Annotated in this window: 317 protein-coding genes, 1 tRNA gene, 4 pseudogenes and 1 riboswitch (1 of these 323 running past the window's edge); of the genes and pseudogenes, 139 read left to right on the top strand and 183 right to left on the bottom strand. The window is 63.0% G+C overall.

Going from position 1 to position 325,355, the window contains the following annotated elements; translation table 11 throughout:
- Together AC07SZ_RS12640 and AC07SZ_RS12645 are read right to left on the bottom strand one after the other, a co-directional pair.
- Positions 1 to 510, bottom strand: partial view of a molybdopterin-dependent oxidoreductase gene (locus tag AC07SZ_RS12640; protein ID WP_494914462.1) — the 5' portion only. It extends 2,484 nt beyond the left edge of the window; 510 of the gene's 2,994 nt are visible here — the first part of the coding sequence; the start codon lies at positions 508 to 510; the stop codon falls past the left edge of the window.
- On the bottom strand, positions 507 to 1,367 hold the full coding sequence (locus tag AC07SZ_RS12645; RefSeq protein WP_065005435.1) for an FAD binding domain-containing protein: 861 nt from the start codon (positions 1,365 to 1,367) through the stop codon (positions 507 to 509). Before AC07SZ_RS12645 ends, AC07SZ_RS12640 begins: the two co-directional genes overlap by 4 nt.
- A 274-nt stretch (positions 1,368 to 1,641) precedes the next feature.
- Between AC07SZ_RS12645 and pncA the strand changes: the two genes are divergently transcribed.
- Together pncA and AC07SZ_RS12655 are read left to right on the top strand one after the other, a co-directional pair.
- Positions 1,642 to 2,256: a bifunctional nicotinamidase/pyrazinamidase gene (gene pncA / locus AC07SZ_RS12650; RefSeq protein WP_494914464.1), complete on the top strand. Its 615-nt coding sequence runs from the start codon at positions 1,642 to 1,644 to the stop codon at positions 2,254 to 2,256.
- Positions 2,257 to 2,305: 49 nt separating this feature from the next.
- Positions 2,306 to 3,715: a sodium:proton antiporter gene (locus AC07SZ_RS12655; protein ID WP_494914465.1), complete on the top strand. Its 1,410-nt coding sequence runs from the start codon at positions 2,306 to 2,308 to the stop codon at positions 3,713 to 3,715.
- Here AC07SZ_RS12655 and AC07SZ_RS12660 read toward each other — a convergent pair whose 3' ends face one another.
- The 8 genes from AC07SZ_RS12660 to gcvA (AC07SZ_RS12695) all read right to left on the bottom strand — a co-directional run bounded on the left by AC07SZ_RS12660 (position 3,716) and on the right by gcvA (AC07SZ_RS12695) (position 12,813).
- Positions 3,716 to 4,450 (bottom strand): ABC transporter ATP-binding protein, encoded by a 735-nt coding sequence (locus AC07SZ_RS12660; protein WP_494914468.1) that lies wholly within the window; start codon positions 4,448 to 4,450, stop codon positions 3,716 to 3,718. It lies immediately after the preceding gene.
- Positions 4,447 to 5,172, bottom strand: coding sequence for an ABC transporter ATP-binding protein (locus AC07SZ_RS12665; RefSeq protein ID WP_065005431.1), 726 nt, complete (start codon positions 5,170 to 5,172; stop codon positions 4,447 to 4,449). Before AC07SZ_RS12665 ends, AC07SZ_RS12660 begins: the two co-directional genes overlap by 4 nt.
- A complete protein-coding gene (locus tag AC07SZ_RS12670; protein ID WP_494914471.1) occupies positions 5,169 to 6,131 on the bottom strand; it encodes a branched-chain amino acid ABC transporter permease in 963 nt (320 codons plus the stop codon). The genes AC07SZ_RS12665 and AC07SZ_RS12670 overlap by 4 nt, the downstream gene beginning before the upstream one ends.
- Positions 6,128 to 7,009: a branched-chain amino acid ABC transporter permease gene (locus tag AC07SZ_RS12675; RefSeq protein ID WP_322417402.1), complete on the bottom strand. Its 882-nt coding sequence runs from the start codon at positions 7,007 to 7,009 to the stop codon at positions 6,128 to 6,130. Before AC07SZ_RS12675 ends, AC07SZ_RS12670 begins: the two co-directional genes overlap by 4 nt.
- 158 nt (positions 7,010 to 7,167) lie before the next feature.
- Entirely contained in the window at positions 7,168 to 8,469 is a 1,302-nt protein-coding gene (locus AC07SZ_RS12680) for an ABC transporter substrate-binding protein (protein ID WP_056568472.1), read from the bottom strand.
- A gap of 152 nt (positions 8,470 to 8,621) precedes the next feature.
- The gene (locus AC07SZ_RS12685; RefSeq protein ID WP_172374977.1) at positions 8,622 to 10,058 is read right to left on the bottom strand and encodes a hypothetical protein; all 1,437 of its coding nucleotides are present in this window, start codon (positions 10,056 to 10,058) and stop codon (positions 8,622 to 8,624) included.
- A 339-nt stretch (positions 10,059 to 10,397) separates the two neighbouring features.
- Positions 10,398 to 11,702 carry a nicotinate phosphoribosyltransferase gene (pncB, locus tag AC07SZ_RS12690; protein ID WP_056568475.1) on the bottom strand — a complete coding sequence of 435 codons (1,305 nt, stop codon included), beginning with the start codon at positions 11,700 to 11,702 and terminating at the stop codon, positions 10,398 to 10,400.
- Positions 11,703 to 11,838: 136 nt separating this feature from the next.
- A complete protein-coding gene (gene gcvA / locus AC07SZ_RS12695; protein ID WP_056570261.1) occupies positions 11,839 to 12,813 on the bottom strand; it encodes a transcriptional regulator GcvA in 975 nt (324 codons plus the stop codon).
- Between the two features lie 211 nt (positions 12,814 to 13,024).
- On the opposite strand from gcvA (AC07SZ_RS12695), the gene speB reads away from it, so the two are divergent.
- The 4 genes from speB (at position 13,025) to AC07SZ_RS12715 (ending at position 16,282) form a co-directional block, all read left to right on the top strand.
- Entirely contained in the window at positions 13,025 to 14,086 is a 1,062-nt protein-coding gene (gene speB / locus AC07SZ_RS12700; RefSeq protein WP_172347542.1) for an agmatinase, read from the top strand.
- Positions 14,087 to 14,168: 82 nt separating this feature from the next.
- Positions 14,169 to 14,978, top strand: a complete 810-nt coding sequence (locus AC07SZ_RS12705; RefSeq protein WP_056570265.1) for a transporter substrate-binding domain-containing protein — start codon at positions 14,169 to 14,171, stop codon at positions 14,976 to 14,978.
- Positions 14,979 to 14,984: 6 nt separating this feature from the next.
- Positions 14,985 to 15,641, top strand: a complete 657-nt coding sequence (locus tag AC07SZ_RS12710) for an amino acid ABC transporter permease (RefSeq protein ID WP_056568479.1) — start codon at positions 14,985 to 14,987, stop codon at positions 15,639 to 15,641.
- Positions 15,638 to 16,282 carry an amino acid ABC transporter permease gene (locus tag AC07SZ_RS12715; protein WP_494914475.1) on the top strand — a complete coding sequence of 215 codons (645 nt, stop codon included), beginning with the start codon at positions 15,638 to 15,640 and terminating at the stop codon, positions 16,280 to 16,282. Before AC07SZ_RS12710 ends, AC07SZ_RS12715 begins: the two co-directional genes overlap by 4 nt.
- A 354-nt stretch (positions 16,283 to 16,636) precedes the next feature.
- Here the strand turns inward: AC07SZ_RS12715 and AC07SZ_RS12720 are convergent, their stop codons facing one another.
- The gene (locus AC07SZ_RS12720; RefSeq protein WP_056568484.1) at positions 16,637 to 17,488 is read right to left on the bottom strand and encodes an MEDS domain-containing protein; all 852 of its coding nucleotides are present in this window, start codon (positions 17,486 to 17,488) and stop codon (positions 16,637 to 16,639) included.
- 185 nt (positions 17,489 to 17,673) lie between these two features.
- Between AC07SZ_RS12720 and AC07SZ_RS12725 the strand changes: the two genes are divergently transcribed.
- Positions 17,674 to 19,392, top strand: coding sequence for a putative bifunctional diguanylate cyclase/phosphodiesterase (locus AC07SZ_RS12725; protein WP_494914478.1), 1,719 nt, complete (start codon positions 17,674 to 17,676; stop codon positions 19,390 to 19,392).
- Between the two features lie 161 nt (positions 19,393 to 19,553).
- A complete protein-coding gene (locus AC07SZ_RS12730) occupies positions 19,554 to 19,940 on the top strand; it encodes a response regulator (protein WP_056568488.1) in 387 nt (128 codons plus the stop codon).
- 294 nt (positions 19,941 to 20,234) lie between these two features.
- Here AC07SZ_RS12730 and AC07SZ_RS12735 read toward each other — a convergent pair whose 3' ends face one another.
- The gene (locus AC07SZ_RS12735) at positions 20,235 to 21,638 is read right to left on the bottom strand and encodes an MATE family efflux transporter (protein ID WP_056568490.1); all 1,404 of its coding nucleotides are present in this window, start codon (positions 21,636 to 21,638) and stop codon (positions 20,235 to 20,237) included.
- Positions 21,639 to 21,887: 249 nt separating this feature from the next.
- Between AC07SZ_RS12735 and AC07SZ_RS12740 the strand changes: the two genes are divergently transcribed.
- The 6 genes from AC07SZ_RS12740 (at position 21,888) to AC07SZ_RS12765 (ending at position 28,289) form a co-directional block, all read left to right on the top strand.
- On the top strand, positions 21,888 to 22,805 hold the full coding sequence (locus AC07SZ_RS12740; protein ID WP_483120878.1) for an AraC family transcriptional regulator: 918 nt from the start codon (positions 21,888 to 21,890) through the stop codon (positions 22,803 to 22,805).
- A 283-nt stretch (positions 22,806 to 23,088) separates the two neighbouring features.
- Positions 23,089 to 24,321 carry an ABC transporter substrate-binding protein gene (locus tag AC07SZ_RS12745; RefSeq protein WP_244494030.1) on the top strand — a complete coding sequence of 411 codons (1,233 nt, stop codon included), beginning with the start codon at positions 23,089 to 23,091 and terminating at the stop codon, positions 24,319 to 24,321.
- 129 nt (positions 24,322 to 24,450) lie between these two features.
- A complete protein-coding gene (locus AC07SZ_RS12750) occupies positions 24,451 to 25,317 on the top strand; it encodes a carbohydrate ABC transporter permease (RefSeq protein ID WP_056568498.1) in 867 nt (288 codons plus the stop codon).
- The gene (locus tag AC07SZ_RS12755) at positions 25,314 to 26,126 is read left to right on the top strand and encodes a carbohydrate ABC transporter permease (RefSeq protein ID WP_056568500.1); all 813 of its coding nucleotides are present in this window, start codon (positions 25,314 to 25,316) and stop codon (positions 26,124 to 26,126) included. Before AC07SZ_RS12750 ends, AC07SZ_RS12755 begins: the two co-directional genes overlap by 4 nt.
- Before the next feature lie 16 nt (positions 26,127 to 26,142).
- On the top strand, positions 26,143 to 27,189 hold the full coding sequence (locus AC07SZ_RS12760) for an NAD(P)-dependent alcohol dehydrogenase (RefSeq protein ID WP_494914481.1): 1,047 nt from the start codon (positions 26,143 to 26,145) through the stop codon (positions 27,187 to 27,189).
- Positions 27,190 to 27,191: 2 nt separating this feature from the next.
- Complete coding sequence (locus AC07SZ_RS12765; protein ID WP_494914483.1) at positions 27,192 to 28,289, top strand: ABC transporter ATP-binding protein; 1,098 nt, start codon at positions 27,192 to 27,194, stop codon at positions 28,287 to 28,289.
- Here the strand turns inward: AC07SZ_RS12765 and AC07SZ_RS12770 are convergent.
- The 9 genes from AC07SZ_RS12770 to gcvA (AC07SZ_RS12810) all read right to left on the bottom strand — a co-directional run bounded on the left by AC07SZ_RS12770 (position 28,272) and on the right by gcvA (AC07SZ_RS12810) (position 38,298).
- Positions 28,272 to 29,858, bottom strand: coding sequence for an FGGY-family carbohydrate kinase (locus tag AC07SZ_RS12770; RefSeq protein ID WP_056568507.1), 1,587 nt, complete (start codon positions 29,856 to 29,858; stop codon positions 28,272 to 28,274). The genes AC07SZ_RS12765 and AC07SZ_RS12770 overlap by 18 nt on opposite strands.
- Positions 29,855 to 30,538 carry an HAD family hydrolase gene (locus tag AC07SZ_RS12775; RefSeq protein WP_056568510.1) on the bottom strand — a complete coding sequence of 228 codons (684 nt, stop codon included), beginning with the start codon at positions 30,536 to 30,538 and terminating at the stop codon, positions 29,855 to 29,857. The genes AC07SZ_RS12770 and AC07SZ_RS12775 overlap by 4 nt, the downstream gene beginning before the upstream one ends.
- A gap of 15 nt (positions 30,539 to 30,553) precedes the next feature.
- The gene (locus AC07SZ_RS12780; protein WP_494914486.1) at positions 30,554 to 32,032 is read right to left on the bottom strand and encodes a mannitol dehydrogenase family protein; all 1,479 of its coding nucleotides are present in this window, start codon (positions 32,030 to 32,032) and stop codon (positions 30,554 to 30,556) included.
- A 153-nt stretch (positions 32,033 to 32,185) separates the two neighbouring features.
- Positions 32,186 to 32,956 carry an L-iditol 2-dehydrogenase gene (locus tag AC07SZ_RS12785; protein ID WP_494914488.1) on the bottom strand — a complete coding sequence of 257 codons (771 nt, stop codon included), beginning with the start codon at positions 32,954 to 32,956 and terminating at the stop codon, positions 32,186 to 32,188.
- Complete coding sequence (locus tag AC07SZ_RS12790) at positions 32,953 to 33,957, bottom strand: ABC transporter ATP-binding protein (RefSeq protein ID WP_056568520.1); 1,005 nt, start codon at positions 33,955 to 33,957, stop codon at positions 32,953 to 32,955. Before AC07SZ_RS12790 ends, AC07SZ_RS12785 begins: the two co-directional genes overlap by 4 nt.
- 70 nt (positions 33,958 to 34,027) lie before the next feature.
- Positions 34,028 to 34,852, bottom strand: a complete 825-nt coding sequence (locus AC07SZ_RS12795) for a carbohydrate ABC transporter permease (RefSeq protein ID WP_056568523.1) — start codon at positions 34,850 to 34,852, stop codon at positions 34,028 to 34,030.
- 11 nt (positions 34,853 to 34,863) lie between these two features.
- A complete protein-coding gene (locus AC07SZ_RS12800; RefSeq protein ID WP_056568526.1) occupies positions 34,864 to 35,736 on the bottom strand; it encodes a carbohydrate ABC transporter permease in 873 nt (290 codons plus the stop codon).
- A gap of 123 nt (positions 35,737 to 35,859) precedes the next feature.
- The gene (locus AC07SZ_RS12805; RefSeq protein ID WP_056568529.1) at positions 35,860 to 37,170 is read right to left on the bottom strand and encodes an ABC transporter substrate-binding protein; all 1,311 of its coding nucleotides are present in this window, start codon (positions 37,168 to 37,170) and stop codon (positions 35,860 to 35,862) included.
- 222 nt (positions 37,171 to 37,392) lie between these two features.
- Entirely contained in the window at positions 37,393 to 38,298 is a 906-nt protein-coding gene (gene gcvA, locus AC07SZ_RS12810; protein WP_056568532.1) for a transcriptional regulator GcvA, read from the bottom strand.
- Between the two features lie 110 nt (positions 38,299 to 38,408).
- Between gcvA (AC07SZ_RS12810) and AC07SZ_RS12815 the strand changes: the two genes are divergently transcribed.
- Positions 38,409 to 38,594 carry a hypothetical protein gene (locus AC07SZ_RS12815; RefSeq protein WP_056570267.1) on the top strand — a complete coding sequence of 62 codons (186 nt, stop codon included), beginning with the start codon at positions 38,409 to 38,411 and terminating at the stop codon, positions 38,592 to 38,594.
- 69 nt (positions 38,595 to 38,663) lie between these two features.
- Here AC07SZ_RS12815 and AC07SZ_RS12820 read toward each other — a convergent pair whose 3' ends face one another.
- Complete coding sequence (locus tag AC07SZ_RS12820) at positions 38,664 to 39,623, bottom strand: sugar-binding transcriptional regulator (RefSeq protein WP_056568536.1); 960 nt, start codon at positions 39,621 to 39,623, stop codon at positions 38,664 to 38,666.
- A 245-nt stretch (positions 39,624 to 39,868) separates the two neighbouring features.
- Between AC07SZ_RS12820 and AC07SZ_RS12825 the strand changes: the two genes are divergently transcribed.
- The gene (locus AC07SZ_RS12825) at positions 39,869 to 40,501 is read left to right on the top strand and encodes an HAD family hydrolase (protein ID WP_056568538.1); all 633 of its coding nucleotides are present in this window, start codon (positions 39,869 to 39,871) and stop codon (positions 40,499 to 40,501) included.
- Here the strand turns inward: AC07SZ_RS12825 and AC07SZ_RS12830 are convergent.
- The 8 genes from AC07SZ_RS12830 to ureC all read right to left on the bottom strand — a co-directional run bounded on the left by AC07SZ_RS12830 (position 40,498) and on the right by ureC (position 46,841).
- The gene (locus tag AC07SZ_RS12830) at positions 40,498 to 41,265 is read right to left on the bottom strand and encodes a class II aldolase and adducin N-terminal domain-containing protein (RefSeq protein WP_202325040.1); all 768 of its coding nucleotides are present in this window, start codon (positions 41,263 to 41,265) and stop codon (positions 40,498 to 40,500) included. The two genes, AC07SZ_RS12825 and AC07SZ_RS12830, sit on opposite strands and share 4 nt — an antisense overlap.
- Before the next feature lie 86 nt (positions 41,266 to 41,351).
- Positions 41,352 to 41,993, bottom strand: coding sequence for an urease accessory protein UreG (gene ureG, locus AC07SZ_RS12835; RefSeq protein WP_056568543.1), 642 nt, complete (start codon positions 41,991 to 41,993; stop codon positions 41,352 to 41,354).
- Positions 41,990 to 42,430, bottom strand: coding sequence for a DUF3995 domain-containing protein (locus tag AC07SZ_RS12840; protein WP_056568546.1), 441 nt, complete (start codon positions 42,428 to 42,430; stop codon positions 41,990 to 41,992). The genes ureG and AC07SZ_RS12840 overlap by 4 nt, the downstream gene beginning before the upstream one ends.
- Entirely contained in the window at positions 42,427 to 43,098 is a 672-nt protein-coding gene (locus tag AC07SZ_RS12845) for an urease accessory protein UreF (RefSeq protein WP_494914494.1), read from the bottom strand. The genes AC07SZ_RS12840 and AC07SZ_RS12845 overlap by 4 nt, the downstream gene beginning before the upstream one ends.
- Positions 43,091 to 43,687 (bottom strand): urease accessory protein UreE, encoded by a 597-nt coding sequence (gene ureE, locus AC07SZ_RS12850; protein ID WP_494914496.1) that lies wholly within the window; start codon positions 43,685 to 43,687, stop codon positions 43,091 to 43,093. The genes AC07SZ_RS12845 and ureE overlap by 8 nt, the downstream gene beginning before the upstream one ends.
- Positions 43,688 to 43,756: 69 nt before the next feature.
- Positions 43,757 to 44,392 (bottom strand): glutathione S-transferase family protein, encoded by a 636-nt coding sequence (locus tag AC07SZ_RS12855; protein WP_056568558.1) that lies wholly within the window; start codon positions 44,390 to 44,392, stop codon positions 43,757 to 43,759.
- A 44-nt stretch (positions 44,393 to 44,436) separates the two neighbouring features.
- Positions 44,437 to 45,030: a hypothetical protein gene (locus AC07SZ_RS12860; protein ID WP_056568563.1), complete on the bottom strand. Its 594-nt coding sequence runs from the start codon at positions 45,028 to 45,030 to the stop codon at positions 44,437 to 44,439.
- A gap of 95 nt (positions 45,031 to 45,125) precedes the next feature.
- On the bottom strand, positions 45,126 to 46,841 hold the full coding sequence (gene ureC / locus AC07SZ_RS12865) for an urease subunit alpha (RefSeq protein ID WP_494914719.1): 1,716 nt from the start codon (positions 46,839 to 46,841) through the stop codon (positions 45,126 to 45,128).
- A 164-nt stretch (positions 46,842 to 47,005) separates the two neighbouring features.
- Here ureC and AC07SZ_RS12870 point away from each other — a divergent pair, with 164 nt between their 5' ends.
- Both AC07SZ_RS12870 and AC07SZ_RS12875 read left to right on the top strand, forming a co-directional pair.
- Entirely contained in the window at positions 47,006 to 47,395 is a 390-nt protein-coding gene (locus AC07SZ_RS12870) for a hypothetical protein (RefSeq protein WP_081295057.1), read from the top strand.
- A gap of 114 nt (positions 47,396 to 47,509) precedes the next feature.
- Complete coding sequence (locus tag AC07SZ_RS12875; protein ID WP_056568572.1) at positions 47,510 to 48,004, top strand: hypothetical protein; 495 nt, start codon at positions 47,510 to 47,512, stop codon at positions 48,002 to 48,004.
- Between the two features lie 98 nt (positions 48,005 to 48,102).
- Here AC07SZ_RS12875 and AC07SZ_RS12880 read toward each other — a convergent pair whose 3' ends face one another.
- Genes AC07SZ_RS12880 through AC07SZ_RS12900 form a run of 5 tightly spaced genes read right to left on the bottom strand, consistent with a single transcriptional unit; the run spans position 48,103 to position 50,463 of the window.
- On the bottom strand, positions 48,103 to 48,408 hold the full coding sequence (locus AC07SZ_RS12880; RefSeq protein WP_056568575.1) for an urease subunit beta: 306 nt from the start codon (positions 48,406 to 48,408) through the stop codon (positions 48,103 to 48,105).
- 5 nt (positions 48,409 to 48,413) lie between these two features.
- A complete protein-coding gene (locus AC07SZ_RS12885) occupies positions 48,414 to 49,001 on the bottom strand; it encodes a HupE/UreJ family protein (RefSeq protein ID WP_494914500.1) in 588 nt (195 codons plus the stop codon).
- A 34-nt stretch (positions 49,002 to 49,035) separates the two neighbouring features.
- Positions 49,036 to 49,290: a DUF1272 domain-containing protein gene (locus AC07SZ_RS12890; protein ID WP_494914501.1), complete on the bottom strand. Its 255-nt coding sequence runs from the start codon at positions 49,288 to 49,290 to the stop codon at positions 49,036 to 49,038.
- A 14-nt stretch (positions 49,291 to 49,304) separates the two neighbouring features.
- A complete protein-coding gene (locus AC07SZ_RS12895; protein ID WP_056568583.1) occupies positions 49,305 to 49,607 on the bottom strand; it encodes an urease subunit gamma in 303 nt (100 codons plus the stop codon).
- 13 nt (positions 49,608 to 49,620) lie between these two features.
- Complete coding sequence (locus tag AC07SZ_RS12900; RefSeq protein ID WP_056568587.1) at positions 49,621 to 50,463, bottom strand: urease accessory protein UreD; 843 nt, start codon at positions 50,461 to 50,463, stop codon at positions 49,621 to 49,623.
- Between the two features lie 202 nt (positions 50,464 to 50,665).
- Between AC07SZ_RS12900 and AC07SZ_RS12905 the strand changes: the two genes are divergently transcribed.
- From AC07SZ_RS12905 to AC07SZ_RS12920, 4 genes are all read left to right on the top strand, one after another.
- The gene (locus AC07SZ_RS12905) at positions 50,666 to 50,920 is read left to right on the top strand and encodes an acyl carrier protein (protein WP_056568590.1); all 255 of its coding nucleotides are present in this window, start codon (positions 50,666 to 50,668) and stop codon (positions 50,918 to 50,920) included.
- 4 nt (positions 50,921 to 50,924) lie between these two features.
- On the top strand, positions 50,925 to 52,133 hold the full coding sequence (locus AC07SZ_RS12910; RefSeq protein WP_056568593.1) for a beta-ketoacyl-[acyl-carrier-protein] synthase family protein: 1,209 nt from the start codon (positions 50,925 to 50,927) through the stop codon (positions 52,131 to 52,133).
- A 199-nt stretch (positions 52,134 to 52,332) separates the two neighbouring features.
- Positions 52,333 to 53,037 (top strand): glutathione S-transferase family protein, encoded by a 705-nt coding sequence (locus AC07SZ_RS12915; protein WP_056568596.1) that lies wholly within the window; start codon positions 52,333 to 52,335, stop codon positions 53,035 to 53,037.
- 17 nt (positions 53,038 to 53,054) lie between these two features.
- Positions 53,055 to 53,501: a hypothetical protein gene (locus tag AC07SZ_RS12920; protein ID WP_494914502.1), complete on the top strand. Its 447-nt coding sequence runs from the start codon at positions 53,055 to 53,057 to the stop codon at positions 53,499 to 53,501.
- A 5-nt stretch (positions 53,502 to 53,506) separates the two neighbouring features.
- Here the strand turns inward: AC07SZ_RS12920 and AC07SZ_RS12925 are convergent, their stop codons facing one another.
- Positions 53,507 to 54,118, bottom strand: coding sequence for a nucleoside triphosphate hydrolase (locus tag AC07SZ_RS12925; RefSeq protein ID WP_056568602.1), 612 nt, complete (start codon positions 54,116 to 54,118; stop codon positions 53,507 to 53,509).
- 96 nt (positions 54,119 to 54,214) lie between these two features.
- A complete protein-coding gene (locus tag AC07SZ_RS12930; protein ID WP_494914504.1) occupies positions 54,215 to 55,315 on the bottom strand; it encodes a hypothetical protein in 1,101 nt (366 codons plus the stop codon).
- A gap of 321 nt (positions 55,316 to 55,636) precedes the next feature.
- Between AC07SZ_RS12930 and AC07SZ_RS12935 the strand changes: the two genes are divergently transcribed.
- The 3 genes from AC07SZ_RS12935 (at position 55,637) to AC07SZ_RS12945 (ending at position 58,205) form a co-directional block, all read left to right on the top strand.
- Positions 55,637 to 56,530, top strand: coding sequence for a D-alanyl-D-alanine carboxypeptidase family protein (locus AC07SZ_RS12935; protein ID WP_172371295.1), 894 nt, complete (start codon positions 55,637 to 55,639; stop codon positions 56,528 to 56,530).
- A gap of 410 nt (positions 56,531 to 56,940) precedes the next feature.
- Positions 56,941 to 57,870 (top strand): DUF1003 domain-containing protein, encoded by a 930-nt coding sequence (locus AC07SZ_RS12940; protein ID WP_494914505.1) that lies wholly within the window; start codon positions 56,941 to 56,943, stop codon positions 57,868 to 57,870.
- Positions 57,871 to 58,128: 258 nt separating this feature from the next.
- Positions 58,129 to 58,205: transfer RNA gene (locus AC07SZ_RS12945), tRNA-Arg, on the top strand.
- Here the strand turns inward: AC07SZ_RS12945 and AC07SZ_RS12950 are convergent.
- Together AC07SZ_RS12950 and AC07SZ_RS12955 are read right to left on the bottom strand one after the other, a co-directional pair.
- Positions 58,176 to 59,840, bottom strand: coding sequence for a recombinase family protein (locus AC07SZ_RS12950; RefSeq protein ID WP_494914506.1), 1,665 nt, complete (start codon positions 59,838 to 59,840; stop codon positions 58,176 to 58,178). The two genes, AC07SZ_RS12945 and AC07SZ_RS12950, sit on opposite strands and share 30 nt — an antisense overlap.
- Before the next feature lie 89 nt (positions 59,841 to 59,929).
- The gene (locus AC07SZ_RS12955; protein ID WP_494914507.1) at positions 59,930 to 60,247 is read right to left on the bottom strand and encodes a hypothetical protein; all 318 of its coding nucleotides are present in this window, start codon (positions 60,245 to 60,247) and stop codon (positions 59,930 to 59,932) included.
- Between the two features lie 403 nt (positions 60,248 to 60,650).
- On the opposite strand from AC07SZ_RS12955, the gene AC07SZ_RS12960 reads away from it, so the two are divergent.
- Positions 60,651 to 61,334, top strand: a complete 684-nt coding sequence (locus AC07SZ_RS12960) for a DNA methyltransferase (RefSeq protein ID WP_494914509.1) — start codon at positions 60,651 to 60,653, stop codon at positions 61,332 to 61,334.
- A 77-nt stretch (positions 61,335 to 61,411) separates the two neighbouring features.
- Here AC07SZ_RS12960 and AC07SZ_RS12965 read toward each other — a convergent pair whose 3' ends face one another.
- The 15 genes and pseudogenes from AC07SZ_RS12965 to AC07SZ_RS13035 all read right to left on the bottom strand — a co-directional run bounded on the left by AC07SZ_RS12965 (position 61,412) and on the right by AC07SZ_RS13035 (position 77,205).
- The gene (locus tag AC07SZ_RS12965) at positions 61,412 to 62,071 is read right to left on the bottom strand and encodes a hypothetical protein (protein WP_494914511.1); all 660 of its coding nucleotides are present in this window, start codon (positions 62,069 to 62,071) and stop codon (positions 61,412 to 61,414) included.
- Entirely contained in the window at positions 62,059 to 62,376 is a 318-nt protein-coding gene (locus AC07SZ_RS12970; RefSeq protein ID WP_494914513.1) for a hypothetical protein, read from the bottom strand. Before AC07SZ_RS12970 ends, AC07SZ_RS12965 begins: the two co-directional genes overlap by 13 nt.
- Before the next feature lie 31 nt (positions 62,377 to 62,407).
- Complete coding sequence (locus tag AC07SZ_RS12975; RefSeq protein ID WP_494914515.1) at positions 62,408 to 63,061, bottom strand: hypothetical protein; 654 nt, start codon at positions 63,059 to 63,061, stop codon at positions 62,408 to 62,410.
- A gap of 860 nt (positions 63,062 to 63,921) precedes the next feature.
- Entirely contained in the window at positions 63,922 to 64,308 is a 387-nt protein-coding gene (locus tag AC07SZ_RS12980) for a hypothetical protein (protein WP_494914517.1), read from the bottom strand.
- A gap of 178 nt (positions 64,309 to 64,486) precedes the next feature.
- Entirely contained in the window at positions 64,487 to 67,129 is a 2,643-nt protein-coding gene (gene mobF, locus AC07SZ_RS12985) for a MobF family relaxase (RefSeq protein WP_494914519.1), read from the bottom strand.
- Positions 67,130 to 67,200: 71 nt separating this feature from the next.
- On the bottom strand, positions 67,201 to 69,015 hold the full coding sequence (locus tag AC07SZ_RS12990) for a type IV secretion system DNA-binding domain-containing protein (protein WP_494914521.1): 1,815 nt from the start codon (positions 69,013 to 69,015) through the stop codon (positions 67,201 to 67,203).
- Entirely contained in the window at positions 69,012 to 69,419 is a 408-nt protein-coding gene (locus tag AC07SZ_RS12995; protein WP_494914523.1) for a hypothetical protein, read from the bottom strand. The genes AC07SZ_RS12990 and AC07SZ_RS12995 overlap by 4 nt, the downstream gene beginning before the upstream one ends.
- Positions 69,416 to 70,252, bottom strand: a complete 837-nt coding sequence (locus AC07SZ_RS13000; RefSeq protein WP_494914525.1) for a nucleotide-binding protein — start codon at positions 70,250 to 70,252, stop codon at positions 69,416 to 69,418. Before AC07SZ_RS13000 ends, AC07SZ_RS12995 begins: the two co-directional genes overlap by 4 nt.
- A gap of 314 nt (positions 70,253 to 70,566) precedes the next feature.
- Positions 70,567 to 71,079: a type II toxin-antitoxin system VapC family toxin gene (locus AC07SZ_RS13005; RefSeq protein ID WP_494914527.1), complete on the bottom strand. Its 513-nt coding sequence runs from the start codon at positions 71,077 to 71,079 to the stop codon at positions 70,567 to 70,569.
- A 3-nt stretch (positions 71,080 to 71,082) separates the two neighbouring features.
- A complete protein-coding gene (locus AC07SZ_RS13010; RefSeq protein WP_494914529.1) occupies positions 71,083 to 73,569 on the bottom strand; it encodes an N-6 DNA methylase in 2,487 nt (828 codons plus the stop codon).
- The gene (locus AC07SZ_RS13015; protein WP_494914531.1) at positions 73,566 to 74,108 is read right to left on the bottom strand and encodes a hypothetical protein; all 543 of its coding nucleotides are present in this window, start codon (positions 74,106 to 74,108) and stop codon (positions 73,566 to 73,568) included. The genes AC07SZ_RS13010 and AC07SZ_RS13015 overlap by 4 nt, the downstream gene beginning before the upstream one ends.
- A 110-nt stretch (positions 74,109 to 74,218) precedes the next feature.
- A complete protein-coding gene (locus AC07SZ_RS13020) occupies positions 74,219 to 75,448 on the bottom strand; it encodes a hypothetical protein (protein WP_494914533.1) in 1,230 nt (409 codons plus the stop codon).
- Positions 75,449 to 75,524: 76 nt separating this feature from the next.
- Positions 75,525 to 76,124, bottom strand: coding sequence for a hypothetical protein (locus tag AC07SZ_RS13025; protein WP_494914534.1), 600 nt, complete (start codon positions 76,122 to 76,124; stop codon positions 75,525 to 75,527).
- 389 nt (positions 76,125 to 76,513) lie between these two features.
- Positions 76,514 to 76,939, bottom strand: a pseudogene (locus AC07SZ_RS13030) (transposase); the annotation flags it as partial.
- A gap of 53 nt (positions 76,940 to 76,992) precedes the next feature.
- Positions 76,993 to 77,205, bottom strand: a complete 213-nt coding sequence (locus AC07SZ_RS13035; protein ID WP_494914535.1) for a hypothetical protein — start codon at positions 77,203 to 77,205, stop codon at positions 76,993 to 76,995.
- Positions 77,206 to 77,234: 29 nt separating this feature from the next.
- Here AC07SZ_RS13035 and AC07SZ_RS13040 point away from each other — a divergent pair, with 29 nt between their 5' ends.
- Both AC07SZ_RS13040 and AC07SZ_RS13045 read left to right on the top strand, forming a co-directional pair.
- A complete protein-coding gene (locus AC07SZ_RS13040; protein ID WP_494914727.1) occupies positions 77,235 to 77,399 on the top strand; it encodes a hypothetical protein in 165 nt (54 codons plus the stop codon).
- Positions 77,400 to 77,512: 113 nt separating this feature from the next.
- A protein-coding gene (locus tag AC07SZ_RS13045) for an IS3 family transposase (protein ID WP_494914536.1) occupies positions 77,513 to 78,669 on the top strand; the annotation gives its coding sequence in 2 pieces (ribosomal slippage) (positions 77,513 to 77,765 and positions 77,765 to 78,669; 1,158 coding nt in all).
- 352 nt (positions 78,670 to 79,021) lie between these two features.
- Here the strand turns inward: AC07SZ_RS13045 and AC07SZ_RS13050 are convergent.
- From AC07SZ_RS13050 to AC07SZ_RS13065, 4 genes are all read right to left on the bottom strand, one after another.
- Positions 79,022 to 80,377, bottom strand: coding sequence for an IS5 family transposase (locus AC07SZ_RS13050; RefSeq protein WP_494914537.1), 1,356 nt, complete (start codon positions 80,375 to 80,377; stop codon positions 79,022 to 79,024).
- A gap of 535 nt (positions 80,378 to 80,912) precedes the next feature.
- Positions 80,913 to 82,652: a cobalamin-dependent protein gene (locus tag AC07SZ_RS13055; RefSeq protein ID WP_494914539.1), complete on the bottom strand. Its 1,740-nt coding sequence runs from the start codon at positions 82,650 to 82,652 to the stop codon at positions 80,913 to 80,915.
- A 79-nt stretch (positions 82,653 to 82,731) separates the two neighbouring features.
- The gene (locus AC07SZ_RS13060; protein WP_494914540.1) at positions 82,732 to 83,289 is read right to left on the bottom strand and encodes a flavin reductase family protein; all 558 of its coding nucleotides are present in this window, start codon (positions 83,287 to 83,289) and stop codon (positions 82,732 to 82,734) included.
- Entirely contained in the window at positions 83,290 to 84,624 is a 1,335-nt protein-coding gene (locus AC07SZ_RS13065; RefSeq protein WP_494914541.1) for an LLM class flavin-dependent oxidoreductase, read from the bottom strand.
- 210 nt (positions 84,625 to 84,834) lie between these two features.
- Here AC07SZ_RS13065 and AC07SZ_RS13070 point away from each other — a divergent pair.
- Positions 84,835 to 85,991 (top strand): IS3 family transposase gene (locus AC07SZ_RS13070; protein WP_494914543.1). Its coding sequence is split into 2 segments (ribosomal slippage): positions 84,835 to 85,087 and positions 85,087 to 85,991, totalling 1,158 coding nucleotides; the frame shifts between segments, so codons are not numbered across the junction.
- A gap of 198 nt (positions 85,992 to 86,189) precedes the next feature.
- Here AC07SZ_RS13070 and AC07SZ_RS13075 read toward each other — a convergent pair.
- The 4 genes from AC07SZ_RS13075 to AC07SZ_RS13090 all read right to left on the bottom strand — a co-directional run bounded on the left by AC07SZ_RS13075 (position 86,190) and on the right by AC07SZ_RS13090 (position 89,495).
- Positions 86,190 to 86,939 (bottom strand): amino acid ABC transporter ATP-binding protein, encoded by a 750-nt coding sequence (locus AC07SZ_RS13075; protein WP_494914545.1) that lies wholly within the window; start codon positions 86,937 to 86,939, stop codon positions 86,190 to 86,192.
- Between the two features lie 13 nt (positions 86,940 to 86,952).
- Positions 86,953 to 87,765 carry an amino acid ABC transporter permease gene (locus AC07SZ_RS13080; RefSeq protein WP_494914547.1) on the bottom strand — a complete coding sequence of 271 codons (813 nt, stop codon included), beginning with the start codon at positions 87,763 to 87,765 and terminating at the stop codon, positions 86,953 to 86,955.
- Between the two features lie 56 nt (positions 87,766 to 87,821).
- A complete protein-coding gene (locus AC07SZ_RS13085) occupies positions 87,822 to 88,571 on the bottom strand; it encodes an amino acid ABC transporter permease (RefSeq protein WP_494914549.1) in 750 nt (249 codons plus the stop codon).
- 75 nt (positions 88,572 to 88,646) lie between these two features.
- Positions 88,647 to 89,495 carry a transporter substrate-binding domain-containing protein gene (locus AC07SZ_RS13090; protein ID WP_494914551.1) on the bottom strand — a complete coding sequence of 283 codons (849 nt, stop codon included), beginning with the start codon at positions 89,493 to 89,495 and terminating at the stop codon, positions 88,647 to 88,649.
- Between the two features lie 419 nt (positions 89,496 to 89,914).
- On the opposite strand from AC07SZ_RS13090, the gene AC07SZ_RS13095 reads away from it, so the two are divergent.
- Both AC07SZ_RS13095 and AC07SZ_RS13100 read left to right on the top strand, forming a co-directional pair.
- On the top strand, positions 89,915 to 91,504 hold the full coding sequence (locus AC07SZ_RS13095) for an FAD-dependent oxidoreductase (protein ID WP_494914553.1): 1,590 nt from the start codon (positions 89,915 to 89,917) through the stop codon (positions 91,502 to 91,504).
- Positions 91,505 to 91,508: 4 nt separating this feature from the next.
- A complete protein-coding gene (locus tag AC07SZ_RS13100; protein WP_494914555.1) occupies positions 91,509 to 91,859 on the top strand; it encodes a RidA family protein in 351 nt (116 codons plus the stop codon).
- A gap of 223 nt (positions 91,860 to 92,082) precedes the next feature.
- Here the strand turns inward: AC07SZ_RS13100 and AC07SZ_RS13105 are convergent, their stop codons facing one another.
- Positions 92,083 to 92,301 (bottom strand): hypothetical protein, encoded by a 219-nt coding sequence (locus tag AC07SZ_RS13105; protein ID WP_494914556.1) that lies wholly within the window; start codon positions 92,299 to 92,301, stop codon positions 92,083 to 92,085.
- A 167-nt stretch (positions 92,302 to 92,468) separates the two neighbouring features.
- Here AC07SZ_RS13105 and AC07SZ_RS13110 point away from each other — a divergent pair, with 167 nt between their 5' ends.
- Together AC07SZ_RS13110 and AC07SZ_RS13115 are read left to right on the top strand one after the other, a co-directional pair.
- Positions 92,469 to 93,206 (top strand): aspartate/glutamate racemase family protein, encoded by a 738-nt coding sequence (locus AC07SZ_RS13110; RefSeq protein ID WP_494914558.1) that lies wholly within the window; start codon positions 92,469 to 92,471, stop codon positions 93,204 to 93,206.
- Between the two features lie 12 nt (positions 93,207 to 93,218).
- Positions 93,219 to 93,866, top strand: coding sequence for a GntR family transcriptional regulator (locus AC07SZ_RS13115; protein WP_494914560.1), 648 nt, complete (start codon positions 93,219 to 93,221; stop codon positions 93,864 to 93,866).
- A gap of 46 nt (positions 93,867 to 93,912) precedes the next feature.
- Here the strand turns inward: AC07SZ_RS13115 and AC07SZ_RS13120 are convergent, their stop codons facing one another.
- Positions 93,913 to 94,785, bottom strand: a complete 873-nt coding sequence (locus AC07SZ_RS13120) for a MurR/RpiR family transcriptional regulator (protein ID WP_494914561.1) — start codon at positions 94,783 to 94,785, stop codon at positions 93,913 to 93,915.
- A 148-nt stretch (positions 94,786 to 94,933) separates the two neighbouring features.
- On the opposite strand from AC07SZ_RS13120, the gene AC07SZ_RS13125 reads away from it, so the two are divergent.
- Genes AC07SZ_RS13125 through AC07SZ_RS13140 form a run of 4 tightly spaced genes read left to right on the top strand, consistent with a single transcriptional unit; the run spans position 94,934 to position 99,670 of the window.
- Positions 94,934 to 95,710: an N-formylglutamate amidohydrolase gene (locus AC07SZ_RS13125; protein ID WP_494914562.1), complete on the top strand. Its 777-nt coding sequence runs from the start codon at positions 94,934 to 94,936 to the stop codon at positions 95,708 to 95,710.
- A gap of 45 nt (positions 95,711 to 95,755) precedes the next feature.
- The gene (locus tag AC07SZ_RS13130) at positions 95,756 to 97,123 is read left to right on the top strand and encodes a glutamine synthetase family protein (protein WP_494914563.1); all 1,368 of its coding nucleotides are present in this window, start codon (positions 95,756 to 95,758) and stop codon (positions 97,121 to 97,123) included.
- A gap of 19 nt (positions 97,124 to 97,142) precedes the next feature.
- Positions 97,143 to 98,528, top strand: a complete 1,386-nt coding sequence (locus AC07SZ_RS13135) for an aldehyde dehydrogenase family protein (protein WP_494914564.1) — start codon at positions 97,143 to 97,145, stop codon at positions 98,526 to 98,528.
- Positions 98,525 to 99,670 (top strand): iron-containing alcohol dehydrogenase, encoded by a 1,146-nt coding sequence (locus AC07SZ_RS13140; RefSeq protein WP_494914565.1) that lies wholly within the window; start codon positions 98,525 to 98,527, stop codon positions 99,668 to 99,670. The genes AC07SZ_RS13135 and AC07SZ_RS13140 overlap by 4 nt, the downstream gene beginning before the upstream one ends.
- 114 nt (positions 99,671 to 99,784) lie before the next feature.
- Here the strand turns inward: AC07SZ_RS13140 and bhcR are convergent, their stop codons facing one another.
- Entirely contained in the window at positions 99,785 to 100,597 is an 813-nt protein-coding gene (gene bhcR, locus AC07SZ_RS13145) for an HTH-type transcriptional regulator BhcR (protein ID WP_494914566.1), read from the bottom strand.
- 180 nt (positions 100,598 to 100,777) lie between these two features.
- Between bhcR and bhcA the strand changes: the two genes are divergently transcribed.
- The 4 genes from bhcA to bhcD are packed head-to-tail and all read left to right on the top strand — an operon-like array spanning position 100,778 to position 105,115.
- Entirely contained in the window at positions 100,778 to 101,968 is a 1,191-nt protein-coding gene (bhcA, locus tag AC07SZ_RS13150; RefSeq protein ID WP_494914568.1) for an L-aspartate--glyoxylate aminotransferase BhcA, read from the top strand.
- A gap of 14 nt (positions 101,969 to 101,982) precedes the next feature.
- Positions 101,983 to 102,930, top strand: a complete 948-nt coding sequence (gene bhcB / locus AC07SZ_RS13155; protein WP_494914570.1) for a beta-hydroxyaspartate dehydratase BhcB — start codon at positions 101,983 to 101,985, stop codon at positions 102,928 to 102,930.
- 11 nt (positions 102,931 to 102,941) lie between these two features.
- The gene (gene bhcC / locus AC07SZ_RS13160; protein ID WP_494914571.1) at positions 102,942 to 104,105 is read left to right on the top strand and encodes a 3-hydroxy-D-aspartate aldolase BhcC; all 1,164 of its coding nucleotides are present in this window, start codon (positions 102,942 to 102,944) and stop codon (positions 104,103 to 104,105) included.
- A 44-nt stretch (positions 104,106 to 104,149) separates the two neighbouring features.
- A complete protein-coding gene (gene bhcD, locus AC07SZ_RS13165) occupies positions 104,150 to 105,115 on the top strand; it encodes an iminosuccinate reductase BhcD (RefSeq protein ID WP_494914572.1) in 966 nt (321 codons plus the stop codon).
- Here the strand turns inward: bhcD and AC07SZ_RS13170 are convergent, their stop codons facing one another.
- Positions 105,116 to 105,865 (bottom strand): FadR/GntR family transcriptional regulator, encoded by a 750-nt coding sequence (locus tag AC07SZ_RS13170; RefSeq protein WP_494914573.1) that lies wholly within the window; start codon positions 105,863 to 105,865, stop codon positions 105,116 to 105,118.
- 118 nt (positions 105,866 to 105,983) lie between these two features.
- Between AC07SZ_RS13170 and AC07SZ_RS13175 the strand changes: the two genes are divergently transcribed.
- Together AC07SZ_RS13175 and AC07SZ_RS13180 are read left to right on the top strand one after the other, a co-directional pair.
- Positions 105,984 to 107,300, top strand: coding sequence for an NAD(P)/FAD-dependent oxidoreductase (locus AC07SZ_RS13175; protein WP_494914574.1), 1,317 nt, complete (start codon positions 105,984 to 105,986; stop codon positions 107,298 to 107,300).
- A 348-nt stretch (positions 107,301 to 107,648) separates the two neighbouring features.
- Positions 107,649 to 109,193 carry an FAD-dependent oxidoreductase gene (locus tag AC07SZ_RS13180; protein WP_494914575.1) on the top strand — a complete coding sequence of 515 codons (1,545 nt, stop codon included), beginning with the start codon at positions 107,649 to 107,651 and terminating at the stop codon, positions 109,191 to 109,193.
- A gap of 847 nt (positions 109,194 to 110,040) precedes the next feature.
- On the opposite strand, the gene AC07SZ_RS13185 is transcribed toward AC07SZ_RS13180, so the two are convergent.
- The 3 genes from AC07SZ_RS13185 to AC07SZ_RS13195 all read right to left on the bottom strand — a co-directional run bounded on the left by AC07SZ_RS13185 (position 110,041) and on the right by AC07SZ_RS13195 (position 112,222).
- Entirely contained in the window at positions 110,041 to 111,126 is a 1,086-nt protein-coding gene (locus AC07SZ_RS13185; protein WP_172371279.1) for a phosphatase PAP2 family protein, read from the bottom strand.
- Positions 111,127 to 111,208: 82 nt separating this feature from the next.
- Positions 111,209 to 111,883 (bottom strand): phosphatase PAP2 family protein, encoded by a 675-nt coding sequence (locus tag AC07SZ_RS13190; protein WP_494914576.1) that lies wholly within the window; start codon positions 111,881 to 111,883, stop codon positions 111,209 to 111,211.
- Positions 111,884 to 112,222 carry a hypothetical protein gene (locus AC07SZ_RS13195; protein ID WP_494914577.1) on the bottom strand — a complete coding sequence of 113 codons (339 nt, stop codon included), beginning with the start codon at positions 112,220 to 112,222 and terminating at the stop codon, positions 111,884 to 111,886.
- Between the two features lie 920 nt (positions 112,223 to 113,142).
- Here AC07SZ_RS13195 and AC07SZ_RS13200 point away from each other — a divergent pair.
- The 7 genes and pseudogenes from AC07SZ_RS13200 (at position 113,143) to AC07SZ_RS13230 (ending at position 118,136) form a co-directional block, all read left to right on the top strand.
- Positions 113,143 to 113,829 (top strand): response regulator, encoded by a 687-nt coding sequence (locus AC07SZ_RS13200; RefSeq protein WP_494914578.1) that lies wholly within the window; start codon positions 113,143 to 113,145, stop codon positions 113,827 to 113,829.
- 1 nt (position 113,830) lies between these two features.
- Positions 113,831 to 115,120 carry a HAMP domain-containing sensor histidine kinase gene (locus AC07SZ_RS13205; RefSeq protein ID WP_494914579.1) on the top strand — a complete coding sequence of 430 codons (1,290 nt, stop codon included), beginning with the start codon at positions 113,831 to 113,833 and terminating at the stop codon, positions 115,118 to 115,120.
- Positions 115,121 to 115,223: 103 nt separating this feature from the next.
- Positions 115,224 to 115,853: a methyltransferase family protein gene (locus AC07SZ_RS13210; RefSeq protein ID WP_494914580.1), complete on the top strand. Its 630-nt coding sequence runs from the start codon at positions 115,224 to 115,226 to the stop codon at positions 115,851 to 115,853.
- A 165-nt stretch (positions 115,854 to 116,018) separates the two neighbouring features.
- Positions 116,019 to 116,864 (top strand): DUF3313 domain-containing protein, encoded by an 846-nt coding sequence (locus AC07SZ_RS13215; protein WP_172371264.1) that lies wholly within the window; start codon positions 116,019 to 116,021, stop codon positions 116,862 to 116,864.
- 266 nt (positions 116,865 to 117,130) lie between these two features.
- Positions 117,131 to 117,319 carry a helix-turn-helix domain-containing protein gene (locus AC07SZ_RS13220; RefSeq protein ID WP_281410923.1) on the top strand — a complete coding sequence of 63 codons (189 nt, stop codon included), beginning with the start codon at positions 117,131 to 117,133 and terminating at the stop codon, positions 117,317 to 117,319.
- Positions 117,282 to 117,554: pseudogene (locus AC07SZ_RS13225) on the top strand (hypothetical protein); the annotation flags it as partial. The gene AC07SZ_RS13220 and the pseudogene AC07SZ_RS13225, both read left to right, overlap by 38 nt.
- Before the next feature lie 120 nt (positions 117,555 to 117,674).
- The gene (locus AC07SZ_RS13230) at positions 117,675 to 118,136 is read left to right on the top strand and encodes a nuclear transport factor 2 family protein (RefSeq protein WP_172371260.1); all 462 of its coding nucleotides are present in this window, start codon (positions 117,675 to 117,677) and stop codon (positions 118,134 to 118,136) included.
- A 146-nt stretch (positions 118,137 to 118,282) separates the two neighbouring features.
- Here the strand turns inward: AC07SZ_RS13230 and AC07SZ_RS13235 are convergent, their stop codons facing one another.
- From AC07SZ_RS13235 to AC07SZ_RS13265, 7 genes are read right to left on the bottom strand one after another with little or no spacing between them, the layout of a single operon-like run.
- On the bottom strand, positions 118,283 to 118,822 hold the full coding sequence (locus AC07SZ_RS13235) for an NADH-quinone oxidoreductase subunit B family protein (protein WP_056568671.1): 540 nt from the start codon (positions 118,820 to 118,822) through the stop codon (positions 118,283 to 118,285).
- A 19-nt stretch (positions 118,823 to 118,841) separates the two neighbouring features.
- Positions 118,842 to 120,359: a hydrogenase large subunit gene (locus AC07SZ_RS13240; RefSeq protein ID WP_172371258.1), complete on the bottom strand. Its 1,518-nt coding sequence runs from the start codon at positions 120,357 to 120,359 to the stop codon at positions 118,842 to 118,844.
- Positions 120,360 to 120,378: 19 nt separating this feature from the next.
- Entirely contained in the window at positions 120,379 to 121,830 is a 1,452-nt protein-coding gene (locus tag AC07SZ_RS13245) for a hydrogenase 4 subunit F (RefSeq protein ID WP_172371256.1), read from the bottom strand.
- Positions 121,827 to 122,489: a hypothetical protein gene (locus AC07SZ_RS13250; protein WP_056568680.1), complete on the bottom strand. Its 663-nt coding sequence runs from the start codon at positions 122,487 to 122,489 to the stop codon at positions 121,827 to 121,829. The genes AC07SZ_RS13245 and AC07SZ_RS13250 overlap by 4 nt, the downstream gene beginning before the upstream one ends.
- Complete coding sequence (locus AC07SZ_RS13255; RefSeq protein ID WP_056568683.1) at positions 122,489 to 123,445, bottom strand: respiratory chain complex I subunit 1 family protein; 957 nt, start codon at positions 123,443 to 123,445, stop codon at positions 122,489 to 122,491. Before AC07SZ_RS13255 ends, AC07SZ_RS13250 begins: the two co-directional genes overlap by 1 nt.
- Positions 123,436 to 125,457 (bottom strand): hydrogenase 4 subunit B, encoded by a 2,022-nt coding sequence (gene hyfB, locus AC07SZ_RS13260; protein ID WP_494914584.1) that lies wholly within the window; start codon positions 125,455 to 125,457, stop codon positions 123,436 to 123,438. Before hyfB ends, AC07SZ_RS13255 begins: the two co-directional genes overlap by 10 nt.
- Positions 125,454 to 125,768, bottom strand: coding sequence for a helix-turn-helix domain-containing protein (locus tag AC07SZ_RS13265; RefSeq protein ID WP_056568687.1), 315 nt, complete (start codon positions 125,766 to 125,768; stop codon positions 125,454 to 125,456). Before AC07SZ_RS13265 ends, hyfB begins: the two co-directional genes overlap by 4 nt.
- A gap of 289 nt (positions 125,769 to 126,057) precedes the next feature.
- Between AC07SZ_RS13265 and AC07SZ_RS13270 the strand changes: the two genes are divergently transcribed.
- Positions 126,058 to 126,801: a spermidine synthase gene (locus tag AC07SZ_RS13270; protein ID WP_056568690.1), complete on the top strand. Its 744-nt coding sequence runs from the start codon at positions 126,058 to 126,060 to the stop codon at positions 126,799 to 126,801.
- A 94-nt stretch (positions 126,802 to 126,895) separates the two neighbouring features.
- On the opposite strand, the pseudogene AC07SZ_RS13275 reads toward AC07SZ_RS13270, so the two are convergent.
- Both AC07SZ_RS13275 and AC07SZ_RS13280 read right to left on the bottom strand, forming a co-directional pair.
- Positions 126,896 to 127,642, bottom strand: a pseudogene (locus AC07SZ_RS13275) (YoaK family protein); the annotation flags it as partial.
- A gap of 136 nt (positions 127,643 to 127,778) precedes the next feature.
- On the bottom strand, positions 127,779 to 128,051 hold the full coding sequence (locus AC07SZ_RS13280; protein ID WP_056568693.1) for a helix-turn-helix domain-containing protein: 273 nt from the start codon (positions 128,049 to 128,051) through the stop codon (positions 127,779 to 127,781).
- Between the two features lie 97 nt (positions 128,052 to 128,148).
- Between AC07SZ_RS13280 and AC07SZ_RS13285 the strand changes: the two genes are divergently transcribed.
- From AC07SZ_RS13285 to AC07SZ_RS13295, 3 genes and pseudogenes are all read left to right on the top strand, one after another.
- Complete coding sequence (locus tag AC07SZ_RS13285) at positions 128,149 to 128,358, top strand: hypothetical protein (RefSeq protein WP_081294961.1); 210 nt, start codon at positions 128,149 to 128,151, stop codon at positions 128,356 to 128,358.
- Positions 128,355 to 128,567 (top strand): alkylphosphonate utilization protein, encoded by a 213-nt coding sequence (locus AC07SZ_RS13290; RefSeq protein WP_056568696.1) that lies wholly within the window; start codon positions 128,355 to 128,357, stop codon positions 128,565 to 128,567. The genes AC07SZ_RS13285 and AC07SZ_RS13290 overlap by 4 nt, the downstream gene beginning before the upstream one ends.
- Positions 128,568 to 128,720: pseudogene (locus AC07SZ_RS13295) on the top strand (AraC family transcriptional regulator N-terminal domain-containing protein); the annotation flags it as partial.
- Positions 128,721 to 128,825: 105 nt separating this feature from the next.
- Here AC07SZ_RS13295 and AC07SZ_RS13300 read toward each other — a convergent pair.
- On the bottom strand, positions 128,826 to 129,386 hold the full coding sequence (locus tag AC07SZ_RS13300) for a hypothetical protein (RefSeq protein WP_494914588.1): 561 nt from the start codon (positions 129,384 to 129,386) through the stop codon (positions 128,826 to 128,828).
- 352 nt (positions 129,387 to 129,738) lie between these two features.
- On the opposite strand from AC07SZ_RS13300, the gene AC07SZ_RS13305 reads away from it, so the two are divergent.
- From AC07SZ_RS13305 to AC07SZ_RS13345, 9 genes are all read left to right on the top strand, one after another.
- The gene (locus tag AC07SZ_RS13305) at positions 129,739 to 130,791 is read left to right on the top strand and encodes an isopenicillin N synthase family dioxygenase (RefSeq protein WP_494914590.1); all 1,053 of its coding nucleotides are present in this window, start codon (positions 129,739 to 129,741) and stop codon (positions 130,789 to 130,791) included.
- A 20-nt stretch (positions 130,792 to 130,811) separates the two neighbouring features.
- Complete coding sequence (locus tag AC07SZ_RS13310; protein ID WP_056568705.1) at positions 130,812 to 132,137, top strand: O-acetylhomoserine aminocarboxypropyltransferase/cysteine synthase family protein; 1,326 nt, start codon at positions 130,812 to 130,814, stop codon at positions 132,135 to 132,137.
- A 58-nt stretch (positions 132,138 to 132,195) separates the two neighbouring features.
- Positions 132,196 to 133,224, top strand: a complete 1,029-nt coding sequence (locus AC07SZ_RS13315) for an ABC transporter substrate-binding protein (protein ID WP_494914592.1) — start codon at positions 132,196 to 132,198, stop codon at positions 133,222 to 133,224.
- A 13-nt stretch (positions 133,225 to 133,237) separates the two neighbouring features.
- A complete protein-coding gene (locus tag AC07SZ_RS13320) occupies positions 133,238 to 134,239 on the top strand; it encodes an ABC transporter permease (RefSeq protein ID WP_494914593.1) in 1,002 nt (333 codons plus the stop codon).
- Positions 134,233 to 135,024, top strand: a complete 792-nt coding sequence (locus AC07SZ_RS13325; protein WP_494914594.1) for an ABC transporter ATP-binding protein — start codon at positions 134,233 to 134,235, stop codon at positions 135,022 to 135,024. Before AC07SZ_RS13320 ends, AC07SZ_RS13325 begins: the two co-directional genes overlap by 7 nt.
- The gene (locus tag AC07SZ_RS13330; RefSeq protein WP_494914595.1) at positions 135,021 to 135,344 is read left to right on the top strand and encodes a hypothetical protein; all 324 of its coding nucleotides are present in this window, start codon (positions 135,021 to 135,023) and stop codon (positions 135,342 to 135,344) included. Before AC07SZ_RS13325 ends, AC07SZ_RS13330 begins: the two co-directional genes overlap by 4 nt.
- A 302-nt stretch (positions 135,345 to 135,646) precedes the next feature.
- On the top strand, positions 135,647 to 136,624 hold the full coding sequence (locus AC07SZ_RS13335; protein WP_494914721.1) for an amino acid ABC transporter substrate-binding protein: 978 nt from the start codon (positions 135,647 to 135,649) through the stop codon (positions 136,622 to 136,624).
- 15 nt (positions 136,625 to 136,639) lie between these two features.
- Positions 136,640 to 137,830 (top strand): amino acid ABC transporter permease, encoded by a 1,191-nt coding sequence (locus AC07SZ_RS13340; RefSeq protein WP_494914596.1) that lies wholly within the window; start codon positions 136,640 to 136,642, stop codon positions 137,828 to 137,830.
- The gene (locus tag AC07SZ_RS13345; protein ID WP_494914597.1) at positions 137,827 to 138,909 is read left to right on the top strand and encodes an amino acid ABC transporter permease; all 1,083 of its coding nucleotides are present in this window, start codon (positions 137,827 to 137,829) and stop codon (positions 138,907 to 138,909) included. The genes AC07SZ_RS13340 and AC07SZ_RS13345 overlap by 4 nt, the downstream gene beginning before the upstream one ends.
- A gap of 15 nt (positions 138,910 to 138,924) precedes the next feature.
- Here the strand turns inward: AC07SZ_RS13345 and AC07SZ_RS13350 are convergent, their stop codons facing one another.
- On the bottom strand, positions 138,925 to 140,028 hold the full coding sequence (locus AC07SZ_RS13350) for a LacI family DNA-binding transcriptional regulator (RefSeq protein ID WP_494914598.1): 1,104 nt from the start codon (positions 140,026 to 140,028) through the stop codon (positions 138,925 to 138,927).
- Between the two features lie 607 nt (positions 140,029 to 140,635).
- On the opposite strand from AC07SZ_RS13350, the gene AC07SZ_RS13355 reads away from it, so the two are divergent.
- The 6 genes from AC07SZ_RS13355 to AC07SZ_RS13380 all read left to right on the top strand — a co-directional run bounded on the left by AC07SZ_RS13355 (position 140,636) and on the right by AC07SZ_RS13380 (position 146,970).
- Positions 140,636 to 141,598 (top strand): sugar-binding protein, encoded by a 963-nt coding sequence (locus tag AC07SZ_RS13355; protein ID WP_056568732.1) that lies wholly within the window; start codon positions 140,636 to 140,638, stop codon positions 141,596 to 141,598.
- Positions 141,599 to 141,714: 116 nt separating this feature from the next.
- Positions 141,715 to 143,253: a sugar ABC transporter ATP-binding protein gene (locus AC07SZ_RS13360; RefSeq protein WP_056570283.1), complete on the top strand. Its 1,539-nt coding sequence runs from the start codon at positions 141,715 to 141,717 to the stop codon at positions 143,251 to 143,253.
- Between the two features lie 88 nt (positions 143,254 to 143,341).
- Positions 143,342 to 144,337, top strand: a complete 996-nt coding sequence (locus AC07SZ_RS13365) for an ABC transporter permease (RefSeq protein ID WP_494914599.1) — start codon at positions 143,342 to 143,344, stop codon at positions 144,335 to 144,337.
- A gap of 84 nt (positions 144,338 to 144,421) precedes the next feature.
- On the top strand, positions 144,422 to 145,201 hold the full coding sequence (locus AC07SZ_RS13370) for an SDR family NAD(P)-dependent oxidoreductase (protein ID WP_494914601.1): 780 nt from the start codon (positions 144,422 to 144,424) through the stop codon (positions 145,199 to 145,201).
- Positions 145,198 to 145,809 (top strand): SDR family oxidoreductase, encoded by a 612-nt coding sequence (locus AC07SZ_RS13375; RefSeq protein ID WP_494914603.1) that lies wholly within the window; start codon positions 145,198 to 145,200, stop codon positions 145,807 to 145,809. Before AC07SZ_RS13370 ends, AC07SZ_RS13375 begins: the two co-directional genes overlap by 4 nt.
- Before the next feature lie 129 nt (positions 145,810 to 145,938).
- On the top strand, positions 145,939 to 146,970 hold the full coding sequence (locus AC07SZ_RS13380) for a LacI family DNA-binding transcriptional regulator (protein ID WP_494914605.1): 1,032 nt from the start codon (positions 145,939 to 145,941) through the stop codon (positions 146,968 to 146,970).
- Here the strand turns inward: AC07SZ_RS13380 and AC07SZ_RS13385 are convergent, their stop codons facing one another.
- The 4 genes from AC07SZ_RS13385 to AC07SZ_RS13400 are packed head-to-tail and all read right to left on the bottom strand — an operon-like array spanning position 146,971 to position 150,801.
- A complete protein-coding gene (locus tag AC07SZ_RS13385; RefSeq protein ID WP_494914607.1) occupies positions 146,971 to 148,158 on the bottom strand; it encodes a mandelate racemase/muconate lactonizing enzyme family protein in 1,188 nt (395 codons plus the stop codon).
- A gap of 9 nt (positions 148,159 to 148,167) precedes the next feature.
- Positions 148,168 to 149,157: a transketolase family protein gene (locus AC07SZ_RS13390; protein WP_494914609.1), complete on the bottom strand. Its 990-nt coding sequence runs from the start codon at positions 149,155 to 149,157 to the stop codon at positions 148,168 to 148,170.
- A complete protein-coding gene (locus AC07SZ_RS13395) occupies positions 149,154 to 150,002 on the bottom strand; it encodes a transketolase (RefSeq protein WP_494914611.1) in 849 nt (282 codons plus the stop codon). The genes AC07SZ_RS13390 and AC07SZ_RS13395 overlap by 4 nt, the downstream gene beginning before the upstream one ends.
- A gap of 4 nt (positions 150,003 to 150,006) precedes the next feature.
- Entirely contained in the window at positions 150,007 to 150,801 is a 795-nt protein-coding gene (locus tag AC07SZ_RS13400; RefSeq protein ID WP_065005421.1) for an SDR family NAD(P)-dependent oxidoreductase, read from the bottom strand.
- A gap of 116 nt (positions 150,802 to 150,917) precedes the next feature.
- Here AC07SZ_RS13400 and AC07SZ_RS13405 point away from each other — a divergent pair, with 116 nt between their 5' ends.
- The 11 genes from AC07SZ_RS13405 to AC07SZ_RS13455 all read left to right on the top strand — a co-directional run bounded on the left by AC07SZ_RS13405 (position 150,918) and on the right by AC07SZ_RS13455 (position 164,206).
- Positions 150,918 to 152,138, top strand: coding sequence for a mandelate racemase/muconate lactonizing enzyme family protein (locus tag AC07SZ_RS13405; protein WP_056570287.1), 1,221 nt, complete (start codon positions 150,918 to 150,920; stop codon positions 152,136 to 152,138).
- 138 nt (positions 152,139 to 152,276) lie between these two features.
- Complete coding sequence (locus tag AC07SZ_RS13410) at positions 152,277 to 154,670, top strand: thiamine pyrophosphate-dependent enzyme (RefSeq protein WP_494914723.1); 2,394 nt, start codon at positions 152,277 to 152,279, stop codon at positions 154,668 to 154,670.
- 34 nt (positions 154,671 to 154,704) lie between these two features.
- Positions 154,705 to 155,715 carry a C-terminal binding protein gene (locus tag AC07SZ_RS13415; protein ID WP_494914613.1) on the top strand — a complete coding sequence of 337 codons (1,011 nt, stop codon included), beginning with the start codon at positions 154,705 to 154,707 and terminating at the stop codon, positions 155,713 to 155,715.
- A complete protein-coding gene (locus AC07SZ_RS13420; RefSeq protein ID WP_494914615.1) occupies positions 155,712 to 156,440 on the top strand; it encodes an E3 binding domain-containing protein in 729 nt (242 codons plus the stop codon). Before AC07SZ_RS13415 ends, AC07SZ_RS13420 begins: the two co-directional genes overlap by 4 nt.
- A gap of 82 nt (positions 156,441 to 156,522) precedes the next feature.
- Complete coding sequence (locus AC07SZ_RS13425) at positions 156,523 to 157,293, top strand: GntR family transcriptional regulator (RefSeq protein WP_056568764.1); 771 nt, start codon at positions 156,523 to 156,525, stop codon at positions 157,291 to 157,293.
- 262 nt (positions 157,294 to 157,555) lie between these two features.
- A complete protein-coding gene (locus AC07SZ_RS13430) occupies positions 157,556 to 158,620 on the top strand; it encodes a substrate-binding domain-containing protein (protein ID WP_494914617.1) in 1,065 nt (354 codons plus the stop codon).
- A 66-nt stretch (positions 158,621 to 158,686) separates the two neighbouring features.
- Positions 158,687 to 159,754: a substrate-binding domain-containing protein gene (locus tag AC07SZ_RS13435; protein WP_056568768.1), complete on the top strand. Its 1,068-nt coding sequence runs from the start codon at positions 158,687 to 158,689 to the stop codon at positions 159,752 to 159,754.
- A gap of 68 nt (positions 159,755 to 159,822) precedes the next feature.
- On the top strand, positions 159,823 to 161,325 hold the full coding sequence (locus AC07SZ_RS13440) for a sugar ABC transporter ATP-binding protein (protein ID WP_494914618.1): 1,503 nt from the start codon (positions 159,823 to 159,825) through the stop codon (positions 161,323 to 161,325).
- 3 nt (positions 161,326 to 161,328) lie between these two features.
- Positions 161,329 to 162,357 (top strand): ABC transporter permease, encoded by a 1,029-nt coding sequence (locus tag AC07SZ_RS13445; RefSeq protein ID WP_494914620.1) that lies wholly within the window; start codon positions 161,329 to 161,331, stop codon positions 162,355 to 162,357.
- The gene (locus AC07SZ_RS13450) at positions 162,354 to 163,322 is read left to right on the top strand and encodes an ABC transporter permease (RefSeq protein ID WP_172371229.1); all 969 of its coding nucleotides are present in this window, start codon (positions 162,354 to 162,356) and stop codon (positions 163,320 to 163,322) included. The genes AC07SZ_RS13445 and AC07SZ_RS13450 overlap by 4 nt, the downstream gene beginning before the upstream one ends.
- Positions 163,323 to 163,324: 2 nt before the next feature.
- Positions 163,325 to 164,206 carry an SMP-30/gluconolactonase/LRE family protein gene (locus AC07SZ_RS13455; protein WP_494914622.1) on the top strand — a complete coding sequence of 294 codons (882 nt, stop codon included), beginning with the start codon at positions 163,325 to 163,327 and terminating at the stop codon, positions 164,204 to 164,206.
- A 9-nt stretch (positions 164,207 to 164,215) separates the two neighbouring features.
- Here the strand turns inward: AC07SZ_RS13455 and AC07SZ_RS13460 are convergent, their stop codons facing one another.
- The 14 genes from AC07SZ_RS13460 to AC07SZ_RS13525 all read right to left on the bottom strand — a co-directional run bounded on the left by AC07SZ_RS13460 (position 164,216) and on the right by AC07SZ_RS13525 (position 177,906).
- Positions 164,216 to 164,908, bottom strand: coding sequence for an amino acid ABC transporter permease (locus AC07SZ_RS13460; protein ID WP_494914623.1), 693 nt, complete (start codon positions 164,906 to 164,908; stop codon positions 164,216 to 164,218).
- Positions 164,909 to 164,911: 3 nt separating this feature from the next.
- Entirely contained in the window at positions 164,912 to 165,577 is a 666-nt protein-coding gene (locus AC07SZ_RS13465; protein WP_494914624.1) for an amino acid ABC transporter permease, read from the bottom strand.
- A 65-nt stretch (positions 165,578 to 165,642) separates the two neighbouring features.
- Positions 165,643 to 166,452 (bottom strand): transporter substrate-binding domain-containing protein, encoded by an 810-nt coding sequence (locus tag AC07SZ_RS13470; protein WP_056568793.1) that lies wholly within the window; start codon positions 166,450 to 166,452, stop codon positions 165,643 to 165,645.
- Between the two features lie 335 nt (positions 166,453 to 166,787).
- Positions 166,788 to 167,003: a hypothetical protein gene (locus AC07SZ_RS13475; RefSeq protein ID WP_056568795.1), complete on the bottom strand. Its 216-nt coding sequence runs from the start codon at positions 167,001 to 167,003 to the stop codon at positions 166,788 to 166,790.
- The gene (locus AC07SZ_RS13480) at positions 167,000 to 167,755 is read right to left on the bottom strand and encodes a COG4280 domain-containing protein (protein ID WP_494914625.1); all 756 of its coding nucleotides are present in this window, start codon (positions 167,753 to 167,755) and stop codon (positions 167,000 to 167,002) included. Before AC07SZ_RS13480 ends, AC07SZ_RS13475 begins: the two co-directional genes overlap by 4 nt.
- A gap of 190 nt (positions 167,756 to 167,945) precedes the next feature.
- Complete coding sequence (gene phnN / locus AC07SZ_RS13485; RefSeq protein WP_056568801.1) at positions 167,946 to 168,575, bottom strand: phosphonate metabolism protein/1,5-bisphosphokinase (PRPP-forming) PhnN; 630 nt, start codon at positions 168,573 to 168,575, stop codon at positions 167,946 to 167,948.
- Positions 168,572 to 169,711 carry an alpha-D-ribose 1-methylphosphonate 5-triphosphate diphosphatase gene (locus tag AC07SZ_RS13490; RefSeq protein WP_494914626.1) on the bottom strand — a complete coding sequence of 380 codons (1,140 nt, stop codon included), beginning with the start codon at positions 169,709 to 169,711 and terminating at the stop codon, positions 168,572 to 168,574. Before AC07SZ_RS13490 ends, phnN begins: the two co-directional genes overlap by 4 nt.
- 36 nt (positions 169,712 to 169,747) lie before the next feature.
- On the bottom strand, positions 169,748 to 170,455 hold the full coding sequence (locus AC07SZ_RS13495; protein WP_172371224.1) for a DUF1045 domain-containing protein: 708 nt from the start codon (positions 170,453 to 170,455) through the stop codon (positions 169,748 to 169,750).
- A 153-nt stretch (positions 170,456 to 170,608) separates the two neighbouring features.
- Positions 170,609 to 171,421: a 5-deoxy-glucuronate isomerase gene (gene iolB, locus AC07SZ_RS13500; protein WP_494914627.1), complete on the bottom strand. Its 813-nt coding sequence runs from the start codon at positions 171,419 to 171,421 to the stop codon at positions 170,609 to 170,611.
- A gap of 322 nt (positions 171,422 to 171,743) precedes the next feature.
- Entirely contained in the window at positions 171,744 to 171,953 is a 210-nt protein-coding gene (locus tag AC07SZ_RS13505) for a DUF3329 domain-containing protein (protein WP_494914628.1), read from the bottom strand.
- Positions 171,954 to 171,996: 43 nt separating this feature from the next.
- Entirely contained in the window at positions 171,997 to 172,914 is a 918-nt protein-coding gene (gene iolE / locus AC07SZ_RS13510) for a myo-inosose-2 dehydratase (RefSeq protein ID WP_494914630.1), read from the bottom strand.
- 101 nt (positions 172,915 to 173,015) lie between these two features.
- A complete protein-coding gene (iolD, locus tag AC07SZ_RS13515; RefSeq protein WP_056568820.1) occupies positions 173,016 to 174,866 on the bottom strand; it encodes a 3D-(3,5/4)-trihydroxycyclohexane-1,2-dione acylhydrolase (decyclizing) in 1,851 nt (616 codons plus the stop codon).
- 34 nt (positions 174,867 to 174,900) lie between these two features.
- Positions 174,901 to 176,835, bottom strand: a complete 1,935-nt coding sequence (locus AC07SZ_RS13520; protein WP_172371222.1) for a bifunctional 5-dehydro-2-deoxygluconokinase/5-dehydro-2-deoxyphosphogluconate aldolase — start codon at positions 176,833 to 176,835, stop codon at positions 174,901 to 174,903.
- Between the two features lie 225 nt (positions 176,836 to 177,060).
- Positions 177,061 to 177,906 carry a MurR/RpiR family transcriptional regulator gene (locus AC07SZ_RS13525; RefSeq protein WP_494914632.1) on the bottom strand — a complete coding sequence of 282 codons (846 nt, stop codon included), beginning with the start codon at positions 177,904 to 177,906 and terminating at the stop codon, positions 177,061 to 177,063.
- Positions 177,907 to 178,144: 238 nt separating this feature from the next.
- On the opposite strand from AC07SZ_RS13525, the gene AC07SZ_RS13530 reads away from it, so the two are divergent.
- A complete protein-coding gene (locus AC07SZ_RS13530) occupies positions 178,145 to 179,254 on the top strand; it encodes a Gfo/Idh/MocA family protein (protein ID WP_494914634.1) in 1,110 nt (369 codons plus the stop codon).
- A gap of 12 nt (positions 179,255 to 179,266) precedes the next feature.
- Here the strand turns inward: AC07SZ_RS13530 and AC07SZ_RS13535 are convergent, their stop codons facing one another.
- Entirely contained in the window at positions 179,267 to 179,962 is a 696-nt protein-coding gene (locus AC07SZ_RS13535) for a helix-turn-helix transcriptional regulator (protein WP_172371221.1), read from the bottom strand.
- A 129-nt stretch (positions 179,963 to 180,091) separates the two neighbouring features.
- On the opposite strand from AC07SZ_RS13535, the gene AC07SZ_RS13540 reads away from it, so the two are divergent.
- A complete protein-coding gene (locus AC07SZ_RS13540; protein ID WP_494914635.1) occupies positions 180,092 to 180,727 on the top strand; it encodes a LysE family translocator in 636 nt (211 codons plus the stop codon).
- A 47-nt stretch (positions 180,728 to 180,774) separates the two neighbouring features.
- Here AC07SZ_RS13540 and AC07SZ_RS13545 read toward each other — a convergent pair whose 3' ends face one another.
- The 10 genes from AC07SZ_RS13545 to AC07SZ_RS13590 all read right to left on the bottom strand — a co-directional run bounded on the left by AC07SZ_RS13545 (position 180,775) and on the right by AC07SZ_RS13590 (position 190,183).
- Complete coding sequence (locus AC07SZ_RS13545; protein WP_172371219.1) at positions 180,775 to 181,866, bottom strand: 3-deoxy-7-phosphoheptulonate synthase; 1,092 nt, start codon at positions 181,864 to 181,866, stop codon at positions 180,775 to 180,777.
- Positions 181,867 to 182,315: 449 nt separating this feature from the next.
- A complete protein-coding gene (locus AC07SZ_RS13550) occupies positions 182,316 to 182,738 on the bottom strand; it encodes a type II toxin-antitoxin system VapC family toxin (RefSeq protein WP_065005419.1) in 423 nt (140 codons plus the stop codon).
- On the bottom strand, positions 182,735 to 182,998 hold the full coding sequence (locus tag AC07SZ_RS13555; protein ID WP_056570294.1) for a type II toxin-antitoxin system Phd/YefM family antitoxin: 264 nt from the start codon (positions 182,996 to 182,998) through the stop codon (positions 182,735 to 182,737). Before AC07SZ_RS13555 ends, AC07SZ_RS13550 begins: the two co-directional genes overlap by 4 nt.
- An 84-nt stretch (positions 182,999 to 183,082) precedes the next feature.
- Entirely contained in the window at positions 183,083 to 183,877 is a 795-nt protein-coding gene (locus AC07SZ_RS13560) for an SDR family oxidoreductase (protein WP_056568841.1), read from the bottom strand.
- A 26-nt stretch (positions 183,878 to 183,903) separates the two neighbouring features.
- Entirely contained in the window at positions 183,904 to 184,899 is a 996-nt protein-coding gene (iolG, locus tag AC07SZ_RS13565) for an inositol 2-dehydrogenase (RefSeq protein ID WP_056568843.1), read from the bottom strand.
- Between the two features lie 119 nt (positions 184,900 to 185,018).
- Positions 185,019 to 185,786, bottom strand: a complete 768-nt coding sequence (locus AC07SZ_RS13570) for an ATP-binding cassette domain-containing protein (RefSeq protein WP_027040720.1) — start codon at positions 185,784 to 185,786, stop codon at positions 185,019 to 185,021.
- A 2-nt stretch (positions 185,787 to 185,788) separates the two neighbouring features.
- Positions 185,789 to 186,865 carry an ABC transporter permease gene (locus tag AC07SZ_RS13575; RefSeq protein ID WP_056568846.1) on the bottom strand — a complete coding sequence of 359 codons (1,077 nt, stop codon included), beginning with the start codon at positions 186,863 to 186,865 and terminating at the stop codon, positions 185,789 to 185,791.
- Between the two features lie 109 nt (positions 186,866 to 186,974).
- Positions 186,975 to 187,916: a sugar ABC transporter substrate-binding protein gene (locus tag AC07SZ_RS13580; RefSeq protein WP_056568850.1), complete on the bottom strand. Its 942-nt coding sequence runs from the start codon at positions 187,914 to 187,916 to the stop codon at positions 186,975 to 186,977.
- Positions 187,917 to 188,287: 371 nt separating this feature from the next.
- Positions 188,288 to 189,082, bottom strand: a complete 795-nt coding sequence (locus AC07SZ_RS13585; protein WP_056568857.1) for a hypothetical protein — start codon at positions 189,080 to 189,082, stop codon at positions 188,288 to 188,290.
- Positions 189,083 to 189,151: 69 nt separating this feature from the next.
- The gene (locus AC07SZ_RS13590; protein ID WP_056568860.1) at positions 189,152 to 190,183 is read right to left on the bottom strand and encodes a LacI family DNA-binding transcriptional regulator; all 1,032 of its coding nucleotides are present in this window, start codon (positions 190,181 to 190,183) and stop codon (positions 189,152 to 189,154) included.
- A 167-nt stretch (positions 190,184 to 190,350) separates the two neighbouring features.
- Between AC07SZ_RS13590 and AC07SZ_RS13595 the strand changes: the two genes are divergently transcribed.
- The 4 genes from AC07SZ_RS13595 (at position 190,351) to AC07SZ_RS13610 (ending at position 193,352) form a co-directional block, all read left to right on the top strand.
- Positions 190,351 to 191,442 (top strand): fatty acid desaturase family protein, encoded by a 1,092-nt coding sequence (locus tag AC07SZ_RS13595; protein WP_172371215.1) that lies wholly within the window; start codon positions 190,351 to 190,353, stop codon positions 191,440 to 191,442.
- A gap of 116 nt (positions 191,443 to 191,558) precedes the next feature.
- Positions 191,559 to 191,873: a Rieske (2Fe-2S) protein gene (locus AC07SZ_RS13600; RefSeq protein WP_056568867.1), complete on the top strand. Its 315-nt coding sequence runs from the start codon at positions 191,559 to 191,561 to the stop codon at positions 191,871 to 191,873.
- A gap of 5 nt (positions 191,874 to 191,878) precedes the next feature.
- Positions 191,879 to 193,108: an NAD(P)/FAD-dependent oxidoreductase gene (locus AC07SZ_RS13605; protein WP_081294955.1), complete on the top strand. Its 1,230-nt coding sequence runs from the start codon at positions 191,879 to 191,881 to the stop codon at positions 193,106 to 193,108.
- A 40-nt stretch (positions 193,109 to 193,148) separates the two neighbouring features.
- Entirely contained in the window at positions 193,149 to 193,352 is a 204-nt protein-coding gene (locus tag AC07SZ_RS13610) for a hypothetical protein (protein WP_172371213.1), read from the top strand.
- Positions 193,353 to 193,377: 25 nt separating this feature from the next.
- Here AC07SZ_RS13610 and AC07SZ_RS13615 read toward each other — a convergent pair whose 3' ends face one another.
- The 5 genes from AC07SZ_RS13615 to hslV form a co-directional block, all read right to left on the bottom strand.
- On the bottom strand, positions 193,378 to 194,337 hold the full coding sequence (locus AC07SZ_RS13615) for a DUF1402 family protein (RefSeq protein WP_494914639.1): 960 nt from the start codon (positions 194,335 to 194,337) through the stop codon (positions 193,378 to 193,380).
- A gap of 171 nt (positions 194,338 to 194,508) precedes the next feature.
- A complete protein-coding gene (hslU, locus tag AC07SZ_RS13620; RefSeq protein ID WP_172371209.1) occupies positions 194,509 to 195,819 on the bottom strand; it encodes an ATP-dependent protease ATPase subunit HslU in 1,311 nt (436 codons plus the stop codon).
- 4 nt (positions 195,820 to 195,823) lie between these two features.
- Positions 195,824 to 196,423, bottom strand: a complete 600-nt coding sequence (locus tag AC07SZ_RS13625; RefSeq protein WP_056568881.1) for a DUF2585 domain-containing protein — start codon at positions 196,421 to 196,423, stop codon at positions 195,824 to 195,826.
- A 3-nt stretch (positions 196,424 to 196,426) separates the two neighbouring features.
- A complete protein-coding gene (locus AC07SZ_RS13630) occupies positions 196,427 to 196,978 on the bottom strand; it encodes a GNAT family N-acetyltransferase (RefSeq protein ID WP_056568884.1) in 552 nt (183 codons plus the stop codon).
- Positions 196,968 to 197,519, bottom strand: coding sequence for an ATP-dependent protease subunit HslV (gene hslV, locus AC07SZ_RS13635; RefSeq protein WP_056568887.1), 552 nt, complete (start codon positions 197,517 to 197,519; stop codon positions 196,968 to 196,970). The genes AC07SZ_RS13630 and hslV overlap by 11 nt, the downstream gene beginning before the upstream one ends.
- Before the next feature lie 242 nt (positions 197,520 to 197,761).
- Between hslV and hisB the strand changes: the two genes are divergently transcribed.
- The 9 genes from hisB to coaA all read left to right on the top strand — a co-directional run bounded on the left by hisB (position 197,762) and on the right by coaA (position 203,588).
- Entirely contained in the window at positions 197,762 to 198,361 is a 600-nt protein-coding gene (gene hisB / locus AC07SZ_RS13640; RefSeq protein WP_140770370.1) for an imidazoleglycerol-phosphate dehydratase HisB, read from the top strand.
- Between the two features lie 4 nt (positions 198,362 to 198,365).
- Positions 198,366 to 198,842, top strand: a complete 477-nt coding sequence (locus AC07SZ_RS13645; protein ID WP_494914640.1) for a DUF2628 domain-containing protein — start codon at positions 198,366 to 198,368, stop codon at positions 198,840 to 198,842.
- A gap of 1 nt (position 198,843) precedes the next feature.
- Positions 198,844 to 199,494 (top strand): imidazole glycerol phosphate synthase subunit HisH, encoded by a 651-nt coding sequence (gene hisH / locus AC07SZ_RS13650; RefSeq protein WP_172371205.1) that lies wholly within the window; start codon positions 198,844 to 198,846, stop codon positions 199,492 to 199,494.
- A gap of 87 nt (positions 199,495 to 199,581) precedes the next feature.
- On the top strand, positions 199,582 to 199,872 hold the full coding sequence (locus AC07SZ_RS13655; protein WP_494914641.1) for a DUF1330 domain-containing protein: 291 nt from the start codon (positions 199,582 to 199,584) through the stop codon (positions 199,870 to 199,872).
- A 3-nt stretch (positions 199,873 to 199,875) separates the two neighbouring features.
- Positions 199,876 to 200,625, top strand: coding sequence for a 1-(5-phosphoribosyl)-5-[(5-phosphoribosylamino)methylideneamino]imidazole-4-carboxamide isomerase (gene hisA, locus AC07SZ_RS13660; protein ID WP_172371203.1), 750 nt, complete (start codon positions 199,876 to 199,878; stop codon positions 200,623 to 200,625).
- Entirely contained in the window at positions 200,622 to 201,458 is an 837-nt protein-coding gene (locus AC07SZ_RS13665) for an arginase family protein (protein ID WP_494914642.1), read from the top strand. Before hisA ends, AC07SZ_RS13665 begins: the two co-directional genes overlap by 4 nt.
- Positions 201,455 to 202,249: an imidazole glycerol phosphate synthase subunit HisF gene (gene hisF / locus AC07SZ_RS13670; RefSeq protein ID WP_056568909.1), complete on the top strand. Its 795-nt coding sequence runs from the start codon at positions 201,455 to 201,457 to the stop codon at positions 202,247 to 202,249. The genes AC07SZ_RS13665 and hisF overlap by 4 nt, the downstream gene beginning before the upstream one ends.
- A 31-nt stretch (positions 202,250 to 202,280) precedes the next feature.
- Positions 202,281 to 202,604, top strand: a complete 324-nt coding sequence (locus AC07SZ_RS13675) for a phosphoribosyl-ATP diphosphatase (protein ID WP_172347407.1) — start codon at positions 202,281 to 202,283, stop codon at positions 202,602 to 202,604.
- A gap of 24 nt (positions 202,605 to 202,628) precedes the next feature.
- Positions 202,629 to 203,588: a type I pantothenate kinase gene (gene coaA, locus AC07SZ_RS13680; protein ID WP_056568914.1), complete on the top strand. Its 960-nt coding sequence runs from the start codon at positions 202,629 to 202,631 to the stop codon at positions 203,586 to 203,588.
- Positions 203,589 to 203,647: 59 nt separating this feature from the next.
- Here coaA and AC07SZ_RS13685 read toward each other — a convergent pair whose 3' ends face one another.
- The 4 genes from AC07SZ_RS13685 to AC07SZ_RS13700 form a co-directional block, all read right to left on the bottom strand.
- On the bottom strand, positions 203,648 to 205,189 hold the full coding sequence (locus AC07SZ_RS13685; protein WP_056568916.1) for a DegQ family serine endoprotease: 1,542 nt from the start codon (positions 205,187 to 205,189) through the stop codon (positions 203,648 to 203,650).
- A gap of 243 nt (positions 205,190 to 205,432) precedes the next feature.
- Positions 205,433 to 206,152, bottom strand: a complete 720-nt coding sequence (locus AC07SZ_RS13690) for an MBL fold metallo-hydrolase (protein WP_056570296.1) — start codon at positions 206,150 to 206,152, stop codon at positions 205,433 to 205,435.
- Between the two features lie 17 nt (positions 206,153 to 206,169).
- The gene (locus AC07SZ_RS13695; RefSeq protein WP_494914643.1) at positions 206,170 to 207,336 is read right to left on the bottom strand and encodes a diphosphate--fructose-6-phosphate 1-phosphotransferase; all 1,167 of its coding nucleotides are present in this window, start codon (positions 207,334 to 207,336) and stop codon (positions 206,170 to 206,172) included.
- A gap of 184 nt (positions 207,337 to 207,520) precedes the next feature.
- A complete protein-coding gene (locus AC07SZ_RS13700; RefSeq protein ID WP_494914644.1) occupies positions 207,521 to 208,288 on the bottom strand; it encodes a L,D-transpeptidase in 768 nt (255 codons plus the stop codon).
- A 238-nt stretch (positions 208,289 to 208,526) separates the two neighbouring features.
- Here AC07SZ_RS13700 and AC07SZ_RS13705 point away from each other — a divergent pair, with 238 nt between their 5' ends.
- Together AC07SZ_RS13705 and AC07SZ_RS13710 are read left to right on the top strand one after the other, a co-directional pair.
- Positions 208,527 to 208,649, top strand: coding sequence for a hypothetical protein (locus tag AC07SZ_RS13705; protein WP_080680899.1), 123 nt, complete (start codon positions 208,527 to 208,529; stop codon positions 208,647 to 208,649).
- Between the two features lie 157 nt (positions 208,650 to 208,806).
- Positions 208,807 to 209,430, top strand: a complete 624-nt coding sequence (locus AC07SZ_RS13710; RefSeq protein WP_056568925.1) for a LysE family translocator — start codon at positions 208,807 to 208,809, stop codon at positions 209,428 to 209,430.
- Positions 209,431 to 209,461: 31 nt separating this feature from the next.
- Here the strand turns inward: AC07SZ_RS13710 and AC07SZ_RS13715 are convergent, their stop codons facing one another.
- Positions 209,462 to 212,251 (bottom strand): autotransporter family protein, encoded by a 2,790-nt coding sequence (locus tag AC07SZ_RS13715; RefSeq protein ID WP_494914645.1) that lies wholly within the window; start codon positions 212,249 to 212,251, stop codon positions 209,462 to 209,464.
- A gap of 225 nt (positions 212,252 to 212,476) precedes the next feature.
- Between AC07SZ_RS13715 and AC07SZ_RS13720 the strand changes: the two genes are divergently transcribed.
- Entirely contained in the window at positions 212,477 to 213,799 is a 1,323-nt protein-coding gene (locus AC07SZ_RS13720) for a tetratricopeptide repeat protein (protein WP_494914646.1), read from the top strand.
- 81 nt (positions 213,800 to 213,880) lie between these two features.
- The gene (gene xylB / locus AC07SZ_RS13725) at positions 213,881 to 215,335 is read left to right on the top strand and encodes a xylulokinase (RefSeq protein WP_494914725.1); all 1,455 of its coding nucleotides are present in this window, start codon (positions 213,881 to 213,883) and stop codon (positions 215,333 to 215,335) included.
- A 32-nt stretch (positions 215,336 to 215,367) separates the two neighbouring features.
- Here xylB and AC07SZ_RS13730 read toward each other — a convergent pair whose 3' ends face one another.
- The gene (locus tag AC07SZ_RS13730; RefSeq protein ID WP_494914647.1) at positions 215,368 to 215,730 is read right to left on the bottom strand and encodes a nuclear transport factor 2 family protein; all 363 of its coding nucleotides are present in this window, start codon (positions 215,728 to 215,730) and stop codon (positions 215,368 to 215,370) included.
- A gap of 107 nt (positions 215,731 to 215,837) precedes the next feature.
- On the opposite strand from AC07SZ_RS13730, the gene xylA reads away from it, so the two are divergent.
- The 3 genes from xylA to AC07SZ_RS13745 all read left to right on the top strand — a co-directional run bounded on the left by xylA (position 215,838) and on the right by AC07SZ_RS13745 (position 218,112).
- Complete coding sequence (xylA, locus tag AC07SZ_RS13735) at positions 215,838 to 217,163, top strand: xylose isomerase (RefSeq protein WP_494914648.1); 1,326 nt, start codon at positions 215,838 to 215,840, stop codon at positions 217,161 to 217,163.
- Positions 217,164 to 217,253: 90 nt separating this feature from the next.
- Positions 217,254 to 217,733: a GNAT family N-acetyltransferase gene (locus tag AC07SZ_RS13740; RefSeq protein WP_056570304.1), complete on the top strand. Its 480-nt coding sequence runs from the start codon at positions 217,254 to 217,256 to the stop codon at positions 217,731 to 217,733.
- Positions 217,734 to 217,908: 175 nt separating this feature from the next.
- Positions 217,909 to 218,112 (top strand): hypothetical protein, encoded by a 204-nt coding sequence (locus AC07SZ_RS13745; RefSeq protein ID WP_056568937.1) that lies wholly within the window; start codon positions 217,909 to 217,911, stop codon positions 218,110 to 218,112.
- Here the strand turns inward: AC07SZ_RS13745 and AC07SZ_RS13750 are convergent.
- A complete protein-coding gene (locus AC07SZ_RS13750) occupies positions 218,109 to 219,089 on the bottom strand; it encodes a GlxA family transcriptional regulator (RefSeq protein ID WP_056570306.1) in 981 nt (326 codons plus the stop codon). The genes AC07SZ_RS13745 and AC07SZ_RS13750 overlap by 4 nt on opposite strands.
- A 136-nt stretch (positions 219,090 to 219,225) precedes the next feature.
- On the opposite strand from AC07SZ_RS13750, the gene bcoG reads away from it, so the two are divergent.
- The 8 genes from bcoG to AC07SZ_RS13790 all read left to right on the top strand — a co-directional run bounded on the left by bcoG (position 219,226) and on the right by AC07SZ_RS13790 (position 227,486).
- A complete protein-coding gene (gene bcoG, locus AC07SZ_RS13755) occupies positions 219,226 to 220,143 on the top strand; it encodes a 3-dehydrocarnitine:acetyl-CoA trimethylamine transferase BcoG (RefSeq protein ID WP_494914649.1) in 918 nt (305 codons plus the stop codon).
- 17 nt (positions 220,144 to 220,160) lie between these two features.
- Positions 220,161 to 220,790 carry an HD domain-containing protein gene (locus AC07SZ_RS13760; protein WP_494914650.1) on the top strand — a complete coding sequence of 210 codons (630 nt, stop codon included), beginning with the start codon at positions 220,161 to 220,163 and terminating at the stop codon, positions 220,788 to 220,790.
- Positions 220,787 to 221,881 carry a carnitine 3-dehydrogenase gene (locus tag AC07SZ_RS13765; RefSeq protein ID WP_056568943.1) on the top strand — a complete coding sequence of 365 codons (1,095 nt, stop codon included), beginning with the start codon at positions 220,787 to 220,789 and terminating at the stop codon, positions 221,879 to 221,881. The genes AC07SZ_RS13760 and AC07SZ_RS13765 overlap by 4 nt, the downstream gene beginning before the upstream one ends.
- 4 nt (positions 221,882 to 221,885) lie before the next feature.
- Positions 221,886 to 223,049, top strand: coding sequence for an acyl-CoA dehydrogenase family protein (locus AC07SZ_RS13770; RefSeq protein ID WP_172371199.1), 1,164 nt, complete (start codon positions 221,886 to 221,888; stop codon positions 223,047 to 223,049).
- Positions 223,050 to 223,134: 85 nt separating this feature from the next.
- Positions 223,135 to 225,213, top strand: coding sequence for an acetate--CoA ligase family protein (locus tag AC07SZ_RS13775; protein WP_494914651.1), 2,079 nt, complete (start codon positions 223,135 to 223,137; stop codon positions 225,211 to 225,213).
- Complete coding sequence (locus AC07SZ_RS13780) at positions 225,206 to 225,988, top strand: carnitinyl-CoA dehydratase (protein ID WP_172371195.1); 783 nt, start codon at positions 225,206 to 225,208, stop codon at positions 225,986 to 225,988. The genes AC07SZ_RS13775 and AC07SZ_RS13780 overlap by 8 nt, the downstream gene beginning before the upstream one ends.
- Before the next feature lie 108 nt (positions 225,989 to 226,096).
- On the top strand, positions 226,097 to 227,026 hold the full coding sequence (locus AC07SZ_RS13785) for an alpha/beta hydrolase (RefSeq protein ID WP_494914652.1): 930 nt from the start codon (positions 226,097 to 226,099) through the stop codon (positions 227,024 to 227,026).
- A 139-nt stretch (positions 227,027 to 227,165) separates the two neighbouring features.
- Positions 227,166 to 227,486, top strand: a complete 321-nt coding sequence (locus AC07SZ_RS13790) for a hypothetical protein (protein ID WP_056568953.1) — start codon at positions 227,166 to 227,168, stop codon at positions 227,484 to 227,486.
- Here AC07SZ_RS13790 and dapA read toward each other — a convergent pair.
- The 9 genes from dapA to AC07SZ_RS13835 form a co-directional block, all read right to left on the bottom strand.
- A complete protein-coding gene (gene dapA, locus AC07SZ_RS13795; protein ID WP_494914653.1) occupies positions 227,445 to 228,398 on the bottom strand; it encodes a 4-hydroxy-tetrahydrodipicolinate synthase in 954 nt (317 codons plus the stop codon). The two genes, AC07SZ_RS13790 and dapA, sit on opposite strands and share 42 nt — an antisense overlap.
- Positions 228,399 to 228,409: 11 nt before the next feature.
- Entirely contained in the window at positions 228,410 to 228,808 is a 399-nt protein-coding gene (locus AC07SZ_RS13800; protein ID WP_494914654.1) for a hypothetical protein, read from the bottom strand.
- 38 nt (positions 228,809 to 228,846) lie between these two features.
- Positions 228,847 to 229,068 carry a hypothetical protein gene (locus AC07SZ_RS13805; RefSeq protein ID WP_494914655.1) on the bottom strand — a complete coding sequence of 74 codons (222 nt, stop codon included), beginning with the start codon at positions 229,066 to 229,068 and terminating at the stop codon, positions 228,847 to 228,849.
- A 16-nt stretch (positions 229,069 to 229,084) separates the two neighbouring features.
- Complete coding sequence (locus tag AC07SZ_RS13810; RefSeq protein ID WP_494914656.1) at positions 229,085 to 229,276, bottom strand: hypothetical protein; 192 nt, start codon at positions 229,274 to 229,276, stop codon at positions 229,085 to 229,087.
- 202 nt (positions 229,277 to 229,478) lie between these two features.
- The gene (locus AC07SZ_RS13815) at positions 229,479 to 231,137 is read right to left on the bottom strand and encodes an FAD-binding dehydrogenase (RefSeq protein WP_494914657.1); all 1,659 of its coding nucleotides are present in this window, start codon (positions 231,135 to 231,137) and stop codon (positions 229,479 to 229,481) included.
- A gap of 77 nt (positions 231,138 to 231,214) precedes the next feature.
- Positions 231,215 to 232,201 carry a Gfo/Idh/MocA family protein gene (locus AC07SZ_RS13820; protein ID WP_494914658.1) on the bottom strand — a complete coding sequence of 329 codons (987 nt, stop codon included), beginning with the start codon at positions 232,199 to 232,201 and terminating at the stop codon, positions 231,215 to 231,217.
- 259 nt (positions 232,202 to 232,460) lie between these two features.
- Positions 232,461 to 233,036, bottom strand: coding sequence for a YceI family protein (locus tag AC07SZ_RS13825; RefSeq protein WP_494914659.1), 576 nt, complete (start codon positions 233,034 to 233,036; stop codon positions 232,461 to 232,463).
- 68 nt (positions 233,037 to 233,104) lie between these two features.
- Complete coding sequence (locus tag AC07SZ_RS13830; RefSeq protein ID WP_494914660.1) at positions 233,105 to 233,677, bottom strand: cytochrome b; 573 nt, start codon at positions 233,675 to 233,677, stop codon at positions 233,105 to 233,107.
- A gap of 266 nt (positions 233,678 to 233,943) precedes the next feature.
- On the bottom strand, positions 233,944 to 234,834 hold the full coding sequence (locus tag AC07SZ_RS13835) for a LysR family transcriptional regulator (RefSeq protein ID WP_494914661.1): 891 nt from the start codon (positions 234,832 to 234,834) through the stop codon (positions 233,944 to 233,946).
- A gap of 97 nt (positions 234,835 to 234,931) precedes the next feature.
- Here AC07SZ_RS13835 and AC07SZ_RS13840 point away from each other — a divergent pair, with 97 nt between their 5' ends.
- Positions 234,932 to 235,927, top strand: coding sequence for an aldo/keto reductase (locus AC07SZ_RS13840; protein ID WP_494914662.1), 996 nt, complete (start codon positions 234,932 to 234,934; stop codon positions 235,925 to 235,927).
- Between the two features lie 97 nt (positions 235,928 to 236,024).
- Here AC07SZ_RS13840 and AC07SZ_RS13845 read toward each other — a convergent pair whose 3' ends face one another.
- From AC07SZ_RS13845 to infC, 8 genes are all read right to left on the bottom strand, one after another.
- Positions 236,025 to 236,627, bottom strand: coding sequence for a nucleotidyltransferase family protein (locus tag AC07SZ_RS13845; protein ID WP_494914663.1), 603 nt, complete (start codon positions 236,625 to 236,627; stop codon positions 236,025 to 236,027).
- A 103-nt stretch (positions 236,628 to 236,730) separates the two neighbouring features.
- Entirely contained in the window at positions 236,731 to 239,139 is a 2,409-nt protein-coding gene (gene pheT, locus AC07SZ_RS13850) for a phenylalanine--tRNA ligase subunit beta (protein ID WP_494914664.1), read from the bottom strand.
- On the bottom strand, positions 239,136 to 239,558 hold the full coding sequence (locus AC07SZ_RS13855) for a GFA family protein (RefSeq protein WP_172371183.1): 423 nt from the start codon (positions 239,556 to 239,558) through the stop codon (positions 239,136 to 239,138). The genes pheT and AC07SZ_RS13855 overlap by 4 nt, the downstream gene beginning before the upstream one ends.
- The gene (gene pheS / locus AC07SZ_RS13860) at positions 239,555 to 240,607 is read right to left on the bottom strand and encodes a phenylalanine--tRNA ligase subunit alpha (protein WP_056570312.1); all 1,053 of its coding nucleotides are present in this window, start codon (positions 240,605 to 240,607) and stop codon (positions 239,555 to 239,557) included. Before pheS ends, AC07SZ_RS13855 begins: the two co-directional genes overlap by 4 nt.
- Positions 240,608 to 240,801: 194 nt before the next feature.
- Complete coding sequence (rplT, locus tag AC07SZ_RS13865; protein ID WP_006201247.1) at positions 240,802 to 241,203, bottom strand: 50S ribosomal protein L20; 402 nt, start codon at positions 241,201 to 241,203, stop codon at positions 240,802 to 240,804.
- A 92-nt stretch (positions 241,204 to 241,295) separates the two neighbouring features.
- On the bottom strand, positions 241,296 to 241,499 hold the full coding sequence (gene rpmI / locus AC07SZ_RS13870; RefSeq protein WP_006201248.1) for a 50S ribosomal protein L35: 204 nt from the start codon (positions 241,497 to 241,499) through the stop codon (positions 241,296 to 241,298).
- 182 nt (positions 241,500 to 241,681) lie between these two features.
- Positions 241,682 to 242,308 (bottom strand): methyltransferase family protein, encoded by a 627-nt coding sequence (locus tag AC07SZ_RS13875; protein WP_056568993.1) that lies wholly within the window; start codon positions 242,306 to 242,308, stop codon positions 241,682 to 241,684.
- A gap of 224 nt (positions 242,309 to 242,532) precedes the next feature.
- Positions 242,533 to 243,069 (bottom strand): translation initiation factor IF-3, encoded by a 537-nt coding sequence (gene infC, locus AC07SZ_RS13880; protein WP_010912915.1) that lies wholly within the window; start codon positions 243,067 to 243,069, stop codon positions 242,533 to 242,535.
- A 220-nt stretch (positions 243,070 to 243,289) separates the two neighbouring features.
- Between infC and AC07SZ_RS13885 the strand changes: the two genes are divergently transcribed.
- The 4 genes from AC07SZ_RS13885 (at position 243,290) to AC07SZ_RS13900 (ending at position 246,666) form a co-directional block, all read left to right on the top strand.
- The gene (locus AC07SZ_RS13885) at positions 243,290 to 244,060 is read left to right on the top strand and encodes an alpha/beta hydrolase (protein WP_056568995.1); all 771 of its coding nucleotides are present in this window, start codon (positions 243,290 to 243,292) and stop codon (positions 244,058 to 244,060) included.
- 2 nt (positions 244,061 to 244,062) lie between these two features.
- Positions 244,063 to 245,205, top strand: a complete 1,143-nt coding sequence (locus AC07SZ_RS13890) for a benzoate/H(+) symporter BenE family transporter (protein WP_081294951.1) — start codon at positions 244,063 to 244,065, stop codon at positions 245,203 to 245,205.
- 117 nt (positions 245,206 to 245,322) lie between these two features.
- Positions 245,323 to 245,805 (top strand): DUF2852 domain-containing protein, encoded by a 483-nt coding sequence (locus tag AC07SZ_RS13895; protein ID WP_172371179.1) that lies wholly within the window; start codon positions 245,323 to 245,325, stop codon positions 245,803 to 245,805.
- Between the two features lie 102 nt (positions 245,806 to 245,907).
- Entirely contained in the window at positions 245,908 to 246,666 is a 759-nt protein-coding gene (locus AC07SZ_RS13900; RefSeq protein WP_494914665.1) for a M48 family metallopeptidase, read from the top strand.
- Here the strand turns inward: AC07SZ_RS13900 and AC07SZ_RS13905 are convergent, their stop codons facing one another.
- Positions 246,667 to 246,885 carry a hypothetical protein gene (locus AC07SZ_RS13905; protein ID WP_056569008.1) on the bottom strand — a complete coding sequence of 73 codons (219 nt, stop codon included), beginning with the start codon at positions 246,883 to 246,885 and terminating at the stop codon, positions 246,667 to 246,669.
- A 119-nt stretch (positions 246,886 to 247,004) separates the two neighbouring features.
- Between AC07SZ_RS13905 and AC07SZ_RS13910 the strand changes: the two genes are divergently transcribed.
- The 5 genes from AC07SZ_RS13910 to AC07SZ_RS13930 all read left to right on the top strand — a co-directional run bounded on the left by AC07SZ_RS13910 (position 247,005) and on the right by AC07SZ_RS13930 (position 252,348).
- Positions 247,005 to 247,664, top strand: a complete 660-nt coding sequence (locus AC07SZ_RS13910; protein WP_494914666.1) for a phosphoribosylanthranilate isomerase — start codon at positions 247,005 to 247,007, stop codon at positions 247,662 to 247,664.
- 90 nt (positions 247,665 to 247,754) lie between these two features.
- On the top strand, positions 247,755 to 248,975 hold the full coding sequence (gene trpB / locus AC07SZ_RS13915; RefSeq protein WP_056569014.1) for a tryptophan synthase subunit beta: 1,221 nt from the start codon (positions 247,755 to 247,757) through the stop codon (positions 248,973 to 248,975).
- Position 248,976: 1 nt separating this feature from the next.
- Positions 248,977 to 249,816 carry a tryptophan synthase subunit alpha gene (gene trpA / locus AC07SZ_RS13920; protein ID WP_056569017.1) on the top strand — a complete coding sequence of 280 codons (840 nt, stop codon included), beginning with the start codon at positions 248,977 to 248,979 and terminating at the stop codon, positions 249,814 to 249,816.
- Between the two features lie 96 nt (positions 249,817 to 249,912).
- Positions 249,913 to 250,839 carry an acetyl-CoA carboxylase, carboxyltransferase subunit beta gene (gene accD / locus AC07SZ_RS13925; RefSeq protein WP_056569020.1) on the top strand — a complete coding sequence of 309 codons (927 nt, stop codon included), beginning with the start codon at positions 249,913 to 249,915 and terminating at the stop codon, positions 250,837 to 250,839.
- 183 nt (positions 250,840 to 251,022) lie between these two features.
- A complete protein-coding gene (locus AC07SZ_RS13930) occupies positions 251,023 to 252,348 on the top strand; it encodes a bifunctional folylpolyglutamate synthase/dihydrofolate synthase (RefSeq protein ID WP_494914667.1) in 1,326 nt (441 codons plus the stop codon).
- A 132-nt stretch (positions 252,349 to 252,480) separates the two neighbouring features.
- Here AC07SZ_RS13930 and AC07SZ_RS13935 read toward each other — a convergent pair whose 3' ends face one another.
- The 13 genes from AC07SZ_RS13935 to AC07SZ_RS13995 form a co-directional block, all read right to left on the bottom strand.
- The gene (locus AC07SZ_RS13935) at positions 252,481 to 252,762 is read right to left on the bottom strand and encodes a cupin domain-containing protein (protein WP_056569023.1); all 282 of its coding nucleotides are present in this window, start codon (positions 252,760 to 252,762) and stop codon (positions 252,481 to 252,483) included.
- Between the two features lie 137 nt (positions 252,763 to 252,899).
- Positions 252,900 to 253,226, bottom strand: coding sequence for a thioredoxin (gene trxA, locus AC07SZ_RS13940; RefSeq protein ID WP_056569026.1), 327 nt, complete (start codon positions 253,224 to 253,226; stop codon positions 252,900 to 252,902).
- A gap of 77 nt (positions 253,227 to 253,303) precedes the next feature.
- On the bottom strand, positions 253,304 to 256,810 hold the full coding sequence (addA, locus tag AC07SZ_RS13945) for a double-strand break repair helicase AddA (RefSeq protein ID WP_494914668.1): 3,507 nt from the start codon (positions 256,808 to 256,810) through the stop codon (positions 253,304 to 253,306).
- Positions 256,807 to 259,941: a double-strand break repair protein AddB gene (addB, locus tag AC07SZ_RS13950; RefSeq protein ID WP_494914669.1), complete on the bottom strand. Its 3,135-nt coding sequence runs from the start codon at positions 259,939 to 259,941 to the stop codon at positions 256,807 to 256,809. Before addB ends, addA begins: the two co-directional genes overlap by 4 nt.
- A complete protein-coding gene (locus AC07SZ_RS13955) occupies positions 259,938 to 260,663 on the bottom strand; it encodes a nucleotidyltransferase family protein (protein WP_494914670.1) in 726 nt (241 codons plus the stop codon). Before AC07SZ_RS13955 ends, addB begins: the two co-directional genes overlap by 4 nt.
- Positions 260,660 to 262,171, bottom strand: a complete 1,512-nt coding sequence (gene tsaE / locus AC07SZ_RS13960) for a tRNA (adenosine(37)-N6)-threonylcarbamoyltransferase complex ATPase subunit type 1 TsaE (RefSeq protein ID WP_494914671.1) — start codon at positions 262,169 to 262,171, stop codon at positions 260,660 to 260,662. Before tsaE ends, AC07SZ_RS13955 begins: the two co-directional genes overlap by 4 nt.
- Positions 262,172 to 262,179: 8 nt before the next feature.
- Positions 262,180 to 264,735 (bottom strand): sensor histidine kinase, encoded by a 2,556-nt coding sequence (locus AC07SZ_RS13965; RefSeq protein ID WP_494914672.1) that lies wholly within the window; start codon positions 264,733 to 264,735, stop codon positions 262,180 to 262,182.
- A 199-nt stretch (positions 264,736 to 264,934) separates the two neighbouring features.
- On the bottom strand, positions 264,935 to 266,335 hold the full coding sequence (gene ahcY / locus AC07SZ_RS13970) for an adenosylhomocysteinase (RefSeq protein WP_010912937.1): 1,401 nt from the start codon (positions 266,333 to 266,335) through the stop codon (positions 264,935 to 264,937).
- Between the two features lie 181 nt (positions 266,336 to 266,516).
- Positions 266,517 to 266,813: an HPr family phosphocarrier protein gene (locus AC07SZ_RS13975; protein WP_056569043.1), complete on the bottom strand. Its 297-nt coding sequence runs from the start codon at positions 266,811 to 266,813 to the stop codon at positions 266,517 to 266,519.
- Entirely contained in the window at positions 266,810 to 267,211 is a 402-nt protein-coding gene (locus AC07SZ_RS13980) for a PTS sugar transporter subunit IIA (RefSeq protein ID WP_010912939.1), read from the bottom strand. Before AC07SZ_RS13980 ends, AC07SZ_RS13975 begins: the two co-directional genes overlap by 4 nt.
- A 164-nt stretch (positions 267,212 to 267,375) precedes the next feature.
- Positions 267,376 to 267,822: an HPr kinase/phosphorylase gene (locus AC07SZ_RS13985; protein WP_172371175.1), complete on the bottom strand. Its 447-nt coding sequence runs from the start codon at positions 267,820 to 267,822 to the stop codon at positions 267,376 to 267,378.
- A gap of 50 nt (positions 267,823 to 267,872) precedes the next feature.
- Entirely contained in the window at positions 267,873 to 269,657 is a 1,785-nt protein-coding gene (locus AC07SZ_RS13990; RefSeq protein ID WP_056569049.1) for a sensor histidine kinase, read from the bottom strand.
- A gap of 83 nt (positions 269,658 to 269,740) precedes the next feature.
- Positions 269,741 to 270,442 (bottom strand): response regulator transcription factor, encoded by a 702-nt coding sequence (locus AC07SZ_RS13995; protein ID WP_010912942.1) that lies wholly within the window; start codon positions 270,440 to 270,442, stop codon positions 269,741 to 269,743.
- 343 nt (positions 270,443 to 270,785) lie between these two features.
- On the opposite strand from AC07SZ_RS13995, the gene AC07SZ_RS14000 reads away from it, so the two are divergent.
- From AC07SZ_RS14000 to AC07SZ_RS14015, 4 genes are all read left to right on the top strand, one after another.
- Positions 270,786 to 272,396, top strand: coding sequence for a phosphoenolpyruvate carboxykinase (locus AC07SZ_RS14000; RefSeq protein ID WP_494914673.1), 1,611 nt, complete (start codon positions 270,786 to 270,788; stop codon positions 272,394 to 272,396).
- A gap of 81 nt (positions 272,397 to 272,477) precedes the next feature.
- Positions 272,478 to 272,915 (top strand): alternative ribosome rescue aminoacyl-tRNA hydrolase ArfB, encoded by a 438-nt coding sequence (gene arfB / locus AC07SZ_RS14005; RefSeq protein WP_056569055.1) that lies wholly within the window; start codon positions 272,478 to 272,480, stop codon positions 272,913 to 272,915.
- 89 nt (positions 272,916 to 273,004) lie between these two features.
- Positions 273,005 to 273,469 carry a peptidoglycan-binding protein LysM gene (gene lysM / locus AC07SZ_RS14010; protein WP_019862690.1) on the top strand — a complete coding sequence of 155 codons (465 nt, stop codon included), beginning with the start codon at positions 273,005 to 273,007 and terminating at the stop codon, positions 273,467 to 273,469.
- 230 nt (positions 273,470 to 273,699) lie between these two features.
- Positions 273,700 to 274,317, top strand: coding sequence for an alpha-ketoglutarate-dependent dioxygenase AlkB family protein (locus tag AC07SZ_RS14015; protein ID WP_494914674.1), 618 nt, complete (start codon positions 273,700 to 273,702; stop codon positions 274,315 to 274,317).
- A gap of 132 nt (positions 274,318 to 274,449) precedes the next feature.
- On the opposite strand, the gene AC07SZ_RS14020 is transcribed toward AC07SZ_RS14015, so the two are convergent.
- The 8 genes from AC07SZ_RS14020 to AC07SZ_RS14055 form a co-directional block, all read right to left on the bottom strand.
- Complete coding sequence (locus AC07SZ_RS14020) at positions 274,450 to 276,042, bottom strand: hypothetical protein (RefSeq protein ID WP_494914675.1); 1,593 nt, start codon at positions 276,040 to 276,042, stop codon at positions 274,450 to 274,452.
- A gap of 219 nt (positions 276,043 to 276,261) precedes the next feature.
- Entirely contained in the window at positions 276,262 to 277,731 is a 1,470-nt protein-coding gene (locus AC07SZ_RS14025; protein ID WP_494914676.1) for a nucleotidyltransferase family protein, read from the bottom strand.
- On the bottom strand, positions 277,731 to 278,408 hold the full coding sequence (locus AC07SZ_RS14030; RefSeq protein ID WP_056569069.1) for a glycosyltransferase family 2 protein: 678 nt from the start codon (positions 278,406 to 278,408) through the stop codon (positions 277,731 to 277,733). The genes AC07SZ_RS14025 and AC07SZ_RS14030 overlap by 1 nt, the downstream gene beginning before the upstream one ends.
- Position 278,409: 1 nt before the next feature.
- Positions 278,410 to 279,162 (bottom strand): glycosyltransferase family 2 protein, encoded by a 753-nt coding sequence (locus tag AC07SZ_RS14035; protein ID WP_056569072.1) that lies wholly within the window; start codon positions 279,160 to 279,162, stop codon positions 278,410 to 278,412.
- Positions 279,159 to 280,208 (bottom strand): serine kinase, encoded by a 1,050-nt coding sequence (locus AC07SZ_RS14040; protein WP_494914677.1) that lies wholly within the window; start codon positions 280,206 to 280,208, stop codon positions 279,159 to 279,161. The genes AC07SZ_RS14035 and AC07SZ_RS14040 overlap by 4 nt, the downstream gene beginning before the upstream one ends.
- A gap of 33 nt (positions 280,209 to 280,241) precedes the next feature.
- Positions 280,242 to 280,673 (bottom strand): PqqD family peptide modification chaperone, encoded by a 432-nt coding sequence (locus AC07SZ_RS14045; RefSeq protein WP_494914678.1) that lies wholly within the window; start codon positions 280,671 to 280,673, stop codon positions 280,242 to 280,244.
- A gap of 143 nt (positions 280,674 to 280,816) precedes the next feature.
- Positions 280,817 to 281,917, bottom strand: a complete 1,101-nt coding sequence (locus tag AC07SZ_RS14050; RefSeq protein WP_081295051.1) for an FAD-binding oxidoreductase — start codon at positions 281,915 to 281,917, stop codon at positions 280,817 to 280,819.
- 20 nt (positions 281,918 to 281,937) lie between these two features.
- Positions 281,938 to 283,185, bottom strand: coding sequence for an aromatic ring-hydroxylating oxygenase subunit alpha (locus tag AC07SZ_RS14055; RefSeq protein WP_494914679.1), 1,248 nt, complete (start codon positions 283,183 to 283,185; stop codon positions 281,938 to 281,940).
- 116 nt (positions 283,186 to 283,301) lie between these two features.
- Positions 283,302 to 283,502, bottom strand: a riboswitch (cobalamin riboswitch).
- A gap of 26 nt (positions 283,503 to 283,528) precedes the next feature.
- Here AC07SZ_RS14055 and AC07SZ_RS14060 point away from each other — a divergent pair.
- The 4 genes from AC07SZ_RS14060 to AC07SZ_RS14075 all read left to right on the top strand — a co-directional run bounded on the left by AC07SZ_RS14060 (position 283,529) and on the right by AC07SZ_RS14075 (position 284,777).
- Positions 283,529 to 283,681 carry a hypothetical protein gene (locus AC07SZ_RS14060; RefSeq protein WP_494914680.1) on the top strand — a complete coding sequence of 51 codons (153 nt, stop codon included), beginning with the start codon at positions 283,529 to 283,531 and terminating at the stop codon, positions 283,679 to 283,681.
- A gap of 315 nt (positions 283,682 to 283,996) precedes the next feature.
- Positions 283,997 to 284,197, top strand: coding sequence for a DUF680 domain-containing protein (locus tag AC07SZ_RS14065; RefSeq protein ID WP_056569087.1), 201 nt, complete (start codon positions 283,997 to 283,999; stop codon positions 284,195 to 284,197).
- A gap of 71 nt (positions 284,198 to 284,268) precedes the next feature.
- Complete coding sequence (locus AC07SZ_RS14070; protein WP_494914681.1) at positions 284,269 to 284,472, top strand: DUF680 domain-containing protein; 204 nt, start codon at positions 284,269 to 284,271, stop codon at positions 284,470 to 284,472.
- A gap of 68 nt (positions 284,473 to 284,540) precedes the next feature.
- Complete coding sequence (locus AC07SZ_RS14075) at positions 284,541 to 284,777, top strand: DUF680 domain-containing protein (RefSeq protein ID WP_494914682.1); 237 nt, start codon at positions 284,541 to 284,543, stop codon at positions 284,775 to 284,777.
- 69 nt (positions 284,778 to 284,846) lie between these two features.
- Here AC07SZ_RS14075 and AC07SZ_RS14080 read toward each other — a convergent pair whose 3' ends face one another.
- From AC07SZ_RS14080 to AC07SZ_RS14100, 5 genes are all read right to left on the bottom strand, one after another.
- Positions 284,847 to 285,959: an ABC transporter ATP-binding protein gene (locus AC07SZ_RS14080; RefSeq protein WP_494914683.1), complete on the bottom strand. Its 1,113-nt coding sequence runs from the start codon at positions 285,957 to 285,959 to the stop codon at positions 284,847 to 284,849.
- Between the two features lie 31 nt (positions 285,960 to 285,990).
- Complete coding sequence (bglA, locus tag AC07SZ_RS14085) at positions 285,991 to 287,655, bottom strand: beta-galactosidase BglA (RefSeq protein WP_494914684.1); 1,665 nt, start codon at positions 287,653 to 287,655, stop codon at positions 285,991 to 285,993.
- A 4-nt stretch (positions 287,656 to 287,659) separates the two neighbouring features.
- Complete coding sequence (locus tag AC07SZ_RS14090; protein WP_056569102.1) at positions 287,660 to 288,814, bottom strand: carbohydrate ABC transporter permease; 1,155 nt, start codon at positions 288,812 to 288,814, stop codon at positions 287,660 to 287,662.
- Position 288,815: 1 nt separating this feature from the next.
- Positions 288,816 to 289,829, bottom strand: coding sequence for a carbohydrate ABC transporter permease (locus AC07SZ_RS14095; protein ID WP_056569104.1), 1,014 nt, complete (start codon positions 289,827 to 289,829; stop codon positions 288,816 to 288,818).
- A gap of 196 nt (positions 289,830 to 290,025) precedes the next feature.
- Positions 290,026 to 291,381 carry an ABC transporter substrate-binding protein gene (locus tag AC07SZ_RS14100; protein ID WP_056569107.1) on the bottom strand — a complete coding sequence of 452 codons (1,356 nt, stop codon included), beginning with the start codon at positions 291,379 to 291,381 and terminating at the stop codon, positions 290,026 to 290,028.
- A 363-nt stretch (positions 291,382 to 291,744) separates the two neighbouring features.
- On the opposite strand from AC07SZ_RS14100, the gene AC07SZ_RS14105 reads away from it, so the two are divergent.
- Together AC07SZ_RS14105 and AC07SZ_RS14110 are read left to right on the top strand one after the other, a co-directional pair.
- A complete protein-coding gene (locus tag AC07SZ_RS14105; protein ID WP_494914686.1) occupies positions 291,745 to 292,767 on the top strand; it encodes a substrate-binding domain-containing protein in 1,023 nt (340 codons plus the stop codon).
- A gap of 166 nt (positions 292,768 to 292,933) precedes the next feature.
- Complete coding sequence (locus AC07SZ_RS14110; protein WP_172371161.1) at positions 292,934 to 294,280, top strand: NAD(P)/FAD-dependent oxidoreductase; 1,347 nt, start codon at positions 292,934 to 292,936, stop codon at positions 294,278 to 294,280.
- 94 nt (positions 294,281 to 294,374) lie between these two features.
- On the opposite strand, the gene AC07SZ_RS14115 is transcribed toward AC07SZ_RS14110, so the two are convergent.
- The 14 genes from AC07SZ_RS14115 to puuE all read right to left on the bottom strand — a co-directional run bounded on the left by AC07SZ_RS14115 (position 294,375) and on the right by puuE (position 310,743).
- Complete coding sequence (locus AC07SZ_RS14115) at positions 294,375 to 295,817, bottom strand: S8 family serine peptidase (protein WP_494914687.1); 1,443 nt, start codon at positions 295,815 to 295,817, stop codon at positions 294,375 to 294,377.
- A complete protein-coding gene (locus tag AC07SZ_RS14120) occupies positions 295,807 to 296,475 on the bottom strand; it encodes an anti-sigma factor (protein WP_494914688.1) in 669 nt (222 codons plus the stop codon). Before AC07SZ_RS14120 ends, AC07SZ_RS14115 begins: the two co-directional genes overlap by 11 nt.
- Positions 296,472 to 297,038, bottom strand: a complete 567-nt coding sequence (locus AC07SZ_RS14125; RefSeq protein ID WP_494914689.1) for a sigma-70 family RNA polymerase sigma factor — start codon at positions 297,036 to 297,038, stop codon at positions 296,472 to 296,474. The genes AC07SZ_RS14120 and AC07SZ_RS14125 overlap by 4 nt, the downstream gene beginning before the upstream one ends.
- A gap of 245 nt (positions 297,039 to 297,283) precedes the next feature.
- Complete coding sequence (locus AC07SZ_RS14130) at positions 297,284 to 298,123, bottom strand: alkaline phosphatase family protein (RefSeq protein ID WP_494914691.1); 840 nt, start codon at positions 298,121 to 298,123, stop codon at positions 297,284 to 297,286.
- A 97-nt stretch (positions 298,124 to 298,220) separates the two neighbouring features.
- On the bottom strand, positions 298,221 to 299,810 hold the full coding sequence (locus tag AC07SZ_RS14135) for an ABC transporter substrate-binding protein (RefSeq protein ID WP_494914692.1): 1,590 nt from the start codon (positions 299,808 to 299,810) through the stop codon (positions 298,221 to 298,223).
- A gap of 175 nt (positions 299,811 to 299,985) precedes the next feature.
- Positions 299,986 to 301,656: an ABC transporter ATP-binding protein gene (locus tag AC07SZ_RS14140; RefSeq protein WP_056569122.1), complete on the bottom strand. Its 1,671-nt coding sequence runs from the start codon at positions 301,654 to 301,656 to the stop codon at positions 299,986 to 299,988.
- Positions 301,656 to 302,480 carry an ABC transporter permease gene (locus AC07SZ_RS14145; RefSeq protein WP_172371154.1) on the bottom strand — a complete coding sequence of 275 codons (825 nt, stop codon included), beginning with the start codon at positions 302,478 to 302,480 and terminating at the stop codon, positions 301,656 to 301,658. Before AC07SZ_RS14145 ends, AC07SZ_RS14140 begins: the two co-directional genes overlap by 1 nt.
- 10 nt (positions 302,481 to 302,490) lie before the next feature.
- Positions 302,491 to 303,450, bottom strand: a complete 960-nt coding sequence (locus AC07SZ_RS14150; protein WP_056569129.1) for an ABC transporter permease — start codon at positions 303,448 to 303,450, stop codon at positions 302,491 to 302,493.
- 16 nt (positions 303,451 to 303,466) lie between these two features.
- Positions 303,467 to 305,053 carry an ABC transporter substrate-binding protein gene (locus AC07SZ_RS14155; RefSeq protein WP_056569132.1) on the bottom strand — a complete coding sequence of 529 codons (1,587 nt, stop codon included), beginning with the start codon at positions 305,051 to 305,053 and terminating at the stop codon, positions 303,467 to 303,469.
- A 154-nt stretch (positions 305,054 to 305,207) separates the two neighbouring features.
- On the bottom strand, positions 305,208 to 307,193 hold the full coding sequence (locus AC07SZ_RS14160; protein ID WP_494914694.1) for a CocE/NonD family hydrolase: 1,986 nt from the start codon (positions 307,191 to 307,193) through the stop codon (positions 305,208 to 305,210).
- Between the two features lie 95 nt (positions 307,194 to 307,288).
- Positions 307,289 to 307,882 carry a nucleoside deaminase gene (locus AC07SZ_RS14165; RefSeq protein ID WP_056569136.1) on the bottom strand — a complete coding sequence of 198 codons (594 nt, stop codon included), beginning with the start codon at positions 307,880 to 307,882 and terminating at the stop codon, positions 307,289 to 307,291.
- A 65-nt stretch (positions 307,883 to 307,947) separates the two neighbouring features.
- Entirely contained in the window at positions 307,948 to 308,454 is a 507-nt protein-coding gene (locus tag AC07SZ_RS14170) for an ureidoglycolate lyase (RefSeq protein ID WP_494914695.1), read from the bottom strand.
- The gene (locus AC07SZ_RS14175; RefSeq protein WP_056569143.1) at positions 308,451 to 309,314 is read right to left on the bottom strand and encodes a bifunctional allantoicase/(S)-ureidoglycine aminohydrolase; all 864 of its coding nucleotides are present in this window, start codon (positions 309,312 to 309,314) and stop codon (positions 308,451 to 308,453) included. The genes AC07SZ_RS14170 and AC07SZ_RS14175 overlap by 4 nt, the downstream gene beginning before the upstream one ends.
- 10 nt (positions 309,315 to 309,324) lie before the next feature.
- Positions 309,325 to 310,743 carry an allantoinase PuuE gene (gene puuE, locus AC07SZ_RS14180; protein ID WP_494914696.1) on the bottom strand — a complete coding sequence of 473 codons (1,419 nt, stop codon included), beginning with the start codon at positions 310,741 to 310,743 and terminating at the stop codon, positions 309,325 to 309,327.
- A 183-nt stretch (positions 310,744 to 310,926) separates the two neighbouring features.
- Here puuE and uraH point away from each other — a divergent pair, with 183 nt between their 5' ends.
- From uraH to AC07SZ_RS14205, 5 genes are all read left to right on the top strand, one after another.
- Positions 310,927 to 311,301 (top strand): hydroxyisourate hydrolase, encoded by a 375-nt coding sequence (uraH, locus tag AC07SZ_RS14185; RefSeq protein WP_056570324.1) that lies wholly within the window; start codon positions 310,927 to 310,929, stop codon positions 311,299 to 311,301.
- Positions 311,302 to 311,304: 3 nt separating this feature from the next.
- On the top strand, positions 311,305 to 312,786 hold the full coding sequence (gene xdhA / locus AC07SZ_RS14190; RefSeq protein WP_494914697.1) for a xanthine dehydrogenase small subunit: 1,482 nt from the start codon (positions 311,305 to 311,307) through the stop codon (positions 312,784 to 312,786).
- A complete protein-coding gene (gene xdhB, locus AC07SZ_RS14195; protein ID WP_056569150.1) occupies positions 312,786 to 315,131 on the top strand; it encodes a xanthine dehydrogenase molybdopterin binding subunit in 2,346 nt (781 codons plus the stop codon). Before xdhA ends, xdhB begins: the two co-directional genes overlap by 1 nt.
- 61 nt (positions 315,132 to 315,192) lie before the next feature.
- On the top strand, positions 315,193 to 316,095 hold the full coding sequence (xdhC, locus tag AC07SZ_RS14200) for a xanthine dehydrogenase accessory protein XdhC (protein ID WP_172371150.1): 903 nt from the start codon (positions 315,193 to 315,195) through the stop codon (positions 316,093 to 316,095).
- 92 nt (positions 316,096 to 316,187) lie between these two features.
- Positions 316,188 to 317,024 (top strand): PhzF family phenazine biosynthesis protein, encoded by an 837-nt coding sequence (locus tag AC07SZ_RS14205; RefSeq protein WP_494914698.1) that lies wholly within the window; start codon positions 316,188 to 316,190, stop codon positions 317,022 to 317,024.
- Positions 317,025 to 317,035: 11 nt separating this feature from the next.
- Here AC07SZ_RS14205 and AC07SZ_RS14210 read toward each other — a convergent pair whose 3' ends face one another.
- The 3 genes from AC07SZ_RS14210 to AC07SZ_RS14220 form a co-directional block, all read right to left on the bottom strand.
- Positions 317,036 to 318,283, bottom strand: coding sequence for an LLM class flavin-dependent oxidoreductase (locus tag AC07SZ_RS14210; RefSeq protein WP_494914699.1), 1,248 nt, complete (start codon positions 318,281 to 318,283; stop codon positions 317,036 to 317,038).
- Positions 318,280 to 319,290: an LLM class flavin-dependent oxidoreductase gene (locus tag AC07SZ_RS14215; RefSeq protein ID WP_494914700.1), complete on the bottom strand. Its 1,011-nt coding sequence runs from the start codon at positions 319,288 to 319,290 to the stop codon at positions 318,280 to 318,282. The genes AC07SZ_RS14210 and AC07SZ_RS14215 overlap by 4 nt, the downstream gene beginning before the upstream one ends.
- A gap of 122 nt (positions 319,291 to 319,412) precedes the next feature.
- Positions 319,413 to 320,333, bottom strand: a complete 921-nt coding sequence (locus AC07SZ_RS14220; RefSeq protein WP_140770174.1) for a LysR family transcriptional regulator — start codon at positions 320,331 to 320,333, stop codon at positions 319,413 to 319,415.
- 236 nt (positions 320,334 to 320,569) lie between these two features.
- On the opposite strand from AC07SZ_RS14220, the gene AC07SZ_RS14225 reads away from it, so the two are divergent.
- From AC07SZ_RS14225 to AC07SZ_RS14240, 4 genes are all read left to right on the top strand, one after another.
- A complete protein-coding gene (locus AC07SZ_RS14225) occupies positions 320,570 to 321,787 on the top strand; it encodes a urate hydroxylase PuuD (protein ID WP_056569160.1) in 1,218 nt (405 codons plus the stop codon).
- A gap of 2 nt (positions 321,788 to 321,789) precedes the next feature.
- Positions 321,790 to 323,103 carry a guanine deaminase gene (guaD, locus tag AC07SZ_RS14230; RefSeq protein ID WP_494914701.1) on the top strand — a complete coding sequence of 438 codons (1,314 nt, stop codon included), beginning with the start codon at positions 321,790 to 321,792 and terminating at the stop codon, positions 323,101 to 323,103.
- 77 nt (positions 323,104 to 323,180) lie between these two features.
- On the top strand, positions 323,181 to 323,684 hold the full coding sequence (locus AC07SZ_RS14235; protein ID WP_056569166.1) for a heme-degrading domain-containing protein: 504 nt from the start codon (positions 323,181 to 323,183) through the stop codon (positions 323,682 to 323,684).
- Entirely contained in the window at positions 323,681 to 324,946 is a 1,266-nt protein-coding gene (locus AC07SZ_RS14240) for a glycerate kinase type-2 family protein (RefSeq protein ID WP_494914702.1), read from the top strand. Before AC07SZ_RS14235 ends, AC07SZ_RS14240 begins: the two co-directional genes overlap by 4 nt.
- A gap of 80 nt (positions 324,947 to 325,026) precedes the next feature.
- Here AC07SZ_RS14240 and AC07SZ_RS14245 read toward each other — a convergent pair.
- A partial coding sequence (locus tag AC07SZ_RS14245; RefSeq protein WP_494914703.1) for a transposase occupies positions 325,027 to 325,355 on the bottom strand: 329 nt, incomplete at its 5' end.

Here is a 325,355-nt window from a genome sequence, read left to right on the forward strand (position 1 = left end):
CACCGCCGCGATGATCTTCCGGTAGCCGGTGCAGCGACAGAGAATGCCACCCAGCGCATCCTGCACTTCGGGCTCGGTAGGGCTGGGCTTCCTGTCCAGCAATGCGGTCGCCGCGACCAGCAGCGCGGGCGTGCAGATGCCGCATTGCGCCGCGCCGTGGGCAAGGAAAGAGGCCTGCAACGCCGACAGCCTGCCGTTGGCCAGCCCCTCAACCGTCGTCACCGCGGTGCCGGCGGCGGACGCCGCCGGCATCAGGCAGGCGCAGACAGGCTCGCCATCGACCAGCACCGTGCAGGCGCCGCAATCGCCGGCATCGCAGCCGACCTTGGTGCCGGTGAGCCGCAATTCGTCGCGCAGCACCTGTGACAGCCGGCGCAGCGGCGGCACATTGACCAGGACGGCGTCGCCATTGACCGCGAAGGCAATGTCGGCGCGTTCAAGGCCGAGGCCGGGCGTGCCTCCGCCCAGATCGGGCAGGGCCGCAGTCACTTCAGACGGAAGCTGGTTCATGCCGCCACCATGTTATCGTTCGTCAGGCCGGCGGCCGTCAGCACGGCGCGGGCGACAATCTCGCGCACAGCGTCGAGCCGGTATTCCGCGCTGCCGCGCACGTCGGCGATCGGCGACAGTTCCGTGATCGGTGCGGACTGGACCGCATCGCCGAGCCGGTGATCCACAGGCAATCCGAGCAGCGCCGCCTCGACGCCGGCAAGGCGCCTGGCGACTGCCGAGCACGAGCCGACGGCGATGGCCGCTTCGGTCACTGTGCCGTTCTCGACGACCAGGCGCGCCGCCACCATAGCTATGGAAATGACGAGATAGCGCCGTGCGCCGAGCTTGACGAAAGCCGACGTGCCCGTTGTAGAGGGCTTCGGCACGCGGATGGCGCTGACCATTTCCCCAGCTTGCAGGGCCGTGCGGCGGTTGCCGAGAACGAAATCCGGCAAGGGCAGGTAGCGCGTCACTGTTGCCGAACGCAGTTCGACTTCGGCATCGAGCACGAGCAGGCCCGGCACGCCATCGGCGGCCGGCGAGGCGTTGCAGAGATTGCCCGCGACCGAGGCGACGTTCTGGATTTGCGGCGAGCCGACCTCGCGCGCGGCCTGTTTCAGCGCATCGAAGGCAGGCGGCAAGGGATGGCGGATTAGGTCGCTCCATGTCGTGCGCGCACCGATGACAAAGTGGTCATCCGTCTCGGCGATGCCGCGCAGCGCGGTGAGGCCATTGATGTCGAGGACATTGTCGCGGAACGGCTTCGTGCCTTGTGCCGGATAGAAATCCGTACCGCCGGCGAGGATGCGCCAGGCGTCCTCGCCAAGCAGCGCGAGCGCCTCATCGACCGTGGTGGGTTTCGCGTAACGGATCACGCTTTGCCTTCCCAGAGAGCGGGCCTTCCACGAATTTGGCCCTCCCAGGATTTTCCCCCGGGATCATGTTGCCGGTTTCGAACCGGAAATTCATTCGTATGCAAATGATATCAAGCCGGTGGAAATTGTCAAAGCCAGAGTTTGGGGGTGTCGTCCCTGTCGGGCCGCATGCAACGAGATTGTTACGCCTTCGGAGGTTGACGCGGCCGGCCATCTGGTCAAGTTTCTGCCTCCGGTCGCAACAGCGGCATCGAGACAGAGGGAAGGAAGCCGCATGGCCGACGAAGCGCTTGTTGTCATCGACCTGCAGAACGACTTTTGCCCGGGCGGCGCGTTGGCCGTGACCGGCGGCGACGAGATCGTGCCGCTGGTCAACGACATGATCCGGCGGACTGACCATGTCGTGCTGACGCAGGACTGGCACCCCGCCGGCCATTCGAGCTTTGCCTCCAGCCATCCGGGCGCGCAGCCCTTCACCATGATCGAGATGCCCTATGGCCAGCAGACGCTGTGGCCGGACCATTGCATCCAGGGCAGCCTCGGCTCGGATTTCCATTCCGGCCTTGCCTGGACCAAGGCCGAGCTCGTCATCCGCAAGGGATTTCGCCCAGCGATCGACAGCTATTCGGCGTTCTTCGAGAACGACCACACGACGCCGACGGGTCTCGCCGGCTATCTCAGGGAGCGCGGCATCGACAGTTTGACCCTGGTCGGCCTGGCGACCGATTTCTGCGTCGGCTTTTCGGCGCTGGATGCCGTCAGCCAGGGTTTCAAAACCACCGTCAGGCTCGATGCCTGCCGTGGCATCGATCTCAATGGCTCGCTCAATGCCATGCTGCGGCGCATGCGCGATGCCGGCGTGACGCTTGAAGATCATTTGTCGGACTGAACGGACGGTGGAGCATCAGGGGGGCCTTTCGCGGATCACCGCAAGCCTGATGGCCGGCGGTGCATTTGCCGCCGCGATGCTGTTCCCGGAAGCGGCCTTCGCGGCCGAGGAACACGCATTGCCCGGCGCTTCGATGTCGCTGTGGTGGGCACTTCCCTTTGCCGGGCTGCTGCTGTCGATTGCCACCGGGCCGCTGCTGTTCCATCACGTCTGGGAGCACCACTACGGCAAGATCGCGGCGCTTTGGGCCGCGTCCGTGGTCGTGCCTTTGGCGCTTGCCTTCGGTCTGTCTTCGGCGACCGAGGCGGTACTGCACGCGCTGCTTACCGAATACATGTCCTTCATCATCCTGCTTTTTGCGCTGTTCACCATTTCGGGCGGCATTCTGGTCGCCGGCAACATCCACGGCACACCGCTGGTCAATGCCGGGCTGCTGCTGGTCGGCGCTCTGCTCGCCTCGGTCATCGGCACGACGGGCGCCTCGATGATCCTGATCCGGCCGGTCATCCGCGCCAACGACAACAGGCCGTTCAATGCCCATGTCGTCGTCTTCTTCATCTTCCTGGTGTCCAATATCGGCGGCTCGCTGACGCCGCTCGGCGATCCGCCGCTGTTCGTCGGCTTCCTGCGTGGCGTCGACTTCTTCTGGACGACCACCAATCTCTATCGGGAAACGCTGTTCGTCGGCGGCCTGGTGCTGGCGGTGTTCCTGGCCATCGACATCATCCTGCACCGGCGCGAGGCAGGGGCGCCGAAGATAAAGGACCCGACACCGGATTCCAGGATACGCATCCGAGGCTTGCCCAACATTCCGCTGCTGGCCGGGGTCATCGGCGCCATCCTGCTGTCGGCGACATGGAAGCCCGGGATCAGCGTCTCCATTCAAGGTGTGACGCTGGAACTGCAGAACCTGGTGCGCGACGCCGTCATCCTGGCGCTCGCCTTCATCTCGCTGGCGGTTTCGCGCAAGGAATACCGCGAGGCGAACGGCTTCAACTGGGGACCGATCGCGGAGGTGGCGAAATTGTTTGCCGGTATCTTCGTCTGCATCGTGCCGGTCATCGCCATTTTGAGAGCCGGCCATGAGGGCGCGCTGGCGCCGCTGGTCGCGCTCGTCACCTCGGCGCAAGGCACGCCCAACGACCTTGCCTATTTCTGGCTGACCGGAGCGCTGTCGTCCTTCCTCGACAATGCGCCGACCTATCTGGTGTTCTTCGAGCTGGCCGGCGGCGATCCACACCACCTCATGACGGAGTTTGCCTCGACGCTTGCGGCGATCTCGGCGGGCGCCGTGTTCATGGGCGCCAACACCTATATCGGCAATGCGCCCAACTTCATGGTCTACGCCATCGCCCGACAGCGTGGCGTCGAGATGCCTGGCTTCTTCGGCTACATGCTGTGGTCCGGTCTGGTGCTGATCCCGACTTTCCTGGTCGCGGGGTTTGTGTTTTTCGGCTGATCAACCGACGCCGACATAGCGCCTGACCGCCGAAGGGTCGGCGCGCAGTTCCTCGACATCGACCGTCTCGCGGTTGCGGCCATTCTCGATGAACGAGACGCGGTCGGCGATCGACAGCACGGCATCGACGCGCTGCTCGACCAGTATGGTCGAGACGCCCATGTCGCGCAGCGTCGATACCGTCTCGCGGATCTTGGCGATCATCGACGGCATCAGACCCTCGGTCGGCTCGTCGAGCAAAAGCACCTGCGGCTCGAGGCAGAGCGCCCGCGCCATCGCCAGCATCTGCTGCTCGCCGCCCGACAAGGTGCCTGAACGTTGCCGCAGCCGCTGGCGCAGCAGTGGGAAGAGGTCGAGCACGTTCTCACGCGTCGCCTTGCCCTTGCCGCGCGCCATCAGCCCGATCTCGATGTTTTCCGCCACCGTCATCTCGGCGAACAGCCTCCTGCCCTGCGGTACATAGGCGACGCCGGCCTTCGGCACTTCGTGCGCCGGCAGGCCGGTCAGTTCCTGGCCGGCGAGCTTGATCGAGCCGGCGCTCGAAGGAAGCAGGCCCATGATCGCCTTCAGCGTCGTCGTCTTGCCGGCGCCGTTGCGGCCGAACAGGCACAGCACCTCGCCCTTGTTCAGCATGAGGTCGAGGCGGTAGAGCACCTGGACCTGGCCGTAGAAGCAGTCCAGTCCCGCGATCACCAGCGCTTCAGACTTTGTCTTCGCCTTGTTCGTTTCGGTCATGGGGCGCTCCCCAGATAGGCCTCCTGTACCGCTGCGTTCGCGCGGATCGCTTCCGGCGTGCCTTCGGCAAGGATCCTGCCGGCATTGAAGACGGTGATGCGATCGGCGAGCTGCATGACGACGGGCATGTTGTGTTCGATCAGCAGCACCGTGGCGTCCCTGGCGATCTCGCGCACCAGGGTGATGAAATTGTCGATCTCAGAGTCGGCCAGGCCTTGCGTCGGCTCGTCGAGGATCAGCAGACGCGGCTTCAACGCCAGCCCCATCGCCACTTCCAGCAGGCGCTGGTGGCCATAGGACAATTGCCCGGCCGGCATATGGGCGCGGTCGGCCAGGCCGGTGCGTTCGAGCGCCGCCATGACGGCGGCCTGTATCGCGCTCTTGGAAGGGCCATGCCGAAGCGTCAGTTGCGCGGGCAGCGCGACGTTGGCGTAAACGGACAGGTTGGCATAGACGCTGGTGATCTGGAACGTGTAGGCGATGCCCATGCGGACGCGGGCATAGGCAGGCAGGCCCGTAATATCGGCGCCGTCGAAGACGATCGTGCCGGAAGAGGGCTGGATGCGGCCGCTGACCAGGCTGACGAAGGTGGTCTTCCCCGCTCCGTTGGGGCCTATGACGGCGCGGATCTCGCCCGGCATCAAGGTGAAGTCGACGCCATCGACGGCGCGCAAGCCGCCGAAATCGCGCGACAGGCCCTTGGTGATCAAAAGCGGCGTCATGGCAGCCACCCAAGCCAGCGTTGGCGAATGCTGCCGAGAATGCCTTTGGGGAAGAACAGCACCAGCAGGATGAGCGCGATGCCGACGATCAGCAGATAGGCCGAGGTGTAGCCGCTGCTGAGGTCGATGACATAGTACATGAACAGCGTGCCGATCAGCGGCCCGAGCGTCGTGGCGGCACCGCCAAGAAGCACCCACAGCAGCGGCAGGATCGAATACTGCACTGAGGCGAAGCTCGAGCCCACATAGCCGAACAGCAGCGTGTAGGCTGCGCCTGAGGCGGCACAGATGGTGCCGGAGACGACGACGGCGGCAAGCTTGTTGGAGAAGGTGTCGTAGCCCAGCATCTTCGTCCGCTCTTCGTTCTCGCGGATGGCGATCAGCACGCGGCCATGTCGGGAGCGGACGATGCCCAGCGTGATCAGAAGCACAAGTGAAAACAGCGCCAGCGCTGTCATGTAGCGCACGGTCGGGTTGGTGAGGTCAAGCGCGGTCGCGCCGAATGTGAGGACACGCGCCGGCTGCGGCACGACCATGCCCTGGTCGCCGCCGGTCCATGAAGAGAAATAGAGGATGACGAGATAAAACACCTGCGCGAACATCATGGTGACGATCATGAAGGCGACGCCCGTGGTGCGCAGTGCAAGGAGGCCGATCACCAGCGCCAGCACCGCACCACAGGCAATCCCGCTGAGGAAGGCCAGCGGCACGCTCCAGCCGAGCTGGATGACAGCAAGGCCGGCGCCGTAGAGCCCGGCGCCGAAGAACATGGCATGGCCGAGGCTGAGCAGGCCGACATAGCCGAACAGCATGTTGTAGCCCATGGCGAACACCGCCAGCACCATGATGCGGGCGAGAAGGCCATGATAGTACTCAGGCAGCACGAAGCTCAGCAGGAAGAGCAGCGCGATGACGCCGAGATGCAGCGCATAGGCCTTTGCCGGCGAAGCTTCGCTCATCGCGATGCCGTCCCGAACAGGCCTTGCGGCCGGAACACCAGCACCATGGCGACCAGCAGCGTGGCGATGATCTTGGCCAGGGTCGGCGAGAAGAACATCGAGATGATGCCATCGGACAGGCCGATCAACACGGCGGCGACGACGGTGCCGCGCAGCGAGCCGAGGCCGCCGATGATGACGACGATGAAGGAAAGCAGCAGCGGGTCTTGTCCCATCAGATAATGCGCCTGGCTGATCGGCACGATCAGCACCGCGGCGATCGCCGCCAGCATGGCGCCGAGCGCAAAGACGCCGCCGTAGACGCGGTCGACCGGGATGCCGAAAGCCTGCGCCGTCTCGCTGTCATACTGGGTGGCGCGCATGATGAGGCCGATCCTGGTGCGTGTCAGCACCAGCCATGTGGCGATCAGGAGAAGCGCGGAAGCCGCGATGATGGACAGTTTGTAGCCGGAGTAGCCGAACCACGGCAAAAGGATGCGGTAGCTGAACGGCGGCTCCACTGGCCGCGCCTCCGGACCATAGAAGGTCAGCGCCAGCTGCTGGATGATGTAGAGCATGCCGATCGTGGCGACGATTGTGGCTTCCGGATTGTAGTTGAGCCGGCGCAGCACCAACCGTTCGGCGACCAGCGCGATGGCGCCGACGATCAGCGGCGCTATCACCAGTGCCGCCAGGAAACCCAACGCCGGATGACCCGATATCGCCGTCGAGATCGCCCAGGCAAGCACCGCGCCCAGCATGAAGAACTCGCCATGCGCGACATTGACCACCCGCATCACGCCGAACACCAGCGACAGCCCAAGCGCCGTCAGCGCCAGCACGGCGGAGGTGACGAGGCCTTCGAGGGCGGCAAGGAGGAGATGGGGTCCGAAGTGCATTCAGGGCGCCCTTAACCCCCCTTGTGGGGAGGGTGACCGCGAGGCGGTCGGGTGGGGGGTGGGGCACGGGCCGTCGCGACCCCCACCCCGTCTCTTAGGCCTCGCAAAAACGCGAACCCAATTCGCCGACCCTCCCCACAAGGGGAGGGCAAGGCGCCTCACAGCGCCTGCGTCGTATAGTCCCCTTCGGCCTCGTAAAGCCCGTCCTCGATCTTGGTCTTGTGCACGACCTTCAGCTTGCCGCCTTCGACCTTGGAGATGTTCTGGATGCCAAAACACTGGTGGATCTTGCCGTTGAAGGTTTTCGGCCCCTGCGGATGCTCCGGGCCTTCGGCGAAGGCTGTCAGCGCCTCGGTCGCCTCGACCAGCTTGGCGCGGTCTTCCGGACCCTTGTAGCCGGCATCTTCCATCGCCTTCTTGACGACGTAGAGTGTCTCCCAGCAGCCGAACATGTGCGCGGCGGTGGAGACGTCCTTGGGGTCGCCGACGGCGGCGCCATTGTCGTCGATGCCGACGGCGGCGCGATAGGCTTTCTGCGCCTCGGTATCATCAGCCTGGGCATAACGCGGCGAGCCTTCCCAGAAATGGCTGCCGTCGAGGAATTCCAGCCCCGGGCTGTTGATGTCGACGGCCTCGAGCGAATCGATGAAGCCGAACAGTTGCGGCCGGTTGGAGCCGTAGAACTCGCCGAGTTCCTTGACGAAGGTGAGCACCGCGGGACCGACCATCACGTGGTAGATCACCTCGGTCTCGGCCGGGATCTGCGGGAAATACTTGGTGAAGGACGATTCCGTCGGCGGGATCGCGATCTGCGCGATGACATCGGCGCCCTGCGCCTTCAGCGCCGGCGGCAGATAGTCGCGATGATCGTAGCCGAAAGCGAAATCGGGGAAGATCTGCGTCACCTTCTTGCCGGCATTGGCCGCGATCCACGGCGCCATCGACTGGATCTGGCTTTTCACGTCGGTGATGCCGGGCTGGAAGACGTAGCGGTTGAGCTTGGTCGAGGCCACGTGGTGGCCTTCGCTGACGACGAAATAGGGCATCTTGGCCTCGCCGGCTGCGGGCGCCGAGCCGATGACGACGTGCGAAAACAGTGTGCCGAAAACGATGTCGGTCTTGTGCTGGGTGGCGAATTTGCCAACCACCTCGGCGCCGCGGCCGGGATCTGTGCCGTCATCCTCGATGATGACCTCGACCTGACGGCCATTGATGCCGCCGGCGGCGTTGATCGCCTTGACCGCGGCGGCGGTGGTCTTCTCGTACCAGCGGCCATAGGCGGCACCGATGCCGGTCCGGTGCGACTGGAAGCCGATCTTGATCGGCGCCGAACTCTGCGCCTGGGAATAGCGGACGAAGCCGGGCGCCATGGCGAGGCCGGCGCCCGCTGCCAGGCCCTTCAGCGCCGTGCGGCGGGTGAGACCGGTTTTCGGGAAGTTGAAGGTCTTGCTCTTGTCCATATGCCGTTCCCCTTGTTCAGCGTTAGGAGCGCAAAGTCCGCTCATGTCCGGAAGTCGAAAAATTGCATGTGTACAAACTAAATCACCAAAGTCCGGACACGGCAATGCTGGTTCCCTAAGGGAATCCCGGTTTATTTTCCAGCGCAAATGCCTCAGCCGACCGTCGGCGTGGCGAGCAGCCAGAGACCGAAGACCGTGTAGGCGATCATCAGCAGGGTGAGCGGAAACTGGCTGAACGCGGCGCGGGCGGGCTGCGGATGCAGGCGCCAGGCGAAGCCGTGGGCGACGAGGACGGCGAGCACATGGCCAAGGATGATGGCACCGGCCTGGATGTTCCACAACCACCAGGCCGACGCCGCGCCGGCGACGATGCCGGCCTCGACCTGCATGTCGGCGGTGCCGAACAGGTTCCAGCCGAGCGCGAACGGGTCGGACAGGGCGGCTAGCGCATACTGGCCGTCGACCAGCAGCGCCGTCAGATAGTGCGCGACATGATAGGCGAGCGCGATCGGCACGATCGACCAGACCAGCAGCCCGGCTGCCTGGGTGAGCGGCGGTCCACTGCCGGCAAGACGTTGGCCGAGCACGACGGCCAAAAGGAACACCGCCGCCAGCAGGACGAATGTCAGCACGAGACCGAGACTGCCGCTGCCGATCACCGCCGTGCGGCCTGGGAATTCGAGCGGATTGACGCCGAACAGGCCAAGCCAGAAGAAGGTCTTCGACAGGCCGTCGAAGGAGACCGAGGACAGGGTCAGCAGCAGGAAGGCGATGCCGCTGGGCGGTAACGGCTCCGCCGCCAGCAGCTTGGCGCCTGGCCAGCACAGCGCAAGCCGGCCCTTCTCGTCGCGCTCGACAGGCGCGAAACGCGCCACCATGGAGAAGAAGATGGTCAGGAACTCACCGCTGCGGCTCCAGGCGCGATAGCCGAACATCAGCATGGCCAGGAAAGAGAACAGCCAGTAGATGCCGGCGGCAAGGGCAAGCCTCGCCGGGTCGTCGGGCGCCGGATCGATGAGTTCGAACCAGGCAAAGGCGAAGAACAGGATGACGGCCGGCCAGCAGCCGATCCACCGGGGAAGACGCCACGGCCCCTCATCGCTTGCGCCGCGCAGGCGCGAGGCGAGGCGCCACGGCCCGACCCAAGGGTTGAGCCATGACCAGATGTCGCCGACAGCGCCTTGCAGCAGCGTGAGGCCGGCCCACAACAGCGTCCAGATCACCAGCGGCAATGGATTGGAGAGCGGGTCGCGGCTGCCGAAAAGGCCGGCGGCGATGAGAGTTGCAAAGCCGGCAAAGGATATCAGGCTGAGGGACGTGCGGGCGGTATCGCCGAAGGTCAAAAGCGGCAGTCGCTGGCGCCAGAAACGATCGATGAAAGCCGCCGGCAGCAGCGCCAGCACGAGGAAGCTGACGGCCACGGCGAACGCGCCGCCGACAAGGTAGTAGCCGGTCGGGAGGAGCAGGACGTGGCCTCGGTCGGAGGCGTGGGCGAAGGCGCGAGTGGGGAGGAGGGCTAGCAGTGCGACGGCGAAAGCGAATCCGTGAAGACGGCGCTCTACGGCGCTCCCCTCTGTCCTGCCAGATATTTCCCCCTCGAGGGGGGAGATCATGCTGCCATTTTCGGACGGGAGCCTCTGCCGCCGACGACTGGCGCCTGTTCGGATAACTTGGCACCCTTCCTCTCCCCCGTCGATCGGGGGAGAGGTGTCGAGCGTAGCTCGACGGAGTGGGGGTCGACCCTGGCGCGGGTCGAGCGTGGTCCTCTTTCTTATGTCCGTTGTGGCGGTTGCCAAGTGGTTCCCCCACTCCGTCGCCGCTTCGCGGCGCCACCTCTCCCCCCTCCGGAGGGAGAGGAAAGGAGCCTCTGTCGGCAGGACAGAAGGGGGCGTGAAGGAACTCGAACTATCCATGAGTCCGATCTTGGCTCACACCTTGACCAGTTGCTCCACGCGGTCCTTCTCGCCGAAAATCCTGAGATAGCGCTGGATTTCCTTCTCGTCGCCGGTCGCCTTGGCTGGATTGTCGGAAAGTTTCACCGCCGGCCGGCCATTGGCTTCGGTGACCTTGCAGACCAGCGATATGGCATCCAGGCTGTTGGTTTCCGTCGGCGCGCAGCCCTCGAAATCATTGGTGAGGTTGGTGCCCCAGCCGAAGGACATGCGCACCTTGCCCTCGAAGTGGCGGTAGGTCTCCTCGATGGTTTCCACCTCCAGGCCGTCGGAGAAGATCAGCAGTTTCTGCTTGGGATCCTTGCCCTTCTCGCGCCACCAGGAAAGGATTTTTTCGCCGCCCTCGATCGGCGGGGCGCTGTCGGGGCGAAAACCGGTCCAGTCGGCCACCCAGTCCGGCGCGTCGCGCAGGAAGGAGGCGGTGCCGAAAGCGTCGGGCAGCACGATCAGCAGATTGCCGCCATAGTAGCGCTGCCAGTCCTGCAGCACCTTGTACGGGGACTGTTTCAGCTCCTTCTCCGAATTGGCAAGCGCCGCGAACACCATAGGCAATTCGTGTGCGTTGGTGCCGAGCGCTTCGAGGTCGTTGTCCATCGCAAGCAGCACGTTGGAGGTGCCGGTGAAGGCCTCGCCGATACCTTCCTTGAGCGCTTCGACACACCAGCGCTGCCACAGGAAGGAGTGCCGCCGGCGCGTGCCGAAGTCGGAAATGCGGATGCTGGGCAGCGCCTTCAGGCGCTCGGTCTTGGCCCACATCTTGGCCTTGGCGCGGGCATAGAGCACATCGAGCGCGAAGGGCCCGAAGGCCCGCATCGCCGCGCGGGATCGCAGTTCGTTGATGATGGCGAGCGCCGGGATTTCCCACAGCGTGGTGTACATCCACGGGCCGCTGAAGGAGAGCTCATACTGCCCGTCACGCTTGGACAGTTCGTAGTCGGGCAACCGGAAACCTTCCAGCCAGGCGAGGAATTCCGGCTCGAAGATCTGCTTGCGGCCGTAGAAATTGTTGCCGCCCAGCCAGATCATCTCCTTCTTGGAGAAGCGCAAGGTGCGGGCATGATCGAGTTGTTCGCGCAACTCGCCTTCATCGATATCGTCGGCCAGCCGCACCGAAGTGGTGCGGTTGATCAGCGAGAAGGTGGCCTCGACCTTGGGGTACATCCCCCAGATCATCTGCAGCATCAGAAGCTTGTAGAAATCCGTGTCGAGCAGACTGCGCACGATCGGATCGAGCTTCCAGGTGTGGTTGTAGACGCGCCGCGCAATATCGGTCTTAGCCATGTTTCAACGCCGCCTTCGCTGCCTGCCATCCACAACCGCGAGAGGCCTCATAGCATCGAATTGACCAAAACGCTGCTCGCTTTCAGGCTGGCCCGACAAAAAGAACGGCCTGCATGCGGCGAGGCGCGGTTTGCCGTCAGCTTGCCGATTTGCCACCCATCACCTTGAGTGCCGGGCGTTTGCGGCGGGTGACGAGGCGGCCGGCGACCGGAGCATCGGCGCGGCCGTCATCCCCGGCCTTCTCGGCGAACAGCCAGTCGATGAACACCTGCACGATCGGCGCCGTCCGCATTTCGTTGCGGCAGACGATGTAGAATTCATCGACCGCCGGCACCGACAGGCTGAACGGCGCGATCAGCATGCCCCTGGCCAGCAGCGCGCTTGCCGTCACGGAATCGCCCAGCGCCACGCCATGGCCGTGCACCGCGGCCTCGGTCGCCATGCGGGCATCGCCAAGATGATGGCGGCGGCCGCGCTCGAGGTCCAGCGCATCGGCGGCCGCCAGCCAGGTGTGCCATTCGCGGCCGTCGTCGCCATGCAGGAAGACATGGTCGGCAAGATCCCTGACGCCGCGGATCGGGCGGTTGTTGATCAAGGTCGGGCTCACCACGGGAAACAGTTCCAGCCCCGACCATTTGCGCATCCAGCAATCGGCCCAGCCGCCATTGCCATAGTGGACGCAGACATCGATATGCGGCGCCCTTATATCCCTGGGATCATTGGAGGGAATGAGCGTCAGCTGGATGTCTGGATATTGCGCGGTGAAGCTGCCGAGCCTCGGCGTCATCCACAAAAGCAGCAATGCCGGTACGCAGGACACCGAAAGCGCGCCGCTGCTGGCTGGGCGCGTCAGCCGCTGCGTGGCGGCGGCGATGCCGTCGAAGGCGGTCGATACAGCCGGCAGAAGCTCGGCGCCATGCGGCGTCAGCTTGACCCGCTGGCCGACACGCTCGAACAGCTTGACCCCGAGCGACTGCTCCAGCGCCTTGATCTGGTGGCTGATGGCGCCATGCGTGACGTTCAGCTCACTCGCCGCCTTGGTCAGCGAGCCAAGGCGCGCCGTCGCCTCGAAGGCGCGCAGCGGGTTCAGGGGCGGCAGGCGTTTGGCCATCATGGACTCGACAGTTTGTGAGATTTTCTCACAGAAAACACCCTAACAATATCAATTGATTTTTCAATGCGGCTGCCGGACACTTCGGCCCTGAACAACTTCAAGACCTGAAATCTGCAGGCAGCCAGCGGGACAAGCGACCCGGCCGGACGACGGTCAATTCGCCTGGGATCGCCACTGGTCAAGCTGCACCAATCGAGGAGGAACCGATATGGGCTACGATCGCGGCAAGCTTGACGCGCTGCGTCGCAAATATGGCGAGAGCCATGGCGGCGAGATGTTCGACCCCAAGTTCCGCAAGGTCGCCGACAAGATCTTCTCCAAGAGCGGCACCAGGCTGGCGCCCTATTCCGGCATCCCGACCTTCCTCGCCGCGCCCTACCGCGAAATCGCCGCGGAGAACCCGGATTTCGGCGACCTGCAGGTGGCCATGATCGGCGTGCCGATGGACCTCGGCGTCACCAACCGGCCGGGCTCGCGCTTCGGGCCGAGGGCGCTGCGCGCCATCGAGCGCATCGGCCCCTACAACCACGTGCTGGAATGCGCCCCCACGCATGAGCTGAGGGTGGCCGACATCGGCGACACGCCATTCCGCAGCCGCTACCGGCTGGAGATCAGCCATGAGGATATCGAGCGCCGCACCAACCAGATCGTCGATGCCGGCGTCATTCCGCTGTCGGTCGGCGGCGACCATTCGATCAGCCATCCGATCCTCAAGGCTGTCGGCAAGAAGGCGCCGGTCGGCCTGATCCATATCGACGCCCATTGCGACACCAGTGGCCTGTTCGACATGACCAAGTTCCACCACGGCGGCCCGTTCCGCAACGCGGTGCTCGACGGCGTGCTTGATCCGACGCGCACCATCCAGATCGGCATCCGCGGCTCGGCCGAATATCTGTGGGAGTTCACCTACGAGTCCGGCATGACCGTGGTGCACGCCGAGGAGGTGACCGGGCTCGGTATCCCCGCCATCATCGAAAAGGCGCGCAAGATCGTCGGCGACGGCCCGACCTATGTGTCGTTCGACATCGACAGCGTCGATCCGGCCTTCGCGCCCGGCACCGGCACGCCGGAAGTCGGTGGGCTGACGACGCGCGAGGTGCTCGAGCTGCTGCGCGGCCTCAAAGGCCTCAACATCGTCGGCGGCGACGTCGTCGAGGTGGCGCCGCAATATGACGCCACCACCAACACCGCGCATGCCGGCGCCCAGGTGCTGTTCGAGATTCTGAGCCTGATGGTGTTCAGCCCGGCCATCACCGGCAAGGGGGCCTGACGGACTTCACGAAAAGGCGGCCGCCGCGCTGGAGCCGGCGGCTGACCCAACAATCAAAAAAGCTTCCAGAAGGGGAATGACAATGACAATCCACTCGACACTGAAATCATCCATCGCCGCCGCCCTGATGCTGGGTGCGGCCGGTCTTGGCTTTGTTACGCAGGCGGCCAATGCCGACGCGCTGGCCGATATCACCAAGGCCGGCACCATCAATGTCGGCGTCTTCGCGGATTTCCCGCCCTTCTCCTCGGCCAGCGCCGATATGAGCCTCAAGGGCTATGACATGGATGTGGCTCAATACATCGCCGACACGCTCAAGGTGAAGCTCAATCCGGTCGCTGTCACCGGCCAGAACCGCATCCCCTATCTGAACGACCATCGCGTCGACATCCTGATGAGCGTCGGCTACTCGAAGGAGCGCGAGCAGGTCATCGATTTCGCCGCCGCCTACGCGCCCTATTACATCGCGGTGATCGGTCCGGCGGCAATGTCGGTCAAGGGCAAGGAAGACCTTGCCGGCAAGTCGATCGCCGTCAATCGCGGCACGCTCGAGGACACTTCGCTCACCGAGGCCGCGCCCGCCTCGGCCGACATCAAGCGCTTCGACAACTACAATTCGGTGATCCAGGCCTTCATCTCGGGCCAGACCCAGCTGATGGTCGTCGGCAACGATGTCGGCGCGCAGGTGCTGGCCAAGCAGGATGCGCTGAAGCCGGAGCAGAAGTTCCAGCTCCTGACCTCGCCTTCGCATATCGGTCTCAACAAGAATGAGGACGGGTTGAAGAAGGCGGTCAACGACGCCATCGCCAAGATGCTGGCCGACGGCAAGCTGGACGAAAGCTCGAAGGCCTGGCTGAAGACGCCGCTCAATCCCGACAACCTCAAGGATTGAGTTCCCATGGCCTTCGGCTGGCTTCCAGGTGCCGTGGGCGACATCGCGCACGGCGCGGCCACGACGATCCTGCTGATCGCCGTGACCACGCTGGCGGGAACGCTGCTCAGCATCCTGGGCGCCGCCGGACGGCGAAACGGCCCCGCGCTGCTTCGCCGGGCCATCGCCTGGTACGTCGAGGTGATGCGCAACACACCGTTCCTGGTGCAGCTGTTCTTCATTTTCTTCGGGCTGCCGAGTCTCGGGATCCGGCTCGACCCGATCCTGGCTGCCATGCTGGCGATGACGCTCAACATGGCGGCCTACACGATCGAGATCGTCGGCGCCGGACTTGATGCGGTGCCGCTCGGGCAGACGGAAGCAGCGCTGGCCCTGGGGCTCAGGCCCCGTCAGGTGTTCATCAAGATCGTGCTGCCGCAGGCACTCAAGGTGATCTATCCGGCACTCACCAGCCAGATCGTCATCATGATGCTGGAGTCGGCCGTGGTGTCGCAGATCGCGGTGCGCGAGCTGACCTACGAGGCCGACATGCTGCAGGCTCGGACCTTCCGGTCCTTCGAGACCTATTTCGTCGTGACATTGGTCTATCTCGCTTTGTCCATGGCCTTGCGCCGGCTCCTGGTCACCGGCGGGCGCCGCGCTCTCGGGGCTGGCGTGTCATGATCGAGTTCACCTTCTGGGACATCGTGCGCAATCTTCTGCTGGCCGCACGCTGGACGGTGCTGCTGTCGTTGGCCGCCTTCGTTGGCGGCGCGCTGGTCGGAATGGTCGTGCTGTTCTTCAGGATATCCAAGAACACATGGAGCCGGCGCCTCGCTTCCGGCTACATCGCCCTTTTCCAGGGAACGCCGCTCCTGATGCAACTGTTCCTGATGTTCTTCGGCCTGCCGATGCTCGGCCTGCGCATCGAGCCATGGACCGCGGCGGTGCTCGGCCTCACCTTCTTCGCCAGCGCCTATCTGGCCGAGATCTGGCGTTCGGGGGTGGACGCGCTGCCCTTGGGCCAATGGGACGCCGGCGCCAGCCTCGGCCTGCACTATCTGCAGGAACTCAGGCTGATCATCCTGCCGCAAGCCTTCTCGATCACCCGCGCCCCGACGGTCGGTTTCCTGGTGCAGCTGATCAAGTCGACGGCACTGACCTCGATCATCGGCTTCGAGGAACTGGTGCGGACCTCGAACGCCATCAACAACGCCACTTTCGAACCGTTCAAGGTCTATGGCCTGGTGGCGCTGATCTTCTTCGCCATGTGCTTTCCGCTGACGCAATATGCCCGATCGCTCGAAAAGCGGGCGGCTCATTGAGTGGAGAGCATGCTGTGTTGGCGAACATCGGCGGAGACTAAAAAACTATAGGAGGCGCTCGAATGCCTGTTGGGGTCATTGGATGACGTTGGGTGCGTCAACTTTGGGGTCGCAAGCGGACGGTCCGCTTTGAGGTTCGGAATGTCAAAAGCGGACATTCGGCGCCCGTACGCATTGGCTTGAATTGGAGGCGATCGGCAATCATCCACGGTCGGCCATGTCGGCTCGCCGATAGGACATACCCTGCAACGCACCGCATGGCGCTGTTTCATCGCCGGCAAAACGGCACTCGCTGGCCGCGCTGAGCACAGGCTCTGGTCCAGTTTCCCATCGCAGGAGCAATCAGGACTTGTGCTACTCGCCAAGAACTATGCGCAAGAGGTGGACCGTGCTTCGTGCGTTGGTTTTCTTGAGAAGATTGGCCCTGTGGAACTCGACCGTTCGCGGGGCAATTCCCAGGGTGCGGGCAATCTCCTTGCTCGAATAACCCCTGACGATTTGGGCGAGCACGACACGCTCGCGGGCTGTGAAAGCGGCATGGCCGGTGTCCGCGAGGACATCCAGTGCGCCATTCAGCTTCCTGATCTCCTGCTTGGCGGCCTGAAGCTCCGGCGTCTCTAGAAATTCCCATTCCCCCTTTCGCCGGGTGATGGTGAATTGGTGGGCGCGCGCCACATCGAGCAGGTCAACGGCCCTGCTTTTCGACAGGGAATAAGTGCACAACACCACCATCTTCTGGCCCGCCAGTGACCGGTCGAGTTCATGCTCGTACTGGCAAAACTCCTTCCAGTGGCTTGTCCCTATCCAGAATGCGTTGCCGCTCACTCTCATCCCGGCGAAGCCTCTTTCCCGGGCTGCGCGCAGCTTCTCATCCCAGCCGCCGGTGATGTGCTGCATGTCGAACTCCCCACCCGGAAGATACCAGTCAGTGGCTGGGATCATCTCCATCTGGCCGGCCACCAGGCGTGCATCAATGTCGGGAATGGACTGCCGCAACGCATCCTTCGCCGTCTCTGCGTCGATCGGATCGGAGACTGCCCAGATGCAGAATTCGTTGTCCTCCAGGCCAGCCGCGAAATAGGAAGCGTTGGTGGCTAACAGGTCCTCTTCCGCTTCGTAGAAGACGCAGATGTGTGTGCCCCAGGATATCTCGCCCATGACGCGGATGCCGGACTTGCGGAGCGCGTGGGCAGACTCATCGTTCATGTCGATGCCGCTTTCCGGGTGCACGAGTACGTCACTGAGCCACTAAATCAGTCGCAGCCGACGGCGGCCCACGCCACGTCGGCCATTCCGTTACGGAACCTGTTGATCGTGCCAGTAGAATATGCGCGATAGCTGGCCATCTATGGGGGCATGCATCTCCGGATACTATCAGCCGTGGCCCCAACATGACAGAGATTTTCAAGGCCGGGTTCGGCAATCTGATCCGCAGTACCGCGGTCGCGAACCCGCGCCGCTATGGCGTGCCGGAAGGGATCGCGGCCCGGCTGCCCGATCTATCCAGGGATGGTTTGGCCATCAGCGATCTGCGTGAAAAGGGTATGGCGCTCGTCTACGTCAACCGCGCGTTCCAGGACATCACCGGCTATTCCAGCGACGAACTGATCGGGAGAAACTGCCGCTTCCTGCAAGGCAGCGATCGCCTTCAACCCGAAATCCAGGCCATTCGCGAAGCCATCGCCCGGCGTGAGGATGTTGCCGTCACGCTGAAGAACTACCGCAAGGACGGTAGCTGGTTCTGGAACGAACTCCGCCTCGCACCTATGAGCATCGCTGGTGGCGAGCCGACGCACTATATCGGACTGATGCGGGACGTGACGGCGAGCAGGGTCGCCGCCGCGCAAATTGCCCAGAGCACCCGCGCCGACATGCTCACCGGTGTTCTCAACAGATACGCCTTCGTCGAGGACGTCGACATCCTGCTGCGTCAAGGAGAACGGCCGATCCTGCTTGTCAAGATCGACATGGCTCGTTTCCATGACATCAACGAAGGGTACGGATATGATGTTGGCGACCAGGTGCTGGTGCAGATTGCGCGACGCCTGACCAACACAGGTGCTGCATTGGTCTGCCGCACGGGATCCAATGAGTTTGCGCTCGCCCAGCCGCTTGGCCATGCCGACGAGGCCCAAGCGGCAATCGAAATGATCCGGCAGTCCCTGGCGCCGCGTTATCTCGTGGCGGGCGCAACGATCAGGATCCGTTTCGCGATGGGCTATGTCGTTGGCAACCAGACGACGGACGCCATAACGCTGGTTCGTCGTGCCGGTGCCGCTTTGCATCGGTCGAAGTCGTCGGCGTTCCTCGATATTTGCGCATTCAGTTCCGAGGACGATAGGCGTGCGCGAAACCGACTGCGCATGACCAGCGAAATGCAGCAGGCCCTGGAACATGACGAGTTCGATTCTCACTACCAGCCGCAGGTCGACCTCGCCACGGGAACGGTTGTCGGTGCTGAAGCCCTGTTGCGATGGCACCATGGCCTGTTTGGGATGCAGTCGCCGGACAAGTTCATCAGCCATGCCGAAGACACGGGTCTTATACTCGACATCGGCGCCCGTGGCCTTCGCACCGTCGCGGACTTTGCCGCGCGCGTGAACAGGGACCGACAAGTGCCGATAGTCTTCTCGTTCAATGTCTCGCCGCTTGAGTTCAAGCTTCGTGACATGCCGAAATTTGTCTCCGACGTGCTCACCGCCAGTGGCGCCGATGCTGCATGGATCAAGCTTGAGCTCACCGAGAGCCTGATGGTCGAAAGTTCCGCGGAAATGCTGTCGATCATGAGACACCTGCGCGAACTGGGCGTCGGCCTGTCCATCGATGACTTCGGAACCGGCTACGCCAATCTGCGCTACCTCGAAGACTTCCCCCTCACGGAGATCAAGATCGATCGCGGTTTTGTCAAAGGGCTGGTGCAAAGCCGATCCAAGCGGGTCATCATCGAGTCCATCATCAGGATTTCCAGGGAACTCGGCTTTCATGTCGTCGCCGAGGGAATAGAGACAGAGGTGGAACGCACGCTGTTGCGCGAGATGGACTGCGATTTCGGGCAAGGATTTCTGTTCGGTCGGCCGGTTGACGCTGCAGGATTTGAATCGCTGATTTGAGGGCTCGCACGGCCAGCCAGTCGAGATGTGACCAAAGCTCTGAACGCGGACCGTTTGGCGCATTCGTTCAAGACTCGAGCCCGGACCCACATCGTGAATTATTAGATGGAACTAAATCGGGGTCGAAACCGTAGTGTGGGACGGCCAAGGGGAGCATCCAGATGAACAACGGCGCGGTTCTGGTCGTCGAGGATGAGCATCTGATCCTGCTTGACGTCGAGTCGGCCCTGGAAGAAGCTGGCTTTGAAGTCGTAGGGGCTCAAAACGCGGCCCAGGCCATGGCGTTCTTCGACGCCGAGCCGGTCAAGTTCAAGGGCCTCGTCACCGACATACGCCTGGGGGCGGGTAAATCCGGTTGGGAGGTTGCACGGCATCTGCGCCGGGCCAACCCGACAATACCCGTGATCTACATGAGTGGCGATAGCGCCATCCACTGGGGTGCCGAGGGTGTTCCGGAAAGCGTCATGATCACCAAGCCCTTCTTCCTGCCGCAGATTATCGCGGCCTTGTCGACGTTGCTGAATCAGCAGCATTCCGACAATAGCTGACTACCTACGCTCGATGACGCCACGCACCCACCGTTACATTGTACCCTTTGCGGGCCGACCTTAAAGTCGGACGAAGTGCTCTCCCGCCGACAACGCAAGCCGCCTATCGGGATAGTTTCCTGGCGCGGAAGCGACCTCCGAGGTGGTCGCGCTAGATGTCTGCTTTTGGGGCAATAGCAAAATTGTCCACTACGTCCAAGTTGGGGGCGCAAAGCGAACGTTTCGTGGGCTGACATGAAGGCTCCGTCCAATGAGCCGCAATGTCGGCAGCCAGGCAGCCGGCGGCCGTCCGCTTCAATGCCCGAAGGCAAGCGACGGCGCGATCCGGTCGCGGCGCAGCCAGCGCGCCAGGAGCAGCGCCGCCACCACGGCCAGCCCTGTCGAGAGGCCCATCCAGATGCCGACGCCGTGCAAGCCGAAATGGAAGGCGAGCAGCACGCCAAGCGGCAGGCCCACGCCCCAATAGCCGATCGCGGCGTAGATCATCGGCACCTTGGTGTCATGCAGGCCGCGCAGCATGCCGGCGGCGACCGCTTGCGCGCCGTCGAAGACCTGGAACAGGGCGGCGAAGGCCAGGAACGACACGGCAAGCGTGATCACCCTGGCGTTGGCCGGGTTGGCCAGATCGATGAAGGCGCTGATCAGCGGATGCGGCCACAGGATCATCACCAGCCCCATCAGCGCCATGAACGAGACGCCGATGACAAAGGCGGTCCAGCCGGCACGCGAGACGCCTTCCGGATTGCCTGCGCCGTGCGCGAGGCCGACGCGCACCGTCACCGCCTGGTTGAGGCCAAGCGGCACCATGAAGGAGATCGAGGCGATCTGGATGGCGATGGCGTGCGCTGCCAGCGAATCCGCGTCGATCAGGCCCATCAGCAGCGCCGCGGCGTTGAAGATCGTCACCTCGAAGGCGAGGATGCCGGCGATCGGCAGGCCGAGCCGAAGCAGGCCCTTGAAACGCTGCCAGTCGGATCGCCAGAAGCGCCCGAACAGGCGGTAGCGTCGGAACCTCTTCTCCAGCATCACCACCGCTGCCATGCCGGCGAACATCAGCGTGCTGGACAGCGAGGTGGCAAGGCCCGAGCCGGAGATGCCCATTGCCGGAAAGCCGAGATTGCCGAACATGAACACCCAGTTGAAGAGCGCGTTGCAGGCGACTGCGACGAAAACGATGACCAGAGCCCAACCAGGGCGTTCCAGCGCCGAGATGAACGAGCGCAGCACGATGTAGCCATAGAAAGGCAGCACCGCCCATTCCAGCCAGCGCAGGTAGATGCCTGCCTGGTGCGCCAAAGCAGGCTCCTGGCCCATCGCCAGCAGAATGGATTCGCCATGCCACAGGAAGATCCAGATCGGGATCGAGATCAGGATCGCCAGCCACAAGCCCTGGCGCACGGTGCGGCGCAGGTCGCGCACCGAATGGCGGCGACGGCCAAGCTCGGTTGCGATCATAGGCGAGGTTGCCAGCATCAGGCCGAGGCCGAAGATCAGCGGCATGAAATAGAGGTTGGCGCCAAGCGCGCCGCTCGCCAGCGTATCCGGCCCGAGCCGTCCCATCATCATGACGTCGGTGGCCGTCATCGCCGTTTGGCCGAGATTGGTCAGCACCATCGGCCAGGCCAGCGCCAGCGTCGCCTTGATTTCCTGACGCCAAAGATTTTCCGGCGCGCGAGCGCCGGCTTCGATCGCAGACATTGTTCCGCTCTTTCCAGGCGCGGCACGTCGGCAAGAAGCCGGAAGCCGCATGTCAAACGCGAAACCTATGGTTTCGCGGCGTTTGCGCCGTCTATTGAACGAGATGCGACATGAAGGCAAGGGAGGAGGAGCGGGTACCGATTGAGCCAGCGCCATTCGCCGGGTGCGGTTGCGTCGTTCCCTTGCCAGCTGTGGGCTGTTACGGATTGCCTCGCGGATCGGCAGCCAGCGAACCCCCGGGAGGAATGGATGGCGTTCAGACAGCGAAAAAATCCCGTTGCCACGCTTCGCACGGCGCCGGCCTTCGAACATATCGTCACCGAGGCCAGCGACAGTTTCCTGTGGCGGCTCGACGACTATCCCTGGGAGCGCAATGTCTGGAACTTCCATCCGGAATACGAAATCCATCTGCTCAGGAAATCCTCCGGCGTGGTCCTGGTCGGCGATCACATTGGCGAGTTCGGGCCTGGCTACCTGACCATCGTCGGCGGCGGCCTGCCGCATGACTGGGTGACGGCGGTGCAGCCGGGCGAGCTGATCGAAGGCCGCGACATCGTCCTGCAATTCGACGCGCAGAGGTTGCGCGGCTCGGCGGGCCTGTTGCCCGAACTGCGCGAACTGGAGCCGTTCCTGGAGCGGTCGCTGCGCGGCATGGTCTTTCACGGTCGCACGGCGCTGGAGGGCGCCGAACTGATGGAGCGGATGGGGACGGTGCATGGGCTCGCCCGCCTCTGCCTGTTCCTCGAGCTCGTCGACCTCCTGGCCAGGACCGACGAGTACGAACTCTTGTCTTCGCCGGATTTCTCCCCGGTTCTCGATGCCGCGTCGCTCGACATCATCCAGCGCACGCTGACCTATCTGTTCCAGCACTTCGCCGAGGATCTGAAGCTGCCCGACGTGGCCGAGCTCGCGGGAATGACGGAGAGCACATTTTCGCGCTTCTTCCAGAAAAACACCGGCAACTCCTTCAGCGACCACCTTGCCAAGCTCAGGCTCTGGCAGGCCTGCAAGCTGCTGGCGGATACCGATGTTGCCATCACCGACATCTGTTTCCAGGTCGGCTACATGAACATCTCGAACTTCAACCGCGCCTTCCTGCGCAAGCACAAGATGACGCCGTCATCCTACCGCAAGCTGTCGCGACAACGGTTGACGATGCGCGCATAACCACGCCCTGAAATCGACGGTTCGGATGCGATCGATACTCGTGTGACGGACTTTGTTCCGAGGCGCCATTTTTTGCGCTGCACAATGCATAAAAGTACATGTTTGCTGCAACGGGGCTTCTAGCTTGGTCCGGCTGAACTCCTCATTTTGGCGATGGGTGGCTTGTCGCTCGGGCGATGGTGAGGATCGCAGACCCCGAGGATGTCCGCTTCCCGCGAGTGTTCCTGGAGGAGAAAAATCAATGAAACCAATTCGGCTCGCTGCGGGCTTGGGCGCAGCTTTCATGCTTTCCGCTACCGTATCAACCATCGCATTGGCGCAGGCGCCGGTCTGCACGGCGCCGGTCAAGGTGCTGGCGCAGCCACGCGACGGCCTGACGCTTCTGGAGGACTCCAAGGCCGAGTTCGAGAAGCTCGCCGGCGCCGGCTTCCAGATCGACTATCTGAACGAAAACGACCGCCGCGCGAAATCGCGCGCCGATGCGTCCACCGTCGGCAACTACAACGTCTACTACGTCGACGAAGCCAATGTCGCTCTGTTCGCCTCGTCGAAATGGATCGTGCCGCTGACCGACTATTATCCGGCTGACTATGACTACGCCGACTTCGATCCCGGCCGCCAGAAGGTCGCGACCTATGACGGCAAGGTCTGGTTCGCGCCGCTGACTGGCGGCGGCGACCTGATGGTCTACCGCAAGGACGTGCTGGAGGCCGCCGGCATCCAGCCGCCGAAGACACTCGACGAGCTGATCGCCGATGTGCCAAAGCTAACCAATCCGGACAAGGGCATGTATGGCATCGCGCTGCGCGGCGCACGCGGTTCGGGCGCCAATGTCTGGCGCTGGATGCCCTTCTTCAAGGCCTATGGCGGTCAGTGGTTTGATGGCGGCAAGCCGGTCTTCAATTCGGACGCTGCCGTCAAGGCGACCGAAACCTATCTGAAACTCTTCAAGGACTCGGCCCCCGGCACGCAGACCGGCAGCTGGGATGAATCGACCGGCGCCTTCCTCTCCGGCCAGGTCGCCATCCTCGTCGAATCGACACCGCTGTCGGGCATGGCGGTCGATCCGAAGACCTCGCAGGTGGTCGGCAAGATCGGCTTCCTGCCGCCGCCCTCGCCACTGCCCGGCGGCGGTTACGGCCATGGCCTTGCCATCGCGGCGAAGGCCAATGCCGACGACGCTTCGAAGAAATGCGCCGGCCTGTTCATCGCCTGGGCAACCTCGAAGGAAAACGAGAAGCGCCGGCTCGACGCCCACCAGTTCGGCGAGCTGAACCGCACCAGCATCCTGTCCAGCAAGGAATTCGCCGATATCTACGGCGCCGATCTCGGTCAGGCGCTAGCCGAGACCGGCAAGGTCACGGCGGTGAACTTCTGGCAGGATCCGCGCTGGCCCGATCTCGGCGACCGTTGGGGCATCATCCTCGAGGAACTGGTCACGGGCACCCGCACCGACATCAAGGGCGGCCTCAACGAGCTCGAGGCCTATGCCAACGATCTGGCGAAGAAGAAATAGAGCGATCCTCCCGCCCGTGGCGCGCGGTCCGCGGCATTGTCCGCAATGCCGGGACCTGCGCGCCGCGGGAACTTTGCCAACGAGTAAGTCATGCCGACACGATCGAGACGCAAGCGAGGATAGATGCCCATGGCCCGACGCACGTCGCTCCCTGTCACCTTCGTCGTTCCGACCATCGCCATCCTGCTGGTGCTGTCGATGGTGCCGACGCTCTACGCCATTGTCATCGCCTTGCAGAACCGCGAGTTGAGCACACCCGATTATTCCTGGGTCTGGCTTTCGAACTTTTATGACTTGTTTCTCGACCGCCGCTTCCTCAACGCGGTCTGGGTGTCGGTGAAATGGGAGATCGTCACCGTCGTCGCGACGATGGTGGTGGCGATCGGGCTCGGGGTGCTGATGTTCGAGGTCGCCAGCCCACGCCTGCGCAATGTCTACTGCCTGCTGTTCATCATCCCGGTGCTTTTGCCGCGCGTCTCGGCTGCCTTCGTCTGGAAGTTCGCCTACCATCCGCTCTACGGCATCGCCACCTATCCCTACAGGCTCATCACCGGCGGGCTGATCTTCGATCCGCTGTCGAAGCCGGCGACGGCCTTGTTCGCCGTCGCTTCGGTCGATGTCTGGCAGTGGGGACTGTTCTTCGCCGTCATCGTGCTGAAGCTGCTCGAAACCCTGCCGCCGCAGCCGATCGAGGCGGCGCGGCTCGACCACGCCAAACGCTGGCAGATCCACGCCTATGTTACCTTGCCGATGCTGAAGGCGCCGTTGATCAGCCTGATGTTCGTCAAGATGATCGAATCGCTGCGTTCCTTCGACCTGATCTACGTGATGACCCGCGGCGGACCGGGCGTGGCCACCGAAACGCTCGACATGTACGCCTTCTCGCAAGGCTTCATCGAGTCCGGCAAGGTCTCCTACGCCTCGGCCATGGCCGTGCTGATGATGATCGCCACCGTCATCACCTTCACCATGCTGTGGAAGCGGGTGCAGGCATGAAGCCCGGCAGATTGATCGGCAAGGCGATATTGGCGCTGGCAGGATTCCTGGCCGTGTTTCCGCTGCTGTGGACGGCGCTCAACGCGCTCAAGAACAATGTCGACATCATCACCCGCGTGCCGCGCCTGGTGTTCACGCCGACATCGGCCAACATCAGCTATATCCTCGGCCGCGACAGCGTGCTCACCGGGCTCTACAACTCCGTCGTCGCCTGCGGCTCGGCCGTGCTGATCGGCGTCGTGCTCGGCCTGCCGGCGGCTTACGCGGTGGCGCGCTACCCCAACCGATGGGCCGGCGACATCCAGTTCTTCGTGCTGTCGCTGCGCTTCCTGCCGCCGGTCGCGGTGGCCATTCCGCTGATGGTGATCTGGCTGCAGGTCGGTCTCTACGATACTTTGCCGGCGCTGATCATCACCTACTCGCTGCTCACCATCTCGGTGATCATGTGGCTCGCCATCCCCGCCTTCCAAGGCGTGCCGAAGGAGATCGAGGAAGCAGCCTTCGTCGACGGCTACGGTGCCTATTCGGTGTTCTGGCGCATTGCCTTGCCCGTCGCCGCCCGCTCCCTGGCAGGGGCGGTCGCCTTCAGCTTCGTGCTGGTCTGGAACGAATTCCTGATCGCGCTGATGCTGTCGAGTTCCAACGCCAAGACCTTGCCGATCGTCGCCTCGGAACTCTCCCAGCAGGGCATGAATGTGCCGTGGGGCATTCTGAACGCCTCGGTCGTGCTCCTGTCGCTGCCCCCGCTGCTGTTCCTCGGCGTGCTCAGCGGCTTCCTGAATTCCGTTTTCCGGCAAAAAAAGACTTGATGTGAGGATTTCCCCGATGCGGGCACTGGTGCTTGAGAAAAAAGGCGAACTGTCGCTGCGCGAGATCGCGTTGCCGCTCGATGTCGGGCCGGACGACGTCAGGATAGCCATCCACACGGTCGGCGTCTGCGGCAGCGACGTGCACTATTACACGCATGGCGCGATCGGCAGCTACGTCGTCCGCGCGCCGATGGTGCTCGGCCACGAGGCCGCGGGGACGGTCGTCGAGATTGGCTCCAATGTCGAGACGTTCAAGGTCGGCGACCGCGTCTGCATGGAACCGGGCGTGCCGAACCTGTCGTCGCGCGCGACAAAGCTCGGCATCTACAATGTCGACCCGGACGTACGCTTCTGGGCGACGCCGCCGGTGCATGGCGTGCTCGCGCCCTACGCCGTGCATCCGGCCGCCTTCACCTACAAACTGCCCGACAATGTCTCCTTCGCCGAGGGTGCGATGGTCGAACCCTTCGCCATCGGCATGCAGGCGGCAAGCCGTGCCAGGATCGTTCCGGGCGATGTCGCCGTCGTCGTCGGCTGCGGCCCGATCGGCATCATGATCGCGCTTGCCGCCCTTGCCGGCGGCTGTTCGAAAGTGCTGATCTCCGACTTTTCCGCGCCCAAGCTGGCGATCGCCGCGCAGTATGCCGGCGTCGTGCCGGTCAATGTCGGCGAGCAGTCGCTGGCCGATGCCGTTGCCGCCGCGACCGGCAATTGGGGTGCCGATATCGTCTTCGAGGCCAGCGGCAATCCGAAGGCCTTTGCCGACCTGTTCAATGTCGTTCGGCCGGGCGGCGCGGTGGTGCTGGTCGGCCTGCCGGTGGAGCCGGTGGCCCTCAACGTGCCGGCTGCGATCTCCAAGGAGGTGCGCATCGAGACGGTGTTCCGCTATGCCAACATCTTCGACCGCGCCTTGCAGCTGATCGCTTCCGGCAAGGTCGACCTCAAGCCGCTGATCACCGGCACCTATGATTTCTCCGAAAGCATCAAGGCATTCGAGCGGGCTGCCGAGGGCAACCCGCAGGACGTCAAGCTGCAGATCCTGCTCAGCGGCGAGAAGGGCTGACCATGTCCGCGATCGTTTGCTCCCATGTCGACAAGGCCTATGGCGCCACCACGGTGATCCGCGATCTCAACCTCTCGATAGAGGAACACGAATTCGTCGTGTTCCTCGGCCCGTCCGGCTGCGGCAAGTCGACCTTGCTGCGCATGCTGGCGGGGCTGGAGGACATCAGCGGCGGGGAGGTCTCGATCGGCGGCAAGGTGGTCAACGATCTCGATCCAGGCGACCGCGGCATCGCCATGGTGTTCCAGAACTACGCGCTCTATCCGCACATGACGATCTTCGACAACATCGCCTTCGGGCTGCGGCGCCAGAAGGTGCCGCCAGCCGATATCCGCAAGCGGGTCGAAGCGGTGTCGCGGACGCTTGGGCTCGAACCCTATCTCGGCCGCAAGCCGGCCGAGCTTTCCGGCGGCCAGCAGCAGCGCGTGGCGATTGCGCGGGCCATGATCAAGACGCCAAAGGTGTTCCTGTTCGACGAGCCGCTTTCCAATCTCGACGCCAAATTGCGCAACCATATGCGCGTCGAGATCGCGCGCCTGCACCAGTCGTTGAAGACCACCACCGTCTATGTCACCCATGACCAGCTGGAGGCGATGACGCTGGCCGACCGCATCGTGCTGCTCAAGGACGGGGTCATCGAGCAGATCGGTTCTCCGGCGGAAATCTATCGGCGGCCCGGCAACATGTTCGTCGCTGGTTTCATCGGCACGCCGAACATGAATTTCATCGAAGTCACGGTCGGCCGCTCTGGCAATGGCTGGATATTGACCGGTGCCGGAACGGCTCTTTCGGTCGAGGGCCGGGAGTTTCATCTGCGGCATGGCGACCGCGCCGTGCTGGGCATCCGGCCTCCGGACCTGAAGACGGCCGGAGCCGGTGCCGCCGGTATATTGCAAGGCACGGCCGATCTCATCGAATTCCACGGCAATGACGCGCTGGTGACATTCGGTTCCGGCGGCAAGGAGATCAGCGCGCTGGTTCCGGCACGTGAATGCCCGGCGCTGAACGCCCCTGTGCGCTACACATTCGAGGAAGAAAGCATCCATCTGTTCGACGCAGCTTCGGGCGCGTCGCTGCGCAAGCTACCGTATCGCGTCTAGCGCCTGCCGCTGCCGGTGCATTTCCAGGAATATCCGGTAGTCGCGATCGAAGCGGGCGCCGGCGGCCGGGTTGGCGGCACGCCTCTTGCCGCCCTGCTGCATGGCAAGGCAGGCGGCGTTGAGGTCGGGAAACAGCCCGGCCGCTGTGGCGGCGACCATGCCGGTGCCGAGCAGCACCGCCTCATCGGCCAGCGGTTCGACCACCGTGCAGCCGGTGGCATCGGCGTAGAGCTCCATCAGCAGCGGGTTCTTGGTGTGACCGCCTGTGACATGCAGCGTGTCGATCAGATAGCCGTTCTCGTTCAGCGCCTCCAGCACATGACGCACGCCGAGCGCGATGCCGACGGCGGTGCGCCAGTAGAGCTTGCACAGGCTATCGAAAGAGGAATCCAGCGTCAGGCCGCTGACGACGCCGACGGCATGCGGATCGGCCAGCGGCGAGCGGTTGCCGTGGAAGTCCGGCAGCACATGCAGCCGCGCGGCGAGGTTCTCCCCTTCGGCGGCGCGCAGTTCGGCGACACGGCTGGCGATCCTGGCGTGCATCGCGGCGTCGGGCTCGCCGCCGGCGCCGTGCCAGCGGATGATGTGGTCGAGCAGGGCGCCGGTGGCCGACTGGCCGCCTTCCGACAGCCACAGCTTCGGCAGCGCCGCGCCGTAATAGGGGCCCCAGACACCGGCGAAAGGCTGCGGATCGGGCGACATCGCCATGACGCAGCTCGACGTGCCGGCGATCAGCGCCAGGTGGCGGCCGATATCCTGTTCGTCGCCGGCAAAGCCGCCAAGCACGCCAAGCGCGCCGGCATAGGCATCGATGACCCCGGCGCCGACTCGGCAGCTTTCCGTCAGGCCGAGCTCAGCCGCCGCTTGCGCCGTCAGCGGACCGATGTCGGCGCCGACCGGACTGGCGCGCTCCGGCAGATTGCCGTGCTCGAAAAGATCGCCCAGGCCGACGATTTCGAAGAAATCGCGCTGCCACGCAGTGTCTTCATGCGCCAGATAGGTCCACTTCGCCGTCAGCGTGCATTGCGAGCGGGCCAGCGACCCGGTCGCCTGCCAGGTCAGGAAGTCGGCCAGGTCAAATAGATAGCCGGCTTCATTCCAGGTCCTTGGCAGGTTGCGCTTGAGCCACATCAGCTTCGGCGTCGCCATCTCCGGCGACATCACGCCGCCAATATAGTTGAGCACCTCGTGGCTGGTCGCCGTGCATTCGTCGGCCTCGGCGATGGCGCGGTGGTCGAGCCAGACGATAGTGTCCCAACGCTTGTCGCCGGTAGTCGAAACGCTGAGCTGATCGCCCTGCCGGTCGCGCACCACAAGAGAACAGGTGGCATCGAAGGAGATGCCGACAATTTCGTGCGCCGCCACACCGGCTTTTTCACGGGCGGCACGCACGGCGGCGCAGACGGCCGACCAGATATCGCGTGAATCATGCTCGGCATGATCGGGTTTTGGCTGGTTCATGGCGATTGGCCGATCGGCACGGCCGAGCAAGGTACCACTGGCGTCGAGAATGCCCGCGCGAGCGCTCCCGGTGCCGACATCGACCGCGCAAACAAACTGTTTCGTCAAGATGCTCTAACTCTCGCTCCCAGGCCTGCAATCAGATCGGGCAATTGCAGCATGTCAGCGAATATAAAGTCCGGTTCACTCGACGCAAGCCGCGCTTTCAAGGCGGGGTTGCCGGCATGCGAGCCCCCGGTGAAGGCAAAGACGCGCATGCCGGCCGCGCGCGCCGCCGCGACGCCGGCCGGACTGTCCTCGATGACGAGGCATTTGCGCGGATGGGCTCGCATGGTGGTGGCGGCATGAAGGAAAAGATCGGGCGCCGGCTTTCCCTTGGCCACCATCGTGGCGCTGAACAGATGCGGCTCCATCAGTCCGAGCAGGCCGGTGACGTCGAGCGCGTAGCGAATGCGTTCCAGCGTGCCGGAAGAGGCGACGCAGAACGGCAGGCCAAGCCTGGGCAACATCTCCTTGATGCCAGGGATCGGCTTGAGCTCCTCACGGAACTTCCGCATCAGGTCGACGCGCATGGCGGTAAGGTGCTGGTCGGTGATCTCCAGGCCGAAGTCGCGGCCAAGCATCTCGCGCACGCTTTTCATGCTCTTGCCGAGGAAATGTTCATACGCGGCATCAACGCCGATATCGCCGCCGGCGAGTTCGATCATGCCAAGCAGCGCCGAGACGGAAAGCGCTTCGCTGTCGACCAGCACGCCATCGCAGTCGAAGATGACCAGTTCAGGCGTCATGATGTCGAATGGCTTTCAGAGCTTGCCGGCGAGATAGCGCGTCAGCGTGGCGCGGGCGCCATCGGCCCACAGGATGCCGAGCGCGTGGCTGAAGGCCTCGACGAATGCCGTTGCGTGGCCGACATCGCCATAGATGTCTTCCATCGCCAGCCAGGCGGCGGGCGCATCCTTTGCCGCCTTTGCCGTCGCCTGCAGCCGGTCCCAGCTCGGGTCGTTGGGTTCGATGACGGCGCCGCTGTCGGTCGTGCCGAAGCAGTAGCGGCACCAGAGGGCTGATTCCAGCGCCAGCCCGGCAACGCCTTTGCCGGTCTTGAGTCGGTCGGCGATGGTCGGGATGATGAATTTCGGCTGGCGATTGGAGCCGTCGAGGCAGAGCCGGCGCACCGTGTCGCCGATCTTGGGATTGGAGAAGCGCTTCTCGATGAGCTGGTAATAGTCCTCCAGCACCGTGTCCGGAACCGGCGGCACCGTCGGAATGATCTCGTCATGCTCGAGCTTGTCGAGAAAGCCGCGTACCAGCGGCTCCTGCATTGCCTCATGGACGAAGTGGATGTCCATCAGCCCGGCGGGATAGGCAATGGTGGCATGGCCGCCATTGAGGATACGGATCTTCATCAGCTCGTAGGGGGACACATCCTTGACGAACTGGACACCGACCTTCTCCAGGGCCGGCCGGCCGGCCGTGAAGTGATCCTCCAGCACCCATTGCCTGAAGGGCTCGCAGAACACCGGCCAATTGTCTTCCAGGCCGAAATCGTCGGCCAGAATCTTCCGCTCGCGGTCGGTGGTCGCCGGCGTGATGCGGTCAACCATGGCGTTTGGGAAGGCGACCTTGTCGCCGACCCATCCGGCGAGTTCTGCGTCGATCAGGCGGGCTAGCCCAATGACGCCGTCCGAGGTGACGTGGCCGTTATGAGGGATGTTGTCGCAAGACATGACGGTGAATGGCACGATGCCGTCAGCGCGCCGACGCACCAGTCCGGCAAGGATGATGCCGAACACGGTTTTCGGGGTCGCTCCCGGTTGGGCGTCGGCGACGATGTCCGGATGTGCCGGGTTGAACTTGCCGGAGGCCGGGTCGATGAAGTAGCCGCCCTCGGTGATGGTCAGCGACACGATCTTGATCGCCGGATCGGCCAGCCTGGCTATGATGCCGGCGGCATCGCCCGGCGTCAGGAAGTCGACCATGGCACCGGTGACGCGGGCGCTCATATGGCCTTCATCCTGCTCGACGACCGTGGTCAGCCAGTCCTGCTCCTGGAGCTTGCCGCGACCGATTTTCTCGCCCTCGAACACACCGGCGCCGACCAGGGCCCAGTCATGGCCGACACCTGAATTGAACAGATCGTCGAGATAGACGGCCTGGTGCGAGCGGTGAAAATTACCGACACCGAAATGCACGATGCCGGCCTTCAGCTTGGCACGGTCATATTTCGGACCCGCAACCTTGGCGGGAAGGTTCGCGAGATTGGCGGAAGAGAGTTTCACGGTCATCTGTTTTACCCTTTGGCCGGCTCCGGCCTCGTTACTCCGCCTCTCCCGGCCCAGCCGGAAGAGGATAAGGGCGGCATGCCTGCGAAGGCCGATGCAGCCTCTGATGTCGGCCTCTGCTCCTCGCGGAGGGACGAGAAACAGAGGCCGCCCCCCTCAACTCATCCACTGGCCGCCATCGACATTGTAGGTCTGGGCGACGATGTATTCGGCATCGGCGCTGGCGAGGAAGACCGCCATGCCGGTAAGGTCCTGGGCCGTGCCCATGCGGCCGTATGGCACCGCGTCACCGACCAGTTTCTTCTTCTCGCCCCTGGGGCGGTTCTCGTATTTGGCGAACAGCGAATCGACATGATCCCAGTGCTCACCATCGACCACGCCGGGCGCGATGGCGTTGACATTGATGCGGTGCTTGATCAGGTCGAGCCCCGCCGACTGGGTAAGCGAGATGACGGCGGCCTTGGTGGCGCAGTAGACGCCGACCAGTGCCTCGCCGCGCCGTCCGGCCTGGCTCGCCATGTTGATGATCCTGCCACCCTTGCCCCGCGCGATCATCGAGCGGGCGGCAGCCTGCAGCATGAACAAAGTGCCGGCGACATTGACCGAGAACAGTTTCTCGTAGCTCGCCCTGGAGATGTCGACGATCGGCGCCAGGTCGAACAAGGCGGCGTTGTTGATCAATATGTCGAGGCCGCCGGTCCGGCTCTCCACCGCCTTCACCGCGGCGTCGATCGACGACTGATCCGTGACGTCGAGTTTGACCGCATAGGCCTTGTCGCCGATCTCGGCGGCGGATTTCCGCGCCGCTTCGAGGTTGATGTCGGCAATCGCCACCGTGGCGCCCTCGCGCACATAGGCTTCGGCGAAGGCCCTGCCGATGCCCCGCGCCGATCCCGTGATCAGCGCCGATTTGTCCTTCAGCCTCACTTTGCCATCGCCTTGCCGTCAGGGCCGAAGCGATGCAGCTTGGCCTTGTCGGGGGTGAGATAGATCGTGTCGCCGTGATGGACGGCCAGCTCGCCGTCGGCGCGCACCGTCAGCGGACCGACGCCCTCGGCCTGGACATGCAGGAAAGTGTCGGAGCCAAGATGCTCGGCAACGCCGACGGTGGCCTTCCATTCGCCCGCCGTGGTCGAGATCTGCATATGCTCGGGCCTGATGCCGATGGTCTTGGCGCCATATTTGGCCGCCGGCGCGCCCTCGATGAGGTTCATCTTCGGTGAGCCGATGAAGCCGGCGACGAACAGATTGTTCGGGGTCTTGTAGAGCTCCATCGGTGAGCCGACCTGCTCGATGTTGCCTGCGTTCAGCACGACGATCTTGTCGGCCATGGTCATGGCTTCGACCTGGTCATGGGTGACATAGATCATGGTGGTCTTCAGCTGATGGTGCAGTTCGCTGATCTCCAGGCGCATGGTGCCGCGCAACGCGGCATCGAGGTTGGAGAGCGGCTCGTCGAACAGGAAGGCCGAAGGCTGACGCACGATGGCCCGGCCGATGGCGACGCGCTGGCGCTGGCCGCCGGAGAGCTGGCCCGGCCGGCGTTCGAGGTAGTTGGTGAGGTTGAGGACGCGTGCCGCGTCCTTCACCTTCCTGTCGATGGTGGCCTGGTCCTCGCCCGCCATCTTCAGCGGGAAGGCGATGTTCTTGGCCACGGTCATATGCGGGTAGAGCGCGTAGGACTGGAACACCATGGCCAGCTTGCGCTTGGCCGGCGCCTCGCCGGTGACGTCACGGCCGTCGATGTTGATGGTGCCGCCGCTGGTGTCCTCCAGCCCGGCTATCAGCCGCAGCAGCGTGGACTTGCCGCAACCCGACGGGCCGACGAAGACGACGAACTCGCCATTCTCGATCACCAGGTCGAGGCCGGGGATGATTGACGTCGCCCCGAAGGACTTGGAGACGTTCTTGAGCGTGATGTTTCCCATGGTTTCCTCCCCGAGGGGTTATTGTCCGTCGTCCGTTGCGTGCGGCGGTATTATTTCACGGCGCCGCCCGCTATTTGACCGCGCCGAAGGTCAGGCCGCGCACCAGCTGCTTCTGGCTGAACCAGCCCATGATCAGGATCGGCGCGATCGCCAATGTCGAGGCGGCCGAAAGCTTGGCCCAGAACAGGCCTTGCGGGCTGGAGAAGGAACTGATGAAGGCGGTCAGCGGAGCAGCATCCGTGGTGGTCAGGCGGATCGTCCAGAACGCCTCGTTCCAGGCCAGGATGATGTTCAGGAGCATGGTCGAGGCAATGCCGGGCACGGCCATCGGGGTCAGCACATAGATGATCTCGTTCCACAGCGAGGCGCCGTCCATCCGGGCCGCTTCCAGGATTTCGCCGGGGATCTCGCGGAAGTAGGTGTAGAGCATCCACACCACGATCGGCAGGTTGATCAGCATCAGCATGACCATCAGGCCGATGCGGCTGTCGAGCAGTCCGAGGTTGCGGAAGATCAGGTAGATCGGGAACAGCACGGCGACCGCGGGCATCATCTTGGTGGACAGCATCCACATCAGGATGTCCTTGGTCCGCTTGGTTGGCGAGAACGCCATCGACCATGCCGCCGGAATGGCGACCAGCAGTGCGAGGATGGTCGAGCCGACCGAGAGCAGCACCGAATTGAAGAAGAACTTGAAGTAGCCGCTCTGCGCCTGGACCTCGGTATAGCTCTCGAACGTTCCCGACGGGATCAGGTTGAAGCCCTGGATCGCCTCCTGTTCCGACTTGAACGAGGTGATGATCGTGTAGAGGATCGGGAAGAAGATCAGCAGGGCCACGATCCAGGCGGCAACCGTCGCGATCGTCTTGTGCTGGGTGGTGACTGCACGTGCCATCTTGTCCTCCCTTACTTGTCGAGGTTCTTGCCGACCGCGCGCATGGCGAAGAAGGCGACGATGTTGGCGAGAATGACGGCGATCACACCGCCCGCGGATGCCTGGCCGATTTTGAACTCCAGCAGCGCCTTCTGGTAGACGAGGAAGGGCAGGTTGGTGGAGGCGTAGCCGGGGCCGCCATTGGTGGTGACGAGGATCTCGGCATAGACCGAGAGCAGGAAGATCGTCTGGATCAGGATGACCACGGTGATGGCGCGCGACATATGCGGCAGCGTCAGATAGATGAAGCGGCTGATGAAGCCGGCGCCGTCCATTTCGGCGGCTTCCTTCTGCTCGCCGTCGAGAGACTGCAGCGCGGTCAACAGGATCAGTGTCGCGAAAGGCAGCCACTGCCAGGCGACGATGATGATGATGGCCGTCAGCGGATGCTGCCCGAACCAGTCGATCGGTTGCATCCCGAAGAAGCGCGCTATGTCGGCGAACACCCCATATTGCGGGTGCATGATCATGTTCTTCCAGACCAGTGCGGCCACCGGCGGCATTACGAAGAACGGCGAAATGACGAGGATGCGCACGATCCCCTGACCCCACATCGGCTGGTCGATCAAGAGCGCCAGCAGGATGCCTCCGATCACCGTGATCAACAGGACACTGACCACCAGGATCAGGGTGTTGAGAATCGACTGCAGGAAGGCGGGGTTGGAATAGAACAGCGCGTAGTTGGAGAAACCGACGAATCCGTCGCGGATCGGGTTGAGCGGATTGTACTGCTGGAAGGAGAACCAGAGCGTGAGTGCCAGCGGCACGATCATCCAGACGAACAGCAGCACAACAGATGGCGCCATCATGAAACGGGCAAGCGAACGGGTCTGCTGAGTAGCCATGACGGTCACCCTTCAATGGTCAGACTGAATTTTCACAGGCGTTGAAGGCGGCCGCCCGAGCTGGGAACTCGGGCGGCCGTTGCCGGTCGAGGAGGCAACCGGCATTCGGCACCGGGAGGAGCCTTACTTGATATACCCGCCCTCGGTCATCGCCGCGGTGGCGGCGTCCTGGGCCTGCTTCAGCGCATCGTCGACGCTCGACTGGCCGGCAAGAGCCGCCGAGAAGAGCTGGCCTACAGTGGTGCCAAGGCCCTGGAACTCAGGGATGGCGACGAACTGGACGCCGACATAGGGCACCGGCTTGACGGTCGGATGCGTCGGGTCGGCGGCATTGATGGAGTCCAGCGTCATCTTGGCGAACGGAGCCGCCTTCTGGTACTCGGCATTGGCATAGAGCGAGGAGCGCGTGCCCGGAGGAACGTTGGCCCAGCCTTCCTTCGAAGCGACCAGCTCGGCATAGTGCTTGCTGGTCGCCCAGGACACGAATTTCTCGGCGGCGTCGGCCTTCTTGGTGCCGGCGGGAATGGCCAGCGACCATGCCCACAGCCAGTTGCCGCGCTTGCCCAGCCCATTGTCCGGCGCCAGCGCATAGCCGACCTTGTCGGCGACGGTCGAGTTCTTCGGGTCGGAGACGAAGGACGCCGCGACGGTGGCATCGATCCACATGCCGCACTTGCCCTGCTGGAAGAGCGCCAGGTTTTCGTTGAAGCCGTTGGAGGACGCCCCCTCGGGGCCATCGGCCTTCATCAGGTCGACATAGAACTGCAGCGTCTTCTTCCATTCCGGCTGGTCGAACTGCGGCTTCCAGTTCTCGTCGAACCAGCGGGCGCCGAAGGAGTTCGACATGGCGGTCAGGAAGGCCATGTTCTCGCCCCAGCCGGCCTTACCGCGCAGGCACACGCCGTTCACGCCATTGGCGCGGTCGGTCATCTTGTCGGCGGCCTGCTTGATGAAGTCCCAGGTCGGTGCGTCGGGCATCTTCAGTCCGGCCTTCTCCATCAGGTCCTTGCGGTACATGACGAAGGAGCTTTCGCCGTAGAAGGGCGCGGCATAGAGCTTGCCGTCGACCGAAAGACCGCCGGCGATGGCCGGAATGATGTCCTTGGCGTCATAGTCGTCGCCGAGCTTGTCGAGCGGCAGCAGCCAGCTCTGCTTGGCCCAGATCGGAACCTCGTAGGTGCCGATGGTCATCACGTCATACTGGCCGCCCTTGGTAGCGATGTCGGTAGTGACGCGCTCGCGCAGCACGTTTTCTTCAAGTGTGACCCAGTTGAGCTGGATGTCGGGGTTTGCCTTGGTGAAGTCGTCGGTCAGCTTCTGCATGCGGACCATATCGCCATTGTTGACGGTGGCGATGGTGATGGATTCGGCGTGTGCGGCGAAGGCGAGAGCGCTGGCCGACAACAAGCCCAGGGTGAGCGTGCGAAGTTTCATCAAATTCCTCCCATGAACCAAGATGAGCATTTGCCTTGGCTGTGAGCAATTACTCACTAAGTCTTAATTATGTCAAGCCGGATTCGATGCTGCAGCGCAGCACTCGACGGACCGGACGCACGAGGGACGCATGGAAACTGGGACGACGAACCGCCCCCTGGGCCGGATATCAGGCGACGGGACAGGAAGGTCTGGAGGCTCGCGGCGGGTGCGAAGCGCCTGTCAGCAGGCGATCTCGGCAAGCAGCCAGTCGCGAAAGGCGCGGATCTTCGGCACGTTGCGGCGGGCCTCGGGATAGACCAGCCAGTAGGCGTGGCCATCGTCGCCGACCAGGTCGAAGGGCTGGATCAGCCGACCGTCGGCAAGTTCGGCCTTGAACAGGGCCCGGGTCAGGATCGCCACGCCATGGCCTGATATGGCCGCGTTGGCCTCATAGGCCTGGGCGCCCATGCTGCTGCCGGGCCGCTTGGCAAGGTCGTGCGAGTGCACGCCCGCCGTCTCGAACCATTGTGTCCACCAGATGTCGCCGGGATCGAGGATCGGCAGCCGCAGCAGGTCCGCCGGCTCCTTGATCCCGCCGATGCTCGCCGCGAGTTTCGGGCTTAGCATCGGGGTGAAATCGGCATCGAGCAGCTTGTGGGCCTCCAGGCCCGGCCATTTGCCGCCGCCCGAACGGATGGCGAGGTCGACGTCCTCGCGGGCGAAATCCGTCAGCCGGCTCGATGTTTCGAGCCGCACGGCAAGGGCTGGATGGGCCATCTGGAACGAACCCAGATGGTGCGCCAACCAGTTGGAGGCAAAGGTCAGCACGGTGGTGACGCAAAGCAACCCATCCGCGCCGCCACGTGCCGCCGCATAGGCCTGGCCAAGGATGGCGAAGGCCTCGCTGACGGCCGGCGCCAGGCGCTGCCCGGCTTCGGTCAGCTCGATCTGGCGCGGCCGGCGCAGGAACAGCGGTGCACCGACGCGCTCTTCCAGCACCTTGATCTGATAGCTGACGGCAGCTTGCGTCATGGCGAGCTCCGCGGCGGCCTTGGTGAAGGAAAGATGCCGCGCCACCGCTTCGAACACACGGATCGCCTGCAGCGGCGGGAGTTGCGAAATCTGTCGCGAGCCAAGGTCAGGCATAAAGCCTCCTTATGGGTTCTTATCGACGTTCGATTGGCAAAGGCGGCCGGCAAGACCGACATTCAGCATCAACCGGTCATTCGGGTTGAGGATAGCGAAGGTTGACGATCATGACCATGGCGCAACAAAAATGCACTCCCGCTCCAGATCATCGCTGGATTTCGTGGCTCGCGGACGGATTCCTCTTGTTCGCGGTCAGGAAGAAGGCGCATCTCGACATCCGGGACCTGTCGCCGCATCTGCAGCGCGACCTCGGGTTCCTCGATGGCAACGACCCTTTCGGGCGGCATAGATAGCCTTGTCGGCTTTATCACGGAACAGTCGCCCCTGCCGCACCCGGCAAGCGGCAGCGGGTCCCCGAGGGGTCAGAGGCTGGCCAGCAGGGCTGTCGCCGTCCGCTCGTCGGTGATGAGCCCGTTGACCAATCGGCGGTTCACGGCCGCCAGGATCCCCGGCAGCTTGCGCTCACCCATGGCGAGCGCAATGACCAGCGACTTTTCGCGTGACGGCAGCGAGGCCGACGACACCCGGTCGTTGGTGATGCCCTCGATCATGCGGCCTTCCCTGTCGAACACCCAGCCGACGATCTCTGCGATGCCGCCCGCTTTCTGCAGGGCTTTCAGCTCGCTTTCCGAGATGAAGCCGTCCTCGTAGAGGGGTGCCTTCGGACCGAGGTCGCCGATGCCGATGAAAGTGACGTCGGCCTCGGCGGCGAGCGCCAGCGTCGGCTGGATCATCGGCTGGTTGAGCAGCATCTCGCGCTCCTGCGGCGAGGAGGCGATGACCGGCAGCGGCATCGGGAAGGAGCGCGCCTTGACCCTGTCGGCCATGGTGAAGATGACGTTGTAGAAGGCCGCCGAACCGTCCGGCGAGATGTTGCCGGTCAAGGACACCACCTTGTGCTGCGGGCATTCCATGGGCGGCAATTGCTCGATCGCCGCCTTCAGCGTGCGCCCGGTACCGATCCCCATGACGATCGGTGTCGGCGACCGCAGCCGCCGCTCGATCTCGGCGGCCGCCGCCTCGGCGATGCCGATGGTGGTGGAAGAGGAGTTGGGATCGCTCGGCACCACCTCGACCAGGTCGAGCGCGAAGCGGGATCTCAGCCGTGCGGCGAGGTCAAGGCAGTTGGCGATCGGATGATCGACGCGAACCTTGATCAAGCCTTCCGACACCGCCAGCGACACCAGCCGCTGCGCCGTCTGCCGCGAAATGCCGAGCGTGGTGGCAATCTGGTCCTGTGTGTTGCCGGCGACATAATAGAGCCAGCCGGCGCGCGCCGCGTCGTCCAGCCTGTTGCTGCCGCCATCCTGCCGGGTATTCACGTCCTGCCTCCCGAAACCGCTGCTCACAGGAGCGGCCGTTTCCAGTTTCGCAGGGAACGGCCTCCTGCGCAATTGTCAATCGCAAGGGCAATTGCTTGCTCCTTCGCGGTTGGGATTTTTCCCGGCGGCAATGTTCCAATGCGGGAAGCAGGGTGGCGTCGGGTCCGGTCGCGGCCAGCTTCTGTGATCCCGACGGTTTATCTCCCGGCGCAAACCCTTTAAGGGGATCGCAAAAGGAGCTCTGCATGACACCGAAGGCGGTTTTCTGGGACATGGATGGCACGCTGGTCGACAGCGAGCCGTTGCACGAGGCAGCCCTTGTGGCGGCAATGCGCAATGTCGGCCTCACGCCGCCATCCGACTTGCATGAGCGTGTCCTCGGCGTCGCCGCCTGGCCGGTCTATGAAATGATGCGCGACGAGTTCGGCCTGGACTTGGCCTTCGACGACTGGATCGTGCGCAAATACGAGCACTACCTGCCGCTGGTCGAGGGCTTGCGGCCGCGTCCCGGCGCGATCGAAGTGTTCAATGAATTGCGGGCGCTCGGCGTTCAGCAAGCCGTGGTCTCCAATTCCGACCGGCTGATCGTCGATGCCAATCTGCGCGCGGTCGGCCTCTTTTATCCCGGCATGAAGACGATCAGTCGCAACGACGTGCGCGAAGGCAAGCCGCATGCCGAGCCCTTCCTGCGCGCGGCCTATCTGGCCGATGTCGATCCCGCGCACGCGGTCGCTGTCGACGACAGCTGGCCGGGCGCCATGGCGGGGCTGGCGGCGGGCATGAAGACGATCTTCTGGCCGGAAAAGCCGATGGAAGGACCGCCCGGCGCCACCGTCATCAACAGCGCCGAGGAATTGCGGGCTCAGCTCGGGCTCTAATTCCGGTAAACCGGCTCTTCCTCGTCGAGGATCGCCTTCAGCTCGGCGAGATGGCGCTCGGCCTGGCCGGGATAGTCGTCCATTTCGCTGGCCGTCTTCTCGGCGATGGCGTCGGACAGCGTGCGCAGCGGCCGGCCGGTCCACAGCGCCTTTATGTAGGTCTCGGCCGCGCGCTCGAAATAGAACATGCGGTTGAACGCGTCGGCAACCGTGTCGCCGATCACCAGGACGCCGTGATTGCCCATCACCATCACCTTGACCTTGGGGTCGGTGAGAAGCTGCGAGCAGCGCTCGCCCTCTTCCTCGAAGGCCAGCCCGCCATAATGCGCGTCGACGACATGGCGGTTGAAGAACATCGCCGAATTCTGGTCTATCGGCGGCAATGTCGAATCGGCCAGCGAGGCCAGCACCGTGGCATGGATCGAATGGACATGCATGACGCAGCGCGCATGCGGCACGTTGCGATGGATGGCGCCGTGCAGGCCCCAGGCCGTCGGATCCGGCGCGTTGGGGCCAGACAGCGTGTCCGGATCGTTGGCGTCGATCATCAACAGGTCGCTCGCCTTGATGCGCGAGAAATGCACCTGGTTGGGGTTCATCAGGAACTGCGTGCCGTTCTCGTTGACCGCCAGCGAGAAATGGTTGGCCACCGCCTCGTGCATGTTGAGCCGTGCTGTCCAGCGAAAGGCACAGGCGAGATCGACGCGCTCCTCATAGAAGGGCAGGTTGGTCAGCGTTTCCTTCTGCAGGCGGGCGATGCTCATCGAAAATCCTCCAGTTTTGGCGAGAATGCCGCGATCAACGGCTGCTCGCAACGGGTTTTGGTTGGTGCAGGCAGATGCGGATCCTGTCAGGCCGCCGTGCTGGCGGCGGTGCCGGTCCTCAGTCCGCCATGCTCGACGATGAAATCGATGACCTCCTGCAGCCCCTTGCCGCGCGACAGGTCGGTGAAGCCGAACGGGCGCTTGCCGCGCATGCGGCCGGCGTCGCTCTCCATGACGTCGAGGTTGACGTTCACGTAGGGCGCCAGATCGCTCTTGTTGATGATCAGGAAGTCCGAGCGGGTGATCGCCGGCCCGCCCTTGCGCGGGATTTCCTCGCCCTGGCAGACCGAGATGACATAAAGCGTCAGATCCGCAAGGTCCGGCGAGAAGGTGGCGGCGAGGTTGTCGCCGCCGGATTCGATGAAGATGATGTCGAGATCGGGGAATTTCCGGTTGAGCTCGGCTATGGCCTGCAAATTGATCGATGCGTCCTCGCGAATGGCGGTATGCGGGCAGCCGCCGGTCTCGACACCGACGATGCGCTCCTCGGGCAGGGCCTGCAGCCGGGCCAGCATCATGGCATCTTCCCTGGTGTAGATGTCATTGGTGACCACGGCGATGGAGAATTCGTCGCGCAGCGCCTTGCAGAGTTTTTCGGTGAGCGTCGTCTTGCCGGAGCCGACGGGGCCGCCAATGCCGATGCGAAGAGGACCGTTGGCTTGAGTCATGTTGGGAACTCCGTGATGGCAAGGATGGCGAAGCCAAGCCCGATCAACAGGCAAAGCGGCGAATAGTACCGGACGTCGAGCCGGGCGAAAGGCTGCTCGGGCGCCAGCCGCCGCCACCACGGCGTGAAGCCGGCAATGCCGCGGCCCAGGAACACCAGGCCGATGAGCAGCGACGTGGCGGCCAGGCCCTCTTTCGGGAAGGGCGAGGCAAAGAAGCCGATCAGTGCCAGCGGCCAGAGTGTCGCCAGGCCGAGACACGCTGCCACGGCGAAACTGGCGAAGGGCGTCGGCATTTCGTCGACACCGCGAAAGCCGACGACGGCGCGGGCGCAGGAGGCCGCGTCCCTGCCCGGCCAGATGCCGCCAATGCCCCAATAGACATGCAGCGCCGTGATCAGCAGCAGGACGAAGGACAGCGCGAGGGCAAGCATGATCATGAGCGGAACAGCCGCGAATACTGGGTTTCGTGCTTCATCGCCGTGATGTCGGAGACGAAGGCGCAGCCGCCGAGATCATCCAATGTCGAGCGCGACGCGCGGCCGGCGGTCGCGAGCGCCAGCGGCTCGAAGCCGGCCAGCAGCGTGGTGGCCTCGCTCTGGCCGACGACACCGAGCCTGATCGCCGCCTGGACAAGGTTGGAGAAGAAGGCCTGCAGGAAGGCGGACAGCGCATCATCAAGCGCAATTCCGTTGCCGCCGGCAATGGCGCCGACTGCGACACAGTAGGCGCATTCGGCCGGCAAGCGCCCCAGCACCGGATTGGGCCATGCGGCGGCGGCCTTTAGGAAGGCAGCGCCTTGCAGCATGGTCTCGGCGTGGCGTTCCCGCGAGCCGGCGAGCGCCTCGGCCAGGGCAGCCACTTCGTCGAGGTCGCCTGCGCCGCGGGCGCGGCGCCAGCTTTCGGAAAACAGCACGGCATCGTTCCAGCCAGAGCCCATCTCGATCAGTGTTTCCAGCCAGCCGGCAAGGCCAGTGGCATCGCAAACCAGGCCGTCATGCACCGCGCGCTCGAGGCCGTGGCTGTAGGCAAAGCCGCCGACTGGAAAGACCGGCGACAGCCACGCCATCAGCCGCAGCAGGGCGATGTTCGAAGGCTGGTCAGTCATGGTCGTGGTGATGACCGGCGTGGGAATGGCTGTGCGAATGGGAATGCGTCTCGCCATGTGAATGGGAATGCGCTTCCGCGTGGCTGTGGGCATGGCCGTGATCGTGACTGTGCGCGCCGCCATGGCCGGAATAGGCGCCGCGCACCGGCTTGAACGGCTCGGAAACCTCGCGCACCGTGGCGCCAAGCCCTTCAAGCATCGCCTTGATGACATGGTCGCGCAGGATGACGATGCGATCCGCCTCGATGCCCGCCGCGAGATGTCGGTTGCCGATGTGCCAGGCAAGCTCGGTCAGATGCACGCCGTCGCGGGCGCGGATATCATAGATATCTTCCGGAGCGGCAACGATCTCGACATGGCGGCCATCCTCCAGCACCAGCCGGTCGCCGTCGTTCAGGGCAACCGGCTCGGGAAGGTCGACCAGCACCTTGCTGCCGTCGGACAGTTCGATGGCGCGGCGGCGCAGATGCCGTTCGTCATGAGGCAGAACGGCGCGCCCGGACGGCACGATGTCCCCCGCCTCGCCGGCGGCCAGCACCGAAACGGCGCGCGGGAATTTGGTGAAATCGGTGTTGAGGTTGAGCTTCATTTCATGGCTCCGCATTGGAGCGCCGCGCGTCCTCTTGGACGCGCAAGGGACGCTCTGACATTTTTGAATCTATGCATCATGCTTTCCGGAAATCGATTCCGATTTTCGGGCCGATGCATTGGCTTGCGCCCGCGCGCGGGCAGGGCGCGAAAGCACCCGGTCGAAATAGGCGTTGACGCGCTCGGACTCGATCGGGAATTTTCCAGCCCGGGCCCAGCCGCCCATGTCGCCGAGCAGCACGTCGACGGCGGAAAACCGGTCGCCGAGCGCAAACGGCTTGTCGCCAAGCCGGCGGTCCAGCGCCTTGGTTTCAGAAGCGAAATCGTAGGCGGCAGCGGGGCCGACATCGACCCGAACCTCCTTAGGCAGCAGGAAGCGGTGGCGCAATTTGTTCCACAGCGGCGCCTCGAACTCGCTCTGGGCAAAATGCATCCAGGAATCCATCTCGGCACGGCCGGCGATACCTGGATTGGCACCCATGCCCTTGTCGGCGTGTTTGTCGGCCAGGTAGACGCAGATCGCCGCCGAATCCGTCACCGTCAGCTCGCCGTCGATGAGGATCGGCACCTTGCCCGATGGGTTGAGCGCATAGGCTTCCGGCGAGCGCAATTTGACTTCGACGAATTCATAGGGCTGCCCGAGTTCCTCGAGCATCCAGAGGACGCGGCTGACCCGGGAGCCCTGTGATCCGACGGCCTTGTACATGGTTGGCCCCTGCATTCGCGGCAACTCTAGACCATCCCTCGCGGTCATACGATCGTGTCGAAGAGCCGCAGGATGAACGATATCTGATAGATCAGCGCCGCCGCGACAAAGGCGGTGTGAAAGCGGCGGTCGCGCACCAGGATCGCGGCAATGCAGAGTGCGACGAAGATCGGCGTGCGGAACAGATATTCGTTGCCGAAATGGGCGAAATGCTCGGGCCCTTTCAGCAACGTGTCGATCACGTCGAGCAGATAGGTGGCCGCTAGCAGGCCGAAGAACCAGGCGCGGCGCGAATAGAAGAAATCCTCGTAGCTTGTGTAGTCCAGCATCGAATCCGGAAACAGCAGCGCGCAGAGCAGGAACAGCGTGATCGCGTAGAAGATGATGAAAAGGTATTTGCCGAAGGTCCATGCCTCGATGGCGTAGAGGCCGAACTCCCACCACCAGAAATGCACCAGCATCAGAAGCACCGAGGCGACCCAGGCCAGATGCACGGGATAGAGCCGGTACTGGCCGGGATGCTGGATGATACGGGCCACCCCCGACAGCAGGCGGGTGACACCAAGTCCGATCACCATGCCCATGACGATGCGGATGTGCGGGAAGATGTCGTGGGCGGAGGCTATTTCGGTGGCCATGGCAAGTCATGCGGTTTCATTGAGCCGCATATTGCGGCGTCACGGCACCTGCCGCAATGGGTTTCGCGCCCGTCGGTTCGGTCGCCGATCCAGCATCAAAACAGGAAATACCGTTGCGCCATTGGCAGCACGGTTGCCGGCTCGCAGGTCAGCAATTCGCCGTCGGCGCGAACCTCGTATGTTTCGGGGTCGACCTCGACATGCGGCGTGGCGTCGTTGAGCACCATCGAATGCTTGCCGATGCCGCCGCGGGTGTTTTCCACGGCGACGAACTGCTTGTCGACGCCGAGCCGGCCATGCAGACCGGACTCGAGTGCCGCCTTGGAAACGAAGGTCACGGATGAGTTGGTCCTGGCCTTGCCATAGGCGCCGAACATCGGCCGGTAGTGCATCGGCTGTGGTGTCGGGATCGAGGCGTTGGGGTCGCCCATCGGGGCGGCGGCGATCATGCCGCCGATCAGCACCATGTCCGGCTTGACGCCGAAGAAGGCTGGGTTCCACAGCACCAGGTCGGCGCGTTTGCCGACGGCGATCGAGCCGATCTCTTTCGACAGGCCATGCGCGATGGCCGGGTTGATCGTGTATTTGGCGATGTAGCGGCGGACACGGAAATTGTCGTTGTTGCCTGTCTCCTGCGGCAGCGAACCACGCTGGCGCTTCATCTTGTCGGCGGTCTGCCAGGTCCGGATCGTGACTTCGCCGACGCGGCCCATGGCCTGACTGTCCGACGAGATGATCGAGAAGGCGCCGATATCGTGCAGGATGTCCTCGGCCGCGATCGTTTCCTTGCGGATGCGGCTTTCGGCGAAGGCGATGTCCTCGGGGATCGACGGCGACAGATGATGGCAGACCATCAGCATGTCGAGATGCTCGGCCAGCGTGTTGACGGTGTAAGGCCTTGTCGGGTTGGTCGAGGAGGGGATCACGTTGGGCAGGCCGCAGACCTTGATGATGTCGGGGGCATGGCCGCCGCCCGCGCCCTCGGTGTGGAAGGCGTGGATGGTGCGCCCCTTGATCGCCGCCACCGTGTTCTCGACGAAGCCGGATTCGTTGAGCGTGTCGGTGTGGATCATCACCTGCACGTCGTAATTGTCGGCAACCGACAGGCAGCAATCGATGGCGGCCGGCGTCGTGCCCCAGTCCTCATGCAGCTTCAGCGAGCAGGCGCCGGCGAGCACCATCTCTTCCAGCGCGGCGGGCAAGGAGGCATTGCCCTTGCCCGACAGACCGATATTCATCGGGAAGGCGTCGAAGGACTGGATCATGCGGGCCATGTGCCACGGCCCCGGCGTGCAGGTGGTGGCCAGCGTGCCGTGCGCCGGGCCGGTGCCACCGCCGAGCATGGTGGTGATTCCGCTCATCAGCGCTTCCTCGATCTGCTGCGGACAGATGAAGTGGATATGCGCGTCGAAGCCGCCCGGTGTCAGGATCTTGCCCTCGCCGGCGATGATTTCCGTGCCTGGGCCGATGATGATGGTGACGCCATCCTGCGTGTCCGGATTGCCGGCCTTGCCGATCGCGGCTATCCGGCCGTCCTTCAGGCCGATATCGGCCTTGAGGATGCCGGCGGTGGCATCGACCACCAGGGCGTTGGTGATGACGGTGTCGACCGCGCCCTGCGCCCGCGACACCTGGCTCTGGCCCATGCCGTCGCGGATGACCTTGCCGCCGCCGAATTTTACTTCTTCACCGTGAATGGTGAGGTCCTTTTCAACCTCGATGAAGAGTTCGGTGTCGGCCAGCCTGACCCTGTCACCGACGGTCGGGCCATACATCTGGGCGTAGGTGGAACGCGAGATTCTGGCCATCAGAGATTGCTCCCGCAATGTGGAATGGTTGAGGCCGGGGTGCACATTGACGCCATCCAATGGTCACGCAATGACCCGGTGGGCGACACCTTCTGATCCCATTTGGCGGTTGAGGTGAGCGGGTCACCCCCAAACGACCGTTTGCCAAATCGATGGAAGGAAAATCCATGCGCAAAGCGATAGTTCTTGCAGCCGCCGCCAGCCTGATGCTGGCCGGTGCCGCCAGTGCCCAGCAGCAGCCCGCGCAACAACCCGCTCCGGCCACGCCTGCCCCCAAGGCGGCCACTCCCGCCCCTGGCGGTCAGCAGGCCGCGCCGGGGATCCAGAGCGTCAACATCGTCGACATCACGGAACTGCCGAAAGACACCCAGACGCAGGTCAATCAGGTGATCGCCCAGCGTGGCGATGCCGGCCTGCAGAAACTGCGCAGTTCGATCGATGCCACACCCAAGGTGAAATCCGCCCTCGAGGCAAAGGGAATGACCTCGGCGCAGGTTGTCGCGGCCAGCATGGAACCCAATGGGGCGCTGACCTTGATCACCAAGAAGGCCAGCTGACGGCATGGCTCGGCGGGCCGAGATTCGGTCCGCCGGCCGCATCATGGGGGGAACCGTGGCAGGGCTGGAGTCGTTTCGTTTCCTGAGTGCTGGAACAAACTGCGAAAGCGAACGATGACCGTCACCACCTTGCCCGATGGCCGATGGCTGTATGTCATAGCCGCGACTGCGTTTCTGGCAGCGAGCTTTCCTCAGGCCGCGCTGAACGCGCAGGGTCTTGAAAGCCCGGAGACCGTCGATCGGATCGTCGGCTCCCAAGTCAGCGCGGAAGAGGCCAAGGCCACCGCTGAAATCGGCAAAGTCACCTCGGCGATCGACCGCACGCGTGAAAACATCAGCACGGTGCGCAAGACCTCCAAGCTCGACAAGGTCGATATCGTGTTCCTGACCGACGCGGCGCGCAGCGAAGGCGGCCCGCCGGCGGTCATCGAGAACAAGGTCCGGCAGCATCGGGATGATGTCGCGGAACTGCGCAAGGAGATCGAGGCCAACGCCTTGCTCTACAACGCGATCGATTCGCGGCGCGTGCTTGCGCAGGACATTCTGGCCGTCGAGTTCGACAATCCGGGGAAGATCGTCATCTATGCGGCCGCCAAACCGTCGGACTAGAGCAATTCCAGGAAAAGTCTGAAGCGGTTTTCCCGGGGAGCGCGCATGGCGCTTCCTCCTTGGAATCCGTTCGCGCCGCGCGTGAGACGCCACAAAACTCACAGCTTGCCCATCACCTTCTGCTGGAATCCATAGACCTCGCGTTTGCCGCCAAGCGGCACCAGCGTGACGTCGCGCTCCTGGCCTGGCTCGAAGCGCATGGCGGTGCCGGCGGCAATGTCGAGGCGCATGCCGCGCGCCTGTTCGCGGTCGAATTTCAGTCCTTCGTTGGTTTCGAAGAAATGATAGTGGCTACCGACCTGGATCGGCCGGTCGCCGCTGTTGGCGACTTTCAAGGTGACGGTCGGCAGACCCTTGTTGAGCTCGATGTCGCCTTGGGCGGGGATGATTTCGCCAGGGATCATGGACTTCACACGACGCCGAAGGCGAGGCCGACGCCGATCGCCGCGCAGGCAGCGCCCGCGACGCGGGCCAGCCCGCGGAACCTCAGGCCAAGGCTCAGGCCGGCGGCGATGCCGACGGCATGGAGCATCACGGTGGCGACGGCAAAGCCGGCCATGTACTCGAGCCCGCCGGCATTTTCGGGCACTTCGGTGCCGTGGGCGTGGCCGTGGAACAGCGCGAACAGGCCGATAATGGCGACGCCCGCCGAAACGGGCAGATCGACCGCCAGCGCCACCAGCAGTCCCAGCGCCACGACGGAGGCCAGTATGCCCGGCTCGACGAAGGGCATCGGTACATGCGCCATGCCAAGGGCGCCGCCGCCCAGCATGACGCCGACAAAGGCGGCCGGCCACGCCCAGCTCGCTCTGCCGCCCTTGAGTGCCGCCCACAGGCCAACGGCGATCATCACGGTCATATGGTCAAGGCCGGACAAGGGGTGCATGAAGCCGGCCGTGAAGGACGGCGTCGTACCGACGCCGACATGGGCGTAGGCGGGCATTGCCGCCGCCAGAAACAGGATCGCCGAGAGGGACAGTCGTTTTGCAGGGATCATTTCGATTTGCCTTCCGTTTCCAGTGTGACGGTGTTCACGCCGCCTTGCGAGGACCGCAGCCCTCGGCCTTGAGGACGCGTTTGGCGGAAGCCGGATATCTCTTCAGCATCGCCGTCGGTCGGATCGGCCGCGCCGAAAAATTTCCGCGGCAATTGGGGCAGACGCCGCCCAGCACGGTTTCCACGCAATCGGCACAGAAGGTGCATTCGAAGGTGCAGATCAGCGCATCCTCGGCTTCGGGCGGCAGGTCCTTGTCGCAGCACTCGCAGTTTGGGCGCAGTTCAAGCATCCCGGTTTCCCTCCTCACCTGATGGGCTCGTGCACGGTCACAAGCTTGGTGCCGTCGGGAAAGGTCGCCTCCACCTGCACGTCGTGGATCATCTCGGCGATGCCCTCCATCACCTGCGCGCGGGTGACGATATGGGCGCCGGCCTCCATCAGTTCGGCGACCGGGCGCCCGTCGCGGGCGCCTTCGACGACGAAGTCGGTGATCAGCGCGATCGCTTCCGGATGGTTCAGCTTCACGCCGCGCTCCAGCCGCTTGCGTGCCACGATCGCCGCCATGGCGATCAGCAGCTTGTCCTTTTCCCTCGGCGTCAGGTTCATGCAGGTTTCCGAATCACAGTGACCATAATTTGGGCAGCCCCGCCCGTCCGTTGAGCAATCCTACAAGCGGAACCAGCCGCTGGCGCAGTTGGTAGCCATCCCCGGCGTAAAGCCTCGCAAGAAGCTTGCCAGATGCCTTCACGCTCCAGAAACTGGCGCCGCCCTGGTCTCCGATGATCTCGCGGACCGGGTCGAGCAGAGCCTCGGCCCGTGTCGAAACCAGCAGCAGCGTTGCCACCGCGATCGCGCCGCCGGCGGCGGCCGGACGGGCGAGCCGGGCAGCAATGTCAGGCCCGACGCGGAAATCCTCGCCATGGAGGAGAAAGCCATCCTGGCGAACACGCCAGCGGTCACGAAAAATACCTTGCGTGGCGCGCTCGCCCATGGCCAGGCGGCCGAAGAGAGTGGCCTCCAGCAGCAGCGCCTCCGCCCCGGCGGCAAGCTCGACATCCAACGTGCGGGCGAAGGCTGCCCGGTCGAAGACGATGGTTTCCTGCGGCAGCCAGGCGATGCGGCCGTTTTCGCCGACCGTCAGCTTGACCCGTACCTCCGCATGGTCGGATGCGGCGCGATAGACCTTCTCGCAGGCCTGGGTCGTTATCGACGCCGAGGCATCCGCGCCCACATCCACATCCCAGCCGATGCGGTCGCCACCGGTCAGTCCGCCGGCGGTGTTGATCAGCACCGCCTCCAGCGGATCGGCCGAAACGGCCGGCAGCCTTATCTTGGCGGAGCCGTCCTGATAGAGGCGCCGCAGCCGCGTGCGGCCATCGGCGCTGGCGCAGCCCAGTTGTGCCAGGCCGGCGGCGCGCTGTGCCAAAGCGGGCGAAAACTTCGTATATTCGATCGTATCCACGCCGTCAGGTTAAGCACTGCGGCGGTTTTGTCGATATATAGCTTGTTGCTTGATGGCGTTTCCGTTTCTATAGAGGGAGCCACCTCGGTACGGTCAAGCGATGCTTGGCGGGGGTATAAGGCGACGATCGCGGCCTGATATCGAGGACAAGAAGGCGCTGTTCAGTTGGCGTCGGGAAACGACAAAGTGGGGAAGAAACCGAATGGCTGACCAACTGGCAACGGATATCATCGAGAAGATCAAGGCCCATGCCGAGCCTGGCGGCGAGGAAATCACCACCAACACCGAATTGACGGCGCTCGGTATCCATTCGCTGGAGCTGACCGAGATCATCTTCGACCTTGAGGAGGAATATGGCATCGAGATCGAGATGAATACGGTCGATGCCTGGAGCAATTTGAAGAATGTTGGCGACATGGTCGAGGCCGTTCGCGCGCTGATCGCGAAAAAAGCCTGACCGAATGCTGAGACGCGTCGTCATCACCGGCCTTGGCGGGCTATGCGGGCTCGGCACCGATGTGCCGGCGATCTGGGGCGAGATGCGCGCCGGCCGCTCGGCGATAGGTCCGATCGACAACCCCTTCCTGCACGACCTGAAGGTGAAGACCGGCTGCGAGATCAAGGCGCTGCCCGATCACGGCATCGAGCGTAAGCAGCTGGTGTCGATGGACCGCTTCAGCCTGCTGGCGGTGCTCGCCGCCCGCGAAGCCCTGCAACAGTCGGGATTGGCTACGCATGCCGACAACACCTATCGCATGGGAACCATTGTCGGTATCGGCGTCTGCGGCTTTGAGACGGTTGAGGAAAACTATCGCGCTATCCTGATCGAGGGCAAGAATCGCGCCGGCATCTTCACCGTGCCCAGGGTCATGCCCGGCGCCGCCGCGGGCCAGGTCAGCATGCACCTGGGCCTGCGCGGGCCGGTCTTCGGCGTCACCTCGGCCTGCTCGTCGGCCAATCACGCCATAGCCTCGGCGGTCGACCAGATCCGGCTCGGCCGCGCCGACGTCATGGTGGCCGGCGGCACCGAGGCGCCGCTGGTCTGGGGCGTGCTCAAGGGCTGGGAGGCATTGCGGGTGCTATCGCCCGATACCTGCCGGCCGTTCTCGGCCGATCGCCAGGGCTTGGTGCTCGGCGAAGGCGCCGGCATGGCGGTTCTGGAAAGCTACGATCACGCCATGGCGCGCGGCGCCACCATCCTCGCCGAAATCGCCGGCGCCGGTCTCTCCGCCGATGCCTCGGACATTGTTGCTCCGACCATCGAGGGACCGGAAGCGGCAATGCGCTTCTGCCTGGCCGATGCCGGACTGAATCCCGAGGACATCGACTATCTCAACGCGCACGGCACCGGCACCAAGGCCAACGACCAGATCGAGACCAACGCGATCAAGCGTGTCTTTGGCGAGCATGCGCGCTCGCTGTCGGTTTCATCGACCAAGTCGATGCATGCCCATTGCCTGGGCGCGTCGGGCGGACTGGAAATGATCGCCTGCGTCATGGCTATCCGAGAGGGCATCGTACCGCCGACCGCGAATTACCGCGAACCCGATCCCGATTGCGATCTCGACGTGACGCCCAATGTCGCGCGCGAGCGCAAGGTGCGCGTCGCGATCAGCAACGGCTTTGCTTTCGGCGGCACCAACGCGGTGCTGGCGTTCAAGGCCATCTGATCACGGGGGCAGTGGCCTGCCGAGGGTGGTGAGCGCCTTGGCGGCCGCACACCATGCCCGCCGCGTTCGATTCGGTTGACTGTCCGTGCATGGCGAAACCGTCGCCGCCATATTGATCCCGCCTGACCGTGCGCCTAATTCTTGGCCACCGCCAACACCATGCGCCTTTGGCGCAAATCCCCCGCTCAGGAGTTTCTCGATGGCCGACCTGTCCGCCTTTCCGATCGCAACCCGTTGGCCGGCCAAGCATCCGGACCAGATCCAGCTTTACTCGGCGACAACGCCGAACGGGGTCAAGGTCTCGATTGCCTTGGAAGAGATCGGCCTGCCCTATGAGCCGCATCTGATCAACATCGGCAAGAACGAAAGCTGGACGCCGGAATTCCTGTCGCTCAATCCCAATGGCAAAATCCCGGCGATCATCGATCCCGACGGTCCGGACGGCAAGCCGATCGGCCTGTTCGAATCCGGCGCCATTCTGCTCTATCTCGCCGAAAAGACCGGCCTGCTCATACCGGCGGACGCGGCGCGGCGCTACGAGACGATCCAGTGGGTCTTCTTCCAGATGGCCTCAGTCGGGCCGATGTTCGGCCAGGTCGGCTTCTTCCACAAATTCGCCGGCCGCGAGATCGCCGACAAGCGCCCACTGGAGCGCTACCGTGACGAATCGCGGCGGCTGATCGGGGTGCTCGACGGCAGGCTCAAGGGCCGCAAATGGATCATGGGCAACGATTACACCATCGCCGACATTTCGCTGCTCGGCTGGGTGCGTAACCTGATCGGCTTCTATGAAGCGCGCGAACTCGTCGGCTTCGACGATTTCGCCAATGTGGCGGCTTGGCTGGAGCGCGGCCTGGCCAGGCCGGCAGTGCAGAAGGGCCTGACCATTCCGGCGAAGGCCTGACACAGGCCTATCGCATCATGTGGGAGCAAGGATGTTCCCTTGCAGGTGGTGTTCAGGCGGCGCAAGCCTACTTCGCCTTGGCCTTCGAACCACCTCTGCCGATCATGGAAGCCGCAAGCGAGGCGGCACCGCGTGCGGTGGCGACCATCGCGCCGGCCGCAATATTCGCCGCCGTGCGAACAGCACCAGATTTGGCCGGCGCAGTTTGGCGCGCGCTGGCCGTCTTCGCGGCCGGGACGACCTTTCTGGGGGCTGCCTTGCCGAAAGCGCCCTTGGCGTCTTTCGAGCGTTCGGCAATCGCTGGGCCAGCACCGGCTTTCGCTTGGGTTGCCTTCGCGGGCCTCGTCTTTGCGGGTTTTTTTGCCTTGGTTGCCATCGGAAAATCCCTTACGCCGGACAAACGGGTTCTGAGGGATAACGACGCGAAACTCTTAAGGTTCCCGTCCAGAAATACCGAAAATTAAGCGTGTTAACCAATGACCAGATCGGCGGCCCGGCGCCGGGCCAACACGCGTTCGATGTTGGGCATGTCATTGGAGGCGATCCAGGCGCGCGCATCCTCGTCGGAGCGGCCATGGCCGTGCCAGCGCTCTACCAGGCGCCGCTCGAGTTCATTGCGCGGCACCTCGACGAAGATCGAGAAATCGAACAGCGGCGCCAGCCGTGACCACGGCTCTTCGTCGAGCAGAAGGTAGTTGCCTTCGACCAGGATGAATTTCGTCTGCGTGCCGACGATCGCCGCAGCGGCGCGCGACAATTCCATGTTGCGGTCGAAGACGGGAATCGCGATGTCGGGTTCGCCGGCCCGGATACGCTTCAGCAGGGCTTCGAAGCCGGCAAAGTCGAAGGTTTCCGGCGCCCCCTTTCGCGCGCGCAGGCCGCGCGCATTGAGCACGATGTCATCATAATGGAAGCCGTCCATCGGCACGACTTCCACCGCCCCTTCCGGCAACAGGTCATGCAGGCCGGCCGACAATGTCGACTTTCCCGCCCCCGGTGGCCCGGCGATGGCGACGATGAAGCGCTTTGCCTTGCCGGCGCGCTTGAAGATGGTGGCGGCGAGGTGGGCGATTTCGGACATGGGAAGCCTCCACTTGCCTGGATGGTCCGCACGATGTTTCCGCATCTTGGCGGCAGTTCAGGGAAATTTCAAACCCCGCGCTCGCGCAATCCTTGCTCAGGCAGGGACGGAGCGGCCGATGCGCAGGAAATCGCTGTCGAAGGGCACGTCCCGGCCCGATCCGCCCGCGGCAAGCCGCATGCGACCCCCGGCGGCGGTGATCTCCCCTGGCGGGGTGCCGCCGGACAGGGGCATGGCGCCGATGACATGGCGGAACGAAAGGCTTCGACCTTCGCCGAGCGCAAAGGCGGTCGCCACGCCCTCGCGCTTCAGCCAGTTGTCGCCGATCGAGGCGGCGTGGCCGACGGCCGTGCGGCCGTCCTCGATGCCGAGCACGCCCAGATGGCGCCCGCTCCAGGGCGCGTAGTCGCGCCCGCCATTGCTGAGCCACAGCATGGTGACCGGCAGTTCGGCCGGGTTCTTCAGCACCAGCACGAGGTCGCCCTCGGCCTGGCGCGCCAGTGCCGTCCAGCCCGGCCCGCCATGATCGGCCTCGACCAGGGTGACGAAATCCTCGCGCCGGTCATCCATGCGGTATTCCGCCAGGTCGAGCGTGCCGCCGCCGGCGGCGGGAAACCGGCCGAGATCGGCCGACCGCGCCGGATAGGCCAGCATGTAGCGGCCCCGCGCGGGATCGGGCTCCAGCGGATCGGCTAATGTCGCGGCAAAGCGCTTCGGCGAAAAGGCCAGCCGTCCGCCGCCTTTCATCACCGTCATCGGGTGATGGGCGACGGATATCGCCCCCGACCCGCCGGAAAACACATGTTCCTGGTAGAGGAAGGGATGGCCGTCGATGAGTGTAAAAATCTTGTCGACGCTGGCGCCCATGACCTTGTGCCGCAGCCGGAAGACGGCGCGCCAGCCATCCCGCGTGGCGTTGCTGTCCAGGACATCCCAGGCGCTGTTGGCCGGCCAGCCATGCAGCGGCGCCTCCTCGACGTCGCTGCGCGAAAACGGCGCGCAGAGGAAATCGCCGGACAGGCGAACCGTGCCTTGCGGCAGGTCCTTCGGCAGCGCCTCGCCCGCGTCGACCCAAGGGGCGCGGTGGAGTGGCCGAAGCTGCCTTCCGGCCACATCGACGACCATGTCGGCGATGTGGCCGACAGTAAGATCGAGCGAAACCGAAATACCCTTGGCCTTGATCGTGCTGATGGTCATTGCGCTCTCACCGAATCCGAAGCCGCGAACAGAACCCTTTCAGCGCCGGTTGCGCAAGCACCGCAATCGGCATTTCGCATCAGCTGCTGCCGCGTGTACTCCCGCGAAGGCCTCTGTAGGGCGTAGGGCGCTGCTCCCTAACGAAGGTTTGGGTCATCCGTCGTGGCCGGCGCAGTCCGCTCTCTCCCGCTCATTGCGGGGCGAGGAGCAGGACGAACTCGACAATCCTGGGACTATCAGCCATTAACCAAATGGACGCACCAATCGCGTTACGTTAGCTTCGCCTTATCTCAGCAACAGCATCGCCAGAACGTCTTGCCCTTGTCCAAACTGCGTCCCTTTCCGCTCCTCCAGAGACTTTTCGTCGCCCTTGGCCTGTTGCTGATGGTCGCCGGCTGCTCGACCACGACACCGCCGGATTCCGTGCTGGCCGTGCCCGCGCCGCCGCAGAAATATGCCGCGATCGTCGTCGACGCAAAGACCGGCAAGCAGATGTTCGAGGTCAACTCGACGGCGCAACGCTATCCGGCTTCGCTGACCAAGATGATGACGCTCTACCTCCTGTTCGAGGCAATGGAGTCCGGCCGCGTCACCAAGGAAACGCAGATCCCGGTTTCCGATCATGCCGCCTCGCAGCCGCCGACCAAGATGCGCTTCCGGCGCGGCGAGAGCATCGATGTCGATTCCGCCATCCGCGCCATCGTCGTCAAATCCGCCAATGACGTGGCGGTGGCGGTCGGCGAATATCTTGGCGGCTCGGAGGACCAGTTCGCCGCCATGATGACCTCCAAGGCGCGTTCGCTCGGCATGTCCAGCACCACCTTCCGCAACGCCTCGGGCCTGCCCGACGACGGCCAGATGACGACGGCGCGCGACATGGCGGTGCTCGGCATGGCGCTGCGCCAGCGCTTCCCGCAGCATTTCCACTATTTCTCCGAAAGCGATTTCATGTTCCGTGGCAAGCTCGTGCGCGGCCACAACGACATGCTCGGCCGGGTGCGCGGCGTCGACGGCATCAAGACCGGCTATATCAGGGCCTCCGGCTTCAACATCGTCACCTCCTACAATGCCGACGGCCGCCAGCTGATCGTGGTGGTTATGGGCGCCGACTCAGCCCGCCAGCGCAACGACCACGTCGAGGCGCTGATCCAGCGCAGCCTGTCGCCGACCACGGCCGACGCTAAGACCAGGCTTATGTTCGCCGAACAGCAATAAGTGAGCAGCGAGGAGAGGAGCCTCCCTCGACTTCGTCATCCACGGGCGGAGCAAGGAGCGCAGCGACGCGGCGCAGACCCGCGGATCCATGCCGCGGCCTCCGAGCGCCGCTGCGGTGCAAAACTCCGCTCCGCTGCATCCTGCGGTCAACGTCCCCGCATTGTTACCAGGGTCTCCGCGACGCCGCTTCGCCCAGGGACGACGAGTTGGGGACGCCTCGGCCAATCGCGAATGTCCGTGATAGCGCGATGAATCCGCTAAACGCCACAAAAGACCCGCAGCCGGCTATTGTTTCACGACTGTCACGCAATCGTCTGGAAGCCATGGCATAGGCAGCGCAATCCGACAGTGGATATGCCCCGCCACCTCGGCGTATCCTCCCTATCAGCGCCACAGCAGGAGCCAGCATCATGAGCACCGTTCCCAAGGCATCCGAGCAGAAGGCGGCGGACAATGAGAACGACAGCGGCGGCGAGTATTTCGAGGCGCCGATCACGACGGGGGATCCGCACGAGGTTTCGGACGATCATTTCGACACGCCCGAAGTGCCGGACTCCGAACCCGCCGGCCACGGCTCCTCCCGCATAAAGCCGAAGCGGAAGCCGTCGGCGATCTCGGGCCGCAAATTCCGCAAGCGCGACCTGGTGCGCATCGACGATCTGCGCCCGAGCCGTGCCGACCGCATCCGTTCCGACCACCCGGACCTGCCCAAGGGCGCCCGCATCAGCCGCGAGGAACTCGGCCGCTACCGCATGCGCTACATGGAGGAACTGCTGCAGCAGGAGCACGGCGAATTCTCCGAGCTCGACCGCCAGGTGGTGGAATCGATCGCGAGACAAGACACGATTTCCGAAAACTCGGAGGAGGAGTTCGAGGAGCATCGCTCTTTTGCCGACCGCGTTTCCGACAACATGGCGGCCTTCGGCGGCAGCTGGTGGTTCCTGATCTCCTTCGCCAGCGTGCTCTTGATCTGGATCGGCATCAACCTGTTCGAGGGTACCGTCGGCGCCTTCGACCCTTATCCCTTCATCCTGCTCAATCTCCTGCTCTCCTGCATTGCCGCCATCCAGGCGCCCATCATCATGATGAGCCAGAAGCGACAGGAGACCAAGGATCGCCTGCGCTCCTTCAACGACTACCGCGTCAACCTCAAGGCCGAGCTCGAAGTGCGCCACCTGCACGAAAAACTCGATTACCTCATCTCGCGCCAATGGACGCGGCTCGCCGAAATGCAGCAGATGCAGCTCGACGCCATGCACGAGCTGACCGGTGCCAAGAAGGCGAAACGGGCGGTGCGCGGGGTGAGACGGCGGACCGTGAAGGGTGAGGCGGGGCAGTAGGCATTGTTCCCGCGGCGGGCGAAAGTCCTCGCCTCTCGAATGACCAGCGATGGACTCGGCTCCAGAGCCCGTTGGAACGTCCAAAGGGCAGCGAGCCTGCAAAAGACCCGACAGTGCGCGAGCCTGGCCGGCATGTCCAATGCTCGATCTCGGCGCGCCGTCCAATTGCCAATTGCCCGTTGAAGCGCGCGCCGGCTTCCGCTAAGAAGCCGTGACTTGCCGGTTCACCGGCCGGTTCGTTTTCCGGATCACCGGGAAGCACCCGTAGCTCAGCTGGATAGAGCGCTGCCCTCCGAAGGCAGAGGTCACAGGTTCGAATCCTGTCGGGTGCGCCATTCCGGTACAAAACCACGAACATTTTGACGCGCGGAATTCCGCCCGGTCACGGCTCCGGCGAGGACGTCCTTGCTGCCGACGATTCGGATGGTCTTGTCGCCGACCACCACGTTTCCGAGAATGGACCGGAGGTAGGCTTTCAACGCCGGTGTATCGCCTTGGGAAAGCAGATCGGCCATGAGCCGGGAAAAGGCGTCGACCTTTTCGGGATCGATGGTTGCCGCACCGGCACCCTGTGATGCCGCCCGCTCCAGCGCGGCCTTGGCCTTTTCGCGGTCGGCCTTGAGGACGGCGATCTGCTCGCCAAGGAGATCGTCGAGCTCGACGATGCCTTTGGCAATCGAATCGTACAGCCGCTTGAGCTTCTGCTCAGCCATGGTGACCTCGGCTTGAAGGGCAACCAGGCGATTGTTGACAGCCACAGCACGAACCGCACGGCGCTCGGCGAGCGAGGACAGCAGCACGGTCAGCCGCTCGCGTTGGAAGAGATTCTCGCGCAGCGCCGCAGTGACGCGGTTGTCCAGAAGCTCCATCCGGATGGCGTTGCCCTTGCAGGCGGTTGGCCCCTTCTGGGCACGGCCTGCACAGGCATAATAGGAATAGACCTTGCCCGAGCGCGAGGTTCCAGTCCGCTGGGTCATCCCGCCGCCGCAGTGGGCACAGGTGGCAAGCCCCGTGAGCAGGATAGGTCCGTTGACGACGCGTGGCGGTGTGACTTTCGGGTTGTTGGCGGCGAGCCTTGCCTGAACCCTGTCGAACAGTCCTTGTTCGACTATTGCAGGGATGGAGATCTCGACGATCTCACTTTCGGGCTTCTTCTCGCCGGTCTTTGCCGAGCGGACGTTGTATTTCCAGCGGCCGATATAGGCCGTGTTGGTCAGGATCAGGTGGAGCGGGCCGACCCCGAAGGTGCCGCCGCGCTTGGTTCGGTAGCCCCGCTGGTTAAGCCAATTGCAAATGCCCTTCACACCCAGCGGCGGTGTGCCGGTCGCCGGGTCGCCTTCGTCGTAGAGCCGGAAGATGAGTTCGACGGTCTCCTTCTCTATTGGATCGATCTCCAGCTTCTTCTTGATCTTCTGGCCGCGCCGCTCAGCCTCGACGATACGGTAGCCGAGCGGAGGAGTAGCCCCGTTCCAGAAGCCCTGCTTGGCATTCTCGCGCATGGCGCGGGTGACCTGTTTGCCGTTCTCTTTCGAGGTGTATTCGTCGAAGATGCCGATGATCTGGCGCATCATCTCCTGCGACGGATCGGCACCGGTCGGCTGGGTTGTGGACACTACCTCGACGCCGTGCTTGCGCAGCTTGCGGATTGTCAGTTCCATCGCCGCACCGTCGCGGAAAAAGCGTGAGAAGGCGTGGACGACAATCACGTCATAGGGATGGTCGGCATCGCAGGCGCGCTCGAGCATCGCCTGGAAGGCAGGGCGACGGTCGTCGGTAGCGGACAAACCGGGCTCGACATATTCGTCGGCGACGATCCAGCCCTCACGGTCGCAGTGGCGGGTGGTTAGGTCACGCTGGGACGGCAGCGAGACATCGCCCTCGGCCTGCCGTCCCGTGGAAACGCGCAGATAAAGGGCCGCACGCAGCGGCCGTGCTACCTGGAGAGGAAGGGTTTTACGGACAGTGCTCATGCAATGGGTCCTTTCGTACGGCATATGCGAGTACCGACGAAAGCCTGGCGTCGATCCGCACCTGTGGCAAGGATCCGATGCCGGCATGGCTAATAACGGCCGGCCAGAATGACGTCGATAGAGGCGCTGAGATGGGCTTCTAATACGGAAAGCTCAGCAGGCAGCACAGGTACCGTTTCGGGGAGCTCGATGATCATCGACCATTCGCTGTCGGCAGCACGACGCCGCCGTTGCTGGCCGGCACGGCGGGCACGGCCCCATAGCCGCTCCTCGCCGCGCACCGGAGGCTTGGCGATGGAGCTGACCGAAGCAGACGTTGCTCCCCGGACATGTGCCGCGCCGGCTACCGCGCGATGTTTCGACGTGCCGCGGCGGCGAGCGCCGGCGGCTGGTGCCTTCTCTGACATGACGGGAATCCGCCCGCACCAGCCGGCGACCTACACATTCGGGGGCAGCCGCCGACCGGTGCGGACAGTTTCCTCACCTTCCCCGAGCGGCCCGCAACCTAATCGCGTGGAGAACGCGAAGAGGAGCGGGCATCAGAATGCTGACCTGGATTCCAACCGGCCGCAAGCGCCTTTCTGCAATCGGTCCAAACGGCATCGTCCATAGTCCGGCCGCCGCCTGATGCTGTGGCGGTGAGTTATCTCTCCGTCCCGGTTTCGCTCCTGGTCTCTTCGTCGCTTCTCGCCTGCCGCGCCGCCCCGTCAACGGGCAAGCCGTTCCCCTCTGATCGGTGACGGTGCGGCTTTCGCGTCAGGCCCTTCTCCTGCGCGTCCAACGGGACGAACCGAAACAGGAGAGAAGACAATGACCACCACCAGCAATCAGAATTCGCAGCATCCGGCCGACACCGTCATCCACGGCGACTGCATCGACGTCATGCGCGGCATGGAGGCCAACTCGGTCGACATGATCCTGACCGATCCGCCCTACATCACTCGCTACCGGTCGCGCGACGGACAGTCGGTGAGGAACGACGACAACGCCCGCTGGCTGGCGCCGGCCTTCGCCGAAGCGCACCGAGTTCTCAAGTCGGGCGGCTTCTGCATCAGTTTCTACGGCTGGAACCAGGCCGACACGTTTCTGACCGCCTGGCGCGCCGCAGGTTTTCGCCCGGTCGGCCATGTGGTTTTCCGCAAACGGTACGCCTCAGCCAAACGCTTCCTGAGCTACCACCACGAACAAGCCTACCTACTCGCCAAAGGACAGGTGCAACTGCCGCTGATCCCGATCCCAGATGTGCTGGACTGGCACTACGAGCGGAATGAATTCCATCCGACGCAGAAGCCGGTGTCGGTGCTGAAGCCCCTGATCGAAGGCTTTACCAATCCGGGCGACATCGTTCTCGATCCCTTCTGCGGTTCCGGTTCGACCCTGGTCGCCGCCCGCGAGTTCGGCCGCCGCTTCATCGGCATCGAACTGGATGCCGGGCACCATGCCACAGCGAGCCGCCGCATCGCGGAAACCGAAACCCGGGAGGTGGCCGCGTAAGCGGCCATTTCTGACATAGTAAAAGAGGCCGGCGTGCCGGTCTCTTTTTGATTGTGGTTCTCCCCGATCCAGAGCTCTTACGTATCGGGCTGCAGCGCGGCTTCGAACGACTCCTTGTAAACGCGTTCGTAGACTGTTTTGCAGTCGGCCTTCCTGTCGAAAACGGCTTTGCCTCCTGCGATGATCGCGGTGACGGCCCACCACTCGCCCGGGTCGATCGCCGCAATGTCGAAGCTGAGCTGCGGAAACATCTTGCCCAGCTTCCGGTACACCGGTTCGGGAAAGTCCCAGGCCGTATTGAACTCGAAATTGAGACATCCTGGATCTCTCGACACAATCGCGCCGTCATAGGCGTTCCACTTCGTGCCCCACGCCTGCCGGCGCAGCACGTTCATATCGGGATGCCGGATGAAGGCCTCAATGCTGCTGTCGTCGACGGGGATAACGGCCCGGAAATTGAACTGGAGGCCTTCGTCGTCGCCGTCCTCTTCCGGATCTAGAAGATGAAAGCAGGTGGCGAGAAGACGATCGATCTCCTCGTCCGGGCCGCGAACGACGATGCTGTTGCCGACATGGTTGGGCATGAAATTACCTTTCTGCGATGAATGGATGGGATGGATTTCGGGATGATGCAGATGCGGATCGCAAAGATCCGTTGCTGCAGGCCTCAGCCGGCGGTCGGTCTGCGGTTGCCGGCGGGCTCTCAGGAGCCCGCCGGCAGGGTTCAGTGAAGCCAATGGCGTTTGGTGCCGTCGCCGAACACATCGCGCATGGCAATCGCTTCCTCGTCCCGTGAAACAAGGATCGCGCCCCGGATCAGAGCGCGGGGCTCGCCGCTCGCCTCGATATCCTCAAGGAGCTTCTGGCCCTTGATCAGGATCTGGCGGGCGCCGGAACTTTCCGGAACGATGCCCACGAAGACATGACTGGCTTCGATATGGCGCTTCAGCAAGGCGGTCTGTTCCTCGGCTGTCGGCAACGCCGAAATGGTCAGGAACGTTGCGGTCGCCAGTTTGACGATGGCGGGATCGAGCAGAGTCATTTTCTGAACCTCGTTAATTGTACCGAACATCTCAGGCAGCCACCCGGTCGATGATGGGACGGCCGGTGGGAATCCGGACGGCGGAATAATCCTTTCTCGGAATGATCGAGGCGGGCAGCCTGCCGGTGATGACAAACACCTTCTTCACCCGGGCACGGCGGCGGGGTGCATCGTCTGCCTCGACCACAATGCCCTTGCTGAAAGTATCGCAGAACTGCCAGCCGCTGACGGCAACGACATGCCTGGTGACGAACACCGCGCAGGGATGGGTACGTGTTTTCCCCACCCTCTTTTCCATGAAAGCGGCGAAGGTCGGCGCGCTGTCGAAGATCTGCCAGGAGCCGGTGAAGCCGAGCAGGCGCAGGACCTGCTCCGTCTCGTGCCAATAAGTGCCGGTGATGCGGGGCGCCCGGGGCCTGGTGACCCATCCCGCGCCATGGCGGACAAGGCGGTAGGCGTCGCGCACCAGCGAGATCGGCATGCCGGTGATGGCGGCGACCGTGGTCGGTCCGCAATAGGCGCGTGACCTGGTGTCGTTCACCACGTCGCGCAGATGGAAACCTTCCAGGTTCGGCTGCTGATTGACGAACGCGGGCGAAGCGCTGGCGGCCTGTTGTAAGGCCCGCAGCGAAACGTTGCCAGCGTGGGACGCTTCGCCGACTAGGTTGTTGATCTTCAAGTTCATGCGGAAAAACCTCTCGAAAACTGGACGGGCACGGGCCGCGGCTTCAGCCATGCGGGAATGCGGGCGTCGTCCGTGTTGGGAAAATGCCGGACAGCCGGATGGGCACGGCAAGCCGTGACGATGCCGACGGTCAGGCGTGATCGCCGGACGCGCTAGGGCTGACTGATCCCGGACGGGACAATCGAACAGTTTTGATGGATTGGACTCATCATGGATGACCTTTCACGTGTCTGGCCTGGAATGCGCTCATCACGTGGATCTCCGAAGCGTCCGCTCGCCTGAGATCCGGTCATCTTGTGCCTGCTGGTGGCTCACCACACGGAATACGGTGACGCAGGCTCCCCTCTATTTTGCTCTCGTCTGCCGGTCGTAACCCGTACCGCGGCAGTCCCGCTCTTTCATCAATCATCCGACAGGCGGTGACGGGCCGCCCGGCGGAGCCGGAGGTGTCCCCTTGCAGGGAGGAATCCGGGACCTCTCACATCGTCTCGAAAACTGCGGCAGCCTTGCAAGCAGCGCCACAGTCGCGCATGTTTGGCACCCGCTCTCGCAGATACCGTAAGCATTATAGACATGGATTAATCTATATGTCAACCTGTATTTTTAATGCTGATAAATTTAATTTGAAACTGGTATCGTTTTAACGATAGATATCTATGATATTTTCTCAATTAAACGCCCAAAAAAACTCTATAAGGTAGCGAGTGTTTTTTAATACTTAAATCGCATCATTACGGCAGCGCCAGCATCCTGTTTAACGACTGATAATTTTCGAAATATTCTCCACGCGGCAACCGCCACACTCGTCCGGCGTGGCGGTTGACTGATTTTGAGGTAAGGTCCAGTTGTGAGAAAAGGATTCACCGAGGCGGAACGGTCACCTCGATTGCGCCGCTGCACCGCCCGTCGCGGATGGCGCTGAGGCTGACGGCCCACCTCATGGGATCGTCGAGATCGAAGGCAAGATCGCTGAGCCGGACGGCGATCCCGTCGGAGATGGTGGCGGGAGCCTTGCCGGACAATGTCAGATTAACGGCATGGTCGATAATGTCGAGTAGCATGCCGGCCTCTTTCGGCCGGAACTCGATTGAATGGCCTCGATCGAGTTTGCCGAGCTTCGCGGCAACAGCGAGCAGGATACGCAAGGGTTGTGGAGTTCCCGACGTTGTATCCTCCGGCGATATCCTGCCGTCGATAAGGGCGTTGATAAGCGATATGAAGTTGTAGTAGTCCCAGTCATCTGGCATGCAAAAGCTCCTGTAAGATGATGAAACCGGAGCCTCTCTGGTGCACCCCGGTGCGGTTCAATCGAAGCCGCACAACCACGGTGGCGTGGATGACCCGAACGAGTTCGGGAACAAATCGGTTTTCGGTAACTCCGGCCATTCGGCGCAGTCGCGCTGGAATTTCCACCGACGCGATCGTTCAGGCGAGTTCGATTTCGTGTGAGTGACCCTTCTGACGCTGGCGGTGTGCCAGAGGCTGACGGGATTCCTCGGGCTGCGGCAGGAGCAGGTCGAGCGTGGTGCCCTTGATGCCGGCGCGCGACAGCCGGCCGCCCAGCCATGCCAGGCGCTCGGTTGTCTCCGGCTCGGCCATGCCGGCGCGTTGCGACAGTGGCTGCTCCGCACGGATGCCGGCGTCGATCAGCTTTCGATCGGCAAAGATTTCCGTCCGATCCCTGGCGCGGCTTAGGCCCACATAAGCATCGTGACGGTCGCAGGCGGGATCGATGAGCACGAAGGCCCGGTCGGCCGTGAGTCCCTGCGCGCCATAGATCGTAGAAGCATAGGCGTGGGCAAGACGGGCTTTTCCGGAATCGTCTGCAAGTTCGGACCAGGTGAAGGAGACGTCGCGGTTGCCGATGCGGGCGCCGATCTTGACATCTCCGCTGGCTTCCTGCCGCAACGCGGTGACGATGGCGGTCGTGCCGTTGATGACGCCGAGACTGTCGTGGCGAGCCAGGAAGCGGATCTCCTCGCCGACGGCAAGGTCGAGCCGGTACGCCTGACTCGAAGCGGTGACGGCGTCGATCGCCATCTCCGGTCCGCGCAGCGTGCCGGCCGCGCGCAATCGGGTTCGGACTGCGGCATTGATCTCGCGCACCTGGCCGTTGGTCCGGGCCAGCAACAGGCTGGCGCCGGCCTCACCGTCCAATGTACTGCGCTCCCATGTCTCCACCATGGCCTGGACGGTATCTTTTGGTCCGGTATGGAGATGAACATGGCCATGCTCGGCATAGGCGGAGAGCGCCTCAACTGTCTTTCCGGCAGCCAGCGCCATGGTTGCCTGTCTTGCCCATTCCTCCCGTTGCCGGACCACCTGGTCGACATGTGCAAACGCCGTGGCGCGGGCCACAATCGACAAGGCGCCGCCAGCGCCGATCGGCTGCAGCTGGCGTCGGTCGCCGACAAGCACGAGCTTTGCCCCGGAGCGTTCGACTTCGGAAAGCACCGCATGCATCTGCCGGCTCGACAGCTGCCCGGCCTCGTCGACCACCAGCAGAGTCTTGTCATCGAGGAACGGCCGTCCCGCTGCATGACCGGCAAGCCAGACATCGGTGGCTTTCGCCTCGATGCCGAGATCGTCACGCAGCTGATGGGCGATCCGCCATGCGGTCGCCGAGCCGATGACATGATAACCGGCAGCCCGATGCGCCTCGACGATCGGGCGCAGCGACGTCGTCTTGCCAGAACCGGCCGCCCCTTCGATGACGGCTATGGCATTCGCGGAAGTCGCAACCGCAACCGCTTCGGCCTGCTCGCTGTTGAGCGCATTATCGTCGACCAATTGCCGGGCAAGATCGCGATACGGGGCCGGCATGGACCGAGCCGACAGTGTCTGCGCCATGGCGAGAATCTCGCGTTCGATGCGGATCATCACCGGTGTCGAAAAACGCATCTCGCCGATCGCATCAGTGCCGAGTTCGACGACACAGCCGTTGTCGATCAGTGCTTCCACCGCTCGCTCTGCCCGGTCCACCGGCAGGCCGCTGCCGACCAGGGCTGAGGCGACAGCAGCCACCAAATGACGGCGCTCGAATACGCTTTCGGATTGCGTAAGCTGCTCAGGCACGGCCCGCAGCCGATCAGCAACCGCCTGCTCTCGTCCCGCTTCGGTTTCGAGCTCGGCGATGTGATTGTGAAGCTGAAGAGCAGTTTCGACCAGCCTGTCCGCTTCATGGCCGCGCTCATGGGCGATGTCCCGCCACAGCGCGAAGCGGTCCGCGTCCCTGTCCGCAGCCTTCGCTTCCCGCGAGGCTTTGGTGATCGCGCCGGCGAGCGCCGGCGCCGCAGCACTCGTCAGGCCGGCCTCGTCGAGGGCGGCTTCGACCTCGGCACGCCGTGCGGAGAAGTATTTCACCAATTCCGCTTCGACGTCGGCGATCTCGAACATGCCGTTCCTGCCGATATCGCAGATCCCAAGTCCGAGTTCCTGAAGGTTGCTGGCGAGCGCCAGATGATAGGCGGCGCCCGCCGCCATCTTCCATGCAAACAGACGTCTTCCGTCGAGCGTGCCGACCGTGCCGTCCGCGCGCCGAGCGAGATTGAGGATGACGGCGTGGGTGTGCAACTGCGGATCGGCAAAGATGCGGCCGTCCGAATGTTCGGTCGGACGCGCCTCCCCATGCTGGAAGGCGGCGACGCTCAGATCGACGGCTTCGCTTTGTAGCCCGTTGCGGCCGCGCCGGCTGACGGCGGCATTTTTCTCCAGAACACGAATCGCCGCCTTGACGGCCTCGGCCTGCGCCACCTCGATCCTGCCTCGCAGTTCCTTGTCGCAGAGCGCCCACAGCACCGAAACGGATTTGGGCGCCGAGAACGTGACGTCATAGCCGGGCACGCGATCGATGCGTTTGCCGCCGTTGGAAAGCAGTGTCTTCCCATCGGCATCGGTTGCCGCATGCAGCCGCTCGAACAGCTTGCGCTCGACAGTCCCGCCATCGACAATGCCGAAGCCTGCACCGGTTGCAATCCAGGTTCCCGGCGGCTCGCCGCCGCCGAGGTAATATTCCGACTGCGCAAGGTAATAGCCGGCGCTCGTGCCGGCCGCGATCGTCGCCACCATCGACTGGTCTCCCGTTTACCTGCCGATGCTGGTTCATATCGGACCCGTGGGAATCGGGAACAAATGGTTGTTCAATGATCGCCGTTGATGACCACGTCCTCGCGGTCCGGCACAACCCGCCGGGTCCGTCGCTTCCGTATCCACGCGGCAGGCCGATGCGCAAGCCTGCGCTCCGGCCAGGCGGTGAACGGAACGTCGAGCAGAGCCGGATCGCCAAGTCCGAGCACAAGGCATCGGATAAGGGCTTTTCCGCGAAAGTTGCGCACGCCAAGCTCCGTCTCCATTCGCTCCGGCGGGAACACAGGATGCGTTTCGCGACGTCTCTGCGGCGCCCCGGTCCCGTTCGCACCGCCAGGCCTTGGATCGAAGAACTCAACCAGCCGATCGCCAATAAAAATCTTCGAGATGCGCTCGGCCGTGTCGCCGGCCGTCAGCCGCCCGATCACCTTGATCCCAAACCTGGCTTCCAGCGTGTGAGCGACCGTCTCGCCATAGAGTGCGGTGAGCTGGCCGAGATCCTGGACGGCGGCGATAGTGATGACGCCGACCTCTCGACCGACCGACAGAAGGTTCGGCAGTCGGTCGAGCCGCCCGAGCTCGGCCAGCTCGTCCAGCACCAGCGTGATTTTTTGGGCCGGATTGCGCTTGCGGCCGGGTGCCAGCGCCAAGCCCGCCAGCCGCTCGATCAGCAGCCCACCGACCAGCGCAGAAAGTTCGGGATACTCGGCGGATTTCTGGATGACGATCGTCGCCGGCAGCCTGGTGTCGTCGTCCAGCCACTTCGTCAGGCTGAAGCGCTTTCCGGCAGGAACATCCTCCCAGGCGTCGACCAGGGGCTTGAGCGTCGTCAATGCGGCAACCCACAAGGTGATCAGCAGACTCATGCTGGTGCGCTGTACGCCGCCGTCGTCGTCGAAGGCGATCAACTCGGCGCTTGCCGCGCCACCCCGGACCAGAGCGTCCTTGAACGCTTCCGGCGAGGAGGTCAGAAGGTCGTAGAGATGGCGCAACGTCCAGTTGCGGCCATGCTCCAGCACGAGGCTAACTATGGCGTCGGCCCACAATGCTCTTGCACCGTCCGCCCACATGGAATCACCCTGAGCGGCCTTGATGCTGCGTGTGGCGAATTCCAGCGCCGCCGCGCGATCGCCGATATCACGGGCAATGTCCCAGGCGGCGGAGCGTGCATCATGCGGCGCGACCAGGATCATGCGGGCGGCAGGGAGTCCCGCCGTCATGTCGCCCTTGACGTCGTGCACGACGACACGGTCGCCGCGCTCGATCAATTGTTCCAGCCAGGCGCGTAGCAGCCCCGTCTTGCCGGACCCCTGCGTGCCGACAGCGAGGATATTGTAGCTTTCGGCTGCAGGCGGCAGTTGGACATGCGGCAGGAGCCATAAACCGGCTTTCTCCAGACGCCCGGTTCCGGCGAGATGACGCCGTAGGGATTTTCTGGCGGCCGCGTCCTGACGGAGCCGGCGGCCCCGCACATTCAGCAGGCGGTCGGATGCCGGCGTATTGTGGCTGACGCCGCCGAATGCAACCCATGCCGCGACAAACACCGCCGCCGCAATCAGGACCGCGCGCGGCATCAGCGCCGAGGCGGCCGCCGGCTGACTGACCGCACGCCAGACGGCGTCGACGCGGCAATCGACGGCAAGGAAGCCGGCAATACCTGTTCCGCAATCGGCACGTGCGGCTATCACCCAGAGTTCTTTCGCAAGCGGCAGGAGACGGAAAACCGCCGAGCTGCCGTCGGGTCGAACCATGACCGGCGGCAGGATAACGAAAAGAGCGGATAGCGAGAGCGTAAACACCAGTATGGCAGTGAAACCGCATGCCATTCGCGCCGGCCAGGGCGAGCGTGTTTCCAGAAACGGGTTCATCGCAGGAACTCCCTCACCAGCGGCGCAATCCGTTCGGCCGAGAGCAGGATGAACAGGCCGGCGCCGATGACCATGATCCCTGCGCGCAGGCCGGCGCTCACGCCCGCAATCCACATCGGCCATTCCGAGCGGCGGAGATGTCGCCAGCCCGAAACCTGGGCGGCAACGCTTGTGCCGACCCGTCCAGGCGCAACCCTGGAAATCGGCGCAGGAGCCATCGTCCTGCTGCGTGCGCCGACCTCGCCTAGAAACTGCCGCAGGCCGGCAGCACCGAGCCTCTCCAGGCGCCGTGGATCGAATGTTTTGGGATCGTGCCGGAATGCTGCGGCAAGTTCGGTGGCAAAGGCTGTCCGCGATTGTCGGCCCGCGGCGATGACGGCCGAGAGATCGTCGGGCGCGCTCATCGGGTTTCCTCCCCGCCGAAGCCGATCACGCCTGCAAAGGCATCGAGCATCTCGGCGAAGAACGCCGCGACGTCGCCGCGCACGATTTTTGCCTCGGCCCGCGGCAACCCCGTCACCTGCACAACCCGATCGACAGGCATGGCTGCGACGTCAATCAGCCGACACCCGGCTGCTTCGAAGGGGCGCCAACTCCCTGCTTCGATCAACGGCATGCGGATCGTTCTTCCAATCCGCTTCAGCGGCGCAACCTCGCGCGCGAACGTCGCGACGGCATCGGACGCGGGATGGAGCCCGGCGATCGTTCCGTCACGCTCGTTCTCGACCAGCACGAGACGGGCCAAAGGCAGCCGATCAAGAAGCAGCCGCGCCGTGTGGCCCGCCTGCCGGATCGCCTCGCTTTCGGCAACGAAGGGGATGACGGCAAGCATTGGCACCCCCCATTCCTCCAGGTCACCGGCGAGATCGACGAGCCCGAGCCACTGCGCAAGCCCAGCCCCCTCATTGGCGCCGACATCGACGAGGACGGACGGACCACCCGCGCCGATCTTCTCAACCGCCTCATAGATCGGCGTATAGGCTCGCGCCGCTGCGGCCGGATCACGGCGCGCCAGTTTCGCATCGACGCGGATCGTGGTGATCTCCTGGCCGAGCGCCCGCGCCAACCGCGCCTGGCTGTCGATCTGCAGGACGTGAAGCGGCGACTCGTGGAGCTGGAAAATATCGGCCAGCGCAAGCGAGGTCAGCGATTTGCCGACGCCGCCTTTTTCGCCGGCAACGATCGCCAGCAGCGGCGGAGCGATGACAGGGTGAGAAGGGGCTGGAGGTTTGGTCATCTGGAGGTCCTTTCAAATTGAGAGGACCCAAGCATCGACCTATCCGGGCAAGAGAGGTTCGGGAACAAATCTTGCAAACCTCATGAGCCAAAGCCGAAATCAACCTTACGGGGCAGCCGCTCGCCGTAGTGGCAGAAAAGCGCCCTAATGTCAGCCATACAGCGCTGGCACAGCTTATCCCGAAAGCGGTCATACCTCGATATTCTGCCGCCACGCGTCCCATGGGTCGCCGCGATTCTTTCCGATTGCATACGCGGATCAACAGAGCACACGGACACTCACTTCAGCGCTGCGCTTGATCATTGGTCGGGTGTTCAGATAACCCGCAACACGCTGAGTGCAAGGCGTGGCTCGGCAGCTTGCACCCGCGAAAAGTCGCCATCACAAGTGAGGACGTGCAGATCGCGCTCGAACCCCTGAGCGCAAATCCAAAGATCGTTCTCGTTGATGCCTAGCCGCTTGCCGGTAGCGTGGTCGATCCAATCTTGGAGATGAGCGGGCGGCTTGTTTCTGCTCGCCTTCGGCATGAACGTGCTCACCATTGCGGCCTTGAGATCGCCATATGTGACCGCAACCTGGGTGTTTATCGACAGCAGCGGGCGAGCCTGTGCTGCTGCGAGCACCTGACTGGCATGTGTTGGCGTGCGGCCGTGGATGTTTTGCACGCTTGCTATGCCCGTGCGGATTTCTCCGACGCTCACGGCCGAGACATATTGGAGATCATCGCCACTCATGGCGTCGATCGCTGCAGCAGCCGTCGCGTGCAGCACATGGGCAGGATCAACGAGGGCGATCAGAACCGAGGTGTCGAGCAGATATCCGGTCATTGATCAGCCGATATATGCGCGCAGCGCGTCGGCTTCGCTTTGGGGCAAGGGTTCGAAGACGCTCTTGACCCAATTGCCCCTGAATTGTTCTCGGTTACCGGCGAGGGTCTCGGCAAGCGAAAGGCCGGGTGCAGCGCACAGCCCAGGCCAACCTTCCCATGCATGCGCGACCGGCCGCCGCGCGCCCTCAAAGAAGCGCAGCAGTTCGCGCTCGAGCCGGACCGGGAGCGCGTAGCTCGCGAGGATCGCACCATCGATCTCGGCGAGTAGGCGCTGAAGCGCAGTATCACCATCGAAAGAAAGTGGAGCTTGCGACAGCCGCCCGATATAGGTCGCGGTCATCTCAGCGATCTCGGGAGGCAGATGATTGGGGAGCGGAATGTCGCGCAGCGTCGTCAGCCGGTAGCGTTGATCCGACGTGAAGACCGTCGCGAAGGCATTCGCAACGGGACCATTTAGCACGGCCATCAATGCGAGCAGATGTTTGTCGCTCACGCCTTCCTTCGGCCATGCCCCAATGAATTGCTGGGAACAGACCAGCCCATCGGCGTCGAAGCTCGCCGCCAGCCGCCAGGAATAACGGCTGAGACGGACTCCGTTGATGATGAGTTTCGCCTGGCTCCACGGCAGCTTGTACGCACCACCGCGAGCGGATTCCGGCCGACAATCGAGCCATACGGGATGTGGAGACTGAAACTGCCGATGTCCGTTGACACCATGCAAACCGGGTTCAAAGCCGGGCTGAGGCTCGCGGCTCCACGCGCTCGCCTGCGGACCCGACCATTCGATGCCACGATGCAGTTCGAGACGATCGCCGAGCCTGGGCCGATCCGAAAGATAGGTCCAGATCTCATGGAGAGCTGGCACCCACAGATCGCCACTTGGCGTGTCCGGCACCCATCGGGTCAGCGACCGGCTACGGGTGATGATGCCCGCCTTGAGGAACGGTAGACGGTCGCGCAACGTGACTTCACTTGATCGGATTGTGATCCGGGGTTCGTCTGCGGCCGTCCGTGGGTCGCGGGCGATCAACAGGGAGGCTGCGGTACGGGATGCGGAAAACACATCGTCGGGAATCTCTACGATTTCGACGGAAGTGTAGCGGCTCTCGATCAAGGCTCGCACCTTGCGGTAACGCTTTTCAACAATGAAGCTTGAGGGAAGAACGAATCCGATGCCGGCCGGCCGCGCCGCAATCACCTCTTCCAGCACCGCGATCGGCTTGGAAACATCGTGCTGTGCGATGGCGCTGTTGCGATTATCGGCATCGAAATCCTCGAACGGCGGATTGCAGATGACAAAAGTGTCGGTGGTGATCCGCGTCCGCAGCCGATCGCCGGCGAGCAGATCGGCCTGCTGGATGTCCCAGCCGTTGTGATTGGGATAGTCGGCAAGGATGAGTGATAGCTTCGCCACTTCACAGGCGAATTCGTCGATTTCGTCGCCAGCGAGACGTGCGGTCAGGAAGTGATGCCGCTCTTCATCGTTCCACTCAAGCGGCAACGCGGCGCGCAGTTGCCTGAGCGCTGCCACGAGAAGCACGCCCGCACCCGCAAATGGCTCGTATACGCGGACACGTTCTAGGTTCCGCCAAAGTTCGAGACGCCGGACAACATGCTCGGCCATTTGCCGCGGTGTGCTGTGCGTGCTGTACTCCGCACGTGCTTCCGATGTCACGAAGGTATTCTCATAAACAAACGCGAGATCGTCGGCCGAGATATTCTGGAAATTGATGCCGGCGCGGATACCTTCCCATACGGTTTCCAAGAGCGTGCGATCGCGCGGCGAGGGTACGATGGTTCCCAAGCCATAATAGACGTCGATCCCACGCAACACGTTGTCGACATTACCATCCGCCCAATTGGCTGCCGACTCATGACCGCGATCGGTCAGGATCTTCGCGGCAAGGAATCGGAAGGTCGCCTGGAACAACAAGCGCGCGTCCATGGTCGGGCGCCCCCGGACATCGATCACATTGGCGAGCGTCTCGCGCAGCAAGGTATCGAGCTTGACATGCACTTCGCCCTCGATTGCGATCATCAGGTCGATGTCTACGAAGTCGAACTGGCGGCCAGCCAGCGGCTCAGCATCGATTGCCTTTGCGCGATGAATAGCGCGCGGGCTCCAATGCTCGGCGTGGCGTGCGAACAGGTCGCCCAGAGCATCAATCGCGACGACGGCCGTGCGGCTCGCGGGCTTGCTCGCGTGGACTTGCCACAACTCGACGCGCTCGCCGGCCACGGCGAATATCATCGGTGCCCCGAGTGCCCTCAGCCCGGTCAGATCGGGTCCGCCCGACCCGGTCTCGACCACGCCGAAGGCGGCCGTGCGATAGGATGGCGGCGTTTGGGTGAATGCCGCGAATGCCACGCGGCGGGTTTCACCGGCCGGCGAAAGGACGTCGGCAAAACTATAGTCGGAGAGGAGCGCTTCGGTCGCGTAGCCGAGGCCGCCCAATCCGCTGACAATGGCGGCGATCGCAGGCGTCATGGCCTTCCACTTCCTGCTGCGCGGCGTTCGCTCACATCGACTGGCGGAAATGCTATGCTTTGCTGAGCCTCTTCGGGTGCGACTTCGAGGAGCGCTAGGCGGAGCGCGGCGACGATCGGCTCAAGCGGGAGCAAGATCGCCGGACGCTCGAGATCATTATCCGAGATCGTGTCGACGAAGGTGACCTGCCCCTCGATTGGGCGCACGAGGAGGTGGCCTTGGGCAAGCCGAATCCACTGGGGTGAGCCGCAGATGTCGAAGATGTCACGTTCGGCAGCGCGTAGCGCTCCAACGGTGAGACCAAGATCTTCGACGAGCACCCGCACTACTGCCAGGCCGAGCAATTGCCCAGGTCGGAACACAGGCGCGTGCCCCTTGAGACCACCGAGTGAAGGCAGCGCCCGCCGCCAGTGGCGGAGCGTTTCCTGTGTGATACCGACCACATGTCGGACTTGGCTCGGCGTGTAGCGCATGGCCCCGATCGATTTGTTGTTCACAACAAGATAGCTGGCCTTTGCGCGCCGATCCAGCAGTTTCATTCCTTGAGCGGGAACCGATTGCCGCAGCGCAGCGGACGGCCCTAAAGATGCACCTTTTCGGCCGAATGATCTGAAAGCTGCCTGTCGCCTAGCGGCCCCAAATGAGACTTTCAACGGGAAGTGGGGGCGCGGCCGGACCTTCCCGTCAGCACAACCGCGCTGCCTGCTGCAATAGCGCTATCCAGCGTTTCGGCCCATGTGAGCTTCGGGTGAAGTTCAAAAGCCGCCTGTGTAAGGATCAGCGCCGCCGCCTGCTCGTCGGAAGGCAATCGTTTCTCACCTTCGTATCCTTTTCCTTCTAGATGCCGCATGGCCTGATCCAACTCCTGGCGGATCGCAATGATGCGCCGCATCTCTTTGACCAAGTCAGCTTCGAGGCGGACATCATGGCCGCGGCTGCGCCTCCCGACCAACCGAGAAAGCTCCAGCGTGTTGTGATAATTCAAGAGGCCGGGAAACAGATCGGACGGATTGAAGTCGCCATCACGGGCAGCACGCACCGCTTCATAAAGAGTCGGCCGATCTGTTGCGGCGCCAGCAAGCGTCGCCTGCTGGCCTCTTGTCATGCGGCCGTGCTTGCGGATTTCCGCACTCATCTCATGCGCGGTCAATACGAGGGCAGTCGACTGGCGCAGGCAGCGCAGCATGAAACGGACCATGTCGATCTCGCGCTGAATTTCTTCCTCGACCAGCGCGCGACTCATCCGCCGGGCATCCGTCTCGACCAGTTCCCGTGCGGCGCTCGATACGTCGTCCGGACGAGTAGCCCATGAATACCATGACGCGATAACACGGCTGCCGGCATCAAACTGAGTTCGGAAGAACGCGACGCGCCGTTCTTCGGTAATACTGCCGCCGGTGTTCGGATCGTCCAGCCACGCATTCGTCGCAAGACTCTCCAGCACGCGATCGCGCAATTCCGGCACGGTGACCGCCAGTCGGCGACCATCTCGAATCTGCAGCCAGGCGCTCAGCCGCTCGACGCGGAGATAGGTCTGGACCGCCAAGGCCTCCTGAACCGAACGCTCGAGTTCCTCCTTCTGTCTGCGGCCACGTCTCAACGCCTCGCGATGCTCGACACGGCCGGCAACAATCAGGATCGGGTCTCCCTTCTGAAACCGGGCAATTTGATCGTGCGCAAGCACGATGCCGATCCGGTCCAGTTCTTCCCGGGAAGCGACGAGAAAATCTGACCGGACCCCGCCTAACTGGTCGACCAATTCCGGCGAAAGGTCGTTGGCTGTGGGGGACGGGTTGACGTCACGATTGACCAGGATGATCCGCGGTCGACTTCGCGACCAGTCCTCTACGGTTTCCCGATCGATTGTCCCTGTGGTCATGTCCCGCCTTCCAAATATTGTGACTTCAATCGAGGATGAGCCCCTTTCCGGTCGGCGCAAGCACAAAATGCCGGCCTCACGTCGAACGGCGCGCCAGCGCCGCCTGGCGCATCATCGCCAGGACCCTGTTCCGGTCGCGGCTGGGTGGGCTTTCGTTCGTCCCGCCTGTCATCGCGCCAATGGCGGTTTCGGAGCAGCCGCTACCAGTGCGCACCTCTCCGTCATCTTCAAGCGCCGGAGTGCTCGTTACCGCTGCCGTAGCCCGAGGATCGGCGACTGCCGGCGTAGATGCGACCAACGGTCGATTATCGGCCGGCGCTGCGGACGGGGACAAAAATCCGGTGTTCGGAAATGGTGGCGTGCGGCTTGACGGTTTCGCCGCACGCTTCTCCTGCAGCCGCTTGCGCTGCCGCCCGTAGACGCCGCGCAGATGTGACGGCGGGAAAGCGCCTCCATCTCTACGCAGAACGCCTGCGTTGGCGAGCAGCCGCGAAATCTGCTCCCACGTCAGCCCGGACGTCCGCATGTCCTCAAAGGCGTCGATGTGTCTGGTAACCAGCCGCTCGACAGGAATAGGCCCTGCCGGACTGAAAAAATCAGTGGCCAACCTGGCCGCCATCTCATTGTGATCGTGCTTCATGCCAAAAAGCATGAGCCCGATGCCGATCGGCGGCAAGCCGCCGATTCAAAACGAGTCATTCCGCAACGTTTCGAATGTCACGAAATGACTCAAATTGAATCCATCACACCTGTGCATCGTTGGATGGCGCCGGCCTGGTGGAAACTTCTTCGACGTTTTCAGCAACCTGTAAAAGTCGGGATGCGGTCATCGTTCCGGCCTCATGAAAGCGGAACGATTGTCCGCAGGGCCCTAATGGTAGTCCGCTGATCTGGATCTATTCATCTCGGTCGTGCCTGAAGCACGTGCACAGGTTCAGATTTTCCAGATCGTCGGTCCTTCGACCGGTTGCCATTACGTCGTCGTCGCTCTCACCATTGCCCCACCCTCATCGTCAGGGTGGATCCCGCTTGTTCTCAGGCAGACATCGATATCGATACTATATTTCAGGCGACTGCTGACAAGGCCTGATTGAACCTCTCGCCCCGACGCATGACCGCCCAGGCGATCCGTGCCAGCTTATTGGCGACCGCCACCGTCACCACCCGGGTCGGCCGCCGCGCAAGCAGGCCGTTGATTCAGTCTGCAAGCCCGGGCTTATTGCGGGAATATCGGATCACAGCCGTCGCGCCCAGCACCAGAAGCTTGCGCAGATAGGGATCGCCCTTCTTCGAGATGCGGCCGAGATAGACCCTGCCGCCGGTGCCGCTCTGGCGTGGAACAAGGCCGATCCAGGCCGCGAAGTGCCGACCGGACTTGAATGCACGGGCATCGGCGATTGTCGCCGAAATGGCCGATGCGGTGATGAGACCGATGCCAGGAATGGTCCGCAGCCTCTGGCTGATCTCGCTGGCGCGATGATTGGCGAGGATTGCCTTTTCAAGCGCAGCAACGCGTACCTGGAGATCGTCGATCTGTCCCATGATCAGCTCGACACAACCGCGAACTTCATCGGGCAGGACGGCCTCGCTGGACCCGCGCGCAAGGTCGTGAAGCGCGGGTAGGCCAGCGCCTTTTCCAGATCAGGCCGGAACGCCTCGAAATCCACAACCCGCCCATAGGCTTCGAGTTGATCGCCCAGGTCGCTCAATCGTCGAAGCCGATCATCGACATCGAAAAACCCCGGTGCAGCCCCCATCGAAATCCCCCATCGCCGCGAACAGGCCGATGGAATCACAAACCGACGGAAATGGCGAGATTAATAGAAGCGTCCAGCTGGAGCAGATGCTTGTCAATGCTCGCCGTTCAACCGAGGATTGGAACGACTTCCTCCAAGCCTTCGTCCACGACGAGGAACTCATCGCGCGCGTCAAGGCGAAATCTCCGCGGTAACAATCGGGCGGTTACGAACGACTTCGCCGTTCTGGTCGGTTCCGTGGTGACCTGCCACTGAGTTTTTCCTCCATCTGAGATTAGAGTCCGGCCCTTGATCGAAGGACGGACTAATGAAGCGGAAGCGATTTACGGAAGAGCAGATCATTGCGGTTCTGCGCGAGCATGAGGCGGGCGCGAAGGCTGGCGATCTGGCTCGCAAGCACGGGGTTTCCGAGGCGACGCTGTATAACTGGAAGGCGAAGTATGGCGGGATGGACGTATCCGACGCCAAGCGCCTGAAGGCTCTGGAAGACGAGAACGCGAAGCTGAAGAAGCTGCTGGCGGACCAGATGCTGGAGGCCGCGGCGCTGAAGGAGCTTCTGTCAAAAAAATGGTAGGGCCCGCCGCCAAGCGCGAAGCCGTCGCGCATCTGCAGGCCGTTATGGGCCTGTCGGAGCGGCGGGCCTGTTCCTTCGTCGGTGCGGACCGCAAGATGATCCGCTACAGATCGTGCCGCCCGCCAGAGACTGAACTGCGCGGCCGGCTACGGGACCTTGCCAATGAGCGCCGGCGCTTCGGCTATCGGCGGTTGTTCATCCTGCTGCGGCGGGAGGGCGAACTGTCTGGCATCAACCGCATCTATCGGCTCTATCGCGAGGAAGGGTTGACTGTTCGCCAGCGCCGGGCGCGGCGACGAGCGGTGGGCACGCGAGCGCCGATCCTGGTCGAGGCAAGACCGAATGCGCGCTGGTCACTGGACTTCGTGCACGACCAGTTCGCCTGTGGGCGGCGCTTTCGCGTGCTGAACATCGTCGATGACGTGACGCGCGAGTGCCTGGCTGCGATCCCGGACACATCGATCTCCGGTCGTCGGGTGGCACGTGAACTGACCGATCTGATTAGCCGTCGCGGCAAGCCGGACATGATCGTTTCCGACCACGGCACCGAGTTCACCTCCAACGCCATCCTTGCCTGGTCGAAGGATCACCGTGTCGAATGGCACTACATCGCGCCAGGCAAGCCCATGCAAAACGGCTATGTCGAATCCTTCAACGGCCGGATGCGAGACGAGCTCTTGAACGAGAGCCTGTTCTTCGGCATCGACCATGCGCGGAGCGCTATCGCCGAATGGAGGGAGGATTTCAACACCGCGAGGCCTCACTCCTCGCTTGGATATCAGACCCCGGCGGCCTTCGCCGAGGTCTTTACCGCAACCGGACATCCGGTTGCCCAACCCACGCCTTACGGCGTAACAGAAACGGCCGAGGCTCTAGTCGCCGCTGGATGAAAGTTCAGTGGCAGGTCAGTGGATTTGGAAAACATGCTTGGCCAGGTCAAGGCCGATAATCAGTGCAGGCATCAAGGTTACTCCCTTCGAGTGAATCCCGATGTCTACCTTGCCACATTCGCGGACTTGGCTACCGGCGCCATCCACACCTTCATCGGCAGTGCTTATCTAAGAGTCCGTGCCGAAATTGATCACGAATAGCGCACGTTACCAAGATAGTGGATTTCACGATCTCCGCTCGTATGCTATGTTTAGTCTACTATCGCTGGATTGAGGGTGGAAGCCTGTTCTGTCGAACTTCATGACTATAGCTAGTCGGTCGTGAAGAACTCGATTTCTGCGGTTTGTGAGTTTAGGCGAACGTCGGTCGACCCCTTGTGATTGAGGTCAGCGCCGCGGCAGCGCCGAGCGTGGCCAGGAGCAAGGCGCAAAAGATCCTCAGCCATGCCAGGAGCAGGCGGATGTTGTGCCCGGCGGCGACGAGGATGACGTTGATGGCGTCGCCGTGGGCGCCCTTCAGCCAGTGGCGCTCGAGTTTTCCGTCGGCCTTGGTGTGTCCGATGATCGGTTCGACGGCGCTTCGCCGTTTGAGTTCACGCTTGACTGTCGGCGAGGCGATACCGCGGGTGTTGGCCAGATAGACTTGCGGTGCGGTCAAGCCGTGGCCGCGATAGCCGCGGTCGACATAGGCGCGCTCGACCCTGGCGCCGGTCAGGCGTTCAACCTGGGCGATCTGGCTTTGGAGGGTGTGGCCGTCATAGGGCAAGCCAGGCCGGGCCTGGGCGCCGACGATGAACTGTCCGCCCTTGGCGCGGGCATTGGTGACGGCGAAGGATGCCTTGACCCCGAACTCATAACGGGTGCGAGCCTTGCCCTTGGCGATGCATTCCACCTCTGGAGCATGCAGGGCATAGAGCTTGTTGGGGTCGCCGGCCTTCTGTGCGAGCAGCCGGGCGATCGGTTCGGCGACGGGTCGAAAGGCCGCCTCCAGGTCCGGCTGACCGGCGATCTTGCGGCCGATGTCACGATAGAGCCGGCCGACAAAGGTGCGCATGCGGCGGACTTCACGCAGGGCCTGCTTGTGGCCACGGGTGTGAATCAGTCGTGAGACCTCGCGTCGGGCGCGGCTCGCCAGCCGCACGAAGGATTGACGCAGCACCAGGCCATGCCGCCTGGCGAAACGGTTCAACCATTCCACTGCGCGCAGCAGAAGACCACTGTCGGTCGGGTGCGCCACGGCCTTGGTCTGGGCGGTCGTATCGATGGTGATGCGTTCGAATTTGCCGGCATCCACCGCCCTGGCCCTCTGAGCCGCCGCCAGGGTTTCGGCCAGCAACTCCTCCAGTCTGTCCTGGCCAATCCGGCCCCGCCAGCGCGTCATTGACGAACGATCCAGCGGCAGCTTGTGCTCGAAATAGGTCGCGCCGCAAAAGACTTGGAAATAGGGGTTTTCCAGCCATTGGGCGCACACCGCATCGTCGGACAGTCCCTTGGCGTGCTGGAGCAGATGCAGCCCGACCATCAGCCGTGTCGGCAAGCCCGGTCGGCCTGTCTTGTCAACATAAAGCCCGCCAAACGCCGCATCGAAACGGTTCCAGTCGATCAGCATGGCCAGCCGAACCAACTCGTGGCGGTCATCCACAATCGCGTCCAGTCGCGAGCGGAACAGGTCCTCGTTGCTGGCTTTTGACGGCGGCTTTGGACGCATCAGACATTCCCCGGTTTCGACCCGAGGAGTGAATCATACTTCGCAAACGCTGAAAACCTCGAACCAAGACGTCCGGCGAAATCGCAAACTTTTACGCCCCAAAGTCCCAAACCCTTGCGAAATCGAATACTTGAAACCGCCCAAAAATCCAACCAACGCAGGCGGTTGCGGGTTTTTCACGACTGACTAGCTACGTTAGGCTGTTGTATAAAGTGGACAAAAATTATAAATCGGTGGTTATCACTAAACGCTTACGTCAGTTTTTAAAGAGAAGGCACTGGCATTTTTCCTTGTGGAAATCTGCGCATCGGGTTCTAATACATGATACGGGTATACCTTTGAATACTGTAATCGTTTTCACATTGTCCCGTCAACGATTCCGATCAGGCGCTCGATAAGTTTGCTGCAGCGATTGCTGCGGCTGTCCGACGCACCTTACAAATGCAGTGGTAAAGCTTGAGACGAATCACGGCAGCATTTCTCCGCCAGGCCAGCATGCGATTTAATGCAGATTGCATCTATAATAATAATTTTATTAACCCGACTTAAATCTTCGTAATTCTAGGAGCATTTCATCAAGGTTTTTGCACGGAGTAATTCCAAGTTTCTTAAGTTCACTTGTTACATCTACGGGAATGCCAGAATTACTATTGTTTGGTATTTCATTCAGCTTTCCACCTATTATTATGGGTATATCCATTCCTTTTTGTTCAAGCTCTTTTTTCACAGCTTTTGAATATGAAAGCGCGACGCCGTTGTAGGTGCTGATAGCGATGACGTCGGCGCCCACGTCCATCGAATGAGAGACCAAGTGCTCGGGATCGACCGCGACTCCTGCATCTTCGATCGATACTCCTAGACCTTTGAGCACTTCCTCCACTAGATATTTGCCGTGCTCGTGAACGTCTGTCGTACCGATGCAAACTGTCAGTTCCTGGGCTGCATCTAGAGGTCGTTGCAGCCGCGTCCAGTGTTGGGCTTTTTCATAAAGTTCTCGAGCCCATTCAGCATGGACAAGCGGGTGGCGTCCCTGGGTTGTTTCAACGCCGGGGCCATAGAGTTGCTCCAGGCGCTTCGGCCCGATTCGACGGATTGCGAGCAATACAGCTGCCGCGTCGGAGATATCGATTCCAGCTTCGGCCAAGCCATTTATAACCGACGAGGCGAATTCCCGACCACCGACCACCAGTCTGTCGGCCAAAGCCTCCACGGACGACCAATCGATCAGAGGTTCGTAGTAGGGAGCATGATTTATGAGACGGTGAGCAAATGTCTGCGCGTCAATGATCTCATCGATGTCTGGGATGCGCAGGTTTTCGGTGACCGGCACTGGATTGATCGCATGACCGGTCGGCCATCGCCCCAAAGCCAGAATGTCGGCGGTGAGATAGCTCGCGAGGCTCGCATAGTTACCTGCGGCAGACGACTGATATGCAACTGTATTACCAAAGATCATTGTACCGGGCGTGTCATTCACCTGTTTCAAGGCCGAGTGAAAAGCCATCCGAGAACGAGGATCACTGAAATGATGTCCGTAACAGTGCGCCAGACGAGCCCCGACAAGATCTTCTACAATGTATTTCTCGATAAGAGCCATCCCAAGCGAGCAGGACATGTCTATAAACAGACCGGCAAAACCATCATCAAGATTTGAATGAACCAGGACTTCCGAATCCTGGCCGGCGATCAGGCCTAATGCAGTCACTGTGACCTCTGTCGTCGCAACATCATCGTCCCAATAGGGTAAGCGAAACGTAAAATACTGCCCGAGATTGCCTATGCATGATGCCCCGGCCACAATAGCCGCTCTGGTATTTTCGATTGCACCAGGCAAGCCGAGCATGAAGTCGCCAAAGTGAGAGGCCGATGGGGCGGCGTGCGTTATACGGGCGAAATCCTCAGCTCCTTTCAGAACGATTCCCGTTCCGCGCGAAACATTCTTACGCATGGCTTCGGGATAACCCATCGACCAGTCCAAGGTTATTCCGAACCGATCGACTGTTATGCCCGTGTCCTTGCAGCGTCCATAGATTTCGCGAATAGCTTCTATGGTACGCTCAACGTGACGAAATCCTATATGAGCGTGCTGCATGACGCGTCCGGCGGCTGAAGTTCGCCGCTTCCATTCAGCTTCCGAGGCGACCGACCGCTGTATGGAAAACGGACTGCCGCCCAGACGCCATTCCCGAGCCATGGAACGCCCCTCGGTGATAAGTTCCTTTCCACTGCGCAAATGCCTGCTGCTAAGCGCCTGCACGTCGTCAAGAGTCAACATCTATAACCCCAAGTTTCTGGCGCCTGAGACATATTCGAGGCGGTCGTTTATGAAGATTTATTCTTCTCGAGGAATCGTGTCATGAGACGTGAGTTTCAATACGGGTCAGCTTTTGGTAAGACCCGTTGCAGTAGCAGAGAGGATCGACTTCAGGGTTCCCGCCCAGGATCATCGATACGTTGCCAATAAAGATGGTGTGGGTTCCATAGGCTGAGGACAGTTTAACGCGACACGCGATACTTGACTGCGCCGTCGAAAGCCACGGAAGTCCATCGATATTTTCGTCCGCAGATTGTATTTCTTGCCATTTTCCTTGTGTGAACCTTTCACAACCACTGTTCGTTGATATATGATTTGCGAGGTCGCGATCCTCCGCTGCCAAAACATTTATCGTAAAAGCGCCGCGGCGATTGATGTGGGCATGGATAGATGCGGACTGATCCACGCAGATCAGCAATGAAGGAGGATAGGCCGAAACGGAGCAAATGGAGGTTGCAAGCATGACATAGCGGTTGCCCGCATCAGCAGTGGCGATAGCAATAACGCTGGAGCTATGCTTACGCCAGGCCGTTAGAAATTCTACAGACGGCATTATCGAATTTGAAAGCCTTGCCGTATTCATCACTTTTTCATCCATCTAAGAAGATACAGTCGAAAATCTGTTGACTGGTGTCCTCAGGCCGAGGTTCTCCCGCAGTGTGGAACCTTCATATTGTGTCCGGTATCGTCCCATGTCTTGGAGCACAGGGATGACCTTATCAACGAATTCGTCGATGCTGTTGGGAACGACGGACGGCGCCACGATGAACCCATCGGCAGCGTTGGTGTCGATCCACATAGCCAATTTTTCTGCGACTTGCTCGGGGGTGCCGATTATATTGACGTGCCCACGGGCGTTGGCGACGTTTTCATACCAACGCCTAAGCGTCATCCCCGGCTCGTCGGCTAGTTTCCGCATCGCTTCCCCCATACTCAAGCGGGTATTTACGCCTAAAGATTTGGGGAGCGGTTCATCGACATCGATATCGGGTACTTCCATCATGTACATCTCGAGCATCGCTCTGCCCGCATCGGGATGAATCAGGGATTGAAGATACTGATACTTGCCTTGCGCATCCGCTTCGGTGTCGCCAACTATGACGGAAACTCCGGGCATGACTAGGATGTCGTCCCGTGTACGGTTGAAATTTTCGAGGCGGCCCTTCACTGAACTGTAGTAATCACGTGCGGAATCAACACTGTCAGCACCGCAGAATACGACGTCCGCCTGTTCTGCGGCCATATCTTGACCGAGTTTAGAGGCGCCAGCTTGACAGATAACCGGTCGACCTTGGGGGCATCGCGAAACGTTCAGCGGTCCTTTGACTTTAAAGAAATCACCTTCATGATCCAAGTCGTGAACTCGATAAGGATCAAAGAAACGTCCGTGGGCCTTGTTGAACTCCAGCGCCCCGCTTTCCCAGCTATCCCAAAGACCAAACGCCACCTCGACAAATTCATGAGCGCGGTGATAGCGATGCGTTTTGTCCAACTGGGCGTCGAGGCCAAAGTTATGGGCTTCAGCGTCAGACCAAGACGTAACGACATTCCAGCAAGCACGGCCAGATGAAATATGATCGAGAGATGCAAAACGGCGAGCTACGTTATAAGGCTCATTATAGGTCGTTGATACTGTTGCAGCCAGGCCGATATTTTTCGTGACCATGGCGAGCGCCGGCAAGAGCATGAGGGGATCAATCCGCGAGATCGTGCTGAACCGCGCGATTGCGTCCTTGCTTCCTTTTTCTCGAACGCCGATGCCATCTGCGAAGAAAATCATATCGAACAGACCTCGTTCAGCGGTCTGAGCGGATTCTTGATACAGTCTGATAGACATCTCGTCTTCTGGCTTAGCGTTCGGATGGCGCCAGGCCGCTTGGTGGTAGCCCACTCCGCGCATGGACAAAGCGAGCTTGATTTTCTTTTTCGTCATTTGTTAAACGCCTTGTTATCCCTGAAACGTTCGATGTTGGCCACGCCACTTTATTTGACCTATCTGAGAAAATCAGAGTAATATCGATCATCGGCTAAGTCGTAAAGAATTTCTGGCCGATCTAAGCTCAACGTCGCGCGAAATTGACCTGCCACTGAGTTTTTCCTCCATCTGAGATTAGAGTCCGGCCCTTGATCGAAGGACGGACTAATGAAGCGGAAGCGATTTACGGAAGAGCAGATCATTGCGGTTCTGCGCGAGCATGAGGCGGGCGCGAAGGCTGGCGATCTGGCTCGCAAGCACGGGGTTTCCGAGGCGACGCTGTATAACTGGAAGGCGAAGTATGGCGGGATGGACGTATCCGACGCCAAGCGCCTGAAGGCTCTGGAAGACGAGAACGCGAAGCTGAAGAAGCTGCTGGCGGACCAGATGCTGGAGGCCGCGGCGCTGAAGGAGCTTCTGTCAAAAAAATGGTAGGGCCCGCCGCCAAGCGCGAAGCCGTCGCGCATCTGCAGGCCGTTATGGGCCTGTCGGAGCGGCGGGCCTGTTCCTTCGTCGGTGCGGACCGCAAGATGATCCGCTACAGATCGTGCCGCCCGCCAGAGACTGAACTGCGCGGCCGGCTACGGGACCTTGCCAATGAGCGCCGGCGCTTCGGCTATCGGCGGTTGTTCATCCTGCTGCGGCGGGAGGGCGAACTGTCTGGCATCAACCGCATCTATCGGCTCTATCGCGAGGAAGGGTTGACTGTTCGCAAGCGCCGGGCGCGGCGACGAGCGGTGGGCACGCGAGCGCCGATCCTGGTCGGGGCAAGACCGAATGCGCGCTGGTCACTGGACTTCGTGCACGACCAGTTCGCCTGTGGGCGGCGCTTTCGCGTGCTGAACATCGTCGATGACGTGACGCGCGAGTGCCTGGCTGCGATCCCGGACACATCGATCTCCGGTCGTCGGGTGGCACGTGAACTGACCGATCTGATTAGCCGTCGCGGCAAGCCGGACATGATCGTTTCCGACCACGGCACCGAGTTCACCTCCAACGCCATCCTTGCCTGGTCGAAGGATCACCGTGTCGAATGGCACTACATCGCGCCAGGCAAGCCCATGCAAAACGGCTATGTCGAATCCTTCAACGGCCGGATGCGAGACGAGCTCTTGAACGAGAGCCTGTTCTTCGGCATCGACCATGCGCGGAGCGCTATCGCCGAATGGAGGGAGGATTTCAACACCGCGAGGCCTCACTCCTCGCTTGGATATCAGACCCCGGCGGCCTTCGCCGAGGTCTTTACCGCAACCGGACATCCGGTTGCCCAACCCACGCCTTACGGCGTAACAGAAACGGCCGAGGCTCTAGTCGCCGCTGGATGAAAGTTCAGTGGCAGGTCAAAATTTATCAGATAAATATTGCAAACGACTCAGAGATCGCGTCTTAATAAAGAATAATCTAACAATTATTAGATCTGCGCTACGGCACGAAATCGATATCATCCAAATCACAGCCAATAGCAGAAAAATATGATTTGACAGTTTAAAGATAGACTTGGCAAGTAACAGTAAGTTAACCTTTCACAAAACCTGGCTTAAGAATGCACGAGTACGTGGATCTCGAGCGTTCTTAAAGAACTCCGAGGGTGGGCCTTGCTCGACAATTAGGCCGCGGTCGGTAAAGCAAATATTTTGCGCTATTTCACGCGCAAAGCCCATTTCATGTGTGACGAGAATGCACGTCATGCCTTCTGCAGCCAACTGCCTAATCGCCAACAACACCTCCTTCACCGTTTCTGGATCGAGAGCGGCAGTCACCTCATCGAACAGCATAACATCGGGTTCCATGGCAAGCGAACGAGCGATCGCAACCCTCTGCTGCTGACCGCCGGACAGCTCGCCTGGATAACAATGTGCTTTGTCTGAAAGACGTACTTTTTCCAGCAACTTCATTGAGCGCTCGCGCACCTCTTCTCTAGGCAGCTTCAATACATGTATTGGCGCCATCATGAGATTCTCTAGCGCCGTCTTATGCGGAAAAAGATTGTATTGTTGAAATACAATTCCTACCTTCTTTCGCAATGATAGCTTATCGAGGTGCGGATCGTTAACCTTTTGCCCCTCTACTTCGATCGAACCTTTTTGAAATGGTGTTAAAGCGTTGATGCACCGGATTATCGTCGATTTACCGGAACCTGAAGGGCCGATTAGGCAAGCGGTCTGTCCCTTGAAGACATCAAACGATATACCTTTCAACACCTCTAACGCACCGAATGACTTGTGCACGTCTTGTACTGACACCATCGGCCTTGCGGAATTCCACTGTGGCATTTTTTTACTCTTGCTAGATTTTGACCGCATATTTGCGCTCCAGCCAACTGGTCCAGCGCGCAATCGGATAGATGTAGACAAAGAACAAAAGCAGAATCATCCCGTAAAATGGGATCAGAAATTCTTGGCGTGCGCCAGCAGCGGCCATTGCTTGCCGGGCGTTCCCCACCGCATCGGGGACACCGACGATGGAGGCAATCGGTGTAGAAACCGCCATAATTGCGTACCAGTTCATCCAGGAGGGCAATACGCGCTTCACACACTGAGGCAAGATAATCATCCAAAGTATTTGTCTGCGTGTGAACGCCAGGCTTTCTGCAGATTCCCATTGACCCTCTGGAATCGAGATAATCGCGCCACGCACGATTTCCGCGATGTTTGCGAGTACTTGAAAAGAGAACGCAACCGCTGCTTTGACCCACGGCGGAATGACGACATTATATCCGAAGATCGAGATTTGATACGGAACGAGTAATATCACGGCAAACAGGAGAACAAGTCCCGGCGTGTTTCGAAAAATTCTCATAAGAAAGCGAGCAAACATACGCACGAGGCCGCTCGTAGAGACGAGAGCCAAGCCGAGCAGGACCCCGAAAAACGTTCCCAGAAACATCGAAACGAAGCTCATCGCGAGGTTCATCAGGAATCCACGCAAAATGAATGGTGTCCAGGTCAGCAATGTCTCGAAAGCATTGGGACCCTCCTGGGCGCCTGTTTGCGCCTCCGCGATTCCCAGTGATAAAATAATGGTCAACAGCAACACGAGACCATGCCACGGTGAAAGGAAAGGCAATAATGAACGATCTCTAATGCGGGTCTTGTTCATCGATTTTGACCTAGCAGAAACATGCTGTTGGCATCCGTGCTGAGAATTAGCCCCGGTCATCGCCGATAGCCCGGAAGAGCGAGCCGGAACTCAATTTTTTGAATGCTCCAAGCTGTCAAACTTATTACGATGTTATAGAATAGGAACAAAACTAACATCATCTCAGGAACGTTGACATTGTCCGACCATATTTGATTTGCCTGATAGGTAATCTCGGGTACCGAGATTGCGTATGCGAGCGATGTCGTTTTCATCAGGCTGATCAGATTGATTCCTAGAGCCGGCAACGAAACTCGCATTGCAAGCGGTAGGACGATATATCGATAAGCTTGTAGCCGCGTGTATCCCAAAGCATCAGCTGCCTCCTTAGTGGACGTAGGAACCGCCTCGATGCCGGAGCGAAAGATTTCGACGTTGAATGCTCCTCCAAAGCAGCCAAGAGACAGCACCGCCCATCCGAACGAGCTAATGACCGGTTGGAAATAGCCACCCATATCCACTTGGGGCGTGAAAGATCCCAAGCCAAAGTAGAAGAACAGCAACTGCACGAACGGCGGCGTGTTACGAAAAAATTGAATGTAGCACGATACCGTCGTTCGTATCGCCCTTGAATGTGTGCCCTGGGCCGCGGCTCCGACAATGCCGACAATGATAGACAGAGCTACGCTAGCAATCATCAGTTCCAAGGAAATTGTAATGCCCGATATAAGCTTTCGAAACACTCCGTAATCGTAAAGGAAAACGAAGTTTATCCCGTAGGATTCATATAGGTAAGTGAAAAACGGGGCTATATGATGGTCGAACACGTTGACTGCTCCGATGTAGCATTAAATAACTCACGCGGAGGTGAGGTATTACCTCACCTCCGCTTCAATCGGAGCTTATTCTGGTTTCTTGAGTAATTCTTCGAACCTCTTATGCTGATCGAGCAGCCAAGGGCTCGGCTCAACCCCCCATTTCGCTGACAATTCGACAAGTTTGCCTTCTCTCTGCCAATAAGTGACCATTCCAGACATGAAGCGGCCCCAAATCCCATTACCTTCTTCCAATGGAACGCCTACACTCCAATAACTCAGGAATTTAGTTTCAAGCGGCATTTCGTAGCCGTCCCATTCGCCGGCGGCTATTGACTGCTGAATCGTGGTATCATCGGACACCCAGGCGACGCATTTTCCGCTTCTGAATGCTTGCTTGGATTCTGCGTCTGCGGGAAAGGAGACAAATGTTGCTCCGAATGTCCGCTCTACGGGATCGATGAAGTAAGAACCCTGCTTGGCGCAAACCGGCTTGCCCCGAATGTCATCCCAACTTGAAATGACACCCTTTTTTGCCAAGACGTTGACACCCGAAATCCAGTAGTATGGCTGCACCATGCTGACAACTTTACGTCGGCTAGGCTGATCTGACATCGCACCAATGATCAGATCTATATTTCCTTGTTTTAGGAATTCCATGCGGTTGGCGGTTTCGATCTGCACCAACTCGAGCTTAACACCCAAGGTCTCGGCTACATCCGCCGCGAGATCGGGTTCGATACCGACCAAATGTCCATCGCTGTCACGGTAAGACCAAGGACGCAACGCCCCCTGAACTCCTACCCGCAACGTTCCGCGCTGTAGGACTTCTTTAAATCGGTCATTTGCAGCTGAAGCCGTATCTGGTAACGCAAAAGTCATCATGAGAGCTACCAAAGCACAACTTATGACAGCTTTACTAAATCCATTGACCACGGCAGTTCTCCTCTTGGTGGTTGTATATCAACGGTTAAGTACGTCACTTTGCGACAGCGACTGCTTTCTCTTATTTCTTTGTTCCCCGGCTTCTAGCTTATAGCTAAACGGGCTAGCGCCTCATTTGTTAGGCGGAAGCGTCTCACGACGACATCCCGCTGTCAAGCTATATGTACACAATTATGAGAGCGTCATCGTCGGTTTAGCTGTGAGTCGGCGATGCGATCTCATGGTTCCATCTTTTTTAGCCAATCCAAAAATCCGATTTTCTCATATATTTTCAGCTTGTTAGCCTGACACACGGCGTACACTCGACGTCGCTTAGAGCAATTTGCTGACCCGAAACCGAAGTCTAGCTAGTTGACAAATGTATACGAAGTCGGCCTATTGCTACAACATTCAACTCTCCGAGAGGCCAAATGTCATCGCGACTCGATATTGTCGGCAGCCGAGTCTTCGACACCGTGATCATCGGCTCTGGGATCAATGGTTCCGCGGCCTCATTGGAATTAGCCAAGAGAGGCTACGACGTCGCCATTCTCGATAAGGGAGACTTTGGTGGCGGCACCAGCAGCAGATCCACGCGCCTCCTTCATTTAGGACTGCGATATTTCGCAAACGGGTCGAATGCGCCGATCCGCACGTTCCTAGCGAACCCGAAGTCTTTGGCTAACGCGTTGCGCATGGCGAAGCTCGCTATGCAAACCCGCGAGGAGTTTGTCGTTGGCTGGCCGGAGCGCATAAATCCGCTTGACGTATATTTTCCGATTAATCGTGGTGGGAGTTACCGTCCTTACCATCTGAACCTGGGCTTCATAGCGCTCGGCCTGCTGGGGCGCAGCAGTGTACCGATCAACAACCGCCGACTTACCCGCAGAGAGTTACGTGCTCACGGCCTATTGGCGGCGCTGGACAGGTCCACACCGCTCAAGGACGTGTTCATGTTCCGTGATTATCAGTTCGATTGGCCCGAACGGATCGTCTGCGACATGATCCTCGAGATGAAGGTACGAGGTGGTATGGCGCTCAACTATGCGAACGTCCTCTCGGCCAACCACGTCGAAGGGCTCTGGCATATTTCGGTGCAGGATATGCGGTCTGAGCAGAACGAAATTAAGGTTCTTAAAGCGAAGTCCATCGTTAACCTTGCCGGAATCTGGCTCGACCAGGTCAACGGCTCGATCTCGCTGAAGGACGCTGGCCGGAAGATTACTGGCACTAAGGGTATCCACATAGCGATCAAGCTGCCCGCCGGTTACGAAAAGTTCGCCATAATGACGATGAGCAGCCATGATCAGCCCATCTACTGCATACCCTGGAAGGGCATCCACTACATCGGCGCCACCGAAACGCTCTTCGAGGGTGAAAGGGACAAGATCGTTCCCGAGGAACCTGAAGTGCAGTTCCTGCTGAGCGAGGCACGCATCCTGTTTCCATCCCTCAATTTGAAGAGGAGCGACATCATCTACGCCTGGGCTGGAGTCAGGCCGTGGACCTACGATCAGCCGATGCTGGAGAAATACAAGCGGGAGAACAAGCTTAGCAATCCCATCGGCTCCCGCCGCCGGGAACTGCACGACCTGTCGGAGGCCGCAGCGCCAAATGTGATTGGCCTGACAGCCGGCCCGATCATGCTTCACCGCGAAACCGGCCGTGATGTAGCGGATGCTATAGAAGTCAAGATCGGTCTCCCTGATCCGTCTAGGCGGCAGGAAATGCTCCAAAGACCGGTACCGGCTGACATTCGTTACGCAGAAACCGGAGATCTTGCCCAAGCGGTTAGGAGTGCCGTCGTCGATGAACAGGCAGCGAGCCTTGTCGATATCATGTTCAGGCGCCTACCGTTCGGATGGCGGGAGGACATGGGGACAGACGTGGTCGAAGACGTCGGCCAAATTCTCCGGGAGATGAACGAATGGGGCGCCGATCGCGTCCGAGACGAAATCAAGCAGTACTACGCGTACCTGCGCGAATTTCACTTATTCGAACCAAACCAGAAGAGGAACTGACGACATGACGATCGAGCGGATCGAACTCTACGACGTCCTGCATGGCGCATCGATCGCCGACGATACGGTCTATCTCGCGGGTCTTGTCGGCGAAGATTTGTCTCAGGACATTCGCGGCCAGACGCGCAGCCTGCTGGAACAGGCGAAGAAACTTCTGGCGGATGCCGGCTCCTCGATCGACCGGATCGCATTCGCGCAAGTGTTCATCACCGATATGGCCGACAAGCCAGGGATGAACGACGTCTGGAGGGATTTCTTTCCGGAGCAGCATCGCCCGTCGCGCGCGACGATCGGCGTCAACGATCTGGGCAGAGGCGTGCGGATTGAAGTAGTGTTCACGGCTAAGAAAGTCTGAATGCCCGAGAATCTCGACTGTTACGCGAAAGTGATCGCAAGGAAATCGTCGTCATCGGTGCTGGTATTGGGATTGTCCTGTGCCCTTGGCTCTTGTGGTCTGGCCGTAGGATGTCGGCTGTACCTAGTCGACGACACTGGGGGCTTAAATTGACAAGCGGATATGTTTTGAGCCCGAGCGTGGCTACAATATCGTGTTCGCAACCGAATGCTCTCCGCTGCACTCACCGACCTACTACCCGTCCACAGACTTCTACATGGTTCTGCTCTCGCATGGCCTGCACATCGCAGGGGTGGTCGAGTTCGGGACTGGACAAACCCTTCCGCGACGTGCGCGCAGCTGTGATCGAATGGACCGCGTGGTTCTTTCTGCCGACGCTGAGAGAAAAGATTTCCGACTGGTTCGGCTTTCGATTTTCGATGCCCGATTCGATCTTGCTCATCGGAAGGTCTGCCATGCGGTCCGACGTCCTCTATACATTCGGGCACGGTACCTTGGGCTGACGCTGGCCGGTAGCACGGGGAGGATTGTGTGCGATCCGGTGAATGACGATGCGCCTCAAATCGATCCAAGCCCTTTACGACCAATCGATATTGAAGGGAGAATTCCATGCCAATCTACAAGGTACGCCGCGGGGCTGATTGCTATGGCCACGATATCGGGATTTTGCTGATCGACTGCCGCACTCCCTTCATTCCTGGCGATGTAGGCAACGCCTACACCTATGACTATCCGGTGCTCTACAAAACAGTTCCGGATGTCACGCTGGCACGTCTCATTGACGATGGCGATCTGTCACTGAAAGATAGGGTGATCGAGACGGCGCGAGCCTTGGAGGCGTCCGGCGTCGCGGCTATCACGAGCGACTGCGGCTACATGATGCATTTTCAGGAACTGGTCGCTGAAGCCGTATCTATCCCTGTCATGCTGTCGAGCTTGCTGCAGCTTCCCTTGATAGGATCGCTACTCGGGCCGAAACAGTCGATCGGACTGCTTTGCGCCAACAAGGAACGGCTGACCGACGATCTGCTGATCCGCGCCTATCCGAATCCGCTAGCGAAGATCCATGTCGCCGGAATGGAGCGGATGCCCAATTTCCGCGGGCCGATGCTGGACGAGACCGATACACTGGACAGCGAAGCGATCGAATGCGAAATGCTGACCACCGTCGACAATATGCTTGCCGATCATCCGAATATCGGTGCTTTTCTCCTAGAGTGTTCCAATATGCCGCCCTACGCAGCCGCAATTCATCGCCACACCGGAAAACCGGTTTTTGATTTTGTGACAATGATAAACCATGTCGCTGCTTCGGTGAGGCCAAAGACATACAGCGGCCGTTACTGAACCGGTGATGATATGGACCAGGAAGCATCGAACGCGAAGAAAGATACGGCTTATAACGCGTTCAAGAGGAATATAATCGACTTCACCTTTCCACCCGGTGCGGTCCTGACAGAGGAATTTCTCGCGGAAAAATTTAAGATCAGCCGCACCCCGATACGCGACGCGATCCTGAAACTGCAACAGGATGGCCTTGTAGAGCGCGCGAGCAAAGGCGTCCAGGTTAAGCGGTTCACATTCGCCGAGGTCATTGACACCTATCTAGTACGTGAGGCGCTCGAGAAATGCGCTGTCCGTTTGTGCATCGAACGAGCCACTGACGAGGAGCTAAGCCTCATTCGCCAGAGCGTAGAATGTTATTCTGAACTCGACATAAAGCTAGAGAGCTATTTTTCTTTGAACGAGCGGTTTATGGAGTTTCATGTGCAGCTTGTCGAAGCTGCGAACAACGATATCCTGAGGGCGCAATATGCGAGTATAATCGACAGGGTACGTGTAATAAATCGCATGCACATGAACAAAACTCTGTCGATCGAGGATGTAAAGATCAGACATCTCAATATCATATCTGCCATTATCGACAGAAATTCGATACTGGCCGAGGCATTGATCAATTCCAGTATTACACGGGTAATTAATTATCTAAAAAATTCTATTGAATAGTTGGGATTCATTCGACAGAGGTTTGCGAGTACGCCGGCAATACATATTACATACGCGGCTTGCGGAACAGCTGGCTGGTTTCAAGTAAATCTTCAAGGTCCCTCATGCGATCGCGCGTGATCTTCCATACCGAATTTTGAATCGCCTCGATCAGCGTCTCCACGACGAACATCGTCACCACCGAAGAGTCCCATGCTGAAGGGACCTCGGTTTTCACACGAAATACGACCGTCGCCGACTTCGCGACCGGTGATTTCCACTGATCGGTGAAAAGTAGCGTACGAACGCCACGCTCGACGGCTATCCGGCTGAGCGTTTCGATCTCTCGTTCGTAGCGCCGGATGTCGAAGATTATCAGAACATCTCTCGACTTCATGTTCAGAGCATAGTGCGGCCAGGTACTGGGAGTGGGGGCGATCAGCGTAACGTTAGGGCGGATCACTTGGCAGTGGGTAAAGAGGTACTCGGCAAGCGATTTAGTGATACGCCCACCCACGATGTAGACGTGGTTGCGCAGATCCTTCAATAGATCCCGCGCGCGGTCGAAGTCGCTCGTCCCAATGCCCGACAGAGTTTCGCGTAGATTGGCGATCGTCGCCTCGGCGAAGCGGTTCAGGATATGAGTGTCCGGTGCGTCGTTCGCCCAACGATCGTGCTTGGCGATCGGGTTAGACAGTGTCGTCTCGAGTTCTTCGTGAATGTGCGTCTGGAAGTCCGGAAAACCCTTGAATCCGAGCTTGCGCACCATCCGTACGACAGTCGGCGTGGACACGCCGGCCTGTTCCGCAATGGTCGTGATCGATCCCAATGCCGACATCGGATAGTGGGAGGTGAGCGCATTCGCTAGCTGCCGCTCAGACCGGGTCAGCCGGCCAAAGCTGGACCGTATGATGTCTTGGACTTTCGTGTCAGTTTTCAAGCGCACCGTCCTCCCGCAATTAGCCGCCACCTTAGCATCAACCGCGTCTAGCGCCACGCATGGAAATGAACGAGTGAAGAAAAGTTTTCAAAACTGGTTTGACAGATGAAGTCTTCTGAACGATTATTTTCAGAGCTTGGAGGCTCCGGTGGAACTGTTGAACACGATCTTTGCCGCAGATGAGAGGAAGCCGGTCGCTGTGGAGCGTCCGGAAGGCCGGTCGCCCGTCCTCCTGATTTGCGAGCACGCCTCGAAGATGATCCCGCGCAGCCTCGGCGACCTCGGTCTGTCGGAAGAGCTGCGCTCCAGCCACATCGCCTGGGATCCGGGCGCGCTCGACGTGTCGCTGTTTCTGTCTAACGAGCTCGACGCCTGCCTTATCCATCAGCGTTTCTCGCGGCTTGCCTATGACTGCAACCGCCCGCCCGAGGCCGACAGCGCCATTCCAAAGCAGAGCGAGATCTTTCAGGTCCCCGGCAACATCGCCATGGGGCCCGCGGAAAGGCAGGCACGTGTCGACGGCATCTACCGCCCGTTCCAAGCTGCCGTTGCGCGGGAGATCGCCAGGCGCGCCGCTTCGGGTCAGCCTTGCGTGCTTGTGACGATCCACAGCTTCACGCCTTTGTTCAAGGGCGTGCGGCGCGAGACGGAGATCGGCATTCTCCACGACAGCGACTCGCGCTTCGCCGACAGGGTGATCGCCTCGCTTGAAAGCGCGTCCGGTTTCGTGGTGAGGCGCAACGATCCTTACGGACCGGAGGACGGGGTTACTCACACGCTGGTCGAGCACGGCGTGCGCAACGGACTGCGGAATGTCATGATCGAGATACGCAATGACCTCCTTGCCGATGATACATCTCGGGCGAAAGTGGAAAAGCATCTCTTGAGTGCCTTGGTCACGTCGCTCGACGCGGAAAATCCATAGTCACAGCGATCCGTTCGCGGATCGAGCAGCCAGCAAGGATAAAACATGTTCGGATATTCATTCGAAGAACTGAAGGCCGACGTCCTGGCGGGGCGGATCGACACCGTCATCGTCTGCCAGGTCGACATGCAGGGAAGGCTGATGGGCAAGCGCTTCCATGCGCAGTTCTTCGTCGACGGCGCCTATGAGGAGACGCACAGCTGCAACTATTTGCTGGCGACCGACTTCGAGATGGAGACCGTGCCGGGCTACAAGGCCACCAGCTGGGAAGCGGGGTACGGCGATTATGTGATGAAGCCGGACCTGTCGACGCTGCGGCGCGTGCCGTGGCTGGAGGCGACGGCCATGGTGCTCTGCGACGTGCTCGACCACCACACGCACGAAGAAGTCCCGCATTCGCCGCGCGCCGTCCTGAAGAAGCAGGTCGCCAGGCTGGAGGCTATGGGCCTGAAGGCGTTCATGGCCACCGAGCTGGAATTCTTCCTGTTCGACCAGAGCTACGAGGAGGCGGAGGAACAGGGCTATCGCGACCTGCGCACCGTGAGCGCCTACAACGAGGACTACCACATCTTCCAGACCACCAAGGAAGAGGATGTCATGCGCGCCATCCGCAACGGCCTGCAGGGCGCCGGCATCCCGGTCGAGAACACCAAGGGCGAGGCCTCGGCGGGACAGGGCGAGGTCAATGTGCGCTATGCCGACGCGCTGACCATGGCCGACCGCCATGTCATAATCAAGAATGCCTGCAAGGAGATCGCCTGGTCGCGGGGCAAGTCGATCACCTTCCTGGCGAAATGGAACGCCAAGGCCGCCGGCAGCTCGTCGCACATCCACCAGTCGCTGTGGAGCGCCGACGGCAAGACACCGAAATTCTTGGATGAGAACGCCGAATACGGCATGTCGCCGCTGATGCAGCATTACGTCGCTGGCCTGCTCGCCCACGCCTCCGAGATCACCGCGTTCCTCGCGCCCTACATAAACTCCTACAAGCGCTTCGTCGCCGGCACATTCGCGCCGACCAAGGCGGTGTGGAGCCGCGACAACCGGACGGCGGGCTATCGCCTGTGTGGCGAGGGTACCAAGGGCCTCCGCATCGAATGCCGGGTCGGCGGCTCCGATCTCAACCCCTACCTAGCGATGGCCGCGCTGATCGCAGCCGGCATCGACGGCATCGAGCGCGAACTGCCGCTGGAGGCGCCTTTCTTGGGCGACGCCTATGGCGGAACGGAAGTGCGCGAGATCCCACGGACGCTGCGCGACGCGACGGAGGCCCTTGACGGGTCCAGCCTGCTGCGCTCGGCATTCGGCGACGCGGTGGTGGACCATTATGTTCATGCCGCCCGCTGGGAACAGGACGTGGCCGACAGGCTGATCGCCGACTGGGAAATTGCCCGCGGCTTCGAAGGCTGCTGACAGGTTTAGGAGTAGGATCGTGACAATTCTGAAATGCATTTCGCCCATCGACGGATCGGTCTATGCCGAGCGGCCGACGCAATCGTATGAAGAGGCGAGCGCCGCGATCGCGAAGGCGCGCGCCGCCCGCAAGGACTGGGCAGCGCAGCCGCTCGACAAGCGCGTGAAGCTGGTCATGGCCGGCGTCGCGCGGCTGAACGAGATGGTAGACGAAGTGGTGCCGGAACTCGCCCACATGATCGGCCGCCCGGTCAAGTACGGCGGCGAATTCCGCGGCTTCAACGAGCGCTCGAACTATGTCGCGTCGATCGCCGCCGATGCGCTGGCGCCGCTGGTCGTCGAGGACAGCGCGACCTTCACGCGCCAGATCCTGCACGAGCCGCACGGCGTCGTGCTGGTTATCGCGCCGTGGAACTATCCCTACATGACGGCGATCAACACGGTCGCGCCAGCGCTGATGGCCGGCAACACGGTCGTCATCAAGCACGCGACGCAGAGCCTGCTGGTCGGCGAGCGCATGGTGCACGCCTTCGTCGAGGCGGGCGTGCCGGAGGACGTCTTCCAGAACCTGTTCCTCGACCACCAGACGACCTCGGACCTGATCAAGGCGCGGCAGTTCGACTTCATCAACTTCACCGGTTCGGTGGCAGGCGGGCGCTCGATCGAGCGGGCTGCCGCCGGCACCTTCGTCGGACTCGGGCTGGAGCTCGGTGGCAAGGATCCCGGCTATGTGATGGAGGACGCCGACCTCGACGCGGCCGTCGACACGCTGATGGACGGCGCGATGTTCAACTCCGGCCAGTGCTGCTGTGGCATCGAGCGCATCTACGTGCACTCTTCGCTCTACGACGCGTTCGTCGAAAAATCCGCGGCCTGGGTGTTGAACATGAAACTCGGCAACCCGCTCGATCCCGAGACGACGCTCGGCCCGATGGCCAACAAGCGTTTCGCCGCCGAGGTCCGCGCCCAGGTCGGCGAGGCGATCGCCGCCGGCGCCTTTCCGGTCGTCGACGCGGCGAATTTCCCGCAGGACGACGGCGGCGCCTACCTCGCGCCGCAGATCCTCACCAATGTCGACCACACGACGCGGGTGATGCGCGATGAATCCTTCGGCCCGGTCGTCGGCATCATGAAGGTGTCGGGCGACGACGAGGCGCTGGCGCTGATGAACGACAGCGAGTTCGGCCTCACAGCATCGCTGTGGACGAAAGACCCCGAGCGCGCCGCCCGCATCGGCGCCGACATCGAGACCGGCACCGTCTTCATGAACCGCGCCGACTATCTCGATCCCGCGCTGTGCTGGACCGGCGTCAAGAACACCGGGCGCGGCGGCTCCCTGTCGGTCATCGGCTTCCAGAACCTGACGCGTCCGAAATCCTATCACCTCAAGAAGATCACAGCATGAGCATCACTGCAAACTGGAGCTATCCGACCGCCGTCAAGTTCGGCGCCGGCCGGATCAAGGAACTCGCCGACCACTGCAAGGCGGTCGGCATGAAGCGCCCGCTGCTAGTGACGGATCGCGGCCTCGCGCCGATGCCGATCACGCAGAATGCGCTGGATATCCTCGACGCGGCCGGCCTCAGCCGCGCGATATTCGCCGACGTCGACCCGAACCCGAACGAGAAGAACCTCGAGGCCGGCGTGAAGGCGTTCAAGGACGGCGGCCATGACGGCGTGGTGGCCTTTGGCGGCGGGTCGGGCCTCGACCTAGGCAAGGCGGTCGCCTTCATGGTCGGCCAGAGCCGGCCGGTCTGGGATTTCGAGGACATCGGCGACTGGTGGACCCGCGCCTCGGTGGAAGGCATCGCGCCGATCGTCGCCGTGCCGACCACGGCAGGCACCGGCTCGGAAGTCGGCCGCGCCTCGGTCATCACCAACTCGGACACGCACACCAAGAAGGTGATCTTCCATCCGAAATTCCTGCCGGCGGTGACCATCTGCGATCCGGAGCTGACGGTCGGCATGCCGAAGGTCATTACGGTCGGCACCGGCATGGACGCCTTCGCGCATTGCCTGGAGGCTTACTCCTCGCCCTTCTACCACCCCATGAGCCAGGGCATCGCGCTGGAAGGCATGCGGCTGGTGAAGGAGAACCTGCCGAAGGCGGTGAAGGACGGCTCCGACATCGAGGCGCGCTCGCACATGATGTCGGCGGCGGCGATGGGCGCGGTCGCCTTCCAGAAGGGTCTCGGCGCGATCCACTCGCTGTCCCACCCGGTAGGCGCGATCTACAACACGCATCACGGTATGACCAACGCGGTGGTGATGCCGCCGGTGCTGCGCTTCAACCGGCCAGCCGTGGAAGAGAAGCTCGCGCAGGCGGCGGCCTATCTCGGCATCGCCGGCGGCTTCGACGGTTTCTACGACTTCGTGCTTGGCCTCCGTGAGGAACTCGGCGTTCCGGACAAACTCTCGCAGCTCGGCGTAGGCACGGACCGCATCGACGAGATGGCGGCAATGGCGATCGTCGACCCGACCGCCGGGGGCAACCCGGTGGAGCTCACGCTCGACGCCGCGAAGAAACTGTTTGCCGAGAGCATCTGATCGTTGACCCCGGCGTAGCCGGGGATCGGCCCATGGGCACTTCCGGTGAGCAGCAGCGCCTCCGGAAGTGCCTTATTTTTTTACGAACCCCCATCGCGGACGTGCCGAGATGGGTCAGCTTGCACCCAGGCGTCTTGATATCTCGCGCGCCGCCTCGGTGACCAGCAGGCCCATCTCGCGGATGCGCGCATCCGGCATCCTTGGCGTGGGGCCGGAAATCGAGATACCGGCGACAGCCTCTGAGTAGCCGTTCAGGATGCATGCCGCGACGCAGCGCATGCCGATCGTCCTTTCCTCGTCATCGAACGAATAACCCCGCTGGCGGGTAGCCTGAATTTCTTCGCGCAGTCCGCCGGCGGTCGCGATCGTCTTGTCGGTGAAACGCGTGAAATTCGTCGTCTTGATGAAGGCTTCGAGCCTCTCCTCTACAAAGGCGCTCAGTAGCGCCTTGCCGATGCCTGAGGCGTGCAGCGGTGACCGGGCGCCGGGAGGGAAATAGGCGCGGATCGTCTCGTGCGATTCCACCTGGCTGACGAACAGCACATGGCCTTCGCGCTCGATGCCGAGGTTGGATGTCTCGCCTGTCCTGGACATCAGCTCGCGCATCACCGATCGGCTGCGTTCGACGATGTTGGTGCGGCGCACGAAGGCCGAGCCGAGCCTGAACGCTTCCGGCCCCACGAACCATTCCTGGCGCTCTGGGCTTGTCTCGACGTAGCGGCGCTGCTCCAGCGTCGCCAGAACACGGTACATCGTGGCCGATGACTGGCCAAGATGTGCCGACAGTTCGGTAAGGGTGATGCCGTCATGGGCGGCCAGCGCCTCGAGCACGTCGATGCCGCGATCCAGAGCTTGTATCCCCATGCTCGGCGAGGGAGATTTTGATCCCTTTGGCCGCCCGCGCCGTCTACCGGTTTGTTCTGTCATCGCTCATTCCCATTTTGGGTATATTTATCGTCGAAATATCTTGTCATAAAATGAAAAAATTTAAGCCTTTGATTTATAATATATATTTTTATGAAAAATGCAAAATAAAAAAACATTTCAAAAAAATTTACGTGAATTTGGCTCCGTGGTAGAATTTTCATCGAGCAAGGATCAGTCGTTGTGACCAGCCAGAATCCCATCTTCATTCCCGGCCCGACAAACATCCCGGAAGTCCTGCGCAAGGCCATCGACATTCCAACGGTCGACCATCGCAGCCCTCTGTTTGGAAGGATTCTTCATCCAGTTCTGGACGGCGTGAAGAAGGTCCTCAAGAGCGAGCGCGCGGAAATCATCGTCTTCCCGGCGACCGGCACGGGCGGCTGGGAGGCGGCGATAACCAACACGCTGTCGCCCGGCGACAAGGTTCTGGCAACGCGCAACGGAGTGTTCAGCCACCGCTGGATCGAGATGTGCCGGCGGCACGGGCTCGATGTCGTGGTGGCGGCTCAGAGGTGGGGTGACGGCATTCCGGCCGACCGCCTCGCGCAAATCCTCGCCGGCGACGCGTCCCATGAAATCAGGGCTGTGCTTGCCACGCACAACGAGACGGCGACGGGCGTCCGCTCCGACATCGCCGCTGTGCGCGGCGCGCTCGACGCCGCAGGGCATCCCGCCATGCTGTTCGTCGATGGCGTCAGCTCGATCGCCTCGATGGATTTCCGCATGGACGCGTGGGGCGTCGATATCGCCGTCACCGGCTCGCAGAAGGGGTTCATGCTTCCGCCGGGCCTGGCGATCGTCGGCTTTTCGCCGAAGGCGATGGATGCGGTTGCCGAGGCGAAGCTGCCGCGAAGCTTCTTCGACGTGCGCGACATGCTCGGCAACTATTGCGCAGGCGGCTTCCCCTACACGCCTCCGGTCGGCCTGCTCAACGGTTTGAAGACAGCGGCCGAGATGCTGCTCGATGAGGGGCTCGAGAACGTCTTCGCCCGGCATCGTCGCATAGCGGAAGGTGTCCGCCGCGCGGTCGACGCCTGGGAGCTGCAGCTTTGCGCAATCCGGCCGGAGCTTTATTCCGACACCGTCAGCGCCATCCGCGTTCCCGACGGTTTCGATGCAAACAGGATCGTCGCGCACGCGCTGAACGCCTACGGCGTTTCGTTTGGCACGGGCCTCGGCGAACTGGCGGGCAAGGTGTTCCGCATCGGCCATCTCGGCAGCCTGACCGACGTGATGGCGCTGTCCGGTCTGGCCACCGCCGAGATGGTCATGGCCGACCTCGGTTTGCCGATCAGGCTTGGTTCCGGGGTCGCGGCGGCGCAGGAACATTATCGAACTGGTGCAGCCAATACCCGGCAGAAGGCCGCATGATGAAGGAAGCGTCCATGTATATTCCAACGCTCGAAGACATGCGCGCCGCGCGCGCGCGCATCACGCCGCATATCCATGTCACCCCGGTGCTCACCTCGCGCATGCTGGACGAGCTATCCGGCGCGCAACTGTTCTTCAAATGCGAGAATTTCCAGAAGGCCGGCGCCTTCAAGGCCCGCGGCGCCAACAATGCCGTGTTCAGCCTGTCGGACGAGCAGGCGGCCAGGGGCGTTGCGACGCATTCCAGCGGCAATCACGGCACCTGCCTGTCCTATGCCGCCAAGCAGCGCGGTATCCCCTGCACGGTCGTCATGCCGCGCACCGCGCCGCAGGCCAAGAAGGACGCGGTCATGGGATATGGCGGTCGCGTGGTGGAATGCGAGCCGTCGACCTCCAGCCGCGAGGCTGTTTTCGCCGAGGTCGTGGCCGAGACGGGGGCTGAATTCGCCCACCCCTACAACGACCACCGCGTTATAGCGGGGCAGGCGACCTGCTCGGCGGAACTGATCGAGCAGGTCGATGGTCTCGATGCGGTCGTCGCTCCGATCGGCGGCGGCGGCATGGTGTCGGGCACCTGCCTGACGCTCGCCAGCCTAGCTCCGCATATGAAGATCTATGCGGCCGAGCCGGAGCAGGCCGACGACGCCTACCGCAGCTTCAAGGCCGGCCACATCATCGCGGACGATGCGCCGAACACGGTCGCCGACGGGCTCAAGGTGCCGCTGAAGGAGCTGACCTGGCATTTCGTGCAGAAGCATGTGACCGACATCCTGACGGCGTCCGAGCAGGAGATCGTCGACGCCATGAAGCTGATCTGGAAACGCCTGAAGATCGTCATGGAGCCGTCCAGCGCCGTGCCGCTGGCAACGATCCTGAAGAACCCGCAAATCTTCGCCGGCAAGCGCGTCGGCGTCATCGTCACCGGCGGCAATGTCGATCTCGACAAACTGCCGTGGAACTGAGGAAAGTCCCAATGAACGCACCGACGAATTTTGCCAGCTACGAGGTTGGCTTCGATGTCCCGGCGCTGCCCGGCATGGACGAGGCCAACATCCAGACGCCTTGCCTGATCCTCGACCTCGACGCGCTGGAGCGCAACGTCAGGAAGATGGGCGACTACGCCAAGGCGCACGGCATGCGCCACCGCGCCCACGGCAAGATGCACAAGTCGGTCGACGTGCTGAAGCTGCAGATGGAACTGGGAGGCGCCATCGGCGTCTGTTGCCAGAAGGTGTCCGAGGCGGAGGTCTTCGCCCGCGCCGGCATCAAGGACATCCTCGTCTCGAACCAGGTGCGCGACGCCGCGAAGATCGATCGTCTCGCCCGCATGCCAAAACTCGGCGCGCGCGTCATCGTCTGCGTCGACGACCTGGCCAACGTCGCCGACCTGTCGGCCGCCGCCCAGGCCCACGGCACGACGCTTGAATGCTTTGTCGAGATCGACTGCGGCGCCGGCCGCTGCGGCGTCAAGACGACCGATGAGGTGGTGACGATCGCCAAGGCGATCGCTGCCGCGCCGAACCTGAAGTTCACCGGCATCCAGGCCTATCAGGGAGCCATGCAGCACATCGACGGCTACGAGGATCGCAAGGCTAAGATCGACGCGGCCGTCGCGCAGGTGAAGCATGCCGTCGCCGGCCTGAAGGCGGCGGGCCTCGAGCCCGAGTTAGTCTCGGGCGGAGGAACCGGCTCCTATTATTTCGAGGCGGAGTCAGGCGTTTACAACGAGCTGCAATGCGGCTCCTACGCCTTCATGGACGCCGACTACGGGCGCATCCTCGACAGGCAGGGCAAGCGCATCGACCAGGGCGAATGGGAGAACGCGCTCTTCATCCTGACGTCGGTGATGAGCCACGCCAAGGCCGACAAGGCGATCTGCGATGCCGGGCTCAAGGCGCAGTCGGTCGATAGCGGACTGCCCTTCGTCCATGGCCGCGACGATGTGAAATACATCAAGTGCAGCGACGAGCACGGCGTCATCGAGGACACGACCGGCGCTCTCAAGATCAACGAGAAGCTGCGTCTCGTTCCCGGCCACTGCGACCCGACATGCAACGTGCACGACTGGTATGTCGGCGTCCGCAACGGCAAGGTCGAGACCCTTTGGCCGATATCGGCCCGCGGCAAGGCATATTGATCATATGCATGGCCAAGCCCGGCATCCTTCGCAGCAGAGGCATCATGATCATCATCCCCGAACGCGACATCGCAGGACTTGTGTCGGCCGCCGATTGCTTCATGGCGGTGGAACAGACATTTGCGTCTATGGCCAGGAAGTCGGCCCGCAACTTCCCGGTGATGCGCGAGGCAATCGGCCATGCCGATGCGCTCTACGGCTTCAAGTCGGGATTCGATCGCGAGAGCCTCGCGCTCGGCCTTAAGTCAGGCGGGTACTGGCCGCACAACGCGCAGAAGGGGCTGACCAACCATCAGTCCACGATCTTCCTGTTCGACGCCGATACCGGCCGCTGTCGTGCCATCGTCGGCGGCAATCTGCTGACGGCATTGCGGACGGCCGCAGCTTCGGCCGTCTCGATCAAGCACCTGGCGCGACCGGATTCCAAAGTGCTCGGCATCGTCGGCGCCGGCCACCAGTCGGCGTTCCAGTTGCGCGCGGCGCTCGACCAGCGGCCGTTCGAAAAGGTCCTCGGCTGGAACAAGACACCCGAAAAGCTGGAGCGCCTTGCAAGCGTGGCACGGGAGAAGGGCCTGCCGTTCCAGCCCGTGAGCCTCGAGCAGCTTTGCGGGGAAGCCGATGTCGTGATCACCATCACCTCCTCGTTCGGCCCTGTGCTTGCGGAAGGGATGATACGGCCCGGCACGCATCTGGCCTGCATGGGCACCGATACCAGGGGGAAACAGGAGATCGCTGCGGAAATCGTCGCGGCATCGACGGTCTTCACGGACGAGGTCGAGCAGTCGACATCCATCGGCGAGGCCCAGCATGCGTTCAGGCTGGGCTCGATCGACACGGCGGCGATCGTGCCGATCGGCGACGTCATCGCCGGTGGTCACCTTGGGCGTCGCGATGCGCAGGAGATAACGCTGTTCGACGGCACGGGCGTGGGACTTCAGGACCTGGCTGTGGCGTCCGCCGCCGTAGAGCTTGCTCTGGCTCGCGGCACGGCCATCGAAGTCGACGCGTAGCTACTTGTCGGCCACCGCGGCCTGATGTTCGAGATTGAGCCTGTCGAGCGCGTTCTGCGTCCAGATGACGTTGTCGTGGGCGGCGCGCTCGGCCTCCCGGTAATCGCCCCGGGAAATGGCCTCGGCCATTTGCTGGTGCAGCGGCACCGCATCACGGAAGACGCCGGGCGTGGACGTCGTCACGGCGATCTGCTGGCGCATGATGTGGCCGATCAGCGTCCCGGTATAGACGAGCAGGCGGTTTCGCGACGCGCGAAAGACGGCAAGGTGAAACTGCAGGTCGGCGTCCTGGGCGCGTTCGTCGGAACTCCTGTCGGAGATGCGATCGCTTTCTTCCGCCAGGATGGTGTAGAGATCGATGATCTCCTTGCGATCGGCCTCGGTGGCGTTCCTGGCTGCCGCGCTTGCGGCCGCCGGCTCGAAGATCAGCCGGAACTCGAGGAATTCCCGGATGTAGCTGGTCCGCGGGCCGAACTCCCAGAGCCAGTTGAGAACGTCGAGATCCATGACGTTCCAGTTGCGTTCCGGCTCGACCCGTATGCCGACTTTCGGTTGCGCCGAAATCAGGCCCTTCTGGCTGAGGACGCGCAGGACTTCGCGCAGGACGCCCCGGCTGGCGCCCAGTTGCTCGCATAGTCTTGGCTCCGGCGGGATCATTCCGCTCTCGCCGTAGTGCCCGCTGACGATCTGTCGGCCGAGCTGGTTGAGCGTGTGTGAAAATAGGGAGGGCCTGCGGGCGAGCTCCGGCATTTCGAGACTCCGACGTGTTGCGTGGACAATCTCCTACACATCAAATTTGCGGTTGACACAAGATCTAATCATATGAGTAATGCATCTGCTCATATGATTAGAGGAAAGGCAATCCCGCGTGCCTGTGCCGACCTACTCAAGTGTCCCGGAACTTACAGCCATCAAGCCGTTGCCCCAGTCCGAGCGCGTCTCCGTGGTTGTCCTCGGCGCGGGCGTGGTCGGGCTGTCGTCGGCTCTGTGGCTGCAGAGAGCCGGGCATGCGGTCACGATCATAGATCCGGAGCCGCCGCTTGCCGGCAGCGGCTACCTGGGTGCGGCAAGCTTCGGCAACGCCTGCACCGTAGCGCTTGGCGCGTGCATCCCCGTCGGTACGCCGGGGATCTTGAGCGACGTGCCAGGCATGCTCATGAAGCGCGCGAGCCCGCTGTCGATCTTCTGGGGCGACCTGCCGCGGCTCTTGCCCTGGCTCGTCGATTTCCTGCGGGCGTCCAGCCAGCGCGAATTCCATCGCATAGTCGGCGTGCTTGGCCAGTTGATAAGGCTGGCAGAGGCAGGCCATAATCCGCTTTTCGAAGAGGCGCGGGCGACGCACCTGAAGCGGCCGGACGGCTGTCTTTATCTCTACCGGTCCGAGCGCAGTTTTGCGCGCGCGCAGCGCGATATCGACCTGCGGCGGCGCGAAGGTGTGCGCATGGAGATGCTGGACCGGAGGGCCGTCAGGGAGCGCGAACCGAATCTGGCTCCGCTCTACAGCAACGGCCTCCTGTTCAACGACGCGTACAGGATCGACGATGCACTGCGATACGCGCAGGCGCTTGCCTCCCTGTTCCAAAGCAAGGGCGGCAGGTTCGTCCGCAGCATTTCGCGCGCAATCGAGCCACGCGACGGCGGCCTCACCGTAAGGTGCCAAGATGGGCGGGCGGTGGAGGCGGATCGCGTCGTCGTTGCCGCTGGTGCGTGGTCCCGCCAACTGGCGCGGACGGTTGGCGACAGGATACGGCTCGATGCCGAGCGTGGATATCACGTCCTTTTTCCGCGCGACGGAAATATCCTGAGCGCGCCGACCTGCTATCCCGAGCATGGCTTCTATATGACGCCGCTCGGCGAGGGGCTGCGGTCGGCGGGCACGGTGGAACTGGGTGGACTTGGCAAGCCGGCGCGCTCGGCGCGGACAGACGTCATCGAGAAGATGAGCCGCGTCCTGCTGCCGGGGCTTGGCGAGGCTGGAAGGACGTGGCTGGGCTTCCGGCCGTCTATGCCGGATTCGCTGCCGGTGATCTCGCGTTCGCCGACGGATTCCAGGATCGCCTATGCCTTCGGCCATGGGCACATAGGGCTCACCCTCGCCGGGATTACCGGGCGCTTGGTCTGCGATCTCATCGGCGGGCACAAGCCGGCGATAGACCTTCATCCGTTGCGCGCGGATAGGTTCTAAAACGTATGCGAGAAAAATTGAATGGAGGCGGAAAGGTAAACAAGAACAATATCGGGTTTCTTCCCCAAGAGCTATTTGATGCGCTGGTGCCAGACCTATTTCAGATTTGGAATTTGGATTGACGCGATCCTGCTCATCCTACTGGTGGTATGATGGCGGCCATCTTGTCGGCGGCCCTTGGCTTCCCATTCGATCCTTATGCGCGGACTACGATGATGGATCCGCGCGCGCTCAAGAAAAACCGCGTTCACCGATGATCATCGATCACGGTGGTGTCCATGCTCGGAATCGAGTTGTTCATGAACAAGGGAAAGTCAAGCCGTCTGGCTTGAGAGGTGGAGTTTAAAGATGGGAAACTTGCGTTCCGCATTGACCAAGTATGATGGGCGATCCTTCGACGTAGCGATCATCGGCGGCGGGATAAACGGCTGCGCCGCAGCGCAGCATCTCTCGGCATCCGGCTACAAAGTGTTGCTCGTGGAGAAGCAGGATTTCGCCAGTGGGGCGACCAGTCGCTCGGGACGCATTCTGCACTGTGGGCTGAGGTTCCTCGCGCCGACGAAATCCGTCTCGGAATTCCTATTCGCGCCGGGAACGCTGCTTACGAAACTTCGCACTGCGAGCGACATGGCGACGGCACAGGGCGAGCTTTACAAAACAATCCGCACCTATCTGCGACCGATGGACATCGCGCTACCCATCTATAAGAATGCGGGTTACCGAGGTTGGCACGTGGACATAGGCGCCACAATCATCAAGCTAGTGAACCGAGGCCGCAGCCCGATCAACTATCGCCGCTGGAAGGGGACTGCGTCACCACATCCGTTTATCAAACATCTTGCCAATCAGGCAGACATATGCTCGGTCGTGGCCTTCACGGACCAGCAGTTCAGGTGGGCTGAACGCATTGCCCTCGACGCATGCCTAGACGCTGAGGATATGGGTGCGGTAATCCGAAACTATACCGAGGTCGTGCGTCTGGAGAAATCCGACAAGGCGAACTGGAGGCTGACGCTGGCCGACGACGAGCACAAAGCGACAGTCGAAGCGCGCTATGTCCTTAATCTCGCCGGAATCGAGATCGATCGGACTAACCGTATGGTCCCTGGCCTAAACAACATCGGGCCGCGCGTGCAGGCGATCAAGGGCGTGCATGTCTTGATTCGGCTACCTGATGAATTCAAGGGGTACGGCATTGCCGGCGATAATTCGGAGGGCGAAAATATCTTCTGCTTGCCTTGGGGCGACTATCACTATCTCGGGCCGACCGAGACAATCTACAACGGACATCCCAATGAGGTTGTCCCCCTCGAAGAGGACATTGATTTCATCATTCGCGAGGCACAAGCTCTACTTCCCGGCCTTCCAATTAAGGAAGCGAAGGTCGAGATGGCGTGGGCTGGTGCTCGCCCGATCACTTTCGATCCCGAGCGAGCAAAAGGCAAACGTCTGCCGTTCAGCATCTTCCACGACATGGTGGACTATGGTGCACGCCATCTCTTGGCTGTGACGTGGGGCATCATCGTCAACCACCGGCAAACCGCTAGACGGATCACGAGGAAGATCGCCGACGTGCTTGATTCGGCCGGGCCGGCCAAGGCGATCAACTATTCACCGCGGACCACTCCAATTCTCACGGACGCATCGTCTTATGAGGAGATTGAGTATGCTGTTCGCCATTTCTTGACAGCCGAGCACGCGACGAGCGCCATTGACATCCTTTGCCGCCGAACGCCGCTGTTTTGGGACAAGGCCGTGACGCCGGAACTCCTAGAAAGGACGGTCGGTGCGATGGGAAGCATTCTCCATTGGTCCGATCGGAGATGCCAGGCGGAAGTGGACAGCTTTAACGACTACGCATGGCGCAACCACCGCGTTGAGCTTTCCTCTTGAGGGAGGATCGCTTCGGCAGAAGCAGCGCAGAAGCATCGCGCGGTTTCCAGCAACCTCCGCCCGCTTCGCATCCAGCACTCGTTATTCAGGCCCTTCAGCTTATTGGCCGCCTGCCGGACAGCGAAGTGCAACCACTTCTGTAGATAATGGGAGCCAGTCTTTTGGCCCGCTTCGTGCCAAAACCAGCAAGACCGCTCTTCGACTCCCTCCACGTCACAAGCCTGTACCCACATCTTCCGTGCGTGATTTGCACCCGTTGAATCTTCCATGATTCTGTCTGTGACGCCGAACCGCGGAGGCTGTCCGGCGTCAGCACTGATGGGACCAAATCGGCTTAACTGAGAGCGGAGGATTTCTGGTTCATCGTAAGACCGTATGTCCGCCTCTGCCGGTGAGGTGGCTCACCGACACGAAGGGCTACTTCGTCTCAGAGTCGTCAGTTTGAATTTATATTTTAGAAACAATGATATACGAGTTCTCATTTTCATCTTTACGGGCGCGCCAGTTTTCCCTTGAATATCAGTTGACTACTTGGCTTCACGCAATCCACCGCACCGGATGCGCTTAGGTTCGCGTAAGCACGAAGCCAGTTTTTCGATACGCGGGACGCGCCAAGAGCACATTTTCCCGTTGCCGGCATCGCATGCGATACGGCTTTTTCGTGGAATCGGCATTGCTCGTGCTGCCTGTAGGGTCAACCAATGCCCAAAAGGGCAGCGCTTTGATTTAACCTTGCAAACTGCCTATCAGGGTTGGATAAGGCGCACGGTCTCAACGGCCCAGCAAGTCCCTCGGCGCGCGGCCGCCCCTTATCGATCTGCTGCTTCGCCTCTCGGTGTGAGGGCCGCTATTCAACAGAACACTTCCGTTCGCTCCTAGCCACCTTTGCGCATGCAATCCAAATGGCGAGCGCCGCGACAACACCGACAATCCCATCCACGGCATAGTGCCATCCAAGATGAATCGAGCCGAGAAAGATCAACACGGCGTAGGCCAGCATGACATGGCCGAGCCTGCGGTCGAGGGAGTACGCGACCGCCGCAAACAAAGCCGCCTGCGCGTTGTGCATACTGGGCATGGCCGAGATGCCTCCGGGCAGGTCGAACGTGCCGATATGGACCTGCCAAAGAAAATCCTTGGTCAAGGATGAAGACAAAGAATAGTCCGCATCCACCCCGTCGAGATAGTGCATGAGATCGCCATAGGGCGAGGGCGTGCCCGGTACGATTTCCGAGAAGTAACAAGGTCCCGCGGAAGAGAACATTGTTGCCATCACCAAGCCTATCAGGAGCCAGGACATGATCGTCGCCCACCAATAGCGGACACGTATCGGCTCCGGCACGCGCGGACTGGCGAACAGCCCGCCCCAGAACAGGAAGACTACCGGCACCCATGATGAATATGCCACGTCCAAGAGCACGGTCATCCACGGTACGCCGACAACCGGCTGGATGATCTGCCAGGCCTGGTACCCGCCCAAAAGACCTGCATCCCAACGCGAGAAGGTCTCGTCCCATTGGAAAGGGGCCACAACCGGGATCAACATCTTGTTGTAGAGGAAGGCGGCCATGAAGAGAACCAATATGGCGCTGGCGTAGAGAAACCGTGTAAGCGTGTTCGACGTAACCAGGTTTCTCATGCGAGCCGTCGCGAGGCTGACTGGTGATCCGTGACGACCCTGTACGATCGCGCCTGAGCAAGCCCAGATGACAAGGGCGGAACTCAACAACAGAAAGGCTCGCACGACCCGCTCGGCATATTCGAAGACATGGGGCAGGATCGAATCGCCGCTGATTGTTGCGACCACAAAAGTCAGAAAGACGAACGCAAAGATCACTGCGCAGAGCATCGCGTTGCAGCGCCTCGCGTAAGCGAGCCATGCCGGAAGCTGCTTTTCTGGCGCAAGGTCTCGCGTGATTTCGGAAGAAGCCATGAGAACTATATCGAGCGTTCGAACAGGTTTCGCGTTGGCCGGGCACGTATATTCAGAGGAACAGTATGTACGGGAATTTTCGCTACGAGGCGTCCATCCCAGGAGTGATGCGGTCATTCTTCAAGAGCGCGGAGGTCGACGGTTCGGACACGGCGGTGTCCATCCATGGGAGGGTCAGATGATGCTGCTCGCGCACTAGGCGTCCAGTCCCCCACCAGATCACCGATACCACTACGATCGAGATGTAGCCGTCCACCGCGTAGTGCCATCCAGTGTACACTGACCCGTACATGATCAAGGCAGCGAAGATCCAACCAAGAACGCCAAGCCAGCGGTTGAGGGAGGAAAGGAAATAGGCGTTCAGGGTGGCAAGGGCGACGTGCAGGCTGGGCATGGCCGAGATGCCGCCCCCCAAACCTGCATTTCCTGTCGTGTGCAAGGTCAAAAGATAATCGGCGTATTCTCGGACGATGACGCTGGACTCCAGAGCCGACATGGCCACCCTTAGTTCGTCGAAGCGGTCACTACCGACGAAATAATCGTAGTAGATGGGACCAGCGGACGACAGGAGAAGTGCGAGCAGTGTACCGACGATCGAGATGGTCAACGCAAGCGCCCAGAGATAGCGAATCCGTGCGATCCGATCCGACCACATAGCCACGGAGAGAACCGTTCCAAACCACAGCGCATACCAAAGCACATCGTAGTTCTTGAAGACAAAGAACGCCCATAGATCGTGATCGAGGCGATGCGCCAATTACCATGGCGCCGCTCCGTGTATCCACTCATCCAGGTCGGCAAGCCATGGATCGGTATAGAACGGAACGATTTTCGGAATCGCACTCTTGTAGGTGGAAAACGCGGTCATGCCGACGAGGAAGAACAGCAGCACCGGCACGCAACCCCGCCATCGCGTTCGAAGCAGTTCAACGGCGTAGCGCGTCGGTGCCTGGCGGCCGAAAATGAGAGCTGCGCTGCCAACGCCTCCAACCAACAATATCGGAATGGCGACGAGGAATTTTTCGGCGTAGATCTGACTTAGAGCCACGAACGATTGCGGATCAAGGAAGAATGCGGCGAGCACATAGATGCTCACGCAGAATGCCAATCTCACCGACCATTTTGCGGACGGGCTGTACTGGCAGACTTCGGAATTTAAGATCATCATAATTTAACAGTATCTAATATGACGTTTTGCATAAAGTAGTTTGTCGATACTACGTCAATATTACTGATAGATTACTTTAACTCGATCGCAATGCGCGCAGTCGAGATGCGCTTGGCGACGATGAGGCATCGATGCTCCCGCACTGCCGCTCCCCGCAGTCATTTTCTACGTCCCGGCGCTGCCATGTTTAGACGGGAGAGATGGCAGCAAAAGGAAGAAGTTGGGCTGCCACTGTTATGGATCAACCGCAATCCGGAAAAGGTACGAGAACAGCCTCTTGCCGAAGGTTTGGCCGGCCATGTATCCGCGACTGGTCTCGATCACTTTGGCGGGCAGCGCAAGCAGCCAAGTGCTGGGACGGGCACGGCGGTCAAAACATAGCCCGGCTTGCCTTGACCTCGCGTGCATACCCCTATCGGCAGAAATGGGGGCAAAAGGTTCTGGTGCAACCAACCTCCTGCGGGGTTCGAGCATGTCTGCTTTCGGGAGGTGGCAAGACTGACCGCGACGGCCGGCATTGGGCGCGAAGCTACCATTGTCAGAGCGGCCTGATCAGCCAGCAGCGTGGTCTGTGCTCTGTCCCCTTCGTCTGTCCCAGAAAATGCCGTTGAGCAGGCCTGAAAAGCACGCGACCTGTCCTGAAGGTTGGGCGCGCGCGTCCGCCTTGAATCTGCAGCCACATAAAGGCGGAAGATCCCAGCGTTGGTTGGACGCGACCGGTGTCGCCTGTCCATGCATAGTCGCGCGGACGTTAAGCGCCGTCAAATTGTGTTAAGCTGGGTAAAATCGCGTCGCTGGCGGGTGTTTGTGCCTTATGGGTGACCGGCATCAATGACGGACGGAATGTGATGAACAAGGTCCTCCTCATCGACGACGATGTCGAGTTGACGACGCTGCTGCAGGAATACCTGGTCGAAGAAGGGTATGACGTCGCGACAGGCGCGGACGGCGGCACAGCCATTGCCGCGGCCGCGCGCAATGCCGTGGACCTGATCGTGCTCGATATCATGATGCCCCGAATGAACGGGATCGAGATCCTGCGAAGGATCAGGAAGCTGAGCCAGGTTCCCGTGCTGATGCTGACGGCGAGAGGCGATGACATCGACCGGATATCCGGCCTGAACCTCGGTGCCGACGATTATGTGACGAAACCCTGCTCTCCAGGAGAACTCGCGGCCAGGGTGCGCGCGATTCTTCGTCGTGCGAACCAGCCTGCGGCCGGCGGGGCCACCGACACGCTGAGAGCCGGGCGGCTGGTGGTTCAACCAGGCAACAGAACCGCCGAATGGGAGGGGAAGCCGCTGGAGCTTACCGGCACGGAGTTCAGCCTGCTCGAGGTTCTCGCTCGCAATGCCGGCCAGTTGATATCGAAGCAGGACATCTCAAAACGGGCTTTTGGAAAGCCGCTGACCCCGTTCGATCGCCGCATCGACGTCCATATCAGCAGCGTGCGTCAGAAGCTCGGCCTCAGGGAAGATGGACAGTCACGGATAAAGTCTGTTCGCGGTCAGGGCTATCAACTTCTTTTGGATTGACATGCCCCGACTGTTTAAGAAGTTCTTCGTGATAACCTGGCTGACGCTTGCCGCGTCCGTCGCGGTCATTATCCTGACACTCGACTTCTTTGAAACGCTTCCTTCCGCTTCGAGACTGGCACATCAGAAGCAGGAGGTCGTCCTCGAACTGATTGAAAACGTACTGCTCAAGGACGGTGAAGATGCCGTTCGACGCCTTGCCCGCATAAGCGAGGACACGGTACCGGTCGGTCTTATGATCTCCAGGATCGCGGAATCCGGCGCATGCAGCGACAGGAGCACGGCGGAGACAAGAACCGTCCTGAAGGACGGGATTTGCTATCGGATCTCGGTGCCCCAGCAATATAGTGTCATTCTCGACAAGCTTGGTCCGTTCGTACCGGGGTTCGGTATTCTGATTTCGAGCGCGATATCGGCGGCCGCGCTCGCCCGATATCTCATTCGTCCCGTCGTGCACCTGCGCGACGGCCTGAGCGCGCTCGCCCATGGCCATTTCGACGTCCGCATCGGGCACAAGATGGCAGGTCGCAAGGACGAGGTCTCGGCGCTCGCGCACGATTTCGATTCCAGCGCCGCGCGGCTGCAGGAACTGCAGGATGCACAGCAGAGACTTTTCCACGACGTGTCGCATGAACTGCGCTCCCCGCTGTCGCGTCTGCAGGCTGTCGGGGGTGTCCTTCGGCAGAGTCCGGCGAAACTCGACGCCATGCTGGACCGCATGGATCGGGAGGTCGAACGGCTCGATGCGCTTGTCGGCGAAGTGCTGACCCTCGCCAGGCTGACGGCCGGTTCCCGTCTCCCATTAAAGACACAGAGGCTGGACGTCATCGATCTTCTGAACGAAATCCTTGGCGACGCGGCGTTTGAAGCCCAGGCCCACGAGGTTTCGATCACCACCAATATCGACGCCAGCTTTCTTGCCGAGGTCGAAGGCGAGCTGATCTACCGGGCGCTGGAAAACGTCATTCGCAACGCCATCAAATACACCGCCGAACATTCGCAGATCACCGTGAAATGCGAGACGACGGACGACCTCCTCAAGGTGTGCGTCGCGGATCAGGGGCCGGGCGTCAAACGTGACGAACTCGAACGAATCTTCCGGCCATTCTCCCGCGGGAATGACGCGGCGCCGAGAGGCGGGTACGGCCTTGGCCTTGCGATTGCCAGACAGGCTATCGAGTGCCATGGAGGGCGAGTATACGCGTCGCTGCCGGACGTCGGCGGCTTGGCCATCATGCTGGAGATTCCCCGGCAGCCGGCGATGTTCAGTCCGTCGAATGATCGAGGCTGATCGCAAGTTTTACCCATCTTTACACTGCCTTTACGGCCATTAACGCTGGCATCGCTAAAGCTGAGCGGTGACCCCGGTTCTTCAAATGCGAGAAAGCGGACCAATGTCGGTGACCACGGCGGTGTTTCAGCAGGGCAAGAGGATGCGGTTCCTCTGGCTGGCCGCCCCGTTGCTTCTGATGCCGATCCTATTGGTGCAGAGCGCTTGGCCGCCGGAGACTCTTCCTCGCCAAGCCATCGAATTTATGGGGCCCACATTTATCATCATATGTGTCGCCGGGCGGTGCTGGGCATCGCTGTACATAGGCGGACGCAAGAATCTGGAACTCATCACGAACGGCCCTTACAAATACACCCGCAATCCGTTGTACTTATTTTCTTCCCTGGGTCTTGCCGGCATAGGCTTGACTTTTGGGTCGCTCGCGACCGGGGCCTTCTACTTTTTGTTTGGGTATCTGGTATTCGCCTATGTCTCAGCCCGCGAATCGACTGTTCTGGTAGGATTTTTCGGCGATGCCTACCGGAAATATTGCCGCGAGGTTCCCGCCTTCTTCCCTCGCTTTGGACGAGGCGCCGGCGACGTGGAGCATCGGTTGCTCCCGACGTTCGACCCAGCCGTGCTGAAGCGTACTGCTATCGACGGTTGTTGCTTTCTATTGGCAATCCCCGGCTCCGAGTTGATCGAGTCGCTGCAATTCGCAAATCTCCTTAAGCCCGTGCTCCACCTCTTTTGATGGAAGCTGCCCGCCGGTGAAACGGGTTTCGTCGAGCCTGGCGGTTGCCCAGGCGAGCGAAGACGGCGGCTTGCGATGTTTTACCGAACTTTACACTGCCTTTACCGCCGTTAACGCTGGGGCCGGTAACCCTGAACCCATGATCCCGGTTCAGATGATTTGACAATGATCTTGAAGCTTCGGCAACGTGAAATGCGGTCGCGGGCAATGCTGTGCGTGGCTCTGTTCTCATGGTTGTCCGCTTGCACGAGCGTGCCCTTGCGCGAGGGCGCGTCGCTGGGTTCCTACGCCGGAATGAGCCCATCGGGCGGCACCCTCACGAAAGCAAGATTACGTGTGGACTCGGCACCGGTGCTCGCCGCACAGACCGTGCGCATTGTGCCGACCTCGACGCAGATCGGCAGTGGTGGCTTCGATCCCAAGGACCTGGCGCTCGTCACCAACGCGATCGACCGGGCGCTTTGCACCGACCTTGGCGACCGCTTCAGGATCGTGGCCGCGAGCCTGCCGGCGGACCTCGTCGTCCACGCGACGGTCACCGACATCGTTGCGACAAATCGTGCGGCAGCCGCGGGTTCCATCGTCGCGTCGCTCGGCGGCACGGCGGCGGGGCTCGGGGTTCCGATCCCGCGCCTTCCGATCGGCCTCGGCGGTCTGGCCATCGAGGCCGAGGCGGTCGACAAGGATGGTTCGCAGAAAGCATCCATGCTCTGGTCTCGCGGTGCGAACATGATCACGACGAGAGCTCGAGTGTCGGCCGTCGGGGATGCGTACTCCCTCTCTTCGGCTTTCGCCGCCGACTTCAGCCGCATGTTGGTCAAAGGCAAGGACCCGTTCAAGGGAATGCCGGCGATACCATCGATGCAAAGGGTGCGGGCCTCGCTCGGCGGTGATCCGAAATATGATGCCTGCAAGGCGTTCGGAACGGCTCCCGGCATTCCGGGAATGGTCGCCGCCCGATTTGGCCTGCCGCCCACCTGGACCGACAAGGGCGCCGCAGTCTCCCAATAGCGACCGAGAACATATGTCGAGAAGCGGCGCTCTGCTGCGCTTAGAGCAATCTAGATCAGGATGACGGACTGCTTCTGGATGTGCAGCCGAGTGGGAGGTTGATGCTGCTGTTTGTCCGGCGCATTCAATCTTGCAGTTCAAGTCATCACAGCTGGAGGTCCTATCGACAAAATGGGGTGATCCGGTGCCTATTTGAGCCTGCCGCATTCAAGATGATGGGACGCTGATTGAACCACTTGCTCGCTGAATTCGATGTCGGGTTACTGTTGACATTCGGTGCCCTGCTCAAAGGCAAGAACGTCACCCATGCCGCGACGCGATTGAACATCACACAGTCGGCGCGTCTGATGCGGCTGCGGCAGTTGCTGGGGGACCCGCTCTTCATCCCCTCCACCTCGGGGCGAGGCATGGTCGCGTCGCGATGCATCCGGCGGCACTTCGGTCGAGGCCCATGAGGTCGCCATCCAGCGCATGATCGCGGCCGGCGCGAATATGGTGACGTGGCTGGCGGTGGCTTCGGAATGGCAGCGCGACTGGGCACGGACAGAGCATGCCGCCGAGCTTTCGGAGCTGCTTGTGCAGCATGCGGCCGGCAGTGGCATCGCCTTCCTTTGGGAACAACAACTGCTCAACACGCCGGCTCCAAGCGCCGCCGGCTGGTCTCTGCCGGGCGGGATCACGAGCGGCTGACCGCTCGCCGGCCGGCGTCATCCCTTTCCAGCATGGCCGCCGTCCATGTAGGGCGGCGGCCATGCCCACCACTGCCACCCGCGACCAAGCCTGGCCATTTACCGCCTTGGGGAGAGGACTATGAAGATGTCGATGCAGGTTTGCCTATCGGACACGCGGCCTACGGATCGCACCGCCGATGACCGCCCTCACAGCAACAGGGCGCTGGTGCTGGATGCGATGACGTCGCTGTTCCAGCGTCACGACGTCTCGGCGGTTGGAAGCCTCTACGCCGACGACGACCTCCAGCACAATCCGAACATTCCGCGGGGTCGCGATGGGGTGCAGGCTATCGTCGAGACTCTGTCACCTTCCGTCTATTACCAGCCGGGCCTGATCGTCGCCGAGGGTGATCTGGTCGCCATCCATGGCCGTATCCGCGGCTGGGCTGACGAGCCTCGGATTGGGGTTGGTATCTTCCGGGTCGAGGGCGGCAAACTCGCCGAGCACTGGGACTCGTTGCAGAACGAGGTGCCGGTAAGCACAGGCGTTGCCGGCCTCTCGATGTTCGATCCTGAGGACGGTGCCAGCCATGCCGGATAAGATCATGGCTGACCGGGCGACAAAGACCAGATGTCCCTTCCTATGCCTCACTGGGCTTTTCCATGTCGCCGCTCGGCCGCGGCGGTGCCCGGGCTCTCGGCTCCGTGCCGGTCTTCAAGTCCGGAAGAGGCCTCCCTCATCGATAGTCAAGCTCGGGCAATAGCGGCCCTTGAATTCACGCCCTCAAGCAAGGCGAGCAGGCCTTTCAGAATCTCGATGGGCGGTGGCGGGCAGCCTGGAATGTGCAGATCGACTGGCAACGCCTCCGACACTCCGCCCACCACGGCGTAGCTGCCGGCGAAACAGCCGCCGTTTAGGGCGCAATCGCCGAGCGCGACCACCCATTTGGGGTTGGGAGTCGCGTCGTAGGTCCGCTTCAAGGCGTCGCGCATGTTCTTGGTCACCGGCCCGGTGACAAGCAGGACATCGGCATGGCGCGGCGATGCGACGAACCGGATTCCAAAACGCTCGATATCGTAGAAAGCGTTGTTGAGCGCGTGCATCTCGAGTTCGCAACCGTTGCAGGAACCGGCATCGACTGCCCGGATCGACAGGCTTCGCCCCAATCTTCTGTGAGCAACCCCATTGAGGGCGCGTGCGAGCTCGTCAACAGCCGCGTCGCTTACCCGCGGCGGACGCTCGGTCAGCGGCGGGCGTATCAGGCTTTCAAAGAGGAGCTTGCGCATGATGGCTTGCCTTGGACCCTTAGAGGTCGTGTCCAGAATACGAGCAGTTGAACGACTTGTTGCATAGCGGGAAGTCGGCGACGATGTTGCCTTCGATGGCCGCTTCCAGCAGCGGCCATTGAAACCATGACGGATCGCGCAGGTGACAGCGCTCGATCAGGCCGCTTTTACCAATGCGCAGCCAGGCCAGAATGTCGCCCCGGAAACCCTCGACGAGCGCCATGCCTTCATGCGGGCCGCCTGTCCGTGCAAAGTCGACACGGATCGGTCCGCCCGGCAGCTGGCGCAGGATTTGCTCGACCAGGGACAAGCTCTGTTCGACCTCGTGAATGCGAATCCAGACACGGGCGTTCACGTCGCCTTCCTGGAGGAGAGGCACATTGAAGTTGAGCGCGTCATACGGAGGATAGGCCAGACTGCGTCGCGCGTCGAAGTCCCGGCCGGAGGCCCGGCCGACATACCCTCCGGCGCGATATTGCCGAGCGAGCTCCACCCTCAGCCGCCCAGTTGCGACTGTCCGATCCTGCAGCGAAGCGGTGTTGTCGTAGAGCTCCACCAGCGCCGGAAACCGCTGCCTGATCTCCGCGATCAGGGACCGGATCGCTGTCGTCCCCTCGTCGTTCAGGTCGATCGCCACTCCTCCAGGCACGACGCGGTCGCGCATCAAACGATGGCCGAAGGCGGCATCGCTTGCCCGCAATACGCGCTCGCGCAGGACGCCGCAGTGGGCGTGCATGAGTGCGAAGGCGGCGTCGTTGCAGATAGCGCCGATGTCGCCCAGATGGTTGGCCAGACGCTCCAGCTCGGCCATGAGCGCTCGCAGCCAGACCGAGCGCGCGGGAACCTCGATACCCAGGGCCGCTTCGACCGCGCGGCAAAAAGCGAGGGCGTATGCCACGGTACTGTCGCCAGAGGTCCTGCCCGCCAGCTTGGCGGCAAGGTCGATATCGGACCCAGCCATCAAGCCTTCCATGCCCTTGTGCGTGTAGCCTAGCCGTTCCTCCAGCCGAACAACGGTTTCGCCGCTCGCTGTAAATCGAAAATGCCCTGGCTCGATGATGCCGGCATGCACGGGCCCGACCGGGATCTGATGCAGGCTTTCCCCCTCCACAGGCAGGAATTGGTAGGGGGGCGCCGCCGCAGCGGCGGTCTGGACGCGGGCACTCAACGGAAAGCTGACGCCCCAGTGGCCATGATCAAGCCACCGTCGCGTATCGGGCGCGCCTTGCGGCAAGAGGCCGAACAGGTCCGCGACCGCACGTTCAAGGCGGAGTGCCGGCGGATGCAGCAGGCCGACCGACGGGTAGCGGCCATCCGGACACAGCAGGCTGACAACGCCGATGTCCCCGACGGCCTCGTCGAGCAGTGCCATGTGGACGGTGCCTGGCTCGCCCCAAAGCCCGAGCAGGCTCCAGTGGCCCTCGGCCAGTTGCTCGACGGCAAAGCTCCATTCTTTCGAAGTCACCACCGCGCGCGGCCACGGGAGATGGTTGTCGACACCCTCGGCGGCAAGGATGAGGTCGGTCAGTGCGGGCATGTTTCTTCTCCCGTACGCTTCATCCCAGAAGGTTGGCGACATGCTGGAACCATATGACCAGCGGTGGTGGCAGATAGATGCCGGCGGCAAACACAAGCGCCAGGTGGGAATACATCGGAACGTAGGACGCCTCGGCGGGCGCGGTGCTGCCTCGCGGTTCGTCGAAAGCGATGCCGGTCAACCGAAGCAGCAGGGCACCGAAAGCCAGCAGAATCCCGAATACCAGGGGAATCGCCAGAAGGGGGTGCCTTGCGAATGTCGAACTCACGACCAGGAATTCGCTCATGAAGATGCCGAGCGGAGGCAGGCCGGCAATGGCAACGACGCCGATGACAAGCGCCCAGCCCAGCCCCGGATGCGTTTCCGTCAGCCCCCGGATCTCGGCGATGTTCTGTGTTCCCTTGATCTGGGCGATGTGGCCGACCGTGAAAAAGATCGCCGACTTGGTCAGGCTGTGCATGACCATGTGCAGCAGCCCGGCAAAATTGGCGAGCGGGCCACCCATGCCGAAAGCGAACACGATGATGCCCATGTGCTCGATGGAGGAGTACGCGAACAGACGTTTGATGTCGCGGCGGCGGTAGAGCATGAAGGCCGCGAAGATGAGGGAGGTGAGCCCCATCGTGATCATCAGTGGCCCAGGCGCGATCGCGTCCGGGCTGGCCGCGAGCAGCAGCTTGAAGCGCAGCACCGCATAGAGCGCGACATTGAGGAGCAGTCCCGACAACACCGCTGAAATCGGCGTCGGGCCTTCCGCGTGCGCGTCGGGCAGCCAGGCATGCAAGGGCGCAAGACCAACCTTCGTCCCATAGCCGAGCAGCAGGAAGACGAAGGCGACGTTCAGCAACGCCGGGTCGAAGCGCGCCGCGTGCTCGACAAGCACTGTCCAGACCATGGCATTCGTGCCTTCGCCGACAATCGGCTGCGCGGCCATGTAGACGAGGATGGTGCCGAAGAGGGCAAGCGCAATGCCGACGCTGCCGAGTATGAAATACTTCCAGGCCGCCTCCAGCGCCTCGTGCGTGCGATAGATGCCGACCATGAGCACGGTGGTCAGCGTGGCAAGTTCCACGGCCACCCACATCAACCCGATATTGTTCGACACGAATGCCAGATTCATGCCGAACATCATGATCTGGTACATTGCGTGATAGAATCGCAAATTCGTCGCCGTCAGCCGTCCCGTATCCAGTTCGTGCGCAATGTAGGAGGCGCTGAACACGCTGGTCGTGAAGCCGACGAACGTGTTGAGCACGATGAAAACGATATTGAGATCGTCGACGAGCAAATACTGACCGGGCTGCGGCCGATCCGTGAAGAGAAGCGATACCGCGGCGAGCAAGGTCAGCAAGCTCGCGGCGACATTGAGGCCAGCCGTTATCCGATAATTCGGCAGCGCCGCCAGAAGCGCGGCCGCGACGACTGGTATCAGCAAAATGGCGGCCACCGCATCGAGGGAAAACGCGGTCAACGATGTTCTCCCCTGTAGTCGTCGAGCGCGCCGACATCGACCGAGTCGAACCTCTCGCGGATGCGGAACAGGAAGACGCCGATGACGATGAAGGCGATGAGGATCGAGAAGGCGACACTGATCTCGACGACCAGCGGCATGCCCTTGGCGCCCGTGGCGGCAAGGACCAGGCCGTTCTCGAGCGACATGAATCCCACCACCTGGCTGACGGCATTCCGCCGGGTGACCATCACCAGGAGTCCCAGCAGTATTATGGACAGCGCGAAGGCCAGGTCCTCGCGGGCGAGGGGGGCGGCGTAGGGGGTGACCCTCAGCATCAGCACCATGGACAGGGTCACCAGCCCTATTCCCGCGAGCATGGTCGAACCGATCCCGACCGCCGTCTCGATATCGCGATGGATGCCGAGCCGCTGAATGATGCGATGAAGCCCGACGGGAATGACGATCGCCTTGAAAATGAGGGCTATCGCCGCCGTGACGTAGAGATGATGCGCGTCCTGAATGTAGGCCTGCCAAGCCACCGACAGGGCGAGTACGATGGCATGAATCGCAAAAACGTTGATCAGTGCAAAGAGGCGATCCTGGTAGAGCATCATGAAACTGACCAGCACCAGGCCACCGGCCAGCAGATGAGCGATGTCGAAGGTGAGACCGTTCATCAGAGGCTCCTCGAGACGAACCGCAGGAGCGTGGCAAGCAGGGCCAGCATGAGCGCTGCTCCGAGGAAATCCGGGACGCGGAAGACACGCATCTTGGCGATGGCAGTCTCGAACAAGGCGAGGAGAACGCCGCTCGCGGCAAGCTTGCAGATATAGAAAATGACGCCCAGAACATAGGCCCAGGGCCCCGCCCCGGCGGTCACGAGCCCCCAGGGAACGAAGACACAGGAAATCAGCGAGACGTAGAGCAGAAGCTTCAGGAAGGCCGCGAAATCGATCATCGCCAGATGGCGACCAGAATATTCCAGGACCATCGCCTCGTGGATCATGGTCAGCTCCAGATGCGTCGCCGGGTTGTCCACCGGCACACGGGCATTTTCCGCGATTGCCACCATGACGAGAGCGATCAGTGACATTCCGAGCGATACCCGCAGGCCAACCTGCGGCGAGCCCATGAAAGCCGCCACCGTGGACAGTTGCGTCGCTCCGGCAACGAGTGCCAGGCTGAACACGATCAGAAGCATGGCGGGCTCGGCCAGGGAAGCGATCATCACCTCGCGGCTGGCGCCGATGCCGCCAAAGCTCGTGCCGACGTCCATCGCCGCCAGCGCAAGGAAGAACCTTGCGCTTCCAAGCAGCGCCACGATCGCTATGAGATCGGCGGTCCAACTGAACTCGAGGCCGGTGGCGAATGTCGGTATGAGCGCGGCGGCGACCCAGGTGAAGGCGAAGATCAGGTAGGGTATGACGCGAAACAGCCAGGATGCATTGTCGGCCAGAACGACCTCCTTGCGCATGAGCCGCAAGAGATCGCGATAGGGCTGGATGAGAGGCGGGCCCTGGCGCCGCAACAGCCTTGCCTTCACCTTGCGGACGAAGCCGGTCAGGAGCGGTGCCAGCAAAAGCACCAGCCACATCTGCGCGCCCTGAATGGCCAACTCAAGGATCAGGGCCATAGTGCGAGCACCAAAAGCAGGACAATGAGAAAGAGAAATACAAGGGTCAGGTAGCGCCTGATCGTCAGGAACTGCAGATGGTTCAGGTGGTCGGTCGCAAAGTCGAGGGCCTTGCCTATGGGCTGATAGAGCGTCTCCCAGATCACGTCATGGATTTCCAGATTGAAGCGGGCCGGACCGGTATCGCCGGGTGCCGGCACTTCGACCCTTTCAGTCGCGCGGAACACGAATGCGCCGAAGACCCGGCGGACAGGCTGTGCGAAGCTGACGCTCGTGTACTGCGAGCCTGGGACGGCATCCGCGAAGCCACAACCCCAGGCGGGACCGCGACGGAGTGCGTGCGAGGCGAAGCGATGGATGACATAGACCGCGGCGGATGCGGAAATGACGATGAATACAAACACCAGCAGGCCGTTGTAGGAACTGCGGCTCTCGGCGATTGGCGCGATCGAAAGCCAAGGTTGCGCCATCTGCACCGGCATGCGGCTGCCGATGAGCGAAAGCGTCACGGGGGAAAGGCCATCTATGACAAAGCCGGGCAGAATGCCGGCCAGGAGACAAAGAGCCGCCAGGGTGAACATTGCCGCTAGCGAGTAGCGGTCGACCTCGTGCGCCGGTTCCACTGCGGCCGAGCGTGGCCGGCCGAGGAATGTAATCCCGAACGCTTTCACGAAGCAGGCAGCGGCCAAGGCCGCCGAGAGCGCCAGTAAACCGCCAACGGCGGGCACCATGACCTTCAGCCCCCATTGTGGGAGATCGGGACTTTGCAATACGGCCTGGAAGGCCAGCCATTCGGAGACGAAGCCGTTGAAGGGCGGAAGCGCCGAGATCGCCACGCAGCCGACGAGAAAGGCAAAACTGGTCAACGGCATACGGTGGATGAGACCGCCCAGTTTCTCCATGTCCCGCTCGCCGGTTGCCGTCAGTACCGCGCCCGCGCCGAAAAACAGCAGGCTCTTGAAAAAGGAATGGTTGAGGACGTGAAACAGCGCGGCGGTGAGCGCCAGCGCCGCGGCCGACGGCATGGCGTTCGCCTTGAAGGCCAGGGCAAGGCCAAGGCTGATGAAGATGACGCCGACGTTTTCGATGGTGCTATAGGCAAGAAGCCGCTTCAGGTCCTTTTCCATCAAGGCGCAGAGAATGCCGAGAACGGCCGTCAGGCCGCCCAGGAAAAGCACCACAACGCCCGACCACCATGCCGGCTCGCCGAGCAGGTCGAAAATGACGCGTATGAAGCCGTAGATGGCGACCTTCGTCATGACGCCGCTCATCAGAGCCGAGACGTGGCTTGGCGCGGCCGGGTGAGCGAGTGGCAGCCACACGTGCAGCGGTACCAGGCCAGCCTTGGAGCCGGCTCCCAAAAGCATCAGGGCCAGGACGAAAGCAGCGACGAGCGGGGTGGAGGCGGCGGCACGCATCGCTTCGAACGTGTAGTTTCCGTTCGGGCCGGCCAGCAGGCTGAACGCAAGCAGCAGCGCGAGCGTGCCGAAGCTCGCCATCACGAGATAGATGTAGCCCGCTCTCGCATTGTCCTGCTCGCGATGGTGCGCCATGACGAGCGCCCAGGAAGCCAGCGACATGAATTCCCAGGAAAGCAGGAAGGTGAAGGCGTCGTCCGCCAGCACGACCAGATTCATCCCGGCGAGGAAGGCGGGGAAGAACGGCAGCACCCGATGCGGCGCGGACTCATGCCTGCCGTAGCCGAGGCCGTAAAGACTGGCCATGGCGCCGCCGAAATTGACGACGACGAGGAAAAAGGTCGAGAGCGCGTCCAAGCGGAAATGGGCGCCAATCCATGGCAACCCAAGCGGCAGCGCGGCGGTCGACGGGTTTAGGGGATCATCGGCGATACGGTTCGCGAGAACCAGGAGCACGGCCACCGATATGCCTAGCGTCAGGCTGTAGATCAGGCGTGTTCCCGAGCCCGATGCGCGGCTTGACGCAATCGCAAGCACCGCGGTTCCCAGGAGCGCGGCAACGCCCCACAGGAGGACCGCGGCCCCCGAAATCACGCCACACTCCTCACGGGGACCTTGGCGTCCGTATCGACCCCGCCCAGAATCCTGGCGGGATCGAAATCTGCTTTCAGCCGCACGCCACGCCCGCCGATTTGGCTGGAGGCGCCTTCAGAAATCAACTCGACGCCGGCGAGGTCAAGCGCGCCGATCAGCTTCATCAGGGAATCCACATTGCCCCGGATAATCGACTCGCTGGCTTCCATACGTTGAATTGTCGGCACCGAAAGGCCGGACAATTCGGCAAGCCTGCGCTGGTCGATGCCAAGGAGCGCCCTTGCGGCACGCAACTGTGGAGCAGTTATCACGGTCGCATCCCCTTTTCGATCAGCTTTGACGTATTATCTCTAAGCGCTGCAGCGTATATTAAAATGCAGAGTATTCAAATAATGATGCGTGACGCATCTATCTTGAAGTTGTAGAAAACCGGGAGATGCGAGTTGGGAGGCGCTGAGCCTCGCCGATTGGTTGCCCTGCGACTGCGAAGCGCGGCGCGCTGCAAGATGACGGGCGAACCACTAGGCTCCGCATGAAGGGGCCAACGGACGGAAAACCAGCCGAGCGGCGGATTTAGGAATTGGCTGTGATGACAAGGTCATGATCCGGGTTGCGAAATATCATACCGATTTCGGCAGCATCGAGGTTCTGCGGGCCAAGGACTCCGGTTCGTTCATCTATCGCCAAGGTGGCTGCTATCAAAGCGAATGCGATCCGAACGGCGTCAGTGTCGTGCCCTACATACACGCCATCTTTGGTCTCCTCGCGCAGGCGCGGGTGTCCGATGTCCTGATGATCGGTTGTGGCGGTGGCAGCCTGGGCACGATGCTGGATAGGGTTGGCGTGCGTGTTACGGTCGTCGACATCAATCCAAAGGCTTTCCAGATCGCCCGGAAATACTTTGGGTTACCTCCTGGAGTTCACTGCTGCATCTCCGACGGGAGGGATTTCTTGCGCGCTGGCCGTCACCGCTACGACGCTATCGTTCTGGACGCATATTCCGGGCGACGCATCCCGGATCATTTGTGCGCCGAGACATTCTTCGGCTTGGCGCAGACGCGTCTCAAGAATTCTTCCGGTATTCTGATCGGCAACGTTCATGCCTGTCATGACCTCGACATCATGCCGGATCGCGTTGCTGCAAAGCTCGCCAATATCTGGGCGGATGTGAAACTGCTCGATATCCGCGGCGCTCAGGATCGCAACGCACTCGTCATGGCGGGCAAGGTACGGGACCTCGTCCAGCCGGTGCTGATGATGCCGCCGTCAGTCGGAGCCGAGGAGATCGAACAGGAGCTTGGGCTCCAGGCGTTCAGGCCTTGGCATGTGCCACGACGGGCCTAGAGCAATTGGAGGAAAAGTGTGAACGGTTTTCCCGGGGAGGCGCGTAGCGCTTTTCCCAGGGAATTGCGCCAGCCCCGTCGAGCTACTGCCAGAGCCGCTTCATGCGGATAGACACATCTTCCAGGACCGGCATCGAGGCCAGCACAAGGAGAATGGCGGCGAGAAACAATGTCGCCGCAAAGCCGATGTGTTTGAAACCCACAGCGCCGATGACGCCACCGATGAAGAACAATGCCACGAGCGACGCAAGCAGTCTCAGCTTTCTCCGGTCTGCCTTCACGAACAGTCTGTCCGAGTCATTGCCTGAGATATTCCAGTAAAGCAGCTTGCCGAGTTCGATGCCCATGTCCGTCACCAGGCCCGTGACATGCGTCGTCCGGATTCTGGCTTCCGATAGCTTGGTGATGATGGCGTTCTGTAATCCCATGATGAAGCAAAGCAGCATCACCGTCATTGGCACGAACAGCGCTTCATGACGCGCAAGATGGCCGCCGAGCAGACCGAAACAGATCAGCAGGATCGCTTCCAGGACAAGCGGGAATGCGTACTCGCCCTGTAGGCCCTGCCGCCTTCCCCAGTTGACCAGGATTGCCGAACAGGCCGCGCCTGCGACAAACGACAACAAGGCCCCCAACCCGGAAAGCGCCAGTCCGACGTCGCCGAGCGCCAGATGGTCCGCCATCGACGAAACGATGCCGGACATGTGGGACGTGTACTGCTGAACCGCCAGGAAGCCGCCGGCGTTGGCGGCTCCCGCGATGAACGTCAGGAAGCGGGCGAGATGCCGATCGGTTCTTTCGTTTCGTTCCTTTCCGGTCAACCGGCGCAGATACAGGATCATGAGCGAACCTTGCCTTTCCAAGCGGAAAAGCAGGACCGCAAGCTGATGTGCCGGGAAAGGCTCATTGAGTGTTTCTGGAGAAGGAAAGACAAAGGGGGCGGTGAATGCGTGGCGTCGACGCCGTGCTTTGCAGGGCCTAGTCTGGTTTGCCCGGCAGCGTGTCTGGATGGCGGAACCTGACACCACGGCCGCCATCGTTGCTACGCACATGTTCGCTGAGAAGCTCGACGCCGGCGCGGTTGAGCGCGTTGATCACCTTCATCAAGCTATCGACAACGCCTCGCACATTGCCCTGGCTGGCTTCCATTCGTTGGATCGTCGGCAGCGAGACGCTCGCCATTTCCGCCAGGGTTTTCTGGTCGATGTCGAGAAGGGCTCGGGCGGCACGAAGCTGGGAAGCTGTGATCATAGGGGCATCAGCGTATGAGAAATGATACTCAACATGGTATCATTGACGTATTAAACATCAATACAAAGCGAAAAAATATTAATCGGCCCTTGGCACGATGGAGCTCGGCAATTATCGTGTCCGCATGACTCAACGCTACGAACCTTTTCAGGAGCCGACAGGCACCTGGGCCGTCAATGATGCTTGGACCGGACGGCCCGCCGAGATGGGCAGCCGAACCATCGTTGGAATGAATCAGCACGATGCCGAGGAACTGGCCGATCTCCTCAACGGGTTGAATGCACAAAGGCAGGAAGCGAAATCATGAAGGTCAAGGACAGCAACGGCACTCCGCTGAGCGAAGGAGATTCCGTCACGCTCATCAAGGATCTCAAGGTCAAGGGAACGTCCGTTACCCTGAAACGCGGAACGCTGATCAAGAACATCCATCTCACGGGCAACGAGGATGAGGTCGAGTGTCGGGCCGAGAAGGTCAAGAACCTGGTTCTGCGGACAGAGTTCCTGAAAAAGGCGTAGGATGTGGTGCTACGCCTGCCGCGGATGTTGCGCGATCCTGTCGAGCTTGCCGTTCTGGGGTCAGGCGTCGTGCGCGAGCTGCACTACCGGATACCGGTCGGCCCACAAGGCGGTCCGATGATCGCGGCCCTGCAGCAGGCAGGCACCTCCGGCGGATCGTGTAAAGCCTCGAAAAGTGTGAACGGTTTTCCCGGGAGAAGCGCGTAACGCTTTCCCGGGGAATTGCGTCCAAGGGCTTTCGAGCGGCCGATATGGCCCTCAAGACGAAGGCACACGCGGCTCCTCCACCAGATAAAACCGGTCCTTCGGGGAGAAATCCGTCACCAGGAACGAGAACGAGGCGGTTTCGAGCGGGTCGACCTTGCCTTTGCGGAACAGCAGCCGGTCATAGGGTTCGAAGTCGCGTTTGAATTCGGCGAAGCTGTCGGACTTGATCATCTTGTCCTCGCGCTGCGCCTGGTCGAAGGACAACCCGTCGCCATAGTCGCTCGGCCTGTCCATGATCGATTGCAGCTCGAAGCCGAATTCGATCCAGGCATCGCCGCTGTTGTTGCGGGTGACGATCTTCAGCGGCAGATAGCCGGTCGCGTAGTTGCCCGTCGTTCCGAAAGGCTGGATCGGCCTTACGGCGCGTATGGTCAGCGTCACCGGGTCGGCGGTCTCCAGTTCCTCGGTCACCACGATCGGATCGGTGGGCGTTCCGGTGCCCGTGGCCGACAGGATCCTGAACCCGCCCAGTTCATCCGAGAATGAGTAGGCGCCGGCTTCGAGGATTTTTGCGCCATCGGCCAGGGCGCGCGGGCAGGTTACGGCCAGCAAAGCCGCACACACCCGCACACAGCGCAAGCCTGGACGCGTCATGGCTGGAGTATGGACGACAATTGGCCAGCCGCAAACCGCCCGGCCCCGTGCCGGAATGATGGTGCCCCTATACGCGCGCCTGATGGAGGTAGTCAGGGTCTGCATACCGATGCAGCGGTCAAGCATGAGGCATAGGCCTCATACAGATCGCAAATCAAAATCTACTATTTTTATAGAATTAACAAAAATTGGCCGCCGGCCCCTCGGGAACGATACGTCAATTTCCCCGCCTGTCTCGGAAAGGGATGGCGTTTTCTTTGTTTCCGCGGTCCGCGGTGCGACGCTTCGACCACCAAACGAGAGGGTCGAAATGAGCAGTACTGCCGACAAGAGAACAATCCCGGTGCTGGATTTTTCCCGATACGAAGCCGACCCGGTTTCCCGCAAGGAATTCATCGAGGGGTTGCGGCGCGCGGCACGCGATGTCGGCTTCTTCTACCTGACCGGACATGGCATCCCGCAATCGCTTATCGACGATGTGCTCCACGCCTCCCGACGTTTCTTCGCCTTGCCGGACGAAAACAAGCTCCAGATCGAAATGGTGAACTCGCCGCATTTCCGCGGCTACAACCGCGTCGGCCAGGAACTGACCAAGGGCGAGAGGGACTGGCGCGAACAGATCGACATCGGCTCGGAAGCGCCGGCGCTGGAGCGCGATGGCAGCCTGCCTGCATGGACGCGCCTGCAGGGGCCGAACCAATGGCCAAGCGCCTTGCCGGAGCTCAAGCCGCTGCTGCTGGAATGGCAGGACCGCCTCACCGATCTTTCGACGCGCCTGCTGAAGGCATTCGCCATTGTCCTGGAGCAGGACGAGAACGCGTTCGAAACCATCTACGCCGGCACGCCGAACCACCTCATCAAGATCATTCGCTATCCCGGCCGGGACTCGACCGAAAGCGAGCAGGGCGTCGGCGCCCACAAGGACAGCGGCTTCCTGACGCTTCTGCTGCAGGAAAAGCAGAAAGGCCTGCAGGTCGAAGCCGCCGAAGGCGGCTGGATCGACGCCGAGCCGCGCGCCGGCACCTTTGTCGTCAACATCGGCGAACTGCTGGAGATGGCCACCGATGGCTATCTGAAGGCCACCGTGCATCGCGTCGTGACGCCGCCGGCCGGCACCGACCGGCTGTCGGTCGCCTTCTTCCTTGGTGCTCCCTTCGATGCCGAGATCCCGCTGCTTGATCTCGCGCCGCACCTCAAGGCGCAGGCGAGCGGCGTTACCCGTGACCCCCAGAATCCGCTCTACCGCAACTCCGGGCAGAACGCGCTGAAAAGCCGGCTGCGCTCGCATCCCGATGTCGCGCGCCGCCACCATGCCGATCTCATTGCCACTCAGGCACGCGCCGAAGTCGCGCCCTTTGCCTAACAACACAGGAGGAACGACCCATGACGCTCGAAAATCTCTCTCCCGAGACCCTCGCCCTCCATGGCGGTTCGTGGCGCGCCGATCCCACCAACGGTGCGGTCGCCGTGCCCATCTACCAGACCACGTCCTATCAGTTCCAGGACACCGGCCATGCCGACCGCCTGTTCGCGCTCGATGAGATCGGCCACATCTATACGCGCGTCTCGAACCCGACCCAGGACGCCTTGGAGACCCGCATCGCGGCGCTGGAAGGCGGTGCCGCCGCCTTGCTGCTCTCCTCCGGCCAGGCGGCCTCGGCCTATTCGGTCCTGAACCTTGCCGGCGCGGGTGACAACATCGTCTCGGCCACAGATCTCTATGGCGGCACCTGGGCGTTGTTTGCCGCCACGCTGAAGCATCTGGGCGTCGAGGTCCGCTTCGTCGATCCGTCAGATCCCGAAAACTTCCGCCGCGCCACCGACGGACGCACCCGCGCCTACTATGCGGAATCGCTGCCCAACCCGAAGCTGCAGGTCTTCCCGATCAAGGAAGTGGCCGACATCGGCCGCTCGCTCGGCGTGCCGCTGATCGTCGACAACACCGCGGCACCCCTCAGCATCCGGCCATTCGATCATGGCGCCGCGGTCGTCGTCTATTCGGCGACGAAATACATTGGCGGCCATGGCACCTCGATCGGCGGCATCGTCATTGATGGCGGCAACTTCCCCTGGGAAGACCATGCCGAGCGCTTCCCGACGCTGAACCAGCCCGATCCGAGCTATCACGGCAAGGTCTGGGTCGAGGCGGCCAAGCCGCTCGGTCCGGTGGCCTATGTGCTTCGCATTCGCACCGTGCTCCTGCGCGACGTCGGCGCCGCGATCAGCCCGTTCAATGCCTTCCAGCTGTTGCAGGGCCTTGAGACGCTGCCGCTGCGCATCCGCCAGCACAATGAGAACGCCGTGAAGGTGGCGGAATATCTGCGCGGACATCCGAAGGTCGGCAATGTCATCTTCCCGCGCTACCAGACAGGCGAGAGCAAGCGGCGCGCCGATGCCTATTTCCGGCAAGGCAGCTACGGCGCGTTGGTCGGCTTCGAACTGAAGGACGGCCGCGAGGCGGGACGGTCCTTCATCAACGGATTGAAGCTGTTCTACCACGTCGCCAACATCGGCGACGCGCGCTCCCTGGCCATCCATCCGTCGACCACGACCCACTCGCAGCTGTCGCCGGAAGAGCAGCTCGCCACCGGCGTGACCCCCGGCTACGTCAGGCTCTCCATCGGCATCGAACATCCCGACGACATCATCCGCGACCTCGAACAGGCGCTCGACCAGGTCGCCGGGGATCGTGAGCTCAAGGCCGCATAGGCATTCCGCCGGTGACAGTTTGCCGGCTTCAGATTCAGCCCATCACAGGAGGGGGATCATGACCACAGGCAGGAAGACAATATCGGGAATTTCGCGGCGCGGCGTGCTGCGCGCCGCTGGCGCGCTTGGCGTCGGCGCAGCGGCGGTGGGCTTGCTCGCGAGGCCGACGAGCTACGCCATCGCCGGCAATGCGACCAAGGTGCGTTTGTCATGGACCGAATTCGCGGCCTGCCATTCGCCGATAGCATTTGCTCTGTCGAAGGGCATCTACGCCAAGCACGATCTCGACATCGATCTCTACTATCAGGGCGCCAGTGGCCAGACGCTGATCCAGTCGATCGCCACCAACAAGACGGATGCCGGCGCTGGCCTGCTCTATGACTGGGTCAAGCCGCTGGAGCAGGGGCTGGACGTCAAGCTCTTCGTCGGCTCGCATGGCGGCTGCACCAGGCTGCTGGCGTCGAAGGCTTCGGGCGTCACAACGCTCGAAGGCCTGAAGGGTAAGACCATCGTCTCCTATGATGTCGCCAGTCCGCCGAAGCACTCCTTCCAGGTTGCGCTCGCCAAGGCCGGCCTCGACCCCAACAACGACGTCAACTGGACCAACGTGCCGTTCGACCTCGTCGGCGAGACGGTGGGCAAGGGCCAGGCCGACGCGCTGGCGCATCTCGATCCATGGGCCTATGCCCACAAGAAGAAGTTCGATCTGGTGGAGGTCGCCAACACGCAAACCGGAGCCTTCGAGGGCGCGGTCTGTTGCGTGCTCGGTGTCAATTCGGCCTTCCTCGATGCCAACAAGGATGCCATCCGGCGGCTGGCCGAGGCCGATATCGAGATCCACGAATACGCCGCGGCGCATCCGGACGAAGTCGCCAAGTGGTTCGTCGACAATCTCAACCCCGGTTTCCCCTTCGAGGATATCCGCGACGAGATTGCCTCCTGGGTGCTGCACAACCATCCGGTCGGCAAGGACCTGCAGGGGCAGGTCAAGAATGCCGCCGCCGATCTGGCGCTGATCAAGGTGCTCGATCCAACCACCGATCCGGAGGAACTCGCCCAGCGGGTGACGGTCGACATTCTCGCCTGACGGAACCCGCGTGATGAGTGCAGCGGTCGACAAGGATGCAACCGGCAAAAGCGTTTCGTCCGCTTTTGCCGGTCCCGTGTGGAAACATGGGCTCTACGCGGCCGCGGCCTGGCTGCTCGCCGCCATTGTGACGGTGGCATTCCCCGATGTCGTGCCTTGGGGCAGCCGCGACGTCTTTGTCGCGCTGCTGGTCATGGGCGCGGTCGTGCTGGCCGGCCTCGCCTTCGGCGTCGAAAAGCTCGGCGGCTTGGGTCGCGGTCTGATCCATTATGGCCCCTGGCTGATCGCGCTCGGCCTCTGGTTCGCGGTATGGGAACTGATCACGGCCAAGCTCGGCTGGCTGCCGAAGCCGTTCTTCTCGCCGCCGCATGGTCTGCTGCATGTCTATATCGTCGATTGGCAGCGCATCCTCATCTGCATCGCCTATACCGCGCGGCTGTGGACGATCGGCTTCTTCAGCGGCATCGTCCTCGGTTTCATCGGCGGCGTGGCGCTCGGCTGGTCGAAGCGCTTTGCCTACTGGGGCATGCCCATCCTGAAGCTGATCGGTCCGGTACCGGCAAGCGCCTGGATCCCGGCGACGTTCTTCCTGTTCCCGACGACGTTCCAGGCCAGCCTGTTCCTGGTCGCCCTTGCATCCGGAATACCGGTCGCGATCCTGACCGCCTCCGGTGTCAACTCGGTCAGCCGTGCCTTCTACGACGTGGCGCGCACCCTGGGCGCCAGCACCCGTTATCTCGTGCTGCGCGTGGCGATACCCGCCGCTTTGCCGCACGTCTTCGTCGGCCTGTTCATGGGACTCTATTATTCGTTCGCCGTTCTGGTGGTGGCCGAAATGCTCGGCGCCAAATACGGCCTGGGCTGGTACCTGCAGTTCCAGACCGCCTATTCGGCCTATGCCAATGTCTACGCCATGCTGATCATCATGGCGTTGCTCTGCTCGGGCCTGGTCAAGCTGCTGTTCGTCGTGCGCGACCGGCTGCTCGGCTGGCAGAAGGGGGTGGTGCAATGGTAGCAGCCGCCGCAGTTCGCGCCGCATCCGAGAACGCCGCCGGTCTCGCCGTCGATTTTCGGGGTGTCTCGCATCAATACGATCTCGATAGGCAGCCCTTGCCGGTACTGCGGCAGATCGACCTGGCCGTGGCACCGGGTGAATTCGTGGCGCTTCTTGGCCCATCCGGCTGCGGCAAGTCGACCTTGCTGCGGCTGGCCGCAGGGCTGGAAAGGCCGACAAGCGGCGACGTGCTGGCGGACGCGACAATCGTCGCTCGGCCGGATCCGTCGCGGGTGCTTGTGTTCCAGGATCCGACCTTGTTTCCGTGGCGGACCGTCCGCGACAATGTAGCCATTGGGCCGGAAGCGCGCGGCGTGCTGGCCGGCAGCCAGAAGCGGATCGACGACGCGCTTCGCCTGGTCAAGCTGGATGCCTTCGCATCGGCCTTTCCGCATCAGCTGTCCGGCGGCATGGCGCAACGCGCCGCACTGGCGCGTGCCCTGGTCAACGACCCGCGCCTGCTGCTGCTCGACGAGCCGTTGGGACGGCTGGATTCGCTCACCCGGCTGACCATGCAGGAAGAGCTTTTGTCGCTCTGGCGCGAGGCCGGCTACACGGTCATCCTCGTCACGCACGATGTCGAGGAGGCGTTGCTGCTCAGCGAGCGCGTCATTGTGCTGACCGAGCGCCCGGCGCGCATCAAGGCGGAGGTCGTGGTCGACCTGCCCTATCCGCGGCGGCGCGACGATCCGCGCATCGTCGCCCAGCGCCAGCACATCCTGGAGATACTCGGGTTCTCCGCATGAGCGAGAAGGCTTCGGTTCGAAAATCGGTTTCGCTGCACTGGCTGGAGGCGGTGGGAATTGCGCTGACGCTCGTCGCCCTTGTCTGGTGGGCGATCGTCTATGCGCAGGTCATGTCGAACACCGGCTTTCCGGTCGAACGCACGCTGCCATGCCTGCTGCGGACGTCGGACCGCTGTTCGCTCGCCATGTCGCTGTGCAAGAGCTGGCACTTCCTCGGCATCAAGCGCTACTCGCCGGAACTGCTGTGGGCCGGAGCAATCGTTTCCAGTCTCGCGCTTCTGCTGGGCAGCTTCATGCAAAATCCGGGACAGGGAAAATAAGCAGTTCGAACCCGAGACTCCGTGCCGCTCGAGCGCGTCTTTCCCGCGATGATCCGTTCGCAGGCAGCCGGTGCGCATTCGCCGCCAATGTCTATTTTCGAAGCAAACTGCTTTCCCGGCAGGCAAAAAATTGGATTGCCGTTCCTTAGTCTACAAAAATTATAGAGTTAACTTCGGGCCAGTCGAACAGGGCGGGGGACGTTCCGCCAGCGGCTGATGGCAACAAAATCGCAGGAGTGACATACATGACGACAACAACGCGGTCCGGTGCCCGTTGGAGGACGGCGCTGGCAACAACGCTCATGGTCGCGGTGGGACTGTTCTCGACATCCACCCACGCCGGCCCGACCCTCGACAAGATCAAGGCGCGGGACTCCATCAAGGTCGGCGTCGGCACGACACCCGGCTTCTTCTCGCCGGACAGCAATGGCCGTTGGCAGGGATTCTTCGCCGACTACGGCCGCGCCCTGGCGATCACCGTCTTCGGCGATCCAGAGAAGGTGGAGTTCACCAATTCCTCGCCGCAGCAGCGCCTGCCGGCGCTTCAGTCGGGCGAATTCGACATCCTGCTGTCGGGCGTGACGGTGACGATCACGCGCGCTTTCCAGCTCGGCTTCCATTTCGGCCCGACCGTCTTCTATGACGGGCAAGGCATCCTGGTGCGCAAGGACCTTGGCGTGACCAAGGCCGCCGACCTCGACGGCGCCACGATCGGCGTCCAGAGCGGCACGACCGGCGAATTGAACATCGCCGATTTCTTCCGCAAGACCGGCAAGAAGTTCACCCCGGTGACGATCGAGGACACCAGCGAGTTCATCAACGCGCTGGAGTCGGGACGTGTCGACGCCATCACGCAGGACTCGTCCGACCTGGTCGGCAAGCGCACGCAGCTGAAGAAGCCTGACGACTACATCATCCTGCCCGAGCGTCTGTCGAAGGAGCCGCTCGCACCGGCGATCGCCGGCGGCGATGACCGCTGGCTGGAAATCGTCAACTGGACGGTCAATGCCACCATCCAGGCCGAGGAATGGGGCATCACCAGCAAGAACATCGACGACTTCCTCAAGTCGCCGGATCCGGCCATCCAGCGCTTCCTCGGCGTCGATCCCTCACTCGCGCAAGCCATCGGCCTCGATCCGAAATGGGCCTACAACATCATCAAGACCGTCGGCAATTACGGCGAAATCTACGACCGCAACCTGAAGCCGCTCGGCTGGGAGCGTGGTTACAACAGCCTGTGGACCAATGGTGGCCTGCTCTATTCGCCGCCGTTCCGCTAAGACCTTCGCCAACCAATGTCCTTGATTGACGAAACCATGCCGGGTCCTGGCGGGCCCGGCATTCTGCGCAGGATATCCCTGTGGTGGGGCAGCTATCCGCTGACGCAGGTCGCCGTGATCACCGCGGTCGTCGCGCTGTTCTGGCTGCTTGGCCACAACACGGCCGAGACGATGGCGCGCATCGGCATCACGCCGGGCTTCGACTTCCTCAGCCGGCCGGCGAATTTCGAGATCGGCGAGGCGCCGATTGCCTTCAAGGCCGGCGACCCTTATGCGCGCGCCATCCTGGCCGGGCTTTTGAACACGGTCAAAGCAGCGGCGCTTGGCTGCGTGCTGGCCACGATCCTCGGCGTTGTCCTCGGCGTTGCCGGGCTCTCCGGCAATCTTCTGCTGGCGGGGCTGGTGCGCTGGTATGTCGAGATCGTCCGCAACACGCCGCTTCTGCTGCAGCTGTTCTTCTGGATTTCGCTGGCAAAATCCTTTCCCTCGCCACGGCAGGCGCTTTCGGCCTTCGGCAGCTTCTTCCTCACCAATCGCGGCGTCTTCGTGCCGGGGCTCGGGTTCCACAATGTGTCGGCATCGACGCTCTGGCTGCTTGGCGGCCTCGCCGCCGCGTACCTGATCTTCGTTCTGAGGGCATGGCGCGGTGGCGGCCTGTCCGCCAGGCGGTTGGGCCTGGCAACGGCACTGCTGTTGGGCGCCGTTGCGCTAGCCTTCCCGCTGACCGGTGCCGGCGCGGCCTGGGAGATACCGGCGCTGGCCGGCTTCAACATCCGTGGCGGTTACAATCTGACACCGGAATTCGCCGCCCTTTTGACCGGCCTGGTGGTGAAATTCTCGGCCGCCATCGCCGAGATCGTGCGGGCCGGGATCCAGTCCGTCGATCGCGGCCAGTGGGAGGCCTCGAGGGCGCTTGGCCTGCACAACGGCCAGATCATGCGCCTTGTCGTGTTGCCGCAGGCCCTGCGCGTCATCACGCCGCTGACCACGTCCAGCTACCTCGACCTGACCAAGGATTCCAGCCTTGCCGTCGCCATCGGCTACCCTGATCTGGTCAGCATCATCAACACCACAGCCAACACGACCGGACAGTCGCTGGAAGCGCTGACCCTGCTGATCGGCATCTATCTGGCGATCAACCTCTCCGTCTCGGCGGCCATGAACCTCTACAACAAGCGTGTCGCGCTCAAGGGCGCAAGGATATGAGCCTCTCCGATGCTCTTGATCTCAGAACATGGCGATCGTCGACGACGCTGCGGACATTGAAGGTGGGGCTTTTCGGAACGCCGCTGAATTCGGTCATCACCGTGGTCACGGTCGCAGTGCTGGCCTGGATCATACCGCCGCTGCTGCGCTGGGGCATATTCGACGCGACATGGACGGGCACCTCGGCTGACTGCGCGGCGGCCTCTGGCGCCTGCTGGGCGTTCGTCGGGGCAAAATTCCGCTTCATCCTGTTCGCCTTCTACCCGCCGGCGCTGCAATGGCGCCCGCTGATCGTCATGGTGCTGCTGCTGGGGTTGCTGGTCGTCACCGCGCAGCCGCGCTTCTGGCGCAAGGGATTGCTCGCCGCCTGGTGCGTCGTGATTGCCGCCAGCTGGATGCTGATGTCCGGCTCGCTGGTTCCACCTACCGTCCCATCCAACCAGTGGGGTGGGTTGGCGGTAACGCTGTTCGTGTGGTCGGTCTGCTTCGGTCTCGCGACGCCGCTGGCGATCCTGCTGGCGCTGGCCCGGCGCTCCGGCATGGGCGGCCTGCGCATGCTGGCCATCGTCTTCATCGAAGTGATGCGCGGCACGCCGATGGTGGCCATCCTCTACGTGGCGATGCTCATCCTGCCGATGGCCATCCCCAATGGCCAGATGATCGACAAGAATGTGCGCGCCATGATCATGATCACGCTGTTCTGGTCGGCCTATGTCGCGGAAGTCATTCGCGGCGGCCTGCAGGCGATCCCGCCAGGCCAGTACGAAGCGGCGACCGCGCTTGGCCTCGGCTACTGGCGCACGATGCGGCTTGTCGTGCTGCCGCAGGCGCTGCGCCTGGTCATTCCCGGCATGGTCAACCTGGCGATCGGCTTCCTGTTGGCGACGTCCCTGCTCGCCGTCATCGGCATCTTCGATCTGCTCAACGCCGCGCGCGCCTCGGCCACCGACACGCAATGGCTGGGCTACTACGACGAGGCGTATCTGTTCGCCGCGCTGATCTACTTCCTGCTGTGCTTCGGCGGGTCACGCTACAGCCTGTGGCTGGAGAAATATATGCGCCGGTCGCAACGCCACTGAGCCGGTCTCCTGGCGTTAACCGCCCGCGACGGCCCGCACGCTCTCCCGTTCCACCAGCGGGCACTCCAGCTTGGTGATGGGATACCGCCCCTGCCCGGGCGGCAAGGGTGCCTCGAGCTGCTCGATCGCCCATTGGCCCATCGCCATGTGCGGCAGGATCGAGGTGGTCAGCGGCGGGAACAAATGCCGGGCGATTTCCTCGTCGTCATAGCCTACCACGGAGATGTCCCCGGGAATGTGCAGGCCGGCTTCCTTGAGTGCCTCGTAGCAGCCGATCGCGGTGCGGTCGTTCTGGCAGAAGATGGCGGTTGGACGGTCCTTCAGTGCCAAGAGCTTCACCGTCGCGGCATAGCCGGCGCTTGCCGACCAGTCGCCCTCGACCACCAACTCCGGGTCGAACGGGATGTCGGCGGTGGCGAGCGCGCGGCGGTAGCCCTTCAGCCGGTCCTGTGCGGCCTGCATCCACGGCTCACCGGTGATGGTGGCTATGCGGCGGTGGCCGTGGCTGATCAGATGCCGGGTCGAACTCTGGCCGCCGGCGATCTCGGAAGGCACCACGGCGGGGAAGGCATAGTCCGACGTATAGCAGTTGAGCAGGATCACCGGGATGTCGAGGCTGTAGAGGAAGTCGGGCGCCGTGATCTCGCGGGTGAAGATGGTCATGTAGATCAGCGCCGAAATGCCCCGCCTGGTCAGCGCCTGTATGGCGCGCGGCTCCATCACGGCGTCGCCCATGGTCTGCGCCACCAGGAGTACGTTGCCGGCATTCCACGAGGCCTGGCGCGCGCCCTCGATCGCGACTACCGCCTCCGGGCTGGTGGCGAGCTGGTCGACGGCAAAGCCGATCACCCCGTCAAGCCCGTCGAAGGCGGCAACAGGCTTGCGCAGTGCCGAGAAGGCGGGGGCGCTGTAGCCCAGCGCACGGGCAGCCTCGATCACCCGCTCGCGGGTCTGCTGCGACAGCCTGATGCCGGGCGAATTGTTGAGCACGAAGGAGACGGTCGCCTGCGAACAGCCGGCGGCCCTGGCGATGTCGGTCATGGTGACCCGCCCCTTGGGCTTTGCCGGCGCCTTGCGGCGTCTCGCCGTCTCGCTGGCCGGATCCGTCGTCTCGCTCATTGCATTGGTGTCCCCAATCCCCCGTCCTGTCTAGCGGCGGCCTGCCGGATCGACAAGATGGTGCTGCGGTGCCGATTTATAGAAATCGTCGCACTGTTTATATCTATTAATGACCTCGTGGTCCATCGGTCATCAGCTTCCGCATATCCATGGAACGCAAGAGCTGCAAGGCTTGTCTCGTGATTTTGCCAAGGCATCGGCGTGGCGGTACATCGTCCGCGATGTCACTACGACGTGTCTGAATGTGGCTAAAACTAATAGTGTTTACTAATACAAAAATGCGCTGTAACGTCAATCCGTCGCGTCCGGCCCCGTTGGGTTCCGGCGCGGCGGGAAAGCGTGCGTGACTGGCCCGATGGCGAGCGGATATTGCCTCCGCAAGCCCTTTCTCGGACATGTGATATGTCAGACAAATCGGACTATTTACGAATGATGGATGAGTCTCTAAAGTCCGTGGCCGTGGCTGGAACGACGCCATTCTTTCAGTGCCGGGAACCCCTGAGGAGGAGGGGCGTCCGAGCCGCAAACGGCAAATTCAGGTGAGCAAGGCAATTCTAGTGAGCAAGACCGGTCAGCCGGATGGCTGGACCAAAACGGGAGGTTGAACATGAAATCCTTGATACGCAATGCATCCGTGGCCGCCGCGGCCCTGGTTGTCGGCCTGACGGCGACAGCCATCGCGCGCGCCGACGACAAGCCGACGCTGGCCTTCGTCGTCAACGGCGCTTCCGATTTCTGGAAAGCGGCCGAAGCCGGCGTCAAGAAGGCGCAAGGCGAACTGCCTGACTATAAACTTGAGCTCAAATATCCCGAGCAGTCCTCGGTCGCCATCCAGCAGCGCCTGATGGACGATCTGGTCACGGCCGGTGTCAAGGGCATCATGGTATCGGCGGTTGACCCGAAGACCTCGACCGATGGCTTGAACAAGATCGCCTCGGAAACAGCGCTGTTCACCACCGACAGTGACGCTCCGCAGACCAAGCGTGTCGCCTATATCGGCTCGTCCAATGTCGACGCCGGCAAGCAGGCCGCCGATATCGCCAAGAAGGCGATGCCCAATGGCGGCAAGTGCCTCGGCTTCGTCGGCCTGCTCGGTGCCGACAATGCCAAGGAGCGCATCCAGGGCTTCAAGGATGGGCTGGCCGGCACCAAGATCACGCTTGACGACGTGCGTGGCGACGATATCGACCAGGCCCGCGCCAAGAAGAATGTCGAGGACGCGCTGGTTGCCAGCCCCGACGTCACCTGCATGGTCGGCTTCTATTCCTACAACACGCCGCGCATCTATGAAGCGCTGCGCGACGCCGGCAAGCTCGGCCAGATCACGGTCGTCGGTTTCGATGACGATCCGATCACGCTGGGCGGCGTCAAGGAAGGCACCATTGCCGCCACCGTCGTGCAGCAGCCTTTCGAATGGGCCTATCAGGGCATGAAGCTGATGGCGGCCTATCTCAAGGGCGACAAGTCGGGCATCCCGGCCAATGCGCTGATCATCATCCCGACCAAGATCATCGGCAAGGATGATGTCGACGCCTATGCCGCCAACCTGAAGGCGATGGCTGGAAACTGAGGCCAAGAAGCAGTTCGGCCGGCTCAGCTTCGGTTGAGCCGGCCGCCCGCATTGACGAACCCTGCCGGGATCGTCAGTCTGCTGAAAGGTCGGCCCGCCAATCGCTGTCAGGCATGATGAATTATTCCGACACATCCATCGCGGCAATCACCCCGTTCCTCAGTCTCGAGAACGTGCGCAAGACCTATCCGGGCGTCGTCGCGCTCGATGGCTTCTCGATGGAGGTCAGGCCGGGCGAGGTTATCGGCCTCGTCGGCGAGAACGGCGCCGGCAAGTCGACCTTGATGAAGATCCTCGGCGGCGTCACCACGCCGGACACCGGCACGATCACGGTCGATGGCACCGCCCACAAGGGGCTCAGCGTCGAAGGCAGCCTTGGCTCGGGCATCGCCTTCGTCCACCAGGAACTCAACCTGTTCGACAACCTCGATGTCGCCGCCAACATCTTCTTTGGCCGCGAACCGCTGCGCGCCGGACCGCTCAAGCTCGTCGACCGCGCCAGGTTGCGCGCCATGGTGGCGCCGTTGCTCAAGCGCGTCGGCGCCAATTTTTCCGCCGACACGCAGGTCGCCGACCTGTCGCTCGCGCAACAGCAAATGGTCGAGATCGCCAAGGCGCTCTCGATCAAGGCAAGGCTGGTCATCCTGGACGAGCCGACATCGAGCCTGCCGATCGCCGAAACCGACAAATTGCTCGACGTCATCAAGGCGCTGAAGGCCGACGGCATCAGCGTCATCTTCATTTCGCACCGCCTGCACGAGGTCGAGCGCGTCGCCGACCGCGTCGTCGTGTTGCGCGACGGCATGCTGGCCGGCACGCTGGGCAAGCGCGACATCAACCACGACCAGATGGTCAAGCTGATGATCGGCCGCATGCTGAAGGAACGCGAGAAAGCTTCCGAGGCCGCGCGTGCCCCCGGCGCCGTCGCCCTCGCTGCCAAGGCCGTCCGCACGCCCACCTATCCCGGCCGTCCGGTCGACCTCGATGTCAGGCGCGGCGAGATCCTCGGCCTTGCCGGCCTGGTCGGCTCCGGCCGCACCGAGCTGGCACGCGTATTCTTCGGCATTGACGGCAGCCTTGGCGGCACGCTGGAGCTCGACGGAAAGCCGCTTGTGCTCGGCTCCGCGGCCGACGCCGTCGCGCACGGCATCTTCCTGGTGCCGGAAGACCGCAAGCTGACCGGTATCCTGCTCGACCTGTCGATCGCGCAGAACATCTCGCTGCCCAATCTGCCGGCGCATGCCAGGCGCTCGCTGGTGTCGGCCAGTGCGGAGCACGCCACCGCCGAGAAGCAGAAGAAGGATCTCGGCATCAAGGCGCCCTCGGTGCAGACGCGCACCGGCACGCTGTCGGGCGGCAATCAGCAGAAGGTGGTGCTCGGCAAGTGGCTGGCCATGAACCCGAAGGTGATGATCCTCGATGAGCCGACGCGGGGCATCGACATCGGCGCGAAGGCGGAAATCTACGGGCTGATGCGGGCGCTCGCCGATGCCGGCGTCGCCGTGCTGATGATCTCCAGCGACATGGAGGAGGTGATCGGCGTGTCCGACCGCATCGCCGTCATGCATGAGGGCCAGATCTCTGGCATTCTCGACAAGGACCAGTTCAGCCAGGAAAACGTGCTGCTGCTGGCTGTGGGGAAGCCGGCAAACTAATGCTGTCGCGCGGAAGCGAGTTTGCGGCAACGACACGCACCAAGGAGCCGGAGCGCGCGACGCGCTCTGGCCGTAAGCGGAGACGACGATGAGCAAGAAAGATCTCGGCCTGCTGATCCTGATCCTGGTGGTCGGGGCGATCGTCGCCATCATCAATCCGCGCTTCCTGTTGCCGATCAACCTTGCCAACACCTCGAACCTGATCGGTCTGTTCGGCATCCTTTCGATCGGCCAGGCCTTCGTCATCATCACCGGCGGCATCGAGCTGTCGGTCGGCTCGCTGGTCGCGCTGCTGGGCACGCTGTTCATCGACTTCATCGCCGTGCGCGGCATGGGATGGCCTGTTGCCTTCGTGCTCATCCTTGTGCTCGGCGCGATCATCGGCTTGGCGCATGGCTGGCTGATCACGCGGCTGAAATTGCAACCCTTTGTCGTGACGCTGTGCGGCTTGCTGATCTATCGCGGCGTCGCGCGCTTCTACACCGCCGACGGCACGGCCGGCTTCGCCTTCGGCCAGAATTTCCCTGACCTCGAATTTCTCACCGCCGGCCGCTCCTGGGGCGTGCCGAACTCCTTCTTCGCCCTGGTCATCATCGCCATCGTCATGTGGGTGGTGCTGCACCGCTCGGTGTTCGGCCGCTATCTCTATGCCATCGGCAAGAACGAGGAGGCGGCGAAATATTCAGGCATCCGCACCGGCCGGATCGTGATGGCCGCCTATGTCATCTGCGGCGTGCTGACCGCCTTGTCGGCGATCTACTTCGCCATGTACACGCGCTCGATTTCACCAGCCAGCCATGGCCAGTTCTACGAACTCTACGCCATCGCCGCGGCTGTGCTTGGCGGTTTCTCGCTGCGTGGCGGCGAGGGCTCGCTGATCGGCGTCGTGCTGGGCACCGTGCTGCTGCAGGAGCTGCAGAACCTTGTCAATCTGCTCGGCATCCCGTCTTCCCTCAACTTCGCGGTGATGGGCGGGGTCATCCTCATCGGCGTGCTGGTCGATCAGCAATGGGGCGTGTTCCGCGCCCGGCGGCTGATGGTGGAGGCCGCTCGCAAGAAAGTCGCCGGTGCGCCGGCGGAATAAGCACTTGCCATGACTCAACTGCTTGTCCACGCCCTGCAAATATTATAATAGCATAACCCGATATTGCTCGGGGGCGGACGGGACATGCGCTGCGATTTGCGAGGCAAGGTAGCGCTGGTCACCGGGGCCGCGGGCGCCATCGGCAGTTCCATCGCCGGACGCCTGTCCGACAACGGCGCCGCCGTCGTCGTCGCCGACATAAACGGCGAGGGCGCAAGCCAGGTAGCGGCCGGTTTGAGCAACGCCATGGCCTGCGTCACGGACATCCGTGATGCCGCCTCGGTCGACAGTGCGATCGCCGCGATCATGCAGCGCTACGGCCGCCTCGACATCCTCATCAACAATGCCGGCGTCAACACGCTGGCGCACCGCGTCACCCTGGATGAATTCCCGCCCGAGGAATGGGACCGCATCACCGGCATCGATCTTGACGGCCTCTATATCATGAGCCGGGCGGCACTTGCGCCCATGCTCGCCGCCGGCAACGGCGGGCGTATCGTCAACATCGCCTCGGTCGTCGGCCTTGCCGCCATGCGCCTGCAGAGCCCGTTCGTCGCCGCCAAGGCCGGCATCATCCACCTGACGCGGTCGATGGCGATCGAACTCGGAGGCAAGGGCATCCTGACCAACGCCATCGCACCGGGCTCGGTGATGACGGCGCTGACGGCCAAGCTGTTTTACGGCGACGACGGCAAGTTCGCCGGCCGCACGCAGGAGTTCCTCGCCCATGTCCCGCTCGGGCGCCCGGCTGAACCGCAAGAGATCGCCGAGGCGGTGCTGTTCCTCGCCTCGCCCGCCGCGAGCTATGTCAACGGCCAGGTCCTGGCCGTCGATGGCGGCTGGACGGCGGGATACATGATGTGAGTGACGCGATGGAAATCGATCTCGCCGGCGCGACCATAGCGCTGGAAGGCCCAGGCAATCCGCTTGTCGAGGCGGTACTTGCCGCCTTGCGTGCCAATGGCGGCCGCATTGTCGAAGGGGTGCGGGCACGGCCCGTTGCCATGCTGCCTCCCGACGTCCTTCTTGTATCCTGCCCGCTGCGTCCGGGAACGACGGCCGAAGATGCCCCCACCTTGTATGCCGATGCCCGCAAGGCGGCCGTGGCCATGGCCGAGCGCGGCCGCGGGCGCATTGTCTTCCTGATCTCGGCCACCGCCAGCATGCCGATGCGTCGCCATCCGCGCTTCTCCATGGAGAATGCCTCGATCCTGGCCGGCATGCGTACGCTGGCCATGGAGTTCGGGCCGAAGGTGCTGGTCAATGCCGTCGGCTTCGGTGCGGTCGAGGGCGACACCATGGTCTCGGGCGACAAGGCGATGCTCAGCCACACACCGGTCGGTCGCGCCGGCCGCATCGAGGAAGCGGTCGCGGCCGTGTTGTTCTTCTGCGATCCGCTCAACACCTACACGACGGGCCAGATGCTGGGCGTCGACGGTGGGTGGACGGCAGGCTATGGCCGCAATTTCTGAATTGCTGATGCTTGCCGTCCTCGCCGGACCCGCTGCTGGAAACCGTCCACCACACCCGCTATGAAAGGCGCCTACGGTGTGATCCATAGGACATTGCCTTGGTGGGTCGCGCTCTTTTGGAGCATGGTGATGGTCGACAAGCCGCCGGCGGGCGGAAAAAAACCGCAACGCCTTGGCGTCCGTGAGATCGCCAAGCGTGTCGGCGTCGCGCCGATGACGGTGTCGCGCGCGCTGTCGAATCCCGACATGGTGTCGCCGGAGACACGCATCAGGGTGCTCGAAGCGATCGAGCAGGCCGGCTTCGTGCCTAACCGGCTGGCCTCAAGCATGCGCGGCAATGGCCGCATGATTGGCACGGTGGTGCCGCCGCTTATCAATTCGGGCATCGCCGAGCAGGTGCAAGGCATGTCCGACGAATGCCATGAGAGCGGCTATTCGATGCTTCTGGTGCAGGGTGAATTCACGCAGGAGGCGGAGGAAAAATCGATCCGCAATCTGCTCGGCTGGCGCCCGGTCGGCATGATCCTGCAGAGCTTCGTGCAAAGCGAGGCGGCACGCGCGCTTCTGAAGAGCAGCGGCGCACCGGTGGTCGAGATATCCGAGATCAAGGGCCGCAAGCCGATAGACATGGTGGTCGGCGTCTCCAACTTCGAGACCGCCTATGCAATGACCATGCATCTGGCGGCCAAGGGCTACAAGCGCATAGGCTTCGTCTCGACGCCGATCCATGGCAATGACCGTTTGCAGCAGCGCCGCACCGGCTATCACGCCGCACTTACCGAACTCGGTTTCAAGAACCATGCCGACATGGAGGTTGAAGTGCCGATCACCGCGCAGGGCGGTGCCGAGGCATTGGTGACGCTGACCTCCAGGCACAGGGATATCGATGCCATCTTCTTTTCCAGCGACACGCTGGCTGTCGGCGCCGTCCAGGAATGTCACCGCCGGCGCTGGGCGGTGCCGGGCAGGATCGCGATCGCCGGCTATGGCGACATGGATTTGGCCGCGCAGCTCTATCCGCCGCTGACGACGGTGAAGGTCAACCGCTACGAGATGGGCCGCCGCGCGGTGCGGCAATTGCTGGCGAGGCTCGGCGGCGACACCAAGGTGCCGACCATCACCAGCCTCGGCTTCGAGATCGTCGACCGCGAGAGTGCTTGATCAGCCTTTTCGCTTCGGTTTCCCCGTCTCTTCCCGCCGCCCGAGACGCTTCTCCCAGCCTTCCGCATGGACGTTGAGATAGGCTTTGGGATCGTAAGGGTGATCCTTGATCGCCTCGATGTTGAGATCGATGCCGAGCCCCGGCGTATCTGGCAGAGACAGATGGCCGTTGTCCGGATTGACGGTTGGATGCCAGGTGACGAGGTCGCGCGTCCACGGGTCGTTGAAGGCGTCGAAATGCTCCTGGATGAGGAAGTTCGGCACCGCCGCCGCCAGTTGCAGGCACACCGCCGTCGCCACCGGCCCACCGCTCTGGTGCGGCGCGATGTGGCTGCCATGGGCAAGTGCCAAATTGGCCACCTGCATCGATGGCGCGATGCCGCCGAGCGACATCGGCTCGGGCTGGAAGATGTTGACGCCGCCGCCGGCGGCCAGCGTGTAGAACTGCCCGACCGTGTCGTACATCTCGCCGGTCGCGACCGGGATCGGCGAGCGATGCGCCACTTCGTGCACGGTCTCCTGCCGGTCGCGCGAGGTCGGCTCCTCCCACCAGTAGATGTCGAGGTCGGCGAACTTCCGCGCCGCCTGCAGCGCCGCGATCTCGGTGAAGCGCGCATGCACGTCGATCAGAATTCCCGTGTCCTTGGGCAAGCAATCACGCAGCGTTCGGCAAATGGCGTAAGAAAGGTCCAGTTCCTCGCGCGAGATAAAGCCCTGCGCGGTGCCGAACGGGTCGAGCTTGAACGCTTTGAAGCCCTTGGCCAGAACCGCCTTGGCGGCTTCCAGAAAAGCCTCCGGCGTGCGCTCGGTGCGGTACCAGCCATTGGCGTAGCCGAGCACGCTGTCGCGCACCTGGCCGCCGAGCAACTGGTGGATCGGCACGGCGAGGCTCTTGCCCAGAATATCCCAGCAGGCGACCTCGACCGCCGCGATCACCGTGCGGTGGATATGGCCGCCGTCCAGCGAGACGCTATCCAGCATGCGCTTGGCCAGCGCGTTGATGCGGCGCGGATCCTGACCGATGGCGAGGTGCTTGAGTTCATGCACACCGGCTTCGGTGGTCTTGATGAAGCCGTTCAGCGTGCCTTCGCCGATACCATGGATGCCCTTGTCCGTGTGCACCTTGACGAAGAGCCAGTTCTTCCACCCGGCGCCGACGGCAAAGGTCTCGATGTCGGTGATCTTCATGCGGCAGTCCTAGTTCAACGCGGCAATTGTTGCGACGATGGCGTCGGTCGTCAGCCCATATTTCGCCTGCAAGGTCGGCACCGCGCCGCATTCGATATAGCGGTCGGGCAGGCCGATGCGGGTGACTTTCTTCGCAATGCCGGCATCGAACAAGGTCTCGACGACAAGGCTCGCCAGGCCGCCGACCACGACATGGTTTTCCGCCGTGACGATATGGTTGAAACCAGCGGCAAATTCGGCCACCGCCCCGGCATCGAATGGCTTGATCGTCGGCACATGCAGCACGCCGGCCGAGATGCCTTGTTTGTCCAACGCATCCGCCGCATCCAGCGCCCGCTCGGTCATGAAGCCGGTCGAGATGATGCCGACATCGGAACCTTGGCGAAGGCAGCGCGCCTTGCCGATCTCGAAGATGTAGCCAGGCTCGAACACCACCGGCACGCTGCCACGCAAGAGCCGCATGTAGACCGGCCCCCCATGCTCCGCGATCGCCTCGGTCGCTGCTTCGATCTCCGTCGCGTCGCAGGGGTCGATGATCGTCAGGCCGGGGATCATCCGCATCAAGGCCAGGTCCTCGATCGCCTGATGCGTGCCGCCATAGCCGGTGGTCAGTCCCGGCAGGCCGGCGACGATCTTGACGTCGAGGTTGGAGTGGGCGAGCGCGATGGCGACGAAATCATAGGCGCGCCGCGTCGCGAACACGCCATAGGTGGTGGCGAACGGCACCTTGCCGGTGCGCGCCAGTCCGGCGGCCACCGCGACCAGGTTCTGCTCGGCCATGCCGACATTGAAGAAGCGGTCCGGGAAGGCGTCGCGGAACGGCAAGATATCCGTGTATTTGCCGAGGTCGGCGGTCAGTCCGACAATGTCTGGACGGCTCTGGCCAAGCCGCGCCAAAGCCTTGCCGAAAGGCGCCTCCACGCTCTGTCGCCCGCCGCCAACGGCTTCGTCCTGGCCCATGGCCAGCGTACGTCCGGCCTCCGTCGCCGCGCCGCTCATTGGGCTGCCCCCATGGTCTTTTCGAACTCGGCGATGATGCCGTCCCATTGCGCCACGTCGATGCGGAAGAAGTGCGATTTCTCGGAGGTTTCGATGCGCGGCACCCCTTTGCCCGGAAGCGTGCGCAGCACGATCGCCTTCGGCTTGCCATTGCGGTTCCTCGCATCCGCCAGCGCACCGACCATCATCCCCATGTCGTTGCCGTCGATCTCCGATGTCTGCCAGCCGAAGGCACGCCATTTGTCGGCCACCGGCTCCATGTCGAGCACCACGGGGCCATCGGCCTGGATGCCGTTGCAATCGACCAGCGCCACCAGCCCGTCGAGCCTGAAATGGCTGGCCGACATCGCCGCCTCCCAGGTCGAGCCTTCCTGCATCTCGCCGTCGGAAAGCTCGACGAAGACGCGTGCGTCGGAGCGGTCCACGCGCAAACCCAGCGCCTGGCCGACGCCCTGTCCCAGCCCATGGCCGAGCGAGCCGCCGATCACTTCGACACCGGGCGTGGTGTCGAGCGTCGACATTTCCAGCCGGCTGTTGTCGGCGCCGTAGGTGATCAATTCCTCGACCGGGATGATGCCGGCCTCGGCCAATGCGGCCCACAGCGCGATGGAATAATGCCCGGTCGAGAGCAGGAAGCGGTCGCGATCGGACCATGCCGGACTATGCAGATCGTAGCGCAGTTCGTGGAAATACAGCGCGGCCAGCATATCGGCGATGCCGAGACCTTGGCCGATATAGCCCTGGCCCTGGCCGCGCGCCATGGTCAGCATGTGCCGGCGCAGCCGTGTCGCCTTGCGTTCTAGCGCGCCGATATCGGCGCTGTCGGGAGGGGAGTTTCGCAGCATGTGATCAGTCCTTGTCGAGCCCGCCCGACATGTTGAGCCGCTCGGCGGTCATGTATCGGGGTGCATCGAGGCAGAGCCATACGACGGCCTCAGCGACCTCCGAGATCTCGGCGCGGCGGCCGAGCGGAATGCGGCGGGTGCGCTCGTCGAGGAAGGCCTGCAGGTCGTCGCGGCCATTGGCGCGGGCGAGATCGACCTCGGTCGAGCGCTGCATCTCGGTGTCCATCATGCCCGGCGCCAGGCTGTTGACCAGCACGCCATAGGGCGCCAGCGCCACGGCCGCGGCCCGGGTGATGGAATCGACGCCGGCCTTGCTCGCCGTGTAGGCCGTGTAATCGGGCAGCGCCATGCGCGAGCCCGGCGAGGTGATGTTGATGATGCGCCCCGAACGCTGCTCGCGCATCACTCGCCCCGCCGCCTTGCAGGCCATGGCGAGTGCCGTGACGTTGAGGGCCAGCGTGCGCGTCCAGGCCTTGTAGGTGGCATCGAGGAACGGCTCGATCACGCCATAGCCGGCATTGTTGACGAGGATGTCGATGCCGCCCCACCGCGCGACCACTTTTTCGACCGCCGCTTCCGGTGCGCCCTCACTGGTGAAATCGCTGACAATGCTTTCGCTTTCCGAGCCTGTTTCGCCGATCCGCCCGATGGTCTCGGCCAGTCCCTCGCCATTGATGTCGGTGACCGCGACCACACAGTTTCGCCGGGCCAACTGGATCGCCACCTCGCGGCCGAGGCCGCCCGCGGCACCGGTGACCAGTGCTCTGCGCCGCGCCGTGTCTTGATCTTTGGCAGGCAAGCGAACGCCCTCCCGTGGCCATCTTGACGGGATTGATACCGGTACCATAAATGGCTGTCAACGGCGATGTGTTATTGTCCCGTCGACCGCATGGTCCGCCGCAGTGGGAGGAAAAGATGAAAGTCGTCGCGCTCGAAACGCTGCAGCTGGCCGAGTTTCCATTCCTGTTCTGGCTGCGCGTCCACACCGATGCCGGTCTCATCGGCACCGGAGAGACCTTCTGGGCGCCGGGGCCCGTCGCGTCCTACATCCACGACAATGTTGCATCCTATCTGTTGGGGAAGGATCCGCGCGACATCGAACTGCACGACCGCACGCTCGGCGGCGTCTATGTCGGCGCACGGGATTCCGGCGCCGAGGTGCGCGGCAATTCCGCCGTCAACATTGCGCTCTGGGACATTTATGGCCAGGCGCTTGGCGAACCGGTCTGGCGGCTGCTTGGCGGCCGCACTCACAAGACCGTGCCGATCTACAACACTTGCGCCGGCTACAAACATGTCCGCGCCACGAAGAAGAACGCCCTGTTCGAGCGCGGCGAGGACTGGTCGCTGAAGGCGGGCGATTCGAACGAGGGCCCGTACGAGGACCTGCTCGCCTGGCGCTACAATGCCGGCGATCTCGCCAGGAGCCTGAAATCCGAAGGCATTGGCGCGATGAAGATCTGGCCGTTCGACATTGCGGCGGAGGCGTCGAACGGCACCCGAATCTCGCTCGCCGATCTCGACAAGGCGCTGGAGCCGTTCCAGAAGATCCGCGACGCTGTCGGTCGCGACATGGAAATCATGGTCGAGCTGCACGGGCTGTGGACCTTGCCGCCCGTGCTGCGCATCGCGGAGGCGCTGAAAGCCTATGACGTCGCCTGGCTGGAGGAACCGATCCGCTACAACGAGCTCGACGCCATGGCCGAGCTTGCCCGCCACACCTCGATCCCCATTGCCGCCAGCGAGCGGCTCGCCTCGCGGCAGATGTTCAGGCAGCTGATCGACAAGCGCGCGGCCAGCGTGATCATGATCGACCTCGCCTGGTGCGGCGGCCTCTCCGAAGCGCGCAAGATCGCCAACATGGCCGAAGCCAGCGAACTGCCTGTCACCTTGCACGATTGCACCGGGCCGATCGTCTATGCCGCCAGCTGCGCGCTGTCGGCCACCTTGCCGAACGTCAATTACCAGGAGGCGGTGCGCGCCTACTTCACCGGCTGGTACACCGAAATCGTCGCCGACATTCCGCCGGTCGAGCGCGGCCATGTCGTGCCGCTCGATGGGCCCGGGCTCGGTCTCGGCCTGCGCCCGGAGCTGTTCCAGCGCCCGGACGCCACGGTGCGCATGACAAGAATCTAACGCTCCACGCGGCTCTGCTTGGAGCCAGTAGACATTATGCTATTATAATCTATGATGCACCGAAGTGGGCGGCGAACAAGCCCGCCGCCGGCGCTCCGCCGCCCGGCGTCAGATGGATTCAGGGAGGCTTTGGTGGCAATGTCTGCGGCGCGCGCACGCGAGGAGTCGAGGGGTGCGCCAAACCTCCCCGACCGGAAGATCCTGCTCGATCTGTTCGAACGCATGGTGCTGTTGCGCCGTTTCGAAAGCATCGCCCAGATCGCTTGCCGCAAAGGCGAAACACCCGGCTTCCTGCATCTCTACATCGGCGAAGAGGCGACCGGCGTCGGCGTCTGCGCCCACCTCAGGCCAACCGACTGGGTCACATCGACCCATCGCGGCCATGGTCATGCCCTGGCTAAGGGCGCCGATCCCGGCCGCGTCATGGCCGAACTGTTCGGCAAGGCCGACGGTATTTGCGGTGGCCGCGGCGGCACAATGCATCTCTACGATCGTTCGGTCGGCCTGTTCGGCACCAACGGCATCGTCGCCGCCGGCATCGGCCATGCCGTTGGCATCGGCATGAGCGCTCGCCAGCAAGGCCGCGACGATATCGGCGTCGCCTTCTTCGGCGACGGCGCCGCCAACCATGGCGGCTTCCACGAGGCGCTCAATTTTGCCGCCGTGCAGCGGGCGCCGGCTGTCTTCATCTGCGAGAACAATCTCTACGCCACCGCGACGCCCCTCAACTCCATCACGCTCAATCCCGAGATCGCCACCAAGGCCGCTTCCTATGGCATGCCCGGCGTGGCTGTCGACGGCAACGATGTCTTCGCCGTCTGGCTGGCGATGAAGGAGGCCACCGAGCGCGCCCGTTCCGGCAAGGGTCCGACGCTGATCGAGGCCAAGACCTACCGCACCGTCGGCCATCACGAAGGCGATCCGGTCATCGGCACGTATCGCACGCAAGAGGAGCTCGACGCCTGGATCAAGCGCGATCCGATCGACATGTTCCGCAAGAAACTGGTCGAGGACTACGGCATCGCCGATGCCGAGGCACTGGCCGCCATCGAAGCGCGGATCGAGAAGGTGGTCGAAGAAGCGCTGAACTTCGCCCGCAACTCGCCCGAGCCTGATCCGGCGACGGTGCGCCTGCATGTCTTCGCCGATCCGATCAACCCACCCGCCGCCTTGGCTTGGCGCGCCGTCGGCGAGACCCGCACGCAAGGTTGGCTGGAAGCGGTGCGCGACGGCATTGCCGAGGAGATGCGCGCCAATCCGGCGATCCTCTATTTCGGCGAGGGCACCGGCGAGCGTGGCGGCAGTTTTGCCCACACCAAAAACCTCTGGCAGGAATTCGGCGCCGATCGCATGGTCGACACGCCGATCTCCGAACAGGGTTTCACCGCCGCCGCCGTCGGCGCCTCGGCCACCGGCGCCCGTACCGTTTCCGACCTGATGTTCGCCGACTTTGCTTTCGAGACCGCCGGCCAGATTTTCCTGCAGGCGGCGAAGCTGCGCTACATGACCAGCGGCGTGATGAGCGCGCCGATGGTGGTGCGCGTTGGCGCGGGCGCGCTGCGCAGCTCCGGCCCGCATCACAGCGGTATCTATCATCCGGTCTTCGCGCATATGCCGGGCCTCATCGTGTGCGTGCCCTCGACACCGGCCGACGCCAAGGGTCTGATGAAGACGGCGCTCAGGGCTGGCGACCCGGTCATCATGCTGGAACCCAAGGCGCTGTTCGCCTCAAAGGGCGAGGTGCCGGTCGGCGAGCATTTTGTCCCGTTCGGCGTCGCGCGCATCGCCCGGGCCGGCACCGACATCACCATCGTTGCCGCCGGCCAGATGGTGCAACGCGCGCTCGAGGCAGCGGAAGCGCTGGCCGCTGAAGGCATCGAGGCCGAGGTGATCGACCCGCGCACGATCATGCCGCTCGACATCAACACGATCGTCGCCAGTGTCCGCAAGACCCACCGCCTGCTCATCGTCGACGAGGCCTGGGCGATGTGCGGCCTTGGCGGCGAGATCGCCCAGGCGATCAACGAGCTCGCCTTTGATGAGCTCGACGCCCCGCCGGGACGGCTGCACACCGCGCCGACCTCGCACCCCTTCGCCCCGGTGCTGGAGCGCGCCATGCTGGTGGACAGCGCCCGCATCGTCCAGGGCGCACGTGACGTCATCGCAGGCAAGCCGCCGGTTCCCGATCATTGGTACACGGTCGGCCTGAAAAGTGCTGTGCCGGCCAGATCCGCGTCTGCTCCGGTCAAGGCCGCATCGGCCGTGCCACCGACCCCGACGCCCGCTGCTCCCGACGATGGCGAACCGATAACGATGCCGTTCGGCGACCTCACCGTCAGCGAGGGCACGGTCATCAAATGGCTGAAGGCGGTTGGCGAAACGGTCAAGGAGGGCGAACTGATCGCCGAGATCGAGACCGACAAGGCCGTGGTCGAGATCGAGGCACCGATCAGCGGAACGCTCGCCGCAATCGATCAGCCGGTCGGCGCCGTGGTGCCGATGGGCGGCCGCATAGGCGGCATCAAGAAATAGACCTCTACCCAAACATGAAATCCGAAGGGCAAGCATGAAGATCCTGTGCGCCAACTGGCAAGCCGCCGACGAAGCCGAACTCGAGCGCGAGCATTATCCCGACATCGAGTTCATCCTCGCCCGCTCGACCAACGACAAGGCGGCCACGCTGGATCCGGCCATCTGCCAGACGGTCGATGCCGTCATCAACTATTCGCCTACCCACAATGTCGCCGCCGCGCCATCGGCCTTTCCCAAGGCGCGGATCGCGGTGCGCTCCGGCGTCGGCTTCGACAACATCGATACGGTAGGTTGGGGGACACGCAAGATCCCGGCCTGCAATGTGCCGGACTATGGCACGACCGAGGTCGCCGATCACGCCATCGGCCTGATGCTGGCGCTGACGCGCGGCACCTCTGCCTATGGCGCCGAGCTGTCCGGCAATGGTGCCGAAGGCTGGCATTTCTCCAAGGCGCCGCTGGTGCGCCGGCACAAGGGCGCCACCTTCGGCGTTGTCGGTCTCGGCCGCATCGGGCTTGCCACCGCGCGCCGCGCCGCCGCCTTCGACATGAAGGTGGTGTTTTACGACCCGCATCTCCTGTCCGGCGTCGACCTCTCGACCGGTTACGAGCGGGTCCATTCGCTGGCCGAACTGATGGCGGGCGCGGATGTGGTGAGCGTGCATGCGCCGCTGAGCGAGGAAACCCGCGAGCTGCTCGGCGCCGCCGCCTTCGCCGCCGCCAAGCCCGGCCTTGTCCTGGTCAACACGGCGCGCGGCCCGATCGTCGATCTCGACGCGCTGGAAGCCGCCATGCGCAAGGGTACCGTCGCCGGAGCGGGACTGGACGTCTTGCCGAACGAACCCGGCGATCTCGACCATCCGCTGCTGGCGGCATGGCGTCGCCGCGAAGCGTGGATCGCCAATCGCCTCATAGTCACTCCGCATGCCGCCTTCTACAGTCCGGCATCGATGCGCGACCTCCGGCTGAAATCGATCGAGGTGGTGCACGCCTATCTCGCCGAGGGACGGCTGACCAACTGCGTGAATTCAGAGTATCTGAAATGAACATCGCGGTGGCGCAATCCGCACGTCTGGCCGTTTCGCCCTATGCCCGCCGGCTGGCGCGCGAGCGAAGCCTGCCGCTTGAAACGCTCCGCGGCAGCGGGCCGGGCGGACGCATCCTGGCGGCTGATGTGTTGGGTTTCGTTTCGGCTGGCGCACCGGCCGCTTCGCCCGGGGTCGCCGCACCCGCGGCAGCGCCTCCAATCGCCGCGCCTCGTGTCGCTGCTTTCGCAACCTCCATTGCGCTCGGCGCCCTGCAGGACCTGCTGGCGGCGCTGAAGAATTCGGGACGTACACTCGATGTCGACGACGTGCTGCTGCGCGCCGCCGGTCGAATATTTGCCGAGATGCCGGACGCCGCCAAGATCGACGACGTATCCGTGGCGCTGGAGCTGGCAGGCCGGCAAACCGTGTTCGCCTTGGCCCCCGAAATGTCCCTGACATCTCTGCGCGCAATGCGGCTTGCAGCATTGGCCGGCACCCATGATGAGGCGGACAAACCGGCGGTGCTATCCCTGCGGCTGCTGCCCACCAGCGACATAAGGCCGGTCGTGATGCCGCTTCTGCCTGGCCGCGCGATGCGGCTGGCCGTCTCGCTTAGCACGGCGAGCGATCATGCCGAATGCCTGCTGACGGTGGACGCGGCAAGCGTTGATGAGCTCACCGCCGCCACGTGGCTCGCGACCTTGAAATCGGCGATCGAACAGCCGCTTCGGCTCTTTGCCTGAGACGGCTGATCGTCAACAGCCTTGCCTAGCCTCCCGATAAGGAAGCTATTATAAAAGCTTCGACACAGGCGCGACGAGGCTCATGGATCATTCCGCTCCCACCATCGACAGTCTTCCCAGGCGGACACTCGGCCGCGCCAATGGGCCGCTCTACCGCCAGCTTGCCGATATATTGCGCGAACCGATCGGCAACGGCACCTTCCCGGTCGGCGGCGAACTGCCGAAGGAAGCGACCATTGCCGAGCATTTCGGCGTCAGCCTGATCACGGTTCGCCAGGCGCTGCGCGATCTCGAGGCCGACGGGCTGATCCGGAAACGCTCAGCCAAGCCGGCTGTGGTCGCGGCCCGCAATCCGTCGGTCAATCTGAGCTGGAAGTTCAAGAACTTCGCCGATATGGCGGCCTTCACCAAGGATGCGCAACTGACGGTGAAATCCTATCGCAAGGAGGTTTCGCCCGTGCTCCAGCGCCATTTCGGCATGGGCAAGGACGAGGCGGGCTACTGCCTGCGCAGCGTGCTGTCGATCGGCGAACAGCGCAAGGCGCAGATCACCACCTATTTCCCGCCCGACATCGGCGCGCGACTGAAGCGGGAAGATTTCTCCGACGTGCTGATCTTCCGTTCGGTACAGAAACATCTCGGCCTGCGACTCGACGTGGCGCATGTCACGGTGCGCGCCGAGATCGCCGACGAGGTGGTTGCCGCCGACCTCGGCATCACGCTCGGCAGCCCGGTGCTGACGGTGGAGATGCTCTACCAGTCGGCGGACCAGCGCAGCATCGAATTCTCCGTTGCCCGCCATCCCGCCGACATTTTCAGCATCACCTACGACGCGCCTAACGACCTGTCCTGAAACGTGCCGGAGGCCGTATTTTCTGCCGAGGTCGCATAGACAGGCACATAAAATTATAATAGCATGATAGCTAGGCTGAAGTGCCGGCCACGGGAGAAGTCGCAAGGGAGGAGATCTGGCGAATTCGGCTCGCGGACGCAGCCTTGGGGAAGTCCGGTCAAATTGACATTCGCAATTGGTACCGGTATCAATTTTTCATCTTCATCCGATCAAGATGGCGCAGTCCATCACCGGCTGGACGGGAAACACTGGGAGGAAGACCATGAAAATGAGGAGCTTGAGCGCCTGCTTCGTGGCGCTGGCCGGGTTCGCAGTCGCGATGGGCGCCATGCCCGGCCATACCGCAACCCAAAAGCCTTACGTCATCTATCTCTCGAACAATTTCGTCGGCAATGACTGGCGCCAGCAGATGGAGCGCGTCGCCAATGTCGCCGTCGACAAGGGGCCGTTGAAAGGCCGCGTCGACCTCAAGATCGAAAACGCCGAGAACACCGTTCAGGCGCAGATCAATTCGCTGAACAACATTATCCGCCAGAAACCGGCCGCCATCCTCATCGATGCGTCCTCGGCCGAGGCGCTCAATCCGACCATCAAGAAGGCATGCGACGCCGGCATCATCGTCGTCAGCTTCGACCAGACCGTTTCGGCCGAATGCGCCTACAAGCTGCATTCCGATTTCGATATCATGGCCAACAACCAGGCCGAATGGATGGCCTCCATCCTCGGCGGCAAGGGCAAGGTTCTCATGGATCGCGGCCTCGCCGGCGCGCCGATCTCGGAACAGTTCGAGAAGAATTTTGGTGCCGTGCTGAAGAAGTATCCCGGCATCGAGATCGTCGGCTATTTCAACGGCAATTATGCCGCGGGACCCGAACAGGAGGGCGTCGCCAGCCTGCTCGCCGCCCATCCGGAAGTCGACGGCATCTTTTCGCAGGGCTACGGGACCGGCGCGATCAAGGCGCTGCAGAACGCCGACCGGCCGATGGTGCCGATCGTCGCCGCCGCCTTCAACGGTACCGGCGTGACGTGCGCCCAGACCAAGGGCGCCAAATGCTGGCTGGGTGCCAATCCGCCGTCGCTGTCGGCCGAGGCAATCAAGCTCGCGGTCGACATTCTCGACACCGGCAAGAAGCCGGCCGACACCACCGTACTGTTCAACTCGCCCGGCCTGACCACGGATATGGTCGATGCCAAATACGCCCCGAATTCCTCAGCGGTGAAGATCGAACTCGGCAAGACCGTATTTCCCGATCTGGCGCCGGGACTGTCCTTGCCGGTGTCGCCGAGCTGGGTCGAGATTACGCCCAAGGAGGCTTCGGGAACCTGATTTGGTGGATGCAAGGCGCCACTTTGGGCGTCGCGATTTCGCAACGAAAAATGGGAGGAGAAAATCATGAAATCACCAAGCCGTAACATCGGCCTTGCAGCGCTTGCCGTCGCCATGATGGCTGCGGCCACACAGGCCGGCCACGCCGAGGACAAGAAGCCCTACACAATCTATCTCTCGAACAATTTCGTAGGCAATGATTGGCGCCAGCAGATGGAGCGTGTCGCCACCGTGTCGGTCAACAAGGGGCCGCTCAAGGGCCGCGTCGACCTCAAGATCGAGAATGTCGAGAACACCGTCCAGGCGCAGATCAATTCGCTGAACAACATCATCCGCCAGAAGCCGGATGCCATCCTCGTCGACGCCGGTTCGGACTCGGCCTTGAACCCGACCATCAAGAAGGCCTGCGATGCCGGCATCGTCGTCATCTCCTTCGACCAGGTGGTGACCGAGCCTTGCGCGCTCGCTGTCGCTTCCGACTGGGATCGCATCCCCTCGGTCATGGCTGAATGGATGGCCGCGCAGCTTGGCGGCAAGGGCAACATCATCCTCGACCGCGGCCTCGCCGGTGCGCCTATCTCGGCGCAACTGCAGCAGGGCTATGAGAAGGTTCTGGCCAAATATCCCGACATCAAGGTCGTCGGCTATTACAACGGCAATTATGCCCTTGGACCGGAACAGTCCGGTGTCGCGGCCCTGCTTGCCGCCAATCCGAAGATCGACGGCATCATGACGCAAGGCTATGGCTCCGGTGCCATCCAGGCGTTGAAGGATGCCGGGCGGCCGATCGTCCCGGTCGTCGGCTTCTCCTACAATGTCGCCGCCGTCACCTGCGCGCAGACGCAAGGCGCCAAGTGCATCCTGGGTTCCAACCCGGCCTATCTCTCCTCGGAAGCGATCAAGCTCGCGGTCGACATTCTCGACACCGGCAAGAAGCCGGCCGAGCGCTCCGTCTCGGTCAAGGGAGACTTCGTCACCACCGATCCCTTCGAGTCCAAGCTCTATCCGGGCACCAAGATGATCAAGATCGCGATTGGCGAAAATGCGTTCCCCGACCAGGCGCCCGGCCTGACGTTGCCGATCACGCCCGACTGGGTCGAGATCACCGCTGCGGAAGCTGCCGGTACCAAGTAACATCCCGTGACCACGACCCTGTCTCCCGGCATCGCAAGATGTCGGGAGAGCTTTTCGAAGGCGCATTCATGGACCTCGTCACCGTCAACGGCCTGTCCAAACGCTATGGCGGCATCGTCGCGCTGAGCGAGGCGACATTCAGCGCCCGCGCCGGCGAGGTGCACGCGCTGCTCGGCGAGAACGGCGCGGGCAAAAGCACCTTCATCCAGATCCTGTCGGGCGCCGTACGGCACGATGGCGGCTCGATCCTGGTCGATGGCCAGGACTATCGTCCCGCCGATCCGGATGCCGCGCAGGCACTTGGCATTGCCGCCGTCTTCCAGGAATTGTCGCTGATCCCCGATCTCAGCGTCGAGCAGAACATCTGGTTCCGCCACGAGCCAAGGACGCTGCTGCGCACGGTCAACCGCGCGCAGATGCGCCGCAAGACGTTGGCGCTGCTGGAAAAATACAATTTCCCGGCACTCCGCCCCGACCAGGAACTGCGGCGGCTGACGCTGGCCGAACGGCAGATCGTCGAGATCGCCAAGGGCCTGGCCAAGGCGCCGCGCATCCTGATCCTCGACGAGGCGACCTCGGCTTTGCCGGCGCGTGAAGCCGAATGGCTGCTGAAGCTCACCCGGCAACTGGCCGCCGAAGGCCGGCTGGTCATCTTCATCTCGCATCGCATGGCCGAGGTGCGCGCCATCGCCGACCGGCTGACCATCTTCCGCAATGGCAGCACAGTGGCCGCGCATGAAGCCAATGCCGTTTCCGACAACGAGATCGTCACCCAGATGATCGGCCGGCATCTCGACCGGCTCTATCCCGAGCGCATTGCCACCGCCACCGATCGTATTGCGCTGAAGGTCGGGAATTTCTCCAGTGGCGGGCGGCTTTCCGGAGTCGATTTCGCATTGCGTGAGGGCGAAGTTCTCGGTGTCGGTGGCTTGCAGGGCCACGGCCAGCGCGAGCTGTTCCAGGCACTGTTCGGAGCCACAAGAGCGAGCGGCGCGGTGGAGCTTTGGGGCAAGCCCGCCTCGATCGGCAGTCCTCGCCAGGCGCTGACCGGCAAGGACGGCATCGCGCTGGTGCCGGAGGATCGGCGCGGGCAGGGCCTGCTCCTGACCAAGAGCGTGCGCGAAAATTTGACGCTGTCCGTGATCAGGCGCTTTACCGAGAACGGATTGCTCAGCCGGCAAAAGGAAGCCGCTCTGGTCAAGGAAATGGTCGATTTCCTGCGCATCAAGGCCGGCACGCCGGAGCAGCTAGCCGGCACCTTGTCCGGCGGCAACCAGCAGAAGGTGATCTTCGGCAAGATGCTGCTCACGCAGGCGCGCGTGCTGTTGCTCTACGATCCGACGCGCGGCGTCGATGTCGGCACCAAGGGCGAGATCTTCCAGCTGATGCGCGACCTCGCGGCCAAGGGCTACGCGATCCTGTTCCATTCCAGCGACATGCCGGAGCTCGTCCATGTCGCCGACCGCGTGCTGGTCATGCGCAACGGCCGCATCGCCGCGACGCTGGAGGGGGACCAGATTTCGGAGGAGCAGATTTTGCGCGCCGCCATGCTTGAAACCAGGGCGGCCTGAGGCATGGTGATGTCCGCGGAGCAGCCCATGGAGATGGCGCAAAGGCCAGCCGAAATCAAACCTGCCAAGCCCGGCATCGACTGGCGCGGCCGGTTGCTCGACCGCGCGCCCTTCCTTGTCGCCTGCCTGATGCTGGCCTTGATCATCGGTATCTACGGCAGCCTGCAGTCCGGTGTCTTTTCGCTCGATGAGCTCAACCTCGACACGGCGGCGGCAATGACGCTGATGCTCGCGGCCACCGGCCAGACCATCGTGCTGGTGCGTGGTGGCATCGATCTGTCGATCGGCGGCATGATCAGCCTCGGCACGGTGATCGCGGCAACGCGCTTCACCGACGATCCGTCGACCACGGCACTTTGGGCGCTGGTCATCCTGGCGCTCGGCTTCGTCATCGGCGCGCTCAACGGCCTGCTGATCTCGCTGCTCAGGCTGCAGCCCTTCCTGGTGACGCTTGCCACCTGGTCGATCCTCAACGGCGTCGCCATGATCATCCTGCCGACAGATGGCGGCAGCGTCCCCGGCTGGTGGGTCGGCTTCGCGTCCGCACAGCTCATCGGCCTGACCAGCCCTGTCTGGATGCTGCTGGCGCTGCTCGTGTTCTGGTGGTGGTTTCGCGCGACGCGCGTCGGCATCGCCATCCAGGCGACCGGCTCCAACGAGAAATCGGCCTTCCTGTCCGGCGTCTCGATCACAAGGGTCAACCTCGTAACCTATGGGCTGTCGGGCCTGTTCGCGGCCGGCGCTGCGCTGTTCCTGGTGACGCAGACCGGCGCCGGCTCGCCGACCATCGGCAAGGACTATATCCTGCCCTCGGTGGCGGCGGCCGTCATCGGCGGCGTCAGCCTGTTTGGCGGTCGTGGCCATCTTGCCGGTACGCTGATCGGCGCCTTCGTGCTGACCCTGATCGGCAATCTGGTCTTCGTCCTGCATGTGTCGAGCTACTGGCAGCCGGTCGCGTCGGGCGTCATCCTGCTGCTCTCGGTGCTCGCCAGTTCCGTCGCCGAAAAAGCCGCGAGGAGCCGCGTCCAATGAGCGCCTTCCTTGCCCGTAACCGCCTCATCGTGCTCGCCTATGCCGGCATGGTCGTGCTGCTCCTGGTCACGGCGCTGTTTTCGCCGGGCTTCCTGTCGATCTCCAACATGCGCTCGACTGTCGTGCTTGCCGCCTTCGTCGGCATCGTCGCGCTCGGCCAGACTTTCGTCATCATCGGTGGCGGCATCGACCTGTCGGTACCCTGGGTGCTCAATTCGGCCGCCATCATCATGGCGCTGCTATGCGGCGGCCAGGACCTGCCGCTGGTCTGGGTGATGCCGCTGTTGCTTGGCGGCGGCGCGTTCATCGGCTTGATAAACGGCCTCGGCGTCGCCCAGTTCGGCGTGCCGCCGATCATCATGACGCTGGCCACCAACGTCATCCTGCAAGGCCTGATCCTGGTGTTGACCGGCGGCTCGCCGACGCCCTCGGCACCATCCCTGATCCAGTTCCTCTCGGTCGGCCGCATCGGCGGCTTTCCGGTCATTGCATTGATCTGGCTGGCATTGACGCTGGTTGCAACGCTGCTGCTCTCCAAGGCGGCGTTCGGCCGTCATCTCTATGCCTTGGGCACCAGCGCCACGGTCGCGGAATTCTCCGGCGTGCCGACGGCGCGCACCACCATCCTCACCTATGTCATATCGGGCCTCACCGCCGCCTTCGCCGGCATGCTTTTGACCGGTTATTCCGGCCAGGCCTATCTCGGCATGGGTGACGCCTATCTGTTCACCTCCATAGCCGCGGTCGCCATCGGCGGCGCCTCGATCCTCGGGGGCAGCGGCCACTATCTCGGCACTGTCGCCGGCGCCATGGTGCTCACCATCCTCACCGGGCTGCTGCCGGCGCTGAACCTGTCGAGCGGCGCGCTGCTTGTCGTCTACGGCGCGGTGATCCTGCTTACCGTGTCGATCGGCAGCGAAACCTTCGCCGGGCTTGGCGGCAGGCTGCGCAGAAAAGAGGGCTGACCATGGTCGAAATTTCTTGTGTCGTCGACGCCAGGGCCGAGCTCGGCGAAGGGACGCTCTGGGACCCCCAGGCCGGCGTGCTGTGGTGGATCGACATCTGGAAGAAGCTGATCCATCGCTACGATCCGTCGACCGGCAAGGACGAGACCTTCGAGACACCGGAATATCTCGGCTGCCTCGGCCTGCGCGAAAAGGGCGGCCTCGTGCTGACCATGACCGACGGTTTTCATTTCTTCGACCCTGTGACCGGCAGGTTCGAGGCGATCGTCGATCCGGAATCCCATATGCCGAAGACCCGCTTCAATGACGGCAAGCCGGACCGCCAGGGCCGCTTCTGGGCGGGCTCGATGTTCGAGGTGCCGGGCCAGCCGATCGAATTCATCGGTGCACTCTACCGGCTCGATCCAGACCTCTCCGTGCACAAGATGATCGATGGCATCGGCTGCTCCAACGGGCTTGCCTGGAGCCCGGATTCGAAGACCATGTATTTCTCCGACAGCCATGCCGGCGCGGTATGGGCCTATGATTTCGATCCCGCCACCGGCGATATCGAGAACCGCCGCACCTTCATAGACATGACGGTGACCGGCGGCGTCGCCGACGGCGCCACGGTCGACGCCGACGGCTGCTACTGGGTGACCATTCCGGTGACCAGCAAGATCTGCCGCTACGACCCCGACGGTCGGCTGATGCAGACGGTGCTGCTGCCGACCGACCTGCCGACCTGCTGCGAGTTCGGCGGCAAGGACCTCGACATCCTCTATGTCACCTCGGCCGTGCTGAAGCGTCCCGATAGCCACTTCATCGGCCAGAAGAACCCGGGCGGATTGTTCGCGCTCGACGTCGGCGTCAAGGGCCTGACACTGCCGGCCTTCAAGGGCTGACGTCCTTACTCAAGCCGCCGACATCACCAGCGGTGTCTCGGCCTTCCGTGTCATTCCGGTAGCGAAACGACGCTCGAGATAGCTGGCGTACAGCGATAGTGGCCAGCACAGCGCGAAGTAGATGATCGATACCGTGCCGAACACCAATACCGGCTGGAAAGTCACGGTGTTGACCTGCGTGGCGGCGCGGGCGAGCTCGGTCAGCCCGATCAGCGAGGCGATCGACGTGGTCTTGACGATCTGCACCATGAAGCCGACCGTCGGCGGCAGCATCAGCCGTATTGCCTGGGGAATGACCACCAGCCGCAGCGTCCTGACAAAACGGAAGCCGAGTGCCGTCGCGGCCTCCCATTGTCCCTTGGGTATAGCCTCGATGGCGCCGCGGAAGATCTCGCCGAAGAAGGCGCCGCCATTGAGCGAGAACGTCACCGCCGCAGCCGCCCACGGGTCTGGCCTGTAGCCGAGGAAGGATGACCCGTAATAGGCCATGAACAGCTGGATCAGGATCGGCGTGCCCATGAAGAACTGGATGTAGCCGGCGGCCAGCCAGCGCAGCGGCCGCGCCGGCGCCACGCGGATCGCGGCGACCATGAGACCGATCAGGCCGCCGCCTGCAAAGGCGACCAACGCCAGAAGGATCGTCCAGCGTGTCGCCAACAGCAGGAACATCAGTTCGTTGGGGCCGAAATCGCGCAGGCTCATGGTTCAGACCTTCCAGCGGAACACGAGCTTGCCGATGCCGGCGAAGAGCAGGCTGGCGACCTGCACCAGCACGAAATAGATGATGGCGATGATGATGTAGACCTCGAAGCTCCTGAAGGTCTGCATGACAAGGTTGTTGGCGACCGCCGTCAGTTCCTCCGCCGCGATCGCGCCGACGATCGACGTCCCCATGATCTGCAGGATGAACTGCGCCGAAAGCGACGGGTAGACCGCTCGCGCCGCCGGCACCAGCACGACATGGCGGATGATGCGGTAGCGGCTGAGGCCGAGCGACTTGGCCGCCTCGATCTGTCCCTCCGGGATGGCTTCGATGCCGGCGCGCAATATCTCGGTGGCGTAGGCGCCGAGATGGATCGACAGCGCGACGACGGCGGCCGTGTTGCTCGACAGCTTGAAGCCGAACAGCGGCAGCGAGAAGAAGACGAAATAGAGCTGGATCAGAAGCGGTGTGTTGCGGATAAGTTCGACATAGGCGGCGATGATCCACGACACGAAGCGCGGCCCGAAGCTGCGGCCGACGGCACCGAGCACGCCGACGGCGGTGCCGAACAGGATCGACAGTGCCGCCAGCTGGATGGTTTTTTCCAGGCCGCGCAGCAACAAGTCGAGATGGATGAGGATCGGGCCGAATTGCAGGGCGGTTTGCATGGCATCCCGTCATGAGGTCGAGGAAGCGGGGCTGGCTTGGCCCCGCCCGACTGCGGATGTGTAAATCAGAAAACCGGCAGTACCGGCAGTGGTTGGTTGCGGTACTTCATCGACAGCGCATCCAGCGTGCCGTCGGTCTTCATGGTGAACAGCCAGGTGTTGATCCACTGCCGCAGATTGTCGTTGCCCTTGGCGACGCCGATGCCGAAGTAGAAGGTCTTCAGCACGTATTTCTGCTCGAAGGCGTCACCGTTCTGCGCCTTCTTCAGATAGATCTCGCCATAGTCGCCACCGCCCATGGCATCGATCTGGCCCGACACCATCGCTTGCAGCAGCGAGGAATAGTCGTCGAATCGCAGGATCTCGATGCCGGGATTGGCTTCGGCGGCCTTGGTCAGCAACCCGTCCTCGCCGGTGCCGCGCGTCAGGCCGACCTTCTTGCCGACCAGGTCGGCGACACCCTTGATACTGGTGCTTTTCGGAGCGATCACCACCGCCGACTGGCCGGCATAGGGGATCGAATAGTCGATCTGGATGGCGCGCGCCGGGGTGATCGAGAAGATCGAGATCACCGCGTCGACCTGCTTGGTCAGCAAGGCCGGGATGCGGCCGGGCGAAGTGACGGTGACGAATTCGACCGGCACGCCGAGCGCCTCGCCCATCTTGTTGGCGACCTCGACGTCGAAGCCGGTTGGCTTCAGATTGGCGTCGAGAAAGCCGTAGGGCGGCGTCGTGGTGTCGATGGCGACGACCAGTTTGCCGCGCGCGATAATATCCTCGACCGACTGCGCCGAAGCGATCGATGGCAACAGCGCCGCAATCGCCAGCACGATGCCGGCCAGCAAGGCACCGGCCCCTCTCAGGAAAGTCCGCATGTTTTCCTCCCATGCATTTTTCTGGCGCCTTGCGTCGATTTCGTTCGGGCGGGGCGCACTCGCCGCCCGAGGATTTGAAACAGATCGATCTCGCTCGCCGACATCCCTTGCAAACCGGGGACGCAGCGTTTCCTCTGCGAGTTATAATGGTATGCTATTATAATATTACCCGCCTGTCCATGAGTGTTCAGGCAGCTCTTTTCTATCGCCTTGATAACCGCAAGTGCTGGCAGAAACGGGCCTCTCGCGGCGCGTCTCTTCGGCATGGCTAACGATCATCTGAATCATGAGCGCGGCTGATGCCTGCAAGGCATCGAGCCGCATGGTCGTTGCCGCTATCGACCGGTCTGGCGTGCCGCGCGGCGAACGCTTTGCAACAGAATGGCAAGGCAGCCGACCAGCAGCAGCGCGCCGCCGATGAGCGGCGGCAATGCCAGCAGCTTCACCGCCGCCACGACGGCGGCCACCAGCACCAGCGCCAGCAGCGCCAGATTGCCGTCATCGACGAACATGCCGAAGAATTCACTGGCGACAAGACGAATGGCATTCATCGGGCGAGCCCTCCAGCGGCCGCGGGATAGGTGCTGCGCAGCCAGCGCACCATGGCAAAGGACGCCAGCGCGACGATGGCGAAGATGGCGAGCAGGGCGAGATCGGTGCCCGGCCAGTCGGCGCCGATGCCCTCGCCGGTCCAGAAGATACCGAAGCTGGTCAGCATCAGCCCGACCACGAATTTCAACGCATTCTCCGGCACACGCGCCAGCGGCTTGTGGACCGCCAGACCGATTAGCATGACAAGGATGAATGCCGCCAGCGCGCCCAGGCTGGCATACAGCGTCTGCCCGTGCGCCGCGCCGACGGCAATGACGATGAACACCACCTCGACGCCCTCCAGCAGCACCGCCTTGAACGAGGCCAGTCCGGCGAGGTAGTCGGCACGGCGGTCGTTGGCCTGCTGGTGCAGAGCGGCCGTCTCCTTGGAGAAGGCCGCCGCCTCGTCATGCAGGGCGATGACGCCGACGCTGCGCAGGATGGCCTTTCTTAGCCAGCGCATACCGAACAGGATGAGCAGGACGCCGACGACGAACTGCAGTGTGGTGATCGGCACCAGCGCCAGCAGCGGTCCGAACGCCAGCACCAGGGCCGCCAGCACCGCCAGCGCCAGGGCGGCACCGGTCAATGCCGGGTGCCAGCCGCGCGTCACGCCGACCGCAAGCACGATGGTAAAGGCTTCGACGACCTCGACGAAGGAGGCGAGAAATGCCGCCGTGACCGTCGAGAGCATGGGTGTCAGCGTCTGCATCAAGGCTTCCTGTCCTGTCTCGTCCGGCCCGAAGCTTCCGGGCGGAATCCCGGGAAGGGAGGCCCGGAATCACATATATGGTCCGCACCACATAGCGCTCCGGGAGCCGCGGGAAAGCAAGTGAACGCCAATGGGCGGCGCTTCAGGACAATCGAGGCCGCACACCGCGGCTGCGGGATGCGCGGTTGGATCAGATCATACCCGACATGTCGGAGAAGGCCATCGCCTTGCGCAGCAGCTCGGCGAAACGTTCGCCGGCAACCTCGCGTTGGCCACTGTTGTCGATCGAGGTGACGCCGGGGCCGGACAGGGTGACGTTGGCGCTGCGCGCCAGCCGCGCCAGCACTTCGCCACGCGACTCGCGGCCGCGCATCGCCAGCCGCTCGGCCAGCACATCAGGCGAGGCGGTGATCTCGACAATGGCCAGATTGGCATAGCGCTCGCGCAAGGTGGGGATGATCGCGCGCGACACATTGGCGACCGCGACATGACCATTGGCGACCGACCAGTCGACATCGGCAGGCAGGCCATAGCGCAAGCCATGCGCTTCCCACGAGATGGCAAAGGCGCCGTCGGCCTCGGCCTCGACAAAGGCCGCGTCGGCCAGCGTGTCGTGATCCTCGCTCGCGGCATCGCTCGGCCTGGTGATGACGCGGCGGACGAACTCCAGCCGGCTCTCGTCGGCAAAGAGCGTGCGGGCGTAGCCGATCACCGTGTCCTTGCCGGCGCCGCTTGGCCCCACGACGGCGACAAAGACGCCGTGGCGGATCGGAAACGTCTCGGCGGACAATTCACGTTCGATCAAGGCCGACACCATCATGCGACCCGGCGTCCCTGCCGCCAGACGGTGCGCACGACCGGAACATGGTCATCGACACGCACGCGCACCAGGTCGGCGCGGCGGCCCTGTTCGATGACGCCGCGGTCGGTGAGGCCAACGGCTTCCGCCGGGTTCTTCGAAACCATGGCGACCGCCTGCGGCAGCGAAATGCCTTCGACCATGTCGCCGAGGAAGAAGGCCGACTGGATCAGGCTGAACGGAATATAGTCGGATGACAGGATGTCGAGCAGGCCGTCGCTGGCCAGCGTGCGCGCCGAGACATTGCCCGAATGCGAAGCGCCGCGCATGACGTTGGGCGCGCCCATCAGCACGCCCAGGCCCGCGGCCTTCGAGGCGCGCGCCGCTTCCTCGGTGGTCGGGAACTCGGCGACGCGCACACCTTGCTCGATCGCCTCGTCGACATGGCTCGACGTGGCGTCGTCATGGCTGGCGAGCACGATGCCGCGCTCCTGGCAGGCAGCGGCGATCACCGCGCGGTTCGGCGCCGAATAGCGCGCCGATTCCGCCATCCGCTTCTCGCAGAACAATTTGAAGTCGCGGTCGGTCAGCTTCAGCTTGCGCTGGTAGTAGTAGGCATAGGTTTCGAGATTGACGAACTGACGCTGGCCGGGCGCATGGTCCATCAGCGACGCCAACTTGACCCGGTCGTCCTTATCGAAATTGGCGAAGGCCTGCAGGCAGTCGGGCGCCGAAACCTCGCAGCGCAGATGCAGGAAATGATCGGCGCGCAGACGATCCCGCGCGACGCTGTCCTCGATTGCATCGGCGAGCTTGCGGATATCGGCCAAGGTAAGATCGGCGTCCTCGTCCATGCCGACGCGCAAGGCGTCGAGCACGGTGGTGATGCCGGCCGTCGCCACCTGCGCGTCATGGGCGAGCACCGCCGCGATCGGGTTCCAGCGTACTTTCGGCCGAGGTGCGTAATGGCCCTCGAGATGGTCGGTGTGCAGTTCGACCAGTCCCGGAATGACATAGTCGCCGCCCATGTCGTCGCCGGTGCGGGCAGCGCCGGCATCGATGCCAGCGATGAAGCCGTCGCGCAGCACCAGCGACCCCTCGACGATCTCGTCGGCTAGCACGATACGGGCGTTGGAAAGAACGGTGTCGGCGGTCATTTCGGGCAGTCCTTGATCATCTGGGGCAGGGCCTGTTCAGGCGATTTTTCTGGCCGGTCGGCGTCCCAGCGCGTGCTGGGAAAGCACCATGAAAGGCGCCCCCGGTTCGGTTTCGACAAACAGCGTCAGCGCGTCCACCAGCACAGGTTGTTGCAGCACTTCGGCGAACAGGCTGTCGATTGCCAGGCGAAGACGGGGGCTTTCCTGTGGCCCGACCCGACCCGACAGCGTCATATGGAAGCGAAAGGTCTCGAAGACATAGGGGTAGCCCCACTGGCAGAGATTGCGGAACTCGGCCGGCTTCAGCGAATCGGGGCTGCGCCGCTCGATCTCGGCCTCTGTCAGTGGCGCGCGAAAGCGGTCGAAGTCGCGCACGACCTCGTCGGCGAAACGGTTGAGCGAAGGCAACGGTCCTTCAGGCACCAGCGCGAAGAAGCTGTCGATCTGGCTGACGACGAGACGCGGTATCGTCACGACAGGCGTCGCCTCGGCAAAATGGTCGAGCCCCGCGCGCAGCGACGTCTCCGTCTCGTTGGCGGCTAGGCGGAAGGGGGCTTTCAGCGTCGCGTGGAAGCCATAGCGGCGGGCCGAAGCTGTGTGGAAGGCAACTTCCGCCGCCGCCAGATCGGCCACGGCCTCGACCGGCCTTGTCGCCGCGCCGAACGGGTCGCGGCCCAGCCAATTGGCGGCGATCCGCGCCAGCGGTTCGTCCTGCCGGGGGGTGAAATAGATGGCATAACGCATGGGAAGTCCTCGTCAGATCCGTTGCCATAGGTGATTTCCATGACGGATTGACGAAGCTTTGAAGGGTTTTCGAAGGCAAATCGCGCCAGGCGGTCCTTAGCCGACGATTTTTTCAAACTGGACCAACAACTTCAGCCGGCGCGGCCGGAACGATCAGGCCTTCATCAACCATTCGTGCTCGGGGGCATTGTGGAATTTCCACGTCCGCCTCGGCCCGGCCATGACGTTGAGATAGTACAGATCGTAGCCATGGCAGGCGGCGCAGGGGTGATAACCCTTGGGCACCAGCACGACATCGCCATCCTCGATCGCCATGGCTTCGTCCAGCGCGCGATGGCCGTTCTTGTCGGCGTCGGTGTAGACGCGCTGGAAGGCAAAACCCTGCGGCGGGTTGAGACGGTGATAGTAGGTTTCCTCGAGATAGGATTCATCAGGCAGATTGTCCTGGTCATGCTTGTGTGGCGGGTAGCTCGACGTGTGGCCGCCGGGCGTGATGACCTCGACCACCAGCAGCGAGTCCGCCGGCTTGCCTTCCGGCAGGATGTTGGTGACGTAGCGCGTGTTGGTGCCCTTGCCGCGCACTTCCTGGCCGAGATCGTCGGGTCCGATCACCCGAACCGGCAGGCCGCCGCCAAGACCGGGCGCCGAGCACACCGCGAGTTCCAGCTCGGTATCGGCCGTTACCGACCAGTCCGATCCCTCGGGAATATAGACCGACCACGGCTTGCCTTCGAAGGGCGACATGCGTCCCCCGAGCAGGCCAAGATCCTTGCCGCCGGCTTTCGCCTTGCCCTTGCCGGTGATGAACACCAGGCAGACTTCACGGTCTTCAGTTTTTCCCGACGCGTTTTCGCCGGGCCGCAGCCGGTGCAGGTCGAAACCGACATAGGTCCAGCCAGCGCTTTTCGGCGTTACATGAGCGACGCGGCCATGGCCCTTGTCGGCCTTCACGAGCAGCTTCGACATTTTTGTCTCTCCTATCGCAAATCTTCGAGATTGGCCGAAGCCTCTCAACTTCGTCATCCTAGGGCGCAGCAGGAGCGAAGCTCCGTCGCGAAGACCCTAGGATCCATGCCGTTACCTCGGCCCAAAAGCGCGACGGAACGGAATTCTGCACCGTCACACCACATTCAACGTCATGGCATGGATCCTAGGGTCTGCGCTGCGTCGCTACGCTCCTTGCCACGCCCTAGGATGACGAAGTGAGGAGCGTTCCAGCCAATCGCCAACGTACGCGATGTCATGCACACAGAATCCGATACGCAAAACGCCCGCGCCATGGACCGTTCTACTCCGTCGGCTTGACCGGAGGCTTATCTTCGATCGGCTTGTACAGATAAAAAAACTGCCAGACGCCATAGCCGGCGAAGCCGAGCGCGATGACGCCCCAGAACGGCGTGCCGGTGGCGAACTCGATGATCGACCAGATGACGCAGACCGCGACGACGGCGACACGCCGCCACAGGGGCCGGAAGAACGGGTGTTCGGAATCTTTCATCGGGCCAATCTACAGCAACCTGCCTCGTCGTGAACCCATCGCGTCAGGCATTCGGAAAACCCTGGGTCTCCACCGTGTAGCCGGCGGCCGTCATCACCCGCATCAACTCCTTGTGGCCGACCTGCGCCATCTTGAGCGGCGGGTTCTTTTTCGGGTCCTGCTCGGCCTCGACCACGAACCAGCCCTCATAGCCATGGTCGGCGAAGCGCTGCACGATGGCGCCGAAATCGAGCGAGCCGTCGCCCGGCACGGTGAAGGCGCCGAGAGCCACTGCGTCGAGGAAGGACTGTTTCGTGCGGTCGAGCTTGTCGATCACGTCCATGCGCACATCCTTCACATGGACATGGCTGATGCGCTTATGGTGGTTGTCGATGGCGCGCAGCACGTCGCCGCCGGCAAAGGCCAGATGTCCGGCATCGAGCAGCAGCGGGATGCCTTCGCCGGAATGGCGCATGAAGGCATCGAGTTCCGGCTCGGTCTCGACCACCGCCGCCATGTGGTGGTGATAGGAAAGCGGCATGCCTTGCTCGGCGCACCATTCGCCGAACTCGGTCAGGCGCCTGCCATAGACCTTCATTTCGTCACCGGTGAGTTTCGGCTTGGTGACCAGCGGCTTCGAGCGGTCGCCCTGGATCGAGCGGCCGACCTCGCCATAGACGATGCAAGGCGCATTGACCGCCTTGAACAGGTCGATCATCGGCTGGATGCGGTCCTTGTTCTTGCCCATCTCCTCATCGACCAGCGTTCCGGAAAACCAGCCGCCGCACAGCGTCACGTCGGCTGCCTTCAGGATCGGCAGCATGACGGCGGGGTCGTTGGGAAAACGCCGGCCCATTTCCATGCCGGTGAAGCCGGCCGAACGCGACTGGCGCAGGCACTCCTCCAGCGACACGTCATCGCTCAGTTCCGCAAGATCGTCGTTCCACCACGCGATGGGGGACATGCCCAGTTTGGCTTTCAAGTCGTCACTCCAGATTGGAACAGTTCATTGTTTGGCCGCTGGCGCCGCCCCTCATCCGCCTGCCGGCACCTTCTCCCCGTATAGGGAGAAGGGAGTTAGCATCAATCGCCGACGCTCTGCATCTGGCGCTTCTCGTCATAGGCCTTGCGCGCCGCGTTGACCTGCGACCGCGCCGAGACTTCCGGCACCGCCACATCCCACCAATGGCCGCCGGCATCGGTGGAGACCAGCGGATCGGTGTCGATGACCACAACGGTGGTGCGGTCGTTCTTCTTGGCCTTCTGCAGCGCATTTTCGAGCCCGGCGATCGAGGGTACTTTCTCTGATATCGCGCCCATGCTCGCCGCATGCGCGGCGAAGTCGATGTCGGGCAGGATCTCGTGGCGCGCGTCCTTCAGGAGATTGTTGAAGTTGGCGCCGCCTGTCGCCATCTGCAGCCGGTTGATGCAGCCATAGCCACGGTTGTCGAGCAGCACGATGGTCAGCTTCAAACCAAGCATCACCGAGGTGGCGATCTCGGAATTCAGCATCAGGTAGGAGCCGTCGCCGATCATGACGACGACCTCTTCGCCGGGCTTGGCCATCTTGGTGCCGAGCCCGCCGGCAATCTCGTAACCCATGGTCGAGAAGCCGTATTCGGCGTGGTAGGAGCCCGGCGCGCCGGCCTGCCAAAGCTTGTGCAACTCGCCCGGCAGACCGCCGGCGGCATGCAGCAAGGTGACGCCTGAGCCCATGGCCCGCTGCACGGCGCCGATCACCTGTGCGTCGGACGGGAAAGCGGCATTGGTCGACGCCGTCACCTTGGCCGCTTCGGCCTGCCATTCCTTCTTGCCGGTGGCAGCATTGTCGGTCCAGGCGGCAGGCGCCTTCCACCCCTTCAGCGCGGCACCGAGTTCAGCAAGCCCCTCGGCCGCGTCGGCGACCAGCGGCAGCGCCCGGTGCTTGCCGGCATCGAAAGGCTGGACGTTCAGCCCGATGATGGTCTTGCCGGAATTCTTGAACAGCGCCCACGAGCCGGTGGTGAAATCCTGCAGGCGCGTGCCGATGGCGATCACCACATCTGCCTCTTCCGCGAGCCGGTTGGCCGCCGAAGTGCCGGTGACGCCGACCGCCGCCATGTTGAGCGGATGATCGTCCGGCAGCGAGGACTTGCCGCCTTGCGTCTCACAGACCGGAATGCCGGCGCCCTCGGCGAATGTCGCCAGTTCTTTCGAGGCCTGCGAATACAGCACGCCGCCGCCGGCGATCACCAGCGGCTTCTTCGCGCCCTTGAGTGCTGCGACAGCGGCGGCAAGCTCGTGGCGATCCGGGCGCGGCCGGCGCGGGTGCCAGACCCGCTCGGCAAAGAAGCTCTCGGGATACTCATAGGCCTCGGCCTGTACATCCTGGCAAAGCGACAGCGTCACCGGTCCGCAATCGGCCGGATCGGTCAGCACCTGCATGGCACGGCTGAGTGCCGGGATGATCTGCTCAGGCCGGGTGATGCGGTCGAAATAGCGCGACACCGGGCGGAAACAGTCATTGACCGTTGCCGTACCATCGGAAAAATCCTCGGCCTGCTGCAGCACCGGGTCGGGGATGCGATTGGCAAAGACGTCGCCGGGCAAAAACAGGACGGGCAACCGGTTTACATGGGCAAGCGCCGCGGCCGTGACCATGTTGAGCGCGCCGGGGCCGATCGACGAGGTCGCGGCCATGAAGCGGCGGCGGAAATTGGCCTTGGCGTAGGCGATCGCCGCATGCGCCATCGCCTGTTCGTTGTGGGCGCGAAAGGTCGGCAATTCGTTGCGCACCTGGTAGAGCGCCTCGCCGATGCCGGCGACATTCCCGTGGCCGAAGATCGCCCAGACGCCGCCGAAGATCGGCACTTTTTTGCCGTCGATCTCCGTCATCTGGCGGGACAGGAAGCGGGTCAGCGCCTGCGCCATCGTCAGGCGGATTGTCTTGCTCATTGTGTTTCCTCCGCAGTCCTTGTGCCGCGCCTTCTTATGCCGCCTTGCGTCCGCGCGCGGCAAGCCACGCCTCGGTCAGCTGTTCGAAGCGCGACGCCATGTCGGCGACAGCCTCGTCATCCGACATCCTGCCGGCCAGCCACTCCTCGGCCGCGTGGACGAAGATGGTGCGGCCGACGGCAAAGCCCTTGACGATGGGCGCCTTGGCGGTGGCGGCGAAAGCCGCCTCCAGCTCGTCCTGCGGGGCTTCCAGGCCAAGCAGGACGATGCCGCGGCACCACGGATCATGCTTCAGGATCACCGTTTCGATCCTGGCCCAGGCGCCGCTCGATGCCTGCGGCTCCAGCTTCCACCAGTCGGGCTTGATGCCAAGCGCATAAAGCTCCTCCAGCGCGCGCGGAATGGTGGTGTCGTCGAGCTTGCCGTGCTTGCCGGCGATGATCTCGATGAGCAGTTCCCGGCCGACTTTCCGTGCCGCCTCGAACAGCGCGCGCAGCTTCTGCTGCTGTTCTTCCTTGAGCGCCGCCGGATCGTCGGGATGATAAAAGCACAGGCATTTGATGCAGTGATCGACCGGCCATTCCACCAGTTGCGAGCCGATGTCCTGCGAGAATTCGAAGCGCAGTGGCCGCGAACCCGGCAGTTCGACAGGCCGTCCAAGCCAGGCGAAGGGGTGCCTGGCGAATTCAAACATCGCCTCGCGGCCATGCTTCTCGTCGATCAGCATGCCGTAGCCGTCGCGGCCGGCCGCGACCTTGGCCGCCGCCTTGACCGCCAGAACCTTGAAATCGCGGATGCGCGCCGGATCGGCGCCGGCCTTGACCGCCACGTCCTCGAGCTGCACACGATGGTCGCAGGCGAGCGCCATCAGCGAGGGGATGTCGCGCCGGCGGGTCGTTGCCCAATGGATGTGGTTGATCGCCTCGTCCTTGCGCAAGGCCCGGTGCTTGCTGCCGTTCTTGAGGAAGAACTGCAGTTCCTCGAAGGTCGGATATTCCGGCGCGCACAGCAGCCGCGACACGGCAAACGCGCCGCAGGCATTGGCCCAGGTCGCCGCCGTCGCATGGTCTTCCCCACCCAGCCAGCCGCGCAGGAAGCCGGACATGAAAGCGTCGCCTGCACCCAGCACATTGTAGATCTCGATCGGGAAGCCCTTGCCGACGATGCCGTCTTCCAGATCGTCGCTGATCGGTCCGTCATAGACGATGCAGCCCATGGCGCCACGCTTCAATACGATGGTGGCCGAGGACAGTGCGCGGATCGTCTTCAGCGCGCTCAGGCAGTCGTCTGCGCCCGAGGCGATCATGATCTCTTCCTCGGTGCCGACGATGAGATCGCAATCGGGCAGCACCGTCTTCAGCTGGGCCGAGACGCGGTCCGACTTGACATAGCGCTCGAAGCCCTCGGCATGGCCGGCGAGGCCCCACAAATTGGGCCGATAGTCGATATCGAAGACAACCTTGCCGCCCCTGGCCTTCATGATGCGGATCGCCTTGCGCTGGGCGGCGTCGCTGTTGGGGCGGGAAAAATGCGTGCCGGTGACGACGATCGAACGCGCCGAAGCGACAAACGCCTCGTCGATATCCTCCGGCGCCAGCGCCATGTCGGCGCAGTCGCTGCGATAAAAGATCATCGGCGAGACGCCTTCGCTCTCGACCGAGAGCAGCACCAGAGCCGTCAGGCGCTCCTTGTCCGTCTTCAGGCCGTCGGTGTTGACGCCTTCGCGCTTGAGCTGTTCGCGGATGAAGCGGCCCATCTGCTCGTCGCCGACGCGCGTCAGCAGCGCCGAGCGCAGGCCGAGCCTGGCCGTGCCGACCGAGATGTTGGCCGGACAGCCGCCGACCGACTTGGCGAAAGAGGTGATGTCCTCCAGCCGCGAGCCGATCTGCTGGCCATAGAGGTCGACGGAAGCGCGACCGATGGTGATGACGTCGAGCGGCGCCTGTTTCAAATCCACGGCTTCGCTCATTGGAACCTCCCGTCGGTCTTGTTGTCAGGAACAACATTTGTTTGGGTAACACGCGCGAGCGGCAGCGTGGTGCCGGGAATATGAAATAATAATTCCAATCCATAGTCAATATGGAATGACCATTCCCGCATCGAAAAGTACGGAATCATGATCCCGCGGTGGGAGCGTGGGAAGCAGGAGGCAGCGCCTGATTTTGAGCCTGGCCCGCGCCCGCCGAAGACAGGCTCAGGCCTTGCGCTTGCGGCTTGCGTCGCGCCGTTTCTCCCCAACGCCGACAGTCATCGCCATGGCCAGCGCCATCGTCGCCGACAATGAACGGAAGCCGGCGAAGTCCGCCTCGGCAACCTCGAACCAGACCCTGGCGAACTGGGCAAGCGGCGAGAATGAGCTGTCGGTGATGGCGACGATCGGCACGCCCTGTTCGGAGATGGTGCGTGCTTCCTCGATGGTGGCCGGCGCATAGGGGGAGAAGGAGATGGCGATGACGGCGTCCGCCGGCGTGGCGAAGCCGACCATCTCGGCGTTCAGGCCGGCGGCCGATTCGATCAGCTGGTTGCGGATCTTCAGCTTGCCCAGCGCATAGGCGATATAGGTCGCCACCGGGTAGGAGCGGCGCTTGGCCAGCACGTAGATGGTCTGCGCTTTTGCCAGCAGCGAAATCGCGTCTTCCAGATGCGCGTCGTCCAGCGTACGCGAAATGTCGTTGAGCGAGGTGCTGGCGGCGGCGACGAATCCATCGAAGATGGCGCGATGGCCGGCGCCGCCCTCGGCCTTGGCGCGCAAGGCCTGCAACCGTTCGTCGTAGGACGAGTTGCGCTCGCGCAGCCGCTCGCGGAACACCTGCTGCAGGCTGGTGAAGCCGTCGAAGCCAAGCTGCTGCGCGAACCGGATCAGGGTCGAGGGCTGCACGCCGGCCGAGGCGGCGATGCTGGCGGCGGTGCCGAAGGCGATATCGTCGGGATTGTCGAGCGCATAGGCGGCGATCTGCGCGATGCGTTTCGGCAGGGTTTCGCGACGATCGAGGATCGTGGCGCGCAGCGTCTCGAAGTCGCGAGGTACCCGTTCGTCCATCGTCGGCCCGTCCAAGCTTGTCCAAGGCGCGTCAGGGCGCTTCAGACCGTTTGCTTCCATGCATGTCGTTGTCCAAAACCGCTGCGCACTTTTGGGCGGCATGCATTGGAAGCGTCCTCTCTGCCCCATCATAGCGAGCCTGCGCAAGAACGCCATAAAAAATGAGGCAGACATTCCATTCCAAGAAAAAATGGATTAATTCATCCACGCGGTACTTGAGGCAGCGGAGAAACGGAACATGGTTGGCGTCGGTCTTATCGGCACGGGCTTCATGGGCAAATGCCATGCCATCGCGTGGAGTGCCGTCGGCGCCGTCTTTCCGGATGTCGCCAAGCCCAGGCTCGTCCATCTCGGCGAGGTCAATGACGAGTTGGCCCGACGCAAAGCCGGCGAATTCGGCTTCGCCAAGGCCTCCGGCGACTGGCGCGCCGTCGTCAACGACCCGGAGGTCGACATTGTCTCGCTGACCACGCCCAACCAGTTCCATCCGGAAATGGCCATCGCTGTTCTCGAGGCCGGCAAGCATTTGTGGTGCGAAAAGCCGATGGCGCCAAGTTTTGCCGAGGCAGAGGCGATGACGACCGCGGCGAAGATATCAGGCAAGATCGCGGCGCTTGGCTACAATTACATCCAGAGCCCGGCCATCCGCCACATCGGCGCGCTGCTCGAGGAGAAGATCATCGGCGAGGTCAACCATCTGCGCATCGAGATGGACGAGGATTTCATGGCCGATCCCGAGGCCCTGTTCTTCTGGAAGCACGAGGCGTCTTCCGGCTATGGCGCGCTCGACGATTTCGCCGTGCATCCGCTGTCGCTGGTCTCGGCGCTGTTCGGCCGCGTCGCCAGCGTCATCTGCGACATGGCCAAGCCCTATGCCGACCGGAAGCTCGCGGCCGGCGGACGCCGCGCGGTGGAGACCTATGATATCGCCAGTGTGCTGATGCATCTGGAAAACGGCATCGCCGGCACGCTTCAGGTCAACCGCTCGGCCTGGGGCCGCAAGGGCCGCATCGCCATCCAGATTTTCGGTTCGAAAGGGTCGATCCTGTTCGACCAGGAGCGGATGAACGAGATCCAGCTCTATGTCACCGCGGATCGTCCGACCGAACAGGGCTACCGCACCATCCTGATGGCGCCGCATCACAGACCCTACGACGCCTTCCTGCCGGCGCCCGGCCACAATCTCGGCTTCAACGACCTCAAGATCATCGAGTGTCACGAATTGCTGACGCGGCTCGCCGGCAAACCGGCGCGGCTCATCGAATTCGCCGAAGGTCTGGAGATCGAACGCACCGTGCACGCCATGGCGCGCTCGTTCCAGGAAAAACGCTGGGTGGACGTGCGATAATACAAGCGCGCCTCAGCCGCCGACCGCCGGGGTTTCCCAGCCGTCGACCCAGATCTGCCGCAAGCGGTCGCCTTCGCCCTTGAAGCGCAGCCCGGTCGGCTGGCAATCCTCGATCCGGTCGCTGCGGAAATTGCGGATCGCCTGGCGCAGCTCGCACCAGGCGACGATGTTGGCGGTCTCGGCGTAATAGATAAGCGCGATCGGACGGATGAGCCGCTCGGAGGCGCGGCCCATTTCGTCGCGGTAGGAGAGGTCCAGCTTTTCCTCGTCGCGGATGGCGCGGCGCACCAGCGCCAGGTCGATCGCGCCGGCCGAAGGTGCGGCGAACCCCCACGCATGCAGCGCATTGGCGTCGAGCGTCTGGCGCAAGGGCGGTGGCACCGCGCCGGCGATCTTGGCGCTGACCCGCTTGGCGGCCTGTTTGAGCTCATCGTCCCCCGTGCGCTCCAGCAGCGCCAACGACAGCACGATCGCCTCCATCTCCTCGATCGAAAACATCAGCGGCGGCAGGTCGAAGCCGGGGCGCAGTATATAGCCGATGCCGCGCCCGCCCTCGATCGGCACGCGCATCGCCTGCAGCGCGGCGATGTCGCGATAGATCGAACGGATCGTCACTTCCAGCCGCTCGGCAATCATGGCCGCCGTCACCGGCTGCCGCGCCAGACGCAGGATCTGGATGATCTCGAACAGGCGTGACGCCTTGCGCATTTTCCTCACCCGGCTTCGATCCCAACTGACACACCATTGTCAGTTGGGTAGACCTATAGGACTGCCTATCGACTTGAAAATCAACAGGTTCCGCAGCGACATGGCGGATCGGGGCGGCAGGCAACTGACATGGGCTACGCGGAAAATCTCTGGCTTTTCTTTATCCTCCTGCTCGGCATCATCATCGTTCCGGGCATGGATATGCTGTTCGTGCTGGCCAATGCGCTGACCGGCGGCCGCGACAGGGGCTTGGCCGCGACCGGCGGCATCATAGTCGGCGGCATGGTGCACACGCTGAACGGCGCCATCGGCGTCGGGCTTCTGATGCATTTCGTGCCGATCCTGTTCAAGCCGCTGCTGATCGCCGGCGCCGCCTACATGGCCTTCATCGGCATCTCGTTGATGCGCAGCTCCATCACCGTCGGTCAGGACGGGCCTGCCGGCAGCCGCTCGGCATGGAAGGCGTTTCGGCAGGGACTGGTGACCTGCCTGATTAATCCGAAGGCATACTTGTTCGTGCTTGCCGTCTATCCGCAGTTTCTGAGACCGGATTACGGCCCGATCTGGATGCAAGCGACAATCATGGGCCTGATGACGGTCCTGACCCAGGCCGCGATCTATGGTGGGCTCGCGATCACGGCTGGCCGCAGCCGCAACCTTCTGATCGCCAATCCGCGGGCGACCACTCTTGCGGGCCGGGCGGCCGGGCTGCTGCTCTTTGCGGTTGCGGTGTTTACGGCATGGGAGGGGCTGAGGGCGGCATGATCCCCGGCTGAAACGGGAACCGCCGCCCTGCCTTGTCTCCGGCCAGATCAGGCGGCTCCCTGCCGGCTCTCCAGCATGGCGCGGCGCGCCGACCGGCGCCATTCGACGGCACCGGCAAGGCCGTGCAATACGGTCTCGGTGGTCGCCCAGTCGATACAGCCATCGGTGATGCTCTGGCCGTAGACCAGCGGCTTGCCAGGCACGACGTCCTGTCGTCCGGCGACGAGATTGCTCTCGATCATCAAGCCGATGATGCGCTCGTCGCCCGCCGCGACCTGGCCTGCCACGTCGGCCGCCACCTTTGGCTGGTTCTCCGGCTTCTTGCTCGAGTTGGCGTGGCTGACATCGATCATCAGCCTTGGCGCGACGCCGATGCGGGCGAGTTCGACCGAGGCCGCCTCGACGCTCGCCGCGTCATAATTGGGCAGGACGCCGCCGCGCAGGATGACATGGCAGTCCTCATTGCCGGTGGTGGTCGCGATGCCGCTGCGTCCGCCCTTGGTCACCGCCATGAAATGGTGCGGCTGGGCAGCGGATTTCACCGCCTCGCCGGCGATCCTGAGATTGCCGTCGGTGCCGTTCTTGAAGCCGACCGGGCAGGACAGGCCCGATGCCAGTTCACGGTGGATCTGGCTCTCGGTCGTGCGCGCGCCGATCGCGCCCCAGGCGACGAGGTCGGCAATGTATTGCGGGGTGGTCATGTCGAGGAATTCGGTCGCCGCCGGCAGGCCGAGATTGTTGACGGCCGACAGCACATTGCGCGCCATCCGCAGCCCCTTGTCGATGTTGAAGCTGCCGTCAAGGTCGGGATCGTTGATCAGCCCTTTCCAGCCGACCGTGGTGCGCGGCTTCTCGAAGTAGACCCGCATGACGATCTCGAGCCGGTCGGACAGGGTTTCGCGCAGCGCCGCCAGACGGCTGGCATAATCAACGGCCGCGACCGGATCGTGGATCGAACAGGGCCCGACGACGACGAGCAACCGGTCGTCGGACCCGTTCAGAATGGCGTGGATGGCATTGCGTGACGCGCTGACGGTGCGCGTCGCCGTCAGCGTGCGCGGGATTTCCCGCATCACCTGGTCCGGCGTGCTCAGTTCTCGGATTTCCTTGACCCGAAGGTCGTCTGTGGTGGTCAACACGGCTTTCTGCTCCTGGTTTAGGAGACCTGCCGGCTCAAACAAAAAAGCCGCCAGGTCTGGCGGCTGTTCGGATGTTGTTGCTGCAATCTTCAGATCGAGCGCAATCCTCCCGCCGCCAGCGAGCTGCTAAAGTACCAATAGGTGGCGGACAGGTGGATCATGCCGCTCATATAATCGAAGCCGAGGCGCTTGTCACGTCTTTGATGGCAGTCAATTCCGGGGAGGCCGAACCCTCGCGATTTTGTCATCCCTGGGCGAAGCAGGAGCCAAGCTCCGTCGCGGAGACCCTGGGATCCATTCCGCGACCTCGGTCGAAGGGTGCAGCGAAGCAGAATTCTGCACCGCGGCAACGCTTTCGAGCCCCGGCATGGAGTCCAGGGTCCGCGCCGCGTCGCTGCGCTCCTTGCTCCGCCCGTGGATGACGAAGTGATGGACGTTCCCGCCAAACTTCATGCCGTCCAGGGATCGAGGAGTTCTATCCCAAAGCCTTCGAAATCCCTGGTATTGCGCGTTACCAAGGTTAGCCGCTGCGCAATCGCCGTGGCTGCGATCAGCCCGTCCATTGACGACAGGCCGCGACCGCGACGCTTCGCAAGGCCTATAAGGTCGCCCCAGGCCAGGGCAACCGGCTCGTCCACAGGCAAAATCCTTTGCTCGAAACGCTGCGGCAGGTCTCGGGCGAGCCATTCGGCCAGTGCCTTGCGTTTCCGGCCCTCGTCCATGAGGGCGACGCCACGCCGGATCTCGGCGATCGACACGACACTGATGAATGAGCGATCCTCATCAAGCCCGTCCAGCCAGTCCAGAACGCGCGCGTCTGGCCCCGGCCTTGTCACCTCGGACAGGACATTCGTATCGAGCAGCAGCCTCACAGCGGCAGGTCACGCGGTTCGTCACGCTGGCGCTCGAGGTCGAGATCGGCGCCGCGCAGCGGTGACTCCAGCAGGAACTGCGCAAGCGTACCCTTGCGCGCGGTCTTTCGCTGCCATTCCTCGGCCGAGACGACAACCACGCTTGGTTTGCCGTTTTTGGTGATCGTCTGCGGAGAAGACTGCGCGCGCTCGATAACCTCCGAGAGCCGAGCCTTTGCCCCAGCGACCGTCCAGCTCGTATCTTTGGCCACAGGCAGCATCTCAATCTCCATGACTAGTCTGACTATCTTGACTATATGGGAATGGCGATGCTGCAGCAACAGGCGCGAGGCTACTGGTTGAACCTACTCCGGTGACGACCCCGCAACGCTCTGGTCGTAGTCGACCAGCGATCCGGTCATGACCCCCGATTGCGGGCTGACCATGTAGCTGATCAGCCGGGCGAGTTGGTCCGGCTTGACCAGCTGGCCCATCGGCTGTGCGGCTTCGGCTTTCGCCAGCCAGTCGTCCGGGGCGTCATGCCATTTCTTCTGCACGAGGTCCTCGCCCTCGGTATCCATCCAGCCCGGCAGCACCGCGTTGCAGCGGATGCGGTTGAAGCGATAGGCGTTGGCGACGTTCTTGGTCAGCGTCATCAGCGCGCCCTTGCTGGTCGAATAGGGCGTCAGGAAGGACTGGCCGGTATGTGCCGACATCGACAGAACATTGACGATCGAGCCGGAAGCCTTCTTCTCCAGGAGATGCGCCACCACGCCCTGCATCAGGAAGAACGGGCCGCGCACATTGGTGTCGAAGATCTGATCGAAAAGCTCTTCCGATGTCTCGACCAGCGAGCCGCGCGCCGACGTCGCGGCGGCATTGACCAGCGCGTTGATGGTGCCGAAATGCGAGAGCGCGGTTGCCACCGCGCGCTTGCAGTCGGCCACCTTGGAAACGTCGGCGCTGATGAAGATGGCGTCGACGCCCGACTTCTTGAGGGTGGCGACGGCCTTGTCGCCCTTCTCCTGCGAGCGGCCGATAAGCGCCAGCGCCCGGCAGCCCTCGTCGGCGAGTGCCTCGGCGACGGCGAAGCCGATGCCTTGCGCGCCGCCGGTGACGATGGCGCGTGTCTGTGAATTACGATCGGCGGATACGCTCATCGCTCTGCTCCTGTGTCTTGGAATTCTTACTTGTCGAGACGGACGGTCTTGCCTGATGTCGCCGATTTCAGCGCCGCATCGGCCAGCTTCAGCGCCACGAGGCCGTCGGCGCCACTTGGCGTCGCCTTCTTGCCCTTTGTCGCGGCCGTGATGAAGGCGGCAATCTCATTGGCATAGGCGTCGAGATAGCGGGTCATGAAGAAGTCGTGCAAAGGCGGGCGCGTATAACCCTTCTCGTTGGCCAGCTCGATCGACACCGGCCGCTGGTTTTCGGCCGCGATCATGCCTTTCGAGCCATGCACCTCGATGCGCTGGTCGTAGCCATAGGTGGCGCGGCGCGAGTTCGAAATGATCGCCTGCTTGCCCGAAGCCGTCTCCAGGATGACGCTGACGCTATCAAAATCGCCGGCTTCGCCGATTTTCTTGTCGACGAGCACCGAGGCGTGCGCGCTCACGGCGACAGGTTCTTCGCCGAGCAGGAAGCGCGCCATGTCGAAATCATGAATGGTCATGTCGCGGAAAATGCCGCCCGAGCGCTTGATGTAGTCGACCGGCGGCGGGCCGGGATCGCGCGACGTGATGGTGACCATCTCGACCGTGCCGATGGCGCCGTCGTCGATGGCCTTGCGCACGGCGGCGAAATGCGGGTCGAAGCGCCTGTTGAAACCCACCATCAGCGTCGCCTTGGCCTTCTCGACCACGGCCAGGCACTTCTCCACCCGCTTGACGTTAAGGTCGATCGGCTTCTCGCAGAAGATCGCCTTGCCGGCCTTGGCGAAACGCTCGATCAGATCGGCATGGGTGTCGGTCGGCGTGCAGATGACGACGGCGTCGATGTCTTTGGATGTCTCGATGGCGTCGATGGTGCGCACCTCGGCGCCATAGGCGCTCGCCAGCTCCTTAGCCGCCTTGTCGAAAGCATCGGCCACCGCCACCAGTTTTGCATCGGGGTTGGAGCCGACGGCGCGGGCATGGACCTTGCCGATGCGGCCGGCACCGAGGAGGGCGAAACGAACAGTCATGGATATTTCCTCTGAGGGATGGGTTCGAGAGAGTTGTGTCCTGACCTTTCTGTCAGGGAAAGGTGGCTGGGTATTTTCCTGGCGCGGCGGATCGTCCCGGAACCGGGCAACCACTCCGCCTAGGCCGCGAGTTCCGCCTCTCCGGTCTTGGCGCCGGTGATGTAGGAGACGATGTCCTGGCCGTCGGTGTTCTCCTTGCGCAGATTGGCGACGATGCGGCCGCGCCGAAAGACGACGATGCGGTCGCACAGGTCGAACACCTGGCGCATATTGTGGCTGATCAGGATCAGCGGCTCGCCATTGTCTTTCAGCGTACGGATGATGTTTTCGACCTGCGCCGTCTCCTGCACGCCAAGGGCCGCCGTCGGCTCGTCCATGATGATCAGCTTGGAGGCGAAGGTCGCCGTCCTGGCGATTGCCACGCACTGACGCTGGCCGCCCGACATGTGGCGGATGGTGTTGGAGAGATTGGGGATCTTCACCGCCGTGCGGATCAGTGCCGCTTCGGTTGCCTTGCGCATGTATTTGCGGTCGAGGATCGAGAATGGCCCGAGATTGAACAGCACCTTTTCGCGGCCGAGGAACAGGTTCGACGGCACGTCGAGATCATCGGCCAATGCCAGGTTCTGGAACACCGTCTCGATGCCCGCCGTGCGGGCCTCGATCGGCCCGGCAAAATTCACTTCCTTGCCGTCGAACCAGATCTGGCCGCTGGTGCGCTGCTCCACGGCGGTGATCTGGCGCACGAAGGTCGACTTGCCGGCGCCATTGTCACCCATGATGGCGACATGCTCGCCCTTGCGCAGCTCGAAGTTGGCGCCTTCCAGCGCATGCACACCGCCATAGCGCTTGGTGAGGTTTTCGGTCTTCAGGACGATGTCTGACATGGTCAAGCCCTCAATGCCCGCAGGCGTTGGCGCCACTGGTCGAGAACGACCGCGCCGACGATGATCACGCCCTTGACCATCTCCTGGTAGTAGGCGTCGAGGCGCAGGAAGGTGAAGCCGGAGATGATGACGCCGAAGATCAGCGAACCGATCACCGTGCCGATGATCGAGCCGCGGCCGCCCGACAGCGAGACGCCGCCGATGACCGCCATGGCGATGGCGTCGAGTTCGTACATCACGCCCATGCCGGACTGCGCGGTCAAGTTCTTGGAGCTCAGCACCACGGCGGCGAGCGCGGCGAGTATGCCGGCGATGGCGTAGACGAGGATCTTGTGATTGGCGATCTTGATGCCGGACATGCGCGCGGCGTCCTCGTTGGAGCCGATCGCATAACAGTGCTTGCCGTATCTTGTGTAGGTCATGACCAGCTGGAACAGCACCGCCAGCGACAGGAAGATGATGACCGGCATCAAGCCCTTGCCGATCGCCGCGAAACTGTCGGTGGGAAAAGAGATCGGCTGGCCCTTGGACCACCATTTGGCGATGCCGCGCGCGGTGACCATCATGCCGAGCGTGGCGATGAAGGGCGGAATGCGCGTGTAGGCGATCAATGAGCCATTGACGAGGCCGGCCAGCAAGCCGCAGCCGATCGCGACCAGCAGTGGCACGATCACAGGCAGGTCGGTCCAGCCTTGTGCCAGGAACATCGCCTTGGGATTTGGGTTGCCGTTGACGGTTGCCACCTGGGCGAAACTCATGGCGATCATGGCGGTGGCGCCGACAATCGAACCCGAGGACAGGTCGATACCTCCGGTGATGATCACCTGCGTCACGCCGATGGCGATGATGCCGACGATCGACACCTGCAGGATGATGATCTGCAGGCGCGCCTCGTTGAAGATCCCGCCGACGTCGCTGCGCGTGTTGAACAGGAAACTGTCGCCGAGAAAGACCCGCCCGATCACTTCGAAGGCGACGACGAGGATGACAAGCGCCAGGAAGACATTGAGTTCGGCCGGCCATGCGCGCTTCTTCGCATCGTAGGTGAGCCCTCCAACGCCATGGGATGTCTGTGACAATCTTCTATCCTCCGTCAGCCGCGGTCGTTCCTCGATCGCCTTCAGGCGCTGAGGGAAAGAGGAGCGGCGCCTTCCTTGGCGCGAAAGCGCCGCTCCATATGTCCGCGGCTCAGTTCTTCTTCAGGAACTTGTCGATGTTGGCCGGGGTGACGAGCTGGAACGGCACGTAGACCTTGTGCTCGACCTTCTCACCCTTGGACAGCTTGAGCGCCGCATCCAACGCGCCGGCACCCTGGCCGGCCGCGTCCTGGAACACGGTTGCATCAAGGTCGCCCGCCTGCATCGCCGCCAGAGCGTCCTGGGTGGCGTCGACGCCGCCGACGACAACCGACTTCATGTCGATGTTGGCGGCCTTCATCGCCTGGATCGCGCCGATGGCGCTTTCGTCATTGTTGGCGATGACGCCATCGAACTTCTTGCCGGTCGACAGCCAGTTGGTCATCAGGTTCTGCGCCTCGTCGCGGTTCCAGTTCGAGGTCTGCTTGTCGATGATCTTGATGAAGCTGCAGTCCGGCGTGGCGATCACCTCTTCGATGTCCTTGGTGCGCTGCACGGCGGCCTGGTTGGAAAGCTCGCCCATGATCACATAGACATTGGCCTCCTTCTTGCCGGCTTCCTTGAACAGGCGGCAGACTTCCTTGGTCTCAAGCGTGCCGGAATCGGCTTCGTTCGAGGCGACGAAGGCCTGGTTGTCCGGCAGCGAGTTCACATTGACAGGCTCGCGGTTGACGTAGACCAGTGGGATCTTGGCGGCTGCCGCGGCGTCCGACATCGCCTGCGTCGCCGAGGTGTCGACAGGGTTGACGATGATGGCGTCAACGCCCGAAGCGGCGAAGTTCTTGATCTGATCGAGTTGCTTGGCGACGTCGTTCTGCGCGTCCTCGACCTGCAGCTCGACGCCGCTCATGCCCTTTGCCTGCGCGATCATGCCGTTGCGCAGCACGGTGAGGAAGTTGTCGTCGAACTTGGCCATCGATACGCCGATCTTGGCGGCCATGGCCGATGAACTCATCAGCGCCGCGAAGGCGACGCCCAAAAGCAGTTTCTTCATTGTATCTCTCCTCCACTTTTGGTGTCCGGTTGCACCGATTTCTCCGGAATCCCCGATCTCCCCGGGGAATCTCTCCCTGATATCGTTTCGTTCCGCGCTGCAGGGCCCTGCATCGGCTGGAACGCCAAACTCGCCGTTTGAAACAGACGTTCCGGAACGAAAGAACCAAAATGTACAGTTGGTGAAATATTTATTCCATTTTGCCACGAGGCGTCAAGGGCGATTCCAAAACCGGACGCTCGATTTTGGCCGATGCGGAAAAGCGGCGTCGATGCGGGTTGGGGCGCGCGTGCTCGGTGCGAGGCTGACCCAAAGCCGAGGCAAGTCCGGGGATATCGGTGATGGGCCCGTGATGGGCTGCGGCGATCGGCCTAGAAGTGCCAGATGTCCCGCTGCATCAACAAGTCGAGGGGAGCCCGCGATATCCGGTATTTCGCCGCAGACTCGATCTGTTGACTTAAGGTCAGCTGATTGGCGCGCTCGAAAAAGGCTTCGATGCGCTGCCTGGCAAATAGCTTTCGGCCCCTGGTGTTATAGTTCCGCAGGGGCAGCCAATGTCCGCTTATGGAGCGGCCGTGCTGCGATAACGCCACACCAATGCAGAACTGTTCGGCCGTGTGCGCTCTGACCACGCCGATCATTTGCTCGATGGCCTGGTAAGCGTCAGCCAGCGCCGGGAGATTGGAATTGTGGACACCCACGACGCCGCTATTCCACATCGGCTCACGTCCCGACAGCCGCTGGTCGCCAAGCAAGAATCCCTTATCCGCGATTGCCCGGTAGGCGGCGGCCTTTGGTGTCCCTTCGCATTTTCTCATGATCGAGTGCGAGGCGGAGATTTTTCCGAAGCATCTCGATACATTGCCGACGGGGTAGATGTCGGTATCCATGAAAAACAGGCGATCGCAACGCCGCAACAGCTCAATGATGCCGGCGGCCTTGATGCCAAACAGGTACCGATCGCCGAAAGACATCTCGGTCATTTCCTTGGCGGTAAGCTCGATCGCTTCGATCGGATAGCCGTCGAAAACGCCTGGCCGGTCCGTCAGGACTGAAATTCTGGCTCCTGGCGTGTAGTGCAACAGCCGAAGGGCGCTGAAAAGCGCTCCACGAGCATAGAGAGCATCCTTGCCAAAGGCGATGTACCCAAACCTGTCCTCACCCATTAGCGGTCTATATTGGCGACCGGATTCTGCGTCAACTCGGCCGGCCATGCCTGGAAGCGCGATGCATCGCTAGATATTCTCGGGCAGGTAGATTTCGAACGGCAGGAAGGTCTGCCCCGGTGCGTTCGCGGCGCCGGTCTCGATGGCATGCGCCATCAGGTCCATGAGCTCGCGGCAAAGTGCGGCCAGCGGTGTCGAGATCACCATCGTCAGGATGCCGTCGGCCAGGGCCGAACGTGAGACCGCGGTGATCTCGTTGCAGATCACCGCCGGCATCTCCGCCGGCCTGGCTTGCCTCAGTGCCGCGACCGCGCCTTCCATGCCGCCGCCGGCGACATAGCAGCCGACCAGATCGGGATGGCGGGCGAGAACATCGAGCAGCGTATCCTGCGTGATCTGGTTGGCCTCGAGATTGACCAGCGTTTCAAGCAAGGTGAAGTCCGGCGCCTGTTCGCGGAAGAAGGAGCGGAAGCCGATCTCGCGCAGCTCATGCCCGTGGAAGCGGTGGCTGCCGACGAAGAGCGCGACCTTGCCCGGCCGTTTCGCCGCTTTCGAGATCATCCAGGCCGCGGTGCGGCCGACCTTGCGGTTGTCGAGGCCGACATAACCCTCGCGAATGCCGGCCGCGAAATCGGACAGTAACGAAAACACCGGCAACCCCTGGGCCTTCATCTCCTCGACGACGACCGTCAGCGTCGGGTGATCCGGCCCGACCAGCGCGACGGCCCTGCATTTGGCCGCCAGCTTGCGCGTGCGTTCGACGATTTCGTCCGGCGTCAGCGAACTGGCGAAATCGATGATCGCGACGCCGCGGAAGCGCTGTGATTGCGACACCGCGAGCTCGAGCTGCCGCGCGAACTCCGAATAGAACACGTCATTGCCTCGCAACAGCAGGAAGCCGAGCCGGTACTCCGGCAGCTCATGGCGCATCCGCTGCTTGATCAGGCCGGCGGCGTGATAGCCGATCTCGGTCGCCGTCTCGTAGACGCGGCGGGCGGTTTCCTCGCGCACCGGCAGGCGGTTGTTGAGCACCCGGTCCACCGTGGCAACGCTGACGCCGGAAATGCGCGCCAGATCGGTGATGGTCGGCCGTTTCGCCATGATCGCCCTCGTTCGAGTCCCAACACATGGATACATCATTCTGATAGTAAATGATAGAAACTATCTTTGTGATATTGAGTCTATCATGGCTCGGCGGTATTTTTAGGTTCGAGGCCAATGGGCAAGCGGCATTCGCCTGGGCGGATGCCCTGCCGAGGGAGGCAACCATGACGACAGCGCCGTCCCGGCGTGACTACAGCCTGATCGGCCGCGACGCCAAGCTCGCCGTGGAGAACGGCCTGTCGGCCGCCGAGTGGTATCACACCGACGTGTCCCGCAAGCAGATGAAGGAGCTGATGCAGCGCTCCGACGGGCCGGCGATCCGCGACACCGCGATCTGGCTGGCCGCCCTCATCGTCAGCGGCGCCGGCGGCGCCTGGTTCTGGGGCACCTGGTGGTGCGTACCGTTCTTCTTCGTCTATGGCGTTCTCTACGGCTCGTCCACCGATTCACGCTGGCATGAATGCGGCCACGGCACGGCCTTCCGGACGCAGTGGATGAATGATGCGATCTATCAGATCGCCTGCTTCATGATCATGCGCAACCCGGTGACCTGGCGCTGGAGCCACACGCGCCACCACACAGACACCGTCATCGTCGGCCGCGACCCGGAAATCTCTGTCATGCGGCCGCCCGACCTGGTGCGCGCCGTCCTTGGCTTTGTCGGCGTGCTCGATGCCTGGCATGCGATGTCGGACATGCTGCGCAACGCCGCCGGCAACATCAGCGCGGCGGAAAAAACCTTCATTCCCGAGCAGGAGCAGGGCAAGGCGATCCGTGTTGCCCGCATCTGGACCGCGATCTATGCCGCGACCATGGCGCTGGCGCTCTACACCGGATCGTTCCTGCCCTTGATGCTGGTCGGCCTGCCCAGGCTCTATGGCGCCTGGCACCACGTCATGGTCGGCCTGCTGCAGCATGGCGGCCTCGCCGACAATGTCATCGACCACCGGCTCAACAGCCGTACCGTCTACATGAACCCGATCAGCCGCTTCATCTACTGGAACATGAACTATCATGTGGAGCATCACATGTTCCCGATGGTGCCGTACCACGCGCTACCCAAGCTGCATGCGCTGATCAAGCATGATCTGCCGGCGCCGACGCCATCCATCCTGGCCGGCTACCGCGAGATGATCCCGGTCTTCCTGCGCCAGCTGCGCAACGAGGATTACTTCCTTAAGCGCGAACTGCCGCCGACCGCCAGGCCGTACCGCGAGGAATTCCATGGCGATGCCGTCGCCGCCGCGGCGGAATGATCGTGGCATCCGATCTGCACTCTTTGTTTCAACGCAATTCCCTGGGGGAAAGCGCCAAGCGCTTTCCCGGGAAACCGTTGCGCACCTTTCCTGGAATTGCTTTTGCGGAGGACTGAATGAGCGACTGGGTCGAGGCGTGTGCTGCCGATGACATCGATGAAGAGGACGTGATGCGCTTCGATCATGGCGGGCGCACCTTCGCCATCTATCGCAGTCCCGACGACGAATACTTCGCCACGGACGGGCTCTGCACGCATGAGAAGGTGCATCTTGCCGACGGCCTGGTGATGGACGACATCATCGAATGCCCCAAACACAATGGCCGCTTCAACTACAAGACCGGCGCGGCCAGGGGCGCGCCGGTCTGCGTCAGCCTCAGGACCTATCCGGTCAAGGTCGAGGGCGGCAAAGTCCTCGTGCAGATCGGGTGACGGAGATGGCGCGCGCAATGGTCATCATCGGGGCCGGCGAATGCGGCGGGCGGGCGGCTCTTGCGCTGCGCGATCTTGGCTATGGCGGGCCGGTGACGCTGGTCGGCGACGAGCCGCATCTGCCCTACGAACGTCCGCCTTTGTCCAAGGACGCGATGGCCAGCGACGTGCCGGAAATCAAGGCGATCGCCAGCGACGCGATCCTGGCCGAGAAATCGATCCGGCATATTCGTTCCGTCAGGGCCGTGGCGATCGATCGCGCCGCCCATACGGTGCGCCTGTCGGACGGTTCGGTCCTGCCCTACGACAAGTTGCTGCTGGCCACCGGCTCGACCCCGCGCAGACTGCAGATGCCTGGCCTCGGCAAGCGCTGCGTTTATCTCAGGACATTCGCCGATGCGCTGGCCATTCGCGCCCACCTCCGCGCGGACAACCGCATCGCCGTCATCGGCGGCGGCTTCATCGGCCTCGAACTCGCCGCCGCGGCCCGCAAGCTCGCCGCTGCGGTCACTGTCATCGAGGCCCAGCCGCGCATCCTGATGCGCGGCGTCCCGGCCGAGATCGCCGAAATTATCCATGCGGCGCATGTCGCCGAAGGCGTCGACATCCTGTGCGGTGAAGGCATTGCGTCCATTGCCGACGACGGGGAACAAGTGCGTATCGCGCTTGCCGGCGGACGCGAGATCACAGCCGATCTCGCCATCATCGGCATCGGCGCCGTGCCGGCGACCGGGCTCGCGGCCGAGGCCGGGCTGGCCATTGAAAACGGCATCGCGGTCGATGCCGAGCTGCGCAGCAGCGATCCCGATATCTTTGCCGCCGGCGACTGCTGTTCGTTCCCGCTTGCCGTCTATGGCGGCCGCCGCGTGCGGCTGGAGGCCTGGCGCAATGCGCAGGAACAGGGCGCGCTTGCCGCCAGGAACATGCTTGGTGCCGGCGAGGCGCATGTGGCGGTGCCGTGGTTCTGGTCGGATCAGTATGGGCTCACCCTGCAGATATCCGGCCTTGCCGACGAAGGCCGCGGCACCGTGCGGCGCGATCTCGGCGACGGCGCCTTCATCCTCTTCCACCTGGCCGAGGACGGCAGGCTGGTGGCGGCCAGCGGCATCGGTCCCGGCAACGCGGTCGCCCGTGACATCAGGCTGGCCGAAATGCTGATCGGCAAGCAGGCCAGGCCGGCGCCGGAGGCGCTGGGATCGCAGGCCGTAAAGCTGAAGTCGTTGCTGGCGGCTTGAGCCGTGCTAGCCTGCGCGGGTTGCTCCAGGTTTCCGGCTCATGTCTTATTCGATCCTCTACGGCATTTCGGTCGCGCAGATCAGGGATGATTTCGCCGCCGCGAAAGAGGCTGTCGCGCGTCTCGAAGCACTGCGGCGCGGCAAGGCCGTGGGTATCATCATTCTGGACAAGAGCGGCGCGGAGATCAGCGAAGCGCAGCTGAATGCACTTGCCAAAATCGAAGACGGCGACAGGCAGACGTAGGGTTCTGCGGGTTCCCTGAAGCGATCTAGAAAAGCGCCTTGAGTTCCGGCAGCTTGTCGTTGACCAGCCAGCCGTAATAATTCTCCTCCGGCAGCTTCACCTGTTCACCGGCGGCGCGACGCTTGTCGTTCTCCGCCTTCAGCGCATAGGCACGCTGCTCCGGATTGCCGACATTATAGAGCGTGGCGGTCAGCCCCGGATTTCCCGAAATGTCGAAGCCGGCGATGCTCTTGTAGGCATCGATCGATTTCCTGATCGTCGCGGCGACGTAGGGCAGCGTCAGGTCGGGATCCATGATGGTTTTGTAGACCGAATTGGGGTCGCCGACATCGAGCCTCGGCAGGCCGGAGACCTTGTGCACGAGATCGCTCATCTGCAGTGCCGTCAAGGGGTTGAGCTGGCCAAGGCCGAAGGTCTGGCCGGCATAGTAGGGCTGGAAGAAGGTGGCGCCGAAGCGGTCATCGGGAAAGCTTGTCCCGCCGACCGTTTTGCCGCGAAACGAATGGTTCCAGACTTGTTCGCGGCATTCCCAAAGGTCGTAGCTGTCCGACATTGCGGCGCATTTCTTGAACTCCGGCCGCTGCACGAAATCGGTGACGTCCTCGCCGTCATAGGCGAAGGACAGTTTGCTGGAGAGATAGGAGATCGCCTTGACGTAGTAGGTCTGCAGCCGGTCATAGGCGTCGACATTGTAGGTGTGCTCGCCGACGATGGCGCCGACGATGTGCAAGGGATCAATGCCGTAGGCGGAAGCGGCCTTCTTGATCTTGGCGCGCAGATCGGCGTCATTCTGCAGCAGGGCGTAGACCTTGCGGTATTTCGCCTGGAAGGTGGTGTTGGTCGCCTGGGTGCGCCGGCTCGATGCGCCGGGAATGTCGGGCTGCTCGGCATTGCGGTTTCCCGGCGGCACCAATGTCGCCGCATCAGCGACGAAAAGCGTCGCCGCCAGCGTCAAGCCGAGAATGACCAGAATGAATTTTTTCATGCGCCGCCGCCTTCAGGTATACCGCGCAAACTAGGGTAATGCTCCGGGCTGAGTCGAGAGCGCGCTTTTCGCCGGCAAGACGAAAGGTGGCCAGATGGTACCATCTGGCCACACATGATTTCCGCCGGAACGGTTTTGCCTGATCCGGCGCCGGAACCTCCAGAGCTGTCGTTACAGGATGAATCGCGACAAATCTGTGTTTCTGGACAGATCGCCGACATGCTTTTCCACATAGGCGGCGTCGATGGTGACGCTCGTGCCGTTGCGGTCGGGCGCGTCGTAGGAGATCTCGTCCAGCACCCGTTCCATCACCGTCTGCAGCCGCCTGGCGCCGATATTCTCGACGCTGGCGTTGAGATCGACGGCGATGCCGGCGAGTGAATCGATGGCGTCGTCGGTGAAGGTCAGGTCGACGCCCTCCGTCTTCATCAGCGCGATATACTGCTTGATCAGGCTCGCTTCCGTCTCGGTCAGGATGCGGACGAAATCCTCCTTCTCCAGCGCGCGCAGCTCGACGCGGATCGGCAGGCGGCCCTGCAATTCCGGCAACAGGTCTGACGGCTTCGAGACGTGGAAGGCGCCTGAAGCGATGAACAGGATGTGGTCCGTCTTCAGCGGCCCGTATTTGGTCGCCACCGTGGTGCCTTCGACCAGCGGCAGCAGGTCGCGCTGCACGCCTTCGCGCGAAGGCCCGCCCGAAATATCCGACCTGGCGGCGATCTTGTCGATCTCGTCGAGGAAGACGATCCCGTCATTTTCCGCGGCATCGAGCGCCCGGCGCACCACCTCGTCCTGGTCGAGCAGCTTGTCGGACTCGTCACTGACCAGCAGATCATAGGATTCCTTCACCGTGGTCTTGCGCAGCTTGGTCTTCTTGCCGCCCATCGCCTTGGACAGCATGTCGTTGATGTTGAGCACGCCGATATTGGCGCCCGGCATGCCGGGGATCTCGAAACCGGGCATGCCGCCATTGCCGGTATCGGCCACTTCGATCTCGATCTCCTTGTCGTCGAGTTCGCCGTCGCGCAGCTTCTTGCGGAAGCTGTCGCGCGTCGCCGGGCTCGCCGTCTTGCCGACCAGCGCTTCCAGAACGCGTTCCTCGGCATTGATGTGGGCGCGCGCCTTGACGTCCTCGCGCATCTTCTCGCGCACCAGGCCGATGGAGATCTCGACGAGATCGCGGATGATCTGCTCGACGTCACGGCCGACATAGCCGACTTCGGTGAACTTGGTTGCCTCGACCTTGACGAAAGGCGCACCGGCCAGGCGCGCCAGGCGGCGCGAGATCTCGGTCTTGCCGACGCCGGTCGGTCCGATCATCAGGATGTTCTTCGGCATCACCTCTTCGCGCATCTGGCCTTCCAGCTGCTGGCGGCGCCAGCGGTTGCGCAAGGCGATGGCCACGGCGCGCTTGGCGTCCTTCTGGCCGATGATGAAGCGGTCGAGTTCCGAAACGATTTCGCGGGGAGAAAATGTGCTCATATCACTAAATTCCACTTTGCCACTGCTTGATGGCCTCGAACGGATGCAGCAGCATGATCACGTTGAGTGTCAGATTGTCCCGGATGAGGTAGCCGGTACCCAGTTCAAAAAGGATGGCGAGGCTGACGATCACCCATATAGGTAGCCTTCGCGCCATCACAAATCCCAGCACCATGGCCAGTGTGTCGGACACCGAATTGATGATGCTGTCGCCGTAATAGTCGAGCGAGATGGTGCCGGCGCGGTAGCGGTCGATGATGAACGGGCTGTTCTCGAGCAATTCCCAGCCGCCTTCGATGAGAACGGCGAACGCCAGCCTCAGGCCGATCGGCGAGCGTGGGAACAGGAACCGTGCCAGCGCGTAGAACAGGAAGCCGTGGATGATGTGCGAGAAGGTGTACCAGTCCGAAATGTGCTGGGAATTCTCGGAACTGTTCACCACGCCATGCCAGAGCTTGACGTAGCCGCATGTGCAGATCGGCGTCCGGCCCATCAGATAGAGCGTGCCGGCTTGGACGATGACAAGCCCGGCAACGATCAGCAACCCCATCCGCCAGCTGTTTTCGTAGGCCGAGAGGTTCTTCTCCTCGCCGGATGCGTTCATGCCCTATAGCCCCTCTTTCCCGTCGCCTTCTTCGGCATCGCCCTCTTCAGCGTCGCCCTCTTCAGCATCGATAGCCATCAGCACCACGTTGCCATAGACCGATTGCCTGCGATCAATGGCCCGGAATCCGGCTTTTTCATAGGCGCGGATGGCCCTGATATTGGCCGGGTCCGGATCGATGATGACGCGCGGCACGCCTTCCCTGAACAGGTCCTCGACGAATTGGCGCACGATCGCCGAGCCATGGCCGATGCCGATCAGTTCAGGCCGGCCGATCGACAGGTCGATGCCGAGCGTGCCGAACGGCTGGTCGGCATAGGGATGGTCGTCTTCCATATGTGGATCGTAGCTCTGCAGATAGGCGATCGGTTTGCCATCGAGTTCGACGATCAGCGGCTCGACCGAAATCGAGTCGATATGATCGCGGATCTCGGCGATTTCCGTCTCCGGATCGTTCCACCACCGAGCGACCTCGGGCTCGGCCAGCCAGCCGGCGATCATCGGCAGGTCTTTCGTGGTCACCGGCCGAAAATCGTAGAGCTGCTCAACCGGCATCGAGCGTTTCGACGACGAAATTGTTGTTGGTGTAGACGCAGATGTCGGAAGCGATCTGCATTGCCTTGCGGGCGATTTCCTCGGCGTCCTTGTCGGTGTCCATCAAGGCGCGCGCCGCGGCCAGTGCGTAATTGCCGCCCGACCCGATGGCCATGACGCCAAATTCGGGTTCGAGCACGTCGCCGGTGCCGGTCAGCGCCAGCGAGACCGACTTGTCGGCCACCAGCATCATCGCCTCGAGCCGGCGCAGATAGCGGTCGGTGCGCCAGTCCTTGGCAAGTTCGACGCAGGCGCGCGTCAGCTGGTCGGGATACTGCTCGAGCTTGGCTTCCAGCCGCTCGAGCAGCGTGAAGGCGTCGGCGGTGGCGCCCGCGAAGCCGGCAATCACATTGCCGCCCTTGCCGATGCGGCGCACTTTACGGGCATTGCCCTTCATGATGGTCTGGCCAAGGCTGACCTGGCCGTCGCCAGCAATCACCACCTTGTTGCCCTTGCGCACCGTCACGATGGTCGTGGCGTGCATGGTCAGATTATCAGACATTTCCTGGCTCCGATTCGCGCGATCCCAAAAGGCGATTGGCGCGGTACGAGTGATTTATCGGCCATATGTATGCACCGGACCAATGATTGCAAATCGCCTCTCCGGCAAGGCCCGATAGCTTTGTCCGAGGCAACTGGCAATCGCCGGATCATGCTGATAGAAGGCATTCGTTTTCAAGCCCGCGAGCGCTTGGAGCCTGTGAACCGGTTTACCACGTGAACCGCTGGGACAAGGATAGAGTGATGGCGCCCCGTTCCGCCGAAGCCAGCCGCAAAACCAGGGAAACCGATATCTCGGTGTCGGTCCATGTCGACGGCTCGGGCAAATCCGATATCGCCACGGGCGTCGGCTTCTTCGACCACATGCTGGACCAGCTCTCGCGCCATTCCCTGATCGACATGACGGTCAGGGCGAAGGGCGACCTGCATATAGACGACCATCACACGGTCGAGGACACCGGCATCGCGCTCGGCCAGGCGCTGACCAAGGCGCTGGGCGAACGGCGCGGCATCATGCGCTATGCCTCGATCGACCTTGCCATGGACGAGACGCTGACGCGTGCGGCGATCGACGTGTCGGGCCGGCCGTTCCTGGTCTGGAACGTGTCCTTCTCGTCGCCCAAGATCGGCACCTTCGACACCGAACTGGTGCGGGAATTCTTCCAGGCGCTGGCGCAGAATGCCGGCATCACGCTGCATGTCACCAACCACTATGGCGCCAACAACCACCATATCGCCGAGACCTGCTTCAAGGCGGTGGCGCGCGCGTTGCGCACGGCACTCGAGCCGGACCCGCGCCAGCCGGACGCGGTTCCCTCCACCAAGGGATCTTTGAAGGGATAGCCTCATGGCCGCCTATGTCGTGATGGAACCGCCCGGCCGCGGCGATAAGGCCGACACAGCGGCCTTTGTCCGCGATGGCTTCACCTGGCTCGGCCTGCTGGTGCCGCCGCTATGGCTCGCCTGGCATCGGCTGTGGATCGAAGCCGGGCTGGCCTTCGTCGTCATGGGCCTGCTTTCGATGGCTGGTCAGAAGCTTGGCCTCGGTTTCGCCAGCTCCCTGCTGTCCCTGCTCGTCTCGCTCTACGTTGGCCTGGAAGGGCAGGGGTTGCGCATCGCGGCCCTTCGCCGGCGCGGCTGGCATGAATGGGGCGTGGTTCACGCCGGCCGGCTCGACGATGCCGACATCCGTTATGCGCTTGAGGCCGAAGGGCACGCGGAGGAAACCGTTCCGGCGCCACGCATCGTTCCGGATGCCGCCCTGGCGCGCCCGGCGCAGCCCGGCATGGCGCTGGGCCTGACCCACATCCCGGGACGGCCCTGACATGCGGGTGGCAATCATCGATTACGGCTCGGGCAATCTGCGCTCGGCCACCAAGGCCTTCGAGCGTGCCGCGCGCGAAGCCGGAATATCGGCTAAGATCGAGCTGACGGCCGATGCCGACCGGGTGCGCACTGCCGACCGCATCGTCCTGCCCGGCGTCGGCGCCTATGCCGACTGCGCGGCAGGCTTGCGTGCCGTCGAGGGCATGTGGGAGGCGGTCGAGGACGTTGCCATTGCCAAGGGCCGGCCTTTCCTCGGCATCTGCGTCGGCATGCAGCTGATGTCCGAGCGCGGCCTGGAAAAGACCGTCACCAAAGGCTTTGGCTGGATATCGGGCGACGTCAAGGAGATCACGCCGGCGGATCCCGGGCTGAAGATCCCGCAGATTGGCTGGAACACGATCGAGCTTCGGCGCCAGCATCCGCTGTTTGCCGGCATTCCAACCGGAGCCGCGGGGCTGCACGCCTACTTCGTCCACTCCTATCATCTCGACGCTCGCAAGCCGGACGAGGTTCTGGCGGTCGCCGATTATGGCGGCCCGGTGACGGCCACCGTTGCCCGCGACAATCTCGTCGGCACGCAGTTCCATCCGGAGAAGAGCCAGGCGCTGGGGCTGGCGCTGATCACCAATTTCCTGAAGTGGAGGCCCTAGAGCATGGTCCCGAAAAGTGGACGCCGGTTTTCTCGGACAAACGGTCCCCGTTTGTCCAGGGATCATGCTCAAGCTAGGGGATAGGTCATGAGCAAGAAGGGCTATTGGATGGCGATGATCGATGTTCGCGATCCCGAAATCTACAAGCACTATATCGAGGCGAATGCCGTTGCCTTTGCCAAGTACGGCGCCAAGTTCATCGTGCGGGCGGGCCGCCACGAGAACCCGGAACAGCCGATAGGCAATCGCCATGTCGTGATCGAGTTCGAATCCTACGACAAGGCAGTGGAATGCTATCATTCGCCGGAATATCAGCATGCCTCGAAATTCAGGCTTGCCGGATCGACGGGCCATTTCGTCATCGTTGAAGGCGCCTGAATCGTGATCCTGTTTCCTGCCATCGACCTCAAGGACGGCCAATGCGTGCGCCTGAAGCACGGCGACATGGCGACCGCGACCATCTACAACGATGATCCCGCCGCGCAGGCAAAAGCCTTCGAGGACCAGGGCTTCGAATGGCTGCATGTCGTCGACCTCAACGGCGCCTTCAGGGGCCAGAGCGTCAACAGCGCGGCGGTTGGCGCCATCCTCAAGGCGACCAGGAACCCGGTGCAGCTCGGCGGCGGCATCCGCACGATTGCGCAGATCGAGGACTGGCTCGATCGTGGTCTCGCCCGCGTCATCCTCGGCACGGTGGCGGTGCGCGATCCCGGTCTGGTCCGGCAGGCCTGCAAGGCCTTCCCGGGCAAGGTGGCGGTCGGCATCGACGCCAAGGGCGGCAAGGTGGCGGTCGAAGGCTGGGCCGAAGCGTCGAGCCTTGGCGTCATCGAACTGGCGAAGAAGTTCGAGGGCGCCGGCGTCGCCGCCATCATCTACACCGACATCGATCGCGACGGCGTGCTCACCGGCATCAACTGGGACGCCACCATCGACCTCGCCGACGCCGTATCGATCCCGGTCATCGCTTCGGGGGGGCTGGCCTCGATCGCCGACATCGTGCGCATGACCATGCCGGACGCACAAAAGCTCGAAGGCGCCATCTCGGGCCGCGCGCTCTATGACGGCCGCATCGATCCGGCCGAGGCGCTGGCGATCCTGCGGGGGCGGCCGGTGGCGGAGGCGAAATCGTGAAGATCACCATCATCCTCGCCTCCTATGACAGCGGCCACTACCATGGCGGCATGGGCCAGGGGCCGGACGCGCTGATTGCGGGCGGTCTCGTCGACGCCCTGACCATCGCCGGCCACGACGTCGCGGTCGAGGATATCGGCAGGGTCGGCGACGACCAGGAACGCGAGATCGCCACCGGTTTCGCTGTCTGCAACGCCGTCTCGGGCGAGGTCCGCATTGCCATCGACAGGGGGCGGTTTCCTATCGTTCTGGCCGGAAACTGCCTGACCAGTGCCGGCGCGGTCGCCGGCGAAGGCGCCGATGCGATCATCTGGGCCGACCAGCATGGCGACCTCAACACGCCCGAGACCTCCGTATACGGCTTCCTCGACGGCATGGCGCTGGCGACCGTGCTTGGCCTGTGCTGGCGCCCGATGGTATCAGCCATTCCCGGCTTCCAGCCGATCGATCCGTCGCGCTGCGTGCTCGTCAACGCCCGCGATCTCGATCCGGCCGAGCAACAACTCCTCAAGACCCTGCCGGTGATCCGCACTGAATGCCCCGGCGTGGCGCAAGCGACCGAAAGACTGAAAGCCGCCGGCGCCAAAAGCGTGCACATGCATCTCGATCTCGACGTGCATGACCCGAAGGAGCTGCAGGCCAACCGTTACGTCACATCTGGCGGGCCGAGCCCCCAACAGTTGCGCGACGCCGCCTGCGCCATGGCGCTTGTCGTACCGGTCGTCGGCATCACCGTTTCCGCCTACGATCCGGCCTTCGATGCCCAGGCCGACGTGCCACCGCTGGTCGGCCAGTTGCTCAACGACCTCATCGCCACGATAGAGGGCCGCTGATGCTGAAAGCCCGTGTCATCCCGTGCCTCGACGTCAAGGACGGCCGTGTCGTCAAGGGCGTCAATTTCGTCGATCTCATCGACGCCGGTGACCCGGTCGAGGCAGCCAAGGCCTATGACGCCGCCGGCGCCGACGAGCTGTGTTTTCTCGACATCACCGCTTCGTCCGACAACCGGGAAACGATCTTCGATGTCATCGCCCGCACCGCCGAACAGTGTTTCATGCCGCTGACCGTCGGCGGCGGCGTGCGCCAGGTCGCCGACATCAGGAAGCTGCTTTTGGCCGGCGCCGACAAGGTGTCGATCAACACGGCTGCGGTGAAGAACCCGGATTTCGTCGCCGAAGCGGCCGACAAGTTCGGCAACCAATGCATCGTCGTCGCCATCGACGCCAAGAAGGTCTCCGGCGCCGGCGAGGCCGACCGCTGGGAGATCTTCACCCATGGCGGACGCGAGAAGACCGGCATCGACGCGGTCGAATTCGCCCGGAAAATGGTCGATCGCGGCGCAGGCGAGATCCTGTTGACCTCGATGGACCGCGACGGCACCAAGGCCGGCTACGACATCGCGCTGACGCGTGCGATTGCTGATGCGGTGCGCGCGCCAGTCATCGCCTCGGGCGGCGTCGGCACGCTGGACCATCTGGTCGAAGGCATTCGCGATGGCCATGCCGGCGCGGTTCTGGCGGCCTCGATCTTCCATTTCGGCACCTACACGATAGCGCAGGCCAAGGCGCATATGGCCGAGGCCGGGCTGCCGATGCGGCTGGACTCCTCGGTCGATCGGCCCTAGAGGCTTCCGGCTAAGAAAGGCTCCCGGCGCCATGGCTGAATTTTCGCTGTCCGATCTGGAAAAAATCGTCCATGAGCGCGCCCATTCCGGCGATGCGGACTCGTGGACGGCCAAGCTGTTTTCGCGTGGCATCGACAAGGCGGCGCAGAAGCTTGGCGAAGAGGCGGTCGAGACCGTGATTGCCGCCGTCAAGGGCGACAGGCAGGGCCTCGTTTCCGAAAGTGCCGATCTTATATATCATTGGCTCGTCGTTCTCGGCATTTCGGGTGTCCCGTTGCGCGACGTGCTCCAGGAGCTCGAAAGCCGCACGGCGCGTTCGGGCATCGCCGAGAAGGCGTCGCGGCCCAAGGGCTGAGCACGAGGGAGGGCAGGTATCTCGATGGATCAGCTCGCGCCAACCGAGAAATATTCCCCCTTTCGTTTCTTCTCCGCCGAGCAATGGTCGCAATTCCGAGCCGACACGCCGCTGACACTGAGCGAGGACGAATTCCGCCGGCTGCGTTCGCTCAACGACCCGGTCGACCTCGAAGAGGTCAAGCGTATCTATCTGTCGCTGTCGCGGCTCTTGTCCGCCCATGTCGAGGCCAGCCAATTGCTGTTCAGGCAGCGCCAGGCCTTCTTCAACGCCGTCGATATCGTCAAGACGCCGTTCATCATCGGCATTGCCGGCTCGGTCGCGGTCGGCAAATCGACCACGGCCCGCGTGCTGAAGGAATTGCTGGCGCGCTGGCCGTCGAGCCCCAAGGTCGATCTCATCACCACCGACGGCTTCCTGCTGCCCAACGAGGTCCTGCGCCGCGAAAACCTGATGGAACGCAAGGGCTTTCCCGACAGCTACGATGTCGGAGCGCTGCTGCGTTTCCTCTCCGGCATCAAGTCGGCGCTGCCCAATGTGCGCGCGCCGGTCTATTCGCATCTCACCTACGACGTCATTCCCGGCGAATTCGTCACCATCGACCGGCCGGACATATTGATCTTCGAAGGCATCAACGTGCTGCAGCCGGGCAAGCTGCCGCAGGACGGCAAGATCGTGCCTTTCCTGTCGGACTTTTTCGACTTCGCCATCTATATCGATGCCGACGAGAAACTGATCCACCAGTGGTACATTTCCCGTTTCATGCGTCTGCGCGAGACCGCATTCCGCAATCCGGATTCCTTCTTCCACCGCTATTCGCAGCTCTCAGAGGATTCGGCGCGCGCCATCGCCGAAGGCCTGTGGACCAACATCAATCTGAAGAATTTGCGCGAAAACATCCTGCCGACGCGCGCCCGCGCCGACCTCATCCTGCGCAAGGGCGCCGACCATCTGGTCGAGGAAGTGGCCCTGCGCAAACTCTAGATGGCGAGGGCGGGCTCGTCGCGACAAGCCCGCCCTCGGGTCAAACCCGGCTCCGCGCCTCAGCCATTCGCGAATGGCACGGCGACATAGATCTGGCCGCCGTCGCGTTCGACCAGCAGCAGCACCGACTTGCGGCCCGACTTGCTGGCCTGGGCGATCGCCTGCGTGACCTGCCTGGCGCTCTTCACCGGCGCCTGGTTGACGGCGACGATGATATCGCCCGGCTGGATGCCGGCCGCGGCCGCCGCCTTGTCGGGACTGACGCGCGCAACTACCGCGCCATGCTCGTTGTCGGCGAGGTTCATTTCCTGGCGAATGTCGGGCGTGATATCCATCAGCCCTAGGCCGATCGCCGGCGCGCGTGAGCCTTGTTCAGCGCTCGGCATGCCGGAGTCGTCAGTCGACGCCGTCTTCACGTCGTCGCTGTTTTGCCCGACATTGACGGAAATCTGCATGGCCTTGCCCTTGCGCCAGACATCGAGCGATTCCTTTGCGCCAGGGGCGACATCGGCGACGGCGCGTGACAGATCCTTGGGGTCCTTGACGTCCTGTCCGGCGAAGCCGGTGATGACGTCGCCGGCCTCGACGCCGGCGCTGGCGGCGGGCGAGCTGTCATTGACTTTCGAAACCAGCGCGCCGCCGGGATGATCGAGCCCGATGGCGCTTGCCACGTCAGGCGTCACCGGTTGGATCTCGACACCGAGATAGCCATACTGGATCGAGCCGTCCTTCATCAGCTTGGCCACGACCTTCTGCGCCTGGTCCGACGGGATGGCGAAGCCGACGCCGACACTGCCGCCATTGGGCGAATAGATCGCCGTGTTGATGCCGACAACATTGCCGTTCACGTCCACCAGCGGGCCGCCGGAATTGCCATGGTTGATCGGCGCGTCGATCTGGATGAAATCGTCGAACGGTCCGCTGTGCAGGTCGCGGCCGCGCGCCGAAACGATGCCGGCCGTCACCGTGGTGCCGATGCCGAACGGATTGCCGATCGCCAGCACCTGGTCGCCGGTCATCAGGCGGTCGGAATCGCCCCACTTGACCGTCGGCAAGGACTTGTCGGCCTTGATCTTGAGCACGGCGAGATCGTTCTTGGCGTCGCGGCCGATGAGCTTGGCGGGAAGTTCGGTGCCGTCGTCGAGCGTCACCTTGATCGAGGAGGCGCCGTCGACGACGTGGTTGTTGGTGACGATCGTGCCGTCGGCACTGACGATGAAGCCGGAGCCGAGCGCTTCGGCGCGCTGCGCCTGTTGCGGCGGTGTCCGCGGAGCGGGCATGCCCTGGTCGCCGAAGAACTGGCGGAAATATTGGTCGAACGGCGAGTTGCCGAGAGGCATCCCGTCATCGGCGCTTGCCGGCTGCGCCTTCATGACGGTGGTGACCGTCACCACCGCCGGCTTGTCGGCCGCCACGATCGGCGCAAAGGAGCCATTTGGCGCGGTGATACCGGCGACAGGGGTCTGGGTCGTCGCGACAACGTTGCTCACGGCTGTGTTGCCGGCACTTTGAGCAAATGAAACGACGAAGGGGCTGATGATGAGGGCGGCGCCCAGCAATGCGGCGACGCGATGTCTGCGAAGAATGTTGTGAGATGACATGGTCGTTGTCCGTGCGAGACATTGGGTTTGGCGCCGTGGCCTGTATGGGAGCGGCCCATTCGGCGTACCGGCCGTCGCGGCCGCCTGTCTCGCTTCATGCGGCGGCCGTTCAGGTCGATGAAACCGGAATCTAGGACGCGGATGCGGGCGAATTAGGTTTTTTCGGTTATATTACAAAGATTTAATTCTTTGCGGCCTGATAGGCGCCTGACCGCCCCTTGCAGTGTGCGGGCTTGGCGAGGTTCAAATATCGCCGGTCTTTTTGATGTAAGCCGTTGCAATTTCACGCATACGCTTGCGCTCGAAGCTCGGTCCGTGGCCGCCATGGCCGATGCGGATCGGCAGGTCGAGCAGCCGCTGCATGGTGCTGACATAGGCGGCCCGGTCGGAATCCGGCAGGCTGTCGATCAGCGTGTCGTCGTAGATGGCGTCGCCGCTGAAAAACAGGCCGTCGGCCTCGTCGAACAGCGCGATCGAATCCGGCGAATGCCCGGGCAGATGCAGGACTCGGAATTGCCGGTCGCCGAGATCGATCACGTCGCCCTCGTCAAGGGTCCGCGTCAGCGGCGCCGATGGGATCTTGTAATCCGCCGACTTCCAGCCCGGCTCCGGCAGTTTCGAAACGGCACCTTCGAGATCGTGGAACATGTAGGCGTAGGTCGCCGCCTCATCCATGCTCTCGAACTGCGCGGCACTCATCTTGGGTCCAGCCCGCCATGGAAACTCGTGCAGCGAGCCGACATGGTCGAGATGGATGTGCGTGGCGACGACCAGCAGCGGCTTGCCCGGCCGCGTTTCGATCTCCGGCGCCAGCGGACGGATGCCCATGCCGGTATCGACCAAAAGATCGGCGTCGCGACCGCGCAAATGCCAGATGTTGGCGCGCACATAGCCATGCACGAACGGCTCGGTCAGCATCGTCGTCCTGTCGTCGACGATGCTCTTGGTGAACCAGCCCGGCATCAGGTGTGAGCCTGACATTAGACGAACGGCTTCCCGACCTTGTACTTTTCCGGCACCAGCCGCTTGAGATAGGCCATGCCGGCGTCGGACAGCTGGCTGACGTCGGGCTTCATGAAATTGTCAGGCATGTGGCGGGTCTTGCCGGCGACATTCTTCAGCGGCACCTTCTTCAGCACGGTCTTTGTGCCATCATATTGCAGCGCCACCGAGCCGCCGCCCTGTTCGGCGACAGAGACCGCGAAGGCGCCGGCATCGAATGCCTCCTGCGCGTCGACGGCGCTGATGGCGCCGACATAGCCGCGCGGCATGTAGCCGAGTGCGTCGACGCGGGCCCGCTTGCCCGGAAGCCCGTCGGCCAATGCCCGTTCCAGCGCGGCCGGCAGGTCGCTGCCCGACAATTTGACGTTGCCGTGCTGGTCGCGTTCCAGTTTCTCCGGCGGCACCAGGCTCTCGACCAGTGCCTTGCCGTCGGCGGTGCTGACCCCTTCCGACACCGCGACGATGCAGCGCTTGTGGCGGTCGAGCATGGCACGCACGTCGTCGATGAAACCGGCCGCGGAGAACGGCCGCTCGGGCACGTAGACGAGATGTGGGCCGCTGTCGGGATCGAGCTGCCAGGCCGCGGCGGCGGCAGTCAGGAAGCCGGCGTGCCGGCCCATGACGATGCCGACATAGATGCCGGGCAAGGCGCGAAAATCGAGGTCGACGGACAGAAAGGCGCCGGCGACGAACTCCGCCGCCGAAATGAAGCCCGGTGTATGGTCGTTCTCCTCGAGATCGTTGTCGATGGTCTTGGGTGCATGGACGAAAGCAATGGAACCGCCGGCGGCGTCGGTCAGGATCTGCTGTGTGCCCGACGTGTCGTTGCCGCCTATATAGATGAAGGCGTCGGCCCCGGCCTTCTGCAAGCCCTTGAGGATGACATCGCAGTAGGCCGCGTCCGGTTTGTCGCGCGTCGAGCCAAGCGCCGCGCTCGGTGTCCCGGCAATCAGCCGCAGCCTATCCTCGGGGATGGCCGAAAGGTCGACATAATTGCCGTCACGAATGCCGCGCACGCCATGGAGGGAGCCCAGCACCCTGGCGCCGGGATGCCGCTTGCGGATCTCCAGCGTGGCGCCGACAACCGTCTGGTTGATGACGGCGGTCGGGCCGCCGCCTTGCGCGATAACAAAAGTTCCGGCCATTCCTGACGTCTCCCGAGGCGATGGGTTTCAAGGCACCTTCGCCTGTCTCGCGGCATCGCGCAACGGGGAGTCGCGGGCACGATCCCGAAAAATGGAAACCGGTTTCTCGGACAAACGGTTTCCGTTTGGCCAGGGATCATGCTCGAACGAGACGATAAAGCGGCCGCGTTGGCCGCTCGAAAGATCACATGACGACGACCGGGTTTTTCTTCGAAACGCGGCTGTAGAGGTCGATGATGTCCTGGTTGATCAGGCGCACGCAGCCCGACGACATCGCCTGGCCGATGCTCCACCATTCGGGCGAGCCGTGGATGCGGTAGCCAGTATCCTTGCCGTCCTGGTAGATGTAGAGCGCGCGCGCCCCAAGCGGGTTGGTGAGGCCGCCGGGTTGGCCGCCCTGCCACTTCACCAGTTCGGGCTTACGCTGGATCATTTCGGGTGGCGGTGTCCAAGTCGGCCATTCCCGGCCATACTGGATGTTGGCGCGGCCGGACCAGCGGAAGCCGTCCTTGCCGATGCCGACCCCATAGCGGATCGCGTCGCCATCCGGCTGGACGAGATAGAGCATGCGCTCCTTGAGATGGACGACGATGGTGCCGGGCGCTTCGCCGGTCGTGTCCACGACGATCTGACGGCGGAATTCCGGCTTGACCTTCAGATACGGCACCTCGGGCACGTTGAAACCGTTGTCCGTCAACGCGGCATACATCAGGTCGGGGCTGGTGATGTTCTTGTCGACGCTGATCGCCGGCCGCATCGGCGGTACGGAACCGGTGACCGTATTGTCGAGTTCAAGCGCCGGCATGCCGCCGCCGGAAGTCGAGCAACCGGCGGCGCTGAGCAGCGCCAGCGCGCCTGCCCCCGAAAGGACGGCGCGGCGGGAAAGATGATGATCGGTTTCGATTGCGTCGCCGTCTCGTGGCGGCGTCAGACCTTGCGGCAACTCACGCATATACCCAAACCTTACGCTGTCGGCGGGAAGCACGGTCCGGCCGGATGGCAGGCATTTTCATCATTCATGGTTGATAAAGCGTGAATGCCTTGCATCGCCTGCATTTGCGCGTCGCCTGGCGCGGTTCGGCCCTCCCGGGTCACCGCCAACCGAGAGCTCCTGCACAAAAAGACCCGGTTCATGTCATAATCCCGGCGTCGGAGGCTCCTACGCAGCAAGCGATCAGCGAGGGGCCTCCATGTGCAAGACGTTAAAGACCGACATCAAGCTTTTTGCCGCTGCCATTGTCGCGGCCGCACTGGTCCTCGGCGCCAATGTCAGCCTGGCCGATATCGTGAGCACGCTGGGCGGCGCGAACTGACGCCAACCTGCCGTTCGCGCAATTGATGGCGCGGCAATTTCAGGAAGAATGCGTTTTGGTCTTGCGTCCGCAATTGCGCAAGAAACAAGGATCATGCCCCTTTACATTCTCCCGGGGCTGAGGATTTATCCTTTTCCTTAACCCAAGGGAGACAGACATGTCCTTCGAAAACTGGGCCGCTTTCGCCGCCGCGTCGACGATCCTTCTCATCATTCCGGGACCGACCATTCTGCTGGTCGTGTCTTATGCGCTGGGCCAGGGCTGGCGCACCGCTTTGCCGATGGCCGTCGGCGTGGCGCTCGGCGACTTCACCGCCATGACCTTGTCAATGCTGGGCATCGGCGCGCTGCTCGCCGCATCGGCTGGTGTCTTCACCATCCTGAAGCTGATCGGTGCCTTCTATCTGGTCTATCTCGGCGTGAAACTGTTCCGCGCTGGCGGAGCGCTGAAGGCCGAACCCCGGACCGATGCCGTATCGTCGGCAAAAATGATGGCGCACGCCTGGCTGGTCACCGCGCTCAACCCGAAAAGCATCACCTTCTTCGTTGCTTTCCTGCCGCAGTTCCTCGATCGGCATGCCGACTTCTGGACGCAGATGCTGGTCTTCGAGACCACCTTCCTGGCGCTCGCCTTTGCCAATGCGTTTGGCTATGCGCTGATCGCGGCACGCGCGCGAAACGTCGTGCGCAATCCCAAGGCGATCCGCGTCTTCAACCGCACCGGCGGCACATTGCTGGTTGGTGCCGGCATCGCCACGGTGGCGATGCGTTCGGGCAATTGATCTCCTGACGCATGGTGAGGCGCGGAGGGTCTCACCATTTGACGCTGATTCCCAGATTGCCCTCGAGGATGCGGCGCTTGGCGCCGCCGAGATTGGTCGTGTAGTCGCCGGTGGCGAAGATGCTGACCTTGTCCGTCACCTTGGCAACGACGCCGCCGCCGAACTCGAGCGAGGTCGACCTGCCCTCGGTCGTGATGTCGGTGGTGTCGAAGCCGACACGGTCGGTGCCGCCGAAATCGTGCCAGATGTTGGCCTTGAGATAAGGCTGCAGCGCCATGCCGTTGATCGTGGTCTCGCCCTGCAGCCGCGCGCCCAGCCGGCCGCTGACGCTCTCGTCGGTGCCGAAGAAAACCGACGAGAAGCGGTCGTTGGTATCGTCCAGCGACAGATGCTGCCAGACCAGTTGCGCTTGCGGCTCGAGCGTCCAGCCCTGCGCCAGCGCAATGGGATAGCCGCCTTCAAGTGAAGCGGTGACGCCTGTCCCACCGATATCGATGCCAATGTCGCGCGACGACGTCGCGTTGCCCCCGAAGAAGGTGGCCATCAGGACGCCGTCCAGATACCAGCCGCCCTGGCCGATGCGGGTCCAGTAGCCGCCGACACTGGTGCCGGTGACGTCGAGGCTGCCGACGGACAGGTCGTTCCATCCCAGCGCCTGGCCGCGCACATCACCCTTCATGCTGGCATAGGCGACGAACAGGCCGGCGCGATCGATTCCGCCCGAGGCGGTGTCGCGGCCGAACACGTCGAAGCCCGCCTGCAGGCCGAACAGGGTGCCATCGAAGGATGGCGACACTGTTCCCGACCAGCCCATCTTGGCGTCCTGGCCATGGATGCGGCCCCAGACCGGCGACAACTCCGTGTCCGACAGCAGGCTTTGCTCGCCGCGCCGTTCATGGAAAGTGCCGAGCGTCGTCATCGCCAGGTGCTCGGCCACGGGCGGCAAGGCCGAATAGACCGGCACCTCGATGCGGTAGAGCACGATTTCCTGACCGACCGCCGGCACCGGCAGGTCGGGCACGGCAGTCGGCACCACCGGTGGCGGCGGTGGCGGATCCGCCGGAGGCGCCGGTGGTGGCGGCGGTGGTGGTTCGGGTTGCGGGTCGCTGGTTTGCACCGGCGGCGTCGGGTCGACCGGCGGATTGTTGATGTCGCCCTCGCTCGGCGGTGGCGTCGGCGGCAGTTCGGAGGGCGGCGGAGGCGGCGGCTCGGCCGCCGGGGGCACCGGTTCCACCGGTGGCGAGGGCTCGAGCGTCGGTGGCGCCGCGGCCGGCGACGTCGGTGTTATCAGTGTCGAGCGCAGATACCAGTTCTCGTCGCTGGCGGCGCTGACGCCACCCTTGAAAAGATAGTATTCGAAGGCGCCGGCGGCGACCGGCCCGTCAAGTGCGAAGGTCGAGGCGCCCGAGGTGGCGCCGTTGATGGCCTGGACGAGCATGATGCCGTCCTGCGTGGTCGCGGCACCCGCGCCGCCGACATTGACCACGGAAATGCCGGTCGAGCCGGAAGCTGTCCCGCCTGACAGGACCAGCCTGTCGGACGCGGAAGAGTCGTCGCCGAGTTCGGTCTGGACAAGCAGCACGCCGCCGGCGCCGACATAATTGCCCGAAATCGTCAGCCGGTCGGTCGCTCCGGTGGTGCCGTTGGTCAGGTCGATGCGCCCGGCATTGGTGACCTCAGCCAACTGGCCCGCCGTGAAGGCTTGGATCGTCGAGTTGAAGCCGCCGCCATAGAGCGTGCTTGCAGCATCGACGCTGAGCGAGCCTGTACCGGTGCCGCTGTCGCCGAGCACGAGATTGCCGTCGAGCATCAATTGCGTGTCGTTGCTGGCGTCGATGCTCTCCCAGTTCTGGACCCGGGCGATCCCCTCCAGTTTGACGTTGTCGAAGGTCAGCGTGTCGGTGCCAAGGCCGCCATTTATGGCATCCGTGCCGCCGAGATTGGCGTTGGTAAGGTTGCTGAGCTTGGCGGTATCGTTGTCGGCGCCGAGATCGACCGCGCCATAGATGATGCCGCCGCCATTCCAGACGAAATTGTCGGAGCCGAAGCTCATCAGCACGTCGCCACCGACGGTGCCGCCGGTGATTGTCACGCTGTCATTGCCGCCGCTGACGCTGATGTTGCCGCCGATCGTGCCTCCCGAGAGGATGATGGTGTCCTGGTCGAAGCCGGTGACGAGGTTGCGGTCGATGGTGCCTCCGGACATGTTGAAATAGTTCTTGTCGAGCTTCATGTTGACGCGGCCGATGCGGCCGCCGGTCATCACGGCACGGTCGCCATCGTCGAAGAAATCGACGATGCGCCCTCCCGTCATGGTGAAGGTGTCGAGCCCGTCGCCCTGGTTGAGCGACCCGATCTGGCCACCGCTCATGTTGAAGTCGTCGATGCCGGCGCCCTGCTGGACGTTGCCTGTGACAGTGCCGCCGCCGATGGTGAGGAAATCCGTGCCGTCGCCCTGGTCGACCGTGCCGGTAATGATGCCGGACTGCATGTTGATGCGGTCCGTGCCGGGACCGAAAGTGACGTTGCCACTCACCTGGCCGGTGCCGCCGGCGGGAAAGGTGAGCGTATTGTCGCCGCTGGTGTCGGTGAGGCTGCCGCCTGAATCGCCGCTATCGCAGGTGAAGGTGGTATTTCCCGCCGATGGAACCAGCACGCAGGCCGCGAAAGCCGCGGAACCGGGCAGCAACACAAACGCTGTAGTTGCAAGCAAGCTAATAAACCATGGTCGAATTTGCTGCGGCCTTCGCCGCGACAAAGAAATCACCCCATCAACGTGCTCCGAACGACCATTCGGAAGCTGTATTTCAAAATGCCGCATCGCGTCCCCTCTCAGATCGCGATTACAAGCCCTTCGCCGCGCCGCAATGAAGCCACAATCCGTTCGATTTTACAAAGCCTAATCTGCTCGCCATGGTTGATGAATTGCGAAATCTACTGAGATCAGTGTGCGCGGTGCATGGTTGGCGCGTCCGTGGCCGATGCTTTAAGATCGCGTTGGACCGAGGGGCATCGTGCCCGCAACGCGCCGGTCAAGGGGAGTTGCATGGCGATCAATGATGCATTCGACCTGGCACTTTCGGGTGCGACGCAAGCGGGATTCGTGCCCTACAGCCAAGCGGTGAGCCAATTGCAGTGCTTTATCGGCGATCCCGTGGCTTCCGTCGATCGCGCCATCGCGCAGGACCCAGGTTTTGTCATGGCGCATGTCTTCAAGGGCTATCTCTTCGGGCTTGCCACCGAGCGTGAGGCGACGGCCGTGGCCAGGGCCTGCCACGAGGCGGCGCTGCCGCTTGCCGCGACAACGCGCGAAAAGGCCCATGTCTCAGCCCTCGGCCACCTCGCCAACGGGCGCTGGCATGATGCCGCCAGGATCCTTGAGGACATCACCATCGAGACCCCACTCGACGCCGTGGCGCTGCAGGTCGGGCACCAGATCGACTTTTTCACCGGCAATGCCCGCATGCTGCGCGACCGCATCGCGCGCGCCTTGCCGTCCTGGCAGAGCGGCATGCCCGGTTACCATGCCATGCTTGGCATGCAGGCCTTCGGGCTGGAGGAGATGGGTGACTATACCAAGGCTGAAAAACTCGGTCGCATGGCGGTCGAGATCGAACCGCGCGACGGCTGGGCGCAACACGCCGTCGCCCATGTGATGGAAATGCAAAGCCGGCAAAGAGACGGCATTGCCTGGATGCGCGCCAACCCCGAAGCCTGGACGAAGGATAGCTTCCTGCAGGTGCACAATTGGTGGCATCTGGCGCTGTTTCACTACGATCTCGGCGAGACCGACCAGGTGCTGGCGCTCTACGACGGGCCGATCTACGGCACACCATCAACAATGGCGCTCAATATGGTCGATGCGTCGGCGCTGCTGTGGCGGCTCTATCTCGGCGGCGTCGATATCGGCGACCGCTGGGCAGCGCTGGCCGCCAATTGGCCGGGGGCCGGCGCCGGCGACTATGCCTTCAACGATGCCCATGCGATGATGGCGTTTGTGGGCGCCGGGCTCGATGCACAGGCCCGGACCTTGCTCGAGGCACAGCGCGAGGCCATGCGTGGCAGCGACGACAACGCCGCCTTCACCCGCGATGTCGGCTATCCCCTGACGCTGGCGATCAAGGCGTTCGGCGAGGGCAACTACGCCGAGGCCATACGCCTGATCCGGCCGATCCGCGCGATCGCCCACCGTTTCGGTGGAAGCCATGCGCAGCGCGACGTCATCGACCTGACGCTGATCGAAGCCGCGCTGCGAGGCGGGGACCGCGTGCTCGCCAGGGCGCTCGCGGCCGAGCGGGCGATGGCGCGACCGGACAGCCCGCTGTCGCTACTGTTTTCACGACGCGCCGCCGATTTGTCAGAGAATTGACCCGGAGCGGATCTTGCCTTAAAAACTCGCTCGGCCAGATTTTTTCGAGATCCGAAAAAAATAATGGCATGGGAGGAAAACATGTATCTCGGCCTCGACCTGGGCACGTCGGGCGTCAAGGCGCTGCTGATGGATGCCGGACAGAATGTCGTCGGCTCCGGCCACGGCTCGCTTGACGTTTCGCGGCCGCATCCCGGCTGGTCCGAACAGGATCCGTCGCACTGGATACGCGCCTGCGAAGACGCGATCGGTGAACTGAAGGCTTCCCATCCCAAGCAGCTCGCGGCGGTGAAAGGCATCGGCCTGTCGGGCCAGATGCATGGCGCCACCTTGCTCGACGCGGCCGATCACGTGCTGCGTCCCTGCATCCTGTGGAACGATACGCGCAGCCATGTCGAGGCGTCGGCACTCGACGCCGACCCGCGCTTCCGCGCGCTGACCGGCAACATCGTTTTCCCTGGCTTCACCGCACCCAAGCTTGCCTGGGTGAAGAACAACGAGCCCGCCGTCTTCGCCAAGGTTGCCAAGGTGCTGCTGCCGAAGGATTTCCTGCGGCTCTGGCTCGCCGGCGAGCACATTTCGGAGATGTCGGATTCGGCCGGCACGTCCTGGCTCGATGTCGGCAAGCGCCGCTGGTCGGCCGAACTGCTCGCCGCCACCGCGCTTGACGAGAAGCAGATGCCGTCCCTGGTCGAGGGCACACAGAAGGCCGGCGGGTTGCGTGCCGAATTGGCGTCGAAATGGGGCGTCGAGGCCGGCATCCCGGTTGCCGGCGGCGCCGGCGACAATGCGGCTTCCGCCTGCGGCATGGGCACGGTCGGCGCCGGCCATGCCTTTGTCTCGCTCGGCACGTCGGGCGTGCTGTTTGCCGCCAACGCGTCCTATCTGCCCAACCCGGCAAGCGCGGTCCACACCTTCTGCCATGCGCTGCCCAACACCTGGCATCAGATGGGCGTCATCCTGTCGGCGACCGATTCGCTCAATTGGCTGTCGGAGATCACGGGCAAAGGCGCGGGCGAACTGACCGCTGAACTGGGTGACGCGCTGATGGCGCCGAGCGGCGTGTCCTTCCTGCCCTATCTCTCCGGCGAGCGTACGCCGCACAATGATTCCGCCATTCGCGGTTCCTTCACCGGCCTGGCGCATGAATCGAGCCGCGCGGTGCTGACACAGGCGGTTCTGGAAGGCGTCGCCTTCGCCTTTCGCGACAGCCTCGAAGCCCTGAAGAAAGCCGGCACCACACTGACGCGCGTCACCGCGATCGGTGGCGGCTCGCGCTCGCGCTACTGGCTGAAATCGATCGCCACCGCGCTGCAGGTGCCGGTGGATATTCCAGCCGACGGCGATTTCGGCGCCGCCTTTGGCGCCGCCAGGCTTGGCCTGATCGCGGCGACCGGTGCCGATCCGCTGGCCGTCTGCTCCGCGCCCAGGACAGATGCCACGATCGAACCGGATGCCAGGCTCGGCGGTGCCTATGCCGATGCGTATCACCGTTACCGGGCGCTGTATCCGGCAATCAGGGGCGCCACGGCGTGAGCGGTTTCTCGCCCACGCCACAGCTCGGCAACTCACTGCGCCGGCACCTTGTCGAGGAAGCCGGTGACGCTCTTCAGGCGGCCGTTCTCGATGACACCGATGTCGGTGCCTTCGATCATGGAAGGTGTGCCTTCCGGGCCGAGATTCCAGGAGAAGCGGATCTTGTCGGCAAACCCGTCCGGCGCGCCCTTCAGCGAGAACCGGAAGCCGGCAAAGCGCTGATGCACGCCGTCGATCAGCGCCGCGACGCCTTCATGGCCGTCGCCCTGCATGAGCGGATCGCGATAGCTGACGTCTTCGGTGAAGGTCGCCTTGAGCAATTCGGCGCGGCGGCTGGCATCGCTTTCGTTCCAGGCGGTGATGTAGCCCTCGGCGATTGCGTTGAGGTCGGTCATGGTCTGTCTCCTTTGTTTGTTGACATCAGCCTTTTCGACCAGCGCAGGACCGAAACCAATTACGCCTGAGGTAATCAGGGCGAACTATTCGAGAGAGGACAGAAATCATGAGCAGCGGATTTTTCGGCGACATCCAGAAGATCAAATATGAGGGGCCGGATTCGACCAATCCGCTGGCCTATCGCTTCTATAACCCCGACGAGGTCGTCGCCGGCAAGCGGCTGGAAGACCATCTGCGCTTCGCTGTCGCCTACTGGCATTCCTTCGCCTGGCCGGGCGGCGATCCGTTCGGTGGCCAGACCTTCGACCGTCCCTGGTTCCCCAAGGCCGGCGGCGTCGACACGATGGAACTGGCGAAACTCAAGGCCGATGTCGCCTTCGAGATGTTCTCGCTGCTCGGTGCGCCCTATTTCTGCTTCCACGACGCCGATGTCCGGCCCGAGGGCAAGGATTTTTCCGAGAGTGCCGCCCGCCTCGACGAGATCGCCGACTATTTCGCCACCAAGATGAAGCGGACCGGTGTCAAGCTCCTGTGGGGCACGGCGAACCTGTTCTCCAACCGCCGCTTCATGTCGGGTGCCGCCACCAATCCCGATCCGGACGTGTTCGCCTATGCGGCGGCGACGGTGAAGAGCTGCATCGACGTCACCAAGCGGTTGAAGGGCGAGAACTATGTGCTGTGGGGCGGCCGCGAGGGCTACGAGACGCTGCTCAATACCGACCTCGCCCGCGAGCAGGAACAGGCCGGACGCTTCCTCAGCCTCGTCGTCGACTACAAGCACAAGATCGGCTTCAAGGGCACCATCCTGATCGAGCCGAAACCGCAGGAGCCGACCAAGCACCAATACGACTACGACGTCGCCACCGTCTACGGCTTCCTCAAGCGCTTCGGCCTGGAGAAGGAGGTCAAGCTCAACATCGAGCAGGGCCATGCCATCCTGGCCGGCCATTCGTTCGAGCACGAGCTGGCGCTGGCCAACGCGCTCGGTGTCTTCGGCTCCATCGATATGAACCGCAACGACTACCAGTCGGGTTGGGACACCGACCAGTTCCCCAACAACGTGCCGGAGATGGCGCTTGCCTATTACCAGGTCCTGCAGGCCGGCGGCTTCAAGACCGGCGGCACCAATTTCGACGCCAAGCTGCGCCGCCAGTCGCTCGACCCGCAGGATCTGCTGATCGGCCACATCGGCGGCATGGATTCCTGCGCGCGCGGACTCAAGGCAGCCGCCCGCATGATCGAGGACAAGGCGTTGTCCGCGCCGTTGGCCGAGCGCTACGCCGGCTGGAACAGCGCCGAGGCCAAGGCGATGCTGGCGGGCAAGCGCACGCTGGAGGAGATCGCCGAGCGCGTGGTGAAGAAGAAGATCGAGCCGCAGCCGCGCTCCGGCCGCCAGGAACTGCTGGAGAACATCGTCAACCGTTACGTCTGACGCCTGACTTCTGGACAGACATCTGCCCGATGTGGCTGAAAGCCGCCGTGATCGCCTTTTGCTAGTTCGCTCTCCCGAAGGGAGATGAAAATGGCAAACGGACAGATCACGGTGCGCAAGGCGCGGCTGAGCGATCTCGTGGCTCTCAAAAAGGTGCTGCGGGAGACGTTCGAGGGCACCTGGCTGCCGCACATTACCCAGGCATCGGCGCGGCGCTATGTCGAGACCGATCTTGGCGGGCGCTATGTCCAGGAGAGCTGGCCGGAATTCACCATTGCCGAGATCGGCGGCGAGATTGCCGGCCTGATCCACTGGCGCGGCGATTTCATCGAGGCTTTGCATGTCAGGGCCAGCCGTCAGGGCCAGGGCGTAGGCGGCAGTCTGCTGGCGCACGCCGAACAGGCTATCCGCGCTGACGGATTCCGCCAGGCTCGGCTCGAGACCGATACGTTCAACGAGCGCGCCCAGAGCGTCTACAAGGCGCTCGGCTACGTCGAAAAAGATCGCTATCCGGATGACGAATGGGACAGCGGTTTCACAACCGTTCTGTTCGAGAAGCGGCTGGGCTGACGTCCCCTGATCCGGATTTTGGCGTGCGTAACGGCTTTGCGCCAAAGCGCTCATTCGGCGACAAGGTTTTGCCCCTGGGTGCCCCTCAATGACCTCGCTCTTGCCTTCAAACTGCCGTCACGTATCTCGTATAAAAGGGACCTGTGGCGGGTGAAAAGGAAGGAGGCGAACCGATATGCAGCACGAACGCGAAATCGACGCCCTGCTCTCATCCGGTGAGACCGGATCGATCATTGACCGGCTGATGGCGCTGCCGCGGCCGACCGACGACGTGAAAAACGAATGGGATCGCGCCGTCAGCAGCCGTTTCGAAATCCGTCTTGCGAGGCAGATGCGCTCGCAGATCGACGCTGGCACCGATCGCCGGAACGCCGCTTAACCCCGACGAAGCCTGACCGGGGCTTCGCCAAATGCTCTTGAAAACGCTCTGGAAAACGCCGCGGCGGATGAGAATCCCGTCCGCCCGGCAATATCCGCCATCGCCACCCTGGTGTCGACCACCAGCCGGCGCGCCGCGCCCAGGCGAAGCCTCAGATAATAGGCGCCAGGCGTCTCGCCGATCGACTTGCGAAAAATACTTTCCAGGGTCCGGGCCGTCACGCCGGCGCGCTTTGCTATGGCTTCTATGGTCAGCGGCTGGTCGACATGCGCTTCCATCAGCCGGATCGCCTGCGCCAGGCGTGGATCGTAGCCGTCGAGCCGGCCAAGCGAGACCAGCGGCTGCGCGTCGGTCGCTACCCGTGCCTGGTCGTAGATGAACGCGCTTGCCACATCGAGCGCCACGGCCATGCCGAGCCGGGTGCGGATCAGGTGCAGCATCAGGTCCAGCGTCGGCGAGGCGCCGCCGGTGGTGAATACCGGCCCATCGATGATGTACCGGTCGGGGCGCACGTCGACCCCGGGAAAGGCCGACGAAAAATCCTCCATGTCCTCCCAATGCGTCGTGGCGCTGCGCCCCTCCAGCAGGCCGGCGCGCGCCACCAGCCATGTGCCCGCCTCGACGCCGCCGCAGGCGCGAGCCGCCCGCGCCGCGCGGCGCAGGCCGGCGAGCAAGGCCGACGTGGCATAGTTCTGTGTGCCGAAGCCCGCGACCACGACCAGGACATCGGTTGGCTCCGTCGCATCGAACCGGCCGCTGACCGCCACGGGCAGGCCGCATGTGGTGACCGGCGCTTCCCCGGTCACCGAAACCAGTTTGAAGTCGAACAGGGTTTCGCCGGCAATACGGTTGGCGGCACGCAGCGGGTCGACGGTGCACGCCACGCACATGATGGATGCGCCGGAAAACACCAGCAGCGTCACCTTGAGCGGCGACTGTTCGGCGCGAAAGATTGTCGGTTTTTCGTTTTTTGTCACGCAGCCTTCGTAAAGCGCAAAGCAGTCCCCTGCAAGTCGCGCAATGTTATGCGGGTTCCTGTGCATGTCGTTGCCCCAAAACCGGTTCCCACTTTTGGGCGACATGCATGGCTGTTTCGATTGGGAGGAGAATTCCATGCCGCTTGCGATGAACCGTGAGGTCTTCATTACCTGTGCCGTGACCGGATCCGGCGGCTCGCAGGATCGTAGCCCACATGTGCCGCGTTCGCCCAGGCAGATCGCCGATTCGGCCATTGACGCGGCCAAGGCCGGTGCCGCGATCGTCCATTGCCATGTCCGCGACCCAGAGACCGGCAAGCCGCGCCGCGACGTGCATCTCTACCGCGAGGTGACCGAGCGCATCCGCGCGGCGGATGTCGACGTCATCCTGAACCTCACCGCCGGCATGGGCGGCGACATGGTGTTCGGCTCGCCGGAAGCGCCGCTGCCGCTTAACGAGAAGGGCACCGACATGGGCGGCGCCACCAACCGCATGGAACATGTGCGCCAGTGCCTGCCGGAAATCTGCACGCTCGACTGCGGCACCATGAATTTCGCCGAAGCCGACTATGTCATGACCAACACGCCCGGCATGCTGCGTGCCATGGGCGGCATGATGACGGCGCTCGGCGTCAAGCCCGAGATCGAGGCCTTCGACACCGGCCATCTATGGTTCGCCAAGCAGCTGGTCGAGGAAAAGGTGCTCAACCCCGACGCGCTGGTGCAGCTCTGCATGGGCGTGCCGTGGGGCGCGCCTGACGATCTCAACACCTTCATGGCCATGGTCAACAACGTGCCGTCGACCTGGAACTGGTCGGCTTTTTCAATCGGCCGCAACCAGATGGCCTATGCCGCGGCCGCGGTGCTCGCCGGCGGCAATGTCCGCGTCGGGCTGGAAGACAACCTCTGGCTGGACAAGGGCGTGCTGGCGACCAATGCGCAGCTGGTCGAGCGCGCCGCCAGCATCGTCACCAATCTCGGCGCTCGGATCCTGGGGCCAGAGGAAGTGCGCAAGAAGCTCAACCTGACCAAGCGGGCGCCGATCGCGGCATAGTTTGGAGGGCATCGAGAATGACAACCGTCAAATTCACCGCGATGAAGGATGGTGACAGGGACGATTACGAGTTCCTGACCGCCCATGAAATCGACTACGCCGCCAAGACCGGCGATCGTCTGCTCGACGCTTTGGTGCAACTCGACGAAGGCCTGTCGGGCTACAAGATCACCCGGCTCGGCCATTCGCTGCAGGCGGCGACGCGCGCCTGGCGCGACGGCGGCGACACCGACTGGATCGCCTGCGCGCTGCTGCACGACATCGGCGACATCTACGCGCCCTACAATCACGACGAATACGCCGCTTCGATCCTGAAACCCTTCGTGCGCGAGCAATGCACCTGGGTGGTGGAAAAGCACGGTGACTTCCAGCGGCTCTATTACGCCCACCATCTCGGCGGCAATCGCCATGCGCGCGACCGCTTTGCCGGCCATGCCTATTTCGACGACTGCGACCAGTTTTGCGAACGCTGGGACCAGTCGAGCTTTGATCCCGACTACGAGACGCTGCCGATCGACTTCTTCCGGCCCTTCGTGCTCGAGATCTTCGCCCGCAAGGCCTACGACCCCGCGGTGATCCGCGCCGGCGAGCGCGTGCCTCTCATCGATCCCCAAACTGCCAGGACAAGAACCGGAGCTTCCGCATGAGCATCATCAACAAGGCGGCCGCCATTGGCGGCGGTGTCATCGGCGCCGGCTGGGTGGCGCGGCTGCTCTTGAACGGCATCGACGTGTCGATCTTCGATCCGGACCCGGAAGCCTCGCGCAAGGTCTCGGAAGTGATGAAGGGCGCGCGCCGCGCCTACAAACAGATGGTGCCCGGCGGCCTGCCGAAAGAAGGCAAGCTGACCTTCGCCAAGACGATCGCGGAGGCCGTTGCCGACGCCGACTTCATCCAGGAAAGCGTGCCGGAACGGCTCGACCTCAAGCACAAGGTGCTGGCCGAGATCGACGCCCATGCGCCGGCCAACGCCATTGTCGGCTCGTCGACCTCCGGCATCAAACCGACCGATATGCAGGTGGCGATGAAGAAGCACCCGGAGCGGCTGGTCGTCGGCCATCCGTTCAACCCGGTCTACCTCCTGCCACTGGTCGAAATCGTCGGCGGCGATCAGACCTTCCCCGAGGCCATCGAGGTCGCCAAGGAGATCTATGCCTCGATCGGCATGAAGCCGGTCGTCATCCGCAAGGAGATCGAGGCCTTCGTCGGCGATCGTCTGCTCGAAGCGGCCTGGCGCGAGGCGCTTTGGCTGATCAAGGACGGCATCTGCACGGTCGAGGAACTCGACGACATCATGCGCTACGGCTTCGGCTTGCGCTGGGCGCAGATGGGCATGTTCCAGGTCTACCGCGTCGCCGGCGGCGAGGCCGGCATGCGCCACTTCATGGCCCAGTTCGGCCCATGCCTGAAATGGCCGTGGACCAAGCTGATGGACGTGCCTGAATTCAACGACGAACTGGTCGACCTGATCGCCACGCAGTCGGACGACCAGGCGCACGGCCTGTCGATCCGCGAACTGGAAAAGATCCGCGACGACAATCTGGTCGCGATCATGGATGCGCTGTCGAAGCAGAACAAGGGCAAGGGCTGGGGCGCGGGCGCCTTGCACAAGGACTATACCAGGCAGTTGGCCAAGCTGGCGGCGAAGAAGCCGGCGGCCTCAAAGGCTGCCGAAAAGGCCAAGGCCTCCAAGCCGGTGAAGAAGGCGGAAAAGCCGAAGAAAAAGAAGAAAGGCTGAGACCATGGATTTCGGGCTGTCGGAGGAACAGAAGCTCATTGTCGAGACGACGCGCGCCTTCGTCGAGAACGAGCTTTACCCGCATGAACGCGAGGTCGAGCGCACAGGCGTGCTGCGCCGCGACCTGATCGAGGAGCTCAAGGCCAAGGCGATCGAAGCCGGTCTCTATGCCGCCAACATGCCGGCGGACGTTGGCGGTGCCGGCCTCGATACGGTGACCTGGCTGCTCTACGAAAAGGAACTCGGCCGCGCCAATTACGCGCTGCATTGGACCTGTGTCGCGCGTCCCTCCAACATCCTGTTGGCCGGCACGCCGGAGCAGCGCGAAAAATACCTGTTCCCGTGCATTCGCGGCGAGAAGTGGGATTGCCTGGCGATGACCGAGCCGGGCGCCGGCTCGGACCTGCGCGGCATGAAGGCGACCGCGGTGCAGGATGGCGACGACTGGGTGCTGAACGGCACCAAGCACTTTATCTCCCACGCCGACCTCGCGGATTTCGCGATTTGCTTCATGGCCTCGGGAGAGGAAGAAACCGCCCGGGGAAAACGCAAGAAGATCACCGCCTTCTTCGTCGACAAGGGCACCAAGGGATTCGCGGTACGCGACGGCTACCGCAATGTCTCGCATCGTGGCTACACCAACGCCATCCTCGAATTCGACGATTGCCGGCTGCCGGCAAGCCAGGTGCTCGGCGAAGTGCACAAGGGCTTCGACGTCGCCAATTCCTGGCTCGGCGCCACCCGCCTGCAGGTCGGCGCCACCTGTCTCGGCCGGGCCGAGCGGGCGCTCGGCCACGCCATCGAGTATTCCGCGCAGCGCCAGCAGTTCGGCCAGCAGATCGGCAAGTTCCAGGGTGTCTCGTTCAAGCTTGCCGACATGGCCACGGAACTGAAAGCGGCCGACCTGATGGTGTTCGAAGCCGGCTGGAAATACGATCAGGGCACGGTCACCGACCAGGACATGGCCATGGCCAAGCTGAAGGCCACCGAAATGCTGGCCTACGTCGCCGACGAAGCGATCCAGATCCATGGCGGCATGGGGCTGATGGACGACCTGCCGCTGGAGCGCATCTGGCGCGACGCCCGCGTCGAGCGCATCTGGGAAGGCACGTCGGAGATTCAGCGACATATTATTTCGCGGGCGCTGCTGCGCCCGTTCGGAGCTTAGAGCATGATCGCCCAAGCCGGGATTCGGTTTTGTCGGGCAAACGAGATCGTCTGTCCTGGGATCGCGCTCAAACGAAAAGATGACCATGCATAAACTCGAACGTCTCCTGCGCCCGAAATCCATCGCCGTCTTCGGCGGCGTGCAGGCCGCCGCCGTCGTCGCGCAATCGATCAAGATGGGCTTTGCCGGCGAAATCTGGCCTGTGCATCCGACCAAGGACGAGGTTGCCGGCCGCAAGGCCTATCGCTCGGTTGCCGATCTTCCAGGCGCGCCGGATGCCGCCTTTGTCGGCGTCAACCGCCATCTGACCATCGAGGTCGTCAAGGCGTTGGCCGAGCGCGGCGCCGGTGGCGCCGTCTGCTTTGCCGCCGGTTTCCTCGAAACCGAGGCCTATGACGACGATGGCGAACGGTTGCAGGCCGAGCTGGTCGCGGCCGCCGGCCAGATGCCGATCATCGGCCCGAACTGCTATGGCCTGATCAACTATGCGGACGGCGCGCTTTTGTGGCCCGACCAGCATGGCGGCATCAGGCTGGAGGAAGGCGGCAAGGGCGTCGCCATCATCACCCAGTCCTCCAACATCGCCATCAACATGACGATGCAGAAGCGTGGCCTGCCGATCGCCTTCCTGATGACCGCCGGCAACCAGGCGCAGACCGGCCTGTCCGAGATGGCGCTCGGCCTGATCGAGGATGAACGGGTGACCTCGCTCGGCCTGCACATCGAGGCTTTTGACTCCGTAGCCGGCTTCGAACGGCTGGCGACACGCGCGCGCGAACTGAAGAAGCCGATCATCGCCATGAAGGTCGGTCGTTCCGAGCAGGCACGGCAGGCGACCGTCTCGCACACAGCCTCGCTCGCCGGCTCGGACGCGGCCTCGGGCGCCTTTCTGAGGCGGCTTGGCATTGCCCGCGTCGATTCCATCCCGGCCTTCATCGAGGCGCTGAAGCTGCTGCACATCACCGGTCCGCTGCCCGGCTATCGCCTGTCGTCGATGAGCTGTTCGGGCGGCGAAGCCTCCGTCATGGCAGACAGCGCCGAAGGGCGCTGGGTCAACTTCCCGGTCCTGACGGAACAGCACCGCGCTCATGTCAAATCGACGCTCGGGCCACTGGTCGCGGTCGCCAACCCATTGGATTATCACACCTTCATCTGGAACAACGAGCCGGCGATGACCGCCACCTTCACCGCCATGGTGTCGGGCGGTTTCGACCTCAACATGCTGGTGCTCGACTTTCCGCGCCCGGACCGCTGCTCGGTCACTGACTGGTGGGCGACGCTGCGCGCCTTCGAATCGGCGCTGAAGACCAACAAGGCGCATGGCGCCATCGTCTCCTCGCTACCGGAGAACCTGCCCGAGGAATACACCGCCGAACTGATGGCGCGCGGCATGGTGCCGTTGTTCGGCATTTCCGAGGCGATGGATGCCGCCGGCGCGGCGGCCTTCATCGGCTGGGCATGGGCTGAACCGCAGGCGCAGCCGGTCGACACCTCCGCCGCCGGTGCCGCCGGCGGCGAGCATGTCACGCCTGACGAGGCCGAAGCCAAGGCGCGGCTGATCAAGGCCGGGCTTCCCGTGCCGAAGGGCGAGCGTGCCGGCAATGCGGTCGAAGCGGTGATCTCCTCGATGGCGCTCGGCTTTCCCGTCGCCCTGAAGGCGCTGGGCGTCACTCACAAATCCGAGGTCGGCGCCGTCAGGCTCAACCTCAAGGACGCGGAATCCGTCAGCACGGCGGCACATGATCTGCTGCCGCTCGGCACCGGCCTCTATGTCGAACGCATGGTGCGCGACGGCGTCGCCGAACTGATTGTCGGCTTCACCCGTGATCCGATGTTCGGCGCGGTCATGACGCTCGGCACCGGCGGCGTCCTGGTCGAATTGCTGCGTGACAGCGTCACCTTGATGCTCCCGGCGACCCGCGACGACATCGAGGCGGCACTGCGCGGCCTGAAGCTGTTCCCGCTGCTCGAGGGCTATCGCGGCCGGCCGAAGGCCGACGTCGCGGCGGCCATCGACGCCATCGCGGGCATTGCCGGCTTCGTGCAGAAGAATGCCGGCGAGATCGAGGAACTCGACATCAACCCGCTGATCGTCTGCGTCGAAGGCAAGGGTGCCTGGATCGCCGACGCGCTGCTGGTGCTGGGAGAGAACAAGAATGTCTGACGTCATTTCGACCCGCCGCGAAGGCTCGATCCTCGAGGTCACGCTCGACCGGCCCAAGGCCAACGCCATCGACCTGAAGACGTCGCGGTTGATGGGCGAAACCTTCAAGGCGTTCCGCGACGATCCGGAACTGCGCGTCGCCATTGTCAAGACCGCGGGCGACAAGTTCTTCTGCGCCGGCTGGGACCTGAAGGCGGCCGCCGGCGGCGACGCGGTCGACGGCGACTACGGTGTCGGCGGCTTTGCCGGGCTGCAGGAATTGCGCGACTTGAACAAGCCGGTCATCGCTTGCGTCAACGGCATGGCGGTCGGCGGTGGCTTCGAACTGGCGCTGTCCTGCGACCTCATCTACGCCTCCGATCACTCTTCCTTCGCGCTGCCGGAGATTCGCGCCGGCACGCTGGCCGATGCGGCGACGATCAAGCTGCCCAAGCGCATCCCCTACCATGTCGCCATGGATCTCCTGCTTACCGGACGCTGGATGGATGTCGCCGAGGCGCACCGCTGGGGTCTGGTCAACGAGGTGCTACCCAGGGAAAAGCTCGAGGATCGCGTCTGGGAGATCGCCCGCCTGCTGGCCAGCGGTCCGCCGCTGGTGTTTGCGGCGATCAAGGAGACGGCACGCGTGGCCGAAGCGCTGACCTTCCAGGACGCCATGAACAAGGTGACGCGCCGCCAGTTGGCGACGGTTGATGCGCTCTACGGCTCCGAAGACAATATGGAAGGTTTCCGCGCCTTCGCCGAAAAGCGTGATCCGGTGTGGAAGGGGAAGTGAGCCACCTTACCCCCGTTATGGGAGGGTCGGATCGAAGGTCCGGGGTGGGTGAAGCGCCGTCACCCCCACCGCGGTGACCTCCTCCATCAAGGGGGGGGAAGGAGTTCCATGACCGACTACACGAAACTCATTGACGCCGAGACCTCGGCCTTCATCGAGCGGACCAATTCCTACTATCCGCCCGATACGATCGACTACACAATCGCGCAGCAGCGCGAGATCTATGACCGCATGTGCCGCGAATTCTTTGCCGGCTATCCCGAGGGCGTGGCGGTCGAAACCTCAACCATTGCAACGACCACGCACGAAATCCCGATCCGCATCTACCGAAGCGCTCCGCAACCGACGGCGACAGTGCTCTACATCCATGGCGGCGGCTTCATTCTTGGCGGGCTGGACAGCCATGACGATGTCTGCGCCGAGCTTTGCGCCCGCACCGGCCATGAGGTTGTCTCGGTCGATTACCGGCTGGCGCCGGAGCATCTGCACCCCGCCGCCTTCGACGACGCGATGAGCGCCTTCGCATGGGTTGCGTCCACCCGCGACCGCCCCATCCTGCTCTGCGGCGACAGTGCCGGCGGCAATCTCTGCGCCGCCGTTGCGCACGCCACGCGCGGCCGCGCGAAACGGCCGGTGGGCCAGGTGCTGATCTATCCCGGCCTTGGCGGCGATCGCTCGAAAGGTTCCTATGTCACGCATGCCGAAGCGCCGATGCTGACCATGCGCGATCTCGAATTCTACAAACATATCCGCACCGGTGGCGCGGACCTGGCCGGCGACGTAACACTCTCGCCGCTGGCGGACACCGATTTCGCCAACCTGCCGCCGACGGTACTGATCACCGCCGAGTGCGATCCGCTGTCTTCCGACGGCGAGACCTATCGCGACCGGATCATCGCGGCGGGCGGGCGGGCCACCTGGTTCGAGGAGCCGGGTCTGGTGCATGGCTACCTCAGGGCCCGGCACACGGTCGGTCGCGCTCGCGAAAGTTTCACGCGGATCGTCGACGCGATCGCTGCGCTCGGACGGGGCGCCTGACCTCACGGACTGCCAGGACATATGCGGCGTATATAATTCAGGCCAAAACCTCCTCTCGAATTCCTATGCGGCCAGCGATTATGTAGTTCCGGGCCGCTGCCTGACTGAGGCCCGATCAACAAACTGGCTTCAGACGACCATGAAATCACATTCAGCCTGGCTGACCTCCGGGGCCAGCCAAAGGGTGCCGACGGAGTATTTCGTCCTGGCAAATCTCAGGGAAAAGGGGAAGATCATCGGGCGGCTCGCAGATCATCCGATCGCCGATATCGTCGTCGATGCGAGTGGACTGCAATACCGTTTTGTCGGCGTTGCACCTCGCGACCGCAGCGGGCGCTTCGATGTCGAAGCGCTCCGCACCGGGGAATGGATCGTCCAGCCGGGGCTGGTCTATGCCGTTGACAGCAAGGCGCCTTCGTCAAGGCCGCCACGGCACGGGCGAGGCCGGCACCGGTCTTGATTGCACGGCGCCGGCGATGCTCCCGTTCAGGCCCAGCATGGCCTCGCGTATCGCGGTCTCGGTTTCAGGACGAACCGGAGTCAGCGGCAAACGCACATCGGCGCTCATGCCCAGCGCCAGGCTCATTGCATATTTGACCGGCACCGGATTGCTCTCAAGCTCCAATGCCGCGATCAGCGGCCGCAGGCGATGATGGATGGCGCGCGCGGTGTGATGGTCGCCCTGCCTGCACGCATCATGCATCTCGACGCACAGTCGCGGCGCGATATTGGAGATCACCGAGATCGTTCCACGGCCGCCCATCGTGTTGAAGCCGAACGACGTCGCGTCGTGGCCGGAGAGGCAGATGAAGCGGCGCCTGAGCACAGCCGGAAGCATGGATAGCCGGCTCACATCGCCGGTTGCGTCCTTGATGCCGATGATGGTTGGGATCTGCGCCAGGCGTCCGAGCGTCTCCTCGGACAGGTCGACGCCGGTTCGCGCCGGCACATTGTAGATGATGATCGGTATCCTGACCTTGGCAGCGACCGCCTCGAAATGGCGAAAGATCCCTTCCTGGCTCGGCCTGTTGTAGTAGGGCGTCACGATGAGAGCGGCATCGGCGCCAAAGGCCTCGGCGGCTGTCGAAAAGGCGATTGTCGTCTCGGTGCTGTTCGTGCCGGTTCCGGCGATAACAGGCACCCTGCCGGCGGCGATCTTCACGCACAGCGCAATGATGTCGAGGCGCTCCTCCCACGACAGGGTGGGGGCCTCACCTGTGGTGCCGCATGGGACCAGCCCGTTGATCCCTTGTTCGATCTGCCAGCGTAACAGCGCGGTCAGCTGCTTCAGATCGACCTCGCCGTCGGTGAACGGCGTTACCAGCGCGGTCATCGCTCCGGTCAGGCGCATTCGGGCTTGTTCTGGTGTCATGGCAATCAAAGTCATCCTGGATGAGTTTCTGAAGGCACCGTCTTTTTGACATGCGAGGAAAGCAGGGCCGACAGCAGCGCGGCGGCCAGATCGATGTGGTCCGCCCCGGCCGTTGTTCCCGCGGACGTGATTTGAATGGAGCAAAACCAGCGCTCGCCGATCTTGCTGATGGCCGATACCGAACGTTCCGGCTTCGACACGGCGACCAGCAGGAGGATGGCATCGAGCGTAGCGCCAGCCTCCATCAGGCCGGCAAATCGCCGCCCTTGGCGGGATGATCTGTCGAGCGACAGGGCGCGTGCCGCCTCCCAAAGCTGGTGTTCGAGCAGCCTGCCGACATGCGGCAGGCGATCGAGCAATCCGGCGAGGTCGGCGCTGTTGGCGCCAGCAATGGTGTTGGAATTGTCCATGGCCAGATCGTTCCGATCAGTTCGGAACAAGGCGCGGCTCAGTTGAACAGGGAAAGCCGCACACTTGCCGGGGCAAAGCGTATCGCGCCGGCCCGATGGCCGCTCTCCATCGTGGCGAAGCGGACAGCGGAATTCTTGTCGGCAAAAACGCCGCCGGTCAGGCCTTCTTCGTCGCGAGCGATCCAGTGGCCTTCGCCATCGCGCCCGACGACGAAGCGGTGAACGGCGTTTCCGTCAGGGGGAATGGGTGTAATTTGCATGGTCATCCCCTGCTTCTCAGGAAAGCTGGGCGGCGATAGCGGCGGCGGCCAGCAAGGCGCCGACGACCAGCAGCCACCATGCCGGTGTGAACGGCGCGACCAGGCTGCCCGGCCGGCGCTCGTTGTTGGTCGCACGCTTCATCTGTTCGAGCTGCGACGCCGGCAGCGGACGATGAGTGGGTAGATAGAGCCCGTCTGAGAGGAACATCGAAGACTTCCTTCTTTCTGGTACCGCCGCCACAAGGTGACGGCCGCCTGCAGCGGCTCAGCACCGGCTGCACTCGGAAAGATAAAAGCATCGGCATTTGTATTCGAGGCGGACGAAATCTGAAAAATATAAAAAAGTCATATGTTTATCACTCGGGCGTATAAGAAGCCCAAGCTGGAAAAAAAGGCCACGTTGGCGCCGTTCACGCCAGCGAGGCGGCCGCCGCCCGGCCGGCGCTGCGGCCGGAGAAGATGCAGCCGCCGAGGAATGTGCCTTCAAGCGCGGCATAGCCATGCACGCCGCCGCCGCCGAAGCCGGCGGCCTCGCCAACGGCATAGAGACCGGCGACCGGTTGGCCATCGGCGCCCAGCACGCGGCTGTCAAGATCGGTCTGCAGGCCGCCCAGCGTCTTGCGGGTCAGGATGTTGAGCCGCACCGCGATCAGCGGGCCGTTCGCCGGGTCGAGCATCTTGTGCGGCTTGGCCGTGCGGATGAGCTTGTCGCCGAGATAGGCGCGGGCGCCGCGCAATGCGGTAATCTGCATGTCCTTGGAGAACGGATTGTCGAGTTGCCGGTCGCGGGCGCGGATCTCGCGCTCGACCTGGGCAAGCTCGAGCAGCGGCTCGCCGCCGGCCAGCGCGTTCATGCGCGCGACCAGTTTCGAAAGGTCGGCTTCGACGATGAAGTCTTCGCCCTTCTCCATGAAGGCTTTCACCGGACCCGGTATTCCCGATGTCGCGCGGCCGAGCACCTGGCGCCAGCTCTTGCCGGTCAGGTCCGGGTTCTGCTCGGAGCCCGACAGCGCGAACTCCTTCTGGATGATTTTCCTGGTCAGGATGAACCAGGAATAGTCGAAGCCGGTGCTCATGATATGGCTGAGCGTGCCCAGCGTGTCGAAACCGGGATAGAGCGGCACCGGCAGGCGTTTTCCCCTGGCATCGAGCCATAGCGAGGACGGACCGGGCAGGATGCGGATCGCATGCTCGGTCCAGATCGGCGCCCAGTTCCTGATGCCTTCGACATAGTGCCACATACGGTCGCGGTTGATGATCGAACCGCCGGCAGCTTCGGTGATCGCCAGCATGCGGCCGTCGACATGGTCGGGCACGCCAGCGATCATGCGCTTCGGCGCGGCACCCAACCGCTTGGGCCAGTTTTCCCGCACCAGCTGATGGTTGCCGCCGATGCCGCCGGAGGCGACGATCACCGCTTGCGCATGCAGCTCGAATTCGCCTGATACCTGGCGCGAGCTCTTGTGGCCGCGTTCGACCGTGCTCGGCTCAAGGATGTCGCCGCGCACACCGGTCACGACGCCGCCCGTCTGTGTAAGTTCATTGACGCGGTGGCGGAACCTGAAGCTGACCAATCCACGCTTTTGCGCCTCGCGCACGCGCAGTACAAAAGGTTCGAGCACGCCGGGACCGGTGCCCCAGGTGATGTGGAAGCGTGGCACCGAATTGCCGTGGCCGATCGCGTTGCCGCCGCCGCGCTCGGCCCAGCCGACGACAGGAAAGAACTTCAGGCCGCGCTCGATCAGCCAGGAACGTTTCTCGCCGGCGGCGAAACCGACATAGGCCTCCGCCCATTTGCGCGGCCAGAAATCCTCCGGCCGGTCGAAGGCGGCGGTGCCCATCCAGTCCTCGAGCGCCAGATCATGCGAATCGCGGATGCGCATGCGCCGTTGCTCGGGTGAATCGACGAGGAAAAGGCCACCGAACGACCAGAACGCCTGGCCGCCGAGCGACTGCTCCGGCTCCTGGTCGACGATGATGATCTTCTTGCCGGCCTCGGCAAGCTCGGCGGCGGCAACCAGCCCGGCAAGGCCGGCGCCGACAATGATCACGTCCGCGTCGTCAGCCATCTCTCCTCCAGGAATTAGCCGGTCAACGCAATTCCAGGCGCAAGGGGTTTTCCGTCCGGAATTGCGTCAAGCAAGAGTTAGACGGCCTCCCAGCCGTCCTTGCCGCCGGCGCGGAAGATGGCATCGATGACCTTCTGGTTGAGCACGGACTCCTCCAGCGTGAAAACACGTTCCTTGCCGCCCTGCGCCGCCCGCGCGAATGTTTCGACCTCCAGCCGGTACTGCTGCGTGCCGGGGAAGCGGAACACTTGCGCTTCGGTGTGGTTCTGGTTGTGCAATTCGACGCGGTGATGGTCATAGAGCCCGGCATTGAACGGGGAAAAGACCTCGATGAAACCCTTCTCGCCGTGGAACACCATTACCTGGCGCGCCGCCATCTGCGTCGACAAATAGAAGGACAGCTCGAAATCGCCGAAATCTGCGCGGATCGAGGAATAGATGTCGGTGCCGAATTTCTTGTCGCGCTCGATCGTCGCCTGGACGCGGCCAGGCTCCTTGCCGGTCGAAAACCGCGTCGACACTGTCGGGTAAACGCCGATATCGGGCAGCGCGCCGCCGCCGAGATCGAGCTGGTTGCGCATGTTGTTGGGGTCGACATTGTAGTAGGAGAACGCGCCTTGCACGTGGCGCAGCCGGCCTATGGCGCCGCTGGCGATAAGGTCGCGCACCTTGATCCATTGCGGATGGTAGATGACCATGAAGGCCTCGCAGACCAGCACCTTCTTCTGGTCACGAAGCTTGATCAGGGGGAGAATGTCCTTGGCGTCGAGCGCCAGCGGCTTCTCGACCAGCACATGTTTTCCCGCCTCGATCGCCTTGGCCGCCCATTCGACATGCTGCGATGTCGGCAGCGGAATGTAGACGCCGTCAATGTCCTTGGAGGCGAGCAGTTCCTCATAGGAGCCGAAGGCGTGGCGGGCGCCGAAACGCTCGGCCAGGGCCTTGGCCTTCGACAGGTCGCGGCTGGCAATCGCCGAAAGCACGCCGTTCTCCGCCTCGACGATTGCCGGCAACAACTGCTCGCGGCCGATCTTGGCCGTCGACAACACACCCCATCGGAACATGACGCTTCTCCATCTCGACTATATCGATGGAGGTGTGCCCCAATTTCGGAGAAAAGCCAATCGCGGACGCGGATCACAAAGCGCCTTCGTCATCCTCGGGCTTGACCCGAGGATCCATGCCGTGACCTCGGCCGAAGGTTGCAATGGTGCAGAATCTGGAGCGCTGCAACGCTTGTTCGCCACGGCATGGATTCCAGGGTCTCCGCGACGGAGCTTCGCCCTGGAATGACGAACCTCCAGGGATGCGCGAAGTGGAGACTCAGCTCCGCTTGCCCGCCAGCGTCATGTCGAAATCGACGATGTTGGAATAGAGCGGCGTACCGACATCCATGCCGTAGCGTGACCTCAGCACCTTGCCGGTGACATGGAATTTTATCGTGCCAGCCTTCAACCCAGCGAGTTCGGCAGTGAATTTTTCCGGAAACGTCTTGCCGCGTGCCGTCAGCCTGCCGGTGACCAGGGCTGATGTATCACCGGTGCGGGTCACGCTGGTCGAGCGGAACTGGATCTCCGGGCTGTTGGCCGCGTCGAACACCGCGTCGGAGCGCAGGAAGGCATCGATACGGCTCTGGCCGGTACCGACGCTTTCCGGATAGATGGTCAGATCGACTTTCGAATGGCCGATATCTCCGTTGTCGATGCGGATCGTGCCTTTGAAGCGGGCGAAGGCGCCATCGAAGCCGCCGCCGCCGGCCTTGCCTATGGTGAAACGGATGCTGGAGCCTGCCGGGCTGATCGTGTAGCTGCCGGCGGCGTCACTCAGCGCCACCGCAGCAGTGGCGGGCACGGCTAGGCATGCGGCAAGAGCCGCGAATCCAAGGATGCGCGCATGCATGGGATCGATCCTTTCCTGGAGGCAACGCGTTTAGCGTCCTCACCCCACAAACGAGCGAACCGCCCGCTCTATTCCCTGCCTGACGAAGGCGTGATCATGCGCGTGAGCACGCTGTCGCGCAGCAGGAAATGGTGGCGCAGGGCGGCGGCGGCATGCAGCGCGACAAGCGCGATGCCGGCATAGGCGAGATACCAGTGCGCCGCCGCCCAGAAGCTTTCCGCGCTATCGGATTCCGCCAAAGGCAGGTTGGGCATTACGAACAGGTTGAACGGCATGGTCGGGATTTCCAGCGTCGACACCGAAACCAGCGCCCAGCCTGACAAGGGCAAGGCGACCTGGAAGGCATAGAGCGCCAGATGCGCGAGCGGCGCCGTACGCCGCTCCAGCGCGCCGACCGATGGCGGCAAGGGCGGCGCCACGTTGCCGAGCCGCCAGGCGATGCGCAGTATGATAAGGCCAAGCAGCAGAAAGCCGAGGGACTTGTGCAACTGGATCAGCTCGAAGGCGGTGCGTTGGCTGGTCAGCCGCACCATGATGAAACCGAGCACGAACTGGCCGATGAAGATGATCCCGATCAGCCACTGAAGGAGGATCGTCGCCCAGCCGTAGCGGGTTGGCGTGTTGGTGATGGAGGTTTGCATGGAAGGCGAACGCCGCCGAACTACGCTTTCTTCCCGACGGCAGCGCTGCCCCTCATTGCCCGCCGGGCATTTCTCCCTGTAAACGGGGCGAAAGGGGGCAGTGGCGCCCGCAGTGCTCTTTCCCCAACCTTGGTGATTGGCGAAATCATCGATGAGAGCGTCCCTCGCCCCGTTTACGGAGAGAGGATGCCGGCGGGCAGGTGAGGGGCAGCACTAGCCTTGATAAGGAATGCACCCGATTGCAGCGATTGCTCTGCACCGTCGTTCTACCCACTCACCTTGAAGAAATCAACGAAAGCCCGCAGCGCCGGGCGCATCTGCCGGCGGCTGGGATAATAGACGAAGAACCCGTCGAAAGGTGGACACCAGTCGTCCAGTACGCGGATCAGCCTGCCATCGGCGAGCGGGGCGCGAACATAGTCCTCGAAGACGAAGGCGAGCCCGGCGCCGTCGACCGCAGCTTGCGCGATCAGATGGTCCTCGTCGAGGATCAGCGGCCCTTGCGCGGCGATCTCGATTTCCTCGCCGCCCTTTTCGAATTCCCAGCGGTAGAGGATGCCGCTGGAGAAGCGGAAGCGGATGCAGCGATGGTCGGCAAGGTCGTGCGGGTGATGCGGTCTCGGCATGGCCGCGAAATAGGATGGCGCGCCGACCACCGCGCCGCGCATGTGCGGCCCGATGCGCACCGCGATCATGTCGCGCTGCAGGCTCTCGCCGAGCCGCACACCGGCGTCGAAGCCACCTTCGACAACATCGGTGAAGCGATCCTCGATGACGATCTCCAGCACGATGTCGGGATAGGCCGATGCAAAGGCGCCCAGCTTGGGCGTCAGCACCAGATGCGCTGCCGTGCGCGGCACGCTGAGCCTCAGATTCCCGGCCGGCCGGTCGCGCGCCTCGACCGCCGTCTCCAGCGCCAGGTCGATCTCGGAAAGGGCCGGGCGCAAACGCTCCAGCAATTGCGCCCCCTCTTCGGTCGGCGCCACGCTGCGCGTGCTGCGCGCCAGCAGCCGCACGCCAAGTCGCGCTTCCAGGCTGGACACCGCATGGCTGACCGCCGACGGCGCGATAGCCAATTCCCTGGCCGCGCCGCGAAAACTGCCGCATTGGGCGACGGTTGCCAGCACCGCCAGCTGTGAAAGATGCGCTCGGTTCATTGATCTATTTCTTAGAACGACCCGTGCATAGATGAACCGATTATCGAGCATGGCGCAAGACGCTACATCGGCGGCATCACAACAAGGAGATCTCGTGATGCAAACCCGCAAATTAGGAACTGAACTCGAAGTCTTCCCCGTCGGTCTCGGCTGCATGGGCATGAGTTTTGGTTATGGCGGTCAGCCGGAGGCCGAGGCGATCGCCACCTTGCGGCGCGCCGTCGAGATCGGCGTCAACTTCTTCGACACTGCCGAAGTCTATGGCCCCTACGAGAATGAGATCCTGCTCGGCAAGGCGCTGAAGTCGGTGCGCGAGAAGGTGACCATCGCCACCAAATTCGGCTTCAAGATCCTGGAGGAAGGCACCGGCACCGACCGCATGGCCGGCGTCGACAGCCGTCCCGAGCACGTCAAGGCGGTCGCCGAGGCCTCGCTAAAGCGGCTCGGCACCGATGTCATCGACCTCTACTACCAGCACCGTGTCGACCCCAACGTGCCGATCGAGGACACGGTCGGCGCCATGGCCGAGCTGGTGCGCGAGGGCAAGGTGCGCGCGCTCGGCCTGTCGGAGGCAAGTGCCGCGACCATCCGCCGGGCGCATGCCGTTCATCCGATCGCGGCCGTGCAGAGCGAATATTCGCTGTGGAGCCGCGACCCGGAACAGGAGGTGTTCGCCGTCTGCCGCGAACTCGGCATCGGCTTCGTCCCCTACAGCCCGCTCGGCCGTGGCCTTTTGACCGGCACCATCGCCAAGCCCGAAACGCTTGACGATGGCGACTGGCGCCGCATCTTGCCGCGCTTCCAGGCCGAGGCCATGGAAGCCAACGCCAAGGTTGTCGCCACGCTGGAAGGGATGGCGGCTGAAAAGGGCGTCACCCCGGCGCAGCTGGCGCTCGCCTGGGTGCTGCACCAAGGCGATTTCATCGTCCCGATCCCCGGCGCGCGAAAGATCCGCCATCTCGAGCAGAACACGGCGGCGGCGAACATCGAACTGAGTGCGGCTGAGGTGGCGGCGATTGGTGACGCGCTGTCGCCGGATAAGGTGATGGGCAAGCGCTATACGGAGGAGTTGTTGGCGCTGGTGAATGGGTGACCTTCAGCATCAGCTTGTTTTGAGATGCTGGCGGGACAGCGCCCCCTCTGTCCTGCAGGGCAGAGGGGGGCGCCTCGCGCCGACATTCCGGCAACTCCTACCAAGCCACCACACCAATCTCCGGCCAGCATTCCCTCGCCCGCGCCCCCTTCGCCTCATGCGTCCGCTGATTGTCCATCACCCGGTTCGGCGTGATACGGAACGAGAAGACATCGTCGAGCCCGAACGGCGCCACCAGCTCAAGCTGCCCGCCGGCATCGTAGCGCACCCCGACCGCATGCGTCCTCGAGGCAAAATGGCTGATGGGTTCGCTCGCGCTCGTATAGCGCGGGCAGGGCTGGCCGAATTTCTGCGGATACCACAGATGCACCCGCGCCTGGTTGCGCACTTCGACCGGCAGCGCCAGCCCCTCGAAATGCCGCGCCGCTCGGCGGATGACAGCATCCTCGGCCTCATAGGACAGGTCGCTGTCGTCGAAATAAAAGAGGTCGATATCCCTGATGCCGTAGCCCGACGGCTTGCCCGTCAGATGGTTCCAGACGCTATTGTAGAGCGCGCCGGAGACGATCAGCCAGTCTGGCAGCGCCAGCGAGCGAGCCCGCGCCAGCGCGTCGCCGACCAGCGGGTCCCCCGACACGATTTCGAGAAACGCCTCGCGTTGTGCTTCGAACGGCAGCCCGGAATAGCGCAGATGGTCCATCGCCCTTTGGAGGACGATTCGCCATCTGCCCGCAAGTTTCGGAGCAATTCCAGGAAAAGTGCAAGACGGTTTTCCGTCCGGAATTGCGTCAAGACAGAGAGTTCTACCCGCGCAGCACGCCACCCGTCTGCTTGCCGACATTCTCGACGATGCGCTTGGCCAGCGCCTCGAAATCCTCGTCGGTCAGCGTCTTCTCTACCGGCTGGATCGCCACCTCGATGGCGATGGACTTCTTGCCCTCGCCGAGCGACGCGCCTTCGAAGATGTCGAAGACCGAAACGCCAGTGATCAGCTTCTTGTCGGCGGCAAGTGCTGCGCGCACCAGAGTACCGGCCTCGATCGCTTTGTCGACGACAAAGGCGAAGTCGCGCTTCACCGCCTGGAAGGCGGAGAGTTCCAGCTTCGGCTTGGTTTTCGTTGGCTTGGCCTTTGGCTCCGGCACGGCATCGACGAACACTTCGAAGCCGCATAGCGGCCCGGAAACGTCGAGCCCTTCCATCGTCTTGGGATGGAACTCGCCGAACGTGCCGAGCACGGTCTTTGGCCCGAGCTTGATCGTGCCGGAGCGGCCGGGATGGTACCATGACGGTCCGCCCGCCTCGATCTGCAGCCGCTCGACCGGCGCGCCGCAGGCTTCCAGTGCCGCGATCGCATCCGCCTTGGCGTCGAACACGCCGACCGGGCCTGAATTGCCGGCCCAGTTGCGGCCTGAGCCGTCGAGCTTGGCGGTGCCGCGGCGCACGCCGGCGGCCACGCGCCGCTGCTGGTCGGCGCCGTCGCCCTCATAGGTGCCCGACACCTCGAACAGCGCCACGTCGCCAATACCCTTGTCGGCATTGCGCTGCGCGGCTGCGATCAGCCCCGGCAGCAGCGACGGCCGCATGTCGGACATGTCGGCGGCGATCGGGTTGGCGAGTTTCAGCGCCGTCTGGCCGCCGCCGAACAACTCGGCATGCTTGGCCGGGATGAACGACCAGGTGACGGCTTCCATCATGCCGCGCACGGCAAGCGCCCGCTTGGCGGTGCGGGTGCGGACTTGCAGCGTGGTCAGGATCTTGGAATTGACCGCGTCATGCGCGCCGAGCGGCTGCGGCGCGATGTTGTCGACGCCGTGGATGCGCATCACCTCTTCGACCAGGTCCGCCTTGCCATCGACATCGGGGCGCCAGGACGGCACCGCCACATCGACGACATCGCCCGAGCCCTGCGGCTTGAAGCCGAGGCGCGACAGGATGTCGAGGCTTTCCGCCTTGGGCACTTCGATACCGGTCAACCGCGTCACTTCCGACAACGGGAAGGAGACGATCTTGGGCTTGTGGCCGGCATAGCCGACGACCTCCGTCTCGGCCGGCTCTCCGCCGCAGAAATCGAGCACAAGCCTGGTCGCCAGCTCCACGCCGGGCACCATGAATTCAGGGTCGACACCGCGCTCGAAACGATAGCGGGCATCGGTGATGATGCCGAGCGTGCGGCCGGTGCGCGCGGTGGTGATCGGATCCCAGAGCGCCGATTCGATGAGCACGTCGGTCGTGCTCTCGTCGCAGCCGGAATGTTCGCCGCCCATCACGCCGGCGATCGATTCGACGCCGTTGTCGTCAGCGATGGCGCACATGTCTGATGTCAGCGTGTATTCGCGGCCATCGAGCGCCATCACCTTCTCGCCGTCGCGCGCGCGGCGCACAACGAGGTTGCCGGCGACCTTCCTGGCATCGAACACATGCAGCGGCCGGCCGCGATCGAAGGTGACGTAATTGGTGATGTCGACCAGCGCGCTGATCGGCCTGAGACCAATGGCGATCAGCCTTTGCTGCAGCCATTTCGGTGACGGTCCATTCTTGACACCGCGCACGAGGCGCAAGGCGAAACCCGGGCAAAGCTCCGGCGCCTCGATCACCACCTTGACCGGCGTCTCGCCCTTGCCGGGGATCGCTTCGACCGCAGCGCTTTTCAGTGTGCCGAGCCCGCTCGCCGCCAGGTCCCTGGCGATGCCATGGACGCTGGTGGCATCGGGCCGGTTCGGCGTCAGATTGATCTCGATCACCGGATCGTCGAGATGCGCATAGGACGCAAAGCTGGTGCCGACAGGCGCATCTTCGGGCAGGTCGATGATGCCGTTGTGCTCGTCGGACAGTTCCAGCTCGCGCTCGGAACACATCATGCCATGGCTTTCGACGCCACGGATCTTGCCGACCGTCAGCGTCACGTCGATGCCGGGCACATAGGTGCCCGGTGCGGCGAAGGCGCCGATCAGGCCCGCGCGGGCATTGGGCGCGCCGCACACCACCTGGACAGGTGCCTTGCCGTCGCCCGTATCGACGGTCAGCACGCGCAGCCGGTCGGCATCGGGGTGCTGCACCGCCGTCAGCACCTTGGCGATGACGAAGGGTTTCAGGCTCGACTTGTCGTCGACATGCTCGACCTCGAGGCCGATCGAGGTCAGCCGCTCGACGATCTCGTTGAGCGTGGCGTCGGTCTCGAGATGATCCTTGAGCCAGGAGAGGGTGAATTTCATGGGACTGTTCCGTCTGGTCTTTTGACGCTTGTTTTCAGATGTCTGGGCAAGTCGTCGGACATATGCAGGAAGGGAAGCTGCTCGCTGACATAGGCATGCAGCGTCGGCCTGAAATCGGCCGGCATGTCCATGGCGCCAAGCATGAAGTAGATGTCGTCTTCCAGCCGCTCGTCGACATAGGCGATGGGCGAGCCGCAGACGCCGCAGAAGGAGCGCGTCACCGGGCCGTTCTCGTACATCTTCAGCGCCTTGCCGGTAAACGCCACCTGGTCGACCAGGAAGCCGACAAAGGCCGATACCGGCGCGCCGCTGGCCCGCCGGCAATCGCCGCAATGGCAATAGCTGACGTGGTGCGGCTCGACCGAAGCCTCGAACCGCACGGCGCCGCAGCGGCAGCCGCCGATGTGGAGCGCTGTCATGCGCTCAAGCCGCCGAACAGCGTCGGCATGTCGAGCGGCCGGAAGCCGTAATGCGACAGCCAGCGCACGTCCGCGTCGAAGAAGGCGCGCAGGTCCGGCATGCCGTATTTCAGCATGGCGATGCGGTCGATGCCCATGCCCCAGGCAAAGCCCTGATACTCGTCGGGATCGAGCCCGCCGGCGCGCAGCACATTGGGGTGCACCATGCCGCAGCCGAGGATCTCCATCCAGTCGGAGCCTTCGCCGAAGCGCACTTCGCCGGGCCGCGACCGGTCGCACTGGATGTCGACCTCGAGGCTGGGCTCGGTGAACGGGAAGAAGGACGGGCGGAAGCGCATCTTGACCGAAGGCACCTCGAAGAACGCCTTGCAGAACTCTTCGAGAACCCACTTCATGTTGGCGACGTTGGCCGTCTTGTCGATCACCAGCCCCTCGACCTGGTGGAACATCGGCGAGTGGGTGGCGTCGGAATCCTGGCGATAGGTCTTGCCCGGAATGACGATGCGGATCGGCGGCTTCTGCTTCTCCATGGTGCGGATCTGCACCGGCGAGGTGTGGGTGCGCAAAAGTTTGCGCTCGCCCCTCTCGTCCGGCTGGAAGAAGAAGGTGTCGTGCATCTCGCGCGCCGGATGGCCTTCCGGGAAATTCAGCGCGGTGAAATTGTAATAGTCGGTCTCGATATCGGGACCTTCGGCGATCGCGAAGCCGAGATCGCCGAAGATCGCGGCGATCTCGTCGATCACCTGGCTGATCGGATGGATACGGCCGCGCTCGGCCGGCGACTGCCGCACCGGCAGCGTCACATCGACCTTTTCGGCGGCCAGCCGGGCGGCGATCGCCACGTCCTTCAATTCGGCCTTGCGGGCCGTCAGCGCCTCGGTGACCCGGTTCTTGAGGCCGTTGATGACAGGGCCCTTGATCTGGCGCTCCTCGGCGGTCATGGCGCCAAGCGTCTTCAGCATCTCGGACACGGTGCCCTTCTTGCCGAAGGCAGCGATGCGCACGGCCTCGATGGCCGGCTCGTCGGCGGCCGATGCGATATCGGCCATCAGGGAATTTTCGAGCGTATCCAGGCCACTGGTTGCGTCGTTCACGGTCAAACTCGCTACGTTGGAAGTCGACTTTAAAGTGAGAGTCACTTTTAAGTTGAAAGTTCAGGCATCAGAGACAAAAGAACCCGCGCCAGCCGTGCCAGCGCGGGTTCCCCAAAATCAGAATTGCGAATGCTTGGGAAGCGCTGGTCTTAGGCGACAGCGCTTTCAAAAGCGTTCGGCGTGGTGTTCTTCAGATATTCGAGCGCGACCTTGGCCTTGGCTACGAGCGCGGCGAAAGCCTGCGGCTCATGGATGGCCATGTCGGACAGGATCTTGCGATCGATCTCGATGCCGGCCTTGTTGAGGCCGTCGATGAAGCGGCCATAGGTCAGGCCATGCTCGTGGGTCGCGGCGTTGATGCGCTGGATCCACAGCGCGCGGAACGAGCGCTTGCGGTTCTTGCGGTCGCGGTAGGCGTACTGCAGCGACTTTTCCACCGCCTGCTTGGCGATGCGGATGGTGTTCTTGCGGCGGCCGTAGAAGCCTTTCGCGGCTTTCAGGACCTTCTTGTGCTTGGCGTGCGAGGTGACGCCTCTTTTTACGCGTGCCATGTCATGATCTCCTTAAAAGCAATTCCAGGAAAGTGTCTTGCGGTTTTCCGTTCGGAATTGCGTAAAACTACTGCGTGTCCGGACCGAATGCCTTAGAGGCCGTTCGGCAGAAAATTCTTGATGACCTTCTTGCCATCCGGTTCAGCCAGAACCATCGTGCCGCGGGCATTTCGAATGAACTTGTTGGAACGCTTGATCATGCCGTGACGCTTGCCGGCCGCAGCCGACAGGACTTTACCCGTACCTGTGATCTTGAACCGCTTCTTGGCGGCCGACTTGGTCTTCATCTTGGGCATTTTGCTACTCCGTATTGTTGGCGCACTATCGCGCTTCTTGTTCGCTCCGGGCCGACCAAAGCCCGAAAAGCAAATGAAACCGCCACGGCATGCCCTGCCGGGCGGTTTTCTTGAACGGCGGTCCTATACGTCAAACACGACTTGTACGCAACACCCGACGCCGTGCGACGCTCTGTCTTTTGTCAGGGGAGCGTGAACCACACCGGCAGCATGCCCGACTGCTGGGCGCCATCGATCAGTTCGAAGGCCGGCAGCGCGATCAGGAACACCAGGCCGTCGAGCAGCGTGGTCAACAGCAGGCGCGGCTTGAAGCTGCCCGTATCGCCCTCCTGGTATAGGGAAAGCTTCGGGAAGAAGCGCGGTACCCGCGCCAGATAGGCCGCATACGGCGCGCCGAGCGCTTCCTTGAGGAACTTCTCCTCGCGCAGGATGACGATGTGGAAGGCCCCGGCGCAGAGCAGCGCAAAGAGGATAATGCCGGAGAACGAGCCGATCTGGGCGCCGACACCAGCCGCGGCCACGGTCGAGAATACGTAGAGCGGATTGCGGGTGATCGAATAAGGCCCGCCCGTCACGACTTCGGACGACTTGCGCCCGCCTATATACAGCGTCGCCCAAAGGCGCCCGACGATGCCGAGGAAAATCAAGAGCACGCCGAACATCTCGATCGTTTCATGCACCGGCGTGTCGGGCGGGAAGGTCGACTGGCCGAACAGCAGCGCCAGAAACAGCACCACCACAAGCACGGCAAGTACCAGCCGGCGCATCTGCTGGTAGTTGCCCAGCCCGTATTTCACTTCATTGTCCAAGGGGATATCCGATCGTCGAGGAGCCTATGGCATGTCGTCCAAAAATGGCCCCGGTTTTGGGAGGACGACATGCATAAAAACAAAGCCGGCGATCGCGGCTTTCGCCAAGAAACAGGCGTCCCGCCGATCGTCGGGACGCCCTGTAGCACAATTCAGGCGGATTTAGAGCGTGATGACGGCGCCTAACCTTATCGTGATCCAGGCAGGTTCCGCGAAATATCCGCCTAGCGCGGCGCCAGCACCATCATCATCTGGCGGCCTTCGAGTTTCGGCTCCGCCTCGACCTTGGCGATGGTAGCCACTTCCTCGCGAACCTTGTTCAGGAGCTGCATGCCGAGCTCCATATGCGCCATTTCGCGGCCACGGAAGCGCAGCGTCAGCTTGACCTTGTCGCCTTCCTCGAAGAAGCGGCGAACCGCCTTCATCTTGGTCTCGTAGTCATGGCTGTCGATGTTGGGGCGCATCTTGATCTCCTTGATCTCGATGACCTTCTGGTTCTTGCGCGCCTCGGCCGCCTTCTTCTGGTTGGCGTATTTCAACTTGCCGAGATCGAGAATTTTTACGACGGGCGGCACCGCATTGGGCGATATCTCGACGAGATCGAGCCCAGCCTCTTCGGCGAGCAGCAATGCGTCGTTTATGGAGACATCGCCGCGGTTCTGGCCTTCGGCGTCGATAAGCTGGACCCGGGGAACCCGGATGTCACGGTTGGAGCGCGGCCCATCCTTGGTCGGCGCCGCTGCTTTGAAAGGTCTGCGAATGGTCGTGGTCTCCTTGGCCGTTTCGTTCAGGATTTGTCAGTCTGATGCGTGGACGCGCCAATGTGGTGAGCGCGCGGGCGGAGTCAATAGCACAGCATTGACAGAAAATCACCCTGATCGCTGGCCTGCACCAAACAAAGAAACGGTGCGAGCACTTTTCGCCACGCCCGTGGCCGTGCCACAAGAACGCCGTGCCAAAAGAGGGGCCCGAGGAAAAGCCATGACCGTCACGCCTCCGACCTTTCTCGATATCGATGGATCTCGCATCGCGGTGCGCCATATGGCGGGTTCGACGCCCGGCATTGTCTGGCTGGGCGGCTACAAGTCGGACATGCTGGGCACCAAGGCGCAGACGCTGTCGGACTGGGCGGCAAGGGAAGGCCGCGCCTTCCTGCGCCATGACTATTCAGGCCACGGTGAATCCGACGGCGCCTTTGCCGACGGCACGATTTCGAAATGGCTTTCGCAAAGCCTCGCCGTGTTCCGGCATTTCGCCAGCGGCAGCCAGATCCTGGTCGGCTCGTCCATGGGCGCCTGGATCGCGCTGCGCATGGTGCAGGAATTGCGCAAGGCGGGTGACGCAAACGTCGTCGGCCTGGTGCTGCTGGCGCCGGCGCCGGATTTTACCGCCGAGCTGGTCGAACCGGTGCTGACCCCCGCGCAGAAGCACGACCTCGCCGAAAAGGGCTTCTTCGCCGAGCCCTCCGACTATTCCACGGAGCCCTATATCTACACGCGCGCATTGATCGAGGATGGGCGCGCCAACCGGGTGATGACCGGTCCGATCGACACCCATTGCCCGGTTCACATCCTGCAGGGCCTGGCCGATGCGGACGTGCCGTCGAGCCATGCGCTGAAGCTGGTCAGCTTGCTGCCGGCCGACGATGTCACGCTGTCGCTCATTCCCGACGGCGATCATCGCCTGTCGCGGCCGCAGGATCTCGACATGCTGGTGCGGGCGGTCGGTGACATGGCCGGGCGGGGCAAGTGAGAATGCGCCTTTCCATCCCGATCTCGGCCTTTGTCGCGGCCATCGTCGGCTTCGGCGGCACGCTGGCCATCGTCATTGCCGCCGCCCACGCGGTCGGTGCGACGCAAATCCAGACGGCGAGTTGGGTGACGACGATTTGCCTGGCCATGGCGGTCGAAAGCCTGTGGCTGTCCTGGCGCACGAAGATGCCTGTCATCACCGCCTGGTCGACGCCGGGCCTGGCGCTGATGGCTGCCTCGACCGGCTTTTCGATCGGCGAGGCCGTCGCCGCCTTCGTCGTCACCGCCATCCTGTTGATCGCCACTGGCCTGTTTCGGCCGTTGACGCAATTGATCTCCAGGATACCGCCCTCGGTCGCCTCAGGCATGCTGGCGGGCATCGTCGTCACCTTCGCCATCAATGCGGTCAAGACCGTTCCCGTCGACCCCTGGCTGATCCTGCCCCTGATCGCGGCGTTCTTCATCATCCGGCTGTTCAATCCGGCGCTGTCGGTACTGGCGGTGCTGATCGGCGGCGGTCTCGCCGCGTTTCTCTCCGGCCGTGTCGGCGGCCTGCCGACACCCGAGCTGTCGACACTGGCGCTGATTGCACCTGACTTCACCGCCAAGGCGATGATTGGCCTGGCGCTACCGCTCTATCTCGTCACCATGGCGTCGCAGAACCTGTCTGGCCTCGCCGTGTTGCGCGCCGCCGGCTACCACCCGGAGCCCGGCCCGCTGATCGGCGTCACCGGCCTGTTTTCTTTGCTGTCGGCGCCGTTCGGCGGCTCGACCACCAATCTGGCGGCAATCTCGGCGGCAATCTGCACCGGGCCGGACGTTCATCCCGACCCCGCCGAGCGCTGGAAGACCGGGCCGTTCTATGCGCTCGCCTATCTCGTCTTCGCGATCTTCGGTGCCTCGCTGGTGGCGATCTTCGCCGTCCTGCCGCAGAGCCTGATCGTGCTGGTGGCCGGGCTTGCGTTGATGGCCTCGCTCGCCAACGCGCTGGCGATCGCGCTCAAGGACGAGGCCCACCGGATGGCCGCCACCGTCACGTTTGTCGTCACCGCCTCGGGGCTGACACTGTTCGGCGTCGGCGCCGCGTTCTGGGGGCTGATTGCCGGCTTGGGCGTGCTTTTCCTCGACATGCTCAAAAAGCGATAATCATTTCAGAAGCTTGTCCGGTTTTGGCGGACCTTGTCTTGAATCGCCGTTTTTGCCTTCCCATTTCGATTCCACGCAGCCGGTCCTGGCTGTCTCCAACCGAAGGAATGGGAGAAAATGAACACATCTGCATTGATCCGCCCGGCCTGGACGCCGGCAACCATCGCGTTGATGGTGATCGGCTTCATGGTGTTCTGGCCGCTCGGCTTCGCCATGCTCGCCTACATCATCTGGGGCGACCGGCTCGACGGCTTCAAGCGTGACGTCAACCGCGCGACCGACGGCATTTTCGCCGGCTGCCGCCGTGGTTCCGACAAGGCCGCGCGCTGGGGCAACGGCTCCGCCCGCACCGGCAACGTCGCTTTCGACGACTGGCGCGAAAAGGAGCTTGAGCGTCTCGCCGAGGAACGTCGCAAGCTCGACGACATGCTGACCGAGTTCGACGACTATGCCCGCGAATTGCGTCGCGCCAAGGATCAGGACGAGTTCGACCGCTTCATGGCGAAGCGCAACAAGTCGACCGCTCCGGCGAAGACCGATCCGAGCACCGGCACGACCTCGACCAAGCGCGGCAAGGGCTCGAACCTGCTTGACGACTGAGGCTTTGCGACAAGCCTGATCGTGAAAAAAAACGGCGTCGCGCGAGCGGCGCCGTTTCTTTTTTGTTCTAGTCGTTTTTCTCGAATCGCGTATCGTCCCGCCATGACCATCGGATTCTTCCGCAATCTGACGAAGCCCAAGGCCACGCCAGTCGTGGAGCGCGAATATTGCGTCGCCGGCCGCACGCTGCCGCTCAGGATCGTCGAGAGCGCCAGAGCGCGGCGGCTGACGCTGCGCATCGATTCCGGCGGCCAGGGCCTGCGCATCACCGTGCCGCCGGGCCTGCGCCGCGGCGAGGTGGACAGGTTCCTCGAGCGCCACCAGGACTGGCTGGAGCAGCGGCTCGCCAAAGTGCCGACGCGGCCACAGGTGCGGCCGGGCATCAGGATCCCGATCCGGGGCGTGCCGCACCGTATCGTCCATGAGCCGTCAAAGCGCGGTACCGTCACGGTATCGCGCGACGAGCGCGGGCCGCTGCTGATCGTGCATGGCGACCGGATACATCTGCCGCGCCGCATCGCCGATTTTCTCAAGCGCGAGGCCAAGAAGGAGATCGAGAAGCTGGTGGTCAGGCACACCGAGGCGCTCGGCAAGCGCGCCAAGGCGATCCGTTACAAGGACACGTCCAGCCGCTGGGGCTCCTGCACCTCGGAGGGCAATCTCTCCTTCTCCTGGCGCATCATGATGGCGCCGCAGCCCGTGATAAACTACCTCGTGGCGCATGAGGTGGCACATCTCAAGGAGATGAACCACGGCCCGAAATTCTGGAAACTGTGCGAAAAACTCTGCCCCGACACCGACCGCTGCAAGGACTGGCTGAAGCGCAATGGCGGCGCGCTGCAGGCGATTGTGTTCGAGTAGTCAATCGTCGTTGGCGGCATTGAGTTCATCCGGCCGCAGCCCCTCATCGCCGTGATGCGGCCAAGGCAGGAAATTCCGGTCAAACGTATCGCCACCGAAATAGTCCAGCGCCCGATGCGCTTCGGCGCCGTTGAAGGCGGCCTTGTCCATCAGATGCGCGATGACCTGGTGTGCCTGCGCGATCTTCTGCTTCAGTTCGGTAATGGTTGTGTCAGCCATGATCTTCTCCCACCCGGCATGCTGTCTATCCGTCCATCAATAGGTAGCGCCTTTGGCGCTGCCGGCAAACAGCATGCTTTTTCTCGACTCTGTCGCGATTTCGTGCCAATTCCCGCGCCATGGCGCTCGATATAAAAATCTGCGGCTTGAAGACCGACCACGCAATGGCCGCGGCCCTGGCCGGCGGCGCCACCCATGTCGGCTTCATTTTTTTCGCCAAGAGCCCTCGCTATGTCGAGCCGGCGCACGCCTGCCGTCTGCGCGAAGCGGCGCGCGGCAAGGCCTTGGCGGTTGCCGTCACGGTCGACGCCAGTGACGCCTTCCTGGACCAGATCGTCACAGCCATGCAGCCCGATATGTTGCAGCTGCACGGGTCGGAAACACCTGAGCAGGTGGCCGAACTGAAGGTCCGCTATGGGCTGCCGGTGATGAAGGCGCTGCCGCTCAGCGAGGCCGCCGATCTCGACCGGATCGAGCCGTTCATCGGCGTTGCCGACCGCTTCCTGTTCGACGCCAAGCCGCCAAAGGGCTCCGTGCTGCCGGGCGGCAATGGCGTGGCCTTCGACTGGCGCATCCTTGCCGGCCTTGACGCCGGCGTCGATTACATGCTTTCCGGTGGGCTCAACGCCGCCAACATCGGCGATGCCCTTCGGCTTGCCAACCCGCCCGGAATAGACATTTCGTCGGGCGTGGAAAGCGCGCCGGGCGTCAAGGATCCGGCGCTGATCGAACAGTTTTTCCGGGCCGTCCGGGCAGTACGCGACGACCGCGCCGCCTGAAAGTGTTTCCAATGAGAGCATGTCCCGGAAAAGTGGTATCCGGTTTTCCGATGAGGATATGCTCAAAACATAGCAGTTAGGAGATCGGCGATGAACAAGCCGGCGACACCCAATTCCTTTCGCACCGGACCTGACGAGCAAGGCATGTTCGGCATGTTTGGCGGCCGTTTCGTCGCCGAAACCTTGATGCCGCTGATCCTGGACCTCGAAAAGCACTGGACCTTCGCCAAAACCGACCCGGCCTTCAAGGCCGAGGTCGAGCATCTCAACAAGCACTATACCGGCCGGCCCAGTCCGCTCTATTTCGCCGAAAGGCTGACCCAGCATCTCGGCGGCGCGAAAATCTATTTCAAGCGCGACGAGCTCAACCACACCGGCTCACACAAGATCAACAACTGCCTCGGCCAGATTCTGCTGGCCAAGCGCATGGGCAAGACGCGCATCATCGCCGAGACAGGCGCTGGCCAGCACGGCGTTGCGTCGGCGACGGTTGCCGCGCGCTTCGGCTTGCCTTGCGTGGTTTACATGGGTGCGACCGACGTGCAGCGTCAGGCGCCCAACGTTTTCCGCATGAAGCTGCTCGGCGCCGAGGTTGTGCCGGTCACCTCCGGTCACGGCACATTGAAGGATGCCATGAACGAGGCGCTTCGCGATTGGGTGACGAATGTCGATGACACCTACTACATGATTGGCACCGCCGCGGGTCCGCACCCCTATCCCGAAATCGTGCGGGAGCTGCAGTCGGTCATCGGCCGCGAGGCCAGGGAACAGATGCTGGAGGCGGAAGGCCGGCTGCCGGACCTGCTTGTCGCAGCGGTGGGCGGCGGCTCAAACGCAATCGGCCTGTTCCACCCGTTCCTCGACGACACGGATGTGAAGATTGTCGGCGTCGAAGCCGGTGGCAAGGGCCTTGATGGCGAAGAGCACTGTGCCTCGCTTACCGCCGGTTCGCCAGGCGTTCTGCACGGCAACCGTACCTACCTGCTGCAGAACTCCGACGGCCAGATCATGGAAGGCCATTCGATCTCGGCCGGCCTCGACTATCCGGGCATCGGCCCGGAACATTCGTGGCTGAAGGAATCCAACCGTGTCGAATACGTGCCGATCATGGATTCAGAGGCGCTAGAGGCGTTCCAGCTGCTGACCCGGCTGGAGGGCATCATCCCGGCGCTGGAACCGGCGCATGCGCTGGCCGAGGTGATCAAGCGCGCGCCGAAGATGGGCAAGGACCAGATCATCGTCATGAATTTGTGCGGCCGCGGCGACAAGGACATTTTCACTGTGGGCAAAATTCTGGGGATGGAGCTTTAGAATGACCACCCGAATCGATCGCCGCATGGCGAAACTCAAGGCCGAAGGCAGGCCGGCGCTCGTCACCTATTTCATGGCCGGCGACCCGGACTACGAAACCTCGCTGTCGATCATGAAAGCCCTGCCGGGCGCCGGCAGCGATGTTATCGAACTCGGCATGCCGTTTTCCGATCCCATGGCCGATGGACCGGCGATCCAGGCAGCGGGCCTGCGTGCGCTGAAAGCTGGCCAGACCCTTGTGAAGACACTGAAGATGGCGTCGGATTTCCGCACCGGCGACAATGAAACCCCGATCGTGCTGATGGGCTATTACAACCCGATCTACGTCTACGGCGTCGACCGCTTCCTCAGGGATGCGCTGGCCAGCGGCATAGACGGGCTGATCGTCGTCGATCTGCCGCCGGAAATGGACGAGGAACTCTGCATACCGGCGCTCAAGGCTGGCATCAACTTCATCCGGCTGGCGACGCCGACCACGGATGACAAGCGGCTGCCCAAGGTTTTGCAGAACACGTCTGGCTTCGTCTACTACGTGTCAATGACCGGCATCACCGGTGCCGCACTTGCCGACACCGGCAAGGTGGCGGCGGCGGTCAAGCGCATCAAGGGCCATACCAACCTGCCGGTCTGCGTCGGCTTCGGTGTCAAGACCGCCGAACAGGCGCGTGTCATTGGCGCCAATGCCGATGGCGTCGTCGTCGGCACCGCGATCGTCAATGCGGTCGCCAATGTGCTGGGGCCGAAGGGCGAAAAGACCGCCGACCCGGCCGAGGCCGTCGCCACGCTGGTCAGCGGCCTTGCGCAAGGCGTGCGCTCGGCCCGCCTTGCTGCCGCCGAATAGTTCTCCTACCTCAAGTTTGTGCATGTCGCCCAAAACCGGTTCCCATTTTTGGGCGACATGCATTAGCAACTCTTCGTCAGGACAGGAGCCGAAGCGATGAACTGGATCACCAATTACGTTCGCCCGAAGATCAATTCGATGCTCGGCCGGCGCACCGACATGCCCGAGAATCTCTGGATCAAGGATCCCGAGACCGGCGAGATGGTGTTCCACAAGGATCTGGAATCCAACCAGTTCGTCATCCCGTCTTCCGGCCATCACATGAAGATTTCGGCCAAGGAGCGGCTGAAGTACTTCCTCGACGACGGGAAATACGAACAGCTCGAAAACCCGAAGGTGGTGCAGGATCCGCTGAAGTTCCGCGATGAGAAGCGTTACACCGACCGGTTGAAGGACGCCAAGGCCAAGACCGGGCTGGAGGACGCGATCGTCAACGCGCTGGGCACCATCGAAGGCCTGCCGGTGGTGGTGACGGTGCAGGATTTCGCCTTCATGGGGGGCTCGCTCGGCATGGCCGCCGGCGACGCCATCGTACACGCATTCGAGGTCGCCCTGCAGCGCAAGCGGCCGCTGATCCTGTTCGCCGCGTCCGGCGGCGCGCGCATGCAGGAAGGCATCTTGTCCCTCATGCAGCTGCCGCGCACGACGGTCGGCGTCGACCGGCTTAAGGAAGCCGGCCTGCCCTACATCGTCGTGCTGACCAACCCGACCACAGGCGGCGTCACCGCCTCCTATGCCATGCTGGGCGACGTGCATATCGCCGAGCCGGGCGCGCTGATCGGCTTTGCCGGACCGCGTGTCATCGAGCAGACCATCCGCGAGAAACTGCCCGATGGCTTCCAGCGCTCCGAATATCTGATGGAGCACGGCATGGTCGACATGGTGGTGTCGCGGCTCGAACTGCGCCAGACCATCGCGCGGCTGTTGAAGATGCTGCTCAAGATGCCGGAGGAGCAAAAGCCGCTCGAGCCGGAAATCCTGCCGCCGGCGATGGTTGCGACCGAAGCCCGGCCGCAAGCCTGAGGACGCGACACTGTGCATGTCGTCCAAAAGTGGCCTCGGTTTTGGGAGGACGACGTGCACAAGACACGACTTGGGCCGCCGCGAACAGCGATTGCGCCATGTCCATGGCGCGCTGTAGCCTTTTGATTGCCATGGCCATTCCGGGTTGATTCTGGTGCTCGGGCCATGCGCCGGGATTTTGTCATGACAACGCTTGCCGCCGACCGCGAAATCGAAGCCCTGATGGCGCTTCACCCGAAAGGTTTCGACCTTTCGCTCGACCGCATCACGCGGCTCCTGGAGCGGCTTGGCAATCCGCAGGACTTGCTGCCGCCGGTCATCCACATCGCCGGCACCAACGGCAAGGGCTCCTGCGCCGCCTTTTCGCGCGCGCTGCTTGAAGCCGCCGGCCGTCTCGTGCATGTCCACACCTCGCCGCATCTGGTGAACTGGGCCGAGCGCTATAGGCTCGCCGCCGAGGGGGGTGGCAAACTCGTCGACGATGAGACCTTCGCCGAGGCCATTGCCCGCGTCGCCAAGGCCAATGACGGCCAGAAGATCACCGTCTTCGAGATCCTCACCGCCGTCACCTTCATCCTGTTTTCGGAACATCCGGCCGATGCCGCCATCATCGAGGTCGGCCTCGGCGGCCGCTTCGACGCCACCAATGTCGTCGCCAGGCCGGCCGTGTCGGTGATCATGCCGGTGTCGATGGATCATGAGGCCTATCTTGGCGACCGGGTCGAACTGATCGCTGCCGAAAAGGCCGGCATCATGAAGCGCGGCTGCCCCGTGGTGATCGGCGCCCAGGAAAGCGAGACGGCGCTGCAGGTGCTGATCGAGACCGCCGAGCGGCTGGAGTGCCCGACCTTCGTCTATGGCCAGGACTTCCTGGCCTTCGAGGAGAACGGCCGCATGGTCTACCAGGACGAGGATGGCCTGATGGACCTGCCGATGCCGCGGCTGCCAGGGCGCCACCAATTCGCCAATGCGGCGGCTGCGATCGCCGCGGTCAAGGCGGCGGGCTTCGAGGTCAGCCACCGCGCCGCCGAAAAGGCGATGACCAATGTCGCCTGGCCCGGTCGCATGCAGAAGCTGGTGCAGGGCCGTCTGGCGGAGCTGGCGCCGAAGGATGCCGACATCTGGCTCGACGGTGGCCACAACCCGGGCGCCGGCGTGGTCGTCGCCGAAGCGCTGGCCGAGCAGGAAGAAAAGAACCCGCGCCCGCTGTTCCTCATTTCGGGCATGATCAACACCAAGGACCAGAGCGGCTATTTCCGCGCCTTCAAGGGCTTGGCCCGGCATGTCTATACCGTGCCGGTGAGCATGAGCGATGCCGGCGTGCCCAACGACGAGCTGGCGATCCGCGCCACGGAAGCCGGGCTTTCCGCCGAGCCGGTCAGTTCCGTCGCCAGCGCGCTGATGCTGCTGCGCGACACCTGGGACGGCCCAGCGCCCCGCATCCTGATCGGGGGATCGCTCTATCTGGCTGGTGCAGTACTGGCCGAGAACGGCACACCGCCGACGTGAGGCCGTCCATCGCCCAGAGCAATTCCAGGAAAAGTGTGAAACGGTTTTCCGTCCGGAGTTGCGTTAAAACAATGAGTTAGAGCAGTTTGCCGTTTCCGTGAAACGGTGAAATGCTCTAGTCAATGCGGCCGCCTACTTCAGCTCGATCTCGATGAAAGCATATTCGCCCTCATTGGCGCTGATGACATCGTGTTCGACGCCCTCCTTGCGGAAATAAGGCACGCCTTTCTTCATCTCGGCGAAGGTTTCACCGTCCTTGGTTTCCAGCTTGAGTTTGCCGTCCATCAGCGGCACCACGACATAGTCGTGCCCATGTCGATGCCAGCCGGTGTTGTCGCCCGGCTGGAAGCGGTACTCGGTGACGATGACACGCTCATTGTCGATGAAGACGGTGGCCTTGGCGGATCCGGTCATGACGTTCTCCCTGCTTCTGTTGCTGCCAACAGAAGACATGGCGTGACCTGATGTGAGGGCCAGAGCAACCCAGCGATGACGCCAACAAAAAGCCCGGCACGATGGCCGGGCTTTTGCTGTCAGGAATTTCAGTTGGATCAGGCGAGGCTGCCGTTGATCCAGTGCGACAGCGCGGTCTTCGGAGCGGCGCCAACCTTCATGTCGGCGACTTCGCCTCCCTTGAAGATCATCAGCGTCGGGATCGAGCGCACGCCGAACTGCGCGGCAAGCTCGGGATTCTCGTCGATGTTGAGCTTGGCGATCTTGACCTTGCTGCCGAGTTCGAGGGCGATGTCCTCAAGCGCCGGCGCGATCATCTTGCACGGGCCGCACCATTCAGCCCAGAAATCCACCACGACCGGCTCCTTGGCGTTGAGCACGTCGGCCTGGAAATTGTTCTTGTCGACCTTGACGGTGGCACCCATGCGGAAAATTCCTTTCGAGAGTTTTTTGTCCCACCAAATGTGGTGGTTGTCGCGCCCTTCTTCAAGCAGGTCTTGTGTCACGCTCCCGTGAGTCGGGCAAGGGCGTCATCCATGGCCTGGGCCGGCAGTTCGATCAGCCTTGGCGCTTCGGTGAACAAAAGGGCCGCCTTCACCTCGCGCCCGGGATAAAGCGGCTGTAGCAGCGCGCGATAAAGCGCCAACTGCAAAAGATAGGCCGGCGGGACTTCAGCCAGCGAGGCAGGCGCCGGCCGGTTGGTCTTGTAGTCGACGATCGAAACCGTGTCGGCGGTCACCGCCAAGCGGTCGATCTTGCCGGAAATGGAACGCTTTTTCCCCCTCACGTCCAACTTGCCCATGATCGCCACCTCGGCGCGCGACGAGGGCGCGAACAATTGGCCGAGGCGTGGGTCGTCGAGGATGGCGATGACCGACGCAAGGGCCTTTTCCCGCTCTGACGGCGGCCATGCGGCACCTGTTCGCGCGAGATAACGCTCGGCCGCGCCCTGGCGCTCAGCCTCGGCAATGCCGGGCAACATCTGCAGCAGCTTGTGCAAGGCGAGCCCGCGCAGCACGGCAAAGCCGGGCTCGGCATCGGCGTCCAGCACTGGCGAAGCCCTGTCGATCACCGCTTCCTTGCCTTCGTCGATCAGCGCCGAGGCGCCGGACGGCGACAGCGGCCGCGGCAGGTCCTCGAAGGGTGGCAAGGGCCGGAACAGGGTCGCCGGCAACGGGTCAAAAGCACTGGCCTGCCGCGCCTGTTCACTGGCGCCCGCCGCGACGGGCGGCAGGTTGGTCACGCGGAAACGATGCACAGGGTCGCCCCCGGCGGGATGCGGACGCTGTTCGCTCTCGGGCGCACCGATCAAGGCGCGGCTCACGATCGAATGCCAGGTGCCGGCATTCGGCGCCCGCTTGCCATGGTAACCGCAGACGATCAGCCGGTCCTCGGCACGGGTCATGCCGACATAGAGCAAGCGGCGATATTCGTCGTCGGCGAGTTCCCGTGCCCGCACCGCCGCGGCCCTGGAGAAGCCGTTGGCGACATCGCTTGCCGAGCGCCAGAGATAGCCCTTGCCGTCCCAGTATGTGCCCGAGCCCATGAAAGGCATCAGGCGCGGCAGATGCTGGTCGCTGAACGGGGCGGAGCCGCCATCGACCAGAAAAACGACCGGCGCCTCCAAGCCCTTGGCCGCGTGCACGGTCATGACGCGGACCTCGTCACGGGTCTGGTCCATCTCGCGCTTGATCTCGGGACCGGCATTCTCCAGCGTCGACAGGAAGGCCTCCAGCCCGGGCAGGCCGGTCCGCTCCTCGGCAAGGCAGAAACTCAGGAATTCGTCGAGAATATCGCCGGCCTCCGGTCCGAGCCGCGCGATCATCCTTTTACGCACGTGGTCACGGGCCAGCAGGCTGGCATAGAATTCGAACACCGGCTTGAAGGCGGCCTCGTCAGCCCAGAGGTCAAGTTGCGCGACAATCTTCGCCAGGCGCTCGTTTTCTCCGGCATGCTGGCGCAGTGACGCGGCCAGCGACAGGCCGGGCGCCCTCTGCGCGGCGAGTGTGAACAGCGTCTCCTCCGGCAAGTCGAAGATCGGGCTGCGCAGCACGGCGGCGAGCGACAGATCGTCCTGCGGCTGGATCAGCAGATGGCCGACCGCGATCAGGTCCTTGACCGCGATATGGCCGGGCAGGCTCAGCCGGTCGGCGCCGGCAACTGGAATGTCGCGGCGTTTCAAGGCGCGGGTCAGTGCATGGACGAAGCTGTCGCGCTTGCGCACCAGAACCAGCACGTCGCCGGGCCGAAGCCGCTTGCCGCGGCCCTCGATGATTTCGCCCTTGCCGATCCAGCCGGCAATGGTGGCCGCCACATTCTCGGCGACGCGCACCGCCGGTGCATGGGCATGGTCGATCGCCTGCGTCCAGTCGTCGGGCTCGTCGACGGCTTCAGTGCCGAGCGACGGCCAGACCTCGACATAGCCTGGCGCATCGGTGCGGATCGCCTTGTGGCTCAGCGGATCGGGATCGTGGCTGATGCCGCGCCGCACGACAGGATCGGCAAAGACGCGGTCGACGGCGGCGAGCACATCGTCGGTCGAGCGGAACGACCAGGTCAGCTTGAGGTCGGCGAACGACGCCTCGGCATCGCGCACCCTGCCGGCGAACAACAGCCGGCTGTCGGCGAAGGAGTCGGGCGCAGCGCCCTGGAAGGAATAGATCGACTGCTTTTCGTCGCCGACGGCAAAGACCGTGCGGTGGACCCTGTCGCGCGCGCCGAGACCGGCAAAAAATTCCTCCGCCAGCCGCTTCACCACCTCCCATTGATCCGGGCTGGTGTCCTGCGCTTCATCGAGCAGGATGTGATCGATGCCTTGGTCGAGCTTGTATTGCACCCATGGGCCGGCATCGGGCCGTGCCAGGAGGTTGACCGTGCGGGTGATCAGATCGTTGAAGTCGAGAAAGCCGCGACTGCGCTTCAGTACCTCGTAGCGGGCGATCAGCCAGTCGGCGATGGTCAGCGCCGCACGAGTGCCTTCCAGCATCCGGAACAGCGCCAGGCGGTCGACGGTTTCGATGATGGCGTTCGCCGCCGAGAGGTAGCGTTCGCCCAGATCCGGCAGGCGGTCGGTCAGAGCCTTCTTGAAGGCCTTTGCCGGATCATAGGGATCGCCATCGGCCTTGAGGAATGCTCTGGCGAGCAATTGCAGGCGGCGAGTGGGATTGCTCTCTGCGAAGGCCTGACGCGCATAGGGCAGGATGTTGTTCAGCACCGACCTGGCGTCTGTGGATTCGGCGGCCTGGGCAAAGCCGGCGAAATAGTCCGGCACGAAGCCCGGCAATGGCCACAGCGATGCGGCCAGGCCCTCGGCGGTCTGGCCGGGGCGGAAATGGAATTCGTCGAACAAAGGTTGGAAACCGTCACGCCCGACCGCATCAAGGAACTCGCGCAAGCCATCGCGCTTGCGCACGATCTCGCCGAGCAACGCATCGAGGCCGGCTTCACCGCCGCGCTCCAGCACAGTGGCGAAGGCCTCGGTCAAATCCGCGTCGCCGGCGGCTGAAATCATTTCGCGGCGCGCAGCGGCGAAAAGCGACGCCTCCATCTGGCTGTCGAGCATCTCGAAATGGGCGGGAATGTTGGCTTCCAGCGGGAACTGGTGGAGGACGGACTCGCAGAAAGCGTGGATGGTCTGGATCTTCAGCCCGCCCGGCGTTTCCAGTGCCTCGGCGAACAGGCGCCGCGCCCGGCGCATGGTGTCGCGATCCGGCCGGCGCCCTTCCAGGGCTTCGATCTTCACGGCCAGCTCGGCATCACCGAGCACGGTCCAGTCCGACAGCGTGGAAAAGACCCGGTTCGACATGTTGGCGGCGGCGGCGCGCGTATAGGTCAGGCACAGGATCTTCGACGGGTCGGTGCCGTTGAGCAGCAACCGGATGACGCGCTGGGCCAGCACATGGGTCTTGCCTGAGCCGGCATTGGCAGACACCCAGGCGGAATTCATGGGATCGGCGGCGCGGGCCTGGCTGGTCGCGGTGTCGCTCGGGATGGGATAGGCCTTCTTCATGCCTCCCCTCCCTCGTCGCCGGCATCGCCGCCGGCCGACCATTCGAGCACGCGGGCAAGGTGGTCGTAGTCGCCGTCGGTCTCGCCTTCGCGAAACGGCAGCGCGCGCGACAGATATCCGGTTTGCGGATCTGCGTAGTGGACCAGCAGCTTTTCCAGCCGTGCCCAGGCCTCTTCGGCAAGATCGGCCGCGGTTCGAGGCTGGCGGTTGTGTTCGAGGATGGACTCCTCGAACACCTCGCCATTCGGCTTCAGCCTGATGAAGGCCAGTTGCGACGGTTCACGCGCGCCCAGATCCTTGAAGGCGCCGCGCCTCAGCAGAGCGCCCTCCAGCGCCAGTTGCGGCGCCAGCAGCGTGTGCGCCTGCGCCTTGGAGGGCGAGGAGCCTGTCTTGTAGTCCAGAATATCGGCCATTCCGCCGGCCAGCAGGTCGACGCGGTCGGCGTAGCCGGACAGCGTCACGCCGGACTGGCCGACGACGGTCTTTCCCGCCCTCTCCTCCGCATGCCGTTGGACCACCGCATCCGCGCGTGTGCGCTCCCATTCGATGATGTTGGCGGCGAGCTTCTCGAAGCGCGGCCACCACACCGCCTCGACATCGGCCGGAAGGGCAGCCTCGGCAAAGCAGGCGCGGCCTGCGGCAATGAGGCCGGCAAGCGCCTCGGGCGCGCGCGGATCGGCCACCTCGGACGAGAACAGATGCAGGATGGCATGGAACAGCGTGCCGCGCTCGGCCGCGCCGGGGTCGCGGATCACGGGATCGAGGGGCATCAGTCCGAGTATCCGTCTTGCGTAGACGGCGTAGGGATCCCGGCGCAAGGTCTCGATCTCGGTGACCGAGAAATGCGTCGGGCGCACTGATAGGGGCGGCTTTGGCTGCGGGCGGGGCGCGAAATCCTGCTTTGGTCCGGTATCGAGCGCACGGGCCCAGGCGAGCAGCTCGTCGCCGCGCCCGCGCAGGGTTGCCGCCTGCTCGTTGCCGATGAACGTGAGCAGCCGCTGCAGCCAGCGCGATGGCACGGCGGGTGCGTCGCCCGAACGCGCCGAGCGGGCCAGCAAAACCTTCTTCGCGCCCATGGCCATCTGGAAATCATGCGCGGCAAGGCCGATGCGCCGTTCCGGCGGTTCGAGATCGATGCCGATCTTCATCAGCCGCGACATGAAGCGGTCGCTCTCAGGCTTGCGCGGCCAGACGCCTTCGTTGAGCCCGCCAATGACCAGCGTGTCGACGTCCTGCAGCCGCGCTTCCAGCGCGCCCCAGATGGCGATGTTCCGGTCGGTGCCTTGCGCCGGCTTGACCGTTTCGGGCGCGATCAGCGCGTCCATCACATCGGGCCATTCGCTCGCCGCGAACGACAGCGGGGCCGAAGCTGCGACCAGCCCGCGCAGCAGTTCGGCAAGCTTTTCGCCGGCGTCACCGGCATAGAGGCCGGCTAGGCCGCCATCCGCGGCGCGGCCGAGATTTTCCAGGACCACAACGCTGGCTTTGACCAAGGCGGCAAGATCTGCATCCGCCTGGCCGCGAAAGGCCATCAGTGGTGCCAGAGCTTGCTTCAGACCTTCGAGCAAATTCCGCGCGCTTTCGATGGCGCGCACGGTCAGCCGGGAGAACCAGAAGGGCGGCCGGCTGTCATCACCCAGGCCGGTTAGGCGGGCCTCGAACAGTTCCGGCAGCGATGCGATGTCGGGGCGGCCGGTGCCACCGCGCAGCGCCACCAGTTCGACCAGTTCCGCCGCATGGCGCACATCGGCGCGTTCGAGACCGAGGCCGAGCAGAGGATGCTTGAGCAACGACAGCAGGCCAATCGGATCGCCAGGCCGGAACACCGCTTCGAGCATCAACCGAAGCAGGCTGGCCGCGGGCGTGTTGGCGAGCGGCGTGCCGCCGGAATCGTCGGCGACAACGCCGAAGCGCTTGAGTTCGACCGAGACTCGCCGCGCCAGCGCGCGGTCGCCGGTGACCAAGGCAGCTCTTTGGCCCGGCTCCTCCACCGACTGCTTCAGGGCGACAGCGATGGCGACGGCTTCGTCGCGTTCGCTGGCTGCTTCAAGCAGGGTCACGCCGGCGAAGGCGCCTGCAATATCGGGAGCCGAAAATCCATTGCGCGTTTCGGCCCATAATTCGGTGGTCTCGGCAGGCCGCAGCGCTTCGCCGACAAGCGCGGCCCGAAGCGCGAGTTGCGGTTCGGCCGCGCTGACTTCCTCGACATCCGAGCGCGGCACGCCGATCTTGCCGATCAGCCTGGCGAGGCCATATTGCGGGTGGCCAAGCACCGCGGGCCGCGCTCCGGGAGCGATCAGCGCCTGGAAGGACGCTTCGTCCAGCGTACGGTCGAGCCCGGGCAGCACGATGGCGCCGCCGGGCAGGCGGGCGATCGCGGCAAGCAGCTCCGCCGTGGCCGGTATCGAGCCGGTGGAGCCGGCGGCGATGACCGGTCCGGCCGGCGGATTGCGCCGCAGCCGCGCCGCCTCGGAGCGGATCAGCGCGCTGCGATGCGCGGCCGGGTTGGAGCGGTCGCTCTCGCTGAGGAATTTCGGCCAGGCATCGGTGACGATGCCGAGGAATTCGAGCGTTACCTGCCACCAGCCGGCGAGGTTGCCGGTTACCAGGCCTTCAAGCTTTGCCCAGTCGGTACCTTCCGTCTCGATCTCGTCCATCAGCGCCGCGAGATCGCGCGCCAGCCAGATCGCGTCCGCGGTGGAGGCGGGGATGACGATCTCTTCCGCGAAAAGCTTCGCCACATGCTCCGGCAGCCGGCGTTTCCAGGCGCGTACCAGCGGCGTCAGCAGCAACAGGCGTTCGGTCGCCGAGATCGGCGGCGCGAGATCGATCGCCGCCGACGGCTCGGCATCGAATGCCGCTTCGTCCTCGTCGAACTCGCCGAGCGGGCGGATGACCGGCAGGATCGCTGAACCGCCGCCGCCGCGCGCCGCGAGACTGTCGACGAAGACACCGCGCAAGGCGCGCGCGGCACGACGCGTCGGCACATAGATGGTGACATCGGCCAGAGCGAGCGGATCGCCGTCGAAGCGAAATCCGGGAACCAGTCGACCGGCAAGCAGCGCCTCGGCCAGCGTCGGCAGAAACGGCGCTCCGGGGGGGATAGAGAAAACGCGGCCCGGGCCGCTCATTGCGACTCGGTCAGCGCGCCGGCGACTGCCGCTTCAGCGAGCGGAATGGCATCGGGCGTGCCGACAGTGATCCAGTGGCCGTGCATCGGCATGCCGAACAGGCGACCAGTGGCGATGGCTTTGTCGAAATAGGCGTTGAGCGAGTGCGGTTCGGCGGATGCGGCCGCGAACAGGCGCGGATGGACGATCGCCGCGCCGGCATAGATCAGGCCCGCCGGATCCCCTTTTGAACGCCGCAGGGTGCCATCCGGCGCCACTAGGAAGTCGGTTGAGCCGCAGTGTCCGGTCGCTTGATGGAGATCCGCCAGCATTAGCAGAATATCCATGTTCGCGCCGTCCCATGCAAGGGCGAGGCGGCCGAGATTGAGCGGGCCGTGGTCGATCCAGAACGTGTCGGCGTTGAGGATGTAGAAGGGTTGGTCGCCCAGTTCCTGCAGCGCCTTGACGATGCCGCCTGCCGAGTCGAGCAGCCGGTCGCTCTCGTCGGAAATGATGATGCGGGGCTCATGGCGCGCCGCGACATGGGCAACGATCTGCTCGGGAAGATAGTGGACGTTGACGACGGCCTTGGCGACGCCGGCGGCGGCGAGGCTGTCGAGGCCCCAGTCGAGCAAGGTCTTGCCGGCGACCCTGACCAGCGGCTTGGGGATGGCGTCGGTGATCGGCCGCATGCGCTTGCCAAGCCCGGCGGCGAGTACGATTGCGGTATCCGGTCTTGTCACAGCGTTCGTTCCTCAAGCAGCCCGTGCGTGTCGTAGAAATCCTTCAAGCTGGCGAGCGCCGGATGAGACAGCGCCCGGCGCAGATAGTCACGGATGCGCGGCAGGTGTCTGAGATAATAGGGTTTGCCGTCGCGTTTTTCGAGGCGCACGAAAATGCCGAGGATCTTCGAATTGCGCTGCGCGGCCATGATTGCATAGGCCTCCAGGAAGCTCGCTTCGTTGAAAGCGCCCGCTGCATGTCGCGCCGCAGCATAGGCATCCAGTGTCCGCTTTTCGATTCCGGGCGACAGGGTGACACGGGCATCCATGGCGAGCGAGGCGACGTCATAGGCCGACGGGCCGATAAGCGCGTCCTGGAAGTCCACGATGCCCAGCCGGTCATGCCCGGAGCGGTCGCCGCGCCAGATGATATTGGGCGAATGGAAGTCGCGCAGCATCAGCGTGTATTCGCTTCCCTGCAGCCGATCGAAAAGCGCGTTCCACTGCCTGGCGTAGCCCGTGCGCAAATCTTCGCTGGCCGGGGCACCCGATATCGCCGGCACATACCAGTCGACCAGAAGATCGGCTTCGATCATCATCGCATCGCGGTCGAAAGGGGGCACCTCGTGGAAGCTGCCCGGCCCGGCTTGCAGGCGCCGCGGCCAGGTCCTGCCATGCATCATGGCCAGCAGTTCGGCGGCCGCCGCATAACGCTCGGCCACCGGCTCGCCGTCCTTGCCGAGAAACCCTTCCGAACCGAGATGTTCGAGCAGCAGAAACCCCTGGTCCTGATCCTCGGCATGGATTTGCGGAACGCTGACGCCGCCGGCCTTCAAGGCGCGGTCGATGGCGACGAAGGCGGAGACCGACTGGGCCGTGTGCGCGATCACGGCATAGGGCTTGCCGTCGCGCACCGGCGGGCCGAGCACCAGCCGCGGCGAGTTCATCAGCACGCGCGGTTCTTGGCCAGCATACGTCACGATCTCATAGGAACGGGCCGAGGCATCGCCGACGAAATGGCGGCGCCGCGCTGTCCCCCAACCGGCGCCGTCGAGAAAATCGCGCATGGCCAGGGACCGCGCCGCCCGGTCGAAGGCCGCCCCTTGCCCGGACAACCGCGCCAGCCGCCCTTCGCCATGCTGGACGAGTTCGATCGACAGCGCTGTCTTCGGCAGATAGCCCTCCGCCCGTTCGGGCCATTCGACCAGGGCTGCCCCTTGCGCCAGCGCTTCATCGAAGCCGAGTTCGTCGAGCTCGCTCGCCGACGACAGGCGGTAGAGGTCGAAATGATGCACCGGAATGCGCGTGTCGTAGCTCTGCACCAAAGTGAAGGTCGGGCTTGGCACGTCGAGCCCGGCATTGTCCGCAAGCGTCCGGATCAGCGCCCGCGCCAGTGTCGACTTGCCGGCGCCGAGATCGCCTTTGAGCGCCAGCACATCGCCGGCACGCAGCGCCAGCGCCAGATCCTCGCCCAGCCGCGCGGTCTGTGTCTCGTCAGGAAGCAAACGCTCCAGCACAAGCCCCGTCATCTAGCGCGCTACTCGGCCGCGGCGCGGATGCCGGGCATGTCGGGGAAGGTGCAGATGACGGTCGTGCCCTTGTCCTTGCCGGTTTCGATGCGAACGCCGCCGCCATGCAGTTCAACGAAGCTCTTGACGATCGACAGGCCGAGGCCGGCGCCGCGCCTGCGGCCGCCATTGGTACGCGGTTCGAAGCGGCGGAACACCGAATCCAGCACATCCGGCGGCATGCCGGGGCCGTCGTCATGAACCGAGAATTCCACCCCGTCCGCCAACTGGCGGCAGGCGAGCCGGATGCTGCTGGCTTCCGGCGCGTAATTGGCGGCATTGCTGAGCAGATTGTAGAGGATCTGGCGGATGCGGGTTTCATCGCCATGGAAGGTCTTCGGCGCGGCGGTGGCATCGACCTCGAGTCGGATCGAATGCTCCTGCAGCCGGTCGGCAACCAGTTCCGCCGCCGCCGCGATCGTGCGGTCGACATGAACCTCTGAAATGTCGAGCTGCATGATGCCGGCGTCGACGGTCGCGAGGTCCAGTATGTCGTTGACGATGGTCAGCAGGACCGAGGAGGACGAGCTGACATGCTCGACATATTCGCGCTGCTTTTGGTTCAGCGGCCCGGTCGTGGGCAGTGAAAGCAGTTCGGTGAAGCCGATGATGTTGGTCAGCGGCGAGCGTAACTCGTAGGACACGTGCTGGACGAAGTCGTTCTTGAGCTGATCTGACTTTTCCAGCGCCTCGTTCTTGTCCTTCAGCGCGCGTTCGACACGCACGCTGTCGGTGACGTCGACGAAGGTCATCATCACTTGCCCGTTGGGCAGTGGAATCACGGCGTAACGCAGCACGGTGCCGTTGTTGAGCTCGCTCTGGCCGTGACGGTCGCGGCGCTCATCGTCGAAGCCGGTGATGGCGGCGACGAAGCCAGGCCAGGGGCTGTCGACCGCCTGCCGGTCGCAAAGATCACGGATCGTCGACACGTGCACGTTGGGCTTGGCGGCGTCCGCGCTCAGCCCCCACAGCGTGGCAAAGGCCGGGTTCGACAGCCGCAGCCGGCCATCGGGGCCGAACACCGCCACGCCCTCGGCGAGATTGTCGAGCGTTTCGCCCTGGACCCGCACCGCGGTCCGGTAGCGGCTTTCCAGGTCCATCTTCTCGGTCAGGTTCTCGAACACCCAGGTGACGCCGCCCTTGGGCTGCGGGTTGGCAACGACGCGAATGGTCTTGCCGTCCGGCAGATGCCACCAATGCTCCTGCGATTCGACCGCGCGGTAGGCGCCGAGCAGGCCTTCCTTCCAGCGGCGCCATTCGGGTTGTTCGGCGATCTTGCCTTCGCTGCGCAGCCGGTCGAGCAAAAGCGCATTGTCTGGAGCGCTGTGCAGGAAGCCGCTGTCGAGCCCCCACAGCTTCTGGAACGCCTGGTTGAAGAAGCGCAGCTTCTCGTCGGTGTCGAAGATGGCGACCGCGGTGTTGAGCTGGTCGAGCGTGTCGGCGTGGCTGCGCACCGTCCGCTCATATTCGCCGCGGATGGTCTCGATCGCGCTGGTGTCGCAGGCAAGGCCGGCCGAACCGTCGCCGCCGGCGACATCGGTCACCGCGAAAACGCGGCGGTCGCCTTCGATCACGGTGGAAAGCGACTGCTCGAAGACCGGATGCGATTTGTGTTGGGTGGCAATCGCCTCGCGCGCCTGGCCGCCAAGAAACTCCTTGGCGTCGCGGACGGCGGCTTCCGCGCTTTCGGCTTCGACCGCGTCGGCATAGGCCCGGTTGACCCATTTCAGGCGTCCGTGCTCGTCACGCAGCCATGCCGGCATCTTCAGCGCCTCGAGCAGGCCGATCATGGTGTCATGGTCGGCGGCCAGCCGCTGGTTCTCGATCTTCAGCCGGGCCTGGCTGCGCTGCGTCTCGGAAAGCGAGACGAACCGCACCAATATATGCGCGGCACTCTTGCGGCCGTGCACTTCGAGCGGTGCGCCGGCCTGCGATTCGATGACCAGGTCGAAAGGCCTCGCCTTTTCGCGCAAGCCCGCGATCGCATGTTCCAGTGCCGCCGCAGAGCGCGGCATCAGCCAGCGACCGAAGGCGAGAAAAGCCGCCCGCTCCTCCGGCGCGCCGCTTTCGACAGGCAATGTGCCGACGAGTTCGGGTTTCTTGTTCTCCGACGCCCAGACGACGACGCGCTGGTCGCGCAGATTGAGCAACGCTTCCGACCGGCGCAATGCAGCGTTGACGTCGGCGACGCGGCTTCTCAGTTCGACATTCTCCGCCGAGGTGCGGGCGCGCTCCCGGATGAGAACGATGGCCGACAGCAGCGCCGCGCCCGTCACGCCGACGAACACCGCGAGCTGCATGACTTCGACGGTGCTGATCGACAGGCCGGCGGTCGCCACGGCGGCGGTCTCGGCATGCGCCACGGCACCGGCCAAAGGCCAGGCCAGTGCTGAACCGGCCAGCAACAGTCCCGCGCGGGCACGCCATGAAAGGCGTCCGCCCGGGATGGCCGAGCCTAAGGTCCCCGAATCGTCATGGCCGCCGGAAACGGCCGATCCCGCTCCGTGCGGGTTTTGCCCCGGCATGTCTTGGTCCTCTCCGCCGCCTGAATGCAAGACCGCCCTGAAACGCGCCTCTCTGATCCCCTCTCGGGCCGGAAGCGTCGCGAATCACCTGACAATAAACCCTCGCCGAATCGCCGTGAAGGCTGATCGCGCGCAAAAATAAAGCCGGGCGAAAAGTCAATCGCCCGGCCTCAATATATGGTAGTAAATTTAGCTTTGGTTAATAGCGGTAGTGTTCCGGCTTGAACGGACCCTGCGGCGTGACGCCGATATAGGCGGCCTGCTCACCCGACAGTTCGGTCAGGCGGGCGCCGAGCTTGTCGAGGTGCAGGCGCGCGACCTTCTCGTCGAGATGCTTGGGCAGGACATAGACCTGGTTCTGGTACTGTTCGCCCTTGGTGAACAGCTCGATCTGGGCCAGAACCTGGTTGGTGAAGGAGGCCGACATGACGAAGCTCGGATGGCCGGTGGCATTGCCGAGATTGAGCAGGCGGCCTTCCGACAGAAGGATCATCCGCTTGCCGTCCGGGAAGGTGATCATGTCGACCTGCGGCTTGACGTTGGTCCACTTCAGATTGCGCAGCGACGCGACCTGGATCTCGTTGTCGAAGTGGCCGATATTGCCGACGATCACCATGTCCTTCATCGACCGCATGTGGTCGAGGGTCACGACGTCCTTGTTGCCAGTGGTGGTGATGACGATGTCGGCGGTCGGAGCCGCGTCTTCCAGCGTGACGACTTCAAAGCCGTCCATCGCCGCCTGCAGGGCGCAGATCGGATCGACCTCGGTGACCTTGACGCGGGCGCCGGCACCCTTGAGCGAGGCGGACGAGCCCTTGCCGACGTCGCCATAACCGCAGACAACCGCGACCTTGCCGGCCATCATCGTGTCGGTGCCGCGGCGGATGCCGTCGACCAGCGATTCCTTGCAGCCGTACTTGTTGTCGAACTTCGACTTGGTGACCGAGTCGTTGACGTTGATGGCCGGGAAGGGCAGCAGGCCCTTCTTCTGCAGCTGGTAAAGCCGGTTGACGCCGGTGGTCGTCTCTTCTGTGACGCCGCGGATCGCCGCCTTCTGCTTGGTGAAGAAGCCGGGCGAAGCCTTCAGGCGCTTCTTGACCTGGGCGTAGAAATATTCCTCTTCCTCGCTCTGCGGGTTGGACAGCACGTCCTCCCCGGCCTCGGCGCGGGCGCCGATCAGGATGTACATGGTGGCGTCGCCGCCGTCGTCGAGGATCATGTTGGAAAGGCCGCCGTCCGCCCACTGGAAGATCCGGTCGGTGTAGTCCCAGTACTGTTCGAGGCTCTCGCCCTTGACGGCGAAGACGGGAATGCCGGCTTCGGCGATCGCCGCGGCGGCATGGTCCTGGGTCGAGAAGATGTTGCAGGACGCCCAGCGTATATCGGCGCCGAGCGCCTTCAGCGTCTCGATCAGCACCGCGGTCTGGATGGTCATGTGCAGCGAGCCCGTGATGCGCGCGCCCTTCAGCGGCTTCTTGGCGCCGAACTCCTCGCGGCAGGCCATCAGGCCCGGCATTTCGGTCTCGGCGATATCGAGTTCCTTGCGGCCCCAGCCGGCAAGCGAGATGTCGGCGACCACATAATCCTTGCTACCCGTCATGGCAGTGCTCCGATGCGAATTGTTATGCTGCGAATTGGTTGCGGATGCGCCCGCGCCGGTCGGCGCGTCGAAGGGCGCGAATTGCCGGCCTGACTAGCAGATCGATGTCGAAACGACAATGGGATATAAAGAAATCTTTATCCCTGCATGTCTCGCAAGCACGCCCTGGCGATGCAGGGGATCAGCATTCCTCGCCGAAGCGGGAGGCGACAAGCTGCTCCAGCGCGTCCATGACCTCGAGCGCCTCGGGTCCGCTGGCGGTGACGCGGATCGAGTATCCCGGGCTGGCGGCCAGCATCATCAGGCCCATGATCGACGTGCCGCCGACCTTGACGCCGTCCTTCTCGACATGGACCGCGGCATTGAAGCCGCTGGCGAGCTGGACGAATTTCGCCGAGGCGCGTGCATGCAGACCGCGCTGGTTGACGATCGGAAACTCCCGGACAATCTGGTCTTTTTCCGAGGATAGCGCGTTCATTTGCTGCTCAGAAGCTGGCTGGCGACATTGATGTATTTGCGGCCGGCGGCCTGCGCCTCATCGAGCGCGGCCGCCATGTTGTCGCCCTTGCGGATCGACGACAGCTTGATCAGCATCGGCAGGTTCATGCCGGCGATCACCTCGGTGCGGCCGGACTCCATCACCGAGATGGCAAGGTTCGACGGCGTGCCGCCGAACATGTCGGTCAGCACGATGACGCCGGCTCCGGTATCGACACGGGCGACGGCGTCGACGATGTCGCGGCGACGCTGCTCCATATCGTCGTCGGCACCGATCGCCACGGTTTCGAAATTGTCTTGTGGCCCGACGACATGTTCGACGGCATGTCGGAACTCGGTGGCCAGTTGACCGTGCGTTACAAGCACGAGTCCGATCATTCTTTGGTGGCTCCCGTCATCGCCGCTTCACAGGCGCATTTTATGCTCGCCAGCCATTCCAGGCGGCGGGAGCGCTATCTTGTCGACGCGCGGCCCGTTGACAAGCCCAAAATTGCGCCTGCCCATGCCATTTTGACGCATTGCAGCAAAAAATCCCGGGCGGATCATAGAAAAGGCATGATGGACAGCCGCGCCATCACGGCGGGCAGGGCAGCCTGGACGTTGCGTTCGGCCAGATCGATCCGCGGCACCACGCAGCCGGCGATCTCGTCGCTGGCGTCCTCCTGGAAGCGCGCGATTTCGCCGGCCGGCAGCAGGCGTAGATGCAGGTCGACGATGCAGGCGGGTTCGAATGGCAGCGGCCGAGGACCAAGTCCCGGGACTTCGGCGAGGCCGGCGATGGCAGCGGGTGCGCGGCATACCAGCCGCCCCGCATGCGCCTCGATGAAAAGCTGGTCGTCGCCGACCAGCCGTGAGAACAATCCGCGCTGACGACAATGGCCGATGAGCGCCAGGGCCAGCGTCGTCTTGCCCGAGCCGGATGCTCCGCTGACCAGAATGCCACGTTCGCCGATCAGCACCGCCGTCGCGTGAATGTTTTCAGGCCGCACGGATCACGTCTTTTGCAACGGCCATGATCCCGCTGCCCTTCGGCTCGGGATCATGCTTCGGCCGGCAGCGTCACGACGAAGCGCGCGCCCTTGATCTCGCCGGGCTTGGTGCCGGGAATGTTCTCGGCGGTCAGCGTGCCGCCATGGGCCTCGACGATCTGCCTGGAGATCGACAGGCCAAGGCCCGAATTCTGGCCGAACGCCTCGCCGGCCGGCCGGTCGGTGTAGAAACGCTCGAAGATGCGGTCGATGTTGTCGGCGCGGATGCCGGGGCCGTTGTCGTCGACGGTGAGGATGTTGAACTTTCCGGCGCGCGCCAGCGAAAGGCTGATATGGCCGTGGTCCTCGGGAACGAAGGAGCGCGCATTCTCGATCAAATTGGTGATGACCTGGCCGATACGCAGATCGTGGCCGACGACGAAATAGCCTTTGACGCCCTGCGGCAACTTGGCGACCTTGAGTTCGATCTCGACCGCTTTCTTGTTGCGGGTGGTCTCGCGCGACACGGCCACCAGATCGGTGACGAATTTCTTCAGGTCCACGGTTCCCGCGTCTTCGCGCGCGAGTTCGGCATCGAGGCGGGAGGCGTCGGAAATATCGGTGATGAGCCGGTCCAGCCGCCGGACGTCATGCTGGATGATCTCCATCAGCCGGCTGCGCGAATTGTCGTTCTTGGCCAGCGGCAGGGTTTCAACCGCGCTTCGCAGTGACGTCAGTGGGTTCTTCAATTCATGCGAAACGTCTGCGGCGAAGCTTTCGATCGCTTCGATGCGGGCATAGAGCGCGTTGGTCATGTCGCGCACCGCGACCGACAGATTGCCGATCTCGTCCTGCCGGTCGGAAAAGTCCGGGATCTCCTCGCGGCTCTTGACGCCGCGCCTGACCCGCACGGCCGCCGCCGACAGCCGGCGCAGCGGGTTGGCGATTGTCGAGGCCAAAAGCATCGACAGGATAGCGGTGACGAGCGCCGCGATGCCGAAGACGCGCAGGATCGCCTTGCGCTCGGCGGCGACGATCTTGTCGATGTCGCCGCCCTCGGTCGACAGCATCAGCACGCCGAGAACGGCGCGGAAGCGCTGGATCGGCACCGCCACCGAAACGATCTGCTCGCCCTGTTCCGAGACGCGCACGATGGTCGACGGGCTGCCGGTCAGCGCCTTGACCACCTCCGGGAAGGCCGCGCCATTGCCGCCCGGCTGTTCGTGATAGACCGGCAGGTCGGTGTTGCGGAAGAAGTCGAAGATGAATTTCTGGATGCGCTCGACAAGGTCGGGCTCTTCCTCGTCGACCGGCGGCAGGTCGTAGCGCAGGATCTGGCCGCGCGAATAGAGATGGCGCGAATCAAGCAGCAGATTGGCGTCGCGATCATAGATGCGTGCCCGCGTCCGGGTCGGCGAGATCAATCGCCGCAGCACCGGGGCGACGCGTTCGGGATTGATCGGAAAATCCAGATTGTCGAGCTGGTCGGAGCCCGGCCCCAGGCTTTCGCCGGCCTGCAGCTCAAGCAGCTTTTCCGGGTCGATGCTGATCGAATCGGTCTCGACCGTCGCCGATGCCGCGATCGCGCCGGCGATGATTTCGCCCTGCGTCATCAGACTTTCGACGCGGGCATCGATCAGCCCGTCGCGGAAGGTGTTGAGATAGAGGATACCGGTGACCAGGACGGCCAGGCCGGCAAGGTTGAGAAACAGAATGCGTCGCGTCAGGCTGGAAAAGATGTGATGGCCGAGGAAGCGGCGCATCGGCACGGTGATCTTCGACACGAAGGACGGCATGATGCGCGACGGCCGCCTGGCAGCGCCCGCCGGTCTTGTTCGCTGTGCTTCCACTGCCATCGAATAGCAGGCCCTGCTTAGTCTTCGGTTCGGTGCATGTCGCTATTCCCATACGGGATCACTTTTGGGCGACATGCATCAGCTCAGGCTTCGCGGAACCGGTATCCGACTCCGTAAAGGGTTTCGATCATTTCGAAGTCGTCGTCGACAGCCTTGAACTTCTTGCGCAGCCGCTTGATGTGGCTGTCGATCGTGCGGTCATCGACATAGACCTGCTCATCATAAGCCGAATCCATCAGCGCATCACGACTTTTTACGACACCGGGGCGCTGCGCCAGCGAATGCAGGATCAGGAATTCGGTTACGGTAAGCGTTACCGGTTCACCCTTCCAGGTGCAGGTGTGGCGTTCCTGGTCCATGACGAGCTGGCCGCGTTCGAGCGAGCGGGCCTGCTGGCTGGGCGCCTTTGCCGCGGCCTCGCGGGCGCTGGCACGGCGCAGCACGGCGCGCACCCGCTCGACAAGCAGGCGCTGCGAGAACGGTTTGCGGATGAAATCGTCGGCGCCCATCTTGAGGCCGAACAACTCGTCGATCTCGTCGTCCTTGGAGGTCAGGAAGATCACCGGCAGGTCGGACTTCTGGCGCATCCGGCGCAAAAGCTCCATGCCATCCATGCGCGGCATCTTGATGTCGAGGATGGCGAGATTCGGCGGACGCGCCGCCAGGCCTTCCAGCGCGGACGCACCATCCGTGTAGGTCTCGACACGATATCCCTCGGATTCAAGGGCGATCGACACCGACGTCAGAATGTTGCGGTCGTCATCGACAAGCGCGATTGTTGCCATTTCAAGCGGCTCCCTCATGAGCTGTCCCTTCTTTCGTAGAGAAGGGGCTTTTGCAGGACAAATTAGGTACAAAATGTGGCATAGGCCTTGTCCGCTGTCACGCGCGGGGTGCCGCAGGCCACAATCCTACCTCGACATGGATTGGACGAACGAACGCGGCCAATCCTTTGGGCAACCGTGAAACTTTTTGCATATATAAACGATTTAAACAACTTTCAAAATATTTAAATCGATTAATGATTTGATATCATTTGGCTTTTCTGGTTCTGACCATCTCAGCCCGTATAGCGGGCGTGCCGGAAATACGCCGGCAAAGACGCGGCAAATCGAAGAAGGGACACCAATGTCGGAAGTCGGCAAACGCAATCCTGCTTGCGCGATCGATCGTATCGGCCTGAAAACCACCGGCGTGGTGCGCTACAATTTCGGGGCGGCCGCCCTTTATGAGGACTCGATCCGGCGCGGCGAGGCCCGGCTGACCGCGCATGGCGCGCTGGTTGCCGAGACCGGCCAGCACACAGGCCGTTCGCCCAAGGACAAATTCGTCGTCCGCGACGCCGCCACCGAGCCGCATGTCTGGTGGGACAACAACAAGGCGATCTCTCCGGCCCAGTTCGAGACGCTGCTTGCCGATTTCCGCGCCCACGCTGCGGACAAGGATCTTTACGTGCAGGACCTGGTCGGCGGCGCCGACGCGGAGCTGAAGCTCCCCACCAGGGTGATCACCGAATTTGCCTGGCACTCGCTGTTCATCCGCAATCTGCTCATCCGTCCGGATAGCGCCGAACTCGAGCAGTTCGTGCCTGAGATGACGATCATCGACCTGCCGTCCTTCCGCGCCGATCCCGCCCGCCACGGCAGCCGCACCGAGACGGTGATCGCCGTCGACCTCAGCCGCAAGATCGTACTGATCGGCGGCACCTCCTATGCCGGCGAGATGAAGAAGTCGGTGTTCACCATGCTCAACTACCTGTTGCCGCAGAAGGGCGTGATGCCGATGCACTGCTCGGCCAATGAGGGGCCGGCCGGCGACGCCGCCATATTCTTCGGGCTGTCGGGAACCGGCAAGACGACGCTCTCGGCCGATCCGTCGCGCACGCTGATCGGCGACGACGAGCATGGCTGGGGTCCGCATGGCATCTTCAACTTCGAGGGCGGCTGCTACGCCAAGACCATCAAGCTTTCGGCGGAAGCCGAACCGGAGATCTTCGCCACCACGCAGCGCTTCGGCACCGTTCTGGAAAATGTCGTGCTCGACGCCGACGGCGTGCCGGACTTCAATGACGGCCGCCTCACCGAAAACACCCGCTGCGCCTATCCCCTCGACTTCATCCCCAACGCCTCGAAGACCGGGCGCGCCAATCATCCCAGGAACATCATCATGCTGACCGCCGATGCCTTCGGCGTGATGCCGCCGATCGCGCGGCTGACCCCGGCGCAGGCGATGTATCATTTCCTCTCCGGTTACACGGCCAAGGTGGCCGGAACCGAAAAGGGCGTCACCGAGCCCGAGGCGACGTTCTCGACCTGTTTCGGCGCGCCGTTCATGCCGCGCCATCCGTCGGAATACGGCAACCTGCTGCGCGCGCTCATCGCCAGCCATGGCGCCGACTGCTGGCTGGTCAACACTGGCTGGACCGGCGGCGCCTATGGCACCGGCAAGCGCATGCCGATCAAGGCGACGCGCGCTCTGCTGGCCGCCGCGCTCGACGGCTCGCTGAAGACCGGCGCATTCCGCACCGACGCCAATTTCGGCTTCGAGGTGCCGGTGGCCGTGCCTGGCGTTGACAGCAAAATTCTCGATCCGCGCTCGACCTGGGCCGACAAGGCCGCCTATGACCGGCAGGCGGCAAGACTGGTCGGGATGTTCGCGGTCAACTTCGAGAAATTCGAGCCGCATGTCGATGCGACCGTCATGGGTGCGGCGCCCCGCATGCAGGAAGCGGCGGAGTAGTCGTCACGCCGCTCAGCACCATTGAAGGCCCGGTTTCGATCGGGCCTTTTCTTTTCTGGTCCACCGCGCCATGACTGCGGCATGCCGATCGATGACAACATCATCATATCAGACGAAGCCGTGATCCATCCGGGCGACCTGCACGAGGATTTCATCCGCTCGTCCGGTCCCGGCGGCCAGAACGTCAACAAGGTGGCGACGGCCGTGCAACTGCGCTTTGACGCGGCCAACGCGGCCGGCCTCTCGGAGCGCGTGCGCGCACGCACGATCAAGCTTGCCGGCCAGCGCGCCACCAAGGACGGCGTCATCGTCATCGAGGCCGGGCGCTTCCGTACCCAGGAGCAGAATCGCGCCGATGCAAGGGCGAGGCTGACGGCACTGGTGGCCAAGGCCGCCGAGCCGCCGCCGCCGCCGCGCAAGAAGACGCGCCCCTCGAAAGGCGCGGTGGAACGGCGGCTGAAAAGCAAGGCCGGGCGCGGCACGATCAAGAAGCTGCGCGGCCGGGTGGAGAACGATTAAGCACCACACCATCCGCGTGCATAAAATGGCTTTCCATTTGACGCCTCAGATGCAAGGTTTCGCCATTGCCACAGCAAGGGAGACTAAAGATGGGCATGTTCGATTTCGTCAAAAGCGTCGGCAAGAAACTGGGCATCGGCGGCGACGAGGAAGCCGCACCCACTGCCGACACGCTCAAGAAGGAGCTCGATTCGCACAAGCTCGGCACCGATGGCGTGCAGGTCGTCGTCCAGGGTGACACGGCGGTACTAAAAGGCGTGGTCAAGGACCAGTCGATCTTCGAAAAGGCGGTGATTGCCGTCGGCAACACGCTGGGTGTCTCCAAGGTGCAGGCCGACGAATTGCAGGTCGCGCCGGATGCCGGCAAGGCGGCTGCACCGGCCAAGGAACCGACCTTCTACACCGTTCAGAAGGGTGACAACCTCTGGAAGATCGCCGAGAAAAGCTACGGCAAGGGCCAGGGCGCCAAGAATACGGCCATCTTCGAGGCCAACAGGCCGATGCTGACCCACCCGGACAAGATCTATCCAGGTCAGGTGCTGCGCATCCCGTGACTTGTTAGCCAGGTCGCGCCGTTTCGATACGGCAAAGTCAAGCGCCGCGCATCCGAAAGGACGCGCGGCGCTTTCGATTTTACCAGTTGCGCTCCGCGGAAACACCTTCGTGAATTCATCGCCCATACCGCATCGACAGCCGCGACGAGATCGGCGGCGGCTTTCGGGTCGCTGTTTTTCCTTGATGGTGGCATCTTGCAGACTCGAACCATCTCAAGGTGCGCTGTTCAATGCTTGTTCTGCCCAAGGGAGTCCGCCACATGCCGGCCTATCTGCCGCGCACTGTTCAGGAGGCGCTTGTCGAGGCGGTGAGAAACATCGTCCAGCAGGCCCCGCTGTACGTGCCGGCCATGCCGCGCACCGGCAAGGAGATGAGCGTGCGCATGACCAATTGCGGCACGCTCGGCTGGGTCACCGACAAGGAGCGGGGCTATCGCTACCAGCCGACGCATCCGTTGACCGGGGAACCATGGCCGCCGATCCCGGAGGGCCTGCTCGACCTTTGGCGGCAGGTGTCGGGCTATCCTGGCCCGCCGGAGGCCTGCCTGATCAATTTCTACACGGCGGACGCGAAGATGGGCCTGCACCAGGACCGCGACGAGGCCGATTTCTCGGCACCCGTCGTCTCCGTCTCACTGGGCGATGATTGCCTGTTCAGGGTCGGTCAGACGACGCGCGAGGGCGCGACCAAGTCGTTCAGGCTGAAAAGCGGTGACGTCGTCGTACTCGGCGGCGAGGGGCGCCTCTGCTTCCACGGCGTCGACCGCATCTATCCCTCGACCTCGGCGTTGCTGAAGAACGGCGGCAGGATCAATCTGACGCTGCGGCGGGTGACGAAGGCCGAGTGAGTGAGCCATGAGCAATTACAGGGAAGGTGTAAAACGGTTTTCCCGGGGAAAGCGCGTGGCGCTTTCCCTTGGGAATGGCGTCAAAACAAAGCGTTAGAGGAGATCGCCGTTTCCGTAAAACGGTGAACTGCTCTAATGGGCGTCCGGGCGCCGTGCATAGACTTCGATATAATCCCCGCTCGCGATTTCCTCGTAGTCGCCCATCAGGGTTTGGAAATCCGCGTTCTGGCGCATCCACACAATCCAGATTGGCGGAAAGTCCCCTGTGAGCGACCATGCCGACTTTTTCTTGTCCATCCGATCCATCAGGATGATATCGGGCTTGTTGTCGCGGATCAGGGAATTCAGGTAGCGGGTGTAATCGTCAAGGTCCCGCCGCGCGATGCGTTCGTCTTCGCCTTGATATGTCCCTCGCATCAGGCCCCAGAGCGCGTAGGTGCCGACCCAATCATGAGCATAGGCCGACAGCCAGCGGCCATTGGTCATTCTTGTCAGCGGATTGCCGACGGAAAGGTCGGAACTGACCTGAACGATCGATGGCGAGGCGTAACGGCTCTTGATGGCATCGACCAGGCTTTTCTCGGGCAGTTGGTAGAACTGGTGGTGCGTCACCGAAAGCGCGGCGACCACGGCCAGCGCGGCCGCGGCATGGAGCTTGACGCTGGCGACCTCGGAGGCGGCTTCCGCGTTTGCGAGGCCAGTCGCCACTCGCCACCGGGATGCCACCGCCAGCAGCATCGCGAACACCATCGTGGTCTGGTAGGGATACTGGTGGTTGGGCCAGTATTTCCCAAGGTAAAGCATCGAGATAAAGAAACCGGCTGCACTCGCCATCGCCAGTGCGACGTCGTCTCGCCAGACGGATTTGCGCATCTGGAAAACCGTGAAAACGACAAAGACGATAAAGGTCGGCAACGCGGCCAACATGTTTATGTTGGCCCGCAGGCTGACATAGTAGCGCATCAGCAATTGCAGGAAGGCGCCGAGAAAATCGGGAAACCACAGATACACACTGACGAGATAGGCGGCGCAGACCGTGAAGATGACGACATTTTCAGCAGTCAGGCACGCCATCAGCGAGCGTTTGCGCCAGGCGATGAAGAGGTAAGGCAGGACGATACCGGTTGCCCAATGTGGTTTGACCAGGAGCAGCACGCTTCCAGCCAGGCCGACCGCCACGGCAAGGCCAAGAGGAACCGGCGCGTCAGGGCGGCGTTCAATCCGCCACATCATCAGCAACAGCATCGGCATGAACAACATCGTGCCGACATGTTCGCGCTGGCCGAAAACATTCCCAGGCATGATGAGAAGCAGAACCGCCAGCGCGGGATAGATCCACTGCGTCTTCAGATCGGCGAAGATACGGCTTCGCTCGATGACCACGGCCGACAGCGCCATTGAAACGAAGAAGACCAGATAGATGAAGCACTCGACCGCCGATTCGGCCGAGATGCCAAGCCTGTGGGACAGCCATACCGGGCCGATATACAGGGCGACGGAGAAGGGCGGATTGGTCTCCAGAATGTCGACATAGAGCTTTTGCCCATCAAGGACTTTTTCGCAGATGACGATGAGCCAGCTGACGTCGGTATTGTCGCCCGCCGTCCAGGGCATGAAAAAAGAAAACACCACCACGGCCGCGACAAGCCAGACCGGCGACAAGCTTCCAATCGAAGAGGCAAAGCCGGTGGCGGTGCTGATGTTTCTGACACTTCCCATACTCATCGCACCGCTCCAACAAAGATCATTTTTATGCAGTACGACGAAATCACGGGCGGGTGCACGGATGCACCTGTCTGACGCCGCAAGCTAGCCGGGATTGCCTAAAGTGCAGTTAATCGCGCCGTTCCGGGCTGCGATGTTCGTTGGCACCGCGTCGAGATCTGGATTGTCCGTCCAGGACTCTTGCAACAGGCCGAGCAATGCTTGGCGAATGCTTTCATTTCAGCCAATTGGCGAGAACGTCGCCGAGATCAGGTGGAAGGGCAGCGCGCCATAGGCCGCGACCGCCACCGCATCGTCCCATTGCCGGAATTGCCGGGAGGGTCGTGCCTCCAGCGTCAAGGCATGCCGTTGCCCATCAAGCGTCACCTTGCCGCGAAAATGCAGCACCCGTTCCCCGCCCGATCGGCTGATGGCCATGGCGCGCAGGCGCGCGACATGGTGGTTATCGGCATTGATCTCCATCTCGATGCGGCGCCGGACCGGTGGAACACTGATCCTGACCGTGATGTCCAGCATCATCTCGCCTACCGTTGGCGGGCAAGGTATGGCCTGTGAGAAGACCGACGGCGTCGTCGTTTCCGACGGCTCGTTGCGAGCTGGCCTGCCGCGCCACGCTTTGGCTGACGGCTCCTGGCGCAGCCGGCCGCTCTTGCGCCTCAGCCGCAACTGCTTGGCAAGGCCGCGCGACAGCCAGGCCAGCCTGCCGAAATCGGTCCGCGGCTTGGCCTGCAGCACGGCCGACCAGCGCGAGAGGCCGGAGCGGTCGGCCATGTCAAGCACACGCGCCAGCACCCGGTCCGGCGTCGTCACGCCTGTTTCGAGCGTCAGGTAGGAGAGCGCCACCGCCGCGGCAACGGCAAGGCCGCGCCTTGCGACAACATCGAGGAACACGTCCCAGTCGACGTCGCCGCCGCGAATGGCCACGGCGCAATCGACCAGCCAGTCGCTGTGGGTGTGGGCGTCGAGGCCGCCATGCGCGATGGCAAGCGCGATGCGGTCGGCCGGCGACGGCACCAGCACGTCGACGCCGCTGAATTCGGCGCCATCGGCCCGCCGCCAGATGGCCACGTCGTCTTCGTCGCTCCGCTGCGAGCCGTCATAGGCGAGCTGGTGCAGGTCGATGTCGCCAAGATTGCCCTTGAAGAAATTCATCGAGCGCAGCGACGCCAGTCTTGTCCGCAGATATTGCGGGCTGACGCCGGTGGCGATCTGCCAGTCGCCGTCGCGCAGCACGTCGAAGGCCGTCTGAATGTCTCGCGGCCGCACCAATATGTCGATGTCGTGCGCCACCCTGCCGCGCTGTGCCGATGCGTTCAGGGCAATGCGGCTGGCGCCCTTGATGAGCATCACCTGGCATCCCGCATCCGCCATCGCCTTCAGCGCCGGCTCGGCCTCGCGCATGGCCATGCGCGATTTGGTCCACAGCATCTTCTGCAGGCCGACGAGGCGCGGATAAGCGGAATGGCCGGCGAGCTTCCTGCCGAACCTGTCGGAGATCGCGGCCAGCAGCCGGTGCTCGCGGAACGAGACGAGATCGATATCGTTCTCGTCCAGCCAGCGTGCGGCGCAGGCGGCAGCGGCGTCCTCGTCGGCAAGGAGCGCTGCCTTGAGCAATTGGTCGAGCCCACCCGTCGGCCATGACCAGCCATAGTCCGGGAAGCGTCGCTCGATACGGCGGATATGAGCCATCAGCCCGAGCCGGCCTTGTCCCGCGCCCGCCGCAGCATGGCGAGCCGCGCGACCTGGAGATAGCCGCGGTCGCGTGCCGGATCGCGCCCGTAAGACAGGCTGCCAGGCCGGATGCGGCGCCGCGCCAGCACTTCGTCCAGCATGTCGAGGGCAAGGCCCGCTTCGCGTACCCGGGCGATCCAGTCGATCATTTCGCCCCGGCCGCCCGGCGGATCGACGATTGGCCCAACCGTCTCGGCGACCTCTCGGCGGATCATCATGGTGGTGCGCGACCAGCCGGGCACCGCCTCGGCCTCGGGCGCGTCGGGCCGGTCGTTGCGGAAATTCCGCCAGTGACAGAAAACCCCCGATGTCGTGGGAAATCTCTCCAGATGCGCGATCTGCCTCTCCATCTTGTTCGGCAGCCAGAGGTCGTCCGCGTCAAGCGTCGCGATCAACGGCGTCGACAGCGCCGCGATGCCCCTGGTCGTGGCGCTGCCGGGCCCTGAATTTGCCTGGCGCAACAGGTGGATCGGCAACTCTGTTCCGCTGATCGCCGAAGCGAGATCGTCGGTCGAACCATCGTCGACGATCACCACCAGTTCAGGCCGCACCGTCTGCGCCGCGACCGAGAGCAGGGTCTCGGCAATCGTGCCGCTTGCGTTGAAGGCCGGTATGACGACGCCGTAGTTCCGCATGCTACATGAACCGCCAATTGGCGAGTTCTTTGACATCGAAGATGCCTTCGACGCCGCGCAAGGAGGGGTCGGCCTTTCGCCGTCGCATCGATTTGTGGATGGCTCGCATGAACTCCCGAAGGGATGTGTCGGCCTGCTTCGTCATGTTGCCGGGGTGACGTCTGTAATAAAGCGCCACGGTATCCGGCGTGACGAATCTGGGTCCACTTTCAAAGGTGCGCAGCAGATAGTCGGTGTCCTCCGCCTGCTGGAAGGCCTCATCGAAGCCACCCATCCGATCGACGAGCCTGCGCGAGAAAATGCCCGATGACAGATGAATTCCCCGCACCGTCATGAAATGGCTGCCGGGCTCGGGTTCCAGCCTGTCGTCGTCGATGCCGTCGACCAGCATCATGAGCGAATAGGTGAGCTCAAGACCGGGGTCGGCCTGAAAGAACGCAATATCGGCCTTGAATCGCCCGACCGGCGAGACATCGTCCGAATCGAGGAACGACACGAGCTCCGTTTCCGGTTTGAGCAGCTTGAGGCCGGCGTTGCGGGTCTTGGTCACGCCCATGTTCTCCTGCCGAAACAGGCGGATGCAGGGGTTTTCCCCCATCATCGAGCGCACGGCCTCCGCCGAGCCGTCGGTCGAGCCGTCATCGATGACGATGATGTCGAGATCGGCGGCGTCGCGCTGTCGCACCAGCGAGCGCAATGCCGAAACGACATAGCGCTCGCGGTTGTAGACAGGCATGATCACGCTCAACTTCACGAAGCAACTCGCGTCAGAAAATCCGCAATGGTGCCTGCGATCTCCCCGGGATGCGTTCCCAAGGACAGACGGTAGCTTGGCAGCAGGCGGGTGAGATCGCCGAAGAAACGGAAGCCGCTTTCGCGTTCTCCCGGCATTTGCATGATGCCCGACGGTGCCAGCGCTATCATGGCGTCCCGCCGCGACACCGGCACGATCGAACTCGCCTCGCCACCGCCGATATGTGGCACCACCAGCGCAACGATGTCCAGCGCCGGGGGGACCGGCCGGGGCGCTATGTCGACAATGTGAAAAGTGTGCTTGCCCTGCCAGTTCAAGGGGCTCTCGACCCCCAGCCGCTGCTTCAGGCCCAGCCGCGCGAAACCGCGCGCATCCTGCTTCAGCGTCGAAAACAGAGGCCGCGCGGTTACGCCACCGGCGAGATCGATCAGCACATAGTCATCGCCGACGCTGTCGAGCCCGTTGAGCAGACCGGCGGCGACGGTGCCGGATTTGCCGGCGCCCCCCGCACCGGCAAGCAGCACGCCCTTGCCATTGGCACCGAGCGTGCCGGCATGGGTCAGCCGCATGCCGCGCGCCGCATATTCCCAATGCAGGAAGGCCCGCAGCGGCGCTGTCGGCTCCCAGGGCGGGAAGGCATCGGCCGACGCCATCAACTGCACGCCAATGCGGCGCTGCGGATCGTAGACCTGCCAGAAATCCAGATCGTGAAAATAGTGGCCCCGCAGCCCCTCCCCGGCGAGCCGTTCGGCAAAGCCGTATTCGGTGAAATGCGCGTCGCCCCACCTTGCCGGCTCAGGGATGCCGCCGATGCCGGGATGAGCGATGAAGATGCGGCATGCCGACGGGGCCGTCAGGCCATCATGGGCCTCTACAAAGGCGTGGCCCAGCGCATCCGCAAGCACACCGGGACCGACATGCGCGGTCAGCTCCAGTTGGGGCAGGCGGACCGTCAGCGGGGCCGGATAATGCGCGGCGGCTTCTTCCGCGGCGGTGATGAGATACCGTGCGTAGTCAGGCAAGGTTTCGAGCGTGACGCGCGGCATCAGGCGCCCTCTGTCACGGACGCCGCCGGCTCGTCAGGATGCCTGCTTGACCGCCGGCCAGCCGAGCGGTTCCTCGACCTCGTGGATGGGATCCACGATGATCAGGTCGGCGAGGTCGTCGTGAATGCTCACATTGAGCGGTTCGTTCGTGGCGGCAAGCTCGGCGGATAGCTCGTCCGGCAGCGCTTGCGCAATCTGATCTGAACGCACCAGCAACCCCATTTCGAGCAGTTGCGAGATGAAGTGTTCGAGTTCCGCCGCGCCCAGTGTCGAACCGCCGGCGGTCAGCCCGATCAGGGCTTCGGTGTTGACCCCGGACGAGAGCGCCTGCCAAACCCTGCTGCCGGAGTCGGAGAAGCCGAAATACTTGCCATTCGCAAGGTTGAGCACGACGGCCTCGCCATCGAAGGATTCGAAGACGATGTCCCTGCTCGCAACCGCATAGGTGCCGCAATCATGCGTCATTGTTGCCCCCGCTTCACAAGCCCCGCCCGCCAGCGGGATCGCTTCCACTGACAACGCCTGTAAACGCTCGGTTCTTTCTTGGCAAGGCAACCGGCGCCGGCAGGGCGCCGACATTTCCGGCGATCAGTTGGAGCGCAAGGCGATCACGCCTCGATTTCGAGAGCCGATAGCGGCTTCGAGCAGCAGGCGAGGATGAAGCCGTCGTCGATCTCGTGATCGAGGATGCCGCCATTGTGGCTCATCTCGACGGCACCGGAGACTTTCTTGACCTTGCAGGTTCCGCACAGGCCGAATTCGCAGGCCGCGGGTATCCGCACGCCAGAGGCACGCGCCGTCTGCAGCACGGTCTGGCCGGCGACGCATTCGGCGTCGACGTCCGAAAACGCGAAGCGGATCGGCGTTGCGGCCTCGACGGGAACGGCCACGCCATCCTGCGACGGCGTTGCGAACGGCGCCGGGATTTCCTCCACCGCGGGTGCGGCAAAGCTCTCCTGATGGTATTTCGTCATGTCGAAGCCGGCGGCTTCCAGCATGCCGCGCACGGCGCGCATGAAAGGGTCCGGACCACAGCAGAAGATTTCGCGTTCACGGAAATCGGGCGCCAGCAATGGCAGCCGGATGGCGTCTATGCGGCCCATATGGCCATACCAGCCCTCGCGGCTTGACCGCTCCTCGATCATGAAGCCCAGCGACAAGCCCGGCATATGACTGCCGAGCAGCTCGAGCTCCTTGCGGAAAATGATCTCTTCGGCGCGACGCGCGCAATTGACGAAGCCGACATCGGTCCATGGCGCGCAGTCGTTCAGCCAGCGCAGCATCGACATCATCGGCGTCACGCCGGAACCGGCCGAGATGAACAGGTATTTGGCCGCCGGATGGCTGTGCAGCGAAAAGTCCCCGCTCGGCCCATAAGCCTTGACGTGCGAACCGGGTGTCAGGTGATCGAACATCCATCGCGTGCCGATGCTGCCGGCCTGCGCCTTGACCGTGACCGAGATCGAGAACGGCCGCGACGGTGAGGAGGACAGTGTATAGGTGCGCATCAGCGGCCCGTCCGGCGCAGGCAACTCCAGCGTCACGAACTGGCCCGGCTTGTAGCGGAACCAGGTCTGGTTGTCCGATCGGAACGTGAAGGTCTTGACGTCAGGCGCCTCGTCGCTGACGCCGATCACTTCCAGCACCTGCAGCCTGTCGTTCCAGGGCGCCATCTGATCGAGATGGCGATAGAGGCCAAGGTCGGTCATCGCATTCATCCCTCAACCTCTCAGGCGACGCTGCGCAGCGCCGGCCGGCCGCCTTCGGCGAGGCGCGGGCCGATGAAGCGGGCGTACCAGTCGACGAACTGGATCACGCCACCCTCATGCAGCTCCGAATAGGGACCGGGCTCATAGGCCGGCGACAGGATGCCGAGGGCGTTTTCCTCGACGATGCGGCGGTCCTGGTCGTTGGTCTCGGTCCACACATGGGTGAGTTCGGCAAGATCGTAATCGACGCCCTCGACCGCGTCCTTGTGGACCAGCCATTTGGTCGTCACGGCGGTTTCGGTCGCACTGATCGGCAGCACGCGGAAGGTGACGGCATGGTCGATCAGGATATGGTTCCATGTCGTCGGATAGTGATAGTGCATCAACGTGCCGATACGGTCGGCCGAGACGCTGTCGGAGAGGTCCTTCTTCACCGCCCGCTTGCCGTTCATCGTGTAGCTGACCGCATCGCGCAGCAGCGGCGCCCGCGTGGCGCGGTATTGCCCCGCCGGGTCGATGCGGAACTTGCTCGGCAGGCCGGCCGCTTCGCATTTGGCCCAGTGCGCCAGCATCTCCGGATCGCTGTCGGCGCCTTGCACGCCGGTCACGGTCGGTGCTTCCGGGAAGGTTTTGCACAGCTCCGGGTGATTGCCCGCGCAGTGATAGCACTCGCGGTTGTTTTCCCAGACGAGCTTCCAATTGCCCTTTTCGACGATGGTGCTCTCGAATGCGATCTTTGCCTCGCTGAGCCGGTGCGGCTTGAGATAGGGTTCGATCATCGCCCGCATCGGCGCGAAGTCGGCTGGCTCCTTCGCCAGGCAGATGAAGATGTAACCGGCGACGCTTTCGCAGGCGACCGGCTTCAGCCCGAACTGGCTCTTGTCGAAGCCGTCGGCCATCTGGCGGGCAAACAGCAGGCGACCGTCGAGCTCATAGGTCCACTGGTGATAGGGACAGACCAGCTTGGCGGCCGTGCCCTTGTCCGTGTTGCAGACCCTGCTGCCGCGATGGCGGCAGGAATTGTGGAAGGCATTGATCTTGCCCTGCTGATCGCGCACCAGCACGACCGGGTAGTCGCCGATCTGCACGGTGATGAAGCTGCCGGGCTTGGGCAATTCGCAATCGTGGCCGATGAAAAGCCAGTCGCGGTACCAGATCAGCTCCATGTCGAGCTTGAAATAGTCCGGGTCGGTGTAGAAGGGCTGCTCCAGCGAGAAACCCTCTCTGCGGCTGTTCAACAGCCTCAGCATATCGTTACGCGCATCCATGTCCTGTCCTCGTGTTTAAGGACTGACTATGGTGGTGATGGAGGAAGGATCGGATGCAGTCCCGGCGAAGCGCCGGTCATGCACCATCCACCTCTTGACCGCCCACCGCGATCAGTCGAGTTTAGAAATCTCGGGCTGGTTTCCGGGCTCTGGAGTGTCCCTTCGGACGGTCGCGACACCTTCCCAGGCTTTCGCCCAGTGGTCTCCCGTTGCGACTTGAACTCCACCACCGTTGCGGGGGCAGCGCCGGACTTTGACCGGCTTCCCAATTCTCCGCCCCGTCGTCACGAAGCGGCACCTGAGATGGCCATGATCTAATCACGACAGCGAATGCGACATCGGCATGAAAGCGACATCGCATCCATGTGGCGCGACACGCCTGCGCAGCGATCGGATCGGAAACAGCGGCCACGAAACGCGTCTCGGTGACGATGGTGCCGGCTATCGAAAATCGCCCGGAATCGAAGCAGAAAAGGTTAATGGTTTCGAAAAGTGACTATTAGCAGATTCTAAAATCGAACCGAACGGTTCGTTTCTGTTGACGGTGCGTACAGCACGGTGTGAACGCTGAGCCTCCGATACATCAGGTGATCTCGGTGGTGATTTTATCTAATCGATTGATATCAAAAAGAAAAATCTTTGATCCGGAAGGCTTTGGTACAATTTCAAGTGGTGGACTCTTGGTCCACACGGAACAACTTCGTGATTGGAAACGGCCATCAGGCTTTCCCACATCGGGGCTGTCCGAACGACGCGATTTTAATCCCAAGACACGCCGCTAGACGGACGTAAAAATACTGGAGTACCAAAAATGAAAAAGATTGTTCTCACTGCCGCCGCCCTTCTGGCCATTTCCGGCAGCGCCTTCGCTGGTAGCGATCACTACGGTTCGAATGCGCCTGCAGCCACTGCTGCCGTCGACGGTTCGTACACCGCTTCGACCAAGAAGTCGGAACCGGCTGCCCAGGCGCCTGTCACGGGTGCCGATCGCAACCTCTTCGGCAACAACTAACAGTCGATTCCCGCAGGCGGTGGCACTGGCTCGCCGCCTTGGCGGAACTCGAAGAATTCAGGAGACTTGAAATGAAGAAGATCGTCCTTGCTGCCGCCGCCGTTCTGGCTATCTCCGGCAGCGCTTTCGCCGGCAGCGACAACTACGGCTCCAACGGCGCCAACCAGCCCGCTGCCACTTCGGCCGACAGCTCTTACACCGCGTCGATCAGGAAGTCGGAACCGGCTGCTCAGACGTCTGTCCAGGGTGCAGACCGCAATCTCTTCGGCCACTAACAGCCGATTCTCCAGGGCGGCGGGTTTGCCTGCCGCCCTGCTGAAACTTGAAATTCAGGAGACTTGAAATGAACAAGATCATCATTGCCGCCGCCGCCGTTCTGGCTCTCTCCGGCAGCGCTTTCGCCGGCAGCGACAACTACGGCTCCAATGGCGCCAACCAGCCTGCCGCGACTTCGGTCGACAACTCGCGTACGGGTTCGATCCGCAACGGCGATTCGCCCGTCTACAAGCTGCTCAATTCGTCGGGCGACGTGCAGAAGTCCGCGCCCCAGGGCACCGACCGGAACCTCTTCGGCCACTAACAGCCAAAGTCGATCCTATAAATAAAGCGGCGGGCCTTGCCCGCCGCTTTTTTCTGTCGAGACGGGCTTCTAAGCCGCCTTTGCTTCCGCTTCATGCAGCGCGAAGGATCGCCCATCAGTGTCGAAGATATGCAAGTCCTCGGCATTGGCGGTCAGCCGCAGCGTCGAGCCGCGCTTGACCTCGACATTGCCCGGCAGCTTGGTCACCAGTGGCAGGTCGGCGCGGCCGATATCGACATAGACCAACTGAACCTCGCCGAGCTGCTCGACGTAGTCGACCGTTCCTTCGAACAGATAGTCCGCGCCGGTCGCGATGATCAGGTCCTCCGGCCGCATGCCGAAGCTTACAGCCGCACCCTTCGCCGAGGCCGGCGTCGTGATCGGCACCGTAGCCTTGCGCCCGCCGACATGGCTGACGACGGTCGGGCTGCCTGATTTGTCGATCGTCGCCGGCAGGATGTTCATGGCCGGCGAGCCGATGAACTGGGCGACGAACAGATTGCCGGGCTTCTTGTAGAGATCCATCGGCGTGCCGACCTGCTCTATGTGCCCGTCCTTGAGCACGACGATGCGATCGGCCAGCGTCATCGCTTCGACCTGGTCGTGGGTGACGTAGATCATGGTCGTATTGGGCATCGATTCCTTGAGCTTGGCGATCTCGATGCGCGTGGCGACGCGCAGTGCGGCGTCAAGGTTCGACAGCGGCTCGTCGAACAGGAACACTTTCGGATTGCGCACGATGGCGCGGCCGATGGCGACGCGCTGGCGCTGGCCACCCGACATCGCCTTGGGCAGCCGGTCGAGATATTTGGTCAGCTGCAGGATTTCCGCCGCCTGGCGCACGCGGCGGTCGATCTCGGCCTTGTTCTCCTTGCCGATCTTCATCGAGAACGCCATGTTGTCGTAGACGGTCATGTGCGGATAGAGCGCATAGGACTGGAACACCATGGCGATGCCGCGCTTCGACGGCGGCACGTCGTTGACCACCTCGCCGTCGATCTTGAGCTCACCCGAAGTGATTTCCTCGAGCCCGGCGATCGAGCGCAGCAAGGTCGACTTCCCGCAGCCCGACGGGCCGACGAAGACGATGAACTCGCCCGATTTGATATCGAGGTCGATGCCGTGGAGAATGTTGAGATTGCCGTAGGACTTCTTCACTTGTCTCAAATTGACATCGGCCATTGGTTTCCTCCCAGTGATCTCTCAAAAAGATTCAGTCGATGCGCCCGAACCAGGCGCCGTAACCGCCCAGTTCGATCGAACCGGTGCTCGCCTGCCCGGAAAACCCGTGTCCCGGTAAAGGTTGCAGTGATGATCCGCCAAGGTCGACCTTGGCCGGTTTGGCGCCGAGGTTGAAGACGCAGACGACCTGCTCATTGCCCGCCCGGCGCGTGAACGCGACAATGTCGCCCTCGCTTTCGATGAAGGTGATATCGCCCTTGGCCAGCGCCGGATGGGCACGGCGGAAGGTGAGGAAGCGCCGGTAGTGTTCGAGCAGCGAAGCCTGGTCGCCCTGCTGGACATTGACCGCTTGCGCCAGATGTTTTGCCGGCACCGGCAGCCAGGGCTTTGCCTGGGAGAAGCCGCCATTTTTGGCGTTGCCATCCCACACCATGGGCGTGCGGCAGCCGTCGCGGCCCTTGAATTCCGGCCAGAAGCGGATGCCATAGGGGTCTTGCAAATCCTCGAAGCGCAATTCGGCCTCGGCGAGCCCGAGCTCCTCGCCCTGGTAGATGCAGACCGAGCCGCGCAGCGACATCAGCAATGCCGAGATGACCTTGAGATAGGCGGTCGGGTCGGCCTCATCCGCAGCCCAACGCGAGGCCGGGCGCATCACGTCATGGTTGGAAAACGCCCAGCACGACCAGCCGTCGCTGGCGACCTTGCCGAAGGCTTCCAGCACCGAACGGACCTTGGGCGCGCTGATCTTTTCCGGCGCCAGGAAGTCGAAGGAATAGCACATGTGCACGCGCTTGCCGCCGGCGGTATAGGCGGCCACGACCTCCAGCCCGCGCTGCGAATCGCCGACTTCGCCGACCGCGGCCGTCGCCGGATATTCATCCAGCAGGGCGCGGAAACGTTCGAGGAAGCCGAGGTTTTCCGGGCGGCTCTTGTCGTAAAGATGGTCCTGGTAGTTGTAGGGATTGACCGCCGGCGCTGTCTGGTCGTTGCGCTCTTCGGGCGGCAGCGGCGGATTGTTTTCCAGGCCTTGGCTGTGGAAGTAGAAATTGATCGTGTCGAGGCGGAAGCCGTCGACGCCGCGCTCCAGCCAGAAGCGGGTGACGTCGAGCAGCGCGTCCTGGACTTCGCGGTTGTGGAAGTTGAGGTCGGGCTGTTCGGCCAGGAAATTGTGCAGGTAATATTGCTGGCGGCTGGTGTCCCACTGCCACGCCGATCCGCCGAAGATCGACAGCCAGTTGTTGGGTGGCGTGCCGTCCGGCCTGGCGTCCGCCCAGACATACCAGTCCGCCTTCGGATTGGTGCGGCTCGACCGGCTTTCCTTGAACCAGGGATGGTTGTCGGCGGTGTGCGACAGCACTTCGTCGATCATCACCTTGAGGCCCAGCCGATGCGCCTCCGCCGTCAGTGCATCGAAATCGGCCAGCGTGCCGAACATCGGGTCGACGTCGCAATAGTCCGAGACGTCGTAGCCGAAATCCTTCATCGGCGATTTGAAGAAGGGCGAGATCCAGATCGCGTCCGCGCCGAGCGCGGCGATATAGGGCAGCCGCCCGATAATGCCCTTGAGATCGCCGATCCCGTCGCCGTTCGAATCCTGGTAGCTGCGCGGATAGATCTGGTAGATCACGGCCCCTCGCCACCAGTCGCGATCGACGGCAAGGTCAGGCTTCGAGCTGGCCTTCAAAGCGGATTGCATGGTTTCAGCCTCCTTTCACCGAGCCGGCAAGCAGCCCGCGGACGAAATAGCGCTGCAGCGAGAAGAAGACGATCAGCGGCACGATGATGGTGATGAAGGCCGATGTCGTCAGGATTTCCCAGTTGCCGCCGCGAGAGCCGAGCAGCGCGTTGAGCTTGGCTGTCAACACGATCTGGTCGGGTGCCGTACCGAGGAAAACCATCGCCACCAGCAGATCGTTCCATACCCACAGGAATTGGAAGATGGCGAAGGAGGCCAGCACCGGGAAGGACAGCGGCAGCACGATCTTGACGAAGATCTCGAAATCGCTGGCACCGTCGATGCGGGCCGATTCCATGATCTCGCGCGGCAGGCCGGCAATATAGCTGCGCAGCAGATAGATGGCGAAGGGCAGGCCGAAGCCGGTATGCGCCAGCCAGATGCCGAGATAGGTTTTCGACGGCACGCCGAAGAAAGCGCCGACCCCGTTGTAGAGTTTCAACAGCGGAATCAGGGACATCTGCAGCGGCACCACCAGGAGGCCGATGATGACCGCGATCAGCAGCGCACGGCCAGGAAAACGCATCCAGGCCAGCGCGTAGGCGGCAAAGGCGGCGATCAGGATCGGAATGACGGTCGCCGGGATGGTGACGGTCAGCGAATTCATGAACGAGCGGCCGATGCCTTCCGAAAACAGCACGGTGTGGTAGTTGTCGGTGGTGAATTTGGGCGGTGCCGATGAGGCATAGTAGACACGCTGGCCGCGATCGCCTTCGAACGCCTTGGGCGAGGTCATGACGAAGCTGCCGTCGGCATTGACCTGCAAGGTCACGCCGTCACCCAGGTCCGCCGATGTGCCGGCCGGATACTGTGTCGGTGCCGCCGCCTTGACGCCGAAAGCGCTGATGCTGCGCCTGGCGCCGTCGCCGAAAATGTTGCCCTCGAGGACGAACTTGCCGTCCTTCTGGGTCTGCGCGGAGGCGGCGGGCAGACGCCCGGCTTCGGTCTGGCTGGAACTGGCGAACGAATTCCACCAGCCCGAGGCAACGATCTGGTCCTTGTCGCGCAGCGAGGAGACCAGGATGCCGAGTGTCGGAATGGTCCAGATCGCCACGAAGACCAGCACCGCTATATGGACGCCGAAACGGCTGGCGAAGGAATTTCCGGTCGCGACGGCCATTTCAGTGCCCTCCCGTCTCTTTGTTCGCCTGGCGGATGTTCCAGACCATGATCGGGATGACCGCGATCATGATGATGATGGCGATTGTCGCGCCACGGCCGAAATCGCCGCCGCCGCGGAACATCCAGTCGAACATCAGATTGGCCAGCACCTGGCTGTTCCACTGGCCGTTGGTCATGGTCAGCACGATGTCGAACACCTTGAGCACCAGGATGGTGATGGTGGTCCAGACAACAGCGATCGTGCCCCAGATCTGCGGCACCATGATCTTCCAGAAGATCTGGAACGGGTTGGCGCCGTCGATGACGGCGGCTTCCAGCGTCTCCTCCGGGATGCCGCGCAGCGCCGAGGACAGGATGACCATGGCAAACCCGGTCTGAATCCAGATCAGGATGATCATCAGGAAGAAATTGTTCCAGAACGGCAGCGATATCCACACCTGCGGCTGGCCGCCGAAATGCTGGATGATGGCGTTGAGCAGGCCGATCTGCACCTGGCCCTCGCCGCGATATTCGTAAATGAACTTCCAGATCACGCTGGCGCCGACGAAGGAGATGGCCAGCGGCAGGAAGATCAGGCTCTTGGCAATCGTGCCCCACCAGATCTTGTCTGTGAGCACGGCAATGATCAGCCCGAGGAAGGTGCAGGCGGCGGGCACCACTGCCAGCCACAGGATGTTGTTCAGGATTGAGTTTCGCAGATCCTGATCGCGAAGCGCCCACTCGTAGTTGGCGAAGCCGACGAAGTTCTCGCCGCCGCGGTCGCGGAAGGAGAGCCACAGTGTCGCGATCACGGGGTAGATCAGGTAGATGGTGAGAATGATCAGCGCCGGGCCGACGAACAGCCATGGCCGTATCAGGCCCTGCCGGCGCAGATTGTTGACGGCGGCCGTGCCGGAAACTCCGCGCGAGGGGAAGGTCAAGTCGAGCAGTTTGTTGGCGCCCCAGAAATAAGCGACACAGCCGCCGACGCCGATGATGATGACAAATATGGCCGAGAAAATCTGAGCCGCCATGGTCCCTCTCCCTGCGCATGATCGGCCAGGCAGTGCTGGCGATTGGATGCACCGATTTCGTTATTCGCAACAATCGAACGCGAAAGGCTTCCGGCAAGTGCTGCCGGTGAATCCGGGCCGGAGGCCCGGATTCGGTATGAGGATCAGGAAAGTCTCGATTGCACCCGAACCCGGGCTGGCTACTTGCCCGGGCTGGTCACTTGATCGCGTCCCAGCTCTTCTGGATGTCGGCGGCCACGTCCTGGGCGGATTTGCCTCCGACCAGATCGATCATGCCGGTCCAGAATGAGCCGGCGCCGATCTTGCCGGGCATCAGGTCGGAACCGTCGAAGCGAACCGTCGTCGCTCCGACCAGGATCTCGCCCTGCTTTTTCAGCGCATCGCTGCCATAGGCGTCCTTGTTGGCACCCTTGAAGGGCGTGACGAAGCTCTTCTGCGCCATCCACAATTCATGCGCGAGCGGCATTTCGAGGAACTTGATGAACTCGCGCGATGCCTTGGAATCCTTGGTGATCATGACCAATGTTCCGGCCACTTCCAGCGGCGTACCAAGCTCCGGCTTGGAGGCGTAAGGCGGATAGTTGAAGAAATCCGCATCCTGGCCGAGCTTTACGCCCTCCGGGAAGAAGGAGGGGATGAACGATGCCTGATGGTGCATGTAGCACTTCGGCGGCACGGTGAAGAGGCCCTTCGGGCTGTCGCGGAAGTCTGTCGCGGCCACTGCCTTGGCGCCGCCATCCACCATCTTGTCGTCGGTGGCGATCTTGCCGAAGATGTCGATGGCGTTGACCACCGCCGGATCGGTGAACGGGATCTCGTTCTTGACCCACTTGTCGTAGACCTCCGGCGGTTGCGTCCTGAGCATGATGTCCTCGACCCAGTCGGTCGCCGGCCATCCGGTCGCGCCGCCAGAGCCCAGCCCTATGCACCAGGGCTTGCCGCCGTCGGCTATGATCTTCTTTTCGAGCTCGGCCAGTTCCTCTTGCGTCTTCGGAACCTTGTAGCCGGCTTCGTTGAAATTGTCGGGCGAGTACCAGACCAGCCCCTTCACGTCGATCTTGTAGGGAAAGGCATAGAAGCCCGGCTTGCCGTCCTTGCCATTATACGTGCCGAGCTTGGCCCAGGAGTCGCCGGCGGCGTAGTTCTCCTTGATCCAGGCGGCGACGTCATCGCCCAGCGGGGTCAGGACGCCCTTGGAAGCAAGATCCTGGATCAGGCCCGGCTGTGGCAGGATGGCGATGTTTGGCGGACTGCCGGCCTGGGTGTCGATGACGATCTGCTGCTCATAGTTCTCGGAAGAGGAGTACTTCACCTCGGCGCCGGTCGCTTCGGCGAAATAATCGAGCACCGAACGGGCAAGCGCCTCGTCCTCGCCGCGCCACGGCCCGAAGATGGTCAGGGTCTCGCCCTTGAGATCGACTTTCTTCAGGTCTTCGTAATTTGCCCAATTGAAACGCTTGTCCTCGCCCGGCTTGAACTTCAGTTCGGCATGCGCGGGCGCGTTCAGGGCGAGCGTGGCAAACGCAGCACCCAGCAAAAGCATTTTCTTCATCGGTATTCCCTCCCAGTGGGTCACACACACCGGACGGAACCTCCATTCCGCCCGCCGACGCCGCAGGACTGTGACTCAGTCGCAAGGGAACCGCAACCTTTCGAAGAGTCTTCCAAAGCGCTTTGGCTTTTCTGATCTCGCCACTGAATCGACTGGAAGTCAAGAGGTTCGGTTAGCTAATCGATTTAATTTCGTTGATTCTGACATCAGAAATTGCACCGCAGCATGCTTTTTGGCAGCGCAACAGCAATTTTCTGTTTCAAACCGGTCCCGACCCCGCTTATGGTTGTGTCGATGCCCTCGCGCCTTTGTGGCACTTGGGTCGATTCAATTTAAAAGCGCTTTGAGGGAATGGAGGCCGTTGTGAACCTCAAGCAGCTCGCGCATATGCTGGCGCTTTCGCAGACCACGGTAAGCCGGGCGCTGAATGGCTACCCGGAGGTCAACGAGGAAACGCGCAGGCGCGTGATGGACGCCGCCAAGCGCCATGGCTACCGCCCCAATCCGAGCGCGCGCCGGCTGGCGACCGGCAAGTCCGGCATGATCGGCTATGTCCTGCCGACAGGTGCGGCCGTCGACATCGATCCGCATTTCGTCGAATTCCTGTCCGGCCTCGGCGATTATGCCCGCTCGCATGAGCTTGACCTTGTGCTGTCGCCGGCCGATGCCGACGACCAGGAAACCACTTATCGGCGCATCGTCGCCAACCGGCAGGTCGACGCCGTCTATATTTCGTCGCCCAGGCCGCGGGACAGCCGGGTGGCGCTGGTCAGCACGCTCGGCATTCCCTACCTGGTCCACGGCCGCAGCGAAGGCTTCGATTTCGACTATCCCTATCTCGACATCGACAATGAGGGCGCCTTCCACGAGGCGGCGCGATTGCTGGTCCAGCTCGGCCATCGGCGGCTGGCGCTGATCAATGGCGACGACCGCGAGACCTTTGCCATCCATCGCGAGCGCGGCGTGCGCCGGGCGCTCGCCGCGAGCGGGCTGACCCTCGGCGAGCGCCACGTCTGCTCGGTGGCCATGACCGAAGAAAACGGCTATCGCGCCACCAGGCGATTGCTTGAGGCGAGCGACGCGCCGACGGCGATCGCTTGCTCAAGCCTGATCATGGCGCTGGGCGTCGTGCGCGCGGTGCGCGACCTCGACCTCACCATTCCCGGCGATGTCTCGCTGATCGCCCATGACGATGTCTTCCCCTGGCTGAAGCCGGAAAATTTTTCCGTACCGTTATCGACGACGCGCTCATCCATCCGTCTTGCCGGCGAGCGCGTCGCCGAGCGGCTGGCGGCACGGATATCGGGCTTGGAAGAAGGCGCCCGCGGCGAGGTCTGGCCGGTCGATCTGGTGGTGCGGGGCTCGGTCGCCGGTGCGCCGGCGTAGGAGATAGACCCAATCGCCCCGTGAGGCCGGCCCCTTGCGGACATCGCCGGACGATCGATTGCCGGGCCGTGGGACAATGGTCTGCCTGCGTCTGCTCTTGATTTGGCTTTTGGGGGGTGGCAACCAGTAAGCCAGAGCATCGATCATTCCTCCCAGGATGCGCCACTTGCCCCTATTCCCGTTTTCCGAAGCGGATCCAATCCGACATGCCGGTCCACCGCCGAAGACTTCGGAGGTGGTCATCGTTGGCGGCGGTATCATTGGCGTGACGACCGCTCTTTTCCTTGCGCAGCGCAACATTCCGGTGACGCTGCTGGAAAAGGGACGCGTTGCGGCCGAGCAGTCCTCCCGAAATTGGGGCTGGATTCGAAAGCAGGGGCGGGACGCGGATGAGCTGCCGATTGTTATCGAGGCGTCTCGCCTATGGCGGCAGCTGGCCGAGGAATGCGGCGAGGACATCGGTCTGAAGCAGACAGGTGTGACCTACCTGGCAAGCTCGGACAAGAAAATGGCCGGCTTCGAAGAATTCATGAAGATCGCCGCGATCCATGAACTCGACACCCGCCTCCTGGACGCGGACGAAACCGCAAAACTCATCAAGGGCATGTCGCGCAGGTTCAAGGGCGCGATGACGACGCCCTCCGACATGCGTGCGGAGCCTTGGTTGGCGGTGCCCGCGCTTGCCCGGCTTGCCGCCCGAAAAGGCGCCAGGATCGTAGAGAATTGCGCGGTGCGGACCCTCGAAATCTCAGCCGGCAGGATCAAGGGAGTGTGGACCGAAGCGGGGTACATCGAGACCTCCAGCGTGCTGGTCGCGGGCGGCGCCTGGTCATCCCTGCTCCTGGCAAGACACGGCGTGTCCGTCCCTCAGCTCAGCGTCAGGGTAACCGTGGCCGCGACGGAACCCCTGCCCGAAATCTATTCCGGTGCGGCAGCCGACGATCACATCGCGTTCAGGCGCAGACAGGATGGCGGATACACGCTCGCCCCGGGAGGCAGTAATTTGCTTTACGTCGGGCCCGACGCGTTCCGGCACGCCACCAAGTATCTTCCAGCCCTCATGGCCAACCCGTTCGGGACGCGTTACTTTCCGTTCGCTCCGTCAGGCTACCCCGACAGCTGGTCGACGCCGCGCGACTGGGCACCGGATTCCCGGAGCCCCTTCGAAAGGATGCGGGTGCTCAACCCAGCCGCCGAACGCTCCGGTCTCCGTTCGGTAGAACACAATTTCAAACACCTTTTTCCACAGTTCGAAACGGTTCGCCTGAAGGCCGGCTGGGGAGGCATGATCGACGCCATGCCCGATGTCGTCCCTGTCGTCGATCGCGTGGAGGCGGTCGGCGGTCTTTTCGTCGCGACCGGCATGAGTGGTCACGGGTTCGGTATCGGGCCAGGAATCGGGCGCGTCGTTTCCGACATGATGCAGGGAAACGAGACTGGGCATGACCTCAGCCGCTTCCGGCTGTCGCGCTTCCATGATGGAAGCGCCGTTCGATTGGGTCCGGCGCTATAGCGGATCGCGCCAAGCGTGGTCCATCGCCATGCCGGCGGCGACCGCATTCCACCCATCCCGGCCGTTGCGGATAGCCAGTGCGGGTCGCCCAGCCTTATTCCTTCGCCGCTTCGGCCGCCTGGATGTCCAGCAGTCCGTAGCCGAAATCGTTGTCGCGTCCCTTGGGGCCGAGATCCTTCGCTGTCGCCGCCAGTGCTTTCTCGATGTCGTCGGCCGAGCGGCCGGGCGCGGCATGGAGGAGATTGGCGATGGCGCCGCTCACGATCGCCGCCGCGAACGATGTGCCGGTGACGACATCGGAGCCGGCACCGCTTGGCGCCACCATTTCGACGCCGGGCGCCGAAATGAAGACGTAGGCGCCGCGATTGGCCTGCGGCATCAGAGCGTCCCTGGCGTCGGTCGCGGTCACCGCGATGACGCCGTCGAAGGCGGCCGGATAGCCATAGGGCGCCTTCGGCCCGTTATTGCCGGCGGCGGCGACCAGCACCATGCCGAGTGCCCGTGCATTGCGGCAGGCGGCGCCGAGCAGGTCGTTCTTCGGCCCGACGAAGCTCATATTGATGATGCTGACATTCTGCTCGGCCGCCCAGTCGAGTGCCGAGAGGATGACGTCCATGGTCGACTTGCCGCCTTCGAAGGCACGGGCGTGGTAGATCCTGGCGCCCGGCGCCATGCCTTCGAGCGCGCCGACGCCGGCGATCAGGCCGTCGATCGAAGTACCATGGTCGCGCTTCTCGACCGGCACGTCGGGCATGGCGTCGAACTGCGCGGCGATCACGCCGGCCAGCGCCGGATTGGTGTCGTCGATGCCGGTGTCGATGACGGCAACACGAACGTTTTCGCCGCTGGCCTGTTTGGCATCGAGCGCGATGCGGTCGAAGGCATAGTTGACGATGCCGGCGGCCTGCTGCAGCGAGTAGATATGGTTGGGCTCGCGGCGCTGCGTGCGGCTGTCGGCGGCAAGCTGCGCCAGCACGACACCGACAGGGCGGCCATCTGGAATGCCGAAACGCACCAGCGTGGTGCCGAGCAGCCGCGACTGGCGCTGCGAACGAACCTGAAGGCCGAACGAGGCGGCGATCTGCTGCACGGCGCCGGCATCGCCGTCGACGGTCACCAGCACCTCGTCGGGCACGAAATCGCCCGCCACCGCGCGCGGCGGCTGAACGGCGATGAGATCGGTGGGCGAGACGATCGCGGCCGAGATTCCCGGTTGCGCATCGGCGGGGGCGGCCGACGGCGTACCCGGATCCTGGCGTGGTGCGGGTGTCGGCACGGGCACCGGAGTTTCGGCGGGATTGGGAAAGAGGTCGACGATCAGCGCCGGAAGAAAGACGGCGCCGGGTCGCTTCGCCCCCGAACCGTCTTTTTCGTTGTCCTTGGCGCAGTCGGCTCCTGCCGCGTTGGTGCCGTTGCGGCAGTCGATCCTTGTCTGGTCGCCGCTGCTGTTGTTGGTCTGTGCCGATGCAGGCCCGGCGGCGATTGTCATCGCCGCCGCCAGGATCACCGCAAATCGAACGACCGCATCAGCCGCCATCAACCGGTTTCCTTCCCTCGATCACAGTCTCGGTGAATGGCTGGGCAGCAATAAGGCCGAGCTGCTTGGTGTAGTCGGCTGCGTTGGCCGCGGGAATGCCGAGCCGGAACACGCCATCGGCGGTCGGTCCGCCAATGACCTTCAACCCGCTGCTGCCGAGAAAGCCCGAAATATCGGACATCCTCGCATCCGGTTTGAACTTGACCAGCGCGAACGGCATTTTCGCCAGGTCATCTTCGGCGCCGGCGATCTCGAAATCCTTGCCCTTGCCGCCGGGCTGCACCAGGGACTGCACCGCAATCAGGGCCAGCAAGACGGCGGCCGTGGCCCAGGCGACACCGACCGGCACCGCCATGAACCGCCCCCAGGCCTGCGCCAGCCAGGAGGAGCCTGCCGGTGCCCGTGCCGGTCCCGCTTCGGCATCGAGTGCCCTGGCGAAGCGGCTGAGCGCATCGGCCGGCGGACGGATCGCCTCATTGGCGGCCGATATGCCGGAGAATTCGGCCTCGGCCTCGCCAAGGGCTGCCATTGCCGCCGGATCCGTCGCCAGCCATTCTTCGACGGCTTCCAGGTCCGAGCCTTCCAGCGAGCCGTTCAGATAGAACGGCAGCAGCGTTTCCATTTCGTCGCGGCGCGACATTTTCTCAGCGGCGCTCATGGCCACCCCCTGTCGTAACCGGCGGCCTTGAGGGCCTCTCCGAGTTTCTTGCGGGCGTAGAACATCCGGGTCTTGACGGTCGCGACCGGGATGCCGAGCACCTCGCCGATCTCGGTCACCGACTGTCCGTGATAATAGGCAAGGTCGATCACCGTGCGGTGCTCTTCGGGCAAGGCATCGACAAAGCGGCGCAAGGCGGCGGCCTTGTCCTCCTTCATCGTGACGACCTCCGGCGTGTCGGCGCCGTCGGGCACCGCGGCGGCGGCCTCGTCGTCGATCCAGTCTTCCTTCTTCTTGCGCAGCAAGGACAGCGCCTTGAACCGGGCGATGCCGAGCAGCCATGTCGAGACTTCGGAGCGCCCCTCGAAGCCTGGCGCCTGGCGCCACAATTCGAGGAAGACTTCGTTCGCGATATCGTCAGCCATCATTTCCGATCCCGTCTGGCGCGCCACGAAGCGGTAGACCCGCGCATGGTGGCGCATGAACAGGAGCCGCACGGCGGCACGGTCGCCCTTCGCGACCCGGTCGACAAGCGCGCGATCGGTATCCGTCGCTGCCGTCATGGCCGGTCGAGCCGCCTGGCTCCTGCCTGCTCTGTCGCTGATCGGCCCAAAAAGGTTCATCCTCCGCCAAGGAATTCGCGGAGGCTAACCGAACTATGGGGATGTTGCCAGAGCATCCCTTCTCTCCCGTCACTATACGGGGAGTTGAGGAGTGGCCCGCGCAGCGGGCGAAACGCCAACTGCTTGGCTTTTCGAACGACGAACGCCGGCAGGCGGATGAGGGCGGCGCCGACGTCCCCTTCACATTACCCCAAAAAGGGCTTCGCCTTCATCGTCGCCGGCACCGGCACGCCCAGCCGGCTCAGCACGGTCGGCGCCAGCTGCAACTGATCGAGCAGCGTGTCGCCCTCGGGGCCCTTCGCCGGACCGAAATAATACAACGCGAAATCCTGCATTTCGTCGTCATGGCCGCCATGGTGGCCACGGTCGGTCTGGCCATGGTCGGCGGTGACCATGACCTCGTAGCCGGCTTCGATCCAGCCAGGCAGGAAGGCTGCCAGCATGCCGTCCATCGCATAGACGGCATGGTCCATCTCGTGGCAGTCGTGACCGAAGCGATGGCCCATCGAGTCCAGCGTGCATGTGTGCAGGATGCCGTAGTCGATGCCGTGGCGTTTCGTCAGCATGGTCAGCGTCGCGAACAGGTCGACGTCGCTCGGCGTCATCTGGTTTCGGGCATTGTAGCCGGTCATGGTATGGAACCGGCCATGCGTAATCGGACCACCCGGCTCGTCATATTCCATGTCCTCGACCAGGTCGAACGGATAGGACCGGAAGAATTCCGACCAGTAGGAATGCGTCACCGCGCCGGTCTTGCCGCTAGCCTTGCTGACTTCCGAGAAGATGTCTGGCTGCGCGACCCGGAAGCGGTTCTCGTTGGAAAGAATGCCATGCACCTGCGGCGACACGCCGGTATGGATGGAAGCATAGCAGCAGGCCGACGTCGACGGCAGCACCGAGCGCATCTTCCAGACCCGCGCCTCGCCCGATTGCACCCAGCCCTCGAGATTGCCCATCAGCCGGCGCCAGTTCCTGTAGGGAACACCATCGAGGATCATCAGCAGAAGTTTGGATTTGAGCGCCATGGGCAGCTCCATCATGTCTGGCAGTTGAAATGGGAACGCCGTGTGCCGTTCCGGGCACACGGCGTTCTTACACGTGAATCAGGCAGGCAGGGTTCGACTAAGCGTTGAGCCAGCACTCGCCAAGCGCGTAGCCGTCCATCATTTCGCCGATAGGGCTCTTGGCAAAGCCGCTGATCTTGTTGGTGGCGGCGGCATCGATGAATTGGTTGAAGAACGGGACGATCAGGCCGCCTTCGTCGCGCATCAGCACCGCCATGTCGTGGTAGATCGCCTTGCGCTTGGCCTGGTCGAGTTCACCGCGCGCAGCAAACAGCATCTTGTCGAATTCCGGCCGCTTGAAGCGCGTGTCGTTCCAGTCGGCGGTCGAAACGTAGCCGGTGGAATACATCTGGTCCTGCGTGGCGCGCCCACCCCAGTAGGAGAGCGAGAAGGGCTGCTTGTTCCAGACTTCCGACCAGTAGCCGTCGCCCGGCTCGCGCTTGATCTCGATCTTGATGCCGGCCTTGGCGGCGCTCTGCTGGTAGAGCTGGGCCGCGTCAACGGCGCCGGGGAAGGCGACGTCGGAGGTGCGCAGCAGGATGGAGCCGCTGTGGCCCGACTTCTTGTAGAGCGCCGCCGCCTTTTCCGGATCGAACTTGCGCTGCTCGATGTCGGTGGAAAACAGCGGGTAGGCTTCATTGATCGGAAAGTCATTGCCGACCGAGCCGTAGCCGCGCAGGATCTTTTCCAGCAATTCATCACGGTCCATGGCGAGCTTGAGCGCCATGCGAAGGTCATTGTTGTCGAACGGCGCCGTATCGCAGAACATGTTGAACGGATAGTAGCCCTTGCCCGACACGTTCTCGATGGTGACGCCCGGGATGCGCTTGACCAGGTCGACGACCTTTGGCTCGACGCGGTTGATCATGTGCACCTGGCCGCCCTGCAGCGCGGCCAGCCGCGCCGTGGCGTCATTGATGACGACGATCTCGATCTGGTCGGCATGGCCCAGCTTGTCGCCTTGCCAGTAGTTGGCGAAGCGCTCGCCGCCATGGCGCACGCCTGGCTGGTTGACGGTGACCTTGTAGGGGCCGGCGCTGATGCCGGCATTCGGATTGTCCTTGCCGCCATTCGGCTGGATGACGAGATGGTAGTCGGCCATGAGGTAGGGGAAGTCGGCGTCCGCATCGCCGAGCGTGACGATGACTTCCTTGCCGCTCGCCTTGACGCCCTTGATGTTCTTGAGGATGCCGAGCGCGCCGGACTTGGACTTCTCGTCGGCATGGCGCTCGATCGTGGCGGCGATGTCTTCCGCGGCCACCGTCTTGCCATTGTGGAACTCGATGCCGTCACGCACCTTGATCGTCCAGGTCTTGGCGTCCTTGGAAGCGCCGATCTCCTCGGCAATCATGTTGGTCAGGCTGTTGTCCGGCATCAGCCGGACCAGATATTCGCCCCACTGCTTGCCGAAGCTGTAGGTGACCTGGCTGAGGTTCAGCGCGGGATCGAGGCTGTTGGTCGATTCACCGCCCTGCAGGCCGGCCTTGAGGATGCCGCCCTTGACCGGCGTCTGTGCGAAGGCTTTCCCGGCCAGCGTCGTTGCCAGCGCCGCCGACACACCCAGCGCCGCGGTGCGGCCAAGGAAGTCGCGACGTGATATCCAGCCCTGGCCGGCGAGCTCAGCGAGATGGTCGAGTTCAGTCTTCATGTCCTACCCCTTGTTGAAAATAAAGTCACACCGGCGGCGCCTGTCCGGAAGGACGTGTGGCGCCCTAGTGTTGCATGCTGATGACGATGGTCGCTCCCCGGCCAGTCGCTTCAGCCTATCCCTTTGTTTGTTTAGCGCAATCCCGGGCGGAAAACCCGCTCGCCCTCCTGAATTCTCAGTTCCCCGCGCTGGCCATGCGCCGCCCCTTGATGGCCTTTTCCAGCCAGCCGATCTCCATTTCCGGAACCGACGACAAGAGCAGGTCCGTATAGGCATCGAAAGGCGGCGTGAGAACCTTGCTCTTCGAGCCGTAGCGCACCACTTCGCCGCGATACATCACCGCAATCGAATCGGCGATCGACTTCACCGTCGCCAGGTCGTGGGTGATGAAGAGATAGGCGACCTTTTCGTGCTGCTGCAGGTTCAGCAGCAGCTTCAATATGCCGTGCGCCACCAGCGGATCGAGCGCCGATGTCACTTCGTCACAGATGATCAGCTTCGGCTTGGCGGCAAGCGAACGCGCGATGCACACGCGCTGCTTCTGGCCGCCCGAAAGCTCGGCCGGATAGCGGTCGAGGAAACCCTTGCCCATCTCGATCTCGTCGAGCAGTTCGGCAACGCGCTTGTCGCGTTCGCGGCCGCGCATGCCGAAATAGAATTCGAGCGGGCGGCCGATGATGGTGCCGACGGTCTGGCGCGGGTTCATCGCCACGTCGGCCATCTGGTAGATCATCTGCAACTGGCGCAGGTCCTCCTTCGGCCGGTCGGCAAGCCGGTTGGCCAGCGGCCGCCCATCGAAGGTGACGTTGCCTTGCTCGGGCGGCAAAAGTCCGGTGATGGCGCGCGCCAGCGTTGACTTGCCGGAGCCGGATTCGCCGACCACGGCCAGCGTCTGGCCGGGGTAGATATCGACCGAGACGTTCTTCAGCACCTTGACCTGGCCGCCGCCATAGGCGGCGGTGACGTTTTTCACCGACAGGAACGGTGTCGCGCCCGGCTTCTGTTCGGCATGTTCGATCTCATGCACCGAGACCAGCGCGTTGGTGTATTCCTGGCGCGGCTCCTTGATGATCTGCCTTGTACCGCCCCATTCGACCAGCCGGCCGTGGCGCAGCACCATGATTTCGTCGGAGACCTGGGCGACGACGGCAAGGTCGTGGGTGATGTAGAGCGCCGCCACATGGGTGTCGCGGATGGCGTCCTTGATCGCCGACAGAACGTCGATCTGCGTCGTCACGTCCAGCGCCGTCGTCGGCTCGTCGAAGACGATCAGGTCCGGTTCCGAGCACAGCGCCATTGCCGTCATCACGCGCTGCAACTGGCCGCCCGAGACCTGGTGTGGAAAGCGTTCGCCGATGGTTTCGGGGTTTGGCAGGCTGAGCTTCTTGAACAGTGCCACAGCGCGCTTTTCCGCCTCGGCGCGTGTCGCCGTGCCGTGCAGCAGCGTGGCTTCCACCACCTGGTCCATCAGCCGGTGCGCTGGATTGAAGGCGGCCGCCGCCGATTGCGCCACGTAGCAGACCTCTCGGCCGCGCAGCTTGCGGAAGCCTTCCTTGCCGCCCTTCAGGATGTCGCGGCCATTTAGGATCACCTCGCCGCCGGTGATGCGCACGCCGCCGCGGCCATAGCCCATGGAAGACAGACCGATGGTCGACTTGCCAGCGCCGGACTCGCCGATCAGGCCCAGCACCTTGCCCTTTTCCAGCGTCAGCGAGACATCGTGCACCAGCACGATGTTCTTTGGCGCCTCGCCGGGCGGGTACACCGTGGCCTCGATGCGCAGGTTCCTGATATCGAGCAGCACGCCTGGCTTGGGTTGTCCGGGTTTCGCTTTGCTGTCGGCCATCACCCGCGTCCTCCCTTCAGGCTTGTCGTGCGGTTGAGGATCCAGTCGGCGACAAGGTTGACCGAGATGGCGAGCGCCGCGATCGCCCCCGCCGGAATGAGCGCGGCGGCAATGCCGAAGACGATGCCGTCCTTGTTCTCCTTGACCATGCCACCCCAGTCGGCGTCCGGCGGCTGCACGCCAAGGCCGAGGAAGGACAGCGTCGACAGGAACAGCACCGCGTAGATGAAGCGCAGGCCGAGTTCCGAAACCAGCGGCGACAGCGCATTGGGCAGGATTTCGCGGAAGATGATCCAGGCACTGCCTTCGCCGCGCAGCTTTGCCGCCTCGACATAGTCCATGACGTTGATGTCGACGGCGACCGCGCGCGACAGGCGGTAGACGCGTGTCGAGTCGAGGATGCCCATGACCAGGATAAGCGTCACCAGGTTCGTCGGCAGCACGGAGAGCACGACCAGGCCCATGATCAGTGTCGGGATCGACATCAGGAGATCGACGAGGCGCGACAGGATCGTGTCGAACCAGCCACCGAACACCGCCGCCGAGAAACCGAGTATGGCGCCGAGCGAGAAGGACAGCGCTGTGGCCAGCACGGCGATGAACAAGGTGATGCGGGCGCCGTAGATCATGCGCGACAAGAGATCGCGGCCGAGATTGTCGGTGCCCAGCCAATGCGTTGCCGACATCGGCTCCCAGACGTCGCCGACGATCTCGGCATTGGCGTGCGGGGCGATCAACGGTGCGAAGACCGCCGCCAGCACGAACAGGGCGGTCAGCACCAGGCCGATCAGGGCGGGGATGGGGATGCGTTTTATATCGAGCATGCCCGCCCCCTCACTTTGGATGTCTGAGACGCGGATTGGCGACGATCGCCGCTATGTCCGCGATGATGTTGAGGCTGATGTAGACGGCGGCGAAGATCAGGCCGACCGCCTGCACCACCGGCACGTCGCGCTTGGTGACGTGGTCGACCAGATACTGCCCCATGCCGGGATAGACGAAGATCACCTCGACCACGACCACGCCGACGATGAGATAGGCGAGATTGAGCATGACGACGTTGATGATCGGCGCGATCGCGTTCGGGAAGGCGTGCTTGCGGATGACCGCGAAGGCCGAAAGGCCCTTGAGCTCAGCCGTCTCGACATAGGCCGACTGCATGACATTGAGGATCGCCGCGCGGGTCATGCGCATCATATGGGCGAGCACCACCAGGGTGAGCGCCGTCGCCGGAAGCGCGATGGCCTGCATCCGCTCGCCGAACGGCATGCCGTCATAAACGGTCGATATGGCCGGGAAGATCTGCCATTTCACGGCGAAGAAATAGACCAGGAGGTAGCCGATGAAGAATTCGGGGAAGGAGGTGGAGGCGAGCGCCAGCCCGGAGATCAGCTTGTCGACCCAGCCATTGCGGAAGCGCACGGCGATCAGACCGAGGATGATCGCCAGCGGCACCGCCACGACCGCCGCCCAGAAGGCGAGGAACAGCGTGTTCCACAGCCGCCCCTTGATCGACGTGGCGATATCCTGGCCGCTCGACATGGCCGTGCCGAGGTCGCCGGTCAGCACGCCGCCGAGCCAATGGAAATACCTGACATAGGCCGGATCGTTCAGCCCGAGCTGCTCGCGCAGATTGGCGAGCGATTCCGGTGTCGCCGATTGTCCCAGAATGGCTTGTGCGACGTCGCCGGGCAGGATCTGGGTGCCGGCGAAGATGAGGACCGATATGGCCAACAGAAGGAGGATGCCCAGCGCAATGCGCTGGGCGATTAGTTTCAGGATGGGTGAAGACATCTCTGCAAAGCCGGACTCAGGCCTGCAGCCAGCACTTCGCCAAGGCGTAGCCGTTCATCAGTTCCTGGTGCGGATCATCCACCCAGCCATCGACCTTGGCGCCGGTGGCGTCGATGAACTGGTTGAACATCGGCAGGATCAGGCCGCCTTCGTCGCGCACCATCACAGCCATGTCGTGGTACATCTGCTTGCGCTTGGCCTCGTCCAGTTCGGCGCGCGCCGCGAGCACCATCTTGTCGAAGTCCGGCCGCATGAAACGCGTGTCGTTCCAGTCGGCGGTCGACAGATAGGCGGTCGAGTACATCTGGTCCTGCGTCGAACGCCCGCCCCAGTAGGAAGCGCAGAAGGGCTGCTTGTTCCAGACCTCGTTCCAGTAGCCGTCGCCGGGCTCGCGCTTGAGCTCGATCTTGATGCCGGCCTTGGCCGCGCTCTGCTGGAAGAGCTGGGAGGCATCGACCGCGCCCGGGAAGGCAACGTCCGAGGTCCGCAGCAGCACGGTGCCGTCATGGCCCGACTTCTTGTAGTGGAACTTGGCCTTGTCCGGATCGTACTTGCGCTGCTCGATCTCGGTGAACAGCGGGTAGGCGGCGTTGATCGGGAAGTCGTTGCCGAGCGAACCATAGCCGCGCAGCACCTTGGTCAGCATCTCCTCGCGATCGATAGCGAGCTTCAGCGCCATTCTGAGGTCGTTGTTGTCGAACGGCGCTGTATTGCAATGCATGATGAAGACATAGTGACCCGGACCCGCATGGTTGCGGATGGTCACCCCCGGCACGCGCTTGATCAGGTCGACGATCTTCGGCTCGACGCGGTTGATCATGTTGACCTGGCCGCCCTGCAGGGCGGCCGTGCGCGCCGTGGCGTCGTTGATGACGATGACTTCGATCTGGTCGGCATGGCCCATCTTGTCGCCCTGCCAGTAGTTGGCGAAACGCTCGCCGCCGTGGCGCACACCGGGCTCGTTGGTCTTGACCACGTACGGGCCGGCCGAGATGCCGGCATCGGGCTTGTCCTTGCCGCCATTGGGCTGGACGATCAGGTGATAGTCGCTGAGCAGGTAGGGCAGGTCGGCATTGGCCTCTTTCAGGGTCAGCACCACTTCCTTGCCGCTAGCCTTGATGGTCTCGATGCCCTTCATGTAGCCGAGCGCGCCGGATTTCGACTTCTCGTCGGAATGGCGCTCAAGCGTGGCCGCCACGTCCTCGGCGGTCACGGTCTTGCCGTTGTGGAACTCGACGCCGTCGCGGATCTTCAGCGTCCAGACCTTCGCGTCCTTGGATGAGCCGATGTCCTCGGCGATGCGGTTCTCGAGCTTGCCGTCCGGGGACAGCTCGACGATCATTTCACCCCAGCACTTGCCGAAGGCGAACGGCACCTGCGTCATCATCAGCGCCGGATCGAGGCTGTTGGTGGATTCACCGCCGACCAGGCCGGCTTTCAGCGTGCCGCCCTTGACCGGGCCTGCCGCGCGCGCCGCACTTGAAAGAAGCGAGTTGGCGAAAGGTGCCGCGATGCCGAGTGCCGCCGCCCTGCCGAGAAAGTCACGACGGCTCAGCTTGCCTGCTGCGACACGCCGGCTAAGGAATTCCAGTTCGTTTGACATTTTGAGTTCCTCACTCTGTTGGTTCGACTCTGCGGTCGATTTTTGTTTTTAATTCTCCCTGAATAATGAGGGTAAGCCAATGCCGTAAGCAAGACCGAATGCGACATGCCGTGGCGTAAATCGTACGTCGCATTTGGACCAACGGCTTGGGATCTCAAACGAGCGCGCGTGGAATTTTTTCCTCGAAATTGCGCTCGAACACGATTTTTTCACCCTCATAGGCTTCGATTCTGGCGCTGAGGATGAAGTTTTCCGCGTCCGACCGCATCTCTGCCCATGTCTCGGTGCGGACCGACCATTCATTCCGCGACAGGGTCTGGGTCCAATGGGTTTTTCCCGAGGCGGACAGCGGATCGTCTGGATGGATCGCCCAGGTCTCGCGGGCGATGCTGCCGTTGACCAGGCCATGGTCGAGATCGCGCACCTCGCCAAAATCATCAGATATGGAAAGCGTGACGATCCCCGTCTTTTCGTCGCGATCGACATGGCGTTCGGAATTGGCGGGCCGGACCATTTCCGTGGCCCAGGGCGTAGCGCCTTCCGGCTCGGCGAACGTCGTTTCGTCGCCTGTCGCCAGCGGGCGCAGCGGCAGGGCCAGCGTCGCCGCCGACAAGGCGAGCTGTACCGGCTGTGGCGAGGGCCAGATGACAGGCCAGTAGGCGTTCGACACCGCGATGCGCAGCCGGTGGCCCGCCGGCACGCGATAGGCGCATTGATCGAGCACGACGCGCGCCGAAGCGGTTTCGCCCGCCACCAGCGCCCGCGGAAATTCGTGCGACGCCCGGTGCGTCAGGTTGAGCACGCCGTAGGAGATCAGTTCCGAAGCGCCGTCGGGATGCACGTCGCACAGCCGGATCGCGATGTTGGCCTGTGGGCGGTCGGAAGAGAACGTGACCTCGACTACCGGCGCGCCGACGATGTCGATCGGCTCCGTGAGCAGTGGCTGATCAAAAAAGACCGACAGCGCATCGTCGGGGCGCTGGTCGCCCGGCAATTCGGGTCCGAAGGTGAACGGAAAATATTCGCCGCCGGCGAGACCACAATTCTGCGGCGAGGCGACGATGGCAGGTCGGCTTCCCTTGGGGAGCAGATCGATCGTCTGGCTCTTGATTGTGGGCGAGGGCCATTCTGTCTCTGCCACCCAGCGGCCTGGCCGCTCCGGGTGCCAACGTGCCGGGCGCACGCTGTCCATCACATAGGCGCGGTAGGCGGGATCGTTCTCGACGCCGGTCTCGGCGCCCTTCAGCCAATGGTCCCACCAGCGCAGGGCTTCCTGCAAAAAGCCGATGGCCGGGCGGGGGCCGGCATAATGCGGATATTTGTGGATCCACGGGCCGACGATGCCCTTTACCGGCGCCTCGATGTTGGTCACCAGGTGCGAGATCGTGTTGCGGTAGCCGTCATGCCAGCCGCCGATCGACAGTACGGCGGCATGAATGGCGGAAAAATCCTCGCAGATCGAGCCGCGTTTCCAATAGGCGTCGCGGTGCTGGTGCTTCAGCCACAGCGGTGCGAGGAACGACTGGTTCTCCAGACGGGTCAGCCACAGGTCCCGCCATCTGTTGTCGCCGGCAATCAGCGGGTCCGGCGGCCGCGACGAAAAGGACAGCATCGTCGAGGCCCAGCCGAAATTCTCGATCAGCAGGCAACCGCCCTTGTAGTGGATGTCGTCGGCATAGCGGTCGACGGTCGAACACAGGCTGATCACCGCCTTCAGCGCAGGCGGCTGCTTGGCCGCCACCTGCAGGCAGTTGAAGCCGCCCCAGGAGATGCCCATCATGCCGACATTGCCGTTGCACCAGGGCTGAGCCGCCGCCCAGGCGATGACGTCGCATGCGTCCTGCAACTCCTGCTCGGAATATTCGTCGTCCATCAGCCCTTCGGAATCGCCATTGCCGCGCATGTCGACGCGGATCGAAGCGTAGCCGTGGCCGGCAAAATAGGGATGCGTCAGCTGATCGCGAAAGATGGTGCCGTCGCGCTTGCGGTAGGGCAGATGCTCGAGGATGGCAGGCACCGGATCGTCGCCGGCATCTTCCGGCATCCACACCCGCGCCGACAGCCGGCAGCCATCCGGCATGACGATGCCCATGTCAGGAAATTCGACGACTTTGCGGGGGAATTCGGTAATGGTTTTCATGCTGCGCATAACGCCCCGCGGCACGGCAACTTTCAATCGCCATTCGCGACTGGAGCAGCGAAATATGCGACCTGTGCTGCTACCGCTTCATTCTCTCAATTCAGCGGAATATCGTTCTCGGCCTTGCTCGCTTGGTACGCTTCGGACAGTTCGTCGTAGCGTGCCGAGATGGTGCCGATGCGCGTTTCCAGCCGTTGGCGTTCGGCCTCGGGCAGCGCGCGCACAAGCCTGCGGATCGAAAAACTCTTCCAGTAGGCATTCTCGGCATTGTAGCCGCCGGGGTCGAGGGTGAAGACCTCTTTCAGGATTTTCAGATCGTGCGGGATGGCGAAACTGTCGCGCGAATCCTCGTGGCTGAAGAGGTAGTAGAAATTGTCGAAGCCGGTCCAGGTGATCGCCGAAAGGCAGAGCGAGCAGGGTTCATGCGTGGCGATGAACAGCGCGTCCTTGGTATCGACACGCTCGGCCCTGGGCATTTCATAAAACCGCTTCAGGCAATGCACCTCGCCGTGCCAGAGCGGGTTTTCGATCTCGTTGTTGGTCTCGGCCAGCACCAGCGAGCGGTCGTCCTTGCGCAGGATCGCCGCGCCGAACAGCTTGTTGCCGTGCGCGACGCCTTCCGCCGTCTTCGGAACGATGTCGTGCTCGATGACGTCGAGCAGGCGGTCGATCAGTGAAATGTCGGTCATGACGGGTCTCCTGCTGCATGTCGGCCAAAAGTGCCCGCGGTTTTGGGTGGCGACATGCACAAAGATCAAGGGAGATGGATCTCGTAAGCGTGCGAGAAATGGAACTCTTCGAGGTTGGAGCCGTCGCCGCCACGGTCGACGATCAGGAAATCCTGAGCCTCGCCAAGCGGCGTCAGCACGCCGTGCCAGAGATTGCGGGAATAGTTGACGCCTTGTCCCGGCGCGGTGATGAAGGCATGCGGTTCGCCCGGCCCCTCCTTGCCGTCATGGCAGACGACGACCAGGAATGGGCGCGGCGACAGCGGAATGAAGGCCTGGCTGCCGAAGGGGTGGCGCTCGACCATGGTCAGTTTGAGCGGTATTTCGTAAGGCGTGCCGCGCACCATGGAGATCAGCACCCGCGCGTTCGGTCCCGTCGCCTCGGCGGTCGCCAGATCATGGTAGCGCTCGGCCTTGCCGCCATTGATCGGGTAATGGTTGTCGCCGCCCATGTCGATGACATCGCCAAAGGGGGCAAAGGCCTCGCGGGTCAGCGGCCGCGCGACGATATGAGCCGGGATGGAGCGGGTCACCGCGAGTGGCCGCCGATGCCAGCCCCGCCGAGCTTGGCGTGCCGGTTGACGTCCTTGTAGAGCAGATAGCGGAATTTGCCGGGGCCGCCGGCATAGCAGGCCTGCGGGCAGAAGGCGCGCAGCCACATATAGTCGCCGGCCTCGACCTCGACCCAGTCCTGGTTGAGGCGATAGACCGCCTTGCCTTCCAGCACATAGAGCCCGTGCTCCATCACATGCGTCTCGGCGAAGGGAATGACGGCGCCGGGCTCGAGCGTAACGATGGTCATGTGCATGTCGTGGCGCAAATCGGCCGGATCGACGAACCGTGTCGTGGCCCAGCGGCCTTCGGTGCCAGGCATCGGCGAAGGCGCGATATCCTGCTCGTTGGTGAAGAAGGCTTCAGGCATATCGAGGCCGTCGACCGCTTCGTAAGCCTTGCGAATCCAGTGGAAACGGACGGCGGCCGTGCTTTCGTTGCGAACTGTCCAGCCGCTTGACGGCGGCAGGAAGGCGAAGCCGCCTGGCCGCAAGACATGCTTCCTGCCGGCAAGCATGACCGTCAATTCGCCTTCGACCACGAACAGGGCACCCTCGGCGCCGGCATCGGGCTCCGGCCGCTCGCTGCCGCCGCCGGGCGCGACCTCGACGATGTATTGCGAGAACGTCTCGGCGAAGCCGGACAGCGGCCGAGACAGGATCCAGACGCGGGTCTTGTCCCAGAACGGCAAGGCGCTGGTGACGATATCCTGCATCACGCCCTTGGGGATGACGGCGTAGGCCTCCGTGAAGACGGCACGGCCTGTCAGCAGTTCGGATTGACCGGAATGGCCGCCATGCGGCGCGTAGTAGGTTCGGTCGGGCATCCTGATCGTATCCATGGTTTCAAACCTATTGCGGTAGCATGTCCCTGAGGCGGAGCAGCGCGATGCGCTCGACCTGTTTGCAGGCGGTTTCGAATTCGACGCCGCGGCTGTTGCCGATGCGCGCCTCGAATTCCGCCAGGATTTCCTCCTTGGTCTTGCCCTTCACCGCGATGATGAAGGGGAAGCCGAAGGTGGTGACGTAGGCTGCGTTGAGCTTGGAGAACAGTTCGCGTTCCTTGTCCGTCAGCGCGTCGAGGCCGGCCGAAGCTTGTTCCCGGGTCGATTCCGCCGTCAGCCGCTTGGCCTTGGCCAGCTTGCCGGCAAGGTCTGGGTGGGCGTTGAGCACACCGAGCCGCTCGGTTTCGCTGGCGGCACGGAAGACGCGGCAAAGCGCATTGTGCAGGCCGCCTGCCGTGTCGTGCGCCGGACCCAGTTCCAGTTCGTAGGCCCGTTCGGCAATCCACGGCGAATGCTCGAACACGCCGCCGAACGTGTGGACGAATGTCTCGAATTCCATCTTCGACGGCCTGAGTGCCGCCGGCTTGTAAGGATGGTTCTCTTGCCAGTGGCGGGCGATGTCGATGCGCCGCGCCAGCCAGACCTTGTCGTGAGACTTCACATAGTCGACGAAGCGCTTCAGCGCCGCGACCCGGCCCGGGCGCCCGACGAGCCGGCAATGCAGGCCGATATTCATCATGCGCGGCCGTCCGGCCTTGCCCTCGGCATAGAGCGTGTCGAAACTGTCCTTGAGATAGGCGAAGAACTGATCGCCCGAGTTGAAGCCCTGTGGCGTGGCGAAGCGCATGTCGTTGGCGTCGAGCGTATAGGGGATGATGAGCTGCGTGCCGCCTGCATGCTCGAACCAGTAAGGCAGTTCGTCATCATAGGTGTCGGAGACATAGTCGAAGCCGCCTTCCTCGGCGACCAGACGCACCGTGTTGACCGAGGTGCGGCCCGTATACCAGCCGGTCGGGCGCTGGCCTGTCACTTCGTAATGCAGCCTGATCGCCGCTTCGAGGTCGCCGCGCTCGTCCGCGGCGCTGTGGTCGCGGTAATCGATCCATCTCAGCCCATGCGAAGCGATCTCCCAGCCGGCGTCCTGCATGGCCGTGACCTGGTCGGGCGAGCGTGCCAGCGCGGTGGCGACGCCGTAGCAGGTCACAGGCACTTGCTGCTCGCTGAACAGGCGAAGCAGCCGCCAGAAGCCGGCCCGCGCGCCATATTCATAGATCGATTCCATGTTCCAGTGGCGCTGGCCCACCCAGGGTGCGGCGCCGACGATTTCCGACAGGAAGGCTTCCGATGCCTTGTCGCCGTGGAGCACGCAGTTTTCGCCGCCCTCTTCGTAGTTGACCACGAACTGTACGGCGACATGCGCACCGCCTGGCCATTTCGGATCCGGCGGATTGGCTCCGTAGCCACGCATGTCTCTTTCGTAACGCATCGTCCCTCCCGCCGGGCATCGCCCGAAGTATGATCAGGATATCGAAAGGGTGCTTCTCGCATTCCCCCGAAAATTTTTGAAAGTGTTTTTGTCGCACTCCGCTCGACCGGGACTTATGCATCGCCTTTAATTGGCGCACAATTCATCACTGTTGTTCTGATGTACCTGGATGGGAGGCGGCCAATGGCTGAAACGTCGAAAGCCGATGGCGGGCGCCTGACGACCCATGTGCTGGACACGGCGACCGGCAAGCCGGCGGCCGGACTGTCGATCGCACTCTATCGTCTCGACGGTTCGGCCAGGAAACATCTGAAGACTGTCGCAACCAATGCCGATGGCCGTTGCGACGCGCCGCTGCTGGTAGGCGCTGAGTTCCGCACCGGCGAATACGAACTGGTGTTCGCGGCTGGCGACTATCTGCGCGGCCAGGGCACAAAGCTGCCCGAGCCCGCTTTCCTGGATAGCGTGCCGATCCGCTTCGGCATGGCGGAGGCGGTGCACTATCACGTACCCTTGCTGATCTCACCCTACGGCTATTCGACCTACAGGGGGAGCTGAGGCATGGCCAAGGTCACCGTCCGAAACGAAATCCGCTTCATCCTCAATGGCAGCGATGTCGTGCTGACGTCGGTGGCTCCCGACGCGACCCTGCTCGATTGGTTGCGCCTCGACCGTTCGCTGCGCGGCACCAAGGAAGGCTGTGCCGAGGGCGATTGTGGCGCCTGCACGGTGCTTGTCGGCAAGCTCTCCGCCGGCGGGCTGGTTTATGAAAGCGTCAATGCCTGCATCCGCTTCCTTGGCTCGCTCGACGGCACCCATGTCGTGACGGTCGAGCATCTGCGCGGCGAGCCAGGCAAGCTGCATCCCGTCCAGCAGGCGATGGTCGATTTCCACGGTTCGCAATGCGGCTTCTGCACGCCGGGCTTCGTCATGTCGCTCTATGGCCTGTGGATGAAGTCTCCAGACCCGTCGAACGCGGCCATCGAAAAGGCCTTGCAAGGCAATCTTTGCCGCTGCACCGGCTATGAGGCGATCATGCGCGCGGCGCACGCCATCTCCAGCTACGGCAAGGCGGCAAAAGATCCGCTGGCGGTGGAGCGCAAAGCGATCACGGCGAGGCTGGAAGCCATGCATGACGGCGCCCGTGTCGAGATCGGGTCGGGCAAGAAGCGTCTCATCGTGCCGGCCAATGTCGACGACTTCGCCGCCTTGCTGGACAAGGAACCCGGCGCTACGGTCGTTGCCGGCTCCACGGATGTCGGCCTGTGGGTGACAAAGCACATGCGCGACATCTCGCCGGTGATCTTCATCGGCAATCTGGACGGGCTGCGCACCATCTCCGAGGACAAGGGCGTCATATCGATCGGCGCCGGCGTCACCTATTCTGAAGCCTTCTCGACGCTGGCCAAACGCATCCCGGCGCTGGGGCCGCTGTTCGATCGCATCGGTGGCGAACAGGTGCGCAACATGGGCACAATCGGCGGCAACATCGCCAACGGCTCGCCGATCGGCGATACGCCGCCGCCCTTGATCGCGCTTGGCGCGCGCCTGACCCTGCGCAAGGGCAAGAAGCGGCGCACGATCCCGCTGGAAACCTTCTTCATTGCCTATGGCAAGCAGGACCGGCAGCCGGGCGAGTTCGTTGAGTCGGTACACGTTCCCGTGCCGGCCAAGGACACGAAGTTCGCGGTGCACAAGATCACCAAGCGCCGCGACGAGGATATCACCGCGGCCCTCGGCGCCTTTTTCCTGACCCTGGCCAGGGACGGCACGGTCGCCGACCTGCGCATCGCCTATGGCGGCATGGCGGCGACGCCAAAACGGGCGTCCTTCGTTGAACAGGCACTCCTCGGCAAGCCCTGGACCGAAGAGACGGTCGAGACAGCGATGGCTGAGTACGCCAGGGATTTCAGCCCGCTCACCGACATGCGGGCGTCAGCCGAATACCGGGCTCTGGCCGCGAAAAACCTGTTGTTGCGCTTCTTCGTCGAAACCACCGGCACCAGGGCACCATTCCAGGTGTCACGCAACGAGGCTGCCTGATGAACAAGCACGCCACGTCAAATCTCAAGGCCGAGAAGATCACCGGCGGCGTTGCCACCGATCAGCGGCATGATTCCGCCCACAAGCATGTCAGCGGCACCGCCGTCTATATCGACGACATGCCGGAACCGGCGGGTACGCTGCATGGCTGCCTCGGACTCTCGGCCGCCGCGCATGCCACCATCACCAGCATGGACCTTTCGGCGGTGCGCGCCGCTTCGGGAGTCGTCGATGTGCTGACGGCAAAGGATGTGCCGGGCGAGAATGATATTTCGCCGACCGGTCGGCACGATGAGCCGGTGCTCGCTGACGGCAAGGTCGAATTCTTCGGCCAGCCGATCTTCTGCGTTATCGCCGAAACCCGCGAACAGGCACGCCGCGCCACCAGGTTGGCCAAGGTAGAGTACAAGGAATTACCTTTCGTCACCGACATCGGCGAACTCGATCCGAGGAAGGACAAGCTCGTCACGCCGCCGCTTACCTTGAGGCGCGGCGATGCCGCCGCTGCGATCAAGGCGGCGCCGCGCCGGCTGAAGGGAAAGATGCGCGTCGGCGGCCAGGAGCATTTCTATCTCGAGGGCCATATCGCCATGGCCATTCCCGGCGAGGACCAGGACGTCACCATCTATTCCTCGACCCAGCATCCGAGCGAAGTCCAGCACATGGTGAGCCATGCGCTCGGCGTGCCCAGCAATGCCATCACCGTGGAGATCCGCCGCATGGGCGGCGGGTTCGGCGGCAAGGAAACGCAAGGCAACCAGTTTGCCGCGCTCGCCGCCATCGCGGCCAAAAGACACCATCGCGCCGTCAAGATCCGGCCCGACCGCGACGACGACATGATCGCCACCGGCAAGCGCCACGATTTCCTCGTCGACTACGAAGTCGGCTTCGACGACGAGGGCAACATTCTCGGCGTTGATTTCATGTTCGCCGCGCGTTGCGGCTTCTCGTCGGATCTGTCGGGCCCGGTGACGGATCGCGCGCTGTTTCATTGCGACAACACCTATTTCTGGCCGGCCGTGCATGCCCAGTCGGCGCCGCTCTACACCAACACCGTGTCGAACACTGCCTTCCGGGGCTTCGGTGGCCCGCAAGGCATGGTCGGTGCCGAACGCGTCATCGACGAGGTTGCCTTCGCGGTCGGCAAGGATCCGCTCGAGATCCGCAAGAAGAATTTCTATGGCACCAGCGACCGCAACATCACGCCCTACCACCAGACGGTCGAGGACAACATCATCCAGCGTATCGTAGCCGAACTTGAGGAAAGCGCCAGCTATGCGCGACGGCGGCGCGAGATATCGGCCTTCAATGCCAACAGCCGTTTCATCAAGCGCGGCCTGGCGCTCACGCCGGTCAAGTTCGGCATTTCCTTCACGGCCACGCACTACAACCAGGCTGGGGCGCTGGTGCATGTCTATAACGACGGTTCGGTGCATCTGAACCATGGCGGCACCGAGATGGGGCAAGGCCTCTACGTCAAGGTGGCACAGGTGGTAGCGGAAGAATTCCAGGTCGACCTCGACCAGGTGAAGATCACCGCGACCACCACCGGCAAGGTGCCGAACACCTCGGCCACGGCGGCGTCATCCGGCACCGACCTCAACGGCATGGCGGCACAGAACGGCGCTCGCCAGATCAAGGATCGGCTGACCGATTTCGCCGCCGAAAAATACCAGGTGCCGCGTGATCAGGTGCTGTTCCTCCCCAACCGGGTGCGCATCGGCAACCAGGAGATCGCATTCGCCGATCTCGTCAAGCAGGCCTACATGGCCCGCATCCAGCTCTCGGCGGCGGGCTTCTACAAGACGCCGAAAATCCACTGGAACCGCGACAAGGGACAGGGCCGTCCCTTCTACTATTTCGCCTATGGCGCCTCCTGCTCGGAAGTCTCGGTCGACACGCTGACTGGAGAATATGTGGTCGAACGCACCGATATCCTGCACGAGACCGGCCGTTCGCTGAACCGCGCCATCGATCTCGGCCAGGTCGAGGGCGGCTTCATCCAGGGCATGGGCTGGCTGACGACCGAGGAATTGTGGTGGGATGACAAGGGTCGGCTGCGCACCCACGCGCCGTCGACCTACAAGATCCCGCTCGCCTCCGACCGGCCGAAGATCTTCAACGTCACTTTGGCCGACTGGCCGGAGGCAAGCGAGCCGACGATCCACCGGTCCAAGGCGGTTGGCGAGCCGCCCTTCCCGCTCGGCATGTCGGTGCTGCATGCGCTGTCGGATGCGGTGGCCAGTGTGGCCGACCACAAGATCTGCCCGCGCCTTGATGCGCCGGCAACACCGGAACGCGTGCTGATGGCGATCGAGCGGCTGAAAGGAGAGGCGAACGCCTGAATTCGGCAAACGTGCAATTCAGGCCGAAAAACCCTATGTTTCCCGCACGGGAATGCGAACGATGAATTCGAAAGTGCAAAGCCTGAAAGACTTCCTTGCCGGCCAAGATCGCCTCGCTTTGGTCGAAGTGGCCGGCACCAAAGGCTCGACGCCGCGTGAGAAGGGCGCCTTCATGCTCGTCTCGCCATCGGCGACATCAGGCACGATCGGCGGCGGCCAGCTCGAATATATGGCGATCGACAAGGCCAGGCAGATGGTGGCGTCTTCACCTCGCCGCAAGCGGCAGGGCAAGGAAGCCCGCATCGAGGTCGATGAAGTTTGCGCCACGCTCGACGTGCCGCTCGGGCCGGAGATCGGCCAATGCTGTGGCGGGCGCGTCGAAGTCCTGATTCGGCTGATCGACAACGCAATCGAACAGAGGCTGATTGCCGAGGCTGAAGCCGAGGAAGCGCATCTGCCGCATGTCTACATCTTCGGCGGCGGCCATGTCGGCCAGGCGCTGGCGTCGACGATCGCACTCCTTCCCGTGCACGGCGTCGTCATCGAGACACGGGCCGAGGCGCTGGAAGGCATGCCGGAGACCGTCGAGACGCGGCTGACGCCGATGCCCGAGGCCGAGGTGCGAAACGCCCCCGCCGGCACGGCTTTCGCGATCCTCACCCATGACCACGCGCTGGATTTCCTGATCGTCGCCGAGGCGCTGAAACGGAACGACGCTGCCTATGTCGGCATGATCGGCTCGAAGACCAAGAAAGCGACGTTCAAGAACTGGTTCCTGAAGTCGGCTGAAGGCAGTGAAGCCGAATTCTCCCGCCTCGTCTCGCCGATCGGCGGCGACGCCGTCAAGGACAAGCGCCCGCCAGTCATCGCGGCACTTGCCGCCGCCGAGATCATGACGGCGCTGGTGGTTCACAACGCGCCGTCAAATGCCAACCGTCAGCAGGACAAGGTCATGGCCGGTTAGCCAAAAAGCTGCTCGTTGGCCTGCCTGTTTTCAATCGCGGGAAAAATGCATTTGCGGTATCCACCCGGCGTTCCTGCATGAGGTGAGAATACATGGACGTCCTGAAAATCGCGGCCTTCTCGGATGGCGACACCGGCGGCAATCCCGCCGGGGTGCTGATAGGCGACGTCTTGCCCGAAGCCGGCGAGATGCAGCGTCTGGCGGCGGAGGTCGGGTTCTCGGAAACCGCCTTTGCCGCACCGGACGGCGAGAGCTGGCGGGTGCGCTACTTCTCGCCGGAAACCGAGGTTCCCTTCTGCGGGCACGCCACAATTGCCTTGGGAGCCGCCTTCGTCCGGCAATTTGGCGATGGAACGTTCCCGCTGACCCTCAACCAGGCCAGCATCACCGTCGAAGGTTTCCGAGATGGCGTGAACGTCGCCGCCGCGTTGCAGTCGCCGCCGACACGCAGCAGGCCGGCACCGCCAGAGCTGATCGCCGAGGCGCTGGCGCTGTTCGGCTATGCCGCGACCGATCTCGATCCGGCGATTCCGCCGGCGCTGATCCATGGCGGCGCGGACCACCTTGTGCTGGCCCTCAAGTCGCGCGAGGCACTGGCCGCCATGCGCTACGATCTGAAAGCCGGCCAGGCCTTGATGCGGCGCGAAGGGCTGGTGACGATCCTGCTTGCCTATGCCGAAACGCCACGGCTTTTCCACACGCGCAATCCCTTTGCCTCTGGCGGCGTCTATGAGGATCCGGCGACGGGAGCCTCGACGGCGGCCTTCGCCGGCTACCTCCGCGACATCGGCTGGCCGCATGGCGGCGCGATCGATGTCGTGCAAGGCGAGGACATGGGCATGCGCTCGCGCCTGCACGCCGATATCTCGCCCGAGACAGGCAGCTCGATCAGGGTTTCGGGCACGGCCCGCATGATGGACGAAGCATAGAAGCCGCCGGCTCAGGCCGGCCGTTTCAAGCCCAGATGGTCGCGCAGCGTCAGGCCTTCATAGTCCCGGCGGAACAGACCGCGCCGCTGCAGTTCCGGCACCACCAGCGTGGCGAAGGCATCGAGCTCGCCCGGGAAATAAGACGGCATCACGTTGAAGCCGTCGGCGGCACCACCCTCGAACCGCGCCTGCAACTCGTCGGCGACCTGCGCCGCCGTGCCGACGATGCGCCAATGGCCGCGCGCGCCGGCGAAATGGCGGGCAAGCTGGCGGATGGAAAGGCCGTCGCGGCGCGATTGCTCGACGACCAGTGCCTGCCGGCTCTTCATGCCCTCGCTCTCCGGCAGTTCGGGCAGCGGTCCGTCGATCGGATAGCGTCCGAGATCGGAGATGCTGAGATAGCTGGAGAGCAGCGCCACGCCGACATCGTCGGGAATGAGCTCCTGCAATTCCTCATGCTTCTCGCGGGCCTCGGCCTCGGTTTGCGCCACCACGGGCGAGACGCCGGGCATGATCTTGATGTCGTCGGGCTCACGCCCGTAGGTCGCCATGCGTCCCTTGAGATCATCGTAGAAGGCCTTGGCTTCCTCGAAGGTCTGCGCCGCCGTGAACACCACGTCGGCGGTGCGGGCGGCAAGATCGCGGCCGACATCCGAGGCGCCGGCCTGGACCATGACCGGCGCGCCCTGCGGCGAACGCGGCAGGTCGAGTGGGTCGCGCACCGAAAAGCTGTGGCCATCATGGCCTGAAGCCTTGCCGTGCCAAAGAGCGGTGACGACCTCGGCGAATTCGCGCGCTCGTTCATAACGATCGGCATGGGGCTTGAGACCTGTCGCGCCGAAATTGGCGGCTTCGATCGGACTTGCCGAAGTGACGAGGTTCCAGCCGGCGCGGCCGCCGCTCAGATGGTCGAGCGACAGAAACGTCCGCGCCAGGCCGTAGGGCTCATTGTAGCTCGTCGAGGCGGTGGAGACGAGGCCGATGCGGCTGGTCTGGACAGCCAGCGCCGACAGCAGGCTGATCGGCTCGAAGCCGATCGAGCGCGACGTCTGGCTGGCGATGCCGATATTAGCCTCGCGCAGCCCGGCTGCGTCCTCGCAGAAGATCATATCGAACTTGGCCGCTTCCGCCGTGCGCGCCAGCTGGATGTAATGGCCGATGTCGATGCCGGCCGTGACATGGGACTTCGGATGGCGCCATGCGGCGATGTGGTGGCCTGTTGCCCACAGGAAGGCGCCGAGCTTCATCTGCGCGGTCATTGCTCACCTCCGCCGGCCAATCCGAGATGCGAGCGTAACGTTGTCCCGCGATAGGTCTCTCGAAACAGGCCGCGGCGCCGCAACTCCGGCGCGACACGATTGATGAAATCGTCGAATACCGAAAGCTGTGACAACTGGATGATGAATCCGTCGCAGCTTTTTGCACGAAATTGGGTTTCCAGCCTATCGGCCACGGTGGCCGAGCCGTCATCGGGGGCGAGCGAGATATTCGTCAGCACCTTCACAGCGTCCGGATCGCGCCCAGCCGCCGTGGCGCGACGCTTCAGATCGTCATGGCGTACTTTCGCGCTCTCGACCGACCCGCTGTCCAGCAAGATGACATCGGCGGTGCGGGCCGCAATATCCAGGTCAGGCTCCGACAGACCGGAGAACACCAGCACCGGCGTATCCTGCGGCGAACGCGCGACGTTCAGCGGCCCGCGCACGGAGAAGAACTCACCCTTGTGGTCGAGCAGGTGCATTTTCCCGGGATCGTGGAAGCGTCCGCCGGTCTTGTCGAACAGCAGCGCATCCGCGTCCCAGCCCTGCCACAGGCCTTGGACGATGCCGATATATTCCTCGCCGCGGCGGCGAAAGTCGGTGTCGGAAAATCCTTCCAGCCGGCTGAAATTGGCGGCCTCGCGAGGGCTCCGCGCCATCGTCGCGTTCCAGCCGGCGCGGCCATGGCTGATAATGTCGAGCGAAGCGAAACGGCGTGCCAGATTGTAGGGCTGGTGGGCGACTGTCGAGGCCGCCGCGACCAGCCCGATCCGGCTCGTCACCGTTGCCAGCGCGGCGAGTAAAGTCGTTGCTTCGAAGGGCATCGGATTGTTCACTGTACCGCTGTCGGAAGCCGGGGCGCAATCGGCAAGCAGCACCATGTCGAGCACGGCCGCTTCGGCTTGCTGCACAAACCGGACAAGGCGGCGGAATTCCGGTTCACCCGTCAGGTCGGAAGTCCCCGGCAGCAGCGAAACGGCAAGATGCATTGTGGCGCCGTTGTCCATCGATGGTTCCTGCGAGACGAAATGGAGCCGGGACTATGTTCGCCGCCCGCAGCGATGGCAACCGCTGACGCTGGGCCAACTGCCGCTCACTTGCCGGCCAGCAAATGGTTTCCAGTCAGCCATCATTTGCCGGCAAGAATGTCGTTGATCAGCCGCTGGCAGCGCTCGGCCATGAAATCCAGCAGCAGCCGCACTTTCGGGTCCTGCAGCTTCTTGTGCGGATAGACCGCGGCGAACTGTACCGGCGTCGGTGGCGTATTGGCCAGGATCACCTTCAGCCGCCGGTCGCGGATGAACGGTTCGACCTCGAAGCGCGGCTTGTTGATGATGCCGCGCCCCGACAGCGCCCACCCGGTCAGCACGTCGCCGTCATCCGTGTCGTAAGGTCCGTGCACCTCGAATTTCTGGGGCCCGGTGGGCGTTTGCAAGGTCCAGACATATTCGCGCGCGCCGGAATAGCGCAGCATAAGGCAGTCGTGCTTTCGTCCGATCAGTTCCTGCGGCTCCACGGGCTCGCCGCGCGCTTCCAGATATTTCGGCGCCGCCACCAGCACGCGCTCGCATTCCATGATGCCGCGCATCCGAAGGCTGGAATCCTCGATGATGCCAAGCCGGAAGGCGACATCGATGCCTTCCTTCATGATGTCGACATTGTGGTCCGACAGCCTCAGCCGCACCTCGATATCGGGATATTTATCGTGGAAATCGGGAATGCCAGAGGCGACGAGCCGCCGGCCGAGGCCAAGCGGCGCGGTCACGCGGATTGTGCCGCGCGGCTGGCCGGAAAGGGCCGAGACGGCGGCCTCGGCCTCGGTGATAGCCTCCAGCACCTGCTTGGCGCCGGCATAAAACACCGTGCCATGCTCGGTCGGCATCAATTGCCGCGTCGTGCGGTTGAACAGCCGCACCCCCAGATGCTTCTCCAACTCCTTGATGCGGTTGGAGGCGACCGCCGGCGAAATGCGCATGTCGCGGCCCGCCGCCGACAGATTGCCGAGTTCGACGACGCGGACGAAGACGGCGATGTTGTCGAGATAGGCCATGCGGAGCACCTTCGCCGGTTTGCAGCGATCAGCCTAGCGCATGACCCCGAAAAATCGGAATCGATTTTCGGAAAGGATCATGCGCCAGATCAAAGTGCTACAGCGTCCTTTGCGCGTCCAAGAGGACGCGCGGCGCTGTAGTATTTTCCATTTTTTTTTGAAAGTCATCGTACACCTCGCCTCTTTCCGTTTGCGCGCCACACCGTAAAGTCACCCAATCGGCAGGGACGACTTCAATGATGGATTTCGCGATTTTCTGGGACTGGCTGAGCTTCGCCGTGCGGTGGCTGCATGTCATCACCGGCATCGCCTGGATCGGCTCGTCTTTCTATTTCGTCGCGCTCGATCTCGGCCTGCGGCAGCGTCCCGGCATGCCTGTAGGCGCCTTCGGCGAGGAATGGCAGGTGCATGGCGGCGGCTTCTACCACATCCAGAAATATCTGGTGGCGCCGGCCGAGATGCCCGAGCATCTGACGTGGTTCAAATGGGAATCCTACGCCACCTGGCTGTCCGGTTTCGCCATGCTGTGCGTGGTCTACTATGCCGGGGCCGATCTGTTCCTGATCGATCCCAACGTGCTGCCGATGTCGGTGCCGGTCGGCATCCTCTTGTCCATGGCCACGATCGGCGTCGGCTGGGTGGTCTATGATCTGTTGTGCCGCTCACCGCTTGGCAAAAGCGACACCGGCCTGATGCTGGTGCTCTACTGCGTGCTGGTGTTCATCGCCTGGGGGCTGACCCACCTGTTCACCGGGCGCGCCGCCTTCCTGCATCTGGGCGCCATCACCGCCACGATCATGTCGGCCAATGTCTTCATGGTCATCATTCCCAACCAGAAGATCGTCGTTGCCGACCTCATCGCCGGCCGCAAGCCCGATCCGAAATACGGCAAGATCGCCAAGCAGCGTTCGCTTCACAACAATTATCTGACGCTGCCCGTCCTGTTCCTGATGCTGTCGAACCACTATCCGCTGGCATTCGGCACGCAGTTCAATTGGGTCATCGCCTCGCTGGTGTTCATCATCGGCGTGCTGATCCGGCATTATTTCAACACCGTGCACAAGCGTGCCGGCAATCCGCACTGGACGTGGCTGGGAGCCCTTGTCCTGTTCATCATCATCATCTGGCTGTCGACCGTGCCGAAGGTGTTGACCGGCGAACCGAAGGCGTCCGCTTCGGCGGAAGTCTATATCGCCTCGGCGCATTTCCCGGCCGTGCGCGACACCGTGCTCGGCCGCTGCTCGATGTGCCATGCTCAGGAACCGGTCTATGAAGGCATCTATCACGCGCCCAAGGGCGTGATGCTTGATACCGACGCCAACATAGCCAACCACGCCCGCGAGATCTATCTGCAGGCCGGCCGCAGCCACGCCATGCCGCCCGCCAATGTCTCGCAGATATCAGACAAGGAACGGGCGTTGCTGGTGGCCTGGTTCGAAGGCGCAGGGAAATAGGCATGACCTCGACACTTCTGCGCGGCCGCACGCTGTCCTTCGTGCGCTGGCCGCGGACCATCGATGACCATTCGGCCTGGCGTTACGAGGAAGATGGCGGGCTTTTGATCCGTGACGGCAGGATCGTTGCCGCGGGGGCCTACGTGGATGTCGAAAAACAGGCCGGTGAGGGGGTCAAAAAAATCGACCACCGGCCGCACCTTTTGTTGCCGGGCTTCATCGACACGCATGTGCATTTCCCACAGATGCAGATCATCGCGTCCTATGGCGCCGAACTGCTCGACTGGCTGAACACTTACACCTTCCCGGAAGAGACGAAATTCGCCAACGCCCAGCATGGCCGTCGCATAGCGCGCCTGTTCCTCGACGAAATGGTCCGCCACGGCACGACGACGGTGGTCGCCTATTGTTCGGTGCACAAGGCCTCGGCGGAAGCCTTCTTCGCCGAGTCGCATGACCTCAACATGCTCAACATCGCAGGCAAGGTGATGATGGACCGCAATGCACCCGACGGTGTGCTCGACACGCCGCAATCCGGCTATGACGACACCAAGGCGCTGATCGCGGAATGGCACGGAAAGGGGCGCCAGCACTATGCCATCACGCCGCGCTTCGCGATCACCTCCTCGCCGGAGCAGATGGAGATGGCCGGAGCGCTCTGCCGCGAGCATCCCGACTTGCACATGCAGACGCACCTGTCCGAAAACCACGCCGAGATCGCCTTCACCCAGGAACTCTACCCCTGGTCGCGCGACTACACCGATGTCTACGAGCACTACGGGCTGCTGGGCAAAAAAAGCCTGTTCGGCCACTGCATCCATCTGTCGGAGCGTGAGGCGGACGCGCTTTCGGACAGTGGCTCGGTGGCGGTGTTCTGCCCAACCTCGAACCTGTTCCTCGGTTCCGGCCTGTTCGATTATCAGCGCTACCGCACGCGTGACAAAGCCCTCCGGATCGCCGCCGCGACCGATGTCGGCGGCGGCACCAACTACTCCATGCTGCGCACCATGGACGAGGGCTACAAGGTGATCGCCCTGCACGGCGAGAAGCTCAACCCGTTCCAGTCCTTCTGGCAGATCACGCGCGGCAATGCCGAGGCACTGTCGATGGCCGACAGGATCGGCACGCTGGACGAAGGCACCGACGCCGACATCGTCGTGCTCGACGCCAAGGCGACGCCGGCGATGCGGCTCAGGATGGAAACGGCGCAGACGCTGGCGCAGGAACTGTTTCTGCTGCAGACGCTGGGCGACGACCGCGCCGTGCGCGAGGTCTATATCGCAGGGCGGGCGGCCAAGAGCGATCTGGCGAATTAGAGCGCCAAGTGCGTTCATTACTTGACCCCGCGGCAGCCATCGGTCAAAGCGTGCGGCGAAGTTGACAGGGGAACGACATGGCCGTTGCTGACGACATCGCACTGATCAAGCGACAGGAAGAGACCCTGGTCTTTCCCGCCTTCGACGAGGCCGTCGCCTTCAAGATCGGCTCGGCCATCCGCGATCGTGCAATCGCTGAAAACCTACCCATCATCGTCGAAATCAGGCTGTGGGACCGGCCGCTCTTCTATGCCGCGATGCCAGGTTCGAACGCTTCCAATCCTGACTGGGCGCGGCGCAAGATCAATGTCGTCAGGCGTTTCCTCAGAAGCACCTATCGAATGGTGCTGGAACAGCAGCGCCCCGACCGCACCTTCAAGGTCGGCGAGGGCCTCGACATCTCGGACTATGTGCTCGCTGGCGGCGGCTTTCCGATCACCGTCAAGGGCGCCGGCGTCATTGGCGTGATTGCGGTGTCCGGTCTGCCGGAGCGCGAGGATCACGGCGTTGTGGTCGATGCGCTGTGCGACCATCTCGGTATCGACAAGCGTGGGCTTGCATTGCCTTCGGAATCCGAATGACCGTGTTCGATCCCAAGGCCTTTCTCACTTCCATCTTCGAAGCCGCGGTCGCCGCCGCCGATCCGGAGCGGACCATTCGGGACCATCTGCCGGCGAAGCCCAAAGGCCGCACCATCGTCATCGGCGCTGGCAAGGGCTCGGCGCAGATGGCGGCGGCCTTTGAGAAAGTCTGGGATGGCCCGATCGAAGGGCTGGTCGTTACCCGCTACGGCTACGGCGCCAAATGCGAGCGCATCGAGATCATCGAGGCGGCGCATCCGGTGCCGGACGCCGCCGGCCTCGAAGCCTCGCGGCGCCTGCTTGCAAAGGTCCAGGGGCTGACCGCGGACGATCTGGTCGTGGCGCTGATTTCCGGCGGCGGCTCGGCGCTGCTGCCGTCACCGGCCGGCGGCCTGACGCTGGCCGACGAGATCGCCGTCAACGAGGCGCTGCTCGCCTCCGGGGCGCCGATCGCGGCGATGAACACCATCCGCAAGCATGTCTCGACCATCAAGGGCGGCCGGCTGGCCGGCGCCGCATGGCCGGCCAAGGTGGTGTCGCTGGTTGTCTCCGACATTCCCGGTGACAATCCGGCCCTTGTCGCCTCCGGCCCGACCGTGCCGGATACCGGCAGCCGTCAAGACGCGCTGGCCTGGATATCGGCCTATGGCATTAACCTGCCGGCCTCGGTGATGGCGCATATCAATTCGCCGGCGGCCGATGCGCCGGATCCCGGCGATCGGCGCTTTTCGCGCAATGAGGTTCACCTGATCGCCTCGGCCGGTGTGTCGCTGGACGCGGCGGCAGTGGAAGCGAAGCGTCAAGGCGTCGAAGCCGTCATCCTCTCCGATGCCATCGAGGGCGAAGCGCGTGAGGTTGGTGGAGTTCATGCCGCGATCGCGCGCGAAGTCGCGACGCGCGACCGGCCTTTCCGGAAGCCGGTGCTGATCCTGTCCGGCGGCGAAACCACGGTGACACTGCGCGCCAAGGGAAAGGGCGGACGCAATTCCGAATTCCTGCTCGCCTTCGCCATCGGCATCAACGGCGTGGAGGGCATTCACGCCCTGGCAGCCGACACCGACGGTATCGACGGCTCTGAAAACAATGCCGGGGCCTTCGCCGACGGCTCGACCGTGTCGCGCATGCGCGCGACCGGTGTCGACGCCAAGGCGATGCTGGCCGGCAACAATGCCTGGACGGCGTTCAATGCGGTTGGCGACCTGTTCGTGCCTGGGCCGACCGGCACGAACGTGAATGATTTGAGGGCGATTCTGATCCGGTAAATCGACTGCGACAAACGAAGCTTACAGTGTTGGATTGACGACGACCGTTGGCGATTGGCCGAAGCTTTTCAACTTCGTCATCAACTCTGAGAAATGGCGGCGTCCCTTAGTCTAGCATTTAGGGTAACGACGATCTTTCGCATGACGGCAGCGATTGCCAGCATTGGCTTTTTGCCGTTGGTGACGAGGCGTTTGTAGAAGGTGGCGAACTCGCCCTTTCCAGCTGCGGCGCGCAGGGCGGGCATAAACAGCGCGGTTCTGACATCAGGGCGTCCGCCGCGGATTTTGCGGTAGCCTTGCTTTTGTCCGCTGTCGTTTGGGTGTGGTGCAAAGCCAGCAAGGGCTGCAGCTTTACGGCGTGTCATGGAGCCGAGTTCGGGCAGGATAGCCAAGAGCTTGGCCGCCACGA

The organism is Mesorhizobium sp. GW821-FHT07A06 (assembly GCF_059419085.1).

Excerpts from the sequence above, each read along its gene's own strand:
- pncA (WP_494914464.1), top strand. The coding sequence starts at position 1,642 with ATGGCCGACGAAGCGCTTGTTGTCATCGACCTGCAGAACGACTTTTGC.
- AC07SZ_RS12655 (WP_494914465.1), top strand. The coding sequence starts at position 2,306 with ATGGCCGGCGGTGCATTTGCCGCCGCGATGCTGTTCCCGGAAGCGGCC.
- AC07SZ_RS12660 (WP_494914468.1), bottom strand. The coding sequence starts at position 4,450 with ATGACCGAAACGAACAAGGCGAAGACAAAGTCTGAAGCGCTGGTGATC.
- AC07SZ_RS12665 (WP_065005431.1), bottom strand. The coding sequence starts at position 5,172 with ATGACGCCGCTTTTGATCACCAAGGGCCTGTCGCGCGATTTCGGCGGC.
- AC07SZ_RS12670 (WP_494914471.1), bottom strand. The coding sequence starts at position 6,131 with ATGAGCGAAGCTTCGCCGGCAAAGGCCTATGCGCTGCATCTCGGCGTC.
- AC07SZ_RS12675 (WP_322417402.1), bottom strand. The coding sequence starts at position 7,009 with ATGCACTTCGGACCCCATCTCCTCCTTGCCGCCCTCGAAGGCCTCGTC.
- AC07SZ_RS12680 (WP_056568472.1), bottom strand. The coding sequence starts at position 8,469 with ATGGACAAGAGCAAGACCTTCAACTTCCCGAAAACCGGTCTCACCCGC.
- pncB (WP_056568475.1), bottom strand. The coding sequence starts at position 11,702 with ATGGCTAAGACCGATATTGCGCGGCGCGTCTACAACCACACCTGGAAG.
- gcvA (WP_056570261.1), bottom strand. The coding sequence starts at position 12,813 with ATGGCCAAACGCCTGCCGCCCCTGAACCCGCTGCGCGCCTTCGAGGCG.
- speB (WP_172347542.1), top strand. The coding sequence starts at position 13,025 with ATGGGCTACGATCGCGGCAAGCTTGACGCGCTGCGTCGCAAATATGGC.
- AC07SZ_RS12705 (WP_056570265.1), top strand. The coding sequence starts at position 14,169 with ATGACAATCCACTCGACACTGAAATCATCCATCGCCGCCGCCCTGATG.
- AC07SZ_RS12710 (WP_056568479.1), top strand. The coding sequence starts at position 14,985 with ATGGCCTTCGGCTGGCTTCCAGGTGCCGTGGGCGACATCGCGCACGGC.
- AC07SZ_RS12715 (WP_494914475.1), top strand. The coding sequence starts at position 15,638 with ATGATCGAGTTCACCTTCTGGGACATCGTGCGCAATCTTCTGCTGGCC.
- AC07SZ_RS12720 (WP_056568484.1), bottom strand. The coding sequence starts at position 17,488 with ATGAACGATGAGTCTGCCCACGCGCTCCGCAAGTCCGGCATCCGCGTC.
- AC07SZ_RS12725 (WP_494914478.1), top strand. The coding sequence starts at position 17,674 with ATGACAGAGATTTTCAAGGCCGGGTTCGGCAATCTGATCCGCAGTACC.
- AC07SZ_RS12730 (WP_056568488.1), top strand. The coding sequence starts at position 19,554 with ATGAACAACGGCGCGGTTCTGGTCGTCGAGGATGAGCATCTGATCCTG.
- AC07SZ_RS12735 (WP_056568490.1), bottom strand. The coding sequence starts at position 21,638 with ATGTCTGCGATCGAAGCCGGCGCTCGCGCGCCGGAAAATCTTTGGCGT.
- AC07SZ_RS12740 (WP_483120878.1), top strand. The coding sequence starts at position 21,888 with ATGGCGTTCAGACAGCGAAAAAATCCCGTTGCCACGCTTCGCACGGCG.
- AC07SZ_RS12745 (WP_244494030.1), top strand. The coding sequence starts at position 23,089 with ATGCTTTCCGCTACCGTATCAACCATCGCATTGGCGCAGGCGCCGGTC.
- AC07SZ_RS12750 (WP_056568498.1), top strand. The coding sequence starts at position 24,451 with ATGGCCCGACGCACGTCGCTCCCTGTCACCTTCGTCGTTCCGACCATC.
- AC07SZ_RS12755 (WP_056568500.1), top strand. The coding sequence starts at position 25,314 with ATGAAGCCCGGCAGATTGATCGGCAAGGCGATATTGGCGCTGGCAGGA.
- AC07SZ_RS12760 (WP_494914481.1), top strand. The coding sequence starts at position 26,143 with ATGCGGGCACTGGTGCTTGAGAAAAAAGGCGAACTGTCGCTGCGCGAG.
- AC07SZ_RS12765 (WP_494914483.1), top strand. The coding sequence starts at position 27,192 with ATGTCCGCGATCGTTTGCTCCCATGTCGACAAGGCCTATGGCGCCACC.
- AC07SZ_RS12775 (WP_056568510.1), bottom strand. The coding sequence starts at position 30,538 with ATGACGCCTGAACTGGTCATCTTCGACTGCGATGGCGTGCTGGTCGAC.
- AC07SZ_RS12780 (WP_494914486.1), bottom strand. The coding sequence starts at position 32,032 with ATGACCGTGAAACTCTCTTCCGCCAATCTCGCGAACCTTCCCGCCAAG.
- AC07SZ_RS12790 (WP_056568520.1), bottom strand. The coding sequence starts at position 33,957 with ATGGGAAACATCACGCTCAAGAACGTCTCCAAGTCCTTCGGGGCGACG.
- AC07SZ_RS12795 (WP_056568523.1), bottom strand. The coding sequence starts at position 34,852 with ATGGCACGTGCAGTCACCACCCAGCACAAGACGATCGCGACGGTTGCC.
- AC07SZ_RS12800 (WP_056568526.1), bottom strand. The coding sequence starts at position 35,736 with ATGGCTACTCAGCAGACCCGTTCGCTTGCCCGTTTCATGATGGCGCCA.
- AC07SZ_RS12805 (WP_056568529.1), bottom strand. The coding sequence starts at position 37,170 with ATGAAACTTCGCACGCTCACCCTGGGCTTGTTGTCGGCCAGCGCTCTC.
- gcvA (WP_056568532.1), bottom strand. The coding sequence starts at position 38,298 with ATGCCTGACCTTGGCTCGCGACAGATTTCGCAACTCCCGCCGCTGCAG.
- AC07SZ_RS12815 (WP_056570267.1), top strand. The coding sequence starts at position 38,409 with ATGACCATGGCGCAACAAAAATGCACTCCCGCTCCAGATCATCGCTGG.
- AC07SZ_RS12825 (WP_056568538.1), top strand. The coding sequence starts at position 39,869 with ATGACACCGAAGGCGGTTTTCTGGGACATGGATGGCACGCTGGTCGAC.
- AC07SZ_RS12830 (WP_202325040.1), bottom strand. The coding sequence starts at position 41,265 with ATGAGCATCGCCCGCCTGCAGAAGGAAACGCTGACCAACCTGCCCTTC.
- ureG (WP_056568543.1), bottom strand. The coding sequence starts at position 41,993 with ATGACTCAAGCCAACGGTCCTCTTCGCATCGGCATTGGCGGCCCCGTC.
- AC07SZ_RS12840 (WP_056568546.1), bottom strand. The coding sequence starts at position 42,430 with ATGATCATGCTTGCCCTCGCGCTGTCCTTCGTCCTGCTGCTGATCACG.
- AC07SZ_RS12845 (WP_494914494.1), bottom strand. The coding sequence starts at position 43,098 with ATGACTGACCAGCCTTCGAACATCGCCCTGCTGCGGCTGATGGCGTGG.
- ureE (WP_494914496.1), bottom strand. The coding sequence starts at position 43,687 with ATGAAGCTCAACCTCAACACCGATTTCACCAAATTCCCGCGCGCCGTT.
- AC07SZ_RS12855 (WP_056568558.1), bottom strand. The coding sequence starts at position 44,392 with ATGTACAAGGCCGTCGGATCACAGGGCTCCCGGGTCAGCCGCGTCCTC.
- AC07SZ_RS12860 (WP_056568563.1), bottom strand. The coding sequence starts at position 45,030 with ATGGCCACCGAAATAGCCTCCGCCCACGACATCTTCCCGCACATCCGC.
- AC07SZ_RS12870 (WP_081295057.1), top strand. The coding sequence starts at position 47,006 with ATGCGCAAAGCGATAGTTCTTGCAGCCGCCGCCAGCCTGATGCTGGCC.
- AC07SZ_RS12875 (WP_056568572.1), top strand. The coding sequence starts at position 47,510 with ATGACCGTCACCACCTTGCCCGATGGCCGATGGCTGTATGTCATAGCC.
- AC07SZ_RS12880 (WP_056568575.1), bottom strand. The coding sequence starts at position 48,408 with ATGATCCCTGGCGAAATCATCCCCGCCCAAGGCGACATCGAGCTCAAC.
- AC07SZ_RS12885 (WP_494914500.1), bottom strand. The coding sequence starts at position 49,001 with ATGATCCCTGCAAAACGACTGTCCCTCTCGGCGATCCTGTTTCTGGCG.
- AC07SZ_RS12890 (WP_494914501.1), bottom strand. The coding sequence starts at position 49,290 with ATGCTTGAACTGCGCCCAAACTGCGAGTGCTGCGACAAGGACCTGCCG.
- AC07SZ_RS12895 (WP_056568583.1), bottom strand. The coding sequence starts at position 49,607 with ATGAACCTGACGCCGAGGGAAAAGGACAAGCTGCTGATCGCCATGGCG.
- AC07SZ_RS12905 (WP_056568590.1), top strand. The coding sequence starts at position 50,666 with ATGGCTGACCAACTGGCAACGGATATCATCGAGAAGATCAAGGCCCAT.
- AC07SZ_RS12910 (WP_056568593.1), top strand. The coding sequence starts at position 50,925 with ATGCTGAGACGCGTCGTCATCACCGGCCTTGGCGGGCTATGCGGGCTC.
- AC07SZ_RS12915 (WP_056568596.1), top strand. The coding sequence starts at position 52,333 with ATGGCCGACCTGTCCGCCTTTCCGATCGCAACCCGTTGGCCGGCCAAG.
- AC07SZ_RS12920 (WP_494914502.1), top strand. The coding sequence starts at position 53,055 with ATGTGGGAGCAAGGATGTTCCCTTGCAGGTGGTGTTCAGGCGGCGCAA.
- AC07SZ_RS12925 (WP_056568602.1), bottom strand. The coding sequence starts at position 54,118 with ATGTCCGAAATCGCCCACCTCGCCGCCACCATCTTCAAGCGCGCCGGC.
- AC07SZ_RS12930 (WP_494914504.1), bottom strand. The coding sequence starts at position 55,315 with ATGACCATCAGCACGATCAAGGCCAAGGGTATTTCGGTTTCGCTCGAT.
- AC07SZ_RS12940 (WP_494914505.1), top strand. The coding sequence starts at position 56,941 with ATGAGCACCGTTCCCAAGGCATCCGAGCAGAAGGCGGCGGACAATGAG.
- AC07SZ_RS12950 (WP_494914506.1), bottom strand. The coding sequence starts at position 59,840 with ATGAGCACTGTCCGTAAAACCCTTCCTCTCCAGGTAGCACGGCCGCTG.
- AC07SZ_RS12955 (WP_494914507.1), bottom strand. The coding sequence starts at position 60,247 with ATGTCAGAGAAGGCACCAGCCGCCGGCGCTCGCCGCCGCGGCACGTCG.
- AC07SZ_RS12960 (WP_494914509.1), top strand. The coding sequence starts at position 60,651 with ATGACCACCACCAGCAATCAGAATTCGCAGCATCCGGCCGACACCGTC.
- AC07SZ_RS12970 (WP_494914513.1), bottom strand. The coding sequence starts at position 62,376 with ATGACTCTGCTCGATCCCGCCATCGTCAAACTGGCGACCGCAACGTTC.
- AC07SZ_RS12975 (WP_494914515.1), bottom strand. The coding sequence starts at position 63,061 with ATGAACTTGAAGATCAACAACCTAGTCGGCGAAGCGTCCCACGCTGGC.
- AC07SZ_RS12980 (WP_494914517.1), bottom strand. The coding sequence starts at position 64,308 with ATGCCAGATGACTGGGACTACTACAACTTCATATCGCTTATCAACGCC.
- mobF (WP_494914519.1), bottom strand. The coding sequence starts at position 67,129 with ATGGTGGCGACGATCGCGGCCGGCACGAGCGCCGGCTATTACCTTGCG.
- AC07SZ_RS12990 (WP_494914521.1), bottom strand. The coding sequence starts at position 69,015 with ATGAACCCGTTTCTGGAAACACGCTCGCCCTGGCCGGCGCGAATGGCA.
- AC07SZ_RS12995 (WP_494914523.1), bottom strand. The coding sequence starts at position 69,419 with ATGAGCGCGCCCGACGATCTCTCGGCCGTCATCGCCGCGGGCCGACAA.
- AC07SZ_RS13000 (WP_494914525.1), bottom strand. The coding sequence starts at position 70,252 with ATGACCAAACCTCCAGCCCCTTCTCACCCTGTCATCGCTCCGCCGCTG.
- AC07SZ_RS13005 (WP_494914527.1), bottom strand. The coding sequence starts at position 71,079 with ATGACCGGATATCTGCTCGACACCTCGGTTCTGATCGCCCTCGTTGAT.
- AC07SZ_RS13010 (WP_494914529.1), bottom strand. The coding sequence starts at position 73,569 with ATGACGCCTGCGATCGCCGCCATTGTCAGCGGATTGGGCGGCCTCGGC.
- AC07SZ_RS13015 (WP_494914531.1), bottom strand. The coding sequence starts at position 74,108 with ATGAAACTGCTGGATCGGCGCGCAAAGGCCAGCTATCTTGTTGTGAAC.
- AC07SZ_RS13020 (WP_494914533.1), bottom strand. The coding sequence starts at position 75,448 with ATGACCACAGGGACAATCGATCGGGAAACCGTAGAGGACTGGTCGCGA.
- AC07SZ_RS13035 (WP_494914535.1), bottom strand. The coding sequence starts at position 77,205 with ATGGGGGCTGCACCGGGGTTTTTCGATGTCGATGATCGGCTTCGACGA.
- AC07SZ_RS13040 (WP_494914727.1), top strand. The coding sequence starts at position 77,235 with ATGGAATCACAAACCGACGGAAATGGCGAGATTAATAGAAGCGTCCAG.
- AC07SZ_RS13050 (WP_494914537.1), bottom strand. The coding sequence starts at position 80,377 with ATGCGTCCAAAGCCGCCGTCAAAAGCCAGCAACGAGGACCTGTTCCGC.
- AC07SZ_RS13055 (WP_494914539.1), bottom strand. The coding sequence starts at position 82,652 with ATGTTGACTCTTGACGACGTGCAGGCGCTTAGCAGCAGGCATTTGCGC.
- AC07SZ_RS13060 (WP_494914540.1), bottom strand. The coding sequence starts at position 83,289 with ATGGATGAAAAAGTGATGAATACGGCAAGGCTTTCAAATTCGATAATG.
- AC07SZ_RS13065 (WP_494914541.1), bottom strand. The coding sequence starts at position 84,624 with ATGACGAAAAAGAAAATCAAGCTCGCTTTGTCCATGCGCGGAGTGGGC.
- AC07SZ_RS13075 (WP_494914545.1), bottom strand. The coding sequence starts at position 86,939 with ATGCCACAGTGGAATTCCGCAAGGCCGATGGTGTCAGTACAAGACGTG.
- AC07SZ_RS13080 (WP_494914547.1), bottom strand. The coding sequence starts at position 87,765 with ATGAACAAGACCCGCATTAGAGATCGTTCATTATTGCCTTTCCTTTCA.
- AC07SZ_RS13095 (WP_494914553.1), top strand. The coding sequence starts at position 89,915 with ATGTCATCGCGACTCGATATTGTCGGCAGCCGAGTCTTCGACACCGTG.
- AC07SZ_RS13100 (WP_494914555.1), top strand. The coding sequence starts at position 91,509 with ATGACGATCGAGCGGATCGAACTCTACGACGTCCTGCATGGCGCATCG.
- AC07SZ_RS13105 (WP_494914556.1), bottom strand. The coding sequence starts at position 92,301 with ATGAGCAAGATCGAATCGGGCATCGAAAATCGAAAGCCGAACCAGTCG.
- AC07SZ_RS13110 (WP_494914558.1), top strand. The coding sequence starts at position 92,469 with ATGCCAATCTACAAGGTACGCCGCGGGGCTGATTGCTATGGCCACGAT.
- AC07SZ_RS13115 (WP_494914560.1), top strand. The coding sequence starts at position 93,219 with ATGGACCAGGAAGCATCGAACGCGAAGAAAGATACGGCTTATAACGCG.
- AC07SZ_RS13130 (WP_494914563.1), top strand. The coding sequence starts at position 95,756 with ATGTTCGGATATTCATTCGAAGAACTGAAGGCCGACGTCCTGGCGGGG.
- AC07SZ_RS13140 (WP_494914565.1), top strand. The coding sequence starts at position 98,525 with ATGAGCATCACTGCAAACTGGAGCTATCCGACCGCCGTCAAGTTCGGC.
- bhcR (WP_494914566.1), bottom strand. The coding sequence starts at position 100,597 with ATGACAGAACAAACCGGTAGACGGCGCGGGCGGCCAAAGGGATCAAAA.
- bhcB (WP_494914570.1), top strand. The coding sequence starts at position 101,983 with ATGTATATTCCAACGCTCGAAGACATGCGCGCCGCGCGCGCGCGCATC.
- bhcC (WP_494914571.1), top strand. The coding sequence starts at position 102,942 with ATGAACGCACCGACGAATTTTGCCAGCTACGAGGTTGGCTTCGATGTC.
- bhcD (WP_494914572.1), top strand. The coding sequence starts at position 104,150 with ATGATCATCATCCCCGAACGCGACATCGCAGGACTTGTGTCGGCCGCC.
- AC07SZ_RS13170 (WP_494914573.1), bottom strand. The coding sequence starts at position 105,865 with ATGCCGGAGCTCGCCCGCAGGCCCTCCCTATTTTCACACACGCTCAAC.
- AC07SZ_RS13180 (WP_494914575.1), top strand. The coding sequence starts at position 107,649 with ATGGGAAACTTGCGTTCCGCATTGACCAAGTATGATGGGCGATCCTTC.
- AC07SZ_RS13185 (WP_172371279.1), bottom strand. The coding sequence starts at position 111,126 with ATGGCTTCTTCCGAAATCACGCGAGACCTTGCGCCAGAAAAGCAGCTT.
- AC07SZ_RS13200 (WP_494914578.1), top strand. The coding sequence starts at position 113,143 with ATGAACAAGGTCCTCCTCATCGACGACGATGTCGAGTTGACGACGCTG.
- AC07SZ_RS13205 (WP_494914579.1), top strand. The coding sequence starts at position 113,831 with ATGCCCCGACTGTTTAAGAAGTTCTTCGTGATAACCTGGCTGACGCTT.
- AC07SZ_RS13210 (WP_494914580.1), top strand. The coding sequence starts at position 115,224 with ATGTCGGTGACCACGGCGGTGTTTCAGCAGGGCAAGAGGATGCGGTTC.
- AC07SZ_RS13215 (WP_172371264.1), top strand. The coding sequence starts at position 116,019 with ATGATCTTGAAGCTTCGGCAACGTGAAATGCGGTCGCGGGCAATGCTG.
- AC07SZ_RS13230 (WP_172371260.1), top strand. The coding sequence starts at position 117,675 with ATGAAGATGTCGATGCAGGTTTGCCTATCGGACACGCGGCCTACGGAT.
- AC07SZ_RS13235 (WP_056568671.1), bottom strand. The coding sequence starts at position 118,822 with ATGCGCAAGCTCCTCTTTGAAAGCCTGATACGCCCGCCGCTGACCGAG.
- AC07SZ_RS13240 (WP_172371258.1), bottom strand. The coding sequence starts at position 120,359 with ATGCCCGCACTGACCGACCTCATCCTTGCCGCCGAGGGTGTCGACAAC.
- AC07SZ_RS13250 (WP_056568680.1), bottom strand. The coding sequence starts at position 122,489 with ATGAACGGTCTCACCTTCGACATCGCTCATCTGCTGGCCGGTGGCCTG.
- AC07SZ_RS13255 (WP_056568683.1), bottom strand. The coding sequence starts at position 123,445 with ATGGCCCTGATCCTTGAGTTGGCCATTCAGGGCGCGCAGATGTGGCTG.
- AC07SZ_RS13270 (WP_056568690.1), top strand. The coding sequence starts at position 126,058 with ATGATCCGGGTTGCGAAATATCATACCGATTTCGGCAGCATCGAGGTT.
- AC07SZ_RS13280 (WP_056568693.1), bottom strand. The coding sequence starts at position 128,051 with ATGATCACAGCTTCCCAGCTTCGTGCCGCCCGAGCCCTTCTCGACATC.
- AC07SZ_RS13285 (WP_081294961.1), top strand. The coding sequence starts at position 128,149 with ATGGAGCTCGGCAATTATCGTGTCCGCATGACTCAACGCTACGAACCT.
- AC07SZ_RS13290 (WP_056568696.1), top strand. The coding sequence starts at position 128,355 with ATGAAGGTCAAGGACAGCAACGGCACTCCGCTGAGCGAAGGAGATTCC.
- AC07SZ_RS13305 (WP_494914590.1), top strand. The coding sequence starts at position 129,739 with ATGAGCAGTACTGCCGACAAGAGAACAATCCCGGTGCTGGATTTTTCC.
- AC07SZ_RS13310 (WP_056568705.1), top strand. The coding sequence starts at position 130,812 with ATGACGCTCGAAAATCTCTCTCCCGAGACCCTCGCCCTCCATGGCGGT.
- AC07SZ_RS13315 (WP_494914592.1), top strand. The coding sequence starts at position 132,196 with ATGACCACAGGCAGGAAGACAATATCGGGAATTTCGCGGCGCGGCGTG.
- AC07SZ_RS13320 (WP_494914593.1), top strand. The coding sequence starts at position 133,238 with ATGAGTGCAGCGGTCGACAAGGATGCAACCGGCAAAAGCGTTTCGTCC.
- AC07SZ_RS13325 (WP_494914594.1), top strand. The coding sequence starts at position 134,233 with ATGGTAGCAGCCGCCGCAGTTCGCGCCGCATCCGAGAACGCCGCCGGT.
- AC07SZ_RS13330 (WP_494914595.1), top strand. The coding sequence starts at position 135,021 with ATGAGCGAGAAGGCTTCGGTTCGAAAATCGGTTTCGCTGCACTGGCTG.
- AC07SZ_RS13335 (WP_494914721.1), top strand. The coding sequence starts at position 135,647 with ATGGTCGCGGTGGGACTGTTCTCGACATCCACCCACGCCGGCCCGACC.
- AC07SZ_RS13340 (WP_494914596.1), top strand. The coding sequence starts at position 136,640 with ATGTCCTTGATTGACGAAACCATGCCGGGTCCTGGCGGGCCCGGCATT.
- AC07SZ_RS13345 (WP_494914597.1), top strand. The coding sequence starts at position 137,827 with ATGAGCCTCTCCGATGCTCTTGATCTCAGAACATGGCGATCGTCGACG.
- AC07SZ_RS13350 (WP_494914598.1), bottom strand. The coding sequence starts at position 140,028 with ATGAGCGAGACGACGGATCCGGCCAGCGAGACGGCGAGACGCCGCAAG.
- AC07SZ_RS13355 (WP_056568732.1), top strand. The coding sequence starts at position 140,636 with ATGAAATCCTTGATACGCAATGCATCCGTGGCCGCCGCGGCCCTGGTT.
- AC07SZ_RS13360 (WP_056570283.1), top strand. The coding sequence starts at position 141,715 with ATGAATTATTCCGACACATCCATCGCGGCAATCACCCCGTTCCTCAGT.
- AC07SZ_RS13365 (WP_494914599.1), top strand. The coding sequence starts at position 143,342 with ATGAGCAAGAAAGATCTCGGCCTGCTGATCCTGATCCTGGTGGTCGGG.
- AC07SZ_RS13370 (WP_494914601.1), top strand. The coding sequence starts at position 144,422 with ATGCGCTGCGATTTGCGAGGCAAGGTAGCGCTGGTCACCGGGGCCGCG.
- AC07SZ_RS13380 (WP_494914605.1), top strand. The coding sequence starts at position 145,939 with ATGGTCGACAAGCCGCCGGCGGGCGGAAAAAAACCGCAACGCCTTGGC.
- AC07SZ_RS13385 (WP_494914607.1), bottom strand. The coding sequence starts at position 148,158 with ATGAAGATCACCGACATCGAGACCTTTGCCGTCGGCGCCGGGTGGAAG.
- AC07SZ_RS13390 (WP_494914609.1), bottom strand. The coding sequence starts at position 149,157 with ATGAGCGGCGCGGCGACGGAGGCCGGACGTACGCTGGCCATGGGCCAG.
- AC07SZ_RS13395 (WP_494914611.1), bottom strand. The coding sequence starts at position 150,002 with ATGCTGCGAAACTCCCCTCCCGACAGCGCCGATATCGGCGCGCTAGAA.
- AC07SZ_RS13405 (WP_056570287.1), top strand. The coding sequence starts at position 150,918 with ATGAAAGTCGTCGCGCTCGAAACGCTGCAGCTGGCCGAGTTTCCATTC.
- AC07SZ_RS13410 (WP_494914723.1), top strand. The coding sequence starts at position 152,277 with ATGTCTGCGGCGCGCGCACGCGAGGAGTCGAGGGGTGCGCCAAACCTC.
- AC07SZ_RS13415 (WP_494914613.1), top strand. The coding sequence starts at position 154,705 with ATGAAGATCCTGTGCGCCAACTGGCAAGCCGCCGACGAAGCCGAACTC.
- AC07SZ_RS13420 (WP_494914615.1), top strand. The coding sequence starts at position 155,712 with ATGAACATCGCGGTGGCGCAATCCGCACGTCTGGCCGTTTCGCCCTAT.
- AC07SZ_RS13425 (WP_056568764.1), top strand. The coding sequence starts at position 156,523 with ATGGATCATTCCGCTCCCACCATCGACAGTCTTCCCAGGCGGACACTC.
- AC07SZ_RS13430 (WP_494914617.1), top strand. The coding sequence starts at position 157,556 with ATGAAAATGAGGAGCTTGAGCGCCTGCTTCGTGGCGCTGGCCGGGTTC.
- AC07SZ_RS13435 (WP_056568768.1), top strand. The coding sequence starts at position 158,687 with ATGAAATCACCAAGCCGTAACATCGGCCTTGCAGCGCTTGCCGTCGCC.
- AC07SZ_RS13440 (WP_494914618.1), top strand. The coding sequence starts at position 159,823 with ATGGACCTCGTCACCGTCAACGGCCTGTCCAAACGCTATGGCGGCATC.
- AC07SZ_RS13445 (WP_494914620.1), top strand. The coding sequence starts at position 161,329 with ATGGTGATGTCCGCGGAGCAGCCCATGGAGATGGCGCAAAGGCCAGCC.
- AC07SZ_RS13450 (WP_172371229.1), top strand. The coding sequence starts at position 162,354 with ATGAGCGCCTTCCTTGCCCGTAACCGCCTCATCGTGCTCGCCTATGCC.
- AC07SZ_RS13455 (WP_494914622.1), top strand. The coding sequence starts at position 163,325 with ATGGTCGAAATTTCTTGTGTCGTCGACGCCAGGGCCGAGCTCGGCGAA.
- AC07SZ_RS13460 (WP_494914623.1), bottom strand. The coding sequence starts at position 164,908 with ATGAGCCTGCGCGATTTCGGCCCCAACGAACTGATGTTCCTGCTGTTG.
- AC07SZ_RS13465 (WP_494914624.1), bottom strand. The coding sequence starts at position 165,577 with ATGCAAACCGCCCTGCAATTCGGCCCGATCCTCATCCATCTCGACTTG.
- AC07SZ_RS13470 (WP_056568793.1), bottom strand. The coding sequence starts at position 166,452 with ATGCGGACTTTCCTGAGAGGGGCCGGTGCCTTGCTGGCCGGCATCGTG.
- AC07SZ_RS13475 (WP_056568795.1), bottom strand. The coding sequence starts at position 167,003 with ATGAATGCCATTCGTCTTGTCGCCAGTGAATTCTTCGGCATGTTCGTC.
- AC07SZ_RS13480 (WP_494914625.1), bottom strand. The coding sequence starts at position 167,755 with ATGCAGACGCTGACACCCATGCTCTCGACGGTCACGGCGGCATTTCTC.
- phnN (WP_056568801.1), bottom strand. The coding sequence starts at position 168,575 with ATGATGGTGTCGGCCTTGATCGAACGTGAATTGTCCGCCGAGACGTTT.
- AC07SZ_RS13490 (WP_494914626.1), bottom strand. The coding sequence starts at position 169,711 with ATGACCGCCGACACCGTTCTTTCCAACGCCCGTATCGTGCTAGCCGAC.
- AC07SZ_RS13495 (WP_172371224.1), bottom strand. The coding sequence starts at position 170,455 with ATGCGTTATGCCATCTATTTCACCCCCCGGCAGGACGAACCGCTGGCG.
- iolB (WP_494914627.1), bottom strand. The coding sequence starts at position 171,421 with ATGTCGAAGCTGCTCGTGAAGGCCGACAAGGGCCATGGCCGCGTCGCT.
- AC07SZ_RS13505 (WP_494914628.1), bottom strand. The coding sequence starts at position 171,953 with ATGAAAGATTCCGAACACCCGTTCTTCCGGCCCCTGTGGCGGCGTGTC.
- iolD (WP_056568820.1), bottom strand. The coding sequence starts at position 174,866 with ATGAGCAAGACAATCCGCCTGACGATGGCGCAGGCGCTGACCCGCTTC.
- AC07SZ_RS13520 (WP_172371222.1), bottom strand. The coding sequence starts at position 176,835 with ATGAGCGAAGCCGTGGATTTGAAACAGGCGCCGCTCGACGTCATCACC.
- AC07SZ_RS13525 (WP_494914632.1), bottom strand. The coding sequence starts at position 177,906 with ATGGACGAACGGGTACCTCGCGACTTCGAGACGCTGCGCGCCACGATC.
- AC07SZ_RS13530 (WP_494914634.1), top strand. The coding sequence starts at position 178,145 with ATGGTTGGCGTCGGTCTTATCGGCACGGGCTTCATGGGCAAATGCCAT.
- AC07SZ_RS13535 (WP_172371221.1), bottom strand. The coding sequence starts at position 179,962 with ATGCGCAAGGCGTCACGCCTGTTCGAGATCATCCAGATCCTGCGTCTG.
- AC07SZ_RS13540 (WP_494914635.1), top strand. The coding sequence starts at position 180,092 with ATGGGCTACGCGGAAAATCTCTGGCTTTTCTTTATCCTCCTGCTCGGC.
- AC07SZ_RS13555 (WP_056570294.1), bottom strand. The coding sequence starts at position 182,998 with ATGCTGCCTGTGGCCAAAGATACGAGCTGGACGGTCGCTGGGGCAAAG.
- AC07SZ_RS13560 (WP_056568841.1), bottom strand. The coding sequence starts at position 183,877 with ATGAGCGTATCCGCCGATCGTAATTCACAGACACGCGCCATCGTCACC.
- iolG (WP_056568843.1), bottom strand. The coding sequence starts at position 184,899 with ATGACTGTTCGTTTCGCCCTCCTCGGTGCCGGCCGCATCGGCAAGGTC.
- AC07SZ_RS13570 (WP_027040720.1), bottom strand. The coding sequence starts at position 185,786 with ATGTCAGACATCGTCCTGAAGACCGAAAACCTCACCAAGCGCTATGGC.
- AC07SZ_RS13580 (WP_056568850.1), bottom strand. The coding sequence starts at position 187,916 with ATGAAGAAACTGCTTTTGGGCGTCGCCTTCGCGGCGCTGATGAGTTCA.
- AC07SZ_RS13585 (WP_056568857.1), bottom strand. The coding sequence starts at position 189,082 with ATGGGTGAGGACAGGTTTGGGTACATCGCCTTTGGCAAGGATGCTCTC.
- AC07SZ_RS13590 (WP_056568860.1), bottom strand. The coding sequence starts at position 190,183 with ATGGCGAAACGGCCGACCATCACCGATCTGGCGCGCATTTCCGGCGTC.
- AC07SZ_RS13595 (WP_172371215.1), top strand. The coding sequence starts at position 190,351 with ATGACGACAGCGCCGTCCCGGCGTGACTACAGCCTGATCGGCCGCGAC.
- AC07SZ_RS13600 (WP_056568867.1), top strand. The coding sequence starts at position 191,559 with ATGAGCGACTGGGTCGAGGCGTGTGCTGCCGATGACATCGATGAAGAG.
- AC07SZ_RS13605 (WP_081294955.1), top strand. The coding sequence starts at position 191,879 with ATGGCGCGCGCAATGGTCATCATCGGGGCCGGCGAATGCGGCGGGCGG.
- AC07SZ_RS13610 (WP_172371213.1), top strand. The coding sequence starts at position 193,149 with ATGTCTTATTCGATCCTCTACGGCATTTCGGTCGCGCAGATCAGGGAT.
- AC07SZ_RS13615 (WP_494914639.1), bottom strand. The coding sequence starts at position 194,337 with ATGAAAAAATTCATTCTGGTCATTCTCGGCTTGACGCTGGCGGCGACG.
- hslU (WP_172371209.1), bottom strand. The coding sequence starts at position 195,819 with ATGAGCACATTTTCTCCCCGCGAAATCGTTTCGGAACTCGACCGCTTC.
- AC07SZ_RS13625 (WP_056568881.1), bottom strand. The coding sequence starts at position 196,423 with ATGAACGCATCCGGCGAGGAGAAGAACCTCTCGGCCTACGAAAACAGC.
- AC07SZ_RS13630 (WP_056568884.1), bottom strand. The coding sequence starts at position 196,978 with ATGCCGGTTGAGCAGCTCTACGATTTTCGGCCGGTGACCACGAAAGAC.
- hslV (WP_056568887.1), bottom strand. The coding sequence starts at position 197,519 with ATGTCTGATAATCTGACCATGCACGCCACGACCATCGTGACGGTGCGC.
- hisB (WP_140770370.1), top strand. The coding sequence starts at position 197,762 with ATGGCGCCCCGTTCCGCCGAAGCCAGCCGCAAAACCAGGGAAACCGAT.
- AC07SZ_RS13645 (WP_494914640.1), top strand. The coding sequence starts at position 198,366 with ATGGCCGCCTATGTCGTGATGGAACCGCCCGGCCGCGGCGATAAGGCC.
- hisH (WP_172371205.1), top strand. The coding sequence starts at position 198,844 with ATGCGGGTGGCAATCATCGATTACGGCTCGGGCAATCTGCGCTCGGCC.
- AC07SZ_RS13655 (WP_494914641.1), top strand. The coding sequence starts at position 199,582 with ATGAGCAAGAAGGGCTATTGGATGGCGATGATCGATGTTCGCGATCCC.
- AC07SZ_RS13675 (WP_172347407.1), top strand. The coding sequence starts at position 202,281 with ATGGCTGAATTTTCGCTGTCCGATCTGGAAAAAATCGTCCATGAGCGC.
- coaA (WP_056568914.1), top strand. The coding sequence starts at position 202,629 with ATGGATCAGCTCGCGCCAACCGAGAAATATTCCCCCTTTCGTTTCTTC.
- AC07SZ_RS13685 (WP_056568916.1), bottom strand. The coding sequence starts at position 205,189 with ATGTCATCTCACAACATTCTTCGCAGACATCGCGTCGCCGCATTGCTG.
- AC07SZ_RS13690 (WP_056570296.1), bottom strand. The coding sequence starts at position 206,152 with ATGCCGGGCTGGTTCACCAAGAGCATCGTCGACGACAGGACGACGATG.
- AC07SZ_RS13695 (WP_494914643.1), bottom strand. The coding sequence starts at position 207,336 with ATGGCCGGAACTTTTGTTATCGCGCAAGGCGGCGGCCCGACCGCCGTC.
- AC07SZ_RS13700 (WP_494914644.1), bottom strand. The coding sequence starts at position 208,288 with ATGCGTGAGTTGCCGCAAGGTCTGACGCCGCCACGAGACGGCGACGCA.
- AC07SZ_RS13705 (WP_080680899.1), top strand. The coding sequence starts at position 208,527 with ATGTGCAAGACGTTAAAGACCGACATCAAGCTTTTTGCCGCTGCCATT.
- AC07SZ_RS13710 (WP_056568925.1), top strand. The coding sequence starts at position 208,807 with ATGTCCTTCGAAAACTGGGCCGCTTTCGCCGCCGCGTCGACGATCCTT.
- AC07SZ_RS13715 (WP_494914645.1), bottom strand. The coding sequence starts at position 212,251 with ATGCGGCATTTTGAAATACAGCTTCCGAATGGTCGTTCGGAGCACGTT.
- AC07SZ_RS13720 (WP_494914646.1), top strand. The coding sequence starts at position 212,477 with ATGGCGATCAATGATGCATTCGACCTGGCACTTTCGGGTGCGACGCAA.
- xylB (WP_494914725.1), top strand. The coding sequence starts at position 213,881 with ATGTATCTCGGCCTCGACCTGGGCACGTCGGGCGTCAAGGCGCTGCTG.
- AC07SZ_RS13730 (WP_494914647.1), bottom strand. The coding sequence starts at position 215,730 with ATGACCGACCTCAACGCAATCGCCGAGGGCTACATCACCGCCTGGAAC.
- xylA (WP_494914648.1), top strand. The coding sequence starts at position 215,838 with ATGAGCAGCGGATTTTTCGGCGACATCCAGAAGATCAAATATGAGGGG.
- AC07SZ_RS13740 (WP_056570304.1), top strand. The coding sequence starts at position 217,254 with ATGGCAAACGGACAGATCACGGTGCGCAAGGCGCGGCTGAGCGATCTC.
- AC07SZ_RS13745 (WP_056568937.1), top strand. The coding sequence starts at position 217,909 with ATGCAGCACGAACGCGAAATCGACGCCCTGCTCTCATCCGGTGAGACC.
- bcoG (WP_494914649.1), top strand. The coding sequence starts at position 219,226 with ATGCCGCTTGCGATGAACCGTGAGGTCTTCATTACCTGTGCCGTGACC.
- AC07SZ_RS13760 (WP_494914650.1), top strand. The coding sequence starts at position 220,161 with ATGACAACCGTCAAATTCACCGCGATGAAGGATGGTGACAGGGACGAT.
- AC07SZ_RS13765 (WP_056568943.1), top strand. The coding sequence starts at position 220,787 with ATGAGCATCATCAACAAGGCGGCCGCCATTGGCGGCGGTGTCATCGGC.
- AC07SZ_RS13770 (WP_172371199.1), top strand. The coding sequence starts at position 221,886 with ATGGATTTCGGGCTGTCGGAGGAACAGAAGCTCATTGTCGAGACGACG.
- AC07SZ_RS13775 (WP_494914651.1), top strand. The coding sequence starts at position 223,135 with ATGCATAAACTCGAACGTCTCCTGCGCCCGAAATCCATCGCCGTCTTC.
- AC07SZ_RS13780 (WP_172371195.1), top strand. The coding sequence starts at position 225,206 with ATGTCTGACGTCATTTCGACCCGCCGCGAAGGCTCGATCCTCGAGGTC.
- AC07SZ_RS13785 (WP_494914652.1), top strand. The coding sequence starts at position 226,097 with ATGACCGACTACACGAAACTCATTGACGCCGAGACCTCGGCCTTCATC.
- AC07SZ_RS13790 (WP_056568953.1), top strand. The coding sequence starts at position 227,166 with ATGAAATCACATTCAGCCTGGCTGACCTCCGGGGCCAGCCAAAGGGTG.
- dapA (WP_494914653.1), bottom strand. The coding sequence starts at position 228,398 with ATGACACCAGAACAAGCCCGAATGCGCCTGACCGGAGCGATGACCGCG.
- AC07SZ_RS13800 (WP_494914654.1), bottom strand. The coding sequence starts at position 228,808 with ATGGACAATTCCAACACCATTGCTGGCGCCAACAGCGCCGACCTCGCC.
- AC07SZ_RS13805 (WP_494914655.1), bottom strand. The coding sequence starts at position 229,068 with ATGCAAATTACACCCATTCCCCCTGACGGAAACGCCGTTCACCGCTTC.
- AC07SZ_RS13810 (WP_494914656.1), bottom strand. The coding sequence starts at position 229,276 with ATGTTCCTCTCAGACGGGCTCTATCTACCCACTCATCGTCCGCTGCCG.
- AC07SZ_RS13815 (WP_494914657.1), bottom strand. The coding sequence starts at position 231,137 with ATGGCTGACGACGCGGACGTGATCATTGTCGGCGCCGGCCTTGCCGGG.
- AC07SZ_RS13820 (WP_494914658.1), bottom strand. The coding sequence starts at position 232,201 with ATGTTCCGATGGGGTGTGTTGTCGACGGCCAAGATCGGCCGCGAGCAG.
- AC07SZ_RS13825 (WP_494914659.1), bottom strand. The coding sequence starts at position 233,036 with ATGCATGCGCGCATCCTTGGATTCGCGGCTCTTGCCGCATGCCTAGCC.
- AC07SZ_RS13830 (WP_494914660.1), bottom strand. The coding sequence starts at position 233,677 with ATGCAAACCTCCATCACCAACACGCCAACCCGCTACGGCTGGGCGACG.
- AC07SZ_RS13835 (WP_494914661.1), bottom strand. The coding sequence starts at position 234,834 with ATGAACCGAGCGCATCTTTCACAGCTGGCGGTGCTGGCAACCGTCGCC.
- AC07SZ_RS13840 (WP_494914662.1), top strand. The coding sequence starts at position 234,932 with ATGCAAACCCGCAAATTAGGAACTGAACTCGAAGTCTTCCCCGTCGGT.
- AC07SZ_RS13845 (WP_494914663.1), bottom strand. The coding sequence starts at position 236,627 with ATGGACCATCTGCGCTATTCCGGGCTGCCGTTCGAAGCACAACGCGAG.
- pheT (WP_494914664.1), bottom strand. The coding sequence starts at position 239,139 with ATGAAATTCACCCTCTCCTGGCTCAAGGATCATCTCGAGACCGACGCC.
- AC07SZ_RS13855 (WP_172371183.1), bottom strand. The coding sequence starts at position 239,558 with ATGACAGCGCTCCACATCGGCGGCTGCCGCTGCGGCGCCGTGCGGTTC.
- pheS (WP_056570312.1), bottom strand. The coding sequence starts at position 240,607 with ATGGCCGATATCGCATCGGCCGCCGACGAGCCGGCCATCGAGGCCGTG.
- rplT (WP_006201247.1), bottom strand. The coding sequence starts at position 241,203 with ATGGCACGCGTAAAAAGAGGCGTCACCTCGCACGCCAAGCACAAGAAG.
- rpmI (WP_006201248.1), bottom strand. The coding sequence starts at position 241,499 with ATGCCCAAGATGAAGACCAAGTCGGCCGCCAAGAAGCGGTTCAAGATC.
- AC07SZ_RS13885 (WP_056568995.1), top strand. The coding sequence starts at position 243,290 with ATGACCGTCACGCCTCCGACCTTTCTCGATATCGATGGATCTCGCATC.
- AC07SZ_RS13890 (WP_081294951.1), top strand. The coding sequence starts at position 244,063 with ATGCGCCTTTCCATCCCGATCTCGGCCTTTGTCGCGGCCATCGTCGGC.
- AC07SZ_RS13895 (WP_172371179.1), top strand. The coding sequence starts at position 245,323 with ATGAACACATCTGCATTGATCCGCCCGGCCTGGACGCCGGCAACCATC.
- AC07SZ_RS13900 (WP_494914665.1), top strand. The coding sequence starts at position 245,908 with ATGACCATCGGATTCTTCCGCAATCTGACGAAGCCCAAGGCCACGCCA.
- AC07SZ_RS13905 (WP_056569008.1), bottom strand. The coding sequence starts at position 246,885 with ATGGCTGACACAACCATTACCGAACTGAAGCAGAAGATCGCGCAGGCA.
- AC07SZ_RS13910 (WP_494914666.1), top strand. The coding sequence starts at position 247,005 with ATGGCGCTCGATATAAAAATCTGCGGCTTGAAGACCGACCACGCAATG.
- trpB (WP_056569014.1), top strand. The coding sequence starts at position 247,755 with ATGAACAAGCCGGCGACACCCAATTCCTTTCGCACCGGACCTGACGAG.
- trpA (WP_056569017.1), top strand. The coding sequence starts at position 248,977 with ATGACCACCCGAATCGATCGCCGCATGGCGAAACTCAAGGCCGAAGGC.
- accD (WP_056569020.1), top strand. The coding sequence starts at position 249,913 with ATGAACTGGATCACCAATTACGTTCGCCCGAAGATCAATTCGATGCTC.
- AC07SZ_RS13930 (WP_494914667.1), top strand. The coding sequence starts at position 251,023 with ATGACAACGCTTGCCGCCGACCGCGAAATCGAAGCCCTGATGGCGCTT.
- AC07SZ_RS13935 (WP_056569023.1), bottom strand. The coding sequence starts at position 252,762 with ATGACCGGATCCGCCAAGGCCACCGTCTTCATCGACAATGAGCGTGTC.
- trxA (WP_056569026.1), bottom strand. The coding sequence starts at position 253,226 with ATGGGTGCCACCGTCAAGGTCGACAAGAACAATTTCCAGGCCGACGTG.
- addA (WP_494914668.1), bottom strand. The coding sequence starts at position 256,810 with ATGAAGAAGGCCTATCCCATCCCGAGCGACACCGCGACCAGCCAGGCC.
- addB (WP_494914669.1), bottom strand. The coding sequence starts at position 259,941 with ATGAGCGGCCCGGGCCGCGTTTTCTCTATCCCCCCCGGAGCGCCGTTT.
- tsaE (WP_494914671.1), bottom strand. The coding sequence starts at position 262,171 with ATGACGGGGCTTGTGCTGGAGCGTTTGCTTCCTGACGAGACACAGACC.
- AC07SZ_RS13965 (WP_494914672.1), bottom strand. The coding sequence starts at position 264,735 with ATGCCGGGGCAAAACCCGCACGGAGCGGGATCGGCCGTTTCCGGCGGC.
- ahcY (WP_010912937.1), bottom strand. The coding sequence starts at position 266,335 with ATGACGGGTAGCAAGGATTATGTGGTCGCCGACATCTCGCTTGCCGGC.
- AC07SZ_RS13975 (WP_056569043.1), bottom strand. The coding sequence starts at position 266,813 with ATGAACGCGCTATCCTCGGAAAAAGACCAGATTGTCCGGGAGTTTCCG.
- AC07SZ_RS13980 (WP_010912939.1), bottom strand. The coding sequence starts at position 267,211 with ATGATCGGACTCGTGCTTGTAACGCACGGTCAACTGGCCACCGAGTTC.
- AC07SZ_RS13990 (WP_056569049.1), bottom strand. The coding sequence starts at position 269,657 with ATGGCAGTGGAAGCACAGCGAACAAGACCGGCGGGCGCTGCCAGGCGG.
- AC07SZ_RS13995 (WP_010912942.1), bottom strand. The coding sequence starts at position 270,442 with ATGGCAACAATCGCGCTTGTCGATGACGACCGCAACATTCTGACGTCG.
- AC07SZ_RS14000 (WP_494914673.1), top strand. The coding sequence starts at position 270,786 with ATGTCGGAAGTCGGCAAACGCAATCCTGCTTGCGCGATCGATCGTATC.
- arfB (WP_056569055.1), top strand. The coding sequence starts at position 272,478 with ATGCCGATCGATGACAACATCATCATATCAGACGAAGCCGTGATCCAT.
- lysM (WP_019862690.1), top strand. The coding sequence starts at position 273,005 with ATGGGCATGTTCGATTTCGTCAAAAGCGTCGGCAAGAAACTGGGCATC.
- AC07SZ_RS14015 (WP_494914674.1), top strand. The coding sequence starts at position 273,700 with ATGCTTGTTCTGCCCAAGGGAGTCCGCCACATGCCGGCCTATCTGCCG.
- AC07SZ_RS14020 (WP_494914675.1), bottom strand. The coding sequence starts at position 276,042 with ATGAGTATGGGAAGTGTCAGAAACATCAGCACCGCCACCGGCTTTGCC.
- AC07SZ_RS14025 (WP_494914676.1), bottom strand. The coding sequence starts at position 277,731 with ATGGCTCATATCCGCCGTATCGAGCGACGCTTCCCGGACTATGGCTGG.
- AC07SZ_RS14030 (WP_056569069.1), bottom strand. The coding sequence starts at position 278,408 with ATGCGGAACTACGGCGTCGTCATACCGGCCTTCAACGCAAGCGGCACG.
- AC07SZ_RS14040 (WP_494914677.1), bottom strand. The coding sequence starts at position 280,208 with ATGCCGCGCGTCACGCTCGAAACCTTGCCTGACTACGCACGGTATCTC.
- AC07SZ_RS14045 (WP_494914678.1), bottom strand. The coding sequence starts at position 280,673 with ATGACGCATGATTGCGGCACCTATGCGGTTGCGAGCAGGGACATCGTC.
- AC07SZ_RS14050 (WP_081295051.1), bottom strand. The coding sequence starts at position 281,917 with ATGACCGACCTTGGCCTCTATCGCCATCTCGATCAGATGGCGCCCTGG.
- AC07SZ_RS14055 (WP_494914679.1), bottom strand. The coding sequence starts at position 283,185 with ATGGATGCGCGTAACGATATGCTGAGGCTGTTGAACAGCCGCAGAGAG.
- AC07SZ_RS14060 (WP_494914680.1), top strand. The coding sequence starts at position 283,529 with ATGAAAGCGACATCGCATCCATGTGGCGCGACACGCCTGCGCAGCGAT.
- AC07SZ_RS14065 (WP_056569087.1), top strand. The coding sequence starts at position 283,997 with ATGAAAAAGATTGTTCTCACTGCCGCCGCCCTTCTGGCCATTTCCGGC.
- AC07SZ_RS14070 (WP_494914681.1), top strand. The coding sequence starts at position 284,269 with ATGAAGAAGATCGTCCTTGCTGCCGCCGCCGTTCTGGCTATCTCCGGC.
- AC07SZ_RS14075 (WP_494914682.1), top strand. The coding sequence starts at position 284,541 with ATGAACAAGATCATCATTGCCGCCGCCGCCGTTCTGGCTCTCTCCGGC.
- AC07SZ_RS14080 (WP_494914683.1), bottom strand. The coding sequence starts at position 285,959 with ATGGCCGATGTCAATTTGAGACAAGTGAAGAAGTCCTACGGCAATCTC.
- bglA (WP_494914684.1), bottom strand. The coding sequence starts at position 287,655 with ATGCAATCCGCTTTGAAGGCCAGCTCGAAGCCTGACCTTGCCGTCGAT.
- AC07SZ_RS14090 (WP_056569102.1), bottom strand. The coding sequence starts at position 288,814 with ATGGCCGTCGCGACCGGAAATTCCTTCGCCAGCCGTTTCGGCGTCCAT.
- AC07SZ_RS14095 (WP_056569104.1), bottom strand. The coding sequence starts at position 289,829 with ATGGCGGCTCAGATTTTCTCGGCCATATTTGTCATCATCATCGGCGTC.
- AC07SZ_RS14100 (WP_056569107.1), bottom strand. The coding sequence starts at position 291,381 with ATGAAGAAAATGCTTTTGCTGGGTGCTGCGTTTGCCACGCTCGCCCTG.
- AC07SZ_RS14115 (WP_494914687.1), bottom strand. The coding sequence starts at position 295,817 with ATGGCGGCTGATGCGGTCGTTCGATTTGCGGTGATCCTGGCGGCGGCG.
- AC07SZ_RS14120 (WP_494914688.1), bottom strand. The coding sequence starts at position 296,475 with ATGAGCGCCGCTGAGAAAATGTCGCGCCGCGACGAAATGGAAACGCTG.
- AC07SZ_RS14125 (WP_494914689.1), bottom strand. The coding sequence starts at position 297,038 with ATGACGGCAGCGACGGATACCGATCGCGCGCTTGTCGACCGGGTCGCG.
- AC07SZ_RS14130 (WP_494914691.1), bottom strand. The coding sequence starts at position 298,123 with ATGGCGCTCAAATCCAAACTTCTGCTGATGATCCTCGATGGTGTTCCC.
- AC07SZ_RS14135 (WP_494914692.1), bottom strand. The coding sequence starts at position 299,810 with ATGAAGACTGAACTCGACCATCTCGCTGAGCTCGCCGGCCAGGGCTGG.
- AC07SZ_RS14140 (WP_056569122.1), bottom strand. The coding sequence starts at position 301,656 with ATGGCCGACAGCAAAGCGAAACCCGGACAACCCAAGCCAGGCGTGCTG.
- AC07SZ_RS14145 (WP_172371154.1), bottom strand. The coding sequence starts at position 302,480 with ATGCTCGATATAAAACGCATCCCCATCCCCGCCCTGATCGGCCTGGTG.
- AC07SZ_RS14150 (WP_056569129.1), bottom strand. The coding sequence starts at position 303,450 with ATGTCTTCACCCATCCTGAAACTAATCGCCCAGCGCATTGCGCTGGGC.
- AC07SZ_RS14155 (WP_056569132.1), bottom strand. The coding sequence starts at position 305,053 with ATGTCAAACGAACTGGAATTCCTTAGCCGGCGTGTCGCAGCAGGCAAG.
- AC07SZ_RS14160 (WP_494914694.1), bottom strand. The coding sequence starts at position 307,193 with ATGAAAACCATTACCGAATTCCCCCGCAAAGTCGTCGAATTTCCTGAC.
- AC07SZ_RS14165 (WP_056569136.1), bottom strand. The coding sequence starts at position 307,882 with ATGACCGACATTTCACTGATCGACCGCCTGCTCGACGTCATCGAGCAC.
- AC07SZ_RS14175 (WP_056569143.1), bottom strand. The coding sequence starts at position 309,314 with ATGGATACGATCAGGATGCCCGACCGAACCTACTACGCGCCGCATGGC.
- puuE (WP_494914696.1), bottom strand. The coding sequence starts at position 310,743 with ATGCGTTACGAAAGAGACATGCGTGGCTACGGAGCCAATCCGCCGGAT.
- uraH (WP_056570324.1), top strand. The coding sequence starts at position 310,927 with ATGGCTGAAACGTCGAAAGCCGATGGCGGGCGCCTGACGACCCATGTG.
- xdhA (WP_494914697.1), top strand. The coding sequence starts at position 311,305 with ATGGCCAAGGTCACCGTCCGAAACGAAATCCGCTTCATCCTCAATGGC.
- xdhB (WP_056569150.1), top strand. The coding sequence starts at position 312,786 with ATGAACAAGCACGCCACGTCAAATCTCAAGGCCGAGAAGATCACCGGC.
- xdhC (WP_172371150.1), top strand. The coding sequence starts at position 315,193 with ATGAATTCGAAAGTGCAAAGCCTGAAAGACTTCCTTGCCGGCCAAGAT.
- AC07SZ_RS14205 (WP_494914698.1), top strand. The coding sequence starts at position 316,188 with ATGGACGTCCTGAAAATCGCGGCCTTCTCGGATGGCGACACCGGCGGC.
- AC07SZ_RS14210 (WP_494914699.1), bottom strand. The coding sequence starts at position 318,283 with ATGACCGCGCAGATGAAGCTCGGCGCCTTCCTGTGGGCAACAGGCCAC.
- AC07SZ_RS14215 (WP_494914700.1), bottom strand. The coding sequence starts at position 319,290 with ATGGACAACGGCGCCACAATGCATCTTGCCGTTTCGCTGCTGCCGGGG.
- AC07SZ_RS14220 (WP_140770174.1), bottom strand. The coding sequence starts at position 320,333 with ATGGCCTATCTCGACAACATCGCCGTCTTCGTCCGCGTCGTCGAACTC.
- AC07SZ_RS14225 (WP_056569160.1), top strand. The coding sequence starts at position 320,570 with ATGATGGATTTCGCGATTTTCTGGGACTGGCTGAGCTTCGCCGTGCGG.
- guaD (WP_494914701.1), top strand. The coding sequence starts at position 321,790 with ATGACCTCGACACTTCTGCGCGGCCGCACGCTGTCCTTCGTGCGCTGG.
- AC07SZ_RS14235 (WP_056569166.1), top strand. The coding sequence starts at position 323,181 with ATGGCCGTTGCTGACGACATCGCACTGATCAAGCGACAGGAAGAGACC.
- AC07SZ_RS14240 (WP_494914702.1), top strand. The coding sequence starts at position 323,681 with ATGACCGTGTTCGATCCCAAGGCCTTTCTCACTTCCATCTTCGAAGCC.